A 451,661-nucleotide genomic window follows, 5' to 3' on the forward strand; every position below is an offset into this window, starting at 1 on the left:
ACCATCTCGGATGTCAGCCGCCCGGTCGTATAAAGAATCTTGTCCTCTGGCGATACGCGTTCGGAAAGCATCCAGCCGGCAATCTTGTCCACCGCGTTATGTCGGCCCACATCCTCCATATAGACCAGCGGACGATCGCCCTGGCACAGAACTGTGCCGTGAATGGCCCCGGCCTCAAGATACAGGGACGGCGTGCGGTTGATCCGTGCCGCCAGCGCATAGAGCCATGAGGTTCGCACAGGCGTGGCGGGCAGTTGCACGCTGTCCAGCCCTTCCATCATGTCACCAAAGACGGTGCCAACGGCGCATCCTGATGTGCGGGTTTTGCGTTTGAGCTTGTCCTCATAGTCCGTCGCCCGCGCCGTCCGCACCACAACCGTTTCAAGCTCTTCGTCGAAATCAACGCCCGTTATGGCCTCACCGTCGCGCAACATGCGTTGATTGCGCAGAAAACCCAGGGCCAGATACTCGGGGTAATCCCCAATTGTCATGGCTGTCACGATTTCCTGACCGTTGAGGAAAATCGTAAGCGGACGTTCCTCAACCACCCGAATAGTGGTCTCTACGCCATTATGATCCACGCCTGTGACCGCGCGCGCGAGGCCATCCCGACCAGGATCAGGGGCAATCAGATAGTCAGAGATGTCTGCATCGCGCGCCAATTGTATCCCCCCGAAGATAGCGGTAGTCACCTTGGGTAATCTAAAGGCATCCCATGGCCATCACCACACCGAAATCCGCCTTTCTGAGGGGCTTGGCCGACGGCTTGCCATTTCTTTTGGTGGTCATCCCCTTCGCAACCCTCTTTGGGATCCTCGCGACTGAGGCAGGCCTGAGCGTGCTCGAAACTCTGACATTTTCAGTGGTTGTCATTGCCGGTGCCGCACAGTTGACTGCCTTGCAACTGCTGCAGGAAAACGCGCCGACCGCAGTGGTGATCGCATCAGCACTTGCTGTGAATTTACGCATGGCAATGTATTCGGCCTCTCTGACACCCTATATCGGCAAGGCACCACTGTGGCAGCGCGCGCTGGCGGCGTATCTGATGGTGGATCAATCCTATGTGGTCGCTGTTTCAAAGTTCGAACAGAGCCCCACGATGACGCTGCCTCAGCGCATGGGCTACTTCTTTGGCGCAGTCGCGTCGGTTGCCCCGACGTGGTATGGCTTCACGCTGGTGGGGGCATTGGTGGGGTCACAGGTACCCGAGAGCTGGGCGCTGGATTTCGCGCTCCCGATAACCTTTTTGGCAATGATCGCACCCATGTTTCGCACAATGGCCCATGTGATCGCGGCACTGGTCGCTGTGGTGGTCAGCCTGCTCTGCGCAGATGTGCCATATTCGCTGGGACTGATCATCGCGGGATCGGCAGGCATGATGGCTGGTGCACAAACAGAGCTTTGGGTCGCCCGCCGGGCGCTACGTACATGATTGATACGGCAATACTCTGGATCGTGATTATCGCGCTTGGGATGGGCAGTTTTATGCTGCGCTTTTCGTTTCTGGGATTTGTCGGCGCCCGAAATATGCCTGCGTGGCTGCTGCGGCACTTGCGTTATACGGCGGTGGCGATCCTGCCAGCCTTGGTCGCACCTCAGGTGTTCTGGCCAGCAGCCACTGACGGGCAGCTTGATCCGGCGCGCCTTGCAGCGGCGGCTGTAACGTTGAGTGTTGGTGTGATGACCAAGAATGCAGTAGCAGCGATTCTCGCAGGGGCGGGAGTGCTTTTTGCGTTGCTCAATCTACTCTAGGGTAGCCAGCTCGGCCGCGCGAACCGCGTCGATAACATCGCCCGCGTCATTTTCATAAAGCCGGCTGGTCCGCACCCCGGGGAATGTCGCGACCTGCTCCATGAACTTTACCGGGTAATAGGTTCGATTGACGCTGCTGAACCCCTGGACCTGCCGTAAAATATCGGTGGTGGCGTTGGCACAAAATGCGCCAGGCACCGCGCCATAGTTCACTGCCAGCTGCAACGCCTGCTCGGCCTGCGCATCTGTCACCGGGATTTCCTGCGTCACCACATGGTGACTGGCGCGGGCATGAGAGGATTTATAGGCGCGTACAAGGCCCGGAGAGGCCCCAAAGATCACATCGCCGCGCTCGACAACGGATGGGGCACGAAAAGATCCCGCAGGGTCAAACAGAACCGACTGCGAGCCCTTGATCAACATTGATGTATGTCCGCCGCTTCCGGTGCGGTTGTTGACCATCGTCATGATGGTCAGTGTCTTTGGCCCCGTATCACGGAAAGCGGCGGCAGCCACGCGATTATCCGGTGCATCCGGGCTTTGATCTACCGAACAGGCGGCCAACAGGACAGCGGCCAGCAGGCCAAAAACAATACGCGGCACAGGCAACAAGCTCCGGCTTGGATCAGCGAATGAAGACCAGCATCAGCACCAGCAATACAAAGATGATGACGACGGTTTTGGTGACAAAGGACATAAACCCATCAAAGGTCTTTTCCTGCTCGTCGATGTTCATGCTGCCATGTTCGTGATCGGCCATTGCGAGTGTCCTTGAATCAGTGATTTGCAGTTGCGTATCGTAATGCCAGATCGATGTCACGAGGTCAAAACGGAACACTGATGATTGTGCCCACTGCAAAACACCAATGGTTGGCGGGCCGGGGCGCAGAGATGCCGTATCTCGCCCCGGCCCCGCCAACCATCTGATCAGGTCTGTGGTTTGATGTTCTGGTTAAAGCGGAAACGATTCTGCGGGTCGTATCTGGTTTTGACATCGACCAATCGCTGGTAATTTTCTCCGAATGACGCCTGTGTCAGTGCATCGCTGTCTTCACCGTGACCAGCAAAGTTCAGATAAATCCTGTCTTGGTGACCATGGGTTTCTGAAGCCTTCCAGCCCCTGCGCGCCCACTCGATATTCCGGGCGTCTTCCTCGCTGTTTTCCCAAACACCGTCCAGCGAGTACATCCAGCCCATCGACCGATCCCCGAATGCTGTCGCTGCGGCGTCTATTTCCGCCGTCCGGCCCCCAAAGTTCCACAATGAGGACAGAGAATTGTCCGACGGTGCGTCCAGCGCATTTTGCATAGCCAGATCAATCATCTCATCCGACAGATCCGTGAGGTAGCGGGCTTTCCAATAGCACCGGAAGTCTCCGGCTGGCATCAGGGTGTCGAAAAGTTGCTGCACCTCGCAATACGCCATCCGACCAGAAAAATCTGTCACAAGGTCGCCCAACTCGCGCAAGGGCTGCAACAGCGCCTCGCCCCGGGCCGGATCACCGTTGTAGACACATGCCAACGTGAAAACGCGTTTTCCCCAGCTTTCCTCGGGGAAATCCTCGCCCCCCGCCGTCGAAAACTCGCAAAGGGATCCGACAACATCGCTGTGCTGCTTCAGAAAATCGCGCCAGGCCCGAATGGGTCCGGGCCCATCCTCGATCGCGTAGATCGGCGCTGCGAACATCACTTCGGGACCAATGGGGTGGAGCGCGAATTCAAATCGAACAACAACGCCGAAATTGCCTCCGCCCCCTTTCAGCGCCCACAGAAGTTCGGGGTTCTCGGTGGCGTCAGTATGAACCAGCGTGCCGTCCGCGATAACGACGTCCGCACCGACGAGGTTGTCAATCGACAGCCCATGTTTGGCCCGCAGCCATCCGATCCCACCGGACAGGGTTAGCCCGGCGACCCCTGTGTCTGAGATCAGCCCCCCAGGTGTCGCCAGCCCATGTGCCTGGCTGGCGCTGTCTACATCGCGCCACAGCGCACCGCCTTCTATCGATGCAATTCGGTTTTCCGGATCCACTGAGACATGACGCATCGCCGTCAGGTCAATCATCAGACCATCATCGCACACCGCATGCCCCGCAACGTTGTGACCCCCGGCACGAATTGACACAGGCAGATCGAGCGCCGCCGCATGTTTGACCGCCAGCGCGACATCTTCGGCATTCATGCATTGCACGATCATTTTAGGATGCCTGCTGATCATCCCGTTCCAGACCGCGCGCGCCGCGTCAAACTCCTTTGAGTCGGGCAGCAAGACCTGCCCCGCCAGCATACCAAGTTGCGAATTTCCGTCTGTCGTCGCACCATCCATGGTTCATTCCTTTCCTTGTCTGCACTGATGCTAGGCGACTGTCTGCGGCCCTATCAGTGGCAATTCAGTCAAAGCTACGGCATACTGGACACCTCTCTAGGGCAAATCTGCCAAAATCGTGCCATTCCAGACAGGATCAAGTTATGGCCTCACAACGTAAACCTCTTATCGTCCTGCTGGCCGCGCCCGAAACGTCTGCTTCGGTCCTTTATGGACTATTCGACGTGCTGGTGTCTGCAGGAGCCGTCTATCCTGACATGGTGAATGGCGCGCCCGGCGACGAAATGCTTGATGTGCGTATCGTCTCAGCGGATGGGAAACCATTCCACTGCATCGGCAACATCCCCGTTGAACCGCAAGCCGCAATTGGCGACATCGAACAGGCGGACGCCGTCATTGTCTGCGACATGTATACGTCGATCTACGATGTCCCCAAAGGGCGGTATCCGCGCGAGGTCAGCTGGCTCAGGCAGGTTCATAATGCCGGGGCGCTCGTGGTTTCGGTCTGTTCCGGGTCGCTGCTGCTGGCCGAAACCGGACTTTTGGACAATCGGCAGGCAACGGCGCACTGGGCTTATCGCGACATGTTCCAGCGCCACTTCCCAAAGATCACCTTCCGAAACGAATCTGTTCTTTGTCTGGCGGAAGAAGCCGACAGGATTGTCACCGCCGGAGGTGTCAGCGCCTGGCATGACCTGACGGTCTATCTGATCGCGCGGTACTGTGGATATCGAACAGCTATCGAAACAGCCAAGGTGTTCCTGATCAGCGGGCATTCCGAAGGGCAATCACCCTATTCGGTCATGACGCGCCCGATGGAATCGACCGACGGGCCGATCACGGACTGCCAGGCCTGGATTGCAGATCACTACGCCACGGCCAAGCCTGTCGAAAAGATGGTCGCACGGTCGGGCCTGAATGCCCGCACATTTTCGCGCCGCTTCCGCGCGGCAACAGGCTTTGCCCCAATCGAATACGTGCAAGCCTTGCGAGTGGAAGAAGCCAAACAGATGCTTGAGACAGATGAGATGTCAAATGACGATGTTGGCGCGGCAATAGGCTATGAAGACCCGGCGTCCTTTCGGCGCGTGTTCAAGCGTGGCACTGGGCTGTCGCCCGCTGCCTACCGGAAGAAGTTTCGGCGTATCTCGCAGATCGCGCGGCCACACTGGGGCGCGCACACGTAAGGCGCCGCAAATGGCGCAGTTGGTGCATGGACCAAACCGCTACCGCTTTTCTTCTGCTTCCAGCTCTTCCACCAGCCGAAAGCCAATTCGGTTGGGTACGGCGTGGTCCACCGCTTTGGGCAGTGCGCGTAATATGACATTCAGCTGACTTACGTGCTGAATGAGCTGCGTGCGTCCGCCAGCGGGATCTGAGCCATAAAAGGTCACGACATCCGGGTCGAAATATCCCATTCCTTCTATCCGCAAAACCCCGGCATCAGCCCCGGTAAAGCCGATGGCCGCTTCATGATCACTGTCCAGCTGTTCCTCGAATTTCTTGAGGTAAAGCACCACGCGTTCATACGCCCATTGTGCGGGGGACTTCTGAGCGGACGGCGTCTTGCTGACGGCCGTTGGGGTTTTTTCACTGCGCTCTATGCTGCCATCGGGGTTGCAGTGCACCTCGTAAAGACACGGCAACACCTCGTCCTCGGCGGCCTCTGCCGATGTTGCGATCTTGTCATCCATGACTTACCCCTTGCGCTGATAGACGAAAGCCCCGTCTTCCTCCCGGAGTGAGCGGTCGGCAAGGCCCGTCTGGTAAAGGTGGCTCAAATGCGCGACCGCTTCAACCAGCGCCAGTCCATACTCACCTTCGCCAATCGCTCGTTTGAAGAGTGGCGCAAAACATTCAGCTGCGGCCTTGGGTTCTTCGATATACGCAAGCAACCGGCGCAACGCACCGTGATGGTTGTCGATAAGCTGCGACATGCGCTTGGGCAGGCCGGTAAACGGCAGCTTGTGCCCTCCCAGCACCAAATGATCGGCACGCGCAAGCGGGGCCAGACGCTCGCAGGCCTCAAGCCATTCGCCGATGGGGTCGGCCATCGGCTCTGTCGGATAGACGCCGACATTGGGGCTGATCGACGGCAGGATCTGATCGCCGGCAATTACCAGATCATCATCCCTGCTCCAGAAGGTGGCGTGCTCGGGCGCATGACCATTGCCCATATGCACATCCCACGTGCGCCCGCCCATCGTGATGGTATCGCCCTGTTTAATCCGGGTATAGCCCAACGGCAGGGGCGCCACGATGTCAGCAAAATTGAAAGGGCGGTCATTCTTGCGCTTTTCAAGGATGTCACTGTCCATACCTGACTGGCGATAAAAGCTGAGCGCCTCGGCGGGCGCGACGGCCTGTTCGTCCAATGTCAGCATCCGTGCCGTCAGCCAGGCGGTGCGTGTCGTCACCAACTCAGCACCATGTTCGGTCTGAAACCAGCCCGCCAGCCCGACATGATCAGGGTGGTGATGTGTCACAACAACCCGCGACACCGGCCTGCCCCCCAGGGGTCCGGCAATCGCAGCCTCCCAGATTGCGCGGGTCTTTTTTGATGCAAAGCCTGTATCGATCACTGTCCAGCTTTCGCCTTCATCCAGCGCATAGACGTTGACATGATCCAGTTTCATCGGCAGCGGCAGGCGCAGCCACAGCACACCGGGCGCGACTTCAACCGCTTCGGAGCCATCATTGGCAGGTGGGGTTGGCCAGGGGTATCTAAGACCCTCGGGTGGGTTTTCTTTAAGATGCGGCTTTGTCATCCGGCTCTACAGACCCTCATTCCATGCCAAGCGCAAGGGCGCAGGAAAAACAGCCGCCCCCGGCTTCATCTTTCCAAAAAACTCACCTGCATCGCTTGCACCGCTCACGCCACCAGCTCATCAACCGTAATCGCATAAAGCGCATCATCACCGGCCTGCGCATGCGCCAAAAGCCCGACATGCTCGGGCAAGAGCCGCTGAATATAGAACCGCGCCAGCTTCTCGCGCGCGCCGCCCTTGTCAGCCATCGCCGCCTTCAAATGCATGTGACCGCCCAGCACGCGGGCAAAGGCCCGCAGGTAAGGAACAGCACCGGCAAACCGATCGTTCAGATCCCCCTGCGCGACCAGCCATTCTGTCGCCTCGCGCAGCGATTCCGACGCCTGCCAGACCGCATCCGCCATATTGGGAAAGGCGTCTCGCGCCGCCTCGGCGTGAGTCTCGACCTCGTCAAGCAACCGGCCAGCGGCTTCTCCACCATCCATCATCTTCCGGGCAACCAGATCCATCGCCTGAATGCCATTGGTGCCCTCATATATCGCCGTCACGCGCACATCTCGTGAAAACTGTGCCGCGCCGGTCTCTTCAATGAACCCCATGCCGCCATGAACCTGCACACCCATTTCGGCCACTGCGATCCCGGTGTCCGTGCCAAACGCCTTGGCGATAGGCGTCAGAAACGCCGCGCGCGCTTTCCACTCCGTATCGCCTGTCGCGGTGTTCATATCGATCGCCTGCGCACAGCTTAACGCAATGGCGCGTGCAGCGAATGTGTCGGCCTTCATCGTCAGCAGCATCCGGCGTACGTCGGCATGCTCAATAATGGCACCCGTCCCCTCTGCGCGCCCCTGCTTGCGTTCCAGCGCATAGTCCAGCGCCATCTGATAGGCGCCCTCAGCGGCACCTATCCCCTGGCCGCCGACCCCCAGCCGGGCATTGTTCATCATCGTGAACATCGCAGCCATGCCGCCTTGCTCAGGTCCGACCAACCAGCCGGTGGCGTTATCATATTGCATCATCGCCGTGGGCGAGCCGTGCAATCCCATCTTGTGTTCAAGACTGACAACACTCACCCCATTGCGCGCGCCAATCGACCCATCCTCGTTGGGCAGAAACTTCGGCACCAGAAACAGGCTGATCCCCTTTGTCCCCTCAGGCGCGCCCGGCAGGCGGGCGAGCACCAGATGGCAGACATTCTGCGCAAAATCGTTATCCCCCCAGGAGATATAGATCTTCTGCCCCGAGACGCGGTAGGTGCCATCCCCGTTGTCCTCAGCCTTCGAAGACAACGCACCCACATCCGAGCCCGCCTGCGGTTCTGTCAGGTTCATCGTGCCAGTCCACTCGCCCGATATCAGCTTGGGCAGGTAAAGCGCCTTGATCGCATCGGAAGCGTGATGCTCAAGCGCTTCGATCTGGCCCTGACTCATCAACGGAGCAAGCTGCAGTGACAAACACGCACCCGACATCATCTCATTGACCGCACTTGTCAGCATCATCGGCAAGCCCATGCCGCCGTACTCAGGATCCGCAGACATGCCGATCCAACCGCCTTCCGCAATTGCCGCAAACCCCTCGGCAAAACCCGGCGAAGTGCGCACAATGCCGTTTTCCAGTACCGCGGGATGCAGATCACCGTTGCGCTGAACGGGGGCCAGCACCTCGTCACACATCTTGCCCGCTTCGGTCAAAATGGCGCGGGTCACATCATCGCTGGCTTCAGCAAACCGCTCTGTCTTGCGCAGGGCATCAAGGCCCACCACGTGATCGAACAGAAAATTGAAATCATCGACTGCGGCGCGGTAGGGCATGTGGTTTCTCCGGTTGAGGGCCGCCCGCCTTGGCAAAGGGTGCGCGCCCCTGCTAAGGGCCATCCATGCGATCAGCATGAAACGATCACCGCAGGCCCGCAACCCGGGACGCGGCGTCACGAGAGGGGCGATGGCACAACCATCAACAAAAATTCTGCGGCCTGATCGGGCGGGTGTTGCCCGCGCCGCTCAGCTGCTGTCAACCGGCGCACTTGTCGCTTTCCCGACCGAAACCGTCTACGGATTGGGTGCTAACGCGCGCGATGGCAAGGCCGTGGCAAAGATCTACGCCGCCAAGGGCCGACCCCGGTTCAATCCACTGATCGTACACCTGCCAGACGCGGCCATGGCCCGCGATCTGGTCCGCTGGTCCGACACGGCAGAAATCCTTGCAACCGCTTTCTGGCCCGGCCCTCTGACCCTCGTCCTGCCCCTGCGTGCCGACAATGGGCTGTCTTCCCTGGTAACAGCGGGCCTCGATACCGTGGCGCTGCGTGTCCCCGCCCATAGCACCGCGCAAAAAATGCTGCATGCCTTCGGGGGGCCCGTCGCCGCACCGTCGGCAAACCCCTCAGGCCGGATCAGCCCGACCACAGCGACCCACGTGCTGTCAGGTCTTGATGGTCAGATAGCCGCCGTGCTCGATGACGGGCCCTGCACCGTCGGATTGGAAAGCACCATCGTTGGGCTGACACAAAAAACTCCGGTTCTGCTGCGCGCCGGCGGTCTGCCCCGCGAGGCCATCGAGGCCGCGCTGGGCGCACCACTTGACCTGCACACACGCGGCGCGATCAGCGCGCCGGGCCAACTCGCCTCCCACTACGCACCACGTGCACAGGTCCGCCTCAACGCGCAAAATCCTCAGGATGACGAAGTTTTTCTGGGGTTCGGCTCCATGCCCGCCGATCTCAATCTCTCCCCATCCGGTGACCTCACCGAGGCGGCCGCGAACCTTTTTGATCACCTGCACCAACTGGACGGCATGCGCCGCCCCATTGCCGTGGCTGCGATCCCGCAAAATGGTCTTGGTGCCGCAATCAACGACCGATTGCGTCGCGCAGCGGCTCCGCGCTGACCTCCATTCACCCTTTCTGCAAATACCTCAGTACACCCACAAAACGATACGCATCCTGTGATCCGGCGGGCTCACATCGCCTCACACACCTATGAATCGCATCGCGCGTCAGCGCGACCGCAGGATCACGCCCGGCCTGCTGCCGCAGATAGCCCCAACGGATCAATCCCAATGGAATTGAGCGCCGCACCCCACTTTTTCTCATCAGCCAGATCAAACACCAACTCCGATACCGCCGCGCATGTCAGCCAGCCATTGCGCGCAATTTCATCTTCCAGCTGCCCGGGCCCCCAGCCGGCATATCCCAGCATCATCAGCGCTTTACCGGGTCCGGACCCGGCAGCGATGTCTTCCAGAATATCCAGCGTCGCTGTCAGTGCAAATCCCGGCGTCACCTTCAAGGTCTCAATGACCGAGGCGTATTCATCAGAGTGCAGCACAAACCCGCGCCCGGTCTCGACCGGGCCGCCGATATGCACCCCAAGGCCCGCATCCGAGGGTCCCGGCCCCTCCAGCAGCCGGTCCAACACGTCTGAAAGCCTCAGGTCCGGGGCTGGCTTGTTGACCATCAGCCCCATGGCACCCTTTTCCGAATGTGCGGTGATGAAAATCACCGAATGGTCGAACCGCGCATCCCCCATACCCGGCATTGCCACCAACAACTGACCCGTCAGATTCAGCGGCTCATCGGTCATGAAAACTTGTCTCGTGCAGACCCCATGGGATCAAGCATGCCGAATGGCGTCAGGCCTGACAAGGGTGCCACCGTGCCATCAGCGAAACACTGTTGATACAATCGTGACTTGGCTGTCGGCGCCCAATGCCTCATCTAGGGGGCATGATCCGATCCTTGACCGCCCTGTTTCTGCTCGCCCTTTGCCTGATCCGTCCTGCCTGGGCGCAAAGTGATATTGGCACGCCTGCCACCGGCGAAATCCTGCCAGGATGGGTCCAGCAGGATGGCACCCATATGGCAGCGATACGGATCAAGCTGCAGCCGGGCTGGAAAACCTACTGGCGCAGCCCCGGCGATGCAGGCATCCCGCCCCAGTTCAACTGGCAGGGATCCTCCAATCTGGGCGATGTTCGGATCATCTGGCCTGCTCCTTTGGTGATACCGCAAAACGGGATGCAGACCATCGGCTATAAGGATGTTCTGGTTCTGCCGCTTGCCGTCGCTCCACGCAACCAAGGCCAGCCTGTCGATTTGCGGCTGCAGCTTAACATCGGCGTTTGCGAAGACATCTGCGTGCCATTTGATCTGTCCCTGCAGGGCACGCTGACGGGCAACGATACCCGCCCGACCCCTGCCATCGTCGCCGCCCTCGCCGCGCGGCCTTATTCGGGCAGCGAAGCCGGGGTCTCAGCGGCCACATGCCGACTGCGTCCCAATGACGACGGCCTTGAAATCACCGCGCAGATCACCATGCCCCCGGCAGGTGGCCGTGAGGTCGTGATCATTGAGCCCGGACAAACAGGCATCTGGACAAGTGAGACAGACGCCCGCCGCGCAGGACAGCAGCTGATCGCCGTGGGCGATATGGTCCCGACACGTGGCACGGGGATCGCAATTGACCGCTCGAAGATCACCCTGACCGTTCTTGGGCGTGACAAGGCCGTTGAAATCAAGGGCTGCACGCCGGGCTAAACTGGCGCGCATCGATGAAAATCGCAGCGCAACGCCGAAAAAGCGCCATCGCTTTGAATGGAACAGACAATCCGTAAGGGCGCTCAACCAGTCACCGTCACCCGGTCTGTGTGCGCCCGCCTCTGAAGACGAAACCAAAAGCGCCCAACACATAGCCCACCAAAGAGAGCACCGCACACCCAGCCACAAACAGCAGCAAAGCTGCGTTCACTGCAGACAGGCTTTGGGGTACTGGCAAAGCCGCATCCAAAACAGGATGCAGTGCCCCTTGCCAGAACGCCCAGCCCAACGTCACCGCCCCCCACCCCAGCACCAGCGCCCAAAGGGCCAGCATTCCCCAGCGCAACGCACCAACGGGTGCGCGGACGCCCCGGCGCATGGCTTTGACCTGTCGCGCGATATCATGCTGGGCCGCGATCAGCGCGGGCACCACCAAAAGCACCAATAGCATGCCAAATCCCAACCCATAGACCAGCGTGATCACAGTGGGTTTCAGAAATTGCGCCTGCTGGCTTTGCTCATACAGAAGTGGCGCCATACCCAATACGGTTGTCATTGTGGTCAGCATCACGGGTCTCAAACGGTCCGCGGCCCCGTCGATGATCGACGGGATCAGACCGCGCGTTTCGGCATATTCGTCGATGGTTGTGATCAGCACGATGGAATCGTTGATGATGATCCCGGTCATGCCCAACAGCCCGACAACCGTGAACATGCTCAGCGGCACATCCCACAGGTTATGACCATAGATCGTCCCAACAAGCCCGAAAGGAATGATCGCCATCACCACCGCGGGTCGTGTCCAGGACCCAAAGACCCAGGCCAGCACCAGATAAATTCCGCTCAGGCAGAAAATAAGACCCGTCAGCGCATCGGACAGGAACCGGTCTTCCTGCTCGCTCAGGCCTGCGAGCCGAAATTCGACCTGCCGCGTGCTGGCGATGTTGGGCAGGATATCTTCGCGCAACGTCTCGCCGATCAGGGTGGCACGTTCGGCATCGTCCTCGGAAATGTCACCGGTAACGGAAATCAGTCGGATCCCGTTCTCGCGCCGGACAGTCGAAAAGCCCGTGCGCCGTTCAACGCTGACAATATCCGCCAGCGGCACGTACAGCCCCGCTGGCGTCCGCATCTGCGTGCGATCCAGAAAATCCGCCGTGAGTTCGCCTTTGGGCAATTCCACCCGGATCGTGGCAGAGCGCGGGCCGTCGGGATAGGTCGCTGCCTCGATCCCGCCCAGACGGTTGCGCAACGATCTGCCCAGCGCATCGATCGTGAACCCCAACGCCTGCCCTTGCGGAGTCAGATCAAGGATCAACTCTTCTTTGTCGTATGCCAGATTGTCCTGCACGGCGCTGACTTCGGGGAATTCGCGCAAGGCATTCTGCAAATCCTCCGACGCCGCCTTGAGCGTGTCAGTCTCCGCCCCATAAAACTGAACATCCAGCGCATCCCCTCCCGGTCCGGAGCGCCAACCGCGAAAGCTGACACTTTCGACAAGTGGATGATTCACAACACGGTCCTGTAGTTCCCCCACAAAGGCGAAACTCGAATAGGGGCGCAGATCAGCATCGATCAGCTCGATCGATATGCCACCCAGCAGATCGTTGTCCTTGCCATCGGCCCCGGCCATGCCAAAGCCGGAATTACCACCGGTCTGGGCAATGACATAATCAAGCGGATTGGTGCCATATCGTTCTTCATATTCGGCCCCCAAAGCTTCGGTAGCGCGCTGCATCTCGCGCATCATCTCTAATGTATCGTCACGGGTTGCCCCTTCGGCCATCATGAAGTTACCGGTGACCGAACCTCGTTCAGGCGCATTGAAAAATCGCCATTGCACCTCGCCATTGATGAAAAGCGCGACCTGGCTGGCGAGCACTGCAACCACGCCGGCCAGTACCACGTACCGGGCCGTGATCACGCCAGCCATGAATGGGCGAAACGCCTTTTCGCGCAGGTATACGAACCCCCGATTGACCACGCGACTGGGCAGATCATACCAATGCTCGGCCCGCGCCGCTCGCATCGCATGCGCCATGTGGTTGGGGAGGATCAGGAAGACCTCAACCAGCGATGCGGCAAGGACCGCGATCACCGTAAAGGGAATATCACGGATCAGATCACCAAACCGCCCGCCCACGGCAACCAGACCAAAGAACGCAATGATCGTTGTGAGGGTTGCTGCAAAAACCGGCATGGCCATCCGCCGCGCCGCGTTCTCCGCCGCCTGCATGGCGCTTTCGCCGTAGTGCCGAAAGCGGTGGTCCGCGTGTTCCCCCACGACAATGGCATCGTCCACGACAATGCCCAGCGTGATGATCAGGCCAAACAGCGAAATCATGTTGAAGGTCAGACCACCCGCATACATCAGCGCAATCGCGGCCCCCATAGCCACGGGAATGCCGGCTGCCACCCAGAAAGCGGTACGCGCATTGAGAAAAAGAAACAGAAGGCAGATCACCAGGCCCAATCCCATCAGACCGTTATCGATCAGCAGATCGATACGCCCGGTAATCGCAGCTGCACGGGTGCGGATGAGTTCAAGCGTCACGCCCTCGGGCATCGAAGCCTGCATTTCTGCGGCGACTTCTTCTACCGAAGCCTGAATGCCAATCGCATCACCGCCGTTCGAACGATCCACGCGCACTGACATGGCCGGATTTTCGCCCACGAAGAAGCTGCGCTCGCGGTCGACGCCCTCTTCGCGGACCACGCCAAGATCGCCAATTGTCAGCTTGGATCCATCCGGGTTTGAACGCAGGACGATGCCTGCCACCTCTCTTGCGGATCGTTTTGCCTTGCCCGTACGCACCCGCGCATTGGCACCGCTGACGTCGCCAGCAGGGTCGGCGTTCACCTCTTCAGCTATGGCACGCGCGATATCTGCCATTGTCACATCGAACGCAATCAGCTTGGATGAAGGCACCTCCACCAGTGTTTGCGGGGCTGCAACCCCTTGAATGGTGGTCCGCGTGACGCCAGCAGCAAACAGCCGGGTGACGAATTCATCGGCAAAGCGGCCCAGCTGTTCTGGCGCTATGGGGCCGGTGATAACAACATCCGTCACCCGGTCCCGCCATGCCCCGCGCCGCACGTTTGGGTCTTCGGCCTCGTCTGGCAGCGTCGTGACCGTGTCTACCGCTGTCTGCACATCGTTTGCAGCGCGCGCCATGTCCCAATCCGGCTCAAATTCCAAAGTGATATTCGCGCGCCCCTCGCGCGACGTACTGTTCGAGCTTTCCACGCCTTCGACGGCCAGCAACGCAGGCTCCAGCACCTGGACAATTGCCGCGTCCACGTCTTCGGCCCCAGCGCCATCCCACTGCACGCCGACGGTGACATTGTCGACAATCACATCTGGGAAGAACTGCGCGCGCATATTCGGCGCGGCGGCAAAGCCCGCCATCAAAAGGATCACGAGCAGCAGGTTAGCTGCTGTACGGTGGCGCGTGAAATAGCTGAGGATACCGCCTGCAGCCGATGGGATCGGGCGCACCATCAGACACGCACCTCAGAGTGGCCAGATCGCGCGACGGCGGCCTGCGCCCTCATCCCCCCATCCGCCCTTCAATCCGGGCGACCATCTTGGCGGGTACCTTGGGCTCTGCCAGACGTGCCAGTACCCGTGCCTTGGCGTCCTCCGGCATCCTGTTATTCGCTTCGATGAACGCAACCAGTTTCGCGCGCCGTTCGTCCGTCAGCTCGACCATTTCAGGCTCTTGCGGGGGCGGTGCATCTGTGGCTCTGAGCGGTTTCACGGCGATGCCTGCGCCCAACAGGGGCGATCGCGCCTCGACCACTTCGCGTTTGGCGATGTCACCACGCACGATCACATCATCGCCCTGACGGCGCAGCACATCCACCTCTGCGGCTTCAAGTCGGTCACCTTCGGCGAGAACCAGCACCGTATTGCGTGCATCCACCGCTGAGGCAGGCAACCGCACAACGCCGGGCAAAACCGGTTCCTGCACGCGGACGCTAACGAAATCACCCGGTTTGAACCCCGCTGAATCGTTGAGCGCGGCAAAAATCAGACGTCCCGTGGCCCCCTCTCCGGCGGCGGCGGATGCGCGGCTGATCTTGCCTGTCGCCTGCAGATCAACCCCGGCCACATCAAGCGTGGCTGTCACCTCCGCCTTCATCAATTGGCCCTGATCATCCAGCAGTCGCGCGTATTGCGCGGTAGAGACCCGGAAGGACACCTCCAGATCGTTCGGATCGATAAGCTCTGCCAGCCGCTCATTGGCCGACACCAACCGACCGACGACCACGTTGGTTGACGCCAGGGTGCCGTCAAATGGCGCGGTCAGAGTCAAATCATCGAGACGCCGCTGTGCCTCGGCCTGTGCAATCTCGGCCCGGGCCAGACGCGTCGCTGCCTGATCGACACGTGCCTCGGCCTGTGCCTCGGCCTGTCTGCGCGTCAGAACCGCCTGCCGCGCAGCAGAGGCGGCAAGTTCAGCCGTCTCGACTGCTGTTGCGGTCCCTACGCCGCGCTCCTGCAGATCACGCTGACGCTCAAGCGCGCGGATGCGCAATTCTGCCTGTTCTGTTGCCGCAGCCAATTCATCACGTGCCAGTGCAAGGCCCCGGTCCGCATCGCGCCCTTCGGCCCGGGCGTCGGCCACATCACTGCCTGCGCGGTCGAAAACAGATTGCGCGTCAGCCGTGTCCAGCCGCACGAGCACCTGACCTGCGCGTGCCGCGCCGCCATCCTCGAACCCGTCCGCAAGTTCAACAACGCGGCCCCCGCCGGGCGCGCGCAACTCCAATAGACGACGGCTCTGAACCTCGCCGAAAGTTTCCACAGTTGGTGCGATATCCTCGGCCTTTGCCAAAACCACATTGACGGCAAAGACGCGCTCCCGCGCGGGCGGGCCCTTCGGGTCGTCCGCCATGCGTTCGCTCACCGCGCTGCCAACCAGCCAGACAGCAAAAGCCAGCAGGCCCAGCGTGGCGCTGGCCAGGAACAAACCGATCATACTTTGCCGCAGGAACCGCATGCTGAGTGTCCGTTCAAACCCTTGGAAGGTCAGTATAACCTAGTTGCATCGCAATAAATACCAAGTCACATCCCTGTAACGTTGGGCTTGTCCGTTTCCGTCGCACAAAAAGAAATCACTTGCGGCGCTGGTGTTCATCCAGTCGCGGCATGATTTCCACAAAATTGCAGGGCTTGTGACGATAGTCCAGCTGCCGGACAAGGATCTCGTCCCATGCATCCTTGCACGCCCCCGGCGAGCCCGGCAGCGCAAAAAGGTACGTTCCGTTCGCAACGCCCCCCGTTGCCCGGCTTTGAACGGCTGAGGTGCCGATCTTGTTCATCGACACCATCGTGAACACGGTGCCAAAGGCGTCGATTTCCTTTTCATAGACGTCGCGGTGCGCTTCCACCGTCACGTCGCGGCCCGTCAGCCCGGTGCCGCCAGTGCTGATCACCACGTCGATGTCACCATTTGCACACCAGTCACGCAGTTGCGCGGCAATCTGGCTGCGCTCATCGGGCAGAATCCGGCGCTCCGCCAATTGATGCCCAGCCGCCGCGATCCGCGCAACCAGCACGTCACCAGACCGATCCTCGCTTAAATCACGTGTGTCCGACACGGTCAAAACGGCGATCCGAACCGGGATGAACTCCATTGCTTCGTCTATCCTGCTCATGCCCGCTCCAACACTGCCAACCGCGCGGCGAGGGCCACGAAAATTGCGCTTGTGATCCAACTCAATGTGCGCCCGCCACGCACCATGCGCCGCCCGATCCCGCTGGCAAACACGCCGACAGCCCCATTGATGACAAAACCGCCAATCCCCAGCACGGCACCAAAGATCATGAATTGGCCCAATACCGACCCTGCGTCCGGCCTGACAAATTGCGGGATGAACGCCAGCACAAAAAGGATCACCTTGGGGTTCGTCAGATTGACAATCAGCCCCGCCCGGAATGCGCCGGCGACCCCAAGGCCAGGCCCGCTGGCCCTTGCGCCGCCCTGATGCCGCAGCGCCTGCCATGCCAGATAAAGCAGATAGCCCACGCCCATCCAGCGGATCGCATCAAAGGCCCAGGGCAGCGTGGCGATCAGCGCGCCTAGGCCCAGCCCCGCAAGGGTTACATGGACCATCCCCCCCAGACCGATCCCCGCGCTTGCCGCGATCGCAGCGCGCGGACCTGACCGCAGGCCCTGACCCAGACAAAACATCATATCCGCCCCGGGCGTAAGGTTTAGCGCAAGGGCCGCCGGTATGAATGCCGCAAGGGTTATCAGATCAACCATCGCGCAGCCGTGTCTTAAGGCTTAACAAATCCGCCCACGCCTCGCGCTTGAATTCGGGACTGCGCAAAAGATACGCCGGGTGGAACATCGGCAGCGCAGGACGATCAGCGGCCTGCGTCCACTGGCCCCGCAGGCGTGTGATGCCCCGCTTGCCCAGCAAGGCCTGAGCAGACCAATTGCCGACAATCACCAACACCTGCGGATCCGCAAGGGCGATATGGCGCAGCAGGAAGGGCCGCATCATCGCGATCTCTTCTGGCTTGGGATCGCGATTTTGTGGCGGGCGCCACGGCAGGACATTGGTGATATAAACCGGCGCATCCCTCCGGGTGCGGCCCCGGTCGATCGCCTCCAGCATCTTATCCAAAAGCTGTCCGGCGCGGCCTACGAACGGCCGTCCCTCGCGATCCTCGTCGCGGCCCGGGGCCTCGCCGATCAGCATGACGGGCGCGCCTGCAATGCCGTCAGAGAATACCAGATTGCGCGCGCCCCTTTTCAGCTCACAGTGTTCAAAACCGGCCATCGCAGCACGCAGCTCTTCCAACGTCGTCGTCGCAGCAGCGGCAGCTTCGGCGGCGGCCACCGCATCAACGGCGGCGGGCGCTTGCGTTCCTACCATAGCCGGAGCGGCAGGTGTTGCCGCCTTGGCAGGTTTCGCAACGGCGGCAGGCACGTCATAGCGATTGACGGGCTTTTCCTGCAGCGCCTCGTCCGCGCCAAGGTCGATCTGCCACTGAAGTGCCGCGAGGGCCTGATGATACTCAGCCGATTCCATAGCGCCAACTTACGCGCGCCGCAGGCTTGCCGCCAGATGGGCTGCTGCCCTATAAGGCGAAAGATTTCAAAAGGTCCGCACCATGCATTTTCCGCACCGTCACCTGTTGGGCATCGAACAGCTTAACCAGCAAGACATCACCACGCTCCTCGATCTGGCCGACAAGTATGCGGAACTCAACAGGCAGCCCGAAAAACACGGCGATGCGCTCAGAGGGCTGACGCAGATCAACATGTTCTTCGAAAACTCGACCCGCACGCAGGCGTCGTTCGAGATCGCGGGCAAGCGGCTGGGCGCAGATGTGATGAACATGGCGATGCAGGCGTCCTCGATCAAAAAGGGCGAGACGCTGATCGACACGGCCATGACGCTGAACGCGATGCATCCTGATCTGCTGGTGGTGCGCCACCCTCAGTCGGGTGCTGTCGATCTGTTGGCACAAAAGGTTAATTGCGCCGTCCTGAACGCAGGTGACGGGCGGCACGAACACCCAACTCAGGCGCTATTGGATGCGCTGACCATTCGGCGTGCAAAGGGGCGCCTGCACCGCCTCAGCATCGCCATCTGCGGGGATATCGCCCACTCCCGCGTGGCACGTTCAAACATCATGCTTTTGGGCAAAATGGAGAACCGCATCCGCCTGATCGGCCCACCGACACTGATGCCCTCCCAAGTCGCGGACTTTGGTGTCGAGGTGTTTGATGACATGGCCGAAGGTCTCAGGGACGTCGATGTGGTTATGATGTTGCGCTTGCAACGTGAACGTATGGACGGTGGCTTTATCCCTTCTGAGCGCGAGTACTTCCATCGCTATGGGCTGGATGCCCAAAAGCTGGGCGCGGCCAGGGAAGATGCGATCGTCATGCATCCCGGTCCGATGAACCGGGGCGTTGAAATTGACGGCACGCTGGCCGATGACATCAACCGTTCGGTCATTCAGGATCAGGTCGAAATGGGTGTTGCCGTGCGTATGGCTGCGATGGATCTTCTGGCCCAGAATCAGCGCGCTGCGCGTAGTGCTGTCGCGTCTTGAGCGTGGATGATCCTTGGGAAGGCCTGCTGGATGAGGATGAGGTTATTGTCTGGCAAGGGCGGCCAGAGCCCGGCATCAGGCTCGAATGGGAGCACCCAATTCTGCCACTTTTGTTTCTCGTCTTTACCGGTTTTTCTGTCTTCTGGATGATCAAGGCGTCTCAGGCCCCCGGGCCGATATGGATGTTTGGGCTGCTGTTCTTCGGCGTGGGAGTTTACAATCTGGTCGGTATCCATTTTTGGAAGGCCCACAAAAGGTCACGCACATTTTACACTCTGACCAACAAGCGCGCGTTTATCGCGACAGCCACAGCGGGGTCGCGCAGGCTCAAGAGCTATCCAATCGATGCCGACACGCCGCTCGAATTCCAGACCGGCGTGTATCAGGACATCTGGTTCGCCAAAGAGGTTACGCGCCGAAACAAGCGCGATATCATCCGCCGCATCGGCTTTGAACGCCTGAGCGACGGGCGGGATGCCTACGCCAAGATGCGACAGGTGCAACAGGATCTGGCAAACCCGGATCGTGAATAAGGCCGGGCCCGAGGATTTTCTGCTTACAGACTTCGGCGGGACCGAATGTTTTGAAACTGCCAGACAAAGCGCCACATATAATGTCAGAGCCGCACCCGCGCGGCATGGATCCGGCAGGAGTAAACAACGTCATGGGACTTAACATTCCACGCAACGAACAAGGCCTCATCCGCGTCTTTTCGATCAGCCGCCCCCCTGAGGAATTGACAAACGAGATCGAGGAAAACGGCAAATCCTCTGTGGCAGCCAGCCTGCTGGGTCGGGACCTGCCCGAGGGCGAATTTGAACTCTTTGCAATGTCGGATCTAAGCGGCGTGGGCTTGTCGGGCTATCTTGCCGAGGGCTACGCCGTCCCGGCAGAGCAGATTGCGCAACATCGCCGAAAACTGGATGCGCTGGATGGCTATGTCCTGCTGATCTTTTCCAAGGCATTCAACGGTGAAGAGGTCATCCTGACCCCCGGCCCCGACCTCACTTTGATCGGCACTTTCGGCGAAGCGCAACCGGACATGCGCAGCACGCCAATCGACAGTGAAGCTGCTCAGGCCTACTCCGGCACACCGCGCCAGACCCCGGCTACTCCGCCAAAGGGCGCATCAGGCTCTGCGCTGGTCGTGATCGGTGTGGTCGTATTGCTGGGGCTGGTCCTGTGGGGCCTGCTGGGCTAGACACTGCCCATGCAAGAACCAAAACCCGATCCCAAGATGTCCGGGCGCATCGCGATGATCGCCCTGTTGGTCGCCTTTGGCATCGTCGGACTGATGCTTTGGATTGCCTGACGTGACCGAGGGGCTGAGCTGGGCGCCAAAACGCGCCGAGTTTCTGCGACGTGAAGTTTGGGTTGTCGGGATCACTTTCGGTGCACTTGTCGTTGTCGGACTTGGCTTATCATATGTTTTGACATGGCCGGTTTTCTGGGTCCTTCCGACCGCGCTGATGCTCAGCATCGGCTTTCTTTTGGACGACATAATGCGCTGGCGTGTGGTCCGGCAGGACCGGTGGGAAATCTCCGATGGCCAGCTGAGGCACGACGGGCCAGACGGAACGTTCACCGTCCCACTTTCCGAGATCGTAGAAGTACGTGCTGGTGTCGGTAGCCGCATCATCGTTCAACTGCGGTCCGGCAGGCGGGTTGTGCTGCGCTATCTGCCCGACCCCGCACAGACCGCCGCCCAGATCAATGCAGCATGTCCAAAGTAGCCGCGCAGTGCTTTTCGTACGGCCCACTCATCGCGCGGGGGTCAAAAACACTTGGTTCACCCCGCAAATTCAGGCAAGAGGGCGCAGCCCCCACGATCAAGGCCCGACATGACGCTCACTTTCATCAATGCCATGCTGATTGATCCCGAAGCTGGCACGCAGACTTCTGGCGCGCTTCAGGTTGATAACGGCACCATCACCTATGTGGGCGCGACCCTTGCCCCACCCCTCAAAGATGCGAACGTTATCGATTGTCAGGGAAAATGTCTGGCGCCCGGTATCGTCGATCTGGGCGTCAAGGTCTGCGAACCCGGTGAGCGGCACAAGGAAAGCTATAGGTCAGCCGGGCGCGCGGCCGCTGCTGGCGGTGTGACCACCATGGTTACCCGCCCGGATACCGCGCCCGCCATCGACAACCCAGAAACGCTGGAATTCGTCATTCGGCGCGCAAACGAGGCGGCGCCAGTCAATGTCGTCGCGATGGCCGCCCTGACAAAAGGCCGCGAAGGCCGCGAGATGACTGAGATTGGCTTTCTGATGGACGCCGGTGCGGCAGCGTTCACCGATTGCGACCGTGTGATCACCGACACCAAAGTGTTTTCGCGCGCGCTAAGCTATGCGCGGTCATTAGGAGCGTTGGTTATCGCCCACCCGCAGGAACCGGTGCTCAGCGCCGGGGCGGCCGCAACCAGCGGCAAGTTTGCCTCGCTGCGCGGCTTGCCTGCCGTGTCGCCAATGGCCGAACGCATGGGTCTAGATCGCGACATTGCCCTGATCGAAATGACCGGCGCGCGGTATCACGCGGATCAGATCACAACAGCCAGGGCCCTGCCCGCCCTTGCGCGGGCCAAGAAAAACGGGCTCGACATTACAGCCGGGATTGGCGTGCATCACCTGACCCTCAATGCGCTGGACATTGCCGATTACAGAACATTCTTCAAACTCAAGCCGCCACTGCGCGACGAAGACGACCGTGTCGCGGTGGCCGAGGCCGTGGCGTCTGGCCTGATCGACGTCATCTCGTCCATGCACACGCCGCAAGACGAAGAAAGCAAGCGCTTGCCATTCGAGGAAGCTGCCTCTGGGGCCATCGGGCTGGAAACGCTGCTGCCCGCTGCCCTGCGCCTGGTGCACGCAGGTGTGATGGATCTGCCGACACTCTGGCGCGCGCTGTCGCTCAACCCTGCCCGACGCCTTGGCCTGCCGGGTGGCCGCTTGGAGGCCGGCGCGCCTGCCGATCTGGTGCTTTTCGATCCCCATGCCCCGTTCGTGCTTGACCGTGCGACATTGCGGTCCAAATCCCTGAATACACCGTTTGACGGTATGCGGATGCAAGGTAAGGTGCGCGCGACCTACGTCGCCGGAAAATCAGTTTACGAGGCCGCCTGATGCCCCTGATCGAAAGTTCTGCCGCCGCGCTGCTCCTTTGGGCCTCGCTTGGCTATCTTCTGGGATCGATCCCCTTCGGCATGGTGCTTGCCCGGGTGATGAATTTGGGCAATCTGCGCGAAATCGGATCGGGCAACATCGGTGCCACCAACGTGCTGCGCACCGGCAACAAGACCGCCGCTGCACTCACGCTTTTGCTTGATGCGGGCAAGGGCGCCCTTGCGGTTCTGTTGGCCCGCGCTTTCGCGGGTGAGGACGCGGCCCAGTTGGCCGCTGTCACCGCCATGCTGGGTCATTGCTACCCGGTCTGGCTGGGCTTCAAGGGCGGCAAGGGCGTCGCGACCTTTCTGGGTATCATGCTGGCCTATGCCTGGCCCGTGGGTCTGGCCTGCTGCGCCGCTTGGTTGGTCGCGGCACTGTCGACCCGGACGTCATCAATGGGCGCAATTGCCGCCGCAGCATTTTGCACCATGTTCCTGTTGCTGTTCGGATTTGGGACCGCGCTGATCATGGGGATCATCCTGACCGTGCTGGTAATGTGGCGTCACCGGGCCAACATCACGCGCATTCGTGCCGGAACAGAGCCAAGGATCGGCCAAAAGGGGTGACACCTGCACCCGACGTTGCCGCACAGATCATCGCGCTGCCAGAGGGTACAACGTACGGTGTTGCATACGGCCATCGGTACGTGACCACAAAAACCATATTCAACGCCGGGCGCTCTGCAAAAATCGTGGCCGAGCGGCTGGGTGGCGGCGATTACATCAGCCTCAATTTCTACTCACTGCACCGGGGCGCGCACCTACGCCCCTGCGAGATGCCCGCCGACACTGTCATCGACTTCTTGCGCGAATTTGTGCCGGATCCGGCCTGAACGGCGGCAAACAGCGTGGGATAGCTGCCACATCAGTCCGCAATACTGGGGCAGACCCTTGGCAGCGCCGTTTCTTTGGCGCAGAGGAGGGCGCCGGGCAGGTACTGCGCCCGCCCTCAGGAGCCAACGCGACCCGTGACCCGTTCGATTGTCCTTTGTATCGCTTTGATCACCGCTATCGCCGCAGCACACCCGGCGCTTGCCCAATCCTTCAACGTCAGACTGGGCCAGACCAGTCTGGGTGTGCTCAGCTTTGACGCCGCCGGCCCAAGATCTGTTCTGCGGTCTACGCTGACCGATACGCCGCTGGGTGTCTTTAATGGGACTTTCAACGGGGTCTCGGAAAAAACAGGGGCTGCACAGAAATTCACAGGCGTGTCCCAATCGTCCCGCAAATCACGGCAGGTCAGCACGGTAATCGACCAGGGACGCGCAGTACAAACGAACGTGACCCCTGAAAAGGAGCGCACCGATCTTTCAGATATCGACAAGGTGCCGCAGGGCGTCGTCGACCCCGTGATTGCAATAGGCGGGCTGATCAACGCAAGCGGCGGGTGCCCGAAGGGGGTCCACATCTATGACGGACGCCGCGCCATTGCACTCGCCCCGCAGGAATCTGCGCAGGACGGCGACACGCTGACCTGCAAGATTGCCTATACCGTCATCGCCGGACCCGGACATTTGTCACCACTCAGAATCTCTTCGGCCAGGATGCGGCTCAGCTATGATGTGTCCGGAGGGGGGCAAAAGCTCACGCAGATGAAATTGGGATCGGGCATCTTCAATCTTTATCTGGACCGCGTGCAATAGCTGCCAGCCAGCTCGGATAGTCAGCCGAGTCTCAAAATTTTTGCATGGGTCTTCTGCCAACCGGAATGGATATTGTAACGCAGGTATTCGACAATCATCGTTCGTCCCCGGCAGGTGGCGCGTATTGCGCGAAAACAACCCCTACCCTAAGGTCTGGGACAGAATAAAGATCAGCCAGGCCAAGAGGTTACCAAATGGTGACGACCCCCGCGCGCGACGAGAGACTGTTCCAACACCCGGCGCCCGTTACGTCAAGGGTGAGATCTGGCAAACGGAAAACCCGCAGCCTTTCACTGCCGCGCAAGTGCAAAAAGAAAGCTGCACAAGGTGCCACGACCCCTGTCGCCAAAGAACGCATAAATGAAACGCGCAGGCCAATGCAGAAGTTTGACTATTGGTACACAGACGACTCGGGCTTGCCCCGTACGGTTCAATTGACCGCGATCAGACTTGGTGCCTGTATTTCCCTGTCCCAAGCCACCCGGACCAAGGCCAGTGGGGGATCCGCAGGATGACTGATACGCCCCCTAATTTCCGCCCCATTCCGTTTCTGGTCGCGTTCTTCACAGCACCCATACTGGTCACGGCCCTGACCTTCTGGATCGGGTTGATCTCGTACTTTGCCCTGATGATCGGCGGCCCGATCTACGTGCTGTTCGGTCTGCCACTGCTGATCTGGTATCTGCGCAAGCATCCACCGGCCTATTTGCCGATCATACTGTTGGCGCTCATCTCACTTTTGGGCACTGTGCCGCTTGGCCTGCTGCTGGCATGGTGGTTTGATCGATGGGAAGATCTGGAATTGCTAACGCTCATTTTTACCTACGGTGCCGTTTTTGCCGTAATCTGGTCGGCAACGTTCACATTCCTCTATCGCTGGCTGCTTCGCCGCGCATAGCGGCCCCGCTTTGCACTGAAATTTCGCCAATAACAGAGTAAGTTTGCGATGCGGAAAGCGTGACCCACCGCCTCTTTCCCAAAATGCCGGTTGGCCGCGCGCCAAAAACCTTTTGTGGCCTACGTGGATGGGTCGTAAGGGCGCAAGCCTGCAAGACAATCAGTAGCTGTAGTCCGCGTAGATCCGGCTCAGATCCCCGTTCCATTCGCCATGATAGTCCTCAAGCAATTCATCCGCCGGCACTTTGCCACTTTCGATACTCTCATGCAGCGCATTCAGAAAGTGTGTCTCGTCCGGCACCAACCCACCGGCCCCGGCGCGCGCGCGCGCCTTTAGTCCCGCGTGTGACAGCGCCAACGTCTCGCGCGCAATGTCATGCATATTGATCCCAGTCACCCGCGCCTGCAGCCCGTCCACTGAGGCCGCAGTGCGCAAGGCGTCATGCTGTGCAGCCGTCCAGTCCTTGACCAGATCCCATGCCCCATCAAGCGCGGATTGGTCGTACATCAGCCCCACCCAAAACGCGGGCAGTGCGCACAACCGACGCCACGGGCCGCCATCGGCCCCGCGCATCTCAATAAACTTTTTCATCCGCGCCTCGGGAAAGGCCGTCGTCAGATGATCCGCCCAATCGCTGAGCGTTGGCGTCTCGCCCGGCAGCGCTGGCAGCTTGCCATCCATAAAGTCGCGAAACGACATGCCCAGCGCGTCGATGTACTGCCCGTCGCGATAGACAAAATACATCGGCACATCGAGCGCATAATCGACCCAGCGCTCAAACCCGAACCCGTCTTCAAAAATGAACGGCAATGTCCCCGTGCGTGAGGCATCCAGATTGCGCCAGACCATGCTGCGCAAGCTCTTGTAGCCGTTTGGCTTGCCCTCAAAAAACGGCGAATTGGCAAAGAGCGCGGTCGCCACAGGCTGCAAGGCCACTGCCACGCGCATCTTCTGAACCATGTCTGCCTCGGACCCGAAATCAAGGTTGACCTGCACCGTGCACGTGCGCCGCATCATCACCCGACCCATGGTCCCCACCCGCCCCATATAGGCGTTCATCAGTTTGTAGCGGCCCTTGGGCATCAGATCCATCTGGTCATGCGTCCACTCAGGCGCCGCCCCCAGCCCGATGAATCCCGCGCCGATGTCATCGGCCACGTCTTTCACCTCGCGCAGGTGGACGTTCACTTCGTCGCAGGTCTCGTGGATGGTCTCCAGCGGTCCACCCGATAGCTCTAGCTGACCGCCGGGTTCCAGGCTGATATTCGCCCCGTCCTTTTCGAGCCCGATGATCTTGCCCTGCTCGGCCACCTCGGTCCACCCGTGACGGTCGCGCATGCCTTCCAGCATCGCGCGGATCGACCGCGCGCCCTCATAGGGCAGCGGCAGATGGGTGTCCCTGCAATAGCCGAACTTTTCGTGCTCGGTTCCGATCCGCCAGTCCTCGGGCGGCTTGCAGCCATCGGCAAGGTATTCCGCCAATTGCGCATGGTTTTCGATCGGGCCACCACCGGACTGAGGAATGGACATGACTGGCGCTCCCGTTCTCACATATCAGAACTCTTTGGATGCGGGACAAACCGCAGGCTGTCAATTGCCCGCATGCGCCATTGTGTCAATGTACCGTGATCCCGGCAGGCCGGGCCGCACCCTTCTGCCAGATGACGACCGCCTGATGCGGCGTCGCACGGAGTTCTGCCAGCATGTGCTCTGTCTGTAACCCTGGCAGACTGGCAAACGCGTCGAACAATGCATCGGATCCTTCTGCGTTGACCGGGATCAGCACGGGCGGTTGGCCCGGCTGCTCCAATCGCCAATGGGCCGGAAAGAGGGACCTATCAAGGCTCAACCGCTCCAGTTCGCGCATCGATGCGGTGCCACCGGTCAAGGGGCCAAAGTACGTCACCTGCCCTTCATCCACCTGAACCGCGCCCAAACCACCATCTGATCCGCGAAAGCGCGCGCGCTGAACCCCCAGCCAGATCAGCATCGCGCCCCCTAGCAGTCCCGCATACCCCGGCACCGCCAACAAAAACCCAGGACCTAACACCAGCCACAAACCGACCAGCGCCAAAAGGGCTCCGACAATCACTTCACGCCACCGCATCAGCGCCGCCTGTGCTTCGGGTCGGAAAAAGCTCACACACCCATCCTTTCACCCTTTTTCAAATACCTATGCGCCGCGCCCACGGCCATCACCACGTTCACGTCCAATCCCCCAGCGCCTGCTGCCAAAGGGTCAGCGCCGCGACCGCAGCCGTATCCGCCCGCAATATCCGCGGCCCCAGGCTGACCGCATGGGCATGATCCAACCGCGCCAGACGCGCGCGCTCTGCATCAGAAAATCCCCCCTCCGGCCCAATCATGATCGCAGCAGGCGCCGACAGGACATCCGGCACCCCCGATCCGGATCCGGCAAGGGCCTCATCGCAGAACATGATCTGGCGCGGGGCCTCCCAGCGGTCCAGCAACGTGCTGAACTTTACCGCCTCCGCCACCTCAGGTACGAAGGTCCCGCCGCATTGCTCTGCGGCCTCCACCGCATGGGCCTGCAGGCGTTCGCGCTGCACCCGACCTGCGTTGGTGAACTCAGTCATCACTGGCACGATGCGCCGCGCGCCCATCTCAGCGGCCTTTTCCACGATGAAGTCCGTCCGCGCCTTTTTGATCGGAGCAAACAGCAACCACAGATCGGGCGGCTCCTTCAGTGGCCGCGTCTCTTGCACACAGGTCAAGAGGCCGCCCCGCTTGCCCGCCTCGGCGATCTGGGCACGCCATTCCCCGTCGCGGCCATTGAAGACTGCGACAGATGCGCCCACCTGCTGTCGCATCACGCCAAAAAGGTAATGCGCCTGCCCTCGGTCCAAAGGAACCGATTGCCCCGCCCCCAAGGGCTGATCTACATAAAGTCTGATCTTCGCGTCCATGGGCACCGATATATGCAAGACCTTCCCCCTTCACCAGATGGCACCGTCGCCGATGCGCCGACGGACAACTGGGTCGACCGCTATGCCCCCGCCTGGACACGGCCCTACCTGCGCCTGTCTCGCGCGGACCGGCCTATTGGAACCTGGCTTTTGCTTCTTCCATGCTGGTGGGGTCTGGCGCTGGCGGTTCTCTATGATCAATCCCCCCGGTGGGAGGACATCTGGATCTTCATCGGCTGCGGCATCGGCGCGTGGCTGATGCGCGGCGCGGGCTGTACGTGGAATGACATCACCGACCGCGACTATGATGCCCAGGTGGCCCGCACCCGGTCCCGACCGATCCCGTCGGGGCAGGTCAGTGTCAGACAGGCCACGGCCTGGATGATCGTGCAGGCGCTACTGGCGGCGTGTATTCTGTTTACGTTCAACTGGTCTGCCATCTCTCTGGGCGTGCTGTCGCTGCTGCTGGTAACGATCTACCCCTTTGCCAAGCGCTTCACCTGGTGGCCGCAGGTCTTTCTGGGGCTGGCGTTCAATTGGGGCGCCCTGCTGGTATGGACGGCGCATACCGGGTCGCTCGCTGCACCTGCGGTACTGCTTTATGCGGCGGGCATCGCATGGACGCTGTTCTATGATACCATCTATGCCCATCAGGACACAGAGGACGACGCCCTCATCGGCGTGAAATCAACCGCCCGGCTTTTCGGCAAGAACACCGCCCACTGGTTGCGACGTTTCCTGATGGCGACCGTCGGGCTGATGGGGCTGGCGGTCGTTTTCGCAGCCCAGCCAAATGCATCTATACTGGCAATGGTGCTGGCCCTTGCCGGACCCTGGGCGATGGGCTGGCACATGGCGTGGCAATTGCGTGGCCTGGACATCGAAAACCCCGCCAAATGCCTGCGCCTTTTTCGCGCCAACCGCGATACCGGCATGATCCCGCTGTTCTTTTTCGGTCTGGCCCTGCTGGCCTGATTGCCTCGCCCGCGCCGCAGGCGTATCAAGGCCCCAACTGCACAAATACAAAGCTGCCCCATGCGCCTGTCCGCCCTACTGATCATAACCCTTACTTTTGCTGCGGCCGCCGTGGTTGCGCTGGTGACGGCCAACTATTCAGTCAAGCTGATTGAAGAGAACTCTGAAATCGGAGTGCGCGACGCGCTGGATAACGAGGGTCTGACCTGGGCCGAGGTGCAGGCCAACGGGCTGCAGGTCACGCTTGCAGGAATCGCGCCAACAGAAGCCGTTCGTTTCCGCGCTCTTTCCACCGCGGGCAGCATCGTGGATGCCGCCCGCGTCATCGACGAGATGGAGGTCGAGGCACAGGCGGCCATCGCGCCCCCCCGCTTTTCGGTCGAGATGCTGCGCAACGAAAGCGGCGTTTCGGTCATTGGTCTGATCCCCGCGTCAACCGACCGCGATGCCACGATCGCCAGTTTCAACGCGATGGTTGACGTGCAGAACGTGGCCGATTTGCTTGAAACTGCGGACTACCCTGCCCCGGACAATTGGCAGCTGGCGCTGGATTTTGCCATCAACACCATGGCCCTTTTGCCCCGCGCAAAAATCTCTGTCGAGGCGGGCGAAGTCACCATTGACGCGATTGCCGACAGCACGGTGGCGAAGACAGTCATGGAAAGCACTGTTCGGCGCAACGCCCCACGCGGGCTGCGCCTGAACATCAACATCGCCGCTCCGCGCCCGGTCATCACGCCGTTCACCCTGAGGTTCGAACTGGACGAGGACGGCGCCCGCTTTGATGCCTGTTCCGCCGATACCGTCCGTGCGCGCACTCAAATCCTGCAAGCCGCCGCCAATGCAGGTGCCAGCGATGATCTTCGCTGTACCGTGGGCATGGGCGTGCCCAGTCCGAACTGGGCCAAGGCCGTCGGTCAGGCCATCGCCGCAGTTGCAGATTTGGGCAGTGGCAGTGTCAGCTTTGCCGATGCAGATATCACTCTGGTCGCCGCACCCGGGACCGATCAGGCACGCTTTGACCGGGTCGTGGGAGAGTTGGAAAATGCCTTGCCGGCGGTCTTTGCACTCAACGCGCAATTGCCCAGGCTTTCGGACCCCAACGCGGGCCCGCCAGAATTCACCGCAACACTCAGCCCCGAAGGCCAGGTGCAACTTCGCGGTCGACTTGAAAGCGAAGGCGCACGCGATCTTGCTGACAGCTACGCAAAAGCGCGTTTCGGATCTGATAGTGTCTACACCGCCGCCCGCATCGCCGAAGACCTGCCCGCAGATTGGTCCCCCCGTGTTCTGACAGGACTTGAAGCCCTGTCGATCCTTAGCAACGGCGCGCTGACCATCACACCCGATAGCTTGTCTATCTCCGGCAACACCGGGGACCCGGATGCCAGCGCCAAGATCACAACGTTACTGGCGGGCAAGCTCAGCGAAGGGGCCGTTTACGACGTGGACGTGTTCTATCAGGAAAAGCTGGATCCGGTGCTGGGCCTTCCAACCCCGGACGAATGCGAGGCAGAGATCAAGGAAGTCCTGAAAATCGGCAAGATCACCTTTGAACCCAGTTCTGCGACGATCGATGCCGCGGCACTTGGCACCATGGATGACATCGCCGAAATCCTGAAGAACTGCGGCACCCTTCCATTGGAAATCCACGGCTATACCGACAGCCAGGGCCGCGAATCGATGAACCTTGAATTATCGCAAAGCAGGGCAGAATCGGTGCTGAACGAATTGCGCGCACGCCGCGTCCTGACCAGCACCTTCAAAGCCCGCGGTTTTGGCGAACAGAACCCCATCGCAGACAACAGCACCGAAGCTGGTCGCGAGGCCAACAGGCGTATCGAATTTCGTCTGATCCGTCCCAACACCGTCGACATTCCGGAAGAAACAACGCTGGAAACCATCGCCGAAAACAGCGATACACAGACTCAGGACAGGACCGAAGAGAATACTGATGAGCAGAACTGAATTTGTCCTCGCGACGGCGATCATCCTATTCGTCGCCTTCTGCCTCGGCTGGTTCGCCAACTGGCTGCTGCACCGCTTTACGCGCGTGGCTGCAGGCGACGTGGAACAACTTGACCGGATGAGTCAGGAACTGCACGAGGCCGAAGAAACGCGCGATCAGGCCATCACCTATCTGCAGCAACGCGAAGCTGAACTGACCAATCAGCTCGCCCAGACCGAAGCTGAACTGCGCGCCGCCATGGACGGGTTGCGTGACGCCCGTCACGAGGCCGAGGAACTGCGCACGCACCTGGCGGGTCAGCAGGCAAGCTGATCCGGGTTCTTCGGATAAATGGGAAGTGTCTGACCCGATGCAGCCCGACGTGCGTCATGACGACGTCACCAGACCGCATAAGGTTTTGAGCGCTAAGTTCAGGCCACTGTCAGGCAGGCACATTTTGCATGATGCGCCACATGTGCAGAGGTACTGCCCAGCATCATGGCACCCATGTTACCCAGCCCGCGCCGCCCGGTGACGATCAGATCGGCATTCACGGCATTGGCCACATCCAGCATGTCGTGGGCGGGATCACCCTCGCCCTGATGTGTCTCGATACTGTCCTGACCAGCCTCTTTCGCGATCGCGTTTGCCGTGGCAAATACCTTTTCCGCCGCTTCTTTTATCTCCGCCGGTTTCGGCATGGTCGTCGCCGCGTGATACCCCGCAACGGCCCCCAGCGCGAAAGCAACAGTTTCATGTTTCGGCGTATGCGACACATGAACTTTTGAATCATATTTCTTGGCCAGATCGCACGCCAGTTTCAATGCGTTCTGCGACGGCTCTGATCCGTCAAAACCTACAACAATATCCGTGAACATCTCTCGTTCTCCCTTTGAATTCAGCAAGATCACACCGCGAGGCCGCAGCGCAGTCCGTTGATGTCATGCAACCGTCAGGCAGGCGCATTCAGCCCGCGCACCGATCCCGTGCGACGTACTGCCCAAAAGCAGCCCCCGCAGATCACCAAGACCCCGCCGGCCCGTCACAATCAGATCGACATTGTCGTCTTTGGCGCGCTTCAGGATGTCTTCGGCCGGGTTCCCATGTCCGATATGAACTTCCAGCGTTTCATGCCCGCACTCTGCAGCGATTTCTCGCGCACGTTTGGCCATTTCTTCAGCGGCCTTGACGATCATCTCGTCGCGCACCGCAGTATGTCCGACATAAACGCCTGAAATGGCTTCTGCGGCAAAGACGACAGTCTCATCTTTCGGGGTGTGGGACACCTCCAGCGACGCATCGAATTTGTTCGCGATCTCGCACGCGGCGCGCAAGGCGCGCTCCGCTGGCTCTGATCCGTCAAATCCTACAAGTATCTTTCTAAACATCGCAGGTCCTCCTCAAGGTTGCTTGGGATGAACCTTATCGGGGGGGCCGCAAGCCTACCTTGATGCAGATCAAGCGTGTCGCAGACCGCTACCAGCGGGCAAGCGCGTCCTCATCTGTCTCCCTCGCCGCGACCCATTCCGCCCCGTCGGCAGTGATCTCGCGTTTCCAGAAAGGCGCGCGGGACTTGAGAAAATCCATCAGGAACGCGGCCCCGTCAAAGGCGTCCTGCCGGTGCGCTGCGGCGGTGGCGACCATCATAATCATCTCGCCGGGACGCAACCGTCCATATCTGTGAATGACCAGCGCATCCCCCAGCGAGAACCGTGCCGTGGCCTCCTGTGCGATCCCGGTCATTGCCGCTTCTGTCATGCCGGGATAATGCTCAATCTCCATCGCCTCGAGCGACCGGTCGGGAAAATCCCGCACCACACCGGTGAAGGTGACAATGGCGCCCATGTCGCGACCGCCGCGGGCAAACGCAGCACTCTCCGCACCCAGATCAAACGGCGCCTCCTGCAGGACAACGCGCATGGCTCAGCCCCCGGTCATCGGCGGGAAAAACGCGACCTCGCGCACGCCAACAAGCGGTGCATCGAAATCCGCCAACTCCTGATCCACGGCAACGCGCAAGGCATCCAGGTCGCTAAAAGCCAGCGCATATCGCTCTTCGCGCCCAGCAAGTTCCGCCACCAGATCCCGCACCGTTTCCGCTGAGGTCTCAACATCCTCGCGCGGCACGCCGATGCGCTCGCGAACCCAGGCAAAATAAAGAACATTCATCCCCGGGGCTCCCTCAAATGCGGCTGCGCCTTGCGAAAATAATCGTAGCCAGTGATCGCCGTCAGGGCCGCTGCGATCCACAAAAGCCACAGACCAATCCGGCCCGCCCAATCCATGCCCGCAAGCTTCCAGCTCAGGCCCATCACATCCTCTTCCTCACCGTTCAGAATGGCGGAAATCAGCTGCTCGTCCATGCCGAAAACAGACATCCCTAGGTAGTGCTCGAATACGCCCTGGCTAAAGAGCACCGCAATCGCGATCATCTGCAGCGTGGTCTTCCACTTGGCCAGCTGTGTCACCTTCAACGTCCCTGCCACATCCCCCAGATATTCGCGCAGGCCTGACACAAAGACCTCCCGAAACAGAATCACGGTTGCCGGCAGCACCAGCCATGGCGACCAGCTGGAAAAGCCGATGATCACCATCAACGCAATCACCACCATCGCCTTGTCAGCAATGGGATCCAGCATCGTGCCAATCTTCGTCTCCTGCTTCCAGGCGCGCGCAAGATAGCCGTCAAACCAATCTGTCACCGCCGCCAGCACAAACAGGATCAGCGCAAACCAATCCGCATAGGGCCGCGTGAAATAAAGAAACATCACCGCCACCATCGGCGCTGCAACCAACCGCAGCAGGGTCAGGATATTAGGCAGGGTCCATCTCATGGCCGCACCCTACATCGCGACCATGGCAGACAAAAGTGCGCGTTCTTTCTCTGGCTGAAATATTCCCGGGGAGTTTGAGGGGCAGCGCCCCTCATCGGCAAACAAAGTCGCGCGCGGCGCAGCCGCACCGCCAGATCACCGTCCTTCATTGAAGTACGCATAGATCGTTTCCGCCAGCGCACCCGACACACCCTCGACCGCCTTGAGATCGCTCAGATTGGCCCGTGACACCGCCTTGGCCGACCCAAAATGCGCCAGCAACGCCCGCTTGCGGGCGGCCCCCACGCCCGGCACGTCATCAAGCGGCGTGGCACCCACGGCCTTGGCACGCTTGGCGCGATGCGTGCCGATGGCAAAGCGGTGCGCTTCATCCCGCAAACGCTGAACGAAATACAGGATCGGATCGTTGTGGCGCAATGCCATGGGGCGCTTGCCTGTACGGTGGAATTCTTCCTTACCCGCATCTCGATCAACGCCCTTGGCGACACCAACCATAGGAATATCTTCCACCCCATGCGTGCGCATGATCTCGCGCACGGCCGACACCTGCCCGGCACCGCCATCAATCAGCAACAGATCTGGCCAAAGCCCTAGCGACCGTTCCGGATCTTCCTTCAGCAACCGTTTGAACCGCCGATGCAGCACCTCTTTCATCATGCCAAAATCATCGCCCGGCGTCAGATCCTCGCCGCGAATGTTGAATTTCCGGTACTGGTTTTTCATCAATCCGTCCGGCCCTGCCACAATCATCGCGCCCACCGCGTTGGTGCCCTGAATGTGCGAGTTGTCGTAGACCTCGATCCGCTGCGGGGGGCCGGGCAATTCAAACGCTTCGGCCAGCCCATTCAGCAAACGCGCCTGCGTGGCAGTCTCCGCCATCTTGCGGGCTAGGCTCTCTCGCGCATTGCGCAAGGCTCCGTCGATCAGTTCAGCCTTTTCGCCACGCTTGGGCACGATCAGCGTAACTTTGCGCCCCAGCTTGCCCGTCAGGGCTTCGGCCATCAGATCGGGGTTTTCGATGTCATTGCTCAGGATCAACTGCCGGGGCGGTTCGCGGGTGTCATAGAACTGGCCAATAAAGGCCTCCAGCACCTCGGCAGCATCCACGTCCTGACCAACACGCGGATAATAGTCCCGGTTGCCCCAGTTCTGGTTGGCGCGAATAAAGAACACCTGCACACAGGCCTGTCCATTCTCCAGGTGCAGCGCGATGATATCGGCCTCGGTGACGTTCTGCGGGTTGATCCCCTGCGCTGTCTGAACCTGCGTCAGGGCCTTGATCCGGTCGCGCAATGCTGCCGCCCGTTCAAACTCCATCGCTTCGGATGCCTTGTTCATCTCGCTGGCCAGCCGCGCCTGAATATCGGTGGTCTTGCCAGACAGAAACTTCTCCGCATCTTTGACCGATGCCCGATACTCTTCAGGGCTGATCTTGCTCACGCAGGGCGCGCTGCACCGCTTTATCTGGTACTGCAGACAGGGCCGTGTCCGCGTCTCGAACATTGAATTCGAACAATCGCGCAACAGGAACACACGCTGTAACTGGTTCAACGTGCGGTTCACCGCACCGGCACTGGCAAAGGGGCCATAATACGCGCCGCGCTCTTTCTTCGCACCGCGGTGTTTCTTGATCTGGGGATAGGCGTGATCGGCGGTAACAAGAATATTGGGAAAGCTTTTGTCATCGCGCAGCAGCACATTGAACTTGGGTTTGAGTTGCTTGATCAGGTTCTGTTCCAGCAACAGCGCTTCGGTTTCGGTGCGCGTGGTCAGAAACATCATCGACGCCGTATTGGCAATCATCCGGGCAATGCGCGGTGTATGTCCGGTGGGCCGTGCATAAGACGAAACACGCGCCCGAAGGTTGCGCGCCTTGCCGACATAAAGCACGCGGCTTTCGGCATCCAGCATGCGGTACACGCCGGGCGAAGTGTCAATGGTCTTGAGATAACTTTGTACGACCTCGTGACCTTTTTTCGATATGTCTGATTCGTTTGACACCAATGGGTGATTCTCTTGCCTGGCTGCACTTGCGATGGTTCGAATTCAATACTTAACATGTCCACGGATGCTGTGGATAAGTTTGCGGGTAACTTACCCCCACCTGGAAATTTCCTTTGTTTTTGGCCCCCTTCATTCATCTGCCTAATTTTTAGGCAGATATGTAATCTACTGAAAACAAACAACTCTTTTTTAATTGTCGCGCAAAGCTTTGAAACTAAAAGAGTTTTTGTAACATAGGTTTCACACTTGCGCGCTCGGTGCACAAGTCAACGCCGCGCTGCAGCATCACTCAACACCCAGCACATCAGGCGTCTGCCAGCCAAGGTGCTGACCACCGTCCACACAAATCAGCTGCCCGGTCACACCGCGCGAATCAATGAAGTAGCCCAAGGCCCCTGTGATATCTTCCGGATTGGCCCCCCGAGACAGGATTGTCGCAGCCCGCTGCGCCGCAAAATGCGCCTCTGACTGACGCATGCCGCGCAGGGTCGGACCGGGGCCAATGGCGTTCACCCGTATCGCCGGAGCAAGCGCCTGCGCGCTGGTCTGGGTCAGGGTCCACAACGCGGCTTTGGCCAAAGTATATGTCATGAATTCTGGGGTAAGCTTGCGCACACGCTGATCAATCATGTTGATGATCAGCCCCGATGCCTGCGGCTCCCCCGCCGTATCCGACTGCGGCTCAAGTCCCTGTGCCGCCATCGCCTGGGTCAAGACAAAGGGCGCACGCAGATTGCTCATCATGTGCCTGTCCCAACTGGTGCGGGTTGCTGAGGCTACCGTGTCGTACTCAAAAATCGACGCGTTGTTGACAAGGCAGCTTACAGGCCCGCCCAGCGCCTCTGCCGCACGCGGCAACAACGCGTGAATTGCGTCTTCATTCAGCAGGTCCGCATGCAGCGCCACCGCGCTGCCGCCAGCCTGAACAATGTCATCGACAACATCCCGCGCGCCATCGGCCGAGCTGGCATAATGCACGCCCACCGCAAACCCGCGCCCCGCAAGGTAACGCGCCATCGCACGGCCCAATCGGTGACCCGCGCCGGTGACAAGGGCGATGGGCATGGCGGCCTCCCTCAGATCAGCACCACAATCAGATACAGCGCATACAGCGCCGACAGGACGATGCCCCAGATCCGCGTGATGTCTCGGTGCAGGAACACAAAGGGGATCAACAGCAGGGACGCACCCAACATGACCCACAAGTCAAAGGTCAGGAATTCTGCATCCACCGGGATCGGTCCGACAAGGCTGGCGATACCGATGATGGCCAGCAGATTGAACATGTTCGATCCGATCACGTTGCCCAGCGCCACATCCGCCTGACGGCGAAGGGCGGCCATGACCGTGGTCGCAAGCTCTGGCAGTGACGTCCCGATGGCAACGACTGTCAGGCCAATCACCGCATCACTCACGCCCCAAAAGCGCGCGATCGTCGTAGCGTTATCGACCAGCAGTTCCGCACCCAGCGGCAACCCGACAAGCCCCAGTACCAAAAAGACAATGATCTTTATCAGCGGCATATCCGGATCGGCCTCTTCAGGGACCTCATCTTCCGCGTCAACCTGGCTGGCGGTGCGATGCGCCTTGGCCTCAAAGAACGCGCTGCCAAGGAAAAACGCGAGCGCCGTCAGCAAGACAAGTGCAGCAATCCAGTCAAAGACACCCCGAAATGCCAGCCCAATGAACAGAACACTGGCGGCGATCATATAAACATAGGTCTTGCGGGTGTTGCATTCCGACGTGTGCATCGTTGCCAGAAGGGCCGGTATGCCCAGCACCAGCAGTATATTTGCCGTGTTTGACCCCACCACGTTGCCCAGGGCGATGCCCGGCGCGTCATCCAGGATCGCCTTGATCGAGATCAGAAGCTCCGGTGCCGAGGTGCCGAACGCCACAATCGTCAAGCTGACGATCAAGGCAGGAACGCCCAGCCGCAGCGACAGATTCACCGCCCCCTTGACCAGCGCGTCCCCCGCCAAAAGCAGGATCACCAGCCCAAGGATCAAGAGCGCCCACGTGGTGACCATTAAGATTTGCCCCCGCAGGTGCAGTCACCCTTGCCAATGCGATAACGCCCGCAGGCATCGCATTTGGTCTGCTTCAGCCGCTTGCCGCCGATCCAATGCATCTTGCCGAACCAAGCGACCACACCCATGAAGACCAGAAAAAGAATGACGATCTTTGAAATCAAAGGCCGAACCGCGCGTAAGCTGCGCGCTCCTCAATCAGATGGGCAGCGTCTTGCATCATCTCCATGCCAAAGCGCGACAGCAACCCTTTCTTGGTCCCGTAGCGTTTGAACTTAACCTTGTCGCCAAAGCGGTCCTTCATCACCGTCTGCAGATGGCCGACCCCGTCGATCAGGCCCAGTTCTGCCGCACGCTTGGCCAGCCAGATTTCCCCGGTAAACAGATCCTGGTCCGTCGTCAGCTTGTCACCGCGCCGCTCTTTCACATGATCGATAAAGTTGCCGTGGATATCCTCCAGCAGCGCCTTGAGGCGGGCCACGTCTTCGGGGTTCTCCGGGCGGAACGGGTCCAGCATGCTCTTGGACTTTCCAGCGGTGTAGACCCGCCGTTCCACGCCATGCTCCTTAATAAATTCATGCACCCCGAAAGAGGCAGATATGACCCCGATGGAACCGACGATTGAACTGGGGTCGCCATAAATCTCATCGGCCGCCGCAGCCAGCCAGTACCCGCCAGACGCCGCCACGTCTTCGACAAAGGCAATCACCGGCACGTCCTTTTCAGCCGCAAGGCGCCGGATACGCGCGCCGATCAGGGACGATTGCACAGGGCTGCCGCCGGGCGAATTGATCTGCAGGGCCACCGCCACCGGCTTGCCCTTGGAAAAGGCCTTTTCGATGATCGGGGCCAGCGTCACGTCATTCAGCGCGGCACGGCCTTGCGTGCCAATCACACCGGAAAGGCGGATCACAGCAACGGTCGGGTCACTTTTCAGGAAGGGCAGCCAGCGTTTCATGAGTTCCCATGTAGAGCGCGCGGGCGGCACGAACAAGGCGCGGCCCCCCGATTATTGGCGGATGCGCCAGCCTGTGCGGAAAATCCACCAGATGACGCCAAGGCACAGTGCGGTAAACCCGGCTATGGCCAGCAGGCTGATCACCACCGGCACGTCTGCCGTGTCAAAGAACGCCCAACGAAAACCCGAGATCAGATAGACCACCGGATTGAACATCGATACCGTCTGCCAGAACGGTGGCAGCATAGAAATCGAATAGAACGACCCCCCGAGGAAAACCAAGGGCGTGACGATCAGCAACGGCACGATCTGCAACTGCTCGAAATTGCCTGCCCAGATCCCAAGGATGAAACCAAAAAGCGCAAAGCTGATCGTTGTCAGCACAAGGAAAAGCAACATCGCAAACGGATGCGCGACTGAAATGTCGACAAAAAAGAACGAGGTCGCCAGAATGATCAGACCGATGATCAACGCCTTGACCGCCGCCGCCCCCACATAGCCGACCACGATCTCAATAAAGGATATCGGCGCAGCCAGCAGCTCAAAGAACGTGCCGATGAATTTCGGAAAGTAGATCCCGAAAGACGCGTTCGATATCGATTGCGTGATCACTGTCAGCATGATCAGCCCCGGCACGATGAACGCCCCATAGCTGATGCCGTCAACTTCCTGAATACGGCTGCCAATCGCCGCGCCAAACACCACAAAATAAAGCGAGGTCGAAATTACCGGCGCTAGAAAGCTTTGGGCGATGGTGCGGAAAAAACGGAACATCTCAAAGACAAAGATAGATTGGATCGCAGTCCAGTTCATGCCGCGTCCTCCCGCACCAGCGTGACAAAGATGTCCTCAAGGCTTGATTGCCGCGTTGACAGGTCGCGCAATACCAGGCCTGCATCCGCCACCTGCGACAAGAGCTTGGTAATGCCCGTGCGTTCGCGCTTGGTGTCGTAGGTATAGATCAGCGTGCAGCCATCCTCCGAAAGCGTCACCGCGTCCGAACGCAAAGACGCCGGCACGGCGTCGATCTTTTCTGCCAGTTGTACTTCCAGCTGCTTTTGGCCCATCCGCTTCATCAACTTGGTCTTTTTCTCCACCAACAGCAATTCGCCCTTGGCAATCACCCCGACCCGGTCGGCAATCGCTTCGGCCTCCTCGATGTAATGGGTGGTCAGAATGATCGTCACACCTGACGCTTTCAGGTCGGCCACCACATCCCACATGTCACGGCGCAGCTCCACATCCACGCCTGCCGTCGGCTCATCCAGAAACAGCACCCGCGGATCATGCGCCAGCGCCTTGGCAATCAGCACACGCCGTTTCATCCCTCCCGACAGGGCATGAATTCGCGCGTCTTTCTTGTCCCACAAGGACAGCGACCTCAGGACCTTTTCAATCGCCGCATCATCACGCGGCTTGCCATAAAGCCCGCGCGAAAAGCGGACCGTATTGATGACCTTTTCAAAGGGTTCAAGATTAATTTCCTGTGGTACCAGGCCGATCAGACTGCGCGCCGCACGAAAATCTTTGATGATGTCGTGCCCACCTACGGTAACCGTGCCGGACGTGGCTGTGGTGATCCCGCAAACTGTTGAAATCAAAGTGGTTTTACCCGCACCATTGGGACCAAGCAAGGCCAGGATCTCGCCCTCTTCTATTTCAAGCGAAACGCCCTTGAGCGCCTCAAATCCATCATCATACGATTTGTGCAGGGTCTGGATACTGACAATGGGGGACATGGTCGGGCCTTCCGGATTTTTCGCCACCCTAGACCGGAATGCGCGCAAGCAACAGGCCCCCTCGCCGCCCGAAACGTGACGTTGCCAAAGACGCAACTCCCGGCGTCGCAAGGCCCTTCACCACCGGGCGCGCACGTCCCCGTTTCACCCTTTTGAAAATACCTCTGCGCACCGGGTCAATCCCCGCAACGCTCACGTTTCACGCGCCGGAAATCTATTCCTTGCTGCGCCCGAACCAGCCCTTCTTTTTAGGCTCCTCGTCTTGCTCAACCACAGGCTCCCCCTCCTGCCCCCCTTCGAGAGAGGCCTGCAGGTTGTTGAAAAACTGATCCGCCATCTTCTTGGCGAAACCATCGATGATCCGGCTGCCCAGTTGGGCCAGCTTGCCGCCAACCTTGGCCTCCACATCATAACTCAGCTCGGTACCGCCGCCCTTCTCGCTCAGCCGCACTTCGGCCCCGCCCTTGGCAAACCCCGCAGCGCCTCCCTTGCCAGCGCCATCAATCTTGAGCGATGTGTTCTCCACGAGCTCCGACAAGGTGACCTGGCCCTTGAACGTCGCCTTCACCGGGCCGACCTTTTGCACCACCGTGGCCTCGTATCCTTCGGCCACAGATCCGGTCACCTCCTGCGCACCAGGCACACAATTCTTCAACATGTCAGGATCAAGCAGGGCCGCATAAACCTCGGCCGGGGTGGCGGCAATCTGGCGCGTATCGGACATTTGCATCTGGGGGCCTCCTTCAAAGTGTTCAACGGAAGATAACAGGTTGGGACCGCGCGCCAAGTCGGAAAGCAGCTAGACAGGTCGCTTACCGCTGTTAGGTCTGGGCACATGACCGCCGCCCCTCAAAACCGTGCAGGACTTGCCATTCTGATCATCCTGGTCGGCATGTTTTCCATTTCGCTCAACGATATGATCATCAAACAGCTGTCTGGTGGCTATCCTTTGCATGAAATCGTCTTTGCCCGCTCGGCCATCGGCATCCTCATCGGCTTGGCCATCGTGCAAATCGAAGGCGGGCTGCACTTGCTGAAAACGGATGAACCTTGGCCGCACGCCTTGCGCGGTGTGCTTATTGTGACATCCAACATGACCTTCTTCGTGGCTCTCGCGGCCCTGCCCCTTGCCGAGGCGACAGCGTTGTTTTTCGTAGCCCCGCTGGTGATCACCCTGCTGTCGATCCCGATGCTGGGCGAAAAGGTCGGGCCCATGCGGCTGGGCGCGGTGGCGGTAGGCTTTGTCGGCGTGGTGATCATGCAGCGCCCTTGGGCCAGCAGCGACGCGCTTGACGTCTCGCGCTGGGTTCTGCTGTTGCCGATCGTGGCGGCCGTGACCTATGCGCTGAACCAGCTGATGACCCGCAAGCTGGGGGTCAAGGCCAAGGCCTCTGTGATGTCGGTCTATATCCAGGCTGCATTCATCGTGGTTTCTGTAGGGTTTTTTCTGGCAGCAGGCGACGGGCGCTATGTCGATGCGGGCAGCGGCGCATCATCTACCTTCTTACTGCGCGCATGGGTCTGGCCAGCGGCGGGGGATGCGTGGGTGTTTCTGGCTCTGGGCACAAATTCAGCAGTGATCGGCTATTGCCTCAGCCAGGCTTACCGCCTCGGCGATGCGGCGACCGTCGCCCCGTTTGAATACGTCCTGCTACCCTTGGCCATGTTCTGGGGCTACGTGGTCTTTGGCGACCTGCCAGTGCTTGAAGTCTGGATCGGCATCGCGCTGATCCTGTTTGCGGGTCTGTTCGTATTCCTGCGCGAAAGACATAAAGCGCGTGCAATCACACGTGGGTACGCGGCACGCCGCTAGGACCTGACAGACACAAACCCAGACCTGCACTGTCACATGTGGCGGGCGACCCCACCTGTCAGCCCTTGATCCGTCACTCCGTCACGCGCACGACAACCTTGCCAGTCGCCTTTCGCGTGCGCAGCAAATCCAGCGCTTCGTTTGCCTGCTCCAGCGGCAATTCGTGGCTGACATGAGGCTTCAGCTTGCCCTGCATGTACCATGTGAACAATTGCTGGAAACTGTCGGTCAGCACCTTGGGGTTCACACGGGCATACCCACCCCAATAGAATCCCAGCACGTGCAGGTTCTTGACCAGCAGAATATTCGCGGGGATCTGCGGGATCTCGCCACTGGCAAAACCAAGTGGCAGCAGGCGCGCCTCCGGGTTGCACGCCCGCATCGCGGCCTTGAACTGATCACCGCCCACCGGATCATAGACCACATCGGCACCGCCCAGCGCCTTGACGACCTCGCGAATATCATCTGTCTCTGAATTGACCAGATGATCCGCGCCGACCTCTTTGCACACCGCGAGCTTTTCAGCGCCGCGCGCGCAGGCGATCACCTCGGCCCCCATCAACTTGCCCAGTTCGACCGCAGTCAGGCCCACACCGCCAGACGCACCCAGCACCAGCAGGCGTTCGCCCGGCTGCAGCCGCGCCTTGTAATCAAGGCCCACATGGCTGGTACCATAGGCGATCAGAAAGGCGGCAGCGTCGGTCGCGCTCATCTGATCTGGTATCGGCACGCAAACGTCCTGCGATACTGCCACGTATTCACCCAGACCACCAAAGCCGGTAAAAGCAGCGATACGCTGGCCGGGCTTGAACCGGGTCACGCCGTCGCCCACTTCCGTGATGGTGCCTGCCAGCTCCATCCCCAGCGTATAGGGCAGCGGCGGCTTTTCCTGATATGTGCCCTTGATAATCAGCAGATCACCAAAGTTCAGCCCGCAGGTTTCGACCTTGACCAGAACCTGCCCGGCAGCGGGTGTTGGCTTCTCGATCTCCTGCATGGAAAGCGGCGTGTCGAGGGCGGTCAGTTGCATGGCGCGCATGGCAAGGCTCCTTGTTGGGCTGTCGCCGCAAGATGCAGAGGTGCCCGCCGATTGGCAAGCAGGTGCGTCGCGTCACGCGCCCCTCACGGGAAGGTCACGGTCACGCACAGCCCCGGCGCATTGTCATCAAGCCGCAGCGACGCGCCATGCAAGGCCGCCACCGCATCAACAAGGCTCAGCCCCAGACCATTGCCGGGCGTGTGCCGGCTGCGGTCCAGACGATACAGACGCTGCAGCACCTTTTTGCGCTCAGACACGGGAATGCCCGGCCCGGTATCAGCAACCTTCAGCACGTTCCGCCCCATCTCTGTTCCAAGCGTCACCGTCACATCACTGCCCGGTGGTGTGTGTCGCAAGGCATTTTCGATCAGGTTCGACAGCATTTGACCCAGCAGGGTCCTGTCGCCCGGCACAGTGACGGGCCCGTCCGGCGCATTCAGCTCAAGGGTTTGACCCGCCTCGGTTGCTGTAGGCTCAAACACCTCAACAATCGTCCGGCAAAGCGCGCTCAGATCAACGGGCGCAAAGCGGCCCTTGGCCGACCCGCCTTCGACCTGCGCCAGCTGCAACAGGGACTGAAAGGTCGACGCGATCCCGTCGATCTCAGCCTGCGCCTTGTCCACCATTGCCGCAGCGGGCGTGCCTTCAGTCAGCGATCTGTCCAGATCATCCAGATGAACCGCCACGCGCTGAATGGGCGTCTTGAGGTCATGGGCGATATCCGAAGACACCTGTCGCAGGGCATCAACCGACGCCTCCTGCGCCCGTGCCATCTGGTTCAGCTTGCCACCGATCTGGCGCAGGTCATCCGACCAGCGCGGCCCGATATCCACCCGCGCCGCCAGATTGCCCGTCGTCATCTCATCCAGTGCAGCACCCACAACCTCCACATGCCGCTTTGACCGCCGCGCCAGGATCAAACCACCAGACAGTGCAATCAGCACCGTCGGCAAGAGACTGATCAGCAGGATGTTCACAAACAGATCCCGCAGGGCCAGGATCTCTGCCCGGCTGCGCGCGATGGTCAGCAACCCACCATAAAGCGCGTCAGTCAGCGACAGATAAGCGCCATCGAATTCTGCCTGATCCGGGTTGAGCGAAACGATGTGGAATCCTTCGTCATCGCGTGAAATCGCCCCATTGCCATAGATGCGGCCATTGGGTGCGATGTAGCTGATGATCAGCCGGTTCGGATCCGCCTCACGCGACTCCGCCCGGACCAAGGCAGCAACGGCCCCCGAATTGGGTGCGGCACGAAACCCGGCAAGGTCCTGCCGCAGATCAGCGCGGATTGCCTCTTCAAAGGAATTGCGGGTGACCTGATAGCTGGCATAGAGGCTCAGCAAACTGACGACCGAGAACAGCAGCACCAACAGCAGCGCCAGCCGCAGGGGCATGGACCGCCAAAGCTTGGTGATCCTGCCGTTCACGCTGCAATCCTGTAGCCCGCGCCGCGCACGGTCTGGATCAGCTCTGTCTCGAACGGACGATCAACCTTCGCGCGCAACCGGCTGATGTGGGTCTCTACAACATTTGTCTGTGGATCAAAGCTGAGGTCCCAGACGCTTTCCAGCAGCATTGTACGGGTCTGAATGCGGCCCTTGCGGCGCAGCAGGTGTTCCAGCAACGCAAACTCGCGTGGCAGCAGATCCAGATCCTGCCCCGCCCGCGTCACCTTGCGGCTGATCAGGTTCATCTCAAGATCGCCCGCGCGCAACACGGCTTCGGTCTCTATCCCCTGCGGGCGACGGGCAAGGGCGGCAACCCGCGCTGACAGCTCACCAAAGGCAAAGGGTTTGGTCAGATAATCGTCGGCCCCGGCGTTCAGGCCCGATATCCGGTCTTCCACGTCACCCATCGCCGTCAGAAACAACACCGGCGTCCCGTTCCCCGCCCCGCGCAATGTCTTGACCAGTGTCAGACCATCCACCTCCGGCAGCATCCGATCAACCACCAGCACGTCATAGGTGCTGCCCGTCGCCGCAATTAGCCCGGCGCGGCCATCCGCCACCAGATCAACCACATGCCCTTCCTCGCGCAGGCCACGCGCGATGTAGGTGCCGGTTGTGGCGTCATCTTCGACAACAAGCAGTTTCATGGATCTCTACATAGCCTCAAAGGCCGCATCGCGCAGCGGGCGAGCAGGATTTTCACAAAATTGTATAGCGCGGCGCAGGTCGCTGTATGCCCGGCGTCCCATGTAGGCGTGGACAACACAGAATGCGAGGAGCATGCACATGAAATCCGTCCTGATGAAACCTACCGCAGCCGCTGCGTTGATGGCCGCCCTGCTCAGCACATCGGCGCTGACCCTTGCGCCCTCAGCCGCGCAGGCCGTGCCCCCCGGCGGCTACGCCGACCTGGTCGAAGATGTTTCCCCCGCCGTGGTATTCATTGAAGTCGAAGGCAAGGCCCGCACCGCCCAGATGGACCTGCCGCAGAACATGCCCGAAGAATTGCGCCGCCGCTTCGAAGACATGGTGCCCGGCCAGAACGGCACCCCGCAGCCGCGCAACGGTCTGGGATCAGGCTTTATCATCTCTCCGGACGGTCAAATCGTGACTAACGCCCACGTTGTTGCGGGCGCAGAACGTGTGACGGTCAAAATGGCCGATGGCCGCAAATTCGAGGCCAACGTCGTGGGCTCCGATCCGATGACCGACATCGCCCTGTTGAAGGTCGATACGGACGAAAACCTGCCGACCGTCTCGTTCGGCAGCACCGATGGGCTGCGCGTGGGCGATGAAGTTGTCGCAGTCGGCAACCCCTTTGGCCTTGGCGGCACCGTGACGTCCGGCATCATCTCGGCGCTCAAGCGCAACATCAACGCAGGCCCGTTTGATGATTTCATCCAGACCGACGCCGCCATCAACCGTGGCAATTCCGGCGGGCCGCTTTTCAACAACGACGGACAGGTGATTGGCGTGAACACTGCCATCATCTCGCCCGGTGGCGGGTCTGTCGGCATCGGCTTCGCCGTGCCAGCCGATCTGGCGCAATCCGTGATTGCTGATCTGGCCGATGATGGTCAAATCGCGCGCGGCTGGCTGGGTGTTCAAATCCGCCCGATGACCGAAGAGGTGGCCAATGTGCTGGGCTATGACACGCCCAAAGGCGCCGTGATCGAGGCCGTCACCGCGGACAGCCCCGCCGACGATGCCGGTCTGCGCAAAGGCGACATCATCCTGCAGTTCAATGATACGCAAATCGACGAACTGCGCGATCTGACCCGTGCCGTGGCGACCCTGTCGCCCGACACAGAGGCCAAGGTTGTCGTGTTGCGCAAAGGCAAGGAACGCACGCTTGAGGTGACCGTGGGCACGCTGAAACCCAAGGCTGCCTGATCCCGTTGCCGCATTCCCGGGCCGGTGTCCCTCCGCGTCCCGGGATGGTCCCGCGGTCCCACCTGCGGGACCTCATGCTCCGGTGTTGGGGAGGCGCCGGAGCATGTTGGTCTGCCCGACCCGCACCGCCCGCCGATCTCGGAAGGCGGTGCACGAATCTACCTTCCCTCAGGTTTTTCATCGTCATCCATGCGGTCCAGCCAATCCTGCGTCAGCGCCCTGAATAGCGCTGGCTGTTCCCACGACAGGCTGTGGCCGGCACGGTCAAGCACAGCAAAGGTGGCGCGCGGATACCTTTCGATCCCGTCCATCATGTCTTTGTACCCCGCCATCGCATCCTGCCGCCCGTTCAGAATGAGGGCGGGTTTCTCGAACGGCGCCGGGGGTGCCGTCAGATCAAAACTGAAACCAAAATTCTTTCGAATGCGCGCCGCAAGGGACGCATCCACAAGATGTGCGGCCGGCACTTTGGTCTTCTCGATTTTGCTGAGGATTTCAGGCCTCTGAACAACAAGACGCGAAAACCGCGCCCTCGCCTCGGCAGAGACCCCTTCGGCCAGCCCTTCCGGGGCGCAAACCAAAGTACTGTGTTCAGGTCGCCAGTCCACCGTCGCGCCCGGCATGCCATCCGCCACAACAAGCATCATACCACGCAGATCTGCCGGACGGACATGTGCAAAGGCCATCGCGTGATAGCTGCCCCGAGATTCCCCGACGACGGCAAACCGCTCATCTCGGAACACAGTTTTTGCAAAGGCTCTGATCAGCTCAAAGACCTCGTCTTGTGTCGCGACGGTTTCGTCAACTGTCGAGCGCCCGTGCCCCGGCAAATCCAGATAGACGCGCTTCCATCCTGCACGGTCTGCAAAAACCGGCTCAAGCGCATCCATCATATGCCGATGGTCAAGCCCACCCCCATGCAAAATGAGGATTGGCTTACCCTCCCCCCGCTCTGCGGCAAACATCCGACCTGCAGGCAACGCAACTTCCATGATCGCCTCCCTTTGCGGGTGACGGTAGTAAATCCCAAAGCCCCTGTCAGCACCGGTCGCCTGCACATGAATTCGACTTCCCTGCCAGCATGGAACATAGTCCCCGAAACGCCAGCCTGTGGGCCATCAGATGCACCATTCAATTTTATTGCTGATCCTCTTGGCAGCCTTCGCGGCAACAGCGCTTGCTGGCAGGTTGATTGACCGCACACCCCTGACACTGCCGATGATCTTTGCAGCACTTGGGTTGTTGCTGGCAACGCCGATCAATGACCTTGCCCAGCCGCATCAACTCAGTGCAGCAACGCGGCTGTTGGCCGAGATCACGCTGATCGTCGTGCTGTTTGCCGACGCCAGCCATATCCGGTTCTCCCGGTTCCGGCACATGTGGCAAAAACCGGCACGCATGCTGATAATCGGTTTGCCGCTCACAGTGGGTCTTGGCACGCTGGTCGCTTATCTGGTGGCCCCCGGTGCCGGAATTGCAATGGCCGTCCTGACCGCAGCAGTGCTGACCCCAACAGATGCCGCCCTTGCGCAATCCGTGGTCGAAAATGATGACTTGCCGGTTGCGCTGCGCCAGACCATCGTGGTCGAAAGCGGCCTCAATGACGGGCTGGTATTGCCGTTTGTGCTGCTTGGCGCGCTGCTTGTATCCTCCACATCTGGGCATGAGGGCACGGATGGTCTGGCCATTCAATCGTTGTGGCAGGTGGTTTTGGCCCCGGTCATCGGTGGCGTGGTCGGCGCAGGGATGGCGCGCCTCAGCGATGCGGCACAAACCCGCGGGTTTGCGCGCAAGGCAGCAGGCGGGATCGTCTTTCTAAGCACCGCTTTTGGCGCCTATCTTCTTTCCGAGACACTGGGCGGTAACGGGTTTATCGCGGCCTTTGTCGCTGGCATGACGTTTGGCAATCTCTTTGCCGATGACATGGGGTTTGTTGCAGATTTCATGGACGACATTGGCATTCTGCTGACGATGTCGGCTTTCGTGATCTTTGGCGCTGTACTTTTACCGCAGGCCTTTGACCACGTGACCGCACCGGTCTTTCTGCTGGCGGTTCTTTTTCTCACGATCGTGCGGATCGTGCCCATCTATCTCTCGCTTTTAGGATCTGACACCCACCCCCGAGAACGGCTGTTTCTGGGATGGGCCGGGCCGCGGGGGTTGGCCAGTATCCTCTTCACGCTGATCATCACCGATGAATTCGACCTGCCCGGCGAGGCCGAGCTGCTGGCCTGCGTGTCGATGACCGTGGGGCTATCGATCTTGTTTCACGGAGTTACGGCACACCCGTTGGCGCGTTGGGCCGCAGTGTCCAGATAGGCCGGACGGGCTGGACGGCAGGCCCTGCGACCCGCCGATCAGTCGTAGCGCAGCTCGACCGCTTTTCCGCGAAAGACCGTATAGGCCAGAATAGTGTATCCAATGATGGTCGGCAGAACGAAACACGTGCCGATCAGGATGATCATCAGGCTTTCCGGCGCACTTGCAGATTCGTAGATCGTCAGCTTTTCCGGCACGATGTAGGGATAAAAGCTGTAAGCCATGCCGCAGAACGCCAGCATCCAGAGGGCCGAGGCAACCGCAAAGGGTTTCCATGACAGACGGTCTTCGGAATAGGGCATCGCGCGCAGCATTTTCCACAGCCAGATCACCAGCACCGCCGACACCAGCGGCAAGGGGGCGAGATACAATAAGGACGGAAAGCTGAACCATTTCTCAAAAATCCGGTCGCTGACCAGAGGTGTCGCAAGCGAAATCGCACCGATCCCAAGGACCAACCCCCAGATCCCGCCCTGCGCCCAACCGACCGCCTTGCGCTGCAATGTTGTTTGCGCTTTGTGGATCACCCACGTCGCCCCGATGAAACTATACCCCACCGTCAGAAAGACAGCGGTAAGTACGGCAAAACCAGCATGCGCCCAAGTCCAGTCCAGCCCCATGATGTACATGCCCAGCATGAAACCCTGGCTCAGCGACGTCACAAGCGACCCAATGAAAAACAGAAAGTTCCACAGGTCTTTCTGCGGCGCAGGTGCCTTGGCGCGAAACTCGAAGGCGACACCGCGCAGGATCAGGCCGATCAGCATGACCGCAACCGGCAGATAAAGCGCCGTCAGGATGTCACCGTGTGCTGCCGGAAAAGCGACCAGCAGCAGCCCGACAGCCAGAACAAGCCAGGTCTCGTTGGCATCCCAAAATGGCCCGATCGAGGCAATCATGCGGTCTTTTTCCTCTTCGTTGGCAAAGGGAAAAAGCACGCCGACACCTAGATCAAATCCGTCCAATACGACATAAATCAGAATGGACAGCCCCATGAGACCGGCGAAGGTAAAGGGAAGCCACTGGGCTGGATCAGAGAAATCAATCATGCCCCTACTCCGCCGCCACTGTGGCCGGTGACTTGTCCGGCTCCGGTGCGACCCGCGTGCCGATGCTTTGGCCGCGCGACGCCCGGCGTGCGAGCGAGAAGATCACGAATATATAAGCCCCCAACAACAAGGCATAGACCACCAGATAGGCAATCAGCGTCGACAGCACCATTGGCGATGGTACATCTGCCACGGCCTGCTTGGTCGTCATGACCCCTTGCACCAACCACGGCTGGCGCCCGATTTCGGTGGTGTACCACCCGGCCAGCGTGGCCAGCCAGCCACTAAAGCTCATGCCCACCAGCGCGTAGAGTATAGGGCGGTTCAACCCGTCAACGCCACGCCGTCTGCGCATCATCAGGGCCGCCGCCGCCCAACTGACCAGAAGCATCAGCAACCCGGTGCCCACCATCACCCGGAATGACCAGAACACCGGTGCGACACGCGGATGCAGCTCTGTGCCATCCTCAGCCACAAAATCATTCAACCCCTGCAACTCACCATCCCACGTGTGGGTCAGGATGAAAGAGGCAAGGTTCGGAATGCCGACCTCATAGTGATTGGTCCGCGCCTCCTGATCAGGGATCGCAAACAGGATCAGCGGCACATTGCCCCCGGTTTCCCAGTGTCCTTCCATCGCCGCCACCTTGGCGGGCTGGTATTCCTTGGTGTTAAGACCGTGCATGTCGCCCACGAAAATCTGCACGGGGATCAGCAGCGCGGCGACCGTGACGCCCGTTTTCAATGCCGTGCGCACCCCATCCTTCTCGCCTCCGATAAGCAGCCGGAAGGCGCTGATCCCTGCGATCAGGAAACTTGCCGTCAGAAAGCTTGCCAGAACCATATGCACAAAGCGGTAGGGCATTGACGGGTTGAAGATGATCGCGGACCAATCTGTCGCATGGGCCACGCCATCGATCATTTCAAAGCCTTGCGGCGTGTGCATCCATGAGTTCAGTACAATAATCCAGAACGCCGACATCAGCGTGCCAAAGGCAACAAGGAAGGTCGCCGTCGTGTGCAGCCAATTGGGCACGCGACTGAAACCAAACAGCATGATGCCCAGAAACACCGCCTCAAGAAAGAAGGCCGTCATGATCTCATAGGCCAGCAGCGGGCCTGCGATGTTGCCCACCGTTTCCATGAAGCCCGGCCAGTTCGTGCCGAACTGGAACGACATCGTGATCCCCGACACAACGCCCAGCGCAAACGACAGGGCAAAAATCTTGACCCAGAACCGGTAGGCGGCCATCCAGCGCTCTTCGCCTGTCGCATTGAACCGCAGCTTGAAGAACAGCAGGATCCACCCTAACGCGATGGTGATCGTCGGGAACAGGATGTGAAACGAGATGTTCGCGGCAAATTGCATCCGCGACAGGATAAGCGTGTCCATTGCGACCTCAGAATTACGTCTGATCCTTAGATAGAGCCATTTCCCATCCTGTCATCGCAGTGCGACACTAGATCGCTCCTTGCGCCGCTCCCGCAGCTTGGGACCTGCCCCCATCTGGCACAGCAGGCAGAACCTCAAGCCCTTTGACAATCCAACCCACGCCACCCATCGTAGCGCCATGTCTTACCCGTCAAATCATCCCCCAAACCGTGATGGAGATGCTGCCGCAGGGATTGAGGTCACGCCCGAATTCGAACGGTTCACCCAGCGCAATGACATCTTTACCCGTGCCTTCTGGGACCCAACCGTCCGCTCTAAACAGACGGACGCTTTCTTTGCCTCGTACCGCATGGAGGCGACACCACGTCGTGGCGATGGATTTACCCAACGCGATTTTGCCCTGCGCAATGCCAGCTGGCTTATCTCTGATCTGATTTCAGACCGCGGCGGTGACAGCGGCATGCGGGAAGGCTTTCAGGCCCCAATCGTCAACGACACGCCCGTCGCCCCCATGCAGCACGCAGTAGAGGATCCGTCGCGGATGGCGTCCGAGATCAAGCGGATCGCCAAGTTCTTTGGCGCTGATCTTTGCGGCATCACCGATATGGATGATCGCTGGCTCTATGCCACCCGCGTAGACACCCGGGACTACGCAGAGGCTCCCAACGATCTGCCGGACGGCATGACAAGTGTCATCGTGATGGGCCATCAGATGGAGGAAGAACTGGTCGCGACCTATCCCTCAGCGTTGGCAGGGGCCGCAACAGGCCGTGAATACAGCCACGAGGCGGCCGTGGTGATGCAGCTTGCCGCCTACATCCGTAATCTGGGTTACGAGGCGACAGCAAGCATGAACGATACCGGCCTCGTGATACCCTATGCCATCAAGGCGGGCTTGGGCGAATATGCCCGAAACCAGATGGTGATCACGCCTGAATTCGGACCCCGCTTGCGGTTTTCCAAAATCTTCACCAACCTGCCACTCACCCATGACACACCCGAACCGCTGGGCGTGCGCGCCTTTTGCGACATCTGCACCAAATGCGCCGATGCCTGCCCGGTCAAGGCCTTGCCCTATGGCCCGCCCGAGACAACAGATGCGCCCTCCGCCATCAAAGGGGTTCGCAAGTGGACGTCAGATGCCGAAAAATGCTTCGGTTTCTGGGCCAAGCTGTCATCTGACTGCGCGATCTGCATGCGGGTATGCCCTTTCAATCGCGATTTTGCCAAATGGCAGCATCGTCTGTGGCTGCGCCTCGCGCTTTCGCCCTGGCGCAAGCTGGCACTCTGGCTTGATCGGAATCGAGGGCAGCGCAGAAAACCCGCTGACTGGTGGAGTCCAAAGAAGACCTGACCGAAACGGCGCTTGATACATCAGGCTGTGCAGGCCCAAACAAAGGCACCATCATGCACATCTTTCTTACAGGGGGCACCGGCACCATCGGCAACGCGGTACTGGCGCAAGCGATTGCGGCCAACCATCGCGTTACGGCACTGGTGCGCAGCGACACGGCCGCTGAAACGGTCACGACACAAGGGGCCACAGCGCTGTTTGGTGATATCGGTGATCCCAACAACTGGATGACCAACGCCGCAGCGGCCGATGCCTTCATTCATCTGGCATCCTCCTTCGATGACACGATGGCAGAAACAGAACCGCGCCTTCTCGCAAGCCTGGCGGCACATGTTGCTGGCCGCACGACACCCCTTCGGGTGCTCTACACCGGCGGTTGCTGGCTGTATGGCCAGACCGGAAACGCGGTCGCGCGAGAGTCATCGCCGCTCAATCCAATCTCTGCCTTCGATTGGGCAGCAGATTCGATCGAGACCTTAAAGAGCGTTCCAAATCTCTCAACCGCGGTTTTGCATCCGGCAATGGTCTATCACCAAGCCGGCGGGGTTTTTTCGCGCATGCTGACCGCGCTGCGCGCGGGCCGTCCTGCCCCGATCTGGGGAAATGACCGCACCCGCTGGCCGTTGGTTCACCGCGACGATGCCGCAGCCGCCTATCTGGTGCTTGCAAAGCAGATGGATGCCAACGGCCCTTTCAATGTCGTCGCCGAAACAGGCATCGAAGTGGGTGAAATTGCCCGCGTTCTGGCCCAACAGGCGCAGATCAGGACCCGGCCCGCAATCCTGCCACGCAAATGGGTCCTTGCCCGTCACGGAGCCTGGGCAGAGGGCCCGATGCTGGACCAGCAGATGGAAAGCCGCCTTTTGCCCGATTTAGGCTGGCGTCCGCAGCATCCTGACTTTTCAGCCCTGCGATATGATCTTTGATTGGTACCCTCTTTCCAGGCGGCCCCTTCCGCACCGATATGTGCGTCTATGCACACCACCTCTGTCACCCCCGATGATTGTACGCACGGTCCGACCTGCATATCTCTGGTCCAACGCAGATATAGGAGACCAAAATGTCCCTCAGACCGACTTTAGAAACCCGCCGCGCCATTCCGACGATGGAAGGCGCGGGCGTGAAACTGCACCGTGCCTTTGGCTTTCAGGATCCAAGTGAACTGGACCCCTTTCTGCTTTTCGACGACTTCCGCAATGAACGTCCCGAGGATTTCGAGAAGGGATTTCCCTGGCATCCGCACCGCGGGATCGAAACAATCACCTACGTCCTGGAGGGTACGGTTGAACATGGCGACAGCCTCGGCAATGTTGGCACGCTGGGTGCAGGCGATGTGCAATGGATGACCGCAGGTTCGGGCATCCTGCATCAGGAAATGCCACACGGAAACGCACGCGGCCAGATGCATGGATTTCAGCTGTGGGGTAATCTGCCAGCCGATCAAAAGATGACCGCCCCGCGCTATCAGGATGTCACGGCGGCTGATATTCCGGTGGTGACGGACGATGACGGCACCCGCGTTAAAGTAATTACCGGCAGTTTCTGGGGCCAGACGGGCCCAGTGGACGGCATTGCCGCAGATCCGCAATATCTGGATGTTTTTGTCCCGGCCGGTGTGAAAAAGACCTTCCGGATCGATACGTACCGCCGCGCATTTGCCTATGTTTTTGATGGTGCCGGTGCTTTCGCCGATGCCTCCGCCCCGTCCGGTGTGCTGCTGGAAAAAGAAGTCGCGGGACAAGAGGTCAATATCCGCGATCTGTCCGGCGACCGGACGCTCATCCGGTTTGGCACCGGCGACGAGGTCACGGTGCAAGCGGGCCCGGAAGGCATTCGTTTCCTTCTGATTTCCGGCGCCCCCATTGAGGAACCGGTGGCCTGGCATGGACCGATCGTGATGAACACGCGCGCGGAGCTGGAAAAGGCATTCGCTGATCTGCGCAACGGCACCTTCATCGCGCCGGTGCATTGATCCGACAAGGCAGAGATCTAAGCCCGAACAGGCCAAACGTTGCGACCAAGGGGCTTGAGGATCCGACAATTTTCTCAAGCCGCCTTGCGCGAAAACGCATAGCCCCCTGCCTCGAAGGTTTCGGTGCAAAAAGGGGGCTCAGGTCCGATCCACGCGCCTGGAATGAAAATCGCGCCGCAAGGCGCGGCATTTGGATCACGCGGCGACGGCCTTGCGCACCATGTCCCAATATTGCCGGCTCACTTCATCAAGCGACAGGCGCCCGCCGCTGCGAAACCATGTGTTTACGCCGGTCAGCATCGCAATGATCGCCAAAGTGACGATCTTTGTATCGGCCACCTCGAAAACGCCCGCTTTCTGCCCATCGCGCAGGATGGCTTCCAGACGGTCCTCGTAATCGCGCCGCAACGCCTCGATCCGGGCAAAGTTGTCCGGCGCAAGATTGCGCAGTTCCATATAGGCAATAAACACCGCATCGGGCCGGTCGGCATGAAAGCTAAGATGGAACTCTACAAAAGTCCGGAGCCTCTCTTCCGGTGGGGCATCCGCCTGATCGGGCACCGCGTCGAGCAGATCCATCATATGGCTCTGCATCAGATCGAACAGCAACGTCTGCTTGTCTGGTGTATAGTTGTAAAGCGCACCGGCCTGCACGCCCACATCCGCGGCTATCGCACGCATTGAGACCGCCGCATAGCCGCCTTTGGCAAAGAGCCGCAGCGCCGCTTCACGCACACGCGGGCCGGTAATGTCAGAATGAGAACCAGTGGTACGGGCCATGTCTCTCATTTAATGAACAATCGTTCAAAAGCAAAGCCTGCTTGCGCGGCCCCCGCTGGCTGGTGCAAAGAGAAGTCATGCGCCGTGCCTTCGTGATCCCTGCCCTTGTGATGGGCCTTCTGTCCCTGGGCGCCTGCACCCAGTTTCCGGAATTGGACCGCACAGTTTCGCCGCAACTGGAAAACGCCGATTATCCGGCACTTGTCCCGCTAGAGCCGCTGCTGGCGCAGGCCACCGCCGGGCGCGTTGATGCAGCCCGGACCGAAGCCGGTCTGCTGGGCCGCGTCGCGCGTCTCAAGGCACGGGCGGCGCGGCTGCGAGGGTCAGTGCTCAGCGGGCGCGAACGCCAGCGTCTTGCGCAGGGGCTGCAATAGTCACTTTCCCAACCCCGTTTTGCCGCGCTCACCCCGCCATGGTTGTCCTAAAGCGTGGCGGCATTCAAACCCGCGTTGCGCGTGTCGGTGCAACCCGCTACATCGCAATGCAACACAGCTTTGCGAAAGGAACACCGCATGTCTCAGCCTCTCCGTCTCGGGATCGCAGGTCTTGGCACCGTGGGTGTTGGCGTTGTGCGCATTTTGCGCCAGCAGGCGGCCCTTCTGACGGCCCGCACAGGTGCAAAGCTGACGATCTCAGCAGTGTCCGCCCGCTCCAAGGGGCGGGACCGTGGCGTTTCGCTTTCCGGATATGCGTGGGAGGACGATCCCGTCGTCTTGGCAAAACGGGACGATGTGGATGTCTATGTCGAACTGATGGGGGGCGAGGACGGCCCGGCCAAAGCGTCGGTAGAGGCGGCGATTGCGGCAGGCAAACACGTCGTGACGGCCAACAAGGCAATGCTGGCCCTGCATGGTCAGGCATTGGCCGAGGCCGCCGAGGCAACAGGCGTCGCGCTGCGTTACGAGGCCGCCGTGGCCGGTGGCATCCCGGTGATCAAATCCCTGATGGAGGGGCTTGCAGGCAATGAGATCACCCGCGTGATGGGCGTCATGAACGGGTCCTGCAACTACATCCTGACGCGGATGGAAAGCTCCGGCAAAACCTATCAGGACATTTTCGCCGAAGCCGATGGTCTGGGCTATCTCGAGGCGGATCCGCAGCTGGACGTCGGCGGCATTGATGCCGCCCACAAGCTGGCGATCCTCAGCAGCATCGCCTTTGGCACGCGCGTCGATTTCGATGGTATTCAGCTTGAGGGGATCGAACGCGTCAGCATTGATGACATCCGCGCGGCCGCTGACATGGGCTACAAAATCAAACTTCTGGGTGTCACCGAAAAGACCGGGCGCGGGCTCGAACAGCGCATGCAGCCTTGTCTTGTGCCCGACACATCGCCCCTGGGCCAGCTTGAGGGCGGCACCAACATGGTGGTCATCGAAGGCGACGCAGTGGGCCAGATCGTGTTGCGCGGCGCCGGCGCGGGTGAAGGCCCGACCGCCTCTGCGGTGCTTGCTGATATCTGTGATATCGCCAGGGGCGTCCGGGGCCCGGTCTTTGGCCAGCCTGCCAGCACATTGGAAACGTCAACCCGTGCATCGTCGCAGCGTCCCGCCGCATACTACCTGCGCATGGCGCTTGTGGACAAACCCGGCGCGCTGGCCAAGATCGCCACGGTTCTGGGAGAGGCTGGTGTCAGCATCTACCGCATGCGCCAGTACGAGCACGATGAGCCCTCGGCCCCCGTTCTGATCGTAACCCACAAGACCACCCGCGCAGCACTTGACGCCGCTCTTGATGCGATGGACGGCACAGGCGTACTTGCCGGGGCCCCTGTGGCTTTGCGGATCGAAGAGGTCTGAAGCACTGCGGTGCGTGGCTGACATTTCGTATTGTGAAACGTGCAAGCGGTGAATAGCCTGATCCCTGTCAGGAGACAGAGGCATGCAACAGAGTATCGTCCTTGTCGCGCAACACAGGTGCAGGGTCAGCTAAGGGTTTTCCACATCTGAACACATGCGGCCCCGATGCCTGTCGGGGGCTTTTTTCATCCTCATCAGGCCCAACCGCCATGCCCCGCCACATTACACCACCTCATTTGATGACCCTGATCCTGCTTGCCGGGTTTTCACCCCTGTCGCTGAACATGTTCATGCCGTCGCTTGCCAATATCGCCGACGATCTGTCGACAAGCTATGCCACCGTCAGTTGGTCAGTGTCAGGATATCTGGCGATCACTGCGGTCATCCAACTGATCATCGGCCCTCTGTCGGACAGGATCGGACGGCGCCCGGTTCTGCTGATCGCGGTACTGACTTTCGGTGTGGCATCTGTCGGATGTGTCCTGGCGCAAGACATCGAAACCTTCATCTTCTTTCGCATGTTTCAGGGCGGCATGACGGCAGGCTACACGTTGTCGATGGCCATCGTGCGCGATACCCGCTCCGAAAGAGAGGCCGTGGGCCTTATCGGCTACATCGGCATGTCGATGGCCATTGCACCGATGTTGGGGCCCATGCTGGGCGGCGTACTGGACACAGCGTTTGGCTGGCGCGCGATATTTGTCTTTTATGCCGCGTCCGGCTTCTTTCTCTTTGCGCTGTGCTGGGTCGATTTGGGAGAAACAAAGCAAAAAGTGGCCCTTGACCCGGCAACCCCGTCCGCGCCCGCGACGGTGCTGCTGCGCGAACCGCTCTTTTGGGCCTATGCGTTGTGCGGGGCCTTTTCTGTGGGGGCGTTCTATATCTTTCTGACCGGCGCGCCGCTTGTCGCCCGTGCCAACTTTGGCGTCTCTACAGCACAGCTTGGCGTCTATATCGGGTCCATCACGATCGGCTTTATGCTGGGCGGCTTCATTGCAGGTCGGTTCGGACCACGCTACGCGCCAACAACGATGATGATCGCGGGCCGGGTCGTCGCCTGTAGCGGATTATCTGCCGGATTGGCCCTCTTGGCGCTTGGATCAACTGATCCACTGCTCTTTTTCGCCAGCACTGTGTTCGTGGGGCTGGGGAACGGCATTACCATGCCGGGCAGCAACGCCGGAGCCATGTCAGTGCGCCCCGAATTCGCAGGCAGCGCTGCTGGCTGGACCGGCGCGCTGATCGTGACGGGCGGGGCGGTATTGACTGCGCTGACCGGCATGTTTGTCACCGAAACCAACGGCGCGCAAATGCTGCTGGTGCTGATGCTCGCGTCATCCGCTGCGGGTCTTGTCCTTGCAATGTGGGCAGCGCGGCTGCGACGATACGGCAGGCGCGCGGTATAGAACCGGGCCGGGCTATGCCAGCGCGTTGGTCACCGCCGCCCGCACAGCATCCGCGCTGAACGGCTTCTTGATCACCTCAGATGGCGGATACCCCCCCGTGATCTCATCTGCATCGCCGTAGCCCGTGGCCAACACAAACGGAATTCCTTTTGCGGCCAACACCTCAGCAACCGAAATCGATGTTTGATCACCAAGGTTTACATCCAACAATGCAAATCGGATCGAACGCTCGCCGATCAGCGCAATCGCATCTTCGCAATTGCTGGCCATATGCACCTGATCCGCCCCAAGACTGCTAAGGATATCAGTTGCCTCCAGCGCGATGATCATGTTGTCCTCAAGCACCAGAAATTCGCCGCCACTGGTTGCCGGGACAGGTTGAATGGACGGCGCGTCAGCCGCAGGGTCTTCGGCCGCAGCGGTTTGCTGTTGGGTGCCAGCCACGGCGTTCGCGGGCAGCAGCAGATCCGCCTCAAAGCCGCTGACAAGATAGCGGGTTTCAACCTTGCCCTTCAGCTCGAAGGGGATCGTGTTTTCAATGATCGTGCTGCCAAACCCGCGCCGGGTAGGCGCCTTTACCGGCGGTCCCCCCTTGTCGCGCCACTTGATCTCGAGGGCTCCGTCGGGCTGCATCTGCAGATCGACGCTGACAACACCTGCCTTGTCGGTCAGTGCACCATATTTTGCAGAATTGGTAATCAGTTCGTGGATCACAAGCGCCATGGTCGAAAACGCCTCGGGTGCCAAAAGCGGCACGTCCCCGGTGACCTGCAGACGCTCGTCACGCCCAGCCAGAAACGCTTTGGCTTCGACCTCGATCAGCGTGCGCAGCGGGCTGGGTCCCCAGGCCTGACTGGTCAGCTGATCATGGGCGCGGGCAAGCGCCTGCACGCGCCCATCCAGCACCATCGTATAGGTCGCGATATCCGGCGCACCCGACTTGCTTTGCGAGACCAGCCCCTTGATCAGGTTCAGAATGTTTCGCACGCGGTGGTTCAGTTCCGCAATCAAGAGCACCTGCTTGTCGGCTGCCTTCTGACGCGCGGCATTGGCTTCATCCGTCAGTTTCAGGACTATCTCGATCAAGGACAGACGCAACGATTCCGCGACGCGCTCTTCGGCTTCGGTCCAGGGCTCGGACGTGCCGCGCACCATCTCCGTCCAGACATCAAAGCTCTTGCGGGGCGTCAGCCGCACACCGTTCGGCCCGACCTCGACCGGTTTCTCAGGATTGCCACCCCAACGCACGGATCGGGCGATCTCGCGCCGCGTGAACACGATGTAGTCTCGTGGCGTGCGCGAAATCGGTATCGCCAGCAGACCAGCGACACGGTCTTGCAGAATTTCGGCGTCAGACCATACCTCACCAAGAGTGTGGGTCGCAAAGGGTTTGCCCTGCGTCGTGGTGTTCAGGAAACGCACAAGCTTGTGGAATTCCGCCTCGCTTGGCGCGTCGCCAAGCTGCGCATAACGCCCATCAAAATAGACGCAAATGCCGTCACAGGGCACCAAAGACCGCAGATTATCCGCGATGGCATCAAACCCCTCGATCAGGTCGGCCCCTGCTGACAGGCGCACCATCAACTGATCATGCATCTGCCGCGCGGCGCGATCGTCGGCCCGGGCTTCCTGCTCGCGCAGACTGGCCAGTTCGTAAGAGAAAAACTGCGAAAACAGCTCAATAGCGGTCCGGCGCTCGTAATCTACATAATGCGCTGACCGATGGTGGCAGGCAAAAAGACCCCATAACTTTCCGTCCTGCAGAATGGACACCGACATCGACGCGCTGACACCCATGTTGCGCAGATATTCGAGGTGGATAGGTGAAACGGCCCGCGTGATCGCCAAGGACAGATCCAGCGGATCGCCATCTGGACTGACTTGCGGCACGATCTGGGACACATCGCCATCGACATCGGCAATCAACCGCAACGGGCTGCGCATATAAAGCGCGCGCGCCTGCGCCGGGATATCACTGGCAGGATACCGAAGGCCCAGAAACGCCTCCATATCCGGGGCGACGTGTTCGGCAATCACTTCACCCGAATGATCCGGCGCAAAGCGGTACATCATCACCCTGTCAAACCCTGACAGAACCTGAATCGCGCGCACCGCCATCTTGCAGGCGTCCGCAACCGACTTGGCGGCTTTGACCCGCGCAAGAAGCGGCTGCACCATCGCCATTTCGTCCCGGTCATTGGTGTCTTGCTTGGGCTCGAACTCGTACACGAACGACTGCCCCGACACGTGGATCGAAACGTCAAAGGCACGCCCGTCGCGCATCACGTCGTAGCCAAACAGGCGCGCGGTCTCGATCCCGGTGCTGAGCATCTGCAATTTGGTGCGCAGATCATGCACCGTCTGCGCGGGCAGATGATCCTGCAGACGCGTGCCGATCACATCCTCCACAGAGGGGCCCAGCAGCGTCGCGATATTGTCTGAGACATGGTTGATCATGAAATCAAGCGAGGTGGACAGCAGGCAACCATAGGCCTGCACACCGCCCAGAAGGTGGATCTGTTCGCGTTCGCAATTTGACAGGTCAACCGGCACCGAAGTACCGGAGGTCGCATTTTCAGTCATGTAAGAACCGCTCTCTCACTGCCATCAGGGATAGGACTATGATGTGTTGTGGCAAAAAGAGTAAAGAGCGATCTCACGTCAGCTATCACCCAATCCGCTCGCGGGCTGTCGGGGTCGATGCGATCCAGATCGGCGCAGGTCTCTCGCCACAATGTGCCGCTGTCCGTCAGCGCAAAGTACGCCCCTGCCGCCTTGACCCGCGCGTCAGCGGACAAAGCCCAGTTGCGTTTCAGGACTTTGCTGCCCAGCCGGGACCCCGCAACCATGTAATCGATGGCAATCGGATCACATCCCAAGACAGGCTCTGACGGTGCTGCCGGGCCTGGCAAACCAAGTGATTTGAGATCAAGTTTGATGGCGGACGTCAGCGCCCCCAAAAGCGCAGCGGACCGTGCGGCCGCGCCGCAAATATCATGCATGACGCCAAAACAACTGCCATGCACTGACAGAAATTCACCGAACCCATCGGCGGCCTGCAAGTCCAGCTTTGAGAATCGCGTGTCCACGCGCGCGTGATCGTCGCGGGTCTCCGTCCGCAGCCGATGGCGAAAACTGTCTGGCACTTTCTTCAACACCTTTAGGGTTCAGCGGTCACGCACCAACAAGACCACGCGACAGAGCCTCGACACAAGTCGTGACTGCGTAACGGCATGTCATTACGCCATGTTTCTCGCTGCAGTCATTAATCTATGACACAATGCGATGGCTGTTCTTGTGATGACGTTCCGTCATCGTGGTCCCGTGGATCAAGCGCCTTTCAGTGACAAAAACCTGCGCGCGCACTATGAAAAGGGCCATTGGACCGACCCAAGCTTGTAACGGGATACACCAGCCGATAGATGGAATGACCATATCCCGTCAGCCAAGGACCTGCCGATGCCAAAATCCGCCGAATTTCAAGATCGCATGTTGTCGCTGGGCCTGGCCCGTGTGTCGGAGGCTGCAGCACTTGCGTCGGCCAAGCTGATCGGCAAAGGCCAGGAAAAGGCCGCCGATCAGGCCGCGGTCAACGCAATGCGCGAACAGCTCAATATGCTCGATATCGCAGGCGTCGTCGTAATCGGCGAAGGGGAGCGGGACGAAGCCCCGATGCTCTACATTGGTGAAGAAGTGGGCACGGGCGCGGGCCCCGGTGTTGATATTGCGCTCGACCCGCTGGAAGGCACGACCCTGACAGCCAAGGACATGCCGAACGCACTGACGGTCATCGCCATGGGCCCCCGCGGGTCAATGCTACATGCGCCGGATGTGTACATGGACAAGCTGGCCATCGGGCCGGGGTATGCGGATGACATTGTCACGCTAGATATGTCCCCCGACCAACGCGTCGGGGCTTTGGCCAAGGGAAAAGGCTGTGCCGCCTCTGATATCACGGTCTGCATCCTCGAGCGCCCGCGCCATGAAGAGATGATCGCCCAGGTTCGCGAAACCGGGGCCGCGATCCGGCTGATTACGGATGGGGACGTGGCAGGTGTGATGCATTGTGCCGACCCCGGCACCGGCATCGACATGTACATGGGGTCTGGCGGCGCTCCGGAAGGGGTTTTGGCGGCGGCGGCGCTCAAATGCATGGGCGGGCAGATGTATGGCCGGCTGCTGTTTCGCAACGATGACGAACGCGGACGCGCAAAAAAGGCCGGCATCACCGATTTCAACCGCATCTACACCCGTGACGAGATGGTCACCGAAGACGTGATCTTTGCCGCAACCGGCGTGACAGACGGCAATCTGGTGCCGGGTGTCAAACGCGAACCCGGCTGGATGACCACAGAGACGATCATCATGCGGTCCAAAACCGGGTCTGTCCGTCGGATCAATTACCGCACGCCAATCGATCCTGATTAAACGTGGCACCTGCTGTGCCGGCGCGTTCAGGTATTTGAAAAAGGGTGAAATCCAAAGGTGGAGAGCTTTCTCGGGGTTCAGGCCAGTCTGACCGGACGACGCTGGGTGGGGCCCGGCGCTGAGGTCGAGCGCGCCACCGAGTTGCTGGTACAGCGCAGCGGGTTGCCGCAAGCCGTCTGTCAGGTGCTTGCCCGACGTGGCGTGGGGCCCGATGAGGCGGAAGGCTTTCTGACCCCCTCGCTGCGCGATCTGTTGCCGGACCCACGGTCGCTCAAGGACATGGAGAAAGCTGCCAGCCGTTTTCTTGATGCTGTCGATCGGGGCCAGCAGATTGCCATTTTTGCCGACTATGACGTGGACGGGGGCTGTTCTGCGGCGCTGTTGCAAATCTGGCTTCGCGAGCGGGGCATGGCGGCAACCTTATATGTGCCTGATCGCATCGACGAGGGCTATGGCCCGAACGAGGCGGCCATGCAGGACCTTGCACGCCAGCATGACCTGATTGTTTGCGTCGATTGCGGAACGCTGTCGCACGGTCCTATTGAGGCGGCCCGGGCTGCGGATGTGATTGTGCTGGATCACCATCTGGGCGGTGAGACACTGCCCGATGCACTGGCAGTGGTGAACCCGAACCGACAGGATGAAGACGGGGCCTGCAGCCACCTGTGTGCAGCAGCCGTGGTCTTTTTGGTGCTTGTCGAGGTTGGGCGCCAGATGCGGGCTGCGGGCCGCGCCGGGCCTGATCTGATGGCACTGCTTGATCTTGTGGCGCTGGCGACCGTCGCGGATGTCGCCCCGTTGACAGGTGTCAACCGTGCCTTTGTGCGCCAAGGCTTGCGCGTGATGGCCCGCCGCGAGCGTGCAGGTCTCGCCGCCCTTGCGGATGTGGCGCGCATGGATACCGCCCCTACGGCTTATCACCTGGGCTATATTCTGGGGCCACGTATCAACGCAGGCGGGCGGATTGGTCAGGCAGATCTTGGCGCGCGGCTGCTTGCCACCGACAACGCACATGAGGCAGCAGCATTGGCTGAGCGCCTTGACCAGCTCAATACCGACCGGCGCGAGGTCGAGGCGACAGTGCGTGCTGCGGCCCTTGCACAGGCCGAAACCCGTGGCTTTGATGCGCCGCTGGTCTGGGCCGCTGGCGCTGGCTGGCACCCGGGTGTTGTCGGTATTGTTGCCGCCCGTCTCAAGGAAGCCGCCAATCGCCCCGCAATCGTGATCGGGCTGGAGGATGGCGTTGGCAAGGGCTCGGGCCGCTCGGTGAGTGGCATCGATCTGGGTGCATCGATTCAGCGGCTGGTGTCAGAGGGATTGCTGATCAAGGGCGGCGGGCACAAGATGGCTGCGGGCCTGACTGTCGCAGAAGACAAGATTGAGGCCGCGATGGCCCGGCTGGGCGAGTTGTTGGCAAAACAGGGCGCGCATCTGGCCGGACCTTCCGACCTTGCTGTCACCGGTCTCTTGATGCCGGGCGCCGCAACGATAGAACTGACCGGACAAATTGAGGAAGCCGGTCCTTTTGGTTCCGCCGCCCCTGCGCCACGCTTTGTTTTTGCCGACATGCAGATCCGCTTTGCCAAACGCGTCGGAGAGACCCACCTCAAACTCAGCTTTACCGACGGCCTGGGCACGCAAATGGATGCCATTGCTTTTGGTGCCTACGACAGCGCGCTGGGTCCGGCGCTGGAAAGCCACGGTGGCGCGCGCTTCCATCTTGCCGGACGGCTCGACATCAACACATACCGCGGGCGGCAGTCAGTTCAGTTGCGCCTGGAGGATGCCGCACAGGCCTGAGGTCGGCCAATTTTCTTGGCACCGCGCCGAAATTTCCGCTTGCGTGCCTGCAGGGTTTTGCCTAATGAACCGCTCACGACCCGTGGCCCGTTCGTCTATCGGTTAGGACGCCAGGTTTTCAACCTGGAAAGAGGGGTTCGATTCCCCTACGGGCTGCCAATTTACTAATTTCCCTTAAAATCAATATCTTAACCTACCCTTCGGATAGCGCTTCTGCGGGTTTTTGGAATCCGAAACTCTGTGCCGAAAGCACGCAGAAAAGGGTGGCAATCTGTTATCGAGCAGTCGTTTTCAAAGGGAGGACCAACGTCGATTCTCAGCCTCCAGACTGTCAGGCGTGCGGAGATAAAAAAGGCGCGCTGATCCGCCGGGGGATCGCGCGCAACGTCAATATCCCCGGGACGGGCTCACAACATTCATCAAAGGCGCGCCTTTTGTCCAACGCGCAAGATTTTCGAGAAACATGGCAAACGATGCCGCCTCCCAACCCTCATAGACTGAAGAGCAATGCGGCGAGATGAGCACATTTTCAAGCTCCCACAGCGGATTATCCGCGGGCAAGGGCTCGGTCTCGAATACATCCAAAGCCGCACCTGCCACGAGGCCTGACCTGAGCGCGTCAAGAAGCCCGGATTGGTCAACAACCCCGCCACGAGAGACGTCAGCAAGGATGACGCCGCGCTTCATCGCCCCGAACGCCTCAGGCCCGATCAAGCCGCTTGTTACGGCGGTAAGCGGCGTTGAAACAACAATGAAATCCGCGCGCGGCAAAAGGCTGATCAGATCACCCGCCGCGTGAACTTCGTCCACATGTTCCATTGCGGTTGGGTTGGCGCGTGTGCCCCAAACGGTCATGCCAAACGCCTTGGCACGGGATGCAACGGCCCGGCCCGTGTGGCCTAATCCGACGATAAGAAGTGTCTTGCCGGACAGCGGCGCAACGGTTCGGCTGTTCCACTGCTTTGCCGCCTTGTCCTTTTGCAGGCCCATCACATCCAGCGTGAAATGGAGGAACCCGCCAAACACGTACTCAGCCATCATATCTGCAGCCACGCCGGCGGTGTTGGTCACGGTCGTTCTGTCGGGGTCCCATGCGCCATAGTGATCGGTACCCGCCCCGCCGTTGGCAACCCATGCCGGACCACCCGACCCGAACAACGCATCGCGGGGAAAACCCTGCGTGCCATCAAAACGCACCGAATAGACGACGTGAGGGTGATAGCTGTCTATCAACGATGGCAGGGCGTCGTAGCTGTTGCACACGCGGAAATCGGCCGTGGGAAAGGCCACAAGCAACTGCTGTGCCAAGGCGTCTGTGCGATCATTGCTCAGGACGATACGCGGGCGTTCAGCCATGGTCATTCTCCGATAACGGGCGTGCGGCGCCTGCGCTGTTAAGCGGTTGATCTGAAAGATGATCGCAGCGCATTACCGTTCGCGCCCCAGCAACTGGCCAAATCCAACCAATGGTTCGCTCAGACCTGCCAATTGCATTCCCTGATAGACCATCGCCTGATTGGAGGTGATCACCGGCTTGCCCACCCTGGCTTCGAGCTGCGCAATGATCTCGACGCTGCGCATGTCCGTGCAGGATAACACGATGGCCTCCGCTTCAGGGTGATCGGCTTTTTTGCCCAATTCGTACACCGCCTCAGGGGTAAGCTCCCCCTGCCCGTAGTTATCCAATGCTGCACCAACTTCCGATCTTTTCACGGTCTCAATGCCAATCTCTGCCAGAAAGTCGATCGCCATATCATTGATCGCAGCGACGTATGGTGATGCAAATCCGATGCGGCCGATCCCCAGTTCGGACAGCGCGTGCCCCAGGGCACCGGCGGCTGTCACCGTCTCTGCGCCGCTTTCCTGTTTGATCTGTTGCGCAAGCGAACGGTCAAACGCCGGACCATGTGTCAGCGTGGCCGATGTGCAGCCATAAAGGATCACATCCGGGTTCACCGCCTGCAGTAATCGCAGCGGTTCGGTCAGATCAGCGGCGCCCAGCCCGTGCATCTGATTGTGGTCCGGCACCTCGTCCTGGTCATAGCCGCCCATTCTGGCGACATGCAGTGACACGCCTTCAGGGCGCATCAGCGTCATGTCGGGTTCAAGGTTGGTGTTGGTGTAGGGAACCAACACCCCAAACCGGGCGCGCCCGCGCGAGCTGCTCATGCTCTATCCTCCTCTACCGCAATGGTCATAGGGCCCCAATCGAATGGTAAGCAATCGCCAAAGGGCACGTCATCACGCGTCACGTCGACGCCTGTCATTGCGGTGTTGGGGGAAATGTCTGCGTTCATGGCGTTGTCCCATAGATGTCGAGAGCAGTTTCCTGGCTGATCAGCCCTTCTTCAAGGTCTCGCTGAACATCCTGATGGCTGCGTTCGGCAGGTGGTCCAAATCCGCCACCGCCCGGCGTTTCGAAAATCAGCGTTTTGCCAGCGTCAACGCGAACCTCGCCCTTGCCCGCAAGGGCGGCGCCATCAGCCCCGATCCGGATACGCCCTGCGGCCCCGGCAAGCCCGCCATGACGGCCCTTTGCGGGGTTAAGCACGCGCTCGACCGACAGAAACACCATGAAATCCGCGTCACTTGCGGACTGCACCTCAATGCGCTGGCCCAGCCCGCCGCGATGACGGCCCGGCCCACCGCTGTTTTCCCTCAACTCGCGCCGGTTGAACAGAAGGGGCGCAACCGCCTCGGAGGTCTCGATCTGAGACCCCCAGACGCCGGAGGGAAAGGCCGTCGCCGACAGCCCATCCAGGCCCGGCCGCGCCCCGGTACCACCATTGAAAACCAACTCAAGGGCGAATTGGCCGGACCCTGTCATTGCCGCCTCTGGAACATGGCGCAGCGGCAGATCGTACATGCACGACGCGCCCTCGGCTGGCACAAGGTCCGGCACAGCCTGCGACAGACACCCATAAACGAGATCAGGCGTCATCTGCCCCAATGTATGGCGCATCGCCACCGGTGCCGGTGCCTGTGCATTCAGGATGCATCCCTCAGGGGCAGTGACCCGAAAGGGCGCAAGCGAACCTGCATTGTTCGGGATGTCCGGCCCGATGATACAGCGCAGCGCAAACACGGAATACGCTGTGGCATAATTGAGCGGCACGTTGATGCCCTTGCCCGACAGACCAGAAGTCCCTTCGAAATCGAGGGTTATGTGATCCTCAGCAATGGTCAGCGCAGCATGCAGATCGATCTCTTTTTCATACCCGTCCACCGTCAGAACACTGTGCCATGTCCCCTGGGGAAGCTCCGCGATAGCATCAAGTGTGCCGCGGTAAGACGTCTCAATGATGTAATCGGCCAGCCCGTCTAACTGGTCGAGACCAAACTCATCCATCATCCCTGCAAGGCGCACAGCACCGGTTTCACAACAGGCAATCAGCGCAAAGATGTCGCCCTCATTGGCGATGGGCTCGCGGGAGTTGGCTTTGACAATGTCCATCAGCAACGTGTTGAGGATGCCCTGATCCATCAACTTGCAGGGCGGGATAAGCAGCCCCTCGTCATAGATATCCGACCCTTCGGGGCCCATGCCCAAGCCGCCCAGATCGACAAGATGCGAGGTGCAGGATGTGAAACCGACAACAGCACCGCGATGGAACACCGGCATCATCAGCAGAAAATCGTTCAGATGCCCGGACGCGATCCACGGATCATTTGTCATAAAGACATCGCCCGGTTTCATCTGATGAATCTCAAAGCGATTGCGCAGAGTTTTGACCGCCTCTGCCATGGTATTGATATGCCCCGGCGTCCCCGTGACAGCTTGTGCAAGCATCCGCCCCTGCAGATCAAAAATCCCGGCAGAGATGTCACCGCATTCGCGCACGATGGGGCTAAAGGCCGCGCGGATCAGCGCCTGCCCCTGCTCTTCCACGACTGCAAGAAGCCGGTTCCACATGACCTGCAGGCGGGTGTTGGGCTTAACCATCCCTGTTCTCCCTTTCACGCTGAAGCCAGATGTTGCCCCCACCATCCACGCGTGCTGAAAAGTCCGAGCTGACGAAAGTCGTGGTCTGTGGCTCAATAATCAAAGAGGGCCCGGCAAGGTGATCGCCCGGACGTAGCGCGGCGCGCATGTAAATTTCGGCATCGCGCCAGTCGCCATCCACGTCACAAAGCACGCGGCGATGACCGGTCGCCATAGCGCGCTGTGTCTGCCCTGGTTCGTCGTGGCGCGACAACGCCGCTTGTTCAGTCGAAACCGTGACCGCCCAGTTCAGCACCTCGATCGTCATCCCAGGTACCGCACGGCGGAACTGACGGCTGTATTCCTCTTCAAACGCGGCGCGCAGGGCGGGCATATCCGCCGCTGCAAGTTCGTCATCCGGCAGCGGGATTTCTATTTCATGCCCCTGACCGTGATACCGCATGAAGGCCACGCGCCGTTTCACAAGACGCGCGTCTGGCGCGGCCCCCTGTACCACCTGCAGCGCCTCATCGATCATGCCCTGAAAAAACGTGTTCAGCCCATCAAGGTCCAACGCGTCCAGCGTGCTGTAACGAGAGCGGACAATCTCGAACGATACCGGTGCAAACAGAAACCCGACAGCCGATCCAACTCCCGGATCCCTTGGTATGAGAATGCGCTCCACCTGCGCACGCCTTGCCACGCGCGTTGCATGCAACGGTCCATTGCCGCCGAATGCGATCATCAGCCGCGCGCCCAGATCCTTGCCCGATTCAACGGCATGCATCCGCCCGGCCCCGGCCATGTTCTCGTCGACAATCTCGCTGATGCCCTGAGCAGCCTGAGCCGCGTCAAGGTCCAGTGGCGCGCCGATATCCCTGATCAGCGCTGCCTCAGCCGCTTTGACATCAATCTCAAGACGTCCCTCTGCAAAAAGGCCGGGGTCGATCAACCCTTGCATGACATCCGCGTCCGTCACCGTCGGGGCGGTGCCGCCCTTGGCAAAAGCGGCCGGTCCCGGCTCGGACCCCGCACTTTCCGGCCCGACCTGCACCCGGCCAAGCCGATCCACATGCGCGATAGACCCGCCGCCCGCGCCGATCTCGATCATCTCGATCACCGGAATGCGCACTGGCATGCCGGATCCCTTGATGAACCTTTCGGCCCTGGCAATCTCAAACTTGCGGGTGGTCTGAGGGCGAAACCCGTCAATCAGGCACAGCTTTGCCGTTGTCCCGCCCATGTCAAAACTCAAAACCTCGCTTTCATCCACTTCCGCCGCGATACGCGCCGCCAGGATAGCGCCCCCGGCCGGCCCGCTTTCCACCAGACGGATCGGCAGTCGTGCGGCGATGTCAATCGTTGTCATGCCGCCGCCAGCGGTCATCATCAGAATGGGGCACGTCAGCCCGTTTTCAGAGAACCGCGTCTGAAAGTCGGTCAGGTACTGGGCCATCAAAGGCTGAATGTACGCATTTGCGATCGTGGTCGACAGGCGGTCAAACTCACGCGCCTCCGGGCTGACGTCATGCGACAGCGAGATCACCAGATCAGGCAGGGCTTCGCGCAACATCTCGCCCAGACGGATTTCATGCGCTGGATTGGCGTAGCTGTGCATCAGGCAGATCGCCACCGCCTGAGCTCCGCAGCCGACCAGACCATCCACCAGCGCAGCCACAGCAGCTTCGTCCAGATGCGCGCGTTCCACACCATCAGAGGTCATCCGCCCGGCAATGGTAAAAGCCCGGGAGCGCGGCACAAGTAGGTCGGGTTTGACCAGATTGATGTCATATTGGCTGTAGCGCCTCTCGTAACCGATCTGCAGGATATCGCGGAACCCGGCGGTTGTTATGGTCGCAACGACGGCCCCGCGTCGCTCTATCAGGGCATTTGTTGCCAAAGTGGTGCCGTGAATAAACCCGCCGATCTGTGACCAGCCGCAGCCGGTTTCGGCCAGGACGCGCGTGGCGCCCTCAAGCGCCCCGCGTGCTGGTTTCGCCGGGGTTGTGGGCGTCTTGCTGGTTGCAAGAACTGCACCCTGTGCATCAACAAGAACCGTGTCGGTGAATGTTCCGCCAATATCGATGGCAAGGCGATGCCCGCTGGCATGTTGCATGTGAAAGAGACCGTGAAAGAGGAATGATCATTGGCACCCGGATCTCCGGAGCCAAGCTGGAGAGCGCTTACAAGCCGAGGCGTGTATGCACGACCAGATCGCAGCCGGTAGATCGGCGCCCCAGATCTATTCTGATGCAATGGTCAAGCATTTGCGGTTCTCAAACAATCCAATGGAGACAACGCTGCACGCCCAAAGGCGCACGTGTCAACAAAAATGCTCATGGGACTCATCAGCCCATCTGACCAGGAGGGGCGTCGGCGCGCGCGTCCGCACGCCGAATCCATTGCAAGAACCCTCGCAGACGTGAGGTGAACACATCACTCTGACGCACGATCCGCAAATCAACGGCATCATCCTGCGCCGCTCTGATTAGCATCTCTTGCTCCTTCCACAGCATCCCTGCGGCACCTGCGCGCATCATCTCATACTCCAGATCGGTCATGCAGGTATCCTGCGGCGATCGACCGTATTCTGGTTTTCACTGATCACCCGCGATCCTGACGGACGGCGCATCAGACACCAGCGCCCCGTCAGGTCACACGGCCCGCCGCGCCCCACCGGGATCGCCTTTTCCTGATCAAATCCTTCGCTTTCATAGAACGCGAGCGCAGGCGCGTTCCCTGACCTGACAATCAGGGTCAGATCTCGATCGGTCCGGGCCGCGACGTGTTCGATCAGCGCGCGCGCGACGCCTTGACGCCTCATCTCAGGCAAGACCGCAAGAATGTTTATGTAGCGGCTGCCGACAGCGGAAAGTTCAAGCGCGCAAAGCGGATGCAGATATTCAGGCACCTCGCTCCCCGGCAATTCGGCGGCATCGAGATCGTAATCGATAACAGTGCCGACGGCCTTGCCCCCAAGCCATGCGACCTGCGCATTGCGCCAGGAAAAACTTCCGTCGTCGCGCACCGCGCGCTGAATGCCGACCTCCAGCGGGGTCTGATCTCCGACAGTTAGCTGGGACCACAGATAAGCGGGCAGTCCCTCGCCCGCGAGATCCGCAAGTTGTGCAAGCAGGACTGCGTCCCGCAACGTGGCGGGTCGAATTTGGTTTGTCGTATCAGGTTTCAGATCGCTCATTGGAAGAGATCCCTTTCCAAAGTGTTGTCAGCACGGAATTCAGGGCAATTGCCCTGCGAAATTGCGTCACGCGGCGACATTTTTCTGGCCATGCAGACAGCGGGCGGCGCAGCCGAGATGGCGATGATCCGTGCCGCAGCAGCCGCCGATCAGCCGAAGCCACGGCATCATCTGGGCCAGACCTGCGCAAAGCTGTCCCCATTCCTCGGGGTCACCCGCATCAAGGGTGTCCATTGCATCGAGTTCGACATGCGACAACCGCGAGGCATTGGCCCGAATCATGCCGATCTTGCGCGCCTGCGGGATATCGAGCGCATCCGCGAAATGTGCCGGGTGCGCGCAATTGATCCCGTAGAAAAGCGGCTCGGTCTGCTCGGCATCGACGGCATCTATCGCCGCGCCAACTGTTTCGCCCGAAGGCAGGCGTCCGTCGGTCTCGACCGTGAAGCAGATCGCATGCGCCAGCCCCGCATCCCGCATCGCGCGCGCGGCGCCGGTTGCCTCTGCCGAAGAGGTCATCGTGATGGCGCTGGCGAGGTCTGCACCCGCCACTGCGATCGCGCGGGCGGATGTCAGATAATCCATTGTCGCCTCATCCGCATCCGGTGCGGTCTCGGGCACGTATCCATCGCCCAGCGGGCCCAATACGCCGTTGACGGCAACAGGCGTCTGCGCCGTCTCGTTTTGGTCCCGCCACATCCGGGCGTATGTCACTGCCTGCGCGTTGATCGCGGCAATCTCATCGCGCCCAAGGTCCATGACGGCACCCCATGGCAGATTTGCCCTCCAGGTTTCGGCATCCAGAACCAGACCCGTTCCAGCCTCTTTCGCAACGGCAAAGGACCGTTCAGCCGCGCGGCCCAGTGCCTGACGACCCTCGGGGCGACCGTAAAGCGTGAAAGCCGCAAAGTGCGGAAGATCCAGCCCCTCGTGAAAGATCATCGCGGTTTCAATTCCAAAATCTGCCATCCAGGCGCGGTCGTCGTTCAACAGTCTCTCAAGGCGGTCCATTTCTATATCTCCAAGAATTCAAATCCTGGCGCATTTGTGCCGCACCGTGTGCTTCAAAGCCTAGTCAACCCGTGGTAAGGTGACGCCGAATTCTGGAATTATCTTTTTTTATTAAAGACTTGCCCGTTTCATCGACACGGGCGGACCGATGGATCAAGGCGGGCGCATAGCGGTCAACTGCACCGCTGGTACAGGGAGTGATCACGATGGCTGCAAAAGGCGGCACGCGAAAGCGCATCATGGACATCGCGCAGGACGCCATTCTCGCGAAAGGATTCGATGCAACCTCGATCGAAGAAATCGTCACGGCAGCGGAAATCACCAAGGGCGGTTTTTTCTATCATTTTTCCGATAAGAGCGCGCTGGCCCGGGCGCTGATCGAACGCTACATCGCCGAGGACGACGCCCTCTTTGATGGCCTCATCGCACGTGCACGGGAATTGTCGGACGATCCTCTTCAGGTTTCCTTGATCACGCTGAAACTGCTCGCCGAGGTTCTGGACAACATGGAAGATGGCCACCCGGGCTGCCTTGTGGCGACATTCGCCTATCAGGACAGGCTCTTTGACCGCGACGTCCATGAAATGAATCGACGCGGCGTCGAGGGATGGCGGGAACGCTTTCATGCCTTGTTTTCCGAGGTTGCCGAAACCTATCCTCCCCGCGACGCTGTCGAAATGACCGCGCTGGCCGACATGGTGACATGCGCGGTCGAGGGCGGGATTGTCCTGCAAAAGGCCTTCCGCGATCCGAAACTCTCGGCGCAGCAAGTCCTTTTGTGCAGGTCCTATGTAAAGCTGTTGTTCACCCCTGCGCGACTCTGAATTCCAGATGGTCATGAGACCGCGCCAAGACCGGTGTGATCATCCAGCTCTTCTTAAAGATGGCAACTATTTTGAAAATGGTGGTGCGGGTGAAGGGACTTGAACCCCCACGCCTTGCGGCGCCAGAACCTAAATCTGGTGCGTCTACCAATTCCGCCACACCCGCATTGTCGCCGTATCTTGCGCAACTGGCGGCTGACTAGCAAACCACATCTGTCTTGGCGAGCGTAAAAAGCACAAGACATTAAGGAGTTCTTCGCATACATTCCCCATAACCTGAGGCAGGTTAGACAAGAAAGAGACGCCCATGAAACCGAACACGGTCGGGCGCGTAGACGGCAATGATCGTCTTGCGGGCCAATTTACGCCATATGCCGCCGTCGATACAGGACTGCTGCATGGCACATCCTTACTGTCACAAGACGGCGAAATTCCGGTGGAATACCTGAGCGTGGGTGACAAGCTGATCACCCGGGATACAGGTCTGTCCAAGGTGATACACATCCAGCGCAGCACGCGGAGCATCCAGACAATTTCCCTTGCGGCGGGGTCGCTTGGTCATACCCGGCCAGAACGTGACGCGATGCTGGCCGGCGATCAGATGGTGCTGATCCGCGACTGGCGCGCACGGGCACTTTTCAACTCAGAGCGGGCCCTGGTCGCTGCGCGCGCGCTTGTTGACGGTGAATTCATTACCGATCTGGGATTGATGAAAACGACCCTCTACCAGATTTTCTGCGATGGTCCGCATATCCTTTATGCCGAAGGGCTTGAACTGGGCACAGCAGACGCGTCCCGGGCCCGCGGTACTGTCCTGCACGCAGCCTAGCTCAGCAGGTCGCGCAACACTGCTGGCAGCACCTCTGACAGGTCCTCTGCAATGAGCCCGGGGCCTATCTGCCTTGCACATTCAACGTGAAGGAACGTGGCCGTTTCGGCGGCCTTCAGCGGGTCCATGCCGCGCGCCAATAGACCGGTGATAATCCCCGCCAGCACATCACCCGCTCCTGCCGTCGCGAGCCAGGGGACCGCCCGCGTACCCGTTGCCTGATGGACGGAGACGGATCCATCCGGGCATCCGATGGTCGTCTGCGCGCCCTTCAGAAGGACGGTGCAGCCCGCCCGGTCTGACGCATGTTTCACGCCCGTCTCTGGTGTGCTGATTGATATATCCGGAAAAATGCGCAGAAACTCACCTGCATGTGGGGTCAGAACGCAGGTGTCATGCAGCAGATCAAAAAGCCAAGGGTTTGATCCCAGATGGGTCAGCGCATCAGCGTCCAGCACGCAGGCGCGGCCGCTTTTCAGTGCGCGCGCGATCAATGCGGCCTTGTCCTCTGAGGTGCCCAGCGCTGGCCCAAGACACATCGCGTTGATCCGCCGATCCTGCAGGATCTCGCAAAGCGCGTCTTCATCCGCCACCCGGCGCAGCATGATCGCTGTGATCTGCACCGCCACCTCCATCTGTGCCGCGGGCGGGACGCCAAGGCTGACCGCACCGGCGCCGATTCTGAGCGCCGCCCTCGCCGCAAGCCGCGCAGCGCCTGTCTGGCCAGGGCCGCCCGTCAGGACCAGCGCATGCCCATGGTCATATTTGTGACCCTGAGGCTTTTGCAGCGCAAGAAGGTCAAGCGTGTTGCGGGTGATATGTCGGGCAGAAGAGATTTCAGGCCTCCGGCGGGCATATTTGGGGAACATTGAAAGGGTGCAGGCCAATATCCTCGACAACGAGCTTGCCACAATAAGCCGGACCCTCGCCGATGAGATGCCCCGGTTTCGGCTGATGGAATGTGACCGTCAGGTCGCAGGGCATCGCGTGGCCCAGGATCTGACCGGTTTCGGCGTCCAGTCCGGAAGGGATATCAATGGCAACGGTGCGCAGGGTTTGCGGCGTGTCTGACAGGGATTTCAGCAAAGCCGCAAGCGGCCCTTCAATCGGGCGCGCGAGGCCGATGCCAAAGACTGCATCGATCACTATATCAGGCAAGGGGTCCAGGAATGGGCGGGCCGCATCAAACCGTGATATCTTTGTGGACAGAGCATCATAGTTGCCGCGCGCGTCCGGTGGCAATCTCGCCGGATCGCCACAAAGCACTGTCGTGATCTTGAGCCCTCGGGCCGCCAGCAGCCTGGCCACAACGAACCCATCGCCGCCGTTATTGCCCGGTCCGCACAGCACAACGGCCCGTCGTTCTGCGTCCCCAAGGTCCGGCCATGTAGTGAACATGGCCGCGACCACACCCCGCCCCGCACGCTCCATCAGTTCTTGTCCGGTGACAGCACCGGATTCGATGGCCCGACGTTCCAACGCGCGCATCTCGGCGACGGTAATGGTTTCGCTCATCCATCCCTCGATTCACTTTCGCCTAAAAATTGGGCGGCCCGCACAGTTTTTGCGCGACACCTTCAAAACAGATGACCGCGTAGCCCCAGTTTATCCCGCTTTCATAGACCCTGCACCGGCAAAATGAAAAGACGCGACAAGAGCGCGCGTCGCGCATCCGGGAGCCTAGCCATGAAAAAAATCGAAGCCATCATCAAACCCTTCAAGCTTGATGAAGTAAAAGAGGCGTTGCAGGACGTCGGCGTTCAGGGCCTCAGCGTCATCGAGGTAAAAGGCTTTGGTCGCCAGAAAGGCCATACGGAGCTTTATCGCGGCGCAGAATATGTCGTTGATTTCCTGCCCAAGGTAAAAATCGAAGTGGTGCTGGACGACGATCAGGTGGACGCGGCCATCGAGGCCATCGTCGACGCCGCCAAGACGGAAAAAATCGGAGACGGCAAGATCTTTGTCTCCACCATCGAACAGACCATCCGCATTCGTACCGGCGAGACCGGATCGGACGCCCTTTGACACCACCGTGCGGGCCCTGCGCCCGGACTTTTGCCACCCCTGTCAGGCTGCCAGCCAAACCGCAGCATGAAATCAGACACGAAGGACTGCCAACATGAGCACCAAAGACTTCCTGAAAAAGATCAAGGACGAGGACATCGATTATGTCGATATCCGTTTCACCGACCCCCGCGGCAAGCTGCAGCATGTTACGGTGATGAGCGATCTGGTGGACGAAGATTTCCTTGACGAAGGGTTCATGTTCGACGGTTCATCCATCGCTGGCTGGAAAAGCATCGAAGCCTCAGACATGAAGCTGATGCCCGACACCGAGAGCGGGTATATCGACCCCTTCTATGCCGAAAAAACGCTTTGCGTGCACTGTTCTGTTGTCGAACCCGACACGGGCGAAGCCTATGAGCGCGACCCACGCGGCACGGCGCAAAAGGCCGAGGCCTACCTCAAATCCTCCGGCATCGGAGATCAGGCCTTTATGGGTCCAGAGGCTGAGTTTTTCCTCTTTGACGACGTAAAGTTCTCAAACTCCATCAACAAGGTGTCTTATGAGGTCGACGCCTCTGATGCGTCCTGGAACACTGACACCGACTACGAAATGGGCAACATGGGCCATCGCCCTGGCGTCAAGGGCGGCTACTTTCCCGTCAACCCCACGGACGAAAGCCAGGATCTGCGTTCCGAGATGCTGTCGACCATGAAGCGTCTGGGCATGAAAGTGGATAAGCACCACCACGAGGTTGCGTCGTGCCAGCACGAACTGGGTCTGATCTTTGACAGCCTGACCAAGCAGGCTGATGAGCTGCAGAAGTACAAGTATGTGATCCACAACGTGGCGCATGCCTATGGCAAGTCCGCCACCTTCATGCCCAAACCCATCGCGGGCGACAACGGCACCGGCATGCACGTGAACATGTCGATCTGGAAGGACGGCAAGCCTTTGTTCGCAGGCGACAAATACGCCGATCTGTCTCAGGAAGCCCTGTGGTACATCGGCGGTATCCTGACCCACGCCAAGGCGCTCAATGCCTTCACCAACCCGGCGACGAACAGCTACAAGCGCCTGATCCCGGGTTTTGAGGCCCCCGTACTGCGCGCCTATTCCGCGCGCAACCGTTCGGGCTGTGTCCGCATCCCATGGACAGAAAGCCCCAAGGCCAAGCGTGTCGAGGCCCGTTTCCCCGACCCCGCCGCAAACCCCTACCTGTGCTTTGCGGCCCTGCTTATGGCCGGTCTTGATGGCATCAAGAACAAGATCGATCCGGGCGAGGCGATGGACAAGAACCTCTATGACCTGCCCGCAGAAGAGCTGGCCGGCATCCCTACCGTCTGTGGCAGCCTGCGCGAAGCCATGGAAGAGCTGCAGGCAGATATGGACTTCCTGCTGGCCGGTGACGTGTTCACCCGTGACCAGATCGAGGGCTATATCGATCTGAAGATGGAAGAGATCGAAACTTACGAGCACACACCCCACCCGGTCGAGTTTGGTATGTATTACTCCTGCTGATCTTCCTGCTAGAAGATCGGGGGCGCTCCCTGCCGGGGGCGCCCTTTTTGCGTCGGGCTGCCCGTGCGATCATGAGCCATCCGCGCGTTTGGGTGGATCCGGGCCCGCGACGCGCCGCACAAAATTGCCCCAATTGATGCGTGATGCCGCCTCAGTTCCTCCTCTTTTGGTCGTCATAACGCATAGGTCTGTCAATCAACAGGAATGTGTAACGATGACCAACGAAACTGTATTCGCCGACCGCGTTGCTCGAATCAACACCGCGGCCAAGAAGGGCGCGCGCAAACACCGCGTACGCCGTGAACGCAATCTGGGATCCATGCTGGTAACACCGATCATGATGGTTTTCGTGATGGCAGGCGGGATGGTTTACGCATGGGAAGCCATGGATCGACCGACAGACAATCCCTTTGCGATGGCGCACATCCTGACATCTCAGGTGCTTTCAAACTGATAAATAGCCGTTTCGCGGCCCATGGGGAAAATGACTGTACGCTTTCCCTTTGCACGGGCGTTTGGGCATACTACCCTCTGATCAGGTCATCAGTCGGAGGTTTCACAATGAAGAATTTAAAGTCCATCGCGCTTTCACTTGTCGCCTGCGCGGCATTTGCCGCCCCCGCCTATGCGGCGCCTTGCGGCAATAACGCAGGCGGCTTTGCCAACTGGAAAGTTGCCTTTGCAGCCGAAGCAAAGGCCGCCGGTGTACGGGACCGCGGCCTGCAGGCACTGGCCAATGCGCAATATGCCAGCGGCACAATCCAGGCGGACCGCAATCAGAAATCCTTCAAATACTCGCTCGACAAGTTCATGCAGGTGCGCGGCGCCAATACGATCGTGTCCCAGGGACGCAAGCGCAAGGCCCGCAACCCCGGCTTCTACCAGACACTACAACAGCAATACGGCGTGCCTGCCGGTGTTCTTTTGGCGATCCACGGGATGGAGACCGGGTTTGGCGGTTTCATGGGCAATTCATCCGTGGTGTCGGCGATCACCACGCTTGCCTACGACTGCCGCCGCTCCGCGTTCTTTGTGCCCCATGCAATCGGGGCCCTTAAGTTGGTCGATCAGGGCTCGATCACAATCAACACCAAGGGGGCCAAACACGGTGAACTGGGCCATACCCAGTTCCTGCCGGGCAACGCGCTGCAATATGGTGTGGATGCAAATGGCGACGGGCGCGTCGATCTCTACAATCAGGCCGACGCGATGGCCTCCACTGCCAATTTCCTGCGCCGCAAAGGGTGGAAGCCCGGCGCGGGATATCAGGAAGGCCAGCCCAACTTTCGTGTCATCAAGCAATGGAATGCCGCTGGCGTGTATCAAAAGGCGATCGCAATCATGGCCGCCCAAATAGACGGGTAATCCCGGACGATGCGCCCGGATATCCGGGCGCATCCTTCCCCTTTCACCCTTTTGAAAATACCTAAATGCAACAGTGCGCCTGCGCACCACACCCGGCTCTTGCAGAACCACATCGCGCCCCCTATCTGCACGTCCTAGGGTCAGGCCCCTGCCGTCCGCATTCCGGTGAAGTCCTGAACTTTCAGACACGATCCTTCAATCTCGCGATTGATGGGCAACGCGGACCCCCTTCAACATCCAGCGAGAGCAGGAGTGTTTGACATGACGACCCCTCTTCCCACCACTGATGTGCTCAAGGCGCAGGCCAAAGCCTTGCGCAAAGACCTGTCCGCCCGTGGCCAGACCCTCACCCACGCCGAGGCGCTGGAAACCATCGCCCATCAATGGGGTGCGCGCGACTGGAACACGCTAAGCGCAAAGGCCGCACGCTTCACCCCCGGTTGGGCCCCCGGCATGCGGGTGACCGGGCGCTATCTGGGTCACCCTTTCAAAGGCGTGGTCAAGGCCGCGCGCCAGTCGTCCGCAGGTTTCTGGTCTCTGACCTTGCGCTTTGACGAGGCGATCGATGTGGTCACCTCGGACCAGTTCAGCGCTTTCCGCAGGCAGGTCAACGCGACCGTCAATACGGCCGGACACACAGCGCAAAAGACGTCAGATGGACAGCCCCATCTGGTGTTGGACCAACACTAAACCCTTCCCCCCGTTCTAAACAGCGGGGGGAGGCTCCGCACCCCGCACCACCCAGGTATGGATCGAAAACACCACCGCCTGGCTTTGCGGCATACGTACAATACACTGCCGTTCCGAGCGGACGAATGTCCCGTCATCGACATCCGTAATGCGCCGTGGCTGATGCAGGTCAGGGTTGCGATACTGCAGTTTGTTGAACCGCCACAGTGGCCGACCCGCCTGCACCCCGTCAAACAGCCGCTGAACCCGCCGCGCAATATCTGTGTCATAATCCTCGACTGGAACATGAATATCCGTCAGGGGCCGTCCGACCTTGTCCGCCAACCGCCAGTTCGCCGGAAAGCACACCACTGCACCGGTCAGCACGTGCTGATCGCCGCGTTTTTCAAGGATGCAGATGTCCTCCTGAACCAGCTGCCCCAGGGTGTTCAAAGGCGCATCGAAATCGACCTTGATCCTTTGCCCGTCGGGCCGGTGCACGGCGCTCCCATCCACACGAAACCCGAGACCCGGCAACAGCATCAGCGCCTCTTTCAGCACCTCCTGTGCGGCGCTCATTGCCGCAGGGTCACACCAAATCACGTCCTCGCGTCGTTCAGCAAGCAGCGCCGCGCGATAGCCCATCTGTGCGGCATAGGCCTCATCCACCCGCAACCAGTCGTCCGGCGCGCAAGGGGCAATCCCCGGCAACCGCGAAGGGCCCCTCTGGGCGTCCGGCAAATCGTTCTGCAAGATCAGGGTCATCGCCAAAGACTAGGATCACGCGATCAAAAACGACACCCCCGATGGTCGCAATCGTTCAACCAAAGCGCAATTTTTCAGCACAATCTGGTTCCAGCTCAACGGATATGACCATGAACCACCACTATCGCGATACCCGCAAGATCGACCCGCGCTTTGGCACGACCCTGCCAGACGGCTCACCCAATGACATGGACCGCGTTGAAATCGGGCCCACGCGGCTCGCTTTTGACGAATGGGAAACCGCCGGTCTGGTCCTGCCCAACCTCGATGCCATGCGGCGCTACAGGTGGGAACGCCTGACACGCCACATCGTCGAACGCGATTATGGCGGTCTGTTGATGACCGACCCGCTGAACATCCGCTACGCCACGGACAGCACAAACATGCAGCTGTGGAACACCCACAACCCTTTCCGCGCCGTGCTTCTCTGCGCCGATGGCTACATGGTGATGTGGGATTACAAAAATTCGCCTTTCCTGAGCGAATTCAATCCCCTGGTACGTGAACAACGCTCAGGCGCGGACCTGTTCTATTTTGATCGGGGCGACAAGGTCGGCGACGCCGCCGACCGTCTCGCGATCGAAATCAAGGATCTGATCGCGCACCACGGCGGTGGCAACCGGCGTCTTGCCGCTGACAAGATCATGATGCACGGCCTGCGCAGCCTCGAGCGTCAGGGGTTCGAGATCATGGACGGCGAAGAGGTCACTGAAAAGGCCCGCTCCGTGAAAGGCCCTGACGAAATCCTCGCCATGCGCTGTGCCTCGCACGCCTGCGAAGTCGCCATGCGCAGAATGGAAGATTTTGCCCGCGCCGACGTGCCCAAGGGCGGCGTGTCCGAAGACGATGTCTGGGCCGTCCTGCACGCCGAAAACATCAAGCGCGGTGGCGAATGGCTTGAGACCCGGCTGCTAACCTCCGGCCCGCGTACCAATCCGTGGTTTCAGGAATGCGGGGGCCGGATCATCCAGAACAATGAAATCATTGCTTTCGATACGGATCTTGTCGGCAGCTACGGCATCTGTGTTGATATCTCGCGCACCTGGTGGATCGGCGACCAGAAACCGCGCCCGGATATGATCTATACCATGCAGCACGCGGTTGAGCACATTCAGACCAACATGGAAATGCTCAAACCCGGTGTGATGATCCCGGAATTGACGGCGGGCACCCATGTGCTGGACGACAATCTGCAAAAGCAGAAATACGGCTGCCTGATGCACGGTGTGGGCCTGTGCGATGAATGGCCGCTGGTCGCCTATCCTGATCAGGCCGTTGAAGGGGCCTATGACTATCCGCTGGAGGCAGGCATGGTGCTTTGCGTCGAGGTGCTCGCATCGCCGGAGGATGGTGATTTTTCCATCAAGCTGGAAGATCAGGTTCTGGTGACCGAGGACGGGTTTGAAAACCTCTCAAAGTATCCGTTCGATCCTGCCTTGATGGGTCAAGACTGACCCAAAACTGTCGTGTTTCGGCATATACTGAAGACAGTTCAATCGTCCAACCCGGCTTTGGCATATCCATCCAAAAGCATGTCCGTCACAGAAGCGTCCGTCAGCGGCAGCCGTCCAACATGCTCCGAGAAGGAATAGTCCGGATTGATGCCGCGCAGCTCATCGCGCATCTTTCTGGCGTCCTCCACGCGTCCAAGATGTCCAAGCGCAGAGATCATCAAGCCACGGCTCAGATCGGTGCCCGGCGACGCCTCTATCCGCTCGGTAAAGCGGGCGATGGCGGTATCGAAATCCTGGGCCAGCAAATACGCCATACCCATGAAATGCGTGTAAAGGTGGCCTGCTCGCGGCTCCAGTTGTAAAGCGCGCTCCAGATCAGGAATACCGTCAAGCGGCGTTCCTGAATTGACCGCATTGATCCCGCGCATGCCAATCGCCATCGCATAATTCGGGTTCAGCGACAGCGCCCGCTCAATGGCGGCATGCGATGCTGCCTGTTCGCCGCGCCAGAACTTGTTGATGCCGTTCAGATAATGCGCATAGGGCATTTCCGGGTCTTTCTGCAGCGCCGTGTCAACAAAACGTTGCGAATGCTCAAGACTGTTTGGAATACCCAGCCATTTGTTCTGAAACTCACGGGTATAGGCATGGCCAAGACCCGCATAAGGCTCTGCATAGTCGGGATCGAGCTCGATCGCGCGGTTAAAACACCGCAACGCCAATTCGAACATCTCTTTGGTATTGGCGCTGCTGAGCACGGCCTCGCGACCTCTCAGGAACAGGTCGTGCGCCTGCGGGTTGGCGGTTGGCACCGCCCCGATGCGCTTGTGTTCCGCTGTTGTCAGCTTGAGCTTAAGCGCATCGACGATGCACCGCGTCAGCTCATCCTGAACAGCAAAGATATCGGAAATCTTGCGATCATAGCGCTCGGCCCAAAGATGCGCGCCAGTCTGCGTGTCGATCAGCTGGGCATTGACGCGAATGCGGTCTGCCGCGCGGCGAATGGAGCCTTCCAGCACGTGGCTCACCCCCAGCTCACGACCGACCTGCCGGATATCCGGTGTCTTGCCCTTGTAAACAAAGCTCGAGTTTCGCGAGATGACCAGCAGGCTGCCCACCTTCGACAGGTCAGTGATGATGTCTTCGGTGATCCCGTCGGAAAAGTACTCCTGCTCCCGGTCGCCCGACAGATTGTCAAAGGCCAGAACCGCAATCGCAGGTCTTTCAGCCGAACCGCTCGCTTTGGTATCGGTCGTGGCCTTGAAGGGCTGGTGTTCGGGCCAGCTCCAGACACCGACCGGGCGTTCGATGTTCTTCAGTTTTTGCGCCGTGCCGCCCTGAAACAGCGCGGCCGTTTTCTGATCCAGACTGTTCACTGCGGTATCCGAGATCAGAACCTGACCCGGTTCGGCCAATGCTTCCAGGCGCGCGGCGACATTCACGCCATCGCCGAACACGTCGCCTGCTTCAAAGACGACCTCGCCGATATGAATGCCCATGCGCAGCCTGATCGTTTCGTGATCGATCAGGCTGGTTTGAATGGCAACAGCACATGCCACGGCATCCGAAATGGATGGAAATTCGACCAGCCAGCCATCGCCCATACTCTTGGTGATGCTGCCTCGGTGCTGATCCACAATCGGGTTGAAGAGGCCGCCGCGCAGCTGCCTGAGCGCATCCATCGTGGCGTTTTGATCAGCGCCCATAAGGGCTGAATACCCGACGATATCTGCCATCAAGACAGCCGTCAGTCTTCGCACGTCGGGCGCTGTTTCCATAAAGTCGATCACAGTCACTATTTGTGCGCTTGTCAATTCCGCCAAGAACACCGGGCAGCTTTCATGCGCCCCGCCGCACGTCTTCCGCCTTACCCCTCACTGCCCCAGAGCCTGCCCCAGATCAGCAATCAAATCGCCCACATCCTCGATCCCGACCGACAATCGTAACAAGCCCTCCGGTATCCCTGTGTGCGGCTCGATCGTGTGGCGGTGTTCCACAAGGCTTTCCACGCCCCCCAACGAGGTCGCGCGCAGAAACAGCCGCAACCGCCCCGCGACATTCAGCGCCTCTGCCGCACCGCCCTGCACCACAAAGGACAAAAGCCCGCCAAAGCCGCCGGTCATCTGCCGCGCCGCAAGGTCGTGACCGGGATCAGTGGCAAGACCGGGATACATCACTGTACTGACCTTCGGATGGTCCGCCAGAAATTCGGCAACCGCCATTGCGTTGCGCGACATTTCCCGCACCCGCAACGGCAGGGTACGCAGGCCTCTGGTCAGCAACCACGCCTCCATCGGCCCCAACACGGCACCGGCAGTATTCCGGTCGGTCACAATCGCTTGCCAGACAGCACTTTCACGGTCCGCAACAGACAGCACACCCGCCAGCACATCCGAATGCCCGTTCATCGCCTTGGTCGCCGAATGCATCACGAGATCTGCACCATGGCTCAGCGGTTGGGACAAAACCGGCGTGGCGGCGGTGCTGTCCACCACAAGCGTGGCGCCCGCTGCATGTGCAGTTTCTGACACGGCAGCGATATCGGTGATCCGCAGCCAGGGATTTGATGGGGTTTCCACCCAGATCAACGTCGGTTTGTGCCTGGTGCAGGCTGCGCGAAACGCGGTCAGATCACTGGCTTCAACCTCCACCAGAGTAATCTCGCGCCGCGTGCAGAAATCCCTGATCCACTGGGTCGTGCCCCAATAGATCTGCTGTTGCACCAGCACGGTTGCACCATTGGGCACGGTTCGGAATACCGCCGCCACCGCCGCCATCCCGGAAGGAAACAACAGACTGTCCCCCGCTTTCTCCAGCGCTGTGATCAGGGCTTCGGCAATGCGGACATTCTCGTTGTGGTACCGCACATAAGTGTTCTCACCGACCAGCGGCTGATAGGTCGCATCGCGGGCAAAGGTTGTTGCCATATGCACACCGGGCACGACACCGCCAGTGGTGTCGTCGCCTGCGCCAGCGGCGTGCGCCGCAAGCGTCGCCGGCTGGAGGTCCTTGAAATAATCTTCCGCCATGGCACACCTTTTCGATTGATTGCAGGGCACGTGCTACACGCGCCCACACCCGCTGTCACGCCCACGTGAAAAGCCGGACATACGCCTTGTATCCCGCCCGCTCAGGCCCCACCCTTGTGACATACCGCACAAGGAGAGCGCCATGCCCACAGAGCGCATCACATTCCCCGGCCACAATGGCGATACGCTGGCCGCGCGCCTTGATCTGCCCGAGGGCCCGCATCTGGCAACCGCGCTCTTTGCGCATTGTTTCACCTGTGGCAAGGATATCCCGGCAGCCCGACGCATCGCCGCGCGTCTTGCTGGCATGGGCATCGCCGTGCTGCGGTTCGATTTCACCGGATTGGGCCATTCTGAGGGCGAGTTTTCGAACACCTCCTTCACGTCAAACGTCGATGATCTGATCGCCGCCTGCCGCTATCTTGACGAACGCGACATGCCACCCAGCCTGCTGATCGGGCATTCGCTGGGCGGTGCTGCGGTGCTCAAGGCCGCTGCGCAGATTGACCAGATCAAGGCCGTCGCCACCCTTGGCGCACCGTTTGATCCCGAACATGTGACCCACAACTTCGCCGACGCCCTGCCCGAAATCATCTCAAAGGGTGTGGGCGAGGTCAGCCTTGGCGGACGCCCCATTCGCATTGGTAAGCAATTCATCGAAGATGTGGCTGCAGGCGAACTGACGCCGGCCATCGGCAAGCTCAAAGCGGCCCTGCTTGTCCTGCATGCCCCCCAGGACGCCATCGTCAGTATCGACAACGCAAGCCAGATCTTCCTTGCCGCGAAACATCCCAAAAGCTTTGTCACACTGGATGACGCGGACCACCTGATCACTCGCGCGTCAGACGCCGAATATGCGGCAGATGTGATCGCCACCTGGGCCACGCGGTATCTGCCCCTGAAACCACCCGCCCCGCCCCCCGGTGCGCCCGAGGGCATCGTGCGGGTGGCCGAAGCAGACCCCGATGGCTATTTGCAGGACGTCAATGCCGGGCCCAGCCACCATACGCTCGCGGACGAACCCGAGGCCTATGGCGGCACCAACCGCGGCATGACCCCCTACGGGTTTCTGTCCGCAGGATTGGGGGCCTGCACGTCAATGACAATACGCATGTACGCGCGGCGCAAGAAATGGCTCCTGACCCATGTGAGCGTGGATATCTGCCACGACAAGGTGCACGCGCAGGACGCGGAAACCGGCAGCGGCGACAAGATTGACGTCTGGCGCCGCCGCATCCGGCTTGAGGGTGATCTGGACGCCGAGCAGCGCCAGCGCCTGCTAGAGATTGCCGACAAATGCCCCGTCCACCGCACGCTGGAGCGTTCATCAGAGGTCAAAACCGAACTGGTGGAATGACCCGCTTCAGTCCAGATAGACGGCTTCGGTAATGTCATCTCCGGCACCCACAAACCGCAACATCGTGCCCTTTCGGTCCATCTTGAAACAAGCCCACAGGTCTGACGGCGGCCACTGGCTGCAGTAACTATCGTTCTGAACACGCCAATAGCCCCAACTGTCACGCCCCGCATTATAAAGCGTGCGACCGGACGCATAGAAGGACTGCCGCGCATTCGCATATTGCAGCGTCCGCTCTGTCAGCGCGTTACGGATTTCATCATCGTTCATCGGCACCCACGCGCCTTCCTCACTGGCCGCGGCGACGGGCAGAAGCAACATCAGCGCCAAAAGTAAATGCCGCATCTGCGGGCCTCCCGTCTTGTCCTTGATCCACCGTCAGTCTATTGCCCCCGTGACCCACAAAGACAGTCACAAAAAGGTGTGCCGCCATGATCCCCCGCTATTCCCGTCCCGACATGGTTGCGATCTGGTCGCCAGAGACAAAGTTCCGCATCTGGTACGAGATCGAAGCCCACGCCTGTGACGCAATGGCCGATCTGGGCGTGATCCCCCGCGCGAACGCCGACGCCGTCTGGAAGGCCAAGAACGTGGAATTCGATGTGGCCCGCATCGATGAAATCGAGGCCGTGACCAAGCACGACGTCATCGCCTTTCTCACCCATCTAGCGGAACACGTCGGCAGTGATGAGGCCCGCTTTGTCCATCAGGGCATGACCTCATCTGATGTGCTGGATACCTGCTTTAACGTGCAGCTCAAACGCGCCAGCGACATACTGATCGGCGACATGGAGGGGCTCCTTGCGGCCCTCAAACGCCGCGCGCTTGAACACAAGGACACGGTGCGCATCGGGCGCAGCCACGGCATCCACGCCGAACCTACGACGATGGGTCTCACCTTTGCGCGGTTCTACGCGGAAATGGATCGCAACCTGCGTCGCCTCAAGACAGCACAGGCCGAAATCGCGACCGGGGCCATTTCGGGTGCTGTCGGCACATTCGCCAACATAGATCCCAAGGTCGAAGAGCACGTGTGCGAAAAACTTGGCCTTTACCCTGAACCCATCAGCACGCAGGTGATCCCGCGCGACCGCCATGCGGCGTTCTTTGCCGCACTTGGGGTTATCGGATCTTCAATTGAAAACATCGCCACCGAAATTCGCCACATGCAGCGAACCGAAGTCCTTGAGGCCGAAGAGTTCTTTTCCGCGGGCCAAAAGGGCTCGTCAGCGATGCCGCACAAGCGCAACCCGGTGCTGACGGAAAACCTCACCGGGCTTGCGCGTCTGGTGCGCATGGCCGTCGTGCCCGCAATGGAGAACGTCGCCCTCTGGCACGAGCGCGACATCTCGCACTCCTCAGTAGAGCGCAACATCGGCCCGGATACGACCATCACGCTGGACTTTGCGCTGTCGCGGCTGACGCAGGTGATCGACAAACTGGTCATCTACCCCGACAACATGCTGGCAAACATGAATAAATTCCGGGGGCTGGTCATGTCCCAACGGGTGCTTCTGGCGCTGACACAGGCCGGCGTCAGCCGCGAGGACAGCTACAAACTGGTGCAGCGCAACGCCATGAAGGTCTGGGAAGAGGGAAAAGACTTCAAGACCGAGCTTCTCGCAGACCGGGACGTGCTTGCAGCGTTGAGCGCGGAAGAGATCGAGGAAAAATTCGACCTTGGCTATCACACCAAACATGTGGATACGATCTTTGCGCGCGTCTTTGGCGACTGACAACTGACCGCCACGGCCGCACCCAAATTGCCCGGAAATTTGGCATCTGACACAAAAAATCCGCCCATTTTGCCGCACATGGACAGAAGGTTTTGATTCTGGCGCATCCTGCGCTATCCTTTCGGCTGCAACCAAAGGAGTAATTTCATGAAACTGAAGATTGCATTTGTGACCGCGCTGATGCTGGCCCCAACCGTTTCACTGGCGATGGGCTGCAGCCACGGCAAGGAAAAGCAGGCGATGTCCTGCGCCGAAGGCACTACTTATGACAGTGCCACGCATGCCTGCCTGCCGGTAAGCACCTGATCGGCACCTTCCGAGACGGCGAAAACCGGACAGAGGCACGTGAACCCCGCCGCGTGGCGGGGTGTTTGTTGTGCGAAAGCTTGGCAATATCCAACTAATTTGAAACCATCTGCCTTCCTTGCCCGTATCTTTGAAGAGGTCGCGGATTTTTGAAGTGCCCCTGAAACACGAACACCTTATCAAGACGCCAAAGGGATCCCGCCGGATCGCGCATACAGGAGAGAGTTTATGAAATACCTTGCCCTTGCCGCCACGCTGGCGATGCCCCTCGGTGCCGCCTACGCCGCTGGTGGCGGTGACGAAACCGCACCCACCAAGCCCAAATGCGAAAAGGGCTTTGTGTACGACAAGAAGACAAAGGAATGTGTCGAGGCCGAAAGCAGCCTGGATACCGATACGCTTTACCAGACCGTTCGGGAACTGGCCTATGCGGGCCGCTATCTGGATGCGCAAGACGTGCTTGCGGTAATGCCGCAGGGGGATGACCGCACGCTGACCTATCTGGGCTTTACCAACCGCAAGCTGGGCCATGGTGAAATCGCGATGGATTATTATCGCCAAGCGCTTGCTGTGAACCCCGGCAACATCCTTGCGCGGTCTTACATGGCGCAGGGCTTTGTCGAGCAGGGGCGCGTTGCCGACGCGTTGGCAGAACTGCGCGCGATCCGTGCCTATGGCGGTGCCGGCACCTGGGCCGAAGCCTCGCTCAAAAAGGCGATCGCAACCGGACACACCTACAACTACTGACTTCAACCTTTTTTCATCTTTGCCTGCCACAACCTGATGCAAAGCAATCGGGGGTCGGCAAAGATGACGCAAATGGTGCCTGTCGGACAAATCGCGCCGCTCCCCGCGACGACCGGCGGCGGCGCGCCGCCATCGCTCAGCCGCCGGGCCAAGGCCGCCATCGTCGTGCGCCTGCTGCTGAACGAAGGGGCCGATATTCCGCTTGAGGATCTGCCAGAGGAATTGCAGGCGCGCCTGACCCAGCAAATGGGCGCCATGCGACTGGTCGACCGCGATACCTTAAGCGCGGTGATTCAGGAATTCTCGGAAGAGATTGATCGCGTCGGCATCTCGCTGCCCGGCACAATCGCCGGGGCGCTGAATGCGCTTGATGGACGGATCAGCCGCCAGACTGCCGCGCGGTTACGAAAAGAAGCCGGTGTCCGGCAGGCGGGTGACCCCTGGGCGCGGCTGGCGCAAATGGGCGTCGCCAAGCTCGTTCCCATTCTGCAGACGGAAAGCACCGAAATTGCCGCTGTCATGCTGTCGAAACTGCCGGTCAAACTGTCCGCTGAACTGCTCAGCGAACTTCCCGGCCCGCAGGCCCGGCGCATCACCTACGCTGTCTCGCTGACAAGTGCCGTCACGCCTGACGCGGTGGACCGCATCGGATTGTCACTGGCCGCGCAGCTGGACGCCGAACCGCCAACCGCCTTTGCCGACGGCCCGGTTGAACGTCTGGGCGCGATCCTCAATTCCTCAACCACGCTGACGCGAGACGATGTGCTGACGGGGCTGGATGAAACAGATCAGGGCTTTGCCGATGCGGTGCGCAAGGCCATCTTTACCTTCGGCAACATCCCCCAGCGCATTGCCCCGCGCGATATCCCCCGCATCATCCGCGAGGTCGAACCGGACACACTGATCACCGCCCTTGCCGGTGCGCAGACGGCAGGCTACGCCACATCGGCTGAGTTCATTCTGGAAAACATGTCGGGCCGAATGGCTGACCAGCTGCGCGAAAACATGGAAGAAGCAGGTGCTGTAAAGCCATCCGATGTGGAAACGGCCATGGCAGATGTGGTTGCTATCATTCGCGGGATGGAGGAAAGCGGCGACCTCCTGCTGGTCGTGGACGAAGATGAATAACGCTCTTTGACGCCATCGCCTTGTTGCGGATTGGCGCGCGGGCTATGTCACTGACTGACCGAAACACTCCCTGAAGGCTCATGTCAGACGCCCCTTCCCCCCCTTCACTTTCACCCCGCAACATAGGTCACTACCTGTCTAACGCCGTGATTGTGGGCATCATCCGACTTGCGCTTGCGCTGCCGTACAGGCGGCGCGTGCCATTTGTGGGGTGGGTGATGCAGCATCTGCTGGGCCCCCTTGCCGGCTATCGCAGACGCGCTCGGGTCAATCTTTCCACCATCAGGCCGGACTTGTCTGCGCCTGAACGCCACGCCATCGCCGATCACTGCCTCAACAACGCGGGTCGCACCTTTATCGAAAACTATTCGTCCAAGGATTTTCCGGCCCGCATGGCAGGGAACACGCCACAAGGCCCCGGATTTGCCGCCCTGCAAGAGGCCGCGGCATCAGGCAAGCCCGTCATCCTCGTGACCGGTCACTTCGGCAACTATGAGGCCACGCGCGCGGCGCTGGTGGCGCGCGGTTTCAACATCGGCGGGCTTTATCGCGACATGAAGAACCCGTACTTCAACGCCCATTACGTCAAGACCATGCAGGCCTTCGGTGGCCCGGTTTTTCCGCAGGGGCGGCGCGGTACAGCGGGCTTTGTGCGCCACCTCAAAGAGGGCGGCCAGCTGGTTCTGCTGTTCGACCAACATGTGATCGGCGCACCGATCCTTGATTTCATGGGCACCCCTGCCCGCACCGCCGTTTCAGCCGCCGAACTGGCCTTACGCTATGACGGTCTGCTGATCCCGTTCTACAGCATCCGCCAGCCGGACGGGCTGAGTTTTGAGTGTGTGCTAGAGGCGCCCGTCCCGCACAGCGATCCCGAAACGATGACACAGGCGCTCAATGACAGTCTTGCCGCACAGGTGCGCGCGCATCCCGGCCAATGGTTCTGGGTACATCGCCGCTGGCGGGCAGAGCAGCCCTGAACCGGGCCCGCGTACCCCCCGCGCGACCCTACCGGACCCGCGCTGCCGCCAGTATAGGCCCGCCATTCGCGAATTGAATGATCACAACGCAGGGCTTGTCACCGCTCATCTCGGCGGTCATGCGCAACGGATTTTGCCCGTCCCAGTCGCCCAATACCGTCCAGCCTTCGACAACGTTGGCATAGCGCAGGGTCTTGCCCCGGTTCTCACCCCGCTTGATGGCGGTCGTTTGCTCCGGCGTGTAGCGCAGCAAATGCACCTCCATCGGCCCATTGATCCGCGAAAGGGCTTTGGCATCAATCGCAAGCTCATCTCCGCTCCGGCTAAGCGATATGGCCACCTTGGGTTCAATCCGCGCATGCTCTGCAATCGCTTCGGACAGCTTCATCGGCTTGGCCCCGACGATATCCGTCTGGCCATTCACGATCATTTCCGGCGTATAGATCGTGCGACGACGATCAGCGCGGGCATAGGCGCGCTGCCTGTCGGCATGGGCCGGATTGCCAAACGGATCCTTCCAGCCAATGTAATCCCAATAATCCACATGCAACGCCAGCGCGATGACATCCTCACGGTCGGCAAGCTCATGCAGCAATGCATCGGCTGGCGGGCAGCTTGAGCATCCCTGCGATGTAAAAAGCTCAACCACAACCGGATTGGTCTGCGCCACCGCAGGGGCAGCAACGCCCAAAGCGGCGGCAAGAATGGCTGCGATCAGGCGTTTCATGAAATTCCCATCAATCTTGTCGTGCGTTCTGTCGGGTCTATCTGCTTGACTGTGTAATAGCCAATCAAGGTTTCTTGAAAGGCATGTCATTCGATGCATTTTTTCGGTATACTACGGTATACAAATTTGCTAGACGCCGCCTATCTCATTGCAGTGACCCGTGCAAACTGGCATGTGTCACGGCAAAAGCCATAACCGCCATAAGGGAGAGCCACCATGACGATCACCGTCGGTCAGGATACCGCCAAAACCCGCAAATCCATCGAAGTGAACGGCACATCGATTGCCTATTATTCAATCCCCGCTGCCCAAGAGGCCGGGTTGGGTGACTTTTCGAACCTGCCGGCTGCCTTGAAAGTGGTGCTGGAAAACATGCTGCGGTTCGAGGATGGCAAGACCGTGACCGTGGACGACATCAAAGCCTTTGCAGAATGGGGTGCCAAGGGCGGCAAGAACCCCCGCGAGATCGCGTATCGCCCGGCCCGCGTGCTGATGCAGGACTTCACCGGCGTCCCTGCCGTGGTTGATCTGGCCGCCATGCGTGACGGCATCGTGGCATTGGGCGGTGACGCCGAAAAGATCAATCCGCTCAACCCGGTTGACCTCGTGATCGACCACTCTGTCATGATCGACGAATTCGGCAATCCCCGCGCCTTCCAGATGAACGTGGACCGCGAATACGAGCGCAACATCGAACGCTACACATTCCTCAAGTGGGGACAGTCCGCGTTCAACAACTTCCGCGTGGTGCCACCCGGCACCGGCATCTGCCACCAGGTGAACCTGGAATATCTGGCCCAGACGGTCTGGACCGATCAGGACCAGCATGGTGACGATGTCGCCTACCCCGATACGCTGGTCGGCACCGACAGCCACACAACCATGGTCAATGGCGTCGCCGTTCTCGGCTGGGGCGTCGGCGGGATCGAGGCCGAAGCCGCAATGCTGGGCCAGCCCATTTCAATGCTGATCCCCGAAGTCATCGGCTTTGAGCTGACCGGCAAGATGATGGAAGGCACCACCGGCACGGACCTCGTGCTGAAAGTCGTCGAAATGCTGCGCGAAAAAGGCGTGGTTGGCAAATTTGTGGAATTCTATGGGGCCGGTCTGGACACGCTACCGCTGGCGGATCGGGCGACAATTGCCAATATGGCGCCCGAATACGGCGCCACCTGCGGCTTCTTCCCGATCGACGCGGAAACCCTGCGCTATCTCACCACCACGGGCCGCGACAAGGACCGCATCGCGCTGGTCGAAGCTTACGCCAAAGAAAACGGCCTGTGGCGCGGTGATGACTATGCGCCCATCTACACCGACACGCTGAGCCTCGACATGGGCACAATTGTGCCGGCGATCTCGGGCCCCAAACGGCCACAGGACTACATCTCGCTCACTACGGCGCATACGGAATTCGGCAAATACGTCAAAGGCATCCGCGAGGGCAAGGACGCCTCGTCCAAGGCCGAGGTACGTTGGGAAGGCGAAGGCGGCCAGCCCGAGCCACAGGATATCCCGGGCGACGAGGGGCACCACAACCGCGGCTATGTCGCGGGCGAGGATGGCGATTATCAGCTTCATGACGGTTCCATCGTGATCGCGTCGATCACGTCGTGCACCAACACCTCGAACCCCTACGTGATGATCGGCGCGGGCCTTGTGGCGCGCAAAGCACGCGAAAAGGGTCTGACCCGCAAGCCCTGGGTGAAAACCTCGCTGGCACCCGGCTCACAGGTGGTCTCGCACTATCTGGAGGCCGCAGGCCTGCAAGAGGATCTGGACGCCATAGGGTTCAACCTCGTGGGCTATGGCTGCACGACCTGCATCGGCAATTCCGGCCCGCTGGAGCCTGCGATCAGCAAGGCGATCCACGATTATGACCTGATCGGCACGTCTGTCCTGTCAGGCAACCGCAACTTCGAAGGGCGGATCAGCCCCGATGTCCGCGCCAACTACCTAGCCTCCCCGCCACTGGTGGTGGCCTATGCGCTGGTGGGTGACATGAACCACGATTTGGCAGGCGCGCCGCTGGGTCAGGACCAGGACGGCAACGATGTCTATCTCAAGGACATCTGGCCTTCCACTCAGGAAATCGCGGAATTGGTCGAACAGACCGTCACGCGCGAAGCGTTTCAGGAAAAATACGCCGACGTCTTCAAGGGGGACGAGAAGTGGCAGTCGGTGGAAACTCCCGACAGCAAGACATACGACTGGCCGCCCACGTCCACCTACATCCAGAACCCGCCCTATTTCCAGAACATGGGCGCCGAACCGGGCACCATCAGCAACATCGACGGGGCCAAGGTACTGGCACTTCTGGGTGACATGATCACGACCGACCACATCAGCCCCGCAGGATCTTTCAAGGAAAGCAGCCCGGCGGGCAAGTATCTGACCGAACGTCAGGTCGCCCCGCGCGAGTTCAACTCTTACGGGTCGCGCCGTGGCAACCACGAGGTCATGATGCGCGGCACCTTCGCCAACATCCGCATCAAGAACGAGATGCTCGATGGGGTCGAAGGCGGCTATACCCTTGGGCCGGACGGTGCTCAGACCTCGATCTTCGAAGCCGCCATGGCTCATCAGGCCAATGACACCCCCCTGGTGATCTTTGGTGGTGAGCAATACGGCGCAGGCTCCAGCCGCGACTGGGCGGCCAAGGGCACGGCGCTGCTGGGCGTCAAAGCGGTCATTGCCGAAAACTTCGAACGTATCCACCGCTCGAACCTCGTTGGCATGGGCGTCATTCCGTTCGAATTCACCAACGGCGACACGCGCAAGACGCTTGGTCTGACCGGTGAGGAAAGCGTCAGCATCTCCGGCCTCGACACCATCAAACCGCTGCAGGAGGTGCCCTGCTCGATCACGATGGCGGACGGATCGGTCAAAGAGATCACCCTCAAGTGCCGCATCGATACCGCGATTGAAATCGAATACATCGAACACGGCGGCGTGCTGCACTACGTCCTGCGCGATCTCGCAAAAAGCGATGCCATCGCCGCAGAATAAGCGTATTGGCGACCTCATGAAAAAGACCCGGGCATCTGTCCGGGTCTTTCTCGTTACGGCGGTTGTTGTTGAGGGATGATTGCGACGCAACCCTACTTTTCAGCGCTGCGCAAAAGAGCGATCACACCGATCCGTTCTTGTCGTGACATATCGGGCGCCCACAACATTTCCGTCCCCGGGGCCACCCCTGTCGGGTCCGCCAGAAATGAATTCAACGTCTCCACCGTCCAGACCACGCCCAGTCTCTCCAGTGCCGCAGAATACTGAAAGTCGTCCCTGTTTGCACTTGGCGCCCCAAAGACCCCAATCAACGATGGGCCGACATGGGTACCGGTTGCGGGCTTGTCTGCTGCAATTTCGTGGCAGGTATTGCACCCAAACATGACACGACGCCCCGCCTCGATGTCGGCATTTTCAAACTCGGTGTCCGTGATCGGCTCTGGCGTCCGGGGGCCCGCCCCATTGGCCCGAAGAAAGTCGACAAATTCCTGCCTGCCAGCGGCAGCGGCATTGTGTATCGGTGGGCGGTCCTTGCTGTTGCGAAAATTCACGTCTGCCCCATGCTCGATCAAGACCCGCGCGGCAGCGATGGCCCCCCTGTCTGCGGCGTGGTGCAGCGGTGCCTCAGCGAAATCTCCGTCCTTCAGGTTCGGGTCCGCACCATGGGCAAGCAAAACTGTGACCACCGCGACATCATTCGCGCGCGCAGCAGCATGAAGGGGGGTGCCGAACGTGAAACTGGTGTTGGCATCCGCACCCGCCTCCAGCAACAACTCAACCACGTCAGCGTGTCCGCGCTGTGCGGCAAAAAACAAGGGACGGCCAAGCGTCTCCGCCCCGCCAGAATGGGCCTCCAGAGCCTGCGACATACCCGCCAGATCGCCCTCTCGTGCGGCCCCAAGCAATTCGGGATTCGCCTGAGCAGGCGATACACAGAAAATTAATCCAAGCAGGACCGCTGACAGAGACCAAACAATCTGCATCCAGGTTCTCCCTCTTTTCGTCACACAAGAAACTACACGATCAGGGCGTTTGAACAAAATGGCAGCGTCACCGTTGCCCTGTCGCGGTACGCCCCCACGATCCCTTGCCATCTGCTAACCTCACCGCACGCCCTCATAATCCGACCCTTTTGCCGACCCCGCACCGACGCAAAACCGATGAGATACCGACATCATACCGACGCCGGAACTTCCTTCAAAACAGGCGTTAACCCCCCGATTCGGTGCGCAAGCCCCGGCGCCCCAGCGCCCGTTGCGTCCCCATCTCGCGCAACATCGAACTTCCGATTGCACATCTTATCCAACGCGCTAGCCTTGCGGCATATCGAAACAACGCCCAAGGACCCTGCCCATGTTACGACTGACCACCGCACTCGTGCTGTCGCTTGCCCTGCCCGCTGCTGCGGCCGATTTCAAATGGGCCGAGACGACCGACCCCCAGACAATGGACCCCCACGCGGTCAACTCCGCCCCCGTTCTGGGCTTTCTCAACAACGTCTACGAAGGCCTCGTGCGCCGCGGCAAGGATATGGCTATCGAACCCGCCCTTGCCACATCATGGGAACCCATCGGCGACGGCGCAGGCTGGCGGTTCACCTTGCGGCAAGGTGTAAAGTTTCATGATAACAGTGACTTCACCGCCCAAGACGTGCTCTTTTCCTATCAACGCGCCTCGGACGAAGGCTCAGACACGCGCAGCTGGTTTGCCCCGGTCAGCGAGGTCAAGGTGATCGATGACTTTACCGTCGATATCATGACCACCGCGCCGAACCCGATCTTTCCCGACAGCATTGCCAACTGGATGATCATGGACAGCGGCTGGGCCGATGCCAACGGCACCACCCGGCCCGACAAGGAAAACGGCAATTACGCCACGCTGAACACCAACGGCACCGGCGCCTTCAGGGTCACCGCCCGCGAACCCGGTCTGCGCACCGTGCTGGAACCGTTTGAGGGGTGGTGGGACACCGCCGAACACAACATCACCCGGGCTGAGCTGACCCCCATCCAGAACCCGGCCACAGCCGTGGCGGCACTGCTGTCGGGTGACGTGGACTTTATCAATCCAGTGCCGATCCAGGACACTGAAAGACTTAAACAAAGTCCGGACGTGCAAGTCATCCAGGGCATCGAGGCACGGGTGATCATGATGGGTTTCCCACATGAGGCCGACGCGCTGAAATACTCTGCCGAAACCACTGACAAGAACCCCTTTGCCGACGTCAAGGTGCGCCAGGCCGTGGCCCATGCGATCAACGTGCCGGCGATCCTGCAAACCATCATGCGCGGCAACGCAGCAGAGGTCAGCCAGCTTGTCAGCCCCGCCATGCGCGGCTATTCCGACGCGCTCGCCGCCCGCCCCGCCTTCGACATCGAAAAGTCCAAGGCCCTGCTGGCCGAAGCGGGATACCCCGGCGGCTTCTCCTTTGGCCTCAAGTGCCCGAACGACCGGTATCTCAACGACGAAGCGGTCTGTCAGGCGATCACTGGCATGCTCGCACAGGTCGGCATCAAGGCAACGCTGGACGCGATGCCGGTCCAGAACTACTGGCCGGAATTGCGCGCGGACAACTTTGACATGTACCTGCTGGGCTGGTCCCCCGGTACATTCGACGCCGAACACCCGATCCGCTTTCTTGCCTCCACGCCCAACGAAGAAAAGAAGCTGGGCAGCTGGAACTTCGGCGGCTATTCGAACGCCCGCGTCGATGAACTCTTGCCGATGATCCAGTCCGAGATCGACGATGCCAAGCGTCAGGCGATGCTGGACGAGGTCACGCAGATCCTGCAGGACGAGGTGGCCTATGTGCCAATGTATGTTCAGCCGCTGGTCTGGGGCGCACAGGCAAACGTGACGCTGACCCAACGCCCGGACAACTTCTTTATCCTGCGATGGGTGACGGTGAACTGAGGCTGCAAAAAAGCACGTAAATTCAACAGGCCAGCGCGAGCCACGCTGGCCCTTTTCCTTAGTTTCCGCGGCCGTGCCGTGTCCGGTGCTTAATCAAGTCCCGCTTTGGCGGATGGCCGGTTTGAGCCCTATGCAGCCGATCGAAATCAGGTTGATACCTGTTAATTGAGGCTACTCGGCCGCTGTCATTTGTAAAGTGCCTTCGACAGATGCCAAGGCCGCTTGCGGCATCCAACGCTCAATGGTCCGCTCCAGCACTTTGTCTCCGGACAGAAACATACGTCCTTCGGCTACTTCCCGCGAAATACACGTTCGTCCATAGAAAACGGCCCCAAAGGATAGCTTTGTCGTTTCAATGTACAAATCCACTTCAAAGGAAGGCACGTCGACACATGCCTCCACAACGCCGTTCTGGGGTTCGTAGACCAGCCAATAGACAGGGAACGGCCCCTCTTCGTCGGTGAAATTAATACGCACGACCAACCGCCGACGAGGAAGCTCTTCGACGACGATCATCTGTCGCAGATACCACATAAGTTGGGACAAGTCATAACAGCCTACAGCCAGTTCTGCGTCGATATGTTTCTGCGTCCATTCAGCCAAAGCATCCAATATCGGGATAAGAGCTTTGGCCTTTTCCGTAGGCAAATAGTCAACGGTTCCTCTTGCTTTGTCTTCGATCCGCTCGATAAGGCCCACCGCCTCCATCTCGGATAGGCGCTTGGACAAAATAGCCGGAGAGATATTGCCAAGCACCCTCTTTAGATCGCTGAACTTAGTGTAGCCGTTATAACCCATCTCGGTCAAAATCGGGATTGTCCAACGTGGTGTCAGAATTTCGCAGGCTTTTGAAATCGGGCAAATCAAGCCATAGGACTTGGCGGGCATAGTAACGGTCCTCCCTGTCCGTCAGGTTACATCCTAGAAGGTATTTCGTTCCAGTACAGAAAGTGTACTGACGAATGGAATGCCCAGAACTAGCTGCTGGCAGCAAGGTTGGGCCATGCTTTCTCCGAGAAGAACGGAGGAGGAAGACAAATGACCGACTATCCGATGTCAACGTCACCCACAGACGGCTACTTTTTCAAAGTAGGCAAGCTGTGGCGAGCTTTCCAAGCCAATCGCAAAAAGAGCGCCGAACGCCAGAAACTAGGCGAGCCGCTGCGCAATCTCAATTCAAACCAACTGCGCGACATCGGCTTCGTCAGAGACGAAATCTTGGATAATGTCAATTCTGGTAACACCTCGTGCCCGTCAATAGGCCGTGGCAACACAATCGATATGACCTTTTGATGCGATCCAACCCACATTCAAAATCAGGAACGACAAGAGGTCCGCAGTTCCTACTGTAGTTTGCATCTAAGGTCGGTTTTGTCCGCATAGCACCAGTTCGTGCACAGCGCAGCGAACGGTGATTTTTCCCGATCCGGCACCGAAGAAATACCGACGTTATACCGACGCGATACCGATCCGAAAAATCCAACGTCTGCAGGGCGTTAATAATCCAATCCTGCACAAACCCGTATCCCTGCGGAAAAACCGTCCGCGCGTTGCATATTCCGTGCGCGCAACAGGTCAGTTTTTTGGCCCTCTGCAGGCCTCAGGCTTCACCTTGGCCTTGACCCCAACCGCGTGACGCTATCCACTGCGCCCATGCTCGCCTACGTCATACGCCGCGTCGCGCAATCTGCGCTTGTTCTGCTCATCGTGGGGCTGGTCGCGTTTTCGATGTTTCGGTTTGTGGGCGATCCCATCGACAACATGCTGGGGCAGGAACGCACGCAGGCTGATATCGAACGGCTGCGCACGCAACTGGGTCTCGATCAGCCATTCCCCGTCCAGTACGTCAAGTTCCTTGGGGGCGCGATACAAGGCAACTTTGGCGTGAGTTATCGCCAGGGGCGACCTGTGTCCGACATCTTGATGGAGCGTGCGCCTGCAACGCTGGAACTGGCCGCCGTGTCCGGTTTTCTGGCCATCAGTATCGGCATCGCACTGGGTGTGTTCACCGCGATCCGGCGAAACGGGTTCACCGCCAACGCGATCATGTCACTCTCGCTCATTGGCGTCTCGCTCCCGACTTTCCTCATTGGGATTCTGCTCATTTACCTGTTCTCGGTTGAACTGGGCTGGCTGCCCAGTTTCGGAAGGGGGGATACCGTCCGAATTGGTGGCTGGACCACCGGGTTCCTGACGGAATCCGGGCTTAAGGCATTGATATTGCCGTCCATTACGCTGGGGCTATATCAGATGACGCTGATCATGCGGCTGGTACGTTCCGAGATGCTGGAGGTCCTCAGGCAGGACTATATCCGCTTTGCCCGGGCCCGTGGTCTGCGCGAGCGCGCGGTGAATTTTCGCCATGCGCTCAAGAACACGCTGGTACCGGTGATCACGGTGACGGGCCTGCAGCTTGGCTCTATCATCGCGTTTGCGATCATCACTGAAACGGTGTTCCAATGGCCCGGCGTGGGGCTTTTGTTCATCAATGCGATTCAGTTCGTGGATATCCCCGTCATGGCCGCTTACCTGATGCTGATTTCGGTCATGTTTGTCGGCATCAACCTGATCGTGGACCTGCTTTATTTCTCCATCGATCCGCGCCTGCGCGCGGACAGAACGGCGGCCCACTGATGACCGACATGCCGCAAAGCCCCGATACCCCCATCGCCGTCAAGGACCCCTCGCGCCTCAAGCTCGCGCTGGACAGCGACTTTATCTACACCTTCAAACGTTCGCCTGTGGCCGTAGTCAGCTTTGTGGTGGTGGTGATCATGGTCTTGGCCGCGATCTTTGCGCCGCTCATTGCGCCTTACAATCCTTTCGACCCGGGGTCGCTGAACCTGATGAACGGTTTTTCAAAACCGATGGAACCCAACCAGTTCACCGGAGACATTTTCTGGCTGGGCACTGACGATCAGGGGCGCGATGTCTTTTCCACCATCCTTTACGGCATGCGGATTTCCCTCTTCGTCGGCGCGGCAGCGGTGTTGTTCGCGATGGTGCTGGGCATCACTTTGGGCCTGATTGCGGGCTATGTGGGCGGCTGGACAGAAACCATCATCATGCGCACCGCCGATGTACAACTGACGTTTCCGGCGATCCTAGTGGCGATGCTGATCTTTGGCGTGGCCAAGGGGATTACGCCGGTGGAATACCGCGATCAAATGGCGATCTGGGTGCTAATCATCGCCATCGGCCTCTCCGATTGGGTCCAGTTCGCCCGTGTGGTGCGCGGGGCAACTTTGGTCGAGAAGAACAAGGAATACGTCCAGGCCGCGCGCCTGATCGGTCGCACCAGCCCCGCCATCATGCTGCGGCACATCCTGCCCAACGTGCTCTCGCCCGTGCTGGTCATCGCGACCATCTCGTTGGCGCTGGCGATCATTGCCGAGGCAACTTTGTCTTTCCTCGGCGTCGGAGCGCCCCCCACGCAGCCCTCCCTCGGCACGCTGATCCGCATCGGCCAGGGGTTCCTCTTTTCCGGTGAATGGTGGATCCTGCTCTTCCCCGCCGTGACGCTGCTGACGCTGGCGCTGAGTGTGAACCTGCTCGGTGATTGGCTCCGCGACGCGCTGAACCCGAGGTTGCGGTAGATGGCGCCGCATTTCCACACTGGCACCCGGCGCGACAGCGCCAGGCCCGACCTCCCCCCCGGGAGGGCATTCTGCGCCACAGATGTGACCTTCGACCGCGCCGGATCAGATCCAGTTAATCCATTCACCAGCATATGGGCCCGCCCGAGGTCGGGCTTGCCGCTGCCACGCAACTCTGATGCCCCAACCATATGACCACCCCCATCCTCTCCATCCGCAATCTCACTGTCGAGATACCCACCCGCCACGGCATCCTGCGCCCGGTGGACAACGTCTCCTATGATATCGGCAAGGGTGAAATCCTGGGTGTTGTGGGCGAATCCGGGGCGGGCAAATCCATGGCGGGTAATGCCGTCATTGGGCTTCTCTCTCCGCCCGCGCACATTGCGCATGGCGAGATCCATGTGAACGGACAGCGCGTTGACCACTTGCACGGCGACCCAATGCGCCGCCTCAGGGGCAAGGAAATCGGCATGGTCTTTCAGGACCCTCTCACTTCTCTGAACCCCCTCCTGCGCATCGGGGACCAGCTGACCGAGACGATCCTGGCGCACCTCGACGTAAGCCGCGCTCAAGCCGAAGAAAGGGCGATCCAGGCCCTTGATGAGGTCGGCATCCCGGGCGCGCGGGAGCGGATCAACTCTTACCCGCATGAATTTTCGGGCGGCATGAGGCAGCGCGTTGTGATCGCGCTGGCCCTTTGTGCAGAGCCGAGCCTGATCATCGCGGATGAACCGACCACGGCACTTGATGTCTCGGTTCAGGCCCAGATCATTGCACTGCTCAAAGACCTTTGCCGCGAGCGCGGCACCGCCGTGATGCTGATCACGCACGATATGGGTGTGATCGCGGAAGCAGCCGACCGGGTGGCGGTGATGTACGCGGGCAAACTGGTGGAGCTTGGCCCCGTGCGCGATGTGCTGACCACGCCGCGTCACCCCTATACGGACGGGCTCATGGGCTCTACCCCGCTGGCGTCGCGCGGCAAGGACCGGTTGCACCAGATCCCCGGCGCCATGCCGCGTCTGGATGCCTTGCCGACGGGCTGCGCGTTTCATCCGCGCTGTCCATTCGTGCAGGAAAAATGCCGCCATGACCCGGCCCCGGTACTGACCGACGGTACCGGCGCTGCCTGTTGGTACCCCTTGGACAAAAAGGCCGAGGTCGCTTAGTGGCACTTGTTTCGATCAAGAACCTGACACGTATCTTTGACGTGTCGAAACCGTGGCTTAACCGCGTTGTTGAGCGGCGCGAAAAGGCGTATCTCACTGCCGTTTCGGATGTCTCTTTCGACATCAAGGAAAAATCGGTCTACGCGCTGGTAGGGGAATCCGGTTCGGGCAAGTCGACCATCGGCAAAATGCTGGTTGGGTTGCTGCGCCCCTCAGAGGGGTCTGTGGAAATTCGCGGCGTCGATCTGGCGCGAGAGCAGGATGCCGCGCGCGTGGATGCTGTACGTGCGGATATCCAGATGATCTTTCAGGACCCCTTTGCTTCACTCAATCCGCGCTGGCGGGTCCGTGATATCATCGCTGAGCCCGTCGCCGCGCGCGGCGGCGATACAAAGGGGCTGTCCGAAAAGCTGCTTGAGCAGGTTGGGCTTTCGGCCCGGGATGCAGGCAAGTTCCCGCATGAGTTTTCGGGCGGACAGCGCCAGCGAATCTGCATCGCCCGTGCACTGGCATCCGAGCCCAAATTGATCGTCTGCGATGAACCGACAAGCGCGCTGGATGTTTCCGTGCAGGCCCAGGTGTTGAACCTGATGAGCGACCTGCAGGATGATCTGGGCCTGACCTATCTTTTTATCAGTCATGACCTGACTGTTGTGCAGCATATTTCGGACCGTGTGGGCGTGCTTTATCTTGGTCGCTTGGTGGAAGAGGCAACGCCGGATGATCTCTTTGACAATCCAAAACACCCCTACACCCAGATGCTGCTGGCCGCCGCACCGCAATTGGGGAGCTTTGGCCGCGACGTGCCGCCGCCGAAGGGAGAAATCCCTGACCCGATCAACCCGCCGTCGGGATGCGCCTACCACCCGCGCTGCCCGTTGGCGCAAGACATCTGCAAGGCCGAACGACCGCTGATGCGGGACCTGCGCGGCGCAAAGGTGGCCTGTCATATGGCGGAATAAGGCCCCTGTTTGCAAGCGGGTTGGCCAGTGCAACAGCGCGCGAATGTGTGCAATTGACCTGCTGCGCTTATTTGGCGGTGCCGTTTTGGCCAAAGGCCTGCCAGCCGGACGTACCAACCGCTCTGCACCTCTGGGCACGCTCAACCAGACACCATTCTGTTTTCGAAGAGAATGAGACATAAGGTGCTGCACGCGCTTAACTGAGGCCAGGAATGATCCACGACCCCAATCACTTTCTCTCCCGGCTGTTTCATGCGGCGGTCGCCGCGGCGGACCCGCTGCAGGCCCTGACTGGCCAGCTGCCTGCCCCCCCCAAAGGGCGGACGGTGGTGATCGGTGCGGGCAAGGGTGCAGCGCAACTGGCGCAGGCTTTCGAAATGCTGTGGCAGGGCGACTACGAAGGCGTCGTTGTCACGCGCTATGGTTATGGCGCACCCTGCAAGAAAATTAGGGTGTTGGAGGCTGCGCATCCTGTACCTGATGCAGCAGGCATTCAGGCAGCGCTGGCGCTCAAGGATGCCGTCACTGGGTTGGGACCCGACGATCTGGTGATCGCGCTTGTCTGCGGCGGTGGGTCGTCCCTGCTGCCCGCCCCGCCCAAGGGGCTTGATCTGGCAGACTTGCAGGCGCTCAACGTGGCCCTGCTGGCGTCGGGTGCGCCGATCAGCGTGATGAACGACATCCGCAAGGTTTTCAGCACCATCAATGGCGGCAGGTTGGCCGAACTTGCGGCACCGGCATCCGTCATCTCACTGATCGTTTCGGATGTGCCGGGGGATGCACCGGGCGAGGTTGCGTCGGGCCCTACCGTACCGGGGCGACCATCGAATGCGCATGTGCTGGAATTGGTGAAGACACGTGGCATCACGCTACCAGCGCGCTGCATTTCATACTTGCAGGACAAGGCGCACGCAGAAGTGCCGCGCGGCCCGCGAAACACCCAAGCACATATCATCGCCTCGGCCGCCCTGTCGCTTGAAGCGGCGGCAAAAGCGGCCCGCGCCGAAGGGGTCAACGCCTGGGTCCTGTCTGACCGGATCGAGGGCGAGGCCCGTGATGTGGCATTGGTCCACGCCGCATTGGCACGCCATTCCGCACACTCTGGCGTTCCCTTTCGCAAGCCTCTTGTGCTGCTTTCCGGTGGCGAGACCACCGTGACCCTACGCCGGAAGGGACGTGGCGGGCGCAACAGTGAATTCGCGCTAGCACTGGCCCTCGCCATGGAAGGTCAGCGCGGCTTTCACGCTTTGGCGGCTGATACCGACGGGATCGACGGGTCAGAAGACAATGCGGGCGCCTTTGTGGATGGGAACACTGTGGCGAGGCTACGGCGTGCCGGCGCGGACGCGCAAAGCTTGCTGGAGCGCAACGACGCCTATGCGGCTTTTGAAGCAATCGAGGGGCTTTTCGTCACCGGGCCGACAGGGACCAACGTGAACGATTTTCGGGCAATTCTGCTGACGGACTGACATTTGCGACGGTGGTTACATCGCTCAGTTTTGTGGCCAGGCCCAATTCTGCTTCGACCTTTGCGCACGATATTGGGCGATTTGGTCGGCATGCTGCAAGGTCAGGTCGATGTCATCCCAGCCGTTGATCAACTTGGTGGCCCAGCTATCGTCCAACTCAAACGATACGGTCGCGATGTCTGAGTTGATGGTGCGTTTCTCCAGATCGACCACAAAGGTACCGGCCATGGCGTCGGTCAACCTTGCAATACCCTCGCGGGACATGCGCGCCGGGCACACCCCGTTGTTCACCGCATTGCTTGAAAAAATATCCCCAAAGCTGGGCGCTATAACGACCTGAAAACCTGCATCCACCAGCGCATAGACCGCCGCCTCGCGGGATGATCCGCTGCCAAAGTTGCCGCCCGCAATCAGAATGCTGGCGCCTGCATTCTGATTGATCGGAAAGTCCGGGGACAAGACGCCGTCGTCGTTCCTGCGCACATCATAAAGCAGGTAGTCTCCATAGCCATCACTTCGGGGCCGCGACATGAAACGTGCCGGAATCAGCTGATCCGTATCGACATTTTCCAGCGGCAGATGCACCGCTTGCCCGGTGTGGCGTGTCCAGCCCGGCACTATGTCTCTCCCATTGTGCGCACGTCCGTAATCTCGCCCTTAACAGCGGCGGCTGCCACCATGGCAGGCGACATAAGATGCGTGCGCGACCCCAAGCCCTGACGGCCCCGGAAATTGCGATTTGTGGACGACGCGCACCGCTTTCCGGGTTCAACCAGATCACCGTTCATGCCGACGCACATCGAACAACCCGAGGCGACCCACTCTAGGCCCGCCAGAATAAAGATCGCGTCCAGCCCCTCAGCTTCTGCCTGTGCTTTGATCAGCGCAGAACCCGGCGACACCAGGCCCGGTACCCGCGCCTTGCGCCCTTTCAGGATGGCCGCCGCTGCACGCAAATCTTCAAGTCGTCCATTCGTGCATGATCCGATAAAAACCTGATCCACGGGCGTGCCTGCCACAGGTGCGCCGGGGCGCAGACCCATGTAGTCATATGCGGCTTCGGCAGCAGCGCGCTTGTCCTTTGGCAGTGCTGCGATGTCCGGCAGATCGGCGTCAATCGGCACCGCCTGTTCCGGGCTGGTACCCCATGTGACCGTCGGTGCGATAGCGCTTGCGTTAATGCGCACTTCACTCGCGAAAGGCGCGTTCGCGTCCGTCCGCAGTGTCGCCCAATAGGCCACTGCAGCATCCCAATCGTCCCCTTTGGGTGCAAATGCGCGCCCTTTTACATATTGATATGTCTTTGCATCCGGCGCGATCATGCCAAAGCGCGCACCCCCTTCGATCGAGAGGTTGCACAGCGTCATCCGCCCCGCCATGTCCAGCGCATCAACCGCAGCTCCGGCGTATTCCACCGCATGGCCGCGTGCACCATCAGCACCCAGTTCGGCAATCCAGCCCAGCGCCATATCCTTGGCTGTCACGCCAAACCCCAAATCTCCCTCAAACGTGATCCGCATGGCGGGTGGCTTTCTTTGCCACAATGTCTGGGTGGCAAGCACATGAGCGACCTCTGTCGCGCCAATACCAAAGGCCAGCGCACCAAAGGCCCCATGGGTCGATGTGTGGCTGTCCCCACAGTTGATCATCAGACCGGGCAGGGTCAGCCCCTGCTCGGGGCCGACAACATGCACAATCCCCTGACGGGGGTCGCGCAGACCAAAAAGCGTGAGCCCATGCGCCTGTGCATTCTTTTCAAGTGTCGCGATCATGCGCGCAATATCGGGGTCTTTGATATCGGCGCGCCCCCGCGTCGGCACATAATGATCCGCGACCCCAAAGGTCAGCGCGGGTTCCGCCACATCGGCACCCCGGGCAGCAAGTTTGGCGAATGCGTGGTGCGATCCTTCGTGGACCAGATGCCTGTCGACCCACATCAGCGACGTCCCATCGTCACGACGGAAAATCTCGTGGTCGGCCCAGAGCTTGTCCAGCAGAGTGCTTGGCTTTTCCATGAAAATGCACATAAATGGCGGGGCGGGGAAAGGCAACATTCTCAAAGGGCAAAGGGGGGCTTATGCCGGTTGTCGAAGTTCATCTGATAGAAGGCTACGACGACGCCGAAAAACAGCGCCTCGGCACGGCGCTGACGGATGCAGTACGCAGCGTCGTCCCGGCCGGGCCGGAAGCGATTACCGTGTTGCTCCATGATCTGCCCGCATCGGATTACTATCGTGGCGGCACGCGGCGGACGCCCGCGCCGGCCCTGCCCGACCCTGCCGATCTCGTGCGCGCGTATCTTGCGGCTATGGAAGCGCGGGACCTGAAAAAAGCGCAGGCTATGCTTGGTGATGGGTTCACCATGAGCTTTCCGGGCACAGCGCCCATGAGAACCTTGCAAGAGCTCATGGACTGGGCCGCCCCGCGCTACAGGTTTGTAAAGAAGACATACGAGATCTTTGATGTGTCTCAAGGGGCAGATGCCGCCATTGTTCATTGCCATGGGATGCTGAACGGCGAATGGCCGGATGGCACACTTTTTGAAGGGATCAGGTTCATCGACAGGTTCGAATTGAAGGGTGGTAGGATCACCAAACAGGATGTGTGGAACGACATGGGAGAGGTCCGCCCATGAGCGAAATTGACCCCATCACGCTGGCCGTTCTTGCGGGCCGGATGGAACAGATCGCAGATGAGATGGACGCAACATTGTTCCGCGCGGCCTTTAACCCGATCATCGCCGAGGCACATGATGCCTCACATGGGCTTTACCACGCCACGACGGGCGATACGCTTGTGCAGGGCAAGTCGGGCCTGCCGATTTTTGTGGGCGTGATGTCCTTTGCCGTCAAAGCCGTGATCGAAAAGGCTGCAGCCGACGGAGACCTGAAAGACGGCGATATCTACATCTTCAACGACGCCCACATCGGCGGCACGCACCTGAGCGATATGCGCCTCGTGCGCCCGTATTTCCGCGATGGCGCGCTGTTTTGCTATCTGGCGAGCGTCGGCCACTGGCATGATGTGGGAGGTGCCGTCCCCGGCAACTATAATCCTGCGGCGACAGATGTCTTTCAGGAAGCCTTTAACCTGCCCCCCGTCAAGCTGGCGCGCGCGGGTGAGACGCAGCAAGACATCATCGACATCCTGTTACGCAACACACGCCTGCCCCAGTCGGCGATGGGCGATCTGAACGGTCAGTTGGGCGCGCTGGATCTTGGCGTCAAACGTATGGATGAACTGTTGGATGAATACGGCGGGGACACTGTCGAGGCGGCTTTGGCCGCGCTTACAGACCGCGCCGAAGCTCTCATGCGCTCTGAACTCAGCGGCCTACCCGATGGCCGCTGGGAGGCGACGGATTATCTCGATAACGATGGTATCGTTGATGAACCCCTGCCCTTGAAAGTTGCGCTGGAAATCAAGGGCGACGAAATGGTGCTGGATTTCGAAGGCTCCGCGCCGCAATGCGCGGGCCCCGTGAACATCGCGCTGCCCACCACTGTTGCCACGGCCTACGTCGCCATCAAACACATCTTCCCGGCCCTGCCCGCCAACGCGGGCGTCATGCGGCCCATAGACGTGAAAGTGCCAGAAGGATCGATGCTGGCCGCGCAGTTCCCCGCGCCTACGGGCGGATATACCGAAACAATCCTGCGCATGATCGACGTCATCTTCAGCGCTGCGGCCCAGGCCGCGCCTGAACGGATCGTCGCCAATGCCTATGGCACAATCAACGCGCTTTCGATCGCTGGAAAACGCAGAAATGGGCAGCCTTGGGTGATGTTCAGCTTTTACGGTGGCGGTCATGGCGGGTCCTCGGAATGCGACGGGCTGAACCACGGCAATGCGCCCATTTCCACGGCCACGATACCCCCTATGGAGATCCTTGAAAGCGTGTATCCGGTGATGTTTCGAAGGTGGGCACTGCGCCCGGACAGCGCAGGCGATGGCATGCACCGGGGCGGTATGGGCGCTGTCTATGAGATCGAAGTGCTTGAGGAAAACGGGGCCGAAGCTTTCCTTTTTGGCGAACGCGGACGCTTTGCGCCGAAAGGTGTGGCAGGTGGTGCCGATGCGGCGCTGAACGTGTTTTCCTACGCCACCGACAGCGGCTTTGCCCATCCGCCTCTGGCCTCAAAAATGCGCGGGATCGTCCTGCGACAGGGCCAATCGGTCATTCTGGAGACACCCGGTGGGGGCGGCTATGGCCCCGCCGAAAACCGCGACCCAGACGCTATTGCCCGCGACGTGGCGCGCGGGCTGGTTTCTGCGGATCACGCGGATGAGGCATACGGCACCGCATGGCGGGAGGCCCGCACATGAAAATGGTCGGCGTCGACGTGGGCGGTACCTTTACGGATGTCTTTGTGCTGGACGAAGCTGACGGGACCGCAGCCGTTGCCAAGGTGCCAACGACCCGCCCAGATCAATCAGGCGGGTTTCTGGACGGGATAGGCCAGCAAGTCAGCGATCTGAGTGAGATCGCAGTTGTGGTGCACGGGACAACGGCGGGCACCAATGCGCTGCTTGAACGCAAGGGAGCCAGGACCGGCGTGATCACCACACAAGGCTTGCGCGACGTGCTGGAAATGCGGCGCCGTGATCGCCCCCGCACGTGGGGGCTACGGGGTGATTTTGAACCTGTTGTTGACCGGCGGCACCGGCTGGAGGTGCCCGAACGCACGTTGGCTGACGGCACAATCCGTACGCAGGTTGATCTCGATGCCGTGCGCGCGGCGGCCCGGGAACTGCAAGCCGCAGGCTGCGCTGCTGTCTCGATCCTTTTTGCCAATGCCTATGCCAATCCGGAAAACGAGGCCCTGGCGACCCAAGCCGTCCGCGCCATCTGGCCCAACGAACATGTTTCATGCTCGTCCGAGATCCTGCCGGAAATCCGCGAATTCGAACGCTTTTCGACCACCGCGCTGAACGCCTATCTGCAACCCGAAGTCTCGGGTTATCTGGATCGGTTGGAAACTGCTCTCAAGAAAGGCGGGTTCACCGGCGAGTTCATGATTGTGCAATCCAATGGTGGTGTGATGGGCGTGGAAACCGCGTGCCGTACCCCAGTCCGTACGGCCCTTAGCGGCCCCGCTGCTGGCGTCATTGCAGCAGGGTATATCGCCACGACCGCGGGATTTCCCGACGTGATCACCGGCGACATGGGCGGTACGTCTTTCGACGTCTCGTTGATTGCAGGCGGGCAGTCGATGCTGAGCCCGCAAACCTCCATTGACTTTGGCATGGTGGTCCGCACACCCATGATCGAGATCACGACCATCGGTGCCGGCGGCGGTTCCATCGCCTGGGTTGACAGGGGGGGGCTGCTGAACATCGGCCCGGAAAGTGCGGGATCCAACCCCGGGCCGGTGGCCTACGGGCTGGGCAATGATCGCCCCACTGTCACTGACGCCAACGTGGTGCTGGGACGGATTGACCCGGACAACCCAATCGGCGGCAAACTGGAGCAGTTGGATGTCGAGGCAGCCCGCAGAGCCATCGATGCCCACGTCGGCCAACCCTTGGATCTTGATACAGAACAAGCCGCAGAAGCGGTCCTGCGCGTCGCCAACTCGCGCATGGCAGGGGCCATCCGGCTGGTCAGCATTGAACGCGGTTTTGACCCCAAGCGTTTCGCTTTCATGCCTTTCGGCGGCGGCGGCGCCCTGCACGCTGGCGCTATGCTGGCCGAGGTCGGGATTGCCCGCGCCATCGTGCCGCGCTATCCCGGCGTGACGTCGGCGATGGGCTGTGTGATCGCGGACATGCGTGCCGATTTCGTGCAGACAATCAATGCCTTGGTGGACGGCCTCGACACCGGCGTTCTGACCGCGTTCATGCAAGTCCACGTCGACGATGGCATGGCAACGCTTGAGGCCGCGAACACGACCTTCGAGGCGCGGGTGGCAAGCTTTGAGCTTGATATGGCCTATATCGGCCAGACCCATACGGTGGCCGTTCCGTTGGAAGTCACTGTGGCCAATGGTGCGGTTACGCCCCCTACCAAAGCCGAAATCGAAGCCGCTTTCGACAAGGCTTATGCCGCCACTTTTGGCAGACTTTTGAAAAACGGCACCCGGCGCATTCTGAACCTGCGCTCTGCCGTCACCGGCACGCGGCCCAAGTTTGACCTCAGGACGCTTGCGCCGACCGAAACGCAGGCCGCCAACCCCAAAGCCACACGCAAAGTTCACTTTGGCGATACATGGCACGATACAGCAATCTACGACCGGCTTGCCCTGCCCATTGGTACTGAAATCAATGGTCCGGCGATCCTCGAACAACCTGATACAACTGTGTTGATTGAACCGGGCCTGACCGGTCGGGTGGACGACTATGGAAACACGGTCATTACAAAGGACAGCGCATGAGCGATCCGCACACATGGGACTGGTCCAGGACCGGGCTGCTGACAATTGATTTGCAAAACGACTTTATCCACCCTGACGGGGCCTATGGCCGCGCGGATCAGGGCGCGCCAGCCATAGCCGCCTTGCCCGATCGCGTGGCCCCCTTGGTCAAGGCCTTGCGCGCCCGGGGCGGCACCTATTTTTCGGCCCAGTTCACGCTGGTACCCGGCCCCGATGACGAACCCCTCATCGCGCCCCACCTCAAGAAGTTGCGCCCCTTCCTGACCAAAGGTGACTTTGCGCCGGGCTCCTTTGGGCATACCCTTGTGGATGCCCTGCACCCAGCGGACTATGTGATCGAGAAAGTCGCCTATTCGGCCTTTTACCAGACCCGGCTGGAATACATCATGCGCGCATTGGACGTGGAAAACCTGATTGTCGGCGGCATCGTGACCAATGGCGGCGTGGCCTCGACCCTGCGTGATGCGCATCTGCGCAACATTGAAACGCTTATGCTCACCGATGGCTGTGCTGCCTTCCGCCAGGACGTGCATGACGCCACGATCCTGTCACTTGGCACGGTCACACACCAGATGACCTGCGCGGAAACCTTGGAGATGCTGACGGCATGACTCTTAAATCCCGGATCACATCCAGCAAGATCCTTACCGCGCCCGGGGTCTATGACGGCCTGACAGCTGCAATTGCGGCAGATGCAGGGTTTGAGGCGCTCTACCTTTCGGGTGCAGCCGTTGCCTACACCCGACTTGGTCGTCCCGACATCGGGCTGACCACTGCCTCGGAAATGGCCGACACGATGGCGCTGATTGCCGACAGGGTGGACCTGCCGGTGATCATTGATGCCGATACTGGCTTTGGCAATGCATTGAACGCGCAACGCACCATGCGTGCCTACGAACGCGCAGGCGCGGCGGCGCTGCAGGTGGAAGACCAGAGCTATCCGAAGCGCTGCGGCCACCTGAAGGACAAGACCCTGATCCCTGCAACCGAAATGGCAGGCAAGATCAAGGCAATGGCTGACGCGCGGCGCTCTGAGGATACGCTGATTGTGGCACGCACCGATGCAATTGCCGTGGAGGGTTTTGAGGCCGCCTGCGACCGGGCAGAGATCTATCTGGACGCAGGCGCCGACGTGCTTTTTGTGGAAGCGCCCCGCACCCGCGACGAACTGCAGGCGATCTGCGCGCGCTTTGCTGCGCGCATCCCGCTGCTGGCGAATATGGTCGAAGGCGGCGACACCCCGATGCAAGACGCGGATGACCTGGAAAAGCTGGGCTTTTCCATCGCCATCTTCCCCGGAGGCATTGTTCGTGCCTTGGCCCGAACCGCGCAGGACTACTACGCAAGCCTGCACGCCAATGGCTCAAACCAACCGTTCATGGACCGGATGCATGACTTTGCGGGCCTTAACGAGGTGATCGGGACATCGGATATGTTGGCCAAAGGCAAGAAGTACGAGAGCCCCGATGGCTGACATTGCCCTACCCCCGTCGCGTTTTGATATTGAAACGCAGACGCTGATCATCGGGTCAGGCGCATGTGGGATGGTGGCGGCGTTAGCGGCGCAAGAGGCCGGTCAACAGGTACTGGTGATCGAGGCGGATCCGGTGCCTTCAGGGTCTACCGCACTTTCAGCGGGGTTGATCCCAGCCGCCGGGACCAAGTTGCAACACGACGCTGGCATCGTGGATGACCCGCGGCAGTTTGCGCGCGATATTCAGGCCAAAGCAAAAAACGAAAACGACCCCATCTTGGTAGATGCGCTGGCCAAAGGCGCGGCGCTGGCCATCGACTGGCTTACAGACGAACTGGGCCTGCCCTTCTCCGTTGTCACGGACTTCGACTATCCGGGGCACACCCACCGTCGCATGCACGGTTTGCCCACACGCTCAGGCGCGGAATTGATCGATGCGCTGCGCAGTGCATGCGAGGCGCGCGGCATCGACGTGGTTTGCGGATTGCGGGCTGAGACCGTCTTTGCTGACAGCCGCACCATCGCAGGGGTGCGGGCAGCCAGACCCGATGGGCAAAGCGAAACCATTGGCTGCAGGAAACTGATCCTCGCTTGCAATGGCTTTGGCGGCAACAGGCAGATGGTGGTCGAATATATGCCAGATATCGAAAATGCTGTCTGGTTCGGTCACGGCGGCAACCGGGGCGAAGCGGTGATCTGGGGCACGGCCCTGGGGGCCGAAACCCGCGCACTAGGCGCCTATCAAGGACATGGCAATGTGGCGCATCCGCATGGCATCCTGATTACTTGGGCCACGATGACGCTGGGCGGTGTGCAGGTGAACAACAAGGGCCAGCGCTTCTGGGACGAAAGTCAGGGCTATTCGGAAGCCGCGCGTGCCGTGCTGGCCCAACCGGGCGCCGAGGCATTCGCCATCTTTGATGACCGTATCGCCGATGTCGCGCGCCAGTTTGAAGATTTCAAGCAGGCCGAAGCGGTTGGTGCTGTCCAGTTCGCTGAAACGCCCGAAGCTTTGGCCAGGACCATGGGCTTGCCCTCTGTTGCACTTAAAGAGACCCTTGATGGATTGCCCTGTGACGGAACGGATGAGTTCGGGCGCAGGTTTGGCCCGGAAAGGCTCGCGCCACCCTATTGCGGTGTCCGCGTCACGGGTGCGCTTTTCCATACCCAAGGCGGGCTGAAGACGGATGGCACGGGTCGCGTTCAGCATAAGGATGGCTCGCCCTTCCCGAACCTATTTGCCGGGGGCGGCGCGGCATCTGGGGTTTCTGGAAACGGGGACACCGGATACCTTTCCGGCAACGGTTTGCTGGCCGCCGTGGTGCTGGGCCGCGCTGCGGGGACGGCAGAAGTGGGAGATATGTCATGAAGATCTGGTATCAGTCTTATGTCGATTACGAGAATGGTGCAGGCTATTGGGACCGCCTGCGGCCCCATCTGGCGCAAAGCGCGATGCTGCCAGATACCGAACTCCGTATTCATGGCATAACCCCTTTTGACAGCTATGCGCATCCGCTGGTCGAATTCCGGTGTGCACGAGAGATGATCTGCAACGCGGTGCAAGCCGAACGGGAGGGGTATGACGCCTTCATCGTTGGTCATTTTCAAGACGCGGGACTTTATGAGGCGCGCGCGGCCGTAGACATCCCCGTGATCGCGCTTGGTGAAGCAACAATGCTTCATGCGTGTCAGATGGGTCAAAGGATCGGGATTGTGACGATCAATCCGCGCTTCATCCCTTGGTTTCACCACCAGATCGGCAAGTACGGCCTGCGCGAACGGATCACCGGCGTCGACGCAATGGCATTTGAACCCGGTCAGATTCTGGAAGCCTATGGCGATGACGCGAAGGCAGAGGAGGTGCGCCAGCTATTCGAAGCGCAGGCGGCTCCGCTTATTACGGATGGGACGGATGTACTGATCCCCGGTGGGGGCATTCCGATGCTGCTCTTTGCACAGTTCCACAACCACATCGTCGGTGACGCGCCGGTTCTGAACGGCATTCCTATTGCGGTAAAAATGGCCGAACTGGCAGTCAGCCTGAAGCGACAAACCGGACAAAGCGTCAGCCGGGTGGGCGACTACGTGAAAGCGCCCGAGCACGTCATCGAGGAATTCCTCAGCCACCCAAAGGGGCTTTAGACTGTCAGCTAGCCCTTTTTAGGCATCTTCTTCAGATGCCGTAGCATGGATACGAAAGCGGCCAGGCGCTCTTGCTGGTAAGCAGGAACATCCAGACCTTCGTAGTTCAAAAACCCCTGACCGTCGCGCAACCCGTTGCGTCCATTGGCCATGTTGTCCTTGACGATCTGCGGGGCGGCAAAACGGTCCTGGCCGGTAGCGTGTTCCATGTAGTTGGACGCATGATAAAGAATGTCGCCCCCACCCCAATCGATGAATTCAAGCAGGCCCAGAATCGCAAATCGAAAACCGAAACCGTATTTTGTCGCCTTGTCCATGTCCTCGGCCGTGGCGACACCTTCCTCGACCATGCGCGCGGCCTCATTCATGGCAAGCATCTGAATACGCGGCACGATATAGCCCGGCGACGCGGCGCAGATGACCGGCACCTTGCCGATACCCTCGAGCAGCGTCTTCAGCCGCTCGGTGGTGTCGGGCGCGGTGGCATCCCCCGGTGACAGCTCTACCAGAGGGACAAGGAACGCCGGGTTCAGCCAGTGTGCATTCAGGAACCTTTCAGGGTGCATAACCAGCCCCTGCAGATCATTGCTCAGGATCGTGGAGGTGGTGGAGGCAACGATGGCATCCGTGCGCGCATGCGTCGAAATCAGAGCAAAGGCCTCTTTCTTGGCATCCATCACCTCGGGCACGCCCTCGAATATCACATCCGCCTGTGCCAGCGCGTTGGCGCTTTCATCAAGCCCCACACACGTGACGCGCGCCGCGATTGTGGGCACCTCGTCGCTGTCCATCATCCCAAATCCGGCCATGGAGTGCAGCGTCTGAGCAATCTCTTGCAATGCTGTGTCCTGCAACGCGGCGAACCCATCCGCATCACGGACCTTGGCATCGACCAGAACCACCTCGTGTCCGGCATAGGCAAAAGCGATGGCCATGCCGCGGCCCATGCGCCCCGCGCCGACCGAAACGATGCGTTCACCGCTCACAGCCCCGTCTCCAGCATCTGTTGCATGTCAGTGCGGCTCAGTTGGGCAAGGCCCATGGATGCCAGCGTTCGGCCGGTCTGTTCGAAATCCGTGTCGCAGATGGCAGAGGCGACCGCCAGAAGCCCGCGGGCGGTTGGCGCCGGGACCCCGGCCCAATCCGCTACGCTTACAAGAAACGCCAGTCCACAGGCGACGTCCTCGCGCATATAGCGGTGTTCCGTCAGCACAAGATTTTCACGCCAGTCGCCAGAATCCGTGAGCTTTTCGTGCGCGGCACCACCGTACATCCATTCCTCATTCGGGTCGTAATGATCTGCCAGCGGCCAGTGGGGCGCACCGTACCCCAGTGCCTCGCGGACCATCATCCGTTCGGCGTCCAGTCGGGTTGTAACGCGTCGGATCGCCGGTTGGGTGCCTTCGTTGTGAATGTCCCAGTGATCGAAATGTTCGATCGGGCCTGCGTTCATCAAAATAAGTGGCGGATGAATGATCGGACCTGCATTCATCAGCGCGCCGGACAGTCCGTCACCGCTGTCAATGACGGCGGGATAGGCCTGTTTGATTACCTTCATGGCGTGCCCGGCATTGCGGCGCGGAAAAAAGCCGGACGGCAAGGCCGTGGCCCGGGTTGTGATGGCGACCGTGTCACCACCGTGCAACCGGGTCAGATAGGGCAGTGTTCCGGCCTCGGCAAAAGTCACATCCGCCAGACTTCCCGCATCCCGAGCAATGCGCGCCATCAACACACTGCCAAAGCTTCCGGGCGGCAAATAAACAACCTGTCCGTCGACCAGGTGCGGGGCCAATACGCGAGCGATATCCTCTTGCGCGGTCGCGGGGGTCGGGCAAACGATCAGCTCCGCATCCCGAATAGCGTCACCGATGTCCGTCGTGGCGACCGCGATTTGCTCCTCTCGCGTGCCCGCGAAATCCTTTAATGTCAGTGTGTTGCCTCGTGCGTTAAGATCTGCGATGCCGGCCTTGTTGCGCCGCCACAACCGCACGCGGTGGCCTTGATCCGTCAGATCAAGTGCTGCAGCAGAAGATCCGTTGCCGCCGCCAAGAACTGCTATTTCCATAACCATTCTCCTTTATCACCAAAGATGTTGCCGCGATTTGCAGGCCCAGACCCTGGCATGCCTTGCGCTTTGTCCCGACAAAGGCTTGACTGAATCACCAGTTGATGCATGTTTATTTACATGAATTTGCATCTATTCAAAGACAATAAAAAGAACGAAACCAAAGGGAGAACCACATGAAGATGTTTGACAACCTGTCATTCAAATTGACCGGCGCCGTTGCAGCACTTGCAATGACCGCCTCCAGCGGCTGGGCCGAGGACCGCGTGTCTGCTGTCCATGCCTTCCCCGAATTTCTGGTCTACACCAAGACTTTCCTCGCAATGGTGGATGACATCAACGCGCGTGGCGAAGGTATCGTGCAGATCGAAGTCCGGGGCGGACCCGAAGCCATCGGCATGTTCCAGCAGCCCGCAGCCGTGCGCGACGGCATTGTGGACATGGTCCACACGCCGGGATCCTTCTACGGCGCCAACGTGCCAGAGATCGACGCGATGGTTGCCGCCACCGTCACCCCGCTTGAAGCGCGCGCCAATGGCGGTGCAGAGGCAATGGACGCAGCCCACCAGTCACGTTTCGGCGTCAAGCATCTGGGCTGGATCGATGGTGGCGTAAAATTCCATATCTACACATCCAAAGAACCCGTTTTCGATGACAACGGTGTGCTGGACCTCACCGGTGTAAAACTGCGTGACAACCCGATTTATCATGCATTCTTTGAAGCGCTGAACGCGACCACGGCTTCGATGCCCGCGACCGAAGTTTATGCAGCCCTGGAAAAAGGCGTCGTGGACGCTGCGGCCTGGACAGAGATCGGGCTGATGGATCTCAAGTGGGACGAATTCATGAAATTCGCCATCGAGCCGCCGTTCTACAACACCGACATCGGCGTGATCTTCAACAAGGAAAGCTGGGACGCGCTGACCCCGGAAAGCCGGGAGTTGATCCAGTCTGTCGTGATTGAATGGGAAGAGAAGTCCTATAACGACCGCCAGACCAGTGTGACAGAGGACCGCGCAGAGCTGGAAAAGCGTGGCATGCAGTTTGTGACCATGTCGGATGAAGCCTCTGCCAATTATCTCAAGATGGCCAGCGATGCGGCCTGGGCGCGCATGGAAGGGCGTCTCAAGGAAATGGGCGACGATGGCTCTTCTTACGAGACCATGCGCAAGCTCTATCATCCTTAGGGGATAGCTCCTGAGGCTGGCGCGCTGTCTGGTGCGCCAGCCTTTCCTTTCGCAAAAGGCGGATCTGCGTGCTGAAAATCCTTGATGCCATCTGCAACCTGCTGGCGATCCTTGCGGGGATCTATCTGGTCGCGATCATGTTCGGTATCGTGTTTCAGGCGACCGCGCGGTCTTTCAATTTCTCTGGCTCAAGCCATATCTTCACCTTCTCCGAATACGGACTGCTTTATATCGCGATGGCCGCCTCACCGTGGTTGGTACGTCTGCGCGGACATGTCTTTATCGAAATGCTAACTGCCGCCCTGCCGCGCGACTTCGGGCGGGTCTTTTCGCGCTTTGTGGCTCTTCTCTGCTTCGTGGTCTGTGCGATCCTTGTCTGGTATTCCGCGCAGAACACCATCAAGGCCTACAATTTCGGCGATGCGGACATGCGCTCTCTTGATATGCCCAAATGGCTCTTGCTGATTTCGATGCCGATCTGTTTTGGGCTGATGGCGCTCAACTTCCTGCGCTTTGTTTTCGGATCGGAAACCCTGCACACCGGCGAAGCGGGGGTGCATGAGTGACCGCGTTCAATGGCCACGGTCGTTGCCTGTGTGGCGCGGTGCACTACGAAATAGCGTCGCCACCGGTGCGTACGACGATTTGCTATTGCAGGTTCTGCCAGCGGGCCTCGGGCGGCGCGCAAGTGATCCTGCCGGTGCTTGCACGGGCGGATTTCGCTTTCGTCACTGGCGACCCCGCGACCAGCACCCATGTGTCGGAAGGAAGCGGCAAGGAGCTTAACTTGCGCTTCTGCGGGGACTGCGGCACCAGGGTTGCGATCGAGTTCGAACGTTTTCCAGAAATGATCGGGCTCTATGCAGGCACTCTCGAGGACCCCTCTATTGTGCCGCTTGGCCCAGAATCGGCAAAGCAGATTTTTGTCTCATCCGCCCGTCCCGGCACTGTCTTGTGGGCCGGGCTGCCTACCTATTGGAATCATGCCGCAGCACCTGATGGCACGCCGGAAAAGGCGGTTACGCTGGCGCGGCCGATGCCGGTCGAAGAGGTTCGTTTTGATTGAAATGACACACATGGAAATGCGCTGATGGAATGGTACACCGCGCTCAGTTTCTTGCTGGGCATGATCCTGTTTTTCATGTTTCTGGGCGTGCCCGTGGCGCTTGCATTTATCGCGGCAAACATGATCGGGGCCACGTACTTCATGGGCGGTTCGGGCGATATCTGGCGGCAGATGTCGCGCGGCATAGGGCAATTGACGAACAACGCCCTGCCTACCGTGACCAATTTCAACCTCATGCCGGTGCCGATGTTCCTGCTAATGGGAGAGTTCTTTTTCCATACCGGGCTGGCCAATCGCATGTTCGGAGCCGTTGAAAAACTGATGGGCCGCCTGCCGGGGCGCCTGTCTTTTGTGACCGTGGCAGGCGGTACGGCCTTTGCCACGCTGTCGGGCTCTTCCATGGGTTCTACCGCGCTATTGGGGTCGCTGATGGTGCCCGAGATGGAGAAACGCGGCTACAAGAAACACATGGCCATCGGGCCGATCCTTGGCACAGGTGGACTGGCCATGCTGATCCCGCCTTCGGCACTGGCCGTTCTGCTGGCAACGCTTGCCACGCTGGATGTCGGCGATCTGCTGGTTGCAGGCGTAATGCCGGGCCTGATCCTGGCCTGTATGTATGTGCTTCTAATCCTTGGCATGTGCCTGTGGGATCCCTCTGCCGCCCCTGCCTACGAAGTGGACGGCACCAGCTTTGCTGAAAAGATCAAGCTGCTGGTGCTGGATGTCCTGCCGATGATGTCGATTGTGTTTGGGGTGATCCTGCTGATCATGAACGGTTGGGCAACCCCGTCGGAAAGTGCAGCGTTTGGCTGTCTGGGCGTGCTGGTGCTTGCGGTAATCTATCGAAAGCTGACGTGGCAGGGTTTCGTGAACTCTGTAATTGGCGCCTTGCGCGTCACGACAATGGCGCTGCTGATCATCTTTGGTTCTGCCACATTTTCGGCCTTGCTGGCCTTTTCGGGCGCGTCATCAGGGCTTATCCGCTGGGCCACGCAATTCGAATTCGACCCAGTCATCATGCTGCTGATCATGTTCGCGATCCTTTTGGTGCTGGGCATGTTCATGGACCAGCTTTCGATGATGCTGCTTACTGTGCCGATCTTCTTTCCGCTGGCCGAAAGCCTTGGCTTTGATCTGATCTGGTTCGCCGTAATCATCCTTTTGGCGCTGGAGATCTCCTTTACCACACCACCCTTTGGCTTACTTCTGTTCGTGATGAAGGGTGTCTCACCTCCTGACACCAAGATGAAGGATATCTACGTGGCGGCCCTGCCCTATATGGCGTGTTCGATGTTGCTGGTGGGCCTGTTGATCCTCTTTCCCGGCATCGCGCTATGGCTGCCCAGTCTGGGGCAATAAACGGCGTCAGCCTTCCTCAAGAAACCGCGCGACGCTGGCCAATAGCAAATCGTTCTGTTCCGGTGTGCCCATCGAAAATCGCATCCAATCTTCAAGGCCAGCCTCGCGGGTGCGGGTCACAACCAGACCGGCATCTTCAAACAGATGCACAACCAAAGCTTCGGTCTGCGCTGCGTCTCCGGTTGTGACCATCAGAAAGTTTGTGCGCGACGGAAGGATCCGCAAGCCGCGCTGTGTCAGGACCCCGGCCACCCGCTCGCGTTCCGAGATGGTCTCGGCCACGCGCATATTCACGACCGCCATATCCTGCAATGCCGCCTCTGCTGCGGCTTGCGCAACAGCGTTAACACTTCCCATGCCGCGTGCGGCATAAAGGCCGGGCAACATGTCCTTGGGCACATGCGCCCAACCGACCCGCAGCCCCGCCAACCCGTACGCCTTGGAAAAGGTTCGGGTGACAATCACGTTCACCCGGTTCCGGGCCAGTGTATGTACAGCGTCGCAATAGGCATCGTCGACAAATTCGCCATAGGCCAGATCCAGGACCAGAGGAATGTGAGGCGGCACATGATCGACCAGGCGCTCGACTTCGCTCAGCGGCAGCAGCGTGCCGGTCGGATTGTTGGGATTGGCAAGAAACAGCAATTTTGTCCGCTCAGTGATCGCGCCCAACAACGCATCAACATCTGTTGTAAAGTCGGCCTCGGGAGCCTTTACGATGGTGGCACTTTGCCGGCGCGCGCACATCTCGAACTGAATGTAGCCAAAAGCCGAGATCAGTATCTCATCCCCCGCACGAGCGAAGTTCCGGGCAATCACATCGAGCAGTTCTTCGGACCCATTGCCGCAAATAATCGTTTCCGGGTCCAACCCATTGGCCTGCCCCAGCGCATCGCGCAGTGCGTCACAGTAGGGCGTGCCGTAGGCATAGACGCGCGGCATCATGGCTTCCAGCGCGACAGCGACCTTGGGTGTGGGGCCATAGGGCAGCTCATTGAACCCCAGATTGACGACTGGCAGACCTTTGGGCTGTTCGCGCGTGATCCGGCCCCGCACGACAATTGGGTCAAGATAGCTTTGGGGGGCGTCGGTCATGCGTTGTCCTTCACGTGTTGGGCTATCAGCGCCTTGTAGAGCGCTTGTATCTGCGCGGTCACCGGGCGACTGCCGTCACCGATGGGCTTGCCATCAATGCTGGCGACAGGCGTTTGCGCCCCGAAGGTGCCGGTCAGAAACGCTTCGTCGGCGCTGTATGCCTCGTAGAGGGAATAGTTTTTCTCATGAATAGGGATACCATTGGCACGGCAAAGATCGATCACCTTCTGCCGCGTGACCCCGTTCATGCAGTAATCCCCGGTCGAGGTCCAAACCTCGCCTGCGCGCACGATGAAGAAGTTGCAGGCATTGGTGGTGTTCACAAATCCATGCGGATCGAGCATCAACGCTTCGTCCGCCCCTGCGGCCTCGGCCTGCAGGCATGCGATGATGCAGTTCAGCTTGGAGTGGCTGTTCAGCTTTGGATCCTGGCTGTGCGGCAATCCCCGCACCTGTGGCACTGACGCGAGCCGAATGCCCGCCGATTGCAACCGGTTGACGGGGCGCGAATGCTCCATGATGATCACCAGGGTCGGTCCCGATGTGCTGAGCGCCGGATGCTGGAACGGTTTATCCTTGATCCCGCGTGTCAGCATAAGGCGACAGTGTACATCACCTGTCATCCCATTTGCTCGTGCGGTCTGGCGCATCGCCTCGGCAATCCCCGCGCGGTCCATCCCGACCTCTAGCGAGATCGCCTTGCAGGAACCGAAAAAGCGGTCCATGTGTTCGTCAAAAAAGGCCCAGACGCCGTCATAGAGCCGCATCCCCTCCCAGATCCCGTCTCCCAGCATAAACCCGCTGTCATAGACCGAAACGCGTGCGTCATCCCGGTGCACGATATCCCCGTTCAGGAATATCCGGATGTCGCGGTTGCGGATGTCCTCATCTGCGTCGTGGGTCGTCTGATGGTCCGTCATACGGGGGCTCGCGGCAGGAAACTGGGTGAAATCAGTGTTAGCACCTTTCGCAGGCTGCACCAGCCACATCCCGGCGCAAAGCCTCATCCGCGACAGGGACGTTCGTGCAATGTCGCAAATGCCCAAGGGCGGCATCGCGGGCTTTCTATCATCGAAATGACGCCGCACCACAGGAGACCTGCCATGTTGCCTCAGAAGATCAGCCAATTCATACTGGATATGGGTCCCGGCGATATGCCTGCTGAAACGCTTGAACGGGCGGCGTTGCTCATGCTCGATACATTGGGGATCGCCATCGCGGCAGGCCCAATGGAAGCAGGCATTCTGGCGCGTGAAACCGCCTGTCGGCTTTATGGCACCGACAGGGATAAAGACCGCGCCTGGATGATGTGTGACGGTCGCAGTGCCAGTCTGGCAGGTGCTGCGTTTGCGATTGCCAGCCAGACCGATAATCTGGACGGCCATGATGGGTTTAACCCAACCAAGGGCCACATCGGCGTTGCGGTGGTGCCTGCGCTGATCGCGCTGGCGCAGCATCTGCCGCACCTGTCGGGCCGCGATGCGCTGGCCGCGCTGGTTGTCGGGTACGAGGTTGCCGGGCGCGCGGGGTTGGCACTGCACAACACGGTCAGCGATTATCACACCTCTGGCGCGTGGAACGCCCTGGGTGTTGCTGCCCTCAGCGCTCGGGTGCGCGAGGCATCCAGCGCGCATCTGCGCGAGGCTTTGGGCATTGCCGAATATCATGGCCCGCGCAGCCAGATGATGCGCGAAATCGCCAACCCTACGATGCTGCACGACGGATCAGGCATGGGTGCGATGGTAGGCATTTCTGCCACAATCATGGCCGAACTGGGATTCACCGGGGCCCCCGCAATTACCGTCGAATCCGATGATGTCGCGGCCTACTGGGCGGATCTTGGGTCGGTCTGGCAAACTCAGCAGCAGTATATCAAGCCCTATCCCATCTGCCGCTGGGCCCATGCGCCCATAGACGCAGCACAAAAAATCTGCACGGAACACGGTGTTACCCATGAAATGGTAGAGCGCATAGAGATCCGCAGTTTCCCCAACGCTGTGGCGCTGTTTCCTGAAATGCCCGAAACGACCTCGCAGGCGCAATACTCACTTGCTTTCGCGGTTGGTTGCATGATCCGCCACGGGAACATCGGTCTGGATCAGATTTCGGGCGCCGGATTGCAGGATCGGGATGTTGCGGCACTGGTCTCGCGCACCCACCTGAAGGTTGACGCACGTCACACGGCGCGGTTCCCTTCTGGGCGGTGGGCGGATATGACGATGACGCTCAAGGATGGCCGGGCACTTTCTTCCGGCGATATCAATGCACGTGGCGGGCCAGATGACCCATTCTCGGAAGCGATGATCGTGGACAAGTATCGCAGCTTTGCCGTCCCGGTGCTGGGGTCCGCCCGGGCAGACGCCATTGCACAAGCTTGCCTAGCCATGACGCAGCCGGAGGTTTCATTCAACACGCTTCTGACGCTTCTCAAGGATCCAGCGGAGGCACAGCTGGCAGCTCAGTGAGCGATCACTGACGTTCGAGAAAGTCCAACATGCGGCTTTCAGCGGCAAATAGTCCGGAACGCGTCTTGGTTTCCGTCAAGGTTTTGTGCGCGCCCGCCAGATCGATCACAGCTGGATGAATGTAGCTTGCGCGTGCGATCGTCGGCGTGTTGCTCAGTCGCGCCGCTGCGGCCTCTGACATGGCCTTGATGGTGGCGCCGCCCTTTTCGGCAACCTCGTAAGCGGCCAGGGTCCCGGTCCATGTGCGAAAGGTCTTGGCTGTTGCTCCCTCGATGCCGGCGGCGTCGGCAAGATAGGCATTCAGCGCGGTGGAATTGAGGCTGCGCACGCAGCCGTCATCGTCAATCCAAGAAAGCAGTTCAGCGCCAGGCAGGTCGTCGATCTTGGCCAGAATCCGCGCCAATGTACGGTCATTCAGGCACCGACGCACGCGCTTGCCGCCCTTGGCCTTGTAGGCCAGATGTATCCGGTTTCCATCAAGCCGCACATGGCGGTTGCGCAGGGTCAAAGCCCCGTAACTGCCATTCTCCCGGGTATATTCGGGGTGACCCACCCGCATTGATGTGCGGTCAATGAGGGCTACGGCAGCCGCAAGGGCAAAAGCCCGCTCGCCCGCATCTTCGTTCAGGTCCCGTTGCACGCAGCGCCGTACGCGCGGCAGCACGGTGCCAAAATCCACCAGCCCCGCAAACTTTGTCTCGGCCTGTGCTGCGGCCCAGTCGGGGTGATAGCGATATTGCTTGCGGCGGCGCTGATCGCGTCCCGTCGCCTGCAGGTGACCGTTGGGCAAAGGGCACATCCAGACGTCCTCATAGGCTGGCGGCACAGCGAGCGCCTCGAGCCGCCTTCGCTCTGCCCCACGTGCAATCGCACTGCCATCGGGTGCCACATAGCTGAAACCCCGCCCACGCCGCCGCCGCGTGATCCCGGGTCGGTCATCGCTGACATAAACAAGGGCAGAGGCCGCCATGTCCACTTCAGACCTTACGCACTTCGGAGGCCAATTTCAGCACCGCGTCGCCATCATCCTGCTTGATGTAGAGGGCGGGATCATCTGAAGAGCCATCACGCGTCACTTCCGTGCCCTTGATCTTGCGCGTGGTCTTTTCTTCGAATTTGCTTTGTATCTTACCTGTTCCGGTCCCATTGCCCCAGTCCCATTCTACCTTGTCGCCTTCACTGTAACTTGCCATTTCTCACTCCTCTTCACTGCAAGCAGAACCCGCCACCCGGTGGCACGGTTCCCGACAAAAACGGCACCGCCTCTTTTCATTCCGGTGCAGCAGCAGCATGATCGACAGACACACAAAGGAACCGCACCCGCCCGTGTCTCAGCCTGACCATATGAACATTCTATTCATCATGTACGATCAGCTACGCTGGGATTACCTGAGTTGCGCGGGGCATCCGCATCTGCACACACCGAACTTTGACCGGGTGGCACAAATGGGCGTGCGCTTTACCAACGCCTACGCGCAATCCACCATTTGCGGAGCCAGCCGCATGTCGTTCTACACCGGGCGCTATGTGCATTCGCACGGGGCGGCCTGGAATGGTTTCCCGCTCAGAGTGGGGGAACAGACAATGGGCGACCATCTGCGCGCTGCCGGGATGGCGTGCTGGTTGATTGGCAAAACCCATATGACGGCAGATGCCGACGGGATGGCCCGCCTTGGGCTGTCGCCAGATACAAAGATCGGCGCGCGTCAGGCAGAATGCGGGTTTGATGTCTGGCATCGCGATGACGGACTGTGGGCACAAGGTCCGGACGGGTTCTATGATGAAAGACGCTCGCCCTATAACGAATATCTGAAATCAAAAGGCTATGATGGCGAAAACCCCTGGCACGACTATGCCAACGCCGCCGACACGGATGGCGATATCGCGTCAGGCTGGATTTTCGCCAATGCCGACAAAGCCGCCAACATCGCCGAAGAAGACAGCGAAACGCCCTGGCTCACATCTGAAACGCTGCGCTTCATGGATCAGGCAAAGGGGCCGTGGTGTGCCCACGTCAGCTATATCAAGCCGCACTGGCCCTATATCGTGCCGGCCCCCTATCACAACATGTTCGGCGCCAACCAAGTGCCTGCCGCCGCGCGACACGCAAAGGAACAAGAGGACGCCCAACCCGTCTTTGCAGCCTACATGCAGAACCGTATCGCACAGGCCTTTCAGCGCGATGAGGTTCGACAGAAAGTGATCCCGGCCTACATGGGCCTGATCAAGCAATGCGACGATCAGTTGGGCCGCATCCTTGATGATCTGGAAGAAAAGGGCCGGCTGGAAAGCACAATGATCGTGCTCACCTCCGATCATGGCGATTACCTTGGCGACCACTGGCTGGGAGAAAAGGATCTGTTTCACGACCAGTCGGTGAAGATCCCGATGATCGTCTATGACCCGCGCGCGCAAGCCGATCCCACACGGGGCACGACCTGCGACGCACTGGTCGAATCCATTGATCTGGCCGCCACTTTCACGTCATTTGCCGGGGCAACGGTGCCCGCGCATATCCTAGAAGGGCGTGACCTGGCGCCCTGGCTACACGGCCAGACACCGCATTGGCGGGAATACGCGATTTCTGAATTCGACTACTCGGCGACGCCGCAAGGGGCAAAGCTGGCGCTGGCCCCACGCGATTGCCGTTTGTTCATGGTTTTTGACGGACGCTACAAGCTGATGCATGCAGAAGGTGGCCTGCGCCCCATGCTCTTCGACCTGCACGAAGACCCGGATGAATTCGACGATCTGGCCAAAACGTCCGCCGATCACCCCGCGCTCGAAAAACTGTATGGCCATCTTCACGAGTGGTCGCGCCGGATGTCCCAGCGTGTCACCGTGTCTGATGCCGACATTCTCAACAAGCGCGGCAAATCCCTGCGTCGCGGCGTGCTCCCCTTCCTGGTCGACGGAACCGAAGTGCCAGCGGAACTGTTTGAAAAATATAGCGGAAAGACGCGCCAGAAACACGCCAAAGACTGACAGCTCTCTCATCTTCTGGCCAAAAATATCCCGGGGGTCCGGGGGCTGGCCCCCGGGGTGCGTCAGACCCGCCAGCGCAACAGCCGCTTTTCCACCATTCCGATCCCATAAGAGACAATCACCCCAAGCACCGACAGGATCACGACCCCTGCAAAAAGCCGCTCCAGGTCATAAAGGCTCCCCGCGTTCAGGATATAGGCGCCGATCCCGTACTCGGCGCCCAGCATCTCTGCAGCCACCAGCAGAATAATCGCAATTGTCAGCGAGATCCGAAGCCCTGACAGGATGCCGGGCATGGCGCCTGGCAGCACGATCTTCCAGACGATAGATCGCCAACTCAGCCCGAAACTCTGCCCCATACGAATGAGCGTGCGGTCGACGTTGTCCACCGCGCCATAGGTTGCCACCACCGTAGGCGTGAATGTCCCGAAGGCGATCAGGGCATACTTGCTGGCCTCATCAATCCCAAACCAGATCACGAACAGCGGCAAGAGCGCGATCTTGGGGATCGGGAATATTGCCGCAACCAGGGGAACCAACCCGGCCCGGACAAGGCTGAAAAGCCCGATCAGCACGCCGACGGTAATCCCCGCCGTCGCGCCCAGTGCGGCCCCGACAACAAGGCGGGTCAGGGACGGAACCAGATGATTGAAAAGCTGCCCGGACTGGTAAAGCTCACCAAAGGTCAACGCCACATCAGAGGGACGTGGCAGCGTTAGCGAGGTTATCCAGCCTGTCCGCGTCCCCCATTCAGCCATCGCGATCAGCAGGACAAAAACCACCAACCCCACGCCGCGCCGCCGTTCAGGTGTAAAACCACCGCCCCGAAAGGTCACGCGTTCAGACATGCAACAGCTCTGCGTCCGCTGCAGCCGCCTCGTCACGCATCAGTCCCCACAGATGCTGCTGTTGCCGCTCAAGCATCGCATCCCCATGGGCGCGCTCGGCCAGCGGCAGATCGATCTCGACCACGTCCCTTACCTGCCCGGGACGGCGCGACAGCACGACGATTTGGTGGCCCAGACGCACCGCTTCAGCCAGATTGTGGGTGACATAGACAGCCGTGAAGGGCGCGCGCGTCCAAAGCCCCACAAGATCATCCATCAAAAGCTCGCGCGTCTGCGCATCCAGCGCCGAAAGCGGTTCATCCATCAGCATCACTGCCGGGTTAACGGCCAAAGCGCGGGCAATGGCCACGCGCTGTTTCATGCCGCCTGATAGCTGCTTGGGCAAGGCCGCGCGAAATTCGCTCAGCTTGGTGCGCACCAGAACGTCGGCAATGATCTGCGCCCGCTCAGCCGCACCCAGCCCATGATCTTCCAGAACCAGCGACACGTTGCCTTCCACCGTGCGCCAGGGCAGCAGCGCGAAGTCCTGAAAAATATACGTCAGCGGGTTGAGGCACCCGGCGGGCGGTGCGCCCAGCTGGAGTACCTCGCCCGCAGTCGGTTTTTCCAAACCGCCCAGCAGCCGAAGCAAGGTGGACTTGCCACATCCCGACGGGCCGACAATACAGACAATGCGGCCTGACGGAAAATCCAGCGAGATATCCCGCAAGACTTCCGTTTCACCGTATTGGTGGTGAATATTCCGGGCTCTCAGGTCCAACGTAGGGCTCCGCAGGAGGGGTGGCACACGCCACCTCCCCGCATGACCCGATGATGGGTGCGAACCCCCATCCAAAGGCCAAAGGTCACGCCCCTACTGTCTCCACGTAGGAGGTATCGATCAGCTGATCGAGAGTGATGCCGGCATCCACCAGATCCTCGGATTGGAACCACTCCAGCTGATCGCGCACAGAGGCGACGTTCAGTTTGGCCCCTTCGTTCAATCGCATGGTACCGTTGATGATGGATGGCGCCGCCTTTTCGCGCGGACGGTCGGTGTAGACGTACTTGTGAATAAGATCGACCATCTCGTTCACCCCGTCATCGCCCCCCGATTTGTCGATCATGGTGCTGTTGTAATCGCTGACACCCTTCGAGAACCCGCCAAGGAAGCTCTTGGTCATCTCCTGCTCATCGCTGGCATTGGTGGCAGAGGTAAAGACGGTGGTGACCTGATAATCGGGAAGATAGGTGGCAATATCGCCAATGATATGCACCGCGCCGGACCCGCTGAGCGGTTTGGCGATATGCGGCACGATCGACCATGCGTCGATCTGGCCCGATTTGAGCGCGCCGATGATGGCGCCGACCTTTTGCAGCGGCTTGAAAGACATTTCGATGCCTTCCGCCGCTGCGATCTTGGACCCCATATAATGGAACGATGACCCGGGCTGCGTCACGCCCCAGCTTTTGCCTGCCAGCTTGGCCGGTGTGTCGATACCGGCCTGCATCGCCGCATCGGACACAAGGATCTTCTGACCGTCGATCCCCGCCTCCTCCTGCAGGGCCCCACCGATCACCTTGATCGCGCCCTTGTCGGCCAATGAAACCAGTCCGCCCGAAATGGCGGTAACCGCATAATCCACATCGCCACTTGCGATTGCCACCGCCATTGGCTGGGCCGCCTGAAAGAACCGCAACTCCACATCAAGACCAGCATCCGCAAAGTAGCCGCGTTCAAACGCGACAAAACTGCCTGAATGACTGGTAAAGCGCAGCGCGCCCACAGTGATTTTTCTGTTCTGCGCCAGCGCCGGGGCCGCGAGCCCCACAGCTGTTGCGGCACCCATTGCGCCTAACATCGTGCGACGGTTGAAATGCGTCATTTTCTCTCTCCCATTATCAGTAATTTGATCAAGAATGGGCAGCGCTTGGTTGTAGAGTCAAGCGCTGACACTGGCATTCTCATGGGCAGTGTGGAACACCATTGGCATGAAACTGTTCTCTGCCCGGTCCCGCCCTGTGCACATGGGAAGCTACCCATTAGAGCGCCTGCGTCGTCTGACCAAGCCGATGGATGAGTTGCCGCAAATCCCCTTTCCGACACTTGATTTTGACCGCCCGGACGACCCCGAAAGCATCGTCAATGCCATGGGGCCCTTCCAAACGATGATGGATGTGCTGCGTTCCGGGAAAATAAATGCCGCCGAAGCGAATATACCCGATGACCCGGCAACACGCGCAGAACACCTCAAGGCCTTCGGTTACTACAACGATGCGTCGATGATGGGCATCTGTGCCCTGCCACATGCAGCCCGCCTTGCCAGCCCCCGCCGCAATGCTGACCGGGACCGTCTGGCGCGTGATCTGCGCGAAAAACAGACCAAGACACTGGCCGCGGGGGTCGATGTGATCATGGCCAACCTGCGCGAAGCCGCGTCAGCGCCCGAGCACGATTTGGGCGCGCACACCCATGCCATCGTCATCCTGCAGGCTTTCCCTCGAGATCCACGCGGTGACGAGACTGGCACAGATTGGATCAGGGATGCGCAGGCCCACCGCGCGGCGATCCGCACCTCCGAAAATGCCACCGTGCTGGCCGAATACATTCGCCAGCTGGGATTTGACGCAAGCGCGCATTCGCCAACCGCCTCGGACGTGCATCTGGGTCAGCTAACCCTTGCTGCCGGCCTTGCTGTGTTCGAGAACGGCATCCTGCAGGCCCCATGGGTTGGTGATCGATTTGGGGTCGCCGTGGTGACAACCGACATGGCTCTTGCCGCTGACTTGCCCCTCGCCCCACTGGCGCAGCAACCGTGGTCCGTGCTCAAGGGCCCCCATTGGCAATTGGGCACCCACGGCGGCCTCTCTGCCCGCACCCAGGACCCCTATGCGCGCCGTGACTTTGCGGATGGCCCGCATCCCTTCGAGACACTCAAGCGCGTAAAGGACCCCACGACCTATATCGACGCACCCAACATCCCCCGCGTGCCAAAGCGTACGGATATGTTCGCACGTGGCCAGTTCGGCGATATGGGCCCGAAAGTGCAGAACGCCATGTTGGGCGGCCACCACATCATCAAAAGCGCACCATCTGCGGCGCAACGGCCCTTGTTGGGCGCAATGATCTTGTTACAGGATGGTCCGGTTGCCTCCGAGGCGCTTCAGCCAGATACCGCGCGCAACGCCGCCAACCTCAAGGCGGCCAGCTATTTTCTGGGCTCGGATGCGACGGGCCTTTCGGCGTGTCCCGACTGGGTCTGGTACAGCCATGACCCCACCGGCACACCCATCGATCCCCCGCACGATCAGGCGGTCAGCATCATCATCGACCAGGGCTATGACACGATGGAAGGGGCGTCAGGTGACGACTGGATCAGCGTGGCCCAGTCCATGCGCGCCTACCTGCGGTTTGCCATTCTGGGCGGCATTCTGGCGCAACACCTGCGCAACCTAGGCTACCCTGCAAAGGCGCACACGGTCATGGACGGGGATATCCTGCAGCCCCCTCTGCTGCTGTTGTCCGGACTGGGCGAGGTCAGCCGCATCGGCGAAGTTATTCTCAATCCTTTTCTGGGGCCGCGCCTCAAATCCGGCGTCGTCACGACCACCTTGCCGGTCAACCACGATAAGCCTATTGATTTCGGTCTGCAAAAGTTCTGCGAAGCTTGCAACAAATGCGCGCGCGAATGCCCGTCCGGCGCGATCACCGCAGGGCCCAAGACCATGTTCAATGGCTATGAAATCTGGAAAAGTGACAGCCAGAAATGCGCCACCTACCGGATCACCAACCAAGGCGGCGCGATGTGCGGGCGCTGCATGAAAACCTGTCCGTGGAACCTCGAAGGCCTCTTTGCCGAAGCGCCGTTTCGGTGGGCCGCGATGCGCATGCCAACCGCGGCACCAATGCTTGCCAGGCTGGATGACAAGGTTGGCAAAGGCCGCCTCAACCCCATCAAGAAGTGGTGGTGGGACATCGAAATGAATCGGGAGACGGGCCGTTTCGATACACCCGCGGCACCGGTCAACGAACGCGACCTGCAAACCGATCTTGATCTGAAGTTCGAGGATCAGACCCTTGCAGTCTATCCGGCCCCGCTTGCCCCCCATCCGTGGCCCTACCCGGACCCGATGAACCGCGAGGCCGGTATCAAAGCGCATGCCGCTCTCCTTTCGGCAGACGAACACCGCGCCCGAAACGCCGCCGGGAAGACCGATCATCTGCACCTTTATAATCCGGGGACCGATGCGCCGGTCCTGGATTTGCGCATCAGCGACATTCAGGCGCTCAGCGACAGCGTAACCCTATACGAGCTGACCCACGCGCTAGGTCACGACCTGCCCGCATGGACCGCAGGCGCGCACCTTGATCTGGTTGTCGCGCCAGAGTTTCTACGCCCCTATTCGCTATGTTCCGACCCGGCCGACCGCAGCCGGTATCATGTGGCGGTTCTGCGCGAGGACGCAGGGCGCGGTGGATCCACCATGCTGCACCGCATCTTCACGAAAGGCCGTCGCGTCTTTGTGGGCAAACCAGAGAACCACTTTGAACTTGTTGAAACCGCGCCCCATTCCCTGTTGATGGGCGGCGGCATCGGGATCACGCCCATGATCGCTTTTGCACACCGTTTGCACGCACTTGGCCAGCCTTTCGAGCTTCACTATTCCGCCCCGTCCCGGAAAGCGGCGGCCCTTCTTGACAGTCTCGCCGCCCAAGCGTGGTCAGATCACGTGCACTTTCATATCTCGGATGAAGGTACCCGGTGTGATCTCGGGGCTGTCACATCCGCGGCACCTGCAGGCGCGCACGTCTATACCTGCGGTCCTGATGCCTACATGCAGGCGGTGATTGATGCGGCTGAAATCGCAGGCGTGCCCGAGGACAACCGCCATCTGGAATACTTCTCCACACCTGAGGTGCCAGAGTACGTCAATCATCCCTTCACCCTGCGTCTGAAAACAGGACGCGAAATCACCGTCGCTGAGGATCAAACCGCATCGGATGCGCTCATTGATGCGGGAATCCCGGTGGACATCAAATGCTCGGATGGTATTTGCGGCGTGTGTAAGTGCGGTGTCACATCCGGCAAGGTTGAACACCGCGATTTTGTGCTTTCGGCCCGACAAAGGGAAACGGCGATGATCCTGTGCCAGTCCCGTGCGGCGGACCCGGACGGGGTCCTGGAGATTGATCTATGAGAACCGCCCTTGTGACCGGATCCTCAGGCTTTATCGGCTATTTTACGTCGCTGGCACTGCTTGAGGCCGGCTGGCGCGTGGTCGGCTTTGACAGCCTGTCGGACTACTACGACGTCACTCTCAAGGAACGCCGCCAGCAGATGCTGTCGGAGCATGAGAACTTCAGCGTTATCAATGATACCCTTGAGACACCTGATCGCTTGATGCTGCTTTTTGCGGACCAACGGCCCGACATCGTGATCCATCTGGCCGCCCAGGCGGGTGTGCGCCATTCCATCGATGCGCCACGCGCCTATCTCAACGCCAATCTCATCGGCACCTTCGAATTGCTCGAGGCCGCGCGCGCCTATCCGCCAAAACACATGCTGCTGGCATCAAGCTCGTCGATATTCGGTGCCAACACGGAAATGCCCTACCGCGAGGCAGACAAGGTGGACACACAAATGTCCTTCTATGCCGCCACCAAGAAAGCGACCGAGAACATGGCGCATTCCTACGCGCATCTTTACGCGCTGCCCACGACGATGTTCCGCTTTTTTACCGTCTACGGTCCCTGGGGGCGCCCTGATATGGCGCACTTCAAATTCACCAAGGCAATCCTGCAGGGCGATCCCATAGACATCTACAACCACGGCAAGATGCAGCGGGATTTCACCTATATCGACGATCTCGTCGCTGCGATCATCGCGCTGATCGACAAGTTGCCCGACCCGGCCCATCCGGTGGCTGGCGACAGTGTCTCTGCCGTGGCGCCGTTTCGCACTATCAACATCGGCAACAATGCCCCGGTATCGCTGATGGACTTCGTGCAGGCGATCGAGGTCGCCTGCGGCACCGAAGCCATCAAGACATTCCACCCGATCCAGCCGGGCGATGTGCCTGCCACATGGGCCGATACGTCTCTTCTCAACACGCTCATCGGGCCACGCGCGGCCACTCCCCTTGCCACAGGTCTGCAGCGCTTTGTGGATTGGTACCGCGGCTACTACAAGATCTGACCACGCGCCCTTTCACCCTTTTAAAAATACCTGATCCCCACCTTTCCCCGCCCGCCTCGGCCCGTTATGAAGCGCCAAAAGGAGACACCCATGACCTTCGATCGCGCCATCAAGATCGCCCCATCGATCCTCGCTGCCGACTTCGCCAACTTTGGCGCGGAATGCGAAGCTATCGAGGCGCAGGGCGCGGATTGGGTGCATGTCGACGTGATGGATGGGCATTTCGTACCCAACATCACCTTCGGTCCGGCAACCTGTGCGGCACTGCGCCCTCACATCAAGGGCGTGATGGACGTGCATCTGATGATTGCGCCGGTTGATCCCTACATCGAAGCGTTTGCGCAGGCCGGCGCCGATGTGATCACGGCCCACGTTGAAGCCGGGCCGCATATTCATCGCACGCTGCAGGCGATCAGTGCGGCGGGTGCCAAGGCGGGTGTGGCTCTCAACCCCGGCACGCCTGCACATGCCGTTGCGGATCTGCTCGATCTCACGGATCTGATCTGCCTGATGACAGTGAACCCAGGGTTTGGTGGTCAGAAATTCATCGACATGGGCGACAAGATCCGATCCTTGCGGGCGATGATCGGGGACCGGCCTGTCCACATTGAGATCGACGGCGGCGTCGATCCCGACACCGCCCCACTGGTCGCCCGCGCCGGCGCCGATGTTCTGGTGGCGGGGTCGGCTGTGTTCAAGGGGGGGTCGGTCGATAATCCCGGCCCCTACGGCGACAACATCCGCGCGATCCGGCAAGCCGCATCGGGTGTCTATACCTGACAGACGATCGCGCAGTGCCCTATCGCGTCGCACCTTTCTGCGCGACAACCTTCGCGTGCGGAAATGCATCCAGCAACTTGTGCTTCAGTATTTTGCCCGTGGGGGCTGCCGGAAGGCTGGTCGCCAAAATGATCTGTTGCGGGCATTTGTAGCCCGCGAGCCGTTCCTGAACGAAGGCCTGCAATGACTGCACGCTCAGCGATGTGTCTTCCGCCACCTGCACAAAGGCGTAGATTTTTTCATCTCCGCCAACCATCTGCCCGATGACCGCCGACTGGATAACCTGAGGATGATCGTTCAGCGCGGCTTCGACTTCTGGCGGATATACGTTGAAGCCGCCGTGAATGATCAGTTCCTTTGATCGACCCAGGATATGCAGGTTACCTGTGTCGTCGATGCGCCCCAGATCCCCGGTTCGCAGCCACCCGTCATCATCTAGCGCCTTTGCCGTTTCCGCAGTGTTGCGGAAGTACCCGCGCATCACATGCGGGCCCCGCACCAGAACCTCACCCGACCCCGCGCCGCCGCCCTGCACGCTTTCATCAATGCGCAGTTCTACCCCGGGTAAGGGCGGACCTGTCGATATATCGGACGAGCCGATCTCATTGGCCGTGATCGAGACACCTGCCGTTGTCTCTGTCATGCCATACCCGTTCTGCAGCGCCACGCCGTAAAAACCTTCGGCCTTGCGCTTCCAGGCAGGATCAAGCGGCGCCGCCCCGGAAGAGACATACCGCAGCCGGTCAGAGCCGAGCGTCTCAAGTCCCTGTTCCTTGGTGTATTGCATCAACAATGCGTGCATCTGCGGAACCGCCGACAGCAGCGTCACACCCTTGCTGATTGCAGCGAACATCTTGGCCGCAGTAAATCGTGGCTCCAGTTGGATCTGCGCCCCGGCGAAACAGGCCGCTGTCACCACTGAGGCAAGACCAAAGACATGCGTGATCGGCAAGACGCCATAGATCACATCTTCCGGCACGATGGCGCGGAAATTGGCCGACGCCATGCCACCAAACCGCAGGTTTTCGTGGGTAAGCATGACGCCCTTGGGATCACCTGTCGTTCCGGTCGTATAAAGCAACACCGCCACACCGACGAGTTCCGCCTCTGCAGGGGCCGCATCCAGACGCGCCAGATGCAGGTTCCCGAAGGGGCCTGAAACCGGTTCAGCACCCAGACCATCCGCATGCCGCACAGCATCTTCTGAAACCGCCGTTGTGCAGACGACGACGGTCGGTTCTGCATGCGCAATGATCCGCGCAACCTCCGGCCCTGTCTGGCGCGCGTTCACGGGTACGATGATTGCATCAAGATGCCAGGCCGCAAAAATCAACGCCACCGCAGCCGCGCAATTCTCAGACAGCATCAAGACCCTGTCCTGCGGCCTGACGCCAGCGCGGCGCAGCATATCGCTGGCCGCACGCGCTGCAGTGTCAAGTTCGGCATAGGTCCAGCGGGTGCCAAGACTGTCCGTGAGCGCCGGCGCGTGGGGCCGGGTCGCGGCCTGATGGGTCAGAAAATCCTCGACCCGGTCACTCATTGTGCCGCCTTGGCATGCGCGGCCGTTTGGCTCAGCCCGGCGAAGGCCTGCGACGCCTCTGCCTCGATCCGGTCGATGATCGCGGCCATCGGTTCAATCCTGTCCGTGAGGCCCAGTGCATGCCCGGCTGACAACATGCCGCGCGATACATCGCCGGTTTGGTAGGCTTTGCGCCCTATCTGGCCCGAGACCAACGGCAAAAGGTCCTGAATGGTCACATCCGGACTCTCGGCCTCCATCCGCGCGACTTCGCGCGTGGTGTCATTGGCCAGTGTCCGAATGGTATTGCGCACCGATGCCATGGTAAGTGCCGTATCCCGTTCAGTGGCATCCACCAGCGCTTGCTTGTACGCCACATGCGCAGTCAGTTCTTCTGCCACCAAAAGCCGTGTCCCCATGACAACGCCCGCCGCACCCATGGCCAGCGCTGCCACCATCTGGCTGCCGTGACCAACGCCGCCACCGATCAGGAAAGGGATATCCAGATCGCGCCCCGCCATGGCGGCATTCACGAAGCTGCCAATCATGTCCATGCCCGGATGACCGCCACACTCCGCACCAACAATGGCGACCATATCGACACCGACGCTTTGCGCCTTCACCGCATAGCGCACTGCCGGAACCTTGTGGATCACCGTTAGACCGAGGTCTTTCAATAAGGGCATATAGGGTTCGGGATTGCGGCCCGAGGTCTCAATCACCGTTATGCCTTCATCCGCAATCAGGCGGAAAATGTCTTCCGTTTGCTCGCCCGGCACCAGCTTGGGCAGCATCGAGACGTTGACGCCAAAGGCCCGGTCACCCACGGCACTGCGGGTCTTGCGGATCTCCGAGCGCAGGGCGTCCATGTCGCCCTGAAAACTGGCAGCGGTTACAAAGCCAAGAACGCCTGCCTCTGTTGCAGCGGTCACATAAGGGGCATCCGCCAACCACTGCAGACCACCTGCGACAATCGGCAGACGCAAATCAAATTGCCGGGTCAGCGCCGTATCCCATGTCATGTGCCGAAGTCCGGTTTGCGCTTTTCGAGAAAGGCGGCAATGCCCTCTGCCGCCTCGTCCGCTCCGGCGGCATGGGCCATTGCATCCCGCTCCGCGTTCAGTTGCGCAGCTTCTGATGTTTCATAGGCCGTTGCGACGAGCGTGCGGATCACGCCCTGTGCTGCCCGCGGACCTGCGGCAATCATATCGGCATAATTCATAGCCTCTTCAAAGGCGCGCCCGACAGGGGTCAGCCGGTTGACCGCGCCCAGTTCCGCAAACCGGATGGCCATCACCGGGCGACCCAACAAGCACATTTCCATCGCCAGCGGGCGCGGCAAAAGGCGCGCCATTGACGAAGTCAGACCGCCATCCGGCACAAGACCCGCTTTGACATATGCGGCTGTGAATTTTGCCTCTTCCGAAGCCACGATAAAATCGCATGCCAGAGCCAGCGACAGACCGGCTCCCGCGGCGCCCCCTTCGATGGCGGCAATCAGCGGAACAGGACAATCGCGCATGGCGCGCACCAGATCATGCAGGTCATCGACACGCTCACGGCGTTCTTTTTCGTCCATCGTGCGGCGCGCGATCAGCACATTCAAATCTCCGCCCGCGCAAAAGAAATCGCCCTCCGACGTCAAGATGACTGCGCGCACTCGCGGGTCTTGCGCCCTTTTCATGGCCTGTTCGATGCAGGCGTAAAGTTCAGGTGACAGCGCCCCGCGCTTGGCTGAATTGCCATTCCAGACAACCAGCCGATCACCCATGTCTTCCAGGCGCGCGCTCACAAAACCGTCCTTTTGAAGATGCCATTGCCCTGCGACAGCAACGTGCCATCCGCATCGCATATCTCGGCATCGGCATAGACGACCTTGCGTCCACCACCTCTGACATGGCCCGTCGCAATGACCGTACCCTTGTCTGCGGGGGCCAGAAAATGCGTGGTCAGCGACAAGGTGACGACTGGCACAACCTCTGTCGCCTGCCCGGCCAGATGACGCGATGCGGCAAACCCGGCGGCGGCATCCAGCATCATGGCGTGGATCCCGCCCTGCAGCGTGCCATTGCGGTTGAGATGCTTCGCCGCGACCTCAAGCGTTACAACGGCACCCCCGTTGGGATTGCTAAGGTCAATCCTGTATCCCACCAGCGCCTGCGCGCCAGAGCCCAACGGCTCATGTGGTGGCAAGGGTGTGGTCATGCGGCACTCAGCTTTATGAACCGTTCAAGATGGTGATCGGTGTCGCCAAAACGGTGGTCCGCCATCACGATCCGCTTGGCGATATGGGCAAGTTCATATTCCTGCGTCATCGCAATACCGCCATGCATCTGGATCGCCTCTTCGGCGACCAGACGGCCCGCGCGGCCCAGCAGGTTCTTTGCAGCAGACACCTGTTTCTCGCGCTCGGGGCGCGCCGTTTCCAGATGGCCAGCAGCGTTGATCACGGCAGAGCGTGATTGCTCCATCTCGATCAACAGATCCGAAAACCGGTGCGCCAGCGCCTGAAACGTGCCAATGGGCCGGCCAAACTGCTTGCGCGTCATCAGGTACTCGCGGGTCAGGGCCACGGCGCTTTCCATCGCGCCCAGCGTTTCAGCACAGAGCGCCACATTGGCCGCGGCGATGCGCCCCTCTAGCGCGGCATAGCCTTTGCCCGCTGCACCCAGTCGGTCGGCGTCACGTGCTATCACATCATCCAAAGTCACTTCGGCGGCGCGACCACCTGCCAAAAGGGCATAGCCCTGAACGGTCAGTCCTGCGCGGTCCTTTGGGATCAGGAACAAGGATATGCCGTCTTCTTCAGAGACCGCCCCCTCTTCGCGTGCTGACACGACCAGCATGTCCGCCGCTTCGGCATTCACCACCACGGCCTTGCGGCCATTGAGAATAATGTCGTCGCCCTTGGTGACGGCAGTTGTATCGACGCGGGTGTAGTCATAGCGGCTGCTGGGCTCTCCATGGGCCAGCGCCAATTGCAGACCACCGCCAATCAGCGTTTCAAGATGGGATTTTTGATCGTCATTGCCCAGATCCGCAATCAGTCCCCCGGCCAGCACCGCGCTGTCCAACATGGGTTCCACCACACCGGCGCGACCCAATTCTTCGAACACCACAGCCAGATCAAAACCAGCACCGCCAAAACCGCCCTCGTCTTCTGTGAAAAGCGCACCGATGATGCCCAGTTCCGCAAGGCCGTTCCAGATGTCAGAGGACATGCCGGTATCACTGTCGAGGATCGCATTGCGTGTCGCGGTATCGTATTTGTCACGCAGATAGCGCCGCAGGCTGTCCTGCAACATCTGTCGTTCTTCGGTCAGATCAAAGTTCATGTCTTACGCGCCTCCGCTCATGGTCACCTTGGCGATGATGCCGCGCTGAATCTCGTTGGAACCGCCAAAGATCGAAAGCTTGCGGTTGTTGAAGTACTGCGCCGCGACAGGGCCTGCCGCCAGAGGATCTGGCAGGGCTGCGTTGCTGCCCTCGATCGCTTCAGAGGCGAACGGCATCGCATAGGTCCCTGCTGCACGGCGTGCCAGATCGTTGATTTCCTGACGAATAATGGATCCTTTGACCTTGAGCATCGACGCCTCAAGCCCCGGTGCGCCGCCAGCCGCCGCCTTTGAGATAATCCGCAAAGCGGAAGTCGACATGGCCATTAAATCCATCTCTACCTGCGCCACGCGCGCCGCGAAATGAGGGTTTTCGATCAGCGGGCGACCGCCCGAAAGCTCAGCCCGCGCAATGCGTTTGACAGCTGTCAACCCGGCCTTAGAGGATCCGACGCCCGCGATATTGGTGCGCTCGTGGGTCAGCAGGTATTTGGCATAGGTCCAGCCCTTGTTTTCTTCACCAACAAGGTTTTCCACAGGGACTTCTACATCGGTGAACCAGACCTCATTCACCTCATGGGTGCCATCCAGCAGGATGATGGGGCGTACTTCGACGCCCGGCGTGTCCATGTCGATCAGCAGAAAAGAAATGCCTTCCTGCTGCTTGGCGTCTTTGTCGGTGCGCACCAGGCAGAATATCATATTCGCGTGCTGGCCCAGGGTGGTCCATGTTTTTTGGCCGTTCACGATATAATGCGTGCCCGCGTCGTTCTTGATCGCGGACGTTTTCAGAGACGCCAGATCAGAGCCCGCCCCCGGTTCGGAATAGCCCTGACACCACCAATCCTCACCCGTCAGAATGCGAGGCAGCCAATAGTCCTGCTGTTCCTTTGAGCCGAACTTTTGCAGCACCGGGGCCAGCATCCCCAGACCGAAGGGCACAATGCGAGGGGCGTGGGCGGCGGCGGCTTCGACTTCCCAGATGTGGCGTTGGACGGCGTTCCACTCCGCGCCGCCGAATTCCTTGGGCCAGTTCTGCGCCAGCCAGCCCTGATCGTTCAGGATGGTGTGCCACTGGTCCATGTCTTCTTTGGTCAGGTCGCCGCCTTCGCGGACTTTTGCCGCCATTTCCTTGGGTAGCTTTTCATCCAGAAAGGCGCGGACTTCCTCGCGAAAGGCGTTCTCTTCGTCGGTATAGCTCAGATCCATCGGGTTCTTCCTCTTGTCAGTGCCGGGCTGAAGCCCGGCCTACGGGGTGTGGCGCAAGGCGGGCATCGGCCCGCCCCCCTCATGAATAAATTTCGAACAGGCCCGCGGCACCCATACCGCCGCCGATGCACATCGTCACGACACCCAGCTTGGCACCGCGCCGCTTGCCTTCCAGCATCAAGTGGCCCGTCATCCGTGCCCCGGTCATGCCGAAGGGATGACCAATGGCGATAGAGCCGCCGTTGACGTTGTACTTCTCGGGATCAATGCCCAGCTTGTCGCGCGAATAAAGACACTGAGAGGCAAATGCTTCGTTCAATTCCCACAGGTCGATGTCGTCAACCTTGAGGCCATGACGTTCCAACAGGCGCGGCACGGCAAAAACCGGACCGATGCCCATCTCGTCGGGCTCGCAGCCTGCCACGGCAAAGCCTTTGAAGGCGCCCAGCGGCTCGAGCCCCTGCTTTTCGGCATCCGTGCTGTCCATCAACACCAGGGCCGCCGCCCCGTCAGACAATTGCGAGGCATTGCCTGCGGTCACGAAATTGCCCTCACCGCGCACTGGCTGCAAACCTGCAAGCCCTTCCAGCGTCGTTCCGGGGCGATTGCACTCATCCTTCGTGACCGTCACCTCGTGGGTGGTGATCTCCTTGGTTTCCTTGTTCTGCATGCCCATGACCGTGTCCATCGCCACGATCTCATGATCGAACTTACCCGCTTCCTGTGCTTCATGGATCAGGCGCTGCGAGCGCAGCGAATATTCGTCCTGATACTCCCGGCTGAGACCGTAGCGTTCGGCCACGATGTCGGCCGTTTCGATCATCGCCATGTAGACCGCAGGTTTGTGTTCCTCGATCCAGGCCTCTTTGACGGTCGTGACCTGCGGCTGCACCATCGAGATGCTTTCTACCCCACCCGCAACCATTGGCCCGGCGCCCTCCTGCGTGATGGCATTGGCGGCCATGGCAATGGTTTGCAGGCCGGACGAGCAAAAGCGGTTCACGGTCACGCCCGAGGCAGTAATCGGCAAGCCTGCACGCAGGGCGCATTGACGGGCGATGTTGCTGCCCGTGGCATGTTCGGGAAAGCCGCATCCCATGACCACATCTTCGATCTGGTCCGGTGCGACGCCCGAGCGCTCAACCGCGTGTTGGATCACATGGCCGCCCATGGTCGCGCCATGGGTCATGTTCAGCGAGCCACGAAAGGATTTTGCGAGCCCCGTGCGGGCGGTGGAGACGATGACGGCTTGTTTCATGTTATGCGGCTTCCTTGTTGAGATCATCAAAGGTGCGGCCCTCGGCCACCAGTTGTTTCAGCAGAGGGGCGGGTTGCCAGAACCACGCATCCTCTTGCCCGTAGCGTTCAATATCGGCCAGAACCGCATCCAGCCCCTGAATATCGGCCCATTTCATCGGCCCGCCCCAGTAACGGGGAAAACCATAGCCAAAGAGCAGGGTCATATCCACGTCGAGCGGACGGCGCGCAATGCCTTCGCCGACGACTTCGGCGGCCTCGTTCACCATGGCGCACATGTAACGGCGCACGATTTCTGCGTCCGAGAAGTCGCGGGGCGTGATGCCCAGTGTTTGTTGTTCGTCCTTGATTAGCTCAAGGATTTTGGGGTTCGGTGTGCCGCCGCGCTTGCCCTTTTCATAGATGTAATACCCCTCGCCCGTCTTCTGTCCGTAATGGCCCTGTTCGCACAGACGGTCGATATAGGTCGGGACCCGCTCGTCGGGGTGGCGCGTGGCGGCCTTGCGCTTGCGGGTGGCCCAGCCAATATCCAGGCCGGCAAGGTCGGCGACTGCAAAGGGCCCCATGGCAAAGCCAAAGTCGGTCAGCGCGTCGTCAATCTGAAACGGTGAGGCGCCATCAAGCACCATGTGCCCCGCAACAGCGCGATAGGTTGACAGGATGCGGTTGCCGATGAACCCATCACAGACCCCTGCACGCACCGCGACCTTGCCCAGCATCTTGCCCAAGGCAAAGCCCGTTGCGACCACATCCGGCGCGGTCTGGTCTGCGACCACGACCTCAAGCAGCTTCATCACGTGGGCGGGCGAGAAAAAATGCAGGCCAATCACATCCGCCGGGCGCGTCGTGGAGGCCGCGATTTCATTCACATCCAGATAGGAGGTATTTGAGGCCAACACGCAGCCCGGTTTGCAGGCCGCGTCCAGCTTGGCAAAGACCTGCTTTTTGACGTCCATTTCCTCAAACACGGCTTCGATCACCAGATCGACGTCTTTCAGGCTGTCGTAGTTCTGCGAGACCTCCAGCGCGATGCTCAGCAGATTGTCGTGCTTTTCCTGATTGATCTTGCCTCGCTTGAGCGCCCCGGCAAGATTGCCGCCAATGCGCCCTTTTGCGGCCTCCGCCGCGTCGTCGCTCATTTCGATCATCACAACGTTGAGACCGCTCAGCAAGCAGGCAGTTGCGATGCCCGCGCCCATGGTCCCGCCGCCGATGACACCGATGGATTGCAGGGCGCGGGGTGCAACACCCTTGAGTTCCGGCAGGTTGGAAACTGCGCGTTCATTGAAGAACGCGTGGATCAGGCCCTTGCGCTGATCCGTGTTCATCAGGTCCATGAATAATTCACGTTCGCGCTTGATGCCTTCATCAAACGGTAATTCCGAGGCTGCCTGCACCGCGCGCATCGCAGTGGCCGGGCTTAGCTGCCCGCGGCCCTTTTTCAGCAGGGCGGCATGGGTTGCATCCCAGTCTATCCCCTGTGGATTTGGCATTTCGCTAACCGGCCGGCGCGCGGCGTTCGAGGCCAGCAGATCGCGCGCATAGGCCAGGCCGACGGTTTCGGGGTCGCCCTCTTCGATCTTGTCGATGATGCCGAGCTCAAGGGCCTCGGGCGCTTTGATGTGGCGGCCTGTGGTGATCGCCTCAACCGCCTTTTCAGCGCCGGTCAGGCGCGGCAGGCGCTGTGTGCCACCGGCACCGGGCAGGATGCCCAAATGCACCTCGGGCAAGCCAACGCGTGCACTGGGCTGGGCAACGCGGTAATGGCAGCCCAAGGCGACCTCAAGACCACCGCCCAGCGATACGCCATGCATGGAAGCCACGACCAACAGAGGCGACGCTTCGATCCGGGTGCACAAATCAGGCAGGTTCGGTTCCATCGGGGGTTTGCCGAATTCCTTGATGTCGGCGCCTGCAATAAACGCGCGTCCATCGCCCACGATCAGAACGGCCTTGACCCCGTCTTCTGACTCGGCGCGGTCCATGGCGTCTGACAACCCTTGCCGGACGGCTTGGGACAGCGCATTGACGGGCGGATTGGCGATGCGCAGAACGGCGATTTCATCGTGGCGTGTATAGGTGACAACGTCTGTCATGGTTCCCCCGGAAACTCTGTGCCCTTGGGCGGAATCAGCGCCTAGGCTTCAATTTGCCCACATGATGAGGATTGCCTGCCTATTGTCCACAGCCCGACCGCCGTGACGCGACGTTGCTCAGGGCGCGCGGTAGATGAAACAGCGACCCGGCACCGCGTCGGGCGGCAAATCGATTTCTGAAAGCGTCTCAAAATACATCCTGTCGCTGGCAACCATAAGGCCACCAGAGGCTAGAAGCGGTTCGATCACCGGTGAGAGCTGGCGCGCAAACGCGTCATTCTTTGCCAGATTGTGACCGCCAAGGTCGGCGTGAATGAGACGCGCTGTCGGGCCGAAGCGCTTGAGCGCTGCCGGCAGTGTTTCATAGACGTCGCCTAGCAGCACCATGTCATCAGGCGGCGTGCTGTCGGGATGCGAAGCAATCGCGCGTTCGAAAACATAGATGTCCCGGTCCGGCATGATTTCGACCATGTGATGATAGGTGCGCCCGTTGCCCAGCCCCAGTTCATAGACCGGTCCCGGCATGTCAGCGGTCAGGGCTGCAGCGTGGTTCAGGCAAGCCCGCTGAGACACCATTCGGTTGATAAAGAGGTCGAGACGGCTCATGGCAATGCTCCCTTAACGTGTCCCTCATTACATGACCCAAGACGCGCCAGATGTGTAGAGCGGTTCAGCGGGCTGGACGAGGGGCTATAAATCGGCTTCACTCCGCTTAGGGGAGTTTCACGGGAAGTACATGACACCGCTGTTGCAAGTTGACGCGCTCAAGATCGGTTTTGGCACAGCTCCGGCTGTCGTTGAGGACGTGAGCTTTGACGTCATGCCCGGCGAGACCCTGGCATTGGTTGGTGAAAGCGGATCGGGCAAGACACTGACATGTCGTTCTGTTCTGCGCATCCTGCCTGAAGCAGCGCAATTGCGCAGCGGCAGCATCCGGTTTGATGGCACCAACGGGCCTCAGGATCTTTTCAACCTGTCCGAACGCGCCATGCGCAAGATCCGGGGCGACAGGATTTCGATGATCTTTCAGGAACCGATGCGGTCCTTGTCGCCATTACACCGTTTGGGCAATCAGGTGGCTGAAGTGCTGCGTCTGCATCGCAACATGAACCGTGCGCAATCCAAGAAGGTGGTGCTGGAACAGTTTGATCGGGTCGGCTTTGTCGATCCTGAACGCGCTTGGCGCAGCTATCCCTTTGAAATGTCGGGCGGGATGCGCCAGCGCGCGATGATTGCCATGGCCATGGTTGCAAAGCCCGAACTGCTGATCGCGGATGAACCTACCACTGCGCTTGATGTGACCACGCAGGCGCAGGTGCTGGGATTGATCAATGAGTTACAGCGCGAGACCGGGATGGCGGTCATACTGGTTACGCACGACCTGGGCGTGGTGGCTAACATGGCCCAAAAAGTCGTCGTCATGAACAAGGGTCGGGTCATGGAAAGCGGATCTGCGGCAGACGTGCTGGGCAGTCCGGCGCATGGCTATACCCAAAAACTTTTCAACGCCGCGCCGATGATCCCGGAAGTGGCCACGCCCGCACGCGCAATGGAACACGACGATATCATCATGGACCTGCGCAATGTAACCAAGACATTTACCATGCGCGCGGGCGGCTGGCGCAAACCGGTGACCGTGACCGCCTGCAAGGACGTGAACCTGCAGGTGGTGCGCGGCAAGACGCTGGCCGTAGTGGGCGAAAGCGGGTCGGGCAAGACGACCTGTGCGCGTGTGGCATTGGGTGCCGAAGTGCCGGATGAGGGAGGTGAAGTGCTGTTTTACCCCGGCGACGGGGCTGATCCCCTGCCCGTCCACGGCATGACACCTATGCAGCGGACAGCGTTCCAGCGTCAGGCGCAAATGGTGTTTCAGGACCCCTATTCGTCGCTGAGCCCCAGAATGCGGATCGGCGCAACCCTGACAGAGCCGTTGGATATCCATGGCATCGGCACCCGCGCCGAGCGCCGCGAGAAGGCCGAAGAAATGCTGGGATGGGTTGGCCTGAACCCCGAGATGCTCAAACGCTACCCGCATGCCTTTTCGGGCGGTCAGAGACAACGGTTGTCCATTGCCCGGGCCCTGACGCTTGATCCCAAACTGCTGATCTGCGACGAACCCACGTCGGCGCTGGATGTGTCCGTGCAGGATCAGATCCTCTCGTTGCTTGAGGACATCCGCGACCGGGCCGACCTCAGTTACCTCTTCATCAGCCACGATCTGGCCGTCGTGGCGCGGATTGCCGATGAGGTCGCGGTGATGCGTGCGGGTGTGATCGTGGAACAGGCCCCACCCGATACGCTTTTCTACAACCCGCAACATCCCTACACCCAGGCGCTGATCGCGGCCCAACCCGAACCCGACATCTCGCGGCCCATTGATCTTGATCTGGTTGCCAAGGGCGCGGGCGCCCCGACAACCTGGCCGGAGATGTTCCGGTTTGACGCGCTTGAAGCCCCCGCTCTGCGCGAGCTTGAGCCCGGTCATCTGGTGCGGTGCCATGCATAGAGTGCTTGTCCTGCTATTGCTTCTGTCGGGCCCGGTCTGGTCAGCGTCACCGCTGCAGGAGACGACGTTTTGGGCGCAAGAGGTCCAACAGGGCAATTTGCCTCCCGTGCATGACCGCATCCCCGTAGATCCGCTGGTCGTCGACCTTGAGGAAAAGGGCCGGACCTTTGGCAAACAGGGCGGGACATTGCGGACGTTTGTTTCGCGCTCCAAGGACGTGCGTCAGATGGTGGTCTACGGGTATGCGCGGCTTGTGGGGTATGATTCGAACTATTCGCTTTACCCTGACATCCTGCGCGAAATCGAGGTGGTGGAAGGCCGCAAGTTCATCATGCACCTGCGAGAAGGCCACAAATGGTCCGACGGCGCGCCCTTCACCTCGGAGGATTTCCGTTACTGGTGGGAAGGGGTGATCAACAACCCCCTGATCACGCCCTCAGGCCCGCCGGATTTCATGTATTTTGACGGCTACTTGGGCAGCGTGACCTTTCCCGATCCGCAGACTGTCATCTTTGAGTGGCCCAATCCCAACCCCAATTTCCTGCCCCTGCTTGCGCAGGCGGCGCCGCCGTTCATTTACAGGCCCGCGCACTACCTCAAACAGTTTCATGGGGAGTATGCCGACCCGGATGCACTGGCCAAGGAAGTCCGGCGCGCGCGGGTCAAAAGCTGGGCTGCGCTGCACAACAAGCGCGACAACATGTACAAGTTCGACAATCCGGACCAGCCGACGCTGCAGCCCTGGATCAATGCCAGCCCCACAGGGTCGTCGCGCCAGCTTTTCGTGCGCAATCCCTACTATCACCGCATTGATGCGCGGGGCGTGCAGCTTCCCTATATCGACGTTGTCGAAATGCAGATCGTTTCAGGCGGGCTGGTTGCCGCCAAGGCCAACGCGGGCGAGGCGGATCTGCAGGCGCGCGGGCTCGATTTTCCCGATATCTCCATTCTCAAGAAGGGAGAGGCCGACGGGGGCAACTATCGCACCGTTCTGTGGGGCAACGGTGCGGCCAGTCAGATCGCGATCTATCCCAACCTCAACTTCGCCGACCCTGTCTGGCGCGATGTGATGCGCGACGTACGGTTCCGGCGCGCCCTGAGCTATGGCATCGACCGGCGCATGATCAATCGCGCGCTTTACTTCGGTCTGGCCAAAGAGGGCGCGATGACCGCGCTAAGCTCAAGCCCGCTTTATAACCCGGCCTATCACTTTGCGTCGGCGGTCTATTACCCGGCCAAGGCCAATGCCCTGCTCGATGAAATGGGCCTGACAGAACGCGATTCACGTGGCATTCGCCTGTTGCCCGACGGTCGTCCGATGGAATTTGTGGTCGAAACCGCGGGCGAGCGGCAAGAGGTCGAGAATGCGCTGGCGATTGTTTCGGATACCTGGCTTGAGATCGGGGTCAAACTGGTGATGCGTCCGCTGGATCGGAACATTCTGCGCAACAGGGTTTATGCAGGGGTCAGCATGGCGGCGGTCTGGTTTGGTTGGGATAACGGTTTGCCGACGTTGAATACCTCGCCCCTCTATCTTGCGCCGACCAATCAGGAATTCTTTTCCTGGCCCAAGTGGGGTCAGCACTACCAATCAGCCGGTGAACTGGGCGAGGCCCCGCAGGACGACGCCCCCAATCGCCTGCTGGCAATGGCCGACGGGTGGAGCCATGCCTATGACGACAAGACCCGCGAAATCTTCTGGCGCGAAATGCTGCGCATCCATGCCGAACAGGTCTATGCCATTGGCATTCTCAGCGAGGCACCCCAGCCCGTGGTGATCAACAAGAACCTGCGCAATGTGCCTGATACAGGTATCTGGGCCTTTGACCCTGGCGCGCATTTTGGCGTGCACAGGATCGATGAGTTTTATTACGAGAATCCACACCAGCAGGTATCGCAATGATGCTCTTGCGCTATGCGGTCTACCGCACGTTCACCATGCTGCTGACGCTTTGGGTCGTGTCCATTTTGGTCTTCGCCATTATCAACCTGCCGCCTGGAGATTACCTGTCGAACCAGATCGCTGAACTGCGGGCAACCGGACAGGCCGAGGGCGTGGCCAAGGCAGAGTTTCTACGCAAGGAATATGCTCTCGATAAGCCTCTTTATCAGCAATACCTGATCTGGGTCGGCTTTATTCCCGGGCCGCTGGGCTTTTCCGGGCTGATCCAGGGCGATTTCGGTTGGTCTTTCGAATTTGACCGGCCGGTGGGCGACATTGTCGGCGATGCGCTGTGGCTCACAGTGTTGGTGAACCTGTCGGCGGTCCTGTTTGTCTACGCGGTGGCCCTGCCGCTGGGGGTTCTTGCGGCGGCAAAATCCGAGACCTGGGCCGACTACACGGCTGGATTTGTTGGCTATCTGGGGCTTGCCACGCCCAACTTTCTGTTGGCTTTGATCCTGTTTTACTACGGCCACAAGTATTTTAACCTGCCTATCGGCGGGCTGATGTCGCCCGAATTCGAGGGGCAGCCGATGTCGTGGGACAAGGTGAAGTCGATTCTGCTGCACCTGATTGTCCCCACCTTTGTGATTGGCACCTCAGGTGCGGCGGCGATGATGCAACGCCTGCGCGCCAACATGCTGGACGAACTTAGCAAGCCCTACGTGGAGACCGCCAAGGCCAAGGGGTTGGCCCCGGCCAAGCTGCTGGCGAAGTATCCATTGCGCATGGCGTTCAATCCGTTTGTCGCGGACATCGGCAACCTGCTGCCCTCCATGATCTCAGGCTCCGTGCTTGTTTCGGTGGTGCTGGGGCTGCAGACGATTGGTCCTGCCCTGCTGACCGCATTGAAGTCACAGGATCAGTTCCTGGCCGGCTTTATTCTGATGTTCGTGGCATTGCTTACGCTGATCGGCACGATGATTTCGGATATTCTGCTGGTGCTCTTGGATCCGCGCATTCGCTACGGCGGTCGCGGCGCATGAGCGGCATCCAGCCTGACAATCGTTTCGTCGATACCGCTCCTTGGGTGGACGAGGTGGATGCCTCGGCCCCCGAACGATCGGAAATGGATGCGTCCGCCTGGCGGCTGACGTGGCGCAAGTTTAAACGTCACAAGCTCGCACTTGTGTCTGGCATCTTTCTTTTGGTTTGTTACCTGATCCTGCCCATCGCAGGGTTCATCGCGCCCTACACGCCCAATGAACGCAGCGCCGATTATCTTTATGCGCCACCACAAAGCATTAATCTGTGGCACGAGGGAAAGTTTGTCGGGCCCTATATCTATCCAATCACCGCAAAGGCTGATCTTGAGAGTTTTCGCTGGACCTATACCACCAACGAAGAAAATCCGATGCCGCTGGAATTCTTTTGCGAAGGCAACAGCTATAATCTTTTCGGGTTCATCCCTTCGGACACGCACCTGTTCTGCGCACCGGCGGGGGCGACTGTTTTCCTTTGGGGTTCTGACAGGCTGGGCCGCGATGTTTTCAGCCGTATCCTTTATGGCGCGCAGCTGTCGCTGACGGTTGGTCTGATCGGGATCAGCGTAAGCTTTCTGTTGGGCATCACGTTTGGCGCGCTGGCCGGATATTTCGGCGGGCGCACAGATTGGATCGTCAACCGGGTGATCGAAATCCTGCGATCTTTGCCAGAGTTACCGTTGTGGCTGGCCTTGTCGGCGGCGGTGCCATCGAACTGGGGGCCGGTCGCCGTGTTCTTCATCATCTCGATTATTCTGGGCATCCTCGACTGGCCGGGGCTTGCGCGTGCGGTTCGGTCGAAGTTCCTGTCGCTGCGCGAAGAGGAATTCGTGAAGGCCGCCGAGATGATGGGCGCAAAGCCCGGACGCGTGATCCGCAAACATCTGTTGCCGAACTTCAGTTCACACCTCATCGCAAGCGCAACCCTGTCGATCCCCGCGATGATCCTTGGGGAAACCGCACTCAGCTTTCTGGGCCTTGGCCTGCGGGCTCCTGCCGTCAGCTGGGGCGTGATGCTTAATGATGCGCAGAACCTCGCCAGCATCGAGATCTATTGGTGGACCGCGATCCCCATGCTGCCGATCATCGTCGTGGTGCTGGCGTTCAACTTCCTCGGCGACGGCCTGCGCGCCTCGCTTGACCCCTACAAAGGCTGAGGGTGAGATAATGGGTTTATGCTTCCTGACACCCGACAAAACTGCCTGCTGATTGCCGCCGCTTGGCCTGTCGGGTCTGGCATCAATGTATGCGGACGCGCGCCCTGAAACCGACCGATGCATTTCCCGCGATGCGCGCGCCATCACGCGGTCGTTGAACGCGGCCACAGCCCCGCGTCCCGCCTCGTGAACAACTCACCTTGACCACTTCTCAAAACCTCTACATATCAGCGCAATGACACCGCTTTCACACATCCGCAATTTCTCCATCGTGGCGCATATCGATCACGGGAAATCGACGCTGGCCGACCGCCTGATCCAGTCCACCAATACCGTGGCGGATCGGGACATGAAGGAACAGATGCTCGACAGTATGGACATCGAGCGCGAGCGCGGGATCACCATCAAGGCCCAGACCGTGCGGATCAACTACACCGCCAAAGATGGCGAGGAATACATCCTCAACCTGATCGACACCCCCGGGCATGTGGATTTTGCCTATGAGGTCAGCCGGTCCATGCGCGCCGTCGAAGGATCGCTGCTGGTGGTGGACAGCACCCAAGGGGTCGAGGCGCAGACGCTTGCCAATGTCTACCACGCCATCGAAGCGGACCATGAGATCGTGCCGGTCCTTAACAAGATCGACCTGCCCGCCAGCGACTGCGACCGCGTGGCCGAACAGATCGAGGATGTGATCGGCATTGACGCAACCGGCGCCATCCGGGTCTCCGCCAAGACCGGCGTCGGGATTGAGGACACGCTTGAGGCCATCGTCACCCACCTGCCCGCACCCAAAGGCACGCTGGATGCCCCGCTCAAGGCCATGCTGGTGGATTCGTGGTACGACAGCTATCTCGGCGTGATCGTCCTCGTGCGGATCATGGACGGCCAGCTGCGCAAGGGCGACCGGATCCGCATGATGCAGAACGGATCCGTCCACCACGTCGACCGCATTGGCGTCTTCCGTCCCCAGATGACAGAGATCGACACGCTGGGCCCCGGCGAAATTGGCTTTCTGACCGCCTCGATCAAACAGGTGCGCGACACCCGCGTGGGCGATACCATCACGCACGAGAAAAAGGGCACCGATACCGCGCTGCCGGGTTTCAAACCCTCGCAGCCTGTCGTGTTCTGTGGCCTCTTCCCGGTGGATTCAGCCGAATTCGAAGACCTGCGCGATGCCATCGAAAAACTGGCCCTCAACGACGCGTCGTTCAGCTTCGAAATGGAGACCTCTGCCGCCCTCGGCTTCGGATTCCGCTGCGGGTTCCTGGGGCTGTTGCACCTCGAGGTGATCCGCGACCGGATCGAACGTGAGTACGACATTGACCTCATCACCACCGCGCCTTCCGTGATCTACCACATCCACATGAAAGACGGTGAGATGATGGAGCTGCACAACCCCGCCGACATGCCGGACCTCACCCTGGTCGACCATCTGGAAGAGCCGCGCATCAAGGCCACGATCCTGGTGCCCGACGACTATCTGGGCGACGTGCTGAAGCTCTGTCAGGATCGCCGCGGCATTCAGGAAGACCTGACCTATGCAGGCTCCCGCGCAATGGTGGTCTACGATCTGCCGCTCAACGAGGTGGTGTTCGACTTCTACGACCGCCTGAAATCGGTGACCAAGGGATATGCATCGTTCGACTACCAGATGATGGGCTATCGTCAGGACAATCTGGTGAAAATGTCGATCCTTGTGAACGACGAACCCGTCGATGCGCTGTCAACCATGGTCCACCGCGACCGCGCCGAGGGCCGCGGCCGCGCGATGGTCGAAAAGCTGAAAGACCTGATCCCCCGCCACATGTTCAAGATCCCCATTCAGGCGGCGATTGGCGGAAAGGTGATTGCGCGCGAGACGTTGTCAGCGATGCGCAAAGACGTGACGGCGAAGTGTTATGGCGGAGACGCCACGCGCAAACGCAAGCTGCTGGACAAGCAGAAGGCGGGTAAGAAGAAGATGCGTCAGTTCGGGAAGGTGGATATTCCGCAGGAGGCGTTTATTTCGGCGCTGAAGATGGATGGGTGAAGGCCGACTATTTCAGGCTGAGATGGAAATTGGTTTTGGGGTTCGGCTCCGTGAGAACTTAAACTGAAGCGGTTACACAGTCCACTGTGGTCGAAGCTTAAGTCTGTGAGACTCTCGGGTTTCTCCAAATCAATAGAAAAGGCAAATCTCTTTTTCCCAACCACCTCCCCCCAAACGACAATCCCAACTTATCCACAGAAAATACCAAATAAATCCAGCATCTTATCCACAAGAAATTTCCCATCCTCCCCATTTTTCCCTTGCCGACTCACCCCGCCTCGCCGCAACCTGATCAAACCAAAGCGGTTCGCAAGAACCACGGCGGGAACGCAGAAGGACCCGGGCGTAAACGGGCATTGAGAGACTGATCATAGATTGAGCTTTCAGTGTAACGGACGAACGGATGCAGGTCAGACGCGCAGGGGAAACCCGGTGACGCAAAGGCGGCATCATCAGGTACGATGCGGAATGGGGCGGACCTTTGGGTGCAAACCATTCAAGCGGCGGACTGGAAACAGGGCGGCGCGGTGGTCGGTGGTGACACGGATCATGGGGGATGCGAAAGCGGAACTCGAAGCCAAGGGGTTTTAGGACCCGGCGGCAGCCAGAGGTTCTTCGGAACAACTGGTCGTTGGCAGCCTTTCGGGGCGGTCAGCAGTTGGCGGACCTTCGGGAATGCCGGCAAACTGGGCCACCGGCGGTTTCTTCGGAAACCGTACGGAGCACAGGGAGGCGTCAGGGTGGGCTTCGGCCCGATGCAAAGACCGCGTCTGAGCACCTGGCGCCTTTTCCTGTTCTGGGTCAGGAATTGGCGCGTCCGGTCCCGGCAAACGCACCGTCCCCTTCATTTTCCCCCTAAACTCATTCCGACAAAAGCAACGCAAAGACCCGGAAGATTGTTCCTCCGGGCCTTCGGTCGTCAGTTGATGCTGTGCCGCGTCTATATGCACCTGTACCTCCGGAGGTATACGCAAGGTCTATAGCGTGCAACAAAATATTGTGGCGATGTTTGGGGACCTGGCCAGCTGTGGTGGGATTGTGGCCTTTTGGACTCACTTCCGCTGATGACCGCGACCGTTCGGCGGGCAATAGGTCCGTCAGTGATCGCACTGGTCAGGCGCGGTAAAACAGATACCGCTCAGGATCGATCGTATCGGGCCCGCGCACCTGTTTCAGCCCGACAAGCGGTTGTTGTGACACAACCAACCCGCCCGGCACCATCAGCGGGGCGATCAGCGGGCTTAGCGCCGTTCCTTCGGCCACGTCCTTTTCCTTGACCCCATAGCCAAAGTCGTAGTGCGCCAGCGCAATGCGCACGCCACGCGCGGCCAGTGCGGGCAGCACATCAAGCGCCTCGCCCTGCACAAAGAATTCTTCGGGTGGGATACACGACGGATGGCATTGCAACAGGCGGTCAACCACCCAGATATCGCGGTCTGGCAGTTCCTGGCGCAGGTGGTCATAGGTGCGCCCGTTGCCCAGGCCCAACTCTAGCACGTCACCGTCCACCCCGGCGATCTCTGTCGCAGCCCAGTTGAGCCCATCGATCTGGGCTGACAGTCGGCGGCGAAAACTTTCCAACCGGCTCATGGCAGATCATCCTTCATGTCCAACAGATTACAGGGGGTTGCCCCGCCTTGCAAAAGGGTCTCGAGGCAGTGTTTTGTGAATGCCCAGGTCGCATCATCATGGACCAGATGGTGGCTGAGAAACCCCAGCGGTTCCAGGTGGTCTGTGCGGCCGCGCCGCCTGTCTTGCAAGGTCTGCACCAAAGCCGCGATGATCCGGTCGACCGGCATTAACCCACCGCCCGCTTTCCAGTGGATCGGATCGACATGCGTGTTGATCTGTACCAGTCCCGCCTCTTTGCGCGCAGCCCGGGGGGTGTAGGTGGAAAGAGCGGTATAGCCCAGGTGGGGCAGTGCATTGGCGATGTCGGGATCAATGCGGTTCCAAGGCGGGACAAACATCGGCAAGAGCCGGGCACCGAACAGGGATTTCAACCGTCTGAGACCGCTTCGCGCCTCGTCAATGGCGGCGGCCCGGGGGTGGCCGAACTCGGCCTTCTTTTGCCCGTCCGGGGCATGGTTTTCATGGGCCCAGCCGTGGACAAGTGGCACAGCACCGGGCGCATCCTTTATAACCGCCGCAAGATCAGCTGTCGCTGGCCTCGGGATCACAGCGAGGTGAACGGGTATGTCCAGGCCTTCGCTGACCCCCAGAAGACGCTGCAGTGCCATTGTATCGCGGGTCGCGTCATCATCGCGCCACCATAGTGGCAGAGGCACCCTTTCGGTGCGAAAGCGTGCAAGCTCTCTTTGCAGGGGGTTCCAGTCCGGTTTCATTTGGGCGACGCCTGCAGTTGCGCGGTTATCCTGACCGTTTCGGCGGCACCGTCGAATCCATCTGTCGCCGGGCGCCGGGCCGGTGCCGAAAGCACTTCTGTGACGGCCCCCAAAAGCGTCGCAGGCGTCAGGCCGTCGCTGCGCAGCACCGTAATGGCGGGTTGTGCGGCCAACGCCCTGGCGCGGATCATCTGTTCTACCTCGTTGCCTGCATCAAACGGAATTACGACCGCGCGGCAACCTGATTGCAACAGATCCAGCGCGGTGTTGTACCCGCACATGCATACGCAGGCTGCGGCGTGGTGCAGCATTTGGCGAAAATCGCGGCGCGCGGGCTCCACAATAAGATTGCGGGGTGCAGCCTGAGAAAGTGCTGAAACTCGGGCTTTTGCATCCGATCCGCCGACAAGCAGCCGCCAGGTGTGATCAGACTGGGCTGCTGCTGCACATGCCGCGCGAAAGATATCCTCCCCGACATTACCACCACCGGCGGTGACAAGAATTTCGCCGGAACCCGCCGCGTCCGGGTGCGGTACAGCGGGCGGCGGGGCCACGAACCCGGTGTAGTGCAGCCTTGCGCGCAAAGCCTCGGTCACGGGCCATGAAAGATGAAGCGGGGTAAGCGCAGGATCGGCGTGCACAAGGACGGCATCGTAGTATCTGTCGATCATGTCCTGCGTTTTTACAGCTTTTTCCGGCTTGGAGGGCGGGGCAAGAATGTCGCGTATGGACGCGCAGATAAAGGGCCGCACCGGTCGCGCATAGGCCGCATCCAACAGCGCGCAAAACTCCCTACGCAGCATCCGGCGGCCAAAAGGGAAAAGCTCTGTGATCAGCAGATCCGGCGCGATATCACCGAGGGCGGTCAAAAGTGCGTTCCGGCGCGCTGAATGGTAATCTTCGCCCGCCTCGTCCCCGTCTGCCGTCAGCAGTGTCTTGAAATCAACGCCGTCTGATCGGAGCGGGGGAAGCTGGAGGACTGCGACATCCTGCGCCGACAGCTGCGGCGCGGGAACGCCGCCTGACACCACCGTTGCCGGATGCCCGGCCTTCAGGTAGGCGCGCGCCAACGTCAGGGCGCGGGCAAGATGGCCTGTGCCCAACAGATGTGTCACGACGATCATGACCTTCATACGCTTGCCTCGACCAGCCGGACGGGATCTGGTGTCGCATGCCACGTGTCGCCGTCTATTTCCAGCAAGTAGAGGCGGTTCCGCTTGATCTGGAAGGGTGCTTCGCCCTCGAAGTTCCAGCCCAGCGCATGGGCCAGCAGAACGCGCATCACACCGATGTGGCAGACCGCGACTGCGTCGTCGGTGAGCGCTTTTGCCCATGGCACAAGCCGCGCGCGCAGGGCGGCTGGGGGCTCTCCGCCCGGGGGTGTGAAGTTCCAGCCCCAGGTTTCGATATGCCGAAATCCGGACGCAGGGTCGGCGTGCAGCTCTGTGCCCTGTTTTCCTTCCCACGCGCCCCAGTTCATTTCCATCAGGGCGGCATCGGTCTGAGGGTCGCGGCCAGCAACCAGCCATGCGGTTTCTGCTGCGCGCGAAAGGGGGCTGGACCAAAGTGCGGCGGTGTCCCACGGCGGGGGCAGACGCAGTTGGCCAAGCTGGGCGCGCGCCGCGTCATCCAACGCAATATCCGTGCGGCCCTGAATGCGGCCTGCGCGGTTCCACGCGGTATGGCCATGGCGCAGCAACGCAAGCCTGATCATGAGCGCACCAATCCGGTCAGTCCTTTGCGCAGAGTTTGCGCGGCATGGGGCAACAGATGGTGCTGCGCTACATGGTCGCGCGCATTGGCACTTGCTTTGTGCAGACACTCAGGATCCGCCAGCAGCTCTTGCGCGCGGCGCGCAAGCGCGGCTGGCCCCGCTTCGGGCGATGGGTATACGCCGGGCGCGAGCACATCCCTGACCCCCGGCCGGTCCTGCGCGATAACCGGCAGGCCATGCCCCTGTGCTTCAAGGTAGATCATGCCAAAGGCTTCGTTCACGCCCGGCCAAAGCAGCAATGCAGCATTTCGATAGGCCGTTTCGAGATCTGCTTCATTGAGCGCGCCCAGGAACCTGACCCGCGCTTCGAAGGGCGCCATAAGCGCCTGAACATCAGGACGTACCGCACCGTCACCGGCAATATGAAGTGTCCAATCTTCCGCTGACATGGCGTGCAAGGTTTCCGCGATCAGACGATAGGACGCAAGTTTGTCGCCCGCGCGCATCATCCCGACGGACAGCATCGGCCCTGTCAGTGATGACGCACACGGCAGATCGCCACGGGGTAAAAAAGGGTTCAGGTGGATGAGTTTCTGAGCGGCAGGCGCGTCGCGTTGCAACGCCTCGGCATCTCGTGTGGTGAGGTAATAGATCACATCTGCCGCGTCACAGGCCGCCTCTGCCCGCGCGGCATAATCCGCCCAGGCCCCTGTGAGGCGCTTGCGGGCGCGCGTCGCTTCAATCAGGACATACGGTATGCCAAGTGCCTCTGACACTGTCGGCCCCAAGAGGTCTGGCGCTTTGTAGTAGTTGTGGTAGGTGACCCACGCCTGCCAGCGCGCCGCGCGACCCTGCGCGACAATTGCGGGCTGTGCGGCCTTTGCCTGCGCAATAAGCCGCGCCTGTACGTCCGGATCACCTGCGCCATCCCTTGTGCGTAGCGTACTGGCGATCTCCACCTTGTATCCGGCATGTTCCAGTGCGGCGATAAGTCCACGCGCCATCGCACGATCCCCAGACGGAACGACATGGTCCGACGGCTTGAGCGGCGCATAAAAAGCGAGTGTCATCAGCGCGCGTCGTCCAGCATCGCGGTAAGCCGTGTGTGCAGGTGCGCGATGCCCGGCGACATCGTAAAATGTGCGGTCAGGCGCTCGTAAGCTGCGTCGGCCATCTTTCGGTCCATGCCCGAGCCATCGGCCATTTCAGCAATCCCTCGCGCCAGTGTGGCCGGGTCATCCTCGCGCAACATGCCATGCGTACCATCATCAATGAATTCCGGGATCGCGGAGACCGGCGTCGACAGGATTGGCAGCTTTTGGCTGGCGGCCTCCATCAGCACATTCGGCAGCCCGTCACGGTCCCCGTCTGCGGCGATACGCGATGGCAGCACAAAAAGGTCGTTTTCGCGCATTGCTGCAATGACTTCGGGCTGGTCGCATGCCCCGCGCCATGTGATCCGCGCGTCAAGACCCAGCCGGGCTGCATGCGCGCGCATCATATCATCCAGCGCGCCACCCCCGATGTGTGTGAAATGCCAGTCCAGCGTCTCTGGCAGCAGCGCCAGCGCCTCAAGCAGCCTGTCATAGCCCTTCTTTTCGACAAGCCGCCCGACAGACATGATCCGGTAAGGCGCATCGACCGCACGCGGCGCGCGATCGGGAGGCGCGGGAAAACGGCCCAGGTCCAGCCCGTGGTACACCAGATCGACACGCGCAGGGCTGTCTGCCAGCCCCTGCAGGTGCTTGGCACCAAAGCCGGTACAGGTCGCCCCGAAGGTCGCACCATGGGTTTCCGGGTGAAGTTTTTCACGCAGTTCCCATTCCGGCGATGTCCAGATGTCCTTGGCATGGGCCGAAAAAGACCACGGAACACCCCGCAGAATCGCGGCATAACGGGCCACCGACGAAGGCGTGTGCAGGAAATGCGCATAGAGCCCGCCAACGTCCTGCGTCAACTCGTGTGCCATGACGCAGGCCTGCCCCCAGCGGCGGCGGCGGTTGGGGGTATCATCACGTTCGACGTCTTTGCGATAGATGTCTGCGGCAGCATCGAACCCAGGCAACGAGGGGGCCCCACCCACAGCCTGCGCCACGCGACGGGGCTCATCGCGCAGATACTCTGGCAGGTAATGCACCTGGGCTTTCAGGCGGTCATGCAAAGGGTGGGTCTTTGCGTCAGTAGGATGGCGCAGGGACCAGATGTCAAAATCAAGGCCCGCTTCTTCGAGGGCGACCAGTTCTTGCGCAATGAAGGTTTCTGACAGGCGTGGCCACCCTTTGACGACAACAGCCAGTTTGCGTGTCGCGGTCATTCCGTGGCCCCGTTGATCAGCGCATTGGCGCGGCTGATCACCACATCCAAACCGTCCAGCAATCCATCCGCCCCGGCTTGTGACGGCTTGGACTGCGACGGCAGATTGCGGATGGCGGTGACCATGGCCTCTGCCGTCATGCCATCGCGCGTCTCATCGAGCATGCGGACAAGACCCAGCCCTTCGGCACGGCTTGCGCGCAGCCATTGTTCAAGCCGTGGGACCGTGCGCGGCACGATCACGGCGCGCTTGTCAAAGGACAAGACCTCGCAGAATGTGTTGTAGCCCCCCATACAGATCACGCCCTCGGCCCCGGCAAAGAGCGCCTCGATCTTGCTGTCAAAGCCCGTGGCAGTGACCCGTCCATTAAGCTTTGCGACACGCGCATCAAAGGCGTCACGCACTTCACCAGACAGGAAGGGACCATAGACCAGCACCGCATCGGGTTCGAGCGTGGGGTCCTTTTCATAGGCTTCAAGTGCCAGCGACACCATCGCGGCCCCATCCCCGCCGCCGCCGGGAGTGATCAGCACATAGGGCGTCTCGGGCACGTCCGCCTCGTCCGTGACCTCACGTCGCAGATAGCCGGTCCAGTGCATTCGGTCGCGCACCGCCTGCGACAGGTTCAGCCCTTCGGTAGGGTCGTAGACATCGCGCACGCCATAAACCCAGATTTCGTCGTAGAACTTTTCTATGGCCGGGATCGCACTCTTGCGCGCCCACTCGGCGGCCAGAACCTCGGGTTCGTCCAGCACATCCCGCAGGCCAAGTACGACTTTGGTGCGGCTGCGCAGGTGCAGCCATTCCAGTGTCGGCAGCAGTTCGCCGCGAAACCCGGTGGCTTCCTTGTCGACGATCAGCAGATCGGGTTCGTATTGCTCGATAGCGGTCTGGATGATCCCGGCGCGCAGGGACGTTGTATCGTCGATGCCCATACCCAGCGTCTGGCTAACATAGGTTCCATCAGAAAGCTTGGTCACACCCGGCAGGCGAATGTGGTCGACCCGTTCGGGGAAAGTGAAACGACCGGCGACAGGGGACCCGGTCAGGATAATTGCCGACGTGTCGGTGTCATCCTGTGTCAGAGCAGAGGCCAGAGCCCGGGAGCGGCGCAGATGCCCCAGCCCGAAGGTGTCGTGGCTATAAAACATGATCCGCCGCGAAGGCGACCCTGCCCGGTAATGCCGCGTGCTACTTTGTCCCATGCCAGCCCACCTGTCCTACAGCCTTAGATCGCTTTCCGCGCGGTCAAAGATTCCTTTGATGTCGTAGACAATCGCCCCCGGCTTGCCAAAGGCCCGCACGGCCTGAGCACCCATGTCGACATATTCCCTGTGCCCTACCGCCACGACTATTGCATCATAGACACCTGCATTCGGCTGTGCTGTGGCGGTCACACCATGTTCGCCCTCAAGCCGCTCTGTGCCGACCCAAGGGTCATGCACCTCGACCTGGACGGCATAGTCGGACAGTTCTGCCACGATGTCGGCTACCCGAGAGTTGCGGGTGTCGGCGCAATTTTCCTTGAAGGTGTACCCCAGGATCAGAACACGTGCCCCGCCCACAGAGATGTCCCGTTTGAGCATCGCCTTGATCAGCGTTTGCGCCACATGGGCACCCATGTGGTCATTGATGCGCCGCCCGGCCAGAATGACCTCGGGGTGATAGCCCAGTTGCTCTGCCCGGTAGGTCAGATAGTAGGGATCCACGCCGATGCAGTGACCACCGACAAGGCCGGGTTTGAAGGGCAGGAAATTCCACTTGGTGCCGGCGGCCTCAAGCACTTCGAGCGTATCAAGGCCAAGCCTGTCGAAAATCAGCGCAAACTCGTTGACGAGCGCGATGTTGAGGTCCCGCTGCGTGTTTTCGATTACCTTTGCTGCCTCTGCCGTCGCGATGGACGATGCGCGGTGCAAACCTGTTTTGATGACGGGCGCATAAAGCGCCTCGACCCGGTCCAGTGTTTCGGCGTCCTGAGCGGCAATGATCTTGGTCACATTTTCCAGCGAATGTTCCGCATCGCCGGGGTTCACACGTTCGGGGCTGTAGGCAAGCTTGATCTGGCGACCAGCCTCAAGGCCGCTTCCGGCAGCAAGCGCCGGGCCGCAGACCTCTTCAGTGACGCCGGGGTAGACGGTGCTTTCCAACACGACCAGCGCGCCTTCGGTCAGATGCGGTGCGATGGTGGCGCAGGCCCCCAGCACCGGTCCCAGATCAGGCGCCTTGGCGTCGGTGATCGGGGTCGGCACAGCAATGATGAAGACCGTGCACCCCGACAGGTCGGCGGGCGTGTGGGTAAAGTGCATGGTGCTGGCTGAAACAGATGTGTCCGCCACCTCGCCATTGGGATCGTGCCCTGCTGTAAGCGCGGCAATTGTCGGGGCGTGGGTGTCGAGCCCGACAACATCAAACCCGGCGCGCGACAGCGCAAGGGCAAGCGGCAGGCCAACATAGCCAAGCCCCAAGACGGCAATTCGCTCTGACGTGGCATCGGGTTGCATGGCGGGCGTTGTCCTTGAGAGGGGAACGTCGATATTACCCCTCTGGGGTCCGGACCGCTATGGCATAGATTTCCTGAAGGTGCAAAACGCACGTAGATGTCAGCACGCAAGAGCTCTCCTGTGGCGTGGCGGGAATTGCAATGGCTCTACCCCTTGTCTAGGCTGCGCGAGGACCGGTGCGGTCCAAGGGTGGGACTGATGCGATTATTAATGGTGATCTGCCTGCTGGTCGGGCTTGCAGCAGCGGGGCAGTCTGGTCCTGCGCAGGCGCAAGGCCTGGGATCATTGCTGGCAAACTCATCAAAGCCGGACGCGCCCGAGACAGACACCATCGACGACATTCTGGACCGCGCAGCACAGCATGGCGTCGGAGTTATCGTGATCGACAGCGATGGCAACGTGATCTCGCAGCCCGCCATGCCAGAAGAAACGCCGCATGCCGATGCCGCACCCGAACAATCGCCCCTGATGGTCTTGCAGGACCGCGCCGTCAGCTTTCGCAGCGCGTTGATCGAACGTCTGCTGCAACTGCCTGCCGCTTTCAATGAGGTCGCCTATATTCTGCGAGCGGCAAGCCCGGATGGTACATTGTGGGCCTTTGGAAAAACGCTGCTGCTGAGCCTGCTTTTACTTGCAATCGGATCGCTTGTGGAAAGCAAGATCTTTGGCAAGAGGATCATGAAAGGAGCGGTAACCCGGCGGATCAAGGACAATCCGCAAGGCTACATCGAAAAGATGCCCTTTCTGGTGTTCCGGTTTGTTACCGGCGTGGTCGGCATACTGGTGTCGATGGTCGTTGCCTATGCGCTGGGTTTTATCATCTTTGGTCCGTTGACCGACACGGCTATTCAGTTCACCGCAACCCTGATCAACATCGGCTATTTCTGTTGCCGCTTTGTCGCCGGCCTGTGGCGCATGATCCTGTCGCCGTTCCTTGAACAATACCGCATTCCGGCCCTTGCGAACGCCGAAGCACTGCGGCTGCATCGCTGGTTGTGGATGATGGCCACCTTCGACATCTGCGCGATCCTTTTCGGCATCTGGATCGGCGAACTTGGGCTGAACTACGAGGTCTACGCATTCCTTGCTTCGATGCTGTCGGCCCTCATTGTCTTGCTCAATATCCTTCTGGTTCTTGTCAATCGTCGCGCGATCACGCGCGCCCTGCGTAACGGCAAGCCGCTTGAGGAATGTTCCATGGTGGTTCGCGTTTTGTGCAAGGTCTGGGCGCCGGTCGTCATCCTCTATGTGATCTTTGCCTGGTTCGAACTGACCTATGATCTGGTGTTGGGCAATCCGTCCGCGATCCCGCTGATTGCGGGGGCCTACGGAATCCTGATCACCATCATCGTGGTCTATGGGCTGTTCAACTACTTCATCGAACGCAGCTTTGCCCGGGCCAGCGCCATGCGCCGATTGAACGCGCTGAACGAGGAAGAAGAGGCCGAGGCCGCCGCCCTGGCCGAGGCGCGCGCCGCCCACGAAATCGAAGACGCCGCCCGCATAGAAGAAGATCTTGAACGCACCCGCGAAGAGGCTGCCGAAGAAGAGGCCCGCGCTGTTGCCCTTGGTCCGCGACGCCAATTGAACACCTTCGAGGAACTGGCCCGTCGAGTGGCCGGCATCATTGCCTTTGTTGCGGGCGCCTATGCGTTTTTCTACATCTGGGACAATGACGGCGCCGAGATGGTGGAAAGCTATGCCGACAGGCTGCTGGATATCATGGTCATCATCTTCATCGGCTATGTGGTCTACCACGCCTTCCGCATCTGGATCGACAGCAAGATCGAAGAGGAATCCGGCGACATTGAAGAGGCGGAACTGGGCGACGAGGGCGGTGGGTCTTCAGCCTCGCGGCTGGCGACGCTGCTACCGCTGTTTCGCAACTTCATGCTGATTGTGGTGGTCGTGACCATCCTTCTCATTGTGCTGATGGAGGTTGGCGTCAACGTCGGACCGCTTTTTGCCGGTGCCGGTATCGTTGGTATCGCTATCGGTTTTGGATCGCAGGCACTTGTGCGCGATGTCTTTGCGGGGGCGTTTTTCCTGTTCGATGACGCCTTCCGCAAGGGCGAATATCTGGATGTTGGCAACGTGAAAGGCACGGTTGAAAAGATCTCCGTTCGGTCCTTCCAGCTGCGCCATCATTTGGGCGCGCTGCATACCATTCCGTTTGGCGAGTTGCAGGTCATCACCAACTATTCGCGCGATTGGGTGATGATGAAACTGCCCCTTCGGGTGACATATGACACCGACGTGGAAAAGGTCCGCAAACTGATCAAGAAGCTGGGCGTTGACCTGCTGGATGACCCGGTGATCGGCGAGAATTTCATCCAGCCGCTCAAATCGCAGGGCGTAATCGAAATGCAGGACAGTGCGATGATCATCCGGGTCAAATTCATGACCAAGCCCGGGGATCAATGGCTGGTACGCAAGAGGGTGTATGAAGAGATCCGCGTGCTCTTTGAGCGCGAGGGCATCAAGTTCGCGCACCGCGAGGTGACCGTGCGGCTTGCTGGTGACAAAGTCGATGAATTGACCGAAGAACAAAAGCGCGACATCGCGGCCGCCGCGCACGCATCCTTGGAAGAGGATGATCTTGATGGGGGGCAGGACGGGGGCGGCGACGACCGGTGATCCCTGCCCGTTTTGATCAGCGCCATAACAACTCGTGAATTGCCCCATCGGCTCAATTCCGGCATACTCCGCCACACATACAAATTAGGACCAGCAAGGGGCAAACCCATCGGTCTGACAGGCAAAGGCAGTGATATGTTCAGAACATGCATCTTCTGTTTGGCCGCGCTTTCATTGGCGGCCTGTGGCGGGGGCAACCGGACGTCCGGCGGTTCGAGTTACGGCGGCTACAATCCGCAGCCGGTCCTCTTTGCCACCGGGCCGATTTACAAGGCGTGTCAGCAAGACAGGCGCAAGGCAGCGAGCCGATCACGCTGTGGCTGTGTCCAGGCGGTTGCAGATCAGTCGCTTTCCAGCGCCGATCAAAAGCGCGGGGCGAAGTATTTCAAGGATCCTGGAAAGCTGCAGGAAGTCCGTCAATCGGACAATGCGGGCAATGAACGGTTCTGGAAAGCGTGGAAAGCCTACGGTCAGACCGCAGCGGCACTGTGCCGCGACAGCTGAGCGACTGATCAGGTCTTGTCTGTTTCGACAGGCGGGCCAAAGCGTGACACCAGACGCGCCACGATCTGGTCACGTGCTGCACGAAATTGCGTGAGCTTGGCTTCGCGTGTTTCCCCCAAGCCAGTGGGGTCGAGGATCGGCCAGTATTCAACCTCAAGCGCGTGTAGTCTTGTCAGTTCCAGCGCACGCCGCTGGCTGGCGGGCGACAAGGCAATGACCAGATCAAAGGATCCCAGGTCATCGCCCCAATCCTCCATCTCGTCAAAGCTGCGTACCCGATGGCGCGATAATTCCACATCCATCTCTGCAGAGACAGAGATCGAAAAACCGTTGATCTCAAGATCGCTTTTTACACCTGCTGACTGCACGTATGTGCCGGTGCCATAGAACTTTTTCATGATCCCTTCAGCCATCGGGGACCGTACCGCATTGTGGTCACAGCAAAAGAGAACGGATTGCGGCAGTTCGGTCACGTCACCCCCCGAAATGCAGAACGCAGATCAAGGTGAAAAGGCGGCGCGCAGTGTCTACATCAATCTCGGCCTTGCCTTCCAGGCGTTCCTGCAACACACGGCTGCCTTCGTTGTGGATACCACGGCGGGCCATGTCGATGGTTTCGATCTGGCTGGGCGGCAGTTTCTTGACCGCTTCGAAATAGCTTTCGCAGATCTGGAAGTAGTCTTTTACCACCTGCCGGAAGGGTCCCAGCGAAAGGTGAAACTCAGCTGCCTTTTCGGCGTCTTCAGTGTTGACGTCAAAGACCAGCCGCTTGTCGCGGATGGACAGGCCCAGATGATATGGACCATCGGGAACCGGACGGTCATCGCGTGCGGGCAACACAAAGGTGTTGTCCTCCAAAAGATCGAACATCGCGACTTTGCGCTCCTGCTCGATCTCCGGCGTGGGGGGCGGCAGATTGGCGTCATCAATGGCGATGTGGGTGATGCGGGACATCGGATTTACTCGTCTGGGCGGCGGGGTTGAAGATGCTTAGACGCTTGCGGGGACCGGGGCAACGCCTAGTCGTTGAGTTTGCGCAGACGCGCCGTGACGGAAAGACCGTGCGCCTGCAGGCTTTCCGAACTTGCCAGCCGCTCTGCCGCCGGCCCAATGGCGCGCAATGCGGCAGGCGTCATGCGCGCCAATGTCGTCCGCTTCATGAAATCAAGCACCGAGAGGCCCGATGAAAACCGCGCGGACCGCGCGGTGGGCAGCACATGGTTCGGGCCGCCGACGTAATCGCCAATCGCCTCCGGTGTCCACTGCCCCAGAAAAATCGCGCCGGCATGGGTGATCTGTGCGCTCAGCGCATCGGGATCAGCCACGCAAAGCTCCAGATGCTCAGGTGCGATGCGATTGGACAGCGCGGCGGCGGTATCAAGATCCGGCACGGTGATCACTGCCCCGAAATCACGCCAGCTTGCCCCCGCGATCGCGCGCCGCTCAAGCGTCAGAAGATGCCGGTCGACCGCGTCGCTTACAGCCTGCGCAAACCCGGCATCCGTTGTCATCAGGATGGATTGTGCGCTTTCGTCATGCTCAGCCTGGCTCAGCAGATCAAGCGCAATGAAGTCCGGATCGTTGTCAGCATCCGCAATGACCAGAATTTCCGACGGGCCCGCGATCATATCGATGCCGACCTTGCCAAAGACCCGCCGCTTGGCGGCAGCTACAAAGGCGTTGCCGGGGCCGGTGATCTTGTCGACCGGCGCAATCGTGTCCGTGCCATACGCCAATGCGGCCACAGCCTGCGCCCCGCCAATGCGGTAGATCTCGTCAACACCGGAAATCTGTGCCGCCAACAGCACAAGCGGATTGAGCACACCATCCGGTGTCGGCACCACCATGGCCAAGCGCGCAACCCCTGCCACCTTGGCCGGGATCGCATTCATCAAAACGGAGCTGGGATAGCTCGCCAGCCCCCCCGGTACGTAGAGGCCTGCCGCTGAAACGGGTGTCCAGCGCCAGCCTAATTCCGCCCCGCTGTCATCAACCCAGGTGGCGTCTTCCGGCCGCTGTCTGTCATGATAGGCGCGAATGCGATTTGCCGCCAATTCAAGCGCCGCGCGATCCTCCTCCGACACCTGATCTATCGCCTGCGCGATGTCATCGGTTGAAATGCGCAGTCTTTCCGCCGTCAGTGTGATCCGGTCGAACTTCTCTGTCAGCGCAATCACGGCGGCATCGCCCCTTGCCCGCACATCGGCGATGATATCTGCCACCGTCGCATCCACATCCGGACTGTCTTCGCGTTTGGCCGACAAAAGCGCGTTGAAGGCGGCCTCGAAATCGGCTTGGCTGGCATCAAGGAACTGGGGCATCGGGAAATCCTTTGGGGTTGCCGGGTGCATAGACCGACGACGCGGGAGCCTCAAGATGACAGAGATACTGAAATGGAGCGCGGTCGAAACTGTTGCTCACCTCAAAGCAAGGGACGTGAGCGCCCGGGAGGTGACAGAAGCGCATCTTGCGCGGATCGATGCCGTGAACCCGTCGCTGAACGCGATTGTCGACGATGTGCCGGATGCGATCGACCGGGCCAAGGCAATCGATGCCGGAAAGATCGATCCCGGTATCCTGCACGGGGCGCCTGTCACGACAAAAATCAACACGGATCAGAAAGGCCTGGTGAACACCAACGGCCTACCCGCCATGAAGCACAACGTCGCCCCAGACGATGCTGCGGTCGTTCGCAACCTTCATGCGGCGGGTGCAGTGGTGGTGGGCCGGACCAATACACCCGAGATGTCCTTGCGCTGGTGCACCTCCAACCCGCTGCACGGGATCACGCTGAACCCATGGGATGACACCGTCACACCGGGCGGGTCGAGCGGCGGCGCATCTGCAGCACTTGCCGCAGGGATTGGCGTGATTGCTCACGGAAACGATTTGGGCGGGTCGGTCCGTTATCCAGCATACTGCTGCGGCCTGGTCGGTCTGCGCCCGTCGCGCGGCCGCATCGCTAACTACAACCCCTCCGTTCCAGGCGGTCGCGCCCCGATGACCGCCGCCATGGCGGTTCAGGGACCATTGGGCCGCTCGGTTGCGGATGTGCGGCTGGGGCTTGAGGCCATGCGCGGTTTTGCGGCGGAAGACCCGGCATGGACAGCGGCCTCAGGCAACGGGCGCTTGAAAACCGGGCGGATCGGGGTTGCCACAGACTTCTACGAAGATGCCCAGCACCCCACTGTGCGTGACGCAATGGAGCGCGCGGCCCAAGCTGCCAAATCCAGCGGTTGCGACATCATGCCTGTCAAACTGCCGGACACCGACCGGATCAGTGAACTCTGGGGCCAACTGCTCTTTACCGAAACGGAAGTATTGAGCAAGGCGGATATTGAGACCTATGGCTCTGCCGACCTGCAACGCTGGCTTGAGACATTCACCACCCAGTTCGGCCTGCTTGACCTCGCCGGCTACATGAACGCGATTGCTGAGCGGTCAGTGTTGCAAAGACGCTGGGCCAGGATGTTTGAGACGATTGATGCAGTGATCATGCCAACATCGCTGTCACCCCCCTTTGAGAACGACTTCGAATTCAAACACCCCGGACGTGCACATGAATTCATCGACGCGCAAAAGCCGCTCTATATCGTGAATTTCCTCGGTTTGCCGTCCGTGGCGCTGCCAACCCATGTCGCTGAAGGCTTGCCAAGCGGCGTCCAGATCGTGGCCCCCATGCACGACGATGACGCGGTCCTTATCCTCGCAGAACTGATCCAAGGGGAACTGGGAAGCATCCTGGGGCATCTGCAAGACCCCTATCGGATGGTGTCCTGATCCCAACCCGGGCGCAGAGGTATTTGAAAAAGGGTGAAATCCAGGGGGTTCACTCTTTCTTAACTTTGAACCGCTCTACTGATGCGGCGGTACAGGCTGAGGAGCCGATGACCGCAAAGGGTGAAAACGCGCCAGTTGATTCGGTTGTAGCGGGGTGAATTGGCGCGTTTTCCGCCCCCCCCTTTCACCCTTTTTCAAATACCTTTTCGCACGTCAAACACGCACGCACCGCACGCGATTACTGGCTCAGGTCACATCCAGTATCAAGAATGTCGTGCGGCGCAGCCGCTCCGCCGGATCACGCCGGATGGTTCGGTAATTTCCCGGAGGGTGCGACATAAGGCTTGGTGACGTCTTTCAAGGTGACATCCAGCGCTTCGACACTCACCCGCAACGCGCCGTCACCGGCCAGAGTCAGAGTAATATGCCCTGACGGCGCATCCGTCTCTTCAAAATCCAAAGCCAACAGGGACAAGACGATATCCGCATCGCCCTTCGTCACGCCCTGGCTCGCCACTTTCTGAACGTTGGATATGACAAGCACAGACTGCACGCGCTCAGGCGCATGCCGCGTTCTGCCCGGGTCTTCCCAGCGCACGCGGTTGAGAAAGAGAGCAAACCGGCCCCCCTTGGCATCCCAGGTCATTTCCGAGGCAGGAAAAACCGCGTCCTGACTCAGGGCCGAAACAATCTTCAGATCCTCGATATCCAGGGCACCAAGGTTCAGCGGCGCCTCACGGCCATCCTCGAAACGCGCATCATCGCTCATCGGTCCTTGACCCTTTCGATATCGGCACCAATGCCGGACAATTTCGAAACCACATGTTCATAGCCGCGGTCGAGGTGATACACCCGCGCTACGCGCGTCTCGCCTTCCGCGGCCATGCCCGCAAGGATCAGCGACACGGAGGCACGCAAGTCCGTCGCCATCACCGGAGCCCCCTTCAGACGCGCAACCCCTCTGACGGTTGCTGTCCCGCCATGGACTTCGATATCGGCGCCCATGCGCTCCAGCTCAGGGGCGTGCATGAACCTGTTCTCGAATATTTTCTCTTCCAGAACCGACGTCCCTTCAGCCGTGCACAAAAGCGCCATCATCTGCGCCTGCAGATCAGTTGGAAAGCCGGGAAAGGGTGCTGTGGTCACATCCACCGCGCTGATCCGGCCATTCTTGCGCGCGACCTTGAGCCCGTCTTGCGTCTGGGTCACGGAGACACCGGCGGCGTCAAGTTTTTCACAAAAGGCCTCCAGCAGGTCGATGCGCCCGCCCAGACACTCGACCTCGCCACCGCAAATCGCCGGGGCCAGCATGTAAGTGCCCAGTTCAATCCGGTCCGTCACCACGCGGTGGGTCGCCCCATGCAGCCGATCCACACCCTGCACCGTGATCGTCGACGTACCATCACCGTCGATTTGCGCCCCCATCGCCCGCAAGCAATCCGCCAGGTCCACGATTTCCGGCTCGCGCGCAGCATTATTGATCTGGGTTGTCCCCTTGGCGAGCGTGGCAGCCATCAGTATATTCTCCGTCGCCCCGACAGACGCGAAAGGAAAATCGATCACGGCCCCTTTCAGTTTGCCGCCATCGGCCTTGGCATGCAGATATCCGTCGCGCAGATCGATCTCGGCGCCCATTTTCGCCAACCCATCGGTGTGAATGTCCATCGGTCGCGCGCCGATTGCACATCCGCCCGGCAGTGAAACCTCCGCATGGCCCTCGCGCGCCAGCAAGGGCCCCAGCACAAGGTTGGACGCCCGCATCTTGCGCACGATGTCGTACTCAGCCCGCGTGTTGATATGGCCGTGGGTCGACATGGCCAGCACCTGACCGTCCTGCAGCGACGTGACTTCCGCCCCCAGCGAGCCCAGCAGTTGCGTCATGGTGCGGATATCGCTCAGCCGTGGCGCATTGGTCAGCGTCAGCGGCTCATCGCTGAGCAAGGTCGCAGGCATCAGCGTCAGGCACGCATTCTTGGCACCCGCGATGGGGATCTGCCCGTTCAGCGCTTTGCCCCCCTGAACGACAATACTATCCATGCTCGTTGCCTCTCTTTTCGGGGCCTTCGCCCTCTGGTTCCGCCTGGGTCGCGCTTTTGCGCGCACGGGCCTGCGCCTTGCGCCGCGCCATATTCGCCTTGAGCGCCGCCTTCAACCGTTCGTCTCGTGTCTGACGCTTCTTTTCGGGCGGTCTGGATGCGCTGCGATCTGCCATGGCGCCTGTCTATCTCAGGGTGCCGGAAGGGTCCAGATTAGGGTTGCACGAAGGCTGCTTTGCGTCTAATCAGCCGCCACATCGGCGCTGCTGTAGCTCAGAGGTAGAGCACTCCCTTGGTAAGGGAGAGGTCGAGAGTTCAATTCTCTCCAGCAGCACCACTATAGCAGGCTAACAGCTTAAATTTACCAGAAGAATTTCAACTAATTGCGAGACCACCAGATGGTCCGCATATATTGATTGCGGGAGCACGAGCTGCCTCGATCCACTTGGATAAGTTTCGAGAGGCGGAAATTCCTACTTGTCTTGAGTGAATTGCAGTCTACCAAGATGACTGACGACCGTAGCTAGAAACCCCCGGTATCTGAGGAGTGTCTAGGCTGATCGCGTATTTTTGCGATTGGACATTGCGAAACCGGCTTGGTTTTGCTGCAGCGATCTGCATGCTCACAATGAGCGTGGGAATGTCGCCGGCTTATGAATATGCTCGAAAGAGGGGCTGGTCTCGGCGCTATTTGGATGCAGCTGTGTCGGGCCTTGTCTGGGTGAGCTGGGCGCTGCTCGAGACAGTGTTTTTTGATCATCTTGGCAACATCTGATTTCAGTACGATCCAGACCAATGAGTGACGCGAACCTACGAGAGCTCATGGGTTTGGTCTTGAGGACGTGCAGGATGGGCTTCGACAGCGGCCCAAACCCTTCGAACTACGCCAAGTTTAGGTGCGCCTTTTCACTCGTTCAGCATCCCGCCGGTCATCGCCCTCAAATTGAGAGTCCCCTCACCTCGTTGAGAGCGACGCTTTGGAAAACGGTTAAAAATCAAGATCTTGTCGATTCTCAATCCCTGCGGGTGCGGGTTAGGTTTGGGTGGTATGCCACCCGAACCCCTTATTGTGTTTCAAGCCTCTCCAGCCGCGCCATCAGGGCGGCTTGCTGTGTCATCAGGGCCGCGATCTGATCAGCTTGCATGGTGATCTGTTCCTGCTGCTGGCCAATAAAAATATGCGCGTGCTCCAGTTCGTTCAGCATCCGTCCCATCTTGTCGGTTACGTTAAACGGTCCATCTTCGGGCGTGGGGCCGACATTGGGCAGATAGCCGTTTTCCCACATCGCGGCGTTGTGTTCGGCGATGCTTGGCAATGCATAATCGGCCTCAAACACGCGGTCACAGCCGACTGAGCAAGAGCCGTCTGTGGTCAACGTGCCGCTGATGGTCATGTTACCGTTCGCGTCGAGCAGCATCTCAGGACCCGCAGGGGAGGTGGTCACGCGGAAAGTGCCGCCCTGGTTCTGGAAGTTCCATCTGCGGCCTGTGCCGTGGGCGTCGACGATGGAAGTGTCCTCCAGCGTGAAAAACGTAATCCCGTTATTGCGCAGGGTCATCTGACCGAGGGTGCCAGCACCTGTGTCTTCGATCAGCAGAGAGGCGGTGTTGTCGGTGCGACGAACATGCAAAGGAGCAGACGCTGACGACACACCCATACCGACATTGCCGGTGTCGTTGATCCGAAACGCGTTGTTCGGCGCGCCATTAGCGATGACAAAGGGAAGCGAGGGCCCCGCTTTCATGTCGAACAGGGCAAGACCAGACGATCCGACATTCATTAGCCATTCTGGCGTCGCGCCGTTGGTTGCCTCAATCCGAATGCCGGGTGACCCGGGACCAACGATGTGAATATCGGACTCTGGAATAACCGTGCCAATCCCAATTTCTCCAGCCGCGTCGATCACAAACGCGCTCGTTGGCGCGTCTTGGTGCATGATGAAAGGCGTGAAGCCAGTAGCGTCGTTTCTGATCGAAAAACTGTCGAAGAAGCCGACGTCATTGTCGCCCTTGATGCGCCACCTATTGCCAGCAGTCGTGCTGGTATCAAAGAACAGGATCTCGGGGTTTGTGCTGCGGATCTTGATGTCTTCACCATTGAAGGACTCCCCGTCGACACAGGTGCTTGAGCCGACGCAGATATCACGCGTGACGATCAGATCGTCGGTGATCACCTGATCGGCCAAAAGTGGCGTGGTTTGCAGGCAGAGGGCAAAGGCAGGCATGAGATAGCGCATCATGAAACGTACTCCTTCTGGAGATAAGATGAGGTCAAGTGGTAAAAATCAGGGATTGCTGCGGTCACTTATCGTACGTACGCAAGTGTGCCGCTCCTTTGCTCCTGCGTCAACGTGCCGCCAAGTTTGTCGGCTGGCGTTCCAGCCGTGCCTACATCGAAACCATTTCGGTTCCGACCTGTTTTTATTGACGGTTTCAAGCTGCCCAAGGTGTCTGGCACAGTCATCTTTCGTGCGAAAAGTCGCTGATGGAATCGGGCCATTTTGCCCAAACGATGGTCGCCTTTTGCCGGATGTCACCTTTCAGGGCTACGGAGATCGCGGAAGAGGTCACGCTGAATTCGAAGAACCACCTTGCGCCAACGGCTAAGGCTCAGACCAATGCGGGTTACATCAATCTAGCGACTTCATTTTGGACTGATCTGGTGGGTTAGTGCAGCAGATTCAGGGCGATGGTGCCCAGACAGATTACAATGCACATAAGATCGAACATCGGGCCGCGGTTTTCCTCCCACTTGACGCGCATTTGACGCTTCAAGCGGAAGGAGAAACTATTCTGAAGGCCGACGGGCAACACGTCAAACTCATCACTACAAACGTAAAACATTGAAAAAACTAAAAAAATGGGCCAAGCCTTTAATGTGCTTGGCCCGTTACTCGTTAATTTCCGGTGACTTCCGAACTAATGGTTTTGGTTGGAACCGGACACTCGCTTCTGAAACCAAGATGCGGAATCTACCGGATTCAAACAATTGTCTAAAAATGAAATGTTCGGTCATAAAAATGCACCATTGACGGGTGATTGGTTTAGCAACACAACTAGAAACAGTATTGACACGAGGGCATGATTGTCCACAATTTGGCAATCGCTATCGCTAACATTCTTAACGAGTATTAACGCTTCAAATTTGGCGGCGTCGCTGGCTTGGAAACAGTCTTTTCTGAAACAAAGCGTTTCCAATCAAGTGATTCTATTGCGACTCGCCTTCGGGCGAATCCAGCGTCGACCAGGTGCTGTCGCGGGGTGGCGCAGGCGGTGTGTCGCAGGCCCGACGGTGAATATTGACCTTGGCAATGAAGTGGGCCGAGATCGGCGCGGTCACAAAAAGAAACGCCATGATCAACAGCTCATGGATGGATGTATCGCCGGATATGAAAGTGTCGATCATCGATCCCAGCAGCAGCATGCCAATTCCTACGGTGCCCACCTTTGTCGGCGCGTGAAGCCGGGTCATGGAATCGTTGAACTTGAGAAGACCGATTGCGCCCACCAGCACAAAGCCCGATCCAACCAGCAGCGAAAGTGCTGCGGCGTAGGTTGCGATGATGTCGATCATTCGATGATATCTCCCCGCAGAACAAAGCGCGCCAGCGCCACGGTAGACACAAAGCCCAGCATCGCGATCAGCAGCGAGACTTCAAAGTAGATCTGGATGCCCTGATGGATGCCCAGCACCACCACCAGCCCCAGACCGTTGATCACCATCGTATCCAGCGCCAGAATGCGATCCCCGACTGTGGGGCCCAGCACCAGCCGGATCATCGACATGATCTGCCCCAGCGCCAGCGCCAAAAAGGCGATGATCAGGGCGATTTCCATTACTCCGGTCGCGGCGGTCATACGAAAATCTCCAGCAGGCGGCGTTCATAGCGTGTCTTGATTTCGTCCCGCACGCCGTCGGGGTCGTCAGTGTGTAGCACATGCACCAGCAGGCTATGACCTTCATCGCTGAGGTCCGCGGACACAGTGCCCGGTGTCAGCGTGATGGTACCGGCCAGCACGGTGATCGCCTCAGGTTGTCGCAGTTCGAGCGGAATGACGATCCAGGCGGGCTTGAGCTTGGCATTGGGGACAGAGATCACGATCCAGGCGACCTGCACGTTGGCCACCATGATGTCCCACATCACCATGAGGCTATAGCTGACCATCTTTCCCAATCGGAACCCTTTTGGCGTGTCCGGCCACCAAACGGATGTCATCCATGGAATGACAACGCCAAGGATAATCCCAAAAACGACCATGCCTGCAGTGATATCGTTTTGCAAAAGCACCCAAACGACAGCCAGGATCAGGGTCAGCAGCGGATGCGGCAACAGCCAGCGGTAAGCGCGCGTCATGTCAGTGATCCTCCTTCGTTGGCTTGCTAAGTTTACCAGGCGTCTGCGTGACGGTCGCCACATAGGTGTCAGGCGCAAAGAGCTGTCCCGCCATTGTCGTGGTGTAGCCATGTACCTGCCCGGCAAAGACCGTATGGGCTGCCAGCAGGGCCAACAGCCCCCCTACCGCACAATAGGACATGGTGGTCGGCGTTGTCAGGTGTTCGGTATCCTCGGGTCCCTCGACACTGTGGGCTTTCCAGAAGATCACGCTGCCCGCGCGGGCAAAGCCAAGAATGCTGATCAGGCTGGACACCAGCACAACAAACCAGATCCAAACCATCAGGTCAGTCCCGTAGCTTGCATCAAGCACCAGAAGCTTGCCCAGGAACCCCGAGAGCGGCGGCAGGCCTGCCATGGCAATCGCGCCGGCAAAAAACAGGCCTGCCGTGATCGCCGTGCCCTTGACCGGCGGCTGAGGCGTCAGGTCCAGATTGTCCCGCCCTGTACGCACCAGATCCGAAATCAGGAACAGGGTAGCCCCTGCAAGGGTCGAGTGGACGATATAGTATAGCGCCGCTGCAATCCCCTCAGGCGTAAAGAGCGCAATCGAGGTCAGCACCATCCCCATCGACCCGATGATGGAAAACGCCACCAGCCGGTCCAGCTTTTTCGCCGCCAGCACGCCGATCATCCCAATGGCCAGCGACACCAGTGCTGCCGGCAACAGCCACAGATCATGCAGACCCGAGGTGACCTCCAGATCTGGTGGGAAGATCATCGTGTAGACCCGGATGATCGAATACGCGCCGACCTTGGTCATGATCGCAAAGAGCGCCGCCACCGGCGCGGGCGCTTCGGCATAGCTTGACGGCAGCCAGAAGTGCAGCGGCACAAGGGCAGCCTTGATGGCAAAGACCAGCAGCAGCAAAACTGCAGCAACACGAATGCCCACCGTTTCTTCTGGCCCGATCAGCTGCACCCGCTCCGCCAGATCCGCCATGTTCAGCGTGCCGGTCTCGGCATAGATCGACCCCAGCGCGAACAGGAACAGTGTCGATCCAATCAGGTTGAACAGAACATACTGCACACCCGCCTTCAGCCGCGCATTGCCGCCTGCGTGGATCATCAGACCATAAGAGGCAATCAGCAAGACTTCGAAGAAAACAAAAAGGTTGAAGAGGTCGCCGGTCAGGAACGCGCCCAGAATGCCCATCAGCTGGAACTGGAACAGCGCATGAAAATGCCGGCCGCGATTGTCCCATCCCGACCCGATCGCATAAAGCAACACAAAGAGCGCCAGTACACAGGTCAGCAGCACCATCATCGTCGACAGGCGGTCGCCCACCACGACAATGCCAAAAGGTGCCGCCCAATCCCCCAGCTGATAAAGCAGTACGCTGCCGTCTGATACCTGCGAGGCCAAACTCGCTGAAATAGCGACTAGCGCCAGCACCCCCACAACCGAGAAAACCCGCTGAATGCCAATATGATAGCGCGCGGCCAGCACGATAAACGGTGCCAGCAGCGCGGGCAGAATGATGGGCGCGATGATCCAATGGGTCATGGCGTGCCCTCCGCGCTGGTAACTTCCTCTTCCAGCAGGTCATCCACATGGTCATCATCCGAGCCCAGAAAGGCCCCAAGGCTGATCATCACCACAACGGCGGTCATGCCAAATGAAATCACGATGGCCGTCAGCACCAGTGCCTGTGGCAATGGATCGGTATATATCTCAACCCCATCGCGCAGAATGGGCGGTGCGCCGATTGTCAGGCGTCCGGAGGCAAAGAGAAAGACATTCACCGCATAGGTCAGCAATGACATCCCAAGGATCACGGGGAAGGTCCGCAGGCGCAGCACCAGATAAAGCCCCCCTGCGGTCATGATCCCGATGGCGGAGGCAACGAGCAATTCCATCTTACACGCCCTCCGTCACGGGTTTGGGTTGATCCTCGGGCGGGTCATCGCGCGACGGATCAATATCCATCGGATGTTCGCTGTCCTTGTCCTGCGCCCGGTGTGCCAGCCGTGAAAAGCTTTCGAGCGACAGCATCACCGCACCGACAACAGCCAGAAAGACGCCCAGATCAAAGAGTGCGGCCGTGGCCAGCTCGAACTTTTCGAAGGGTGGTATGCGCACATAGGTAAAGTCAGACGTGAGGAACGGTTTGCCGACAAACCAGGAACCGATGCCGGTAAAGCCCGCGATCAGCACGCCTGCGCCGATTACCCCATGATACGGATACCTCAGTCGGGACGAGGTCCAGGCAAAGCCGCTGGCCATGTACTGCATCACCACGGCAATCGAAACGATCAGGCCAGCGATGAACCCGCCGCCGGGTTCATTATGGCCGCGCAGGAAGATGTAGAAGCCCACCATCAACACAACGGGCATGATTACGCGGGTCAGGACCACCATCATCATCGGGTGCATGTCGCCCGCGCGGGGCTGGTCCGGCAGGCGGTTCAGCAGACGCGCGCGGACCGGCCCGCTCAGCAGTGTTTCCGTTAGCGCGTAAATCAGCAGCGCGGCGATACCCAGCACAATGATTTCGCCATAGGTATCAAACCCCCGGAAATCGACCAAAATCACATTGACCACATTGGTGCCGCCGCCCCCTTTGTAGGAATTGGCAAGGTGGAACTCGGAAATCGGTGTGCTGACCGCATCGCGCAGCAGATAGTGATAGGCCAGCGCAAAGGTCGCCAGCCCCCCCGCCACAGCCACGCCTGCATCGCGCACACGGCGCAATACCGTACTTTCGATGGGCGTGCGGTTAGGCAGGAAATTCAACGCCAGCAGCAGCAGGATGATCGTCACGACCTCGACGGTGAACTGCGTCATCGCCAGATCAGGCGCGCTGAGGAAGACAAAGCCGATGGACACCATCAGCCCCACGATCCCGATCAGGATCAGGGACAACAGACGGTTGCGGTGCATCACCACCAGCCCGCCTGTTGCGGCAACCAGCATTGCCCAGCCCGCGATGGCAACAACGGATGCGCTTTGCGGATCACGTGTTGGTGCCCCGACCGTGCCCGTCGACCACGCATGCAGACCCAATGCGATAATCGCGACCGATCCGATCATCGCATAGCGGGTGAATGCGCCGTTGTGCAACGTGTGAATGAAACGGCGCGCAAGGGCGGCGGCCGCCTCGATCAGCCCTTCAAAGATCACCTTGGCTTCGGGGCGCGGTGTGCTTTCCCACACCCTCAGCAGCGGTTTGAAGACGCCCATCAACAACAGGCCACCGACCACAGCGGCCACAGACATAAAGAGCGCCGGCACCAGGCCATGCCAGATTTTGAAGTAGGCTTTGGGCACCTCCGCCTCTCCCCCCAGCAAAGAGGCCGTGACCAGCTTGACGAAAGGCTCCGCCAGGAACGGTGCGACACCGATGACGACGACCAGCACAACCAGAAACGCGGGCGGGCCCCACAGACCAAACCCCGGATCATGCGGTTTGGATGGATAATTATCGCGCACCGGCCCAAGGAACGTGTGCCCGATCAGGCGGAAACAGTAGGCCGCAGATAGCAGTGAACCAAAAGTCGCCAGCGCCGGCACCAGCCACCAGATACCAAAGAGGGTAGTGTGCGTTGTCTCTTCCAACATCATCTCTTTGGACAGAAAGCCATTGAGGAAAGGTATGCCTGCCATCGACAGGGCAGCGATGGTGACGATGCCAAAGGTGATCGGCATCAGCGTGCGCAACCCACCCAGCCGCCGGATGTCACGCGTATGCGTTTCGTGATCCACTATGCCTGCCGACATGAAAAGCGCCGCCTTGAATGTCGCATGGTTCAGAATGTGGAACACCGCCGCCATCGCGCCAAAGGCCGTCCCGGTACCCAGCAACATGGTGATCAGACCCAGATGACTGACCGTAGAGAACGCCAGCAACGCCTTGAGGTCGTGTTTGAAAATCGCAATCAGCGCGCCCAATACCATGGTGATCAAGCCCGCGCTGGTGACGATCACAAACCACTCGGGCGTTCCAGACAAGACGGGCCACATCCGCGCCATCAGGAAGATGCCCGCTTTGACCATGGTGGCCGAATGCAGATAGGCGCTGACCGGCGTGGGGGCCGCCATCGCGTGCGGCAGCCAGAAATGAAACGGGAATTGCGCGGATTTGGTGAAACATCCCAGCAGGATCAGGATCAGCGCGGGCACATACATCGGATCGGCCTGGATCAACTCGCGGTTCTGCAGGATCACGCTCAGGTCATAGCTGCCCACGATCTGACCAAGGATCAGCATGCCACCGATCATCGCCAGCCCGCCCATACCAGTCACGGTCAGCGCCATGCGCGCGCCTTGCCGCCCTTCGGGCAGATGTTTCCAATATCCAATCAGCAAGAAGGACGAAAGCGAGGTCAGCTCCCAAAAAACAAGCAATAGCAGAATGTTATCGCTTAACACGATCCCCACCATCGCGCCCTGAAACAGCAGCAGATAGGTAAAGAATTCGCCCATATTGTCGCCGCGCGCCAGGTAATGACGCGCATAGGCAATGATCAAAAGACCGATCCCCAGGATTAGCATCGCAAAGAAAAAGCCCAGCCCATCCAGCATCAGCGTAAAGTTCAGCCCCAGCACCGGCATCCAGTCGACCCGCGCCATGACGACCTCGCCTGCCAGCACCGAGGGGAGGTTGGTCATTAATCCCAGAAAGGCAGCAAGCGAGACGGTGAAGGTGACGCCGGCACAGGCAGCGCGCCCAGCGCCGTTCATAAGCCCGGGAAGAAGCGCGCCAAGAAAGGGGAGAGCGACGATAAAGAAGAGCGACACGGCAGAACCCTATCCAGTTATTCCCGACAAAATGCATGTAAACGCAGGGCTTTGCAAAACGATAGTCGCAACTGTCAGACGAAATTCCTTACCGCGCTTGCGAACAGGTGGTTGACGCGCCCTGTATCCGGCCGCCTCTGCCCTTCACAGGCACCGTGATGCGCCGCACTATCCCAACCGGTTCAGCAGATCGACTGACGGCTCTCCCGTCGCGGGCAGGCCGATGCTGGACTGATAGGCGCTGACTGCACCGCGACTTTTGGGCCCCAAAACACCGTCTGCGCCGCCGGTATCGAACCCCCGCGCGGTCAAGCGTTGCTGCAACTGGACGCGCTGGTCTTTCGTCAGGCCGTATCTATCCGGGGGAAAACTGCCCCGGATCGGACCGCCACCCGCGATACGATCCGCCAGATGCCCGACGCCAATCGCGTAGCTGTCTGAATTGTTGTAGCGCTTGATCACATTGAAGTTAGAGGTCACAGCAAACACCGGCCCCCCGGCCTGAGGCTGCAACCGACGCCCGGCAGGCGCGCCATTGCCCATCTCGCCGCCCCATCTGACACCCCGCGACCATCCGTTCCGGCTGAGATAGGCCGCGGTGGATGCCAAAGAATCTGTCGGATCTTCCGACCAGATATCGCGGCGGCCATCGCCGGTGAAATCCACGGCAAAGGCTTGATAAGATGTAGGAATAAACTGGGTGTGGCCCATCGCACCGGCCCAGGATCCGGTCATATTGGTTGCCGATACATCCCCGTTCTGAAGGATCTTGAGCGCTGCAATCAGCTGTTTTTCAAAGAACGCACCGCGCCTGCCGTCATAGGCCAGCGTCGATGTCGATGACACAACCGGAACATTGCCACGTCGTTCTCCATAGAAGCTTTCCAGCCCCCAAATGGCCGTTACGATTTCAGGGGCAACACCATAGCGCTGTTCGACAGCCGCAAGCGTGGCACCGTAGCGCGCAAAGGCCGCGCGTCCCTTCGAGACCCTTTCGTCAGAGGCTGCAATTGACAGATAGTCCTCCAGCGTGCGCGAGAATTCCGTTTGATTCCGGTCCCGCTTGACCACGCCAGGCAGATATCCCGCGCCTCGAAAAGCGCTGTTCAATGTACTGGCCGTGATCCCCTGACCCGCCGCCCGCGCCCGAAAGGCCGCAACCCATGCGTCATATCCGGCGTTCGGCTGCGGGCGCAAATCGGGCGGCAATCCGGCCTCAGCCGCCGGGCCAAGTGTCCCGCCCCCGGTCGTACAGGCCGCAAGGCCCAAGGCGCCCAGCCCAATCGAAAAGTGTCTGCGTGAAATGGTCATATGCCCGCCCTTGCCTGATTTTTCTGTCATTCTAGGGCGCGCCCCCGGCGGTGCAAGCCAAGGCTGAAGGATCGGCAGAAATTAGACAGATCTTACAGGCGACGCGCCAGTCATTGCGGGCAAGGGAGCGGCGTCAAGCCGCCTTTTCCGCTGGCAGATAATCGGACCATCTGTCGATGCCGTCGACATCGGAAAAATCATGACCGGCGGTGTTTTCGTTCGGATAGGCCAACACAGTCAACCCTGCTGCCTTGGCTGCGTCCACGCCGGGGCGGTTGTCCTCGATTGCAAGCACATCAGCAGCGTCAAGGTCCAGCAGGTCAAGCGCATGTAAGTAAAGATCAGGCGCTGGTTTTGGCGCGGCATCACCGGATGCGGTGACCAGATCAAAACCCAGCGCCGCCGCACCACCAAAACTGTCGACCAAAGCCTCAAGACTTTCGCGCGCCGTGCCACTGACAAACGCCAGCTTCAGATCGTGCTGACGCGCGTATTCCAGCAAGCCCTGGGTTTGCTCGCGCAGCACAGCCGCCCCGCCCCGCAGCTTTTCAAGAAAAACTTCCGTCTTGCGGGCGTGCAATGCCTCCGCGTCGACCTCGATACCCTTTTCCTTGGCAAAGGCCGCGATGCGATCACGCCCGCCGGAACTGGACAGGCGCGCGCGGTAATCCTCACTAGACCAATGCCAGTCAAGCCCGGCCTCGGCAAAGGCGTGATTGAAGGCCTTGCGCTGGAGTTCTGACGTATCGGCAAGGGTCGAAATCGACCCGATAAACACAGCTTTCATGGTATGCTCCAGATAAAGGCCGCCAAAAGCGGCAAAATCGCGTTAGTTCTGAGGTTGGTAAAGCGGGACGGTCGACATCGACATCTTGGCCGACCCGTTCTGCACATCGCGCGCATGGCTGATATAGATCAGGGTGTTATTCGCCTCGTCAAAGATACGTTTGACCCGCAGCGTTTTGAAGATGATCGACCGCCGCTCGGCAAAGACGTCCTCACCCTCGTCGTCACGTTCGATATCGCCCAACACAATCGGGCCGGTCTGGCGGCATGAAATGGACGAATTTGACGGATCCTCGAACCAATTACCTTTTTGCAGACGGTCGATAAGCCCGCGATCGAAGTAGCTCAGATGGCAGGTGACTCCTTGCACCTTGGGGTCCGGGATCGCTTCAACAACGATGTCATTGCCAAGCCAGTCCACATCCACATTACCCACCACATCCGACATGCCGACGGTCGGAGACAGGGCTAAAGTTGCGATCAGGGCAAGGGGTGCGCGCGCGTCATATATACTCATGACGCACAAACGCCCCGCAGGTCCTTGGGGTTCCACGCAGGACGGATCAAATCTCAATCATGAGGGCCCGCGCCCAAAGATGCCGGAAAATCACCGAACCGTTCACCTCATTCAGTCCAAAAGCCTAATCGCTTGCGATGATACGGCAGCGCGCAAAGTTCGCGTTGGCCGCTGCCTCACCTGCTGCATACCCGGCGCAAATGGCCAGAGCTTCCTTTTCTGCAAGCTGTCTGGTGCTCCAGTCCCACGTGAGGGCATAGGCACCATTGTCTGCGACAGCGAATGCACGCCGCGGCACACCTTTGAGGTATTCATTGTAGCCTTGATGCGTATTCGCCGACATCGTTACTGGCAAAGATGCCTGCGATACCTCAGGCTCAAGCAAGGCATACAGCGCGCAGGTGCGCCCACGTTCTTCACTGCAATACCACACTGCGGCTTCGATGGCGGCCTGAAGACTGTTGTACCCGTGGGTGTAGCCAAAATAACCGTCGGCGCTGGCGGCAAAAGCCCCATAGTAGGGGCGGGTCGCCGCAAACGCGTCAAATTCCGCCTGCAGATTGCCTGCTGACAGCGCAAAGTCTTGCGATACAACGGTAATTCTTGAGGCCTGAGACACCTGCGTTGTCTCGGCAGAGGCCATTGTAGTGCTTAGCCCGCCGCCGACATGCCAAAGGGCGACCCCGCATGCGAAAGCGATGACGGCAGTGTTCATGATCTTCATCGACGTGCCTCCATTTTTGGCAATTCCCGTAGCATACAAGGGGTTTTGGGCCGAAATTGGGTGCAATCGGGTTTACTGTTGGGCACACCATTCTGCCCCGCGATGCGATGACTTGCCTTGGCTCCCTGCAGCGCCTAAGCACGCGGCATGAGCTCGAGCCGCCTTACTCCCGATGACTGGCTGTCCGCTGGATTCGATACCTTGCAGTCCCAGGGCCCTGCCCATTTGCGGGCAGAGCCGATGGCCCGGTCCCTCGGCACGACCAAGGGATCGTTCTATTGGCACTTTGCCGATGTCCCCGCATTTCACGACGCCCTGATTGAAGCCTGGCGCACCCGGACGCTGCAAACCCTTGCCGACGTTGTCTCTGCTGAGAAACCTGTCGATCATCGCCTGCGCCTTTTTGGACGCGGCGTGCTGTCAGACCGCACCGAGACCGCAATGCGCGTCTGGGCACACAGCAACGCAACAGTCGACGGGATGTTGCAGGACGTGGACGCCAAGCGCCTGAACTACCTTGAACTTCTGCTGCGCGAAGTTGGTCTTGCCAACCCCGATTTCCCCCGTGCATTGCAGGCCGCGTTGATCGGTCTGCCGCAACTGGCAGAACCCGACGGCATGGCGATACGAACCGCTTATGACACTTTGGTCGACACCATTCTGGCCCTTGCTGAGTAAGCGCTGCGGCCTAAGTCAGACCAACACCGGTGCTTTTCAAGATAACGGAGACTGCGATGCCAGAGACCATACTTCTTACCGGTTGCACCGGATATCTGGCCAAGCACATCCTGCTGCGCCTGCTGAATGCAGGTCACGTGGTCCGGGGTTCTTTGCGGTCTGACACGCGCGCCCAAGAGGTTCGCCAGGCTGTCGCGCCTCACCTGACCGACCCGGCGCTGCTCGACAACCTCAGCTTTGTCCAACTTGATCTGACCAAGGACGAAGGCTGGGACAGCGCGATGCGCGACATCACCATCCTGATGCATACCGCCTCTCCCTTTCCCTTCACCCAGCCAAAAGATGAGAATGATCTGATCCGCCCCGCTGTCGATGGGACCCTTCGGGCCCTGCGCGCAGCGCAAAACGCGGGCGTGAAGCGCGTGATCCTGACGTCATCGACCGCCGCCATATCCGGCAGCCCGGGCTCCGGCACCAAGACCGAAGCTGACTGGACAGACATCACCGCATCCGGCGTCACACCTTATGTTAAATCCAAAACCCTTGCCGAAAAGGCCGCCTGGGACTTTGTCGAAAAACATCCCGACATGGTGCTGACCACGATCAACCCCGGCTTTATCCTTGGGCCATCACTTGACGCTCATTACGGCACGTCCTTGCTCGCGATTGAACGCATTCTCGCGGCCCGCGATCCGGCCGTACCCCGCATCGGGTTCACCACGGTAGATGTGCGCGACGTGGCAGACATGCATGTTGGTGCCATCAACACCCCAGACACAGAAGGCAAACGGATCCTGTCAGTCGCCGAATTCATGTGGTTCACCGAACTGGCCGGGGCAATTGCCCGCGCCTTTCCCGACAGAAAGGTCGTCACCCGGCAGGCGCCGAATGCCCTGATGCGGGTGATGGCTCTGTTCGATCCGGCCATCCGCCAGCTTGTGCCCGCCCTGGGCAAGCGTGATGAGATCTCCAACGCGCGGGCGAGATCCATATTTGGCATTGACTTCCGACCTGTCGAGGACGCGGTGGTGGCATCAGCGCAAAGTGTGATCGCCGCAGGAAAATGATCCGATTTGCGTTCATCCTGCCCCTCTGGCTGAGCCTTGATGCCTGCACCCGCGATGAAACCATCCGTGCCTACGGCATGGGCGAGGGCACTTGGCGCCTTGTCGAATTGAACGGCGCATCCTTTGAGGCAACCGCAACCCTTGCGTTCACCGACCGCAACAAGATCGGCGGCACCGGCCCCTGCAACAGCTATACCGCAAGGATGGATGTCCCCTTCCCATGGTGGGGCACGGGCCCCATCGCGGCGACGCGCATGACATGCCCGGACGTCGCCGCAGAGACCGCTTATTTCACCGCCCTGAGTGCCGCAAAGCTGTCCGAAGTCCGCGACGCCAGGCTGATCCTCTCTGCCGAAGACGGCACCGCTTTGCTCATCTTCAGCGCCCGCGACTGAACAGCGCCACATAGCGCGCCCGCGCCGACGGCAATGGCTTGTCACCCAGATCCTGCGCCAGATGCGTTTCCAGAAAATACCCTGTGGTTTGAAAAGCTTGCGCGATCTCGGCATCATCCGCGTCGCCTTCCCCGCGCAAAACGGGGGGCAAGGGCAGCAGGCGATCCGCCCATTCCCCCGCCCCCGCCTGCGACACCGCGCGACCGGATTTGGGCGAAACGTACAGCAATCCGTCCCGCGCGCCGGTCACCGCACAGGTATCCAGATCAAGGGCATAGCCCATCTCCTCCAGCAGCTTCAATTCCCATTGCAGATAGGCCAACGGCCACAGCGCCTGTTGATCCAGCAGATCAAGCAACGCTTCGGTTCGCCGGTACAGGGCGGCATGCGCCTCGCGCTCGGGCAGGCAGAATGACAACAGCGCAGTGACCGCATTCAACCCTGAAAGCGACAGCCTGCTTTCCAACACCTGCGCAGCCCGACTGCGCACCGGCTCAACCGTGAAACTGCCAAGATGCGATTCCAGCCGGGCCCGCCAGACGACATCAAGCTGCGCCCCCGGCTGCAAAATAGGGGCAATCTTGCGACTGGTGCCGCCACGTACAACGCCCACATGGCGGCCCTGTGCAGGGGTAAACATCTCGATGATCGCCGACGTCTCGCCGTGTTTGCGCGCGCTCAGCAGAATTCCTTCATCGCGCCACTCAACCACCGCCTGCCCACCTTTCTGGTCCCTCGGGATCAAAGAACAATCACCGCCCTGCTTCAAGGCCTCCCTTGACCCGTCAGCAATTTTGCTATCTATTTAACCGATTCGTTAAATTAAAGGAGAGCACCATGCGCGGCATCACCATCACCTACAGCTATGACGGCGACGAAGCGATCTGGCGCAGCGCCATCGCTGCCTTCATCACCGCCATCGAAGCTGACCCGGACATTGCCGGCAAGTTCGTCTATCAGGTCGCCGTCGCGGATGATGGCAAGACCCGCATCCATTGGGGTCGCTGGGACAGCACAGATACCCTGACCCATCTGCAATCACAGCCCTACTTCAAAACCTTCGCCAGCAGCATCAAGGACTTTGCCGGTGGGCCGCCCACGGCAACCGGGCACGACGTCACCCAGAAAACGACCGGCTGGTAATCACGCCAGACCCTCTTCGTGCAACAAATGCCGCCCCTGCCGATCCTCAACTTCAATCACCCAAAGATCGGGGTCGAACTGGCGCTGGCGTGTAATCGCCGCATCCACATCGCTTTCGTCCCCGGATGACAATTCAACCCATGTGCGATCGCCCGTCAACAGATCAAAAGAGCGTTGAAAAACAACGGCCCGCCCATCCAGCGTAGCCAATTTGATCAGCACCGCACCGCCCGTGTCATCCCCATGGGCCACAACAAACGCCGGGATATCGTGCAGCCGCAACCGTGTCAGATAGGCATCCACCCAAAAGCGTGCCGTCAGACGGGTCACGCTCCCGTCCTTTCACCCTTTTTCAAATACCTCTGCACACCGCCCGCCAAGCCGCAGGACATCTGTGCGGCACTCATCCGTTGCCGTCCTTGAAATCGAGCCCCATCTCAGCATAGCGCTCGGCTTCATCTAGCCAGCCGGGCCGTACCTTGACCTGCAGGAAAAGATGCACTTTGCGGCCCAGAAATTCTTCCAGTTCGTGGCGCGCGGCGGTCGAGACCGATTTGATCGTCTCGCCCTTCTTACCCAGCACGATGCCCTTATGCCCATCACGGACAACGTAGATCAACTGGTCTATCTTGCACGATCCGTCCTTGCGCTCTTCCCAGTTCTCCGTCTCGACCGTCAGCTGGTAGGGTAGTTCCTGATGCAGCCTCAGCGTCAGCTTTTCCCGCGTCATCTCAGCGGCGATCATCCGCATCGGCAGATCGGCGATCTGGTCCTCGGGGTAAAGCCACGGACCCTCTGGCACCTCGCCCGCAAGCCAGTGCCGCAGGGTGTCGACCCCATGACCGCGCTCGGCAGATATCATGAAGGTTTCAGCAAAAGGATAGGCCGCGTTCAGCTTTTCGGTCAGCCCCAGCAGTACCGGTGCCTCAACCTTGTCGATCTTGTTGATCGCCAGCGCGACTTTGCGGCCCTGCCCGATGTCAGCCAGGCCCTCAAGGATTCGCTCCACACCTTCGGTCACACCCCGGTGCGCCTCGACCAGCAGCACCACCACATCCGCATCCGCTGCACCGCCCCAGGCGGCGGCGACCATGGCGCGGTCCAGCCTGCGGCGGGGCTGAAAAAGGCCCGGCGTGTCCACAAAAACGATCTGGCTTTCCCCTTCGATCGCCACCCCTCTGATACGGGCGCGCGTGGTCTGCACCTTGTGTGTGACGATAGACACCTTTGCCCCCACCATACGGTTAAGCAGTGTGGATTTGCCCGCGTTGGGTTCTCCGATCAGGGCAACAAATCCGGCGCGGGTGGTCATTCTGAAGTCTCCAGTTGCGCCAGCAGACGCTTGGCAGCGGCCTGTTCGGCGGCACGTTTCGATGGCGCAGTGGCGACGGCGCTGGCGCCGTTTTCCAGCCGCGCCGAGATGGTGAAAACGGGCGCGTGATCCGGCCCGCTGCGATCGGTCTGCACATAGTCAGGCGGGGCCAGCTTGCGCGCCTGCGCCCATTCCTGCAAGGCCGTCTTGGCGTCGCGCGCGTCTTCTTCCACGGTCTCGATCCGCCGCCCCCACAGCGCCAGGATCATTGCCTTTGCCGCATCAAAACCTCCATCCAGATAGACCGCAGCAATGACGGCCTCAATGGCATCGCCCAACAGGGCTTGCTTGCGGCGCCCACCCGAGATCATCTCGGAACGGCCCAGCTTCAGCACCTTGCCCAGATCAATCTGGCGCGCCACATCCGCACAGGTTTCTTTGCGCACCAACGCGTTAAAGCGCGGGGCCAGCTGCCCTTCGGTGGCATTGGGATCAAGCGCCAGAAGCGCCTCGGCCATCACCAGACCAAGCACACGGTCCCCAAGAAACTCAAGTCGCTGGTTGTCATCACGATTGGCCGACGACATCGACGCATGGGTCACCGCACGGCTGAGCAAAGCGGGGTCGGCGAAAGCATGTCCGATCCGGGCCTCAAAGGCCTTGAGGTCCCCGCTCAGTTTCACTCGATCTTCTCAAAGAAGCGATCCCCGCGCCAGGTCCAGAAGAACAGCATGGAACGCCCTGCAGAACTGAACATCACGCGGTCCGCACGGCCAATAAGGTTCTCATAGGGCACAAATCCGACGCCATTGACCTGCTGCGCCAGACGGCTGTCAGCAGAATTATCGCGGTTATCACCCATAAAGAAATAGTGCCCTTCCGGAACAGTGTAGGTGCCCGTGCGGTCAGACTGCTGGTTGCCGATGTTCAGAATCGCATGGGTGGTACCGCCCGGCAGGGTTTCAAGCTGGCGGCCTTTTTCACACGCCCCGCCATTGCCGACCGGTCCGTTCTCGCACCGCGGTCGCACCCCTTGCGGGCCCTGCGGTTCCATCACTTCGCTGAACACACCGTCGTCAACGACCTTCACCGGCGCATCGTTGATGTGCAAGAGCCCTGCTTTCATCTGGATCGTATCGCCCGGCATGCCGATCAACCGCTTGATGTAATCGCGCCCTGACACCGGATGGCGGAAAACCACCACATCGCCCCGCTCCGGGTCGCCGCCCCAAAGCCGCGTGTTCTCTCCATCGGCCCAGCCACAGATATCCTTGGCGTCGATTTCGATCCCAAAGCGCGGCATCATGAGGCTGGGACAGGACGCATAAGAATAGCCGTAGGCCATCTTGTTCACAAAGAGGAAATCACCGATCAGCAAGGTCGGTTTCATCGACCCCGAGGGAATCCAGAAAGGCTGAAAGAACAGGGTGCGGAAGATGCCCGCGATCAGCAGCGCATAAACGATGGTCTTTATCGTTTCGACAATCGGATTGCCGGTTTTTTCCTTGGCGGCCACGCAGGGCTCCTCTCTGCTCGTTTGAGGTTACATGCGCAGGGCGGGCGGTACTGTCAAGGTGCCCGCACGCGACGGCAGGCGCGGGTTTCCACCTCAGGCGCGCAAGGCGCGATGAATGGCCAGAGACATGAAGTTTTGGTGCGGGCGCGCGGCAGGCAAGGACAACCCCTCGCCCGCGTCCGGTCAACCGGCAGACCGGGGGCTGCAAAAGCCCGGCCTGACACGCATCGCGCGCGTGTCAATCGGCAAGGGGCCGCGCTTCGATCACGACAAAGGCCTGCGCCCAGGGGTGATCATCCGTCAGGGTGACATGGATGATGGCCTCGTGCCCTGACGGCGTCATGCTGGCCAGCCGTTCCGCCGCCCAGCCTGTTACATGCATCACCGGTTGGCCGGTACGCAGATTGCTGACGGCCATGTCCTTCCACGCGATCCCCATGCGCAAGCCTGTGCCCAGCGCCTTTGAGCACGCCTCTTTCGCCGCCCAGCGTTTGGCATAGGTTCCGGCGGTGTCGTGTCGGCGCTCTGCCTTGTGCTGTTCGATGTCGGTGAAGACACGGTTGCGAAAGCGGTCACCAAAGCGATCCAGGGTCCCCTGAATGCGTTCAATGTTCGCGAGGTCTGTGCCAATGCCTAGGATCATAGCTGAGCTTCTGTTTGGTACCCGCCACCATAGCCCTGCGGGTCTGGCATCGAAAGAGCGAGTACAGAAAAAGGGCCGCCCCTGCGGGACGGCCCTCAACTCGTTACGTAAAAGCGTTACGCGTTCTCGCGCGCCTCGACACGCTCAATCGCCTGGTCGACCTTGTGCTTCTGGGTCATCAGCGTGGCCTGCGTGGTGCCATCTGCTTCTTCAACAGCAGCTTCGTAAGCTTTCTTGAGGTGCTCTTCGCCGCGCGCAATCTCAGCCTTGATGGCGTCATCGTCCTGACCGGTCACGGCATCACGCACGCCGAGGAAGCTGCGGTGCAGACCCGCAAGGATCGATCCTTCTTCGTCGACGTTTTCACCAACCTTGCGCAAGTCCGCGCGCACGGCTGCGGCAAACTCGGCGCGCTCTGTCTTGAGCTCTGCCAGCATCGGCTTGAAATAGGTCTCTGTGGCGTGTTCAAATGCCTGCTCATAGCCATCACGGCTATCGACAAGGCGTGTGTAAAGTTCTTTCAGTTTTGCATAAGACTGGGACATAGGATGCTCCTTTTTGTCTTTTAGATTGCGTTCAGGGATAAAACGCCCGTCACGCAGCAAAGTTCAAAGAAACATCGGGTAAATGTGTCGCACCCCCCACCGGGACATCACGCCCGCGCATCGTCCATCAGTCGGCGCATTTCTGCAATCGCAGGCTTAAGTCCCAGGAATATCGCCTCGCCAATCAAAAAGTGGCCGATGTTCAGCTCGCGCACTTCGGGAAAGGCCGCCACGGGAGAAACCGTATCATAGGTCAGCCCGTGGCCTGCGTGTACTTCCAGACCCAAGTCGTGGGCAAAGCGGGACATGTCTTCGAGTGCCTGCAGTTCTTTTTGCGCGTCCGGCCAGCGGCCTTCGGCAAACGCGTCGCAATAGGCCCCGGTGTGCAATTCGATCACCTGAGCCCCGATGCGATTGGCCGCTTCGATCTGGCGTTTGTCGGCCGCAATAAAGATCGACACCCGGCATCCTGCATCGCGCAGAGGAGCGATGAAATGCGCCAGCTTGTTTTCCTCGCGCGCGACTTCCAGCCCACCTTCGGTCGTGCGTTCCTCGCGTTTTTCGGGGACGATGCAGACAGCGTGGGGTTTATGGCGCAGGGCGATCTGTTGCATCTCGTCGGTTGCGGCCATCTCGAAGTTCAGCGGCACATCAAGCACCTCCATCAGCCCCTCAATATCAGCGTCCGAGATATGGCGGCGGTCTTCGCGCAGGTGAGCCGTAATGCCATCGGCACCGGCATCCTGGGCAATGCGCGCGGCCCGCAGCGGGTCGGGGTAGGCCCCGCCACGGGCGTTTCGCACGGTGGCCACGTGATCGATATTGACGCCTAGTCTGAGCGGTTCGGCCATGGGATGGTCCTTGATCTAAGAGGTGCGGCAGGGCCGCACGCGATTTTTCCTGCTGATGAGGGGGCCGCTGCCCCCTCAAACTCCCCCGAGGTATTTATGAAAAGGGTGAAGGGGTGCAAGCGTTTATCCTGCAGGTGGTTTTGACGAACGGCGTGCCGGTTCTTTGCGTTTGCCTTCGGCTTTGGCGGCAGCCTTGGCTTTCATCGCTTCGAATTTGGCCTTGATCATGCCCCTGCGGCGTTTTTGGTAGGCGCGCAGTACCGGGACGCAGAGGTAGTAGGCGGCAGAGGCGCAGATCATGCCGGGAACGATCCCGCCGATGAGGTAGGGGTAGAAGACGTCGCGGGAAAATATCGCCAGCCCGGACCAATCCACGCGGGCATCCGTGAAGATCGCCAGCGCGTTTTGCCACAGATCGCTGCCTGCGTCGCCAAACTTGCGGCTGAGCGAGCGCAGCTCGCCTTCGGTCATTTCCGTGCCCAGCACCCAATGGCCGGTTTTCAGAGACGCCAGCGCGATGAAGACGAAAGTTAGCGGATTGCCCACAAACGTTGCCATCAGCGAGGCAACAATATTGCCTTTCATCAGTCGCGCCAGCAGTGCCGCAAAGACAAAGTGAAAGCCGAAAAGGGGGGTGAATGTGACAAAGACACCGGCCCATATGCCCCGCGCGATTCGTTCGGGGCTGTCGGGCAACCGGCGCATGCGATGTTTGACGTAGTGAAACGCGCGCGTCCAACCGCCGCGCGGCCACAGAAATTCTGCGATCGCGCGTAGGGTGGGTTTTGGATCGCGGCGTTTGAAGATCAATTCAGAAGTCCAGTTTCAATGTCTGCCGTCTCAGGCGGTTTTCTCTGTGGGCATCTTGATGGCACCGTCCCTGCGGCGGGAAATGGCCGCCACATCGCTTTCCGCCTCCAGCGTTGTCATCAGCGAATGCAGATGTGCTGCATCCCTGAGATCCACATAGATCAGCAGACGGTAAAAGTCAGGTCGCCGTTCGATAAATTCCATGTCAGAAATATTGGCCGAGGCCTCGCCGATCAAGGTGCAGATACGCCCCAGCACCCCGGCACCGTTGCCCAGTGTGATATCGATCACAGCGCCATAGATGGCCGGGTGGCTGCCCTCGTGCCAGCGCAGATCGATCCAGCGTTCGGGCTGGTCCTCGTAAGCCGACAGGCGCGCGCAATCGATTGCGTGCACGGTCACGCCCTTGCCACGGAAGGTGATGCCGACAATGCGTTCGCCGGGCAGCGGGCTGCAACACGGCGCGCGGTCAAAACTTTGCCCCGGTTTCAGGCCGACCACTGCGCGGGCGGAATCTACCTGATCGCCGTCCTTGGGGGTGATATCAGGGTACACAGATTGCACGACTTCGTTGCCCGTGACTTCGGATCGGCCCAGTCGCGCCAGCACTTCGTCTGCGTTCTTGACCCGCATGTTCTTGGCCGCGGTGCGCAGGACCTTTTCCGTCACCCGTTTGCCAACATGCGAAAAGGCCGCCCGTGCCAGTTCCTGGCCCAGCTTGATGAACCTTTCGCGGTCCACCTCGCGCAGCGAGCGTCGGATCGCGGCCTTGGCCTTGCCGGTGGTGGCAATATCCAGCCAGGTAACCTGCGGTGTCTGACCCTGGGCGGTGATGATATCAATGGACTGGCCGTTCTTCACCCGCGTCCAGAGCGGGACACGCATGCCATCAACCTTGGCACCCACACAGGCGTTGCCGATACGTGTGTGGATGGCATAGGCAAAATCGATCGGCGTTGCGCCACGCGGCAATTTCACCACGTCACCCTTCGGCGTAAAGCAGAACACCTGGTCGGCATACATCTCAAGCTTGACGGCCTCCAGGAAATCCTCGTGATCTTCTTCGGCGTCGAACTGTTCGGTCAGTTGATTGATCCACTTCGCCGGATCGACGGCGAAGGGGTTTCTTGAACGGACGCCGTCGCGGTAGGACCAATGTGCGGCCACGCCGGTTTCGGCCACGTCGTGCATCTGGCCGGTGCGGATCTGCACCTCGACCCGCTTGCCGTCGCGGCCCGACACCGTGGTGTGAATGGACCGGTACCCATTGGTCTTGGGCTGGCTGATGTAGTCCTTGAACCGCCCCGGGACGGCACGCCAGCGCCGGTGGATCGCGCCCAGCGTCCGATAACAGTCTTCTTCCGACTGGGTCAGAACACGAAAGCCGTAGATGTCGCTGAGGCGGCTAAAACTTTGTTCCTTCTCTTCCATCTTGCGCCAGATGGAATAGGGCTTTTTGGCGCGGCCAAAGACATCGGCTTCGATCCCCGCCTTTTCAAGCTCTGCGCGCATGTCACCCGTGATCCGCTGGATCACGTCGCCGGTTTCACGTTGCAGGGTGATGAAACGGCGGATGATGCTGGCGCGCGCCTCGGGGTTGAGTACACGAAAAGCGAGATCTTCAAGTTCCTCGCGCATCCACTGCATCCCCATGCGGCCTGCCAGCGGCGCGTAAATGTCCATCGTCTCGCGCGCTTTCTGGTGCTGCTTGTCGGTGCGCATGGATTTGATGGTGCGCATGTTGTGCAGACGGTCGGCGAGCTTGACAAGAATGACCCGCAGGTCCTTGGACATCGCCATGAAAAGCTTGCGAAAGTTCTCTGCCTGTTTGGTCTCGGATGAATTGAGCTGCAGGTTCGTCAGCTTGGTCACGCCATCGACAAGTTCGGCGACTTCGCGGCCGAACCGTTTTTCGACCACGGCATAGGATGCCTTGGTGTCCTCAATGGTGTCATGCAGCAAGGCTGTGATGATCGTCGCGTCATCAAGCTGCTGTTCGGTCAGGATGGCTGCGACCGAAACGGGGTGCGTGAAGTAAGGCTCGCCTGAATGGCGGAACTGACCTTCGTGCATCTCTGCGCCAAAGGCAAAGGCGTCGCGGATCAGCGCCTCGTTGGTTTTCGGGTTGTAGCCCTGAACAAGAACGATGAGGTCATCGGCAGTCATTTCGGCGTTCATCATGCCGTCAGCCTTTGCCTCTGGGGTGTTAGCCCTGCCCTTGTGCCGCCATCAACTGGCGCAGCAGCATTTCTTCGGACATGCTGTCTTCTTCGGGCTTGTCCTGCTCCGCCCCCATCAGAAGCGCCATGGCGTCCTCTTCGGGCTCGTCCACTTCGATCTGGGTCTGGTTGCTTTCAATCAGACGCTCGCGCAGATCATCCGCAGCTTGCGTTTCATCGGCAATCTCGCGCAATGACACTACAGGGTTCTTGTCGTTGTCACGATCGACCGTCACAGCGGAACCGGCAGAGATTTCGCGCGCCCTGTGGGCGGCGAGCATCACAAGCTCAAAACGGTTGGGAACCTTGTCGACGCAATCTTCAACGGTGACACGGGCCATGGGATGCTCCAATCAGTAACGGTCTGCCAGAAGTGTGCTACTTAGGCGGCTTTGGCACAGGATACAAGGGGTTTCCCGCAGGTTTGCGGGTGAAACCAGCTGGTCTGCAGATGCCGTTGCGGCGCCCCGCCGAACCGCTGGTTTCAAGGGGCCCACACGCGCCTGGCCGGACAATAGCCGGGGCCGGGCAGCAAGGCCGCATAAAGCCGGCCTTTCGCGGGCAGATGCTGGGCCGTCCTGCAGGTAAGACAGAACCGGTGCGTCAGGTTCGCGCGCGCCCCTCCGACCCATATTCAAGCCACATCCGATCCTCCGGCGTCAGCGCCTCATCCATCACCGCATCGTAATCGGCGCGTTCCTTGTCCGACAACACGCCCTGCCATTTCCCGCTGGTCCCACTGTGAAAAAACGCGGTGTCCGACTTCATGAACCCTTTGCCGCCCGATGGGGCAAACCGCGCCGCATTCGCCTTCATGTTTTCAAAGGTTGCGGCGCGGACCAGTTCTGCCATGACCGCATCGGAGTGGGAAATATCCAACAGATCAGCCAGCTTTGCGAATGTACCCGGCAGATCCTGCGTCATGTCTGCATAGTGAAAAAGCGATACATTGGGTCGATCCGCCAGCGTCTTGGCCGCTTTGTAGTGCCGCAGAATATGCGCAAGCGGCATTGCGTCGGTATCGAACCCTTCTGGTCCACCATCCAGGAATCGGCGATAGGTAATGCCGTCTGGGTCATCCTCAGGATACCACATGTCGAACATAGAGAGCGGAAGATTCCGCACATGCCTGCGAAAGGAAAAATGCGCATCAAGCGGGTGCCGAAACACACAGACATACTGCGCCTGATCATCCAGCGGCAGCCCATCCATGGGCGTGTGGCTTTTCATGCTGCGCCGATGGGTCATCGCATCCAGACGGGCAGCGACCTCGGACATCTCGCGAATGCGTATGTCGACCCAGGGCATCTTGAATGACAGCTCTGTCTCGATCTCGGGATCGGCAAAAAACAGCAGGGCCACAATGGTTTGCATCCAGGTCGTGCCACATTTTGGCGGCGTGACAACAATGACGTCGTCCGGGCGAATGTCGACCATATCCCACCGTCTGCTGTCCGTCAGCGGTCCGAGGTAAAGCTTGCGCGCGGTCATGTCTAAAATCCTCGACGTGGGGCATGCCACAGCAAAAGCGAGGCAACAGCAGAACGCAACGCAAAAGTCCCGGCGTGTCTTTCGGTGTCGATCTTCGCCTGCATAGCTTCAGATGGGCCTCACTGATTTAAGATCCTCCGCAGGAAGCGCTGTCAGCATCTCCTTAACGCTTGTACCCAGAACAGGATGCACCCACTCAGGCGCGACATCTGCCAACGGGACCAGTACAAACGCACGATCCTGCAACCGCGGATGTGGCAGGACCAACTGCTCAGGGCTGTCCCGCATCTGCTCTTCCAGTGGCAAACCGTGCCATAACCTATAGGTTTCCAGATCGGGCAATACCGCATCACCACACGCAATCATGTCCAGATCTAGGGTCCGCCCCGCCCAGCGCTTCGTTCGCACGCGCCCCATCATCGCCTCAACCTTGTGCAAGCGCTTCAACATCTCATCCGGCGCCCAGTTTGCGCTGATACTTGCCACTGCGTTTACATAGTCGGGTCCAGACCCCGGAGGAAACGCCGGGGTATGGTAGAATGCACTCGCGCCGCGAATCACCGCGCCGTCTGCAACAAGCCTCTCGAGCGCCGTTTTCAGCGTATCTTGGGGCGGTCCGGCTGATGACGTAAGGTTAGCACCAAGCGCAATTAGGTAATTGAAACCGTATTTGAGCGTCGAATTGCCGTTTTCCCCGTGACCTGGCTCTTGCAGCATGGTCAAAAATCCTTACTGGTGCACAACCGAGCGGGGCGACGGTAAAAAGTTGCAGAGTACACCCGCGCCTCCGGGTCTGAGTTAAAACCAAATTTATTGTATAGCGACGGCCCGCTGAAAGGACGACAAGATGTTTTACAAGGACGAGCGCCTCGCGCTCTTCATTGACGGCTCCAATTTGTATGCCGCCGCCAAAACCCTTGGGTTTGATATTGACTACAAACTTCTCAAACAGGAGTTCATGCGCCGGGGCAAGCTGTTGCGCGCCTTCTACTACACCGCGTTGCTCGAGAATGATGAATATTCACCCATCCGCCCCCTGGTCGACTGGCTGAACTACAATGGCTTTGCCATGGTGACCAAACCCGCCAAGGAATACACCGACAGCATGGGTCGCCGGAAGGTCAAGGGCAACATGGACATTGAACTGGCCGTCGATGCGATGGAACTGGCGCCGCGCGTCGATCACATTGTTATCTTCTCGGGCGACGGCGATTTCCGCCCGCTTGTGGAAAGCCTTCAGCGTCAGGGCGTGCGCGTATCCGTGGTCAGCACGATCCGAAGCCAGCCCCCCATGATCAGCGATGATCTGCGTCGCCAGGCCGATAATTTCATCGAGCTTGACGATCTGCGCGACGTCATCGGTCGCCCCCCGCGCGAGCCTCAGTCGTCCAACGACGACTAACGCGGTAAGCGGGCCTTGCCAGACATCTGCCGGACCGTCACCGCACGAGCCCGCCTGCGCGCTCAGGGGCTGGACCCGCGCGCCGCGAAGGCTTACCTCTCAGGCATCCCGTATTCCGGAGCCTGCACATGACCAAGCCGCCCCTGACCCTCTACCTTGCTGCCCCGCGCGGCTTCTGCGCCGGCGTGGACCGCGCCATCAAGATCGTCGAAATGGCGCTGGAGAAATGGGGGGCGCCTGTCTATGTCCGCCACGAGATCGTGCACAACAAGTTCGTGGTCGACGGGCTGCGCGACAATGGCGCGGTCTTTGTCAGCACGCTGGAGGATTGCCCCGACGACCGCCCGGTGATCTTTTCAGCGCACGGCGTGCCGAAATCCGTCCCCAGCGCCGCGCAGGCGCGCAATATGGTCTATGTCGATGCCACCTGCCCGCTGGTCAGCAAGGTCCATATCGAGGCGCAGCGCCATCATGACAACGGCCTGCAGATGGTGATGATTGGTCACGCGGGCCACCCTGAAACGCTGGGCACCATGGGCCAGTTGCCCGAAGGCGAGGTGCTGCTGGTCGAAACGCCCGACGATGTCGCCACGCTTGACGTGCGCGACCCCGAAAAACTGGCCTATGTCACCCAGACCACACTCAGCGTCGATGACACCGCCGAAGTGGTCGCAGCGCTGCAGGCCCGGTTCCCCGCAATTGTTGGCCCCCACAAGGAAGACATCTGCTACGCCACCACCAACCGCCAGGAAGCGGTCAAGGCGATGGCGCCAAAGTGCGACGCCATGCTGGTTGTGGGCGCCCCCAATTCGTCAAACTCCAAACGGCTGGTCGAGGTCGGCGCACGCGCGGGCTGCGCCTATGCGCAACTTGTCCAGCGCGCGACAGACATCGATTGGCGCGCGCTGGAAGGGATCACCAGCATGGGCATCACCGCAGGTGCCTCAGCCCCCGAAGTGCTGATCGACGAAGTCATCGACGCTTTTGAGGCACGCTATGACGTCACGCGCACATTGGTGGAAACCGCCAGGGAAAACGTGGAATTCAAGGTTCCCCGCGTCCTGCGCGAACCTGCCTGAAGGCACCCGCACCCATGCGCCCCTACATCACGTTTGACGCCCGGATCATCCCCATGGACTGGGGAAAATCGACTTACACGGTGCTGCCCCTGCCCGATGACATCCTTGTCGATCTGGGTGCGCCGAAACGGGTGGAGGGCGAGATCGCCGACGCCCCTGTGAATCTCGCCGTGACCCGCGCACCGGTGATCGAAACCGCGTTTCTCTATACCGGCAAGACCTTCCTCAAGGAGGCGGGTATCGACCCGGGCGACAGGGTGGAGGTCCGCCTGCGCGCCGCTGATCCGAACCAAGTCGACGAACCACCCGCCCTGACAACCGCTCTGCGCAGTGCCGCGCTGACACAGGAATGGCAGCGCTTGACCCCGGGCAAAAGGCGCGGTCTGATCGCGCCGATCAATGCAGCCCGCAGTCCAAAAACACAGGCCGCGCGGATCGCCCGTGTTCTTGCCGAGTTGAAAGGATCCCGATGATATCGCTCCAGTTCCTCTTGACCGCCCTTGTCGTCGTCATCGCCCCCGGCACCGGGGTCATCTACACGCTTGCGATGGGCCTTGGTCAGGGCCGCCGCGCAGCACTCTGGGCCGCCCTGGGCTGCACATTCGGCATTGTGCCCCACCTTGCCGCAGCCACTCTTGGGCTGGCGGCAATCCTGCATACATCCGCCGTCCTCTTTCAGGTGGTGAAATGGGCGGGCGTTGCCTATCTGCTCTATCTCGCATGGCAAATGCTGAAATCGGGTGGCGCACTGAATGTCACGGCACAAGGCACGCGCGAAAGCGGGTGGCGCACCGCACAGCGCGGGGCCCTTATCAACATCTTAAACCCCAAGCTGTCGATCTTCTTTCTGGCGTTGCTGCCTCCCTTTCTGTCCGGCACCCCGGCGACCGCAACCCTGGAAATGACCCTGCTTGGTGCGGTATTCATGGCCATGACATTTGGCGTCTTCGTCCTTTACGGTGTATTCGCCGCTGCCGCGCGGGCGCGCGTGCTAGGATCTGCCGGCGTCATGGCCGTACTCAACCGTAGCTTTGCCGCCATCTTTGCCGCCCTTGCTGGCCGACTGGCGTTGGAAAGGTCATGAGGCGCGTCCCGCCATCTGCCCTCCTGCTGGGCGCCGCAGGGTTGATCCCCTTTGTCTGGGCTGCACTGCTGGTGCTTGGCATCGGCACGCAACGCCCCCTGCCCCTGCCTGCCGTACTGACCGGCGACGGCCAGCTGATCCTGATCCGCTATGGCGGTATCATCCTTGCCTTCATGTCTGGCGTACTCTGGGGCTTTGCCACGACGCAAAGCGGCGGCAAGGCGGCCATCGGATATGCCTGCGCGACAATTCCCGCACTCTGGTGGTTCTTCATGCCGGGGGGGCAGGCTGCAACCGCACTGATCAACCTGATGACAGGATTTGCGGCGCTTTTGATCCTTGATTACGCCTTCCAGCGCTGGGAAATGGCCCCTGACTGGTGGATGTCCCTGCGCATTCCGCTGACGGCGGTTGTATTGATTTGTCTTGGCATAGGAGCATGGGCATGAGCGATCGCGAAACACTGGGGGTCTATGATGCCCAGGCCGACGATTACGAAAAGATGATGACCGAAGAGGCCGCGCGCGACGCGCGGATCGTTGAGTTCATCGCCGCCTGTCCCGCAGGGGCTCAGGTGCTGGACGTCGGCTGTGGCCCCGGCAACTACGCCCGCCTGATGGCGGACGCGGGCCTCAAGGTCACTGCCATCGATGGCTCTGCAGAAATGGCGCGCCGCGCCGATCTTTTGCCCGGGGTCTCCGCCCGCCACGGCTACTTCGAAGATATCGATGCGGAGAATGCTTATGATGGCATCTGGGCCAGCTTCAGCCTGCTCCACGCCCCCCGCGCCGACTTTCCCGGCCACCTTGCCCGCCTGCGCCGCGCCCTGCGCCCGGGTGGCGTGTTCTTTATCGGTATGAAAACTGGCACCGGTGAAGGCCGCGACGATCTGGGGCGGTTCTACACCTACTATACGCTGGAAGAGCTTGAGGATCATCTGCGCACCGCCGGTCTTACCCCCGCCGAAAACTGGACGGGCTACGGCAAGGGCCTTAGCGGGCAATATTCCGGCTGGGCGGTCATTCGCGCCGATGGCTGATCTTTTCGCCTACACCGATGGCGCGTGTTCCGGCAATCCCGGCCCCGGCGGCTGGGGCGCGCTGATGCGGGCCATGGAAGGTGAAAAGATCGTCAAGGAACGCGAACTGAAGGGGGGCGAGGCCCAGACCACCAACAACCGCATGGAACTTCTCGCCGCGATCAACGCGCTCGAAGCGCTTGAGCGGCCCTCGCGGATCACCATCGTCACCGACAGCAATTACGTGAAAAACGGGATCACATCGTGGATCTTCGGCTGGAAGAAGAACGGTTGGAAAAGCGCCTCCAAAAAGCCCGTGAAAAACGCCGAGTTGTGGCAGCGACTGGATGCGGCACAAGCGCGCCATGAGGTCACGTGGGAATGGGTCAAGGGCCACGCGGGCCACCCGGAAAACGAACGCGCCGACCAGCTGGCCCGCGACGGCATGAAACCCTTCAAACCATGACGCATGCGGTCTCTTGCCCGGTCGCCCTGCACCCGGACGGCGCCCCCCAGCGCCTGCCGATCCTTGCGCACCCTTCGGACGGGCTGCACCTGATCACCGGCCACATCCGTAACGGCGAACGGGCTGACGCCTCCGCCGCACGTGCGCTTTTTGAGCAAAGCGGGCTCGAAACCCGCGCGGCCCTTGTTTTGGGCCAGTCTGATGCAATCGTCGACGATGAACACTGGCATTTCGCGCTGTGCCGCATCGCCCCGCCGGTGCGCGCCCGCTGGCAGCACCCCTGCCCGGACGGGGGTGGGCAGCCCCATCGCTTTGAATGGATAACACTTGCGCAGGCACGCAGCACGCTCCAAGGCCCCTGTCAGCGCGCACTGAACTGGATCGAGGCCGCCCTGTGACACTGCTCAGCTTGCTTGACTACGCCTCTGTCCTGATTTTCGCGATCACGGGCGCGCTGGTGGCCAGCCGTGCGCAGCTTGATCTGGTGGGCTTTGCCTTTATCGCCTGCCTCACAGCGGTCGGCGGCGGCACCATCCGGGATGTGCTGCTGGACCGCAACCCGATTTTCTGGATCGCCAATCCCACATATCTCGCCGTTGGCGCTGGCGCTGCGCTGATCATCTTCTTCTCCGCACATCTGCTGGAAAGCCGCCTGCGCGCGCTGATCTGGCTGGACAGCTTTGCGCTCGCTGTGGCTGTGGCCGCGGGCGCTGGCGTGGCGATCTCGCTTGATCAATCCGCGGTGATCGTCATCCTGATGGGCATGATCACAGGCTGCATGGGCGGGCTGATGCGGGACGTGGTGGTTGGCGATGTGCCGGTTGTCCTCAAACAGGGGGAACTCTACGTCACCGCCGCCTTCGCCGGTGCCGCGACCACCATCGGCTGCGCTACCTACCTGACAGAAACGACAACGGCCCTGCTCATCGGCGCGGTCGTCACCTGGGTCCTGCGCGCAGGGTCGCTGCACTTCGGCTGGCACCTGCCTGTCTACAAAAGTGCTCCGCCAAAGACCTAAACAGCATCCCGCGCTTCATCTTTCCCGTAAACTCTGTCCCGTCATTTCCGCCAGTGAAACGGCACGATAATCAGCGCCCCGACAGAGGCGACGATCGCATTCACGCCAGGCGACGAAAACCCAATCCGAAACATCAGCGCGACAAAGTTAAACAAGAGCGCGCCGCCCACGCAAATGATGATGCTCTGCAGGATACCGTTGTGGGTAAAGTTGGTCTTTTCAGACAGATACCCGATGATCCCGGCGATCACGACGGTGCCGATCATGGTGGGAAACATCGCGTTATCCTTTGCTCAGATCAGTGCCGGGCACGATCTGCGCGCCACTTTGAAACACGCCCACATCCTGCGCTGCCTTGCCCGCCCGTTGCAACCGCGTAAGCTGAACCGCCCCGGTGCCACAGGCCACGCGCAGGTGGGCATCAATCACCTCGCCCGGCGCGCCAACTCCTTGCGCCAGCATAGAGCCAAGCACCTTGATCCTGTGCCCGTCCAGCATGAACCAGGCCCCCGGAAAGGGCGATAGTCCCCGGATCAAACGATCCACTTCTACCGCAGGGCGCGCCCAGTCGATCCGCGCCTCGGCCTTGTCGATCTTGGCAGCATAAGTGACGCCCGCGTCCGGTTGTGGCACTGGCGAAAGGTGCGCCAGATCGGCAAGCGTATCCACGATCGCGGTGGCACCGATGGCGCTCAGACGATCATGCAACTCAGCCGTGGTTTCAGCCGCGCCGATGGGCGTTTCGCGCCGCAGCAGAACCGGGCCAGTGTCAAGGCCGGCCTCCATCTGCATGATGCAAACCCCCGTCTGCGCATCCCCCGCCATGATCGCGCGATGGATGGGCGCCGCCCCCCGCCAGCGCGGCAAAAGGCTGGCGTGGATGTTCAGGCAGCCATGGGTAGGCGCATCCAGAACCGCCTGCGGCAGGATCAGACCATAGGCAACGACCACGGCGATATCTGCCTTGAGCGCCGCAAATTCGGCCTGGGCCTGTTCTGTCTTCAAGGATGCCGGATGCCGCACGGGCAACCCCAGCGCTTCTGCTTTCTGGTGCACAGGGCCAGGGCGATCCTTTTTCCCGCGCCCGGCGGGGCGCGGCGGCTGTGTATAGACGCAGGCAATGTCGTGCCCTGCCGCCACCAGCGCCTCAAGTGCCGGCACCGAAAAATCGGGTGTTCCCATGAAAATGATGCGCATCTGGTCCCCCTGACCGGGCAGGTTGCCCTAGCCCTTCACTTTCTTCGCGCGCCGCAGCAGCATGTCCCGCTTCACCTTGCTCAGACGGTCAAAGTACATCCGTCCCTGCAGATGATCGATCTGATGCTGCACGCTGGTGGCCTCAAGCCCGACGAAATCGCCCCGGTTCACCACACCGTTCTCATCGAGATACCGCACAGAGACAGCGCGCGGGCGCTTGATGCTGGCCGATACGCCCGGCAGATTGGGGCTGGCCTCTTCGTGTGTGCTCAGCTTGGCTGAACGTTCCAGGACCTCAGGGTTCGCCATGCGGATGCGCCGGTTGCGCGTTTCAGAGGCATCTACCACTGCCACCTGCAGCATCACGCCGATTTGCGGCGCGGCCAGCCCGACACCCGGCATGGCATCCATCGTCTCGATCATATCCTCCCAAAGCGTTCGGATCTCATCAGTGATCTCAGACACAGGCTCTGCCGCTGTGCGCAGGCGGTTGTCGGGCCAGGGGATGAATCGGCGAACGGTCATTGCGCCTGATATTCTGCGATCTTGGCCGCGCGGGTTTCACCGTCAAGATGATCAAAGGTCACGACCCCATCCAGATGATCAAGCTCGTGCTGCGCGCAAGCGGCAGCGAACCCTTCGAAACTTTGCACATACCGCGCCCCGTTCAGGCCGGTCCAGACCATCTGCACCTGCGCGGGCCGCGAAACATCGGCGCTGACCCCGGGGATCGACAGGCACCCTTCGGCATGGGTCGCGCGGTCTTCGCTGACCTCTTGCAACATCGGGTTGATGCAGACAAGCGGGTCGGATTTGCCCTCTTTCCAGCCCGTGTCCATCACGAACATCCTTTCCAGTACCCCGACCTGAGGCGCCGCCAACCCCCGACCCGGTGCCGCGTACATCGTTTCCAGCATATCATTGGCCAAGGCCTCGATCCGGGGCGTGATGTCCGTCACCGGCGCACAGGTCTCGGCAAGGCGCGGATCAGGCCAGCGCAAAATCTCAAGAACGCTCATCCGCGCGCCAACTCACGCTTCAGCTTGACCATCTTGCGGGTCATCATCTGCCGTTTGAGGGGCTTGAGGTAATCAATAAAAAGCCTGCCATCCAGGTGGTCGATCTCGTGCTGAACACAGGTCGCCCAGAGGCCATCAAAGGTTTCGGTCTGTTCATTACCGTCACGATCCATCCAGCGCACGTCCACCCCCTCGGGCCGGGTGACATCGGCGTAAAGATCCGGCAGCGACAGGCAGCCTTCCTCGTACGTGTTTAGTTCATCAGAGGCAGCGACTACCTCAGGGTTGAACATGACCAGCGGCCGCGGCTCCGCGCCCTCTTCCTTGACGCAATCCAGCACGATCAGCCGCTCCAGCACCCCGATCTGCGGTGCCGCAAGGCCGATACCCGGTGCGGCATACATCGTTGACAGCATGTCATCGGCAAGGTTGCGCCTTTCGTCCGTGATATCGGACACAGGCGCGCTTGCCTTTTTCAGGCGCGGGTCTGGGTGCAAGAGGATCGTTCGTTTCATGCGCCTGATTTAGGGGATGACGCGGGCAGGGGCAACACGTCAGCACCTCCGGCGTCTGCACCCAAAACTCCACTCTGGGTGGAAAATTCTTCCTATACGGGCGCTTTCGTGATAGAGTTAATCTATTCATTGACGAATTTGAGGGGATGCCGCTGTGCCGACAGACCTGTTTGCGATTGTATTTGCCAGCTTTTTTCAGCTTCCGGGCGGTGCCACACCCTGCGCTGAACCACGCCTTGCCGATGGCGATGTGCTCTTTTGCTGCACCCTGAGCAACGGAATGAAGTGCTGTGCCCAGACGAAAAACGACGAGGGGGAAATCAGCGGATGCAACTGCGTGGAATAGCATGCGCGCTTGCCCTTGTGCTTGTGGGTCAACCCGCCATAGCGCAAGATGCGGTCAAGGTGGTGGGCAAGCTGCATGAGCCGGGCGTGAACGCCCCCGCTTTCGACAGCCCCCGTGTCGACGTCTATGTCCTGAGCGATAAAACCGACCTGCCTTCGGACGACCTGATCGTCGATGAAGACAGCAGCGATCTGTCCCCGCCGGACTATGATTTTTCCACCCGTTTCAAAGCCGACAACGTGCGCAACAACTATGTCATGGTCGTGGCCTCAGCGAATGGATACTTCCCCGTCACCCCTGACAACAGGATCGGCCCCCGTATCCGCCGCATCCGCAACGACATGATCGGTCAGGACATCGAAATGGGCGTGGCTCTCAAGCGCCGGTCGGTGCTGGCCGAACTCTACCGCAGCGAGACGAACAGCATCCTGCGCGATGCACAGCCCACCCCGGAAACCTTTGAACGCGCTATGAAATCAGCGGCCAATGCCGTTGAGATCGACCCAAGGCTCGACAATTACCTGATGGCCCTCAAGGTCACCAGCCGTGCCCTGTCGCGCGGCGAGACATTCAATGGCCTGGTGGCCTCGCGCACCGATATCCAGGCGCTTGGCAACTTCGACGGACTGCCCAAAAACGAACAATGGCGTATCCAGTCAGAACTGTTGGCCACCTTGATGCGGGTGCCACAGCTCGACATGCCGCTGACCCGCACCGATACCGCCGCAGAGCTTGCCATCCGGCTCGGGGACGAGATGATCGCATCACTGGACTTTTCCGACCCCCAGGACACCGCCTTGCCTGTGACACGCATCTTTCACACCCTCTCGGTGCTGCACAGTGAACAAAAAGATTGCCAGTCGCTGATCGACAACAATGAACGTGCCCTGTCCCACGCCGAAGCGCTCAGCAGCAACTGGGCAAGTCAGCGCGCTTTGTACCTATCTTGGGCGGATTGTCTGGAAGAGCTTAGCGGCGGCGCAGGGCAGACCGACCGATCAGCCGACGCCTATATCAGCGAAACCGCCGGAAACCCATTCCTGAAACAACAATGGACACGGTTTTCCAGATCCGCCGACCGCATCCGCGCCCAGCTGAACTTTGCCACCAATAGCCAAGACCAACGCCTCAAAGAGCTGGTGCAGACCGCCCAGCTGATCACCGACGCAGAGGAGCCTTAGAATGCCAGTCGAAGTCCGACCATCCCACGTAGGGCTGGATATCAAAAGCAAACGGTTCGTGGTCTATATGGCCGTCATCGTCAGCTCTATCATTGCCCTGCTGGTCATCTGCGTTGTCGCGATCATGCCGCTGATCTGGCCCGAGTATAAGTCACCCGAAACGCTGAATAACTGGGGCGGGCTGATCATCGGTTTTTACTTCGGGTCTTTCATCTCACTGCTCAAGGATTGGTCGCGCGAGAGCGTCGAGGTTATTCAAAGTGAAGACAATCGCACGCCTTAGCCTGCTGCTCACCATGGCGCTATGCGCCCGGGCGGCCCTGGCCGACCCCATCGTGCTGCCCTTTGACCCCGAGTACCCGCCGATGTCCGTCGCCACCGATGCGGCCCCTGAAGGGTTCGACATTGTCGTTGCGACAGAAATTGCCCGCGAACTAGGCGGCGAGCCAACCTTTGTACCGAGCGACTTCAACACGATCCAAGGCGACGGCTGGCCCGATGAATGGGCGTTCACCGTCTCTTCCACATCGCGCTCCACCGATCGCGAAGAACGGTTTCACTTTGTCGGGCCCTATTACTTTGCCGCTGTCGTTCTGGTGAAATTGGCAAGCGATGCGGCAACCGTTGACCCCGATGATCCGTTCAATCTGCCCGCAGGTGCCCGTATCGGCGTCTGCGACGGGTGCATCTACAAGGCTTTCGTCGAAGGGAACTACCTCTCGGACGGTGAAGACGTGGACCCACCGCTGGGCGATGTCGAGGTCTTGACCTATGCCTTCGAAACCGATGTCCTGCGCGCGCTTGTCGGCGACACCGATCAGCCCGTCGACTACGCGATCACCTCCGCTGCATTCGCCCAGCATTTCCGCAATCTGGGCTTTCCCCTCGAACAGGTTGGCCCGCCCCTGTTTGTGGAGCCCTTGTGGATCACGCAGCCCCTGCGCGCCCCGACAACAGAACGCGCCGCCCTCGAAGAGGCCTTTCGGCGTGTCGCAGGGGCCGGTACGATCTCGCAGGCTTCTCGCGACTTTCTCGGCGGCGATTTCTCAGCACCTGTCGACTAGCCCCGCGATCTGGACCCATCCCCATCAATAAACACGTCTTTCCCGCGCGTGCTAAGCGATCAGATCCCGCACGGGCTGGTTTTTCTTGGTTGGCACTTTAGGTATCGTGTCAAGTCAACTAGCGTGCGCCGAAATCAACTGCAGGATACCCGAATGCCATCCCAATTCGACGAAATCATTGATCGCCGTGAGAGCCATTGCGCCAAGTGGGACAAGATGGAAGCCATCTATGGCGTGCCACGTGATCAGGGGATCGCGATGTGGGTCGCCGACATGGATTTCCGTCCGCCTGACGTCGTGCGCGACGCCCTGCAGGGCATGGTGGACCATGGATTTTACGGATATTTCGGGGATGACAGCAAATACCTTGCCGCGATCCAATGGTGGTCAGAGCACCGGCACGGCTGGGCCGTCGACGCAGACTGGGTTTTCACGACCCACGGCCTCGTCAATGGCACAGCGATGTGTCTCGACGCCTTTACCGCGCCCGGCGACGGCGTTGTGCTGTTCACGCCCGTTTATCACGCCTTCGCAAAGGTGATCAGGGCTGCAGGGCGCACTGTGGTCGAATGCGAGATGATCAACAATGCCGGGCGGTATGAATTGGATTTCGAAAGCTGGGATGCCCAGCTGGACGGCTCTGAGACGATGTTGGTCTTTTGCTCCCCGCATAATCCCGGCGGCCGCGTCTGGACACGTGAAGAACTGCAGGGGGTCGCGGACTTTGCAAAGCGCCACGATCTGATCCTTGTCTCGGACGAGATTCACAACGATCTGGTCATGCCCGGCCATAAACATACGCCCATGGCCCTGATCGATGGTATCACGGACCGACTTGTCATGATGACTGCCGCAACCAAGACGTTCAGCATTGCGGGGGCGCATGTTGGCAATGTCATCATTGAAGACCCCGATCTGCGCGCAAGGTTCAGCACCCGCTTGGCCGCAATGGGGTCGTCCCCCAACTCCTTTGGTCTCTTCATGGTCACGGCTGCCTATTCGCCAGATGGGGCAGCCTGGGTCGATGAACTGGTCACCTATCTGGATGGCAACCGACGGCTTTTTGATGATGCGATTGCGGCGATCCCCGGGATCACATCAATGCCCCTGCAAGCGACCTATCTGTCATGGGTCGATTTTGAGGGCACAGGCATGACGCGCGACGAATTCACCAGACGCGTCGAAAAGGACGCCAAGATCGCCGTCAATCACGGCCCGACATTCGGCAAGGGCGGCGACAGTTTCCTGCGCTTCAACATCGCTACACCCCGCGCACTGGTCGAGGACGCCTGCGACCGGCTGACAAACGCCTTTTCAGATTTGCAGTAAGCGCGCCCTAGGTCGAAGCGTCTGGCGCTTCGATCAGGCCCACCGGGGCATTGGCAGCGCGCTCGTAATCAAACGCGGCGCGGTCGGTGACCGGTGTGGCACGTTTGAATTCGTACAGCATCTCGCCCGCGTCTTCCTCATTGGCCATGATCAGGCATTGGAATAGGTGATTGGCCCCATCGTAAAGATCGACCAGCCCGCGCAAATGCGGCGCATCCTCTACCGCGATAGCAAAGCCGGTCTTCCACATGCGGTGCACCGGATAGATCTTTCCATCCAGGTCGATTCGCAAACGCGACGACGCCCGCATGCCAGCAACGCGCGCCGCATCCAGACCTTCTTGTATCTCTTTCGAAAGCACGGTTTCCATAGCATTTTCCCATAGCAGCGCAGACTAGGCTGACGTCTAGCGTACTGAAATCAAGTTAAATTATTGCGACAGCCACCTTTTGTGCATTTGCGCAGGGTCGTTCTGCGATGCGCGCCGATAGGCGATGGCATCCAAATGCCCTAGATGTACCCCTGTTACGCAAAAGGAGGACAAGATGGGCCTATTGGTGGACGGCAAATGGCAAGACCAGTGGTATGACACAAAATCCACAGACGGGGCGTTCAAACGCTCCGAAGCACAGTTTCGCAATTGGCTCACAGCGGACGGCGGTCCTGGCCCGGACGGGCAAAAGGGGTTCAAAGCCGAATCGGGGCGCTATCACCTTTATGTCAGCCTTGCCTGCCCTTGGGCACACCGCACCCTGATCTTCCGGCAACTCAAGGACTTGGCCGACCACATCGATGTGTCTGTTGTGCACCCCGACATGCTGGGCGACGGCTGGACATTTGATGATGATTTCGCCGGGGCTACCGGCGACCGGCTGCATGGCCTGCCCTTCGCCCGCGACATCTATACCCGCGCCGACCCGACGTTCACGGGCCGCGTCACCGTGCCGATCCTCTGGGACACCGAAACCCAGACCATCGTGTCCAACGAAAGCTCTGAAATCATCCGGATGTTCAACACCGCCTTCGACGGCATCACCGGCAACACCGACGATTACTGGCCCGCCGAAAAACACGCCGAAATCGACCGGATCAATGCCCGCGTCTATGACACGCTCAACAACGGCGTCTACAAATGCGGGTTTGCCACGTCGCAGTCTGCCTATGACGCCGCCGTGCACCCCCTCTTTGACACGCTTGATTGGCTCGAGGATATCCTGTCGCAAAACCGCTACCTGACCGGCAACACCGTGACCGAAGCCGACTGGCGGCTTTTCCCAACGCTGGTACGCTTTGACCCGGTCTATCACCTGCATTTCAAATGTAATCGCAGGCGGATCATCGACTACCCGAACCTCTGGGCCTACACCCGCGAACTTTATCAATGGCCCGGTGTGTCACAGACGGTGAATTTCGATCACTTCGTGCGGCACTATCACTACAGCCACGACAGCATCAATCCGCACCGGATCGTACCGATCAACCCGGTGCTCGATTTTGACGCACCACACGGGCGCGGCTGATCACCCAGTGGTATGGTGTGCTTCGGCACCGTAATGTTCGACCATCGCGGCAAGGTCTTCAGGCGGCGTCTCTGCCGTCACAAATGCCCGTGCGTTGGCGGAATGCGCAAATATTGATCCGTCCGAGAAAAATGTGGTGCTGGTCACAAAGATCACCCGCGCATCGGGGTGGCGGTAGTTGGCATAATCCGCCACAGCCAGCGCGGCACCATCCTCCAACACCAGATCAAGAATGATGATGTCGATGGCGTGCGAGGCCAAATAGGCCGTGGCCGCATCCTGCGTGCCGACACGGGCCACACAGTTGCCCTGTCGCTCCAGATGGCGCTGCCAGATCTCACCAAGCTCCGAGCGGCTTTCGACAATCAATACGTTCATCTCGGCCTCCCGGGACAAGACGGTGGAAACGGGTTTGTGGCGTCATGCCACGGCAATCAAATGCAAATCCTAATAAGAACTAAACTCTAGAGCAAAAAGATTAACATAAGTTAATCCACTTGAACATGCGGCGTAATTCCGCTTTGTGCGATGGATCGAAAGGGCGCAAGCCTGCTCTATCTGCGGAACTCGGGTGATGCACAAAGGGATAAAAACGCGCGATCATGGCGGCGGGCTGGATACCGCTGTTGCCGAATTTGGCGGCGTTCGCGCGGATTGGCTTGACCTGTCGACCGGTATCAACCCCGTGCCCTATCCCCTGCCCGACCTGCCCGCCTCAAGCTGGACCGCCCTGCCCGACCGCGCGGCCATGAACCGCCTGCTGTCTGCCGCGCGCCTGTTCTGGAATGTCCCCGACAGCGCGCAAATCGTTGCCGCCCCCGGTGCATCGGCCATCATCGCGCGCCTGCCCTACCTGACCGACCGTACCGCACGCGCCTACATTCCCGGCCCCACCTACAATGAACACGCGGCTGCCGTTCAGGCGACCGGGACCATGCAACTGACCGATGATCCCGACAATGCGCTGATGCACACCTATGTGCATCCCAACAATCCCGACGGAAGGCTATGGGCGGCAAGGCACATGGGCGGGCGCCCCCTCACCGTCATTGACGAAAGCTTTTGCGATGTCTGCCCCGAAAACAGTCTTGTACATTTGACCCAAGACAAAAGGATTGTGGTCCTGAAAAGCTTTGGCAAATTCTGGGGTCTGGCGGGCTTGCGGCTGGGCTTTGCCATCGCCCATCCGCAGACCTTGTCGCCCGAAATCCAGAACACGCCCACACCGTCCCTGCACGATCACCTTGGCCCCTGGGCAGTCTCTGGTCCAGCGTTGGAAGTGGGCGCTCAGGCACTTGAAAACCACGCTTGGGCAGAAGAGACCCGCGACCGGCTGACCGCAGATGCCGCGCGTCTGGACCGGATTGTGACCGGGCACGGGGCGGAGCTGGTCGGCGGCACCACGCTCTTCAGGCTCTATAAGGTGCCCGATGCAAAAGCATGGCAGGACCGTCTGGCGCGCCACCACATCTGGACACGTATCTTTCCCTATTCACGGACCTGGCTGCGTCTGGGTCTGCCAGACCACACCGGCTGGGACAGACTGGAAGCGGCGCTGGCATGAGTACCGCCGCTGTTCTCTTCTGCGCGCTGCTGCTTGATGCCGTGATGGGCGAACCGCGATGGCTTTGGGATCGCGTGCCGCACCCTGCCGTGCTGATGGGGCGGCTCATTGGCTGGTGCGATGCCCACTACAACAGCGGCAAGGACCGCCGGGCGATGGGCATCGCCGTGGTGATCGCGCTGGTGATCCTCGGGGGCGTTCTGGGCAGTGTCCTGCGCCTTTTCGGGCCGGTGATCGCTGTTATTGTCGTTGCGATATTGCTGGCGCAGCGCTCGCTGGTGGATCACGTACGTGCGGTGGCGGATGGGCTGCGCCAATCCCTGCCGCAGGGCCGGCGCGCCGTTGCAATGATCGTCAGCCGCGACACCGCCGATATGCCCGCCGACAGTGTCGCGCGGTCTGCCATCGAAAGTGCCGCCGAAAACCTCAGCGACGGGGTGATCGCCCCCGCGTTCTGGTTCCTCGTCGGCGGTCTGCCCGGCATCGTCATCTACAAACTCATCAACACCGCCGACAGCATGATTGGCTATCGTACCCCCCGGCATGCAGAATTCGGCTGGGCCGCCGCGCGGCTTGACGACCTCCTGAACTGGATCCCCGCACGCCTGACCGCTGCGCTGATCGCCCTGCCCGGCGGCGTGTTGGGCCAGTGGTCTGCGATCCGTGAGGACGCCGCCCTGCACCGCTCACCCAACGCAGGCTGGCCCGAAGCCGCCATGGCGCGCAGCATTGGTGTGGCACTTGCCGGGCCGCGCGCTTATGATGGGAAATTGCAGCAATTTGCATGGGTCAATGGCACGGGGGCGCGTGTCATAGGCCCACCCGCAATTGATGCAGCCATCACCCGCCTCTGGCAGACATGGGGGGTGATGCTGATCTTAACCGTCCTTTTGGGTCTGCTAAGCTGGTAGGAATCTTGTATGCGCTCCATCCTTTTTGCTGTGACCTTGGCCACAGCGCCTATTGCCGCCCTCGCTGAAACGCCCTGTGGCGGCGCATTCAGCAGCTTTGTCAATGATCTCAAGGCAGAAGCCGTCGCTGACGGGATCTCTTCTGAGACCGCCGACCGCTTCTTTGCCGGCGTGCGTCAGGATCCAGCCGTGCTGCGCGCAGACCGCAAACAGGGTGTTTTTCAGATACCCTTTGTCGATTTTTCGCGTCGGCTGATCTCCAATGACCGTATCGCGCGGGGTCGCGCCAATGGCCGCGCGTATGACGCCATATTCGACCGGATCGAGGCAACCTACGGCGTCAGCCGCGGCGTGTTGCTGGCGTTCTGGGCGTTTGAAACCGACTACGGCAGCTTTCAGGGCGATTTCAACACCGCCGATGCGCTAGTAACCCTGTCCCACGATTGCCGCCGACCCGAACTTTTCCGCCCCCAGGTCTTTGCCGCGCTTGAGCTTTTCGCAAAGGGCGAATTCGACCCGCGCCGCACGACCGGCGCCTGGGCCGGAGAGATCGGCATGGTACAGATGCTGCCCCGCGACATCCTCGAAAACGGGGTCGACGGCGATGGCGATGGCAAGGTATCCCTGAAAACCTCTGCCCCCGACGCGCTGATGTCGGGCGGCAAGATGCTGAAAAGCCTCGGCTGGCGCGCGGGTGAGCCATGGATTGCCGAAGTCGACGTACCCGCCGATTTCGACTGGTCACTGACCGGGCTTGAGACGACCAAGCCCACCTCGGAATGGCGCGCGCTTGGTGTCTCTCCCCGCAACGGCCCGCTGGCGGGTGGGCTCGAGGCCTCCTTGCTGATCCCCCAAGGCCGCAAAGGGCCGGCCTTCATCGCCTATCCCAATTTCCGCGTCTACTTCGACTGGAACCAAAGCTTCACATACGTCATGACCGCTGCCTATTTCGCAACCCGGCTCGAAGGGGCCAAGGTCTATGATGCCGGGAATCCTGACACCGGCCTGGACGGGGACCAGATGAAAGCGCTGCAAACAAAGCTGCAGGCAGCCGGATATGACGTAGGTGATATTGATGGCATCCTCGGCGCCCGCAGCCGGGCTGCCGTACGGGCAGAACAGGCTCGTCTTGGCATGGCCGTCGATGGCTGGCCCACGCCTGAACTGCTCGGCAAACTATAGGAGGCGAAAATGCCACTCAAAATCTCAGCCGCACAGATGGTCGCGGACGCCCGCGCCAGGATCGAAGAAATCGAGACCCCCGACGGCATCGCGATGGTCGACGATCCTGCGGTCCAGATCGTCGATCTGCGTGACCCGCGCGAACGCGAGCGCACCGGTTTTATCCCCGGCAGTTTTCACTGCCCCCGCGGCATGCTGGAATTCTGGGTCGACCCCGAAAGCCCCTATTTCAAAGAGGTCTTCGCCCAGGACAAAAAGTTCGTCTTCCACTGCGCCTCTGGCTGGCGCTCAGCTATTTCGGTCGCAACGCTGCAAGATATGGGGTTCGACGCCGCACATCTGAAAGATGGCTTCGGCGCCTGGGAGAAGGCGGGCGGGCCGGTGGAACGGACGGCACCGAGGTAGGTTATCGTTAACCATGTACAAAGCCCGCGACTTTGCAATTTGGCAAGGTTTGAGGTATAAACCCGATATTCGATAGTTCTCATTCACGATCATCATCACTGAATGAAAGACCCCGCAGAGTTGCTGCTCTGCGGGGTTACTCTTTTTCAAGGCATCAAGCCCCGATCCAGAGCCGGATCGCCGCCAGAAGCAACATTGCTATCGCGATGAAAACCATCCATTTTCGATAGTTTTTTTCACTCAATCATCATCACCTCCTCACGCCACGACGTGTCGCGACAGAGTCAATTTAGAGGTGAGACATTAGAGAGGCGTTAACCTTGATCAGGCGACCAGCGTTTCCGCTTTCTTGAGATCAACCGACACCAGCTGGCTGACCCCTTGCTCGGCCATTGTGACCCCGAACAGACGATCCATACGCGACATCGTCACGGCGTGGTGCGTGATGATCAGAAACCGCGTGTCGGTCTGGCGGCACATCTCGTCCAGCAGATCACAGAACCGCGTGACGTTGGCGTCATCCAAAGGTGCATCAACCTCGTCCAGCACACAGATCGGCGCGGGATTGGCCAGGAAAACCGCAAAGATCAGCGCCATCGCGGTCAAGGTCTGTTCGCCCCCCGACAACAGGCTCAGCGTGCTCAGTTTCTTGCCCGGCGGCTGGCACATGATTTCCAGACCGGCCTCAAGCGGGTCATCGGATTCGACCATGACAAGGTTCGCCTCACCGCCGCCGAACAGATGCTTAAAGAGCATCGAGAAGTTAGAATTCACCTGCTCAAAAGCTGTCAACAGCCGTTCGCGCCCCTCGCGGTTCAGGCTCGCGATACCCGACCGCAACGTCCGGATCGCCTCTTCCAGATCGGCCTTTTCAGTGACCAGCGTGTCGTGCTCTTCCTGCACGTCCTTGGCGTCCTCCTCGGCCCGCAGATTGACAGCTCCCAGCGAATCCCGCTGCCGCTTGAGACGGTTCACATCTGCCTCAAGGGCATCTGCGGTCGGCATCTGATCCGGGTTCACATCGAGCGACGTCAACAACTGATTGGGCGTGACCTGCTGATCCTCGGCAATCCGTTCGGCTGCCGCCGCGACGGTTTCCTTGGCCGCCTCTGCGCGGGCTTCGGACCGGGCGCGGGCTTCACGCGCCTCTGACGCCTCGCGTTCCGCTTCCCGCTCCGCCAGCGTGGCCTCACGCAAAGTGCTCTCGGCCCGCGACAGCGCATCCGCAGCCTCGGCCTTGCGGGCCTCGGCCTGTGCGATGGCACCTGCCAGCTCGTCGCGTTTGGCAGCAATCTCGGCAGGTGCGGCACTGGCCTGTTTCAACTCGGCCTCTGACGTCGCCTTGCGCTCGGCCAATTCGGCGGTGCGCTTTTCGGCTGTCTCCAGTCGGTGCTTCCAGCCGCTGGTCTCTTTGGTCACTTCCTGCGCGCGTTTGGTGCGCGCCTCGCCCTCACGGCGCAGCTCATCATGCGCGGACCGGCGTGACATCATGGTGATGCGTGCGGCTTCGACAGTCATGCGCAGGTCATCAATTGCCGCGCGCGCCTCGCTCAGATCACCAAGTTCGGTCAAGGCGCGCTCTGCCTCGACAACCCGGCTGCGCGCTGACATCGCCTCGTCTTCGTGCCGTTTGACAGCCAATCCAAGGCTCTCCAGGCGGCCCTGCGCAAGATTGCGATCCGCCTCTGCCCGGCTCAGCGCGCGACCGGCATCCGCAACCATCCGGTCCGCATCGCGCCGTGCGTCGCGCGCCGCGCGATCGGCCTGCGTTTGCTCGGTCAAGGCGCGTGTCAGCGCCTCATGCGCCCCGCGTGCACCCTCAGCCCGCTGCGTGGCCTGTTCCAGCGATTGCTTGAGCACCTCAAGACGGTTCAACTGCTGCAACCGCAATGCCGCTGCCGACGGCGCGTCCTCGGCCCAGGCCCGCAACCCATCCCAACGCCACAAATCCCCCTCGGGCGACACCAGCCGCTGGCCCGGCAACAGGGCGGCCTGCAACGCAGACCCATCGTCAGGATCAACCAGCCCCACCTGCCCCATCCGGCGCTGCAAGACATCCGGCACGGATACATGCGCCGTCAGCGGCGTGACACCAGCAGGCAGCGGCTGCGGCGTCTCATAGCCAGGTAGCGTGGCCCAGCCAGACGGGCCATCGGCATCCACTTCGGGTGCCCGCAGATCGTCTGCCAGTGCCGCACCCAATGCCTTCTCGAACCCGTGCTCGACCTGCAAACGATCAAGGATCTGGCCGCCCTCTGCCGTGTCCCGCTCAACCAGCTTGGCAAGCGCCCCGGCCTCGGCGCGCAGCGCGTTCATCTCGCCTTCCGCCTCGGACCGTTCAGCCCGGGCATCGGCCTCCCGGGCCTGTGTATCAGCGCGGGTCTCCTCAGCTGCGTTCAGCGCCTCATCTGCGCGTGCGGCCGCCTGAACTGCCTCTGCCTCGGACGCCGTGGCCGCGTCGAAGTCCGCGCCCGCCTTTTCCAGCGCCGCCTCGCTCTGCGCCACAGCCTCCTGCGCCTTGAGCGCTTCTGCCTCGGACTTCGATTGCATCTTGCGACTGTCTTCCAACAGCCGTTCCGCCGACCCATGGCGCGCCGCAAGCCGCGCTACATCCTCGGTTTGTTGTGCCAGATCGGCCTCACGCGCCTGCAACACGGTCGCTGCCTCGCGCGCGGCCTCAGCCGCCGTTTCCAGCGCCGCCTCGTGACCTTCGCCGGCCTTGGCAAGCTCTGCCGCCTCCCATTCAAGACGTTCAATCGTTTCACCCGCATCGCGGTTCAGCCCGCCCTCGCGGTCAATATCATGACCCAATTGCGCAATCCGCGCGGTCAGCGTTTCGATCGTGGCCACGGCACGCGCTTCCTGATCGCTCAGCGTATCGCGCTGCACCACCAACCGCTGCAACAAAGCGGCCGCAATCGCCTCTTCCTCGCGCATGGGCGGCAGGGCCTCTTCCGCGGCCGCGCGCGCTTTGGCGGACTGACCAACCAAGGTCTGCGCCTGAGCCGCCGCAGTCACGCGCGCGCGCAATTCCTCGTCCAGACGCGCCCGTGCATCATCCGCCTCGCGCCAGCGCCGATACAGCAGCATCCCCTCCGTGCGCCGCAACTGATCCCCGATCTCACGGTACCGTGCTGCCTGCCGCGCCTGCCGCGCCAGCTGCGCCAGCTGCGTGGCCAGCTGTTCGATCACATCGTCCACACGGGCCAGATTGGTCTCTGCGCCGTTCAGCTTGAGCTCCGCTTCGTGGCGCCGCTGGTACAGTCCCGAGATCCCCGCTGCCTCTTCCAGAATGCGGCGACGGTTCTTCGGCTTGGCGTTTATCAGCTCTGCAATCTGCCCCTGACGCACCAGCGCTGGCGAATGCGCGCCGGTTGAGGCATCGGCAAAAAGCATCTGCACATCCCGCGCGCGCACATCCTTGCCCGCTGCCTTATAGGCGCTGCCCACATCGCGCGTGATCCGCCGCACGATATCCAGACTGTCGCTGTCGTTGAACCCTGCAGGCGCCAGCCGGTCGGAATTGTCGATATGCAGCGCGACCTCGGCAAAGTTGCGCGCTGGGCGGGTTGCGGCCCCGGCAAAGATCACGTCCTCCATCCCGCCGCCACGCATGGCGGTCGGGCGGTTTTCCCCCATGACCCAACGCAACGCCTCAAGCAGGTTCGACTTGCCACAGCCATTGGGCCCTACAACGCCGGTCAGACCATCCGCGATGATCAGATCGGTGGGGTCCACAAAGCTTTTGAAGCCCGTCAGCCTGAGTTTGGAAAAGCGCACTGCCCACGCCTTTTATGATTCTCGTTACCCGATTGAAAATGACGGCTTGGACGGGTCCGAGTCAATACAAACACACAACAGGCGGCGTTCCTTGCACTGTTATCCACAAGATATTGCGATATTCAGCCGTCAAGCGGCCACCCCGGCGTCAGTAACACTCCAACTCCACCGTGACCTCGCCAAAGCCTTCAACGCCACTACCGCGCACCGGGATACAGTCCAACGGACCGGCCTGGCGTCTATGCCGGGGAACCCGGGGCGGGCCGTTGCCGCAATCCAGCAAACCGATCGCCAACGCCTGATCCCCGCGCACCTCGGTCACCTCGCAACCGCTGACCTGCGCCATCGCCGACGCTGCGCGCGCACGGATCGGGCCAAACCGGGGCGCGTATTGCATGTTGATCCTCATCGCTTCGGCCAGATTGTTCCGCACACGCACATCAAAGGTCGATCCGTCCACCATGACCCGCGTCGCAGGCAAACCGCGAAAATGCGGACCTGGCGTATTGCACGCCGCCAACAGCCCAAAACACAATAACAGAACGCGGATCATGCGGCACTCTGAACCTCAAGTGGTTAACAAATCCTGACCAACACGGAACACCTGAGGCATTGATGGCACGGCGAATTGGTCATATCATTTGACCAATCACTCGGAGACCCCATGCCCTTTCGCCCTGTCATCCCTGAGAAACTCTCTCAATCCGTCGTCCGCCAGATCGAGGCCCTGATCCTGCGCGGCATCCTGCGCCCGGGCGAACGGCTCCCCCCGGAACGCGACCTGGCTGAGCGGCTAAGCGTCTCGCGCCCCTCGCTGCGCGACGCCATCGGTCAACTTCAGGACGCCGGATTGCTCAGTGCCAAGGCCGGCGCAGGCATCTACGTGGCCGACGTCCTGGGCAGCGCGTTTTCCCCTGCTCTGATAGAGCTTTTCGCCCGCCATGATGAAGCGGTGTTTGACTACCTGTCTTTTCGCCGCGACATGGAAGGACTCGCTGCTGACCGCGCGGCCCGACTGGCCTCTGACACCGATCTGGCGGTTGTCGACACCGTTTTCAAAAAGATGGAAACAGCCCACAAGGAACGCCAGTTCAAGGCCGAAGCGCAGCTCGACGCGCAGTTTCACATGGCGATCATCGAGGCCAGCCATAACGTCATCATGCTGCACATGATGCGCTCCATGTATGAGTTGCTGCGCGAAGGTGTTTTCTACAATCGCCAGGTCATGTTCCAGCAGCGCACCAGCCGGGGCGCCCTGCTGGATCAGCATCGCGCGATCAATCAGGCGCTGCAGGCCCGCAATCCGGCAGGCGCGCGTGCGGCAGTTGAAAACCATCTGAACTATGTCGAACACGCCCTGCGCGACCAGCAACGCGCGGGCCAGCACGAAGAAATCGCCCGACAGCGGCTCGATCACGAGGCTGAACGCTGACGGCGCCACCGCACAAACGAAAACCCCGGCGCAGGGCCGGGGTCATCAGACATTCACGGTGACGAAATCGCCTAGTGCAGCTTGGCATCCACCTGTTCGATGGCGTCATCGATCAGCTTGTTACCATCATCGGCGGTCATCTGCTTGGCAATCACCTCGCGGGCGGCGGCCACGGCAATGGTCACGGCCTGATCGCGCACTTCCTTCACAGCGGCAGACTGGGCCGAACCGATCTGGTCTTCGGCGGCGGCCATGCGACGCTCAAGCGATTTGGCCAGATCCTTGCGAGCCTGCTCAGCCGCGGCGTTGGCCTCTTCCTTGGCGGCCGCAACGATGCGGTCGGCTTGTTCTTGCACGTCCTTTTGCTTGCGCTCGTAAGAGGCCAGCAGTGTCTGCGCCTCTTCACGCAGCGCGCGCGCCTCGTCCAGCTCAGTCTTGATGCCTTCTGCCCGTTTGTCGAGCATACCCATCAACAGCCCCGGCACCTTGAGGTACACCAGAACGCCGATGAACAGCAGGAAGGAAATCAGCACCACAAAGTCGCTGTTGCGTAGCGAAAAGAAAGGCCCGTCCGCAGCAAACGCCGGAGAGGCTATCATGGCCGCGATCAGGGATGTCAGGGTCAGACGCATGGCTTATCCTTTCATCCGTGCAGTGACGGCGGCATTAACGGTCTTGGCGTCGGCTTTGCCGCCCATGGCTGCCACGATTTCCTTGGCAGTGTCCTTGGCGACTTCCTTGACGCTTTCCAGAGCACCAGCACGGATTTCCGCGATGGCCTTCTCTGATTCAGCGCTCTTTGCCGCGATCTCTTCGTCGGCCTTGGCGATGGCCACGTTGAGGTCGGCTTGAATTTCTGCCTTGGCTTCGGCGACGATACGGCCTGCCTCGGAACGGGCATCAACAAGCGCCTTGTCATAGGCCGCCTCGGCGTCGACCGCCTTGGCTTTCAGGTCTTCCGCCGCCGCAATGTCATTGCTGATGGTGCCCTGACGTTCCGCCAGCACCCCGCCAATGCGCGGCAGCGCCACGCGGGACAGAATAAAATAGGTCGCAATCAGCGCCATGACCAACCAGAAGATCTGGTTGTCCCATGTGGTAAAGTCGAGCTGCGGCATGCCGGGCTCACTGACCGTCGGCTCGCCGATGTCGGTCGCGGTCTTGTCGACTAGGTTTTCATCAGCCATCTTCGGCTCCTTCAGGAAACTTGGCCTACAGCGGGGCGGAAACGCAAGGGCCTCCGCCCGCCCGTAAGGATATCAGTCTCGTCAGAAGTTAGACAGCAAACATCAACAGAAGTGCCACGAGGAACGAGAAGATCCCCAGCGCTTCGGCAAACGCAATACCGATGAACATTGTGGCTGTCTGACCGGCTGCAGCAGAGGGGTTACGCAGAGCGCCGGACAGGAAGTTACCGACAACGTGACCCACACCAACGGCCGCGCCGCCCATGCCGGTACATGCCAGACCTGCGCCAACATATGCGCCCATTTGTACGATATCGCCTTCCATGTGATTTCTCCTTACGATGGAATTGAGGGATGAGAGTGTTTCGTAGGCCGGGCTTCAGCCCGGGATTGTCCTAGTGATGCGGATGCAGCGCGTCTTTCAGATACACGCACGTCAGAATGGTGAACACGTAGGCCTGGATGAAGGACACCAGTACCTCAAGCGCATAGATCGCCGTGATCGCGATGATGCTCAGCGGCGTGACCACAAGGCCGATCCCGGTCGAGATCAACACCAGCGGCGCGAAGGCTGCGAAAACCTTGATCACCGCGTGGCCGGCCATCATGTTGCCCGCCAGACGAATGGAGTGGCTGACGGGGCGCACGAAGTACGAGATCACCTCGATCAGGGCCAGAATGGGCCGCAGCGCCAGAGGCGCGCTCGAGATCCAGAACACGCTCAGGAAACCCGCGCCGTGCTTGACGAAACCAAGGATTGTCACGGTCAGGAACACCGCCATCGCCATGATCACCGTCACCGCAATGTGGGATGTGGGCGTAAAGGCTGTGGGGATCAGACCAAGGAAATTCGAAAAGACGATGAACATGAAAAGCGTCATGATGTAGGGGAAATACTTCAACCCTTCCTTGCCGCAAATGTCCTCGACCATCTTGTGGATAAAGCCGTAAGCCAGTTCCGCAATCGACTGGATCCGGGACGGCACGATGGACCGCTTTGAGCTGCCCAGTACCAAAAGCGCAAAGATACACAGCACCGCAAGCGCCATCCATACGGTGGCGTTGCTGATCGTATACCAGGCCACATCACCGGACCCAAAGAACGGCTCCACCTTGAATTGGTCCATCGGTTTGAAGACCAGCTCGTCCCCGCCTTTAGCGTCTCCAGCCATCTCAGGCTCCTTCGTCTGTCTTGCCCTCAACGTGGGCAGATTGCGCGGCCGCGTCGGCCATTTGTTTGTTCTGCATCTCGGTTGCAGAGCGGAGCATCGTCTTGATCCCCGCCGCGAGACCCAGCAGTGTAAACAGCATCAGAAAGATCGGCAGTGTGCCCAAGAGCCAGTCCAGCCCCCATCCGATGCCAAAGCCGATCAAAAGACCGACCACCAATTCGATCACCATGCGCCAGGCCAGATGGGTCTGATCCACGGTCTTGTCCACACGGGGCTTCGGCGCATTGCGCTTCTTTGCGGCGTCCAGTTTGGCCTCTAGCTGCTGCAATCGCTGCTGTTGGTCCGGGTCGGTCACGCGCATTTTCCTCAAGTGACAACTTGGGGGTTGAGTACTGCGCGCGGTCAGGAGAGTCAACGGGCGCAACGATGGTTGCAAATCATTGATCTTACATACTAATTCAAGCCACCATACTGCGCCGGAAACCCAATTTCGCCTCCTGAGGCGTTGAATGGTTATTCAACCAATCGGTTGATCATTCCACCCCGCTCTCCGACCGCCAGGGCGCTGTGCGCTCCAGCAACCACGCGCGAAAGATGCGCACCGACTTGCGCCGCAGGGCGCCCTCGGACCGGATCAAATGAAAGCCCCCGTCGTCAAATCCGACATCCGAAATGCGGATCAATCGGCCCGCCTCTACGTCCATGTCCGCCAGTTCGGCCGACAGCAGGACAACCCCCTGCCCCGCAATGGCCGATGCCATCTCAAGGTCCAGCGTCATGCGCAGCACCGTCAGCGGCGCAACCGGTGCCGCGACCCCCGCCGCCGCGACCCACCGGGCCCAAAGAGTGTCTGTGCGCCGCTGCAGCAGCGGATATCGCAGGACGTCGGCAGGATCGTCCAGCACATCCGCCACCAACGTCGGCGACGCATAGGGGTAGACCGGGGCGTCAGTCAGCACTTCTGCATCCGCGTATGCCCCGCCTGTCGGGACAAACCGGATCGCAAGATCAGCCTCGTAGCGCGACACATCCGTCAGCGCGGCAGAGGCGTCGAGTTCGATCTTGACCTGTGGATGCAGTGCCGCGAATTCGGTCAGCCGCGGCACAAGCCATTTATGCGTAAACAGGGGCTCACCGTTGACACTCACGCTGCCCTCCGGCGTTTCCGCCAGCGTTTCGGTGGCCTCAGCGATCACATCAAAGGCCGGAACGATCCGGGCAAGATAGGCCGCCCCTTCCGGCGACAACGTCAATCCACGCGGCAGATCCCGGAACAACCGCACCCCCAACCGGTCCTCCAACCCCCGCACATGACGGCTGATCGACGAATGGCTGACACCCAGTTCATCGCCCGCCTTTGAAAAACTCTGATGCCGGCCCGCTGCTTCAAAAGCGCGCAAGGCATTCAGGGGCGGAAGAGAGCGTGCCATGATCTACTTGTGCGTTTTTTGCACATATTTTGTCAAGACTCTGCGTTTGTCGCATCCCGATTCAGCCGCCAATATCCTTGTGAATGAGGATATCGGAGAGAAAAGATGCGCAGTCCACGCGGTACAGTACACCGGAACGTCCCTTGGACGCATGCAAATATTGAACGTATCTGGCACAGACTGACCGCCGCGCGCGCAGGCTTTGCCAACCGGCAAAGTCTTGATTTGTCACATCTTGAGGATCACTTGGTCGACGACATCGGCCTTGCCCCTGACGATCCGCGACTGACGCCCCGCGCGACCTGGCCATGGGTGGAATACATACCGCGCGGATGACAGGCTTTCATCAACCCTGCCAATGCTTTACCACAAGGTATGCCCCAGACCCTTGATCAGGTATTCGCGGCCCTGGCCGACCCCACGCGCCGCGCGATCCTCGCGATGCTGCTCGAAGACGACATGGCTGTGACGGACGTGGCCGAACCCTTCGAGGTATCGCTGGCAGCGATTTCAAAGCATCTGGGCGTGCTCACGGCAGCCGGATTGATTTCTCAGGAAAAAAGGGGGCGCGTCAAATGGTGCAAGCTTGAGCCTGACGCCATGCGCAATGCATCGATCTGGATGCAGGGGTTCGGGCAATTCGAACCCGTGAACCTTGATGCGTTCGAACGTTTTCTGGCGAAGGAATTGCCAGAAGGGTCAGCAGAAGGGGCGTAACACCGCCCCTTCCACTCGTATCAGAGTACGAACTGAACGATCGCCAGAACGATAACGACAAGGCCGACAAGATAGATGATGCCACGCATGAGATATTCCTTTTCTTCGGTGGTGGGGATACTTCAGATCACTGAAAGCAGGCGCAGGATGATGATTACAACCACGACCAACCCGACCAGATAAATGATGTTCCGCATGGCAGACCTTTCAGTGACTTCTGGCCTCAACGCGACAGGGTTGCGTTTGGTTCCCAAAAATTTAACGCGCAGGCAGGCTATCATCGCGCAATAGCATCAGCAGCGCCAGAACTGTCAGCGCCACGCCCCCTAGCACAAGTGACGACGGCGCCCCGTTGCCCAGCGAAATTTCCCAGACAATTACCCAGCTTGGCACCAGATAGGTATAGGCCATCACCTTGGCCGACGGCAGGCGAAGGGTCGCAAACTGCAGCAACACAACCGTCGTCGCAGTGGCAAAGACCGCGACATATATCAGACAGATCCAGACCATCGCTGGCATCGCCGCCCAATCGGTGCGCACAATCTCGGCCCCGCTATAGACCAGCAGGATCACCGCCCCCGCTACAAGTGTGCCAAAAGTGAACATCACCGCGCTTTCGCCCCGGTTCAGGCGCCGCACCATCGGCGTATAGATCGCGTGGCTTATGCAGCCGATGAAATAGATCGCCTCGCCCCGGCCCACATCAAAGGCCATCACAGCAGAAAGATCCGCGCGAAAGATAACCCACAGCGCGCCTGCCGCCCCAATGCTCAACGCCAGCGCCATGCGTGCGTAAAGGATCTGCCGCAACAAGACATAGGCAAACACTGCCGACATCAACGGAACCAGCGTGAAAACCGCCGCCGCACTTACGGGTGGTGCAGATTTCAGCCCCTCGAACATCAACACGAAATAAAGCGCGAAAAACCCGCCCAGCACGGCATACCGCCACGGCGCGCGCAGCGCCGCCCCGGACCAGACGCCGCGTTGCCAGGCCAAGGCCCCGACACAGGCCGCGCCCAGCACAAAGCGCAACGCATTGAAGGCAGCGGGGTCCACCTCGTTCGCCATCAGCGCACCCAGCGAAAACGACCCCGCAACCAATGCCGAAAACGCCAACATCGCAAGATGTCCCAGCGCGCCAGGGGTCACAGTGCGCCGTTCGCGACGCGATCCTTGATAAAGGTCAGTACCGCCTGCACCTTTGTGGTGCGGTGCAAATCCACATGCGTCACCAGCCACAAGGGCGCTGACCACTCTGGACGCGGCGCGTGGATTTCCACCAAATCAGAGTTGGAATCAAATTCCGATCGGGTCAGAAAACCAATGCCCGCACCGGAATTGATCGCAGCCCGTGCAGCACGGCTGTCGGTAATGCGGTAAGTGACCGCATTGTCCGGCACATGGACACGCATCCACTGGTAATAGGGCGCGCGGCTTTCCCGGTCGTCCGGCCCCACGAAACGGTGTTTGGGATAGTCGTCCGGACCTTCAGGGATGCCGAATTCCTCCACGTATGCCTTGCTGGCATAGGCCCCCATTTCCAACGCGGCCAAAGGCTGCACCACGTTGTCAGGCTGATCGGGCGCGACACCGGCGCGGATCGCCACGTGGGCCTCGCCATATTCCAGGCGAAAAAGCCGCTCTCCGGTCAGGAAACGGACCGACACGTCGGGGTTTTCGCGCTGAAAGTCCGCCAGCATCGGTGCCATGATGTGCGAGATCGATTCAAGCGACGTCACTACCAGATCACCCGAAACCTCGTTGCCACGGCCCCGGATCCGGCCTGCCAGTTGACTGAACTGGTCGGCGGTCGCCCCCGCCACACGCAACAGATCCTTACCCGCCTCGGTGGCTGTGTAGCCGCGCGCGTGACGTTGAAAAAGCTTCGCCCCCAGACGCGATTCCAGCGCATCGATATGGCGAATGACTGTCGCGTGATGCACACCCAGAACCTCTGCGGCACCGCTGACGGTGCCCATGCGGGCGACCTGATACGCGGTTCTGATTTCATCCCAATTATCCATCCGCACCCTCCTGTGCGCCAGTGAACACTGCCTGCGCTTTTTCACCCGTTGCGTTCATCTGCGCAAGGGTCAAATTAGCGACAGACCCGCCAGAAAGGAAACTGACATGACCATCCTGCGTATCGATTCCTCTGTGAACACCAAGACATCCGTCACCCGGTCGCTGACAGATCGGATCATTGCCACCTTGGGGGATGCCGACGTGCTGACCCGCGACCTGTCCAAGTCCCCCGTCCCTCAAATCACCGAAAGCTGGGCCGAGGCCCGGATCGTCCCGCCCGCCGACCGCAGCCCCGCGCAGCACGCCGAACTCGCCCTCTCGGACGCGCTGGTCGCTGAACTCGAGGCCGCCGATACGATCGTCATCGGCCTGCCGGTCTATAACTTCTCGGTGCCCGCATCGCTCAAGGCCTGGATCGATCAGGTCGCCCGGGTCGGCGTCACTTTCCGCTATACCCCGGATGGTCCGGTTGGCCTGCTCAAAGGCAAGCGCGTGATCCTCGCAGTGGCCTCCGGCGGAACGGCCGTGGGCTCGGACATCGATTTTGCCACCGGGTACATGCAGCACGTGTTGGGATTTCTGGGCATAAAGGACGTGACCGTCATCGCCGCAGATGCCCTCGCAACCGAGCCAGAGAAGACCCTCGCCCGCGCCCATGCCCAGATTGACGGTCTGCGCATGGCCGCCTGATCCGGCAGCGACTGCCTTTGTCGCAGCGCGCATCCGTTCCCCGGCGCGGCCTTTGACACAATCAAGGGCCGCGCCTTAGTCTTGCGGCATGCAAGTGACACGCGAAACGCCCGACCAGCTCATCATTGAACACAAGTCCACCGGTATCGCCGTCGTGGCCCTTATCCTCGCGCTCGCGCTGTGCTTTGTCGGCCTGTCAAACATGCGCGCAGAGCCTGTCACCGGCATCCTCACGATCTTGGCAGGCATCGCGGGCTTCTTCGGAATGCTCGCCCTTTTCGGAGAACGCAACATGCTCGTGCTCGACCGCCCGGCAGGAACCGCTACCCTCAGCCAACTCACACCGCGCGGGCTGATGCGCTGGCACTTCGATCTTGCCGACGTCGCGGGGGCAGAGCACCGGATCACCCGCGCCAAAAAGGGCGGCAACCACCACTGGGCCGCGTTGGTTGTGCAAGGCGGGATGGACGCCGGAACACACAACCTCTCGCGCCAAGGGCTGAACAATCCGGCGCCCAAAGAGATGACTGACACGATCAACCGCTGGCTGGGCAGCGACAAAGGCGCAAACACACATGAAGATAACCCGCGACACCCCTGGTCAGCTGATCCTTGAAAACAACCCGATCTGGCTGGCCGTGTTTCTGGCGCTCTTCTCGCTCGCCTTCATCGGCGTGGGCCTTCTGGTCATGGGCGTCGCCTTCTGGTTTGGCCTGATCTTCTTTTGCTCAGGCCTCTTTGTCGCCGTGGTCTTCTCCACCGCTTTCATCCGCCGCACCCAGCTGATCCTCGACCGGCCCGGCAATCGCGTCGAACGACGCCGCCGCTCGCTTCTGGGCTACGAAAAGACACACTGGCAACTCGACCACCTCGACAGGGCCATCATCCAGACCGGACAGGGCAACCACAAACAATCCACGGCCCGCGCGGCACTGGTCTTTGATGGCGGCATGGACGCCGGGACCCATCCCATCACGATCGTCTATGCCTCTGGCGGCGGGGCTGCCCGTGCCGCAAACGCGATCAACCGCTGGCTCGCCGCCAAAGCTTGACTCACCGCCCGCGCAGGCGTAAATGCCCCCCAATCTCCGGAAGCAAAGCCTTCCGGTCCCGGACGCGATCCGGGATCGCCCTCCGTCAGCGCGTCGCGCCCACGGAGGTATTTGTGCATTTCAGCGGGCGTTCCTAAATAGGAGCCATCCCGCAACCGTAAACGAAAGGGCCCGCGCCCCATGTTTGAAAATCTCAGCGAACGCCTCTCCGGCGTCTTTGACCGCCTCACCAAACAAGGTGCGCTCAGCGAAGACGACGTGAAAACCGCCCTGCGCGAGGTCCGCGTGGCGCTGCTCGAGGCCGACGTCTCTCTGCCCGTGGCCCGCGATTTCGTCAAAGCTGTACAGGATCAGGCCACCGGTCAGGCAGTGACCAAATCCATCACCCCGGGCCAGCAGGTCGTCAAGATCGTGCACGACGCGCTGATCAATGTGCTCAAAGGCGAGGGCGAACCGGGTGCGCTCAAGGTCGATAACCCGCCTGCGCCGATCCTGATGGTCGGCCTGCAGGGCGGCGGCAAAACCACCACCACGGCCAAGCTTGCCAAACGCCTCACCGAAAAGGACGGCAAGCGCGTGCTGATGGCCTCGCTCGACGTGAACCGCCCCGCCGCGATGGAACAGCTTGCGATCCTCGGCAATCAGATCGGCGTGGACACCCTGCCCATCGTCAAGGGCGAAGACCCCGTCGCCATCGCCAAGCGCGCCAAGACGCAGGCGGGTCTGGGCGGCTATGACGTCTATATGCTTGACACCGCAGGCCGCCTCAGCATCGACGAAGAGCTGATGCAACAGGTCGAAGCCGTCCGGGATGTGGCCACCCCCCGCGAAACCCTGCTGGTGGTCGATGGCCTGACCGGTCAGGACGCGGTGCACACGGCCGAAAACTTCGACGAACGCATCGGCATCTCCGGCGTCGTGCTGACCCGCATGGACGGCGACGGGCGCGGCGGTGCGGCGCTGTCGATGCGCGCCGTCACTGGCAAGCCCATCAAATTCGTAGGCCTCGGCGAAAAGATGGACGCGCTTGAAACCTTCGAGCCTGAGCGCATCGCGGGCCGCATCCTCGGCATGGGCGACATCGTGGCCCTCGTCGAAAAGGCGCAGGAAACGATTCAAGCCGAACAGGCCGAGCGCATGATGAAGCGTATGGCCAAGGGTCAGTTCAACATGAACGACCTCAAGATGCAGCTTGAACAGATGATCCAGATGGGCGGCATGCAGGGCATGATGGGCATGATGCCGGGCATGGGCAAAATGGCCAAGCAGGTCGAAAACGCAGGGCTCGACGACAAGGTGCTCAAGCAACAGATCGCGCTCATCCAGTCAATGACCAAGAAAGAGCGCGCCAATCCCCAGCTTCTGCAAGCTTCCCGCAAGAAACGCATCGCGCGCGGCGCAGGCATGGAGGTCTCTGACCTCAACAAGCTGATGAAGATGCACCGCCAGATGTCCGACATGATGAAAAAGATGGGCAAGATGGGTAAAGGCGGCATGTTGAAACAAGCCATGAAGGGCATGTTCGGCAAGGGCGGTATGCCCGCCGACATGGACCCAAAAGCGCTCGAAGCGGCAGCCAAGCAAATGGGCGGCGGCATGCCCGGCCAAAATCCATTCGGTGGCGGTGGTATGGGCCTGCCCCCCGGCCTGTCGGGCTTTGGAAAGAAGAAGTGACCCTGACTGCCTCTGATACCCTGCCGCAGCTGACCGGCGAACGGCTTACCCTGCGCGTGCCAGCACCGCAGGACCGGTCACTCTATGCGTCCTTTTATGCGGTTAGCGAAACGACCGTGGGCGGGTATCGCGGCAATCGCAGTGATGCGGAAATTTCCGCAATCCACACCCGTGACATGGCCCATTGGGATAAGCACGGATTTGGGATCTTCCTGATCCACGATACCGCCGACGGCACTTTTTATGGCGGCACAGGCATCGCCTACCCCACTGGCTGGCAGCAAGATGAACTCACATGGTGGCTCATGCCCGCCGCCCGTGGCAAAGGCGTGGCAACCCGGGCCAGCCGTACCGTGATTACTTGGGCCTACGACACGCTTGGCTGGTCCCGCGTCCAGACCTACATGCGCGACGAAAACGCGCCGGCCCGCGCGCTGGCACAGCGCCTTGGTGGCCGGATCACACACCGTGACACTTTTCCCGATGGCGTGACGCGCGATGTCTTCGTGCTTCCGAGGACGGTTGCATGACGCCCTTCCGCCCTCAACCTCTTCGCGGTGATTCTGCCCGGGGTCAGGGATGCCGCAGGCACCCTGCGCAGCAGGGCGTGTCCTTGACGCCGGGCAGAATCGCCACTCACCCTCGAACAGGTGCTTTGAGGACACATGTGTCCCTCAAACACCTCTTAGCCCATGGGGCCACCCCCACCACCCGCGCAACGGTGACATCAGGGGCTCACACCCATGCAGGCACCAAGAATGTCATCACGCGTCAGCGTGACCTTGGGATCAGGCCATGACCACAATGACCGACACTATCCCGGTGGTGGACACCGACCGCCTGCGCCTGCGCGCGCCCAGGCTGGCGGATCTGCCTGCCCTGACCGATTTCTTCGCCTCACCGCAAAGCCATACAGTCGGCGGTCCGCGTGATGATCTGGGCAGTGCCATGTCGCTGAACGCGACCATCGGCCATTGGGCGGTACATGGCTTCGGGTCCTGGCACATCGCGGACCCTGAAACAGATGCTTATCTGGGCCGCACCGGCTTCATCATGGCCCCGGGCTGGGAAGAACCCGAACTCGGCTGGGCGGTTGCACAGGCAAGCCAGGGCAAAGGCATCGCGCAGGAAGCCACCCTTGCCGCGCGGCGCTACGGCGCCACGCATCTGGGTCTTGACGCCGTGATCAGCTACATCCGCCCGTCCAATACACGCTCCATCGCGCTGGCAGAACGGCTCGGCGCGACTCTCGAAAAGACCCATGACCACTGGCGCGGTGCGCCCTGCCATGTCTTCCGGCACCCAAAGGAGGCCGCGTGATGCTGATCTCGCACATACCGACCAGATACCGACGTCAAACCGACGTGATACCGACGTCCGTTTTAGCCCCTCAGGAGGCCGCATGACCGATCCCGTCACCACCGCCGCCACTGTCCTCAAGGACCACCGCGCCAGCATTGACCGGCTCGACGCGATCCTTGTCTACACCCTGGGCGAGCGCTTCAAACACACCCAGGCCGTGGGGAAACTCAAGGCCACACACGACCTTCCCCCGTCCGATCCCACCCGCGAAGCGGACCAGATCGCACGGCTCGAAGATTTGGCGAACAAGGCTGATCTTGATCCCGAATTCGCCAAGAAGTTTCTCAACTTCATCATCGCTGAAGTCATTCAGCACCACAAAAAACACCAATCGTAAATCTACGCTAAATCAAAGGACTACACACCATGGCTATGAAAATTCGTCTCGCCCGCGGCGGCTCCAAGAAACGCCCCTTCTACCGCATTGTTGCTGCTGATTCACGCATGCCCCGCGATGGCCGCTTCATCGAAAAGCTGGGCACGTATAACCCGCTGCTGCCCAAGGACAGCGAAGACCGTGTGAAGATGGACGTCGAAAAGATCCAGGAATGGATCTCCAAAGGGGCCCAACCCACCGACCGTGTCGCCCGCATGCTTGAGGCCGCAGGTGCGATGCCCAAGAAAGAGCGCAACAACCCCAACAAAGGCGCACCGGGCAAGAAAGCCCAGGAACGCGTGCAGGAAAAAGCCGACAAAGCAGCAGCAGCAGCCGAAGCCGCCAACGCCCCGGCCGAAGAAGCACCTGCAGAAGAAGCAGCCGCAGAAGAGTAAGATGCAGCTGGCACCCGGCATTGAGACATTCGGCGAAAACGTCCGTGCCGGGCGCGACCTGCGCCACTCTTGCAGCGATCCGGTGGGCACATGCGTCCTGTCGACCCGCTTTGAGACCTTCTCGATAGCCCCCTCCCGTGGGGCTATCGGAACCATGGCGCTGTGTGCGGGTGACATCGCCCGCCGCCCCTGCCGACTGCCGGAGGATCTGATGTGAGCGAACGAATTCCTGTCGGGGCCATTGCCGGCGCATATGGCGTGCGAGGCGAATTGCGCGTCAAAAGCTATTGCGCGCGCCCCGAAGATATTGAGACCTATTCACCGCTTTCCTCCGAAGACGGCACAGACAGCTATACGCTGGCCATTCTGCGCCCGATCAAGAACGGTTTTGCCGCGCGGATCACCAGCGTTGCGACCAAGGAAGAGGCGGATGCGCTGAAAGGCACAGTGCTCTTTGCCCAGCGCGATCAACTCCCGTCCTTGCCGGACGATGAATTCTACCACGCCGATCTTATCGGGCTTGAGGTTTACGATACCGGCGGCGCGCTGCTGGGGCGTGTCAAAACCGTGCAGAACCACGGTGCAGATGACCTTCTTGAAGTGCAATTGGCAGGTACGTCTGCCACTGTTTTTCTGCCCTTCACAAAGGCCGCCGTGCCCACGGTCGATCTGACGGCAGGCCGCATCGTGGCCGACCCTCCGCTAGGCATACTGCCGGAGGACCCCTGATGCCCGCCCGGTCTCACGGTCGGCAAAAGGTCACGCCCAGCCTGAAGCCACGCGAATTGATGCAAGCCACGCCTGACTACGCGGATGTCTGGCAAGCGCGCGTCATCACGCTCTTCCCCGAACTTTTCCCCGGTGTCTTGGGCGCCAGCCTCACAGGCAAGGCGCTGCACGACGGCACCTGGCAATTGCACACGCATGATCTACGCAGCTTCGGGATCGGCAAGCACCGTAACGTCGATGACACGCCTGCGGGCGGCGGGGCAGGTATGGTAATGCGCGCTGACGTGGTCGGCCCCGCAATCGAGGCCGCACAGTCAAGTGCCCATGGCCGCTGGCCGATCCTCTACATGTCGCCGAGGGGCCGCCGCTTTGATCAGGCGATGGCCCGCGATCTGGCGGATTGTACAGGTGTCACCATGCTCTGTGGTCGCTTTGAGGGTGTCGATGAACGGGTGATCGACCATTACGGCATCACCGAAGTATCGCTGGGCGATTTTGTCATGACCGGCGGCGAACTGGCGGCACAAGCGATGATTGACGCCACCGTGCGCCTGTTGCCGGGCGTGCTGGGCAACGCCGACAGCGCGGTAGAGGAAAGCCATTCAGAGGGCTTGCTTGAACATCCCCAATATACCCGCCCCGCCAACTGGCAAGGCCACGAAATTCCGCCCGTCCTGATGTCGGGCAATCACGCGGAAATCGCCAAGTGGCGCCGCGCGCAAGCCCAACAACTGACCCGCAAGAGGCGCCCGGATATGTGGCAGGCCCATGCCAAGGACGATGGCCAGGTCTAGCAATCCTTGCTTTTCGGCGCGCAGGATAGATACTCCACGCATGCCGCACCCGAATACCCAACGCATGCAAGACCTTGCCGCAGTGGCTGAGACCGCGCTGCGGTCGTCTGAAATGGATGCGGTTGGTCTTTACCTGTTTGATGAACAACACAACGCCCGCGAAGGTGTTATTCTCGGCATGCCCGACCCGTTCAGCGCCGCTTACGAAAACACCGGCATGGCAATTGATCCGGTGCTGGCACATCTACGCGAGACGGGATTGCCCTGTTCTACCCTGACCTGCCTTGGTCCGCGCTGGACCCGCTCACAGCTTTACAAACGCGTGTCGGGGCGGTTCGGCCTGACAGGCTTTGCCATTCTGCCACTCTACCGCGCGGATGATCTGGCCGGTGTGCTGTACCTTGGCGCCCTGACAGAGTCGAATGCCGCCCGGTTGGAGATTGAGGGCCTGTTCAACATGTCTCCCCATGCCACGCGCACCTCGACCCGGCTTATGGACCTGCCCAAACGACACGGCGCGCTAAGCCCGCGCGCCAATGATGTCGCCGCGCTGGCTGCCGAAGGGCTGGGCAACCGCGAAATTGCGCATAATCTGGGGACGGGCGAAGCCGCCGTGCGCAAGCACCTCAAGGCGCTCAACCAGCACTTTGGCACCTCGAACCGCACCGCGATGAGCGCGGCCTGGCGGGCCGGACTGGACTGACCAGGGGTACCCGTTCGGGGACTGCCGCAGCCTTAGCGACATCGCTAGCCTCTCTTTCATCTGCGAAATCTGATGGAGAGAGACACATGATCAAAGTAGCCGCCGTACAAGCCGCACCTGTCTGGATGGATGCCCAGGGCACGCTGGACAAGACCATTGCCCTGATTGAGGAAGCGGGACGCAAAGACGTCAAGCTGATCGCTTTTGGCGAAGTGTGGCTGCCGGGATACCCGTTTTCAATCTGGCTGCAACCCCCCATGGCCGCGATGGAAGTGGTGATGAAACACCGCATGAACGCCATCACCAAGGACGGGCCCGAGATGAAGGCCATCAGCGACGCTGCGGCCAGCGCGGGAACCTGGGTCATGCTAGGATTTGCTGAGCGAGACCGTGGCAGCATCTATTGCAGTCAGGCGCTAATTGATGACCGGGGCGAAGTGGTGATGACCCGCCGCAAGCTGCGCCCCACGCATATGGAACGTACCGTCTGGGGCGAGGGGCCGGTGACTGACATCACCGTTGTCGACACTCCGATGGGCAAGGTTGGCGGTCTGTGCTGTTGGGAAAACATCCAGCCCATCAACCGGCAGGGCATGTACCAGCTTGGCGAACAGATCCACGTTGCGTGCTGGCCGTCATTCGGGATGTTCAAGGACGTGCGCCAAGCCTATGCGCTTTCTGCCGAAGCGAACATGGCCGAAAGCAAAAGCTATGCCCTGCAAGGCAGCTGTTTCGTGTTGGCCGCGAATTCCATCATCACCGAGGAAAGCCTTGATGCAATCACGATGGGCAACGACGACCTGCGTGCCATGGTGCAGGCTGGTGGTGGCTCTGCCATGGTCTTTGGTCCCGATGGCTACCGGCTGACCGATCCGATTGATGAACATACCGACGGGCTTGCCATTGCCGATATCGATCTGGGCATGATCGAAGGGGCCAAGGTTTTTGCCGATCCGGCCGGGCACTATTACCGCCCCGATGTGGCCCGTCATGTGCTGGACGGCTACGCCGGGCCGATCGACGCAAACCCGCCGCAGGAGAACCCCCTGCTGAAAGCAGTTGACGAAAACGCGGCCTGACAGCAGCGGCCTTTTCCAAAAGGCCCCGCGCCCTGCCACGGCGGCTGGGCGCGGGCAACTCAACCCACGCTACGCGACCCCGCATCCACCTTTGAACAGACGACAACGGCACCGATGTGCCCGGACCCACGTGTGACGTCCCGGTCAGCGATCCCGTGCCAATCGCCAATGCGGCTGGAACAGAATGCGGTGGGGGCGGGTTCAGGCCGCGTGCGCTTTCACATAGCCATAGATCTCATCCTTGAGCGCCATGCGTTCTTTGCGCATTTCGGTCATGTGGTCGTCGCTTGTGGGCTCCAAATCTGTTTCTGCACGGTGAATCGCGCGGTTGAGAACATGATACCGGTCGGCCAGGTTGGCAAAATGCGCGTCGTTGAGGCGCAGGTCTGCCATTTGATCTGTCAATTCGGGAAATTCTTCGGTCAGTTCATGGGGTACGTGAGACATGTTATTTTCTTTCGATGGTTCAGGATTTACGGCTGCGCGGGTGCAGCGATGATGCCAGCACATGCGCGGAATTGTGGATCACGGCCTCGGCCTGATGCAGGATCAGGGGGTCCGGCGGCGCGGCGACATCCAGATTCTTGTCAGGATAGTCAAGCTGCGACAGGTAGTGCCGCATGCAGGTCAACCGCGCCCTTTTTTTGTCGTTCGACCGGATCACCGTCCACGGCGCGTCGGCGGTATCCGTATAAAAGAACATCGCCTCCTTGGCTTCGGTGTAGTCGTCCCATTTATCAAGGCTCGCGCGGTCAATAGGCGACAGCTTCCAACGCTTGAGCGGGTCGGTCTCACGGCTGGCAAAGCGACGCTTTTGTTCTTCCTGCGTCACCGAGAACCAGTATTTGAACAGCCGGATCCCTGAGCGAACAAGCATTCGCTCAAATTCCGGCGTCTGGCGCATGAATTCGAGGTATTCGTTCGGCGCGCAGAAATCCATCACCCGCTCTACACCCGCGCGGTTGTACCAGGACCGGTCATAAAGCACGATCTCGCCGGCTGTGGGCAGGTGTTTGACGTAACGCTGGAAAAACCACTGCCCGCGCTCTTCATCTGTCGGCTTGTTAAGCGCCACGACACGTGCAGCCCGGGGGTTAAGATGTTCGGTGAATCGCTTGATCGTGCCGCCCTTGCCCGCCGCATCGCGGCCCTCAAACAGCAGGACGTGTTTCTGCCCGGTTTCCTGCACCCAGTGCTGAACTTTTAGCAACTCAACCTGAAGCGCGGCTTTCTCATCTTCGTAGGTCCCGCGATCAAGTTTTGTCTCGTAGGGGTATTCCCCCTGTTCGAATCCAACGATGGCATTGGTCCGCTCGTCTTTTTCCCGCTCGGCGCTGGTAGCGACATCCATATCCGCCCTCCCCTTTTTGAAAAATTGGTATGTGCGGCAGTATACTGCCCTGACCGGCGGTGTCCTTGACTTGGGTCAAACTCACACGGGTCCGCAAGGCACCTGCGAAGCCCTGCAGGCAGCCAGGCCAGCACCATAGCCATGTGACAACCGACCCTGATAACGATACCAATGACATCGCTGTGATGTCCGCACGGACAGTGACTGAAGCTGCGCTGAAAGCGGATCAATCTGGCATTAGATCAGCCCAATTTCTGGCCCTATTCGTCAGCCATGAAAAAGCAGTAAAGATCGCGCGCGCACCCCTTTGAAGCAAGACTCAACGGAAAGGCGCGCCCTCTACCAGTGCCTCCGAAATGCCCCGCAAATCGCTGATGACGCGACCGGGCAACGCCCTCGAACCGAATGGAAAATAACCCATGTCCAAGACCCTCACTGCACAGGATTTGTCCGATACTTTCGACGCCTTCAACCGGCACGACGTCGCGGGTGTGATGACCCACTTCGCCGATGACTGCGTTTTCTATACCGTTGGTGGCCCTGAAGCTTTTGGCGCCAAAATTGAAGGGGCTGCGGCCATCGCGGATGCCTTCAGCGCAGTTTGGGCCGGCATGAGCGACGCCCATTGGGATCACCACAGCCATTTTGTACATGGCGACCGCGCGGTGTCTGAATGGACATTTTCTGGCACGGATGCCCAAGGCATGCGCGTCGAGGCACAAGGGGCCGACCTTTTCACCCTGCGCGACGGCAAGATCGTCGTGAAGCAAGCCCTGCGCAAAGCGCGCCCGCCCTTCAAAGCGTAACCCGATCATTCAGCAAAGGACCAAGGTCATGCCTGATACATTGCGCCCCCGTCACTGGCCTCGCGCCAGCTATGACCCCAAATACGACCCGCTGGTGGATGCGGGTCCCGGCCACAACCGGGATCACGCGCCAACCTATTGGATCGGTACGGCCGGAACACCGCCCGAGGATGATGGCCCCGTTTCGCGGGATATGGATGTGGATGTTGTCGTCATCGGGTCGGGCTATACGGGGCTTTCGACCGCCATTCATCTTGCCAAGGAACACGGCATCAAAGCCACCGTGCTTGAGGCCAATACCGTCGCCTGGGGGTGTTCAACCCGCAACGGCGGGCAGGCGCAAATCTCGTCCGGGCGGCTTAAGCGGTCGCAGTGGATTGCGCGTTGGGGCGTGGACGTTGCCAAACAGATGCACGCCGAGGTGTGCGAAGCCTTCGAGATGTTTAACGAACTGATCGGATCCGAAGACATCGATTGCGAGCCGCAGACCGGCGGGCACTACTATCTTGCGCACCGCGCCAAGGTTATGCCCAGCCTCGAAAAGGAATGTGCGCTTCTCAATGACACCTTTGGCTATGGCGCCAAGATGATGAACCGCGAAGAAGTGCATGAGCACTGCGCGCGCGACATGGAATGCCAGGGCGCCATGTGGGAACCGGATGGAACCTCCATCCACGCAGCAAAGCTGGCGTTCAGCTACGTGCGGCTAGCCCGTAAGCTGGGTGCAACGATACATACAGCCAGCCCGGTGATGGGATGGACTTACAAGGACGGCGTACACCATCTGACAACTCCGGGCGGCACCGTGCGCGCAAGGGCCGTGGCGCTTGCCACTGCCGGATACACACCCACCGGCCTGAACTACCGCACCAAGCACCGGCTGATGCCGATCCTGTCCAACTCTATCGTGACGCGTCCGCTGACCGACGAGGAACTGGCAGAATGCGGGTTTCAGACCAAATCACCACTGACCGACACGCGCACGCTGCGTCACTACTACCGCTTTCTGCCCGACAACCGGGTACAGATCGGCAGCCGCAGCGCGATCACCGGCAGGGATGCGGAAAATCCCAAGCACCTTGCGCTCCTGCTCAAGGGGTTGCACCGCAAGTTTCCTGCGCTGGCGGATGTCGATCTTGATTATTCATGGTGGGGATGGGTCGATGTCAGTCACGACATGATGCCACGTGTATTCCAGCCCGATCCGGATCGCGCTGTCTATTATGCGATGGGCTACGGTGGCAATGGCGTGATGTATTCCGCGCAGGCGGGCAAAAGGCTGGCACAACTTGTCGCGGGGCAAAAAATCCCCGATCTGCCGATCTTCACTTCTGCCTTGCCAAGCCATGGCATTCTGACCCCTTTCAGGCGATTAGGACAGCGGATGATGTATCCGTACTACTACCTCAAGGATGAAATCCTCTGATGACCCATTCAGTAATCAACTTTGCCACCCATTCAGGCACCAAATCCGAACGCCGTTTGGCAAACCTGCCGGACCGCGTGGTGGACGGGGACCCGCATCATGAAACAACCGTGCATTTTGACAATGGCGTGCTGGCGGGCACTTGGACCAGCACGCCTGGCAAATGGCATGCGTTTACCGACCGGGACGAGTTCTGCTACATCGTTTCGGGCCATTGCCAGCTGATCTCTGCTACAGGCGACATCCAGGACTTTCGCGCCGGCGATGCCTTCCTGATCCCGAACGGTTTCAAAGGGTTCTGGAACGTGATCGAGACAACGACAAAACACTTTGTCATCCGTGATTACAGCGACAGCTGACAAAGCAACCCGTCATTCCGGTCTTTCCCCCCTTCCGCAGCGCCACACGCCCTTCCCAAAGCGCCAAACCCCACATATAGTGCCCGCAACAATATCCTGCGCAAATGCGGGCGGGCAGAGGGACGAAGGCACATGGCGCACATTATCGTCGTCGGGAACGAAAAAGGCGGCGCGGGCAAGTCGACCGTGTCGATGCATCTGGCGACCGCGCTGGTGCGTATGGGGCACAAGGTCAGCGGCCTGGATCTGGACCTGCGACAGCGCACATTCGGGCGCTATATCGACAACCGCAAGGCGTTCATCGCTGAATCCGGGCTTGAGCTTGCCTGCCCGTCCCTGACCGAATTGCCCGAGGTTGAGCCCGGATCGCTGCGGCCGGGCGAGAACGTCTATGATCACCGGTTGAGTGCTGCTGTCGCGGGCATGGAAACCGGCAATGACTTTATCCTCATCGACTGCCCCGGCTCACACACGCGCCTCAGCCAGGTCGCGCATTCGCTGGCCGATACGCTGGTGACGCCGCTCAATGACAGCTTTGTCGACTTTGATCTCTTGGCTCACACCGACCCAAACGGCGAAAGGATCACCGGCCCGTCAGTCTATTCCGAAATGGTCTGGAACGCCCGCCAGTTACGCGCGCAGGCGGGTCTTGCCCCTATCGACTGGATCGTGGTGCGCAACCGTCTGGGCGCGCAACGCATGGTCAACAAGGAAAAGATGGAGCGGGTCATCGACCTGCTGTCCAAACGCATCGGGTTCCGCGTGGCGCCGGGTTTCAACGAACGGGTGATCTTCCGCGAGCTTTTCCCACGTGGTCTGACGCTGCTCGACCTCAAGGACATCGGCGTCAAACAGCTAAACATCTCGAACGTTGCCGCAAGGCAAGAACTGCGGGATCTGGTCAAGGCACTGAACCTTCCGGGCGTAACGGCGGATTTCTGACGCAAGGCATGGTGTCTGCCGCGCAGGCAAAACAGCCGCCCAACGTCATGCAATCAAGATGACTCTCCGGCTGACCCACATGCGCTAGACAAACTTCAATTCAGCCCAGCCTTTCGCATTCCCTCCAGAAGGATGCGGCGCTGGTCTTCTGACGAAAAGATCTGGGCAAAGTTGTTGGCGTCGAAAAACGGATAGCGTGAATAGCCCTCTGCCACCAGTTCTGCAGCTTCTGCGTCTTGATCTAGCATGGCGTGGGCTGCCGCCCGCACAAACAGGCTGGTCGCCTCTTCATTCGAAACAAGGGGAAACCGTTTGGCCAGTTCAATAACCTTCTGGAATTGACCCGTTACATAGTATGAGAACATCGGACAGTTGATTTCGTCAGAACGCGGGTATGGATCGATTGCCATCGCCATCTCAGCTGACGTCAGCGCCTCTTCCGATTTTCCGGAAAACATAAGGATGCTGCAGCGCTCCGCATGGCTTTGCGCATTGTTCGGGTTAAGCGAAAGAGACTTGTCAATGAGCCGTTCCGCTTCGGATAACTGACCCGAGTATTTGAGGACCGCAGCTTTCAGAGAGTAGGCACGAGAATTAAACGGATCAAGGTTGATTGCCTGATCCGCATTGTCTCTGGCCGCATCCCAAGCGCCCTGCGGCCACTGGGTCCAGCCAAATTTCAGGTCATTCAAATAGGTGTAGCCTAGTTCGGCAAATGCCACCGCGTAGCTCTTATCCATTTCGATGGCGCGCTCAAAATGGTCCCTTGCATCATCGTTGGCTTTAAGACTGATCTCGCGCATGAAATCGCGTCCGCGCAGCACAAGATCGTACGCGGTAAGGCTGTTCGTGGGCGCCACCGCGACGCGCGCTTCCTCGGCTTGCGTCACACGGACCGCCAAGGCCGCAACAATTTGGCGCGTCAATCTATCCTGTACCTCGAAGAGGTCGAGGATGTCTTCATCGTAGCGATCCGACCAGATTAGAACACCTGTACTGGCTTCGGTCAGTTGAACACTTAAGCGGATCATATCTTCTGATCGTTGAACAGAGCCACTGACGACATAGGTCGCTCCGAGCTCGGTCGCGCGCTCAAGCGCGGACCCGACAGGGTTCTTCAAAGGCTCAACGGCGCTCCACGATAGCACAAGCAACCCGGAGAAACGGCCTAGTGAAGCGATTACGTCTTCGGTGACACCATCGCTAAAGTAGGATTGATCACCTTGGCCGCCTCTGTTTTCGAAGGGCAACACAGCAATGGTCGGACGAGCGGATTTGACGGGCACCGTGGTGCCGATTGGCGCTGACGTCTGTGTGGCTTGGGTCGTCCCAACTGTGCTGCTGTTGAAAACCCACCAACCCACCAGAGCTGTTGTGAAAGCAACCAGTGTGAGCAATGCGACAATGCCACGTGCCCGGCGTTTGCGCGGTTTCGCCGGTGCGATACCACCCGTTGATTTCTGCACCGCATAGACATGAAGCGGTGCGTCAATATTCTTGACCTGATGGGTCCCTTTGTCCTCGAAGTGGAGTTCGAGCTTGTTTCCGATCTGGTCACGCACGGCAGAGGTCACGGCGATTCCGCCCGGATCTGCAAGGGCCTCCACCCGAGCGGCGACATTGACACCGTTTCCGAAAATATCGTCACCATCGACGATTATGTCACCCAGATTGAGACCGATCCTGAAGCGCAACTGCTCGGCCAGGGGTACCGTCTTATTTTTCTCGGCAAGAGCGTCCTGAATAGCCACAGCTGCTGAGAGCGCATCTACCACGCTGTCGAAAACGGCAAGAATTGCGTCTCCTGCTGTCCCTACGATCCGCCCCCGGTATTCGACCAGATGTCGGTTGATCAGGTCGCGCCACTCAATAAGTCGTGCGTGTGTCCTGACCTCATCAGTTGCCATGAGGCGACTGAAGCCAACGACATCGGCATGCAGAACCGCAGCCAGTCGGCGGTTGGAAAGTCCTGCCGGACCTTCCGCGGGGGTCTTAGGATTTGACAAACTTACTTGCCTCGTTGGTATCAGACAGTAGACTTGGCTCAGTCTAAGTGGGTCTTCAGCCTTTATTACGTCTTGGGCTATCGAATTTTAGTCGGGTTGGCCACAAAGTCGACCCATCATTACTGAGAGGCACGCAAAGTGACTATGACTCTGACAAGACGCCGCGCGATAGCAATTGCACTGGCATCAATGACTGCTGGCTTTCCGGTTCTTGCCGAAGAACTGATCAGCACTGACAGCAGCAATCTTGCGCTTTCGGGATATGACCCGGTGGCCTACTTCACGCAATCAAAACCCGTGGAGGGCAGTCCAGACATCAACCTGGAATGGCAGGGCGCGAATTGGCAATTTGCGTCACCGGAACATCGCGCAATGTTTGCAGACAACCCGGACAAGTATGCGCCCCGATATGGTGGTTTCTGCGCGGGAGGCATGTCTCTCGGGCGCAAGACCGTTGTCGACCCAGAAGCCTGGATGATCGTCGACGGAAAACTCTTCATGGGAGGATCCCATGGCGCGATTGCCTATATGGAAAAGGACACCGACGAGAAAATCGCAAAGGCGGACAAGAACTGGGAAACTCTAGGCGTTACCAACTAATCACTCGCGACTTCTAAAATCATGCCACCTTCTCTGCCATGAGGACGAATGAATTGGGGCTTTGGGCTCGAACCAGACGTCCCTCAATGCAGACCTTACGGCAGGTCGCCCAGATCCCTTTAAGCCTGCGCCGTACTTACGCCGCGCTTCGTCACCAATTCCACCGCTTCCTGCTTAAACTCGCGGCTGAACATCCTTCTCGTCTTATGGATTCTCCGGCTTCATAAACGCCTTATCTCGGCGTCCACAAAACCGGCAGCAGGCCACCCGGTGCGTGGTGCAACATCGGTCATTCAGGGCTCAGGACGGACCTTGCCGAGCCGCGCGCGGTCTCCGGCGTCGCAACGCAACAAGGTTCGAAACCGCAAGCGCACCCACAACAACGGCCCCTCCGACCAATGCATATGACCCCGGGTCCTCTCCCACCACGATCCATGCAAGGATCGGTGCAAGCACCGACTCCAATAAAACCAACAACCCGACCTCTGCACTGGTGATATAGCGCGGCCCGATGGCCAGCAGCACGGAACTGACAACGATAAATCCCACGTGCATCGCCACCAGAACCCACTGGCTGTCGGGTATCGACATGGGTGCTGCCCAGGGCAGGATCGCAAGCCCCCCCAGCACATAACCAATGGCGACGCCCGGCACCATTGACGTGCCTCGCACGGCGCGCGCGGCAGTCAGGGCAGCGGCAAAAGATGCGGACACCGCAAGCGCCAGCAAGTCCCCGGCAAGTGACGCATTTTCCGTCTCGCCCGACCCATAGGCGATGATCGCCAACCCCGGCAGCACGGCGGCAATGGTCAGATACATGCGTGGGGTGATCGTCTCGCTCAGGAAGATGCGGCTGAGGATCATCGCGAAAACCGGCAGTGAGGCGATGATGAACACCACATTCGCCACTGACGTCAGTGCCACGGCGATCACGAACAGAACGCCGCTGCCGCCCAGCCCGATCACATAAATCAGCCCCGGCAGCCCTGTTGCAGCAAATGCGCGAAATGGCGCCGTCCCTTGCCGCGCCAACAGGAAAGTCCCGATGCAAATCCCCACAAGCGAGACACGCCAAAAAGCGATGGTCAGCGGGGCGGCATCAATCAGGCGCACGAAAAGGCTGTCGGGCACTACGGCAAGCACGGCAATCAGCGTGATCCACAGCCCCTTGGCTTGGTCAGTCATGTCAGAATTGTTGACCTAATGCGTTGCTCAAGTAAAGGAAATTGGTTTGGACTCAGCCAACTTCACCAAAGCCGTTCGCAAAACAGCTACCTCATCGCGGCTCAGCCCATTCAGCAAACTGACTTCATAGCGTGCCGCGATGCCGCTCAGATCTTCGTAAGCGGCTCGACCCTTGGCGGTCAGCGTCAGGTGCTCCATTCGACGGTCATCGGTGTCCCGCGCGCGGGTTACCATGCGCCTTTCCGTCAGGCGGTGCACCGCGCGGCTGATCTTGGTCTTGTGCATCTTGGCCCGCGTGCCGATTTCACTGGCGGTCATGCGCCCGTAAAGGCCCAGATGGAACAGAACCCGCCATTCGGTGCGCAACATGCCATAGCGGCCCTTGTAAACTTTTTCAAAGGCAAGCGAACTGGTCTCAGCCGCCTGGTTCAACAGGTAAGGAATGAATTTTTCAAGCTCGAATTCTGTCGATTGCATGCTGCTGCCCTTGTTAGTTACAAATCCAACTATTACAAACGCAACAGATTCTGCAAGGGCCTTCGGGGCCAGCAAAGAGGATGCGATGAACCGTCAGACCAATCCAACCACTATGAAGTCCGCCGCCACACCCATGGGCACACACGAAGGTTACATGCCCGGCTTTGGCAATGACTTTGAAACCGAGGCCCTGCCGGGTGCCCTGCCGCAGGGCATGAACAGCCCGCAAAAATGCAACTACGGCCTTTATGGCGAACAGCTCAGCGGCACGGCCTTCACCGCCCCCAGCCACCAGAACGAACGCACGTGGTGCTACCGCATCCGCCCGTCCGTCAAGCATTCGCACCGCTATGAAAAGATTGAGCTGCCTTACTGGAAATCCGCGCCGCACATCCCGCAGGATGTAACTTCGTTGGGCCAGTACCGCTGGGATCCGCTGCCGCATACGCCGGAAAAGCTGACGTGGCTGACCGGCATGCGGACGATGACCACAGCCGGAGACGTGAACACCCAGGTCGGCATGGCAAGCCATATTTATCTGGTGACCGACAGCATGGTGGACAGCTATTTCTACTCAGCTGATTCAGAACTGCTGGTTGTGCCCCAGGAAGGTCGCCTGCGGTTTTGCACCGAATTGGGCGTGATCGATCTGGAGCCCAAGGAAATCGCCATCCTGCCACGCGGTCTGCTGTACCGTGTTGAAGTTCTCGAAGGTCCGGCACGTGGCTTTGTTTGCGAAAACTACGGTCAGAAATTCGAATTGCCGGGGCGCGGGCCCATCGGCGCGAACTGCATGGCCAACCGGCGCGACTTCAAAACACCCGTCGCTGCGTTCGAAGACAGGGAAGTGCCGTCAACCGTCACCATCAAGTGGTGCGGGCAATTCCATGAGACCAAGATTGGCCACAGCCCACTGGATGTGGTCGCCTGGCATGGCAACTATGCGCCGGTGAAATACGACCTGCGGACCTACTGCCCCGTGGGGGCGATCCTCTTTGACCACCCTGACCCATCGATCTTTACCGTGCTGACGGCAGCATCGGGCGTCGAGGGCACTGCCAACATCGACTTCGTGCTGTTCCGCGAACGCTGGATGGTGGCCGAAGATACCTTCCGCCCGCCGTGGTACCACAAGAACGTGATGTCCGAACTGATGGGCAATATCTACGGCCAGTATGACGCCAAGCCCAAGGGGTTCGTGCCCGGCGGCATGTCGCTGCACAATATGATGCTGCCGCACGGACCGGACAAGAACGCCTTTGAAGGGGCATCCAATGCCGATCTCAAGGCCGAAAAGCTGGACAACACCATGTCCTTCATGTTCGAAACCCGCTTTCCGCAGCACCTGACCGAATTTGCCGCCAAGCAGGCCCCTCTGCAGGACGACTACATCGACTGCTGGTCGGATATCGAAAAGAAATTCGACGGGACACCGGGAAAGAAATAATCGATGGTGGCGGGGTCAACCCCGCCCTACACACCAACCGTAGGGCGGGGTTTGCTCCGCCGCACCGATAGGAAAAACACATGACACTGATGACCTCCTGGGTGGAAAGCGCAAATTCCCCCGACACTGACTTTCCGCTCAACAACCTGCCCTACGGCGTCTTTTCCACCAACAGCCTGGAGCCGCGCTGCGGGGTCGCCATCGGCGATATGATCCTCGATATGGCAGCACTTGAGGAAGCAGAACTTGTCACCCTCTGGGATGAACCGGTATTCGACGTCCCCTATTGGAACGACGTGATGGACCTGGGCCCCGACACCTGGGAGGCCCTGCGCGCCCGGCTGATCGAACTGCTCAGCACCGATGCCCCCGATCAGGCAACCGTCGCCCCGCATCTTGTCCCGATGGGGGACGCGCGGCTGCACATGCCGATGGTCGTCTCCGAATACACTGACTTTTACGCAGGCAAACACCATGCCACCAACGTCGGCACCATGTTCCGTGGTGCAGAGAATGCCCTGCCCCCGAACTGGCTGCACATCCCGATCGGCTACAACGGTCGCGCCTCGACGGTGGTCGTCTCAGGCACCGACATCCACCGCCCCAACGGCCAGCTCAAGGCGCCGGACGCTGAAAAACCCGGATTTGGCCCCTGCAAGCGGCTCGATATCGAACTGGAAATGGGGGCCATCGTCGGCACCTCGACGGAGATGGGGCAGCCCGTCACCGTGGCCGAAGCGGATGAGATGATCTTTGGCTATGTCCTGCTGAACGACTGGTCGGCCCGCGACATTCAAGCCTGGGAATACCAGCCGCTGGGCCCGTTCCAGGCCAAGGCCTTTGCCACATCCATCAGCCCCTGGATCGTGACCCGCGCCGCGTTGGAGCCCTTCCGCACCTCCACACCAGAGCGCGAAAAGGATCTGTTGCCCTACCTGAAGGAACCGGGCCCGATGCTCTATGACATCGACCTGGCAGTCATCATCGAACCCGAAGGCGGCGCACAAGAGGTCATCGCGCGCACCAACTACAACGAAATGTACTACTCTGCCGCACAACAACTCACGCACCACGCCTCTTCCGGCTGCGCCATGAACGCGGGCGACCTTCTGGGCTCCGGCACCATCTCTGGCCCGGAAAAAGACCAGCGCGGAAGCTTGCTGGAACTCAGCTGGGGGGGCAAGGAACCCCTGACCCTGCAGGACGGATCCGAACGCAGCTTCCTTGAGGACGGCGACACAATGATCCTGACCGGCCATGCGCAAGGGTATGGTTTCAAAATCGGTTTTGGCGCCTGTGCAGGAAAAATCCTGGCGGCGATTCCCTACCCCTGAATTTCACCCTTTTTCAAATACCTGAAACCAACACGTGCCCAAGGGCACCGCCGTCAAGAGGACAGAACCATGGCCAAGGCATTCGCATCGCAAGGCGACCTCTCTGAAAAGAAAATCACCTTCGATGAAATCGGCCGCGATCTCTGGGCCTTTACAGCCGAAGGGGATCCCAACTCGGGCGTCATCATCGGCGATGACAGCGTCATGATTGTCGAAGCCCAGGCCACGCCGCGGCTGGCAAACATGGTGATCGACAAGGTCCGTTCCATCACCGACAAACCCATCACCCATCTGGTCCTGACCCACTATCACGCCGTGCGGGTGCTGGGCGCTTCGGCCTATGACGCCGATCAGATCATCATGTCGGACGTCGCACGCGGCATGGTAGCCGAACGCGGGCAAGAAGACTGGGACAGCGAATTTCAGCGCTTCCCACGTCTGTTTGAAGGCCATGAAAGCATCCCCGGCCTCACCTGGCCCACAACCACGTTCAGCGACAGCATGACGGTCTATCTGGGGAACCGCCGGGTTGACATCAAACACATCGGGCGCGCCCATACTGCGGGTGATGCGGTTATTCATGTGGCGGACGAAAACGTCATGTTCACCGGCGACATCGTCGAGGACCACTCAGCCTGCTATTGCGGCGATGGGTACTTTGGCGATTGGGGCGGCACGCTCGACAATATCATGGCCTACGACGTGGACGCCATCGCGCCCGGTCGCGGCGACGCCCTGGTGGGCAAGGACGCGGTCGCCCGCGCCATCGACAGCACACGTGATTTCGTCGACAGCACTTACGCGCCGGCCGCAAAGATTGCGGCGCGCGGCGGCACCCTAAAGGAGGCATGGGACGCAGTGCGCGCAAGCTGCGATCCAAAATTCAAGGACTATGCCATCTACGAACACTGCCTGCCCTTCAATGTGTCGCGGGCCTATGACGAGGCGCGCGGCATCCTTCATCCCCGCATCTGGACCGACAAGCGCGATCTGGAAATGTGGGAGGCACTGCAAGGTTAGTCGGAGGCACCGATGGAAACAGGTCGCGCGTTGCTCCTCGGGCTGATGACCCCGCTTTTCATCGCCTGGGCCGGGATGATGTTTCGCACGCTCTTCGCGCACCGCAAGCGGATTGCCCAACGCACAGGCAGGCCTATTCCCGGCGTCGGGGACAGCCTGCGCGAATGGCGCCACTGGTGGCGCAGCGATGACCTAAAGTTCGAACGCCGCCTCCTGATCTTCCTCACGATCACCTTATTCATCGCGGTCCTGAGCCTGCCGTTTGCCCTGCCACAAACCTCGTAAAATCCGCATCGCTCGCGCCGCCTGAGCGGCAAAAGAGCTAGATTCGATCAATAGCAGACCCAATTCTCCACGAAATCGGCGTGCCTTCGAAAAATTTTAGCGCAGCGGCAGACTGTGACACTGACAGATGCACTCAGCTGTCCATGTTGATATTGAGCAGGCTGGCTTGTCCCAAAGCGACATACAGCACGGGTCGAATGCCGCTGATGGTGCATGTCCGGACCCCCGGCCTTGACCGATCTGGCCATATGCGGGATGCACGATCAATCACAATCTGGACATATCTGCCCAATCGGGCGGATTTGTCCCGAAAGGCCGCAGGTAGCGGGCTTGACGCAAGGACCGTCATCCCTGACACTCTACGCGCACCCGCAAGGGGACGACGCAAATAGCAGGGTAACTGCATCACCTGATGACCGTTTGAATGGCGGCATCGACCCGTGACAGCGCATCTGCGTTGATGACGAAAACAGAGAGGAAGAACATGAGTTTTTACACACGCACCGGCAAGCCGTTGCCGCAGTCCGTTCTGGACAGCGCCGAGGCTGCCAAGAAAGATCCGGTAAGTCGCCGTGAATTCCTGGCGATTGCCAGCGCGTTCGGCGCAACGACCGCCACAGCCTATGCGATGATCGGCATGACGCCCCCGGCCTATGCCGACGGTCACGCCGCCAAAAAGGAAGGCGGCACCGCGCGCATCCAGCAGGAAGTCCGCGCACTGAAAGATCCGCGCACCTATGACTGGTCGCAGATCGCCAACTATTCCCGCGGCTGGCTTGAATATCTCGCCATCTGGGAAAACGACGGCACGTTCACACCGTCCCTGCTGGAAAGCTGGGAAATCAACGACGACGCCACCGTTTACACATTGAAAGTCCGTCAGGGCGTCAAGTGGAACAACGGCGACGATTTCACTGCCGAAGATGTTGCGCGCAATATCGCTGGCTGGTGTGACAAGGACCTTGAGGGTAACTCCATGGCGGGCCGTTTTGCCACGCTCATCGACCCCGATACAAACCAGGCCATCGAAGGCGCAATCGAAGTTGTCGACACGCACACGGTCAAGCTGAACCTGCCTGCATCCGACATCACGCTTGTCGCGGGTATGGCGGACTATCCGGCTGCCATCACCCATGCCTCGCACAATGCGGACGACATGATGTCCAACCCTGTCGGCACAGGCCCATACCTTCCTGAATCTCTCGAGGTCGGCGTCAAAGGTGTTCTGGTCAAGAACCCTGATCACACATGGTGGGGCACTGACGTGTTCGGCGGACCCTATCTCGACCGTCTGGAATTCGTCGACTACGGCACGGACCCCTCCGCATGGGTTTCAGCCGCCGAAGCCGAAGAAGTCGATGGCTTCTATTCCGTCGAAGGCGAATACATTGACATCATGAATTCACTTGGCGGCTGGACAGAGCACACGATCGCCACAGCGGCGACCATCGTGATCCGTCCCAACCAGCTCGCAGAACAGGATGGCAAGAAGATCTACGAAGACAAGCGCGTGCGTCAGGCCCTCGTGATGGCCGTTGACAACGAAGTGCTGCTTGAACTTGGCTATGCCGGTCGTGGCATCACCGCCAACAACTACCATGTTGGCCCGATGCACCCCGAATATGCCGACGTGCCACGTCTGCCTTACGATCCTGCCAAAGCAAAAGCTCTGATGGAAGAGGCCGGTATGGCGGACTTCGAGCACGAGCTGATGTCCATCGACGACGCCTGGCGCAAAGACACTACCGACGCTGTGGCAGCACAGCTGCGTGATGCGGGCATCCCGGTCAAGCGGACCATCCTGCCCGGATCCACATTCTGGAACGACTGGGCGAAGTATCCGTTCAGCTCTACAAACTGGAATGCGCGGCCGTTGGGCGTCCAGATCTGGGCGCTGGCCTATCGCAGCGGCGAAGCCTGGAACGAGTTTGGCTGGGCCAACCCCGAGTTCGACGCGCTGCTGGCTGACGCGTTGGCAACAGCCGATGTTGAAAAGCGCCGCGAAATCATGGCCCGAGGCCAAGCCATGATCGCTGATGAAGGTGTGACCATCCAGCCTTACTGGCGGTCGCTTTACAACTTCACGAAAGAAGACCTGTTGGGTGCGGGTCACCACATCGGGTTTGAAATTCACCCGGTGCGGATTGCCTGGGCGGCCTAAAGCGCCGGTCAAAGAAAAAGAAAAGGGCCGCGCCAGACGCGGCCCTTTTTCGTATCAGGTTTCTGAGACGGCCCACCCGAGCCTAACCTGTCAGGGCTTCTTTCAGCTGTGCGGGAAAGTGGACGGCCCTTTGCAGCAAGGCCAACCCCTGCCTGTCGTTCAGGCCGATCTCGCGCAGATGCGTCCGCAGTGCCGTGATCATGCGCTGCACCAACTCTTCATCGGAAAGGGGTTCGCGGTCGACCTTCGCAAAGCGCGCCTCTTCAAGGATCAGGTCTTCGATCAGTGGATCAATTACCGCCCCGCCGCCGCCGGGATAGCGATAAAACCCGACGCTTCCCGCCTTGCCAATGCGGCCTTCGGCCACCATGCGCGGTAAGATAGGCAGGGCGGGGGCCCCCGCAGCAGCCAATACCTTGTCGAGCCCGAGCAGGTCCTGCGCCTCGCATGGGCCCATCGCGAACCCCTTGTCAGTCAGGGCCGCGTCCAGCTCCCACGGGTTGGTATGATGCAACAGCAGCTCTTCGGCGCGGCGCCAGAACACCTGCTGCACTGACCGTGCAGCCGCGTTAGCGCGCATCCAGAAAACCACGAACAGCGATGATGTTTAGCAGGTCTTTCAGTGACGAGCTTTTCGAACGGTTCGACGTGTCGATCTTTGCCTCGGCGCGGGCATAAAGCGGCCTGCGCTCTTCCAGCAGCGCATTGAGCTGGGACATCGCTGCAGGCTGGCCCTGCATCGGGCGTACATCACCCTGCGCGCGCACCCGCTGCATGTGCTCAGGCGGACTGGTTCTGATCCAGACCGTATGAAATTCCGCAAGCAGACGCGCGTAGGTGTCCGTCTCGGCGACGATCCCTCCCGCCACGGCAAGAATGACCCGGTCGTGTTCGGCGCTGACCTGTGCCAGCGCATCGGCCTCCATCCGGCGGTATCCGTCAAGCCCGTATAGTGCCATCACCTCTGCCAGCGGCATGTCTGCCTGCGCTTCTATGACGTCACCCAATTCTACAAACGGCACGCCCAGTGCCTCGCCTGCCAGCTTTCCCAGCGTTGATTTGCCCGCCCCGCGCAGACCGATCAGGCAGATGCGTCCGGCCCTCAATAGCGCGGGATTCTCAGGCGCCAGCAATCCACGGACCCGCGCCCGCGTCGCATCCGAAGTTGCCTCATAAAGGCTGGCCACTCTCAAAGTATCGGCAGAAAGGGGTCCCCGATCCGCCAGCAGGGCCTCGACCGGCAGATCAAGAGCGTTGGCCACACGGGCCAGCAATAGGATGGAGATGTTCCCCTCCCCCGCCTCAAGCTGCGCCAGATACCGTGGGGACACCCCGGACAATTCTGACAGCACGCGTCGCGACAGTTTGCGTGCCTTGCGCGCTTCCGCCACACGTGCCGCCAGCTGCAGGATCAGCGGCGCGCCGGGTTCGGATGGATGCTGGGTGTCAGGCATGGCGTCCCTTACGCAGCCTTGATCAGCGGTTCGATGACCGCGCGCATCTCGGGCGGGGCAGACTGGCTTTTGAAAGCATCGGCGATGGTAAACACACACGTAAAACTGCCTGAAAAGCACAAGGTGCCATTCTGCCTGCCCCTGACGGCAAAGGTGATGGATTTATCGCCCAAACGCGTCGGAAAGGTTTCACACATCAGCGTATGGCGCGGGGTGACCGGGCTGGAAAACTCCATTTCCAGTTTCACGAAAGGCGTGCCGACATTCTGATCCAGTTCCATCTGGTACCAACCATTTCCGTCAAAATGCGCCTCCCACCAGCCGTTAATCGCCTCCAGCGCAAAGGCCGGCAGCCGCGCGGTATAGGCGATCCTGGCCGGATCGCAGTCCCCCCAGGTCACATTGATCGGATATTCAAAATCCGCCGCCATCAGTAGGTTTCCACGTGATAGCGGCCATCCTCGCGCATCACATCGCGTTGGTTGATCCACTGGATACCGACGCTTTCCGCGATCGATGTGAGGGCCTTTTCCACCCCTTCTTCCATCCCCCGCAACCCGCAGATGTAGATGTGCGTGCGGTCATCCTGCAGCATGTCCGCGATCGCATCCTCTTGAGCGATCATGCGGTCCTGCACGTATTCCTTTGCCTGATCCGGCACCCGCGAGAAAACAAGATGCTGCTTGAGGATCGCCTCTGGCACCTTCTTGAGCGGGCCAAAGTACGGCAGGCTTTCCGGCGTGCGTGCACCAAAGAACATCGTCATCCCGCCTGTTGCACCCGACCGCTGGCGCTGCATGGTAAAGGCGCGCATCGGCGCGGACCCGGTCCCGGTACAGATCAGCAAAAGATGCGCATCCGGCTTGCTGGGCAGCAGGAATGTAGCACCAAAGGGGCCAGTGACCTGCACGTCTTCGCCCTGCTTGAGGTCACACAGATAATTCGACGCCAGCCCCTTGTCCTCGCGCTTTACCGTCAACGAAATGTTGTGATAGCCCGGCCGTTCCCCGTCGCGAGGGCTCGATACAGAATAGAGTCGCGGCAAATGGGCTTTGCCATCCTCGTCCGTACCCGGGGGGATGATCCCGACCGACTGCCCCTCAAGCACCGGAAACGGCACCCCTCCGGGGTCAAGGATGATGTGGCGCACGTCATGGTCCGGATCGTCGGTCAGGCGATAATTGCCCTGCACCTTCATCGTGGCGGGCTTGCCAAGCGTATACATGTTGACCGTGGGTTTGGCGGATGACACGGGCGCCTTGGCTTTCCCTCCGGCTCCTGCATGCGCTTCGGCCAAAAGCGCGGCAACCGGATCGGCGGCGCTTTGGTCAGCGCTGGCGGGTGCGGCTTCGATATCTTCCTGTTCGGGAAGCTCTTCAAATTCGTACTGCTGCTCAAGAGTATATGGGGTTTCAACCACGCGCCATTCGTCGATGGACCCAGTGGGACAGACAGGAATGCAATCCATACAGAAGTTACAGATATCCGCGTTCACCACGACATTGTTGTCGTCATGCTCAATCGCGTTCAGCGGACAGGTCATCTCGCAGGTGTAACACCGGATGCAGATTTCCGGATCAATCAGGTGCTGTTTGACAGGCGCATTCATAAGGCGCGATCCCGTAGAATGAATTGTGGCACGCTGATTGTATCCAGCAAAGCCTGACACACACCCTGACAATCCACGCATCCGATGCACGGACCCTGCAGCTTCTGCAGCGCCAGTCCCAATTGTTCCGTTTGCGGCGCATGCGCAATGGTGCGTCTGGTAAGCATCTGTGGTTTCTCCAGGTCAGCCATGAGGTTGATGTAAGGCGAACGCGGCGTCCGCCCACCTTGAATTCAAGCCATATGAAGTTTGACGTATTCGAAATCGCCTGGCTTGTTGTCGATCCCGACCTTGGGCGGCGCGATCCAAGAGGCGTATTTACCAGCCTCATAACAAGGCACCATGAGCGATTGGATAAAGTCGCCGTCTGCCTTGGTCGGCAACCACTCGTCCTGTCGCTTCATCCACTCTTCACTGCTCATGATGGCACCATCGGGGTCGACAGCCACGGTCGAAAAGACACCGATCTGGCGATGGAACCCCTCGTGCGGGAGCTTGAGTTCGAATTCGATGCCGGACTTTGCAATAAGCTTGTTCCAGCGGCCCACGCCACCCGCAGCATCGCGGACATAGTCATCGCGCAGGCGCATGTTGATTGCCGTCAGTGCGGGCACGTCCTCGGTCTTGATCTGACCATCGACGATGGACGTCACCGGATAGGTATCATTTTGCAGCTGATGATCATCATCAATCCGCTGCTCCATATACCTGCCCTTGATCCCGGCGTTAAAGGCATTGGCGGCGTTGGTCGACACCTCCTGCCCAAAGAGATCAAGGCTCAGCGTATAATGCAGGTTGAGCTTCTTCTGGATCGTCGGCAGGTCGATGACCCCCAGATCGCGGATTTTGCCCACGTCATAAGGATCGGTAATACCGTTTGCATTCATCGCTTCCAGCGTCGCCTGAATGGTCCGGCCCACGCCGGTTTCGCCCACAAACATGTGATGCGCTTCCTCGGTCAGCATGAAGCGGCAGGTGCGGCTCAGCGGGTCAAACCCCGACTGTGCAAGGCTTTCCAGCTGCATCTTGCCATCCCGGTCGGTGAAATAGGTGAACATGAAAAAGCTCAGCCAATCCGGCGTTTCCTCATTAAAGGCACCCAGCATCCGGGGCGCATCTTCTGAGCCGGAGGACCGCACCAGCAACTCATTCGCCTCTTCGCGGCCATCGCGGCCAAAGTATTTCTGCAGCAGATACACCATCGCCCACAGGTGACGGCCCTCTTCGACATTGACCTGAAAGAGGTTGCGCATGTCGTATAGCGACGGCGCGGTCAGACCGAGAAACTTTTGCTGCTCGACAGACCCCGGCTCCGTGTCGCCCTGAATGACGATAAGCCGCTTGAGCATGTTGCGGTACTCGCCCGGTACCTCCTGCCAGGCGGTCTCACCCTTGTGCTCGCCCATGGGGATCTTGCGGTCTTCGACGGCGGGGGCCAGCAGGACGCCCCAGCGGTACTCGGGCATCTTGACGTAATCGAACTTGGCCCATCCCTTCGGGTCAACGCTGACCGCGGTCCGCAGATAAACCATGCTATCCTGAAAATTCTGCGGGATCAGGTCGTTCCACCAGTTGATGTAGCCCGGATGCCATTTTTCCAGCGCCTTGAGCACCTTTTTGTCTTCCGACAGCCCGACATTGTTCGGGATTTGCGTATCATAGCTGACATTGATCAGGTCGAGCATTGCTTGCCTCCTTCGGTGGCCAAAATCTTCAAAGATTTTGGGCCGGATTTTTCAAAAAATCCGCGCCCGTTACACACGTTCCATGTTGTATTTGCCGCGCACGCCGCTGCCATACCGTTGCAGCGCGCCGTCCTCGCCCACAGCATTGGGGCGCTGGAAAATCCAATTCTGCCAGGCCGTTAGCCGCCCGAAGATCCGCGTTTCCATTGTCTCGGGCCCCACAAAGCGCAGGTTTGCCTCCATGCCCGTCATCGCATCGGGGCTAAAGCTCGCGCGTTCTTCCATGAAGAGGCGGACCTCATCCTCCCAATCGATGTCGTCATAGGCATATGTGACCAGCCCCAGATCGTCTGCGCCCTCCGCATCAAGCGCCTCACCGATGCTGTCCTTCAGCGTCTGAACCTGCTCCGGAGTGCCATAAAACCGCGCCTCAAGCCGGGTCAGATCATTGCCCATCGGATAGGTGCCAAAGTTGCCATCGGTCATCGTCAGCGTCGCAAGGGGGCGGTTATCCCCGTCGAACTCTTCCAGCATCATATAGCTGCGATCGGCCGCCCACAGCAGTTCCGCCAACGGCCCCGCGAAACAAGACCCATGCTCCACAATCGCCACCAGACTGCGCGAGGTCACATCGACCCGTTTCAATACGCGCTTCCAATACTGCAACACTTCGTTGGCAAGCCAATGATCGCTGTTGTCCAGCAACAGCGCCTCGTGGGCGACAACCCGCGCCGGGTCGCCCCGGGTCTGAAACTCGATCAGGCCAAGTTCTTTTTCATTGTTGCGCAGATGCAGGATCGCATCGTCCAATTCCCGCGCACAGCGCAGCATCCATGCATCAGCGCCTACCTTTGTGAACGCCGCCATGTCCGCTGGCGCGTCCGCATCGGGACCATCGATGGTGATCCGTGCCCGGTTTTCGTCGCGGTTCAGCGAAACTTCTACCGTGGAATAGGTCACCGCACCCTCTGAAATGCGTCGCTCCAGCGGGGTCAGATCGATGCCCTTCTCAACGTCCGCCTTGTCGGAGGCCGCAGCCATTTCGCGGGCGCGCTCGACAACGGCCTCATCGAACTTGGAATTGGGAAACACCTCATCCACCAGCCCCCATTCGACCGCACGCTTTCCGCGCACCCCTTCCTCTACTGAACAGAATACATCCGCCAGATCGCGCCGCACCTTGCGCTTGTCCGTCACGCGAGTCAGCCCCCCGGTCCCGGGCAGGACCGCGAGCAGCGGCACTTCGGGGAGGGCCACAGACGACGTGCTGTCATCGGTCAACATCAGGTGGTTGCATGCCAATGCCAACTCGTACCCGCCGCCCGCGCAGGCCCCCTTTATGGCGCAGATATAGTTCTGACCCGACTCAGCCAGCGCCGCCTCATAGCTGTTGCGTGTCTCATTGGTGAATTTGCAGAAGTTGACCTTGTGACCGTGTGCCGCGCCGCCCAGCATCCGGATATTCGCCCCGGCGCAGAACACCTTGTCCTTGGCTGACTGCATGACCACAACCTTGACCTCGGGATGCTCGAACCGCATCCGCTGCACGACATCGGCCAGTTCGATGTCCACACCCAGATCGTAACTGTTGAGCTTCAGGTCATAGCCCTCAAACAGTCCGCCCTTTTCATCCACGTCCATGAACAGATTTGCGACCGGGCCGTCATATTCGATCTTCCAATGACGGTACTTTGACGGATCGGTTTGAAAATCGATCACTTTGGTCATGTGGAGCCCTCCGTTCGTTACATGAAATATAATTCAACAAATCGTCGGGTAAAGTGCATCTAAGTGCAAAATACCCGCACATATATGCATTATAATGCGATATCAGATCGCGTATCCCCCACCCATGCGCGCATCACACCCACACTCAGCCCCAGCACGGATTCCGCCGGCACACAGTTTTCAAGGTGCGCCTCCACGATATCACAAAGTCTCCGGGTCGCGTTGGGTCTACCCATCAGAAGCTTCAAACGCGCATTGGCCAACTGGATCAGCGCCTGCGTCATCTCGCGCTCTGCACTGCCCTGCGGGGCCTGCATCCAGACCGCCTCCAATACCTCGTGGCATTCCCAGAAATACCCCGCTTCAAAGTAGACCAGACCGGCCTGCCACGCTGCCGTCATCTCTAGCGCCTCGGGCGGTGTATCCGGGGTCACACTGGCTTTGAGATCGTCAAACCAGTCCTCTGGATGCCGCGCGTTTTGCCCGGGAATATGCCGAAAGGGCGGCAAATCAGCCAAAGGCAACGGGCTCCCGCTCCAGCCGCTCAAGCCTTGCACAGAAATCTGCAATCGCAGCATCTGTTTCGACCGGCCATTCGAGATGCGGGGCATGGCCGCAGTTGGGCAGGATGCGCGTCTCGAACGGAGAGTAAATGCGCGTGGCGATTTCCTCTATCTGGGCAAGCGTCCCATAAGGGTCGTCATCGCCCTGAATGGCGAGGCACGGGATGCGCCAGTGATCAATTACATCCGCCACGTTCCAGTCGGCAAAATCCGTGTTGGTCCAGGCGTCGTGCCAGCCCCAGAACGCATTGTCGACATCCGCATGATACTTTGCCAGCTTCTCGCGCAGGTTCTGCGTTTCATAAAGCCCGCCCGTATTCACGATCGACTGAATGCCGCTCTCTTCGGTAAAGAAATGTGGCGCGATCAGCACCAGCCCCCGCACCCGCATATCTGATACCGACCCGGCATAGATCGCCGCCATGGTCGCCCCATCCGAATGCCCCATCAGCACACAGGTCTCAATTCCCAAAGCGTCAAGCACTTCGGCCAGCACAACCGTGCCCTCGTGGGTCTGGTACGTGATCGGGCGCGGCAAAACGGCAGGTTCAGACGCGCCATAGCCTGCGCGCGAATAGGCCACCACGCCAAAGCCTGTGGCCTTGACCAACCGCTCCGGCACGTCACGCCAGAGGGCGACAGACCCCAGCCCTTCGTGCAGCAATACCAGCGTCGGCGCCTTTTCCGGCTCAGGCCCCCAGCAGCGATACTCCAGCCGCTTGCCGTCCGCCGTAAGCCGTGCGGCCGCATCATCCGTCCAGGGCACCATCAAGCGCCCGCTCGCAGCTTGAACCGCTGGATCTTTCCTGTCGCGGTTTTGGGCAGTTCATCCACCACTTCTATCCAGCGCGGATATTTCCATTTGCCGATCTTCTCTTTGACAAGCTCTTTCAGCTCGTCGTTCAGCGCGTCATCGCCCGCCCCCGATTGCAGAACAATGAACGCCTTGGGCTTTTCCAGATCATCCGCATCGCGGTGCGCCACCACAGCGGCCTCCAGCACGCGCGGATGGCTGACCAGCGCACCTTCAACCTCAAAAGGGCTCAGCCAGATGCCGGATACCTTGAACATGTCGTCTGTGCGTCCGCAGTAGATCAACCGGCCGTCACTGCGCCGCTCGTATTTGTCGCCGGTCCGGGTCCAGACACCCTCGAACGTGCCACGTGTCTTGTCGCGCTGGTTCCAATAGCAACTGGCGGCAGAGGCGCCGTTGACCAGCAGCTCGCCAACCTCCCCGTCTGCCACCTCTGCACCGGTTTCGTCCACGAGGCGCAAATCGTATCCCGGAACAGCCACGCCAGAGGTGCCGTAAACCACGTCATCAGGCGCATTGCTCAGAAAGATGTGCAGCATTTCGGTCGATCCCACACCATCAAGGATCGGCACACCCGTATGGCTTTCCCAGCGCGTGCCGACATCCTCGGGCAGGGCTTCGCCCGCTGAAATACACAGCCGCAAAGGCGCGCTTGGCGCCCCGTTGGCATCCATCTCAGCCACCATCGCGGCGTAAAGTGTCGGCACCCCGCAAAAGATCGTCGGCGCATGGGCATTGATCGTCTCGATCATCGACTGCGGCGTCGGACGCCCGGTGAACAACACGCTTGTCGCGCCCACCGACAGCGGGAACGTCATCTCATTGCCCAGCCCGTAGGCGAAAAAGAACTTTGCCGCCGATAGAACCGTGTCATCCTCGCGGATGCCCAGTACCTGCGCGCCATAGGTGTCCGCTGTGGCCTTCAGCGCGGAATGGATATGCGCCACGCCTTTTGGCTGACCGGTCGACCCGGATGAATACAGCCAAAAGGCCACCTCATCTGCGCTTGCCGGTAAGGTTGGCCGGGGCTCTGCCCCTTTGAGGTAATCTTCATAACGGGTTGTGCCCTCGGGCGCGTCGCCCAAGACAACCACATGGCGCAGATAGGGGTTCTCTGCCACCGCAGGTGCCACAACATCCCACAAAGGGGCCGATACAAACAGAATCGCCGCGCGGCTGTCACGCAGGATCACGTCATAGACCAATGTTGCCAGCAGCGTGTTCAGCGGCACCGGGATCACCCCGGCTTTCAGCGCCCCCCAGAAGATCTGCGGAAACTCGACCTGATCCAGCACCAGCATCGCTGCGCGTTCCTCTGGCCGGATGCCTGCCTGGGCCAGCGCACCCGCATTCAGGCCCGCACCCTGCGCCATCTGGGCATAGCTGAGTGTGCGTCCGGTCTCGGCCTCCACATAGGCCAGCCTGTCCCCGCGCCCTTCATCCATATGACGGTCCACAAAATAGTGCGCGGCATTCGTGTTCACTGACAGCATGCTGGTTTTCCCCCTGATGCGGATTGTGCATGGGATCGGCCCGGGTGCAAGCGCGCGTCAGGATGGAATGACAATCACCCCGTCGCCATCCGCACCATAAAGACGCTCAACCATGTCCGCGCGGGTGGCAAGAAACCGGGGGAAGTTGATGTTGCCTTTCGCCGTTGCCTCCCCCTCGGCCATGACGGGTGGATTGGCTAGAACAAGGGCACGGGAGATGCGCGTGGCACTGCCCGTGGCCGCAGCTGCATGGGCGGCAAGCTGTGTTGTCAGGGCTTGCTCCAGCGACGCGCTGCGCAGCAGGCCGTCTTGCTCACGCACGTGCCAACCGCGCGCAGTAATCGCGGCCCGGTTGGGGATGATCAAGACACCCAGCGCGTCCCGGTCAGCCCCGGTGATAACAGCATCCTGCGCAAAAGGGGCCAGCGCGCCAAGCAGCGACAGCCGCAGGGCTGCAGTCTGCACCCATGTCCCACTGCTCAGCTTGAAATCCTCCGACAAACGCCCGTCAAACGCCATTCCCTTGCTGACATCGCTCGGATCTACAAACCCCATCGCGTCGTCGGTCAAAAAGAAACCCTCGTCGTCAAATGCTTCCTGGGTTTTGGCCGCATTTCGCAGATAGCCCTTTGTGATGCTGTCGCCGCGCACACGCACGTCAAACCGGTTCACGTCCACCGGCACCAACTTGACGTCCAGCGCCGGCATCGGCACGCCAATCACGCTAGGATCATCCGACTGCTGATGGCTCAGCATCGCGCCCGGTGCCGTTTCAGTCAGCCCCCAAGAGGTGGTGATGAGTGGCGTTTTGCCCCCAATTTCGCGCGCCATCTGCGCCAGCGCGTCCCAAGTCGCCCGGGGCAGCGACGCCCCTGCGTAAAAAATCATGTCCAGATTGGCGAAATAGGTTTCGCGCAAGGCTGCATCCGCCTCCATTGCCGCAACCAGCTGGGCAAAACCTACCGGCACGTTAAAGCTGATGGTGGCCGATTTCAGCGCCAGATTTTCCAGTGTCCGGTCCATCAGCCCCGGCGCGGGCTTGCCATCGTCAATATACAGGCTGCCGCCATTGGCCAGCATCAGGTTGAAATTGTAAGAGCCGCCAAAGGTGTGGTTCCACGGCAGCCAATCCACGATACATGGTGGGCGCTCGCGCAGGAATGGCAGGCAGGTCGCAATCTGTGCCTGATTGGTCGTCAGCATCCGCTGCGTCGTCAATACTCCCTTGGGGTCCGATGTCGACCCGGAGGTGAACAGCACTTTCGCCAATGTCTCCGGGCCGACCGCTGCGGCCGCCGGGCCGATATCCGTCGACGTCTCAACAAGCAGATCGGCAAATGGCGTCGTGCCGACCGGCCCGGCCGCACTGGTCAGCTTTTCCACACCCGCAAAGACATCCAGCGCCAGCGCATCCGCATATTGTCCCCCGTCGGCGGCAAAAACCAGCCCCGGCGTGGTCAGCCGCGCCGCATAGGACAGCCGCGCATGCGCCGCGGGAATGAGCGAATACTGCTCTGCCACGGGCACTGTGGGAATGCCGACGTACTGTGCGGCCAAGGTCAGCAATCCGTGATCCACGCCATTGCCGGACAGGATCATGATCGGCCGCTCCGGCCCCAGATCACGCGCGAGCAAATGGCGCGCAATTGCTTTCACGTGCTGCAGGGCCACGCCATAGGTCACCTCGCGCCAGCCAGCGCCCGCGCGCTCCGCCAGAAACACCCGGTCCGGCGCCTCTGCGGCCCAAAGATCCAGCCAGTCACCGGTGCAGCGCGCGACAGGGCCAATCTCATATCTCGACCGCAGGATTATGCTCCCGTCCGCCCGGTCCTCGCGCAGCACTTTATGGGGCCTGAGGGTTAGCGCCAGAGTCATCGGGGCAACAAAAACAGCGTGATTGCCGGAAAGGCGACAAGGATCACTACCCGCACCACATCAGATCCAACAAACCAAAGCACCGCCTTATAGGTCTGCGTCATCGGCGTTTCACGATCCATCGAGTTGATGATGAACAGGTTCATCCCGACAGGAGGTGTGATCAGCCCCACTTCGACCACGATCAGCACCAGAATGCCGAACCAGATTGCCACATGCTCTGGCGACATGCCAAAATCCATAACCGATATGACCGGGAAAAAGATCGGCACAGTCAGCAGGATCATCGACAGGCTGTCCATCAGACATCCAAAGATCAGATAGAAGACCAAGATCACTGACAGCACCAGCCAGGGGCTGAACCCTTGGGTCAACACCCAGTCAGCCATAAACTGCGGCACCCCGGACAGCGCCAGAAACCCGTTGTAGAACCCCGCCCCCAGCACGATGAAAAAGATCATGCCCGTGGTGCGCGCCGTGCCCCAAAGACTGTCTTTCAGCACCTGCCAGTTCAGCGACCCGGACAGCAGCGCGGCGATCCCCGTGCCCGCAGCCCCCACCGCCGCCCCTTCGGTCGGGGTGAAAAACCCGATATAGATACCGCCGACGACAACCCCAAAGATCACCAGCACCGGCCATGTTTCGGCCAGCGCCTTGAAGCGCTCGGCCATTGGCACCGCAGGCCGCGTGCCCGCCGCATCAGGATAAAGCCGCACATAAAGTGAGATCGTCAGCATATACCCAAGTGCTGCCAAAACACCGGGAACAAAGGCCGCAAGAAACAGCTTGGCAATGTTCTGTTCGGTGATGATCGCATAGATCACCAAAATCACGGACGGCGGGATCAAAATGCCCAGGGTCCCCCCCGCGGCCAGTGTCGCCGTCGAAAACCCACCCGAATACCCATACCGCTTGAGCTCAGGCAGGGCGACCTTGGACATCGTCGCCGCGGTTGCCAGCGACGAGCCGCATATCGCGCCAAAGCCCGCACAGGCCCCCACAGCTGACATCGCCACACCGCCGCGCCGATGCCCCAGAAAGCTTTCGGCAGCCTTGAACAGCGCTTTCGACATGCCCGACAACGTCGCGAATTGCCCCATCAGCAGAAACATCGGAATGATACTCAGCGAGTAGCTGGAAAAAGTCGTATAGGTCTCGGATTTCATCTTGGCCATCAGCGGCGCAGGATTACCCCCCATCGCCATGTACCACCCGCCAAAACCACACAGCAGCATCGCCAGCCCAATAGGCGCGCGCAAAAAGATCATCAGCAGCAGCACAGGAAAGGAATAGAAACCCAGCTCAAGATTGCTCACCGCGCCCCTCCTTTCTCTGGCTGCAATATTCCCAGGAAGTTTGAAGGACAGCGTCCTTCAAAGCATCGCTGTCCCCCCTCTCGGGGGGCTGCGGTGCTCCGTCTCGCCGCCATATCAATGCTCACCATGTTCAGAAGGAAGAATGTTGCGATCCCCGACCGCTTCGCGGATCCGCATCACGGCACAATAAAGTGCTGTGATGCTCGCCACCACGCCCGCAACGCAACTGGCGGTATAGGGCCACCACAGCGGAAACTGCAGAAATACCGTTGTCCCGCCCCGCTTGTAATGGCTCAACGTCCCCTCATACAGCCGCCAGACAATCAGCAGGATCACAAGCAAAAGAACAATTTCCCAAAATGCAGCAATCCACCTGTTCGTCCGCCCCGGCAGGGCCGAGGTGAAAATGTCCACTGTCGCATGGGCGCCATAAAGCTGCGTGATTGGCAGGAATGAGAAAATGGCGAACGCGATCCCCGCCTCGAGGATCTCGTAATTGCCGGTGATCTCGCCCAGACCAAGGCTGCGCCCGGCCACGGACAACGTGGTCATGATGATAATCACCAGCAACACAAGCCCCCCCAACAGGGCGGTCAAGCGCGCAAGCGTCTGTATGGTGCGGTGCATGTGCTGAGGCTCGCAATACGCTGGCGGAGAACCCGCAGCAACGCGTGCCGCTGCGGGTCGGTGTCTTGGACAGATTACTTGTCGTAATCCGCGATCAATTGCTTGGCTTCATCGATCAGGGCCTGCCCGTCGATGCCCCGGCCTTCCATATCCGCCAGCCAGGCGTCGACCACAGGCTGTGCCGCCGCGCGCCACTCATCTGTCTCTTCAGCGTTCAGCGTGACGATGTTATTGCCCAGATCAACAGCGATCTGGCGCGAAGGCGCATCGCTGTCTTCCATGGTACCTCCGGCAAAGATCGAAAACTCCAGGCCGGAATTGGCATCAATCACGGCCTTGTTTTCATCTGACAGACCTTCATAGCGATCAAGGTTCATCGCCAGCACAAAGGTCAGCGTATATAGCGCGTTGCCGGTGAATTCGGTGTGGTTCTTGACCAGCTCCGGCACCTTCAGCGCCTTGGTGACTTCCCACGGAATCGTCGTGCCGTCGATTACACCCTTGGACAGCCCCTCTGGCACCGCTGGCACCGGCATGCCCACAGGTTCCCCGCCCAGTTGCTTGATCAGATTTGAGGCCAGACGCGACCCACCGCGCAATTTGACACCCGCCATATCGGCAGGCGTACGGATCTCCTTGTTGGCGTGGATCAGACCGGGGCCGTGTACCCATGTACCCAGAATATGCACATCGGCAAATTCAGTGTCCTTCATGTGCTTTTCAAACATCGTCCAATAGGCCGACGACGCAGCACGCGCGTTGGTCATCATAAAGGGCAGCTCGAAGACTTCGGTGCGCGGGTAGCGCCCTGGCGTATAGCCCACCACCGTCCAGACGATATCTGCGACACCATCGATGGCCTGATCCATCAGCTCTGGCGGGCTTCCCCCCAATTGCATGGAGGGATAGCGCTCAACCTTGATCCGGCCCTCGCTGTCTTTCTCTACATTGTCGGCCCACACATCGAGCACAAGCTTGGGCACGTTGGCCTGCGGTGGCAGGAACTGGTGCAGGCGCAAGGTAACTTCTTGCGCCATGGCGGTGGTCGTGGTCAGCGTAACGGCCAGCGCCGCCCCAGCCATGCCCAGCAACGTTCTGCGAAACATCATAATGGTCTTCTCCCGTTTTGTATCAGCCGACTTTCTTGTGTCGACGCGTTCTTGTCCTGACGGCAATCAGACATCACTCACCAGACCGCGTCAATGAACCAATGGCTCGATTGTCGCGCGATCCCGTCGTCTTTTGGCCTTCTGGCGGCATCAAGCCCACAGAAAATGTAACCTTCAAGAGCGTCCTTTACTGCCGCCTGCGATCGGTCCTGCGATGCATAAGTGGTTGTGGCGCTACCTGGACCTGAATCAGGGTTGCAGACCGGCCGCGCAGCGGACGGGCGTCAGTCAGCTGTGCCGTTCCGGGTCGAACGGCAAAAGGGCAAAAGCGGAGGGAACAGATGGTGGCGTTACCTGGACTTGAACCAGGGACCTAACGATTATGAGTCGTTCGCTCTAACCAACTGAGCTATAACGCCATCGGCGCGTGGACTATGCCAGCCCCGGTGTCGCGTCAAGGGCGAAAACCCAGCGAGGGCGTGCCGATTAGATGGTTGATGACCCTCCCGAGGGGTAAATTCACAAAAACCACACCACCTTCTAAGCATAATCCCAGATTTGCCTCCGCGCGGACTAAGATGTGACCAGTGAAAGCTGGCCTTTTCCGCCCGAATGACCCGATACGCGGCGTCAGACTTGACGTGGACGGGCCTGTGGGCGGACCATGGGGCATGACACCCGGCAAGGCATATCTGTCACCTGAGAGCATTCGCAGGCTCGCCGCACGCTCTGATCTGATGGGCGTGTGGCTCTTGGTGCACTGCTGGGGCGTCATTTTCGGATCCGTGGCGGTCTTTGCCCTGTGGCCAAATATCCTGACGTTCCTGCTTGCTGTCGTTCTGATCGGGTCTCGGCAACTGGGCCTTGCGATCCTGATGCACGAAGCGGCCCACAACGCCCTCTTCAAGACGCGCGCCTTGAACGAATTCGCCGGCGAATGGCTCTGCGGGCGCCCAATCCTGGCCGAACTTGCAAGCTATCGCCATTATCACCTGACCCACCACCGGTTTACCCAGTCTGACAAGGACCCCGATCTGACCCTGTCAGAAAAATTCCCCACCAGCCGCGCAAGCCTGCAGCGCAAGTTCATCCGCGATCTGACCGGACAAACCGGCATCAAACAACTGAGCGCACAGATCATGATGTCGTTTCGCCTGGCAGGCGATGATGACGCCATAGAGGCAGCAACACAGGACGCCGCACAGGCCTTCAAAGCGCGCGATCTTTGGAAATCGCTGCCAGTCTTCTTTGGTGTCGGATTGATGATGAGCCTGCTTGGAAACTGGTGGTACGGGCTGGCGTTCTGGCTGCTGCCCTACCTGACATGGTTTCAACTGGTCCTGCGCATCCGCAACATCGCCGAACACGGTGCGACCGAAAAATCAGACGATCCACTGCAAAATGTCCGCACAACGCTTGCGGGGCCTGTCGCACGGGCGCTGGTCGCCCCCTATTGGGTCAATTACCATCTGGAACATCATATGGTCATGCACGTGCCCTGCTGGCGGCTGCCTGCATTGCACCGGGCCCTGACTGCCACAGGGCTGAAAAACAAGATGAAGATTTCGCCAACCTACGGCCACGCGTTGTCAGAGGCAGGCTGGTAAGACCTTAGGGTCAGGACCCTAGTGCGCAGGGGCGGTTACCGCATCCAGCAGACTGCGACCGCCATCAACCGTCATGATCTCCCCTGTCATGAACCCCGAACTGTCAGCGGCGAGAAACTGAACCGCTTCGCAAATCTCGTTCGGCGCTGCAATCCGGCCAAGCGGCGTGTGGCTGCGAATGTCATCGCGCCACTCGCGGTTCTCGGCGACTGCCGTGCGCAGTGAGCCGCTCATCACCGATCCGAACGAGATCGCATTCACGCGAATGCGATACTCTGCCAGCGCCAGCGCCAGCGACCGCGTCATCTGCTGAACGGCAGCCGCCGCGATAGAATAGCCCATCAGATCAGGCTGAATCTGACGTGCAGCAATAGAGCTGAGATTGATGATCGACCCCAACTGACCCTCTTCCTGCCCCTCACCCTGTTTGATCATGCGTTTGGCAACCTGCTGGGACAGTTGCAACGCAGTCATCAGGTTCTGGTCCAGCAGGGTACTGACCGACGTGTCATCCGGATCCAGCGCATTCGTGGGCAACAACTGCCGCGAGGCATTGACCAGAATGTTGATCTCGTCAAAAGCGTCGATGGTGGCCGACACCAGATTGGCGATGGTCAGCCGTTGCCGCAGATCGCCGGAAAAGGTCCGGATATTCCCGTCTTCCGGTTCATCCCCCAGATTTTCGATCAGCTTCTTTTCGTTATTGTCGGCGCACATCACGTTCGCGCCCTTGTCCGCCATATGGCGGGCAATCGCGAGGCCGATTCCATCGGCCGCGCCGGTCACAATCACGTTCTTGCCGGAAATAGAGAAAGACATGGCCGTCCTTTCTGGTGCAGTCAGCGCCTGCGCCGGTTGGGGCGGCTGGCGTGAAATAGCTTAAAGCGGGCATCGCCGCCTATCTCTTCTACATGGGCGAAACGATTTTTCAACTCAGCCTCATAGGGCAGGTGACGATTGGCAACCATCCACAAATCACCGTTTGGGGACAGCACACGCGCCGCTGCCGCGACAAAGGCCTGTCCCATCTGTGGCTCTGCGGCGCGACCGGAATGAAAGGGTGGGTTCATCACAACAGCATCCATACGGTATGGCGGCTCCCATGTGGTGACGTCTTCCCAATAGAATTTGGCGCGGTCATCGGTGACGTTGTGGCGTGCGCATTCAAGCGCCATATTGCCCGCTTCGACCACATGCAGGGCCTCGACCGCAGGGCGGCTCAGCACATGGGCCGACAAATAGCCCCACCCTGCCCCCAGATCGGCCACATGTGCGCCCATCAGATCAGGCAGGGTTTCGGCCAGCAACGCCGACGCCAGATCAACGCCATCGGACGAAAAGACTCCCGGTGCCGTCCAGAACCCGCCTTCGGTCAGCGCCGGCCCTACCTCCCAGTCGGCAAAGAAGTCAGATGCACCCGCCTCAATCCAGAACAGCTTGCCATGCGCCTTGGAAATCGGGCCCTGCACCGTGACCCGCGCCCGCATCTCGCGCAGGATACTGTCGATGCCGTCGGTTTTCTGCCCGTCAATCACGACCGGTCCGTCACTGACCGCGCATCCTTCAGCGATCATTGCCCGCGCCTGAACCTTGGACCGTGGCAAACAGACAATGCTGGCCGCATACCGCTCGCGCGTATTGCGCATCACAGCATAGCCGCGCGCCTCCCAGGCGTCGTAGAACGGTTTGAAGTCCTGAATGATATGGCACCGCTCTTTGGACAGCACATCAAGTTCAGCATCGACGGGAGGGTGAAAAACGGCAATTTGCCCGGTATCAGGCAGGTCAAAACCCCCGCCGCTCACCGCGCGTTCCAGACGGGCGTCAATCACGCCTCAGTCTTCTTTTTCCATGGTGCATTGCAACGGATGCTGATGACGGCGCGCAAAATCCATGACTTGCGCAACCTTGGTTTCGGCGATCTCATGACTAAAGACCCCGACCACCGCCAAACCCTTTTTGTGCACCGTCAACATGATCTCGAACGCCTGCGCGTGGTTCAGGCCGAAAAACCGCTCAAGCACATGCACGACGAATTCCATCGGCGTGAAATCATCATTCAGCAGCAACACCTTGTATAGCGGTGGCCGCTTGGTTTTTGGCTTTGTCTTGGTCAGAAGATCGGTCTGGCCGTCGTCGTCTGACTTGTCTGCCATCATTGTGGTTTCGAGGCGCATTGCTGCTCCTGACTTGAGGTGCGGTACATTCTTGTGAGTCGCGAGAGGCTCTATATAACCCTCAAAGGGTACAGGAAAAGAGGGGACGCGCCAATGTTGCCACGTCTGACCGCCATCGGGTTCGATGCAGACGACACGCTGTGGCATAACGAACGCTTCTTTGCCATGACCCAGGCGCATTTCGCCGACCTTCTGTCCGCGCACACCGACAAGGATCACTTGATGGATCGATTGCTGGTCGCAGAGCGGCGCAATCTGCCGCATTACGGCTTTGGGATCAAAGGCTTCACCCTTTCGATGATCGAAACGGCGATCGAAATCACCGACGGCAAAGTCCCTGCAAAGGTCATTGGTGAAATCCTCGATGCAGGCCGCGATATGCTGAGCCACGAGATCGAGCTGTTGCCCCATGCCAAAGAAACGCTCATTACACTGGGCGCTGATCACAAACTGATCCTCATCACCAAAGGCGACCTGCTCGACCAGACCCGCAAGCTGGAACAATCAGGGCTGCGCGACTACTTCTCAGCAGTTGAAATCGTGTCTCACAAGACGCCACATGAATATCGCGACATCTTCAGCCGGCATGGTCAGGGGCCAGACACCGGCCTGATGGTCGGCAATTCCATGGCCTCCGACGTGGTGCCGATGATCGAAAGCGGTGGCTGGGGCGTTTTCTGTCCCCATGGGCTGACCTGGGCCGTGGAACATGCAGCGCCGCCCGAGACGCATCCAAGGTTTTTCGAAATAACGGATCTAAGCGAACTGCCTGATCTGGTTGCGCAAATCGCCGCATGAAGGAAGCATTCAATGCCTCACGCTGAAATCCGCTATTCCAATGACTTGCTGCTGGACGCCACGTCCATCCTCAGGCGCGTCGAAGAGGTGATTCAAAGCCACGACGCCGGGTCCGGCGAATGCAAAGGACGCGCCTATCCGGCTGCTGAATTTCATCACACGCACGTGCTGATTCAGGTTTCCATGTTGCCCAAACCGCATCGTGACGATGCATTCCTCTCTGCGCTGCTGAATGATCTGGAAACCCAAATCAAAGCATTGCTGCCCGGTCCTTGCCTGTTCTCATTGGGGATAACTTTCAGTGGCGCCCATTACGTAACAAACCATCACCCCTGAATCGCGGCATTCGCGCCTCAATCGTGCCACATTCCTGCCACATTGGCCTCCATGGTGGGGCATGCCTGCAAACCCCCAACATGTGGAAGATCACACTCTGATCTTTTGCGTAAATACTCTGAATCAAAGGCTTTATCGAAAAACCGACCTGTGCTAGCTTCTCCTCATAAAAATATGGCCAGTCGAAAAATCGGCGGTCCGAGGCAGACAAAGGCAGGTTATCATGAAGGCGCGACGCTTATCGTCGGTCCATTACGGGCTATTCTTCCTTGCGGCACTCTGGTTTATCCTGATCGTTCCTTTAAGCGCGTTGGCCGCGCCCTATGCGGCTTATGTGATCGACGCGCGCACCGGTAAGGTTCTGCATGCGCGCAATGCCGATACCCGCCTGCATCCCGCATCCCTGACCAAGATGATGACACTCTACATTGCGTTTCAGGCGATCGAACGCGGTGAGATCTCTCTCGACACCAAAGTCACCATTTCCAAAAAGGCCGCGTCAGAGCCCCCCTCAAAACTGGGCCTGCGCCCGGGCCAGCGCATCGCGCTGCGCTATCTGATCCGCGCCGCCGCCGTCAAATCCGCCAACGATGCCGCCACTGCAATCGGCGAAGCCATCGCCGGCTCAGAGGCACGATTTGCCCGCCGGATGAACCGCACGGCCAAGGCCATCGGCATGACGCGCACCACGTTCAAGAACATGCACGGCCTGACGGAATCGGGGCACCTGAGCACCGCACGCGACATGACCCTCATGGGGCGTCATCTGCTCTATGATTACCCACAATACTACAACCTCTTCAGCCGCGTCACCGCCAACGCAGGCGTGCGCAAGGTCTCTCATACCAACCGCCGATTTCTGGGCAGTTACAAGGGCGCTGACGGGATCAAGACGGGCTATACCCGCGCGGCAGGGTTCAATCTGACCGCGTCGGCGGAACGCGGCAACGAACGGATCATCGTGACCGTCTTTGGCGGCAAATCCACCGCATCGCGCAATGCCAAGGTGGCCGAACTGATGGACCTCGGCTTTCGCCGCGCACCCTCCCGCGCCCGCATCCGCAAACCCGCCAAGCCTCAGGCCTTTGCAGAGGCGCGCGATCCAACGCCAACTGTTAATGCTGGCTCCACCCCAGGCGGGGCGGGCAAAACGATCCGCCTTGTCGGTGCGGTCAAAACCTCCATGCGGCCCCAAGGGCGCCCGGGCACCGCTGCACCGGTGCTTGTGGCAAAAGCAGAACCGGCCCAAACAAACGGCACCATCAACAGCGCCGACATCAACGCCGCCCTGCGCGAGGCAGTCGAAACACCGCCGCCCGACGTTGCTGTGACACTGGCCTCTGCCACATCCTCCATCCGCCCCGCCCTGCGCCCCCGCGCATTGGCGGCGCCCGCGAAAAAAGAGATCGTACAGGAAATCGTCACCCGCGTGTCGACCTCTGGCGGTCGCCACTGGGGCGTGAACGTGGGCCGCTACCCAAGCCGCTACGCGGCCGAGAAAATACTGCTGAAAACAGCGCTGGCGGAAATGTCCACGCTTGACGGGACGCTGCGCAAGGTGGTCCGCAGACCACAGGGTTTTGACGCAAACTTTCTTGGTATGACCCGCGAAAGCGCTGATTTGGCCTGCCGCAGGCTGGCCGCACGCAATGTTCAGTGCTTCATGATCGGGCCGGGCTGACCGCTAACCTGCTTCACTTGCCTCGCGCTTGATCCAGGTGACAAACGCCTTGAGCGCCGGGCGCATCACGCCAGGGCGCGTGACCAGATGATAGCCAAAGCTGTCATCCTCATCTTCTGTAAAAAGCGCGCGCAGCCGTCCGGCTGCGATATCGCGCTCGACAAAGGCGCGGACGGTCACCACCACCCCCTGCCCGTCCCGTGCCCCGTCCAGCAACAGATTGCCCGGCACCTTGGTCTGCCCTCGGGTCATGCCCCGGCTGACCCCGTGCCGTCGCAGCCAGTTGTTGCCCTCTGATACCCCCAACTCCTCCAGCCAGGGCAGATCGGCCAGATCATCGACACTTGGCATCTCATCCGCGCCAACCAGCGCAGGTGCCGCAACGACGACCATCGGCGACCGCAAAAGCATATGCGCCTCCATCCCCGGCCAGTTCCCGTTGCCGTACCGAATGGCGACATCAATGCCATCCGCGCTGAGCGCAATAACTTCCGGTGTCGGGTCAAGCATGAGGTCCGCATCGGGATACTTCGCGCGAAACGCAGGTAGACGCGGCATCAGCCACGAGACCGCGAACATCGGCGTGGTCGAAATATGCAAAGGCCGCGCATCGCGCAGACCGGTGATTTCTTCCACGGCCTCAATCATGCCGCCAAACCCGCTGCGCAGCGCGCGCGACAGCACCACACCCGCATCGGTCAACGCCAAAGAGCGCCCGGACCGATCCAGCAAGGCGACATCCAGATGCGTCTCAAGACTGCGCAATTGCTGACTGATGGCCGCATGGCTGACCCCCAACGCATCCCCGGCCGCGACAACATTGCCTGTTTCGGCAAAAGCGGCAAAGGCGCGCAGGCCCGAAAGTGGTGGCAGGTGACGCCATTCCATATCTAACTCCAGCTTACATAAATTGAAAACGCATGACTCGCAGTATTTGCGATATAGCGCAATATGCAAGGGGTAAACCGAACATCAAAGGGAAATGACATGATCAACATCTACGCTCAAACTTTCATGAATGCCACGCGCACAGGCTGCGTCCGGTTGCGCGATGTCCCGTCTGTCCCAAGCGAAAAGCGCCTCAGCTGGTTCTCACGCCGCAAGACACGCTGCGTCGATCCGGCAAACCTTTGAGGTCCCCGGTGGCATCCCGCGCCGCCGATGTGCGAATCCCCAGACTTGGCGCGGGCGCCCCGTCAGGCCAACCCCCTCGAAACAACGGAAACCAGCCATGACCCCCGTTCAAACCTTCACCGCCCCCGGGCTCACCAATGCGCATCTTGCCTTTGCCACCAAATGGATTGCCTCGATCTTTCAGATCCTGGGCTACGCCGCGACAGCCTTTGGCGCGACACCGCTGAACATCTATTTCTTTCTTGTCGGTCTAATCGGCTGGCTGATGGTCGGCGTCCTATGGAAAGACCGCGCCATCATGCTGATCCATGTGGTGGCCCTTGGCGCGATGCTGGTGGGTCTTGCAAGCAGCTAGCCTATGCCTTGCCACCCACACCCATCGACAGTTTCGGCATCGGCTCCGGTTCTTCGGGGTCGATGCCTTCGGGAAAACTTTCCAGCAGGATCCTATACCGCATCCGGGCGTCGGTGATCGCGGCGTAAGACCCAATCAGTTCGCGAATTGGACCCCCGAGGCGCTCCAGCCCCGATACAAACGCCAGAATGACGCCGACCTCGACCTCACCCTGGATCACCAGATAACCGCCCCACGCAATCACACCAAATGGCCCCAACGCGATCAGCAGGTTGTTAAGCGTCTTCATGATGTTCTTGGTCATCAGAAATCTGGTGCGTATCTGCAGGATTCTATCCGTCAGCAGGGTGAACCCGGTGGGCGGCGGCTTGTCCAGCAGGTCAGGCTCGGCATTGTCGACAATGAAATTGCCCAACTCACGCACCGTGATCGCCTTTTCCCCCGCCAGCCGGTTCAGCCGCGCCTGAAACAACGGGACAATGATGAACTGCGGCGAATAAAGCGCCAGCGCAATCGATGCGACCAGCGGCTCAATGTAGAACATATAGCCCAGCACCACGCACAGCGTGCCAATCTGCAGCAGTGGGCCCGATATGGCCGCCCCGGCAAATCCGCCCAGCTTTTCCGTCTCGGACGACAGCATCGAAACCACCGCCCCCTCGTCCACGACATCCTCCCCCTTGCTTGACGCCTTGAGCAACGCAGGCGGGGTCACCGTGTAGATGTGGTAGTAAACTGACCGCCTGAGCGCATGCACGATCTTGGCCGAAATCAGCTCGCGTTGAATGCGCATCCCCAGCTTCAGACCCGACGCTGCAAGCAATGCGATGACATACAGCGTCGCCAACCAGATCAGCAGATCCACATCGCCGTTGGCCACGGCATCGTCCAGCAACCGGCGCTGAAGCTCAAGCGGGACAGGCGCCAGCGGCAGCAAACAAAGCGTGAGGATGATCACCACCACCTGTGCCCATTTGGAGTTCCTAAAGATATAGCGGTAAACGGATTGGGGCATGGTACGCATCTGCGAAAGGCCTTTGGTCTGGGATCCTGCCAGACCATGGCACGAAGGCCCCGACAGTGGAAAGCACCACAAGACGCCACCATCGCGCTACACGTTCTGTGAATCCAATTTAAAACAAATACCCGCAAAAGCGGAACCAATTCGGACGCCGCCTTGTTGTCCCGGGAATGAGAGGCTCAGACGGCCCGCTTGTACACTCTGCGTTGTCGCTACGTCACCTCACCCCTTAGTATGATGGAAAACTTCAATGCAGATTTACCTCGTAGATATCCTTTCCGGCGACATCATCAACGAACTTGGCAGCGGCACGGTGCTGTCCCTTGCTGATCTGGAGAACGCCGGCATTCGCGCAGTGCCAACGCAGGAAACGGCAGTCGGCAGCGTCGTCATTGACGTCAACGGCATGGAATTTGTCCTCTCGGATGAACCCTACGAGATTTCAGCGGGCGACGACGCCTCTGACATGGCGCAACTGATGGCCGGCGATCTGACGGTCTCCGCCACCGCTTATGCCACCAACGACGGTTCCGGCAGCCCGGTAGACCAGCGGATCGTTGAACTCAGCACTATCCAGGGCATCGCAACAGACGGCACGATCATTTCAACCGATTTCAATCAAACCGGCGAAGCCGAGGCCGAGGGCGAAGCGGAATCAGAAGTTGAAGCCGAAGCAATCAGCGGTGCTGCAGGTGCTGCTGTGGCAACAGGTGCCACCGCGGCGGCGGCAGGATCAAACGCTCTGACCCAGACCCTTTCCAGCGGCTCGATCTCGGTCTCTGGTTTGTCTGGAACAGGCGCAGAGATTGAAGACGAACTGCCCACCGGTAACTCCCAGACAGTTGCGCCCGGTCAAGGAACACCTACCGGTGGCGGCAGCACGCCAGCGGTCAGTGCAAATGTCTCCGTCGAAGAGGCCGAAGCAGAAGCCGAAGTAGAAATAGAAGCGGAGGCCGAGGCCGAGGTATCGCTCACCTCTGCCTCCGCAGCAGCGGGCGTCAGCGGTGCTGCAGCCGCCGTGGGCTCTACCCTCGTGGATGGCACCGCGCAGATCGCGGATGTACACACCGCCCTTGATGGCGCCAGCGCCACCTCCACCTCGATCTCTACCGATCCGAACCATTCGCAGTCGCTGACAACCATGGGCACGGACCCGGTGGAAACCACCCCCCAGCCTGTCGTGCGTGAAAATACCGTTGTCCACAGCGTCTTCGGAGAAGCCGAGGTCGAAGTTGAATCCGAGGCTGAAGCAGAAGCCGAAGTTGCCGATGGCACCGCCGCTGCAGCCGCGGCGGGCGCAACGGGTGTCGCGGTTGCTGGCAACTATGCTGTCGCGGATGCCTCAACCACGACGGGGGTCGGCACAAGTACGAGCGCACTATATAACAACGCTCAGGCGGTCGCCGACTATCTGCCGCTGACACAGGGCTTGCCGTCACAGGGTACGGCAACAGGCACTGCGACGGTTGATGGCACAGTCATCGCCAACGACGCACCGGGCTCTGATGACAATGTCTCGGGGCAATCATCCTCGACCTCCACAGCCGAAGCCGAAGTCGAAGCCGAAGCAGAGGCCGAAGCAGAAGCCGAAGCAGGCAATAATGCCGCCGCCATCGCACTGATCGGCACCGCAGGCGCAGGAACGGCTGGTGTGGCCTCTGACGCGCTGGCTTCCAGCTCTGTCGCGGGGTCCGTCTCCACATTTGGCCACGCAGGTGTGCTGACGATCAACAACGATCTCACCCAGGTTCAGGCGACGCTCTCCAGCGCCGACCCACAGGCGACGCTGGACGTGATCGAAGACCGTGCAGCGGATGGCTCGCTTGACGCCAACGCCCCCGGCGGCGAGGCCGAAGCAGGCGTTGAAGCCGAAGCAACCGCGAGCGCGGATGGCCTTGCATTTGGCAACATCGTGTCCAGCGGTGGCGTGACAACCAGCGGCGCGGGCGACAGCGTTTCATCCACAGCGGTTCAGCTGGGCGGCGACGCAGGGCCGAACGTTCAAATCGCAGGCATCCAGAACATACCACAACGTGAAATCGAAGACCTCTCGGCGGGATCAGGCGTGCCCCTCTCTAACGCATCGCCCACCGGGGTCATGCCCGTCGAAAATGAGGCCGAAGCAGAAGCCGAGGTAGAGGTAGAGGCCGAAATCAGCGCCAATGCCGCTGCTGCCGGGGCAGCTGCATCCGGCTCGCTGGGTCACACGTCCGGCCCGGGGTCCGATCTGGGGGTTGCGACATCAACGGCCTCAAGCACATCGGTATTCTCTGACGCCTCAAACGACTACGCCTTCGCCGAAGAGGCCGATAATTATGGGCCGACCAACGTCGCCTACGAGGTCGAAACCGAAGCAGAGGCCGAAGCCGAAGTTGGCATCGGCGCAGGTGCCGCCGCTGCCTCCGCTGCGGGCGCCGGATACTTCGGCATCAACAGCCAGACCGCTGTCGGGGCGACGACAAACGCCGCTGCAGCGGCATCTGCCTCAGGTCAGGTGGTCAACACATTCGTCGTCCTGCCGCCCGATGGCATGGCGGGCTCCGTGCGCGCCTATGCGGCGGCCTGGGATGCCGAAGGGCGTGGCGTTGCCGCTGCCATTGCGATCGCTGGCATGCCGGGTGCCAATGGCGAAGACAACGAATTCGAGATCGAAGCCGAAGGCACATCTTCTGTCCTGCTCGACTATACCCTGCAAACCTCGGCCTTCTCTGCGGACATGGCACCCGCCTACAGCACGAATGTCGCCGACAACGCCAATCCCGATGGCACTGGTGCTGTCGGCGCTGTGCAGGACAACGGCGCAGGCGAAGCCGAAGCAGAGGCCGAAGCCGAAGCAGAGGCAGGCGTTGGCGTCGCCGCAGCTGCCGCCGGTGCGGTTGCAACGGGGTATGCCGCCACGACAAGCAGTCAGGCCGTCACCTCGACCGATGCGCCTGACATCATCTTTGCCCAGATCACGACCGCCACCAACGCAGGCGGCGCCGTGATCGGATCCATCAATGCCGACGTGATCGAAGGCCTCGGAGGCGACGACGCTGTCACTGCAGGCGCAGGTAGCGACCTGATCCTGGCTGGCGGCGGCAACGATACCGTCAACACCGGCAGCGGCAACGACGCGGCCTTTGGCGGCGCTGGCAATGACCAGCTTTTTGGTCGGCAAGGCGATGACCTGCTTTCGGGCGAGGGTGGCAACGACATCCTCTCAGGCAACGTCGGCAATGACGTGCTCGATGGTGGTGATGGCAACGATGCGCTGAATGGTGGCGCGGGCTTTGACCGTCTCGAAGGAGGCGCGGGCAATGACCGCCTGATCGGCGAAGGCAACGCGGACAATCTGATTGGCGGCACGGGCAACGATACGATGCTTGGCGGCTCAGGCAATGACCGGATCGTCGGTGGCGACGGGGCCGACATCGGGCGTGGTGGTTTTCAGAACGACGTGCTCTTTGGCGGCAACGGCAACGACATCCTGCTCGGGGAATCCGGCAACGACCGCATCTTCGGCAACGCCGACAATGACCGCCTATATGGCGGCGATGGCTTTGACGCCATGAACGGTGGCAGCGGCGACGACCAGATCTATGGCGGCGCGCAGGCCGACAACCTGCTGGGCGGCGTCGGTGACGACACCCTACTGGGCGAAGAAGGCAGTGACCGCATCATCGGTGGTGCGGGCGACGATGTGGCCCTTGGTGGCTTCCAGAACGACGCCGTGTTCGGCGGCGCAGGTGATGACAACGTGCAGGGTCAATGGGGCGATGACCGCGTCTATGGCCAGCTTGGCAACGATCTGGTCGCTGGCGGCACGGGTGACGACTCCCTCTGGGGCGGCGCTGGCTTTGATACACTAAACGGCCAGACCGGTGATGACCTGATGACCGGGGGCTTTAACGCAGATACCTTTGTGTTCAGCGATTTCGGCACTGGCTTTGGTCAGGATACGATCAATGACTTTGATGCGAACAACGATCTTGAGCGCATCGACCTCAGCGATGTATCCGCAATCGTTAACATGTTCGACCTGCTGTCGAACCACACCAGCCAGATTAACACCAACGTGCTGATCGACGCAGGGGACGGCAATTCCATCGTCCTGCGCAATGTGAGTGTGGATGATCTGGACGCCGAAGACTTCATCTTCTGATATATCCAAGCCGCTCCCCTCTTCGCAGAGGGGGGCGGTGCCACCTACAGCTTAGGTGGCCGCCTGCAACAGCGTACGCGTGTATTCCGTCTGCGGGTTGTCATAAAGCGCGTCAGCATCGCCGTATTCCACCACATCCCCCCGCTTCATCACCAACACCTTGTGTGACATCGCGCGCACGACTTTCAGGTCGTGACTGATGAACAGATAGGCCAGCCCGTACTTCTGCTGCAGCCCTCGCAGCAGTTCGACGATCTGCACCTGCACCGTCATATCCAACGCCGAGGTCGGCTCGTCCAGCACCAGCAACCGGGGCCGCAGAACCATGGCACGGGCAATCGCGATGCGCTGGCGCTGACCGCCCGAAAACTCGTGCGGATACCGATCCATCGTGGCCGGATCCAGCCCCACCTCAAGCATCACCTCGTGTACCAGTTCCCGCTCATCGCGGTTTGGGTCCACCTTGTGAATGCTCAATCCTTCGGAAATGATCTGAAAGCAAGTCATGCGCGGCGACAGCGATCCGAAAGGGTCCTGAAACACGATCTGCATGTCCTTGCGCAGCCGCCGCAATTCGCGTGTGGACCAGCGCCGCACGTCCTGCTCCATGAAGGTGATCGCCCCCTCAGAACTGATCAGGCGCATGATCGCCAACGCCAGCGTCGTCTTGCCCGAACCGCTTTCCCCGACGATCCCCAGGGTCTCGCCCGCACGCACCGATATCGTGGCGTTATTAACGGCCTTCACATGCCCCACCGTGCGCCGCAAAAACCCTTGCTGGATCGGAAACCACACCTTGAGGTGCTCGGTGCTGACAATCTCTTCAGCCCGTTCCGGCACCGGATCCGGCGCGCCCGACGGCTCGGCACTCAATAGCTTTTGGGTATAGGGATGCGCAGGATTGTCAAAAATCTGTGCGGTCGGACCCTGCTCCACAATCTCGCCGTGCTGCATGACACAGACGCGATCCGCGATCCGCCGCACGATGCCCAGATCATGGGTGATGAACAACAGCCCCATGCCCTCGCTGTCTTTTAATTCCTTCAGCAGATCAAGGATCTGCGCCTGAATGGTGACATCCAGCGCCGTCGTCGGCTCATCCGCGATCAGCACATCGGGCTTATTCGCAAGCGCCATCGCGATCATCACCCGCTGGCGTTGGCCCCCGGACAACTGGTGCGGGTAGGCGCCCAGACGGCTTTCAGCGTCGTTGATGCCCACCTTGTTCATCAACTCCAGAATGCGGTCGCGCGCAGCAGCGCCCGCCAAGCCCTGGTGCAACGCCAGACTTTCCGCCAACTGCTTTTCAATCGTGTGCAACGGGTTGAGCGACGTCATCGGCTCCTGAAAAATGAAACTGATGTCGTTGCCGCGCACCTTGCGCAGCAGCGTTTCATCCGCGCCAATCATCTGCTGCCCGTCATAGGTGACCGATCCGCTGACCTCGGCGCTATCGCCCAAAAGCGCCACGGTAGATAGCGCAGATACCGACTTGCCCGACCCGCTCTCGCCCACCAGCGCCACGGTCTCGCCCCGCTCCACCGCAAAGCTCACGCCCTTGACGGCCTGTGTCAGTTGCCCGTCCTGCCGGAACGAAACCGACAGATCCCTGACCTCCAGCAAAGCGCTCATGAAAACGTCTTTCTGGGGTCAAACGCATCGCGGATACCTTCGAAGATGAAGATCAGCAGCGACAGCATGATCGCAAAGGTAAAAAACGCCGTAAAGCCCAGCCACGGCGCTTTCAGGTTCTGCTTGGCCTGCAACGTCAACTCGCCCAGCGACGGGGCAGAGGATGGCAACCCAAAGCCCAGAAAATCGAGGATCGCCAAAGTGCTGATCGTGCCTGTAATCAGGAAGGGCAGCATGGTCAGCGTGGCCACCATCGCATTGGGCAGCATATGCCGAAACATGATCGTCAGGTTCGACACGCCCAGTGCCCGCGCCGCGCGCACATATTCCAGATTGCGCGCCCGCAGAAATTCGGCGCGCACCACCCCAACCAGCGACGTCCAGCTGAACAGCACAAGCAAAAACACCAACAACCAGAAACTTCGGCCCAAAATGGCAAACATGATGATGATCACATAAAGCGACGGGGTAGAGGCCCAGATTTCAATGATCCGCTGAAAAATCAGGTCCAGCCATCCACCAAAGAACCCCTGCACCGCCCCCGCAATGATCCCGATAAGGGACGCGGCCCCGGTCACGATCAGCGTAAACAGCACCGATAACCGGAACCCGTGCACCACCCGCGCCATCACATCGCGCTTGGTGCCATCGGTGCCCAGCCAGTTCTGTTCGTTGGGTGGCAGGGGTGCGGCACCGGGCCGCTCCACGGCTGTGTCATAGCTGTAGGGGATGATCGGCCAGATTGACCAGCCTTTGTAAAACCCCTCGGTGGTCTCATCAAATGTGCCCGCCTCAATGCTTTCCAAAATCGCATCGGGGTCTTCGTCAATGCAATCCGTCAGCCCCCCGGACCGGATCAGACATTTGACCTCCGGGTCGCCATACTGCGCCTCTGTCTGGAAATCGCCGCCAAAAGCCGTCTCGGGATAAAAGTTGAACACCGGCATGAAGTATTCGCCGCGATAATTCACGATGATGGGTTTGTTGTTGGCTATGAACTCCGCAAAAAGCGAGATGCCGAACAGAAAGGCGAAGATCCACAGCGACCAGAACGCCCGGCGGTTGCGCTTGAAATTGCGCCAGCGGCGCTGGTTGAGCGGGGACAGTGCCATGCCTCAGCCCTCCCGCCGCTCAAAGTCGATGCGCGGGTCAACCAAGACGTACATCAGGTCCGACAGAATACCGACCACAAGGCCGATCAGGCCAAAGATGAATAGCGTCCCAAAGACAATCGGATAGTCCCGCGCCACCGCAGCCTCGAACCCCAACCGCCCCAGACCATCAAGCGAGAATATCGTCTCGATGATCAGCGAACCGCCAAAAAATACCCCGATAAACACCGCCGGAAAGCCCGCGATCACAATCAGCATCGCATTGCGGAACACATGGCCATAAAGCACCTTGCGCTCTGACAATCCCTTGGCGCGGGCGGTCATCACATAATGCTTCTTGATCTCATCCAGAAAGCTGTTCTTGGTCAGCAGGGTCAGCGTGGCAAACGCCGAAATGGTCGAGGCCAGCACCGGCAAGGTGATGTGCCAGAAATAATCCGCCACCTTGCCCAGGGGGCTCAGCGTGTCGAAATCATCTGATGTCAGCCCCCGCAGCGGAAAAATCTGCCAGTAGGACCCCCCGGCAAAAAGCACCAGCAACAGGATCGCAAACAGAAATCCCGGGATCGCATAAGCCGCGATAATCGCGCCGGACGTCCAGGTGTCAAAGCTGGTCCCGTCCCGCACCGCCTTGGCAATGCCCAGCGGGATCGAGATCAGATATGCAATCACCGTGGACCACAGCCCCAGCGTGATGGAGACCGGCAGCTTTTCCTTGATCAGATCAATCACCCCGATCGACCGGAAGTAACTCTCCCCGAAATCAAAGCGCATATAGTTCCACATCATGTTGAAGAACCGCTCGACCGGGGGCTTGTCGAACCCGAACTCGCGCTCCAGTTCTTCGATGAACTCGGGCGGCAGTCCGCGCGCGCCGACGTAATTCTCGCTGGCCCCCAGATCGGCACCGCCGGCATCTTCACCACTGCCGGCAAAGCCTTCGAAAACATCACCGCCGCCCTGAATACGCGCGATTGCCTGCTCAACCGGGCCGCCCGGTACGAACTGCACCAGCGCAAAGTTGATCAGCATGATGCCGAACAGCGTGGGAATGATCAGCAATAGCCGTCTGAGAATGTAGGCGCCCATCGGGTCGTGTTACCTCAGCGCGCCAGCGGCCTTGAGCGCCGCTTCTTTCTCGGCGTTGTGCCACCACCAATCGATATATCCCAGACCATAGGGTGGCTGGTCGGCAGGATGCTCATACATATCGTAGTAAACTGTCCAATAGCTGTCCTTGTACCAGGCAGGGATCATGATGAACTCGTATCGCAACGCCCGGTCCAGCGCCTTAAGGGTCGCCTCTTCCTCTTCCGACGTCTTGGCCTGCAAAGATGCATCAATGATTGCATCTACCAGCGGGCTGGCCAGCCCGGCAGGGTTGAACAGTGAATATTCCGCCGCCTCGGAACCATAACGCTGATGCAGCCCCGTGCCTGTCCCCAGAAAGGCGGCATAGGCGTCAAAGACCAGATCATAATCGCGATCCCGCTCGCGCGAGGTGTATTGCGAACTGTCGACCTTCTCCAAGACCGCATCAATGCCCATCGCCGTCAGGTTGGACATGAAATTCTCAACCACCGCTGAAAGCGTCGCCGACCCCGCAGAGTTCAGCAAAAATGTCAGCCGCAAAGGCTCGCCCGCTGCGTTGCGGCGCTTGCCATCATCACCGACGGCCCAGCCTGCCTCGTCCAGCAGCTTCATGGCCCGCCGCGCATTGCGCCGATCCAGCAACCGCTCCGGCTTGGAGGTATGCGGCATGCGCACTTCTTCGTTCAGCATCTCCGGGGGCACGAGATCACCCAGCGACTGCAGAAAGGCCAGCTCCGCCCCTTCGGGCACACCCGTGGCCATCAGCGGCGTGTCTTGCGTAAACGACGCCCGCTGCTCAAACAGCCCGTACTGCAACGATTCATTCGTCCATTCAAAGTTGAACCCCAGCGACACCGCCTCGCGGACCCGTTTGTCCTGCAGCACCTCGCGGCCAAGGTTGAAGACAATCCCCGATGGTGACGGCGGCGCGCCATCCGGCACTTCTTCCTTCACCACGTACCCGGCATCAAGCTTGGGAAAGTCATATGCCGTCGCCCAGTTCTTGGAATTTCCTTCGACCTTGAAAGTGTATTCGCCAGCCTTGAACGCCTCCAAAGCGGAATTTTCATCCCCGAAGTATTCTACGCGGATGCGGTCAAAATTGTTGCGGCCGACGTTGAACGGCAGATCCTTGCCCCAATAATCCGGATTGCGCTTGTAAACGATCCGGCGGTTCACATCGACGTCCTCGACCACATAAGGCCCGGACCCAGGCGAAGTCGTCAAACGGCTTTCATCCAGCCGCGCGCCGGTTTCCTCGAACCATTTGCGGGACCACGCAGGCACCCCGCCAACCTGATCAATCAGACTGCGGCGGCTTATACCGTCGGTGAAGTAGAACTTGATGGTGTGGTCATCGATCACCTCGACCTTGGGGATCCGCTTGCGCACCGCATCGGCATACGACTGCAATCCCTGATCCAACAGCAGGTTATGCGAAAACGCGATGTCATGCGCCGTCACCGGATCACCATTGGAAAATTTGGCGTCCTTGCGCATGTAGAAAATCACCCAATCCTTGGTCTCGGGATACTCAAGGCTTTCGCACAGCAGGCAATAGGCCTCCCCATACACATCCGCCGGAGCCGCCTCATTCGCAGTCCCCTCACCCAGCAGGCTTTCGTACATCATATAGGACAGCGCCCCGCCCCGCCCCTTGCGGCTGTAGGGGTTCATGGAATCAAACGTCCCCAGCGTAGACAGCGAAATCTCACCGCCCTTGGGGGCGTCGGGGTTCACATAGTCAAAATGGGTGTAGTCGGCCGGGTATTTCAGATCTCCATAGAATGAATACCCATGGCTCTTGATCATCTTGGGCTCATCAGCCCGCACCACACCAACAGCAACCAGTGCCGATCCGATGATCCCCAGCGCCGTCCAACTCACCCATTGCATCGGGCTTTGGGGACGGGCGGCGGTGCGGGTCTGGGATTTTTGCATTCAGATCATCCTTGGCATCATCAAATCAGCACGTTGATTGAGATGTAAGCTAATGGGCGCGCAGGCCAAGAGACAAGTTGCGAATATGTTATCTTGGGTGAATTTAGCCCCGAAAACGAAAAAGGCCGCCCAGGTGGGCGGCCAATGCGGTCTTGCGCGGCGCTCAGCCGCCGACGCTTTGCAGATAGGCAATCACATCCGCGCGATCCTGCGGCTTTTTCAGGCCCGAAAAACCCATGGACGTACCCGGCGCATAGCCCTTGGGGTTGGCCAGAAAGGCCGAAAGTTCATTGACTGTCCACTGACCGTCCAGACCCGCAAGCGCACCGGAATAGCCAAAGCCGTCGATCGACGCGATCTGACGATCAATCACACCATCAAGATGCGGGCCAACACCGTCTTCGCCATTCACCTTGTGACAGGCCGAACATTTGCGGAATACCTTCTCGCCGTCGCCTGCATCCGCAGAGGAAACCAGCGCCATCATGTCGACCTCTTCCTCGGGCTCATCGCTGCCACCAGCGTCCGCCACTTCGATCACATAGGATTGCTCGCCATGAGCTTCGGCATGATAGATCTCTTCCGCAGCCCACTTGCCCAGCAAGAAGATCAACCATGCGCCAAACAGGCCGCCGGCGATTTTGGTGAGGGTCATGGTATCCATAGGCTCGGGTCCAGTCTTATCTTTCAGGCGTTGTCGGCTGCGTATCTATTGCTTTCCCTCAAGCGGGGCAAGGTGTAGTTAGCGCGACGAAATGCCCCTTTTCGCTCGTTTTATCATAGGAGTGCGCGAATGTCCGTCCCAACCACCCCGCGCATCGCCTTTCAGGGCGCTTTGGGCGCCTACAGTCACGAGGCCTGCCTGCAAGCCGCACCCGATGTGATTCCCGTCCCCTGCACCACGTTCGAAGGCGTCATTCGCGCGGTGAAGGAAGGCCGCGCCGATCTGGCCATGCTGCCCGTCGAAAATACCACCTATGGCCGGGTTGCAGATATTCACCGTTTGTTGCCCGAAAGCGGCCTGCACATCGTTGCCGAAGCCTTTGTGCGCGTACGCATCGCGCTCATGGCCAAGCCAGGCGTCGCCCTGAAAGATGTCAAACATGTCCGCGCCCACCTGGTCCTCTTGCCACAGGCGCGCAGCTTTCTCGATCAGCACGGTATCACCTCTGAACCCGCCGCCGACAGCGCAGGTGCTGCCGCCGAACTTGCCGCCTCCGACACGATGACCGAAGGGGTGCTGGCCAGCTCAGTTGCCGCTGACATCCACGGGCTGAATGTGCTGGCAGAAGATATCGAAGACCTTGATCATAACACCACGCGCTTTTTGCTGATGTCGCCGCAAATCGACGAAACACGGCGCGCGGAAAAGATGATCACCACCTTCGTTTTCGAAGTCCGCAACATTCCCGCTGCACTCTACAAGGCGATGGGTGGCTTTGCGACCAACGGTGTCAACATGACCAAGCTGGAAAGCTACATGGTCGGCGGGTCATTTACCGCCACGCAGTTCTATGCCGACATCGAAGGCCACCCCGAAGATCCCGGCGTCAAGCGCGCGCTGGAAGAACTGGGCTATTTTACAAACATGCTGGAAATCCTCGGCGTCTACCCGGCCAGCGCGGGCCGGGGGTGATCGGCTGCACTGACAGTTCAGGCGCACCGCTTGTGAAAACGCCGTCATGAACGGCGAGATGATAACCTTTCTTGTGCTGGGCGCGGCGGCAGGCGGCTTTATCAACGGTCTGGCCGGTACCGGTACGGCCTTGTTTGCACTGGGCTTTTACCTCGTCGTGCTCGACCCGATGCGCGCCGTGGCCATCGTCGCCCTGATGTCGGTGCTTGCTGGTCTGCAAGGGGTGTGGATTGTCAGAACTGAGATACTGGCCCACCCTGCCCGATTTATCCGTTTTCTGGTGCCGGGACTGGCAGGCGTGCCGCTGGGTCTGATGCTGCTTGATGTCATTGACGCAGGCACCCTTCGGATCGCCATAGCCGTCCTGCTCATTCTTTATGGCGGCTATTTCGGCTTTCGAACTGCCCTTCCCGCCTTTTCGCGTGAAACGCCTTTCCTGGATGGGGGGATCGGGTTGATCGGGGGTGTGCTGGGGGGGGCTGCAGGGGTTTCAGGTGCGCTGCCGTCCATGTGGCTGTCGCTGCGCCCCTGGACCAAGTCCGAGACCCGCGCGGTGCTGCAACCCTTTAACGTGCTGATCCTGATCACCACCGTGACGTTGCTCTTTTTCAAGGGCGCCTACGACCAAACAGCCCTCCGCGCACTTGTCGTAGCCCTGCCCAGTGGCCTGATCGCCGCACAGATCGGCATCACGGTCTTTAAATCCCTCAGCGACACAGGCTTTCGGCGTCTGCTGATCCTGCTGACGCTGGCCATGGGCGTGGGGATCCTGGTCAGCGAGCTTTTCTAGCGCCTCCCCTAAACTTCGCGCCCTTGCAAGTCCTCCGGGACAAGTCTTTGCTATGCCCAAACTCCCAAGGGATGCACAGATGCTTACGTTCTATTTTTCCAAAGGCTCCTCCGCCCTGGCCGCCCATATCCTTCTGATCGAAACCGGGACCGCCTTCACCGCGACCGAGATCTCAATCCCCAATGGCGACCACCGAAACACCGCCTTCCTCCGTCGCAACCCCAAGGGCCGCATCCCGGTGCTTGATACGCCTGACGGTTTGCTCACTGAAAACCCCGCCATTCTCGAATACATCGCCGCAACCCACCCCGAGGCGGGCCTCCTGCCCAAGGGCCCCTACCCCCAGGCCCGTGCCCGTGCGCTCTGCGCCTATCTCTGCGCCACCGCCCATGTGGCTTTCGCCCACCTGCACCGCGGCGCACGCTGGGCCAGCAAGGAAGCCTCCCTTGATGACATGCGCGCCCGCGTTCCTGACAATCTGGCCGATTGCGCCGCGCATCTGGAAACCGATCTGCCCTTCTCCCCCTGGGCTCTGGGGGCCGCCCCTACCTTCTGCGATCCCTATCTCTTCCAGTTCACCCGCTGGCTGGAAGGCGCAGGCGTCAACATTACCACCTACCCCAAACTTGCCGAACACCGCGCCGCAATGCGCGCACGTGCGGCCGTGCAACAGGCCATGAAGCTCCACGATCTGCGTTAAGACACACCGCTTCTCATTTCACCCTTTTAAAAATACCTTGCGCAAGGCCCGCGCCGCAGACCGCCCTCAGATCACCTCATCGGTCCGGTCATCACTTTCGCCATACCGCTTCATGGTCGCGGGCCGCGTGCCTTCATACAGTCGCGCCACATTCTCTGCGATCTTGGCGTTTTCGCGCTCAAACAGGCAATCCCCGTTCATGTCCGAGGCCACAATGAACGGTCCCATCCGGTTGCACCTGATCACCCACATGGCCTGCGCCAGCCCCAGTTCTTCGTTCCAGTGCACCGCCTCGACACGCTCCACCCCGCGCCCCAAAAGCGCGCCCGTGCCATACCCAACAGTGGAAAGATACACCGCCCCGTTGGGCACAAAATACGCACGGTAGTCTTTCGACGTCATGCCCCCTTTTCCGACAATCAGCCTTGCCCCCGTCTTGGCCATCCACTCAGGCAGCCATTTTGCAAAACGAAATGACGCAGTAGCCGTCACAGCCCCCATGTCAAAGGACCCGTCCGCGTTGATCCGAGCGGCGGGCGAGCAATGAAAGTTGGCCGCAGATTGTGACGGCAATTCGAGGGGGATATTGGCCTTGTCCTCCAAGGCGCGCATGTAGACACCCTCGCGCGCGGTATACATCAGACCGTCAAGGTAAACGACATCACCAAGGCGCAGATCAGCAATCGCTTGCGCACTCGGCGTCGTGGACAGGCGCACTTCACGCGGACTCATTGAACTCTCCTATTCGTGAAAACGCGCGAAATCTTCAAAGGAGTTCGCCTCACTCCGCCGCCTCCCGCTGTGGTTCCCAGTCAACCGTCTCACGCCGTTGATACGGGGTGAACCAGTCCGGATCGGTCCGGTGCTCCACCCGCCCATCGCCATGAATGCGCGCCACCGCACGGCGCGACGAAAGGCAGAATGCATGCACTGACATCGGCAGGCCGCCCGTGTGGCAATAGCCCACCTCGATGTTGCAATCGATCACCATATTCTTGCCCACAAACCCCATCGCGCCCATCCCGATAGAGTTGCCAATCGCCTTGAACTCATCCTCCATCTCGGCAATGCGCGGGTCGGCATTCCTGCTGCCCACAACCCGCAGGGTCGAGGCCCGCTTGCCCAGCGTCATGCAGATATCCTTCGATCCTCCCAGCCCGATCCCGATGATCGCCGGTTGGCAGGCCAGCCCCCGCTTGCCAAAGGCCATCAGACTGTCGAGATAGAACCGCTTGATCCCCTGCACCCCGTCCGACGGGAACAGCATCCGGTAGTCGGTACCGAAAAGCCCGCCCTTGTGCACCGTGATCAGATCAATCCACTCCCCCTCGGGCTCAAACCCGTATTCGATCTCGGGCGCGCCGATGCCGACGTTGTTGTCATGATCCGTGCGCCACAGGGGATGCACCCTGTTGGGCCTGAGCGGCACGCCATTGGTTGCATTCGCCGTGGCCCGCCTGAGTGCGGCCTCAAGCGCAACCATGCCGCCCTGAACCCGTGCCTCATTGCCCAATTTGACAAACCAGCGCGGCACGCCGGTATCACCACACATCGCGCGGCGATCCTCCTTGGCCGCCTCGTAGTTTTCCAGCATCGCCTTGAGGACAAAGGATGACAGATCCCCGTCCTCGGTGCGCGCAGCCTCCTTCAGCCCCTCCAGATAATCCTGCGGGATCTCGATCGCGGCCTTGTCCATCAAAACCTCAGCGGTGGATTGGATCAACTGAATTGGTATCACGTGGCGTGTCCCCCTCTCTTATCGCGCAACGCGCCGCGACTGCGGCAAGCCCGACCTCCCCCCCGGGAGGGCTTTTTGCGCACCATCTGCTCCGCCCGCAGCGATGAAGTGGGCCCCGAATACCCGCTGCACACTGACGATGGGCCCACCCGAGGTCGGGCTTACCACAGACGCTATGTCATGCGCGGGCCTGATCATTACGCCACCACCAGTGTCTCTGGCTCCCCTTCCGGCAGCACCGTCTCACCGGGCCGCACAATCGTAAAGGCCACTGGTTCCCGCGTCACTTCGACATTCCCACTCTTCATCTTTGCCACCGTAAAATCGCTGTTCTCGATGCCGCCATCTTTGGGGAAATCCTCGCGGTAATGCGCCCCCCGCGAATTCTCGCGCGCCAACGCGGTCCTGGCGATCACCTCAGAGATATCACAAAGCGACCGCATATTCAGCCAGTCGTGCCACGTCAGGTTAAACGCCAGATTGCCCGCATCCACCCCCACCTCCATCAGCGCGTCCGAGACCTGCGCAATCCCTTCCAGTCCGCGTTTCATGCCTGTCGCCGTCCGCATCACGCCGACCTCTTTCCACATCACTTCCTGCAACTGCTTGCGCAAGGGCAGAACCTGATCGGGGGCGCGGGTCAGGGGATGGATCGCGCGCTCATACTCGGCAGAGAGTACCTCCTCGTCCGGGTCGCGCAAGGACATCGACGCCACCTCGCGCCCCATCACATCCCCCGCTATCCCGCCGTATACGGTGGAATTGGCAACACCGTTACCACCCAGACGGTTCGACCCATGCGCCCCGCCCGCGTCTTCGCCCGCGACGTAAAGCCCCTCCATCGCGGTGCGCGTGTCCACATCGACCACCACGCCCCCCATAAAATAATGCGCGGTCGGCACCACCTCGACCTTGCCCGCCGCCAGATCAAATCCGGAATCGGCACAGCGCCGGACCATTCCCTTGAACTTTTCCGCCACCCATTCGGGGCCAAGATGCGACATCGAAATAAACACCCCCTCCTGCGCCGGATCGTTGTTCTTGCGCATCTCGGCATAGATGCCCCGGCTGACCACATCGCGCGTCGCGCGTTCGCCCTTGGGGTCATAGTCGAACATGAACCGCTGGCCCTCGTGGTTGATCAATTGTCCTCCCGCGCCGCGCAGGCCTTCCTCCAGCACGGTTCCGGTCATCCGTGTGTGATCGCCTGCCAGCAGACCCGTGGGGTGAAACTGGACCATCTCCATGTCGCGCAGCCTGAGCCCCGCCCGCAGCGCCATTGCCAGCCCGTCCATGGTCTTGTCACCCGACGGGGTGTGATAGCGGTACATTGTGGGGCCCCCACCGGTCCCCATCATCACACATTTCGCGCGCACCAGCCGGAACCGGCCCGTGCGCATATCGATCATCAGGACGCCCGCCAGCGCGCTGCCGTCGCGCGTGGGGATCAGACCAACCGCGCGATGCTCCTGCAGTTTCTCGACACCGCTCGCCAGCACTTTCTCCATCAACCGGTTGATGATCTCGATCCCAGTCAGGTCCCCCTTGTGCACGGTCCGGTCCGCCGTCTGCCCGGCAAAGGCCTTTTGATGCAACGACCCGTCCGCGTTGCGATCAAAGAAACAGCCAACCTCGTTCTCCAACTCGCGCACCCGCACCACGGCCTGCTCACACAGCCGCCAGGCCATGTCCTGATCGGGCAACCATTTGCCGCCGTTGATCGTATCCATGAAATGCCGCTCAACGGTGTCTCCGCCACCCAGCGCCACGTTATAGCCGCCTTGCACCATCCGCGTGCAGCCGCATTTGCCAATCAGCCCCTTGACCGCCAGCGCGATGCGCGTACCTTCGGGCGCTGTCTGCTTGGCATGCAATGCCGCAAACAGCCCCGCCCCGCCGGATCCAAGGATCAGGATATCCGTGTCATGGCGCTCGATGTCCGACAGCTTCATGTCACACCGCCCTGAGCAAAAAGAGCACGGCAATCGCGAAAGACACCGCGGTGGCCGCTGCCGCCACTGTCTTTTGCGCAGGCTGCCAGGGCAACCATTCCAACGCCATCAAGCGCAAGCCACCAAACATGTGCACCGCCAGCAGAAACACCAACCCGACCTCGGCGGCCTTGACCGCCCCCCCAAGCGACAGGGACAAGAACCCGTCCAGACGCGCAGGATCCGTCAAGGCGAGCGACAGAATATAGAAATGCACCGGTAGGAAAAGCGCCAACGCCAGACCGGACAAACGATGCAGGACATAGGCCACCCACAGCGGATGCGCGCGCGATGTGATGCCCCGCGCCGCCCTCATGCGAAGGTCACCGCCCAGACCGCACGTGCCCCCAAGGCAAAAAGGCCAAGGCCCGCACCCCACATGACACCCTCCAGCACAACGCCCCGCAACCCGCCCCATTCATGGGCGATGACGCGCAGCCCGATCGCCCCATGCACCGACACCGCCAGAACAAAGGTCCCGTAAAACAGAAACCACACGCCCGACCCCTGCGTGCGCCCCAAAATCTCGGCTGCAGTCAAACCGCCCTGAATGGCATAGATCATCACCGCCAGATGCCCCAGCACCAGCGGGGCCATCAGCAAGGCGGTGATCCGCTGCGCCATATACAGCCTCAGCGTCAACATCACCCGCCCTTCCTGAAAAACGCCCTGGCCGTCTCGCGTTTCAACCCGGCGATGGCCGACATCGGGTCCAGCGCATTGGGGCAATAGGCCGTGCACGATCCCATCGCATGGCAGTTGTGACACCCGCCACTGCCGGAAACCGCCTCCAGAATAGCCGCGCGCCCCTCGTCCTTGGCGTCGTTCAGCAAGGTCCACGCCCGCAGCAGCGGCGCCGGCCCAAGATAGGCGTCATTGCCCGCGACCGTGTCACAGGCCGCATAACAGACAGAACAATTGATGCACTCGATCCCCGCATCCGCCGCGACCCTTGCAGCACTCCCGGCATCCACAGGCGCAATCGGATCGTCCCGTGTCCGGGTGCCATGATGCACCCCTTCGGCGGCGACCCACTTATCAAAGAACGGATCCATGTCCACCACCAGATCCTTGATCACCGGCAGGTTGCGCAGCGGACCAATCGCGACAGAGCCCCCTTTCACCACCTTTGAGATATGCGTGCGACAGGTCCAACGCGGCACCCCGTTGACCATCATCGCGCAACTGCCACACATGCCCACCCGGCAGGCGAACCGATAGCTCAGCGTCGGATCAACATGCTGCTGGATCCAGGACACCACATCCAGGACGGTCTGATTGTCCTGCGCAGGCACCTCGAAAACCTGCGGCACCGCGTCCCCGTCCGGTCCGCGTTCAATCGTCACCCGATGACTGGCGTCGCTCATACTGCCTCTAAACCCCCCACAGACAGAACGCGTCTCCCCTGTTCACCGTTACCCGCTTTTGGCTGGCGCGACAAATCCCTGCCGCCGCCAAAGCTATTAATCTTCCCGCCAAAGTGCGCTAGCGTCACGGCCAACCCTCCAAAGCGCAGAAAGCGGTCATGTCACAGGATCATCCTTCCCCCATGCAACGGTCCCTAAACCAACGATATCCCGATGCGCCATCGGTGCCCGACATTCCGGGATCCGACATGCTGACCTCAATGGCCGCCCGTGGCGCGTGCCGCGCGTTTACCGACACCCCGGTGCCTGATGCCCTGCTTGACCTTCTGTGCGCCGTGGCCATGGCCTCTCCCACCAAAAGCGACCTGCAACAGCGCGACATCATCATGCTGAAATCCGCGGGCCAACGCGCCCGCCTGTCTGATCTGGTCGCGGGCCAAAGTTGGGTGGCCGACGCGCCGATGATCGCGGTCTTCTGCGGCAACAACCGCCGCCAACGCCTCTTGCATGACTGGCACGACGTTCCTTTCGCCAACGATCACCTCGATGCACCATTTAATGCCGCCGCCGACGCCGCCATCGCACTCGGTGCCTTTGTCGCCGCCGCCGACGCGGTCGGCCTTGGCACGTGCCCCATCAGCGCCGTGCGCAACGAAGCCCGCAAGGTCTCAACCCTTCTGAATCTGCCCCAGCACGTCTTCCCCTTTGCCGGGCTGGCCATCGGCTATCCGGCGCAGGAAACCCACATCTCAGAACGGCTCCCCCTGGCGACGACCTGCCACGTGGACCACTACCGCGAAGACGGGCTGCGCGACGCCATCGCCACCTACGATGCAGACCGCCGTCAAACACAGCCCTACGCCCGCCAGCGCTTTGCGGAGACCTACGGCATAAAAGTTGACTACTGCTGGTCAGACGACAAGGCCCGCCAATACAGCGCACCCGAAAGGGCCGATTTCGGCGCTTATATGAAAGATCAGGGTTTCAAACTGGACTGACCGACGATCAACCGCCGCGCGCGTACCGCTCTTCCATACCCTTCGCATAGTCAGCAACCCGCGCCTTGTATTTGCGCGTCAGCGACGTCTTGGCCAGCTTGAAGGACTGCACCAGCAATCGCGCACTCAGCGTCAGCGGCTTAAGCTCCAGTTGCACCAAAAGGCGCGTACGATTGCGTGCCAGCGCCATCATCTCGAAAGACATCTGCCCGATCAGCCCGGGCGACATGCTTTCCAGCACCATCTCGTTGGGACGGTCCAGCGTGACCATCTCAAGCTCCAACTCCCGCTTTTTGCCGCGAAAATTGAAGGCTGCACGCCAGGTCATGCCGACACCCGGAACCCGCAGGTCATCCATCCGCTGCACCTCGGCCCCCCGCCGCATTGCGGACCGTTCGAAACGCTCAAAGTCGCACAGCATGTCAAACACCGCCTCAACCGGTGCCTCGATATCTTCTCTGGTCGAAAACTTCATGGATGTCCCGTTGCTGCGGCCCCAGATTGCGCTGTGTTAATCTTTCGTTAACCTATTGTCCGCCCACTTTTGCGCTAATCCAGTGTGTCCGCAAGCCAGTTTTCTAGCAAAAAGTGTGCAATGGCCCCCTTGCGTGCAGGCAGGATGGTCGCGTGATTGCCCGCGAAAATCTCCATCATCTCTTCGCGCGTGACCCAGAGCGCGTCTTCGATCTCGACCGGATCAATAGTGATCTCGCGGCTCGTGGCCTCGCCCTGACAGCCAAACATCAGGGACGCGGGAAAGGGCCAGGGCTGGCTTGACAGATAGGACACCGCGCCAACGCGCACGCCCGCCTCTTCAAAGACCTCGCGTCGCACGGCGGCCTCCAGCGTTTCACCGGGTTCAACAAACCCCGCCAGCAGCGAATACATCCCTTCCGGCCACCCGGGGGATCGACCCATCAGAACCGAATTTCCATGCGTAATCAACATGATGACAACAGGATCCGTGCGCGGAAAATGCGAGGCCCCGCAGGCCGGACAATTGCGCTGCCACCCGGCTTGCGCCACGTCGCTTTTGGCACCGCACTGCGCACAGAAATTGTGAATATCGTGCCAGCCAAAGATCGCCTTGCCGGTCGCGGCCAGTTCCGCATCGCGCGGGCTGAGCCATGTCATGATCCGCCGCAGTTCGGCAAAAACGCTGTCTTCCGGGGCGTCCGGGTGACGTTGCTCGGTGGGGTCCAGAAAACCACCCAGTTGGTCCGCATCCAGATCTTCCGGCATCCAGTGTGAGATGTCGCAGGCAAACCGCGCGGCACCGTCCTCGCGACCCAGCAAAACGGCGTCCGCCATCGCGCCCTGCAGCATCGGATGGTCCATCGGCACCCGGCAAAGGGACGCAGGCCGCGCGCGATGGATCAGGGGTTTGCCACGCCAAAAAACCACGGCGCGCGTGTTGGGATCCGCAAGGGCAGCCTTCAAAGCAGCCGCATCTCCGCGCATCTCCCCTGCCCGATCCAGGGCCGAGCCGCCAAATGTCACCGTTTCTGCATGCCGCATCTGATCTTTCCTTTGCACTCTTGCGTGGTTTGACAGCACCATTCGTCCTTGTCCACGCCCCCCGAAGCGCTGCTTCAGCGGTTTTCGCTTGCACCCACAGGTCATACCTGCTGGTCTTCAAACAATCCAAAGTTGCAGGATTGAGGGAGATGAGAGATTTCATCCGCGCGCCGGAGGCGGCTCAGAGCGCTGAAAACAAGACCGAATGCGCGACCGGGACCATCACAGCCCAGGTCAGGCTGTTGGCGACAACAGATATCCACCTGCAACTTATGGGGTACAACTATATTGCGGACCGTCCCACGCCCCGTCATGGGCTTGCGGGTCTGGCCACGCTGATCAACACCGCACGCGCAGAGGCACAAAAGGAAAACCAGCTGTGTATGCTGCTCGACAATGGCGATTTGCTGCAGGGCTGCGCGATGGGGGACTGGCTGGCGCGTCGACCCGTCGCCGCGGATCACCCGGCCATCGCCGCCATGAATGCGCTGAACTACGACGCCATCGGTATCGGCAATCATGACCTCGATTTCGGGCTCGACTATTTGCGCCGCGTGGCGCGGCAGATGCATGCCCCCCTGATCGCCAGCAACCTTGCCGGCGATGGCCTAGCCCCGCTGGTGGATCACACGCGCATCTCCTTTGCCGTTCCCGGACCGCAAGGTACCGGCCCACAGACGCTGCACATCGGTGTGTTGTCCGTGCTGCCCGCCCTCACAAACGTCTGGAATCGGCACGCCCTGTCGGGGTTCGAACGCGCCAAACCCGCCGCCGCCTGCCTGCGCGCCATGGTCCCGCACCTGCGCGCCGAAGGTGCAGACGTTGTCATAGTACTTGCCCACATGGGCCTCTCGGAAGACAGCGAAATGCCCGCCTACACGGAAGACAACGCGCTGTCGCTGGCGCAGATCCCCGGGATCGACGCGTTGATCACCGGCCACACCCACCGCCGCTTTCCCACCGGGGGCGCGGTGTCCACCAATGGGGTAGACCCCCGACAAGGGACACTGCTGTCCGTCCCTGCCATGATGCCAGGCCATGGTGGGTCTGATTTGGGCGTCATGGATCTTACCGTATCCCGCCCCCCGGGTGAGCCGTGGAAGGTCGTCCGCCACACCACCGCCCTGCGCCACAACACACCGCAAACCCCCGCCGCCCCGGCCATCGTGGCCGCATCCGCCAGAGCCAAGCGCGCCTTCCGCGCACATCTGGCCAAACCCGTGGGCACCATCGACAGGGATCTGCACAATTATTTCTCGCTTGCCGCCCCAACCGGCACCGGTGCCTTCTGCGCAGATGCCAAAGCGCGACGGGTGCGCGACGCACTGCGCGGATCAGCCTACGCAAACCTGCCCCTGCTCGCGACTGCATCAGCGCACAGCGCGGGCGGGCGTGACGGTCCCGACAACTTTCTGCATATTCCCAAAGGCCCTGTCCTGCGTCGCCACCTTGCCGGGCTTGATCCCTATGCCAATCGCATCTGGGCACTCCGGGTCACGGGCCGCACGCTGCGCCGCCATCTTGAGCTTGCAGCCACCGCCTACACCACGCTCGTGCCCGGACAGGCGGCTCAGAACCTGCTGCGCAATGACATCCCGGCGTTCAACTTCGACACCATCTATGGCGTGACCTATCAGATCGACCCCAGCCAGCCGCCGCACAACAGAATCGCATCGCTTTGCTGCAACGACAGGCCGGTCACGGATGATCAGCAGTTTGTACTGGTCACCAACCAGTTTCGCGCCGCAGGCGGTGGCGGGTATGACCGCATCACCGAAGACAATATCATCCTGCGCCACCCCGACCGCGCCGAAACCGCCTTTATCAAGGCGCTTGCAGCACCTCGGGACACCGTTTTTGATGCGACACCGCCCTGGTCGTTTGTTCCGCAATCTGGGGTCGAGGCGGTTTTTTATACCAGCCCGCACGCGCTGCGTTACCTTGATCAAATCAAGCCCCTCGAGCCGGCCAGCATGGCCTGCAACAGCACCGGATTTGCCCGTCTGCGCCTCACTCTGTGAGGCTTGCATCCCACCCATCTGGCGCTTATATGGGCCCTTGAGAGGTTGGTGCGGGCAGGCGCCTCGCCAACCCGGTCAGATCCGGAAGGAAGCAGCCGTAACGGGTCCCGCTTGGGTCGTTATCAATCTCTCACCAACCTGCATTTCGCGCAGCGGAATGTCACGCCGCAACAGGCGCTTTGCGCAGCAAAGCTGCCGAAAGCGTGCCGCCCCACGCGCTGCCCCGCTTTCACACTCCGGCTGCAACCTTCACCCTACAACCGATCGGTCGCGAAGGTATCGCACTCTCCCACCGCGCCGGACTCGTACCCGCGCGCGAACCAGCGCGCACGCTGCTCAGAGGTGCCATGCGTGAATGTATGTGGCTGCGGTACGCGACCGGCCTGCCGCTGCAAATGATCATCACCGATCTTGCGCGCCGCATTCAACGCCTCCTGCAAATCACCCCGCTCCATCAAGCCCTGAACATTCGACGCCCAGATCCCAGAAAGACAATCCGCCATCAGCTCCAACCGCACGGTCAGCGCATTTGCTTCGACCTGGCTGGCCTGCTGACGCGCGGCATTGACCCGCGGCAGAATGCCAAGCTGGTTCTGCACGTGGTGGGCAACCTCATGCGCAATGACATAGGCAGCAGCAAAATCGCCCCCGGCCCCCATGCGCTGATCCAGCGTGCGGAAAAACGCAGTGTCCAGATAAGCTTTTTCATCCGCCGGACAGTAAAACGGCCCCGTGGCACCCGATGCGCCACCGCAAGGGCTTTGGGTCACATTCGCAAAGATCACCAGTTTGGGCGGTACATACTGTCGGCCCAATTGTTCCTCAAACACGCGGTCCCAGACCTGTTCCGTGGTGGTCAGCACCTGCGCCGAAAACTGGGTCAACTCACCATCCTGCTCTGACACGGTTCTGCTTTGCTCTGTCTGCGGCGCACTGGCCCCCTGCAACAAGGGCGTCACATCAATCCCGGTGAAATACCCAATCGCAAGAACCACCAGCAAGCCGACAATCCCAAGTCCCCCTGCCCGTCCCGCGCCGCCACGCCGCACTTCCACGTTCCTGCTGCGCCGAATGCCCCGTAACCGCATGGAATTTCCCCCAAATGTCTCGTGTCATGTTGCCAATGGAACGCCTGACCGCCACATTGGTTCAATGAGCGATAGTAATAAACTTGCCGAAGATCGTACAGACTGGGCCGAAGACCGCACGGTTCTGGCCAACGAACGTACGTTCGCGGGCTGGATGCGGACAGGCATGGCGTCACTGGCTGTGGCTGTCGGGCTCAAGGCCGTCTTTGGCGAATTTGAGCCCACTTGGGCCGCCAAGGCCGTTGCGTCGGTCTTTGTGGTCACGGCGATCTACATCTTCTGGGCTGCCCAGAACGCCGCCTGCGCGACGCTGCAACGTCTTTCCGATCATGACGCCAAGGCCCAGCCAACCCGGCGCATGAAGCTGCTCGCAACCATCTTCTCCTTCGGTACCGCCTGCGTTGGCCTGATCCTCTGGGCGCTCTGACGGCGGTTTACCCCGCGCCCGCCTGCGCCTAGTTTGAAGCGTCTGCCGAATCCTGCGAACGGACCCCTGATGACCGACACCACTGCCTACCGCGTATTGGCCCGCAAGTACCGGCCCGAAACCTTTGCCGACCTCGTCGGTCAGGACGCGATGGTGCGCACCCTGAAAAACGCGTTCGACGCGGATCGCATCGCGCAGGCCTTCATCATGACGGGCATCCGTGGCACCGGCAAAACCACCACCGCCCGGATCATCGCCAAGGGGATGAACTGCATCGGCCCCGATGGCACCAGTGGCCCGACGACCGACCCCTGCGGCCAATGCGAACACTGCGTGGCAATCATGGAAGGCCGCCATGTCGACGTGATGGAAATGGACGCGGCCTCAAACACCGGCGTCGCCAACATCCGCGAAATCATCGACAGCGTGCACTACCGCGCGGCCTCGGCCCGCTACAAGGTCTATATCATCGACGAAGTGCACATGCTCTCGACAGGGGCCTTCAACGCGCTTCTGAAAACGCTCGAAGAGCCGCCCGAACACGTCAAATTCATCTTTGCCACGACCGAAATCCGCAAGGTCCCGGTGACGGTCCTGTCGCGCTGCCAGCGCTTTGATCTGCGCCGGATCGAACCTGAGGTGATGATCGCCCTGATGCGCAAGATCGCCAGCGCCGAAGGTGCCGAAATCGCCGAGGACGCGCTGGCGCTGATCACCCGCGCCGCCGAAGGGTCGGTGCGCGATGCAACCTCCCTTCTGGATCAGGCCATCAGCCACGGCGCGGGCGAAACCACAGCCGATCAGGTCCGCGCCATGCTGGGGCTGGCCGACCGGGGCCGGGTGCTTGACCTCTTTGACATGATCCTCAAAGGGGATGCTGCCGCAGCACTCACAGAACTCTCCGGTCAGTACGCGGACGGTGCCGACCCAATGGCGGTGCTGCGCGATCTGGCGGAAATCACGCATTGGGTCTCGGTGGTGAAAATCACGCCCGAGGCCGCCGAAGATCCCACCGTGTCACCCGAGGAACGCAGCCGTGGCATGGCCATGGCCGACGCGCTGCCCATGCGGGTGCTCACGCGCCTTTGGCAAATGCTACTCAAAGCGCTCGATGAGGTCGCCAGCGCCCCCAACGCCATGATGGCGGCAGAGATGGCGGTCATCCGTCTGACCCATGTGGCCGATCTGCCCAGCCCCGAAGAACTGGTGCGCAAACTCCAAAACGCCACCCCGCCACCGGCGCCCTCGGCAGCCCCGTCCGGCGCCTCTGGCGGACCGACATCTGCACCGACACAATACCGACGCGATACCGACGTGATACCGACGTCCGCAACGCCCGGTCCAACGGCGGCCCTCGCAACACAGGCCGACGCAGCACTGGCCCGGTTTCCAACCTTCGATCACGTCGTCGAACTGATCCGCGCCAACCGCGACGTCAAGCTTCTGGTCGAGGTCGAAACCACGTTGCGTCTGGCCGCCTACCAGCCCGGCCGCATCGAGTTTACACCTACGGACAAGGCCCCGCGCGACCTCGCCCAGCGCCTTGGCCACCGCCTGCAAAGCTGGACGGGCAACCGCTGGGCCGTCACGGTGGTGAATGGCGCTGATGCCGAAACCATCGCCGAAGTGCGCGACGCCGCCGACAACGCATTGAAATCAAAGGCACATAATCACCCGCTTATGCAAGCCGTGCTGGCGCAGTTCCCCAAGGCCCGCATCACCGCCATTCGCACACCCGAACAAATCGCGGCGGATGCCGTGCAAGAGGCCCTGCCAGAAGTCGAGGATGAATGGGACCCGTTCGAGGAGGATTGATCCTGTCGCTCGCCCCCCTGCCCGCCCTGGCAGAGGTCTGTGACAAGGTGCGCCCCCTGTGGCAGGCAGGCAGCCCGGCCACCGCGTGGGACGAACTTGTGGGCCTCATGGCCACCCCGCCATCCCTGGCGCTCCTGCTCGCCTCCGCGCTCGTCATCCGCTTCCGCCACCAATGGACCGCCCTCATCGTCGTTGTGCTCTGGTCCTTCTGGGTATCCGCTGTTGCACACTACGGCCGCGACGGTGAAATCGAACGGGCCGCGCTGGCAGAAGGGTGCATCGGCAGTCCCGCCTTGTTCATCCTCGCTGTCACTGCGATATGTGGCGCAATGATCCTCTATACCACACGCCGCCCCGCGCGGCCTTCAGACTGATCGGAGACAGACATGCTCAAAGGACTAGGCGGCCTCGGCGATATGGCCGGAATGATGAAAAAGGCGCAGGAAATGCAGGGTAAGATGGCCCAGTTGCAAGAAGATATGGCCAATATCACCGTTACCGGCGAATCCGGCGCGGGCCTGGTAAAGGCAACCGCCACGGCCAAGGGCGACCTGAAGGCGCTCGACATCGACCCCTCCATCTTCAACGGCGACGACAAGGAAGTTGTCGAAGACCTGATCCTCGCCGCTATCAAGGATGCGCAAACCAAAGCGACCGAGCGCAGCCAGGAAGAAATGCGCAAGCTGACCGAAGGCCTCGGCCTGCCCGCTGACATGAAACTCCCCTTCTGACACCACCAAGGCGCAGGGCCGCACCTCCTAGACCGGGCACAGCCCTGCCCTTTCACCCTTTTTCAAATACCTGAATCCCGAAATGCGCTTCGAAAGCAACCGCTTGAGTTCAACCCGCGACATCGACGCCCTGATCGAAATGATGGCAAAATTACCGGGCCTTGGCCCCCGGTCCGCCCGGCGCGCGGTGCTGCATCTCATCCGCAAACGCGCGCTGCTGCTGACCCCCCTGGCTGACCTGATGCAGACCGTGGCTGCCACTGCACGCGAATGCCTCAACTGCGGCAACGTCGGCACTTCGGATGTCTGCGACATCTGCACATCGGAAAAACGCGCCAACGGTGAGCTATGCGTGGTTGAAGACGTGGCCGATCTCTGGGCGATGGAACGTTCGGGCGTCTTCAAAGGGCGCTATCACGTATTGGGCGGCACGCTCAGCGCTCTTGATGCCATCGGTCCCCAGGAACTGCGCATCCCCCGCCTGATTGACCGGGTCGCAAGCGAAGGCATCACCGAGGTGATCCTCGCGCTCAACGCCACCATCGACGGGCAGACAACGGCTCATTACATCGCGGATCAACTGGACGGTCAGGTGCAACTGACCTCACTCGCCCAAGGCGTCCCAATCGGAGGAGAGCTCGACTATCTCGACGATGGCACGATCACGGCCGCGATGCGCGCGCGCAAGCAGATCTAGATCACGCTGCTGGCGCACATGCGATCATCAATACCCTAATTCTCGTCTTCCCAATCAGACCCGATCGGCTCCCGGTCGCGTCGACGTTCTGCGATGATCTCGCGCTTGGCCTGCACAACCTCGCCCACTTCGGCATCGCCAGGGTCTGAATTTATCGAGGCGGTATCGGCCAACACCAAGCTGAACCACATCGGGAAATGGTCTGACCCGATCTTGCGCTCCCGCGCCATCTCGATCAGGCGAAATTGCGCATCGTGAAACAGATGATCCAGCGGCCACCGCATCCACGGCATCGTCGCACTGAAGGTATTGTAGAACCCCCGTCCGACACGAGGATCCAACAGCCGCGACAGACGCTGGAACCGGCGCGTCGTGGTGGACCAAGCCACATCGTTCAAATCCCCTGAAACCACACAGGGCAGATCATCCTTGGTGGCTTCAAGACCCACCATCGCAATCTCACTGTCACGTCCAATCGTGTCGTGATCAATCACCGGCGGTTCCGGATGCACGACATACAACCGGATCTTTCGGCCGTCGCGCAGTGAAAGAGTCGTCCGAATGGACGGAACATCCTTCGTGATCAATTCACGGACCTCGGTCTCGGACAAGGCCAGTCGGGACATCAGACATAAGCCATACCCGTTGTCCTTTGGCACTTCGACCCACGCCTCGTATTCATCAGTCAGCCCTGATTTCAGCGCGTCGATCCATTTGGCATCCGTTTCAATCGCCATGACAACGTCCGGCTGGCGTTCCTTGATGAGGCCGATCAGGCGCGGATAATCCCGGTTAGATTGCTTTACGTTTGCTGCCAATACACTGATCTGAGCCTCTTTTCGCGCCAGCAATTCGCGATCCGCTTCAACCGACTGGCGCGGCCAGACCGGGGTAAACTTGATGATAAAAATCGCCTGGATCAAAGCGACAACACCCATCGCAATCAGGCCGATCCCCCAATTGTCTGGCTGGAAGTACCAAAAAGCAAGCATCGCGACCAGCGCCACACCCAAGAACTGCTCGCGCGGAAAGGCAAGACCCTGGATCGACCCATGTGACACCTTTGTAAAGGGCAGCGCCGTTGCCACCACCAACACGCCGGTTACAGTCCAAAGTACGATGATTGCCGCAAAAGTCATCTCAAGCCCCCGACCGTCTGACGCGGTCTCATCTCTTGTAACGCAGAAGGGGCGCAGGGTTGATCCCGCGCCCCTCGATACAAACGTCAGGTTTGCCGCAATGGTTCCTGAACCAAGGCGAGCTCCCTTGTGTCACGACTTTGACTCTTCATCCTCATCGTCATCATGGGTGCCATCGGGCAGCGTGAAAAAGCTGTCAGCGTCAGAGTAATCGCCCTTCTGCCCCTCTTCCTCCGCCTCATCATCGTTGCCAGACAAGGTGAACGTCTCCAGCCCCTCAATGGCCGTTGGGATCTTGGGTTCGGCATCCATACCCAAGCTTTGCTCAGTGCTGACCAGCTTGCGCCGCTCGTCATCTGACATGACCTCACCTTCTTTGGCCTTTTTGGCAGCGGCCTTTTGAACAGCGGCATCTAGCTCGGATTGCTTGCACAGTCCCAACGCCACCGGGTCGATGGGCTGGATGTTCGAGATGTTCCAGTGCGTGCGCTCGCGGATCGCCTGGATCGTCGGCTTGGTCGTGCCCACCAACTTACTGATCTGACCGTCCGTCAGTTCTGGATGAAACTTCACCAGCCAAAGGATGGACGCAGGCCGGTCCTGACGTTTGCTGAGCGGCGTATACCGCGGGCCGCGACGCTTTTCTTCGCCTTGCGCGGCGGCATTGAACTTGAGCTTCAGCTTGTGCAGCGGGTCGGCCTGAGCCGCGTCGATCTCCTCTTGCGTCAGCTGGTTGTTGGCGATCGGATCAAAACCCTTTACGCCTTGCGCGACATCGCCGTCGGCAATGCCCTGCACTTCCAATTCGTGCATGCCGACGAAATCAGCGATCTGTTTGAAATTGATGGTCGTGTTATCCACCAGCCAGACGGCCGTGGCTTTCGCCATGATCGGTTTTGCCATTTTACTCTCCTTTAGTCACACCTCTCCCGTCGCCTGAAAGGGCTTTCCCGGGGGCCGGAACGGTTTCCATTGTGGGGGAACTTGAGCGCCTTATAGTGCCGTAAACTGCATAAGGAAAGCCCCAATGCGCACCCTGCTCGCCGCCCTTCTGACGTTCACACTTTTCGCTCCGAAACTGCATGCCGAAGACAATGTGGCAGGGGTCTTTGACTATTACGTTCTCTCCCTCAGCTGGTCTCCGAACTGGTGTGCGCGGGAAGGCAAGGCGCGCAACTCGCCTCAATGCGAAGCCGACCGTGATCACGGCTGGATCCTCCACGGCCTCTGGCCACAATACCATCGCGGCTATCCTGCCTTTTGTCGCACAACCGAACGCCCGCCCTCGCGCAGGATGACAACTGCCATGGCTGACATCATGGGCACGAGTGGTCTGGCCTGGCATCAATGGCGCAAACACGGGGTCTGCACGGGCCTCCCCGCTGCTGCGTACTACGCCCTCTCACGGGAGGCCTACGCTCAAATCAACCGGCCCGAGATTTTCCGCAAGCTACAGCGCAGCGTCCGCCTGCCCGCTTCCGTGGTGGAAGAGGCATTCCTGCAGTCGAACCCAAATCTGGAGGCGGACGGCATCACGATCACCTGCCGTGACGGGGACATTCAGGAAGCCCGCATCTGCCTGTCAAGAAACCTGCAACCAGTGCCCTGCGGCCAAGACGTGGTGCGTGACTGCAAAATGCGCGACGCCCGTTTCCAACCCATAGAATAACGTCTCAGCCCACAGCCTTCGGTGCGGCTGCGGGACGCTCCGCGGGGGAATATTTTGGCCAGAGAAAGTAACGGTCCGTTAACCTACAGCCGTTTTTCTCTGATCGCGGTACAGCTGTGGAAGGCGATGACCGCGCCAGGGAAAGAACCTTTGGTTCATCCCGAGGGGGGCCACCGCGCCCTCCTCTTTCTCTGGCCGGAACATTCCCAGAGCGCGAGACAGCGTCTCGCAAATCGATTTGTCGGAGACAAATCCACAATGTCATGCCGCGGGCTTGCCCGCGTCCTTTTGGTCAATCGCCAGCGACCCGCAGAACAATCTTGCCGATGTGCCCGCTGCTCTCCATTCGGGCGTGGGCTTTGGCGGCATCTTCCAATGAAAACTCACTGTCCATCACCGGGGCAACGCGCCCCTTGTCCAGCAATGGCCAGACAGCCTCGCGCAGATCCTGCGCGATACGCGCCTTCGCCAGATCGCTTTGCGGGCGCAGGGTTGAACCAGTCATCGTCAACCGTCGCGTCATCAGCGTAGCGAAGTTCACTTCTACTTTCGGACCCTGTAGAAAGGCGATCTGCACCAGCCGGCCATCTTCCGCCAGCGCCGTGAGGTTGCGCGGGATGTACTCCCCTCCAACCATATCCAAAATCAGATCGGCCCCGCCTTGCGCCTTCAGGATCTCGACAAAATCAGCCTCACGGTAATTGATTGCGTGCTCGGCGCCCAGATCTGCGCAGGCCGCACATTTCTCATCGGTTCCGGCCGTGGCAAAGACCCGGGCGCCAAAGGCTTGGGCCAATTGGATGGCCGTCGTTCCAATGCCGGAGGAACCACCATGCACCAGAAATACCTCACCCGCCGACAGCTTGCCGCGCATGAACACGTTAGACCAAACGGTAAAGAAGGTCTCCGGCAAACAGGAGGCTTCTTTCAGGCCCAGTCCATCCGGCACGGGCAGGCAATGCGCCGCAGGGGTCGCGACATATTCTGCATAACCACCACCAGGCAACAGGGCGCAAACCTGATCGCCTGCTGCAAACTCTGTCACGCCAGAGCCCACGCTCACGACCTCACCTGCGGCTTCCAACCCCGGAAGATCACTGGCGGTGGGCGGGGGCGCATACATGCCTGCCCGCTGCAACGCGTCGGGTCGGTTAACGCCGGCATAAGCCACTTTGATCACCACCTGTCCATGACCCGGCTCTGGCCGTTGCCGCGTCGCAAGCTGTAGCACATCCGGCCCGCCCGGTTTGGTGATTTCAACGACGCGCATGTCATGGCTCATGGAGGTTTTTCCTTTTGCTGATCTGATCCTTAACATAGGCTCCGATCCCGCGCCCGACACCTATAATCCACAGAGATGGTGCGTGGTGCACGATTTTGCTAGGCCTGCGATCAAAATTGGGGAATGCAGATCACGTGACGCGCAAGGATATGTTCAGATGGCACGATGCCGCCCGTTTTTTTGTCGGTGAGACCGCGATCAAGCGCGCCAAATGCACCGCAACGTCAGACTTTCGCGTCATCCCGGCGCAGCTGCCCGAAAGGGCCCTTCGCGGGCTGGCCGAGGCCGTGCAGGCCCATCAGAGCTTCTGCGTCGCCCCACCCTCTTTCACCGAATCTATCCGTGCTACGCCACCTGATTTCCTGACATTCACCGGCGGCACGTCCGGTCCGCCCAAGGTCATTCGCCGCAGCCAGACGTCCTGGATCGCAAGCTTTGAAGAAAACCAAAACCTGTTCGGTCTGACCCGCGATGATACACTGGCCACGCTGGGCGACCTTGTGCATTCATTGAGCCTTTACGCTGTGCTGGAGGCGATGCACATCGGCATGGATGCACATCTGCTGACGGGACTGCGCCCGAGAGCGCAACGCGAAGCACTGGTCCGCCACGCTGCCACCATTCTTTATGCCACGCCTGCACAGCTGATGGCCCTGACGGCAGGCGCTCAGGACCAGACGCTGCCGGACCTGCGCCTGATTCTGAGCGGCGGAGGCAGGCTGACAGCGGATCTGCGCGGCATGTGTCAGCGCGTGTGCCCCAACGCGGATATCCGGCAGTTCTATGGCTCGGCGGAAACAAGTTTCGTCACGATATCGGATGCCAATACACCATCAGGAAGCGTCGGGCGCGCCTATCCCGGTGTGACCCTTGCGGTCCACAACGGGGAAGTCTGGGTCCGCAGCCCATACCTTTTTGACGGCTACGCCGCAGGCTCCAGTCCGGATAGCCGCTGGCAGGACGCCGCCCTCACCATCGGAGAAATGGGCCGGCTGGATCCAAAAGGCTATCTCTGGCTCGACGGGCGGCGCGGTCGCATGGTGACGATTTCGGATCAGAATGTCTTTCCTGAACAGATTGAGGACGCGGTATCGCAAGCGTTTCCGGGTCTCATCTGCGTGATCCTGCCGATTCCAGACAAAACGCGCGGTCATCGCCTGACCGCGATCTTGCAGGCCCCAGATGACACGGACCTCCCTGAACGGGTCACGCACTTCCTGCAGGATAGATTCAAAAATCTGATCGCGCCGCAGCGGGTACTGGTTCACCCGGACATACCGCAGCTGCCGTCGGGCAAGCCCGATCTGCCCGCACTTGCGGCCTGGGTGGAGGACCGCCGATGACTGCCTATATCGCCGCCGCCTGCCGCAGCCCCGTCGCCCCGCGCGGCGGTGGGTTTGCGGCTCTTTCGCTGGACGCTCTTGGCGCGCCAGTTCTGTTGGCCGCCCTTGCTCAGGCCAATCTGACCCCGCGCGACGTGGACGAGGTGATCTTGAGCAACGCGCTTGGTGCAGGCGGCAATCCCGCGCGCATCGTGGCGCTGGCTGCCGGTTTGCCGGATCACGTCGCGGGGCTCAGCATTGATCGACAATGCGCAGGGGGTATGGATGCAATCCTACTGGCAAGGATGATGGTTCTGGCAGGAGAGGCGGATGTCGTGGTGGCCGGCGGTGTGGAAAGCTACTCTCGCCGCCCGGTGCGCTTGCGCACGCATCCGGACGGACGTCCGCCAGAAGCATATGATCAGGCGTCATTTACCCCTTGGCCTGACCGTGATCCCCACATGACGGCAGCTGCCGCAGCGCTGGCTCGCAGTACCGGTATTTCACGTGCAAGCCAGGATAACTGGGCGATGACGAGCCATGCCAAAGCCCGCGCTGCCATCGCTTCCCCCGGAGAAATGATCGTTCTGGAAAAGCTTGAGCGCGACACCTTTACCCGAAATCTGACGCCGCAATTGTGCCAGCGCGCCCGCGTTTTGAGTGGATCGGTGACAACGGCAAACACCGCCGTCGCCGCGGATGCAGCAGCATTCTGCGTCGTTGTCTCGGAAAAGATCGCCGCGCGCGCCAGTCGTGCGGGAATGGTCGAGATCATCGCAGGCGCGACCCGCGGCAGCACGCCCGAGCAGCCCGGTACGGCCCCCTTGGTGGCGATCCGGGAGGTATTGTCGCGGTGTGGCGTGACGCCACAAGCGCTCAGCGCTGCAGAAGTCATGGAAGCCTATGCCGTGCAGGCGATTGCCTGTGTTGAAGGGGCCGGGATCGACCCCGAAATCGTCAATACGGACGGAGGTGCCTTGGCACGTGGGCATCCAATCGGAGCGTCAGGGGCGATCAACGCCGTGCGGCTTTATCACAGGCTGCGGGCGCACCCGGGCACAGGACTGGCCACCATCGCAGCAGCAGGTGGTATCGGAACGGCGATGATTCTACGCGCGTGACAGCAGACTTGCAGGCCGCGCCCGGGCGATCCCGGCCGTAACGAATGCCGCAAACACCATCTTGATAAAGTCGCCAGGGACAAAGACGCTGTCCACCACGATCGCCTCTATCAGACCAAGGTTGAGCACGACCATCAGACCGACGATCCCACACAGATGCACCACCACAATGCCGCCCAAGGTGGCCGCCACGCCCGCCGTCAGACCGATTGACAGGCCCTGCATCCGCTCCATCACCAGACCGGTCACAAATGCACCCAGCACATATCCCACCAGATACCCCGCCGATCCGGTCGCAAAGATGCCCAGACCGCCGCGGCCGCCCGCCAGCAGCGGCAGCCCCATCGCCACAAGCCCGACGAACAGCAGCGCAGCCAATCCCCCTCGTTTAGACCCCAAAACGGTTCCGCACAGCATGATACCGAGGCTTTGCGCGGTGATCGGAACGCCATAGGCGAGGGTCAATTGAGGGATCAGGCCAAGGGCCGCGATAAGCGCGGTAAAAAGCGCAATCAGGGTAACGGAACGTTCCATGGGGGGTCCTCTTGGGCGCAATGGCGCAGCGGTGTCGGCTGAGTATGAGGAGGCACTTGCAGGGTCAACCCTATTCTCGGTCACAAACCGCCGCGTGCGCGTAGGGCCTCGGCCACATGCTCTGCGTCATCGATTGCCAATACTGCAAAGGGAAGAATGATGCGCCAGCCGACCCGTTGCGTGGCCCGTGCGCGCCAGGACTGACGCAACAGGCGGCCTTTGTCAGCCAGTACCGGCGTGAACCGGATGACCAACGCGACAGCCAGCTCGACCCCCTTGGTCTGAAGTCCGAAAACCGTCAATGGTGTCAAAAGCCACCGCATGACATCGACCATATCGCTCAGTCGTGTTGTCATCGTTACCAGATTCGCCAACCCGACTGCGGTGATCATACGCAGCGCGATCTGCACCCCTTCGACAGCGGCACCTGTCAGCACATGCCACGCGACCACCAGCACGACGAAGGGCCACAGCATGCTGAGCCGCCTCAGGCCCGTGCGCAGGAATTGCCGCCCTGGTGCGGCATAAAGCGCCAGCATTCCCGCGCAAAACCCCATATGCCAAATCAGCCCGTCCACCGCAAAAAGAACAATGGTTGCGGCACAAAGCACCGCCAGTTTGGCTCCGGCCGGCCAGCCATGCGCGCGTGTCTCAACCGGCGAGGTCAGAGAGATCATCGGCTCCTCCCAGCGTTGTCATGTGTGCGGTGAAAGTGGGCACGACCTCTGATGCAGGACCGTCCTGCACCATCGCACCCCGCTCAAGCCATATCACGCGGTCGTATCCCTTCAGCATGTCGGGCTGATGGGTGATCATCACGATGGTCAAATCCAGCCCCGCCAGCACCCTCTGCAATTGCAGGGTGGTGGGCATATCGAGCCCGGCAAAGGGTTCATCCAGCACGATCACCCGGGGGTTCATGACCAGCACGGACATCAAACAGACCAATTGCCGCTGCCCCTGCGACAGCAGATTGACAGCGGCGCTGGCCCAATGGGCTTTGCCGAACCGCCGCAGCACGGCCGCAACGCCGTCGGCGACCTCAGCCTTGTTTCGGCCCATCTGCGCAAGTCCGAAACCGATCTCTTCTTCGACCGTTGGAAAAATGATCTGGTGGTCCGGGTTCTGAAAGAGAATGCCGATCACGCCCAGCGCCCCCTTCCGGTCCCGCGCCACGTCGACATCTGCAATCCGCACGGTGCCGCGATCAGCAGGGACCAGCCCGGCCATGAGCCGCGCAAGCGACGTCTTGCCCGATCCGTTACGACCCAACACGCCGATCCGTCGCTCGCGCGCCTTCAGGGTCAAATCATCAATGACCATCAGCCCGTCTGGCGAATAGCTGACACCATCAAGCGAAATCAGGGGGCGGTCATCAGTTGGCATGCAGGCAAGTCTCTGAACCTATGGACTGTCTGACCGCGCCTTATCACCCTGATGGGGTCAGGAAAACCGGATTAGCGCCGTGGGGTAGTCCACGATCCCGGCATGTCCCCTTTTGGAAACCGCGTCGGTGCCTTGATATGGCTCAGAAACCAGTTCGGACCGATCATCAGCTTGCTCAGCGTCGGGCTGTTTCGCACCTGCGCTTTCACTTTTTCGATCTGCATCACATCGTCAATACGTCGGTCAAGAAACGCCCAGGTCTTCGCATCGTCTTCACTGGTATCGCCCAGCCAGTACAGGATGGTGGCGGAATAAACCCCGCTGAGCGTTGCCCGCTTGGTGTACCAATTCACGTCATCTGACGTATCGCCCAGCGTTTCCCAGATTGCATCACAAGTGCCCCAAACCAGCTTGGCCCCATCTGGCGCATACTGCGGCAGGGCAAAAAGAGTGGTACCCCGGCGCACCAGTTCCTTGTCCGGCACGACCTGCAGGCGCAACTGTACCGCCCGGGCGATCCGGTCGCGAAAGCGCATGTCGGTCAGATTCTCCGATTTCAGCCCTTCGATCATCTGCGCGTCGCCGCGCTTGTGATAGGCAACCGCCAGATCGACCGCACCGCGCGGACAGACCGCCCGTGCGACGGTCTTGTCGATCTCCGCATCGCGTCGCGCGGCGGCAAAGGTGGCGGGCGACCACCCATCAAAGGGCACATGATCCAGTGCGGCATCCAGCAAACGTTCCTTGGGGTCGGCAGGTGTATCCGTCATGGTGCGGGCTCCTTTAAAGTGGCTGATCAATGGCTGGACAAACGGAATATAGCTTGTTATAGCCCGGTTTCCTGCAAATCCTTGCAACTTTATCCTAGAAAGGTGGTGACAACCACATGCAGGTTAGTGTTCGCGACAACAATGTCGATCAGGCGCTCCGCGCCCTGAAGAAGAAGCTGCAGCGCGAAGGCGTGTTCCGTGAAATGAAGCTCAAGCAACATTTCGAGAAACCCTCCGAGAAACGCGCTCGCGAGAAAGCTGAAGCGATCCGCCGTGCCCGCAAGCTGGCACGCAAAAAAGCACAACGCGAAGGGATGATGTAAATCGTCCGACGCGAGATGCGTTTGAAATCACGAAACCCCCGTAGCCGGTCGGCTGCGGGGGTTTTGTTTTAGCCATGGCTCGACAGGGCACCGGTCGCTCCCCTACGCTGAGCATGATCAGGTAAAGGAGCGCGCCATGGCCTACACCCCTATCCGCGACATCACCGCCGCAGAGATTGAGACCTTTCAAACCGACGGCGTTGTCTGCCTGCGCGGTTTCTTTGATGCAGAGACTGTCCGGACCCTGCAGGACATGGCCGAGGAAAACACCCGCAACCCCAGCCCCATGGCGGTCGATGCCACCCGCGAGGGCAAGGGGCGGTTCTTTGGCGATACCTTCGTCTGGGATCATCACCCGCCGCTGAGACAGTTCATCTTCGATTCGCCCGCCGCCGACATGGCAGGGCGCATTCTGCAATCAGACAAGGTGAACGTGATCTTTGACCAGTTTCTGATAAAAGAACCGGGCACCTCCACCCCGACACTTTGGCACCACGACCAGACCTACTGGCCTGTGGCAGGCGATCAGGTCGCGACCATGTGGATCGCACTTGATCCGGTGACTGCGGCCACCGGGGCAGTGGAATACATCAAAGGCTCGCACCGCTGGGGGCAGCGGTTCAAGGCGGTCTCTTTCAAGGATCAGGACCTTTACAAGGAAGACCTGCCAGAAGTGCCCGATATCGACGCCAACCGCGATCGTTACGACTTTGTTCAGTATGAATTGGAGCCGGGAGACTGCACACTGCACCATGGGCTGACCCTGCACGGTGCGCCGGGCAATTCCAGTACCACACAAAAGCGCCGGGCCTATATCATACGCTGGGCCGGGGATGACGTGACCTATGATCCGCGCCCGAACCTGCAGCCCATGCTGCGCGATCCGGGCATAGCGGTGGGCGGGCCGCTGGATTGCGACCTCTTCCCGGTGGTGCGGGCGGGCTAGCCCCCTTTGCAGGGCCTTCGTCGGATCAGAGCGAGATGCGGAAACGGACGAAGCCGTCGTTGCCTTCGCCCGCTTCCTCGATGCTGACCCCCGGCACATCGGCCGCATAGGCGCGCGCTGCGGGACCGGTATCGAAAAGCACGGTCGTGCCGGGCATCGGCTTGAAGGTCCAGTTGGCATCAGCCCGCGGGCTGATCGTGCCCTTCTCGACGATATACCGCACGATCACATCGCGGTTGGTGTCGGGGCCTTCAAATACCGTGGTGTCGGGCGAGGCCCCGGGGAAATCCCCGCCACCACCGGCCCGGTAATTGTTGGTGGCGATGATGAACTCCGCATCCATCTCCAGCGGCGCGCCATTGTATTCCAGATTGACGATCCGAGAGGCGTCCACGTTCACCAGCACGCCCTTGGGATCGTATTTGGACGGCTGCGACAGGTCGATCTGATAGGACACACCGTCGATCACATCAAAGTTGTAGCTGGGGAAGGACGCATCGAGCAACGGCGCGTCCTGCGCGCCGGGTTCGATCTGGTTAAAGATGCCGGCAGACCTTTCCAGCCAGTCCTTGACCTGCTGGCCTGTCACGCGCACCGCGCGGGCGGTGTTGGGATAGAGGTACAGGTCGGCCACGTTCTTAATCGCCACGTCCCCTTTGGGCACATCCGTGTAATACTCCGGCCCGCCGCGGCCCCCGGCCTTGAAGGGGGCAGCCGCCGACAGAATGGGCAGGCCTTCATGCTCGGTGCCTTTCATCATCTGCTCGATGTACCAAAGCTGCGCAATCGATACGATCTGCACCGAAGGATCATCGGCCACCAGCGCAAAGTAGCTGTGCAGTGGCGCATCCGTCTTGCCGACCGCGCGGCGGACATAGGCAAGCGTCTCGTCATGTTCCTTCTGGGCAGAGGCAAGCACCGCCTCATCGCTTTCGACCAGCGCCGTGATTGAGCGATCCTCGTTCCGCTTGGAAATCGGCCGCGCCTCTGACACGGCAGAAACCACGCGCCAGGCGCCGCCCTCTTTCTCGACGAGCAAATCAATCAGCCCCATATGGCTGCCCCAGAAGCCTCCCATCGTGGCGGGCGTCCCCATCAGGGTGCCTGCATCCACATCTGCCCCTGCAAAATCGGCATAGCCGGGCGAGGGGAAGACAAGATGACTGTGCCCGGTCAGAATGGCATCCACACCGTCAACGCCCGCCAGCGGTACGGCGGCGTTTTCCATTCCCTCCGAATGATCCGCCGCCCCGATCCCGGAGTGCGACAGGGCCACGATGATATCGGCCCCGGCCTCCTTCATCTGCGGAATATACGCCTTGGCCGTCTCGATGATATCGCGCGCCTGCACCTTGCCTTCCAGATGCCGCCGGTCCCAGTTCATGACCTGTGGGGGCACAAACCCGATGAGACCAACCTTGATGTCATGCTCGACGCCTTCACCATCGGTGACTTTGTGATCCATGATCACATAAGGCGGCAGCAGCGTCTTGTCCTTGGTGGGATCACTGCCCATCTCCAGCGCGATATTGGCACTGACCACCGGGAAATTGGCCCCAGCCAGCGATTTCATCAGAAAGTCGAGACCATAGTTGAACTCGTGATTGCCCAGCGTAGAGGCATCAAACCCCAGCGTGTTCATGGCCTGAATGATGGGGTGCATGTCCCCGTCCTTCATCCCGCGTTCATAGGCGATGAAATCGCCCATCGGGTTGCCCTGCAGGAAATCCCCATTGTCGATCAGCAGCGAATTGGTGGCCTCGTCCCGGATCCCCTTAATCAGCGACGCGGTGCGCGCCAGCCCGACCGTATCGCGCGGCTTGTCGGCATAATAGTCGTAGGGAAAGACATGCACATGCAGATCCGTCGTCTCCATGATGCGCAGATGCGCCTGATTGCCGGCGGCATGGGCAGAAAACGGGTGCAGCGCGATCAGGCCAGCGGTGCCTGCCAAAAAACCACGGCGGTTGATGTTGAGCGTCATGAGGAGAATCTCCTGTCAGGGAAGGTTAGCCCCAGTCTAAGACCTGCCCGCACCGGGGAAAAGCGCTCTTTCAACTTAGGCGGGTTTTGCGCCTGTTCACTGCCAGCTTTGCACCGCCGTTGCCCGGTGTCTAATCGGTTATACCGGCAGCGCGGTGGTCTTGCACACCGTGCGCAACGCAAAGCTGGATTGCATCTGCCCGACCCCGGGCAACCGCGCCAGATACTGCCGATGGATGCGGGCGAAATCCTCGGTGTCTTCGGCCACGACCTTGAGCAGATAGTCTGCCGTACCGGCCATCAGGTGGCATTCCAGTACGTCGGGGATGCGCGCCACCGACTTTTCAAAGGCATCCAGCACCTCGTCTGCCTGACCTTGCAGGGTAATCTCCACAAAGACGGTTGTTGGCACGCCCAGCTTGCGCGGATCAAGCAGCGCGACATAGTCGCGGATATAGCCTTCTTTCTCCATGCGCTGAACGCGGCGGTGGCACGCCGAGGGCGACAGATGCACATCCTCTGACAGGTCCGCATTGGACATCCGCCCATTGCGCTGCAAGGCCCGCAGAATGCGGCGATCAATCTCATCAAGGCTCACTCTGCGCACATCCTTTGCGTCTGAACTATATTTGACGCAAGTCTATCCCGCAATTGTGATGAATTGCCAAGTTCATTGATGGGACATTGCACGAAAAATTGCCTCATAATTAGGCAGAATAAAAACAAAGGATTCCCACCATGAAAATCGGCTGCCCCACTGAGATCAAACCACAGGAATTCCGGGTCGGCATGACCCCAAGCGCCACGCTGGAAGCGGTCAGAAGCGGACATGACGTGGTGATTCAGAAGGGGGCCGGAAACGGCGCTGGTTTCGACGATGCCGCCTATGAGGCTGCCGGGGCCACGATCCTTGATTCAGCAGAAGAGGTTTTTGCCACCTCAGACATGATCGTCAAAGTGAAAGAGCCACAAGCCGGCGAACGCAAGATGCTGCGCGAAGGTCAGGTGCTCTTTACCTACCTGCACCTGGCCCCCGATCCGGAACAGACCAAGGATTTGATCGCATCCGGGGCAACCTGCATTGCGTATGAAACCGTGACGGATCGCAACGGTGGTCTGCCGCTCCTTGCCCCGATGTCCGAAGTCGCGGGCCGCCTTGCCCCTCAGGTCGGGGCATGGACATTGCAAAAGGCGAACGGCGGTCGTGGCGTATTGATGGGCGGCGTGCCAGGTGTGGGACCGGCCCGCGTGCTGGTCATCGGTGGCGGCGTTGTCGGCACCCATGCGGCGCGTATCGCCGCTGGTATGGGCGCGGATGTGACCGTGATGGACCGCTCGCTGCCCCGGATGCGCTATCTGGATGATGCCTTTGCCGGTGTGTTCAAAACATCCTACGCATCGGCCCAGAACACCATTGAACTGGCGCGGCATGCGGACATGATCGTGGGTGCTGTCCTGATCCCCGGTGCTGAGGCGCCCAAGCTCATTTCAAAGGCGCAACTAAGCGAGTTGAAACCTGGCGCCGCTTTGGTGGACGTGGCAATTGATCAAGGCGGGTGCTTTGAGACCTCCAAGGCAACCACGCATCAGGACCCGATCTATGAGGTTGATGGCGTGATGCACTATTGCGTGGCGAATATGCCGGGTGCGGTGGCGCGCACGTCGACCATTGCGCTGGGGAATGCGACAATGCCCTTCATGCTGGATCTTGCAAACAAGGGCTGGCGCGACGCCTGTGCCGACGATGAACATCTGCTTGCGGGCCTGAACGTCCACGCAGGCAAGCTAACCTACCACGCAGTAGGCAAGGCGCTGGGGATCGACGTCCTGTCACCGCGGTTGGCGCTGAAAGAGTAGAGGCACCCATCGGACGGGGATTGGCTCAATCGTCTCGCCCGGGCTCGTCCAAGTCGTCGGAAAACAGCGCAATCTTGTTCCCTTGGGGATCACGAAGATAGGCCACATAAAAGTGTGCCCCGTAGTCAGCGCGAAATCCCGGTTGCCCTTCGTCCTGCCCCCCGGCGGCAAGTGCGGCCGCATGAAGTGTACGAACCTGATGCTGCGTGCGTGCCTGAAACGCGGTCATTGCTCCGTTGCCAGCCGATGCCATTTGCCCGTCAAAGGGCGGTTTGACGTAGAATGCGGGCAAGACGGGTCGCTGCCCCGCCGGTTCGGGAAGCTCATAGCTAAGACCCTCCGAACCCTCCTCAAGCGTGTAGCCGAGATCAGGCAGAAACGCCGAATAAAAGCGTTTCGCCTGCGGGATATCGTCGGCGCCGACGGTGACATAGCTGATCATATTGTGGGTCCAATATCAGAGAATGAGTTAAGCTTTGCGCAGTGTATCCGCTGCGACCCTCGGGCCAAATACTAAGCAGCCTAAATGCCTAGCAAGACAAGAAAATCGAATACCGTCTTTGGCCTTCAATCGACCACCCCAAGCTGGAGGGCTATATTTCAGTGGGTGCATGGGTCACGTTCCCTTTCTGTTGCGTCACGTCAGCTTGGACTGCGCACCAAGCCGCTTCAGCCCTTTGTGCGCCTCATGTCTGCGCACAATTGATCGGCAGGGAGCCGATCCAAAAAAAGGCCCGCGAAACGCGGGCCTGCAACAACCAAATAGCCGGCCTCTTAACCGCTCTTGGCAAGCTGGTCTCGGATTTCCAGCAAAACATCCAGCTCTGACGGTCCGGTTTCGACCTCTTCGGCGACCTCATCAGGTTTTGTGGCCGCAGCCTTCACCTTATTGACGTAGCGCACCAGCATGAACACCACGAAAGCGATGATCAGGAAATTGATGACCGCCATGATAAAGGCGCCGTAGGCAAAGACAGACGCGCCGGCCTCGCGGGCAGCTTCCAGTGACGCACCCGCAGGCACATCGCCCGCCAGCACAGCGTAGTTGTTGGTGAAATCAAGCCCACCAGTGAAAAGCCCGATCAGCGGGTTGATCAAATCGGCCACCATCGACGATACGATCGCGGTAAAGGCAGCACCAATGATGATACCCACGGCCATGTCCATGACATTGCCCTTGGCAATGAAATCCTTGAATTCGTTAAGCATTCTTCTTCCCTTTTTTCCTTTCGGTACCACCTCTGCGAGCCGGGTCGTTCGGTGATGCACATTAGTTAACATATTCTTGCACGTTATCACTGCTGTTTTTGCGGGGAAAAAACCCTACCTAAGTCTCACAATTCAATTGGAGCAATTAATGGCCGATCTATCCGCATTCCCCATCGCCAAACGGTGGCCCGCCAAAAACCCAAATATCCTGCAGCTCTATTCCTTCCCCACGCCCAATGGGGTGAAAGCCTCTATCGCGCTAGAAGAAATGGGCCTGCCTTACGAAGCACACAAGGTGACATTGGCGGATGAGGATGTGAAAAGCCCGGAATTTCTTTCGCTGAACCCCAACAACAAAATCCCCGCGATCATTGACCCCAATGGCCCTGACGGTGCACCCATCGGGCTTTTCGAATCCGGTGCCATTCTGATCTATCTGGCAGATAAATCGGGCAAGCTGATCGGTGACAGCGCGACAGAGCGGGCGCACATCATCCAGTGGCTGATGTTCCAGATGGGTGGCCTTGGGCCCATGCTGGGTCAGCTTGGGTTCTTCTACAAATTTGCAGGGTCGCAATGGGGTGACGACCGCCCAAAGCAACGGTACATCGACGAGGCAAAGCGCCTGTTGAAGGTGCTGAACCTTGAACTGGCGGGCAAGGACTGGATCGCCGGGGCGAACTATTCCATTGCCGATATCGCCATCGCCCCCTGGTTGGGCGCGCTGGAATTCTACGGCGCGAAAGAGGCCGTGGGTTGGGAAGATAACGGCAACCTTGTGGCCTATCTGGATCGCTTTCTTGAGCGCCCTGCCGTGCAGGTCGGTCGCAACACGCCCCCTCGGGGCTAGGCGCGCCGCATCCCCTCGGCGATCTTTTCGGCCATCATAATCGTCGGCGCGTTGGTGTTGCCGCCAATCAGGCGCGGCATCAGCGACGCATCGACCACACGCAGACCGGCGATCCCCCGCACCCGCCCGGCGGGGTCAGTGACAGCCATGTCATCAACGCCCATTTTGCAGGTGCCAACCGGGTGATAGATGGTGTCGGCACGGTTTCGGATATCCGCCTCAAGAGCTGCGTCGCTTCCGTCGTGTGCATAGAGCTTTTGGCCGCGCCATGGTGCCAAAGGCGGCGCGTCGAGAATCGTTTCCATCGCGCGGGCACCTTTCATCAGCACCGCCAGATCACGCGGATCGCTCAGATAGTCCGGGTCAATACGCGGCGGCTTGCGCGGGTCATCGCTTTGCAACCCGACGCTGCCCCGACTGTGCGGGCGCAACACGCAAACGTGGCAGGAATACCCAAAGCGGAAATGGATCTTGCGCATGTGCTGATCAACAATGCCAACAACGAAATGCAATTGCAGATCAGGGCGCGGCTGGTCACGATCCGATCGCAGGAACGCCCCGCCTTCTGCAAAAGGTGTGGCGAACAGGCCGCTGCCATCGCGCCGCCACTGCAACCCGGCCTGCGCCAGTTGAAAAATGCCGCGCGGGCCAAGACCGATAACGTCATTGCGTTTAGACCGATAGCTTAGAATGTAATCCAGATGGTCCTGCAGGTTTTGCCCCACCCCGGGCAATTCATGCACAACGTCTATCCCATGGGCCGCCAGTTCATCCCGCGGTCCGATCCCGGACAGCAACAGTAGCTGGGGCGATCCAAAAGCCCCCGCAGACAAGATCACTTCAAGCCGCGCCGTGATAATCTGACGCTTGCCTGCCCGGTCAATTTCCAGCCCGGTTGCGCGCCCCTCGTCGGTGACAACCCGGCGCGCGTTCGTCTTGTTCAGTATCGTCAGATTGGCGCGCGCCTGTACGTCAGGCGGCAGATAGGCTGCAGCCGCAGAACATCGCTGCCCAGCCTGTGCACCTTGGGAAAACTGCGTGACCTGATAAAGACCTGCCCCTTCCTGCACAGGCCCGTTGAAATCATGCCGCTCGGGGATTTGTTGCTGTTGGGCTGCTTTAAGAAACGCATGTGTGATCGCCCGGGGCTCTGACTGGTCGCGCACGCGTAGCGGACCATCGGCAGCATGCAAATCGTCTGCCCCACGGGCATTGCCCTCTGATTTCTTGAAGTAGGGCAGAACGCTTTCCCAATCCCAGCCATCACAGCCCAGTTCGGCCCATTCGTCATAATCCGCCCTGTGCCCACGCACATAAAGCATGGCGTTTATTGCGCTTGAACCGCCCAGTGCCTTGCCGCGCGGCTGGAACCCGCGCCTGCCGTTCAATCCCTTTTGGGGTTCGGTGTGAAAGGCCCAGTTGTTGATCTTGGGTCTGCCGGAAACCATGCCGGCCACAAGCGCAGGTGCCCGCACAAAAAGACCCTGCCCCTTGCCCCCCGCCTCAACCAGACAGACCGACACATCCGGATCCTCGCTCAGGCGTGCGGCCATCACACAGCCTGCCGAACCTCCTCCGGCAATGACATAGTCGAATTCCATGGCGCATCCCCCGTTATCGCGCTCAGGCTAAAGGGGGCCCCTGTCCGGGGAAAGGGTGAACTGCCTCAGGGCAGTTCACCGCTCAGCACGTAACGCAGGATATCAACCACCTGTGCGGGTTCTTGCGCGACGGCAAGGGCTGCTGCATCCACTTCCTTGAGCGCATGGGCATGATCGGGTCCGTGCAGGATAATCAGCGACTTGCCCAATGCGGCCGCATAGCCCGCGTCAAAGGCCGCGTTCCACTGTTTGTACTGTTCCCCGAACCGCACCACGACGATATCGGCATCCGAAATGCCCTTGCGCGTGCGGATCGCGTTCATCTGCGCACCTTTGCGATCATGCCAGAACTTGTCCGCCTCAGCCCCCAGAATGGCCACACCACAATCATCGCTTGCCGCATGGTCGGTCACCGGGCCGCTGAAAGATACATCCAGCCCGGACGCGCCGTTTGTGATCTGTTCCCGCCAGTCGGTGTGGATTTCGCCGGATAGATAAACGCGCAATGTCATTGTGATCTCCTCTTTGGTCGGGATGTGGGCCGCACACAGGCGGGGACACCCCCGCCCGTTTCTCTTATCAAAGCGCCAGCCGCCAGAACAGCGGCTCTGCGAACTTGCTCAGATGCGCCAGTTGTCGGTGCCCCGGATGTTCGTCAGCGTGGCCCCCCGCCTCGTTCCGGCGCGGCCAGTCTGACAGAACCTCTCACCGCTTTCGCGCAACCACATAGCGAGAGATCGCAGGAAAGTTGCCGGATTCCACAATATCAAACCCGGCATCAGTGATCATCTTGTCTACCTCTGCGTGGGTCATGTACTGAACCGTCGACGGCGCTTTGCCAAACAGGGTCATCACCGGAATCATCGCCCGAAAGATAAACCGTTTGAACCCCACCGAAGGGTCGCCGATACAAGGCGTCTTTGTGATCAGGAAACCGCCCTTTGGCAATTGCTGGTGGATGTCGCGCAATACCGCTTTGGGGTTGGCCAGCAAATGCAGAATGTTAAACCCAAGCACCGCGTCGAACGGACCCGGCAGGCGTGCCGCCTCTTCGGCGGATATCGCGCTGAATATCGCATTGCGCACCCCGGCTTCGGCCTGCCGTTCCGCCGCGACTTCAAGCATCGCGGGGGAAATGTCCGTCCCTTCTATGGCGCCAACACCCGGGGCAATCAGCAAAGCGGTTGAACCTGTCCCGCAGCCAATTTCAAGCACCCTGTCCTCAGATCCCAGATAGCTTTGTGTGCGGCCTAGGGTGTATTCATATGCCGCCTGATCCTTGATCGGATCTTGGGCGTATTTGGGTGCGATGCGGTCCCAGAATTTTGCTTCAGTCATGTTAATCTCCTTTCGCCGATCATGTAACAGCGTATGCTTGCCTGCGTAATTGACGAAATTTGCAGCGGTATTATACAATAATGTATGATTAACGCTCTCTCTCGCCTCGATTGGAACCATTTGCGTAGTTTCCTGGCAACCGCAGAAACAGCCTCACTTTCTGCTGCTGCAAGAACACTGGGGCTGACACAACCCACTCTCAGCCGCCAGGTTGCCGCGTTGGAAGCTGACCTGTCAGTGATGCTTTTTGAACGAACCGGGCGGCGGTTGATCCTGACCGATGCGGGTCAAGAACTGCTGACCCATGTGCGCAAGATGGGGGAAGCGGCAGAAAAGACGGCGCTGGTCGCGGATGGTCAGCGTTCTGACATCACTGGGCAAGTGCGGATCACCGCGAGCGACATTACCTCTGCAGTCCGGATGCCGGCAATTACGGAACGTATTCTTAGCCTCGCCCCTCAGCTTTCTATCGAACTGGTCGCGACCAATGACATTTCCGATCTGATGCGGCGCGAGGCGGATATCGCGATCCGCCATGTGCGCCCTGATCAGCCTGATCTGGTGGCCCGACTGGTGCGAGAGGCCAGCGGGCATTTCTACGCCGCCAAAAGCCTGCTTGCGCGGGTGGGGCACCCGCGCACAAAGGCCGATCTGGCGCGGATGGATTGGGTGTCATTCGGCGATACGGGCCGGATGATCGACTATATGGTTGATTTGGATATTCCAGTATCTGCAGACGCGTTTCGCGTGGGCTCGGAAAACGGGATCGTGGCGTGGGAGTTGGCCCGCGCCGGGCTCGGGGTGTGCCCGATGGATGATGATGTCGCCGCACGTGCCCCTGACATGGAACGTGTGCTGCCTGATGTGCTTGTCACATTCCCGGTCTGGCTGGTCACACACCGCGAAATTCATACCAGCCCCAGGATCCGGCTGGTGTTCGACTTGCTGGCCGAAGCCTTGGCGGCGTGACCTCAACCACCCCGTTCAAAGCACGCGCTGCATCATGACCTTATTGCCCTCGCGACCCGTCTCGGACCACCCCAGCCGCGCGTAATAGGCCAGGTTTTGCGGCATTCCAGAATGGGTCGCCAGATTGACCATCTCAACGCCATTCTCTTTGAGATGCGCGATGGCGGTCTCGATCAATCGGGTCCCGATGCCCTGACCCGCGCGCTCAGGAGAAACCGCGACGTTCCGAAGATGCCCAACGCTGCCTTGATGTGACACGATGATGCCACCAGTCAGCACTCTGTCAACCTCACAAACCCAGACACGCCCGGAAGCGATGTCTTCTGGCACACCCCCAGAAACATCCGGCAGGTCAAGATGCGCAAAGGGGGCATAGGCTGCGTCAATGCACGCGGTCAGCCCGACCGCATCGCCGGGCACGGCACGGCGCACGCCGCCTGTCACCCGCGCAGCACGCCACCAGTCGCCTTGGTGACTTTCTCGATGACCTTGGCGCCCACGGCTTCAATATCCGCGTCCTTCAGCGTTGTTTCAGAGGGCTGTATCCGCACAGTGATCGCCAAAGATTTCTTGCCTTCACCCAGGCTGCCGCCGATGAATTCATCAAAGACACGTACCTCTTCGATCAAAGCCTTGTCCGCGCCGATGGCGGCGTTAACCAGCGTCAGCGCCTCTACTTCTGCATCCACCACAAAGGCAAAATCCCGCTCGACCGCCTGCAGATCGTTGATCTGAAGCGCTGCGCGCGTGGCCCCGGCCTTGCGCGGCAAGGGGACCTCTTCAGGCCAGAGGACAAAGGCCATCGCCGGCCCTTTGACGTCAAGAGCAGTCAGCACGCGCGGATGCACCTCGCCATAGATGCCCAATACCTTCTTTGGGCCCAGGCAAATCATTCCATGCCGTCCGGGGTGCCAGTGATCCGGCCCGCCCCTTATGATCTGTGTGCGCGCAGGCGCACCCATTGCGGCCAGCACGGCCTCTGCATCAGCCTTGGCGTCATAGACGTCGACGGGGCGCGACGCGCCGTGCACGTCTTTGGGGCCGGTGCGGCCAACGATCAGACCGGCAACCTGAGTGCGCTGTTCCCCCGGCTCGCCGCCATCAAAGGCTGGGCCAACCTCAAACAGGGCCAAATCCGCATACCCGCGCGCCTGATTGCGCGCTGCTGCCTGCAGCAAACCGGGAAGCAAGGAAGGCCGCATGTGGCTCATATCGCTGGAAATGGGGTTTTCCAGCATGGTCGCATCGTCACCTCCGCCAAAGAGGGTTGCCGCCGCCTTGTCGATGAAACTGTAGCTCACGCATTCGTTGTACCCAAGCGCGGCACAGGTCCGCCGCGCTGCGGTCTGGCGTCGTTGCGCAGGCGACAGGATCGGGCGTGGCACGCCGGATGTGAGGCGCGGCAGGGGCCGTCCTTCAAGCTGTGTCAGCGACGCAATGCGTGCCACCTCTTCCACCAGATCGGCCTCGCCCTGCACGTCGGGTCGCCAGCTGGGCACATGGGCCATATTGCCCTCAAGGCGGAACCCGAGCGCCACCAGTGTCTGCCGCTGAACACTTTCCGGGATGGTCATTCCCACAAGCGACTGCACCCGCGCCGCGTCCAGCTTGTAGGCACGCGATGTGTCAGGAATTTTCCCCGCAACCACGACTTCGGAGGCCTCACCGCCTGCGTGTTCCAGGATCATATGCGTGGCGTGTTCGATTCCGTATGGTGTCCATTCAGGGTCGATCCCCCGCTCAAAGCGATACCGTGCGTCCGAATTGATCTTGAGCGCACGGCCAGTATAGGCGGTGCGCACGGTATCGAAATACGCAGCTTCGATGAACACATTCGTGGTCTCAGCCGTGCAGCCAGAGTACATTCCGCCCATGACGCCACCAATGCTCTCGACACCTTCCACGTCCGAGATCAGCGTCATCCCTTCAGCAAAGGTATATTCCTTCTCATCCAGTGCCATCATTGTCTCACCACCCTTAGCGCGGTGAACACGCAGGGCGTTGCCCGCAATCTTGTCCGCATCAAAGACATGCAGTGGGCGGTTGCGGTCGTAAGTGAAGAAGTTTGTCACATCCACAAGGAACGATATGGGCCGCAGGCCAATGGCGCGCAGCTTGTCCTGCAACCATTCCGGCGACGGGCCATTGGTCACACCGCGGATGACCCGGCCGAAGAACACCGGGCATTGATCCCGCGTATCGGCGTCGATCGTGACGCTGACCGGGCAGGGAAACTGCCCTTCAACTGCGTCCACAGTGCGCTTCTTGAGCTTGCCAAGCCCCCGCGCCGCCAGATCTCGCGCAATCCCGCGAACGCCCAGCGCATCGGGGCGGTTGGGGGTGATCGCGATCTCGATCACCGGATCGACTTTGGCGGGATCATTTTCGGCAAGCCAATCTACGAAACTGTCTCCGACCTCGCCCGAGGGCAGTTCGATGATCCCGTCGTGTTCTTCGCTCAGTTCCATCTCGCGCTCTGACGCCATCATGCCAAAGCTTTCGATCCCGCGGATCTTGCCGACCCCGATGGTGGTGTCGATGCCCGGCACATAGACGCCTGGCTTGGCCACGACCACGGTGATCCCCTCGCGGGCGTTGGGCGCGCCACAGATGATCTGCTTGAGACCCTCATCCGTTTCGACCTGGCACACCCGCAGACGATCTGCATCCGGGTGCTTTTCAGCCGATTTGACGTAGCCGATGGTAAAATCGCGTAACTTCGCCCCGCGATCCTCGACGCCCTCAACTTCCAACCCAAGGTCGGTGAGGGCATAGGTGATCTCGTCCACCGAAGCGGTGGTATCCAGATGCTCTTTGAGCCAGGACAGGGTGAATTTCATCGCGGAAACCTCGTGCGTCTGTTCAGCGCTGTCGGTATCCGCAAACGGCCGCAGTTTCAACACCGGCTAGGGGTACGTCGGTACCCGCCCCATCAGTTGATCCAACTGCCATCCGATCCAGCCGTGCGGGATGAAATGCCCGCCGGGATGCAGATCCAGCGTCACTTTGCGCCCATTGGCACAATCGTCCCAGACGCGACGATCCAGTGTCAACCAGTCCACGGCCTGCCAAGCGCCTTTCCTTTGCGCGTTTCCGCAATCCAGAAGATCCAGCCACATATCCACCGGCCGCGTCTCATTCTGGTCTGGCCCAAAGGGCAGTCGCATTACCGTATCATTGAACCCATAAACCTGGCGAACCTCACGCGGGGCCTGCGGGCAATCCTCTGCACGGATGGTCCCTGAAATCGCCAGCAGGGCGGTCACATCATTGCCGTTCTGACAGACATATCGCCATGCCATCGCTGATCCGTAGGAATAGCCCGACACATACAGACGTGCGCGATCAATGGGATAGCGCTTGGCCACGTCTTCGATGACCGCTGCCGCAAAGGGCACATCATCCGTCCCCGCATCCCAGAAATCCCAGGTCCGCCCCTGCCCATTTGGCGCGATCAGCAGGACACCCCGGCGGCGCGTATGGCCCGAAATACGTTGATGCTTCACAATCAGACCGCCTTGCCGCTGCCATCCGTGAAAGTGCAGCAGGACGGGCATCGGGGTTGTACCATCCCAATCGTCCGGCAATCTGACGTGATAGGATCGGTCGCCCAGCCGGCAGGCTACCTCCAGTCCACAGTCCTGCGCCTGTCCTGTGTGTGGCAGGACCGTGAAAAACATCAAAGCGAGCAGAATGCGTGAAATCATCGCCAAGACCTGGCGCAGGACGCGCGCGATGTCACCTCACAAAGCCGCCAGCCAGTTTCGCAGTTCGGTCAGACGCACCTCCGGGCGCAGATCGCCCGGGCGAATGTTCAGACGCGCCGCTGCCGCTGGGTCCTCATCGGCCTGTTGCAGGTCGCGCGCCTGATCGGCAGGCCAGCGACCGTCATCCACCATGCGTCCGATGTAATCAGCATCGAATTCCGGATGATACTGCACCCCCCAGAATTTGATCCCATCCTTTTCATAGGCAAAGGCCTGCACCTGCGAATGCGCATTTCCGGCCAGCAAAACGGCGCCGTCCGGCAGACGGACAACTTCGTCCCTGTGCACGCATGGCACCGCAAAGCCATCCTCGCGACCCTTCAGGAACGGATGCGCGCGCCCTGCTTCGGTCAGTGTCACTTCCCGCGCCAGCCCGTCCTCGCGCCCCAAGGGAGAGGCCTGCGAACTGCCCCCCAGAACGCTGGCCGCCAGTTGCATCCCGTTGCACGAGCCCAGCGTCGGCAGCCCCATGTCGAAAACGCGCCGCATCACGGCGGCCAGCGGCGCTGCACGTGCGTCATCCGTGCTCCACGCAACGCCCGAGCCGGTGAAAACGACGCCGTCAAAGCCGTCCAGTGGGGGGACTTCATCACCATCGTATGGGGCCACGATTGTCGTCTTCACATCATCCTGACACGCCCGGAGCGCATTGGCATAGCCCGCGCCGGTGGTCGGGTCGCCATTGGCAAGGTTGCCCGCGTTCTTTTCTGCGGTGTCAGAGTCGATGATGAGAATATGGGTCATGGCAAGGCCTGCAGGGTGGGCGACCCGCTCACCATACGAATTAGGTCGCACTGCGCAATGGGGTTAAAGGCAAGCTGCAGACGCTGCGTATTGCGCCGACCATGCCTGCCTCTACCGTAACTTACCTGCTCAACCCGCCATGCAGGTTCGGCTGATCAAGCGCTGCAAAGCCATAGTGCCGTAGCCAGCGCAGGTCTGAATCAAAGAATGCCCGCAAGTCCGGCACGCCGTATTTCAGCATCGCAATCCGGTCGATCCCCATGCCAAAGGCAAAGCCCTGCCACTGATCTGGATCAACTCCGCCAGCGCGCAGGACGTTGGGGTGCACCATGCCGGACCCCAGAACCTCCAGCCAATCATCGCCCTCGCCGATCCGCAGCTGACCATCAATCCACGAACACTGGATATCGACCTCTGCCGAGGGCTCCGTGAACGGAAAGTGCGACGCGCGGAACCGGGTCTTGATGCCGTCAATCTCGAAGAATGCTGCAAAAAATTCCTCCAGCACCCACTTCAGGTTCGCCATCGAGATGTCCTTGTCGATGGCCAGCCCCTCGACCTGATGGAACATCGGCGTGTGTGTCTGGTCATAGTCAGCGCGGTAGACACCGCCGGGACAGATGATGCGCAACGGCGCGCCTTCTGCCTCCATCGTGCGGATTTGAACCGGGCTGGTATGGGTACGCAGCACATGCGGCGGCCGATTGTCGCCTTCGGCGCGATGCATATAAAACGTGTCCATCTCCGCGCGTGCGGGATGGTGACCGGGGATGTTCAACGCATCAAAGTTGTACCAATCGGTATCAATCCGTGGCCCTTCGGCCACGGAAAATCCCATCTCGGCAAAGATTGCGGTCAATTCCTCGGTTACCTGCGAAACGGGATGTATCGTCCCCTGGCCACGTGTCCGCGATGGCAACGTCACATCCAGCCATTCAGACCGCAGCCGTTCGTCCAGCGCTGCATCACCGAGGGCAGCCTTTTTGGCCGCAAGTGCGGAGTTGATTTCGTCCTTCAGCGCATTCAGCGCCGGGCCCGCAACCTGCCGCTCTTCGGGCGTCATCTTGCCCAGCTCGCGCATCTTGAGCGCGACCTCACCCTTTTTTCCCACCGCGGTGACGCGGATCGTCTCCAACGCGGCCTCATCGGCGGCATCGGCAATCTGCGTCAGGTATTTTTGCTTGAGATCGTCCATAGCGGCCTCGATATTTCAGTTCGCTGCCGTGCTACCAGAACCGGGGCCAGATACAAGAGTGGGGTCAGGATATCCCCCATTGCCAGATGCTGCACGCTATGGTGGAATTGCCGCATGTTTTAGCAAGGAACAGGCCATGCCCAAGGATATTGTGATCCTGCTGGACGGGACATCGAATGAAATCGGCGCGCGGCGATCTAACATCCTGCGCCTCTATGGCACGCTGCAAAAGCTGGAAGATCAGGTGGTCTATTATGACCCCGGCGTTGGCACATTCGGCGCAGAAAACGCGTGGAGCCGGACATGGCGCAAGACCGTCGAGGTCTGGGGCATGGCAACCGGTTGGGGGCTGGATGCAAACGTCAAGGAAGCCTACCGCTTTCTGGTCGAGAACTACGAGATCGATGTCAACGGGACGCCTGACCGCATCCACATCTTTGGCTTTTCGCGCGGGGCGTATTGCGCGCGCATCCTTGCGGGGTTCCTGCATGCGTTCGGCATGATGGAAAAGCGCAACCTGAACCTGCTGGACTATGCCTATCGCGCCTACAAACGGATCGGGGAGGACGACCGCAAGGAAGCCTTCGAAGAATTACGCCTTCATGAACGCATGATGCAGCCGCACCGCCCCGTGATCCGGTTTCTGGGGCTCTTTGATACAGTATCTTCCGTTATTGAAAGCGGCAAAGGCCTGCCGCGTATCCGCAACAAGGCGCATACCGCGCGCAACCCATCGGTGCAGATCGTGCGCCATGCGGTCGCCATCGATGAACGCCGTACGATGTTTCGCCCGCAGCTTTGGCCCGAGGGGCAAACCTTCGAACCCAACCGCTTTAACAAGGCCGGCGAAAAACCACAGGATGCACGCGAGGTTTGGTTCAGCGGCGTGCACGGCGACGTCGGCGGGGGCTATCCCGAGGCGAAATCCGCGCTGGCCAAGTTGCCCCTGGCATGGCTTATCGATCAGGCGCGCGAGGCAGGGCTCAGGTTCAATCAAAAACTGATCGACCGGCTGGTATTGGGCGCGGATGACAAATACGTCAAACCCGATCCGACCGCCAAGGTTCAGGATTCGATGTCGTTTGGCTGGAAGCTGCTCGAATTCGTGCCGCGTTCGAAACCCAGTGGATCGCGCCGCGCCAGTCTGGCCGGGTTCAGCCTGCCCCTGATGGAGCCGCGCCACATTCCCGAAGGCGCGCGCATCCACCGCTCTGTCGTGGACCGGATTGAGGGGCTCAAAAAGCCCCTTCCGAACCTGCCCGCATCCTACAGCGTGGAAGGGGAGCCAGAGGGGGTGTAGCACGCCGAAACCCCTTTATGGACCAAAGGTTTCGACCTAACAGGCGCCGCATAGCCGCCTCCGAAGGCCGCGCAATTACCGCGACCAAGCCCCATTTGCGCCCCTTTCGTACCGCACGTTAGGCGCGAATACTGGCAACCATAGGTCGTTTCATGCAAGCTATCGTGTACCGCTATCAAAGCATCTTCCCGCGCCTACCGTACCCGGTTCGGGTGGCTTTGAACTTCGTGATGATGCTTTTCATCGTACCGACAACCATCGTGCGTATGGTCCGCGATCACTTCAAATACCCTGATCCGGTCTTGGCCATCAGCGAAGCGCAGCTTGACGCACAACTGAGCCTTGAAGTGGTCGATGATGCACTCGATCCGCTGGCGGCCCTTGAGGAACATGCACACATGCTGTCCCGGGAAGGCCGCTGGGCAGACCTGACGAAACTGATGGCCAGCTTTGACAGGCGCCGTGCGACGTTTGGCGCAAGCCGCCTTACCGCTGTCACAGCGCTTGGTGCGCGCGGTGATCACCTTCAAGAGATGACCGAATTCGAAGACTGCGCCGCCATGCAGATCAGCGACATCGACGACGCGGAACTGCTGCGCCTCGAAACCGCCTTTGCGGGCCGCAAGGATGATCCCTACCTCGCCGGTATTCTGGCCCGTGCGCATCTCGACATGGCCTGGGCGCTGCGCGGCGGGGACTTCGCCGATGCCGTGACCGACGCAGGCTGGGACGGCTATGCCAAGCACATCTCCCGCGCCGAAAAGATCATGGAACCCTTTGACGCCCTTACACTGGACAGCGCCTTTGTCGCAGCCACCAAACATCTGATCGCCCCCAACCTTGAAGATGCTGAACGCGCGCTGAAAGACACCTACGACACATACAGCACACTGGACCCCTTGAACTGGGACATCATGGGGCAATATGCCTTCCACCTGCTGCCGCGTTGGTACGGCGACTATGCCCAGATCGAAGTTGCCGCCCGCAAGGCCATCGCCGCCAGCGAAACAGAGGCAGGCACAGCGGCCTATGCCGCCTTTTACATGGGTATTCTGCACCGTGACGAACATGCGATCCACATGGTTGACCCGGAACTGTTTGAACAAGCCTTGCGCGATATGATCGACTATAGCGACCGCGACCCGATCGAGATTAACCGGATCCTCGACTATTGTCTCGGCGCCTTCGCGCACAGCTTTGGCGCTTTCCCGCGCGAGGGCGAGGATGAGATCAACGATATCCGCATGCAAATGCGGGACATCCCGAACAGACTGATCCGCGACTACTTTGACGCCCACCTGCCGCAGGTCTGGTCACTGGAAACCCGTCATGTACGTCAAGCTGTCGGCCTGGCCTACAACGAAGAGCTTGAAACAGGCGCGCAGATCACCCTGACCCGCGAGGGCCCCCGGATCGAGATGCCGCAAGAGCCACAGCCGCAAACAGAATAGGGCTTGTCCAAAGCGTCAGGCGCGGGGCCCGTCCAGCCACCAAGTCTTAACGATGCCCACGCCCTTGATCTCAACCGGCCCACGTTCGGTGAATGCGAACGCGTCCTGCAGCAGCAACCGCGTCGGTTCCGTCACCTGTATGCGCCCCGGTTCCCCGTGGCTTTCCATCCGGCTGGCGGTGTTCACTGTGTCGCCCCAGACGTCATAAAACACCTTGGAGGTCCCGATCACACCTGCAATGGCCGGACCCGAATGGATACCGATACGCAGATCGACAGGCTCGCCCAACTCTTCCGAAAGCCGCACCACCTCGGCCTGCATCGCCAGCGCCATATCCGCGATGACCGCCGCGTGATCCTCCCGCGCGACCGGTAGACCGGCTGCAACCATATAGGCGTCGCCGATGGTCTTGATCTTCTCCAGCCCCCGCTCCGCCGTCAGCACATCGAACGCCGAAAAGATGCGGTTGAGCCAGCCGATCAGTTCTTCCGGCGGCATCCGGGCCGAGCGCGGCGTGAAATCCACGATATCGGCAAACAGCAGCGTCACCGCAGGCAACCCGTCCGCGATCACCTCGCCGGGCCGGTCCTTGAGGCGGGCCGCGATGTTGTCAGGCAACAGATTCTGCAACAGCGCCTCAGAGCGCGCATGCTCAGCAGCAAGGGCCGCCTCGGCTTCGGTTACTTTCCGCGACATCGAATAGAGGATCACGAATATTTGCAGAGACATAACCGTGAGCGTGCTGAAAAACACGATCCTGTTGAAGGTCTCGCCAACGTCCAACAGGCCAGACGGGTTCGGAAACAGCAGGTACGAGGCCGCAATCGCAGAAAAGACAAGGCTGACCAAAAGGACCATCTGCCCGCGCGTGAGCGAGGCCTGTTGCAGCGCAAGGGAAAGAAGCCCATGCAGCATGAAAAGGTACAGGCCAGAGGATGCCCCTGTCAGATAGGTGGCTGTCACGAAACAGGTTATGAAGACCGACCCGATCAGGAACAGCGCCGAAAATGGCTGCATGCGCGCGATGATACGGGGAGCCAGCACGTTTAACATGACCGGCGCAACAACGAACCCAAGCAATGTGGCCCCAGCCAGAAAATAGGCGATTACATAGGGTATGGTAGCGATGCCGCCCATCAGAGTGGCCAGGTTGAAAGCATAGCGCCCTGACCGTTCGTGTTCCGGCAAGGCGTCAAGACCGTACTCCGCTTCCGCGAAAAACCACTTCTTAATTGTTTCTAACAAATCCGGCCCACCCAATGCGCTCCACTGCAACGACTTGCGGGCAAACTGTCAAATGAAAAGGGCCGCCCCCCCCGTGGGAACGCCTCTTTCATCCCCCAGCCGTCCAAATACTTTCTTGGTCAGCGCCCCGCTTCGAGCCACCATGTCTCGATCTGACCAATACCTTTGATCTCAATCGGCCCCCGCCGCTCGAACTGGTAGTGGCCCTCCAACAACGCACGGGTGGAGGCCGTCACCTGAATTCGCCCCGGCTCCCCATGGCTTTCCATGCGGCTGGCGGTGTTCACCGTGTCGCCCCAGACGTCGTAGAACACCTTGGAGGTGCCGATCACCCCGGCAACGGCGGGGCCGGAATGGATGCCGATGCGCAGGGCGATACGCTCGCCCAACTCTTCCGATAACTGCGCGACCTCCGCCTGCATGGCCAGCGCCATGTCCGCAATGATGTGGGCATGATCCTCTCGCGCAACGGGCAGCCCAGCGGCGACCATGTAGGCATCACCGATGGTCTTGATCTTTTCCAGCCCCCGCTCGGCTGTCAAAAGGTCGAACGTTGAGAAAATGCGGTTGAGCCAGTTCACCAGTTCAGCGGGCGACATTCGCGCCGATCGCGGCGTAAAGTCAGCGATATCCGCAAACAGCAACGTCACGGCGGGCAACCCATCTGCGATGACTTCACCAGGGCGATCTTTGAGACGCACCGCAATTTCCTCAGGCAACAGATTGAGCAACAGCGCCTCAGAGCGCGCATGTTCCGCCGTCAAAGCATCCTGTGCTGCGCGTACCTGATAGGACAGCGAGAGCAACGCGCCCACCAGCATTAGACCCAGCGCAAATATATTCAGTGCGGCCAGATTCTCAGTAAAACGCGGCGTGATCGCATCTCCGAGGGCTGGTACGGCAAAACGATAGTGGCATGCTACTACAACCATTGTAGAAACCAGCGACGCGAGAGCAGCTTCGGTAGGCGCGCGCGTTCCGCGCAGTATGACTATGTTCAAAACGACCAGCACGATGAACAGATGCAGCAGGGTGTCACGCCCGGCAAAATAGGTCAGCAAACTAAAAACCACTAAAAGGGTGCCAACCGTGAAAATCAGGGTCAGACGTTCTCTGTAGATCGCCAAAACCGGCGAGAGTGGGACAACAATTGCAGCAGGAATACAAGCAACGGCCATGGGGTAGAGACCCATCCAACCGTACATGACCATGTAGAGTACGGATGAGATGCTTCCGACCAGACACAGCATATTGTAGGCATAGCGCGATGATCTGTCGGCCTTCGGCAGGTCCCCGATGCCAATCCTGGCGTATCTGTCAATCCATCCGAAAATCGTGCTTCCCTCGCGCGACGGCGTGGCTGGACGCTAATGAATTTGACAACCCCAAGCAATAAAACAAAAAAGCCGCCCCCGAAGGTGCGGCTTTTTCAAGTCTGGTTTTGAGTCTTGAATCGCTTACTTCGCCAGCGCGCCCTGTGCGGTTTCCACGATGGCACCAAAGGCCTCGGGTTCGTTCACAGCCAGATCGGCCAGCACCTTGCGGTCCACTTCGATACCGGCCAGGTTCAGACCGTTGATGAAGCGGCTGTAGGTCAGCGCCTCGTCATGGCTGCGCACGGCTGCGTTGATCCGCTGGATCCACAGCGCACGGAAATTCCGCTTGCGGTTCTTGCGGTCACGGGTGGCGTATTGGTTGGCCTTGTCGACCGCCTGCGTGGCGACCTTAAAGACGTTCTTGCGACGACCGTAATAGCCTTTTGCGGCCTTGACGATCTTGCGGTGGCGGGCGTGGGCAATTGTGCCCCCTTTGGTACGGCTCATGTCAAAATCTCCTTATCAGCGGTCGTAGGGCATAAAGCCCTTGATGATCTTTGCATCGGGCTCTGACAGGGTTGTCGTGCCACGTGCGTTACGGATGAACTTGTTTGTCCGCTTGATCATGCCATGCTGTTTGCCAGCCTGGCTGCCGATGACCTTGCCGGTCGCCGAGATCTTGAAGCGCTTCTTGGCGCTCGATTTCGTCTTCATCTTGGGCATTTTCATCTCCTGTCGTCTGAGGTTGCCACGCGACTCGGCATGCCACTTGTGGCCGGCCGCGCAGGTCAGATGGGGCGTATAGGAGGGTTGCAGGGGTTTGGCAAGGGGTCTGCGTGAACCGTTCCGCAGGTCGGACCGTTACAGCAGCAGAAGTTTCACGATTGCCCACCAGACCTTTGCGACAACGCGTTACATCACTCTCGACAAGGCAGGTCTGACCACCTGCCCTACGGTATGACGTGTGACACAACCCTAAGAAAAGTGTCCGGTATCTCCTGCAAAGAATAGCCACCCGGTTTTCTGCTCATTGCAAATAGGATCAACCCACCACCGATCAGGATCGTCACGGCCGACGCCCTTGGCGCGCGGCGGTCCGAAAATGCCGATAAGATGGAAGGAATTGAAAACGCGGTAATGATCAAACCAATTACCAGTGCCAGATCGGGATCCACACTAAACCTCCTAAAAACTTAAACTCTGCGCCTATGTTACTCCGGATCGGATGAATAAATCAAACGTTCGTCGCACGGGGCCACACGCAAGATATTCGTGCTGCCCGGCGTGTTGAACGGCACACCGGCGGTGACGACGATATGGTCATCCTGATCGGCAAACCCTTCTTCGCGCGCAGCCTTCGCTGCGGAAATGACCGCCATCTTGAAGCGGTCAAGCCGGCCGGTCATTACGCAGTTACATCCCCAGCTCAGCGCCAGCCTGCGTGCGGTCTCGATCAATGGGGTCAGGGCAATGATCGGCACACGCGGGCGTTCCCGCGCTGTCAGCAGCGCCGTGGTGCCGCTTTGAGTGAAACAGCAAATCGCCTTGATGTCCGTCGTCTCGGCGATCTCGCGCGCGGCAGCGACGATGCCGTCCGCTACGGTCATCCGGTCCGCCACGCGCGAGGATTCGATGATCTGGGTGTACGTCGGGTCCTGTTCGACCTCGGTGGCGACGTTGTCCATCGTGGTCACAGCCTCGACCGGATACTGGCCCGCTGCGGATTCAGCACTCAGCATCACGGCGTCAGCCCCCTCATAGATCGCCGTCGCCACGTCGCTGACTTCGGCGCGCGTCGGCATGGGGCTCTCAATCATACTTTCCATCATCTGGGTCGCAACAATCACTGGCTTGCCAGCGGCGCGGCACCGCCGCACGAGCCGTTTCTGGATCGGCGGTACGTTCTGGATGGGCAGTTCAACACCCAGGTCCCCACGCGCGACCATGATGCCGTCGCTCGCCGCCAGAATGTCCTCGAACCGATCGACCGCATTGGGCTTTTCAATCTTTGACAAAACGGCGGCGCGCCCTTTGACCAGCGCGCGCGCCTCTTCCACGTCAGCAGCCCGCTGTACAAAACTGAGCGCCAGCCAGTCCACCCCAAGCTCAGCCACGAATTCCAGATCGGCGCGATCTTTCTTCGACAGCGCGGCAAGCGGCAATTCGACATCCGGCACGTTCACGCCCTTACGGTTGGAAATCGTGCCCCCTGTGATCACCGTGCAGTTTGCGAAATCCGCTCCACACTCATCTACCCGCAGCCTGATTTTGCCATCGTTGACCAAGAGAGTCGCCTCCGGCTTCAATGCTTCGAAGATCTCGGGATGCGGCAGGCAGACACGGGTCGCGTCCCCTTCCGCGTCATCCAGATCCAGCCGAAAGGCGGCCCCCTCATCCAGATGCTCACTGTCGCCTGCAAAAACGCCCACGCGCAGCTTGGGCCCTTGCAGGTCCGCCAGAATACCGATGGTGCTGCCGGTGGTTTCCTCGACCTTGCGGATATGTGCATGCTTGGCCCGGATTTCATCGTGACTGCCATGGCTCATGTTCAGCCGAAAAACGTCCGCGCCGGCCTTGTGCAGCGTCTCGATCATCTCATAGGTGTCCGAAGCAGGGCCGAGGGTGGCAACGATCTTTACATTGCGCAGGCGTCTCATATGGTGCGTCCTTGTCCGTCAGCCGGGCGATTCTGGCCAACTGTTAGCGATAACATCAAGGTCGGGAGGTAAAGCCCCCAGCCAGCTAAGTCAAAGGTTTCACACAAATATGACATTCGTGCCATATCATATCGACGGGGCCGACCGCCCCGGTCGTTGGCTCGTGACCTGCGATCATGCGGCCAACACAGTGCCCCCTGATGTGAACGGCGGCACGCTGGGTCTGGACACGGCAGATATGGCGCGCCACATCGCATATGACATTGGCGCTGCCGGCGTGGCACGCGCGCTCGCGGCGCATCTGGACAGTCCGGTGATACTGTCAAATTTCTCGCGCCTCGTGATCGACCCCAATCGCGGCGAAGACGACCCGACACTTCTGATGCGGCTTTATGACGGTACGATCATCCCCGCAAACGCTTGCGCTGATACGGCAGAACGCGAACGCCGCCTCGATCTGTGTTACCGCCCCTACCACGCCGCCCTCGCGCCGCTTGCCGCGCGCGACGGTGCGGTGATCCTGTCAATCCACAGCTTTACACCACAACTCGTCGGCCGCCCTGCACGTCCGTGGCAGATCGGCGTGCTCTATGCAGGCGACGCACGGCTTGCGCGGCCACTGATCACGCGATTGCAGACCGAACCCGATCTGACCGTTGGCGACAACGAGCCCTACTCAGGCCACTTGCCCGGCGACGCAGTCGACCGCCACGCGCTCCAGAAGGGTCGTCCGAATGTGCTGATTGAATTGCGCAACGATCTGATCGCGGATGCGTCAGGACAGCACGCATGGGCGGCCCGGCTGGCCCCGATCCTTGAAACCGTACTGTCCGAGGCACAGCTATAGCTGCAAAGGAGACCCCGATGCCCACACAGACAGAGATTGAACTGCAAGCCGCCGCCTTTCGCCGCCTGCAAAAACACCTGATGCAGGACCGCACGGATGTGCAGAACATCGACCTGATGAACCTCGCCGGGTTCTGCCGCAACTGCCTCAGCCGCTGGTACGCCGAAGCCGCCGCAGACAAAGGCATCGAGATCGGCAAGGAAGAAGCCCGCGAGCTGTTCTACGGCATGACCATGGCGGAATGGAAAGAAAACCATCAGACCGACTCTGGCGATGCGCAAAAAGAAGCGTTCAAAACCGCTTTTGAGCAGAACGTCGGCAAGGATTAGGGCCGCCACGCGGCAGGCGGGCGTCAGTAAGAGGCCCTAGGCCGTGGCAAGCTTTTGCATGTTGGCGAAGGCTGGAAACGACACTTCCTTGATACGGTCATAGATTTTCTTGATCGTCGGGTCCGTCCGATCCACCTCCCGACTTGCGCGACCAAAGCCATCAAGACGGCAATGGGTGATCCAGTTCTTGATGTCCGGATGCTGGGACCAGGCGAACTGGTTTGTTGCATTGACAAGTTGCGAAACGACCCAGGTCTGAACCGTGTCTGTCATCGGCACCGGCGCAGCAAGCGCGTTTTTCTCTTTGATGGTGTCAAAACTTGTCTCGATCTTCGCAATCAACGCCGCGCTGAACGTGGGCTGATAGAGGCGGATCATTTGCAGCACAATCTGATCCTCCTGAAAAACGGGCCAGGTATCCGTATGGCCAAGGGCCCGCGCGGTACAGTCAATGTACAGCGTCTTGGGTCGCGCAGGGCACGTTCCGCCAACAAGGTTCATTGCTCCAGGCTCTATGCTTTCAACATGGCCCAATCGCACAATGTCTCGGACTTCGCGAAGACGGCCAAGTTCGGCCATCGAGACTGTCGGCCCATGCATGATGACGGGCCGGACGGATGGATCAAGGCGCATCCACAGGTTTGCGGCTTCCATCCTGTCAGCCAGATCATCAACGGATGTCGCATCCATGACAGCCTCCATCTGGCGCATCGTGCCGCCAAAGCTTTCGTGGTAGAACGCACCGCTTGGCTGAGAGAATACACGGTTGATCATCCACGGATCACGCGGCACCACCCAGCGGATCTGGCTCGCATCCGCACCACTTTCCAGCAACCATAGAACGCTGTCCATCGCGGTCTTGCCTGCGCCCAGAACAGTAAACTGATCGTGCAGACGCGCCATGTGCGGCAGAGCGTTTGGAGGGATGCAAACCACGTCATCAGCCACGCGGAACCGTCGTTCGTGTGTCAGAGGAATGCCGTTCTCAAGCAACCCGGCATTAACGAGGCGATGGCGCACATCAATCTGGGTGGCTTTCCCCGAAAGCAGATGCCTGACCTCGCCATCGCCCAGATGCTCTGACATGGGCAAAAAGCGCACGCGACCAGATTGCAGCAATCGGTCTTGCATCACAGCATGAAAATAGGCGGCCACTTCCAGGCCCGACGCAAGCTCTTCGAAACCCTTGTTCAGACCGGATGTATCGATCGCGCCACGGCCCAGATCGCGGGACGCGACCCCATAATAGGAAGAGGGCTGATGAAGCCTGACAAAAGGATAGGCATCATTCCAATGACCGCCTGCCTTGTCCCGCCGATCTACCAGCGTGATATGCGCGTCCGTTTCATCAAGCAGCGTGTCTGCAAATGACAGACCCGACGCGCCCGCGCCTATGATCAAGTAGTCGGTTTCAAACCTGTCCAAGCCCAGCCCCCCCCAAATGCCCTTTGGAAATGCTATAGACCTGCGCGATGCAGGCATAGTTCAAACTTGCGGAAAGGCCCTCGCGGTTGATTCTGTCGGTCAGGCGAAGGCTTTGACCAATCGCCTCGCGTTTCAAGCAGCGGAAACAGCGCCCGGCGCCTCTCATCGATTGTCCATCCTGACAACACAAAAAGTCCATCAACGCGCTATAGATTCGGCACCTCAGCCAACTTGTGCTACCTTTGAGCTCCTGTCTCACAAATTGAAACGGATCAGAACATGGCAAAGGGTGGCAAGAAGGGTAACGGAAATTCCGGCGACGGAGGCTCGTCCGATGGAGGCAGCATCAAGGGCAACCGCAAGGATAATTTGCTTGCGGGATCCGACATCGATGACACCATTCTCGGCAGACAGGGCAATGACACCCTGATCGGAAATGGCGGAAACGACTTCTTGTTTGCGGAAGAGGGTGACGACCTGCTGGACGGCGGCAGCGGCAACGACCGCCTCTTCGGCGGCGGTGGAAACGATACCCTGAACGGCGGCGATGATCACGACGAGCTTTTTGGTGGCCACGAAAATGACGTTCTAAATGGCGGCGACGGAGACGACGTTTTGGTGGGCGGCCTCGGCAATGATCTGATTGATGGCGGATCAGGGTACAACACAGCAGAGTTTACCGACATTGGCGGTGATATTCCTTTGTCGTCTGACCCAAACGTGGTCACTGTCGACGGCATCACCTTGAACGCAACAGGCGCGGGGTCCTACACCTCCACGAACGAAATTGCGCCCGGACTGTTTGAGACCGACACCCTGACCAACATCCAGCGAGTTATTGGCTCAAACTTCAATGACATGATGACCGGTGGAGCGGGCGCGGACAACTTTTCGGGTGCCCAAGGCCATGACGCGCTTTCCGGAGGCGCTGGCGATGATACGCTTTATGGCGGTCTGGACAATGACACGCTTGAGGGCGGCTCTGGCAGCGATACCTTCATTTTCCTGCGTATTGCCGACGGCATCGTGGAACCAAACCCACCTGTTCCAGGCGACACATCCGTCTATGATGACCCCGGTGTCGGGGACGGCGCAGATGTCATCGTCGATTTTAATGTCAGCGAAGACATCATTGCCTTTTTGTCCAACGAAGACATGACCGTTGGTTCTTACACTAACGACGATGGGTTTACCGTGCTGACCTATGCCGCCCCGGATTACTTCGGACCTTCAGAAATCACACTAGCAGGCATTACCGCCAGCCTGGCCGACCTCGAATCTGCAGGCGCCATTGTGATCAATGTCGACCCGGGTTTTGACTTCCTGATCTGAACGTCGCCCTTAGGCACTCAATTTGCTAGGCGCAACTGAGGTCACTTCAGATCAGTGAATTGGGCAGGCCCTGCTGCTGAGTTCATTTCGACAGCATATTTTGCGCGGGCTATGAACTGTAAACCCGACAGTCACACCAGTTGCCCCAAGCAGCCAATCTGAGCCCAATATTCCCGAATGCTGCGATGATCTCGAACGACCGCTCATGCATCTTTTGGCCGAACACTTCTCTTAGTGTAGTCTAATTCACACCAAGATAAGCGGGGGTCAAATGGCGAGCTTCAAGGAATTGGAACACCAAGGGTGGGCAGAAAAAGCCCGTTTCTACAATGATCATTTCGCGGGAGTAACTCGACAGGCGATCGAACCATTAATTGAGGGCTTGGGGAATATCTCCGAGCTTCGCCTAATTGACGTCTGTTGCGGCACAGGGGATCTGGCCGAAGCCGCTGCGCAGCGCGGAGCACAAGTAACGGGCGTAGATTTTGCCGAACCGATGATTGAAATCGCGCGGGCACGTGTGCCATTAGCGAATTTCGAAGTTGGTGATGCTGAGAAACTTAACTTCGAAGACGCAAGTTTTGATGCAGTGACCTGTGCCTTTGGGCTGTGGCATATCGGTGAACCAGATAGTGCCATTTTGGAGGCCGCGCGTGTGCTTAAGCCCGGCGGTACATATTCTTACACTGCTTGGCTTCCCCCTGATGAAGGCTGGGACATGATGGGCCTGCTGATGACAGCAATCAACAGTCACGGCACGATGGACGTCGATCTGCCACCGGCTCCGCCACCTTTTCGATTTGCACTGGTCGAAGAGGCAGACACCGTCCTGAGGGCTTCCGGTTTCAGCTCCACTACATTTGAAAAACAGGTTGCCATCTGGCGCGGCCAGACCGGAGACGACTTGATCGATTTGCTTTACAAGGGAATTGTCCGTGCACCTATGCTAATTGATGCACAACTACCCGAAGCCAAGCAGGCAATCATCAACGATATCAGAACTGGCGCAGAGGCTTTCCGGGACGCTGAAGGGATCATGATGCGCTGGCCCTTTTTGGTGGCTCGCGCAACCAAGGTATAGTGGCGGCTTCTGATAGCAGACTTTCAACCGGCAAACACAGTGCTCCCTCGTCCGCAAAAAGGCCCTCTAGCGCATGTCAAAACACATACAATATTAACCAATCCGCAGTCAGCGCAGGCCGCGCTGCCCGCTCAATCTCTACCACCGCACTCAATCGACACATCAGGCTGTCGCGGCCCCGCTCCACTGCCTCTTCCAACGCAAACCGCCCCCGGATCCGCGCGCCTGATTCGACCGGGGAAATGAACCGCACCTTGTCGAACCCGTAGTTGACCGACGCACTCATCCCCTCCATCACGGGCAGCGCTCCATAGGCCATACCGCTCATCATCGAGAGCGTCAGCATCCCATGCGCGACCGTCCCGCCAAAGGCCGTTTCCGATGCCCGCACCGGGTCGACGTGGATGAACTGATGATCCTCGGTTACATCCGCAAAGGCATCAATGCGGGCCTGATCGATCACGAACCAGCCTGACAGGCCAAGTTCCTGACCCACCGCGGCCTGCATGCCCGAACGGGTGATCGTGCGGTCGCCGTGCCAGACGCTCACACAGCAGCCTTGCGCATCTCATCAAGATAGATCTCACGCAGGCGGGGGGCCACACGGCCCGGCGTACCATCCCCCAGCGCGGTGCCGTCAATCTCTACCACGGGCATGACAAACGCACTCGCAGACGTGGTGAATGCCTCATCCGCCTCCTTGGCCTCGTCTATGGTAAAGTTGCGTTCTTCGACCTCCATCTGCGCTTCCTTGGCAAACCGCAGGACAGCAGCGCGGGTAATCCCATGCAGGATGTCATTGGACAGCGCGCGGGTGATGATCTTGTTGCCCTTCACGATATAGGCGTTGTTCGACGTCCCTTCGGTGACAAAGCCATCCTCGACCATCCAGGCGTCATCACAGCCGGCCTTCTTGGCCATCATCTTTCCCATTGACGGATACAGCAATTGCACCGTCTTGATATCCCGCCGCCCCCAGCGAATGTCTTCGATCGAAATGATCTTGGCCCCCTTCCTGGCCGCAGGGCTGTCCGCAAGGCCCGGCTTGTTCTGGGTAAACAGCACGATGGTGGGCGGCGTGTCTTCGGCAGGAAACGCGAAATCCCGATCGCCGTCAGAACCACGCGTGACCTGCAGATAGACAAGCCCCTCTTCGATCTCATTGATGCGCACCAGCTCGCGATGCACCTCAAGCAGATCGTCCTTGGAAATCGGATTGGCCATGTCCAATTCATTCAGCGACCGGCTGAGGCGACGCGCATGCCCCTCGAAATCGATCAGCTTGCCATCCAGAACCGAGGTCACTTCATAAACCCCGTCCGCCATCAGGAAACCGCGATCAAAGATCGAAATAGTCGCCTCATTCTCCGGCAGGTAGGCGCCGTTCACATAGACTGTCCGCATGTCATTATCCCCAAAGTTCCGCAGCAGGCGGATGCACCCCTGCCGCATCAAATGTCAACGGCGGATCACGGTCCTCGGCAAGCAACAGCGGCCCATCCAGATCCACCACCCTGGCACCCTGCGCCACCAGCGTCGCAGGTGCCATCGCCAAGGATGACCCCACCATGCACCCCACCATCACGTCAAACCCCTCAGCCAGCGCTGCCGTCCGCAAACGCAGCGCCTCTGTCAGACCCCCGGTCTTGTCGAGCTTGACGTTCACAACGTCGTACTTGCCCTTCAGCCGGGCCAGGGTGCTGGTGTCGTGCGCGCTCTCATCGGCACAGACCGGCAGCGGGCGCTCAAGCCCAAGCAACACATCATCTTCCCCGGCCGGAACAGGCTGTTCCACCAGTGCCACGCCCAACCGCACAAGATGGGGTGCCAGATCGGCATAGATTTCCGCCGTCCAGCCTTCGTTGGCATCCACGATGATCGTGCTATCGGGCGCACCCGCACGCACAGCCTCAAGCCGCGCCATGTCATCAGGTGTGCCCAGCTTGATCTTGAGCAGGGGCCGATATGCGTTCTTGGCCGCCTGCGCCTGCATTTCGGCAGGCTCTGCCAGCGACAGGGTATAGGCGGTGATTTCAGGGCCCGGCTTGGCCAACCCGGCCAACTCCCACACCCGTTTGCCTGCACGCTTGGCCTCCAGATCCCACAAAGCACAGTCCACCGCATTGCGCGCTGCGCCGGCTGGCAACAGATCATACAAGCCTTCGCGGGTCAGCACCCCGCTTAATCCCTCAACCTGCGTCGTAACGCTCTCCAGCGTCTCGCCATACCGCGCATAAGGCACACATTCGCCCCAGCCGGTCACGTCCCCTTCCGTGATCCGCACCGTCAGAACCTTCGCTTCGGTCCTCGATCCCCTCGAAATGGTGAAAACCTGCGCCAGTCGAAACGTATCCGCCGTCACTTCTATGCGCATCGCCGCACCTTCATCTTTCCTGTAAACTCATGCCAACCCGGGCCACGCGCACTGCCGTCAAAGTGCAGCCAGTGCGTCCGCCAGACGCTCCGCCCCATGGCGGTAAGGATCAACCGCAGGCAGGCCCATCTGAGCTTCGACCTTTTCCAGATACGCCTTGGCTTCGTCTTCCGACATATGCTGCGTGTTGATCGAAATACCCACGACCTCGCAGGCAGGGTTTGCCACCCGCGCCAGCGTCAGGGCCATATCGCGGACCGCCTCCATCGACGGCGGCGTGTACTCGGGCAAACCGCGCATATGCGTGCGCGTGGGCTCGTGGCAGATGATCAGGGCATCAGGCTGGCCCCCATGAATCAGCGCCATTGTCACACCGGAATAGCTGACGTGAAACAGGCTTCCCTGCCCTTCAATGATATCCCAGTGATCCGGCTCGTTATCCGGTGTCAGATACTCAACCGCCCCGGCCATGAAATCCGCAATCACCGCATCCAGCGGCACGCCTGAACCGGTGATCAGGATGCCGGTCTGCCCCGTGGCGCGGAAGGTGCTGTTCATGCCCTTGGCACGCATCGCATCATCCAGTGCCATGGCGGTATACATCTTGCCCACCGAACAATCGGTGCCCACGGCCAGTACCCGCTTGCCGCTGCGCTTTTTGCCGTTGGCAATGGGGTAATCCACATTCGGCACCCGCACGTCATGCAGCGTGCCGCCATTGACCTGGCTGGCCGCGACCAGATCGCCCTCATCGCGCAGCAGGTTATGCAGACCAGAGGCCAGATCATACCCCATCCCCAGCGCTTCGATCAGCACCTCTTTCCACGCCTGCGAGATGATGCCGCCCCGGTTGGCCACACCGATCACCAAAGTCTTGGCACCCGCCGCCTTGCCTTCCGCCAGCGACATCTCGGTCAGCCCAAGATCCGCGCCGCAGCCCGGCAGGCTGATCTGGCCCACCGCATGATCTGGCCGCCAATCACGGATGCCAATGGCGACCTTGGCCGCCAGCATATCGGGCGCATCGCCCAAAAACAAAAGATATGGTGTCTCGATCATGGCAGATACTCCGGCAGAAATGGATTCGGCGCATATTGATCGAATTCCGGCGCAACTCAATTGCGTAAACGATGTAGCCAAGGCTGAACACGCAAGAATTTCCCGCGCAGCTTAAACTTCTTGCAAGATTATCGCGCAGCGCTTGCTTCCCGTCGTTGGCGACGTACGTCGCAGCAGCAACACAGGCGGAGCCCATCGTTCACCTCAAACGATCCGCCGGCAGCCTTTCGCACTTGCAGCATGCCGCGCAATATTCTACCTCCCAGCCAACCAAATACGAAATATCCTTACCCCGTCAGGAGCCCGCCCATGTCCTTCCGCCTGCAGCCCGCGCCCGTCGCCCGCCCCAATCGGTGTCAGCTCTTCGGTCCCGGCTCCAATACCAAACTCTTTGCCAAGATGGCCGCCTCGGACGCCGATGTGATCAACCTCGACCTAGAAGACAGCGTGGCCCCCACCGACAAGGACGCCGCCCGCGCCAATGTGATCACCGCCATCTCCGACGTTGACTGGGGCAGCAAATGGCTGTCCGTGCGGATCAACGGGTTGGACACGCCCTACTGGTACCGCGATGTGGTTGATGTGCTGGAACAGGCTGGCGACCGGCTTGATCAGATCATGATCCCCAAAGTGGGCTGTGCGGCTGATATTTATGCTGTCGACGCGCTGGTCACGGCCATTGAAGCCGCCAAGGGACGCACCAAACCTGTTGCGTTCGAAGTCATTATCGAAAGCGCTGCAGGCATTGCCCACGTGGAAGAAATCGCCGCTGCCTCGCCGCGCCTGCAGGCCATGAGCCTGGGCGCTGCCGACTTTGCCGCCTCCATGGGCATGCAGACAACAGGCATCGGCGGCACGCAGGAAAATTACTACATGCTGCGTGACGGCGTGCAGCACTGGTCTGACCCTTGGCACTGGGCGCAGGCCGCCATCGTCGCCGCGTGCCGCACCCACGGGGTCCTGCCCGTCGATGGTCCCTTCGGAGATTTCTCCGATGATGACGGCTTTCGCGCGCAGGCACGCCGGTCGGCGACGCTGGGCATGGTCGGCAAATGGGCCATCCACCCCAAGCAGATCGCCATTGCAAACGAGGTATTCACCCCCTCTGACGACGCCGTCGCGGAAGCGCGCGAAATTTTGGCCGCCATGGAAGAGGCCAAGGCAAAGGGCGAAGGCGCAACAGTCTACAAAGGACGCCTTGTCGATATCGCTTCGATCAAGCAGGCCGAGGTGATCGTGCGCCAGTCCGAAATGATCGCGGGCGGCTGAAAAGGGCGCTGGCCCATCAGGGGCCAGCCTGCATTCCCCTTTATCCCTTCCTTGCGTAAGCTGCGGTCAAATCAAAGGGCCGCAGCATGACCGACTTTCTCCTACTTGCCTTCATTTTCCTGATTGCAGGCGTCATCGCCGTGCCCATCGCCACCCGGCTGGGTCTGGGGTCGGTTCTGGGCTATCTGATCGCCGGGATCGTGATCTCACCCATTCTGGCGGTGCTGGGCGTAGACGTCATCGCCATTCAGCACTTTGCGGAATTCGGCGTTGTGATGATGCTGTTTCTCGTGGGCCTGGAACTGGAACCCAAGATGCTCTGGGACATGCGGATGCGCCTGCTGGGCCTGGGCGGGGGTCAGGTTGCCCTGACAACGCTGGCCGTGATGGGTGTCGCCCTGATGCTGGGGCAACCCTGGACAATCGCACTGGCCGTGGGGCTGGTGCTGGCACTCTCCTCAACGGCAATCGTCCTGCAGACGCTGAACGAAAAGGGGCTGATGAAGTCGGACGGCGGGCAATCGTCTTTCTCTGTGCTGTTGACGCAGGACATCGCGGTGATCCCCATGCTGGCGCTGATCCCGCTTCTGGCCATGCCCGACCTGATGGAACTCGCTTCTGACACGGCAACACATGGTGCACCAACCCATGCCGAGGCCAGTCATGCCGAGGCCGCGCATGGCGATGCAGACCATGGCACCGACGCCGATCACGGCAGCGGAATCAGCCTTGTCGACGGACTGAACGCCTGGCAGACCGCCCTCGTCACACTGGGGGCAATCGGCTTTGTGGTGGTGGGCGGCTCTGTCCTGACCACACCCGTTTTCCGCTTTATCGGCGCGGCCCGCTTGCGCGAGATGTTCACCGCCGCTGCGTTGATGATGGTGATCGGCATTGCCCTGCTGATGAGCCTCGTTGGCCTGTCCCCCGCACTGGGCACGTTCCTGGCCGGTGTGGTGCTGGCCAACTCCGCGTACCGGCACGAGCTGGAAAGCGACATCGACCCCTTCAAGGGCCTGCTGCTGGGGCTCTTTTTCATGACGGTGGGGGCAGGCATCAACTTTGCCCTCCTGCTGGACAATCTCGCCATGATTCTGGCGCTTACCTTTGGCCTGATCCTGCTCAAGGCCGGTGTGTTGCTGATCCTTGCGCTCATCTTCAAGCTGCGCGGCGCCAACAAGTGGCTCTTCGCGCTGGGACTGGCCCAGGCGGGCGAGTTCGGGTTTGTGCTGCTGTCCTTTACGGTCGCCAATCAGGTCATTCCGTCTGCCCTGGCCGACATCCTGTTGCTTGTCGTGGCCTTGTCGATGCTGCTGACCCCGGCGCTCTTCATCCTCTATGACAGGGTCATCGCGCCCCGCTTCGCAGACAGCGAAGACCGCGAGGCCGACGAGATGCCGCAGGGTCGCAAGATCATCATCGCGGGGGCCGGTCGTGTCGGCGGCATGGTCGACCGCATCCTGCGCGCGGCCGGGTTTGAGACCACTCTGATCGACTATGACAGCCGCCGCCTGATGATTGCCGAACGCTTTGGCTTTTCCACCTATTACGGCGATGCCACCCGGCCCGACCTGCTGCATGCCGCAGGCATTGCCGAGGCAGACATGCTGGTTGTTGCGATCGACGACCGCGAAAAGATTAGCGAGCTGGTCAAGCACGTCTGCAGCCACTATCCAAACGTACACGTGCAGGCCCGCGCCCGTGACCGCGACCATGTCTATGACCTTTGGGCGCTGGGATGCCGTGACATCATCCGCGAAACCTACGATTCATCTCTGCGCATGGGCCGCTCCGCGTATGAAGCGCTTGGCGTGCCCGAAGATCGCGCCGCAAACATGATTGACCACTTCAACGCCTACGACCGGCGGGCCATGCTTGCGGTGGCGGATACCCACCGCGTCGGCGTCGCCCCGCACGAGAACGAAGACTACGTAAACCGGGTTCGCGATCTGGTGGAAAACATGCAACCCCGCCTCGAAGCCGAACTGGCGGCCCTGCGCGCCGGAGAAGAGCTGGGCGAGGATATTGTAAAACCCGCCTGAGCGTGCCCCTGCCCACAACTTTGCATGCTCAGGCCCGCGCATCCTTCGGCGACCCCATCACCACATAAGACGTTATCGCATTTACCTGCGGCAACGCGCCCAACATATCGGTGTGAAAATGCTTGTACGCCTTGAGATCTGCACATTCGACCCGCAACAGGTACTCGATATTACCCGTGATGTTGTGGCATTCGACCACCTCTGGCGCGTCATCCAGCGCGCGTTCAAAAGCTTCTTGCGAGGTTTTTGAATGATCACTCAGCCCGACGCCCACATAGGCGACAAATCCCGCCCCAAGGGCGGTGCGATCCAGCACAGCGCGATAGCCCTGAATGATGCCGCGGCGCTCCAACTCCTGCACCCGGCGCAGACAGGCCGACGGCGATAGCCCCACACGCTCTGCCAACTCGATGTTGCTGATCCGACCATCGCGAGTCAGCTCTTGCAATATTCTGTCGGATATTTGATCAAGATCGCTCATATATTGCAATGTATCCCAAATCCTAACACACAACGCAATGACATGGCGCCACCCATCTGTCAATTATTGCGCATGTCACCCGATACCCTCTTTGCGCTTGCCCTCTTTGCCCTCGCCAGCTCGCTGACACCGGGGCCGAATAACCTGATGCTGATGGCCTCGGGCGCGAATTTCGGCTTTCGGCGGTCGATCCCGCATATGCTGGGCATTTCCATCGGTTTTTTGGTGCTAATGCTGTCTGCAGGTCTGGGGCTGGTGCAACTCTTTGATCTCTATTCGGTCATCTACACCGTTCTCAAGGTGCTCGCCGTGGCGTACATGCTGTGGCTGGCATGGAAAATCGCGCACGCAGGTCCGGTGCAGGAGCGCGACGCCACCGGCACGCCACTGACTTTCCTGCAGGCTGTGGCCTTTCAGTGGGTCAACCCCAAGGCATGGGCGATGGCACTGACCGCGATCACCGTATACGTCGGCAACAGCGGCTGGCTTTCGCTTTTGCTGGCCTGCGTCGTCTTTTCGTCCGTCAACCTGCCCTCGGTGTCGGTGTGGACCGTCCTCGGCCAGCAGATGGCGCGCATACTGACAAGTTCGCGCCGCCTGAGCCTGTTCAACTGGACGATGGCCATCCTGCTGGTGGCCTCGCTTTACCCGATCCTGCAGCTTTGAAGAGACCCACCTGTCGCACATTCGTTGCAATGCACGAAAATGACCGCCATATATCCCTTTGAAACGGCGGAGCATTCAATGACGCAATATCTGGATTTCGAAAAACCCCTGGCCGAGATCGAAGGCAAGGCGGAAGAACTGCGTGCGCTGGCCCGCTCGAACGAGGAAATGGACATCACCGCCGAAGCCAAGGCGCTTGATGACAAGGCCGACAAGCTGCTGGGTGAGCTTTACGCAGACCTGACACCCTGGCGCAAATGCCAGGTGGCACGCCACCCCGAGCGCCCGCATTGCAAGGACTATATCGAAGCGCTGTTCAGCGAATATACGCCCCTTGCCGGGGATCGGAACTTTGCCGACGATCTGGCTGTCATGGGCGGTCTTGCGCGCTTTAACGACACACCGGTGATGGTAATCGGTCATGAAAAGGGCAACGACACCAAATCGCGCATCGAACGCAACTTTGGCATGGCCCGGCCAGAAGGATACCGCAAGGCAGTCCGACTGATGGAACTTGCAGGGCGTTTTGGCCTGCCCGTGATCACCCTGGTCGACACGCCGGGTGCCTACCCCGGCAAAGGTGCTGAAGAACGCGGCCAGTCCGAAGCGATTGCCCGCTCAACTGAGAAATGCTTGCAAATCGGCGTGCCCCTGATCAGCGTTATTATCGGCGAAGGCGGCTCTGGTGGCGCGGTGGCCTTTGCCACGGCGAACCGCGTCGCGATGCTTGAACACTCCGTCTATTCCGTGATCACGCCTGAAGGCTGCGCATCGATCTTGTGGAAAGACGCGGAGAAGATGCGCGAAGCAGCCCAGGCCATGCGCCTGACCGCAGAAGACCTCATGCGCCTTGGCGTGATTGACCGGATCATCTCAGAACCCAAGGGCGGCGCACATCGCGGCAGCGACGCAACCCTCAAAGCCGTCGGCAGGGCGATTGCCGACATGCTGGGCGAACTGGACGGCAAGGACGGCGCAGCGCTGGTCAAAGACCGCCGGGCGAAATACCTCGACATGGGCGGCAAGGGATTGGCCGCCTGAGCGCTGCCCCCTCAAAGCCTGATCCTGAAACGCGGCCCCGGCGGCGGCATATCGTCAAAACCCGCAGCGCGGTAAAACGCCCCTGCCGCTGCATTCTCGGGATGCGTCCCGACGACCATGTACCGGCAGCCCAACGACTGAACCTCAGACTTGCATCCCTCGACCAATGCCTGTCCCAAGCCGCACCCGCGCGCCGAGGCTTGGACAAAAAGGTGGTGCATATCCATCCCCCGAACGCCGTATTGCATCTGTACCAAAGGGCACAGCACCGCATACCCGGCCAATCCGTCATCGCCTGAAGCCACCAATGCGATGACCCAGGGGTGATCGCCCATCAGGTCACGGCGCAGGTCATTCAAGGTTACCGCCGCTGTATCCCCGTGATGCGCAGCAAGCGCGTGCACCATATCAAGGATTTCGGGCAGATCGGACGCTTTTGCGCGTCGTACAAGGTGATGTGTCATGTTGTCCCCGCGCCAGCACGCAGCACCGCGCCTGCGCGGCCTTTGCATGTTGAAATGGGAAAGGGGCCGCGAGCTAAAGCGCGCGACAATAAAGAGCGATATCGAAGGTCTTTGTCATGTGCGCCACACTGCACAGCGTTCTGCCATCAGGTCAAGATCACGCGCCGATCACCTTCCGGCGACAGGCTGTGATTTGAATCGGCGCGGGTGCGAACATACATATTAGATACAAACGGAGGATGCCCGACCCTCTGACCATCCTCCCGCCTTCAAACGGAAAGGATGATCTCATGTATAAACGCCTCTTCTCCCTTGCGCTGGTCTTTGGCATGGCGGCACTGGCACCGCCTTCCTTTGCCATGGCCTGCGCCCCCCGCGATGCCATGGTCGAGCGGCTAAATGACCATTACAATGAAACACTTACTGCACGTGGCCTGCAAAACGAAAATGCCCTGATGGAAATTTTCACCTCCAAGGACACGGGCACCTACACCGTCCTGCTCAGCCGTGCCGACGGGATCAGCTGTGTCGTATCCTCAGGCACACACTGGTCGCCGGCGAAACCTGTTCCGGCAGGTGTCGCAGGCTAACTTGCCAACATTCGCAACCCTTGCGTAACATCCGACCGGACCGCCAGCCGCAGTCCAGGTTCATCGCCAGCCCGCAGGGCCGCGATGATCAGACGATGAAATTGCGGCGGCTCGGTCCGTCTGAGCCGCCCGTAAAGCGCCCGCATCGTGGGCCCCATCTGCAGCCAGACCGTCTCTGCCATGGCAAGCATCGCAGGCGCCTGTGCGCGCAAATAAAGCGTGCGGTGAAATTCCAGATTGGCCCGGATATAGCTGACCGCATCGCGTTGCGCGACAGCCTCTCCGACCGCGTTGTTGATGGTCTGCAACCGCTCAATCAACGCCAGATGCGCCCGTGGCAACGCACGACTGGCAAGCTCGACCTCAATCAGCGCGCGCAATGCGGCCAGTTCCTCAATACGTTCATTGCTCAGTTCGGGTGTCGATATGCGCCCCGAGGACGACATGGTCAGCGCGCCCTCGGCCGCCAGACGTCGCACCGCCTCACGCGCGGGCGTCATCGACACCTCATAGCTCTTGCCAATACCTCTGAGTGTCAGCGCATAACCGGGGGGCAGATCCCCATGCATAATACGGTTGCGCAGCCGCCGGTAGACGCGGTCATGGGCCAGCGGAGGGCCTTCGATGGGGCGTTGGGTCAAATTCATGAGCCCGTTTGTGATCACAAAGAGATCTAAGGTCAATCCGTCTCCCGCAGGACGCGCATCGGGCTACAAAAGTTTACGCGCGTAAGCAAATTTCTGCCACCCGGCACAGCGTGTCTTTGCATTGCCACGCATTTGATTAAAAGACACGACGTGACCTCCGGGCAAGAGGGGGTCAAGGGACGGTTGGGACAGACTTGAGGGACATTATGAACATTTATCGTGCAGGTCGCGCGGTGCTCAGCATCGCTGCGTTGGCCGCCTTGACAGCTTGCGCCGCCCCGAAAGCGGAATTCGACACGCTGTCATCTCTGCAAATCGACCCTGAAATGCAGGCGCTTGCCCTGCGCGAGGTCGCCGCGAAACATGCGCGCGGCCAGCGTGTGTGGTGCGTGCCCTTTGCGCGTGACGCCAGCGGCGTCCAGATCCGCGGCAATGCTAACACGTGGTGGGGACAGGCCGATGGTCTTTACGCACGCGGGAACAAGCCCGCTGTCGGATCGGTGATGACGTGGAAAGCCACATCCAAAAATCCCCGCGGTCATGTCGCCGTGGTGTCTCAAATCATCTCGGATCGTGAGATCAAGGTGGATCACGCCAACTGGCGCCGCAATCAGGTGTCCCTGAAAATGAGCGTCATCGACATCTCGCCCAAGGGCGACTGGAGCCAGGTCAAACTGGAAAGCCAGCCGGGCAGCTACGGCCGGATGTATCCGATCAAGGGCTTTATCTACCCCACCACAGCCAGCTAAGCGCGCCCCAGACGCAAAGCTCAGAACTTAAAGCGATGCAGGCCCGAACCGTGGTCCCGCAGCCATTTGCGGGGCGCCTTGTAGGGTCCATAGATCTGCTCGACCCCGGCCCAGAATGCCGCCGAATGGTTCATCTCTGCCAAATGCGCCACCTCGTGGGCCGCGACGTAATCCAGCACCTCGGGCGGCGTCATGATCAGCCGCCACGAAAACATCAATCCACCATCACTGGTACACGATCCCCAGCGCGACCGCGTGTCCCGCATGGTGATCCGGTGATACCTCTTGCCCAGCCGCGCTGCGTAGTCGTCACAGGCCCCTGCCAGACGGTCCCGTGCGACCTCTTTCAGGTAGGCACCCAGTCGCGCTGACACCCGGTCTGCAGGGCCGGGCACTTCAACGTGGTCCGCCCCCAGCACAACTCGCCGCCCCGCACCGGGCAGGACCTTCAGCATCTTGCCACCCACTGGCACTTCCGCCCCAAGACCCACTTCAATATCCGCGCCCCGCGCATCCAGATGGTTGCGAATCCACCCCTCCTTTGAGCGGGCGAATTCCAGCGCTTCATGCTCTGCCAGTCGCGCAGGCATGCTGAGCGTGACACGCCCATCCAGCTGCGAAATCCGCAAAGATATGCGCCGCGCGCGCGTGGACCGGCGCAAAATCAGCGGGATCGGAGGATCACCGGGCAGGTAAACATCGCTCATCAGTCAGGCACCCATGGCATAAGCCTTTGACACTGCCTATTTCATATGGCACTTGGCCGGAATCATCTAGCCAACCGCTGAACCCAACCGCAAATTCAAGAAAGGGTGTGCCATGCCCAACGAAGAATGGGGAACCAAGCGCCTGTGCCCCACCACCGGCAAACGCTTCTACGACCTCAACAAGGACCCGATCGTCAGCCCCTACACGGGTGAAGTGTTGGAGGTGGACGCCTCCAAGTCGCGCATGATCGCCGCCGACGCCGAAGACGCGGCCTCTGCCAAGGCAAAGGCCAAGAAGGGCGACGAAGAGGATGCCGTTCTGGAAGATGACGACGATGTCGACGTGGATCTCGATGACGATATCCTGGACGACGACGATGATGATGATGATACGGTCCCGCTGGAAGAGATCGCAGACGTCGCATCTGACGACGATGACACCTGATCGCCACACATGAAATCGCTGGGGCGGGCCCGCACTTTTCCCTTGATCCCGCCCCCGCATGCGCCTAATACCGCGCCACCATCAGCCATCGGCTTAATGGGGCATTAGCTCAGCTGGGAGAGCGCCTGCATGGCATGCAGGAGGTCAGCGGTTCGATCCCGCTATGCTCCACCAAGCGCTTCATTGAAAAATGAAGTGCGGGTCGGAACGGTGATTTTCCTTAGCTTCCGATGCACGAACAGGTCAGGCGACCACATCGCTTGCCTGCAAGTTACTCTGATTAGAAACGGCAATCCTGCCAGTCGCTCACCCCGTGACGGCGCTACTGCAACCGTCTGCGCGGGGGCGGCGGCGCGGACGGGGTGCGGGCACCAGCCCGGCGCCAGCGCGCGTTCTCGAACTGCGGGTCAAGCGCCTGGCGCCGATACGCCTGATTATAGCGGTCAACCGGCACGACACGGAACTGCGTGAACCGCGCCTTGCGCTTGCGGAAGGCCGCGTCTTCTTCCGCCAGAACCTCCCGGATACCTGCACTCACGCCATTACGGCGCACGTGGTTAACCAGGGCACCATCGCTGGCAGGTACGGGCGCATTGGCGCTTTGCGGCTGCCCGCCAAAGGCCACGACCCCCTCGTTCAGTGCCGATCTGTCTGTCAGATTGCCCTGACCGGGTGTCGGAGGTGGCAGTGTGGCGTAATCCGCAGGCTCTTCCAGTGGTTTGACCGGAGCGACCAGAAATTCATCCGGCCCCTTTGACGTCGGTTGCAACTGGCGCAGCCCCTTGTTGGCGCAGGCCGTCACGGCAAACGAGGCAAGGGTCAAAAGAACAATAAGACGCATCGGTCTGCTCCACTGGGTCTGCCCCTTTGATATCGCAGGGCGGGTGGCAATGTCACTGCCGTTTTTTGGGCGCCGGTTTTTGATCCTTTGCAAAGAAGATCAACCCGATCGCGCCGGCAAAGACAAAGATGTCGGCGATGTTGTACACAAAGGGATTGTTCCAGCCCGGCAGAGAGTTATTCAGGAAATCAAGTACATAGCCATAAGCCAGCCGATCCAGCACATTCGCCAGCGCGCCGCCCACCAGCAAGCCCGCGCTGACGTGGGCCAGCCAGCCCTGCTGCGACCGATAAAGCCAGATCGTCACTGCGCCGCAGATAACCACAGCCAAACCAATCAAAATCCACCGGCTCGCCTCTGAGCATTCGCCAAACAAGCCAAAGTTGATCCCGCAGTTTTCGCCGTAAATGAAATTCAGCCATGGCGGCAACACGTCCATCGGATTTCCCGCGCGCAGGCCCCACATATGGATCACCACATATTTGCTGATCTGATCGATCAGAAACGCCACAAGGGCAGAGAGGCCAAAGGCGCGCATCCCCCGCCCCTAATGCCTGAAGTGCCGCATGCCGGTAAAGACCATGGCAAGTCCGGCCTCATCTGCCGCTGCAATTACGTCGTCGTCGCGCATTGACCCGCCGGGTTGGATCAAGGCTGTGGCCCCGGCTTCTGCTGCCGTGATCAGGCCATCGGCAAAGGGGAAAAACGCGTCAGAGGCCACGACAGATCCTTGGGTCAGCGGCGCGGGCAAGCCCATCACATCCGCCATGTCCTGTGCTTTGCGGGCCGCGATGCGCGTGCTGTCCACGCGGCTCATCTGGCCCGCGCCCACACCCACTGTCGCACCATCTTTGACATAAATGATCGCGTTCGATTTCACGTGTTTTGCCACCGTCCAGGCAAAAAGCAGATCGGACATTTCCTGATCCGTGGGCTGTTTTTTGGTGACGACCTTCAGATCATCCGCCGTAATCCGTCCCACATCGCGGTCCTGCACCAGCCAACCGCCCGCGACCTGCCGCACAGCAAGCGACGCGGCTGCGGGGTCTGCAAGGCCCGTGGTCGTCAGCAGGCGCAGGTTCTTCTTGGCGGCAAAGACCGCGCGCGCATCGTCATCGGCACCGGGTGCGATCACAACTTCCGTAAAGATGCCGCTGATTGCCTCCGCGGTCTCGCCATCCAAGGGCTGGTTCAGCGCGATGATCCCGCCAAAAGCCGACGTACGGTCACAATCAAAAGCCCGCGAATAGGCCTGCGCCAGCGTAGCCCCCGTGGCCACCCCGCAGGGATTGGCGTGCTTGATGATCGCGCAAGCCGGTCCATCGGCCGGCGCAAACTCACTGATCAGGGCAAAAGCTGCATCCGTGTCGTTGATGTTGTTGTACGACAGCTCCTTGCCCTGATGCTGGGTGGCCGTGGCCAATCCTGGCGCGCCCAAGCCATCAGTATAGAACGCCGCCTGCTGATGTGGGTTTTCGCCGTAGCGCAGGGTCTGGGCCAGCGTCCCGCCAAAGCTGCGGCGGCGCGGTGTGCCGCCGACTGCGGCAGCCATCCATGTGCTGACCGCCGTGTCATAGGCTGCGGTCCGGGCATAAGCTGTTTGCGCCAACCGCTGACGCAGGGCGTAGGTAGTCTGGCCGCTGTTGGCGGCCAGTTCCTCGACAAAGGGCGCATAGTCCTCGGTGTCGACAATCACGTTGACAAACCCATGGTTCTTTGCCGCCGAGCGGATCATCGCAGGCCCGCCAATATCGATATTTTCAATTACCTCGTCATAGGCCGCGCCCTTGGCGACGGTCTCTTCGAACGGGTACAGGTTCACAACGACCAGATCGATCCCGCCAATGTCATGCTCGGTCATCGATGCCACGTGATCGTCATTGTCGCGCAAGGCCAACAGCCCGCCATGCACCACCGGGTGCAGCGTTTTGACCCGGCCATCCATCATCTCCGGAAAGCCGGTGACCTCGGCAACATCCCTGACCTCGAGCCCCGCATCGCGTAGTGCTTTGGCGGTGCCACCGGTGCTCAGCAGTTCAACCCCATGCCCCACCAGCGCCTTGCCCAGATCAACCAACCCGGTCTTGTCGGAGACAGATAACAGGGCGCGCTTTACGGGGGCGAGGTCAGGCATGGCAGGTCCTTTGGTGTTAGACTTCTTCGACGAAGGGTTCGTCCATCGACAAATCCCGCACGCCAATCGCAGTTTCCTGCGCCTTGGACAAGGACCACCTGATCCGTGTCGCGTAAGTAAAGGCCATTCCGGTCAAAACGATCTGCTGCGCACCGCGCGGTTTCAGACGCGTGGTCTCAAGATAGACCCCCGGCTCAAATGTCAGGCTGTGCGCTCCATCATGCCGGAACACCCAGACCTCACCGCTTTTCAACGCCATCGAAACAGCCGCGCCACCCAGATCCAGCGTGGCATCCACGTCCGGATGCAGATGGAACCTGATCTCGAACCGGATACCTTTCAGCTGACCTGCATCCAGCGCACTGTCAAATCGCCGCTTGTCGGCGTCTTCCATGGCAAGCAGCATGTCTTCCCCCGCCAGCCCGCGACCGTCATGGGTCAACTCCAGCGTGCGGGCATGGGTCAATCCATGGCTTGGGACATAGCCGTTATGCCCGCCCTGAAACCGCATCCCGTCAGAGGCATGGCTGATCTCGACCGGCACATGGTCCGGCCCGCCAATCAGCGCCTCCAGACCGGTATCCGCATCCGCCTCATCCAGCCGTGCGCTGGAATAGCCGCCCAGCGACAGCGCCGAATGTGACGGTGTCGCGCGCCCCGCGCGACGCCAATCCAGCCCAAAAGACGCGCCCGACCCGCAATTGACAATCAGCGGACGCCGCCCCGATGTCACCTCAAACGCCAGCGTCGAGGCATGCGCGTTACCCGACGCCGCCCCGACAGGTGGCGGGGCCGCGTCAATAATAATGCTGGTGCGCCCCGCCGACAGGCGCGCATAGCCCATCGCCAAGCCATCAGGCTGCGCGGTCCGCACCCCCGATGCCGCAAGCGCATGATCCAGCCAGCCTTCTACCCCGCGCCCGCCACCATGGAACCGCGCCAGCGACCCATCGGAATGGCGCAGGCTGCGCAACGTGGGCGCAATCCGTTCAATAGCGCTCAGATGCGCATCAGGTGGTGTGCGGCCCGCATCACTCAACGCCGCAGCAGCCCAGGTCAGCAAAGTAAAGACATCCAGCAATTCTTCGGGGTTGCGCGTGGGCAGACCACCCTGATCATCCACTTGCAAAACACATTCGCGGGCCAGCGCATTGATCGCGGGATCGGCCAGATCCTCCTGCCCCTCCAGCGACAGCCCGGCATAGATCAGGCCCGTCAACGCCTCGAATCGGGGCAGACCGGGGGCCGCCCCGCGCCAGCGCCGGGACAAAAACTGCGTCTGCTGCACCAAGGATCGATAGAAGGCGTGACTTTGATCCGATTCAACCCCGCGCAACACAAAGATCGCGTGGTTGATCCACCGGATCAGCCGCCGCCCTGTCAAATCAGGTGTCCACCCGGGGCCGCGCCCCTTGCCGTAGGCTTCGATCCAACCCCAAAGCCAGTCCTGCGCCTTGTGACGTGCCGGCACATCTCCGACAGCGGCCAGATCATCCAGCCAGGCAAAGCCATGCAACTCTGCACGGTACGCCGCATCTGGCGTCTCAAGATCCCACAATGCCTTGCCGGGTTCGTGCAGCAAGGTTCCGGCAAAAAGGTAGTTCCCCGCAATCAGCTGCCGCCCGCGCGCAAAAGACCCGATGGTACGCGGTTCGGGCTGCGAAACAAAGCCGGTGACCTGCGCGCGCGTGCGCGTCGCCGCCCGTGCGTGCCACAGATTCAGAAACCGCGTATGTCGCGTGCGTAGACTGTTGAGGTTGATCATTGCCGCTGCCCTTAGACGCTCTGCAGGCGTTTCGCGCGAACATACCCCGGGGTCAACTGGGAGTCACCGCTTTTCGCCCCGATTGACTATCCAGACCGCAGAACGGCGGATGATTGCCGCATCTTCCCTTGCCTCGGCACAAAGAAAGACGGACCTTCTGCGCGACGCACCAATTCGAAAGATCCCCTATGATCGCCAGTCTTATGATGTACGCGCGCCCCGAACTCGATGCAGCACACGTGCGCTATTGGGCATTGATCCGCGATGAACTGGCCCGGCGCGGCATTCCTGCACCGGAGACCCTTTCAAACGGCCTCTCCGAATTTGATGTCTGGACGTCTCGCGATCTGGTGCTCAGCCAGACCTGCGGGATGCCTTATCGAAAACGACTGCACGATCAGGTGTCCCTGATCGGAACCCCCGATTTTGGCGTCGACGGGTGCCCGCCTGGATATTACCGCAGCCCTATTGTCGTGCGCGCTGACGATCCGCGCACTGCCCTTTCAGATTTTGCGCAGGCCCGGTTCGCCTATAATATGAACATCTCACAATCTGGATTTGCCTCTATTTATGCCGCCACGCGGCCCCACGGTTTCTGGTTCCGGGACCGAACCGAAAGCGGCAGTCACAGCGCGTCAGCACAGGCAGTTGCGGCAGGCACGGCGGACATCGCGGCACTTGATGCCGTCACGTGGCGGTTGATCCAGCGCTACGATGACTTCGCCCCAGACCTGCGGGTGCTGGAATGGACGGACCCAACGCCCGGTCTGCCCTACATCGCTGCCGCTGGCGCGGACACCGATGCAACCTTTGACGCCGTACACGCCGCCATCGGAAGCCTCGACGCCCCCGACCGCAAGGCTCTTGGCATCAAAGACCTGATCGCCATCCCGAAAGAAACCTATCTCGCCATTCCAAATCCGCCGGACAGCGCGGGCTGATCAGGCTTCCTTGCGCAGACAGGCGATGTAAAACCCGTCCATGCCACCCGCATCCGCCCAATAATCCGGCCTCAGGCGCAGGCCCCCCTCGGCGGTGATCCATCCTGCATCGACGCCCTCGCACGCCAGAGCATCGCTGTCGACGCGCATGTCACCATGCCGCTCCAGCGCCTCATCTACCTGTACTTCGCCCTCGTCCGGCAGCAGGCTACAGGTGCAAAATACCATCCGCCCGCCGGGTTTTAGCAATCCCCACGCATGGTCGATCAGTTCTTCCTGCAACGCGATCAGCGCACCGAACTCGGCTCCGTCCTTGGCAAAGGGCAAGTCTGGATGCCGCCGGATGGTGCCTGTTGCCGAACAGGGCGCATCCAGCAGGATCGCATCATAGGCACCCGTCGCTGCACGCGCGTCCTTGACCTGCAAGTCCGCCCTGAGACCCGTCCGCTTGAGGTTTTCCTTCACCCGCGCCATGCGCCCTTCTGCATCATCAACTGCCGTGACATCGGCGCCTGCGGCTGCAAGCTGCATCGTCTTGCCACCGGGTGCCGCACAAAGATCAAGGATCGCTTCGCCCTGCTGCGGGCCAAGAACACGTACCGGCAAGGCCGCAGCGGCGTCCTGCACCCACCAATCACCCGCCGCATATCCGGGCATGCCTGTGACCTGCCCGGCATCAGCCACGCGCACCGACCCGGTGGGCAATACCACACCGCCAACGGCCTCGGCTACAGCAGCGGGATCGGACCTGGCGGTCAGGTCAAGCGGAGCACCTGCAAAATGCGCCGCCTCAATCGCGGCCATCGCCTGTGGTCCCCAGGCCTCGACCAATGGGCCACGCAGCCACTTGGGCAGGCGCGGCGTGCGCAATGTCGGCCAGATCTCGGGGCCCTCCGCCGCCACCTTACGCAAAACCGCGTTCACCAGCCCCTTCAAGTGACCATACCGCTTGTGGCCCGCAATCAGTGTGACCATGGCATTTACCACCCCATGCGCCGCACCGCCCTGACAAAGCTCAATCGTGCCGACACGCAACGCATTGCGTACGGTCAAAGGGGGATACTTGCGCAGATGCTTTTGCAGTATGCGATCCGCACGCTCCATCCCGCGCAGCGTTTCCATCGCAAGCCGTTGCGCACGCGCGCGATCATCCGGCGCCAGTCGGTCCAACACCCCAGCCCCCAGAAGTTCGGACAGCAAGCGCGGCTCATCATCCAGAATCTGATCCAGCAGGTACACCGCACTACGACGGGCATCGACACCTGTTTCTGCCATGAACTGGCCCTTTCTTTTTGACCCGCACCGTTGCCTGAGCCTCAGCGGGGCGTATATCAAGGTTACGCCTGCCTCAAGAGGACGCCATGCCAAACCCGAAACCTGACCCCGGCCCTGACCTGCCGCCACAACCGCGCCCCGCCGAGAAACCGATACCGACGGACGCACCGGTGCCGCCAACGCCCATGCCCAAACCGGATCTGCCCCCGCAGAACACGGCCCCCCATCCAATCCCGCCCGCAGCCCAGCGCGCCCTCGCCGAAGCAGAGGAGCGTCGCCGCAAGGCCGCCGAGGTAGATCGCCCCAAAGAATATGGCGGCCGCGACGGACCTGACCCGGTGCGCTATGGCGATTGGGAAAAGAACGGCATCGCTATCGATTTCTGATCAGCGCGCGTGCAGTGCCCTAGGGTCAGGACCCACTAATCTTGCGCCGCTGGCGTCAAAACCGCGAAAGTTCAGCGGTTTGAGACATGCAGCGACTAACGGGTTAATTGCAAATGGCTCAAGCCGTTGAAATGAAGCGGTTTTGTCGTCCTTCGGATTTGACAGATTTTCCCCGTGAGCTGCGGCGTATCTGCTTGAAATTCAAAGAGAGTTCCTGCGCAGATGCTTCTTGTCACGAGAAAAATCTGTCAAACCAGCGGTGCAAGATTAATGGGTCAGGACCCAAGCTCGCCTGCCTTACCTTGATTCCCACCTACATCTCAGGTCCAGTGCTCTTGTGATCCCAGACAGGAGCCGCCCCATGACCCGCCTCGACGCCCTGCGCGACAAAATGCTCGCCGAAAACATCGACCTTGTGGCACTTGGCCCCGGCGCGCACCTGGAATGGCTCACCGGTCTGCATCCACACGGTGATGAACGCCCGCTTTTGCTGATCATCACACAATCGACCGCCGCGTTCCTGATGCCGGTGCTCGAAGCCGACAGCGCGCGGCAACATACCGACCTGCCCTTTTACACCTGGTCAGATGACGCAGGCCCGCAAGGCGCCCTTGACGACCTCTTGACCGCGGCGCAGGCCGCAAACGCCCGCAGCATCGCGCTGGACGAAACCATGCGCGCCGATTTCGCGGCGCTGGTACAGGACACCCTGCTGCAGGCACAACGCCAGTTCACCGCCACCACCATTGGCACGCTGCGCATGCGCAAGGACGCGGCGGAGATCGCGACACTCAAACGCAACGCCCAGACAGCCGATACCGCCATGCAGGCGGCATGGGCCGCCATGAAACCGGGCATGACCGAATGGGACGTGGCCGAAATCATCCGCGACAGCTTCAAAGGCCAGGGCGCAACACCGCTCTTTCATATCGTGGGCGCGGGCCCCAACGGCGCCTTTCCCCACCACCAGACCGGCAGCACGATCCTGCAACAGGGTGACGCAGTGGTGATGGACCTTGGCGGCAGCATGGACGGCTATTCCAGCGACATCACCCGCATGGCCGTTCTGGGCAACGCCCCCGAGGGCTACGCCGAAATCCACGCCATCGTCGAAGCCGCCGTGCAGGCCGCGATGCAGGCCGCCAGACCCGGCGTGCGCGCCGGCGCCGTCGACGCTGCGGCCCGCGATGTCATCACCAAAGCGGGCTACGGAGACTATTTCATGCACCGCACCGGCCACGGCATGGGTGTCGAAATCCACGAACCGCCTTACATCACGGCCACCTCTGACACGGTCCTCGAAACCGGCATGGTCTTTTCCATCGAACCGGGCATCTACTTGCCAGGCCGCTTCGGCATCCGGCTCGAAGATATCGTGGTCCTGCGGAACGACGGCCCGCAGGTGCTGTCCGATCTGCCTCGTGATCTGCGCATCATCGGCGATTGAACCTGCCCGCCCAGCCTGTAGAAGGGGCGGGCATGACCCCTTTGACCCTGACATCGCTGACGGATCTCGCGGCACTCGGTGCCGACACGATCATCGACGTGCGCGCCCCTGCCGAATTTGCCGAAGACCACCTGCCCGGTGCGATGAACCTGCCGGTCCTCACCGATGCCCAGCGCGCAGAGGTCGGGACAATCTACAAACAAGAGAGCCCGTTTGACGCGCGCAAGATCGGCGGCGCGCTGGTGGCGCACAATACCGCGCTGCACCTGCAAGGACCGCTGTCTGGCAAACAAGGCGACTGGCAACCGCTGGTCTACTGCTGGCGCGGCGGCCAACGGTCTGGCGCCTTTGCAACCATCCTTGATCAGGTTGGCTGGCGCGTTCACCTGTTGAAGGGCGGCTACCGCAGCTACCGCAAACTGGTGGTGCAAAGCCTCTATGACACGCCCCTCGCTCACCGCCTGATCGTGATCGAAGGCGGCACCGGCACGGCCAAGACCGATCTGCTGACCCACCTTGCGGCACAGGGCGCACAAACCCTCGACCTCGAAGCCCTTGCCGCGCACAGAGGCTCTCTTTTTGGTGCAACCGCTGACCCGCAGCCCGCCCAGAAACTGTTCGAATCCCGCATTGCCGCCACCCTCGACCCCTTCGACCCCCAAAAGCCAACATGGGTCGAAGCAGAAAGCAGCCGCATCGGAGAACGCACCCTGCCTCCCTCGCTCTGGGCCGCCATGCAATCCGCATCACGTGTTGAAATCAAAGCCCCCACTGCGGCGCGCGCCGATTACCTCAGCAGCGCTTATCGCGACCTCACAGCAGACCCTGACCTGCTGGCAACCCAGATTAACAAGCTAAGCCCCTATCACGCCGCTGAAACCATCTCTGGCTGGCACATTCTGGCCCGCGCACAGGACTGGACCGCGCTGGCCGAGGGCCTGATCACCGCCCACTACGATCCGCGCTATACCAAATCCGCCGCCCGCTCAGCCACGGCCATCCGCCGCGTCGAACTCGAGCGCCTTGATCCCACATCACTGCAACGTACGGCCAAAAATCTGATCGCTGAGATTAGCTGACCCGCACCTGCCCGGGCCCTTCTTCCACGCGGCCAATGATATGCCCCTCACCGCCGGTCACGCGCAAAGCCTCAAGCACGCCGGCCACATCTTCGGACCGGACAGCCGCCAGCAATCCGCCCGCCGTCTGCGGATCATGCAGCAGCGGATCATCGCTTCCAGCGGCAGGCGCATCCGCCCGGTTGGCAGCCAGCAAGGTCGAAGCCACACCTGCCGCCGACAAAGCCCGCGCGCCCTCGTAAACCGGGATATCGCCCCCGTTCAGCACCAGATCCACACCTGATGCCCGCGCAATCGCAAGTGCATGCCCCGCCAGCCCAAAGCCCGTCACATCGGTCATCGCATGTGCACCCGCCAACGCCTGCGCGGCACGATCCTGCGGCTGCGCCATGATCTCAAGCAGGCGGGTTACGTCGGGCCCACGCGCCTGCCCCTGCATATGCGCCGCCAGAATGACACCCGATCCGATAGGCCGCGTCAGGACCAGGGCATCCCCCACCTGCGCCCCGGCGTGCGTGATGGGCTGGCCCAGCGTCGTCCCTGTCACCGTAAAACCAATCGTCAGTTCCGCCCCCATGGTGGTGTGGCCCCCCACCAATTGACCGCCAACCTCGCCCAAAAGGCCCGTCACGGTGCGCGTGATTTCCTCCAGCGTCCGGGCCTGCAATTCGGGCGACATCTGCGGCAGAACAATGCTCGACAACAACGCCTGCGGTGCCGCCCCCATCGCCCAGACATCCCCCAGCGCATGCACCAACGCGATCCGCGTCATCATCACGGGATCGGCAATGAAGCTGCGCAAATGATCCGTACTGATCACCTGAAATGTCCCGTCCGGCCCCTTCAGGATCGCCGCATCATCCCCCGCACCTGCAAGGATATCGCCCTCGACAGGCACCACATCTGCCAGCGCCCCCGCCAACACACCGCCGCCCACCTTGGCCCCGCATCCGCCACACAGCGGCTTTGCGGCCAGCATGTCGCGCACCCCACCGGCAACCTCTCCCGGAACCGGCGCCACCGCCATGGCCGGCAAATTCTCCAATCGGTCCATGAACGCCCGATCAATCCGATCCTTCCACTGCCACATCAGGCCGCCCCTGAAAACGCGGCCAAATTTTTCGGCCATCGCGGACTTTCCGCCCAGCGATATCAGCTTGAGGTAATCACGCTGCGGCCTGAATTCCCTGCGCACCCCCCCGCTCAGCGCAGCCCGCAGATTATGTTTCAGCACCGGTGCCGCCCGCACCGCAAAGACCCCCGCCTTGGGCCGTGGGGCATGGGCCATATGCGCACAATCGCCGACGGCAAAAAGCCTCTCGTCCCCTTTCACTCCCAAATCAGAGCCGACCTCAATGAATCCGTCCACCAACGGCAAATCCGTCTGCGCCAGCCAGTCGTGTGCGAACGCCCCCGCAGCGCCAACCGTGAACCGCGCCGCCACATCCGACTGCCCCGCGATGCGCACAGTATCCGCCGTGACCGCCTCGACCACTGCATCACAACGCACCTTCACCCCAAGGGCTGCCATCTCCTCCAGCATGATCTCGCGCCCGCGATTCGTCACAACCGTGATCTGCGGCCCGGCCTCGATCACCGTCACGGCGGGCGTGACCCCCCGGGCGCGCAGCGCAAAAGCCATCGCCATCGACACCTCGCAGCCCGCAACCCCGCCACCGATCACCGCGATCTCGGCAGGGACATCCCCCGCCCCGGCCCGATCCCGAAAGTCCCGCCACCGGGCCGCAAAGACATCCAACGGCTTCGCCCCGACACCATGTGCCGCAAACCCCGGCAGATCCATCTCAGCCGTGATCCCGATATCGACAGAGGCGACATCATAGGCCACCGCCCCCCAGCCCTCGACGTCAATGCGCCGGGCCACACGATCAAGAGCCACCGCCTTGCCAAGGATCAGCCGCGCACCCGCGTGCTGACACAGACGCACCAGATCAATTTCCAGCTCATCGCGCCCATAATGGCCCGCCACATGACCCGGCAGCATGCCCGTATAAGGCGCTGTCGGTCCCGGATTGATCACTGTCAGCCGCGCTCCCGGCAAGGGATCCATCCCCCAGGCCCGCAGCACCAGGGCATGCGCATGCCCTCCCCCGACCAACACCAGATCGCGAGTCAGCGGCACAGCCCTCAACACGGATTTTCTCTTTCTCTGGCCATAACATTCCCAGGATGTTTGAAGGACAGCGTCCTTCATTCCCAAAACAAGATCGCATGCGGCCCCTGGGCCGCTCCTTTTCCTACCCCTGACACAAACGCGGCGCTAATGAAAATCCCGCGACTTGGGGATCACGCGCACATCGCGCGGATGCTTGCGCGGGCTGACCTGCCCTGGGATCGGATGCGTCGGATGATCCCCGCGCACCGTGGTGGCAGGTACCGGGCTGTCGGCCAGCGCATCCAGCCGCTCCGTCCGGTTCTCCAGATGATCGGCCACCACATGAATGACCCGCCCGTCGCTCTGCACGCGCCCCTGCACCACCAGCAGCCGCGCCGCCATGATCACGCGCCGATACGCCTCGAACATCTTTGGCCAGATCACCAGATTGGCCACCCCCGTCTCATCCTCCAGCGTGATGAAACACACCCCCTTGGCAGACCCGGGCTTTTGGCGCACCAGCACCAGCCCGGCCAGCTGCACCCGCTGCCCATGCCACATCCCCGGCAAGGCCTCGGCCGCAGCAAACCCCTGTTTACGCAAACTGGCCCGGAAAAAACTGACCGGATGCGCCTTCAGCGACAACCGCAGCGTCTGATAATCGGATACCACATGCTCCGCCTGCGGCATGGCGGGCAAGCTCACCACCGGCTCTGCCCCCTCATCGCGCGTCTCCGCATGGGCGAAAATCGGCAAATCCGGCGCGTCCTTGAGGGCCTGCGCCTGCCACAACGCCTGCCGCCGACAAGTCCCCATGTTCCGCATGGCATCGGCGGCCGCCAACCGCCGCACGGTGCCCCGATCCAGCTTGGCGCGTTCCTTCAGATCCGCCACATCCTCAAACGGCCGATCCCGCGCCGCCACAATGCGCAGCGCCGCCTCCTGGCGCATCCCATCTACCTGCCGCATGCCAAGGCGCAGCGCAAATCCCTTGCCACAAGGCTCCAGCGTGCAATCCCAGTCCGAGAAATCCACATCCACCCCGCGCACCTCGACCCCATGCTCGCGCGCATCCCGCACAATCTGTGCGGGCGCGTAAAACCCCATGGGCTGGGAATTGAGCAATGCACAGGCAAAGACATCCGGATAATGGCACTTCATCCACGACGACACATAGACCAGCTTGGCAAAGCTCGCCGCATGGCTTTCAGGAAACCCATATTCCCCAAACCCCTTGATCTGGTCAAAACACCGCTGCGCAAAATCCGGGTCATAGCCCCGGTCCGTCATCCGCCCGACCATCTTGTTCTGCAAGGTCTCGATCGTTCCGCGCGACCGGAACGTGGCCATGGCTTTGCGCAACTCATTGGCCTCCTTGGGCGAAAACTTGGCCGCATCAATGGCGATCTTCATCGCCTGCTCCTGAAAGATCGGCACCCCCAGCGTGCGCCCCAATATCTTCAACAGCTCATCCTGCGGATGCTCAGGCCCCGGCGCGGGATAGCTCACCCCCTCGATGCGCTGCCGCCGCCGCAGAAACGGATGCACCATATCCCCCTGAATGGGCCCGGGCCGCACAATGGCCACCTCGATCACCAGATCATAAAAGGTGCGCGGCCGCAGCTTGGGCAACATCGCCATCTGCGCCCGGCTCTCGACCTGAAACACCCCCAGGCTGTCCCCGGCGCACAGCATATCATAGGTATCGGGATCTTCCTGCGGCACGGTGGCCAGCTCATAATCCGCGCCGTAATGCGCCCGCATCAGATCAAACGCCTTGGCAATGCAGGTCAGCATCCCCAAGGCCAGCACATCGACCTTGAAAATCCCCAAGGCATCAATGTCATCCTTGTCCCACTCGATGAACGACCGCTCCGGCATCGCGCCATTGCCAATCGGCACCATCTCGGTCAAAGGCCTCTCCGTCAGAATAAACCCGCCCACATGCTGGCTCAGATGCCGGGGCATGCCCGTCATCTCCTGCGCCAGCTTGATCACGCGCCGCAGATACGGATCACTCAGATCCATGCCTGCCTCTTTCACCCGCTCATCACGCACATCCGCCTCGAACGAGCCCCAGATCGTGCTGGACAGCTTACTGGTCACATCCTCCGACAACCCCATCGCCTTGCCAACCTCCCGAATGGCCGACCGGGGCCGGTAATGAATGACCGTCGCACAAAGCCCGGCGCGCGCCCGCCCGTACTTGGCATACATGTACTGAATGACTTCCTCGCGCCGCTCATGCTCGAAATCGACGTCAATGTCGGGCGGCTCATCCCGCTCCTCACTGAGGAACCGCTCAAACAGCACATCATGCTCCTCGGGATCAACGCTGGTGATCCCCAGACAAAAGCACACCGCCGAATTCGCCGCTGACCCGCGCCCCTGACACAGGATCGGCGGTTCTGCCTCTTCGCGCGCGAACCGCACAATGTCATTGATGGTCAGAAAATACCGCGCGATCTTCTTTTCCCGGATCAGCGCAAATTCCTTCTCGATGATCCCCCTGATCCGCGCCGACACACCATCCGGGTAGCGCCGCGCGGCCCCCGCCCAGGTCAGACGCTCCAGTTCTTCCTGCGCGGTGCGCCCCTCAGGCTCGATCTCATGCGGATACTCGTACTTCAGATCATCCAGCGAAAACGCAATGTCATCCGCAACCGCCCGCGTGGCGCGCACCGCATGCGGCCAGCGATCAAACAACCGACACATCTCGGCAGGCGATTTCAGATAGCGCTCCGCATTGGCCTCCAGCAAAAACCCTGCCTTATCAATGGTCACGCCTTCGCGAATGCAGCTCATCACATCCTGCAAGGGCCGCCTGTGGGGGGCGTGATAGAGCACATCATTGGTGGCCAGTATCCCCAACCCATGCGCCCGCGCCATCCCGTCCAGCCGATGAATGCGCGCCACATCATCCCCGCGATAAAGATAGCTGGCGCCGATATACCGCATCCCCGGCAGCGCCTTCACAAGCCGCGCCAGGCCCGCCTCGAATACCTCCAGATTTTCCGGCGGCATGACAATCAAATGCACACCTTCCGCGTGGGCACACAGCATCTCCAGCGTCAGATGCGTCTCGCCCTTTTCCTGCCAGCCCCCGTCAACATCCGCCATCTTGCCCTTGGAGAGCAACGTGGACAGCCGCGCATACCCCGCCTGATCACGCGGATAGGCCAGGATCTCCGCCCCACACATCAACACCAGGCGCGACCCAATGAGCGGACGCACCCTGGCCCGTTTGGCCTCGGTATGAATGCGCACAACACCCGCCAGCGTATTGTGATCCGCAACCCCGACAGCGTGATACCCCAACGCATTGGCCGTGGCCGTCAGATCCACCGCATCGGATGCCGCACGCAAAAACGAAAAACAACTGGCCAGCCCCAGCTCCACATAAGGACCGGGGGGATGGGCGCGAAACGGCTCATCCTCCTCCAGCGTCCGACGCTTATGCCCCTCCTGTTGTGGCACGCAGCAGCTTGCCCCCTTTCACCCTTTTTCAAATACCTGAATGCCGCCTTCTCCCCACAAAACCACGCCCATAAAACGCGCCATACGGGATGGCGGGAGGGGCGTCGCGGCACGCGCGCGCCTCCCGTCAGGCAAACACCCCATGCAGAAACCAGCGCGGGTCGCCCCCACGCCCGTCTCCCAGTATCCCCTCACGATACAGCCAGAACCGCCGCCCGCCCTGCACCTCGACCTTGTAATAATCCCGCAGTCGCGTGCCGGGGCGGTCCTGCCACCACTCGGGCGCGATCCGCTCGGGCCCTTCATGCCGCGTGCTCAGATAGGACACCCGCCGCCAGGAAAACCGCGCCGGCGGGCCTTCGGGCACGGCATAAAGCACCGCAATCTCCTCGGGCGGCATCAACACACGCACCGGCCGGTCGCGCAAAAGCACAGGTGCCGCCTCGGCCTTCCCCGCCAGGGCAGGCACCCGTCCCTCGACCCGCTCGGGCAGATGGCTTTCCGTCCAGGTGGACCAGCTGATCTTCTGCGGCCCCAACCGTGCGCTCAGGCGGTCCAGCAACCCGGCCACATCCCGTGCGGCATCGCGTGCGCCATCCAGCGGGTCCTGATGCAACGCCAGCGGTTCGGCCCGCAAAGCCTCCAGCGTCAGCAGATCAAACCCGAAACCGGGGTCAATCCCCTCCAGCTTGCCCGTCAGCAACCGCAACAAATGCGCAGGCTCCCGGCTGGGCTGCGCCAGCGCCACATCCCGGCTGCGCCACTCCCCATCAACGCGGTAAATGGTCAGCCGCAATTGCCGCGCGCCCTGTTCGGCGCCAGCCATCTGCGCACAAAGATCTTCTGCCAGCCCATCCAGATGCGGCACCGGATCAATCACAGGCTCTGCCAGCCGTGCCCGCGCCAGCCAGCGCTGCCCCTCGGGCGGCGCATTCAACGGGTCCGCCGCCCGCCCCAGCGCCCGGTCCAGCAACACCAGCGGATTGCGGTCCGCCGCCAACCGGTCAAACCGCCGCATGAGCGCCACGCGCGGCACCTCCATCAGCAGCCCCAGCGTCTTCAGCCCCAGACGATGCAAAAGCCGCACCGTCTCGACCTCCAGCCGCAGGGCCGCCACAGGCAGCGGTGCCACCGCCGCCGCCACATCATCGGCACCGCACACGGCCCCCGCAGGGCCGAACCGCGCCAGCATCTGCGCCGCTCCGCGCGTCGGTGCCATCGCCAGTCGCGCACTCAGCCCCTGCATGCGAAACCGCGTCGCCATATCGCGCAGCATCGCCGCCTCGCCGCCAAACAAATGCGCCGCCCCGGTGACATCCATCACGATCCCGTCGTGCGCATCGCGCACCGTCCACGGACACCACCGCCGCGCCCAAAGGGCGACCCGGTCCAAAAGCTTGAGATCCCCCGCAGGATCCGCGTTTTCCACGTGCAAATCGGGATGAATGGCCTGCACATCGACCACCCGCGCGCCCAACTCGATCCCCAGAGCCTTTGCCGCCGCACTGAGCGCATGCACCACCGGCCCATGGCTGCCGGGCGCGGCCAGGATCACCGGCACCGTATCATCCGGCAACGTCCGTTGCTGGCTGACGATCCGGCGCCACCGATCCATCGCCAGATCGGGAAACCAGGCTGAGACGATCCTCGGAGTGGGCTGCACCTGCGTCATAGCCCGCCCGCCACACGCCGGGCGCGCGCCCGCGCGCGCGGAAAAGCTCGGCCTCCCACAAGGGCGCACCGGGGGCCTGGGGGTCGTAGGGATGCGCGGCGGACGGCAGGGACCGCAACCGCCAGCGCTCGCGTGCAGCGCTCAATGCCCCGTCCTCGCCCGTGCGGATCAGCCAGATCGGTACGCCAGAGGCCTCCGCCCGCAGCGCGAGCCGCTTGGTCGCGGTGAAACTCAGCACCTCGGGCGCGCCATGTATTTCGCCGACCACAGCGGCCAGCCCGGCGCACCCCGCGCCCTCTTCCATCGCCCACAGTACATCGCGCGGATGGCTGACCTCGACCCGCAGCACCTTGCCCTTGAACCCGAACGCTGCCAGCGCAGGCCCATACAAACGCCCGTTCTCGCGCTGCGACATCCGGTCGGACACCCACATCACCGGGGCCGCACTGCCCGGCAGGCACGACAGCACAAACCCCGTGATCGCCGCGTCGAACGGCGCATCCGAAATCACATCGCGCAGCACCGCATCCCCGCCCCCGGGGCGTGGCACATCCTGCACCAAGCGTTTTGAAGACAGGGAAATCACCTGCCCAAAAGAAGAATCGGTCACCATGCATCCCTCCATATGTTCACTTTTTGTTCTATATGAAAAGAGCTGGAAAAGCGAGATGGTTCCGAAAATTTCAGGTCACAGCATCAACCATGTCTCCTAGAACCACAGCCACTGCCCGCCGGGCCAGCGCCGACCCGTGGGGCGGGCAGACGATGGCCCGGCGCCTGCGCCTTGATTCCGGGCCCCCGTGGCCTCCTCAACGATCACCCAGAACACGCATTGCAAACCAGCCCCAAACCGTCTTGGATGCCCGCATGACACGTCAACAAAACGCCTCATGGCACATCACCAAACCCGCCCTCAGCTCTGACGCAGGCATCATCGCCGCCCAATCCCGCGTCGCCGCAACCGCAGGCGCGCGTATCCTTGCCCGGGGCGGCAACGCAGTGGACGCCGCCATCGCCACTTCCTTTGCGCTGGGTGCGGCTGAACCCTGGATGAGCGGCATGGGCGGCGGCGGCTATATGGTGGTGCGCATGGCCGATGATCCCGCACCAAAGGTCATCGAATTCGGCATGCGTGCCCCAAAAGGGCTGCGCATTGAGGACTACCCCATCGTGGGCGGCAAGGCCGGGGACCTCTTTCCATGGCCCGCTGTCAAGGACGACGCCAACGTCTTTGGCGCCCGCGCGGTCGCAGTCCCCGGAAACGTGGCCGGCATGGGACTGGCCCATGAAACCTTCGCGACAATGGACTGGGCCACCCTGCTGGCCCCGGCCATCACGCTGGCCACAGACGGCCTGCCGGTCGATTGGTATGCACAGCTGATCCTGGCCGGATCCGCCCCAGATCTGGCGGCCTTCCCGGCCTCTGCCGAAACCTTTCTGGATGCAGGCGGCTACCTCAAGGCCATGGACTGGACCGCACTGGGCGATACCCGCTGTGACCTCAACCGCCTCGCAGCCTCCCTCCGCACCGTCGCGGAAAACGGCCCCCGCGCTTTTTATGACGGACCTCTTGCCGACAGCATCATCGCCGATCTGCAAGCGGCCGGTGGACGGCACGCCATCGAAGACCTGCAAAGCTACCGCGCCACCCTGACATCAGCATCTGAACACAGCTACCGCGGCCACCGCGTCTTTGGCGCACCGCGCCTGACCGCGGGCCCCACCCTGAACCACGCGCTGGACCTGTTGACCGAATGGCACCCCGACGGCACTAAACCAGATGCCACAGCCTATGCCGCCTACGACGCCGCCCTGCGCACCGCCAATGCCGCGCGCTATGAAACCATGGGCGACACCGACCACGAACCGGACCCGTCCTGCACCAGCCACTTCAACGTGGTGGACGCGGCAGGCAACATGGTGGCCGTGACCCAGACCTTGCTGTCGATCTTTGGCTCGCGACTGATGCTGCCGACAAGTGGCATCCTGATGAACAACGGCATCATGTGGTTTGACCCCGAATCGGGCAAAGCGAACTCCATTGCGCCCGACAAACGCTGCCTGACGAACATGTGCCCGACCCTGCTTGAACGCAGCGATGGCGCGCGCTTTGCCCTTGGCGCCTCAGGCGGGCGCAAGATCCTGCCTTCAGTGGCACAACTGACGTCCTTCCTGCTGGACTACGGCATGGACCTCGACGCGGCCCTGCACACGCCCCGCATCGATTCCAGCCTCGCAGAAGCAACCATCGTGGATGACAGCATGCCCGCGCCGGTGCTCTCAGAGCTGCAAGAAATGCTCGGCGCAATGGTCCCCGCACCGCGCACGATCTACCCGCTGCATTTCGCCTGCCCTTCTGCGGTCTCGCGCACCGGCACCCGGAACGCCGGCGCCACCGAAGTCACCGCGCCCTGGGCCGATGCCGTCGCTGCCGCCGATCCCGCCTAAAGCGGGTGCCCGCACGCCAGCCCTGCCCGCCAGGCCGCCTTTCACAGATATGACGCCACTGCATAGCCGTCCGGGCCTGCCGGAATGATGGTGTACATTCCCGCGCCAACCCCGTACCGACGCGCGATGCGCCCCCCAAGGCACCTCTGCGTGCCCGCCATCCGATGAATGATGAATAAGGACCGATCCCTTGATCCAGACCCTCGCCGATGCCCTTGCCGAACAGGGCTATGAAACGCTGACCTCCGTACAAGAAGCGGTGTCCGACCCCGCGCTTGATACAGCTGATCTTCTGGTCTCCGCCCAGACCGGCTCCGGTAAAACGGTGGGCTTTGGCCTTGCGATCGCACCCACCCTCCTGGGCACGGACACGCATTTCGGTCCTGCGGACGCACCGCTGGCGCTGGTCATCGCACCCACGCGTGAACTGGCAATGCAAGTCGCGCGCGAACTGGGCTGGCTCTATGGCCGCGCAGGCGCGGTGGTCACAACCTGCGTGGGTGGCATGGACACCCGTACCGAGCGCCGCGCGCTCGACCGTGGCGCCCATATCGTGGTCGCCACGCCGGGGCGGCTTTGCGACCACATCAAACGCGGCAACATCGACCTGACGGAACTGCGCGCCGTGGTGCTGGATGAGGCGGACGAGATGCTCGACCTGGGCTTCCGCGAGGACCTCGAATTTATCCTCTCCGAAGCGCCGCAAGACCGCCGCACGCTCATGTTCTCCGCCACCGTGCCTGCGGCCATCGCAAAGCTGGCACAATCCTACCAGCGCGACGCCCAGCGCATCACCACGGTGGGCGAGGCCATGCAGCACGCCGATATCGAATATCGCGCGCTGACGGTCCATCCCCGCGACACCGAAAACGCCATCATCAACGTGCTGCGCTTTTACGAGGCCAAGAACGCGATCGTCTTTTGCAACACCCGCGCCGCCGTTGCCCGCCTGACAACCCGGTTCACCAACCGCGGCTTTTCCGTGGTGGCCCTGTCGGGCGAGCTGACCCAATCGGAACGCACAAACGCTCTACAGGCCCTGCGCGACGGGCGCGCGCGGGTCTGTATCGCGACCGATGTGGCGGCGCGCGGCATCGACCTGCCCAATCTGGAGCTGGTGATCCACGCCGACCTGCCGACCAATGCTGACACGCTCAAGCACCGCTCCGGCCGCACGGGCCGCGCGGGTCGCAAGGGCGTGTCCGCCCTGATCGTCCCGCCCAAGATGAAATCCAAGGCGAGCCGCCTGCTGGGCTGGGCCAAGCTCAAGGCGGAATGGGCCGCACCGCCCTCTGCTGCTGACGTGAACGCGGCAGACGAAGACCGCCTGCTGTCTGATCCCGCATGGTCCAATCCCGCGCCCGAGGATGCCGCGGATTTCGTCGCAGAACTCGCAACGCGGTATTCCAAACAGCAACTTGCGACGGCATTCGTGAACCTCTACCGCGCCCGTGCCTCTGCGCCCGAAGAACTGATGGACGCAGGCACGCGCGACGACACGCCGCGTCCGGCCTTTGGGCCATCGGTCTGGTTCTCTGTGTCGAAGGGGCGCAATGACGGGGCCGAACCCCGCACCTTGCTGCCGATGCTCTGCCGACTGGGCGACCTGACCAAGGACGATATCGGCGCAATCCGCGTCCAGGACAGCCACAGCTTTGTGGAAATCCTCGCCACCTCCGCGCAGCGGTTCGCAAATGCACTGGGCCCCGACATGAAGGGCGAAGGCGGCGCTGTCATCACGCAGCTCGACAAGGCGCCGGACCTGTCCCATGGCGGACCCAAACGCGGCCCCAAGCCAGACCGCAAACCACACCGGAAAAGCTTTGATCCCGATGCGCCCTCGGCCCCGCGCAAACCACCTGCCCCAAGACCGGATAAACCGGTTGCCGAAGCCCGCCCCCGCGACGAAGCACCGCGCAAACCGAAAGGCGAACGCCCGCCCAAATCGCACAAGACCGAGCGCAGCCCGATGAAGGCAGGCGCCAAGCCAAAGCAAAAGGCCAAGGCCGTCTGGAAGCAGGACAAACCAGCTGCCACGGACAAACCCCGCAAACCCAACAGTGGCAAGCCACCGCGCTCAGAGGCGGCACCGGGCGAAAAACCCTACAAACGCGCTGCAGACCCGTCAAAGCGTTTCACCCCGCCCAACAAGATCGGCAAGCAGGGCGGCAGGGTCAAAGCGGGCAAAGGCGGGCACGCAACCCCCAAGCGCGGCAAACCCGGAAAATGATCCGCCTGTCGCCACGGGCGCGGAAATTTTGAAAATTTCCGACCGATTTCTTTCAAAGAAATCGCCTCCCAAACGAAAACGCCGGGCACAGGCCCGGCGTTTCTCTTTGTCGAACGCGAAAGGTTCAGCCCTTGCCCTTCCAGGGCACCAGAAACCGTTCCGCTATGCGCATCAGCATGTCGATGCCAAAGCCGATGATGCCGATCAGGATGATCCCCATGATCACGATATCCGTGTTCTGGAACTTGGCCGCGGTCATGATCATCATGCCCGCACCTTGGCTCGCCGCCACCAGTTCTGCGGCCACGACCGTGCCCCAACAGACACCCATCGCCACCCGCGCACCGGTGAAGATTTCCGGCAGGGAGTTGGGAATGATCACATAGCGCATAATCTGCCACTTGCTGGCCCCCAACGAATAGGCCGCATGCACCTTCGAGATATTGACGCCCGACACACCGGAGCGGGCGGCAATCGCCATGATCCATAAGGCCGCGAGGAACAGCAGGATGATCTTGCCGGTCTCGCCGATCCCGAACCAGATGATGATCAGCGGGATCAATGCCAGCGGCGGCACCGGACGCATAAATTCAACAATGGGATCAAACCAACCGCGGAACCAGTTGGACAGCCCCATCGCATACCCCAGCGGAATGCCCAAAAGCGCCCCGAACAGGAAACCCGCAATCACACGGAACAGCGAATAGCCCAGGTGTTCGATCAGCGTGAAGTCGCGGAAGCCCTCCTGTGCGACCTGCACCGACCGCGTCCAGACGGTTTCGGGCGCGGGCAGGTACAAAGGCTCCATCTGCCAGCCCTTGTTGGGCGTGAAGTTTGGCGTGCCCTTGTCGCTGATAACGACCCGGCCACCTTCGATATCGACGCCGTCACCGGGCACGACGGGCGTGCCGTTGATCGCGACAACCGTATTGCCATCCTTTTTGGAAATGTCGTCATTCCCGGCCACATTGATCAAGCCCGAACGCCATTGCGCAATGGCAGCAGAATCGTTCTTGGCAAAGCCATCGCCCGCTTCGACTTCGGGGGCTTCCGTTGCGACTTCGCGCGGGTGGACAACGATCGTGACCTCGGCATCGTCACGCTCTCCACCGGCCTCGGCGGTATAGGTGAACGATGTAGTGCCCTGATAGGGCCCCGGCGCATGCAGGAAAGAGGGCAACAGGCTGGAGCCTGTGAACATCCCCCACATCACAAAGATTGTGAGGATCGAAATGATCCCGGCATAGCGATTGGGCCGGACTGCGCTTTCGTCACCGAATGTTACGGTCTTGAGCGAAGTATAATCGCTTGTCGCGCGCTGGACGCCCTTGGTGATGATGAAAAAGGCGGCGACGAAGATGCCAACATAGATGGCAAGGAAAACCAAACCGGTCATGCGCTTTCCTCCGTGCGGCCCATAATCTCTTCTTCCATATCCCAGATCATGCTGAGGATCTCTTCACGCCGGGGTCCGAATTCGGGGTGTTTCTTGACCTCACGCAGATCCGCGCCCACGCCCAGCTCGGCGAAGGGCAGGCGATATTCCTTGTGAATGCGTCCCGGCCGCGGGGCCATCACGATAAGACGCTCCCCCAGCAGCAATGCCTCCTCGACAGAGTGGGTGATCAGGATGATCGTCTTGCCGGTTTCTTTCCAAAGCTTGAGCACAAGGCTCTGCATCTTTTCGCGCGTCAGCGCATCCAAGGCACCCAATGGCTCGTCCATCAGGATCACATCGGGGTCATTTGCCAGACAGCGGGCCAATGCCACACGCTGCTGCATACCGCCTGACAGCTCGTAAACCGCCTTTTCCTTGAAATCCTGCAGACCGACCACGTCAAGCAGATGATCCACGATCTCTGCCTTGTCGTTCTTGGGCATGCCCTTCATCGACGGGCCAAAGCCCACATTCTCCCGCACACTCATCCATTCAAACAGCGCGCCTTGCTGAAACACCATGCCGCGTTCGGCGTCGGGGCCCGTGACCTGATGCCCGTTCAGCGTCATCTTGCCGCCCGTGGGTGCAAGAAAGCCCGCCACGATATTCAGCAACGTGGTCTTGCCGCAGCCCGACGGCCCCAGCACGCTCAGCAATTCGCCCGCCTTCAGCTCAAGGTCGACATCCTGCAATGCCTGAACCGACCCGCCGTTCGGCAGATCAAAGCGCATGGATAGTTTTTCAATGGATAATCCGGTCATCAGCGCGTCTTCCTGTCCCTTTGGAGACTGCAACGGACAGCTGCCCTGCCCTGTATATTTCCTGAAAGATCATCGGCGCGGGATTACCCGCGCCGATGAAAGTCGTCTTACATGCCTTTGGCAGCTTCAAGTGGGCCGGTGTTGACGGTCCCCTCGTAGCTGTCAAGCGCACCATCGATGGATCCCGCTTCGACGAATACGTCTGCAACACCCTTCATGAAGGTCGCCGCGTTCCCACCAAGCCATGCGCCAGAAAGCTGCTCGTCGATTGTGGGGAACTCGAATGTCGTGATCGAGCTGCGTGTCGCTTCGACGTCCATACCGGACTGCTCAGCGATGACGGCCAGCATATCTTCGCTCTGGTTGGCGGCCCACTCGGCGTTGGCATCCGCAGTCACCTTGACGAACTTGGCGACAACATCGCCGTTCTCGGCAATGTAGGACGCAGGCGCAGACGTGACGTCAAACACCAGAATGCCCAGTTCCTGCTTTTCGGCACCGGTCAACAGGATGTTGCCGTATTCCTTCATCCGGCTCAGGCCACCGCCCCAACCACAGGCAAAATCAACAGCCTTCTGGCCAAGGGCCGCCGCGCCTTCTGGCGGTGCCATGTCGACAACTTCCAATGAGGACACGTCGATACCGAAGTGGTCCATCTGCTTGAGGAAGCCATAGTGTGCCGCAGTCCCCAGCGGAACGGCGACTTTCTTGCCTGCCAGTTCGCTGGCGGAATCCTTGTCGATCTCATAGTCCGCGTGCACGACGCAGTTGTCGTTTTCGGAGTAGGAAACCGCGACGTCAACAATCTGGATGTCCTGACCGCCCGATGCCGCAACCACGAAAGGCGGCACACCCTGGGACACGGAAATCTGTACGTCGCCCGACGCCATGGCCGCGGACATGGCAGTACCGGTCTCAAAGGAAACCCAGTTTACCTTCATGCCCAGCGCTTCGTCATAGGCGCCCGACGCTTTGGCCGCGAGGAAAGGCATTGGCCACTCAAGGAAATAGCCAACAGTAATCTCACCGTGGCCATCCGCAAAAGCTGCGTTGCCGGTGATTGCCATGACGGCGCCAGCGACAAAGCCGCAAGTCGTTTTCTTAAACATTCGTTTCTCCCATTGTCCCGCAGTGTTTGTCACACGGGCTTCGATGTTGTGCCGATCCTGCCGGCAATTGGCGTTCAGTGGCATAGGTGATGTAGACTTCCACCGAACGAGACCGCTCCACTGTTACCGCTTCACGATATCTGTGCAATCTTTTCTGTGACGCAAAGTCACCTGAATCGGTGTTTTCGAGTGTGAAAGTCTCAGAAATTGCGCATTCCTAGCCATCTGCCCCGCGCACTCTGTCCATATTGACGCGGAAACCTATGTCCAGTCACACCGGGAGCATGAGTCCAGTCTGCGCGCTTCACCTGACTTAATCCTCAAATCCCCGGTGTTCTCACGACCACAGGCGCGGGAAAACTTGCGCGGTGACTGTCACTTTCCGCCTGGCCGCCCAAGTGCTGACAGGATCCGCATGCCACCACTTTTGCATTCTGACATTCGACAGGCACAAATTCTGGCGATACGAAGATTGCATATTGGCTCTATCTGATTCGCTTGATTTGCAGTGAAATCTGCGCTGAAAGTGGTCGCGAAGCTTCTGAATTCGCATGACACCTCCGCATTGAAAGGTCTGACCGATGGACGGAAATTTTAACGAAAACGACCTCTCCCGCGTTGTCGAAGCCGACCGCGCCCATGTCTGGCATCACCTGAGCCAGCACCAACCCTATATGAATGCTGACGCGGCCAAGCAGGTCGACCCGCGCATCATCGTCGAAGGCAAGGGCCTGCGCGTCTGGGATCAGAAGGGCAAGGAACATATCGATGCCGTTGCCGGTGGCGTCTGGACCGTGAATGTGGGCTACGGCCGCGAAAGCATCGCCAACGCTGTGCGCGATCAACTGGTCAAGCTGAACTTCTTTGGCGGCACGGCAGGCTCGATCCCGGGCGCGCTGTTCTCTGAGATGCTGATCGACAAGATGCCGGGCATGACCCGGGTCTATTATGCCTCCTCAGGCTCTGAGGCGAACGAGAAGGGCTTCAAAATGGTCCGCCAGATTGCGCACAAGCGCTATGGCGGCAAAAAGCACAAGATCCTCTACCGCGACCGCGACTATCACGGCACCACCATCGCCTGTTTGTCCGCCGGCGGTCAGGATGAACGCAACGCCCAATACGGCCCGTTTACCGACGGCTTTGTCCGCGTGCCGCACTGCCTTGAGTACCGCAAGCACGAACAGGACGGTGCGCCCGATGAAAACTACGGCGTCTGGGCCGCCAACCAGATCGAAGAAGTGATCCTGCGCGAAGGCCCCGACACCGTGGGCGCGCTCTGTCTTGAGCCTGTCACGGCCGGCGGCGGCGTGATCACCCCGCCCGACGGCTATTGGGAACGCGTCCGCGAGATCTGCGATCAATACGATGTCTTGCTGCACATCGACGAAGTGGTCTGCGGCGTTGGCCGCACCGGCACATGGTTCGGCTACCAGCACTACGGCATCCAGCCCGACATCGTGACCATGGCCAAGGGCGTCGCCTCTGGCTATGCGGCAATCTCTTGCTGCGTGACCACGGAAAAAGTCTTTGACATGTTCAAGGACGATGCATCCGATCACCTGAACTACTTCCGCGACATCTCCACTTTCGGGGGCTGCACCGCAGGCCCGGCAGCCGCGATCGAGAACATGAACATCATCGAACGCGAGAACCTGCTCGAAAACTGCACCGCCATGGGCGACTACATGCTCGACCAGCTGCATGCGCTGGGTGACAAACACGCGGTCGTGGGCCAGGCGCGCGGCAAGGGCCTGTTTTTGGGCGCTGAACTTGTTCAGGACCGCGACAGCAAGACCCCGGTCGATGAAAAGATCGTCGCACAGGTCGTGGGTGACTGCATGCAGCAAGGCGTCATCATAGGTGCAACCAACCGCTCGCTGCCTGGCAAGAACAATACCTTGTGCTTCTCGCCCGCCCTGATCGCAACCAAGGACGACATCGACCAGATCGTCAGCGCCGTGGACGGTGCCCTGGGCCGCGTCTTTGGCTGATATCCGCCGACAAAGACGGAAATCCTGATAGAAACGCCGCAGGTCTTGGCCCTGCGGCGTTTTTTGATACCTTGGGGGTGTCTTGCCCGAACATGACGTTGGCGCGCTGGGGCTTTATTGCAACGTGTCGCCTAAACTCTTCCAACCGCGGAACCGGCACCCTGTCGGCGCGTTTGGCCATGTATCAACAAGGAACGACCCATGAAAAAACTTTTCCTCGCCCTTCCCGTAATGGCGGCATTGGCCGCATGTGACACACCCGATGGCACACTTGCGGCCTCTACCCTTGCCGGCGCTGCGATTGGCGCAACCGTCTCCGGCAGCGATGACAAGGCCAAAGGCGCCATCATCGGCGGCGCAGCTGGTCTGGCGGCGGGCACATTGATCAACCGCCAGCAAAACGGCACATGCCTCTATGAGCGTCCCGATGGCTCTCAGTACACGGCAGCCTGCCCCTAAGTCAGCTTCGGCCTGACCCACAAAGCCGCGCCGATTTTCGGCGCGGCTTTTTTTGTGCCGAATCCATCCAACCATCAACCAAGACGCCACGACTTACATCAAACTACCATCCGAGGGCGATAAAACGCCGTTATTGAAACTAAAAGTCTCATTAACTGCTTTACTTTCCCAAACCTCCTCTGTACCCTAAATTCTCTCCAGTACTGAATTCGCCTCACTCTAATGCCAGATTGACTGTCGATTAGGTCCAGATTAAGGTACGGAATGGCGCTTCCGGTTGAGACTTTCTTCTTACGCCCCGATGCACAGGGCACTTTGCAGCAGCAGATTCAGCAGATGATTGCGCAGGGCATCCTGTCCGGGCGTTTCCAAAAGGGTGAAAAGCTTCCCTCAACCCGAAAACTGGCCACACATCTTGGCGTCAGCCGGATCACCGTGACCATTGCGTATACAGAATTGCTGGCGAACGATTACCTCGTTTCACGTGGTCGGTCCGGCTATTTCGTCTCTGAAAACGCCCCCGCCCCGCCTGCATTCGATCTGGCGCCCTACGGCCCCGATGCCGTCGACTGGAATCGCGCGATCGGGCAGCGGTTTACCGGCGGTGCCACGCCCACCAAGCCGCAGGACTGGAGCGACTACCGCTATCCGTTTATCTACGGTCAAGCCGATCCAACCCTCTTTGATCACGCCAACTGGCGGCTTTGCGCGCTTCAGGCGCTGGGCCAGCGCGATTTTACTTCTCTCACAACGGATTATTACGATCAGGACGACCCCCAACTGATTGAATTCATCGCCCGCCACACCTTGCCCCGTCGCGGCATCAACGCGCGCCCGGAACAGATCCTGATCACCCTTGGCGCGCAGAACGCGCTCTGGCTCACCACGCAGGTGCTGCTGACCCAGCGCCGCCGCGCCGTGCTGGAAGACCCGTCATACCACGCCCTCAGCGACATCCTGCTGCAGTCTCGCTGCCATGTAACACCAGTCCGCGTGGATCAGGATGGCCTGCCACCCGACGCGATCCCGCCCGATACGGACGTGATATTCTCAACCCCCAGCCACCAATGCCCGACCAATGCGACCATGCCAATGCAGCGCCGCCGGGCCCTTCTGGACCGGGCCCGCGAGATGGACGCCCTGATTGTGGAAGATGACTACGAATTTGAAATGTCATTCCTCAAACCCCCGTCACCGGCGCTGAAATCTCTCGATTCTGACGGGCGGGTCATCTATGTCGGCAGTTTCTCCAAATCGCTGTTTCCCGGCCTCAGACTGGGGTATCTGGTCGGCTCCGAACCTTTCATCCGCGAGGCCCGCGCGCTGCGCGCTTCTGTCCTGCGGCACCCGCCGGGCCACATCCAGCGCACCGCCGCCTATTTCCTGTCACTGGGCCACTACGACGCCCTGATCCGCCGCATGGGCACCGCCTTTCACGAACGGCGCGGCGTGATGGAAGAGGCGCTGGCAAAGCACGATCTCGAAATCGCCGGGCGTGGTGCCTATGGCGGAAGCTCCTTCTGGATGCGCGCACCCGATGCGGTAGACACCGACCAACTGACCCAGCGCCTGCGTGAAAAGGGCGTCCTCATCGAACCGGGTCGCGCCTTCTTTGCCGGGCCGGACCGACCCACTAACTATTACCGTCTTGCCTATTCATCCATTCCAAGCGGGCGCATCGGCGACGGCGTCGCACATATCGCCGAAGGAATACACGCAATCTCATAACCTGGACTTATTGTATCAACAGTACTGGACCTAACCAGTATCCATCCCACCCTCTATCTTTCGCCCCAACGCAAGATTCGCCCCTGTTTCCACCCTATCTCAAGGAATGCTGCTCATGAAAATGACGACAGAAGAAGCCTTTGTAAAAACTCTCCAGATGCATGGAATCGACAATGCCTTTGGCATTATCGGCTCCGCCATGATGCCGATCTCGGACATCTTCCCCGATGCTGGCATCAAGTTCTGGGATTGCGCGCATGAAACATCCGGCGGCATGATGGCCGACGGCTATACCCGTGCCACCGGCAAGATGTGCATGATGATCGCGCAGAATGGCCCCGGCATCACCAACTTCGTCACAGCCGTGAAAACCGCCTACTGGAACCACACCCCTGTCCTGCTGGTCACCCCGCAGGCTGCCAACAAGACCATCGGTCAGGGTGGCTTCCAGGAAATGGAGCAGATGAACCTCTTTGCTGATTGCGTCGCCTATCAGGAAGAAGTCCGCGACCCCACCCGTATCGCCGAAACCCTGAACCGCGTCATCATGCAGGCCAAACGCGCTTCGGCCCCGGCTCAGATCAACATCCCGCGTGACTTCTGGACACAGGTGATCGACGTCGATCTGCCCGTGATCGTCGACTTCGAATTGCCCCAGGGCGGCGAAGAAGCGGTGCAAAAGGCCGCCGACCTGCTGTCGGAGGCGAAATTCCCCGTCATCCTCAACGGTGCCGGCGCGATCCTGTCCAAGGGCGGCATCGAAGCCTCCCGTGTGCTGGCCGAACGCCTCGATGCGCCTGTGTGCGTAGGCTACCAGCACAACGACGCCTTCCCGGGCAACCACCCGCTTTATGCCGGTCCTCTGGGCTATAACGGCTCCAAGGCGGGCATGGAGTTGATCTCCAAGGCGGACGTGGTCCTGTGCCTCGGCACGCGCCTCAACCCGTTTTCCACCCTGCCCGGCTACGGCATTGATTACTGGCCCACAGACGCCAAGATCATTCAGGTCGATCTGAACCCCGACCGCATCGGCCTGACCAAGAAGGTCACTGTGGGCATTGTGGGCGACGCCGCCAAAGTGGCTCAAGGCATCACCGAAAAGCTTTCCGATGACGCGGGCGACACGGATCGCAAGGCACGCAAGGACACCATCGCACAGACCAAATCGGCATGGGCGCAGGAACTGACCTCCATGAACGAGGAACAGGATGATCCCGGCACCGACTGGAACGTGCGTGCCCGCGCAGCCAAGCCCGATTGGATGTCCCCCCGCATGGCATGGCGCGCCATTCAGGCCGCCCTGCCGGTCGAGGCGATCATCAGCTCCGACATCGGCAACAACTGCGCCATCGGCAATGCCTATCCGTCCTTCAACGACAGCCGCAAGTATCTGGCACCGGGCCTCTTCGGTCCCTGTGGCTATGGCCTGCCGTCCATCGTCGGCGCCAAGATCGGCCGGCCTGACACGCCGGTGGTAGGTTTCGCAGGGGATGGCGCCTTTGGCATCTCGGTCAATGAACTGACCGCCATCGGGCGTGGTGACTGGCCTGCGATTACGCAGATCGTCTTCCGCAACTATCAGTGGGGCGCGGAAAAGCGGAACTCGACCCTGTGGTTCGACGACAACTTCGTCGGCACCGAACTGGACGAGGGCGTGTCCTACGCCGGTATCGCCAATGCCTGTGGCCTCAAGGGCGTCGTGGCCCGCACGCAGGACGAACTGACGGCAGCGCTGGATCAGGCGATCAAGGATCAGATGGAGAATGGCGTGACCACCCTCATCGAAGCCATGATCAATCAGGAACTGGGCGATCCTTTCCGCCGCGATGCGATGAAAAAGCCTGTCGAAGTTGCCGGTATCTCTGCCGATGACATGCAGCAGCAGGCAGTCTAGAAAAGACCAGGGGGCGGGAATTTCCCGCCCCTTCGTTTTTCCGTAGGGCGGGGGTCTCCCCGCCTGTCACCGTTCAAAGGATCTGCCTTGACCAACCCTTTTCTGTCCAACGCCACCGCAGAACCGCCCGCGCATATCATCGATATGGCGCAAAAGGCCGCCAGCCCGCGGGTGGCCATCGCCCGCGCCGGATCGCGCCTGCCCATGCTTGCCGCGAAAGAGGCGACAGAGGCCAACATGATGGTGCCCATCTTCACCGGCGAACGTCACATGATCGAGGCCGAAGCAGAGAAACTCGACTGGGACATCTCCGGCTTTGAACTTCTGGAAGCCGAAGGCGAGGAAGCCTCCGGCATGGCCGCCGCCATCGCCTGCGGCGAAGGTCGCGCCGATGTTCTGATGAAGGGCCAGCTTCATACGGATGTTTTCATGAAAGCGGCCGTGTCACGCGATGCCGGATTGCGCACGGGCAATCGCTTTGTGCACATCTTCCACATCACCTCGCCTGATGGCAGCCATGCCATCACGATCTCGGACGCCGCCGTGAACGTCGCGCCCAACATCGATACCCGCAAGGACGCCACGTCCGAAGTCGTGAAACTGTTGCACAAACTGGGCAACCCACGCCCCAAGGTCGCGTTCCTCTCAGCCACCGAAAGCCCGATCCCCAGCGTCCCGTCATCAATGGAGGGTCGCGAATTGCGCGACTGGGCGCACGACACCATCGCAGACGCAGATTTCTCCGGCCCGCTGGCCTTTGACCTGATCATGTCGCCCAAGGCCGTGGCGACCAAGAAAATGACCGACGATCCGGTGGCGGGACAGGCAGATGCCATCATCGTCCCCGACATCGTCTCGGGCAATGCGCTGTTCAAATCTTTCGTCTATCTCACCGGCGGTTGTGCGGGCGGCATCGTGATGGGCGCAAAAGTCCCTATCCTGCTGACCTCCCGCGCCGACCCCCCCGCTGCCCGGCTCTCCTCCATCGCCCTTGGCGGGATCATGGCGGCGACATGATTTTAGTCGTCAATGCCGGATCCTCCTCCATCAAGGTCGCCCTTTTCAAGCGCGACCTGACCCAGGTGATGGCGGGACAGATCAGTGGCATTGGCGGCGCGCTGGCCCATCTCAAACTGGGCGAAGACGACCGCAACATCGCGGCCCCTGACCATGACGCCGCCCTTGCGATGATCCTCGCCAGCCTTGACCGTCAAGGCATCACCGCAGACCGGCTCACCGCCGCCGCACACCGCGTCGTGCACGGCGGCACGTCCCTCGTCGATCCCCAGCCCATCACGCGTGAGGTCATCGAAGGGATCGAGGCCGCAACCCCTCTTGCCCCCCTGCACAACCCGAAAAACCTCGCCGGCATCCGCGCATTACAGACCCTTGCGCCAGATCTGCCGCAGTTCGCCAGCTTCGGTACCGCCTTCCACGCCCGCCAGCCGGATGTGGCCACAACCTATGCCATCCCCAAAGAAGAACGCGCCAAAGGCATCCGCCGCTACGGCTTCCACGGCCTCAGCTACGCCTGGATCGTGACCCAGTTCGGCGACGCACTGCCCTCCCGCCTTCTGGCCCTGCATCTCGGCTCCGGCGCGTCCCTCTGCGCCATCAAGGGCGGCACGTCTGTCGCCACCTCCATGGGCTACTCGCCACTGGACGGGCTAACCATGGGCACACGCTCCGGCGCGATCGACGGCATGGCTGTCCTGCGCATGGCACAGGACCACGGCATCGACGCCGCAGGCCACATGCTCAACCGCGACAGCGGCCTCAAGGGCCTCGGCGGCTCCAACGATATGCGCCTCCTGCTGGCCGCCGATACCGACACCGCCCGCTTTGCCGTCGAACACTTCTGCTATTGGGCCGCGCGCCACGCAGGCTCTGCCATCGTTGCCATGGGCGGGCTCGACGCCGTCGCCTTTACGGGCGGCATCGGCGAAAACGCCGCCCCCGTTCGCACCCGGATCATGGAACACCTCGCCCTCTTTGGCGACGTTCCCGTTCATGTCGTCAAAGCCGACGAAGAACGCCAGATCGCCACCGACGCCCTCCACCTCATCAAAGGAGCCGCCTGATGCCAAAGGATCAGCCCGTTATCGACCTTTCCCCCAAGGTATCGGACGAGGTGCGCAAAACCACCTGCTACATGTGCGCCTGCCGCTGCGGCATCAACGTGCACCTCAAAGGCGGCAAGGTGGCCTACATCGAAGGCAACCGCGATCACCCGGTCAACCAGGGTGTGCTTTGCGCCAAGGGATCGGCGGGCATCATGCAGCACAACGCGCCGTCCCGCCTCAAGGCTCCTCTGAAACGTGTCGGCCCCCGAGGCTCCGGCGAATTCGAAGAAATCAGCTGGGAAGAAGCCTACGACATCGCCGAAAGCTGGCTGCGCCCCATCCGCGAGGACAACCCCGAAAAGCTCGCCTTCTTCACCGGACGCGACCAATCGCAAAGCTTCACCTCCTTCTGGGCGCAGGGCTTTGGCACCCCGAACTACGCCGCCCACGGTGGCTTCTGCTCCGTGAACATGGCCGCTGCAGGCATCTATACAATGGGCGGCGCGTTCTGGGAATTCGGCCAGCCCGACTGGGACCACACCAAGCTTTTCATGCTCTTCGGCGTCGCCGAGGATCACGACAGTAACCCCATCAAGATGGGCATCGGCAAGATCAAGGGCCGTGGTGCCCGCGTCATCGGCGTCAACCCAATCCGCTCGGGCTACAATGCCGTGGCCGACGACTGGGTCGGCATCACGCCGGGCACTGACGGGCTTTTCATTCTCGCCATGATCCATTGCCTGATGAAAGCAGGTAAGATCGACCTGCATTACCTCGCCCAATACACCGACGCGCCCGTCCTGCTGAACAGCGACCCCAAGTCGCCCGAATACGGCCTCTACATGCGCGACGAGAACGGCAAGCAACTGGTCATCGACCGCACTACCGGTAAGCTCACCGCCTTCGACCAGCCCGGCGTCAAACCCGACCTCTCCGGCACCCACCGCGCCAAAGGCATCACGCACCGCCCGGTCTTTCACCAGATGGCGGATATGTATCTGAGCGACGACTACGCCCCCGAGGCCGTGGCCGACCGCTGCGGCATCCCCGCAAATCGCATCCGCGCCATCGCCGCCGAGCTGGCCCGCGTCGCATTCGACGAAGCCTTTGAACTTGACCATGCATGGACCGACTTCCGCGGCGAAAAGCACGACACGATGATCGGCAGGCCTGTGTCCTTCCACGCCATGCGCGGCATCTCGGCCCACGCCAACGGCTTCCAGACCTGCCGCGCGCTGCACACCCTGCAGATCCTGCTGGGCACTGTCGAAGTCCCCGGCGGCTTCCGCTTCAAACCACCCTATCCCAAGCCCGCCACCGCACACCCCAAACCCCACATCGGCATGACCCCCGGCGGCCCGCTGAACGGACCGCACCTTGGTTTCGTGCACGGCCCCGAAGACCTCGCCCTGAAAGAAGACGGCACCCCCGCGCGCATCGACAAGGCGTTTACCTGGGACAACCCCATGTCCGCCCACGGGCTGATGCACATGGTCATCTCCAACGCCCACGCGGGCGATCCTTACAAGATCGACACGCTCTTCATGTACATGGCGAACATGTCATGGAACTCCTCGATGAACACCGGCGGCGTGATGGAGATGCTGACCGACAAGGACGAAAACGGCGACTACGTCATCCCCCACATCATCTACTCCGATGCCTATTCGTCGGAAATGGTCGCCTATTCCGATCTCATCCTGCCCGACACGACCTATCTCGAACGCCACGACTGTATCTCCCTGCTGGACCGCCCGATCTGCGAAGCGGACGCCGCCGCCGACGCCATCCGCTGGCCGGTGGTGGAGCCTGACCGCAACGTCAAAGGCTTCCAATCCGCGCTTTGCGATCTCGGCGCGCGCCTCGGCCTGCCGGGTTTTGTCAATGATGACGGCTCGCAGAAATATGCCGATTACGCCGATTACATCGTGAACCACGAACGCCGTCCGGGCATCGGCCCGTTGGCAGGCTGGCGCATGGGCGAAACCGGCCTGCAGGACGGACGCGGCGCCCCCAACGAAGGGCAGCTCGATCAATACATCAAAAACGGCGGCTTCTTCGTCAGCCACATCCCCGACGGCGCCAACTATTACAAACCGTGGAACAAGGCCTACCAAGGCTGGGCGGTTGAAATGGGAATCTACGATAGCCCGCAACCCTACCTTTTCACGATGTACGTCGAACCCATGCGCAAGTTCCAACTAGCCGCCGAAGGCCACGGCGACCGCCAGCCCCCTGATCACCTGCGCGAGCGGATAAAGGCCACCATGTCCCCGTTGCCGATCTGGTATGAAACCGACCAGCAGGGCAACGACGGCTTCACCGTAAATGCGCTGACCCAGCGCCCCATGGCGATGTACCATTCATGGGGTTCGCAAAACGCATGGCTGCGCCAGCTTCATGGCCGCAACCCGCTCTATGTGCCCACCAAGCTGATGCGCGAAAACGGCCTCAGCGATGGCGACTGGGCGCGCGTCTCATCCCCGCATGGCGAAATCACCGTCCCGGTGATGGAAATGGCCGCACTGAATGACAACACGGTCTGGACATGGAACGCCATCGGCAAACGCAAGGGCGCATGGGCGCTCGACGAAGACGCACCCGAAGCCACCAAGGGCTTTTTGCTGAACCATCTGATCCACGAACTGCTGCCGCCCAAGGGCGACGGGCTCAGATGGGCCAACTCGGATCCCATCACCGGGCAGGCCGCGTGGTTTGACCTCAAGGTGCGCCTCGAAAAGGTCGCCGCCCCCAAAGAATCGCGTCCCGAATATCCCCCCATCAAGTCCCCCGTCGGCAAAGGCCCGGAAAATCTCACATGGAAGGTGGGCAAATGACCTTCCCTTCATCTTTCCAGAAAAACTCCGGGGTCTGGGGCTGGCCCCAGTCCCACGCATGCCACAAATCCGACCGCTCGTTGTCGGTGCCACGCACCGACGCGATACCGACGCAATACCGACGCAATACCGACGTCCCGTTCGGAGGCTTTACGAAATGACAACACTTCCCCAATCCACCGACAAAAAGCTCGGCCTCGTCATCGATCTGGATACCTGCGTGGGCTGCCATGCCTGCGTGATTTCCTGCAAAGGCTGGAACACCGAAAACTACGGCGCGCCCCTGGCGGACGAAGACGCCTATGGCGCAAATCCCGTGGGTTCCTTCCTGAACCGTGTCCACTCATACGAGGTCCAGCCGGATGATGGTGCGGCCCAGCTGATCCACTTCCCCAAATCCTGCCTCCATTGCGAAGACGCCCCCTGCGTCACGGTCTGCCCGACAGGTGCGAGCTACAAGCGGGTCGAGGATGGGATCGTGCTGGTCAATGAAAGCGACTGCATCGGCTGTGGCCTCTGCGCCTGGGCCTGTCCCTATGGCGCGCGCGAGATGGATCCCGTTGAAAAGGTGATGAAAAAATGCACCCTGTGCGTCGATCGCATCTATAACGAAAACCTGCCAGAGGTCGATCGCGTCCCCTCTTGCGTGCGGACCTGCCCTGCGGGCGCGCGGCATTTCGGTGATCTGGGCGATCCCAATTCGGATGTCAGCCAGTTGGTCGCGGACAGGGGCGGTGTCGATCTCATGCCCGAACAGGGCACCAAACCGGTCAACAAGTATCTGCCCCCCCGCCCCAAGGACGCGCTGCCGGAATTCGACGTGCTGGCCCCCTTCCTTGAACCGGTCATCAAAGAGCCCAAGGGCTTCCTCGACTGGCTTGACAAAGCGCTGGAGAAAATCTGATGCATCCCGCTCCTTCCGTTATCTTCTTTTCCACATTCTCGGGCCTTGGTTTTGGTCTGCTGATGTTTCTAGGGCTGGGTATTCCCGCCGTAACGGGTTGGATGGCCTTCGCTTTTTTCGCCATCGCCTTTGTTCTGGCGGTGGGCGGGCTGGTCTCGTCTACCTTTCACCTCGGCCACCCGGAACGCGCGCTCAAAGCCTTCAGCCAATGGCGTTCCAGCTGGCTTAGCCGTGAAGGCGTCTGTGCTGTCGCGGCCCTTGTCCTCATGGGTCTGTACGGCGCTGGTCTGGTGTTTTTCAGCCAGCAATGGACCCTGCTGGGCTGGCTTGGCGCGCTCTTTTCGCTGGGCACTGTCTTCACCACCTCGATGATCTATACCCAGCTCAAGACCGTACCGCGCTGGAACCAGGTCTGGACACCATTGAACTTCCTGTCTCTCTCCATTGCAGGGGGCGCGCTGCTTGCCGGACAGATCACCTGGGCAATCATCCTGCTAATCCTTTCAGGCGTCATTCAGGCGGCTGCATGGCTGATGGGCGACAGCCGTTTCAGCCAGTCTGGCACGACGCTCGCCACGGCCACGCAATTGGGCGACCGCGGCACCGTCCGCGCATTTGAACCGCCCCATACCGGCACCAACTATCTGCTGCGCGAATTCGTTCATGTGGTGGGCCGCAAGCACGCTCAAAAGCTGCGGATCATCGCACTGGTGCTGATGGCAGGGCTGCCCGTGGTGCTGCTGGCACTGCTGCCCTTCAACCATTTCATCGCCCTCATCGCGATCGTGGCGCATATCGCAGGCGTGCTGACCGCGCGCTGGCTGTTCTTTGCTGAAGCTGAGCATGTCATTGGTCTCTACTACGGCAAACGGTAAGCACCCATCGGGCGGGTTTCGCCTGACGGTGCCGATGGCCTGACGCAGGCTGGCATGCATGCGACACAGGTAGGTCGGGTCTCAGGAAGGGGGCTGTTTCCGCGCGGATCGCCTTTCGGTTAAGGACATTTGCGATGGGATTACGGCCGAAAGATTGTAGAGTATTCCGATAGTCTGGGAATATCTGACATGAAACTCTTACCTCTCACAGCAGCAAGCCTTCTGGTCGCCTCGGCTGCGGCATCTGAACAACCTTTTGAAATCAACAATATCTATCCGATGACGCAGGAACGCTTTCAGCTCTCGGATCGGCAATACTTCATTCAGGACAATCAGGGCTATTTTGAAGTGGTGCAGGGCCCTGTGACCGAAGGCCCCGCGCGCTGCATCGGTGGGGGGTTCGGATTCAAGGACGGGACCAGCACCATCGAAGGGATCTGCATCTTCGGTGAAGGCGAAGACACCTTCACCATGGCCTGGCGGGCCGGCCAGCAAGGGGCGGCAAACGACTGGGAGATCGTTGCGGCTACTGGGCGTTATAAGGGCATGACCGGCACCGGCATCGCAACCACCGGTGTCGAAATCATGTACCGGGCCCTGCCATTACGCCAGACCCACATTATCGGAACCGTTGATATTCCTGCACCGTAAGGCGGGGTTAACCCCGCCCTACGCCGTTAATGGCAGGCGTTTTTCGACGACACGCGCCATCACCGAAGCGCCGATGGGCAGCACCGATGTATCAAGCACATATTCCGGATTGTGCAATGGCATCGTCCCTGCGTGCCCGACGGTGCAATAGGCACCGGGGATGACGCGTAGCATATCGGCAAAATCCTCTGATCCGGTCACGGGCGGCTCATCCGGCATAAGGTTATCGGCGCCAACAATATCGCCCGCAGCATCCATATAGACATCTGAAAGCTCTGCATCATTGATCAGCACATCAAACGCGGGCCGCAAGGTCAGCGTGACGTCGACATCGTGCATGGTTGCCATCCCGTCGCAAATCGACTGCATCCGCGCGGCGGCAAGATCGTACATGTCATCCTTGAAATACCGGATGGTCCCACCCAGCGTCGCGTTTTCGGGCACCACGTTATAGGCCGACCCGGCATTCAGCTGTGTCACGGAAAGCACCAGCACCTCTTGCGCAGGAATATTCCGTGCCACGATGGTGTGGATCTTGGTGGCCAGCGATGACGCAACCATCAGCGCATCCCTTGACTGGTCCGGGCGGGCCGCATGGCTGCCTTTGCCCTTAATTTCAATGTCAAAGAACGCAGCACCCGCCATCGCCTCGCCCTTGCAGATGCCAACGGTGCCGGGTTTGCCATTGGGCCGGTTGTGCATGCCGAAGATTTCATCACAGGGGAACTTCTCAAAAAGTCCCTCTTCAAGCATCAGTTTGGCCCCGCCCATGCCTTCCTCGGCAGGCTGAAAGACAACGACGGCAGTTCCGTCAAATTCCCGGGTGGCCGCCAGATGCTTTGCGGCGCCCAGCAGCATCGTGGTATGGCTGTCATGACCGCAGGCGTGCATCACTCCAGGCGTCTGAGAGGCATACTCAAGCCCCGTCGTCTCGTGAATGGGCAGTGCATCCATATCGGCGCGCAAGCCAACGCGCCGGTTTCCCTGACCCTTGCCACGGATGATCCCGACAACGCCCGTCTTACCAAGACCGGTATGCACCTCATCCACGCCATAGGCCCGCAACTTGTCAGCGACGATGCCGCTTGTGCGCACCTCGGTGAACCCAATTTCGGGATGCGCATGCAGATCGCGATAGATCGCTTCAAGTTCGTCCGTGCTCTCGGCGATTGTCGGCAGAATATTCATGTGTAGCCTCCTGTCGGGGTCGTAGGGTGGGCACGCGGCCCACCAGGGTCACAGGCGAGGATGCACCCCGCCCAAGCTCAGTTCATCAGCCCTGCGTGGCGCATTGCGTCATCCACCAGCCCCTTGGCGTGATCGGACAGGCCCACATGCGGCAGGCGCACCTCGTCAGAGCACAGGTCAAGCCGGGACATGGCGTATTTCACACCCACCAGACCCGGTTCGGTAAAGATTGCCTTGTGCAGGGGCATCAGCCGGTCCTGAATTTCCAGCGCGGTGTTGTAGTCTCCGGCGGCACAAGCCGCCTGCATCTTGGCCAATGGCCCCGGCGCGACATTCGCAGTAACCGAGATACACCCAACACCACCTTGGGCATTGAACCCATGCGCGGTGGGATCTTCGCCAGACAGCTGGATGAAATCCGCCCCACAGGTCATCCGCTGCATGCTGACGCGCGCAAGGTCTGCCGTGGCATCCTTGACGCCGACAATACGCGGCAGCTTGGCCAGTTCACCCATGGTTTCAGGCGTCATGTCGATGACAGACCGGGGTGGGATGTTGTAGATGATGATCGGCAGATCGCAGCAATCGTGGATCGCAGTGAAATGCGCCACCAATCCACGCTGCGTCGGCTTGTTGTAGTAGGGTGTGACGATCAGCAAACCATCCGCGCCCACCTTCTCGGCGTGCTGGGCCAGGCGGATGCTTTCAACAGTGTTGTTCGACCCCGCCCCGGCGATAACAGGGACACGCCCTGCGGATGCCTTCACGACCTCCTCGACCACCTGTTCATGTTCGCGGTGGGTCAGCGTGGGGGATTCTCCAGTGGTGCCGACCGGCACAAACCCGTCAGAACCTTCGCCAATATGCCACTCGACAAGTTTTTTCAGCGTCTCGATATCCAGCTCGCCGTTGCGAAACGGCGTGACGAGGGCAGGCATAGAACCTTTAAACATGTGCACGCTCCTTTATGTGCTGGTCGGCGGAAAGCCGAACGGTTGACGCAAAATGGCGGTATCGTCATTGGACAGACACGCTTGTCGCCATATGTTGAATGGCTCTAGCCCTTGCCAGACAGGAAATGCAAGCCGTGACCCGTATTCTTGCCAGTGTTATTGCCGTTTTCGCCTTGCTGACACCGCTTGCCGCGCAGGAAACGACGCCATCGGATCCCGCAGTGGATGTGCTCGACGAAGATGCGCTGAAAGCGCTGGCGGCAGAGCGCCCCCGTCCCCGGCCCCAACCCATGGCCGCTGCGATGAATGCTGTGCGGGCTGGCGACTGGGCGCGCGCCGCAGATATCGCGCGGGGCGAAGGCGAGGTCGCCGAAGACATCATAACGTGGATGCGTCTGCGCAACGGGGGCGGCACATATGCGCAAGCGCGCGCGTTTCTTGATCGGCGCGATGACTGGCCGGGAGAGACCTATTTGCGCAAGCGTGTCGAACGGCTGCTGAACGGCCAATCGGACAACGAGGTCCTTGCGTTTTTCACTGAGATGCCGCCGCAAACCCCGCGCGGCGTGCTGGCCCACGCCGCTGCCCTGACCCGTGCCGAGCAAGAGGGCGAAGCGCAGGCTAATTTGGTTCTGGCGTGGCGCACGATGCCCATGAATGCAACGTCACAGGCCCTTTTTCTGGCAGAGCATGAAGGCCTGATCAAGGCGCACCACACAGCGCGGCTCGACGCCATGCTGTGGCAACGCAAACATGAAGAGGCACGCCGGATGTTTGATCTGGTTGGCAAGGATGAACTGGCTCTGGCCAAGACCCGCATTGCGTTGCAGCGGCGCGCCGGCAACGTGAACAAAATGATCAATGCATTACCCGAGAGTGTTTCTGACGACCCCGGCCTTGCGCATGACCGCTTCGAATGGCGTATCCGAAAGAACCTTGTGGCAGATGCCAAGACGCTGCTGTTGACGCAATCAACCTCTGCCGATGCCTTGGGCCGCCCCGAAGCATGGGGCAACCGCCGCCGCGCGCTGGCAAGGGGCGAAATGCGATCGGGCGATCCGGAACGTGCCTACCAGATGGCGTCGCAACATTTTCTTGAATCCGGATCGGACTATGCTGATCTGGAATGGCTGTCGGGATATCTTGCCCTGAGGTTTCTCAAGAACCCCGAGGCTGCGTATCAGCACTTTCTGAACCACGACAGCGCCGTTGTGTCGCCGATTTCACAGGGTCGGGCCGGATACTGGCAAGGTTTGGCGCTCGAAGCGATGGACGACGCTGACGGTGCTGCAAAAGCGTTTGCCGAGGGGGCAAAACATCAGACCTCTTTCTATGGCTTGCTTGCGGCTGAGCGTGGGGGCCTTCCTTTTGATGCGTCGTTGGAGGGGTCAAGGCCGGAAACTGACTGGCGCACCGCACCACTTGCGAACGATCCGCTTTTTCAGGCCGGCATGATGCTGCAGGCCGCTGGTGAACTGACGTTGGCAGAGCGGTTCTGGACACACCTGACAGAACAACTGGTCGCCGACGATATTGCCCTGCTGGGTCAGGCCGCGATTGATGAGGGGCAACCCCATCTGGCCGTCATGATCGGCAAACGCGCCGCGCGCCGGGGTCTTACCATTGCTGCACCTTACTATGCATTGCACCCACTTGCAGACCGCGACTTGCCGATGGCGCCCGAGATGAGCCTTGCCATTGCCCGTCGTGAAAGCGAATTCGATCCGGTGGTGCAATCGAGCGTCGGCGCGCGCGGCTTGATGCAATTGATGCCTGCTACAGCGCGCGAGGTTGCCGCTGATCTGGGGGTAAGTGCGTTGCATTCAACGGCGCGCCTGACGGCAGATCCGGAATACAACGCCGTTCTCGGCTCGCAATACCTTAGCCAGATGGCGGGCCGCTTTGACGGGAATGTCTCAATGATGGCAGCCGCTTACAATGCCGGCCCCAGCCGTCCGGCACGTTGGATGCGCACTTATGGCGACCCGCGCAAGGGCGAGATCGATATCGTCGATTGGGTTGAGATGATTCCGTTTCGCGAAACCCAGAACTACGTCATGCGCGTCACCGAAAGCCTGCCTGTGTACCGCGCCCGATTGGGCAAAGATCCACTGCCCATCCCCTTCTCCAGGGAGTTGATCGGCTCAACGTTGAAGGCTTTCGCGCCATAGGGTGAAAAGCCCCGCGAAAACTACAATCGCAGCCCCAATAAACAGGTGCGGAGCGATGGTTTCTTCAAAGACGGACACACCGATGATCGCGATAAAAACAAGGTGGAAATAGGCAATCGGTTGAACCGCTGTGGCCTCTGCGACCTCGTACGATCTGATCATCAGCCAATGACCTGCAACGCCGGACAGGCACAGCGCCAACATGATGCTCCAGTCCGCGCTTGCGAGTGGCTCCCAGAACCATGCGCCGGCGCAAGAGGTTGCGACAGCTCCCGTCGCCCCGGTCCAGAAAAAGCTTGTCGCTGCACTGTCTTGCCGTGCGGCAAATCGCGTCATAATGGCATAGACAGCGAACAGCGCGGCAGCAACAAATGCAATAATCCCCGCCGGATCGAACACGCTGAGACCGGGTTGAAGGATCACGAGAATGCCGCAAAATCCGATCCCGATTGCGAGCCACCGGCGCCACCCGACCTTTTCGCCCAGAACGGGGCCACTCAACGCGGCGACAAGCAAGGGATAGCAGGCGAAAATGGCGTGCGTCGCAATTAGGCCGAGCACAACGTATGCGATGACGGAAACGCAGATCTCGGCAGCCAGCACCAGACCTCTGATCGCCTGCAACAGGGGTTGATCAGTGCGTATCGCTGCCCAAAACCCACCAGGGCTGCGCGCCGCGATGGCGATCACAAAGGCCGCAAAAAACCAATAGCGCACCATGACCACCATCATCACATTATAGGTTTCGGCCAGATAGCGCGACAGGCCGTCCTGAACGGCAAAGATCAGCGTGGCAGTGATCATCAATATGATCCCCAGCCGCGGATTGTTCGGCTGGATCATCGAAGCGTGCCGCGTGTCATGTGACGTTTGCGCCCAAAGCCTTTCGTGCGGCAGACCTCAAAGCCCGCTTCCTGAAGATTGCGCCGCACAAAACCCGCAGCGGTATAGGTCGCACAAGATCCGTTCACGGCCGTATGCGCACCGACGGATTGCAATAGCTCGGCGGTCCAAAGTTCTGGGTTTTTGGCCGGAGAGAAACCGTCAAGGAACCACGCATCAGCCTTACCATCCCATTTGGGCAAGGTTTCACGGGCATCCCCCTGGATAATGTCCAGCTTTAGGCCCGGCAGGTCGTATACGCGCCCGCGTGGCGACCATTGATCGCGCAGCGCTGCCGCGCGCCCGTCAAACGCAGGCAGTGCCGCGTGTGCTTTTGCCATGTCATCTGTCGCCATAGGATACGCTTCAAAACTGGTAAAGCGCAGGACACCGGTCTGCCCGGACTGCACCCAAGCGTGCCAGGCAACCAGCAGGTTCAGGCCAGTGCCAAAACCAAGCTCAGCGATGTGGAAGCCGTCGCGAAACCGCGCAGGCAGGTCATTGCCCGCCATGAACACATGCTCGGTTTCGGCCACGCCATCTTCCAGTGAAAAGAACGGATCATCGAACCGGGTGGACACCGGCACACCGCCCTCGCGCCAGACGATCGGGTCCCTCTGGTTGCGCACCGGCACATCCCTTATGTTGCAATCTACCGCGCGACACTGCGCAAAGGAGGCAGCCTTGGCAATGGCCGACATCACCGTGCGCGGCGCAGGCATATTCGGGCTGTCCATTGCCTGGGTCTGCGCCTTGCGCGGTGCAACCGTGCAGGTCATCGATCCGCACGGCCCGGCAGCGGGCAGCAGCGGCGGGGTTGTTGGAGCGCTCGCCCCGCATGTACCCGAGAACTGGAACACAAAGAAGGCATTTCAACTTGATAGCCTGTTGATGGCACAAGCGTTTTGGCAGGGTGTCGAATTGATCGGGGGTGTCGGGGCTGGCTATGCGCGCACCGGGCGGCTACAGCCGATTGCCGATGCGCACACTCTTGCGCTGGCGCAGGACCGCGAAGCGTCTGCGCGCGATCTGTGGAAAGACCACGCGACTTGGAAGATCATCCCGGCCAGCGGATTGGATTGGACGCCCGACAGCCCCACCGGACACCTGATCCAAGACACGCTCAGCGCACATCTGCATCCGCGTCAGGCGTGTTCGGCGCTGGTCGCAGCACTGCAAGCAAAGGGTGTGACAGTGCAAAGAGATGGGGCCGATCAAGGTCTGGTTCTTTGGGCAACCGGCGTAGAGGGGCTGAAGACATTGACGGCACAACATACACGGCTGATTGGTGCGGGCGTAAAGGGGCAGGCAGCAGTGCTGGCCTATGATGCCCAAGGTGCGCCGCAGCTTTTTGCTGACGGTGTGCATATCATCCCGCATCTGAACGGCACGACCGCTATCGGCTCCACCTCTGAGCGGGACTTTGACGATCCCACGGCAACGGACGCCCAGCTGGACGCTGTGATTGATCGCGCCCGCGCCACCGTGCCCGCCTTGCGGGACGCGCCGGTCATTGAGCGTTGGGCTGGTGTCAGGCCGCGCAGCAGGTCCCGCGCCCCCATGTTGGGTGCCTGGCCTGGCAGGCCAGGCCACTTCATCGCCAATGGCGGTTTCAAGATCGGCTTTGGCATGGCCCCCAAGGTGGCAGAGGTCATGGCCGATCTGCTGCTTGACGGCGTCGACGCGATCCCGCCGGGCTTTCGCGTTGAAGACAATCTCTAGGCCTGCGCGGTCATGCACTGCCGCCCGTCGGGCCCGCGCACCCAAAGATCACGGCCTCTGCGGCACAAGACAGCCCTTTCAAAATCCATAAGCGGTGAGGTTGCCCGAAATGAGAAAGCCTCAAGCGGCCCCAGTTCGCGCAGGGCCTTGAGCATCAGCAACTGCGCAAGCAAAGGGCCATGCACCACGAGACCCTCGTACCCTTCGATTTGACGCGCATAGGGCAGATCATAATGAATGCGGTGCCCGTTGAACGTAACGGCCGAATAGCGGAAGAGCTGCGTCGTGCTGAAAGACACGGCGTCTTCGGTTTCAGCATCATTGGGTGCCGATGGGGCCGTGGGTTTGACGGACGTAGGATCGGCGTCCTGGCGATAGACCAGGTCCTGCCATTCGGTCACGCAAAGCTGCCCGGCCTGTTCGATATCATGCCTGAGCGTGACAAATCCCAGCGGGCCGGTCCGCCCCTCCTTGCGCTGAGACGTCTCGCAAGTGGTGGTTTTCTTCGCCCGGATTCCCGCGCGCAGGGGGCTATGAAACGTCAGGCGTCCCCCGGCCCACATGCGGCGTTGCAATCCCATATCGGGAATGATCCCACCAACACGCGGATGGCCATCCCGGCCGAGCACCTCGGCAGGCGCGGGTGACCAGAAATAGGCCTGATGGTAAAAGGGCGGCAGGACATCACCCGCCTGTGTCTGCACTGCACGGCCCAGTGTCACATCCAGCGCAGCCGCACGCGCCGGGTCCATGTCATCGCTTTGACTTAAGGTTGGTCTTGGGTCAGTGTTCATATCTCCTGCCTAGACCGAGCACCCGTGATGCCGCAATCCCCTGCCCCGTCCCTTCACCATCTGGACCATTTTGTTCTGACAGTGGCCGATATCCCAAAAACGGTCGCTTTTTATGAGGAGGTGTTGGGGATGCGCGCCAAAACCTTTGCACCCCAAAGCGGGCCACGGCGATATGCACTGACGTTCGGCGACGCCAAGATCAACCTTCATCAACGCGGTGCTGAATTCGAGCCCAAGGCGGCCAATCCTTTGCCGGGCAGCGCAGATCTGTGTTTTTTGACAAAAACGCCCCTGAACGAATGGGCCGATCACCTCGCGGTACAGGGTGTGCCCATAGAAAAAGGCCCGGTGCCCCGCACCGGGGCAACCGGGCCTCTCTTGTCGATCTATCTGCGTGATCCGGATGGCAACCTTATCGAGATCAGCACGTCAAATCAGACCGCGTAGCTGCTTCATGAGCTCCGTCAGTTCCTTGATGTATATTTCACCCGTGAGGTAACCATTCTCATTAAAGGCCTGCCCGCTTTGCGCCAGATGGATCTCTGGTCCCTGCAAGATGTTGGGGCGAAACGGCACCATGAATCCTCGCAGAATCATCTGGGCGCGTTCCCCGCCGGCCCGGCCCGCAGCGGCGGACATGACGGCCAGCGGCTTGCCATTCCAAGGTTTGCCATCTGTACGGCTGACCCAGTCGAGGGCGTTTTTCAGCACGCCCGACGGACCCTTGTTGTATTCCGGCGTTGAGATGATCACCGCATCTGCGTCGGCGATCTGCTGAGCAAGCGTCTGGACATCCTGCGGGATCCCGTGGGCCTTTTCCTCGTCCCCGTCATACAGAGGAAAGCGGATGTTCGCTTCGACATAGTTGGCATCACCAAAAAGGCGCGCAGCCTCTTTCAGCAGTTTGCGGTTGGTGGATTCTGCACGGGTTGATCCGGAGATACCCAGTAAGGTTGGTGTGGTCATTTCGGGGCCTCGTCATTGCGTTTCCCCGATCAAGTTGGGCCTCGCCCGCTTAAAAGCAAGAAGCCCCCGCGCAATGCAGGGGCTTTGTGCAATTTTGAACGGATCTTGTGATCTGCCGGTATCAGGCGTTCGGCAGGATCACGATCTCGACCCGGCGGTTCTGCTGCTTGCCCTGCGGTGTCAGGTTGCTGGCAACCGGCTGGCTTTCCCCGCGACCGAAGGTCTGGATGCGGCCCTGCGGGACGCCGTTTTGCAGCAGCACACCTGCAACCGCGCGCGCGCGGTCTTCGGACAATTGCTGGTTATAGGCGGCATCGCCGTCGCTGTCGGTGTGACCGACAATCTGCAACGTCGAATTGGCGTAGATCTGAACGTTTTGCGCAAGCGCACGCAGGTCTCCGATCAGTGCAGGCTGCAGCGCCGTGCTGTCGGTTGCGAACAGGATATCCTGCGGCAGGGTCACGATCAGGCGGTCACCGGTATTGGTAATCACCACGTTGCTGCCCATTTGCTGGCGCAGCTCTGCCTCTTGTTTATCTAGTGAATAGCCCACGCCTGCGCCAACAGCGCCGCCCAATACCGCACCAATCAGTGCACCATCGCCCCGGTCGCCGTCGTCGGAAACCAGCGCGCCCAGCACTGCGCCGGAGGCCGCGCCAATCAGCGCGCCCTGATTGCGGTTCTGATTGGGATTACCGTCTTCCATGCCCAGTTGTGCAGGGTCTGTGCAGGCCCCCAACATCATTGCACTCGCCAAAGCGGCACCCAGAGTCGTCTTGGTAGAAATCATTTTACTGCCTTCATGTTGCGGCCCCGTTCGGGCAGGGCATCTTGATATGCGCACTATATATAGGCAGTACGACGGGGGAATCACGGGGAAAATGTCATCGGCGGCGTCCCGCCTATGACGCTTCGGCGCGCGCGGCCTCAAATGCCAGCATGGCACGTTTGACTGGCAGGCCCCAGTGATAGCCTCCCAAAGCCCCGGATTTTCGCAGGGCGCGGTGGCAGGGGATCAACCAACTGACCGGGTTACGTCCCACGGCCGTTCCCACGGCGCGCACTGCCTTTGGGTGCCCTATGGTTTCGGCAATGTCTGAATAGGTTGTGACCTGCCCCGACGGAATGCTGAGCAGCGCCTCCCAGACCTTGATCTGAAAAGGCGCGCCGATCAGGTACAGCGGCGCCTTATCCAGCTTGCCATCCTGCGCGCCAAAGGCTGTCAGCACCCAGGGGCGCAACATCATCGGATCCTCGACAAACTGTGCCTGCGGCCATCGGCTCAACAGGTCCTGCATTGCCGCCTCTTCGCCCATTTCACTGGCCAGCGCCAAACCACAGATGCCCTTTTCGGTTCCCATGACCAAAGCAGGCCCAAACGGACTTTCGAACCAACCCCAATAGATGGTCAGATCCGCGCCCTTGCGCGCAAATTCCCCAGGGCTCATGGCCTCCCACCGCAGGAAAAGGTCGTGCAGGCGGCCCGTCCCGGACAAGCCAAGCGAATGCGCCGCCTGAAGGGTTGTGGTGTTTTGCGCCAGCATCTGCTTGGCCTGACCCAGCATCAGATACTGTTGATACCGTTTGGGCGACACGCCGACCCAGCGTGAAAAAAGGCGTTGGAAATGCGCGGCAGACATGCCCATCTCGCCGGCGATATCGTCCAGTTGCATGGGGTCTTCGGCGCGATCAAGCAGGTCTATCGCCCGGCGCATCACGCCGTAGTGGTACCCTTCCTGATCGGGCATTTCGGGTATGGGGCTGATCTGTGTCATGGCTTTAATCTACGCCCCCGCATATCCCCGCGCGACCCGAAACTTGCTGTTTTTTGACAGCTTGCCCTGATGCCGTGAATTGCGCATACCGGCGCCATGGCCAAACAGCTTGACTATCATACCATCCGCGCGATCTTTGACCGCTTTCATGACGCAGAGCCTGAACCAAAGGGCGAGCTGGAGCATGTGAACGTCTATACGCTCGTTGTGGCCGTGGCACTGTCTGCGCAGGCCACCGATGCGGGCGTGAACAAGGCGACCCGGTCGCTCTTTCAAATTGCCGACACACCGCAAAAGATGCTCGATCTGGGCATTGACGGACTGACCGAGCACATCAAGACAATTGGCCTTTTTCGGCAGAAGGCCAAGAACGTCATCAAGCTGAGCCAGATCCTGGTGGATCAATACGGCGGCGAAGTGCCCAATTCACGCGCAGCCCTTCAATCGCTGCCGGGTGTGGGCCGCAAGACCGCTAACGTGGTTCTGAACATGTGGTGGCATCAACCGGCGCAGGCAGTGGACACGCACATCTTTCGCGTTGGAAATCGAACGGGCATCGCCCCCGGTAAAACCGTCGACGCGGTCGAACGGGCCATCGAAGATAATATTCCCGCCGACTTTCAGCTTCATGCCCATCATTGGCTGATCCTCCACGGCCGCTATCATTGCAAGGCGCGCAAGCCTTTGTGCCGCACTTGCCTTATCCGCGATCTTTGCTCTTACGAGGACAAAACAGAATGACCAAAACCTATGAACTTGTCGGCATCGGCAACGCCGTTGTGGACGTGATTACCCAATGCGACGACAGCTTTCTGGGAAACATGGACATCGAAAAGGGCATCATGCAGCTGATCGAGCAAGACCGCGCTGAGCTGCTTTATGCCTCGATGAACGACCGCGTGCAGACGCCCGGCGGTGCCGTCGCAAACACAATTGCCGGTGCCGGTGCGCTGGGGATGCAAACGGCATTTATCGGGCGGGTCCGTGACGACGCACTTGGCAGATTTTATGCCGATGCCATGACAGATATCGGCATCGACTTTGTGAATACGCCCGTATCTGGCAGCGATATTTCAACCTCGCGCTGCATGATTTTCGTGACACCGGACGGGGAGCGGTCGCTGAACACATATCTGGGCATTTCGACCGGTCTGACCTCGGACGATGTGCCGCAGGATGTCTCGGGAAACGCGAAACTGATGTTCCTTGAAGGCTACCTGTTTGACCATGACGCGGGAAAAACCGCCTTCCGCGAGGCGGCACGCGCGACCAAGGCGGGCGGTGGCAAGGCCGGCATCGCCATCTCCGATCCGTTCTGCGTGGAACGGCATCGCTATGACTTTCTCCAACTGATCGAACACGACCTGGATTACGTCATCGGCAATGAACATGAAATCCAGTCGCTTTTCGAAACCAACGACACCGAGGCTGCGCTGTCCAAAACCGCAGATATCTGCGCCAATGTGGTCTGCACGCGCTCTGGTGATGGCGTGACCCTGATCCGCGACGGACAGCGTGTGGATGTGCCTGTGGACATGGTCACACCTGTCGATGCCACTGGTGCAGGCGATCAGTTTGCGGCGGGTTTCCTGTTCGGGATGTCCAAAGGTGCTGATCTGGAAACCTGTGGCCGCATGGGTAACCTGTGCGCAGCAGAGGTGATCAGCCACATCGGACCCCGGCCACAAAAGGATATGTTGGCCGCCTTCAAGGACGAAGGCCTGATCTGAGCACATGAAGGACGGTTTGTACGACATCCCCGTCGGCAAGGTCGCCATGGTCGTCACGCACCTTGAGATGCGCGCGCCGCATTTTCGCAAGGCGCCATGCCCGCCCGGGGTAGACTTTGTGCAGATCGACCCAGACGTCGCCACTTATCGCGCGCTGTTTCGGAAAGTCGGACAGGACTGGCTATGGTACGGACGGCTCGTGATGGAAGACAGCGCGCTGGATGCGATCCTGCGCGATCCGGCCGTGCAGATCTTTACGCTGCAGAAGGACGGTCAGGCCGAGGCCCTGCTGGAACTGGATTTCCGAAAGAACACCGAATGCGAGCTGGCCTATTTCGGCCTAAGTGCCGGGCTGATCGGCACCGGGGCCGGGGCCTATCTGATGGACCGCGCGGTAGAGCGCGCATTCGGATCACCGATTGATCGGTTGCATGTGCATACCTGTACCATCGACAGTCAGCAGGCGCTTGCGTTCTATATCCGCAGCGGATTTGCCGTCACGCGACAGCAGGTCGAGATTGATGATGATCCGCGGATTGCCGGACTGCTGCCCGACGACGTGGCCCCGCATGTGCCGCTGATCCGGCCTTGAGCCAGGTCTAACCTTTGCAGGCTTTGCCCCGCGCGCACCGCATGGCGGTGTCTAAGTGCGATTTCTTGGGATTGGCGAAGACATGCCCGCCGCAGGGTGTGATCGCAATGGCATATCGGCCCGGGGCGTCGCGGCGCACAAAGGCAAGCACCTCCTGCCCGTTTTCGGCACCGCCACACCAGGGTCCGAAACAGGCAACTTCCAGCGTAAGGCGCTGGTCAAACGGAACGGTAAAGCCATTCGCTGCCATTGATTTGCCCCGCAGTCTGCCCTTGATGCGGGTCATCTTTGGCGGGTTGGCTGTGCCATGCGATGTCTTTGGCAACTGTCGCATGTCCAGCGTGAGGCGCCCGACAACAACAAGATAGTCCTGCGTCGCCGCATCCGCCTCATGATAGGTGCGCGCCACCGAGGGCCGCAAACAGCTGAGCGCCGCGGCCTGAACAGGCAGCAGCAGTGCGACGAAAATGATGACATACCGCATCACAGATGCGCCTCGAATGCCTTGAGGACGGCCACGTACACGTCGCGTTTGAAGGGGACGATGTTTGGCACCAGATCGGCCACAGGCATCCAGCGCCATGTCGAAAACTCCTGATGTTCGGTCTCGATGTTCACGTCGGCGTCCTGCCCGTTAAAGCGCATCAGGAACCATTTCTGCTCCTGTCCGCGATAGCGCCCTTTCCAGATTTTTGGCACCAGTTCGTGCGGCAGATCGTAAGGCAACCAGTCTTCGGTTTCCGCAAGGACATCCACCAGTGTTGCGGCCACGCCGGTCTCTTCTTGCAACTCGCGCAGCGCGGCGTCCTGCGGCGTCTCGCCCTTGTCGACACCACCCTGCGGCATCTGCCAGGCGTCAAAATTCCTGTCGGTGCGCTGCCCTACAAACGCGTCGCCCGCGCTATTGATCAGCATGACCCCGACACAGGGACGATAGGGCAGTTTGGCAATCTCTTCTGGTGACATAGACGCGTCCTTTGGGCTGGATACCATGATGGCATGGCCAAGACAGCGATGCCACCGTCCAGATGACGCCGCGTTGTACGTGACACGCGGGCGCAGTAAGGTCATTCAGATGCAAATACCCGCAGATGAGGTTCCCTGATGTCCGACTATCCCCACATGCTTGCTCCGCTTGATCTTGGCTTCACCACGTTGAAAAATCGCGTGCTGATGGGGTCGATGCATACGGGCCTTGAGGAAACACAGGACTGGAATCGCGTCGCTGAATTTTATGCCACCCGCGCGCGGGGCGATGTGGGTCTGATGGTCACCGGCGGGATCGGGCCGAACCCCGAAGGCTGCGTGGCCCATGGCGCTGCCATGATGGCAAGCCAAAAGGACGTGGACAATCACAGCGTCATCACATCGCGCGTCCATGAGGCGGGTGGCAAGATCTGCATGCAGATCCTGCACGCAGGCCGGTATGCCTTTTCGCCAGAATGCGTTGCCCCCTCCCCGATCAAGTCTCCGATCTCCATGTTTGCGCCGAAAGAACTGGATGAAGACGGTATCGAAAAGCAGATCAGCGATATCGTGAATTGCGCCCATCTGGCCCGGCAAGCGGGCTATGACGGGGTCGAGATCATGGGATCCGAAGGTTATTTCATCAACCAGTTCCTTGTCACGCATACCAACAAGCGCGAGGACCGCTGGGGCGGATCCTATGAAAACCGCATGCGCCTGCCGATCGAGATCGTGCGCCGTGTCCGTGAGAAAGTCGGCGACGACTTCATCCTGATCTACCGGCTGTCGATGATTGATCTGGTGCCCAATGGCTCGACCCATGATGAGGTCGTGCAGCTGGCCCGTGAGATAGAGAAAGCAGGCGCCACCATCATCAATACCGGTATCGGCTGGCACGAGGCGCGCATTCCCACCATCGCGACCTCTGTCCCGCGCGCAGCCTTTGCATGGGTCACCAAAAAGCTGATGGGCAAGGTTGGCATCCCGCTGATCACCTCGAACCGCATCAACACCCCGGCAGTCGCCGAAGAGGTGCTGGCAGATGGGTGCGCCGATATGGTCAGCCTGGCGCGTCCCATGCTGGCGGACGCCGATTTCGTGGCCAAGGCAATGGTCGGCAAAGCCGATCAGATCGCGCCCTGTATCGCGTGCAATCAGGCCTGTCTGGATCACACATTCGGCGGCAAGCTGTCATCTTGCCTTGTAAACCCGCGCGCCTGTGCGGAAACCGAATTGAAGATTGAGCCTACAGCGAACCCAAAGACGATCGCAATCGTCGGCGCAGGACCTGCAGGCCTGTCCACTGCGATCACCGCGGCTGAGCGGGGTCACAAGGTGACCGTGTTTGACCGTGCCTCTGAGATTGGCGGGCAGTTGAACCTGGCAAAGCAGGTCGCGGGCAAGGAAGAGTTCTGGGGCTTTGTCGATTGGTATCGCACCATGATTGATGTCCATGATGTCGACGTGCGGCTTAACACCGAAGCGACAGCAGATGATCTGGACGGCTTTGATGAGGTCATCATCGCCACCGGTGTGATCCCGCGCGATCCGAAAATCCCGGGGCAGGACACAGGCAACACATTCAGCTATATCGACATCCTCAATGGCACCGCAAAGGCAGGCGACCGCGTGGCCGTGATTGGGGCGGGCGGCATCGGTTTTGACGTCTCGGAGTTTCTCGTGCACGAGGGTGAAAGCCCAACCCTCAACCTTCCGGAGTGGATGGAGGAATGGGGCGTGGCAGACCCGGCGGAACACCGTTCCGGCCTGGCCCCCGAAGGCCCGCAACCCGACGCGCCCGCGCGGCAGGTCACGTTGCTGCAACGCAAGGCCACCAAACTGGGCAAAGGTCTGGGCAAGACAACCGGATGGATCCACCGCGCAGCGCTGGCCATGAAGGACGTCAACATGATTGGCGGCGTAAACTATGAAAAGATCGACAAGGAAGGTCTGCACGTTTCGTTCGGTGAAGCGCGCGAAAATCCGACGCTGATCGAGGCTGATACGATTGTTCTTTGTGCCGGACAACTTTCCGATCGGTCCCTGGCCGACACGCTGGAGGCCAAGGGCAAGACATGCCACGTCATCGGCGGTGCCGATGTTGCCGCAGAACTGGATGCCAAACGCGCAATCGATCAGGGAACGCGGCTGGCCGCATCCTTGTGAACGGGCAGCGCGGCGCCCTATCGTGGGCCGTCGCGTCTGATTGTTAGATTGTCATGAGTTTAAGAGAAAGATGAAGAAGGGCGCTGCTCACTTCATCTTTCAAATAAACTCATGTCTACCTTTGCTAAAGGCACCACCCTCCGCGTGCTGCTCGCGCTTGCGAACGGTGCGCACCTCTGCAACTCTGCCGCATGCCTCTTTGCGTCTTTGACATTCACCCCGACGGCACGGCTAGCGTGCCAGATGATACCGCTCTGACAGGGCCAAGCGCGTATCGCTGGTGGCACTTCGATTTGAACGATCCGGAATTGGCGTCGTGGTGCGCAAGTACACTTGATCCGATCCCCGCCGCAGCCCTCTTGCAGTCCGAGACCAGACCAAGGTGCGATCCTTACAAGGACGGGCTAATCCTGAACCTGCGCGGGATCAACATGAATGACCATCAGCCGTCCGACCAGATGGTGTCCGTACGGATGTGGGTCGCGCGGGACGTGATCGTTACTGTACGCGTACGCAAGGTCTTTGCGATGGACGATATCCGTCAGGGCATCGACGCAGATGATGCGCCGCGATCACCTGCCGCGTTTTTGCAACGCCTGATCGGGTTTCTGACCGGGCGGATTCAGAACGAGGTCATGCAGATTGTCGAATTGACCGAATTTTACGAGCGCGATCTGGAAGACAAGGACACGCCCACGCCAAAGGAATTGCCCGAAGCGCGCAGGCGGGTGATCAAACTGCGCCGTTATCTTGAACCGCAGCAGAACGCGTTGAACAGACTGGCCACGATCACTGGCGATCTGATCACGCCCGACGCCGCTTTGGAACTGCGCGAATTGGCAAACCGCACCACCATTGCGGTTGAAGAACTGGCCGCACAACAAGAACGCATTATCGCCGTTCAGGATGAACACGACCTGCAGGTTTCCCAAAAACAGGCCAGTCATGGATACCGGTTATCGGTGGCCGCTGCTGTTTTCCTGCCGCTGGGATTTCTGACCGGACTTTTTGGCGTGAACGTGGCGGGGATGCCAGGGATGAAGGATCCGATGGCCTTTACAGTCCTTTGTGTGGTGATGGGTTTTGTGTGCGTAATCCTGCTAATCGCGTTGAAAATCACGCGCTGGCTGTAGCGAAACAATGCATTCGCCTGTTTCCGTGCCATCAACGATCCGCGCAATTACCTTGCTACTGTCCCACCCACGCCCAGAACCTGCCCCAATTGACCGCCATACCTGTTCTTCGACACACAAGACCCCAGAAGAGGAACAGGCATGGATCGCCTTACAGAAATGGAAGCCTTCGCCACCGTGGTGGATCAAGGGGGTTTCACGGATGCCGCCAAGAAGATGGGGATATCGAAATCCGCCGTCTCCAAGCACGTCTCCTCGCTTGAGGCACGGCTGGGTGCGCGTCTGCTGAATCGCACCACCCGCCGCGTTTCTCCAACAGAAATTGGTCTTGCCTATTATGACCGCGCCCGCCGTGTGCTGAATGACGCTGGCGAAGCCGATGCGCTTGTCACATCCATGCAATCGGCCCCCTCGGGTCTCTTGCGGATTTCCGTTGCGACAGACTTTGGCGTTAACCACCTATCGCCGGTCTTGTCTGAATTTCTGACCGATTTCCCGGACATCACCGTGAACATGGTCCTTAACAACCGGTACGTCGAACTGATCAGCGAAGGCTTCGACATGGCCGTGCGGATCGGAGAGTTGGAAGACAGCACTCTGCGCGCCCGCAAACTGACCGAGACCACCAAACGCATGATTGCAAGCCCGAAGTATTTCAATGACTTCGGCCGCCCCGAAAAGATCGATGATCTGAACGAACACAAGCTTTTGCACTATTCCAACCAGTCCAGCGGCAACGTCTGGAAATTGACGGCCCCCTCGGGTGAAAAGCGCCAGGTGCGCACCGCCGGCTGGCTGTCGGTGAATGACGGACAAAGCCTTCTGAACGCGGCGATCTCAGGGCTTGGTATCGCTTACCTGCCAAGTTTCCTTTATTCCGAAGCTATGGAAAAAGGTCTGGTCGAAGACGCCATTCCCGAATTGCCATTGGAAACACAAGGCATCTACGCCGTCTATCCGCCGGGCCGTTTCACGCAGCCCAAAGTGCGCGCGTTCATCGATTTTCTGGTCCATGCTTTTGCCGAAAAAGGCCCCAGCGACTGGTAAAAGAACCAACGACACCTCCCTCGGTGTTTGACTTCTCCCGGTGCCCCTGGCGCCGGGAGCCTTTGTCTTTGCGGAAAGCTACACCGCTGCGCGGTCAGACCTATTCTGCGCGCAACAAAATCACTTCGACACGTCGGTTGGCATCGCGGCCTTTGTCCTCAAGATTGGATGCGACGGGCGAGAGATACCCCATGCCTTCAGCCTCCATACGGGCACCGTCGATTTCGTAGGCGTCAATCAGACGCTGGCGAACAGATTGCGCCCTGCGTTTGGACAGCGCGATGTTTCCAGCCAGCCCGCCCACCGAGTCCGTATGCCCCACCAGGGCGACCTTGATACCGGGCTGCGCCTTGAGAAAATCCGCAAGGTCGGACAGGGTCGCGAAGGGGCCGGTGCCCAGATCTGCCGATCCGGTCTCAAACTCCAGATCGCGCAATACAAAATGGCCCCTGCCCAGAAGCTCGCCACTGATGTCTCCCGGTTCTGCGCTGCGGCTGACAGGCACGTCGGCCACGGCGGCGACATCAACCGCACCTTCGCTGAGCTCTCCGGCGTGGATGATCTGCACATAAGCCGAGGTGGCAGAGGTGCTGGCCAGGACCGTGATGACCTCGCTTGGGGCATCAGTTGCAGGCTTCACTGCGGTGACCATGTGGTAGGCCCGGATGTTGACGTACATGTTGGGACCGGGCAGTGTTTCGGTTGCAAAGCGAAAGTCAAAACCACCGCAGGCGTCGCCAGCACAGTCGAGCACGATCTCATATCCGTTGTCCTGCAACTGCTCTCGCAGGGGCCGCATGACCTGCAAAGGGGTGATGCCCGACGAATCGAGCCGCCAGGCCGCACGCCGCACGTCCCCCTCGATCGTGAGTTTCGGCACCACTTCACCGTCAAAAACGCCGACGGGTGCGGTGTAGATGTCCGGCGCGGTGTTACGCTCTACGGTCAGCCGCGCGGTTGCCGGCAGCGCCAGTTCCAGCGCTGCAGCAGGCTGGGTCAACAGCAAAAAAGGAAGGACGATCGATCGGATCATCGCGCCTGGGCGTGGTAGCCCTCGTTTGGTCGCATGTCCGTACCGCTGGCCACACGGTTGGTCATGTTGAAAAAGGCCGCGACGGCTGTGATGTCAAAGATATCACGGTCCGAAAATCCATGTGCGCGCAGCGCGTCTCTATCGCCTTCCACCACATTCGCGCTTTCCTTGGTAAGCTTGACCGCGAAATCCAGCATGGCCATCTGGCGCGCGTCGATAGCGGCGACTTTGTAGTTCATCACCAGGGCCTCGCCCAGCGCGGGATCACCTGAAAGCTGACGCACCGCAGCCCCGTGTGCGACTAGGCAATAGTAGCACTTGTTGACCGACGACACCGCGACCGCGATCATCTCGCGCTCGAGCTTGGTCAGGACGCTGTCGCCCAGCATCAGGTCGTTGTACATCGCCGTAAACGTATTCAGCTTGTCGATATCAAAGGCGTAGGCTTGCAGGACGTTTGGCACCATCCCAAGCTTCTCGCGGCAGATATCGAAATACTTTTGTGTGTCTTCCGGCAAAGGATCGACCATGGGCAGATTAAGGGCAGTCGGGTTTGCGTTGGCCATGGCAGGCTCCTTCACTGGGCGCATTGGCGATAATGATACTGGCCCGCTGGGGTAAAGCCTAGCGCCTGATAAAGCGCATTGGCGGCAATGTTCCGTTCAACGCACAGGACACTGATGTAGTCGGCGCCGTGCGCCTGCGCCCAAAAGGCCGCCCGGCGCATCATCCAGACGGCAACACCCTGCCTGCGCTGGTGAGACAATACCTCAACCGCGTGAACCATACAGACACCATTGTGCACTGCGGCAAAAGCCGCTCCTGCAGGTTTTTCATTCCACCGCGCCAAAATCCCGGTCTTGGTTTTCGCCCGCGCCATCACATCCAGCCGCGCTGGGCCGATACCGCCCTTGGCCCAGATCTCTGCCATGATCGCCAATGGTTCCCAGATGGTGAAGGCCGTAACGCGCGGGATTGGCACATCTGTCAGCTGTGCGATCGGCAGGGTATAGAGCGTGACAGGGTCCACAATGCCATAGCCTCGCTGCGCGAGAGCCTTATCAAGCGTCTCATCGCCCGCACGGATCATGAAAAGCGGGGTCTGTCCCATTGCCGTCATTCCGGCCTCTGCAACGTCGATGGTGTCGACTGCTGTGCTGCGCGCGGATGTCGCCGCTGAAACCCGTTTGCCCCCGCCCTTCCCTTCGCGAAATGTCCAGGGCCCGTCGTCCCACTGCCGGGCCGCGGGCCAGGTCGCATCGCAGATTTCAAAAAGCTCTGAGGCTGTCGGTTTCATGAAAATGCGGCGCCAAGCAGAGCAATGGCGGCTTCGACGTCGTCGGAATCATTGCCACGAATAACCACATGCGCGCCGTACTTCCCGTCTTTCTGAAAGGGATACGATCCCAATGACAGCAGCGGGAATTGCGCGGCGATGTCCTTAAGCGGCCCGGCAATGTCGCCCTCACCGCGATCAATGCGGATGGTCTTGCTGATCAGTGGCGCGCCGCCTGACAATGTGGGCAGCACGCTTTCAACCATGGCCTCAAACACCGAAGGCACACCTGCCATCACATGCACGTTCTCCAGCTTGAAGCCCGGCGCGGCGGATACCGGATTTTCGATCAGATCTGCGCCTTGCGGAATGCGCGCCATGCGCAGCCGCGCTTCATTCAGCTCTGTTCCCGCCTTTTTGTAGTGCGCGGCAAGGATCTCGCGGGCATCCGCGCGGACGTCAATCTCGCGGCTGAATGCCGCAGCGATGCAGTCGGCTGTGATATCATCATGGGTCGGACCAATCCCGCCGCTCGTAAAGACGTGATCATACATCTGACTGAGTTGCTGAACTGCCGCGATGATCACCCCGTGTTCATCCCCGATGACGCGCACTTCACGCAAATCAATCCCGATCTCGCTCAGCCGCCCCGCAAGATAATGCATGTTGGAATCTCGTGTCCGGCCTGACAGGATTTCGTCGCCGATCACCAGCATGGCAGCAGTAGGGTTGGACATACCGGTTCTCTCCTTGAGCATTCGATTGCCCCGGTATAGGCCCCGCCCCATGCGCTTTCAAACCGATCTTGTTCCCGCACGTCTGATCCGACGGTACAAACGCTTTCTCGCTGATTGTACGCTGGAGGATGGCCGGGAGGTAACGGCCCACTGTGCCAACCCCGGATCAATGATGGGGCTTGCAGCACCCGGAACGCGAATTTGGCTTGAACCCAATGACGATCCAAAGAAAAAGCTGAAATATGGCTGGCGTCTGGTAGATCACGAGAACGGGCACTTTACTGGCGTTGACACCTCTTTGCCCAACCGGGCTCTGAAAGCGGCGCTCATGGCGCGCGAGGTTTCAGCGCTTGCCGACTATACGCATGTGCGCCCTGAAATGAGATACGGTCAGAACTCCCGCATCGACTTTCTTTTGACCGGCGATGGTCTGCCAGACGCATACGTCGAGGTGAAATCAGTGACACTGAACCGCACACCGGGCCTTGCCGAATTCCCTGACAGTGTAACCGCGCGGGGCACCAAGCACTTGCACGAACTGGCGCAGATGGCACAGGCAGGCAAACGCGCCGTCCTTTTGTATCTCGTGCAGCGCACCGATTGCACCAAATTTGCGATGGCAGCGGATATTGACCCTGCCTATGCCGCCGCTCACTCCGCCGCCACGGCATCGGGGCTGGAAACTCTTTGCCTTGGCACCCATATCACGCCCAACGCGATCACATTGGATGCCCCTCTGGCCCTTGTGGAACCTGCGCGTTAAGAGAGAGAGAGACAATTTCAATGGAGAGACCGGTGAACACCCCACACCGTGGCCGCCAGACAAGGGACGGCATCCGCATTTACGACCCATCAGACTATGCAGGCATGCATGCCGCAGGGCGTCTTGCCGCGACCATCCTGGATGAGATCGCCGAACATGTCTTTGTCGGCCAGACCACCGGTGAGATTGACCGCATCATTGAGGAAAAGGTGGAGGCCGCCGGGGCGAAATCGGCCACAATCGGCTATAAGGGGTACAAACACGCGTCATGCATTTCGGTAAACCACGTGGTTTGCCATGGCATCCCCGGCGATAAAAAGCTCAAGGATGGCGATATTTTGAATATCGACGTGACTGTGATTGTGGACGGCTGGTTTGGCGACACGTCGCGGATGTATGTGGCCGGAAAACTGCCGCGCAAGGCAGAGCGGCTGATCAACGTCACCCACGATGCGTTGATACGCGGGATCGAAGTGGTCAAGCCCGGCAATACGTTCGGCGACATTGGCCACGCAATCCAGACTTTCGTGGAAAGCCATCGCATGTCCGTCGTCACCGATTTTTGCGGACATGGGCTGGGTCAGGTATTCCACGCGCCGCCCAACGTCTTGCATTACGGCCGCCCGGGCACCGGCGCCGTGTTGGAGCCGGGCATGTTCTTCACCATTGAACCCATGGTCAATCTGGGCCGTGCGGAAACCAAAACACTCGCAGACGACTGGACCGCCGTGACACGCGACAAGAGCCTCTCTGCGCAGTTCGAACATTCGGTCGGCGTGACGAATGACGGCGTGGAAATTTTTACCCTTTCCCCCGCAGGCAGGTTCCATCCGACATACGAAAGCTGACGGGGTTCACAGCACAGGCCATCCGCCAATGGCGCGCCTATCCGGATTCGTCCCGGGCGAGCCGCTTCATCAGCAAGGACAGAACCGTCTCTCCGGCCAACGGGGTGACCGCGTCAACGATAAAAACCGGCGCCCCGAAAGGCTGCGGTTTGGGCAACGTGATCTGTGGTGCCTTTTTATTGGGAACGCGCCCCACAAGGGGTACGCCTGATACGCTGACATCGCTCATACCCCAAACTTAGCACGGCCTTGCAAAAGGGCAACGCACCCGCCGCTGTGCCAACTAGGTAAGGACTATTGCCATAAATAAGAAAACGTGCTCATGCTTCCCATGGGAGGAATTGCCATGAACTGGACCGATGTCTTTGCGACGCGCACGTTGCGCATGAAAGCGAGCGAGATCCGTGAACTTCTCAAGCTATTGAACCAGCCCGATATCATTTCGTTCGGGGGTGGCATTCCCGATCCTGATCTCTTTCCGACAGCGGCATTTCAGGACGCGATTGTCTCAGCACTTAACCCGGGGAACGAGAGCAGCGCGCTTCAATACTCCGTATCCGAAGGATATGGCCCGCTGCGGGATTGGCTGGCGACCCATATGACAGCGCTGGGCATTCCCTGCGTGCGTGACAACATCATGATTACATCCGGCTCTCAGCAGGCGCTGGATTATCTGGGCAAGCTGCTGCTTTCACCCGGCGATACCGCCCTGATCGGCTGGCCCACGTACCTTGGTGCCCTCGGCGCTTTCAACGCATATGAGCCGCACTACGACCGCCTCGACCCCGGCAGCAATCGTAGTGCTGAGGATTATGCACAGACCGCACAATCGAAGGGCGGACGCGTCAAGTTCGCCTATGCTTCTGTTGATTTCGCCAACCCGACGGGCAAGACGCTGGATCTAAGCGAACGCGGTGCGATACTTGATCTTGCCGAGACCCTGGACATTGCGGTGATTGAAGACGCCGCCTATCAAGCGCTGCGCTTTGATGGCGAAGCAATCCCGCCGATGCTGGCGTTGGAGATTGCGCGCAAGGGCAATATCGAGGCGTGTCGCACCCTTTATTGTGGGAGCTTTTCCAAGACCCTGGCCCCGGGCCTGCGTGTCGGCTGGGTGTGCGGCGCGGCACAGGTGATCTCGCAGCTTGTGCTGACCAAACAGGCCGCAGACCTTCATTCCGCGACCCTCAATCAGATGGCAATTGAAACGGTTGCCTCAACCATTTTCGACCAGCACACAGGGATGCTGCGCCAGACATACAAGGCCCGCCGTGATGCCATGCTGGCAGCATTATCAGCGCAGATGCCAGAGGGCGTGGAATGGACGCGTCCCGAAGGCGGTATGTTCATTTGGGTCACCCTGCCCCCGGGCATGGACGCCGCAGAGGTTTTGCAACATGCGCTGACCCACCAAAGGGTGGCGTTCGTGCCCGGACAGGCATTCCATGCCGATGGTTCTGGCGCGAATACGCTGCGGCTGAGCTTCTCGCTCGCGGACGAGGCCGAAATTTCAGAAGGCATTTCCCGCCTGGGGCAGGCAATTCGCGCCGTGCGGGGATAGGCTCAGTTTCGCTGCAGCAGCGTGACGTGGGTGTCCCCGAATTTTCGCTTGTCGACGCGCTCAAATCCTTCGGTCGCGTTCTGGGGCGCGTTCTCTTCCCAGACCACGATCGCATCCTGCGCCAGCCAACCGCCTTGCAAAGCAGTGGCAATCGCGCGGTTTCCCATTTCCTTGCCATATGGCGGGTCCAAAAAGATCAGATCGAACGGCGCATGCGGCCACGCCCCCAACCGTGTGGCGTCATTGCGCATCAGCGTGGTCTGCTCGTCGACGCCCAGCTTTCGGATGTTTTCGCCAATCAACCGCTGCCCGACGCGACCGTTCTCAACAAAACAGACCTGGCGCGCGCCGCGCGACAAGGCTTCGAGCCCCAGCGCGCCGGTGCCCGCAAAGAGGTCCAGCACCCGGGCACCATCGATCACGTCTCGGTGGATCAGCATGGAAAAAAGGCTTTCGCGCACCCGGTCGGATGTCGGCCGCAGGTGTGCACCCTTGTCGCCCTTACCGACATTGGCCAGCGCTGTACCGCGAAATTTTCCCGCGATGATCCTCACGACTTGAGCAGCGCCTTTAGATCAGTGGCCGGGTCCCCAACGGCATCCGGATCCGGCGATTTACCCGCCTCAATGAGGCGCTTTCCCACCATGTATCCCCGCGGATCATTCGCCGCGTCAACGGCCAAAAGCTGGTCACCCCTGTAATACCAGAACGACACGCTGTTCCCGTCGGCCCGGCGTGTGACGACAGTGTCATAGCCGGTATTAAGCCCTGCGATCTGCAGTTTCACGTTGTATTGATCGGACCAGAACCATGGCTTGGCGACGTAATCCTTGTCTGCGCCCATAATGTTTTCTGCCACCACCTCAGCCTGATCAATCGCATTGGGCACTGATTCCAGCCGGATCCGCCCACCCTTGTAAGGAAAGGATGTGCAGTCTCCGGCGGCCCATACACTTGGGGCGGAGGTCCGCCCCAGTGCATCCACCGCGATTCCGTTATCAAGTTTGAGCCCCGCAGCCTCGGCCAGCGCAACATCGGGCGCGATGCCGACGCCACAGATAACAAAATCGGTCTCGATCACGGTGCCGTCTGCCAGCTCTGCGCCGGTCACATGTCCTTCACCGATAAACCGCATGAGCCCGACACCTTCGCGAATATCAACGCCACGGGTGCGATGCAGATCGCGAAAAAAGTCGCTGGTCTGCGGCGCGGCAACCCTTTGCAGTATCCGTTCTGCCGCCTCAACCAATGTAACCTTGAGACCGCGCTTGGCGGCCACTGCCGCAGCCTCCAACCCGATGTAGCCCCCGCCGACAATCAGCAGACGTTTCGCAACTTCAAAACGTGGCGCCATCGCGTCCACATCCGCCAGATCGCGAACGACGAATACCCCGTCCAATTCGCCCCCGATACGGGCGGGCAAGCGGCGCGGGATCGACCCGGTGGTCAGCACCAGATCGTCATAACTTATCACGTCATGCGCTGTAGTGACCGTCCTGGCATCTGTGTCGATGGCCTGAACACGCGTATTCAACCGCAAATCAATCTGCTGGTCGGTGTAAAAACTTTCGGGCCGCAGGAATAACCGCTCTAGCGCCATATCTCCCAACAGATAGGCCTTGGAAAGCGGTGGGCGCTGGTAGGGCGGTTGTGGCTCTGCCCCGATGAGGGTGATCTGGCCGTCGAAATCACCATTGCGCAGTTTGGCAACACAAGACGATCCCGCCTGCCCTGCACCGATCACAACCACATGTGTCATGCTACTTTCCCTCGAATGTTGTGGTCCTTGGTCAGGGTGAAACCTATATGTCCATCAACGACAAATACAATCGCTAGAAAGGCAAAGCCCATGACAATCTCCCAAGGTGACACCCTGCCCGATGCAACGCTGATACAGATGGGGGCTGATGGACCGGCTCCGGTCGTGCTGGCCGACAAGCTCAAAGACCGCAAGGTTGTCCTATTTGCTGTGCCGGGGGCCTATACCGGAACCTGCCATTCTGCGCATGTGCCCAGCTTTGTACGCACCAAAGATCAGTTCGATGCAAAAGGCGTGGACGAAATCATCTGCCTGTCCTGCAACGATCCCTTCGTCATGAAGGCATGGGGAGAAGCCACAGGCGCGACAGAGGCGGGCATCACCATGCTGGCCGACGCCCAGTCGGAATTCACCAAGGCGATTGGAATGGACTTTGATGTCCCTCCCGCAGGCCTCATCGCGCGCTCCAAGCGTTACGCGATGCTGGTGGATGACGGCAAGGTCACCCTCTTTCAGGCCGAAGAAAACCCCGGCGTCTGTGAGGTTTCGGGCGGCGAAGCGCTGCTTGAAAACATGTAAGTGATTGGCGTCGGCCCTTAGGGGCCGACGCACCCACCACTATTCGGCGGCTTGTACAATTGTGCGTGTCGGGAATGGAATATCCACGCCGCCCGCATCCAGCGCTTCCTTGACCTTGCGGGTCATGTCCGTCTTGAAGCCCAGATATTCGCCTGCGTCGCACCAGACGCGCACCATGAAATCGACCGAACTGTCGCCCAGATTGTTGACCTGAATAAACGGTTCAGGCTCTGCATCCGCACGTGCATCCGCCATGATCGTATCGCGAATGATGTCTTCGGCCTGTTTGAGGTTCGCGCCATAGCCCACACCGAAAGTCCATTCCACCCGGCGCTTTGCGTTGGTGGAGTAGTTGGTGATGACATTGCCCCAAACTTCCGAGTTTGGCACGATCACCTGAACATTGCTCAGATCTGCCAGCTCTGTGAAGTTCAGGCTGATCTCCTTGACCGTCCCCATCTCGCCCGCCACTTCGACAAAATCGCCAATCTTTATGGGGCGGAACAGGATCAGCATCACGCCTGCCGCCACATTCGACAGCGTCCCTTGCAGCGCAAGACCGATCGCAAGGCCAGCCGCACCGATAATCGCCACAATAGACGTCGTCTGGATCCCAAACGTGTTGAGGACAAAAAGAAAGGTGAAGGCCAGCACCGCATAGCGTACGATCGACGACAAGAAGTCGAACAACATGTCATCAAGTTGCTTGTGCTTGCGCCCCAGCGCTGCGACCCGGCGTTGCAGCCAGGCCGAAACAGTCCAGCCCACCAGCAAGATCGCTATGGCTCCCAGCACAGAGCCAGCAGCGCTGGCCAGAAATTCAAGTGTCAGCAGGTCAGCAAGGGATTTTCCCTGCCAAAGCTCGGTATTCATCAGTTCTTGCATGGTTTCTTTCCGTTAGTCGTCGACAGGGCCAAAAAGCCCGTCCATCTTTCGTGCCAGCTTTACATCCAGCGTGCTAAGCCCGTCCACATCATGCGTGGTTAGCGTGACCGTCACGCGGTTATAGACGTTTTCCCATTCAGGATGGTGGTTCCATTTCTCGGCCCAGATCGCGGCGCGGGTCATCCAGCCAAAAGCGTCGGCGAAATCATCGAATTTATAGGTCTTGCGGATCGCATCCCGTCCCTCTTCGATTTCCCAACCGGTTTCCATAAGGGGGTCCAGAAGGGTCCCACGTGTTTCATCGCTCAGCTTCTCGCTCATTCCTGCTCCTCTATCCGGGCTCTCTTGAAAGGCCCATACTCTGTCAAAATCTCGATCTCGTCGTCTACGGCTGCGGTTTCCGCCTCCAGATACTCTCCAATGGCGCGCGCAAACCCGTCATCCCGAACCCAGTGAACAGACCAGGTCGGCGTGGGCAGATACCCGCGCGCCAGTTTGTGTTCGCCTTGCGCCCCTGCCTCGACCGTGCTCAGACCAAGGTCGATCGCAATGTCGATCGCCCGGTAGTAGCACAGTTCGAAATGCAGGCAGGGATGATGCTCCACACACCCCCAATAGCGCCCGTACAACGCATCGGCACCGATAAAGTTCAGCGCGCCCGCCACCATGCGGCCATTCCGTTCAGCCAGCACCAATGCAATGTCGTCGCGCAGGGTTTCCTGCGCAATGTCAAAGAACTTCCGCGTGAGATAAGGGGAGCCCCATTTGCGCGCGCCGGTGTCCTGATAAAACACCCAGAAATCATCCCAGTGTTCGGGCTGGATCTGATCACCGGTCAGCACATGGATATCGCCACCAAACCCCTGCGCCTGTGCGCGTTCCTTGCGAATGTTCTTGCGTTTGCGGGAATTCAGACCGGCAAGAAAGTCGTCAAAATCAGCATAGCCGCCGTTGCGCCAGTGAAACTGCTGACTCTTGCGCACCATCAGCCCCATGTCCTGCGCGCGGGTTGCTTCGCCCTGCGTGCAAAAGGTGGCGTGTAGCGACGACAAGCCGTTGTTCTGCGTCAATTGCACCGCACCCTGAACCAGTGCTGCAAATCCGGCGTCTTCAAAGTCGGGTCGCGTCAGAAACCGCCTGCCGGTTGCGGGTGTATGCGGCACGGCAATCTGCAGCTTTGGATAATACCGGCCGCCCGCCCGCTCATAGGCATGCGCCCAGTTGTGATCAAAAATGTATTCGCCCTGACTGTGCGACTTGGCAAAAAGCGGCGCGACGCCGATGACCTGTCCGGCAATCGAGGCGCTGAGGTATTGCGGCTGCCAACCCGTGCCGGGCCCGACACTGCCGCTGTCTTCAAGCGCTGAAAGAAATCGATACGTGGTGAACGGATCATGAGGCCGCGCGCCATCACGCGCTTCAGGGCAGGCGCAAGCGTCCCATGCCTGTTGACCGATGTCCGCAATGCGCGGCACCACCCTAATTTCCACTTCTTGCGTCATTTGCTGCCCTGGCTGCCTGCCCCTTAATTTGGGCCGCAATAGCGCTGGATCAACCGTGCAACGCGGCAAGATAGCCTTCAAAGGTGATATTGTCGGCAACCTTGCGGGCTTTGGCCTCGATTTCTGCACTGCGCACTGTCCAGCAACATATCATCGCGCCTGCGCTTTTAAGTTCCGCCACCCTGTCGCGAGACAGATCATCAACCTCATGCGAAATGAAACAGGCACCCACGCGGTCGTAGTCGGGAATGTCACGCAGTGCATCGCAGGTGGCCTTGGGCAGCGGCCATTCCTTATACCGATAAGCACTTGTTACAAGCCCACGAAATACATCCGGAGCAAGCTTGGCCATCCGCACCATGCTGTTGGGATTGAAGGACATGACAGCGACATCACCCACGTACCCTTTCAGCGCGCTGGCAGTGGCCACTTCCAGTGGGCCAATGTCGGGGCCCATACCGCCATCCTGATCCTTAAGCTCAATCACCAGCGGCACGCGGCCTGCGACAAGATCCAGCACTTCGGCCAAGCCGGGTATGCCCTCACCACCACCCCTCAGCGGAATGCTGTCAAGCTGCGCTGCAGAGCGCTGTCGGATTGGACCTGTCTCAGTCGTCAGCCGCTCCAGTCCGTAGTCGTGAAAGACCATCGCCTGATCATCCGCGCTAAGCTGCAGGTCGATCTCAATGCCATACCCCGCAGCAATGGCCGCCTTGATCGCGGCCCGGCTGTTTTCAGGTCGGCCATCCCTCACATCATGCAATGCCCTATGCGCCAAGGGGATTTCGAAAAAAGCGCGGGGGAGGGTCATTTGACCTCGAATATGCCTTCGATTTCCACGGCCACACCAAAGGGCAGAGAGGCGGCTGACACAGCAGAACGCGAATGCTTGCCTGCGTCGCCCAATGCGTTGACAAGAAAATCGGACGCGCCATTTATCACCTTGGGCTGATCCCCAAAGTCGGGGGTCGAATTGACGAATCCTGTAAGCTTGACGACACGGACCATCCGTTCGATATCGCCGTCGCATGCGGCCTTGACCTGCGCCAGCAGGCTGATCGCGCAGGCCCGCGCGGCCGCAGCACCTTCTTCGACCGACATGTTATCCCCCAGCTTTCCAACAATCATCCCGTCGGGCCCGTTGGAGATCTGGCCGGAAACATAGACGGTATGCCCGACGCGCACGAACGGGACGTAGTTCGCGGCGGGGGCCGGGGCGTCGGGCAGGGTCACACCCATGGCGGCAAGTCGGTCGGTAAAGCTCATGGATCGCACTCCTTTAAAGATCTCAAGCGGACGCTAGACCTGTTGAGAAGCGACGAAAAGAGGGCGGATCAAGATTCGCGCATCGCCCGGGCGAAATAGTCCGCCATCGGCTTGATCAGATAGGCCATCGGCGACCGGTCCCCGGTCCGGATGAACGCCTCGACCGGCATGCCTGGCAGCAGAATGGTACCTTCGGGCAGTTTTTCCAACTCACCCGGATTCAGCGTAATTTCAGCACGGAAAAACGATGCCCCGGTGACCTGATCTTCAATTGCATCCGCGGAAATCTGCATGACCCGGCCGACAAGTTCTGGCGTGGTGCGCTGATCCAGCGCCGACAAACGCAAGTTCACATCTTGGCCCACAACGATCTGATCCACATGCACCGGCTCCACTTGCGCGGCAATCACCAGCGGCCGGTCCTGCGGAACAAGATACATCAGCGGCTCAGCCGGGCGCACCACAGACCGCGGGGTCTGGACCTGCATGCCATAGACGATGCCTGAGACGGGCGCACGGACCTGCAAGCCATCAATTTCTGACAACAAGGCACGGCGCTGTTCCACCAGCTCCAGTTCCCGGTACCGCAGATCACGCAGGCGGCTGATTGCCTCTTCGCGGCTGGCGGTGCCCAGTTTGAGGATCTCGATGTCGATTTCGGTCGCACGGCCCTGGCTTTGTGCCTTGCTTGCGGCAAGCTCACCGATCTGACCGCGCAGACCTGCCTGATCGCGCTGCAACGACAAGACCCGCGAGGCTTGCGCAAGCCCGCGATCCAGCAGCGTCTGCTGATTTTCCAGCTCTTCCTCGATCAGTTCCAGCTGGCGGGTCAATGCATCTTCTTGCGATGTGACTCCGTCGATCTGCGAGGCGATCTGCTCACTGCGCTTGCCCAATTGTTCGATTTCCTTGGCAACGGACGCGCGGCGGGCCTCGAAAAGCCGCGTTTGCCCCTCGACCAATTCATTGACGTCTTCGCGCTGCGCCGCGACGGCGACCAGTTCGGAATCAAATGATATCCCGTCCACCTCGTCCCGTTCAGCCTCCAGTCGGCCGCGCCGGGCCATCAGCTCGAAAAGTTGCCCTTCGATGATGACAAGCTGTGAGGACAGCTGCTGCGGATCAAGCGCGATCAGCAGATCACCCGCCGCGACTGTATCGCCTTCGTCCACGACTATGGTTTCAACCACGCCACCATTTTCGTGCTGAACGATCTGCCGATTGCGGTCCACCTCGATACGGCCCGACGCAATCACGGCCCCCGCAATCTCCGACGTGACGGCCCATGTGCCAAATCCGCCAAACAGCAGCAGCAGTCCGAAAAAACCCAGAATGACAGGCCGCGTCGCCGACCACCGCTTGTTCTTCACCGGCGCATTCATGACACACCGCCCGAAGCAACCGGCGCTTCTTTGATCTGTTGCGCGTTCTTGACCATGCCCTTAAGCACCTCGTCCTTTGGGCCAAAGGCCATTCGCATGCCATTATCGAGAACCAGCAGGGTGTCGCATTCCTGAATGGCATTGGGCCGATGCGCCATGATGATGACAGAACGCCCGCGTGTCTTCATCTCTCGGATAGCATGATTAAGCGCCTGTGATCCCACATTATCGAGGTTCGAATTCGGCTCATCCAACACCACAATCACCGGGTCATCATAAAGGGCGCGCGCAAGGCCGATACGCTGCATCTGACCGCCTGACAGGCGCACCTGACCGGCACTGATCTGTGTGTCGTAGCCATGTGGCAGCTCAAGGATCATCTCATGTGCCGCGGCCATCTTGGCGGCGGCGACAACCTTGGCATCGTCCGGCGTGCCGGACAGACGCGCAATGTTTTCAGCAATCGAGCCATCGAAAAGCTGTACGCGCTGCGGCAGATATCCGATGTGTTGCCCCAGCGTGTCCGTGCCATAGTGATCCAGTGCCGCACCGTCCAATCGGATGTACCCCCCCGCCGGTTGCCACAAACCCATCAGGGTGCGAGCCAGCGTGGATTTTCCAGCGCCCGAAGGGCCAATGATGCCCAGCGCCTGACCCGGCTCCAACGTGAAGTTCACGGATTTGAGTGCGGCCTGTTTCTCGCCCGGGGGCACAACTGTCAGCCCCTTGGCAGCCAGTTTTGCCTTGGGAACGGGCAATTGGGTCCGCGGCGCTTCCACGGCAACTGCACCCAGCAACAACGACAGGTTCGCCCACCCCAACCGACCGCGCTGTACAATGGGCCATTGATTCATTGCCATTTCAACCGGGGCAAGGGCGCGCCCCAAAAGGATGGACCCGGCAATCATCGCACCGGGTGTCAGCTGGTTCTGCAGCACCAGCCAGGCACCAACACCCAGCATTGCCGATTGCAAGAACAGGCGCAGCGATTTCGTGAGCGAGGTAAAGCCGCCGCCTACATCGGTGGCAACGACCTGCTGCTCCAGCGCCTCGCCCCGGGCCTTTTGCCAGCGAGTGAACGCAGCATCACGCATGCCCATGGCCTGCACCATTTCAGCTTCTGTGCGGATCTGGTCGGAAATTGCTGTGGCCGCCTGCCCCGCAATACCGGCGCGTTCATGACTGCCGCGCGACATCAGCTGATTGGCAAGAGCGATCAGGATCAGGACTGACGCCCCACATACGGCGAGCCACCCCAGCATAGGATGGAAGATAAAGATTGCGGCAAAAAAGATCGGCGTCCAGGGCAAATCAAACGCCGCCATCAACACCGGAGAACTGATCAACCGCTGCACGGCTTCAAGATCGTGCAGACCGCCGTTGGTCTTAATGTCCGGTGCCACGGCAGACTTGCGGATAACGGCGTCAAAGACACGTCGGTCAAGATCTTCCTGAAACCGCGCGCCGACCCGCGCCATGACCCGGCCGCGCGTGTAATCAAGAATGCCCATGACGGTATAAAGAAAGATCACAAGGATCGAGAGCGCGATCAGCGTTTCCTCGGACCCGGACCCAAGCACGCGGTCATAGACCTGCAGCATGTACATCGGGCCCGTCAGCATCAGCAGGTTGGCAAAAAGACTGAACAGCCCCACGGCCCAATAAAGACCACGCGACCTGCGGCGAACTTTCCGCAATTCATCCCGTCCACGATTGATCAATTCTTCGCGCATGCGCACCTTTCACCCGACCAAGCCGATTTTAACGGCCCTTCTTGTTTCCCGCCCACCGGTTGCAAATCAACGCCTGCTTGATCCGATGTGCATGAACACAAACCTCCATCTGGTCATAGTAGTTTTAACGGTTCATTTCCATCACCTGAAAAATCTGACCCTATGACTGTGGCAGCGCTGCTCAGCGGTCGCCCGCGCCCGGCGCCGGCGCATTACTGCCCGCACCGGCACCACCCCCGCCAAAGATGTCCTGAAGGACCTGGTCAATGATGTTTCCGCCGTTGCCCTGGCCGCTGATCGGTGGCGCGTATCCATTGTCCTGCACAAGATCGGTCATGGGGACCGGGCGCGCCATCGGCAGCGGGTTCAGCGGCAGGCCCTCATGAACACGGCTCATGGCTTCGCGCCAGATATCAGTAGGCAGCCCACCGCCTGTGACACCGCTCAGCGGCGTGTTGTCGTCATAGCCCATCCAGACACCAGCGACATAATCCGCCGAAAAGCCGATAAACCAGGCATCCTTGGCCGCCGTGGTTGTCCCGGTCTTGCCTGCAAGCTGCCGCCCGCCGAACTGCCCGCGCGCGCCGGACCCTTCGGAAATCACCTTCTCCATCATGTAGACCAGTTGTCGCGCGGCGCCTTCCTGAATGACCCGTTCACCAATACCGCCACCAGTGCCCATCAGCGGCTCCGTGTCGCCCAGCAAGCGCAACTCTATCAATCCATACGGTGTGACCGACGAGCCTCCGTTGAGAATACCCGCATACGCGCCTGTCATCTCTATCAAAGTGCTTTCAGATGCCCCAAGCGCCAGCGCGGGGCCCGCGGCCAGATCGCTTTTGATCCCGAACTGGGTCGCGACGGTACTGACCAATTCGCGCCCGACGCTTTCTGAAATCTTGACTGCCGGAATGTTCAGAGAGTTTTTCAATGCATCGGTCAGCGTGACCATGCCTTTGAAGTTGTTGGTATAATTCTTGGGGCACCAGCGGCCCGAACCGGGGATATCCAGACAATAAGGGCTGTCATCAATCAGATCATTCGGCGAATACCCCAGATCAAGCGCCGCCGCATAAACGAAGGGTTTGAAGGCAGACCCGGTTTGGCGCAATGCCTGCGTGGCACGGTTAAAGGCACCTGCCACCTTGGTCTTGCGCCCACCAACCATGGCCCGAACCGCGCCGTCAGACGACATCACCACAATCGCCGCCTGCGCTTTGGAGCCGTCGCGTACCTTGTTTTCAAAGACCCACTTCAACCCGTCCTCTGCAGCTTTCTGGATCCGCGGGTCCAGCGTGGTTCTGATGATCACATCCTCGGTCGTGTTTCGGGTGAAAAATTCCGGCCCCGTCGACATGACCCAATCGGCAAAATATCCGCCAGCCTTCTTTTCAGCCGCCTCCGACAGGGTTGCCGGGTTGGCTTGCGCTTCACGGGTCTCGGCCTCGCTCAGATACCCTTGTTCGTTCATGAGGCGCAGCACCGTCGCCGCACGATTTTGGGATCGGGAAAGGTTGCTAGTCGGCGACAGGCTTGAGGGCGCTGTCAGCAAGCCCGCCAGCATCGCCCCTTCCGCCGCATTCACCGCTGATGCCGGTTTGCCAAAGAACCGTTGCGCTGCGGCCTCGGCACCAAAAGCGCCACCGCCCATGTAGGCGCGGTTGAGATAAATCGACAGAATATCGTCCTTGGAGTATTTCACCTCCATCGCCATCGCAAACAGCGCCTCTTTGCCTTTGCGCTGAATGTTCCCGGCGCGGCACCCGGCTTCGTATTCCTTTTCAGTCATGCCGGACGCCGGATCAAATGGTTCACCCAGACAGATCAACTTGGCGACCTGCTGTGTGATGGTGGACCCGCCGTGCCCCTGTAACGGGCCACGCCCCTCGCGCAGGTTGATGCGGATGGCTGACGCAATCCCGCGCGGGCTCACACCGAAATGCTGGTAGAACCGCTTGTCCTCGGTCGCAATCACCGCATGCTTGAGGTGCCTTGAGACGCTTTCAGCCGTCACCACGCCGCCAAACTGATCCCCGCGCCAGGCGAACACATCTCCGTCACGATCCAGCAAGGTCACCGAGCCTCGTGCGCGCCCGTCCAGCAAGGCCTCAAGCGGAGGCAATGTAGTGTAGAAATAGCCAACCGCCAAAGCCAGAACCAGGATGGCAACCGCCGTAATCCGCCAGGTGATGGTCCAGATCAGGCGAAAAACCCACCGCACCATGGCGCTGAGCAATCCAAGAATACCGCCGCGCCTTTTGGGCTTTGCACGGGTCGATCTGCGTTTGGCCACCGGCTTTTTGACAGGTTTCTTCGCGGGTCGCTTCTTTGATGAAGAAGCATACCTTTTGTCCGCCACCAAGGGGCGCGTTCGCTTGCGTGAATCACTCATAACATTGCCTGCCCGGCTCGATTTTGGCTGCATCATAGACCGCGTAGAGAGGATTGTTTAGCGGACTTGATCGCAATTGACATCAATTCTTTGACTAATTTTTGTGCATAATTTCAGCAGCGTCTAAATTTTCACCACTTACCTAGCGTGATCCGCGACTTTCTGCGCTGCAGCACTTCCCTCTGCGCGTCGAGGGCGGATTGTTTTGGCAGGCACAACGCAGGGCTCCCTGCCAACCCCAAGAGGTACGCTTACGTGAAACTCATCATTGCAACAATCAAGCCGTTCAAGCTCGAAGAAGTGCGCGAGGCACTGACCGACGCGGGCGTGCGCGGGCTGATGGTCACCGAGATCAAAGGTTTCGGCGCCCAATCGGGCCACACTGAAATCTACCGTGGCGCTGAATACGTCGTGAACTTTGTCCCCAAGGTCAAATTGGAACTGGTTGTGGCAGACAGCCAGGCCGACCAACTGATCGAGGTGATCACGAAGGCCGCCCAGACCGGCAAGATCGGTGACGGCAAAATCTTTGTCCTCGACGTGGAACAGGCTGTGCGGGTGCGCACAGGCGAGACCGGCGAAGACGCAATTTGATCCCTCAGGGAAGGAAAACACAAATGAAACTCACCAGGTATATTCCCTTGGCGGCGGCAATAGCCGTGCCCTCAATGGGATTGGCGCAAGACGCCGACACGACACCAACAAACGCCGATATCGGCTTTATCTTCACCACCTTCATGTTCCTTGTCGCAGGCTTTCTGGTATTCTTTATGGCCGCCGGATTTGCCATGCTCGAAGCGGGCCTAGTGCGCGGCAAGAACGTCACGATGCAGCTGACCAAGAACATCGCGCTCTTCAGCCTTGCGTCGATGGCCTACTTCATACTGGGCTACAACCTCATGTACCCCGGTGACGGCTGGAGCATGGACGGCATTCTGGGTGCGTTTTCCATCACCGGGCTTGAACCCGTGGGCCTTGAGGGCGCCGAACCCGATCTGACCTATGCGTCTGTTGGTTCGGACTTCTTCTTCCAGTTGATGTTCTGTGCTGCGACAGCCTCCATCGTTTCTGGTGCACTCGCAGAGCGGATCAAACTCTGGCCCTTCCTTGTCTTTGTGATCGTTCTGACCGGTCTGATCTATCCCATCCAGGCCTCCTGGAAGTGGGGCGGTGGTTTCCTTGACGGCATGGGTTTCCAGGACTTTGCGGGCTCCACCGTAGTGCACTCCGTTGGTGGCTGGGCTGCCCTGGCGGGTGCGATCATCCTCGGGCCACGTCTGGGCAAGTATAAGGATGGCCGCGTCAACCCGATGCCCGGCTCCAACCTTGCGCTGGCGACACTGGGTACGTTCATCCTGTGGCTTGGCTGGTTCGGCTTTAACGGCGGCTCGCAGCTTTACATGGATACGGCTGCCAACGTGGCGGATATCTCGCGCATCTTCTCCAACACCAACACGGCGGCTGCCGGCGGTGCTGTCGCGGCGCTGATCCTGACACAGCTTCTCTACAAGAAACCTGACCTCACGATGATCCTGAACGGCGCACTGGCGGGCCTTGTGTCCATCACGGCAGAGCCACTTACACCCTCGCTGATCTCAGCCACGCTGATCGGCATGGTCGGTGGCGTGATCGTGGTCATCACCGTACCGATGCTGGACAAGTTCAAGATCGACGACGTCGTCGGTGCCATTCCGGTTCACCTCTTTGCAGGTATCTGGGGCACCATCGCGGTGGTCTTTACCAACAGCGCGGCAAACCTAGGCACACAGCTCTATGCGATCTTCGTGGTGGGCGTGTTTGTGTTCGTCGTCTCCGGTGCGGTCTGGTTCATCCTCAAGGCGATCTCGGGCATCCGGGTCAGTGAGGAATCAGAAATCAACGGGCTCGACATTTCAGAGCTTGGTATGGAAGCCTATCCAGAGTTCTCCAAGGGCTGACTTTCCCTCACCAATGCAGCTCTTGAAAAGAGAAACCCGGCCTTTCGAGGCCGGGTTTTTTGGTTCTGCCGTCAGTCTGCAGCGAAGCAGTAAAACAACCCGGCCCCGCCTGTACCCTGCAGGTTTTCCTGGCTGCATCCCCGCGAATCGTGCGCCGCATTCCAGGATGTGTTTCCGCCACCATGTCGGTCGTGATGACCAACCGTGGCGCTGCCTTCTCCTGAACTCGTCCAGTTTGAGCACGTCTTGTCACCCTCAACCCACGGGAAATAGGCCATGCCGTCTGACATGGAGCCGGTCAGGATGTCATGTTCATTGGGGCTGTCACCCACGCCATTGATCCGCGCACCGGTCTCGTCTACCGCCGTGCGCTTGATGATGTTCGGGCTGAGATGCAATTCATCAAGGTCAACCGCGACCAGTTCACTGTTGGCATTGTACCATGGGCCGGTCCCGATACGGTAACGGGCAGAGACACCGCGCTTGCCTTCTTCCTGTGTGCTGAGGTACGCGCGCCAGGTGCGACCGGTCGTGCCTGCCGCCTCGGCCAGGCTGGCACAATGTGCGTCCGCGCCCTCAAGCCCGCCCAGATCCGCGCCGTTGCCCATCCCCGTGCTGGTCACAAAGAACCCCATGGGCTGGTCCTGTGCGGCGGCCATCATTCCGGTTGCCAGAACAATGGCTGCGGATATCCCTGTAATCTTGCTGAAAGTCATCTGATCCCTCCTGAAATATGTCATGCCACCAGCAAGTGCGCTGGTTGCCCTAAGGTCAAGACAATTTCCCGAGAGACAGTGTGCACAGGCCGACGCGTCCGCCGGCCCTCAGCAGGTCAGACGCCGACGTCGATGATGGCCTTTGCCAGAATTGGAACCGTCTGTGTGTTGAGGCCGGCGATGTTCATACGGCTGTCGCCGACCATATAGATCCCGTGCTCCTCACGCAGTGCCTCCACCTTGTCAGGCGTCGTGCCCAGCCGCGAGAACATGCCCCGATGCTGAGCCAAAAAGCCGAAGCGGTCGGACCCTGAGAGGCGCTGCAACTCACCTGCCAGTTGCTTTCGGAGACCCAGCATGGATGTGCGTACGTCTTCAAGTTCCGCCATCCAATCGCTGCGCAAAGCATCATTGCCCAAGATCATTGTCACCAACCGTGCCCCGTGATCTGGCGGAAAGCTGAAGTTCTGGCGATTGAGAAACGCAAGCGTATCCTGATTGAGCTTATGAGCGCCTGCATCGGCAGCAATGGCCATCAAAAGCCCCGTCCGCTCGCGGTAGATGCCAAAATTCTTGGAGCAACTGGCCGCGATCAGGCACTCCGGAACAGAGGCGGCCACCTTGCGCGTGGCAGCAGCATCTTCCTGCAATCCGTCGCCAAAGCCTTGGTAGGCAATATCGATCATTGGCGTTGCACCGGTATCCTGCAGGACCTTGATCACCTCATCCCACTGAGTGGCGTTCAGGTTTGCCCCTGTCGGGTTGTGGCAGCACCCATGCAGCAGAACGACATCGCCCTGATGCGCTGTCTTCAGATCAGCGATCATACCGTCGAAATCAACGCCACGCGTCTCATCATCGAAATAGCGATAGGGCACCATTTCGATACCCAGATACTTCAGTATCGTAAGATGGTTCGGCCACGTGGGGTCGGAAACGAAGACCCGCGCGTCTGGCCGCGCCATCCGGATAAGTTCAAATGCCTGCCGCACCGCGCCCGTACCACCCGGGGTGGCCGCTGCCGCAATCGTGTCATGGGGCACCGCATCATCCAAAACCAAATCGACCATCGCACGGGCAAATGCCGGGTCACCTGTCAGTCCGGTGTAGACCTTTGTATCCTGCTCTTCCCACAGTTGATGTTCCGCCGCCTTGATGGCGCGCATTACAGGCGTCAGGCCCGTTGCATCCTTGTAAACACCAACGCCAAGATCGATCTTTGTTTCGCGCGGGTCATCCTTGAACGCCTGCATCAGGGCAAGGATCTTGTCAGCGGGCTGTGCTTTCAGGTTTTCGAACATTACGCTTCTCCAGTGGCGACGGGCACGGTGGGGAACATGCCCCACTCGGACCACGACCCGTCATAAAGGGACCAGTGCTGATGCCCCAGCCGCTCCAGCGCCAACGCAAGAACGGCCGCCGTGACGCCAGAGCCGCAAGAGGTGATAACCGGTTTGGACAGATCAACGCCCGCCGCTTCGAAAATTGCGCGGGTCTCGTCTGGGGATTTCATCGTGTTATCGGCGTTCAGCAAAGTGTTGAACGGCACGTTGCGCGATCCCGGGATATGCCCGGAACGCAGCCCTTCGCGCGGCTCAGGCGCATCGCCCCGAAACCGCGCGGCCGCGCGCGCGTCGACAATCTGCGGATCACCCAGCTTGGACGCCTGCGCCACCTGCGTGACGTCGCGCACCAATGCATTCTGAAAGCGCACGGTCATGTGGCGGTCACGCACGATAGGGGCCATGTCTTCGGTCTCGTGTCCCTCAGCGACCCACTTGGGCAGCCCGCCATCCAGAACCGCGACATTTTCCTGCCCCATCAACCTGAACAGCCACCAGACCCGCGCGCCAGACATCAAGCCGGCACCGTCATAGACCACAACCTGATGGCCATCGCCCACGCCCATCGCACGCAGCCGCGACATGAACTTTTCCACCGGCGGTGCCATATGCGGCAGGTCGGATCGCGCATCGGAAATATCATCGATGTCAAAGAACCGCGCGCCGGGAATATGCGCGTCCTCATACTCGGCCTTGGGATCACGACCGGCATCTGGCAGATACCACGATCCGTCCAGAACCCGCATGTCGGGGTCTTTCAGGTGTTGGGCCAGCCAATCGGTGGACACAAGCGTTTTGGGATCATCGACCATGGCAGCAGCTCCGCTTTGAGGATCAGCGCCTGACTAGCGATCCATGCCCGCAAGGGCAAGGGCAGGCAGCACTCAATGCCCCCCAAAAGGGTCTGTCGCAACGACGGACGCGCGCCCTTTTGTCCGTTCCCACCACATGTGCAGGCCTGCGTACCGCGCCACGGCGGCCACGCCCTGCGGTACCAGTGTGAAATACGCCAGCATCGGCGCCAGATGGATATCGGCAAGGCTGAAATGCCCCTCGGCAAGCTGCAGCCCTTCCTGCGCGATCCGGTCCAGCGTAATCAGCGCCGGCCCCACCTCTTCCAGCCCTTCGGCAATCAGTTGGGCGTTGCTGGTCTCGCCGATGTAGGGCCTGTACCAGCCCTGCGCGAAAACCTTCCTGATACCCGGCCGATAGAAATATGCATCCGTGATACCGATGATCTGATCCATCCGTGCCGCGGCGGCGGCATCGCGCGGCACCCGCGTCGGCCTGGCACTGATCTTGTCGAGGTATCGCAGGATCGCGCCGGTTTCTGTCAGCGTAAATCGCCCATGGGCCAGCACAGGCACATGATCGAAAAGGGTCACCCGCCCCAACACCTCATCAGGCGGGTCAGCGAACGGGTTGGTCTCAACGTATTCCGCCTCCAACCCGGTCTCCAAAAGCGCCATCCGCACGATCCGCGTGTAAACGGAGTGCCGGAACCCATAGAGGGTCAATCCCTCAGCCATGATCCTTCATCAACCGTTGCTTTTGCCGGTTCCAGTCCCGCTTGGCGCTGGTTTCACGCTTGTCATGTAGCTTTTTGCCCTTGGCGATGCCGATCTTGAGCTTGGCCATACCGCGGTGGTTGAAATACATCACCAGTGGGACCAGCGTCATGCCCTTGCGCTGGGTCGCATTCCACAAATCACTCAACTGCTTGCGGCTGACCAGCAACTTCCGCCGCCGGCGCTCTTCGTGCTGAAACGTCTTGGCCTGCTTGTAGGGCGCTACATAACTGTTAACGAGCCATAGCTCACCATCTTCTACGGCAGCATAGCTTTCCGCAATATTTGCCCCGCCTTCACGCAGGGATTTTACTTCGGAGCCTTCCAGAATAATCCCGCATTCGATGTCTTCCTCGATCGCATAATCAAACCGCGCGCGGCGGTTTTCGGCGATCACCTTGTAGTTTGGATCGGATTTTGCAGACGATTTTACCTGTGCCATGCGAACGGATGTAGAGGGGGCACGGCACCCTTGCAAGGTTGCCCGGTGATACCTTTATGGAAGTCTCAACAATTCTCTGGCAATCTCGCCCTCCGATGGCCTTGGTCAAGGGAATGAAATGCGCCTCTTTATACGCCTGATTGCCGCGCTGTTCCTGCTTTTGCCGCCGCAACACTCCGAGGCAGAGCAGCCCCTGCGCGTCCTGGTGATGGGCGACAGCCTGATGACCACCAATGGCAGCAAGGGAACCGCCGTACCTCAGCTTTTGCAAACGACGCTGAATGCCGATGTAAAAAGTCAGGCAACCACCGGGGCGCGATTTGCCTATGCATTGCCAGTAACCGGCGCACTGGGGTTCAATATCGCAAAGCAGTGGCGACAAGGATCGTGGGACGTGGTCGTGATGAACGGCGGCGGCAATGATTTGTGGCTGGGCTGTGGCTGCGGCAGGTGTGACCGTCGCCTCGCAAAGCTAATCTCCCCAAGTGGCGACGCAGGGCTGATCCCATCTGCCGTTGCCCGTGCACGCAGCTCAGGGGCCCACGTGATCTATGTCGGATATCTGCGCAGCCCCGGTTTCGGATCACCTATCGAAAGCTGCAAAGTCTGGGGCGACCGGTTAGAAATGCGCCTTGCCATCATGGCGAACCGCAGCAGTGGTGTCACTTTTCTCTCCCTTGCCGACATGGTGCCCACCGGGGATCGCAGCTTTCACGCCGCTGACAGAATTCACCCCTCATCAAAGGGTTCTCGGGCCATCGCCGCACGGATTGTCAGCACGATACGCGCAGCACGCTAGGTCTGCTTGCGGCGCAGACGCAAATTACTGTCAGCGCCGATCCCATAGCGCAAACAAAGTGCGATCACACCCAAACTGATACCCAACCAGAGCACACCCCAAATCATCGCCGAACCGCCATAGGCCTCGGCCAGCATATAGGCGTCTGACTTCAGTCCCGCCCGCGCAATGGTGTCATCGAAAATATCATAGGGCACGTAGATCAGACTGCTCAGCCCGATCACGCGCAAAACCATATCGTTGACGTCATGCGGCAAATACGCAGCAATCGCCAACAATACCGCCCCGGTTGCCAAACAGAATAAGACCGGAAAAACCTCACGCATAAAAAGCGCCGTCACCACCAGCATCACAATCCCGCAAATTGCGGTGGCGTACCGATCCAGATTTGAACGCAGCGCGAACAGCAGCAGCACCACCCCCAGAAAGAGCGACCCCAGATACCCCGCCGTCAGGATCGCAAAGCGATTACCGCCGCGCGTCACCGCATGCCCGCCCTGCTGCGGCGACAGCGACAACTCTTCAATCTCCCCACCGGTCAAAACCGCAGCCAGCCCATGAGAAAGCTCGTGCAGGAAGACCACAAAAATTTTCAGTGGCAGAACCACAGGCGTCTGCCACAGCGCAAAGATGACAATCGTTATGGCAATGAGTTGCCAATGGCCCTTAAGCAGTTGCATGACCCCATCCGGTTCAAAGCGTCCTCGTTAGCGGAGAACCGCAAAGACCCCGGCATCAATCCCCCAACTTTGCATGGACTTCATCGAGCTCGATTTCGCCGACCGGCATCTTGTTCGCCGGATTGTCAAAATCGTATTTGAAAAGCTCAAAGTCGCGTTTATATATCTCGCGCACCAAATGCATCGACAGGTCGTCGAAGTAATCCTCGACCGGATGCGCACGCTTGGGCCCATGCCCTTCGCTTTCGTTAAAGCGCGGCACCTCGTCCAGCTTGACCTCAATGGGCGTGTCGATGGCATCGATCACCTGCTGCATGCCGTCGTTGAATTGCTCGGTCCAGAAAATCTTGTCGTAGCGCCCGCCATTGACGATGAATGTGCTGACGTGGCCCGACATTGCAGACCAGTGAATGTCTGGATCCATCGGCCTGCGCCACCGAATCGTATCCCGAACGAAAAGCAGGAACCGTCGAAAACTGGCGATCTGATCAAAATCCTGCTTGCCGTCCTCGCCGCCGACCTCGATCCCATACTTCTGAATCAACAGCGGCACGAGGTTTCCGCGATAACGCTTGCCATTACGCTGAATGCCGCAAATCTTGTCAAAGAAGGAGGACAGAACCCGCGTATAGGGATTGCGCACACAGGTAAACGCAAAGGACTTATGCGCTTTGACGTTGTCGCTGATCACCGGCTGCGACGGATCAAGCGCCCACTTGTGCAGACCCGTTTTCGCGTCGTGAATGTCACCGTCAAAGAACTCCCCGTGATCGGAATAATACATGATCTGCCCGATGGACGAACACGCGCATTTCGGCACCACGCGGTACACCACGCTTTCGCTTTCCGTCATCCACGTTCCTGGAAAACCCATCGACCACTCACCTCTCTGACCGATCCGGACTGCTTTATGGCAACAGTTCCGCCCTGCCACAAAAAACCAAATAAATCCTGTTTATTCAATCAGTCTTCACCATTATCTAGATAACCAACGAGGGAATAAGGGGCAGATCGTCCGCCAAATGGCAAAAATCGCCTATATCCTGCTATGTCACAAGGACCCGACTGCCGTCATCCGACAGGCGGAACGGCTGACGGCTGTGGGCGATTACATGGCAATCCACTTCGATGCCTCAGCCAACAAACAAGACTTTCAGGAGATCAAGAAGGCGCTTGCCAGCAACCCCAATGTGACACTGGTCAGAAAACGTGTGCGCTGCGGCTGGGGGGAATGGTCGCTTGTTCAGGCCACGCTAAACGCCCTTGCCGCGGCCCTCGCCGCGTTTCCCCGCGCAACACATTTCTACATGCTGTCGGGCGACTGCATGGCGATCAAATCCGCAGAATACACGCACCGCTTTCTGGACAACGACGATGCCGACTTCATCGAAAGCAACGATTTCTTCGAAAGCAACTGGATCAGAACTGGCTGGAAGGAAGAACGCCTGATCTACCGCCACTGGTTCAACGAACGCACCCAGAAAAAGCGCTTCTACGCCATGTTCGAGGCGCAGAAAAAGCTGGGACTGACCCGCGACATCCCCGCAGACCTGCAAATCAAGATCGGCAGCCAATGGTGGTGCCTGCGCCGCCGCACAATCGAATCACTGATGAATTTCATTGCCAAGCGTCGCGATGTTAAGCGGTTCTTTGCCACCACATGGATCCCCGATGAAACCTTCTTTCAAACGCTGGTCAGTCACCTCGTTCCGCAGGACGAAATTCGCGCGCGGACACTGACTTTCCTGATGTTCACCGATTACGGCATGCCGGTGACCTTTTATAATGACCACTACGACCTCTTGCTCAGCCAGGATTACCTCTTTGCCCGCAAGATCAGCTCCGAGGCCCATGACCTCACCCGCCGCCTGGGCTTGCTCTACGCCGCAGAAGGCGTCCAGTTCCAGATCAGCAACGAGGGCCGCAATCTATTCGACTTTCTTACCGGTCGGGGACGCATCGGTCGCCGCTTTGCCACCCGTTTCTGGGAAACTGAAAGCACCCTGGGACGCGAACGCGAATTGTTGATCGTGATCTGCAAGAAATGGCATGTGGCCAAGCGCGTTCTGGAACGTATCCGGCAGGTCACCAATGTGCCCGCCATCGAATACCTCTTCAACGAAGAAGACACTCCCCTGCCCGATCTGGGCGGCATTCAATCCTCGCTGGAAAAGCGCACCCGCCACCGCCGCGCACTCATGCGCATGCTATTCGACTACTTCGAAACCGATCGCCTGATCGTCTGCATGGATCCCTCCAACCTCGACTTGCTGAATGACTTTGCGTCTGACCGCTCCACAACCCGGATGCTTGAAATCGAATGCCAGTTTTCCGATGACTACCTCACGGGCCACGCCATGCGCGTCGGGCTTGCGGGCGATCAGACTTCGGATGATACACTTGACCGACTGCTTCCCACCATCCGTAACGACATGGTCCACGAATCCGACGCAATCCGGGATGCCGACTTCCACAACATGAGCCGCCTGCGCGAAACCGCGACCGAGGACCAGAATGCCGAAGCCATTGGCAGCTTTCTGTCAATCTCAAGAGACAAGGCGACAGAGATCACCCGCACCGATCATCTTTTCGCCGACTGACCGACAAAGCCAAGGCTGAACCAACGCAGCTTTCTCTGGCTAGAACATTCCCAGGAAGTTTGAAGGACAGCGTCCTTCATCAGCAAAATTGAATCATATGCGCGCCTGCGCGCTCACTTTTTCGAACGCCACGTCCCAAGCCAGCGACTAAAGCCTTCGCGTTGCTCGGCAATCCCATCTTCCATGGCGTCCAGCGTCGGCGTGATCCGCGCCGCCTTGAAACGACGCCACCGCACCCAGATCGCATAGATAATCGCAAAGAACACCAACAGGACGACAATGTTCAGCCACGGTATGCCCTTACCTGCATCAGGCCCCACGACCGGACGAATGGAAATGGCATTGGGAAAGATCGACAAAAATTCATTGCGCCAGCCATAATGCGTAATCACAGCCCACTGCGGATCCGCCTTGGTCGACTTCAGATCGGCCGCTTCTGTCTGCAGGTTTTTGGTGTCAAACTTGAAATACGGTGGCCAGCTCCAACCGGTATCTTCATTGCGGTACACCATGACCCGATCATTATCGCGCACCGCCTGAATGAACAGAACATCGCGATTGATGGCCGTGGCATCGCTGCCCACGTCAGGCGACGCCCAAAAGATCGAATTCTCCCCGAAATCAACCCGCTGCTCGAAAGTATCGACCACGCGCACCATGTCTCGCTGCGGCAGCGTGTAGTGAAAGAACGCCGCCACAAGTACCCAGAAGGTGACCCAGAAAACCCATTTGATGACTGTCGTCATGGCACGCCTCGCTCAGGAAAAATTCGTCAGATAAATGATCAACGCGATGACCACCACAGGCCCAATATAGACCCCCAGGATCAGTTTGCGACGGATCGAGCTGTCATATTTCTCAAGTCCCCGCTTCACGAAAGCGTCGCGGTTGATCAGCTTGGGCCCGGCTTCCCACTTCGCCTCCAGCTTTTCGCGCCGTACGGCACGCGAATACAGCGACAGACTGATGTAGACGACACTCAGCACGCCAAATCCGATGACGGTGAAATATACGAACGGGATCATCTGCTACCTCCTTCTGACCGCGCCCCAGGGCCCCACGGCAGCGATCCTGTCAGACACAGGATCAGGCTTGGCGGGTTTGGGCTCTTCCATCGGCGCATCATGCCCGAAAAGCGCGGCACGTGCACCCGCCTTGTCAGCCTGATACTCCGCTTCCAGAAACGCGACCACATAGGCCTTCTTGGCCTCTGACCAGCCCGCATAGGTCCGATAGAACAATTCCTTGTGGCAGATGAACAGTTGCCGGATATCCTTGGCCGCCAATTCCGCCAGCAACATGTTCACCAGTGCCGCATCCTTGGTATCCGCAGCCCGCAGGGTATAAAAATACGCTGGATGATCTGACGCGATCCGCGGCCATGGTCCGCCATTCTCGGCCCAGTTCACCAATGCCGCCAATGCGTGAAACTCCGGCGGCAGCTTGTCACTGTGTTGGCGTGCCAACCGTCGCATGTCGCCGCGCGTCGCCCCGGCCAGGTCGGCCTGGCTGTTGGCCACCGCATCAACAAGAATGAAATCCATCTTCTGCCGCAGGATCGCCGCCGAATTGATCCCCCGCGCTTCGATGATCGTTTCCGTCAACCCGTTCAGCTCAAAGAACTGCGCAATCCGGTTCCGATCGCGCGCGTCGAAAACGTATTTCAACGGCAGCTCACCCAGCCCCTCCTTGCCCGAAGGGGCAATAACCGCCGGGTGCTCCACATCCTGAAAAATGTACATGCCGCCAAAATGGGCTGTCCAGAAATCACGCTGATCAAATGCCATGTTGCTCAGCTTCACGGGGTTGCGCACCACGTCCCCGGTCTTGCCCGCCAGGTCGATCATCTCGGCGATCAGCACATCGTCGAACCAGCCGTCCTGATCGTTCTTGAACCGCCCCACAAGCCGCCCCAGCTTCTTGGCATCGCGCACCGTACCGCCCGTGGTATCGGCATCAATGGTGATCCGCCGGATGTCAAAGAGCCGCGCGGGTGTAGACACGTCATAGACCGAATTCACCAATTCCCCTGCTACCGCATCCCGTGCCGTCAGCGCAAAAAGCTGCGCTTCGTTCTCGGCGTAGAACTGCTGCAGGATGCCCCGTGAAGTTGAGAATTTCGTATTGAGCAGCGGACAGCGCCGCTGGTCCATGCTCAGCAAAATGAACTGCCGGTTCACCCCCGCATGGTTGAGGTAAAGATGATCATCCAACTCATCCCCCACCTCCGGCGAATAACCCGAGATGTCGACGTGAAAGTCAGTGAGTTTCGTGGTCTTGCCCGTTAGATGCTTTAGCGCACGGTTATAGCGCTCAACCAACGCGGGCGAGGAGACATGGAAGAGGTTGCCGAACATCAGGCCGGCGCGGATCAAACGTTGCATGGCATCGCTCCCCCACTCGGAACCAAAGGCATCGGCCTTGCATCCAAACCGCCACCGCCTTCGGTTCTTCCTTGTTCAGAACACATCATTCCCCCCTCCAAAACGGCCATGGGACGTGATGTCGTCAGCATATCACTGTCGCCACGGAAACCGCCGCCTCCTCATAATGGGAAATCAATTCCGGCTTGATCGGGCAGCCCGACACGTTTCGGATCGCAATCACATTTCGCGCAAAATAGGCGTTGGTCAGGTCGGTGCGGTCTCGCCTTGTTGCGCCATAGGCACGATACGTCGGTGGATCGCGATCAATCAGCTCGACCTTATGGGCAAATCCGTTGACCTGCGTCGTTTTCGCCATTTCGGCGCAGCCGGCCGTCAGCATCCCCGTGAGAACGGTTATGATTGACCTGCGGATCATGACTTGGCCCTTAGATACCGCTTTTTCGCTTCCTCCATCCGCTCCATATCCCGCACCGCATTCTCAATCGCCACTTCATCCGACTTATCCGCATACCGGAACTCTGAATCCGCATAGCGGTTCACCTCCTGGATCACCATCTCCACCGTGATCGGCTGGCGCATGTCCTCGATCATCGCCTTCTTGGTGTCGTAGTCCTTAAAGAGGAACAGCTCCGGGTTCTCCATCCATTCATCGGGCAGCTCGAAATCCATCGCCCGCACCTTCACCGCATCCGTGATGTTCTTGATCGCGCGACCTGTGAACCGCGCGTCCGCCTCCTGAATACCCTTCAGATACGTGCCGATCTTGTTGATCGTATCCAGCGCGCCAATCTGCCCCTTGACGTCCTCGTACACCCGCAACAACCCTTCCTCATGCGGCTTGGAATGGCTTTCAAACGACGCGGCGACCGCTTTCTTGATCTGCTGCGCCTCAAAGACATTGTGATCCCCCAGCGGGATATCGTGGTTCTTGCCCATCAGCAGATAAAGGATATCAACATAGTCCTCCCGCGTCTGTGGCCCGTCTACCAGGAACCGCGCGCCCGCCCGCTGGCGCAGGGCGTCGTCCACGTTTTCGGGATAGTTGGAAAACATCCCGAACGTGCAATTCCCCCGCACCACCGTGTTGGCCCCGGCAAAGCTTTCCATCAGCACGGCGGTGATCTCCAGCTGCCCCGCCGAAGACTGCCTGTCCCCCCGCTTGCCTGCCAACTGGTCAATGTCATCAATGGTGCCAAACCCAATCACTGACGGATCGATGATGCTGTTGATGAATGCCTTGGCGTTTTGGCCCGACTTACCCTGATAGCTGTCGATGTTGTCGGTCGAAAGATTCTGATACCGGAACGGATAGCCCGCATTCCCGCAATACTCGCTGATCAACCCGGCCATCATCTGAATGAGCGTCGTCTTGCCCGTTCCCGGCGCCCCATCGCCCATGAAGGTAAAGATAAATCCGCCCAGCTCGGCAAAGGGGTTCAGCCGTCGGTCAAAATCATAGGCCATCAGCATCTTGGCCAGCTTCATTGCCTGATACTTGGCGATGTGGTTGCCCACGACCTCGTTGGGCTTCTTGAAAGTCATCGTCAGCTTGGTGGACTTGGCCTTGGACGCAGGCGAAAACCCGGAAACGGTGAAATCATCTTCCTCGACCCGCCAGGTCGCCGCCCTGAATCCTTCCAATCGCGGCGCGGTCTGGGCCCGCAAGGAAACCTTTTCCATCAGCATCTCGGCAAACGCAGAAACCGTCGCAACCAGATGCGCGTCATCGCTGGCATGTGCGGCGATGTCCTGATCCAGCTCCCATAACGCACCGTGCAGGGCGGTCTGACCGCTGTCGGTCAATACCTCATCCACATCGCCCACTTCGACTGTCGTCTCCGTCAGGTGGGATGACATCAGATAGGCCGTCGCATTGCCAAAAACATAAAGCGTCACCAGCGCCTCGGCCGCCAGCAACTCCCCGAACTCCGACTTGCGCGCAGCGGGCAGCGATCCTTCCAGATTGGCCCGCTTGAGATCCCCCAGCCCCGACTGCTCTGCCGCATTCTCTGCCACCGCCAGCGCGATCGCGATCGCGCGACGCAGGGCGTGCAGCACAGTGGACTGCAACGGTGACATGATCGGATCGTCCGCATCTGCCCCCGCGACACGCCCGATCAACTGCACCGCGCCCGCAGGGACGCGCCGCTGCGCCACCAACCCCGGTGTGGTTGACCGGAACCGACGCCGCGTGCCAATCCCGCTGGATTTCTCCGCCGCCTCTTGTGCGACCTTTGCCGTCGCAATCCGCGGGGCGTGATCAAAGCCTTCCAGCAGCGCCTGCGCCACCGACACATGCTTTTCGATATCTTCCTCACGAAGCTCCATGGCATCCGATGTCTGGCTCATATATTCACCCTTTTTCAAATACCTCCGCCGGAGGCCCGAAATCTAATACTGCAACACCCGCCCCTGCGGGCTGACAACAAATTTCTGAACTGACCCGAACCCGGCCGGCTGCTTTTCCTCCAGCACCTGAAACGGGCGTTGTGGCAGGATAATACTGCGTTGCGTGCGCGTCGCACCCAAATCCTGCCCCTTCCCCGCAAAGGGATCGAGCGCAAAGACCTCGCGTTCCACCGTCGAAAACCACCCGGACTTCTCTTCGATCACCCGGTCGCTGATAAGCTCTTCTTCCGTCCAGACCAACGCCCAGTCCTGACCCTCCGGCGCCCGCGCTTCTGCCAATACCTCGCGCAGCGGCCCGGCCTGCTGGGTATAGGCGTGAGAATACATCGGACCCACATGAAACCGCCGCAACCGTTTGGGATGCAGATCGTCGAAATCGCTGTCAAATCCGCGCGCGATGGTGACAAGTTTCAGACCGCCCAGCGCCTGCGCTGACAAATGCGCCTGTACCTCCGGCCATCGCCGCTCATCCTTGGGCAGCGCGATCCGGCCAGAATCCTCAAGCTCAAGAAGATAGATTACCGGCAAATTCACCTGACTGTCATAGGTCGCCCAATGTACACGAAACGTACGCCGCCCACCCGGCATATTGCCTGTCCATTCCGCCTGCGGATCATTGCGCACCCAAAACAGGTCACCCTTCGCCAGTTCCTCGTAATAAAGGCGCTGTGACAGGGCAAATTGCAGTTTTGTCGGAATGACCCTGTCACCAAGGATTGTCTGCACCATCTGATCCTTCAGCTCTTCGGGCGATGCTGTCTGCGCCAGATGTGCAGCCGCCTGCTGCGCATCATTGGCCATCGTCATGATCTCATCGGCAACCGGAAATCCGCTGTCGCGCCTGTCGATGGTCAAAGAGCCAAAGAAACGCCCCGTTTCGCGCCCCACAAGCAGGTACTTCAGGCTCAGCGCGCGAAATGTATGGGTCAGCTTGGCCGCATAGCGCGTAAGGATCGCGACCTCATCACTGTCCAGCGCTCCTTCCGCCTCCATCACGCCGGCGACATGCAACATATGCGCCATGATGCCTTCGAACTTGCGGAAATAGCGACGGCTGGCGAAAGTATCGCTCAGACCAACGTGATCGTGCGAAAGATCTTTTGTTTCCGTCATGCCGACCCCGCTCTGCTGCTGAAATGACAGGGCCAAATTTGTGCCATCGGGCCGTTTCCTCGTTACTGATCTGGCACACTGTAGGAAAGGCGAAATCACGGGTCAACGCGATGTGCGGCACGCGCCCTGTCCCATCGGTTGCAGGGGCGGCTGTGGCCCGGTCAACCGGGCATCAAACGCGTATACCTGAAAGGTTCGGTTGTGCCCCCAACCCTTACGCTTCCCGGTGGATCAGATCACCATTGCGCCACCCACGCCAGACCGTCCAGACCAACAAAAGTGCGCCGAAAATCACGCTGGGGCCGCCAAAGACCGCAAAAATCGTGTGGGACAGCTGCGATAGCCAGTCAAAAACGGTCTCTGCCCCAGCACCCGCAAAAAACATAAACACGAACGGCAGGCAGATCATCCAGATCGCCGTGACCAGCGGAACATAGTACTTTTCAACAAAATCCATTCTCGATCCCGATTGATATGGCACTCTCGTCGACAAAGCCTCATCGACCTGACACTCAAATAGTGTGGATACCGGCCGCATCAACGCGAAGGCGGCGGAAACTGCAGGCGGATCCGTGCAAAAGCGCCGATGCCCCGCGTCTCAGCAAAAGTGCCTACTGCGCCCCATAGGCATTGGCATCATGCTTTTCGACGATCTTGGCGAAGCGACGGGCAAAGCGTTCGTCGGCCTTGGCTTTCGCCTCCAGCACCTCGCGCGCAAAGACCATGTGATCTTCGTGTGCTTCGAGCATATCCGCCATCCGCGCGTTCGTCGCAGACCCAATCCCGGCCATCGCACTTTGGGCTTCCTGATCTGTCTTGACCCCGATCTCGTTGATACGGTGCGCCACATCCTGCTGTTGTGCGGTCTTGAGCGATTTGGTCAGCGCATCATACAACACGACCCGCTGCTTGGTGTCTGTCTGCAGCTTGTTGATCAAGACCATCTGCGTCGCAGCCTGGTTTTGCAGGGAATCGATCCAGGTCTTGCCCTTCTCGATGTACCGCTCCAGCGTTTGCGACTTGGCCAGCTTGACCTGCTCATCCTGCACCAACGCGTTATATTTCGCATTCGCTTCGGCCAGCTCGGTTTCAAGCTTGGTCCGCTTGGCGGCGTCTGTCTCTGACGCAATCGCGTTCTCTAGTTTGATAATTCTGGGGTCCATCCCCTGGATGTCCGCCCGGATCGTTTCCAGCTCCCCAACGGTCAGTTCGCGTTCGTCCAGTGTCTCGCTCAGGTTACCTTCAACCTTGACTTTTTGCTCTTCCAGCATGGCCAACTGCCCCTCCAGCAGGTTGACGATGGTGTCCGACTTGGAAATCAGATCCTGCAACTTGTCGTCGATAGACGCAGAGCGCACCCGTTCCTGCCGCATGCTGTCCGACTTGGCACTTGAAAAGATGCCAACCACGCTTTCCCACCCGGTCTTGCTGCGCATTTCGTCAAAGTCCCGGCTGAACCCGGCAGTGACATCGTCCAGCCCCATGATCAACTCGGCGATATTGGCATTCATGACGTCCGTATGGGCATGCACATCTTCAAGCGACGCATTTTCAATGTCGATCATCGCGTCGTCGCCGGTCTTGAGCTTGTTGCGCGCTGTTTCGATCCGGCTCGTCAACTCGGCGATCTTCGCCTGTGCTTCCTGCACCTGCGATTGAGATTCCTTAACCTGTGCATCCAAGTTGGCCATCAAACGTTCCTTTTTTCAATGCGTTACTATGTATATAGGGAATGTTACGGCAATTTACATCACCTTCCCGCGAATTTCAGATCAAGTGTGGCAAAAGCAGGGACGATTTGGAAGGGGTCAGTGCATGCTTGCGTTTCAGCCTATGACGTCGCCTCAACGCCCGCCCGCCGCGCCGTAAGGGCCAAAACCATCCATCCCAGAACGCCCGCAATGATATACCAGATCAGAACTGCGCGAATGTCATCGTAAGGCATCGCCGCAACATCTGTTGTCGACACGGATGCCGCGAAAAGCGATCCGGCAAAGACCAACTTGCCACACAGACTTTGAAACGACACGTAGGTCGCGCGTGCGGTGTTCTCCAGCAAGGGCTGTATCCGCCCCATCTTGAACGGATGGGACAACGCATCCGGCACGATCCGCAGGAACAGAACTGCAATGGCCAGCCAACTTTGAGTAAGCGCCAGCACCGTGATCAGCAAGATCTGCATACCGAATGCCAGCAACAAAATTGCGGGCAAGCCAAGCATCCCGCGCAGACGCATCGCATGAATAGACGCAACCGTGGACAGGCCCATCATCACAGCGGTTACCGCCCCGCTGACCAACGGCGCTTCCCCGGCAAGGCCGACCTGAGACAGCGCAGAAAGAATAAAGGGCTGGCCAAACACGAACGGCAAATGGCTGAACCCATACATCAGCACACTCAGCGCGAAAATCCAGCGCAAGACGGGCAGTCTCAGCGCGGTACGCATCGCATCCCACTGACCACCGCCACCCAGACCGCGTTTTTTCGGCGGTTCGGCAAATCGCGACGCAATAAGCGTCCCTGCACCCATCGCAACGGCCGCTGCAACAAACGTCGCGCCCAGACTGACAAGGGCGATCGCCCCGCCGATCACCGCCGAAAGCGCAAACCCGATAAGCGAGAACTGCAAGGCACGGGTTTCCTGGGCCTCGACCTCCTCTGCACGGCCTTCCGCCTCAAGAGATTCGTACAACAACGCGCTGTCCGTGCCGGACGCCAGCGCACTGGCCGAGCCAACAAAGAATTGTCCCACAGCAAAAGCGGCGAAACTGTCCCCCAGCGCAATCAGCAGCGATCCCAACACACCCGCCAGTGTTGCAGCGATCAGCGTCTTGCGGCGGCCCAATCGGTCAGATGCATAGCCAGACGGCACCTCAAGCACCGTCACCGAGATGTCATATACCGCATAAAGCGCAATCGCCGCCCCTGGCGACAGGCTTTGCTGAAAATACAGAAACCAGACAGCCTGCCAGAACAACAGCGACTGACAAAACTTGAACCACGGATAAAGCGCGACATTGCCCGAAGTGGATGGCACGCGGACATCAGCCATGAATGCGCCCGGCCAAACCTATTTGATCGCCAAAAGCGTGGCGATCATCTCGCTGTCGGGATCCGCCAGCGGTTCGATGATGTCAAAGTGATGGGTGTCCTCAACCACAAACAACTTGGCGCCCCAGGCGCGTGAAAATCCTTCCGCCTGCTCCAGGAAGGCGGGGCGTTCATCTGCGCCCACCCAAACGGTCACATCAACGCCATGCGGCGGGCTCATGTTGACGGGGCTCTCGGCGACAGCAGCGGCCTCGTCCAGCCCCAGTATCTCGTTCATGGAGGTCTGCAAAAGCGGTTCCAGATCTGCCACCGGTGAGATGGAAACGATCTGCTCGACCCGGTTGCGGACGTCCGCCGCCAGCAGCAGCGGGTCCATCACCCGCGCAACCAATTGCCCCCCGGCAGAGTGCCCGGTAAGCGCAATCGGCCCTTGGGTGCGGCCCGCAATCTCGTTCAGCGCGGCGGCAATCTGCCCGCCGATTTGGGCAATGCTGGCCTCGGGACAAAGGTCATAGCTGGGCATTGCAACCGCCCATCCCTTCGCCAGCGCACCGGCAGCAAGATGCGAAAAAGACGACGCATCGAAGGCTTTCCAATACCCGCCATGCACAAACACCACCGTCCCGCGCGCCACACCTTCGGGGTGGAAAAAGTCAAAGACCTGCCGTTTGGACGGCCCGTAGGATGCGCCGATTTGCGCCCGCGCGCCAAGGCTTTTGCGAAATGCCGCTGCTGCGTCTGCCCAGCGCGGCGGATAGGCTGCAGAACCTACGATATGTTCAGCGTTGGCGTATGCGTCATCAAGTGACATTGGCGGCTCCTTGGTGGTCGTTGGTGCATTCTCTAACTGGACAATCATAGCCATTGTTGCTTTGGGTGCCACAAACAAAAGCGGAGAGACCCATGACGGACGCGAAAACCGACCTCAAAAGCCTGTTGAAAGACCCTACATTGCTCGAAACCCGCGCTTACATCGATGGCGCTTGGGTGGATGGCGATGACGGCACTTTCGACGTACTGAACCCCGCCCGCGGGGATGTGATCGCCAAAGTGGCAAATCTGAGCCGTGCACAGGTGGCGGATGCCATCGCGGCGGCTGAAAAGTCGCAAAAAGACTGGGCCAGCTGGACCGGTAAGGAACGCGCAGGCGTGCTGCGCAAATGGTTCGACCTGATGATGGAAAATCAGGATGATCTGGGCGCGATCCTCACCGCTGAACAGGGCAAGCCACTGGCCGAAGCGAAAGGTGAAATTGGCTACGGTGCCTCCTTCATCGAGTTCTTTGGCGAAGAGGCCAAGCGCATCTATGGCGAAATGATCCCCGGCCACCAGCGCGACAAGCGGATCATGGTGCTTAAACAGCCCATCGGCGTCGCCGCCTCGATCACGCCATGGAACTTTCCCAACGCGATGATCACCCGCAAAGCGGCTCCAGCACTTGCCGCGGGCTGTTCGTTCGTGGCGCGCCCCGCTGCTGAAACGCCCCTGTCCGCAATCGTGATGGGCGTGCTGGCCGAACGGGCGGGCATCCCCGCAGGCGTCTTCAACGTGGTGCCGTCCTCGTCTTCCTCTGCCGTCGGCAAGGAATTCTGCGAAAACCCCGCCGTCCGCAAACTCACCTTCACCGGCTCCACCGAAGTGGGTCGCATCCTGCTGAAACAAGCCGCCGATCAGGTGATGAAATGTTCCATGGAACTGGGCGGCAACGCGCCTTTCATCGTCTTTGACGATGCTGATCTGGATGCCGCAGTCGAAGGCGCGATCCTGTGCAAATTCCGCAACAACGGCCAGACCTGTGTGTGCGCCAACCGCATCTACGTGCAGGCGGGCGTCTACGACACCTTCGCCGAAAAACTGAAGGCGCGCGTGGAAAAGATGAAAATTGGCGACGGCTTTGAGGAAGGCGTCGACCTCGGTCCGCTGATCAACGGCGATGCCTCTGAGAAGGTCAAGGAACACATGGAAGACGCGCTGTCCAAAGGCGCCAAAATCATCCTTGGCTCAAAAGACGAAAAGATGGCAGGCAACTTCCTCGCCCCCACCATCATGACCGGCGTGACACAGGACATGCAGGTGGCGACGGATGAAACCTTTGGCCCGCTCGCTCCGCTCTTCAAATTCGAAAACGAGGACGATGTGATCGCCATGGCCAACGATACTATCTTTGGCCTCGCCTCCTATTTCTACGCCAAGGACCTCAGCCGCGTTTACAAAGTGGCCGAAGCCCTCGAATACGGTATCGTCGGTGTGAACACGGGTATCATCTCAACCGAAGTGGCGCCCTTCGGCGGCGTCAAGCAATCGGGCCTTGGCCGCGAAGGCAGCCACCACGGCATCGAAGACTACCTGGAAATGAAATACGTCTGCCTGTCGGTCTGACGCCATTGGGGCATGCCCCCAAACTTCATCTTTCCAATAAACTCAAACCCCAGAGGCCGCGGCAAACGCGGCCCCTGGCGTTCTATCCCAACGCCGCCACCTGCGCCTTTACTGCACCAAAAACAGCATGGGGCGCGCGACCGAACTCCACATCAACCGGCAGTTCCGGACCTTCGCGCCAATGACCCAGCCAATAGATGGTGTCCGGGGTCTTCCAGACCCATGTCATCGGGTCCATTCCCGCAGCACTCAGCGCATCAATCACGTCATGATCAAAAAGCCGGTCCACGCTGACCCCAAGATAAACACCCAACGGAAGACCAGCATCCCCCAGCGATGTGCTGACCGCCTCCCGGTAGCGCGCCAGCAAATCGGTGATCTGCCGCTCGCGCTCCACGTCATCGATGCTTGCAAAGGGTTCGTCGTGAAACATATGCGACGACGCCAATGCCACATCGATCCGGCCGTCGGGGCCGGGCTCAGCGCCCCGCGCCGCAGCGTCCTCTTCTTCGCGCGCCTCCTGCATCTGCGCGCGAAACCCTTTTAGCATCGTCTCAAAAATATCATCCGGCAGGTTCATTCCACGAAGCCGGGCTTCAGTGACCTTTTCGATCTCATCCAGCGACGGCCGGTCTTCGGCCCCCTCCTGCATCAATGCACTGGCAATCTGCGAAAACCCCGCCTCATCTGCCGCAATGAGCGCAGCAAAAAGCGCGTCCAGATCCTCCGTGATCGCCCAGCGCCATATCGACGTTTCACCCATGCGCTAAAACCCGACCGCCATGCCGTCCTTGCGCGGATCAGAGCCTGCCGCATAGGCCCCGTTCTCCATCCGCCAGATCAGCTGCGCCCCCCCGAAACCGAAAGCATTGTCCGGCGCCTCCAGCGTCAGTTGATGCCCCATGGCGCGCAGCGCCTCGTGCGTCTTGGAAGGCATCGTGGTCTCACAGGCCACGCCCAGCCCCTCGGTTACCCGCCAGCGCGGTGCATCGACCGCCATCTGCACATCCTGATCCCAAAGCGCCGTGCGCAGCACCATCTGCACATGCCCCTGTGCCTGCATCGGCCCGCCCATCACACCAAAACTCATCTGCGGCGCGCCGCCCCGCATCAGGAACCCCGGGATGATCGTGTGAAAGGGCCGCTTGGACGGCCCCACCAGATTCTGATGCCCCGGTTGCAACGAAAAGCCCGCGCCCCGGTTCTGCAGCGCGATCCCATATCCCGGCACGACAACACCAGACCCGAACCCGGCATAATTCGACTGGATGAACGACACCATTATCCCGTCCGCATCTGCGGTGGCCAGATTGACCGTACCGCCGTTCCGCGGCGCCCCCGCCCCGAAATCCTGCGCATGATCCGGATCGATCAGCCGCGCGCGGCTTTTCAGATACCCCGGGTCAAGCAGATCCGCGGCCGTAACGGCGCTCATGTGATCGGGGTCCGCAACATAGCCTTCTGCATCCGCCAGCGCGAGCTTCATCGCTTCGATTTGCAGATGAACCGCCTGCGGATCATCTGCCTCCAGATCGCGAATACCGGTGTGTGACAACATTCCCAGCCCCATGCAGGCCGCAATGCCCTGCCCGTTCGGGGGTATCTCGTGCAACTCAACGGCGTCAAAACCCTGCGAGATGGTCCCGCACCAATCAGCCTCATGCGCGGCCATGTCCTCTACGGTCAGCGCCGCATCATGAGCCCGGGAGAACGCGGCAATCGCCTCCGCGATCTCCCCTTCGTAAAACGCGCGCCCCCGGCTTTCCGCGATAAGACGCAGGCTCCGCGCATGTCCCGCGCTGCGGAAAATCTCACCGGCGCGCGGCGCGCGACCCGCTGGCAAAAAGGTTTCGGCAAATCCGGGCTGTTTCCCCAGTACGTCCCCGGCCCGCGCCCACAGGGCCGCAACCACCGGCGTGACCGGAAACCCATCTTCCGCATATCCGATTGCGGGGGCAAAAAGGGCCTCAAATGGCAACTTGCCAAATCGCTCCGACAGCGCGACCCACCCCGACACCGCCCCGGGAACTGTCACAGTTTCCCACCCGCGATAAGGCATCTCTGACAGACCCTCATAGCGCGCAGGCGACCACGCGGCAGGCGACCGGCCAGAGGCATTGAGCCCATGCAGCTGCTCACCGTCCCACAGGATCGCAAAGGCATCCGACCCGATGCCATTTCCCGTTGGCTCAACCACCGTCAAGGCAATGGCAGTGGCCAGGGCTGCATCAACCGCATTGCCCCCGTGCGCCAGCATCGACAATCCGGCTTGCGCCGCAAGCGGATGGGACGTGACAACCGCATTGCGCGCCAGAACAGCGGAACGGCGAGAGGGATAGGGATGGTTTGCGCGCAAATGCATGGCGGGTCCTTCAGGTATCGCCCGCCCAAGCTAAACTGATCCGCTGCCGGGACAAGCGAAAGCAGACCGCAACAGGCACGGTCTGCTTTCAAATCTGCACCCCGAAGATGGGCG

448 protein-coding genes, 5 tRNA genes and 1 other RNA gene (1 of these 454 running past the window's edge) are annotated in these 451,661 nt (G+C 60.1%); 198 read left to right on the forward strand and 256 right to left on the reverse strand.

What is annotated here, in order from left to right; translation table 11 throughout:
• Positions 1 to 668, reverse strand: partial view of a formate dehydrogenase accessory sulfurtransferase FdhD gene (locus H9Q16_RS10865; protein ID WP_191076781.1) — the 5' portion only. It extends 220 nt beyond the left edge of the window; only the first 668 of its 888 coding nucleotides appear in the window; its start codon is at positions 666 to 668; its stop codon lies off the left edge, out of view.
• A 47-nt stretch (positions 669 to 715) separates the two neighbouring features.
• Between H9Q16_RS10865 and H9Q16_RS10870 the strand changes: the two genes are divergently transcribed.
• A complete protein-coding gene (locus H9Q16_RS10870) occupies positions 716 to 1,432 on the forward strand; it encodes an AzlC family ABC transporter permease (protein WP_191075452.1) in 717 nt (238 codons plus the stop codon).
• A complete protein-coding gene (locus tag H9Q16_RS10875; protein ID WP_191075453.1) occupies positions 1,429 to 1,752 on the forward strand; it encodes an AzlD domain-containing protein in 324 nt (107 codons plus the stop codon). The genes H9Q16_RS10870 and H9Q16_RS10875 overlap by 4 nt, the downstream gene beginning before the upstream one ends.
• On the opposite strand, the gene H9Q16_RS10880 is transcribed toward H9Q16_RS10875, so the two are convergent.
• The 3 genes from H9Q16_RS10880 to H9Q16_RS10890 form a co-directional block, all read right to left on the reverse strand.
• Positions 1,744 to 2,355 (reverse strand): hypothetical protein, encoded by a 612-nt coding sequence (locus H9Q16_RS10880; RefSeq protein ID WP_343067833.1) that lies wholly within the window; start codon positions 2,353 to 2,355, stop codon positions 1,744 to 1,746. The two genes, H9Q16_RS10875 and H9Q16_RS10880, sit on opposite strands and share 9 nt — an antisense overlap.
• Before the next feature lie 22 nt (positions 2,356 to 2,377).
• Positions 2,378 to 2,512 (reverse strand): aa3-type cytochrome c oxidase subunit IV, encoded by a 135-nt coding sequence (locus H9Q16_RS10885; protein WP_191075455.1) that lies wholly within the window; start codon positions 2,510 to 2,512, stop codon positions 2,378 to 2,380.
• Positions 2,513 to 2,679: 167 nt separating this feature from the next.
• Positions 2,680 to 4,074 carry an FAD-binding oxidoreductase gene (locus H9Q16_RS10890; protein ID WP_191075456.1) on the reverse strand — a complete coding sequence of 465 codons (1,395 nt, stop codon included), beginning with the start codon at positions 4,072 to 4,074 and terminating at the stop codon, positions 2,680 to 2,682.
• Between the two features lie 143 nt (positions 4,075 to 4,217).
• Here H9Q16_RS10890 and H9Q16_RS10895 point away from each other — a divergent pair, with 143 nt between their 5' ends.
• On the forward strand, positions 4,218 to 5,261 hold the full coding sequence (locus tag H9Q16_RS10895) for a GlxA family transcriptional regulator (RefSeq protein ID WP_191075457.1): 1,044 nt from the start codon (positions 4,218 to 4,220) through the stop codon (positions 5,259 to 5,261).
• A 39-nt stretch (positions 5,262 to 5,300) separates the two neighbouring features.
• Here the strand turns inward: H9Q16_RS10895 and H9Q16_RS10900 are convergent, their stop codons facing one another.
• From H9Q16_RS10900 to H9Q16_RS10910, 3 genes are all read right to left on the reverse strand, one after another.
• On the reverse strand, positions 5,301 to 5,768 hold the full coding sequence (locus H9Q16_RS10900) for a DUF6173 family protein (RefSeq protein ID WP_191075458.1): 468 nt from the start codon (positions 5,766 to 5,768) through the stop codon (positions 5,301 to 5,303).
• Positions 5,769 to 5,771: 3 nt separating this feature from the next.
• Positions 5,772 to 6,842: an MBL fold metallo-hydrolase gene (locus H9Q16_RS10905; protein WP_191075459.1), complete on the reverse strand. Its 1,071-nt coding sequence runs from the start codon at positions 6,840 to 6,842 to the stop codon at positions 5,772 to 5,774.
• A 104-nt stretch (positions 6,843 to 6,946) separates the two neighbouring features.
• Positions 6,947 to 8,653 (reverse strand): acyl-CoA dehydrogenase, encoded by a 1,707-nt coding sequence (locus tag H9Q16_RS10910; RefSeq protein ID WP_191075460.1) that lies wholly within the window; start codon positions 8,651 to 8,653, stop codon positions 6,947 to 6,949.
• 130 nt (positions 8,654 to 8,783) lie between these two features.
• Between H9Q16_RS10910 and H9Q16_RS10915 the strand changes: the two genes are divergently transcribed.
• Positions 8,784 to 9,728, forward strand: a complete 945-nt coding sequence (locus tag H9Q16_RS10915) for an L-threonylcarbamoyladenylate synthase (protein WP_191075461.1) — start codon at positions 8,784 to 8,786, stop codon at positions 9,726 to 9,728.
• A gap of 125 nt (positions 9,729 to 9,853) precedes the next feature.
• Here the strand turns inward: H9Q16_RS10915 and H9Q16_RS10920 are convergent, their stop codons facing one another.
• Complete coding sequence (locus tag H9Q16_RS10920; RefSeq protein ID WP_191075462.1) at positions 9,854 to 10,423, reverse strand: YqgE/AlgH family protein; 570 nt, start codon at positions 10,421 to 10,423, stop codon at positions 9,854 to 9,856.
• Positions 10,424 to 10,566: 143 nt separating this feature from the next.
• Here H9Q16_RS10920 and H9Q16_RS10925 point away from each other — a divergent pair, with 143 nt between their 5' ends.
• A complete protein-coding gene (locus H9Q16_RS10925) occupies positions 10,567 to 11,376 on the forward strand; it encodes a protein-disulfide reductase DsbD domain-containing protein (protein ID WP_191075463.1) in 810 nt (269 codons plus the stop codon).
• A 97-nt stretch (positions 11,377 to 11,473) separates the two neighbouring features.
• Here H9Q16_RS10925 and H9Q16_RS10930 read toward each other — a convergent pair whose 3' ends face one another.
• The 5 genes from H9Q16_RS10930 to H9Q16_RS10950 all read right to left on the reverse strand — a co-directional run bounded on the left by H9Q16_RS10930 (position 11,474) and on the right by H9Q16_RS10950 (position 18,426).
• Complete coding sequence (locus H9Q16_RS10930; protein WP_191075464.1) at positions 11,474 to 14,878, reverse strand: efflux RND transporter permease subunit; 3,405 nt, start codon at positions 14,876 to 14,878, stop codon at positions 11,474 to 11,476.
• A 49-nt stretch (positions 14,879 to 14,927) separates the two neighbouring features.
• The gene (locus tag H9Q16_RS10935; RefSeq protein WP_191075465.1) at positions 14,928 to 16,382 is read right to left on the reverse strand and encodes an efflux RND transporter periplasmic adaptor subunit; all 1,455 of its coding nucleotides are present in this window, start codon (positions 16,380 to 16,382) and stop codon (positions 14,928 to 14,930) included.
• A gap of 115 nt (positions 16,383 to 16,497) precedes the next feature.
• Positions 16,498 to 17,040 (reverse strand): molybdenum cofactor biosynthesis protein B, encoded by a 543-nt coding sequence (gene moaB / locus H9Q16_RS10940; RefSeq protein WP_191075466.1) that lies wholly within the window; start codon positions 17,038 to 17,040, stop codon positions 16,498 to 16,500.
• The gene (locus H9Q16_RS10945; protein ID WP_191075467.1) at positions 17,037 to 17,651 is read right to left on the reverse strand and encodes a LysE family translocator; all 615 of its coding nucleotides are present in this window, start codon (positions 17,649 to 17,651) and stop codon (positions 17,037 to 17,039) included. Before H9Q16_RS10945 ends, moaB begins: the two co-directional genes overlap by 4 nt.
• Positions 17,644 to 18,426 carry a uracil-DNA glycosylase gene (locus H9Q16_RS10950; RefSeq protein ID WP_191075468.1) on the reverse strand — a complete coding sequence of 261 codons (783 nt, stop codon included), beginning with the start codon at positions 18,424 to 18,426 and terminating at the stop codon, positions 17,644 to 17,646. Before H9Q16_RS10950 ends, H9Q16_RS10945 begins: the two co-directional genes overlap by 8 nt.
• Before the next feature lie 82 nt (positions 18,427 to 18,508).
• Here H9Q16_RS10950 and H9Q16_RS10955 point away from each other — a divergent pair, with 82 nt between their 5' ends.
• The 9 genes from H9Q16_RS10955 to H9Q16_RS10995 all read left to right on the forward strand — a co-directional run bounded on the left by H9Q16_RS10955 (position 18,509) and on the right by H9Q16_RS10995 (position 25,163).
• The gene (locus H9Q16_RS10955) at positions 18,509 to 19,459 is read left to right on the forward strand and encodes an aspartate carbamoyltransferase catalytic subunit (protein ID WP_191075469.1); all 951 of its coding nucleotides are present in this window, start codon (positions 18,509 to 18,511) and stop codon (positions 19,457 to 19,459) included.
• Between the two features lie 2 nt (positions 19,460 to 19,461).
• Complete coding sequence (locus H9Q16_RS10960) at positions 19,462 to 19,992, forward strand: aspartate carbamoyltransferase catalytic subunit (protein ID WP_191075470.1); 531 nt, start codon at positions 19,462 to 19,464, stop codon at positions 19,990 to 19,992.
• 80 nt (positions 19,993 to 20,072) lie between these two features.
• On the forward strand, positions 20,073 to 20,660 hold the full coding sequence (locus tag H9Q16_RS10965; RefSeq protein WP_246455711.1) for a hypothetical protein: 588 nt from the start codon (positions 20,073 to 20,075) through the stop codon (positions 20,658 to 20,660).
• A gap of 103 nt (positions 20,661 to 20,763) precedes the next feature.
• Positions 20,764 to 21,192, forward strand: a complete 429-nt coding sequence (locus H9Q16_RS10970) for a hypothetical protein (RefSeq protein ID WP_216859402.1) — start codon at positions 20,764 to 20,766, stop codon at positions 21,190 to 21,192.
• A gap of 108 nt (positions 21,193 to 21,300) precedes the next feature.
• A complete protein-coding gene (gene pyrC, locus H9Q16_RS10975) occupies positions 21,301 to 22,581 on the forward strand; it encodes a dihydroorotase (RefSeq protein WP_191075472.1) in 1,281 nt (426 codons plus the stop codon).
• Positions 22,581 to 23,189 (forward strand): glycerol-3-phosphate 1-O-acyltransferase PlsY, encoded by a 609-nt coding sequence (plsY, locus tag H9Q16_RS10980; RefSeq protein ID WP_191075473.1) that lies wholly within the window; start codon positions 22,581 to 22,583, stop codon positions 23,187 to 23,189. Before pyrC ends, plsY begins: the two co-directional genes overlap by 1 nt.
• Complete coding sequence (locus H9Q16_RS10985; protein ID WP_191075474.1) at positions 23,186 to 23,455, forward strand: hypothetical protein; 270 nt, start codon at positions 23,186 to 23,188, stop codon at positions 23,453 to 23,455. Before plsY ends, H9Q16_RS10985 begins: the two co-directional genes overlap by 4 nt.
• A gap of 135 nt (positions 23,456 to 23,590) precedes the next feature.
• Positions 23,591 to 24,265 (forward strand): hypothetical protein, encoded by a 675-nt coding sequence (locus H9Q16_RS10990; RefSeq protein ID WP_191075475.1) that lies wholly within the window; start codon positions 23,591 to 23,593, stop codon positions 24,263 to 24,265.
• A gap of 511 nt (positions 24,266 to 24,776) precedes the next feature.
• A complete protein-coding gene (locus tag H9Q16_RS10995; RefSeq protein ID WP_191075476.1) occupies positions 24,777 to 25,163 on the forward strand; it encodes a hypothetical protein in 387 nt (128 codons plus the stop codon).
• Positions 25,164 to 25,322: 159 nt separating this feature from the next.
• Here the strand turns inward: H9Q16_RS10995 and H9Q16_RS11000 are convergent, their stop codons facing one another.
• From H9Q16_RS11000 to H9Q16_RS11010, 3 genes are all read right to left on the reverse strand, one after another.
• Complete coding sequence (locus H9Q16_RS11000) at positions 25,323 to 26,693, reverse strand: glutamate--cysteine ligase (protein ID WP_191075477.1); 1,371 nt, start codon at positions 26,691 to 26,693, stop codon at positions 25,323 to 25,325.
• An 85-nt stretch (positions 26,694 to 26,778) separates the two neighbouring features.
• The gene (locus H9Q16_RS11005; protein WP_191075478.1) at positions 26,779 to 27,306 is read right to left on the reverse strand and encodes a hypothetical protein; all 528 of its coding nucleotides are present in this window, start codon (positions 27,304 to 27,306) and stop codon (positions 26,779 to 26,781) included.
• A gap of 61 nt (positions 27,307 to 27,367) precedes the next feature.
• Positions 27,368 to 28,090, reverse strand: coding sequence for a 16S rRNA (uracil(1498)-N(3))-methyltransferase (locus H9Q16_RS11010; protein ID WP_191075479.1), 723 nt, complete (start codon positions 28,088 to 28,090; stop codon positions 27,368 to 27,370).
• Between the two features lie 12 nt (positions 28,091 to 28,102).
• Between H9Q16_RS11010 and ubiA the strand changes: the two genes are divergently transcribed.
• Genes ubiA through H9Q16_RS11025 form a run of 3 tightly spaced genes read left to right on the forward strand, consistent with a single transcriptional unit; the run spans position 28,103 to position 31,346 of the window.
• Positions 28,103 to 29,065: a 4-hydroxybenzoate octaprenyltransferase gene (gene ubiA / locus H9Q16_RS11015; RefSeq protein ID WP_191075480.1), complete on the forward strand. Its 963-nt coding sequence runs from the start codon at positions 28,103 to 28,105 to the stop codon at positions 29,063 to 29,065.
• A 60-nt stretch (positions 29,066 to 29,125) separates the two neighbouring features.
• Positions 29,126 to 31,033, forward strand: a complete 1,908-nt coding sequence (locus tag H9Q16_RS11020) for an OmpA family protein (RefSeq protein ID WP_191075481.1) — start codon at positions 29,126 to 29,128, stop codon at positions 31,031 to 31,033.
• Positions 31,020 to 31,346 (forward strand): hypothetical protein, encoded by a 327-nt coding sequence (locus tag H9Q16_RS11025; protein WP_191075482.1) that lies wholly within the window; start codon positions 31,020 to 31,022, stop codon positions 31,344 to 31,346. Before H9Q16_RS11020 ends, H9Q16_RS11025 begins: the two co-directional genes overlap by 14 nt.
• A gap of 98 nt (positions 31,347 to 31,444) precedes the next feature.
• Here H9Q16_RS11025 and H9Q16_RS11030 read toward each other — a convergent pair whose 3' ends face one another.
• From H9Q16_RS11030 to H9Q16_RS11085, 12 genes are all read right to left on the reverse strand, one after another.
• Complete coding sequence (locus H9Q16_RS11030; protein ID WP_191075483.1) at positions 31,445 to 31,891, reverse strand: universal stress protein; 447 nt, start codon at positions 31,889 to 31,891, stop codon at positions 31,445 to 31,447.
• A 63-nt stretch (positions 31,892 to 31,954) separates the two neighbouring features.
• The gene (locus H9Q16_RS11035) at positions 31,955 to 32,401 is read right to left on the reverse strand and encodes a universal stress protein (RefSeq protein WP_191075484.1); all 447 of its coding nucleotides are present in this window, start codon (positions 32,399 to 32,401) and stop codon (positions 31,955 to 31,957) included.
• Positions 32,402 to 32,489: 88 nt separating this feature from the next.
• The gene (locus H9Q16_RS11040) at positions 32,490 to 32,933 is read right to left on the reverse strand and encodes a molybdenum cofactor biosynthesis protein MoaE (protein ID WP_191075485.1); all 444 of its coding nucleotides are present in this window, start codon (positions 32,931 to 32,933) and stop codon (positions 32,490 to 32,492) included.
• Positions 32,934 to 32,936: 3 nt separating this feature from the next.
• Positions 32,937 to 33,182, reverse strand: coding sequence for a molybdopterin converting factor subunit 1 (gene moaD, locus H9Q16_RS11045; protein ID WP_191075486.1), 246 nt, complete (start codon positions 33,180 to 33,182; stop codon positions 32,937 to 32,939).
• Complete coding sequence (gene pgsA, locus H9Q16_RS11050; RefSeq protein WP_191075487.1) at positions 33,179 to 33,847, reverse strand: CDP-diacylglycerol--glycerol-3-phosphate 3-phosphatidyltransferase; 669 nt, start codon at positions 33,845 to 33,847, stop codon at positions 33,179 to 33,181. The genes moaD and pgsA overlap by 4 nt, the downstream gene beginning before the upstream one ends.
• A 135-nt stretch (positions 33,848 to 33,982) precedes the next feature.
• The gene (gene uvrC / locus H9Q16_RS11055) at positions 33,983 to 35,848 is read right to left on the reverse strand and encodes an excinuclease ABC subunit UvrC (protein WP_191075488.1); all 1,866 of its coding nucleotides are present in this window, start codon (positions 35,846 to 35,848) and stop codon (positions 33,983 to 33,985) included.
• A gap of 288 nt (positions 35,849 to 36,136) precedes the next feature.
• Positions 36,137 to 36,916, reverse strand: coding sequence for an SDR family oxidoreductase (locus tag H9Q16_RS11060; RefSeq protein ID WP_191075489.1), 780 nt, complete (start codon positions 36,914 to 36,916; stop codon positions 36,137 to 36,139).
• Positions 36,917 to 36,927: 11 nt separating this feature from the next.
• The gene (locus tag H9Q16_RS11065) at positions 36,928 to 37,881 is read right to left on the reverse strand and encodes a calcium/sodium antiporter (RefSeq protein WP_191075490.1); all 954 of its coding nucleotides are present in this window, start codon (positions 37,879 to 37,881) and stop codon (positions 36,928 to 36,930) included.
• Between the two features lie 160 nt (positions 37,882 to 38,041).
• A complete protein-coding gene (locus tag H9Q16_RS11070) occupies positions 38,042 to 38,839 on the reverse strand; it encodes a S49 family peptidase (RefSeq protein WP_191075491.1) in 798 nt (265 codons plus the stop codon).
• A gap of 51 nt (positions 38,840 to 38,890) precedes the next feature.
• Positions 38,891 to 39,652, reverse strand: a complete 762-nt coding sequence (locus H9Q16_RS11075) for an ABC transporter permease (RefSeq protein ID WP_191075492.1) — start codon at positions 39,650 to 39,652, stop codon at positions 38,891 to 38,893.
• A complete protein-coding gene (locus H9Q16_RS11080; protein WP_191075493.1) occupies positions 39,649 to 40,578 on the reverse strand; it encodes an ABC transporter ATP-binding protein in 930 nt (309 codons plus the stop codon). Before H9Q16_RS11080 ends, H9Q16_RS11075 begins: the two co-directional genes overlap by 4 nt.
• Positions 40,579 to 40,792: 214 nt before the next feature.
• Positions 40,793 to 41,308 carry an SRPBCC family protein gene (locus tag H9Q16_RS11085; protein WP_191075494.1) on the reverse strand — a complete coding sequence of 172 codons (516 nt, stop codon included), beginning with the start codon at positions 41,306 to 41,308 and terminating at the stop codon, positions 40,793 to 40,795.
• A 105-nt stretch (positions 41,309 to 41,413) separates the two neighbouring features.
• On the opposite strand from H9Q16_RS11085, the gene H9Q16_RS11090 reads away from it, so the two are divergent.
• Complete coding sequence (locus H9Q16_RS11090; RefSeq protein WP_191075495.1) at positions 41,414 to 42,391, forward strand: DMT family transporter; 978 nt, start codon at positions 41,414 to 41,416, stop codon at positions 42,389 to 42,391.
• Positions 42,392 to 42,464: 73 nt separating this feature from the next.
• Here the strand turns inward: H9Q16_RS11090 and H9Q16_RS11095 are convergent, their stop codons facing one another.
• From H9Q16_RS11095 to H9Q16_RS11105, 3 genes are all read right to left on the reverse strand, one after another.
• Positions 42,465 to 43,430 (reverse strand): NADPH:quinone oxidoreductase family protein, encoded by a 966-nt coding sequence (locus H9Q16_RS11095; protein ID WP_191075496.1) that lies wholly within the window; start codon positions 43,428 to 43,430, stop codon positions 42,465 to 42,467.
• An 83-nt stretch (positions 43,431 to 43,513) separates the two neighbouring features.
• Positions 43,514 to 44,860: an ATP-binding protein gene (locus H9Q16_RS11100; RefSeq protein ID WP_191075497.1), complete on the reverse strand. Its 1,347-nt coding sequence runs from the start codon at positions 44,858 to 44,860 to the stop codon at positions 43,514 to 43,516.
• A complete protein-coding gene (locus H9Q16_RS11105; RefSeq protein ID WP_191075498.1) occupies positions 44,857 to 45,528 on the reverse strand; it encodes a winged helix-turn-helix domain-containing protein in 672 nt (223 codons plus the stop codon). The genes H9Q16_RS11100 and H9Q16_RS11105 overlap by 4 nt, the downstream gene beginning before the upstream one ends.
• Before the next feature lie 139 nt (positions 45,529 to 45,667).
• On the opposite strand from H9Q16_RS11105, the gene H9Q16_RS11110 reads away from it, so the two are divergent.
• Positions 45,668 to 46,774 (forward strand): Do family serine endopeptidase, encoded by a 1,107-nt coding sequence (locus H9Q16_RS11110; protein WP_191075499.1) that lies wholly within the window; start codon positions 45,668 to 45,670, stop codon positions 46,772 to 46,774.
• A gap of 158 nt (positions 46,775 to 46,932) precedes the next feature.
• Here the strand turns inward: H9Q16_RS11110 and H9Q16_RS11115 are convergent, their stop codons facing one another.
• Positions 46,933 to 47,766, reverse strand: coding sequence for an alpha/beta fold hydrolase (locus tag H9Q16_RS11115; protein ID WP_191075500.1), 834 nt, complete (start codon positions 47,764 to 47,766; stop codon positions 46,933 to 46,935).
• Between the two features lie 130 nt (positions 47,767 to 47,896).
• Between H9Q16_RS11115 and H9Q16_RS11120 the strand changes: the two genes are divergently transcribed.
• Positions 47,897 to 49,093 (forward strand): cation:proton antiporter, encoded by a 1,197-nt coding sequence (locus H9Q16_RS11120; protein WP_191075501.1) that lies wholly within the window; start codon positions 47,897 to 47,899, stop codon positions 49,091 to 49,093.
• A 38-nt stretch (positions 49,094 to 49,131) separates the two neighbouring features.
• Here H9Q16_RS11120 and H9Q16_RS11125 read toward each other — a convergent pair whose 3' ends face one another.
• Together H9Q16_RS11125 and H9Q16_RS11130 are read right to left on the reverse strand one after the other, a co-directional pair.
• On the reverse strand, positions 49,132 to 50,142 hold the full coding sequence (locus tag H9Q16_RS11125) for a cytochrome d ubiquinol oxidase subunit II (protein WP_191075502.1): 1,011 nt from the start codon (positions 50,140 to 50,142) through the stop codon (positions 49,132 to 49,134).
• A 4-nt stretch (positions 50,143 to 50,146) separates the two neighbouring features.
• A complete protein-coding gene (locus tag H9Q16_RS11130; RefSeq protein ID WP_191075503.1) occupies positions 50,147 to 51,535 on the reverse strand; it encodes a cytochrome ubiquinol oxidase subunit I in 1,389 nt (462 codons plus the stop codon).
• Positions 51,536 to 51,713: 178 nt separating this feature from the next.
• Between H9Q16_RS11130 and H9Q16_RS11135 the strand changes: the two genes are divergently transcribed.
• From H9Q16_RS11135 to H9Q16_RS11145, 3 genes are all read left to right on the forward strand, one after another.
• Positions 51,714 to 52,889 (forward strand): reductive dehalogenase, encoded by a 1,176-nt coding sequence (locus H9Q16_RS11135; RefSeq protein ID WP_191075504.1) that lies wholly within the window; start codon positions 51,714 to 51,716, stop codon positions 52,887 to 52,889.
• 53 nt (positions 52,890 to 52,942) lie between these two features.
• On the forward strand, positions 52,943 to 53,815 hold the full coding sequence (locus tag H9Q16_RS11140) for an NAD-dependent epimerase/dehydratase family protein (RefSeq protein WP_191075505.1): 873 nt from the start codon (positions 52,943 to 52,945) through the stop codon (positions 53,813 to 53,815).
• A gap of 134 nt (positions 53,816 to 53,949) precedes the next feature.
• Positions 53,950 to 54,861, forward strand: coding sequence for a pirin family protein (locus tag H9Q16_RS11145; RefSeq protein ID WP_191075506.1), 912 nt, complete (start codon positions 53,950 to 53,952; stop codon positions 54,859 to 54,861).
• A gap of 195 nt (positions 54,862 to 55,056) precedes the next feature.
• On the opposite strand, the gene H9Q16_RS11150 is transcribed toward H9Q16_RS11145, so the two are convergent.
• Positions 55,057 to 55,641, reverse strand: coding sequence for a TetR/AcrR family transcriptional regulator (locus tag H9Q16_RS11150; RefSeq protein WP_191075507.1), 585 nt, complete (start codon positions 55,639 to 55,641; stop codon positions 55,057 to 55,059).
• A gap of 77 nt (positions 55,642 to 55,718) precedes the next feature.
• On the opposite strand from H9Q16_RS11150, the gene H9Q16_RS11155 reads away from it, so the two are divergent.
• The 3 genes from H9Q16_RS11155 (at position 55,719) to H9Q16_RS11165 (ending at position 58,846) form a co-directional block, all read left to right on the forward strand.
• Positions 55,719 to 56,015: a P-loop NTPase family protein gene (locus H9Q16_RS11155; protein ID WP_191075508.1), complete on the forward strand. Its 297-nt coding sequence runs from the start codon at positions 55,719 to 55,721 to the stop codon at positions 56,013 to 56,015.
• Between the two features lie 138 nt (positions 56,016 to 56,153).
• Positions 56,154 to 57,440, forward strand: a complete 1,287-nt coding sequence (locus H9Q16_RS11160; RefSeq protein WP_191075509.1) for a homoserine dehydrogenase — start codon at positions 56,154 to 56,156, stop codon at positions 57,438 to 57,440.
• A gap of 239 nt (positions 57,441 to 57,679) precedes the next feature.
• A complete protein-coding gene (locus tag H9Q16_RS11165) occupies positions 57,680 to 58,846 on the forward strand; it encodes a multidrug effflux MFS transporter (protein ID WP_343067835.1) in 1,167 nt (388 codons plus the stop codon).
• A gap of 12 nt (positions 58,847 to 58,858) precedes the next feature.
• Here H9Q16_RS11165 and H9Q16_RS11170 read toward each other — a convergent pair whose 3' ends face one another.
• Both H9Q16_RS11170 and H9Q16_RS11175 read right to left on the reverse strand, forming a co-directional pair.
• Entirely contained in the window at positions 58,859 to 61,429 is a 2,571-nt protein-coding gene (locus tag H9Q16_RS11170) for an HWE histidine kinase domain-containing protein (protein WP_191075511.1), read from the reverse strand.
• Positions 61,426 to 61,992, reverse strand: a complete 567-nt coding sequence (locus H9Q16_RS11175; protein WP_191075512.1) for a biliverdin-producing heme oxygenase — start codon at positions 61,990 to 61,992, stop codon at positions 61,426 to 61,428. The genes H9Q16_RS11170 and H9Q16_RS11175 overlap by 4 nt, the downstream gene beginning before the upstream one ends.
• A gap of 313 nt (positions 61,993 to 62,305) precedes the next feature.
• Between H9Q16_RS11175 and glpX the strand changes: the two genes are divergently transcribed.
• From glpX to H9Q16_RS11190, 3 genes are all read left to right on the forward strand, one after another.
• Positions 62,306 to 63,274, forward strand: coding sequence for a class II fructose-bisphosphatase (gene glpX / locus H9Q16_RS11180; protein ID WP_191075513.1), 969 nt, complete (start codon positions 62,306 to 62,308; stop codon positions 63,272 to 63,274).
• Positions 63,275 to 63,331: 57 nt separating this feature from the next.
• Positions 63,332 to 65,074: a single-stranded-DNA-specific exonuclease RecJ gene (gene recJ / locus H9Q16_RS11185; protein ID WP_191075514.1), complete on the forward strand. Its 1,743-nt coding sequence runs from the start codon at positions 63,332 to 63,334 to the stop codon at positions 65,072 to 65,074.
• A gap of 84 nt (positions 65,075 to 65,158) precedes the next feature.
• A tRNA-Glu gene (locus H9Q16_RS11190) sits at positions 65,159 to 65,233 on the forward strand.
• Positions 65,234 to 65,461: 228 nt separating this feature from the next.
• Here the strand turns inward: H9Q16_RS11190 and H9Q16_RS11195 are convergent.
• The 7 genes from H9Q16_RS11195 to H9Q16_RS11225 all read right to left on the reverse strand — a co-directional run bounded on the left by H9Q16_RS11195 (position 65,462) and on the right by H9Q16_RS11225 (position 73,164).
• Positions 65,462 to 66,430 (reverse strand): D-2-hydroxyacid dehydrogenase, encoded by a 969-nt coding sequence (locus H9Q16_RS11195; RefSeq protein WP_191075515.1) that lies wholly within the window; start codon positions 66,428 to 66,430, stop codon positions 65,462 to 65,464.
• 72 nt (positions 66,431 to 66,502) lie between these two features.
• Positions 66,503 to 67,243: a maleate cis-trans isomerase family protein gene (locus tag H9Q16_RS11200; protein WP_191075516.1), complete on the reverse strand. Its 741-nt coding sequence runs from the start codon at positions 67,241 to 67,243 to the stop codon at positions 66,503 to 66,505.
• Between the two features lie 124 nt (positions 67,244 to 67,367).
• The gene (locus H9Q16_RS11205) at positions 67,368 to 69,017 is read right to left on the reverse strand and encodes a hydantoinase B/oxoprolinase family protein (RefSeq protein ID WP_191075517.1); all 1,650 of its coding nucleotides are present in this window, start codon (positions 69,015 to 69,017) and stop codon (positions 67,368 to 67,370) included.
• Positions 69,010 to 71,112: a hydantoinase/oxoprolinase family protein gene (locus H9Q16_RS11210; protein WP_191075518.1), complete on the reverse strand. Its 2,103-nt coding sequence runs from the start codon at positions 71,110 to 71,112 to the stop codon at positions 69,010 to 69,012. The genes H9Q16_RS11205 and H9Q16_RS11210 overlap by 8 nt, the downstream gene beginning before the upstream one ends.
• A 232-nt stretch (positions 71,113 to 71,344) precedes the next feature.
• Complete coding sequence (locus H9Q16_RS11215; RefSeq protein ID WP_191075519.1) at positions 71,345 to 71,557, reverse strand: hypothetical protein; 213 nt, start codon at positions 71,555 to 71,557, stop codon at positions 71,345 to 71,347.
• Complete coding sequence (locus H9Q16_RS11220; protein ID WP_191075520.1) at positions 71,554 to 72,195, reverse strand: GNAT family N-acetyltransferase; 642 nt, start codon at positions 72,193 to 72,195, stop codon at positions 71,554 to 71,556. The genes H9Q16_RS11215 and H9Q16_RS11220 overlap by 4 nt, the downstream gene beginning before the upstream one ends.
• Before the next feature lie 66 nt (positions 72,196 to 72,261).
• Positions 72,262 to 73,164, reverse strand: coding sequence for a homocysteine S-methyltransferase family protein (locus H9Q16_RS11225; protein ID WP_216859404.1), 903 nt, complete (start codon positions 73,162 to 73,164; stop codon positions 72,262 to 72,264).
• Between the two features lie 248 nt (positions 73,165 to 73,412).
• On the opposite strand from H9Q16_RS11225, the gene H9Q16_RS11230 reads away from it, so the two are divergent.
• Positions 73,413 to 74,030 (forward strand): TetR/AcrR family transcriptional regulator, encoded by a 618-nt coding sequence (locus H9Q16_RS11230; RefSeq protein WP_191075522.1) that lies wholly within the window; start codon positions 73,413 to 73,415, stop codon positions 74,028 to 74,030.
• A gap of 81 nt (positions 74,031 to 74,111) precedes the next feature.
• Here the strand turns inward: H9Q16_RS11230 and H9Q16_RS11235 are convergent.
• Positions 74,112 to 74,196 (reverse strand) — tRNA-Leu (locus H9Q16_RS11235).
• A 141-nt stretch (positions 74,197 to 74,337) separates the two neighbouring features.
• On the opposite strand from H9Q16_RS11235, the gene H9Q16_RS11240 reads away from it, so the two are divergent.
• Positions 74,338 to 74,859, forward strand: coding sequence for a Hint domain-containing protein (locus tag H9Q16_RS11240; RefSeq protein WP_191075523.1), 522 nt, complete (start codon positions 74,338 to 74,340; stop codon positions 74,857 to 74,859).
• Here the strand turns inward: H9Q16_RS11240 and H9Q16_RS20855 are convergent.
• Positions 74,856 to 75,728, reverse strand: coding sequence for an NAD(P)H-hydrate dehydratase (locus tag H9Q16_RS20855; RefSeq protein ID WP_191075524.1), 873 nt, complete (start codon positions 75,726 to 75,728; stop codon positions 74,856 to 74,858). The genes H9Q16_RS11240 and H9Q16_RS20855 overlap by 4 nt on opposite strands.
• Complete coding sequence (locus H9Q16_RS20860; protein WP_191075525.1) at positions 75,697 to 76,374, reverse strand: NAD(P)H-hydrate epimerase; 678 nt, start codon at positions 76,372 to 76,374, stop codon at positions 75,697 to 75,699. The genes H9Q16_RS20855 and H9Q16_RS20860 overlap by 32 nt, the downstream gene beginning before the upstream one ends.
• Positions 76,375 to 76,545: 171 nt before the next feature.
• Between H9Q16_RS20860 and H9Q16_RS11255 the strand changes: the two genes are divergently transcribed.
• From H9Q16_RS11255 to H9Q16_RS11275, 5 genes are all read left to right on the forward strand, one after another.
• On the forward strand, positions 76,546 to 76,884 hold the full coding sequence (locus H9Q16_RS11255; RefSeq protein ID WP_191075526.1) for a P-II family nitrogen regulator: 339 nt from the start codon (positions 76,546 to 76,548) through the stop codon (positions 76,882 to 76,884).
• A gap of 94 nt (positions 76,885 to 76,978) precedes the next feature.
• A complete protein-coding gene (gene glnA / locus H9Q16_RS11260; RefSeq protein WP_191075527.1) occupies positions 76,979 to 78,385 on the forward strand; it encodes a type I glutamate--ammonia ligase in 1,407 nt (468 codons plus the stop codon).
• Between the two features lie 214 nt (positions 78,386 to 78,599).
• Positions 78,600 to 78,839: a hypothetical protein gene (locus H9Q16_RS11265; RefSeq protein ID WP_191075528.1), complete on the forward strand. Its 240-nt coding sequence runs from the start codon at positions 78,600 to 78,602 to the stop codon at positions 78,837 to 78,839.
• A 107-nt stretch (positions 78,840 to 78,946) separates the two neighbouring features.
• Complete coding sequence (locus tag H9Q16_RS11270) at positions 78,947 to 79,750, forward strand: lytic murein transglycosylase (RefSeq protein ID WP_191075529.1); 804 nt, start codon at positions 78,947 to 78,949, stop codon at positions 79,748 to 79,750.
• Positions 79,751 to 80,011: 261 nt separating this feature from the next.
• Positions 80,012 to 80,440, forward strand: a complete 429-nt coding sequence (locus tag H9Q16_RS11275; protein WP_191075530.1) for a glyoxalase superfamily protein — start codon at positions 80,012 to 80,014, stop codon at positions 80,438 to 80,440.
• 15 nt (positions 80,441 to 80,455) lie between these two features.
• Here H9Q16_RS11275 and H9Q16_RS11280 read toward each other — a convergent pair whose 3' ends face one another.
• Positions 80,456 to 81,184: a heme-dependent oxidative N-demethylase family protein gene (locus tag H9Q16_RS11280; RefSeq protein WP_191075531.1), complete on the reverse strand. Its 729-nt coding sequence runs from the start codon at positions 81,182 to 81,184 to the stop codon at positions 80,456 to 80,458.
• Between the two features lie 110 nt (positions 81,185 to 81,294).
• On the opposite strand from H9Q16_RS11280, the gene dddP reads away from it, so the two are divergent.
• Complete coding sequence (gene dddP / locus H9Q16_RS11285) at positions 81,295 to 82,638, forward strand: dimethylsulfonioproprionate lyase DddP (protein WP_191075532.1); 1,344 nt, start codon at positions 81,295 to 81,297, stop codon at positions 82,636 to 82,638.
• 38 nt (positions 82,639 to 82,676) lie between these two features.
• Here dddP and H9Q16_RS11290 read toward each other — a convergent pair whose 3' ends face one another.
• Both H9Q16_RS11290 and H9Q16_RS11295 read right to left on the reverse strand, forming a co-directional pair.
• Positions 82,677 to 84,434, reverse strand: coding sequence for an adenylate/guanylate cyclase domain-containing protein (locus H9Q16_RS11290; protein WP_216859405.1), 1,758 nt, complete (start codon positions 84,432 to 84,434; stop codon positions 82,677 to 82,679).
• Positions 84,435 to 84,512: 78 nt separating this feature from the next.
• Complete coding sequence (locus tag H9Q16_RS11295) at positions 84,513 to 85,667, reverse strand: trans-sulfuration enzyme family protein (protein ID WP_191075534.1); 1,155 nt, start codon at positions 85,665 to 85,667, stop codon at positions 84,513 to 84,515.
• 142 nt (positions 85,668 to 85,809) lie between these two features.
• Between H9Q16_RS11295 and H9Q16_RS11300 the strand changes: the two genes are divergently transcribed.
• On the forward strand, positions 85,810 to 87,024 hold the full coding sequence (locus tag H9Q16_RS11300; protein WP_191075535.1) for a bifunctional alpha/beta hydrolase/OsmC family protein: 1,215 nt from the start codon (positions 85,810 to 85,812) through the stop codon (positions 87,022 to 87,024).
• Positions 87,025 to 87,030: 6 nt separating this feature from the next.
• On the opposite strand, the gene H9Q16_RS11305 is transcribed toward H9Q16_RS11300, so the two are convergent.
• Positions 87,031 to 87,369, reverse strand: a complete 339-nt coding sequence (locus H9Q16_RS11305; protein ID WP_191075536.1) for a hypothetical protein — start codon at positions 87,367 to 87,369, stop codon at positions 87,031 to 87,033.
• Between the two features lie 86 nt (positions 87,370 to 87,455).
• Here H9Q16_RS11305 and purB point away from each other — a divergent pair, with 86 nt between their 5' ends.
• From purB to H9Q16_RS11330, 5 genes are all read left to right on the forward strand, one after another.
• A complete protein-coding gene (gene purB / locus H9Q16_RS11310) occupies positions 87,456 to 88,760 on the forward strand; it encodes an adenylosuccinate lyase (RefSeq protein ID WP_191075537.1) in 1,305 nt (434 codons plus the stop codon).
• Positions 88,761 to 88,907: 147 nt separating this feature from the next.
• Entirely contained in the window at positions 88,908 to 89,066 is a 159-nt protein-coding gene (locus H9Q16_RS11315; RefSeq protein WP_191075538.1) for a hypothetical protein, read from the forward strand.
• Between the two features lie 228 nt (positions 89,067 to 89,294).
• Complete coding sequence (locus tag H9Q16_RS11320; protein WP_191075539.1) at positions 89,295 to 89,813, forward strand: hypothetical protein; 519 nt, start codon at positions 89,295 to 89,297, stop codon at positions 89,811 to 89,813.
• A gap of 36 nt (positions 89,814 to 89,849) precedes the next feature.
• Entirely contained in the window at positions 89,850 to 90,941 is a 1,092-nt protein-coding gene (locus H9Q16_RS11325; RefSeq protein ID WP_246455712.1) for a flagellar motor switch protein FliG, read from the forward strand.
• Positions 90,942 to 91,021: 80 nt separating this feature from the next.
• Positions 91,022 to 91,921, forward strand: a complete 900-nt coding sequence (locus H9Q16_RS11330; RefSeq protein WP_191075540.1) for a lysophospholipid acyltransferase family protein — start codon at positions 91,022 to 91,024, stop codon at positions 91,919 to 91,921.
• A gap of 28 nt (positions 91,922 to 91,949) precedes the next feature.
• On the opposite strand, the gene H9Q16_RS11335 is transcribed toward H9Q16_RS11330, so the two are convergent.
• Positions 91,950 to 92,648: a DUF1223 domain-containing protein gene (locus tag H9Q16_RS11335; protein WP_191075541.1), complete on the reverse strand. Its 699-nt coding sequence runs from the start codon at positions 92,646 to 92,648 to the stop codon at positions 91,950 to 91,952.
• A 216-nt stretch (positions 92,649 to 92,864) separates the two neighbouring features.
• Here H9Q16_RS11335 and acnA point away from each other — a divergent pair, with 216 nt between their 5' ends.
• Positions 92,865 to 95,654, forward strand: coding sequence for an aconitate hydratase AcnA (gene acnA, locus H9Q16_RS11340; RefSeq protein ID WP_191075542.1), 2,790 nt, complete (start codon positions 92,865 to 92,867; stop codon positions 95,652 to 95,654).
• Positions 95,655 to 95,746: 92 nt separating this feature from the next.
• On the opposite strand, the gene H9Q16_RS11345 is transcribed toward acnA, so the two are convergent.
• Positions 95,747 to 96,637 (reverse strand): ankyrin repeat domain-containing protein, encoded by an 891-nt coding sequence (locus tag H9Q16_RS11345; RefSeq protein WP_191075543.1) that lies wholly within the window; start codon positions 96,635 to 96,637, stop codon positions 95,747 to 95,749.
• A gap of 370 nt (positions 96,638 to 97,007) precedes the next feature.
• Between H9Q16_RS11345 and H9Q16_RS11350 the strand changes: the two genes are divergently transcribed.
• Positions 97,008 to 98,567, forward strand: coding sequence for an ABC transporter substrate-binding protein (locus H9Q16_RS11350; RefSeq protein ID WP_191075544.1), 1,560 nt, complete (start codon positions 97,008 to 97,010; stop codon positions 98,565 to 98,567).
• Positions 98,568 to 98,738: 171 nt separating this feature from the next.
• Here H9Q16_RS11350 and H9Q16_RS11355 read toward each other — a convergent pair whose 3' ends face one another.
• Positions 98,739 to 99,455 (reverse strand): winged helix-turn-helix transcriptional regulator, encoded by a 717-nt coding sequence (locus H9Q16_RS11355; RefSeq protein WP_191075545.1) that lies wholly within the window; start codon positions 99,453 to 99,455, stop codon positions 98,739 to 98,741.
• 150 nt (positions 99,456 to 99,605) lie between these two features.
• Between H9Q16_RS11355 and H9Q16_RS11360 the strand changes: the two genes are divergently transcribed.
• From H9Q16_RS11360 to H9Q16_RS11385, 6 genes are all read left to right on the forward strand, one after another.
• A complete protein-coding gene (locus H9Q16_RS11360) occupies positions 99,606 to 99,860 on the forward strand; it encodes a hypothetical protein (RefSeq protein ID WP_191075546.1) in 255 nt (84 codons plus the stop codon).
• A gap of 360 nt (positions 99,861 to 100,220) precedes the next feature.
• Positions 100,221 to 101,201 carry an ABC transporter permease gene (locus H9Q16_RS11365; protein WP_191075547.1) on the forward strand — a complete coding sequence of 327 codons (981 nt, stop codon included), beginning with the start codon at positions 100,221 to 100,223 and terminating at the stop codon, positions 101,199 to 101,201.
• Positions 101,201 to 102,163, forward strand: a complete 963-nt coding sequence (locus H9Q16_RS11370; protein ID WP_191075548.1) for an ABC transporter permease — start codon at positions 101,201 to 101,203, stop codon at positions 102,161 to 102,163. Before H9Q16_RS11365 ends, H9Q16_RS11370 begins: the two co-directional genes overlap by 1 nt.
• 191 nt (positions 102,164 to 102,354) lie before the next feature.
• Positions 102,355 to 103,335: an ABC transporter ATP-binding protein gene (locus H9Q16_RS11375; protein WP_191075549.1), complete on the forward strand. Its 981-nt coding sequence runs from the start codon at positions 102,355 to 102,357 to the stop codon at positions 103,333 to 103,335.
• Positions 103,335 to 104,297, forward strand: coding sequence for an oligopeptide/dipeptide ABC transporter ATP-binding protein (locus tag H9Q16_RS11380; protein WP_191075550.1), 963 nt, complete (start codon positions 103,335 to 103,337; stop codon positions 104,295 to 104,297). Before H9Q16_RS11375 ends, H9Q16_RS11380 begins: the two co-directional genes overlap by 1 nt.
• Before the next feature lie 212 nt (positions 104,298 to 104,509).
• On the forward strand, positions 104,510 to 105,766 hold the full coding sequence (locus tag H9Q16_RS11385; protein WP_191075551.1) for a glycerate kinase type-2 family protein: 1,257 nt from the start codon (positions 104,510 to 104,512) through the stop codon (positions 105,764 to 105,766).
• Positions 105,767 to 105,790: 24 nt separating this feature from the next.
• On the opposite strand, the gene leuD is transcribed toward H9Q16_RS11385, so the two are convergent.
• Positions 105,791 to 106,384 carry a 3-isopropylmalate dehydratase small subunit gene (gene leuD / locus H9Q16_RS11390; RefSeq protein WP_191075552.1) on the reverse strand — a complete coding sequence of 198 codons (594 nt, stop codon included), beginning with the start codon at positions 106,382 to 106,384 and terminating at the stop codon, positions 105,791 to 105,793.
• A complete protein-coding gene (gene leuC / locus H9Q16_RS11395) occupies positions 106,384 to 107,781 on the reverse strand; it encodes a 3-isopropylmalate dehydratase large subunit (protein ID WP_191075553.1) in 1,398 nt (465 codons plus the stop codon). Before leuC ends, leuD begins: the two co-directional genes overlap by 1 nt.
• Positions 107,782 to 107,843: 62 nt before the next feature.
• Between leuC and H9Q16_RS11400 the strand changes: the two genes are divergently transcribed.
• The 7 genes from H9Q16_RS11400 to H9Q16_RS11430 are packed head-to-tail and all read left to right on the forward strand — an operon-like array spanning position 107,844 to position 115,756.
• Positions 107,844 to 108,401 (forward strand): tautomerase family protein, encoded by a 558-nt coding sequence (locus H9Q16_RS11400; RefSeq protein ID WP_191075554.1) that lies wholly within the window; start codon positions 107,844 to 107,846, stop codon positions 108,399 to 108,401.
• Positions 108,398 to 110,092, forward strand: coding sequence for a hydantoinase B/oxoprolinase family protein (locus H9Q16_RS11405; protein ID WP_191075555.1), 1,695 nt, complete (start codon positions 108,398 to 108,400; stop codon positions 110,090 to 110,092). The genes H9Q16_RS11400 and H9Q16_RS11405 overlap by 4 nt, the downstream gene beginning before the upstream one ends.
• Positions 110,089 to 112,140: a hydantoinase/oxoprolinase family protein gene (locus H9Q16_RS11410; RefSeq protein ID WP_246455713.1), complete on the forward strand. Its 2,052-nt coding sequence runs from the start codon at positions 110,089 to 110,091 to the stop codon at positions 112,138 to 112,140. The genes H9Q16_RS11405 and H9Q16_RS11410 overlap by 4 nt, the downstream gene beginning before the upstream one ends.
• Positions 112,137 to 112,751 (forward strand): cysteine hydrolase family protein, encoded by a 615-nt coding sequence (locus tag H9Q16_RS11415; RefSeq protein WP_191075557.1) that lies wholly within the window; start codon positions 112,137 to 112,139, stop codon positions 112,749 to 112,751. The genes H9Q16_RS11410 and H9Q16_RS11415 overlap by 4 nt, the downstream gene beginning before the upstream one ends.
• Positions 112,748 to 113,614 (forward strand): isocitrate lyase/PEP mutase family protein, encoded by an 867-nt coding sequence (locus H9Q16_RS11420; RefSeq protein ID WP_191075558.1) that lies wholly within the window; start codon positions 112,748 to 112,750, stop codon positions 113,612 to 113,614. Before H9Q16_RS11415 ends, H9Q16_RS11420 begins: the two co-directional genes overlap by 4 nt.
• Positions 113,607 to 114,983, forward strand: a complete 1,377-nt coding sequence (locus tag H9Q16_RS11425) for an FAD-dependent oxidoreductase (RefSeq protein WP_191075559.1) — start codon at positions 113,607 to 113,609, stop codon at positions 114,981 to 114,983. The genes H9Q16_RS11420 and H9Q16_RS11425 overlap by 8 nt, the downstream gene beginning before the upstream one ends.
• Positions 114,980 to 115,756 (forward strand): aspartate/glutamate racemase family protein, encoded by a 777-nt coding sequence (locus H9Q16_RS11430; RefSeq protein ID WP_191075560.1) that lies wholly within the window; start codon positions 114,980 to 114,982, stop codon positions 115,754 to 115,756. Before H9Q16_RS11425 ends, H9Q16_RS11430 begins: the two co-directional genes overlap by 4 nt.
• 8 nt (positions 115,757 to 115,764) lie before the next feature.
• On the opposite strand, the gene H9Q16_RS11435 is transcribed toward H9Q16_RS11430, so the two are convergent.
• Together H9Q16_RS11435 and H9Q16_RS11440 are read right to left on the reverse strand one after the other, a co-directional pair.
• Positions 115,765 to 116,742: a 3-hydroxybutyryl-CoA dehydrogenase gene (locus H9Q16_RS11435; protein WP_191075561.1), complete on the reverse strand. Its 978-nt coding sequence runs from the start codon at positions 116,740 to 116,742 to the stop codon at positions 115,765 to 115,767.
• Positions 116,739 to 117,821 carry an NAD/NADP-dependent octopine/nopaline dehydrogenase family protein gene (locus H9Q16_RS11440; RefSeq protein WP_191075562.1) on the reverse strand — a complete coding sequence of 361 codons (1,083 nt, stop codon included), beginning with the start codon at positions 117,819 to 117,821 and terminating at the stop codon, positions 116,739 to 116,741. Before H9Q16_RS11440 ends, H9Q16_RS11435 begins: the two co-directional genes overlap by 4 nt.
• Before the next feature lie 176 nt (positions 117,822 to 117,997).
• Here H9Q16_RS11440 and dctP point away from each other — a divergent pair, with 176 nt between their 5' ends.
• The 4 genes from dctP to H9Q16_RS11460 all read left to right on the forward strand — a co-directional run bounded on the left by dctP (position 117,998) and on the right by H9Q16_RS11460 (position 121,436).
• A complete protein-coding gene (gene dctP, locus H9Q16_RS11445; RefSeq protein ID WP_191075563.1) occupies positions 117,998 to 119,008 on the forward strand; it encodes a TRAP transporter substrate-binding protein DctP in 1,011 nt (336 codons plus the stop codon).
• 68 nt (positions 119,009 to 119,076) lie between these two features.
• Positions 119,077 to 119,574: a TRAP transporter small permease subunit gene (locus tag H9Q16_RS11450; protein WP_191075564.1), complete on the forward strand. Its 498-nt coding sequence runs from the start codon at positions 119,077 to 119,079 to the stop codon at positions 119,572 to 119,574.
• Entirely contained in the window at positions 119,571 to 120,074 is a 504-nt protein-coding gene (locus tag H9Q16_RS11455) for a GFA family protein (RefSeq protein WP_191075565.1), read from the forward strand. Before H9Q16_RS11450 ends, H9Q16_RS11455 begins: the two co-directional genes overlap by 4 nt.
• Before the next feature lie 24 nt (positions 120,075 to 120,098).
• Positions 120,099 to 121,436 (forward strand): TRAP transporter large permease, encoded by a 1,338-nt coding sequence (locus tag H9Q16_RS11460; RefSeq protein ID WP_191075566.1) that lies wholly within the window; start codon positions 120,099 to 120,101, stop codon positions 121,434 to 121,436.
• Positions 121,437 to 121,442: 6 nt separating this feature from the next.
• On the opposite strand, the gene H9Q16_RS11465 is transcribed toward H9Q16_RS11460, so the two are convergent.
• Both H9Q16_RS11465 and H9Q16_RS11470 read right to left on the reverse strand, forming a co-directional pair.
• The gene (locus H9Q16_RS11465) at positions 121,443 to 122,531 is read right to left on the reverse strand and encodes a pyridoxal phosphate-dependent aminotransferase (protein ID WP_191075567.1); all 1,089 of its coding nucleotides are present in this window, start codon (positions 122,529 to 122,531) and stop codon (positions 121,443 to 121,445) included.
• Positions 122,528 to 123,451 carry an aminotransferase class IV gene (locus H9Q16_RS11470; protein WP_191075568.1) on the reverse strand — a complete coding sequence of 308 codons (924 nt, stop codon included), beginning with the start codon at positions 123,449 to 123,451 and terminating at the stop codon, positions 122,528 to 122,530. The genes H9Q16_RS11465 and H9Q16_RS11470 overlap by 4 nt, the downstream gene beginning before the upstream one ends.
• Positions 123,452 to 123,634: 183 nt before the next feature.
• On the opposite strand from H9Q16_RS11470, the gene H9Q16_RS11475 reads away from it, so the two are divergent.
• Complete coding sequence (locus H9Q16_RS11475) at positions 123,635 to 124,996, forward strand: MmgE/PrpD family protein (RefSeq protein ID WP_191075569.1); 1,362 nt, start codon at positions 123,635 to 123,637, stop codon at positions 124,994 to 124,996.
• 4 nt (positions 124,997 to 125,000) lie between these two features.
• Here the strand turns inward: H9Q16_RS11475 and H9Q16_RS11480 are convergent, their stop codons facing one another.
• Positions 125,001 to 125,966, reverse strand: coding sequence for a DNA topoisomerase IB (locus H9Q16_RS11480; protein WP_191075570.1), 966 nt, complete (start codon positions 125,964 to 125,966; stop codon positions 125,001 to 125,003).
• 7 nt (positions 125,967 to 125,973) lie between these two features.
• Entirely contained in the window at positions 125,974 to 126,189 is a 216-nt protein-coding gene (locus H9Q16_RS11485) for a hypervirulence associated TUDOR domain-containing protein (RefSeq protein ID WP_191075571.1), read from the reverse strand.
• A gap of 151 nt (positions 126,190 to 126,340) precedes the next feature.
• Here H9Q16_RS11485 and H9Q16_RS11490 point away from each other — a divergent pair, with 151 nt between their 5' ends.
• Complete coding sequence (locus tag H9Q16_RS11490) at positions 126,341 to 127,981, forward strand: sulfatase-like hydrolase/transferase (protein ID WP_191075572.1); 1,641 nt, start codon at positions 126,341 to 126,343, stop codon at positions 127,979 to 127,981.
• A 62-nt stretch (positions 127,982 to 128,043) separates the two neighbouring features.
• Here the strand turns inward: H9Q16_RS11490 and H9Q16_RS11495 are convergent, their stop codons facing one another.
• The 3 genes from H9Q16_RS11495 to H9Q16_RS11505 form a co-directional block, all read right to left on the reverse strand.
• The gene (locus tag H9Q16_RS11495) at positions 128,044 to 128,829 is read right to left on the reverse strand and encodes an ABC transporter permease (RefSeq protein ID WP_191075573.1); all 786 of its coding nucleotides are present in this window, start codon (positions 128,827 to 128,829) and stop codon (positions 128,044 to 128,046) included.
• Positions 128,822 to 129,589, reverse strand: coding sequence for an ABC transporter ATP-binding protein (locus H9Q16_RS11500; RefSeq protein ID WP_191075574.1), 768 nt, complete (start codon positions 129,587 to 129,589; stop codon positions 128,822 to 128,824). Before H9Q16_RS11500 ends, H9Q16_RS11495 begins: the two co-directional genes overlap by 8 nt.
• An 85-nt stretch (positions 129,590 to 129,674) precedes the next feature.
• Positions 129,675 to 130,694, reverse strand: coding sequence for an ABC transporter substrate-binding protein (locus H9Q16_RS11505; RefSeq protein ID WP_191075575.1), 1,020 nt, complete (start codon positions 130,692 to 130,694; stop codon positions 129,675 to 129,677).
• A gap of 106 nt (positions 130,695 to 130,800) precedes the next feature.
• On the opposite strand from H9Q16_RS11505, the gene H9Q16_RS11510 reads away from it, so the two are divergent.
• The 3 genes from H9Q16_RS11510 to rpe all read left to right on the forward strand — a co-directional run bounded on the left by H9Q16_RS11510 (position 130,801) and on the right by rpe (position 135,785).
• Positions 130,801 to 134,007 carry a 2Fe-2S iron-sulfur cluster-binding protein gene (locus H9Q16_RS11510; protein ID WP_191075576.1) on the forward strand — a complete coding sequence of 1,069 codons (3,207 nt, stop codon included), beginning with the start codon at positions 130,801 to 130,803 and terminating at the stop codon, positions 134,005 to 134,007.
• A complete protein-coding gene (locus H9Q16_RS11515) occupies positions 134,004 to 135,005 on the forward strand; it encodes an NAD-dependent epimerase/dehydratase family protein (protein ID WP_191075577.1) in 1,002 nt (333 codons plus the stop codon). Before H9Q16_RS11510 ends, H9Q16_RS11515 begins: the two co-directional genes overlap by 4 nt.
• Before the next feature lie 90 nt (positions 135,006 to 135,095).
• Entirely contained in the window at positions 135,096 to 135,785 is a 690-nt protein-coding gene (gene rpe / locus H9Q16_RS11520) for a ribulose-phosphate 3-epimerase (protein WP_191075578.1), read from the forward strand.
• Between the two features lie 19 nt (positions 135,786 to 135,804).
• Here rpe and H9Q16_RS11525 read toward each other — a convergent pair whose 3' ends face one another.
• From H9Q16_RS11525 to H9Q16_RS11565, 9 genes are all read right to left on the reverse strand, one after another.
• On the reverse strand, positions 135,805 to 137,325 hold the full coding sequence (locus H9Q16_RS11525; protein WP_191075579.1) for a class I adenylate-forming enzyme family protein: 1,521 nt from the start codon (positions 137,323 to 137,325) through the stop codon (positions 135,805 to 135,807).
• The gene (locus H9Q16_RS11530) at positions 137,322 to 138,326 is read right to left on the reverse strand and encodes an NAD(P)H-dependent flavin oxidoreductase (protein ID WP_191075580.1); all 1,005 of its coding nucleotides are present in this window, start codon (positions 138,324 to 138,326) and stop codon (positions 137,322 to 137,324) included. Before H9Q16_RS11530 ends, H9Q16_RS11525 begins: the two co-directional genes overlap by 4 nt.
• The gene (locus H9Q16_RS11535) at positions 138,323 to 139,096 is read right to left on the reverse strand and encodes an oxepin-CoA hydrolase, alternative type (protein ID WP_191075581.1); all 774 of its coding nucleotides are present in this window, start codon (positions 139,094 to 139,096) and stop codon (positions 138,323 to 138,325) included. Before H9Q16_RS11535 ends, H9Q16_RS11530 begins: the two co-directional genes overlap by 4 nt.
• Entirely contained in the window at positions 139,093 to 139,509 is a 417-nt protein-coding gene (locus H9Q16_RS11540) for a PaaI family thioesterase (protein ID WP_191075582.1), read from the reverse strand. Before H9Q16_RS11540 ends, H9Q16_RS11535 begins: the two co-directional genes overlap by 4 nt.
• Positions 139,506 to 140,639, reverse strand: a complete 1,134-nt coding sequence (locus tag H9Q16_RS11545; protein WP_191075583.1) for an acyl-CoA dehydrogenase family protein — start codon at positions 140,637 to 140,639, stop codon at positions 139,506 to 139,508. Before H9Q16_RS11545 ends, H9Q16_RS11540 begins: the two co-directional genes overlap by 4 nt.
• Before the next feature lie 3 nt (positions 140,640 to 140,642).
• Entirely contained in the window at positions 140,643 to 141,848 is a 1,206-nt protein-coding gene (locus H9Q16_RS11550; RefSeq protein WP_191075584.1) for an acyl-CoA dehydrogenase family protein, read from the reverse strand.
• Positions 141,849 to 141,927: 79 nt separating this feature from the next.
• Complete coding sequence (locus tag H9Q16_RS11555) at positions 141,928 to 143,106, reverse strand: acetyl-CoA C-acyltransferase (RefSeq protein WP_191075585.1); 1,179 nt, start codon at positions 143,104 to 143,106, stop codon at positions 141,928 to 141,930.
• Between the two features lies 1 nt (position 143,107).
• A complete protein-coding gene (locus H9Q16_RS11560; protein ID WP_191075586.1) occupies positions 143,108 to 145,201 on the reverse strand; it encodes a 3-hydroxyacyl-CoA dehydrogenase NAD-binding domain-containing protein in 2,094 nt (697 codons plus the stop codon).
• Positions 145,202 to 145,318: 117 nt separating this feature from the next.
• A complete protein-coding gene (locus H9Q16_RS11565) occupies positions 145,319 to 145,807 on the reverse strand; it encodes a class I SAM-dependent methyltransferase (RefSeq protein WP_191075587.1) in 489 nt (162 codons plus the stop codon).
• A 130-nt stretch (positions 145,808 to 145,937) separates the two neighbouring features.
• Here H9Q16_RS11565 and H9Q16_RS11570 point away from each other — a divergent pair, with 130 nt between their 5' ends.
• The 5 genes from H9Q16_RS11570 to lepA all read left to right on the forward strand — a co-directional run bounded on the left by H9Q16_RS11570 (position 145,938) and on the right by lepA (position 153,824).
• Positions 145,938 to 147,707, forward strand: a complete 1,770-nt coding sequence (locus tag H9Q16_RS11570; RefSeq protein WP_191075588.1) for an ABC transporter ATP-binding protein — start codon at positions 145,938 to 145,940, stop codon at positions 147,705 to 147,707.
• A complete protein-coding gene (locus H9Q16_RS11575; RefSeq protein WP_191075589.1) occupies positions 147,700 to 149,610 on the forward strand; it encodes an ABC transporter substrate-binding protein in 1,911 nt (636 codons plus the stop codon). The genes H9Q16_RS11570 and H9Q16_RS11575 overlap by 8 nt, the downstream gene beginning before the upstream one ends.
• Positions 149,607 to 150,635: an ABC transporter permease gene (locus tag H9Q16_RS11580; protein WP_191075590.1), complete on the forward strand. Its 1,029-nt coding sequence runs from the start codon at positions 149,607 to 149,609 to the stop codon at positions 150,633 to 150,635. Before H9Q16_RS11575 ends, H9Q16_RS11580 begins: the two co-directional genes overlap by 4 nt.
• Positions 150,632 to 151,789 carry an ABC transporter permease gene (locus H9Q16_RS11585; RefSeq protein ID WP_191075591.1) on the forward strand — a complete coding sequence of 386 codons (1,158 nt, stop codon included), beginning with the start codon at positions 150,632 to 150,634 and terminating at the stop codon, positions 151,787 to 151,789. Before H9Q16_RS11580 ends, H9Q16_RS11585 begins: the two co-directional genes overlap by 4 nt.
• Positions 151,790 to 152,024: 235 nt before the next feature.
• A complete protein-coding gene (gene lepA, locus H9Q16_RS11590; RefSeq protein ID WP_191075592.1) occupies positions 152,025 to 153,824 on the forward strand; it encodes a translation elongation factor 4 in 1,800 nt (599 codons plus the stop codon).
• 1,113 nt (positions 153,825 to 154,937) lie between these two features.
• On the opposite strand, the gene H9Q16_RS11595 is transcribed toward lepA, so the two are convergent.
• The 8 genes from H9Q16_RS11595 to H9Q16_RS11630 are packed head-to-tail and all read right to left on the reverse strand — an operon-like array spanning position 154,938 to position 162,698.
• On the reverse strand, positions 154,938 to 155,414 hold the full coding sequence (locus tag H9Q16_RS11595) for a class I SAM-dependent methyltransferase (protein ID WP_191075593.1): 477 nt from the start codon (positions 155,412 to 155,414) through the stop codon (positions 154,938 to 154,940).
• Positions 155,411 to 156,169, reverse strand: a complete 759-nt coding sequence (locus H9Q16_RS11600; protein WP_191075594.1) for a polysaccharide deacetylase family protein — start codon at positions 156,167 to 156,169, stop codon at positions 155,411 to 155,413. The genes H9Q16_RS11595 and H9Q16_RS11600 overlap by 4 nt, the downstream gene beginning before the upstream one ends.
• Entirely contained in the window at positions 156,166 to 157,302 is a 1,137-nt protein-coding gene (locus H9Q16_RS11605) for a glycosyltransferase family protein (protein ID WP_191075595.1), read from the reverse strand. The genes H9Q16_RS11600 and H9Q16_RS11605 overlap by 4 nt, the downstream gene beginning before the upstream one ends.
• Positions 157,299 to 157,883, reverse strand: coding sequence for a histidine phosphatase family protein (locus H9Q16_RS11610; RefSeq protein WP_191075596.1), 585 nt, complete (start codon positions 157,881 to 157,883; stop codon positions 157,299 to 157,301). The genes H9Q16_RS11605 and H9Q16_RS11610 overlap by 4 nt, the downstream gene beginning before the upstream one ends.
• Complete coding sequence (locus tag H9Q16_RS11615) at positions 157,880 to 158,953, reverse strand: glycosyltransferase family 4 protein (RefSeq protein ID WP_246455715.1); 1,074 nt, start codon at positions 158,951 to 158,953, stop codon at positions 157,880 to 157,882. Before H9Q16_RS11615 ends, H9Q16_RS11610 begins: the two co-directional genes overlap by 4 nt.
• Positions 158,953 to 160,197: a glycosyltransferase family 4 protein gene (locus H9Q16_RS11620; protein ID WP_191075597.1), complete on the reverse strand. Its 1,245-nt coding sequence runs from the start codon at positions 160,195 to 160,197 to the stop codon at positions 158,953 to 158,955. Before H9Q16_RS11620 ends, H9Q16_RS11615 begins: the two co-directional genes overlap by 1 nt.
• Positions 160,194 to 161,402 carry a glycosyltransferase family protein gene (locus H9Q16_RS11625; RefSeq protein WP_191075598.1) on the reverse strand — a complete coding sequence of 403 codons (1,209 nt, stop codon included), beginning with the start codon at positions 161,400 to 161,402 and terminating at the stop codon, positions 160,194 to 160,196. The genes H9Q16_RS11620 and H9Q16_RS11625 overlap by 4 nt, the downstream gene beginning before the upstream one ends.
• Before the next feature lie 15 nt (positions 161,403 to 161,417).
• Entirely contained in the window at positions 161,418 to 162,698 is a 1,281-nt protein-coding gene (locus tag H9Q16_RS11630; protein WP_191075599.1) for a nucleotide sugar dehydrogenase, read from the reverse strand.
• A 198-nt stretch (positions 162,699 to 162,896) separates the two neighbouring features.
• Between H9Q16_RS11630 and H9Q16_RS11635 the strand changes: the two genes are divergently transcribed.
• Entirely contained in the window at positions 162,897 to 165,335 is a 2,439-nt protein-coding gene (locus tag H9Q16_RS11635) for a mechanosensitive ion channel family protein (protein WP_191075600.1), read from the forward strand.
• A gap of 135 nt (positions 165,336 to 165,470) precedes the next feature.
• Positions 165,471 to 165,839, forward strand: coding sequence for a hypothetical protein (locus H9Q16_RS11640; RefSeq protein WP_191075601.1), 369 nt, complete (start codon positions 165,471 to 165,473; stop codon positions 165,837 to 165,839).
• 8 nt (positions 165,840 to 165,847) lie between these two features.
• Here the strand turns inward: H9Q16_RS11640 and H9Q16_RS11645 are convergent, their stop codons facing one another.
• The 3 genes from H9Q16_RS11645 to hisD all read right to left on the reverse strand — a co-directional run bounded on the left by H9Q16_RS11645 (position 165,848) and on the right by hisD (position 168,160).
• Positions 165,848 to 166,312, reverse strand: a complete 465-nt coding sequence (locus H9Q16_RS11645; protein WP_191075602.1) for an arsenate reductase/protein-tyrosine-phosphatase family protein — start codon at positions 166,310 to 166,312, stop codon at positions 165,848 to 165,850.
• Between the two features lies 1 nt (position 166,313).
• Complete coding sequence (locus tag H9Q16_RS11650; protein ID WP_191075603.1) at positions 166,314 to 166,793, reverse strand: UPF0262 family protein; 480 nt, start codon at positions 166,791 to 166,793, stop codon at positions 166,314 to 166,316.
• A gap of 65 nt (positions 166,794 to 166,858) precedes the next feature.
• Positions 166,859 to 168,160: a histidinol dehydrogenase gene (gene hisD / locus H9Q16_RS11655; RefSeq protein ID WP_191075604.1), complete on the reverse strand. Its 1,302-nt coding sequence runs from the start codon at positions 168,158 to 168,160 to the stop codon at positions 166,859 to 166,861.
• 55 nt (positions 168,161 to 168,215) lie between these two features.
• Here hisD and H9Q16_RS11660 point away from each other — a divergent pair, with 55 nt between their 5' ends.
• A complete protein-coding gene (locus H9Q16_RS11660) occupies positions 168,216 to 169,619 on the forward strand; it encodes an amidase (protein ID WP_191075605.1) in 1,404 nt (467 codons plus the stop codon).
• Positions 169,620 to 169,917: 298 nt separating this feature from the next.
• On the opposite strand, the gene H9Q16_RS11665 is transcribed toward H9Q16_RS11660, so the two are convergent.
• Genes H9Q16_RS11665 through H9Q16_RS11675 form a run of 3 tightly spaced genes read right to left on the reverse strand, consistent with a single transcriptional unit; the run spans position 169,918 to position 171,831 of the window.
• On the reverse strand, positions 169,918 to 170,388 hold the full coding sequence (locus H9Q16_RS11665) for a DUF2948 family protein (RefSeq protein ID WP_191075606.1): 471 nt from the start codon (positions 170,386 to 170,388) through the stop codon (positions 169,918 to 169,920).
• Complete coding sequence (gene murA / locus H9Q16_RS11670) at positions 170,385 to 171,656, reverse strand: UDP-N-acetylglucosamine 1-carboxyvinyltransferase (protein ID WP_191075607.1); 1,272 nt, start codon at positions 171,654 to 171,656, stop codon at positions 170,385 to 170,387. The genes H9Q16_RS11665 and murA overlap by 4 nt, the downstream gene beginning before the upstream one ends.
• On the reverse strand, positions 171,649 to 171,831 hold the full coding sequence (locus H9Q16_RS11675) for a hypothetical protein (protein ID WP_191075608.1): 183 nt from the start codon (positions 171,829 to 171,831) through the stop codon (positions 171,649 to 171,651). The genes murA and H9Q16_RS11675 overlap by 8 nt, the downstream gene beginning before the upstream one ends.
• An 86-nt stretch (positions 171,832 to 171,917) precedes the next feature.
• On the opposite strand from H9Q16_RS11675, the gene H9Q16_RS11680 reads away from it, so the two are divergent.
• Positions 171,918 to 171,992 (forward strand) — tRNA-Thr (locus H9Q16_RS11680).
• Between the two features lie 727 nt (positions 171,993 to 172,719).
• Here the strand turns inward: H9Q16_RS11680 and H9Q16_RS11685 are convergent.
• The 11 genes from H9Q16_RS11685 to H9Q16_RS11735 all read right to left on the reverse strand — a co-directional run bounded on the left by H9Q16_RS11685 (position 172,720) and on the right by H9Q16_RS11735 (position 184,119).
• Entirely contained in the window at positions 172,720 to 173,895 is a 1,176-nt protein-coding gene (locus H9Q16_RS11685; protein WP_191075609.1) for a hypothetical protein, read from the reverse strand.
• Between the two features lie 968 nt (positions 173,896 to 174,863).
• Complete coding sequence (gene mnhG, locus H9Q16_RS11690) at positions 174,864 to 175,229, reverse strand: monovalent cation/H(+) antiporter subunit G (RefSeq protein ID WP_191075610.1); 366 nt, start codon at positions 175,227 to 175,229, stop codon at positions 174,864 to 174,866.
• Positions 175,226 to 175,513, reverse strand: coding sequence for a K+/H+ antiporter subunit F (locus H9Q16_RS11695; RefSeq protein ID WP_191075611.1), 288 nt, complete (start codon positions 175,511 to 175,513; stop codon positions 175,226 to 175,228). Before H9Q16_RS11695 ends, mnhG begins: the two co-directional genes overlap by 4 nt.
• Positions 175,510 to 176,010 (reverse strand): Na+/H+ antiporter subunit E, encoded by a 501-nt coding sequence (locus H9Q16_RS11700; RefSeq protein WP_191075612.1) that lies wholly within the window; start codon positions 176,008 to 176,010, stop codon positions 175,510 to 175,512. The genes H9Q16_RS11695 and H9Q16_RS11700 overlap by 4 nt, the downstream gene beginning before the upstream one ends.
• A 1-nt stretch (position 176,011) precedes the next feature.
• The gene (locus tag H9Q16_RS11705; RefSeq protein WP_191075613.1) at positions 176,012 to 177,556 is read right to left on the reverse strand and encodes a monovalent cation/H+ antiporter subunit D; all 1,545 of its coding nucleotides are present in this window, start codon (positions 177,554 to 177,556) and stop codon (positions 176,012 to 176,014) included.
• Entirely contained in the window at positions 177,553 to 177,909 is a 357-nt protein-coding gene (locus H9Q16_RS11710; protein WP_191075614.1) for a Na+/H+ antiporter subunit C, read from the reverse strand. Before H9Q16_RS11710 ends, H9Q16_RS11705 begins: the two co-directional genes overlap by 4 nt.
• A gap of 1 nt (position 177,910) precedes the next feature.
• Complete coding sequence (locus H9Q16_RS11715; protein ID WP_191075615.1) at positions 177,911 to 180,790, reverse strand: monovalent cation/H+ antiporter subunit A; 2,880 nt, start codon at positions 180,788 to 180,790, stop codon at positions 177,911 to 177,913.
• A 168-nt stretch (positions 180,791 to 180,958) separates the two neighbouring features.
• Positions 180,959 to 182,101, reverse strand: a complete 1,143-nt coding sequence (locus H9Q16_RS11720) for a lytic murein transglycosylase (RefSeq protein WP_191076786.1) — start codon at positions 182,099 to 182,101, stop codon at positions 180,959 to 180,961.
• Positions 182,102 to 182,234: 133 nt separating this feature from the next.
• Complete coding sequence (locus H9Q16_RS11725) at positions 182,235 to 182,888, reverse strand: HAD family hydrolase (RefSeq protein WP_191075616.1); 654 nt, start codon at positions 182,886 to 182,888, stop codon at positions 182,235 to 182,237.
• 42 nt (positions 182,889 to 182,930) lie between these two features.
• Complete coding sequence (locus tag H9Q16_RS11730) at positions 182,931 to 183,404, reverse strand: CreA family protein (RefSeq protein ID WP_191075617.1); 474 nt, start codon at positions 183,402 to 183,404, stop codon at positions 182,931 to 182,933.
• 124 nt (positions 183,405 to 183,528) lie between these two features.
• Positions 183,529 to 184,119 (reverse strand): hypothetical protein, encoded by a 591-nt coding sequence (locus tag H9Q16_RS11735; RefSeq protein WP_216859409.1) that lies wholly within the window; start codon positions 184,117 to 184,119, stop codon positions 183,529 to 183,531.
• Between the two features lie 156 nt (positions 184,120 to 184,275).
• Here H9Q16_RS11735 and H9Q16_RS11740 point away from each other — a divergent pair, with 156 nt between their 5' ends.
• Genes H9Q16_RS11740 through H9Q16_RS11750 form a run of 3 tightly spaced genes read left to right on the forward strand, consistent with a single transcriptional unit; the run spans position 184,276 to position 186,268 of the window.
• The gene (locus tag H9Q16_RS11740; RefSeq protein ID WP_191075619.1) at positions 184,276 to 184,806 is read left to right on the forward strand and encodes a TetR/AcrR family transcriptional regulator; all 531 of its coding nucleotides are present in this window, start codon (positions 184,276 to 184,278) and stop codon (positions 184,804 to 184,806) included.
• A gap of 56 nt (positions 184,807 to 184,862) precedes the next feature.
• On the forward strand, positions 184,863 to 185,873 hold the full coding sequence (locus H9Q16_RS11745) for an SDR family oxidoreductase (RefSeq protein WP_191075620.1): 1,011 nt from the start codon (positions 184,863 to 184,865) through the stop codon (positions 185,871 to 185,873).
• Positions 185,870 to 186,268 (forward strand): META domain-containing protein, encoded by a 399-nt coding sequence (locus H9Q16_RS11750; RefSeq protein WP_191075621.1) that lies wholly within the window; start codon positions 185,870 to 185,872, stop codon positions 186,266 to 186,268. The genes H9Q16_RS11745 and H9Q16_RS11750 overlap by 4 nt, the downstream gene beginning before the upstream one ends.
• On the opposite strand, the gene recO is transcribed toward H9Q16_RS11750, so the two are convergent.
• Complete coding sequence (gene recO / locus H9Q16_RS11755) at positions 186,252 to 186,980, reverse strand: DNA repair protein RecO (protein ID WP_191075622.1); 729 nt, start codon at positions 186,978 to 186,980, stop codon at positions 186,252 to 186,254. The two genes, H9Q16_RS11750 and recO, sit on opposite strands and share 17 nt — an antisense overlap.
• A gap of 125 nt (positions 186,981 to 187,105) precedes the next feature.
• Between recO and H9Q16_RS11760 the strand changes: the two genes are divergently transcribed.
• Positions 187,106 to 187,411: a hypothetical protein gene (locus tag H9Q16_RS11760; protein ID WP_191075623.1), complete on the forward strand. Its 306-nt coding sequence runs from the start codon at positions 187,106 to 187,108 to the stop codon at positions 187,409 to 187,411.
• Here H9Q16_RS11760 and H9Q16_RS11765 read toward each other — a convergent pair whose 3' ends face one another.
• From H9Q16_RS11765 to folK, 12 genes are all read right to left on the reverse strand, one after another.
• The gene (locus tag H9Q16_RS11765; RefSeq protein ID WP_191075624.1) at positions 187,412 to 187,741 is read right to left on the reverse strand and encodes a DUF1491 family protein; all 330 of its coding nucleotides are present in this window, start codon (positions 187,739 to 187,741) and stop codon (positions 187,412 to 187,414) included.
• Between the two features lie 73 nt (positions 187,742 to 187,814).
• On the reverse strand, positions 187,815 to 188,723 hold the full coding sequence (gene era, locus H9Q16_RS11770) for a GTPase Era (protein WP_191075625.1): 909 nt from the start codon (positions 188,721 to 188,723) through the stop codon (positions 187,815 to 187,817).
• On the reverse strand, positions 188,720 to 189,406 hold the full coding sequence (gene rnc / locus H9Q16_RS11775; RefSeq protein ID WP_191075626.1) for a ribonuclease III: 687 nt from the start codon (positions 189,404 to 189,406) through the stop codon (positions 188,720 to 188,722). The genes era and rnc overlap by 4 nt, the downstream gene beginning before the upstream one ends.
• A complete protein-coding gene (lepB, locus tag H9Q16_RS11780; protein ID WP_191075627.1) occupies positions 189,403 to 190,239 on the reverse strand; it encodes a signal peptidase I in 837 nt (278 codons plus the stop codon). The genes rnc and lepB overlap by 4 nt, the downstream gene beginning before the upstream one ends.
• 238 nt (positions 190,240 to 190,477) lie before the next feature.
• Positions 190,478 to 190,882, reverse strand: coding sequence for a holo-ACP synthase (acpS, locus tag H9Q16_RS11785; RefSeq protein WP_191075628.1), 405 nt, complete (start codon positions 190,880 to 190,882; stop codon positions 190,478 to 190,480).
• Positions 190,883 to 190,998: 116 nt separating this feature from the next.
• Entirely contained in the window at positions 190,999 to 191,427 is a 429-nt protein-coding gene (locus H9Q16_RS11790) for a PA2169 family four-helix-bundle protein (protein ID WP_191075629.1), read from the reverse strand.
• A 107-nt stretch (positions 191,428 to 191,534) separates the two neighbouring features.
• Positions 191,535 to 192,278: a pyridoxine 5'-phosphate synthase gene (locus H9Q16_RS11795; protein WP_191075630.1), complete on the reverse strand. Its 744-nt coding sequence runs from the start codon at positions 192,276 to 192,278 to the stop codon at positions 191,535 to 191,537.
• Positions 192,279 to 192,401: 123 nt separating this feature from the next.
• Entirely contained in the window at positions 192,402 to 193,088 is a 687-nt protein-coding gene (locus H9Q16_RS11800) for a DUF2062 domain-containing protein (RefSeq protein ID WP_191075631.1), read from the reverse strand.
• A 30-nt stretch (positions 193,089 to 193,118) separates the two neighbouring features.
• The gene (locus H9Q16_RS11805; RefSeq protein WP_191075632.1) at positions 193,119 to 195,269 is read right to left on the reverse strand and encodes a RelA/SpoT family protein; all 2,151 of its coding nucleotides are present in this window, start codon (positions 195,267 to 195,269) and stop codon (positions 193,119 to 193,121) included.
• A 25-nt stretch (positions 195,270 to 195,294) separates the two neighbouring features.
• Entirely contained in the window at positions 195,295 to 195,648 is a 354-nt protein-coding gene (gene rpoZ / locus H9Q16_RS11810) for a DNA-directed RNA polymerase subunit omega (RefSeq protein ID WP_191075633.1), read from the reverse strand.
• Between the two features lie 262 nt (positions 195,649 to 195,910).
• The gene (locus tag H9Q16_RS11815; protein WP_191075634.1) at positions 195,911 to 196,798 is read right to left on the reverse strand and encodes a sulfotransferase domain-containing protein; all 888 of its coding nucleotides are present in this window, start codon (positions 196,796 to 196,798) and stop codon (positions 195,911 to 195,913) included.
• Between the two features lie 108 nt (positions 196,799 to 196,906).
• Positions 196,907 to 197,515 (reverse strand): 2-amino-4-hydroxy-6-hydroxymethyldihydropteridine diphosphokinase, encoded by a 609-nt coding sequence (gene folK, locus H9Q16_RS11820; RefSeq protein ID WP_191075635.1) that lies wholly within the window; start codon positions 197,513 to 197,515, stop codon positions 196,907 to 196,909.
• A 130-nt stretch (positions 197,516 to 197,645) separates the two neighbouring features.
• Here folK and H9Q16_RS11825 point away from each other — a divergent pair, with 130 nt between their 5' ends.
• From H9Q16_RS11825 to H9Q16_RS11865, 9 genes are all read left to right on the forward strand, one after another.
• Positions 197,646 to 198,200, forward strand: a complete 555-nt coding sequence (locus H9Q16_RS11825) for a LabA-like NYN domain-containing protein (RefSeq protein WP_191075636.1) — start codon at positions 197,646 to 197,648, stop codon at positions 198,198 to 198,200.
• Positions 198,201 to 198,328: 128 nt separating this feature from the next.
• Positions 198,329 to 199,279 (forward strand): 4-hydroxy-3-methylbut-2-enyl diphosphate reductase, encoded by a 951-nt coding sequence (gene ispH / locus H9Q16_RS11830; RefSeq protein ID WP_191075637.1) that lies wholly within the window; start codon positions 198,329 to 198,331, stop codon positions 199,277 to 199,279.
• A gap of 14 nt (positions 199,280 to 199,293) precedes the next feature.
• Complete coding sequence (locus tag H9Q16_RS11835; RefSeq protein ID WP_191075638.1) at positions 199,294 to 199,752, forward strand: YdeI/OmpD-associated family protein; 459 nt, start codon at positions 199,294 to 199,296, stop codon at positions 199,750 to 199,752.
• On the forward strand, positions 199,749 to 200,363 hold the full coding sequence (locus tag H9Q16_RS11840; RefSeq protein ID WP_191075639.1) for a LysE family translocator: 615 nt from the start codon (positions 199,749 to 199,751) through the stop codon (positions 200,361 to 200,363). The genes H9Q16_RS11835 and H9Q16_RS11840 overlap by 4 nt, the downstream gene beginning before the upstream one ends.
• Positions 200,360 to 200,812: a DUF3429 domain-containing protein gene (locus H9Q16_RS11845; RefSeq protein ID WP_191075640.1), complete on the forward strand. Its 453-nt coding sequence runs from the start codon at positions 200,360 to 200,362 to the stop codon at positions 200,810 to 200,812. The genes H9Q16_RS11840 and H9Q16_RS11845 overlap by 4 nt, the downstream gene beginning before the upstream one ends.
• Positions 200,809 to 201,402, forward strand: a complete 594-nt coding sequence (locus tag H9Q16_RS11850; protein ID WP_191075641.1) for a class I SAM-dependent methyltransferase — start codon at positions 200,809 to 200,811, stop codon at positions 201,400 to 201,402. The genes H9Q16_RS11845 and H9Q16_RS11850 overlap by 4 nt, the downstream gene beginning before the upstream one ends.
• Positions 201,395 to 201,847 carry a ribonuclease HI gene (gene rnhA / locus H9Q16_RS11855; RefSeq protein WP_191075642.1) on the forward strand — a complete coding sequence of 151 codons (453 nt, stop codon included), beginning with the start codon at positions 201,395 to 201,397 and terminating at the stop codon, positions 201,845 to 201,847. Before H9Q16_RS11850 ends, rnhA begins: the two co-directional genes overlap by 8 nt.
• A complete protein-coding gene (locus H9Q16_RS11860; protein WP_191075643.1) occupies positions 201,844 to 202,245 on the forward strand; it encodes an NUDIX hydrolase in 402 nt (133 codons plus the stop codon). The genes rnhA and H9Q16_RS11860 overlap by 4 nt, the downstream gene beginning before the upstream one ends.
• Entirely contained in the window at positions 202,242 to 202,865 is a 624-nt protein-coding gene (locus H9Q16_RS11865; protein ID WP_191075644.1) for a TRIC cation channel family protein, read from the forward strand. The genes H9Q16_RS11860 and H9Q16_RS11865 overlap by 4 nt, the downstream gene beginning before the upstream one ends.
• Before the next feature lie 41 nt (positions 202,866 to 202,906).
• Here H9Q16_RS11865 and H9Q16_RS11870 read toward each other — a convergent pair whose 3' ends face one another.
• The 5 genes from H9Q16_RS11870 to def (H9Q16_RS11890) are packed head-to-tail and all read right to left on the reverse strand — an operon-like array spanning position 202,907 to position 205,596.
• On the reverse strand, positions 202,907 to 203,143 hold the full coding sequence (locus H9Q16_RS11870) for a hypothetical protein (protein WP_191075645.1): 237 nt from the start codon (positions 203,141 to 203,143) through the stop codon (positions 202,907 to 202,909).
• A 4-nt stretch (positions 203,144 to 203,147) separates the two neighbouring features.
• A complete protein-coding gene (gene fmt / locus H9Q16_RS11875) occupies positions 203,148 to 204,062 on the reverse strand; it encodes a methionyl-tRNA formyltransferase (RefSeq protein WP_191075646.1) in 915 nt (304 codons plus the stop codon).
• A 27-nt stretch (positions 204,063 to 204,089) separates the two neighbouring features.
• Complete coding sequence (gene def, locus H9Q16_RS11880) at positions 204,090 to 204,587, reverse strand: peptide deformylase (RefSeq protein ID WP_191075647.1); 498 nt, start codon at positions 204,585 to 204,587, stop codon at positions 204,090 to 204,092.
• Positions 204,584 to 205,081: a peptide deformylase gene (def, locus tag H9Q16_RS11885; RefSeq protein WP_191075648.1), complete on the reverse strand. Its 498-nt coding sequence runs from the start codon at positions 205,079 to 205,081 to the stop codon at positions 204,584 to 204,586. The genes def (H9Q16_RS11880) and def (H9Q16_RS11885) overlap by 4 nt, the downstream gene beginning before the upstream one ends.
• A complete protein-coding gene (gene def / locus H9Q16_RS11890) occupies positions 205,078 to 205,596 on the reverse strand; it encodes a peptide deformylase (protein WP_191075649.1) in 519 nt (172 codons plus the stop codon). Before def (H9Q16_RS11890) ends, def (H9Q16_RS11885) begins: the two co-directional genes overlap by 4 nt.
• A gap of 327 nt (positions 205,597 to 205,923) precedes the next feature.
• On the opposite strand from def (H9Q16_RS11890), the gene H9Q16_RS11895 reads away from it, so the two are divergent.
• From H9Q16_RS11895 to H9Q16_RS11910, 4 genes are all read left to right on the forward strand, one after another.
• Positions 205,924 to 207,123 (forward strand): hypothetical protein, encoded by a 1,200-nt coding sequence (locus H9Q16_RS11895; RefSeq protein WP_191075650.1) that lies wholly within the window; start codon positions 205,924 to 205,926, stop codon positions 207,121 to 207,123.
• A 1-nt stretch (position 207,124) separates the two neighbouring features.
• Positions 207,125 to 207,406, forward strand: a complete 282-nt coding sequence (locus H9Q16_RS11900; protein ID WP_191075651.1) for a hypothetical protein — start codon at positions 207,125 to 207,127, stop codon at positions 207,404 to 207,406.
• Complete coding sequence (locus H9Q16_RS11905) at positions 207,384 to 208,187, forward strand: transporter substrate-binding domain-containing protein (RefSeq protein WP_191075652.1); 804 nt, start codon at positions 207,384 to 207,386, stop codon at positions 208,185 to 208,187. The genes H9Q16_RS11900 and H9Q16_RS11905 overlap by 23 nt, the downstream gene beginning before the upstream one ends.
• 153 nt (positions 208,188 to 208,340) lie before the next feature.
• Positions 208,341 to 209,516, forward strand: coding sequence for a MalY/PatB family protein (locus H9Q16_RS11910; protein WP_191075653.1), 1,176 nt, complete (start codon positions 208,341 to 208,343; stop codon positions 209,514 to 209,516).
• 7 nt (positions 209,517 to 209,523) lie between these two features.
• Here H9Q16_RS11910 and H9Q16_RS11915 read toward each other — a convergent pair whose 3' ends face one another.
• Positions 209,524 to 209,886: a hypothetical protein gene (locus H9Q16_RS11915; protein ID WP_191075654.1), complete on the reverse strand. Its 363-nt coding sequence runs from the start codon at positions 209,884 to 209,886 to the stop codon at positions 209,524 to 209,526.
• Between the two features lie 175 nt (positions 209,887 to 210,061).
• Here H9Q16_RS11915 and H9Q16_RS11920 point away from each other — a divergent pair, with 175 nt between their 5' ends.
• Positions 210,062 to 211,036, forward strand: coding sequence for a glutathione S-transferase family protein (locus H9Q16_RS11920; protein WP_191075655.1), 975 nt, complete (start codon positions 210,062 to 210,064; stop codon positions 211,034 to 211,036).
• On the opposite strand, the gene H9Q16_RS11925 is transcribed toward H9Q16_RS11920, so the two are convergent.
• Positions 211,037 to 211,414: a response regulator gene (locus H9Q16_RS11925; RefSeq protein ID WP_191075656.1), complete on the reverse strand. Its 378-nt coding sequence runs from the start codon at positions 211,412 to 211,414 to the stop codon at positions 211,037 to 211,039. It abuts the gene before it with no gap.
• Positions 211,415 to 211,610: 196 nt separating this feature from the next.
• On the opposite strand from H9Q16_RS11925, the gene H9Q16_RS11930 reads away from it, so the two are divergent.
• Genes H9Q16_RS11930 through H9Q16_RS11945 form a run of 4 tightly spaced genes read left to right on the forward strand, consistent with a single transcriptional unit; the run spans position 211,611 to position 215,098 of the window.
• Positions 211,611 to 212,600: a threonine-phosphate decarboxylase gene (locus tag H9Q16_RS11930; protein ID WP_191075657.1), complete on the forward strand. Its 990-nt coding sequence runs from the start codon at positions 211,611 to 211,613 to the stop codon at positions 212,598 to 212,600.
• Positions 212,597 to 213,511: an adenosylcobinamide-phosphate synthase CbiB gene (gene cbiB / locus H9Q16_RS11935; protein WP_191075658.1), complete on the forward strand. Its 915-nt coding sequence runs from the start codon at positions 212,597 to 212,599 to the stop codon at positions 213,509 to 213,511. The genes H9Q16_RS11930 and cbiB overlap by 4 nt, the downstream gene beginning before the upstream one ends.
• A 9-nt stretch (positions 213,512 to 213,520) precedes the next feature.
• Positions 213,521 to 214,693 carry a lytic murein transglycosylase gene (locus tag H9Q16_RS11940; protein WP_191075659.1) on the forward strand — a complete coding sequence of 391 codons (1,173 nt, stop codon included), beginning with the start codon at positions 213,521 to 213,523 and terminating at the stop codon, positions 214,691 to 214,693.
• Positions 214,694 to 214,702: 9 nt separating this feature from the next.
• Entirely contained in the window at positions 214,703 to 215,098 is a 396-nt protein-coding gene (locus tag H9Q16_RS11945; protein WP_191075660.1) for a rhodanese-like domain-containing protein, read from the forward strand.
• Between the two features lie 324 nt (positions 215,099 to 215,422).
• On the opposite strand, the gene smc is transcribed toward H9Q16_RS11945, so the two are convergent.
• Both smc and H9Q16_RS11955 read right to left on the reverse strand, forming a co-directional pair.
• Positions 215,423 to 218,878 carry a chromosome segregation protein SMC gene (gene smc, locus H9Q16_RS11950; RefSeq protein ID WP_191075661.1) on the reverse strand — a complete coding sequence of 1,152 codons (3,456 nt, stop codon included), beginning with the start codon at positions 218,876 to 218,878 and terminating at the stop codon, positions 215,423 to 215,425.
• 148 nt (positions 218,879 to 219,026) lie between these two features.
• Positions 219,027 to 219,431, reverse strand: coding sequence for a hypothetical protein (locus H9Q16_RS11955; RefSeq protein WP_246455717.1), 405 nt, complete (start codon positions 219,429 to 219,431; stop codon positions 219,027 to 219,029).
• Positions 219,432 to 219,542: 111 nt separating this feature from the next.
• Between H9Q16_RS11955 and H9Q16_RS11960 the strand changes: the two genes are divergently transcribed.
• Positions 219,543 to 220,310, forward strand: a complete 768-nt coding sequence (locus tag H9Q16_RS11960) for a FadR/GntR family transcriptional regulator (protein ID WP_191075662.1) — start codon at positions 219,543 to 219,545, stop codon at positions 220,308 to 220,310.
• 71 nt (positions 220,311 to 220,381) lie between these two features.
• On the opposite strand, the gene H9Q16_RS11965 is transcribed toward H9Q16_RS11960, so the two are convergent.
• The 6 genes from H9Q16_RS11965 to H9Q16_RS11990 all read right to left on the reverse strand — a co-directional run bounded on the left by H9Q16_RS11965 (position 220,382) and on the right by H9Q16_RS11990 (position 224,099).
• A complete protein-coding gene (locus tag H9Q16_RS11965; RefSeq protein ID WP_191075663.1) occupies positions 220,382 to 220,942 on the reverse strand; it encodes a F0F1 ATP synthase subunit B in 561 nt (186 codons plus the stop codon).
• Positions 220,943 to 220,945: 3 nt separating this feature from the next.
• Entirely contained in the window at positions 220,946 to 221,497 is a 552-nt protein-coding gene (locus H9Q16_RS11970; RefSeq protein ID WP_191075664.1) for a F0F1 ATP synthase subunit B', read from the reverse strand.
• A gap of 88 nt (positions 221,498 to 221,585) precedes the next feature.
• Entirely contained in the window at positions 221,586 to 221,822 is a 237-nt protein-coding gene (locus H9Q16_RS11975; protein ID WP_155527283.1) for a F0F1 ATP synthase subunit C, read from the reverse strand.
• A 70-nt stretch (positions 221,823 to 221,892) separates the two neighbouring features.
• Complete coding sequence (locus H9Q16_RS11980; protein ID WP_191075665.1) at positions 221,893 to 222,669, reverse strand: F0F1 ATP synthase subunit A; 777 nt, start codon at positions 222,667 to 222,669, stop codon at positions 221,893 to 221,895.
• A gap of 1 nt (position 222,670) precedes the next feature.
• Positions 222,671 to 223,024, reverse strand: coding sequence for an AtpZ/AtpI family protein (locus tag H9Q16_RS11985; protein WP_191075666.1), 354 nt, complete (start codon positions 223,022 to 223,024; stop codon positions 222,671 to 222,673).
• Positions 223,025 to 223,202: 178 nt separating this feature from the next.
• Positions 223,203 to 224,099 (reverse strand): LysR substrate-binding domain-containing protein, encoded by an 897-nt coding sequence (locus H9Q16_RS11990; protein WP_191075667.1) that lies wholly within the window; start codon positions 224,097 to 224,099, stop codon positions 223,203 to 223,205.
• Positions 224,100 to 224,204: 105 nt separating this feature from the next.
• Here H9Q16_RS11990 and H9Q16_RS11995 point away from each other — a divergent pair, with 105 nt between their 5' ends.
• Positions 224,205 to 224,435 (forward strand): hypothetical protein, encoded by a 231-nt coding sequence (locus H9Q16_RS11995; RefSeq protein ID WP_191075668.1) that lies wholly within the window; start codon positions 224,205 to 224,207, stop codon positions 224,433 to 224,435.
• A 39-nt stretch (positions 224,436 to 224,474) separates the two neighbouring features.
• Positions 224,475 to 224,816: an ArsR/SmtB family transcription factor gene (locus H9Q16_RS12000; protein ID WP_191075669.1), complete on the forward strand. Its 342-nt coding sequence runs from the start codon at positions 224,475 to 224,477 to the stop codon at positions 224,814 to 224,816.
• Positions 224,817 to 225,074: 258 nt separating this feature from the next.
• Here H9Q16_RS12000 and H9Q16_RS12005 read toward each other — a convergent pair whose 3' ends face one another.
• Complete coding sequence (locus H9Q16_RS12005; protein ID WP_343067838.1) at positions 225,075 to 225,968, reverse strand: DMT family transporter; 894 nt, start codon at positions 225,966 to 225,968, stop codon at positions 225,075 to 225,077.
• The gene (locus H9Q16_RS12010) at positions 225,965 to 226,843 is read right to left on the reverse strand and encodes a LysR family transcriptional regulator (RefSeq protein WP_191075671.1); all 879 of its coding nucleotides are present in this window, start codon (positions 226,841 to 226,843) and stop codon (positions 225,965 to 225,967) included. Before H9Q16_RS12010 ends, H9Q16_RS12005 begins: the two co-directional genes overlap by 4 nt.
• Before the next feature lie 106 nt (positions 226,844 to 226,949).
• On the opposite strand from H9Q16_RS12010, the gene H9Q16_RS12015 reads away from it, so the two are divergent.
• The 13 genes from H9Q16_RS12015 to H9Q16_RS12075 all read left to right on the forward strand — a co-directional run bounded on the left by H9Q16_RS12015 (position 226,950) and on the right by H9Q16_RS12075 (position 235,698).
• Positions 226,950 to 227,534 (forward strand): FMN-dependent NADH-azoreductase, encoded by a 585-nt coding sequence (locus H9Q16_RS12015; protein WP_191075672.1) that lies wholly within the window; start codon positions 226,950 to 226,952, stop codon positions 227,532 to 227,534.
• An 88-nt stretch (positions 227,535 to 227,622) separates the two neighbouring features.
• Entirely contained in the window at positions 227,623 to 228,150 is a 528-nt protein-coding gene (locus H9Q16_RS12020) for a hypothetical protein (protein ID WP_191075673.1), read from the forward strand.
• Positions 228,110 to 228,586 (forward strand): hypothetical protein, encoded by a 477-nt coding sequence (locus H9Q16_RS12025; RefSeq protein ID WP_191075674.1) that lies wholly within the window; start codon positions 228,110 to 228,112, stop codon positions 228,584 to 228,586. The genes H9Q16_RS12020 and H9Q16_RS12025 overlap by 41 nt, the downstream gene beginning before the upstream one ends.
• A gap of 180 nt (positions 228,587 to 228,766) precedes the next feature.
• The gene (gene ffh, locus H9Q16_RS12030) at positions 228,767 to 230,260 is read left to right on the forward strand and encodes a signal recognition particle protein (RefSeq protein ID WP_191075675.1); all 1,494 of its coding nucleotides are present in this window, start codon (positions 228,767 to 228,769) and stop codon (positions 230,258 to 230,260) included.
• Positions 230,257 to 230,790, forward strand: a complete 534-nt coding sequence (locus tag H9Q16_RS12035; RefSeq protein WP_191075676.1) for a GNAT family N-acetyltransferase — start codon at positions 230,257 to 230,259, stop codon at positions 230,788 to 230,790. Before ffh ends, H9Q16_RS12035 begins: the two co-directional genes overlap by 4 nt.
• A gap of 265 nt (positions 230,791 to 231,055) precedes the next feature.
• Positions 231,056 to 231,580, forward strand: a complete 525-nt coding sequence (locus H9Q16_RS12040; protein WP_191075677.1) for a GNAT family N-acetyltransferase — start codon at positions 231,056 to 231,058, stop codon at positions 231,578 to 231,580.
• Between the two features lie 82 nt (positions 231,581 to 231,662).
• The gene (locus tag H9Q16_RS12045) at positions 231,663 to 231,959 is read left to right on the forward strand and encodes a chorismate mutase (RefSeq protein WP_191075678.1); all 297 of its coding nucleotides are present in this window, start codon (positions 231,663 to 231,665) and stop codon (positions 231,957 to 231,959) included.
• Between the two features lie 29 nt (positions 231,960 to 231,988).
• A complete protein-coding gene (gene rpsP / locus H9Q16_RS12050; RefSeq protein ID WP_191075679.1) occupies positions 231,989 to 232,393 on the forward strand; it encodes a 30S ribosomal protein S16 in 405 nt (134 codons plus the stop codon).
• 1 nt (position 232,394) lies between these two features.
• A complete protein-coding gene (locus tag H9Q16_RS12055) occupies positions 232,395 to 232,610 on the forward strand; it encodes a hypothetical protein (RefSeq protein WP_191075680.1) in 216 nt (71 codons plus the stop codon).
• The gene (rimM, locus tag H9Q16_RS12060) at positions 232,607 to 233,122 is read left to right on the forward strand and encodes a ribosome maturation factor RimM (RefSeq protein WP_191075681.1); all 516 of its coding nucleotides are present in this window, start codon (positions 232,607 to 232,609) and stop codon (positions 233,120 to 233,122) included. The genes H9Q16_RS12055 and rimM overlap by 4 nt, the downstream gene beginning before the upstream one ends.
• Positions 233,122 to 233,916 (forward strand): tRNA (guanosine(37)-N1)-methyltransferase TrmD, encoded by a 795-nt coding sequence (gene trmD, locus H9Q16_RS12065; protein WP_191075682.1) that lies wholly within the window; start codon positions 233,122 to 233,124, stop codon positions 233,914 to 233,916. The genes rimM and trmD overlap by 1 nt, the downstream gene beginning before the upstream one ends.
• Positions 233,917 to 233,956: 40 nt before the next feature.
• The gene (locus tag H9Q16_RS12070; protein ID WP_216859412.1) at positions 233,957 to 234,619 is read left to right on the forward strand and encodes a response regulator transcription factor; all 663 of its coding nucleotides are present in this window, start codon (positions 233,957 to 233,959) and stop codon (positions 234,617 to 234,619) included.
• A gap of 86 nt (positions 234,620 to 234,705) precedes the next feature.
• The gene (locus H9Q16_RS12075; RefSeq protein WP_191075683.1) at positions 234,706 to 235,698 is read left to right on the forward strand and encodes a carbon-nitrogen hydrolase family protein; all 993 of its coding nucleotides are present in this window, start codon (positions 234,706 to 234,708) and stop codon (positions 235,696 to 235,698) included.
• A gap of 201 nt (positions 235,699 to 235,899) precedes the next feature.
• Here the strand turns inward: H9Q16_RS12075 and H9Q16_RS12080 are convergent, their stop codons facing one another.
• Together H9Q16_RS12080 and ppk2 are read right to left on the reverse strand one after the other, a co-directional pair.
• Complete coding sequence (locus H9Q16_RS12080; protein WP_191075684.1) at positions 235,900 to 236,145, reverse strand: HP1242/YdcH family protein; 246 nt, start codon at positions 236,143 to 236,145, stop codon at positions 235,900 to 235,902.
• A gap of 19 nt (positions 236,146 to 236,164) precedes the next feature.
• Complete coding sequence (ppk2, locus tag H9Q16_RS12085; RefSeq protein ID WP_191075685.1) at positions 236,165 to 237,049, reverse strand: polyphosphate kinase 2; 885 nt, start codon at positions 237,047 to 237,049, stop codon at positions 236,165 to 236,167.
• A gap of 419 nt (positions 237,050 to 237,468) precedes the next feature.
• Here ppk2 and H9Q16_RS12090 point away from each other — a divergent pair, with 419 nt between their 5' ends.
• The 4 genes from H9Q16_RS12090 (at position 237,469) to H9Q16_RS12105 (ending at position 240,582) form a co-directional block, all read left to right on the forward strand.
• The gene (locus H9Q16_RS12090) at positions 237,469 to 237,855 is read left to right on the forward strand and encodes a nuclear transport factor 2 family protein (protein WP_191075686.1); all 387 of its coding nucleotides are present in this window, start codon (positions 237,469 to 237,471) and stop codon (positions 237,853 to 237,855) included.
• Positions 237,856 to 237,883: 28 nt separating this feature from the next.
• Positions 237,884 to 239,281: an NAD(P)/FAD-dependent oxidoreductase gene (locus H9Q16_RS12095; RefSeq protein ID WP_191075687.1), complete on the forward strand. Its 1,398-nt coding sequence runs from the start codon at positions 237,884 to 237,886 to the stop codon at positions 239,279 to 239,281.
• Positions 239,281 to 239,640, forward strand: a complete 360-nt coding sequence (locus H9Q16_RS12100; RefSeq protein ID WP_191075688.1) for a cupin domain-containing protein — start codon at positions 239,281 to 239,283, stop codon at positions 239,638 to 239,640. Before H9Q16_RS12095 ends, H9Q16_RS12100 begins: the two co-directional genes overlap by 1 nt.
• A gap of 132 nt (positions 239,641 to 239,772) precedes the next feature.
• On the forward strand, positions 239,773 to 240,582 hold the full coding sequence (locus H9Q16_RS12105; protein WP_191075689.1) for a division plane positioning ATPase MipZ: 810 nt from the start codon (positions 239,773 to 239,775) through the stop codon (positions 240,580 to 240,582).
• Positions 240,583 to 240,677: 95 nt separating this feature from the next.
• On the opposite strand, the gene H9Q16_RS12110 is transcribed toward H9Q16_RS12105, so the two are convergent.
• Positions 240,678 to 242,588 (reverse strand): adenylate/guanylate cyclase domain-containing protein, encoded by a 1,911-nt coding sequence (locus H9Q16_RS12110; protein WP_281403131.1) that lies wholly within the window; start codon positions 242,586 to 242,588, stop codon positions 240,678 to 240,680.
• Between the two features lie 189 nt (positions 242,589 to 242,777).
• Between H9Q16_RS12110 and H9Q16_RS12115 the strand changes: the two genes are divergently transcribed.
• Positions 242,778 to 243,188, forward strand: coding sequence for a YHS domain-containing (seleno)protein (locus tag H9Q16_RS12115; RefSeq protein WP_216859413.1), 411 nt, complete (start codon positions 242,778 to 242,780; stop codon positions 243,186 to 243,188).
• A 300-nt stretch (positions 243,189 to 243,488) separates the two neighbouring features.
• Here H9Q16_RS12115 and H9Q16_RS12120 read toward each other — a convergent pair whose 3' ends face one another.
• Both H9Q16_RS12120 and H9Q16_RS12125 read right to left on the reverse strand, forming a co-directional pair.
• Positions 243,489 to 244,373 (reverse strand): DMT family transporter, encoded by an 885-nt coding sequence (locus H9Q16_RS12120; RefSeq protein ID WP_191075692.1) that lies wholly within the window; start codon positions 244,371 to 244,373, stop codon positions 243,489 to 243,491.
• A 27-nt stretch (positions 244,374 to 244,400) separates the two neighbouring features.
• Complete coding sequence (locus tag H9Q16_RS12125) at positions 244,401 to 244,850, reverse strand: MarR family winged helix-turn-helix transcriptional regulator (protein ID WP_191075693.1); 450 nt, start codon at positions 244,848 to 244,850, stop codon at positions 244,401 to 244,403.
• An 85-nt stretch (positions 244,851 to 244,935) separates the two neighbouring features.
• Here H9Q16_RS12125 and hmgA point away from each other — a divergent pair, with 85 nt between their 5' ends.
• The 5 genes from hmgA to H9Q16_RS12150 all read left to right on the forward strand — a co-directional run bounded on the left by hmgA (position 244,936) and on the right by H9Q16_RS12150 (position 251,097).
• Positions 244,936 to 246,297, forward strand: a complete 1,362-nt coding sequence (hmgA, locus tag H9Q16_RS12130) for a homogentisate 1,2-dioxygenase (RefSeq protein ID WP_191075694.1) — start codon at positions 244,936 to 244,938, stop codon at positions 246,295 to 246,297.
• A gap of 80 nt (positions 246,298 to 246,377) precedes the next feature.
• Positions 246,378 to 247,631, forward strand: coding sequence for a fumarylacetoacetase (fahA, locus tag H9Q16_RS12135; RefSeq protein WP_191075695.1), 1,254 nt, complete (start codon positions 246,378 to 246,380; stop codon positions 247,629 to 247,631).
• A gap of 69 nt (positions 247,632 to 247,700) precedes the next feature.
• Positions 247,701 to 248,651 carry an MBL fold metallo-hydrolase gene (locus tag H9Q16_RS12140; RefSeq protein WP_191075696.1) on the forward strand — a complete coding sequence of 317 codons (951 nt, stop codon included), beginning with the start codon at positions 247,701 to 247,703 and terminating at the stop codon, positions 248,649 to 248,651.
• Positions 248,652 to 248,696: 45 nt separating this feature from the next.
• Complete coding sequence (locus H9Q16_RS12145; protein WP_216859414.1) at positions 248,697 to 248,936, forward strand: hypothetical protein; 240 nt, start codon at positions 248,697 to 248,699, stop codon at positions 248,934 to 248,936.
• A gap of 484 nt (positions 248,937 to 249,420) precedes the next feature.
• Positions 249,421 to 251,097: an ABC transporter substrate-binding protein gene (locus H9Q16_RS12150; RefSeq protein ID WP_191075698.1), complete on the forward strand. Its 1,677-nt coding sequence runs from the start codon at positions 249,421 to 249,423 to the stop codon at positions 251,095 to 251,097.
• Between the two features lie 82 nt (positions 251,098 to 251,179).
• On the opposite strand, the gene H9Q16_RS12155 is transcribed toward H9Q16_RS12150, so the two are convergent.
• The 14 genes from H9Q16_RS12155 to H9Q16_RS12220 form a co-directional block, all read right to left on the reverse strand.
• Complete coding sequence (locus H9Q16_RS12155) at positions 251,180 to 251,677, reverse strand: 3-hydroxyacyl-CoA dehydrogenase family protein (RefSeq protein WP_191075699.1); 498 nt, start codon at positions 251,675 to 251,677, stop codon at positions 251,180 to 251,182.
• Positions 251,667 to 252,551: a helix-turn-helix transcriptional regulator gene (locus tag H9Q16_RS12160; protein ID WP_191075700.1), complete on the reverse strand. Its 885-nt coding sequence runs from the start codon at positions 252,549 to 252,551 to the stop codon at positions 251,667 to 251,669. The genes H9Q16_RS12155 and H9Q16_RS12160 overlap by 11 nt, the downstream gene beginning before the upstream one ends.
• Positions 252,552 to 252,559: 8 nt before the next feature.
• Positions 252,560 to 252,982, reverse strand: coding sequence for an acyl-CoA thioesterase (locus tag H9Q16_RS12165; protein ID WP_191075701.1), 423 nt, complete (start codon positions 252,980 to 252,982; stop codon positions 252,560 to 252,562).
• Positions 252,982 to 254,160 carry a benzoyl-CoA 2,3-epoxidase subunit BoxA gene (boxA, locus tag H9Q16_RS12170; RefSeq protein WP_191075702.1) on the reverse strand — a complete coding sequence of 393 codons (1,179 nt, stop codon included), beginning with the start codon at positions 254,158 to 254,160 and terminating at the stop codon, positions 252,982 to 252,984. The genes H9Q16_RS12165 and boxA overlap by 1 nt, the downstream gene beginning before the upstream one ends.
• Positions 254,161 to 254,393: 233 nt before the next feature.
• A complete protein-coding gene (gene boxB / locus H9Q16_RS12175) occupies positions 254,394 to 255,845 on the reverse strand; it encodes a benzoyl-CoA 2,3-epoxidase subunit BoxB (protein ID WP_191075703.1) in 1,452 nt (483 codons plus the stop codon).
• A gap of 69 nt (positions 255,846 to 255,914) precedes the next feature.
• On the reverse strand, positions 255,915 to 257,573 hold the full coding sequence (gene boxC, locus H9Q16_RS12180) for a 2,3-epoxybenzoyl-CoA dihydrolase (protein WP_191075704.1): 1,659 nt from the start codon (positions 257,571 to 257,573) through the stop codon (positions 255,915 to 255,917).
• Positions 257,574 to 257,662: 89 nt separating this feature from the next.
• Positions 257,663 to 258,091: a DUF309 domain-containing protein gene (locus tag H9Q16_RS12185; RefSeq protein WP_246455719.1), complete on the reverse strand. Its 429-nt coding sequence runs from the start codon at positions 258,089 to 258,091 to the stop codon at positions 257,663 to 257,665.
• Positions 258,084 to 258,905 carry an alpha/beta fold hydrolase gene (locus H9Q16_RS12190; protein WP_191075705.1) on the reverse strand — a complete coding sequence of 274 codons (822 nt, stop codon included), beginning with the start codon at positions 258,903 to 258,905 and terminating at the stop codon, positions 258,084 to 258,086. The genes H9Q16_RS12185 and H9Q16_RS12190 overlap by 8 nt, the downstream gene beginning before the upstream one ends.
• The gene (locus H9Q16_RS12195) at positions 258,905 to 260,443 is read right to left on the reverse strand and encodes a benzoate-CoA ligase family protein (protein ID WP_191075706.1); all 1,539 of its coding nucleotides are present in this window, start codon (positions 260,441 to 260,443) and stop codon (positions 258,905 to 258,907) included. Before H9Q16_RS12195 ends, H9Q16_RS12190 begins: the two co-directional genes overlap by 1 nt.
• Positions 260,444 to 260,500: 57 nt before the next feature.
• Entirely contained in the window at positions 260,501 to 262,318 is a 1,818-nt protein-coding gene (locus tag H9Q16_RS12200; protein ID WP_191075707.1) for a feruloyl-CoA synthase, read from the reverse strand.
• Positions 262,315 to 263,634 (reverse strand): TRAP transporter large permease subunit, encoded by a 1,320-nt coding sequence (locus tag H9Q16_RS12205; protein WP_191075708.1) that lies wholly within the window; start codon positions 263,632 to 263,634, stop codon positions 262,315 to 262,317. Before H9Q16_RS12205 ends, H9Q16_RS12200 begins: the two co-directional genes overlap by 4 nt.
• Positions 263,635 to 263,748: 114 nt before the next feature.
• Positions 263,749 to 264,261 (reverse strand): TRAP transporter small permease, encoded by a 513-nt coding sequence (locus tag H9Q16_RS12210; RefSeq protein ID WP_191075709.1) that lies wholly within the window; start codon positions 264,259 to 264,261, stop codon positions 263,749 to 263,751.
• Positions 264,262 to 264,335: 74 nt separating this feature from the next.
• Complete coding sequence (locus H9Q16_RS12215) at positions 264,336 to 265,370, reverse strand: TRAP transporter substrate-binding protein (protein WP_191075710.1); 1,035 nt, start codon at positions 265,368 to 265,370, stop codon at positions 264,336 to 264,338.
• A 342-nt stretch (positions 265,371 to 265,712) separates the two neighbouring features.
• Positions 265,713 to 265,789 (reverse strand) — tRNA-Met (locus tag H9Q16_RS12220).
• 252 nt (positions 265,790 to 266,041) lie between these two features.
• Here H9Q16_RS12220 and H9Q16_RS12225 point away from each other — a divergent pair.
• Positions 266,042 to 266,977, forward strand: coding sequence for a fatty acid desaturase family protein (locus H9Q16_RS12225; protein ID WP_191075711.1), 936 nt, complete (start codon positions 266,042 to 266,044; stop codon positions 266,975 to 266,977).
• Between the two features lie 18 nt (positions 266,978 to 266,995).
• On the opposite strand, the gene H9Q16_RS12230 is transcribed toward H9Q16_RS12225, so the two are convergent.
• The 3 genes from H9Q16_RS12230 to clpS are packed head-to-tail and all read right to left on the reverse strand — an operon-like array spanning position 266,996 to position 269,154.
• Complete coding sequence (locus tag H9Q16_RS12230; RefSeq protein WP_191075712.1) at positions 266,996 to 267,796, reverse strand: SDR family NAD(P)-dependent oxidoreductase; 801 nt, start codon at positions 267,794 to 267,796, stop codon at positions 266,996 to 266,998.
• A gap of 20 nt (positions 267,797 to 267,816) precedes the next feature.
• A complete protein-coding gene (locus H9Q16_RS12235; RefSeq protein WP_191075713.1) occupies positions 267,817 to 268,809 on the reverse strand; it encodes a methyltransferase in 993 nt (330 codons plus the stop codon).
• A gap of 3 nt (positions 268,810 to 268,812) precedes the next feature.
• Positions 268,813 to 269,154, reverse strand: a complete 342-nt coding sequence (gene clpS, locus H9Q16_RS12240) for an ATP-dependent Clp protease adapter ClpS (RefSeq protein WP_191075714.1) — start codon at positions 269,152 to 269,154, stop codon at positions 268,813 to 268,815.
• A gap of 93 nt (positions 269,155 to 269,247) precedes the next feature.
• On the opposite strand from clpS, the gene H9Q16_RS12245 reads away from it, so the two are divergent.
• The 3 genes from H9Q16_RS12245 to H9Q16_RS12255 all read left to right on the forward strand — a co-directional run bounded on the left by H9Q16_RS12245 (position 269,248) and on the right by H9Q16_RS12255 (position 271,969).
• Positions 269,248 to 269,952 carry an HAD family hydrolase gene (locus tag H9Q16_RS12245; RefSeq protein ID WP_191075715.1) on the forward strand — a complete coding sequence of 235 codons (705 nt, stop codon included), beginning with the start codon at positions 269,248 to 269,250 and terminating at the stop codon, positions 269,950 to 269,952.
• 12 nt (positions 269,953 to 269,964) lie between these two features.
• A complete protein-coding gene (locus tag H9Q16_RS12250) occupies positions 269,965 to 270,288 on the forward strand; it encodes a hypothetical protein (RefSeq protein WP_191075716.1) in 324 nt (107 codons plus the stop codon).
• Positions 270,289 to 270,511: 223 nt separating this feature from the next.
• Positions 270,512 to 271,969, forward strand: a complete 1,458-nt coding sequence (locus H9Q16_RS12255) for a serine hydrolase (RefSeq protein WP_191075717.1) — start codon at positions 270,512 to 270,514, stop codon at positions 271,967 to 271,969.
• Between the two features lie 3 nt (positions 271,970 to 271,972).
• Here H9Q16_RS12255 and H9Q16_RS12260 read toward each other — a convergent pair whose 3' ends face one another.
• Positions 271,973 to 272,857: a LysR family transcriptional regulator gene (locus tag H9Q16_RS12260; protein ID WP_191075718.1), complete on the reverse strand. Its 885-nt coding sequence runs from the start codon at positions 272,855 to 272,857 to the stop codon at positions 271,973 to 271,975.
• Positions 272,858 to 272,956: 99 nt separating this feature from the next.
• On the opposite strand from H9Q16_RS12260, the gene H9Q16_RS12265 reads away from it, so the two are divergent.
• Positions 272,957 to 273,103, forward strand: coding sequence for a hypothetical protein (locus H9Q16_RS12265; protein ID WP_191075719.1), 147 nt, complete (start codon positions 272,957 to 272,959; stop codon positions 273,101 to 273,103).
• A 97-nt stretch (positions 273,104 to 273,200) separates the two neighbouring features.
• A complete protein-coding gene (locus H9Q16_RS12270; RefSeq protein ID WP_191075720.1) occupies positions 273,201 to 273,458 on the forward strand; it encodes a DUF6552 family protein in 258 nt (85 codons plus the stop codon).
• A gap of 1 nt (position 273,459) precedes the next feature.
• On the opposite strand, the gene H9Q16_RS12275 is transcribed toward H9Q16_RS12270, so the two are convergent.
• Positions 273,460 to 274,482 carry an ABC transporter transmembrane domain-containing protein gene (locus tag H9Q16_RS12275; RefSeq protein ID WP_191075721.1) on the reverse strand — a complete coding sequence of 341 codons (1,023 nt, stop codon included), beginning with the start codon at positions 274,480 to 274,482 and terminating at the stop codon, positions 273,460 to 273,462.
• A 247-nt stretch (positions 274,483 to 274,729) separates the two neighbouring features.
• On the opposite strand from H9Q16_RS12275, the gene H9Q16_RS12280 reads away from it, so the two are divergent.
• Positions 274,730 to 278,623: a calcium-binding protein gene (locus H9Q16_RS12280; RefSeq protein WP_191075722.1), complete on the forward strand. Its 3,894-nt coding sequence runs from the start codon at positions 274,730 to 274,732 to the stop codon at positions 278,621 to 278,623.
• A 51-nt stretch (positions 278,624 to 278,674) separates the two neighbouring features.
• Here H9Q16_RS12280 and H9Q16_RS12285 read toward each other — a convergent pair whose 3' ends face one another.
• The 5 genes from H9Q16_RS12285 to H9Q16_RS12305 form a co-directional block, all read right to left on the reverse strand.
• The gene (locus tag H9Q16_RS12285; protein WP_191075723.1) at positions 278,675 to 280,255 is read right to left on the reverse strand and encodes an ABC transporter ATP-binding protein; all 1,581 of its coding nucleotides are present in this window, start codon (positions 280,253 to 280,255) and stop codon (positions 278,675 to 278,677) included.
• Positions 280,252 to 281,367 (reverse strand): ABC transporter permease, encoded by a 1,116-nt coding sequence (locus H9Q16_RS12290; protein ID WP_191075724.1) that lies wholly within the window; start codon positions 281,365 to 281,367, stop codon positions 280,252 to 280,254. The genes H9Q16_RS12285 and H9Q16_RS12290 overlap by 4 nt, the downstream gene beginning before the upstream one ends.
• A 3-nt stretch (positions 281,368 to 281,370) precedes the next feature.
• Positions 281,371 to 282,456 (reverse strand): microcin C ABC transporter permease YejB, encoded by a 1,086-nt coding sequence (locus H9Q16_RS12295; RefSeq protein ID WP_191075725.1) that lies wholly within the window; start codon positions 282,454 to 282,456, stop codon positions 281,371 to 281,373.
• Between the two features lie 9 nt (positions 282,457 to 282,465).
• Positions 282,466 to 284,400 carry an extracellular solute-binding protein gene (locus tag H9Q16_RS12300; protein WP_191075726.1) on the reverse strand — a complete coding sequence of 645 codons (1,935 nt, stop codon included), beginning with the start codon at positions 284,398 to 284,400 and terminating at the stop codon, positions 282,466 to 282,468.
• Positions 284,401 to 284,563: 163 nt separating this feature from the next.
• Positions 284,564 to 285,064, reverse strand: coding sequence for a c-type cytochrome (locus H9Q16_RS12305; RefSeq protein ID WP_191075727.1), 501 nt, complete (start codon positions 285,062 to 285,064; stop codon positions 284,564 to 284,566).
• A gap of 129 nt (positions 285,065 to 285,193) precedes the next feature.
• Here H9Q16_RS12305 and H9Q16_RS12310 point away from each other — a divergent pair, with 129 nt between their 5' ends.
• The 3 genes from H9Q16_RS12310 to H9Q16_RS12320 all read left to right on the forward strand — a co-directional run bounded on the left by H9Q16_RS12310 (position 285,194) and on the right by H9Q16_RS12320 (position 287,526).
• Positions 285,194 to 286,036, forward strand: coding sequence for a prephenate dehydratase (locus tag H9Q16_RS12310; RefSeq protein WP_191075728.1), 843 nt, complete (start codon positions 285,194 to 285,196; stop codon positions 286,034 to 286,036).
• 46 nt (positions 286,037 to 286,082) lie between these two features.
• A complete protein-coding gene (locus H9Q16_RS12315; protein ID WP_191075729.1) occupies positions 286,083 to 286,826 on the forward strand; it encodes a sulfite exporter TauE/SafE family protein in 744 nt (247 codons plus the stop codon).
• A 79-nt stretch (positions 286,827 to 286,905) separates the two neighbouring features.
• On the forward strand, positions 286,906 to 287,526 hold the full coding sequence (locus H9Q16_RS12320; protein WP_191075730.1) for a glutathione S-transferase family protein: 621 nt from the start codon (positions 286,906 to 286,908) through the stop codon (positions 287,524 to 287,526).
• A gap of 66 nt (positions 287,527 to 287,592) precedes the next feature.
• Here H9Q16_RS12320 and H9Q16_RS12325 read toward each other — a convergent pair whose 3' ends face one another.
• The 6 genes from H9Q16_RS12325 to H9Q16_RS12350 all read right to left on the reverse strand — a co-directional run bounded on the left by H9Q16_RS12325 (position 287,593) and on the right by H9Q16_RS12350 (position 292,622).
• Positions 287,593 to 288,258 (reverse strand): fumarate hydratase C-terminal domain-containing protein, encoded by a 666-nt coding sequence (locus H9Q16_RS12325; protein ID WP_191075731.1) that lies wholly within the window; start codon positions 288,256 to 288,258, stop codon positions 287,593 to 287,595.
• Between the two features lie 49 nt (positions 288,259 to 288,307).
• Positions 288,308 to 289,264 carry a fumarate hydratase gene (locus H9Q16_RS12330; RefSeq protein ID WP_191075732.1) on the reverse strand — a complete coding sequence of 319 codons (957 nt, stop codon included), beginning with the start codon at positions 289,262 to 289,264 and terminating at the stop codon, positions 288,308 to 288,310.
• Between the two features lie 197 nt (positions 289,265 to 289,461).
• On the reverse strand, positions 289,462 to 291,216 hold the full coding sequence (locus H9Q16_RS12335) for an L-aspartate oxidase (protein WP_191075733.1): 1,755 nt from the start codon (positions 291,214 to 291,216) through the stop codon (positions 289,462 to 289,464).
• 1 nt (position 291,217) lies between these two features.
• Positions 291,218 to 291,571 (reverse strand): succinate dehydrogenase/fumarate reductase transmembrane subunit, encoded by a 354-nt coding sequence (locus H9Q16_RS12340; protein WP_191075734.1) that lies wholly within the window; start codon positions 291,569 to 291,571, stop codon positions 291,218 to 291,220.
• Complete coding sequence (locus H9Q16_RS12345) at positions 291,568 to 291,900, reverse strand: succinate dehydrogenase/fumarate reductase transmembrane subunit (protein WP_191075735.1); 333 nt, start codon at positions 291,898 to 291,900, stop codon at positions 291,568 to 291,570. Before H9Q16_RS12345 ends, H9Q16_RS12340 begins: the two co-directional genes overlap by 4 nt.
• The gene (locus tag H9Q16_RS12350; RefSeq protein ID WP_191075736.1) at positions 291,900 to 292,622 is read right to left on the reverse strand and encodes a succinate dehydrogenase/fumarate reductase iron-sulfur subunit; all 723 of its coding nucleotides are present in this window, start codon (positions 292,620 to 292,622) and stop codon (positions 291,900 to 291,902) included. The genes H9Q16_RS12345 and H9Q16_RS12350 overlap by 1 nt, the downstream gene beginning before the upstream one ends.
• 182 nt (positions 292,623 to 292,804) lie before the next feature.
• Between H9Q16_RS12350 and H9Q16_RS12355 the strand changes: the two genes are divergently transcribed.
• Entirely contained in the window at positions 292,805 to 293,620 is an 816-nt protein-coding gene (locus H9Q16_RS12355; protein ID WP_191075737.1) for a nitroreductase family protein, read from the forward strand.
• A 7-nt stretch (positions 293,621 to 293,627) separates the two neighbouring features.
• On the opposite strand, the gene H9Q16_RS12360 is transcribed toward H9Q16_RS12355, so the two are convergent.
• Entirely contained in the window at positions 293,628 to 294,095 is a 468-nt protein-coding gene (locus tag H9Q16_RS12360) for an SRPBCC family protein (protein WP_191075738.1), read from the reverse strand.
• Between the two features lie 74 nt (positions 294,096 to 294,169).
• A complete protein-coding gene (gene nudC / locus H9Q16_RS12365; RefSeq protein WP_191075739.1) occupies positions 294,170 to 295,138 on the reverse strand; it encodes an NAD(+) diphosphatase in 969 nt (322 codons plus the stop codon).
• 149 nt (positions 295,139 to 295,287) lie between these two features.
• On the opposite strand from nudC, the gene H9Q16_RS12370 reads away from it, so the two are divergent.
• Both H9Q16_RS12370 and ffs read left to right on the forward strand, forming a co-directional pair.
• Positions 295,288 to 297,159: a 5'-nucleotidase C-terminal domain-containing protein gene (locus tag H9Q16_RS12370; RefSeq protein WP_191075740.1), complete on the forward strand. Its 1,872-nt coding sequence runs from the start codon at positions 295,288 to 295,290 to the stop codon at positions 297,157 to 297,159.
• A gap of 38 nt (positions 297,160 to 297,197) precedes the next feature.
• An RNA gene (gene ffs, locus H9Q16_RS12375) (signal recognition particle sRNA small type) lies at positions 297,198 to 297,295 on the forward strand.
• A gap of 118 nt (positions 297,296 to 297,413) precedes the next feature.
• On the opposite strand, the gene ypfJ is transcribed toward ffs, so the two are convergent.
• Positions 297,414 to 298,247 (reverse strand): KPN_02809 family neutral zinc metallopeptidase, encoded by an 834-nt coding sequence (ypfJ, locus tag H9Q16_RS12380; protein WP_191075741.1) that lies wholly within the window; start codon positions 298,245 to 298,247, stop codon positions 297,414 to 297,416.
• Between the two features lie 64 nt (positions 298,248 to 298,311).
• Between ypfJ and H9Q16_RS12385 the strand changes: the two genes are divergently transcribed.
• From H9Q16_RS12385 to recR, 5 genes are all read left to right on the forward strand, one after another.
• Positions 298,312 to 298,674 carry a YidH family protein gene (locus H9Q16_RS12385; RefSeq protein ID WP_191075742.1) on the forward strand — a complete coding sequence of 121 codons (363 nt, stop codon included), beginning with the start codon at positions 298,312 to 298,314 and terminating at the stop codon, positions 298,672 to 298,674.
• A 69-nt stretch (positions 298,675 to 298,743) separates the two neighbouring features.
• The gene (locus H9Q16_RS12390) at positions 298,744 to 300,489 is read left to right on the forward strand and encodes a DNA polymerase III subunit gamma/tau (RefSeq protein ID WP_191075743.1); all 1,746 of its coding nucleotides are present in this window, start codon (positions 298,744 to 298,746) and stop codon (positions 300,487 to 300,489) included.
• Positions 300,465 to 300,863 (forward strand): hypothetical protein, encoded by a 399-nt coding sequence (locus H9Q16_RS12395; RefSeq protein WP_191075744.1) that lies wholly within the window; start codon positions 300,465 to 300,467, stop codon positions 300,861 to 300,863. Before H9Q16_RS12390 ends, H9Q16_RS12395 begins: the two co-directional genes overlap by 25 nt.
• 12 nt (positions 300,864 to 300,875) lie before the next feature.
• Positions 300,876 to 301,220 carry a YbaB/EbfC family nucleoid-associated protein gene (locus H9Q16_RS12400; RefSeq protein WP_191075745.1) on the forward strand — a complete coding sequence of 115 codons (345 nt, stop codon included), beginning with the start codon at positions 300,876 to 300,878 and terminating at the stop codon, positions 301,218 to 301,220.
• 103 nt (positions 301,221 to 301,323) lie between these two features.
• Positions 301,324 to 301,917, forward strand: coding sequence for a recombination mediator RecR (gene recR, locus H9Q16_RS12405; protein WP_191075746.1), 594 nt, complete (start codon positions 301,324 to 301,326; stop codon positions 301,915 to 301,917).
• Between the two features lie 35 nt (positions 301,918 to 301,952).
• Here the strand turns inward: recR and H9Q16_RS12410 are convergent, their stop codons facing one another.
• Positions 301,953 to 303,056 (reverse strand): endonuclease/exonuclease/phosphatase family protein, encoded by a 1,104-nt coding sequence (locus H9Q16_RS12410; protein ID WP_191075747.1) that lies wholly within the window; start codon positions 303,054 to 303,056, stop codon positions 301,953 to 301,955.
• A gap of 132 nt (positions 303,057 to 303,188) precedes the next feature.
• Positions 303,189 to 303,959: a DUF1013 domain-containing protein gene (locus H9Q16_RS12415; RefSeq protein ID WP_191075748.1), complete on the reverse strand. Its 771-nt coding sequence runs from the start codon at positions 303,957 to 303,959 to the stop codon at positions 303,189 to 303,191.
• Positions 303,960 to 304,083: 124 nt separating this feature from the next.
• Here H9Q16_RS12415 and H9Q16_RS12420 point away from each other — a divergent pair, with 124 nt between their 5' ends.
• Positions 304,084 to 304,725: a ribonuclease T2 family protein gene (locus H9Q16_RS12420; RefSeq protein WP_191075749.1), complete on the forward strand. Its 642-nt coding sequence runs from the start codon at positions 304,084 to 304,086 to the stop codon at positions 304,723 to 304,725.
• 292 nt (positions 304,726 to 305,017) lie between these two features.
• Here H9Q16_RS12420 and H9Q16_RS12425 read toward each other — a convergent pair whose 3' ends face one another.
• Positions 305,018 to 306,007: an NAD(P)H-quinone oxidoreductase gene (locus H9Q16_RS12425; protein ID WP_191075750.1), complete on the reverse strand. Its 990-nt coding sequence runs from the start codon at positions 306,005 to 306,007 to the stop codon at positions 305,018 to 305,020.
• 134 nt (positions 306,008 to 306,141) lie between these two features.
• Between H9Q16_RS12425 and H9Q16_RS12430 the strand changes: the two genes are divergently transcribed.
• Both H9Q16_RS12430 and H9Q16_RS12435 read left to right on the forward strand, forming a co-directional pair.
• On the forward strand, positions 306,142 to 307,350 hold the full coding sequence (locus tag H9Q16_RS12430; RefSeq protein WP_191075751.1) for an AMP-binding protein: 1,209 nt from the start codon (positions 306,142 to 306,144) through the stop codon (positions 307,348 to 307,350).
• Positions 307,347 to 308,450: an acetyl-CoA C-acyltransferase gene (locus H9Q16_RS12435; RefSeq protein ID WP_191075752.1), complete on the forward strand. Its 1,104-nt coding sequence runs from the start codon at positions 307,347 to 307,349 to the stop codon at positions 308,448 to 308,450. Before H9Q16_RS12430 ends, H9Q16_RS12435 begins: the two co-directional genes overlap by 4 nt.
• Here the strand turns inward: H9Q16_RS12435 and H9Q16_RS12440 are convergent.
• The 4 genes from H9Q16_RS12440 to H9Q16_RS12455 all read right to left on the reverse strand — a co-directional run bounded on the left by H9Q16_RS12440 (position 308,439) and on the right by H9Q16_RS12455 (position 311,140).
• Entirely contained in the window at positions 308,439 to 308,984 is a 546-nt protein-coding gene (locus H9Q16_RS12440) for a biotin transporter BioY (protein ID WP_191075753.1), read from the reverse strand. The genes H9Q16_RS12435 and H9Q16_RS12440 overlap by 12 nt on opposite strands.
• An 80-nt stretch (positions 308,985 to 309,064) precedes the next feature.
• Positions 309,065 to 309,661 (reverse strand): energy-coupling factor transporter transmembrane component T family protein, encoded by a 597-nt coding sequence (locus H9Q16_RS12445; protein WP_191075754.1) that lies wholly within the window; start codon positions 309,659 to 309,661, stop codon positions 309,065 to 309,067.
• Positions 309,636 to 310,370: an energy-coupling factor ABC transporter ATP-binding protein gene (locus tag H9Q16_RS12450; protein ID WP_191075755.1), complete on the reverse strand. Its 735-nt coding sequence runs from the start codon at positions 310,368 to 310,370 to the stop codon at positions 309,636 to 309,638. Before H9Q16_RS12450 ends, H9Q16_RS12445 begins: the two co-directional genes overlap by 26 nt.
• Positions 310,371 to 310,441: 71 nt before the next feature.
• On the reverse strand, positions 310,442 to 311,140 hold the full coding sequence (locus tag H9Q16_RS12455) for a COQ9 family protein (RefSeq protein ID WP_191075756.1): 699 nt from the start codon (positions 311,138 to 311,140) through the stop codon (positions 310,442 to 310,444).
• A gap of 116 nt (positions 311,141 to 311,256) precedes the next feature.
• On the opposite strand from H9Q16_RS12455, the gene rpsU reads away from it, so the two are divergent.
• Positions 311,257 to 311,463 carry a 30S ribosomal protein S21 gene (gene rpsU / locus H9Q16_RS12460; RefSeq protein ID WP_138662421.1) on the forward strand — a complete coding sequence of 69 codons (207 nt, stop codon included), beginning with the start codon at positions 311,257 to 311,259 and terminating at the stop codon, positions 311,461 to 311,463.
• A gap of 136 nt (positions 311,464 to 311,599) precedes the next feature.
• Positions 311,600 to 312,409 carry a phytanoyl-CoA dioxygenase family protein gene (locus H9Q16_RS12465; protein WP_191075757.1) on the forward strand — a complete coding sequence of 270 codons (810 nt, stop codon included), beginning with the start codon at positions 311,600 to 311,602 and terminating at the stop codon, positions 312,407 to 312,409.
• Positions 312,410 to 312,434: 25 nt separating this feature from the next.
• Here H9Q16_RS12465 and H9Q16_RS12470 read toward each other — a convergent pair whose 3' ends face one another.
• Both H9Q16_RS12470 and H9Q16_RS12475 read right to left on the reverse strand, forming a co-directional pair.
• Positions 312,435 to 314,393: a bifunctional 2',3'-cyclic-nucleotide 2'-phosphodiesterase/3'-nucleotidase gene (locus tag H9Q16_RS12470; protein ID WP_191075758.1), complete on the reverse strand. Its 1,959-nt coding sequence runs from the start codon at positions 314,391 to 314,393 to the stop codon at positions 312,435 to 312,437.
• A gap of 138 nt (positions 314,394 to 314,531) precedes the next feature.
• Positions 314,532 to 314,990: an Lrp/AsnC ligand binding domain-containing protein gene (locus H9Q16_RS12475; protein WP_191075759.1), complete on the reverse strand. Its 459-nt coding sequence runs from the start codon at positions 314,988 to 314,990 to the stop codon at positions 314,532 to 314,534.
• Between the two features lie 140 nt (positions 314,991 to 315,130).
• On the opposite strand from H9Q16_RS12475, the gene ald reads away from it, so the two are divergent.
• Positions 315,131 to 316,249: an alanine dehydrogenase gene (gene ald / locus H9Q16_RS12480; protein ID WP_191075760.1), complete on the forward strand. Its 1,119-nt coding sequence runs from the start codon at positions 315,131 to 315,133 to the stop codon at positions 316,247 to 316,249.
• Positions 316,250 to 316,274: 25 nt separating this feature from the next.
• On the opposite strand, the gene H9Q16_RS12485 is transcribed toward ald, so the two are convergent.
• Positions 316,275 to 316,691, reverse strand: a complete 417-nt coding sequence (locus H9Q16_RS12485; RefSeq protein ID WP_191075761.1) for a VOC family protein — start codon at positions 316,689 to 316,691, stop codon at positions 316,275 to 316,277.
• A 332-nt stretch (positions 316,692 to 317,023) separates the two neighbouring features.
• On the reverse strand, positions 317,024 to 317,458 hold the full coding sequence (gene mscL, locus H9Q16_RS12490) for a large conductance mechanosensitive channel protein MscL (RefSeq protein WP_191075762.1): 435 nt from the start codon (positions 317,456 to 317,458) through the stop codon (positions 317,024 to 317,026).
• A 148-nt stretch (positions 317,459 to 317,606) separates the two neighbouring features.
• Here mscL and H9Q16_RS12495 point away from each other — a divergent pair, with 148 nt between their 5' ends.
• On the forward strand, positions 317,607 to 318,308 hold the full coding sequence (locus H9Q16_RS12495; RefSeq protein ID WP_191075763.1) for a glutathione S-transferase family protein: 702 nt from the start codon (positions 317,607 to 317,609) through the stop codon (positions 318,306 to 318,308).
• Here H9Q16_RS12495 and H9Q16_RS12500 read toward each other — a convergent pair.
• From H9Q16_RS12500 to H9Q16_RS12510, 3 genes are all read right to left on the reverse strand, one after another.
• Complete coding sequence (locus tag H9Q16_RS12500; protein WP_191075764.1) at positions 318,305 to 319,909, reverse strand: GMC family oxidoreductase; 1,605 nt, start codon at positions 319,907 to 319,909, stop codon at positions 318,305 to 318,307. The genes H9Q16_RS12495 and H9Q16_RS12500 overlap by 4 nt on opposite strands.
• A gap of 65 nt (positions 319,910 to 319,974) precedes the next feature.
• Complete coding sequence (locus tag H9Q16_RS12505) at positions 319,975 to 320,421, reverse strand: YtoQ family protein (RefSeq protein ID WP_191075765.1); 447 nt, start codon at positions 320,419 to 320,421, stop codon at positions 319,975 to 319,977.
• 193 nt (positions 320,422 to 320,614) lie between these two features.
• The gene (locus H9Q16_RS12510) at positions 320,615 to 321,247 is read right to left on the reverse strand and encodes a class I SAM-dependent methyltransferase (protein WP_191075766.1); all 633 of its coding nucleotides are present in this window, start codon (positions 321,245 to 321,247) and stop codon (positions 320,615 to 320,617) included.
• A gap of 84 nt (positions 321,248 to 321,331) precedes the next feature.
• On the opposite strand from H9Q16_RS12510, the gene H9Q16_RS12515 reads away from it, so the two are divergent.
• A complete protein-coding gene (locus H9Q16_RS12515; RefSeq protein WP_191075767.1) occupies positions 321,332 to 322,216 on the forward strand; it encodes a LysR family transcriptional regulator in 885 nt (294 codons plus the stop codon).
• Between the two features lie 15 nt (positions 322,217 to 322,231).
• Here H9Q16_RS12515 and H9Q16_RS20645 read toward each other — a convergent pair whose 3' ends face one another.
• From H9Q16_RS20645 to pheS, 5 genes are all read right to left on the reverse strand, one after another.
• Positions 322,232 to 322,648, reverse strand: a complete 417-nt coding sequence (locus H9Q16_RS20645; RefSeq protein ID WP_216859415.1) for a GNAT family N-acetyltransferase — start codon at positions 322,646 to 322,648, stop codon at positions 322,232 to 322,234.
• Positions 322,649 to 322,656: 8 nt separating this feature from the next.
• Positions 322,657 to 325,056 (reverse strand): phenylalanine--tRNA ligase subunit beta, encoded by a 2,400-nt coding sequence (gene pheT / locus H9Q16_RS12525; protein WP_191076790.1) that lies wholly within the window; start codon positions 325,054 to 325,056, stop codon positions 322,657 to 322,659.
• A 66-nt stretch (positions 325,057 to 325,122) separates the two neighbouring features.
• Positions 325,123 to 325,923, reverse strand: a complete 801-nt coding sequence (locus H9Q16_RS12530; RefSeq protein ID WP_191075768.1) for a CE1 family esterase — start codon at positions 325,921 to 325,923, stop codon at positions 325,123 to 325,125.
• Positions 325,924 to 325,959: 36 nt separating this feature from the next.
• Positions 325,960 to 326,727: a type 1 glutamine amidotransferase gene (locus H9Q16_RS12535; protein WP_191075769.1), complete on the reverse strand. Its 768-nt coding sequence runs from the start codon at positions 326,725 to 326,727 to the stop codon at positions 325,960 to 325,962.
• A gap of 121 nt (positions 326,728 to 326,848) precedes the next feature.
• Complete coding sequence (gene pheS / locus H9Q16_RS12540; protein ID WP_191075770.1) at positions 326,849 to 327,922, reverse strand: phenylalanine--tRNA ligase subunit alpha; 1,074 nt, start codon at positions 327,920 to 327,922, stop codon at positions 326,849 to 326,851.
• Between the two features lie 136 nt (positions 327,923 to 328,058).
• Between pheS and H9Q16_RS12545 the strand changes: the two genes are divergently transcribed.
• Both H9Q16_RS12545 and H9Q16_RS12550 read left to right on the forward strand, forming a co-directional pair.
• The gene (locus tag H9Q16_RS12545) at positions 328,059 to 329,222 is read left to right on the forward strand and encodes a DUF2235 domain-containing protein (RefSeq protein WP_191075771.1); all 1,164 of its coding nucleotides are present in this window, start codon (positions 328,059 to 328,061) and stop codon (positions 329,220 to 329,222) included.
• Positions 329,223 to 329,374: 152 nt separating this feature from the next.
• Positions 329,375 to 330,673 carry a hypothetical protein gene (locus H9Q16_RS12550; protein ID WP_191075772.1) on the forward strand — a complete coding sequence of 433 codons (1,299 nt, stop codon included), beginning with the start codon at positions 329,375 to 329,377 and terminating at the stop codon, positions 330,671 to 330,673.
• Between the two features lie 15 nt (positions 330,674 to 330,688).
• Here the strand turns inward: H9Q16_RS12550 and H9Q16_RS12555 are convergent, their stop codons facing one another.
• From H9Q16_RS12555 to pyk, 5 genes are all read right to left on the reverse strand, one after another.
• Positions 330,689 to 331,918: an adenylate/guanylate cyclase domain-containing protein gene (locus tag H9Q16_RS12555; RefSeq protein WP_191075773.1), complete on the reverse strand. Its 1,230-nt coding sequence runs from the start codon at positions 331,916 to 331,918 to the stop codon at positions 330,689 to 330,691.
• A 119-nt stretch (positions 331,919 to 332,037) separates the two neighbouring features.
• Positions 332,038 to 333,168: an adenylate/guanylate cyclase domain-containing protein gene (locus H9Q16_RS12560; protein WP_191075774.1), complete on the reverse strand. Its 1,131-nt coding sequence runs from the start codon at positions 333,166 to 333,168 to the stop codon at positions 332,038 to 332,040.
• 207 nt (positions 333,169 to 333,375) lie between these two features.
• Positions 333,376 to 333,741 (reverse strand): 50S ribosomal protein L20, encoded by a 366-nt coding sequence (rplT, locus tag H9Q16_RS12565; RefSeq protein WP_191075775.1) that lies wholly within the window; start codon positions 333,739 to 333,741, stop codon positions 333,376 to 333,378.
• Between the two features lie 15 nt (positions 333,742 to 333,756).
• Positions 333,757 to 333,957: a 50S ribosomal protein L35 gene (gene rpmI, locus H9Q16_RS12570; protein ID WP_191075776.1), complete on the reverse strand. Its 201-nt coding sequence runs from the start codon at positions 333,955 to 333,957 to the stop codon at positions 333,757 to 333,759.
• A gap of 488 nt (positions 333,958 to 334,445) precedes the next feature.
• Positions 334,446 to 335,891: a pyruvate kinase gene (gene pyk / locus H9Q16_RS12575; protein ID WP_191075777.1), complete on the reverse strand. Its 1,446-nt coding sequence runs from the start codon at positions 335,889 to 335,891 to the stop codon at positions 334,446 to 334,448.
• A 109-nt stretch (positions 335,892 to 336,000) separates the two neighbouring features.
• On the opposite strand from pyk, the gene H9Q16_RS12580 reads away from it, so the two are divergent.
• Together H9Q16_RS12580 and H9Q16_RS12585 are read left to right on the forward strand one after the other, a co-directional pair.
• Entirely contained in the window at positions 336,001 to 336,738 is a 738-nt protein-coding gene (locus H9Q16_RS12580; RefSeq protein ID WP_191075778.1) for an N-formylglutamate amidohydrolase, read from the forward strand.
• Positions 336,739 to 336,755: 17 nt separating this feature from the next.
• Positions 336,756 to 337,067, forward strand: a complete 312-nt coding sequence (locus H9Q16_RS12585) for a DUF1244 domain-containing protein (protein WP_191075779.1) — start codon at positions 336,756 to 336,758, stop codon at positions 337,065 to 337,067.
• Between the two features lie 36 nt (positions 337,068 to 337,103).
• Here H9Q16_RS12585 and H9Q16_RS12590 read toward each other — a convergent pair whose 3' ends face one another.
• Complete coding sequence (locus H9Q16_RS12590) at positions 337,104 to 338,492, reverse strand: NAD(P)-binding protein (RefSeq protein ID WP_191075780.1); 1,389 nt, start codon at positions 338,490 to 338,492, stop codon at positions 337,104 to 337,106.
• A gap of 279 nt (positions 338,493 to 338,771) precedes the next feature.
• Here H9Q16_RS12590 and H9Q16_RS12595 point away from each other — a divergent pair, with 279 nt between their 5' ends.
• Both H9Q16_RS12595 and H9Q16_RS12600 read left to right on the forward strand, forming a co-directional pair.
• Positions 338,772 to 339,824 (forward strand): calcium-binding protein, encoded by a 1,053-nt coding sequence (locus H9Q16_RS12595; protein WP_191075781.1) that lies wholly within the window; start codon positions 338,772 to 338,774, stop codon positions 339,822 to 339,824.
• Between the two features lie 271 nt (positions 339,825 to 340,095).
• On the forward strand, positions 340,096 to 340,905 hold the full coding sequence (locus H9Q16_RS12600; RefSeq protein WP_191075782.1) for a class I SAM-dependent methyltransferase: 810 nt from the start codon (positions 340,096 to 340,098) through the stop codon (positions 340,903 to 340,905).
• A 76-nt stretch (positions 340,906 to 340,981) separates the two neighbouring features.
• Here H9Q16_RS12600 and H9Q16_RS12605 read toward each other — a convergent pair whose 3' ends face one another.
• The 4 genes from H9Q16_RS12605 to dgcN are packed head-to-tail and all read right to left on the reverse strand — an operon-like array spanning position 340,982 to position 344,338.
• A complete protein-coding gene (locus H9Q16_RS12605) occupies positions 340,982 to 341,455 on the reverse strand; it encodes a MaoC family dehydratase (protein WP_343067842.1) in 474 nt (157 codons plus the stop codon).
• Entirely contained in the window at positions 341,452 to 342,309 is an 858-nt protein-coding gene (locus H9Q16_RS12610) for a D-amino-acid transaminase (RefSeq protein ID WP_191075783.1), read from the reverse strand. The genes H9Q16_RS12605 and H9Q16_RS12610 overlap by 4 nt, the downstream gene beginning before the upstream one ends.
• A 4-nt stretch (positions 342,310 to 342,313) precedes the next feature.
• Positions 342,314 to 343,279, reverse strand: a complete 966-nt coding sequence (gene dgcA / locus H9Q16_RS12615; RefSeq protein WP_191075784.1) for an N-acetyl-D-Glu racemase DgcA — start codon at positions 343,277 to 343,279, stop codon at positions 342,314 to 342,316.
• Positions 343,280 to 343,336: 57 nt separating this feature from the next.
• The gene (dgcN, locus tag H9Q16_RS12620) at positions 343,337 to 344,338 is read right to left on the reverse strand and encodes an N-acetyltransferase DgcN (protein WP_191075785.1); all 1,002 of its coding nucleotides are present in this window, start codon (positions 344,336 to 344,338) and stop codon (positions 343,337 to 343,339) included.
• A 309-nt stretch (positions 344,339 to 344,647) separates the two neighbouring features.
• On the opposite strand from dgcN, the gene H9Q16_RS12625 reads away from it, so the two are divergent.
• Positions 344,648 to 345,607, forward strand: coding sequence for an L-malyl-CoA/beta-methylmalyl-CoA lyase (locus H9Q16_RS12625; RefSeq protein ID WP_191075786.1), 960 nt, complete (start codon positions 344,648 to 344,650; stop codon positions 345,605 to 345,607).
• Between the two features lie 86 nt (positions 345,608 to 345,693).
• On the forward strand, positions 345,694 to 347,649 hold the full coding sequence (locus H9Q16_RS12630; protein WP_191075787.1) for a cation:proton antiporter domain-containing protein: 1,956 nt from the start codon (positions 345,694 to 345,696) through the stop codon (positions 347,647 to 347,649).
• A gap of 28 nt (positions 347,650 to 347,677) precedes the next feature.
• Here the strand turns inward: H9Q16_RS12630 and H9Q16_RS12635 are convergent, their stop codons facing one another.
• Entirely contained in the window at positions 347,678 to 348,130 is a 453-nt protein-coding gene (locus H9Q16_RS12635) for an Lrp/AsnC family transcriptional regulator (RefSeq protein WP_191075788.1), read from the reverse strand.
• Between the two features lie 72 nt (positions 348,131 to 348,202).
• Between H9Q16_RS12635 and H9Q16_RS12640 the strand changes: the two genes are divergently transcribed.
• Both H9Q16_RS12640 and H9Q16_RS12645 read left to right on the forward strand, forming a co-directional pair.
• Entirely contained in the window at positions 348,203 to 348,796 is a 594-nt protein-coding gene (locus tag H9Q16_RS12640) for a LysE family translocator (RefSeq protein ID WP_191075789.1), read from the forward strand.
• Positions 348,797 to 348,874: 78 nt separating this feature from the next.
• Entirely contained in the window at positions 348,875 to 349,837 is a 963-nt protein-coding gene (locus H9Q16_RS12645; RefSeq protein WP_191075790.1) for an acetyl-CoA carboxylase carboxyltransferase subunit alpha, read from the forward strand.
• Positions 349,838 to 349,848: 11 nt separating this feature from the next.
• On the opposite strand, the gene H9Q16_RS12650 is transcribed toward H9Q16_RS12645, so the two are convergent.
• Complete coding sequence (locus tag H9Q16_RS12650) at positions 349,849 to 350,301, reverse strand: GNAT family N-acetyltransferase (RefSeq protein ID WP_191075791.1); 453 nt, start codon at positions 350,299 to 350,301, stop codon at positions 349,849 to 349,851.
• Between the two features lie 290 nt (positions 350,302 to 350,591).
• Between H9Q16_RS12650 and H9Q16_RS12655 the strand changes: the two genes are divergently transcribed.
• Positions 350,592 to 350,891 (forward strand): hypothetical protein, encoded by a 300-nt coding sequence (locus tag H9Q16_RS12655; protein WP_191075792.1) that lies wholly within the window; start codon positions 350,592 to 350,594, stop codon positions 350,889 to 350,891.
• Here the strand turns inward: H9Q16_RS12655 and H9Q16_RS12660 are convergent.
• The gene (locus tag H9Q16_RS12660) at positions 350,888 to 351,538 is read right to left on the reverse strand and encodes a GntR family transcriptional regulator (RefSeq protein WP_191075793.1); all 651 of its coding nucleotides are present in this window, start codon (positions 351,536 to 351,538) and stop codon (positions 350,888 to 350,890) included. The two genes, H9Q16_RS12655 and H9Q16_RS12660, sit on opposite strands and share 4 nt — an antisense overlap.
• Positions 351,539 to 351,744: 206 nt before the next feature.
• Here H9Q16_RS12660 and H9Q16_RS12665 point away from each other — a divergent pair, with 206 nt between their 5' ends.
• Positions 351,745 to 352,287, forward strand: coding sequence for a CHAP domain-containing protein (locus H9Q16_RS12665; RefSeq protein WP_191075794.1), 543 nt, complete (start codon positions 351,745 to 351,747; stop codon positions 352,285 to 352,287).
• Positions 352,288 to 352,307: 20 nt separating this feature from the next.
• On the opposite strand, the gene H9Q16_RS12670 is transcribed toward H9Q16_RS12665, so the two are convergent.
• Positions 352,308 to 352,994 carry a M48 family metallopeptidase gene (locus tag H9Q16_RS12670; RefSeq protein ID WP_191075795.1) on the reverse strand — a complete coding sequence of 229 codons (687 nt, stop codon included), beginning with the start codon at positions 352,992 to 352,994 and terminating at the stop codon, positions 352,308 to 352,310.
• Between the two features lie 112 nt (positions 352,995 to 353,106).
• Between H9Q16_RS12670 and H9Q16_RS12675 the strand changes: the two genes are divergently transcribed.
• Together H9Q16_RS12675 and H9Q16_RS12680 are read left to right on the forward strand one after the other, a co-directional pair.
• The gene (locus H9Q16_RS12675; RefSeq protein ID WP_191075796.1) at positions 353,107 to 353,439 is read left to right on the forward strand and encodes a TIGR02300 family protein; all 333 of its coding nucleotides are present in this window, start codon (positions 353,107 to 353,109) and stop codon (positions 353,437 to 353,439) included.
• 98 nt (positions 353,440 to 353,537) lie between these two features.
• Positions 353,538 to 353,613 (forward strand) — tRNA-Ala (locus H9Q16_RS12680).
• A 148-nt stretch (positions 353,614 to 353,761) separates the two neighbouring features.
• On the opposite strand, the gene H9Q16_RS12685 is transcribed toward H9Q16_RS12680, so the two are convergent.
• Genes H9Q16_RS12685 through H9Q16_RS12700 form a run of 4 tightly spaced genes read right to left on the reverse strand, consistent with a single transcriptional unit; the run spans position 353,762 to position 358,179 of the window.
• Positions 353,762 to 354,280: a DUF3035 domain-containing protein gene (locus H9Q16_RS12685; RefSeq protein WP_191075797.1), complete on the reverse strand. Its 519-nt coding sequence runs from the start codon at positions 354,278 to 354,280 to the stop codon at positions 353,762 to 353,764.
• Between the two features lie 52 nt (positions 354,281 to 354,332).
• Entirely contained in the window at positions 354,333 to 354,818 is a 486-nt protein-coding gene (gene lspA, locus H9Q16_RS12690) for a signal peptidase II (RefSeq protein ID WP_191075798.1), read from the reverse strand.
• 9 nt (positions 354,819 to 354,827) lie between these two features.
• Positions 354,828 to 356,414, reverse strand: a complete 1,587-nt coding sequence (gene purH / locus H9Q16_RS12695) for a bifunctional phosphoribosylaminoimidazolecarboxamide formyltransferase/IMP cyclohydrolase (protein WP_191075799.1) — start codon at positions 356,412 to 356,414, stop codon at positions 354,828 to 354,830.
• A 16-nt stretch (positions 356,415 to 356,430) separates the two neighbouring features.
• Positions 356,431 to 358,179 carry a heparinase II/III family protein gene (locus H9Q16_RS12700; RefSeq protein WP_191075800.1) on the reverse strand — a complete coding sequence of 583 codons (1,749 nt, stop codon included), beginning with the start codon at positions 358,177 to 358,179 and terminating at the stop codon, positions 356,431 to 356,433.
• Between the two features lie 188 nt (positions 358,180 to 358,367).
• On the opposite strand from H9Q16_RS12700, the gene H9Q16_RS12705 reads away from it, so the two are divergent.
• Positions 358,368 to 359,120 carry a phosphate/phosphite/phosphonate ABC transporter substrate-binding protein gene (locus H9Q16_RS12705; protein WP_191075801.1) on the forward strand — a complete coding sequence of 251 codons (753 nt, stop codon included), beginning with the start codon at positions 358,368 to 358,370 and terminating at the stop codon, positions 359,118 to 359,120.
• Here the strand turns inward: H9Q16_RS12705 and H9Q16_RS12710 are convergent, their stop codons facing one another.
• Complete coding sequence (locus H9Q16_RS12710) at positions 359,121 to 360,395, reverse strand: RsmB/NOP family class I SAM-dependent RNA methyltransferase (protein ID WP_191075802.1); 1,275 nt, start codon at positions 360,393 to 360,395, stop codon at positions 359,121 to 359,123.
• A gap of 86 nt (positions 360,396 to 360,481) precedes the next feature.
• Here H9Q16_RS12710 and H9Q16_RS12715 point away from each other — a divergent pair, with 86 nt between their 5' ends.
• From H9Q16_RS12715 to mnmH, 3 genes are all read left to right on the forward strand, one after another.
• Positions 360,482 to 360,781, forward strand: a complete 300-nt coding sequence (locus H9Q16_RS12715; protein WP_191075803.1) for a DUF1674 domain-containing protein — start codon at positions 360,482 to 360,484, stop codon at positions 360,779 to 360,781.
• A 361-nt stretch (positions 360,782 to 361,142) separates the two neighbouring features.
• Complete coding sequence (locus tag H9Q16_RS12720; RefSeq protein WP_191075804.1) at positions 361,143 to 362,228, forward strand: M24 family metallopeptidase; 1,086 nt, start codon at positions 361,143 to 361,145, stop codon at positions 362,226 to 362,228.
• 32 nt (positions 362,229 to 362,260) lie between these two features.
• Entirely contained in the window at positions 362,261 to 363,307 is a 1,047-nt protein-coding gene (gene mnmH / locus H9Q16_RS12725; RefSeq protein ID WP_191075805.1) for a tRNA 2-selenouridine(34) synthase MnmH, read from the forward strand.
• Here mnmH and selD read toward each other — a convergent pair.
• The 4 genes from selD to H9Q16_RS12745 form a co-directional block, all read right to left on the reverse strand.
• Positions 363,300 to 365,450, reverse strand: a complete 2,151-nt coding sequence (selD, locus tag H9Q16_RS12730) for a selenide, water dikinase SelD (RefSeq protein WP_343067844.1) — start codon at positions 365,448 to 365,450, stop codon at positions 363,300 to 363,302. The genes mnmH and selD overlap by 8 nt on opposite strands.
• Before the next feature lie 138 nt (positions 365,451 to 365,588).
• A complete protein-coding gene (locus H9Q16_RS12735) occupies positions 365,589 to 368,900 on the reverse strand; it encodes an error-prone DNA polymerase (RefSeq protein ID WP_191075807.1) in 3,312 nt (1,103 codons plus the stop codon).
• 127 nt (positions 368,901 to 369,027) lie between these two features.
• A complete protein-coding gene (locus H9Q16_RS12740) occupies positions 369,028 to 370,572 on the reverse strand; it encodes a Y-family DNA polymerase (RefSeq protein ID WP_246455722.1) in 1,545 nt (514 codons plus the stop codon).
• The gene (locus H9Q16_RS12745; RefSeq protein ID WP_191075808.1) at positions 370,466 to 371,185 is read right to left on the reverse strand and encodes an ImuA family protein; all 720 of its coding nucleotides are present in this window, start codon (positions 371,183 to 371,185) and stop codon (positions 370,466 to 370,468) included. The genes H9Q16_RS12740 and H9Q16_RS12745 overlap by 107 nt, the downstream gene beginning before the upstream one ends.
• 254 nt (positions 371,186 to 371,439) lie before the next feature.
• Between H9Q16_RS12745 and H9Q16_RS12750 the strand changes: the two genes are divergently transcribed.
• Both H9Q16_RS12750 and H9Q16_RS12755 read left to right on the forward strand, forming a co-directional pair.
• Entirely contained in the window at positions 371,440 to 373,020 is a 1,581-nt protein-coding gene (locus H9Q16_RS12750) for a gamma-glutamyltransferase (RefSeq protein WP_191075809.1), read from the forward strand.
• A gap of 190 nt (positions 373,021 to 373,210) precedes the next feature.
• Positions 373,211 to 375,250 (forward strand): DEAD/DEAH box helicase, encoded by a 2,040-nt coding sequence (locus tag H9Q16_RS12755; RefSeq protein WP_191075810.1) that lies wholly within the window; start codon positions 373,211 to 373,213, stop codon positions 375,248 to 375,250.
• A gap of 124 nt (positions 375,251 to 375,374) precedes the next feature.
• Here H9Q16_RS12755 and H9Q16_RS12760 read toward each other — a convergent pair whose 3' ends face one another.
• The 3 genes from H9Q16_RS12760 to H9Q16_RS12770 form a co-directional block, all read right to left on the reverse strand.
• Positions 375,375 to 376,646, reverse strand: a complete 1,272-nt coding sequence (locus H9Q16_RS12760; protein WP_386259856.1) for an ABC transporter permease — start codon at positions 376,644 to 376,646, stop codon at positions 375,375 to 375,377.
• A complete protein-coding gene (locus tag H9Q16_RS12765) occupies positions 376,643 to 377,449 on the reverse strand; it encodes a taurine ABC transporter ATP-binding protein (protein WP_191075811.1) in 807 nt (268 codons plus the stop codon). Before H9Q16_RS12765 ends, H9Q16_RS12760 begins: the two co-directional genes overlap by 4 nt.
• Before the next feature lie 107 nt (positions 377,450 to 377,556).
• Positions 377,557 to 378,558, reverse strand: coding sequence for a taurine ABC transporter substrate-binding protein (locus H9Q16_RS12770; RefSeq protein ID WP_191075812.1), 1,002 nt, complete (start codon positions 378,556 to 378,558; stop codon positions 377,557 to 377,559).
• A gap of 581 nt (positions 378,559 to 379,139) precedes the next feature.
• On the opposite strand from H9Q16_RS12770, the gene H9Q16_RS12775 reads away from it, so the two are divergent.
• The 10 genes from H9Q16_RS12775 to H9Q16_RS12820 all read left to right on the forward strand — a co-directional run bounded on the left by H9Q16_RS12775 (position 379,140) and on the right by H9Q16_RS12820 (position 391,960).
• Complete coding sequence (locus H9Q16_RS12775) at positions 379,140 to 380,549, forward strand: aminotransferase family protein (RefSeq protein ID WP_191075813.1); 1,410 nt, start codon at positions 379,140 to 379,142, stop codon at positions 380,547 to 380,549.
• 201 nt (positions 380,550 to 380,750) lie between these two features.
• Positions 380,751 to 381,008 (forward strand): glycine zipper domain-containing protein, encoded by a 258-nt coding sequence (locus H9Q16_RS12780; RefSeq protein WP_191075814.1) that lies wholly within the window; start codon positions 380,751 to 380,753, stop codon positions 381,006 to 381,008.
• Between the two features lie 264 nt (positions 381,009 to 381,272).
• Entirely contained in the window at positions 381,273 to 382,736 is a 1,464-nt protein-coding gene (pdxR, locus tag H9Q16_RS12785) for a MocR-like pyridoxine biosynthesis transcription factor PdxR (RefSeq protein ID WP_191075815.1), read from the forward strand.
• Positions 382,737 to 382,851: 115 nt separating this feature from the next.
• Positions 382,852 to 384,630, forward strand: a complete 1,779-nt coding sequence (gene xsc / locus H9Q16_RS12790) for a sulfoacetaldehyde acetyltransferase (RefSeq protein ID WP_191075816.1) — start codon at positions 382,852 to 382,854, stop codon at positions 384,628 to 384,630.
• An 87-nt stretch (positions 384,631 to 384,717) separates the two neighbouring features.
• On the forward strand, positions 384,718 to 385,647 hold the full coding sequence (locus H9Q16_RS12795) for a phosphate acyltransferase (protein WP_246455724.1): 930 nt from the start codon (positions 384,718 to 384,720) through the stop codon (positions 385,645 to 385,647).
• Entirely contained in the window at positions 385,644 to 386,711 is a 1,068-nt protein-coding gene (locus H9Q16_RS12800; protein ID WP_191075817.1) for an acetate/propionate family kinase, read from the forward strand. Before H9Q16_RS12795 ends, H9Q16_RS12800 begins: the two co-directional genes overlap by 4 nt.
• Positions 386,711 to 389,530, forward strand: a complete 2,820-nt coding sequence (locus tag H9Q16_RS12805) for a molybdopterin oxidoreductase family protein (protein WP_191075818.1) — start codon at positions 386,711 to 386,713, stop codon at positions 389,528 to 389,530. The genes H9Q16_RS12800 and H9Q16_RS12805 overlap by 1 nt, the downstream gene beginning before the upstream one ends.
• A 157-nt stretch (positions 389,531 to 389,687) precedes the next feature.
• Positions 389,688 to 390,434, forward strand: a complete 747-nt coding sequence (locus H9Q16_RS12810; protein WP_191075819.1) for a 4Fe-4S dicluster domain-containing protein — start codon at positions 389,688 to 389,690, stop codon at positions 390,432 to 390,434.
• Positions 390,434 to 391,309: a dimethyl sulfoxide reductase anchor subunit family protein gene (locus H9Q16_RS12815; protein WP_191075820.1), complete on the forward strand. Its 876-nt coding sequence runs from the start codon at positions 390,434 to 390,436 to the stop codon at positions 391,307 to 391,309. Before H9Q16_RS12810 ends, H9Q16_RS12815 begins: the two co-directional genes overlap by 1 nt.
• Before the next feature lie 189 nt (positions 391,310 to 391,498).
• Positions 391,499 to 391,960: a hypothetical protein gene (locus H9Q16_RS12820; protein WP_191075821.1), complete on the forward strand. Its 462-nt coding sequence runs from the start codon at positions 391,499 to 391,501 to the stop codon at positions 391,958 to 391,960.
• An 18-nt stretch (positions 391,961 to 391,978) separates the two neighbouring features.
• Here H9Q16_RS12820 and H9Q16_RS12825 read toward each other — a convergent pair whose 3' ends face one another.
• Both H9Q16_RS12825 and dapA read right to left on the reverse strand, forming a co-directional pair.
• Complete coding sequence (locus tag H9Q16_RS12825; RefSeq protein WP_191075822.1) at positions 391,979 to 393,148, reverse strand: M20 aminoacylase family protein; 1,170 nt, start codon at positions 393,146 to 393,148, stop codon at positions 391,979 to 391,981.
• 77 nt (positions 393,149 to 393,225) lie between these two features.
• Positions 393,226 to 394,101 carry a 4-hydroxy-tetrahydrodipicolinate synthase gene (gene dapA, locus H9Q16_RS12830; RefSeq protein ID WP_191075823.1) on the reverse strand — a complete coding sequence of 292 codons (876 nt, stop codon included), beginning with the start codon at positions 394,099 to 394,101 and terminating at the stop codon, positions 393,226 to 393,228.
• 125 nt (positions 394,102 to 394,226) lie between these two features.
• On the opposite strand from dapA, the gene H9Q16_RS12835 reads away from it, so the two are divergent.
• On the forward strand, positions 394,227 to 396,272 hold the full coding sequence (locus H9Q16_RS12835) for a lytic transglycosylase domain-containing protein (protein WP_191075824.1): 2,046 nt from the start codon (positions 394,227 to 394,229) through the stop codon (positions 396,270 to 396,272).
• Here H9Q16_RS12835 and H9Q16_RS12840 read toward each other — a convergent pair.
• Positions 396,246 to 397,115 (reverse strand): DMT family transporter, encoded by an 870-nt coding sequence (locus H9Q16_RS12840; RefSeq protein ID WP_191075825.1) that lies wholly within the window; start codon positions 397,113 to 397,115, stop codon positions 396,246 to 396,248. The two genes, H9Q16_RS12835 and H9Q16_RS12840, sit on opposite strands and share 27 nt — an antisense overlap.
• Complete coding sequence (gene mnmC2 / locus H9Q16_RS12845; protein WP_343067885.1) at positions 397,112 to 397,783, reverse strand: tRNA (5-methylaminomethyl-2-thiouridine)(34)-methyltransferase MnmC2; 672 nt, start codon at positions 397,781 to 397,783, stop codon at positions 397,112 to 397,114. The genes H9Q16_RS12840 and mnmC2 overlap by 4 nt, the downstream gene beginning before the upstream one ends.
• Before the next feature lie 61 nt (positions 397,784 to 397,844).
• On the opposite strand from mnmC2, the gene H9Q16_RS12850 reads away from it, so the two are divergent.
• Positions 397,845 to 398,876 carry an NAD(P)/FAD-dependent oxidoreductase gene (locus tag H9Q16_RS12850; protein ID WP_191075826.1) on the forward strand — a complete coding sequence of 344 codons (1,032 nt, stop codon included), beginning with the start codon at positions 397,845 to 397,847 and terminating at the stop codon, positions 398,874 to 398,876.
• Here H9Q16_RS12850 and H9Q16_RS12855 read toward each other — a convergent pair.
• Positions 398,873 to 399,628 (reverse strand): HTD2 family dehydratase, encoded by a 756-nt coding sequence (locus H9Q16_RS12855; RefSeq protein WP_246455726.1) that lies wholly within the window; start codon positions 399,626 to 399,628, stop codon positions 398,873 to 398,875. The genes H9Q16_RS12850 and H9Q16_RS12855 overlap by 4 nt on opposite strands.
• A gap of 69 nt (positions 399,629 to 399,697) precedes the next feature.
• Between H9Q16_RS12855 and H9Q16_RS12860 the strand changes: the two genes are divergently transcribed.
• A complete protein-coding gene (locus H9Q16_RS12860) occupies positions 399,698 to 400,117 on the forward strand; it encodes a VOC family protein (protein ID WP_191075828.1) in 420 nt (139 codons plus the stop codon).
• On the opposite strand, the gene H9Q16_RS12865 is transcribed toward H9Q16_RS12860, so the two are convergent.
• The 3 genes from H9Q16_RS12865 to H9Q16_RS12875 all read right to left on the reverse strand — a co-directional run bounded on the left by H9Q16_RS12865 (position 400,100) and on the right by H9Q16_RS12875 (position 402,411).
• Entirely contained in the window at positions 400,100 to 400,636 is a 537-nt protein-coding gene (locus H9Q16_RS12865; protein ID WP_191075829.1) for an NADPH-dependent FMN reductase, read from the reverse strand. The two genes, H9Q16_RS12860 and H9Q16_RS12865, sit on opposite strands and share 18 nt — an antisense overlap.
• A 121-nt stretch (positions 400,637 to 400,757) precedes the next feature.
• Entirely contained in the window at positions 400,758 to 401,426 is a 669-nt protein-coding gene (locus tag H9Q16_RS12870; RefSeq protein WP_191075830.1) for a YiaD family glycine zipper/OmpA-like lipoprotein, read from the reverse strand.
• Between the two features lie 112 nt (positions 401,427 to 401,538).
• Positions 401,539 to 402,411: a methylated-DNA--[protein]-cysteine S-methyltransferase gene (locus tag H9Q16_RS12875; RefSeq protein WP_191075831.1), complete on the reverse strand. Its 873-nt coding sequence runs from the start codon at positions 402,409 to 402,411 to the stop codon at positions 401,539 to 401,541.
• Between the two features lie 96 nt (positions 402,412 to 402,507).
• Here H9Q16_RS12875 and nth point away from each other — a divergent pair, with 96 nt between their 5' ends.
• Genes nth through H9Q16_RS12890 form a run of 3 tightly spaced genes read left to right on the forward strand, consistent with a single transcriptional unit; the run spans position 402,508 to position 404,733 of the window.
• Positions 402,508 to 403,152, forward strand: a complete 645-nt coding sequence (gene nth / locus H9Q16_RS12880; protein ID WP_191075832.1) for an endonuclease III — start codon at positions 402,508 to 402,510, stop codon at positions 403,150 to 403,152.
• The gene (locus H9Q16_RS12885; RefSeq protein WP_191075833.1) at positions 403,149 to 404,141 is read left to right on the forward strand and encodes an adenosine kinase; all 993 of its coding nucleotides are present in this window, start codon (positions 403,149 to 403,151) and stop codon (positions 404,139 to 404,141) included. Before nth ends, H9Q16_RS12885 begins: the two co-directional genes overlap by 4 nt.
• A 4-nt stretch (positions 404,142 to 404,145) precedes the next feature.
• Positions 404,146 to 404,733: a GNAT family N-acetyltransferase gene (locus H9Q16_RS12890; protein WP_191075834.1), complete on the forward strand. Its 588-nt coding sequence runs from the start codon at positions 404,146 to 404,148 to the stop codon at positions 404,731 to 404,733.
• A 7-nt stretch (positions 404,734 to 404,740) separates the two neighbouring features.
• Here H9Q16_RS12890 and H9Q16_RS12895 read toward each other — a convergent pair whose 3' ends face one another.
• Both H9Q16_RS12895 and H9Q16_RS12900 read right to left on the reverse strand, forming a co-directional pair.
• Entirely contained in the window at positions 404,741 to 405,217 is a 477-nt protein-coding gene (locus tag H9Q16_RS12895; protein WP_191075835.1) for a hypothetical protein, read from the reverse strand.
• Positions 405,217 to 405,699 (reverse strand): RNA pyrophosphohydrolase, encoded by a 483-nt coding sequence (locus H9Q16_RS12900; RefSeq protein WP_191075836.1) that lies wholly within the window; start codon positions 405,697 to 405,699, stop codon positions 405,217 to 405,219. The genes H9Q16_RS12895 and H9Q16_RS12900 overlap by 1 nt, the downstream gene beginning before the upstream one ends.
• 138 nt (positions 405,700 to 405,837) lie before the next feature.
• Here H9Q16_RS12900 and H9Q16_RS12905 point away from each other — a divergent pair, with 138 nt between their 5' ends.
• From H9Q16_RS12905 to H9Q16_RS12915, 3 genes are all read left to right on the forward strand, one after another.
• The gene (locus H9Q16_RS12905) at positions 405,838 to 407,865 is read left to right on the forward strand and encodes an NADPH-dependent 2,4-dienoyl-CoA reductase (RefSeq protein WP_191075837.1); all 2,028 of its coding nucleotides are present in this window, start codon (positions 405,838 to 405,840) and stop codon (positions 407,863 to 407,865) included.
• Between the two features lie 191 nt (positions 407,866 to 408,056).
• Positions 408,057 to 408,998, forward strand: a complete 942-nt coding sequence (locus tag H9Q16_RS12910; protein WP_191075838.1) for a zinc transporter ZntB — start codon at positions 408,057 to 408,059, stop codon at positions 408,996 to 408,998.
• A gap of 141 nt (positions 408,999 to 409,139) precedes the next feature.
• Positions 409,140 to 410,045, forward strand: coding sequence for a LysR family transcriptional regulator (locus tag H9Q16_RS12915; protein WP_191075839.1), 906 nt, complete (start codon positions 409,140 to 409,142; stop codon positions 410,043 to 410,045).
• Positions 410,046 to 410,145: 100 nt separating this feature from the next.
• Here the strand turns inward: H9Q16_RS12915 and H9Q16_RS12920 are convergent, their stop codons facing one another.
• Genes H9Q16_RS12920 through H9Q16_RS12935 form a run of 4 tightly spaced genes read right to left on the reverse strand, consistent with a single transcriptional unit; the run spans position 410,146 to position 413,091 of the window.
• A complete protein-coding gene (locus tag H9Q16_RS12920; protein WP_191075840.1) occupies positions 410,146 to 411,078 on the reverse strand; it encodes an OmpA family protein in 933 nt (310 codons plus the stop codon).
• Positions 411,075 to 411,644 carry a peroxidase-related enzyme gene (locus H9Q16_RS12925; RefSeq protein WP_191075841.1) on the reverse strand — a complete coding sequence of 190 codons (570 nt, stop codon included), beginning with the start codon at positions 411,642 to 411,644 and terminating at the stop codon, positions 411,075 to 411,077. Before H9Q16_RS12925 ends, H9Q16_RS12920 begins: the two co-directional genes overlap by 4 nt.
• Before the next feature lie 11 nt (positions 411,645 to 411,655).
• Positions 411,656 to 412,375 carry a GNAT family N-acetyltransferase gene (locus H9Q16_RS12930; RefSeq protein ID WP_191075842.1) on the reverse strand — a complete coding sequence of 240 codons (720 nt, stop codon included), beginning with the start codon at positions 412,373 to 412,375 and terminating at the stop codon, positions 411,656 to 411,658.
• Complete coding sequence (locus tag H9Q16_RS12935; protein WP_191075843.1) at positions 412,372 to 413,091, reverse strand: competence/damage-inducible protein A; 720 nt, start codon at positions 413,089 to 413,091, stop codon at positions 412,372 to 412,374. Before H9Q16_RS12935 ends, H9Q16_RS12930 begins: the two co-directional genes overlap by 4 nt.
• 49 nt (positions 413,092 to 413,140) lie before the next feature.
• On the opposite strand from H9Q16_RS12935, the gene sfsA reads away from it, so the two are divergent.
• Positions 413,141 to 413,854, forward strand: a complete 714-nt coding sequence (gene sfsA / locus H9Q16_RS12940) for a DNA/RNA nuclease SfsA (RefSeq protein WP_191075844.1) — start codon at positions 413,141 to 413,143, stop codon at positions 413,852 to 413,854.
• Between the two features lie 32 nt (positions 413,855 to 413,886).
• Positions 413,887 to 414,702, forward strand: a complete 816-nt coding sequence (gene map, locus H9Q16_RS12945; RefSeq protein ID WP_343067846.1) for a type I methionyl aminopeptidase — start codon at positions 413,887 to 413,889, stop codon at positions 414,700 to 414,702.
• A 37-nt stretch (positions 414,703 to 414,739) separates the two neighbouring features.
• Here the strand turns inward: map and H9Q16_RS12950 are convergent, their stop codons facing one another.
• Complete coding sequence (locus H9Q16_RS12950; RefSeq protein ID WP_191075846.1) at positions 414,740 to 414,931, reverse strand: hypothetical protein; 192 nt, start codon at positions 414,929 to 414,931, stop codon at positions 414,740 to 414,742.
• Between the two features lie 117 nt (positions 414,932 to 415,048).
• Here H9Q16_RS12950 and H9Q16_RS12955 point away from each other — a divergent pair, with 117 nt between their 5' ends.
• Positions 415,049 to 416,263: an aminotransferase-like domain-containing protein gene (locus H9Q16_RS12955; RefSeq protein ID WP_191075847.1), complete on the forward strand. Its 1,215-nt coding sequence runs from the start codon at positions 415,049 to 415,051 to the stop codon at positions 416,261 to 416,263.
• 2 nt (positions 416,264 to 416,265) lie between these two features.
• Here H9Q16_RS12955 and rsmD read toward each other — a convergent pair whose 3' ends face one another.
• Both rsmD and H9Q16_RS12965 read right to left on the reverse strand, forming a co-directional pair.
• Complete coding sequence (gene rsmD / locus H9Q16_RS12960) at positions 416,266 to 416,817, reverse strand: 16S rRNA (guanine(966)-N(2))-methyltransferase RsmD (RefSeq protein ID WP_191075848.1); 552 nt, start codon at positions 416,815 to 416,817, stop codon at positions 416,266 to 416,268.
• A complete protein-coding gene (locus H9Q16_RS12965; protein ID WP_191075849.1) occupies positions 416,814 to 418,022 on the reverse strand; it encodes an NAD(P)/FAD-dependent oxidoreductase in 1,209 nt (402 codons plus the stop codon). Before H9Q16_RS12965 ends, rsmD begins: the two co-directional genes overlap by 4 nt.
• Positions 418,023 to 418,112: 90 nt before the next feature.
• Here H9Q16_RS12965 and H9Q16_RS12970 point away from each other — a divergent pair, with 90 nt between their 5' ends.
• A complete protein-coding gene (locus H9Q16_RS12970; RefSeq protein WP_191075850.1) occupies positions 418,113 to 418,601 on the forward strand; it encodes a peroxiredoxin in 489 nt (162 codons plus the stop codon).
• A gap of 39 nt (positions 418,602 to 418,640) precedes the next feature.
• Here the strand turns inward: H9Q16_RS12970 and H9Q16_RS12975 are convergent, their stop codons facing one another.
• The 8 genes from H9Q16_RS12975 to H9Q16_RS13010 all read right to left on the reverse strand — a co-directional run bounded on the left by H9Q16_RS12975 (position 418,641) and on the right by H9Q16_RS13010 (position 427,761).
• On the reverse strand, positions 418,641 to 419,486 hold the full coding sequence (locus H9Q16_RS12975) for a mechanosensitive ion channel family protein (RefSeq protein WP_191075851.1): 846 nt from the start codon (positions 419,484 to 419,486) through the stop codon (positions 418,641 to 418,643).
• Positions 419,487 to 419,498: 12 nt separating this feature from the next.
• Positions 419,499 to 419,807 carry a 4a-hydroxytetrahydrobiopterin dehydratase gene (locus tag H9Q16_RS12980; RefSeq protein ID WP_191075852.1) on the reverse strand — a complete coding sequence of 103 codons (309 nt, stop codon included), beginning with the start codon at positions 419,805 to 419,807 and terminating at the stop codon, positions 419,499 to 419,501.
• Entirely contained in the window at positions 419,804 to 420,988 is a 1,185-nt protein-coding gene (locus H9Q16_RS12985; protein WP_191075853.1) for a GNAT family N-acetyltransferase, read from the reverse strand. Before H9Q16_RS12985 ends, H9Q16_RS12980 begins: the two co-directional genes overlap by 4 nt.
• Before the next feature lie 49 nt (positions 420,989 to 421,037).
• A complete protein-coding gene (locus H9Q16_RS12990; protein WP_191075854.1) occupies positions 421,038 to 421,799 on the reverse strand; it encodes a glycerophosphodiester phosphodiesterase family protein in 762 nt (253 codons plus the stop codon).
• Positions 421,796 to 422,254, reverse strand: a complete 459-nt coding sequence (locus H9Q16_RS12995; protein WP_191075855.1) for a RidA family protein — start codon at positions 422,252 to 422,254, stop codon at positions 421,796 to 421,798. Before H9Q16_RS12995 ends, H9Q16_RS12990 begins: the two co-directional genes overlap by 4 nt.
• Positions 422,255 to 422,322: 68 nt before the next feature.
• The gene (locus tag H9Q16_RS13000) at positions 422,323 to 423,636 is read right to left on the reverse strand and encodes an HlyD family type I secretion periplasmic adaptor subunit (RefSeq protein ID WP_191075856.1); all 1,314 of its coding nucleotides are present in this window, start codon (positions 423,634 to 423,636) and stop codon (positions 422,323 to 422,325) included.
• The gene (locus H9Q16_RS13005) at positions 423,633 to 425,369 is read right to left on the reverse strand and encodes a type I secretion system permease/ATPase (protein WP_191075857.1); all 1,737 of its coding nucleotides are present in this window, start codon (positions 425,367 to 425,369) and stop codon (positions 423,633 to 423,635) included. Before H9Q16_RS13005 ends, H9Q16_RS13000 begins: the two co-directional genes overlap by 4 nt.
• A gap of 181 nt (positions 425,370 to 425,550) precedes the next feature.
• On the reverse strand, positions 425,551 to 427,761 hold the full coding sequence (locus tag H9Q16_RS13010; RefSeq protein ID WP_191075858.1) for a transglycosylase domain-containing protein: 2,211 nt from the start codon (positions 427,759 to 427,761) through the stop codon (positions 425,551 to 425,553).
• A 255-nt stretch (positions 427,762 to 428,016) separates the two neighbouring features.
• Here H9Q16_RS13010 and H9Q16_RS13015 point away from each other — a divergent pair, with 255 nt between their 5' ends.
• Both H9Q16_RS13015 and H9Q16_RS13020 read left to right on the forward strand, forming a co-directional pair.
• Positions 428,017 to 428,355, forward strand: coding sequence for a P-II family nitrogen regulator (locus tag H9Q16_RS13015; protein WP_191075859.1), 339 nt, complete (start codon positions 428,017 to 428,019; stop codon positions 428,353 to 428,355).
• A gap of 23 nt (positions 428,356 to 428,378) precedes the next feature.
• Positions 428,379 to 429,698 carry an ammonium transporter gene (locus H9Q16_RS13020; RefSeq protein ID WP_191075860.1) on the forward strand — a complete coding sequence of 440 codons (1,320 nt, stop codon included), beginning with the start codon at positions 428,379 to 428,381 and terminating at the stop codon, positions 429,696 to 429,698.
• Positions 429,699 to 429,769: 71 nt separating this feature from the next.
• On the opposite strand, the gene H9Q16_RS13025 is transcribed toward H9Q16_RS13020, so the two are convergent.
• From H9Q16_RS13025 to smpB, 5 genes are all read right to left on the reverse strand, one after another.
• The gene (locus H9Q16_RS13025) at positions 429,770 to 430,414 is read right to left on the reverse strand and encodes a hypothetical protein (RefSeq protein WP_191075861.1); all 645 of its coding nucleotides are present in this window, start codon (positions 430,412 to 430,414) and stop codon (positions 429,770 to 429,772) included.
• 116 nt (positions 430,415 to 430,530) lie between these two features.
• Positions 430,531 to 431,715: an amino acid aminotransferase gene (locus tag H9Q16_RS13030; RefSeq protein WP_191075862.1), complete on the reverse strand. Its 1,185-nt coding sequence runs from the start codon at positions 431,713 to 431,715 to the stop codon at positions 430,531 to 430,533.
• The gene (sseA, locus tag H9Q16_RS13035) at positions 431,715 to 432,569 is read right to left on the reverse strand and encodes a 3-mercaptopyruvate sulfurtransferase (protein ID WP_191075863.1); all 855 of its coding nucleotides are present in this window, start codon (positions 432,567 to 432,569) and stop codon (positions 431,715 to 431,717) included. Before sseA ends, H9Q16_RS13030 begins: the two co-directional genes overlap by 1 nt.
• 72 nt (positions 432,570 to 432,641) lie before the next feature.
• Entirely contained in the window at positions 432,642 to 433,286 is a 645-nt protein-coding gene (locus tag H9Q16_RS13040; protein ID WP_191075864.1) for a glutathione S-transferase family protein, read from the reverse strand.
• Positions 433,279 to 433,767, reverse strand: coding sequence for an SsrA-binding protein SmpB (smpB, locus tag H9Q16_RS13045; protein ID WP_191075865.1), 489 nt, complete (start codon positions 433,765 to 433,767; stop codon positions 433,279 to 433,281). The genes H9Q16_RS13040 and smpB overlap by 8 nt, the downstream gene beginning before the upstream one ends.
• A 118-nt stretch (positions 433,768 to 433,885) precedes the next feature.
• Between smpB and H9Q16_RS13050 the strand changes: the two genes are divergently transcribed.
• Positions 433,886 to 434,566: an SGNH/GDSL hydrolase family protein gene (locus H9Q16_RS13050; RefSeq protein ID WP_191075866.1), complete on the forward strand. Its 681-nt coding sequence runs from the start codon at positions 433,886 to 433,888 to the stop codon at positions 434,564 to 434,566.
• Here H9Q16_RS13050 and H9Q16_RS13055 read toward each other — a convergent pair.
• Together H9Q16_RS13055 and H9Q16_RS13060 are read right to left on the reverse strand one after the other, a co-directional pair.
• Entirely contained in the window at positions 434,563 to 435,246 is a 684-nt protein-coding gene (locus tag H9Q16_RS13055) for a M50 family metallopeptidase (RefSeq protein WP_191075867.1), read from the reverse strand. The genes H9Q16_RS13050 and H9Q16_RS13055 overlap by 4 nt on opposite strands.
• Before the next feature lie 55 nt (positions 435,247 to 435,301).
• On the reverse strand, positions 435,302 to 436,120 hold the full coding sequence (locus tag H9Q16_RS13060) for a sulfotransferase family protein (RefSeq protein WP_191075868.1): 819 nt from the start codon (positions 436,118 to 436,120) through the stop codon (positions 435,302 to 435,304).
• A gap of 148 nt (positions 436,121 to 436,268) precedes the next feature.
• On the opposite strand from H9Q16_RS13060, the gene H9Q16_RS13065 reads away from it, so the two are divergent.
• A complete protein-coding gene (locus tag H9Q16_RS13065) occupies positions 436,269 to 437,846 on the forward strand; it encodes a DUF5928 domain-containing protein (RefSeq protein ID WP_191075869.1) in 1,578 nt (525 codons plus the stop codon).
• 113 nt (positions 437,847 to 437,959) lie between these two features.
• On the opposite strand, the gene H9Q16_RS13070 is transcribed toward H9Q16_RS13065, so the two are convergent.
• The 10 genes from H9Q16_RS13070 to H9Q16_RS13115 all read right to left on the reverse strand — a co-directional run bounded on the left by H9Q16_RS13070 (position 437,960) and on the right by H9Q16_RS13115 (position 447,617).
• Positions 437,960 to 438,592, reverse strand: a complete 633-nt coding sequence (locus H9Q16_RS13070; RefSeq protein WP_191075870.1) for a DUF1523 family protein — start codon at positions 438,590 to 438,592, stop codon at positions 437,960 to 437,962.
• Positions 438,593 to 438,604: 12 nt separating this feature from the next.
• Positions 438,605 to 438,871 (reverse strand): hypothetical protein, encoded by a 267-nt coding sequence (locus H9Q16_RS13075; RefSeq protein ID WP_191075871.1) that lies wholly within the window; start codon positions 438,869 to 438,871, stop codon positions 438,605 to 438,607.
• Positions 438,872 to 438,874: 3 nt separating this feature from the next.
• Positions 438,875 to 440,230, reverse strand: coding sequence for a DUF6638 family protein (locus H9Q16_RS13080; RefSeq protein WP_191075872.1), 1,356 nt, complete (start codon positions 440,228 to 440,230; stop codon positions 438,875 to 438,877).
• 124 nt (positions 440,231 to 440,354) lie between these two features.
• A complete protein-coding gene (locus H9Q16_RS13085; protein ID WP_191075873.1) occupies positions 440,355 to 440,648 on the reverse strand; it encodes a hypothetical protein in 294 nt (97 codons plus the stop codon).
• Positions 440,645 to 442,582 carry an AAA family ATPase gene (locus H9Q16_RS13090; RefSeq protein ID WP_191075874.1) on the reverse strand — a complete coding sequence of 646 codons (1,938 nt, stop codon included), beginning with the start codon at positions 442,580 to 442,582 and terminating at the stop codon, positions 440,645 to 440,647. The genes H9Q16_RS13085 and H9Q16_RS13090 overlap by 4 nt, the downstream gene beginning before the upstream one ends.
• Positions 442,583 to 442,624: 42 nt before the next feature.
• On the reverse strand, positions 442,625 to 443,755 hold the full coding sequence (locus H9Q16_RS13095; RefSeq protein ID WP_191075875.1) for a hypothetical protein: 1,131 nt from the start codon (positions 443,753 to 443,755) through the stop codon (positions 442,625 to 442,627).
• A 214-nt stretch (positions 443,756 to 443,969) separates the two neighbouring features.
• Positions 443,970 to 444,212, reverse strand: coding sequence for a hypothetical protein (locus H9Q16_RS13100; protein ID WP_191075876.1), 243 nt, complete (start codon positions 444,210 to 444,212; stop codon positions 443,970 to 443,972).
• A 154-nt stretch (positions 444,213 to 444,366) separates the two neighbouring features.
• Positions 444,367 to 445,446: a coiled-coil domain-containing protein gene (locus H9Q16_RS13105; RefSeq protein WP_191075877.1), complete on the reverse strand. Its 1,080-nt coding sequence runs from the start codon at positions 445,444 to 445,446 to the stop codon at positions 444,367 to 444,369.
• A gap of 140 nt (positions 445,447 to 445,586) precedes the next feature.
• Positions 445,587 to 446,807, reverse strand: a complete 1,221-nt coding sequence (locus tag H9Q16_RS13110; RefSeq protein WP_191075878.1) for an MFS transporter — start codon at positions 446,805 to 446,807, stop codon at positions 445,587 to 445,589.
• 18 nt (positions 446,808 to 446,825) lie between these two features.
• Entirely contained in the window at positions 446,826 to 447,617 is a 792-nt protein-coding gene (locus H9Q16_RS13115) for an alpha/beta hydrolase (protein ID WP_191075879.1), read from the reverse strand.
• Between the two features lie 92 nt (positions 447,618 to 447,709).
• On the opposite strand from H9Q16_RS13115, the gene H9Q16_RS13120 reads away from it, so the two are divergent.
• Positions 447,710 to 449,185 carry an NAD-dependent succinate-semialdehyde dehydrogenase gene (locus H9Q16_RS13120; protein WP_191075880.1) on the forward strand — a complete coding sequence of 492 codons (1,476 nt, stop codon included), beginning with the start codon at positions 447,710 to 447,712 and terminating at the stop codon, positions 449,183 to 449,185.
• An 82-nt stretch (positions 449,186 to 449,267) separates the two neighbouring features.
• Here H9Q16_RS13120 and H9Q16_RS13125 read toward each other — a convergent pair whose 3' ends face one another.
• Together H9Q16_RS13125 and H9Q16_RS13130 are read right to left on the reverse strand one after the other, a co-directional pair.
• Entirely contained in the window at positions 449,268 to 449,948 is a 681-nt protein-coding gene (locus H9Q16_RS13125; protein ID WP_191075881.1) for a hypothetical protein, read from the reverse strand.
• Positions 449,949 to 449,951: 3 nt separating this feature from the next.
• Positions 449,952 to 451,547 carry a gamma-glutamyltransferase family protein gene (locus tag H9Q16_RS13130; RefSeq protein ID WP_191075882.1) on the reverse strand — a complete coding sequence of 532 codons (1,596 nt, stop codon included), beginning with the start codon at positions 451,545 to 451,547 and terminating at the stop codon, positions 449,952 to 449,954.
• Positions 451,548 to 451,661 lie beyond the last annotated feature (114 nt).

Source organism: Sulfitobacter aestuariivivens (assembly GCF_014763045.1).
Lineage (GTDB): Bacteria > Pseudomonadota > Alphaproteobacteria > Rhodobacterales > Rhodobacteraceae > Sulfitobacter > Sulfitobacter aestuariivivens.

Bases quoted from the DNA above. Each gene is read 5' to 3' on its own strand.
- H9Q16_RS12190 (WP_191075705.1), bottom strand. From the start codon at position 258,905: ATGGTGCCCTGGACGGATGATGCGGCCGCACGGCTTACGGCGGACGGC.
- acnA (WP_191075542.1), top strand. From the start codon at position 92,865: ATGACGATCACCGTCGGTCAGGATACCGCCAAAACCCGCAAATCCATC.
- H9Q16_RS11200 (WP_191075516.1), bottom strand. From the start codon at position 67,243: ATGAGCAGCTCGCGCGGGCGCGCCCGGTTTGGGGTGTTGGTTCCCTAC.
- H9Q16_RS11790 (WP_191075629.1), bottom strand. From the start codon at position 191,427: ATGTCCCAGTCTTATGCAAAACTGAAAGAACTTTACACACGCCTTGTC.
- H9Q16_RS12245 (WP_191075715.1), top strand. From the start codon at position 269,248: ATGTTGCCACGTCTGACCGCCATCGGGTTCGATGCAGACGACACGCTG.
- H9Q16_RS11205 (WP_191075517.1), bottom strand. From the start codon at position 69,017: ATGGTTAAGCCCAACACCCGCCTGCAGGTCATGTGGAACCGGCTTCTT.
- H9Q16_RS12320 (WP_191075730.1), top strand. From the start codon at position 286,906: ATGCTTACGTTCTATTTTTCCAAAGGCTCCTCCGCCCTGGCCGCCCAT.
- H9Q16_RS11155 (WP_191075508.1), top strand. From the start codon at position 55,719: ATGCGCCGTGCCTTCGTGATCCCTGCCCTTGTGATGGGCCTTCTGTCC.
- H9Q16_RS12400 (WP_191075745.1), top strand. From the start codon at position 300,876: ATGCTCAAAGGACTAGGCGGCCTCGGCGATATGGCCGGAATGATGAAA.
- H9Q16_RS12915 (WP_191075839.1), top strand. From the start codon at position 409,140: ATGGATCGCCTTACAGAAATGGAAGCCTTCGCCACCGTGGTGGATCAA.
- H9Q16_RS13105 (WP_191075877.1), bottom strand. From the start codon at position 445,446: ATGGCCAACTTGGATGCACAGGTTAAGGAATCTCAATCGCAGGTGCAG.
- moaB (WP_191075466.1), bottom strand. From the start codon at position 17,040: ATGAGCAGGATAGACGAAGCAATGGAGTTCATCCCGGTTCGGATCGCC.
- H9Q16_RS11550 (WP_191075584.1), bottom strand. From the start codon at position 141,848: ATGGATCTGAGCTATACCGACGAAGAGAACGCCTTTCGCGAGGAAGTC.
- H9Q16_RS11400 (WP_191075554.1), top strand. From the start codon at position 107,844: ATGCCGGTTGTCGAAGTTCATCTGATAGAAGGCTACGACGACGCCGAA.
- H9Q16_RS11355 (WP_191075545.1), bottom strand. From the start codon at position 99,455: ATGCCCGCCAAGTCCTATGGCTTGATTTGCCCGATTTCAAAAGCCTGC.
- H9Q16_RS12550 (WP_191075772.1), top strand. From the start codon at position 329,375: ATGCAAGCTATCGTGTACCGCTATCAAAGCATCTTCCCGCGCCTACCG.
- dgcN (WP_191075785.1), bottom strand. From the start codon at position 344,338: ATGATCGAGACACCATATCTTTTGTTTTTGGGCGATGCGCCCGATATG.
- sfsA (WP_191075844.1), top strand. From the start codon at position 413,141: ATGCGCTTTCAAACCGATCTTGTTCCCGCACGTCTGATCCGACGGTAC.
- H9Q16_RS11615 (WP_246455715.1), bottom strand. From the start codon at position 158,953: ATGACACTCGCTTTTTATGCGCCGCTCAAGCCGTCGGACCATGTCGTT.
- H9Q16_RS12530 (WP_191075768.1), bottom strand. From the start codon at position 325,923: ATGATTTCACGCATTCTGCTCGCTTTGATGTTTTTCACGGTCCTGCCA.
- H9Q16_RS11405 (WP_191075555.1), top strand. From the start codon at position 108,398: ATGAGCGAAATTGACCCCATCACGCTGGCCGTTCTTGCGGGCCGGATG.
- H9Q16_RS11910 (WP_191075653.1), top strand. From the start codon at position 208,341: ATGCCATCCCAATTCGACGAAATCATTGATCGCCGTGAGAGCCATTGC.
- H9Q16_RS12160 (WP_191075700.1), bottom strand. From the start codon at position 252,551: ATGCCTGACACCCAGCATCCATCCGAACCCGGCGCGCCGCTGATCCTG.
- rpsP (WP_191075679.1), top strand. From the start codon at position 231,989: ATGGCTATGAAAATTCGTCTCGCCCGCGGCGGCTCCAAGAAACGCCCC.
- H9Q16_RS11305 (WP_191075536.1), bottom strand. From the start codon at position 87,369: ATGCGGCATTTACTTTTGGCGCTGATGTTGCTTCTGCCCGTCGCCGCG.
- H9Q16_RS20855 (WP_191075524.1), bottom strand. From the start codon at position 75,728: ATGTTCCCCAAATATGCCCGCCGGAGGCCTGAAATCTCTTCTGCCCGA.
- H9Q16_RS11215 (WP_191075519.1), bottom strand. From the start codon at position 71,557: ATGACCGATCTGGAGTATGAGATGATGCGCGCAGGTGCCGCAGGGATG.
- H9Q16_RS11545 (WP_191075583.1), bottom strand. From the start codon at position 140,639: ATGAACTTTGATCTGACCGAAGAACGACAGATGTTGCAGGACAGCCTG.
- H9Q16_RS11220 (WP_191075520.1), bottom strand. From the start codon at position 72,195: ATGAGCGATCTGAAACCTGATACGACAAACCAAATTCGACCCGCCACG.
- H9Q16_RS12385 (WP_191075742.1), top strand. From the start codon at position 298,312: ATGAGCGATAGTAATAAACTTGCCGAAGATCGTACAGACTGGGCCGAA.
- H9Q16_RS12780 (WP_191075814.1), top strand. From the start codon at position 380,751: ATGAAAAAACTTTTCCTCGCCCTTCCCGTAATGGCGGCATTGGCCGCA.
- H9Q16_RS13005 (WP_191075857.1), bottom strand. From the start codon at position 425,369: ATGCGCGAAGAATTGATCAATCGTGGACGGGATGAATTGCGGAAAGTT.
- H9Q16_RS11995 (WP_191075668.1), top strand. From the start codon at position 224,205: ATGCGCAGTCCACGCGGTACAGTACACCGGAACGTCCCTTGGACGCAT.
- H9Q16_RS11320 (WP_191075539.1), top strand. From the start codon at position 89,295: ATGAAATACCTTGCCCTTGCCGCCACGCTGGCGATGCCCCTCGGTGCC.
- H9Q16_RS11280 (WP_191075531.1), bottom strand. From the start codon at position 81,184: ATGACCCTGATCTTGCAGAACGATTTGCCGGACGCCCAGAGGGGCCCT.
- H9Q16_RS12265 (WP_191075719.1), top strand. From the start codon at position 272,957: ATGATCAACATCTACGCTCAAACTTTCATGAATGCCACGCGCACAGGC.
- H9Q16_RS12665 (WP_191075794.1), top strand. From the start codon at position 351,745: ATGAACATTTATCGTGCAGGTCGCGCGGTGCTCAGCATCGCTGCGTTG.
- H9Q16_RS12195 (WP_191075706.1), bottom strand. From the start codon at position 260,443: ATGCTGTCAGTGAACACGAATGCCGCGCACTATTTTGTGGACCGTCAT.
- H9Q16_RS11695 (WP_191075611.1), bottom strand. From the start codon at position 175,513: ATGACCGCCGCGACCGGAGTAATGGAAATCGCCCTGATCATCGCCTTT.
- H9Q16_RS11530 (WP_191075580.1), bottom strand. From the start codon at position 138,326: ATGACATGGGATACGGCGCTGACCCGGCAATTTGATTTGCGTCTGCCG.
- H9Q16_RS11515 (WP_191075577.1), top strand. From the start codon at position 134,004: ATGAGAACCGCCCTTGTGACCGGATCCTCAGGCTTTATCGGCTATTTT.
- H9Q16_RS12370 (WP_191075740.1), top strand. From the start codon at position 295,288: ATGAGAGATTTCATCCGCGCGCCGGAGGCGGCTCAGAGCGCTGAAAAC.
- H9Q16_RS11795 (WP_191075630.1), bottom strand. From the start codon at position 192,278: ATGGCCGAACCGCTCAGACTAGGCGTCAATATCGATCACGTGGCCACC.
- H9Q16_RS11720 (WP_191076786.1), bottom strand. From the start codon at position 182,101: ATGACCATTTCACGCAGACACTTTTCGATTGGGCTGGGCGCCTTGGGC.
- H9Q16_RS12635 (WP_191075788.1), bottom strand. From the start codon at position 348,130: ATGAGCGATCTTGATCAAATATCCGACAGAATATTGCAAGAGCTGACT.
- H9Q16_RS12000 (WP_191075669.1), top strand. From the start codon at position 224,475: ATGCCCCAGACCCTTGATCAGGTATTCGCGGCCCTGGCCGACCCCACG.
- H9Q16_RS11145 (WP_191075506.1), top strand. From the start codon at position 53,950: ATGTCCCTCAGACCGACTTTAGAAACCCGCCGCGCCATTCCGACGATG.
- H9Q16_RS12155 (WP_191075699.1), bottom strand. From the start codon at position 251,677: ATGCGCGCTAACGCGGCTGCACGGTCAGTGCAGCAGGTGTTCTGGCGC.
- H9Q16_RS11555 (WP_191075585.1), bottom strand. From the start codon at position 143,106: ATGAAACAAGCCGTCATCGTCTCCACCGCCCGCACGGGGCTCGCAAAA.
- H9Q16_RS11870 (WP_191075645.1), bottom strand. From the start codon at position 203,143: ATGTTTCCCACCATGATCGGCACCGTCGTGATCGCCGGGATCATCGGG.
- H9Q16_RS11725 (WP_191075616.1), bottom strand. From the start codon at position 182,888: ATGAAAGCTGTGTTTATCGGGTCGATTTCGACCCTTGCCGATACGTCA.
- H9Q16_RS11300 (WP_191075535.1), top strand. From the start codon at position 85,810: ATGCCCACAGAGCGCATCACATTCCCCGGCCACAATGGCGATACGCTG.
- H9Q16_RS11035 (WP_191075484.1), bottom strand. From the start codon at position 32,401: ATGTTTAGAAAGATACTTGTAGGATTTGACGGATCAGAGCCAGCGGAG.
- mnhG (WP_191075610.1), bottom strand. From the start codon at position 175,229: ATGATCGACATCATCGCAACCTACGCCGCAGCACTTTCGCTGCTGGTT.
- H9Q16_RS12230 (WP_191075712.1), bottom strand. From the start codon at position 267,796: ATGTCTTTCTCTATTTCCGGCAAGAACGTGATTGTGACCGGCGCGGCC.
- H9Q16_RS12275 (WP_191075721.1), bottom strand. From the start codon at position 274,482: ATGCGTACCATGCCCCAATCCGTTTACCGCTATATCTTTAGGAACTCC.
- H9Q16_RS11160 (WP_191075509.1), top strand. From the start codon at position 56,154: ATGTCTCAGCCTCTCCGTCTCGGGATCGCAGGTCTTGGCACCGTGGGT.
- H9Q16_RS11350 (WP_191075544.1), top strand. From the start codon at position 97,008: ATGTTACGACTGACCACCGCACTCGTGCTGTCGCTTGCCCTGCCCGCT.
- H9Q16_RS12515 (WP_191075767.1), top strand. From the start codon at position 321,332: ATGATTAACGCTCTCTCTCGCCTCGATTGGAACCATTTGCGTAGTTTC.
- pyrC (WP_191075472.1), top strand. From the start codon at position 21,301: ATGACGCTCACTTTCATCAATGCCATGCTGATTGATCCCGAAGCTGGC.
- H9Q16_RS12700 (WP_191075800.1), bottom strand. From the start codon at position 358,179: ATGATCAACCTCAACAGTCTACGCACGCGACATACGCGGTTTCTGAAT.
- H9Q16_RS11230 (WP_191075522.1), top strand. From the start codon at position 73,413: ATGGCTGCAAAAGGCGGCACGCGAAAGCGCATCATGGACATCGCGCAG.
- H9Q16_RS12545 (WP_191075771.1), top strand. From the start codon at position 328,059: ATGCCCAAGGATATTGTGATCCTGCTGGACGGGACATCGAATGAAATC.
- H9Q16_RS12270 (WP_191075720.1), top strand. From the start codon at position 273,201: ATGACCCCCGTTCAAACCTTCACCGCCCCCGGGCTCACCAATGCGCAT.
- H9Q16_RS12250 (WP_191075716.1), top strand. From the start codon at position 269,965: ATGCCTCACGCTGAAATCCGCTATTCCAATGACTTGCTGCTGGACGCC.
- H9Q16_RS12975 (WP_191075851.1), bottom strand. From the start codon at position 419,486: ATGCAAGAACTGATGAATACCGAGCTTTGGCAGGGAAAATCCCTTGCT.
- H9Q16_RS10895 (WP_191075457.1), top strand. From the start codon at position 4,218: ATGGCCTCACAACGTAAACCTCTTATCGTCCTGCTGGCCGCGCCCGAA.
- H9Q16_RS12885 (WP_191075833.1), top strand. From the start codon at position 403,149: ATGACCAAAACCTATGAACTTGTCGGCATCGGCAACGCCGTTGTGGAC.
- pheT (WP_191076790.1), bottom strand. From the start codon at position 325,056: ATGAAATTCACCCTGTCCTGGCTCAAAGAGCATCTGGATACCACCGCT.
- H9Q16_RS12810 (WP_191075819.1), top strand. From the start codon at position 389,688: ATGACAACACTTCCCCAATCCACCGACAAAAAGCTCGGCCTCGTCATC.
- H9Q16_RS13050 (WP_191075866.1), top strand. From the start codon at position 433,886: ATGCGCCTCTTTATACGCCTGATTGCCGCGCTGTTCCTGCTTTTGCCG.
- H9Q16_RS12745 (WP_191075808.1), bottom strand. From the start codon at position 371,185: ATGGTGACCGATTCTTCTTTTGGGCAGGTGATTTCCCTGTCTTCAAAA.
- H9Q16_RS12165 (WP_191075701.1), bottom strand. From the start codon at position 252,982: ATGGCGGCGGATTTTGAATATCCGATCAATGTGACCTGGGGGGACTGC.
- H9Q16_RS13120 (WP_191075880.1), top strand. From the start codon at position 447,710: ATGACGGACGCGAAAACCGACCTCAAAAGCCTGTTGAAAGACCCTACA.
- H9Q16_RS11370 (WP_191075548.1), top strand. From the start codon at position 101,201: ATGACCGACATGCCGCAAAGCCCCGATACCCCCATCGCCGTCAAGGAC.
- mnmH (WP_191075805.1), top strand. From the start codon at position 362,261: ATGACCCCTTTGACCCTGACATCGCTGACGGATCTCGCGGCACTCGGT.
- boxB (WP_191075703.1), bottom strand. From the start codon at position 255,845: ATGCTCGACCTGATCAATGTCAGCTATGATACGCAAATCCCGAACAAT.
- H9Q16_RS11955 (WP_246455717.1), bottom strand. From the start codon at position 219,431: ATGATCCGCGTTCTGTTATTGTGTTTTGGGCTGTTGGCGGCGTGCAAT.
- lspA (WP_191075798.1), bottom strand. From the start codon at position 354,818: ATGCGCGCCTTTGGCCTCTCTGCCCTTGTGGCGTTTCTGATCGATCAG.
- H9Q16_RS11085 (WP_191075494.1), bottom strand. From the start codon at position 41,308: ATGCAAATGTCCGATACGCGCCAGATTGCCGCCACCCCGGCCGAGGTT.
- nth (WP_191075832.1), top strand. From the start codon at position 402,508: ATGGCCAAACAGCTTGACTATCATACCATCCGCGCGATCTTTGACCGC.
- smpB (WP_191075865.1), bottom strand. From the start codon at position 433,767: ATGGCACAGGTAAAATCGTCTGCAAAATCCGATCCAAACTACAAGGTG.
- H9Q16_RS13090 (WP_191075874.1), bottom strand. From the start codon at position 442,582: ATGAGCCAGACATCGGATGCCATGGAGCTTCGTGAGGAAGATATCGAA.
- H9Q16_RS12925 (WP_191075841.1), bottom strand. From the start codon at position 411,644: ATGGCCAACGCAAACCCGACTGCCCTTAATCTGCCCATGGTCGATCCT.
- H9Q16_RS11000 (WP_191075477.1), bottom strand. From the start codon at position 26,693: ATGTCCATTCCTCAGTCCGGTGGTGGCCCGATCGAAAACCATGCGCAA.
- H9Q16_RS11415 (WP_191075557.1), top strand. From the start codon at position 112,137: ATGAGCGATCCGCACACATGGGACTGGTCCAGGACCGGGCTGCTGACA.
- H9Q16_RS12655 (WP_191075792.1), top strand. From the start codon at position 350,592: ATGTATAAACGCCTCTTCTCCCTTGCGCTGGTCTTTGGCATGGCGGCA.
- H9Q16_RS12630 (WP_191075787.1), top strand. From the start codon at position 345,694: ATGACCGACTTTCTCCTACTTGCCTTCATTTTCCTGATTGCAGGCGTC.
- H9Q16_RS12305 (WP_191075727.1), bottom strand. From the start codon at position 285,064: ATGGATACCATGACCCTCACCAAAATCGCCGGCGGCCTGTTTGGCGCA.
- H9Q16_RS12485 (WP_191075761.1), bottom strand. From the start codon at position 316,691: ATGATCAGCTATGTCACCGTCGGCGCCGACGATATCCCGCAGGCGAAA.
- H9Q16_RS10945 (WP_191075467.1), bottom strand. From the start codon at position 17,651: ATGGTTGATCTGATAACCCTTGCGGCATTCATACCGGCGGCCCTTGCG.
- H9Q16_RS11080 (WP_191075493.1), bottom strand. From the start codon at position 40,578: ATGTCCCCCATTGTCAGTATCCAGACCCTGCACAAATCGTATGATGAT.
- H9Q16_RS12340 (WP_191075734.1), bottom strand. From the start codon at position 291,571: ATGAGGGCGGCGCGGGGCATCACATCGCGCGCGCATCCGCTGTGGGTG.
- fmt (WP_191075646.1), bottom strand. From the start codon at position 204,062: ATGCGCATCATTTTCATGGGAACACCCGATTTTTCGGTGCCGGCACTT.
- H9Q16_RS12435 (WP_191075752.1), top strand. From the start codon at position 307,347: ATGACTGCCTATATCGCCGCCGCCTGCCGCAGCCCCGTCGCCCCGCGC.
- murA (WP_191075607.1), bottom strand. From the start codon at position 171,656: ATGGATAGTATTGTCGTTCAGGGGGGCAAAGCGCTGAACGGGCAGATC.
- H9Q16_RS11525 (WP_191075579.1), bottom strand. From the start codon at position 137,325: ATGAGTGACCGGGTCGAGGATTTTCTGACCCATCAGGCCGCGACCCGG.
- H9Q16_RS10885 (WP_191075455.1), bottom strand. From the start codon at position 2,512: ATGGCCGATCACGAACATGGCAGCATGAACATCGACGAGCAGGAAAAG.
- H9Q16_RS11660 (WP_191075605.1), top strand. From the start codon at position 168,216: ATGACAGAGATACTGAAATGGAGCGCGGTCGAAACTGTTGCTCACCTC.
- H9Q16_RS11860 (WP_191075643.1), top strand. From the start codon at position 201,844: ATGACGCATGCGGTCTCTTGCCCGGTCGCCCTGCACCCGGACGGCGCC.
- H9Q16_RS12950 (WP_191075846.1), bottom strand. From the start codon at position 414,931: ATGAGCGATGTCAGCGTATCAGGCGTACCCCTTGTGGGGCGCGTTCCC.
- H9Q16_RS13085 (WP_191075873.1), bottom strand. From the start codon at position 440,648: ATGATCCGCAGGTCAATCATAACCGTTCTCACGGGGATGCTGACGGCC.
- H9Q16_RS12500 (WP_191075764.1), bottom strand. From the start codon at position 319,909: ATGGAATTCGACTATGTCATTGCCGGAGGAGGTTCGGCAGGCTGTGTG.
- H9Q16_RS13055 (WP_191075867.1), bottom strand. From the start codon at position 435,246: ATGCAACTGCTTAAGGGCCATTGGCAACTCATTGCCATAACGATTGTC.
- H9Q16_RS11510 (WP_191075576.1), top strand. From the start codon at position 130,801: ATGAAACTGTTCTCTGCCCGGTCCCGCCCTGTGCACATGGGAAGCTAC.
- H9Q16_RS13110 (WP_191075878.1), bottom strand. From the start codon at position 446,807: ATGGCTGATGTCCGCGTGCCATCCACTTCGGGCAATGTCGCGCTTTAT.
- H9Q16_RS12470 (WP_191075758.1), bottom strand. From the start codon at position 314,393: ATGACGCTCAACATCAACCGCCGTGGTTTTTTGGCAGGCACCGCTGGC.
- H9Q16_RS11540 (WP_191075582.1), bottom strand. From the start codon at position 139,509: ATGACCACACCCTTGCCACCACATGAGCCGTTGGGCTCTGGCGCGCAG.
- H9Q16_RS12465 (WP_191075757.1), top strand. From the start codon at position 311,600: ATGGCCTACACCCCTATCCGCGACATCACCGCCGCAGAGATTGAGACC.
- H9Q16_RS11210 (WP_191075518.1), bottom strand. From the start codon at position 71,112: ATGCAACATGCCAGCGGGCATCGCCTTGCCATCGATATTGGCGGAACA.
- H9Q16_RS11295 (WP_191075534.1), bottom strand. From the start codon at position 85,667: ATGGCGGAAGATTATTTCAAGGACCTCCAGCCGGCGACGCTTGCGGCG.
- nudC (WP_191075739.1), bottom strand. From the start codon at position 295,138: ATGCGGCATGCAGAAACGGTGACATTTGGCGGCTCGGCCCTGGATCGG.
- H9Q16_RS11025 (WP_191075482.1), top strand. From the start codon at position 31,020: ATGAGCAGAACTGAATTTGTCCTCGCGACGGCGATCATCCTATTCGTC.
- H9Q16_RS10900 (WP_191075458.1), bottom strand. From the start codon at position 5,768: ATGGATGACAAGATCGCAACATCGGCAGAGGCCGCCGAGGACGAGGTG.
- H9Q16_RS12705 (WP_191075801.1), top strand. From the start codon at position 358,368: ATGATCGCCAGTCTTATGATGTACGCGCGCCCCGAACTCGATGCAGCA.
- H9Q16_RS11915 (WP_191075654.1), bottom strand. From the start codon at position 209,886: ATGGAAACCGTGCTTTCGAAAGAGATACAAGAAGGTCTGGATGCGGCG.
- H9Q16_RS11410 (WP_246455713.1), top strand. From the start codon at position 110,089: ATGAAAATGGTCGGCGTCGACGTGGGCGGTACCTTTACGGATGTCTTT.
- H9Q16_RS11460 (WP_191075566.1), top strand. From the start codon at position 120,099: ATGGAATGGTACACCGCGCTCAGTTTCTTGCTGGGCATGATCCTGTTT.
- ppk2 (WP_191075685.1), bottom strand. From the start codon at position 237,049: ATGGATGTCGCTACCAGCGCCGAGCGGGAAAAAGACGAGCGGACCAAT.
- H9Q16_RS11060 (WP_191075489.1), bottom strand. From the start codon at position 36,916: ATGCCCATCGCCCTTGTCACCGGCGCGGGTCACCGATTGGGCCGTGCG.
- H9Q16_RS11475 (WP_191075569.1), top strand. From the start codon at position 123,635: ATGTTGCCTCAGAAGATCAGCCAATTCATACTGGATATGGGTCCCGGC.
- H9Q16_RS11030 (WP_191075483.1), bottom strand. From the start codon at position 31,891: ATGTTCACGGATATTGTTGTAGGTTTTGACGGATCAGAGCCGTCGCAG.
- H9Q16_RS11255 (WP_191075526.1), top strand. From the start codon at position 76,546: ATGAAAAAAATCGAAGCCATCATCAAACCCTTCAAGCTTGATGAAGTA.
- H9Q16_RS10955 (WP_191075469.1), top strand. From the start codon at position 18,509: ATGCATTTTCCGCACCGTCACCTGTTGGGCATCGAACAGCTTAACCAG.
- H9Q16_RS11745 (WP_191075620.1), top strand. From the start codon at position 184,863: ATGCCAGAGACCATACTTCTTACCGGTTGCACCGGATATCTGGCCAAG.
- H9Q16_RS12020 (WP_191075673.1), top strand. From the start codon at position 227,623: ATGCAAGTGACACGCGAAACGCCCGACCAGCTCATCATTGAACACAAG.
- H9Q16_RS12115 (WP_216859413.1), top strand. From the start codon at position 242,778: ATGACTGCTGGCTTTCCGGTTCTTGCCGAAGAACTGATCAGCACTGAC.
- H9Q16_RS10925 (WP_191075463.1), top strand. From the start codon at position 10,567: ATGATCCGATCCTTGACCGCCCTGTTTCTGCTCGCCCTTTGCCTGATC.
- H9Q16_RS10920 (WP_191075462.1), bottom strand. From the start codon at position 10,423: ATGACCGATGAGCCGCTGAATCTGACGGGTCAGTTGTTGGTGGCAATG.
- H9Q16_RS12840 (WP_191075825.1), bottom strand. From the start codon at position 397,115: ATGATCCAGCCGAACAATCCGCGGCTGGGGATCATATTGATGATCACT.
- H9Q16_RS12140 (WP_191075696.1), top strand. From the start codon at position 247,701: ATGGCCAAGGCATTCGCATCGCAAGGCGACCTCTCTGAAAAGAAAATC.
- H9Q16_RS12600 (WP_191075782.1), top strand. From the start codon at position 340,096: ATGGCGAGCTTCAAGGAATTGGAACACCAAGGGTGGGCAGAAAAAGCC.
- H9Q16_RS11705 (WP_191075613.1), bottom strand. From the start codon at position 177,556: ATGACCCATTGGATCATCGCGCCCATCATTCTGCCCGCGCTGCTGGCA.
- boxA (WP_191075702.1), bottom strand. From the start codon at position 254,160: ATGAATGCGCCTGTCAAACAGCACCTGATTGATCCGGAAATCTGCATC.
- def (WP_191075649.1), bottom strand. From the start codon at position 205,596: ATGAAACGAACGATCCTCTTGCACCCAGACCCGCGCCTGAAAAAGGCA.
- purH (WP_191075799.1), bottom strand. From the start codon at position 356,414: ATGCCTGACCTCGCCCCCGTAAAGCGCGCCCTGTTATCTGTCTCCGAC.
- H9Q16_RS12255 (WP_191075717.1), top strand. From the start codon at position 270,512: ATGAAGGCGCGACGCTTATCGTCGGTCCATTACGGGCTATTCTTCCTT.
- H9Q16_RS11825 (WP_191075636.1), top strand. From the start codon at position 197,646: ATGTTTTACAAGGACGAGCGCCTCGCGCTCTTCATTGACGGCTCCAAT.
- H9Q16_RS11430 (WP_191075560.1), top strand. From the start codon at position 114,980: ATGAAGATCTGGTATCAGTCTTATGTCGATTACGAGAATGGTGCAGGC.
- H9Q16_RS10905 (WP_191075459.1), bottom strand. From the start codon at position 6,842: ATGACAAAGCCGCATCTTAAAGAAAACCCACCCGAGGGTCTTAGATAC.
- H9Q16_RS11980 (WP_191075665.1), bottom strand. From the start codon at position 222,669: ATGGCTGGAGACGCTAAAGGCGGGGACGAGCTGGTCTTCAAACCGATG.
- H9Q16_RS12815 (WP_191075820.1), top strand. From the start codon at position 390,434: ATGCATCCCGCTCCTTCCGTTATCTTCTTTTCCACATTCTCGGGCCTT.
- H9Q16_RS12040 (WP_191075677.1), top strand. From the start codon at position 231,056: ATGACCACAATGACCGACACTATCCCGGTGGTGGACACCGACCGCCTG.
- H9Q16_RS12625 (WP_191075786.1), top strand. From the start codon at position 344,648: ATGTCCTTCCGCCTGCAGCCCGCGCCCGTCGCCCGCCCCAATCGGTGT.
- H9Q16_RS13010 (WP_191075858.1), bottom strand. From the start codon at position 427,761: ATGAGTGATTCACGCAAGCGAACGCGCCCCTTGGTGGCGGACAAAAGG.
- H9Q16_RS12495 (WP_191075763.1), top strand. From the start codon at position 317,607: ATGGCCGATCTATCCGCATTCCCCATCGCCAAACGGTGGCCCGCCAAA.
- cbiB (WP_191075658.1), top strand. From the start codon at position 212,597: ATGAGTACCGCCGCTGTTCTCTTCTGCGCGCTGCTGCTTGATGCCGTG.
- era (WP_191075625.1), bottom strand. From the start codon at position 188,723: ATGACCACCCGCGCCGGATTTGTTGCCCTGATCGGAGAACCCAACGCG.
- dapA (WP_191075823.1), bottom strand. From the start codon at position 394,101: ATGTTTAAAGGTTCTATGCCTGCCCTCGTCACGCCGTTTCGCAACGGC.
- H9Q16_RS11130 (WP_191075503.1), bottom strand. From the start codon at position 51,535: ATGGACACGCTTATCCTGTCGCGGATGCAATTTGCCGCGAACATCTCG.
- H9Q16_RS20860 (WP_191075525.1), bottom strand. From the start codon at position 76,374: ATGAGCGAAACCATTACCGTCGCCGAGATGCGCGCGTTGGAACGTCGG.
- H9Q16_RS12850 (WP_191075826.1), top strand. From the start codon at position 397,845: ATGGCCGACATCACCGTGCGCGGCGCAGGCATATTCGGGCTGTCCATT.
- H9Q16_RS12260 (WP_191075718.1), bottom strand. From the start codon at position 272,857: ATGGAATGGCGTCACCTGCCACCACTTTCGGGCCTGCGCGCCTTTGCC.
- sseA (WP_191075863.1), bottom strand. From the start codon at position 432,569: ATGGTCGATGATCCCAAAACGCTTGTGTCCACCGATTGGCTGGCCCAA.
- H9Q16_RS12710 (WP_191075802.1), bottom strand. From the start codon at position 360,395: ATGGCAGAAACAGGTGTCGATGCCCGTCGTAGTGCGGTGTACCTGCTG.
- H9Q16_RS12025 (WP_191075674.1), top strand. From the start codon at position 228,110: ATGAAGATAACCCGCGACACCCCTGGTCAGCTGATCCTTGAAAACAAC.
- H9Q16_RS12720 (WP_191075804.1), top strand. From the start codon at position 361,143: ATGACCCGCCTCGACGCCCTGCGCGACAAAATGCTCGCCGAAAACATC.
- rpsU (WP_138662421.1), top strand. From the start codon at position 311,257: ATGCAGGTTAGTGTTCGCGACAACAATGTCGATCAGGCGCTCCGCGCC.
- H9Q16_RS11975 (WP_155527283.1), bottom strand. From the start codon at position 221,822: ATGGAAGGCGATATCGTACAAATGGGCGCATATGTTGGCGCAGGTCTG.
- H9Q16_RS12760 (WP_386259856.1), bottom strand. From the start codon at position 376,646: ATGACCGGTTTGGTTTTCCTTGCCATCTATGTTGGCATCTTCGTCGCC.
- H9Q16_RS12415 (WP_191075748.1), bottom strand. From the start codon at position 303,959: ATGGCAAAACCGATCATGGCGAAAGCCACGGCCGTCTGGCTGGTGGAT.
- trmD (WP_191075682.1), top strand. From the start codon at position 233,122: ATGCCCGCCCGGTCTCACGGTCGGCAAAAGGTCACGCCCAGCCTGAAG.
- H9Q16_RS11425 (WP_191075559.1), top strand. From the start codon at position 113,607: ATGGCTGACATTGCCCTACCCCCGTCGCGTTTTGATATTGAAACGCAG.
- H9Q16_RS11735 (WP_216859409.1), bottom strand. From the start codon at position 184,119: ATGAACACTGCCGTCATCGCTTTCGCATGCGGGGTCGCCCTTTGGCAT.
- H9Q16_RS11165 (WP_343067835.1), top strand. From the start codon at position 57,680: ATGACCCTGATCCTGCTTGCCGGGTTTTCACCCCTGTCGCTGAACATG.
- H9Q16_RS12740 (WP_246455722.1), bottom strand. From the start codon at position 370,572: ATGACGCAGGTGCAGCCCACTCCGAGGATCGTCTCAGCCTGGTTTCCC.
- H9Q16_RS11840 (WP_191075639.1), top strand. From the start codon at position 199,749: ATGATATCGCTCCAGTTCCTCTTGACCGCCCTTGTCGTCGTCATCGCC.
- H9Q16_RS10915 (WP_191075461.1), top strand. From the start codon at position 8,784: ATGGCACAACCATCAACAAAAATTCTGCGGCCTGATCGGGCGGGTGTT.
- H9Q16_RS11965 (WP_191075663.1), bottom strand. From the start codon at position 220,942: ATGCGTCTGACCCTGACATCCCTGATCGCGGCCATGATAGCCTCTCCG.
- H9Q16_RS12440 (WP_191075753.1), bottom strand. From the start codon at position 308,984: ATGGAACGTTCCGTTACCCTGATTGCGCTTTTTACCGCGCTTATCGCG.
- ubiA (WP_191075480.1), top strand. From the start codon at position 28,103: ATGCAAGACCTTCCCCCTTCACCAGATGGCACCGTCGCCGATGCGCCG.
- H9Q16_RS11565 (WP_191075587.1), bottom strand. From the start codon at position 145,807: ATGAGCCGTCTCGACCTCTTTATCAACCGAATGGTGTCTCAGCGGGCT.
- H9Q16_RS11275 (WP_191075530.1), top strand. From the start codon at position 80,012: ATGACGACCCCTCTTCCCACCACTGATGTGCTCAAGGCGCAGGCCAAA.
- glnA (WP_191075527.1), top strand. From the start codon at position 76,979: ATGAGCACCAAAGACTTCCTGAAAAAGATCAAGGACGAGGACATCGAT.
- H9Q16_RS11630 (WP_191075599.1), bottom strand. From the start codon at position 162,698: ATGCAACCCGATGCCACGTCAGAGCGAATTGCCGTCTTGGGGCTTGGC.
- H9Q16_RS11625 (WP_191075598.1), bottom strand. From the start codon at position 161,402: ATGGGACAAAGTAGCACGCGGCATTACCGGGCAGGGTCGCCTTCGCGG.
- H9Q16_RS12585 (WP_191075779.1), top strand. From the start codon at position 336,756: ATGCCCACACAGACAGAGATTGAACTGCAAGCCGCCGCCTTTCGCCGC.
- H9Q16_RS11575 (WP_191075589.1), top strand. From the start codon at position 147,700: ATGCATAGAGTGCTTGTCCTGCTATTGCTTCTGTCGGGCCCGGTCTGG.
- H9Q16_RS11665 (WP_191075606.1), bottom strand. From the start codon at position 170,388: ATGAGCGATGATGCGCGTTTCGAGGATGGCCGTGAGGCGCCGCTGAAC.
- H9Q16_RS11730 (WP_191075617.1), bottom strand. From the start codon at position 183,404: ATGAGTATATATGACGCGCGCGCACCCCTTGCCCTGATCGCAACTTTA.
- H9Q16_RS10930 (WP_191075464.1), bottom strand. From the start codon at position 14,878: ATGGTGCGCCCGATCCCATCGGCTGCAGGCGGTATCCTCAGCTATTTC.
- dgcA (WP_191075784.1), bottom strand. From the start codon at position 343,279: ATGCGCATAGAAGTGACGGCGGATACGTTTCGACTGGCGCAGGTTTTC.
- H9Q16_RS11610 (WP_191075596.1), bottom strand. From the start codon at position 157,883: ATGATCAGGCTTGCGTTGCTGCGCCATGGCCATACCGCGTGGAACCGC.
- H9Q16_RS12875 (WP_191075831.1), bottom strand. From the start codon at position 402,411: ATGACACAGATCAGCCCCATACCCGAAATGCCCGATCAGGAAGGGTAC.
- moaD (WP_191075486.1), bottom strand. From the start codon at position 33,182: ATGAATGTTCTTTATTTTGCCTGGGTTCGCGAGCGCATCGGCGTGCCG.
- H9Q16_RS11650 (WP_191075603.1), bottom strand. From the start codon at position 166,793: ATGTCCCGCATCACCCACATCGCCATTGATGACGCCAATCTGCCGCCC.
- H9Q16_RS11020 (WP_191075481.1), top strand. From the start codon at position 29,126: ATGCGCCTGTCCGCCCTACTGATCATAACCCTTACTTTTGCTGCGGCC.
- H9Q16_RS11075 (WP_191075492.1), bottom strand. From the start codon at position 39,652: ATGAACTGGACTGCGATCCAATCTATCTTTGTCTTTGAGATGTTCCGT.
- H9Q16_RS11385 (WP_191075551.1), top strand. From the start codon at position 104,510: ATGATCCACGACCCCAATCACTTTCTCTCCCGGCTGTTTCATGCGGCG.
- H9Q16_RS12995 (WP_191075855.1), bottom strand. From the start codon at position 422,254: ATGAGCTTTACCGACCGACTTGCCGCCATGGGTGTGACCCTGCCCGAC.
- hisD (WP_191075604.1), bottom strand. From the start codon at position 168,160: ATGCCCCAGTTCCTTGATGCCAGCCAAGCCGATTTCGAGGCCGCCTTC.
- H9Q16_RS12910 (WP_191075838.1), top strand. From the start codon at position 408,057: ATGCCTCTTTGCGTCTTTGACATTCACCCCGACGGCACGGCTAGCGTG.
- H9Q16_RS11900 (WP_191075651.1), top strand. From the start codon at position 207,125: ATGCCAGTCGAAGTCCGACCATCCCACGTAGGGCTGGATATCAAAAGC.
- H9Q16_RS13115 (WP_191075879.1), bottom strand. From the start codon at position 447,617: ATGTCACTTGATGACGCATACGCCAACGCTGAACATATCGTAGGTTCT.
- H9Q16_RS12125 (WP_191075693.1), bottom strand. From the start codon at position 244,850: ATGCAATCGACAGAATTCGAGCTTGAAAAATTCATTCCTTACCTGTTG.
- H9Q16_RS11505 (WP_191075575.1), bottom strand. From the start codon at position 130,694: ATGACGCATTTCAACCGTCGCACGATGTTAGGCGCAATGGGTGCCGCA.
- H9Q16_RS10935 (WP_191075465.1), bottom strand. From the start codon at position 16,382: ATGCGGTTCCTGCGGCAAAGTATGATCGGTTTGTTCCTGGCCAGCGCC.
- H9Q16_RS12820 (WP_191075821.1), top strand. From the start codon at position 391,499: ATGAAACTCTTACCTCTCACAGCAGCAAGCCTTCTGGTCGCCTCGGCT.
- H9Q16_RS11120 (WP_191075501.1), top strand. From the start codon at position 47,897: ATGCACCATTCAATTTTATTGCTGATCCTCTTGGCAGCCTTCGCGGCA.
- H9Q16_RS12285 (WP_191075723.1), bottom strand. From the start codon at position 280,255: ATGAGCGCTTTGCTGGAGGTCAGGGATCTGTCGGTTTCGTTCCGGCAG.
- mscL (WP_191075762.1), bottom strand. From the start codon at position 317,458: ATGCTTAACGAATTCAAGGATTTCATTGCCAAGGGCAATGTCATGGAC.
- H9Q16_RS11070 (WP_191075491.1), bottom strand. From the start codon at position 38,839: ATGAAACGCTGGCTGCCCTTCCTGAAAAGTGACCCGACCGTTGCTGTG.
- H9Q16_RS11600 (WP_191075594.1), bottom strand. From the start codon at position 156,169: ATGAAACCGGACTGGAACCCCCTGCAAAGAGAGCTTGCACGCTTTCGC.
- H9Q16_RS13095 (WP_191075875.1), bottom strand. From the start codon at position 443,755: ATGACGGAAACAAAAGATCTTTCGCACGATCACGTTGGTCTGAGCGAT.
- H9Q16_RS11095 (WP_191075496.1), bottom strand. From the start codon at position 43,430: ATGCGCGCCATGCAACTGACCGCCCTCGACACGCCGCTTTCCATGCAG.
- H9Q16_RS12970 (WP_191075850.1), top strand. From the start codon at position 418,113: ATGACAATCTCCCAAGGTGACACCCTGCCCGATGCAACGCTGATACAG.
- H9Q16_RS11495 (WP_191075573.1), bottom strand. From the start codon at position 128,829: ATGTCTGAACGCGTGACCTTTCGGGGCGGTGGTTTTACACCTGAACGG.
- H9Q16_RS11150 (WP_191075507.1), bottom strand. From the start codon at position 55,641: ATGGCCCGTACCACTGGTTCTCATTCTGACATTACCGGCCCGCGTGTG.
- H9Q16_RS11115 (WP_191075500.1), bottom strand. From the start codon at position 47,766: ATGGAAGTTGCGTTGCCTGCAGGTCGGATGTTTGCCGCAGAGCGGGGG.
- H9Q16_RS11345 (WP_191075543.1), bottom strand. From the start codon at position 96,637: ATGCAGATTGTTTGGTCTCTGTCAGCGGTCCTGCTTGGATTAATTTTC.
- boxC (WP_191075704.1), bottom strand. From the start codon at position 257,573: ATGACCAAAGTGATCGATTTTCAAACCGATCCGTCAAAGTACCGTCAT.
- H9Q16_RS13130 (WP_191075882.1), bottom strand. From the start codon at position 451,547: ATGCATTTGCGCGCAAACCATCCCTATCCCTCTCGCCGTTCCGCTGTT.
- H9Q16_RS11195 (WP_191075515.1), bottom strand. From the start codon at position 66,430: ATGGCTGAACGCCCGCGTATCGTCCTGAGCAATGATCGCACAGACGCC.
- fahA (WP_191075695.1), top strand. From the start codon at position 246,378: ATGACACTGATGACCTCCTGGGTGGAAAGCGCAAATTCCCCCGACACT.
- H9Q16_RS13000 (WP_191075856.1), bottom strand. From the start codon at position 423,636: ATGAATGCGCCGGTGAAGAACAAGCGGTGGTCGGCGACGCGGCCTGTC.
- H9Q16_RS11360 (WP_191075546.1), top strand. From the start codon at position 99,606: ATGACCGACTATCCGATGTCAACGTCACCCACAGACGGCTACTTTTTC.
- H9Q16_RS12835 (WP_191075824.1), top strand. From the start codon at position 394,227: ATGCAAGCCGTGACCCGTATTCTTGCCAGTGTTATTGCCGTTTTCGCC.
- dctP (WP_191075563.1), top strand. From the start codon at position 117,998: ATGAAGATGTTTGACAACCTGTCATTCAAATTGACCGGCGCCGTTGCA.
- H9Q16_RS12295 (WP_191075725.1), bottom strand. From the start codon at position 282,456: ATGGGCGCCTACATTCTCAGACGGCTATTGCTGATCATTCCCACGCTG.
- H9Q16_RS12210 (WP_191075709.1), bottom strand. From the start codon at position 264,261: ATGCACCGCACCATACAGACGCTTGCGCGCTTGACCGCCCTGTTGGGG.
- H9Q16_RS11990 (WP_191075667.1), bottom strand. From the start codon at position 224,099: ATGGCACGCTCTCTTCCGCCCCTGAATGCCTTGCGCGCTTTTGAAGCA.
- pyk (WP_191075777.1), bottom strand. From the start codon at position 335,891: ATGAGACGCCTGCGCAATGTAAAGATCGTTGCCACCCTCGGCCCTGCT.
- H9Q16_RS11485 (WP_191075571.1), bottom strand. From the start codon at position 126,189: ATGGCAAGTTACAGTGAAGGCGACAAGGTAGAATGGGACTGGGGCAAT.
- glpX (WP_191075513.1), top strand. From the start codon at position 62,306: ATGCCAAAATCCGCCGAATTTCAAGATCGCATGTTGTCGCTGGGCCTG.
- H9Q16_RS13065 (WP_191075869.1), top strand. From the start codon at position 436,269: ATGGCAAAAATCGCCTATATCCTGCTATGTCACAAGGACCCGACTGCC.
- H9Q16_RS12770 (WP_191075812.1), bottom strand. From the start codon at position 378,558: ATGTTTAAGAAAACGACTTGCGGCTTTGTCGCTGGCGCCGTCATGGCA.
- H9Q16_RS11760 (WP_191075623.1), top strand. From the start codon at position 187,106: ATGCGCGGCATCACCATCACCTACAGCTATGACGGCGACGAAGCGATC.
- H9Q16_RS12560 (WP_191075774.1), bottom strand. From the start codon at position 333,168: ATGCTGTGTCTGGTCGGAAGCATCTCATCCGTACTCTACATGGTCATG.
- H9Q16_RS12335 (WP_191075733.1), bottom strand. From the start codon at position 291,216: ATGAAGCTGTCGGACATCGAGCGCCATGACACGGATATCCTGATCCTT.
- H9Q16_RS11945 (WP_191075660.1), top strand. From the start codon at position 214,703: ATGCCACTCAAAATCTCAGCCGCACAGATGGTCGCGGACGCCCGCGCC.
- H9Q16_RS12985 (WP_191075853.1), bottom strand. From the start codon at position 420,988: ATGACGCAAGAAGTGGAAATTAGGGTGGTGCCGCGCATTGCGGACATC.
- H9Q16_RS12865 (WP_191075829.1), bottom strand. From the start codon at position 400,636: ATGACCACACCAACCTTACTGGGTATCTCCGGATCAACCCGTGCAGAA.
- H9Q16_RS12105 (WP_191075689.1), top strand. From the start codon at position 239,773: ATGGCGCACATTATCGTCGTCGGGAACGAAAAAGGCGGCGCGGGCAAG.
- H9Q16_RS11125 (WP_191075502.1), bottom strand. From the start codon at position 50,142: ATGATTGATTTCTCTGATCCAGCCCAGTGGCTTCCCTTTACCTTCGCC.
- H9Q16_RS12310 (WP_191075728.1), top strand. From the start codon at position 285,194: ATGTCCGTCCCAACCACCCCGCGCATCGCCTTTCAGGGCGCTTTGGGC.
- H9Q16_RS11700 (WP_191075612.1), bottom strand. From the start codon at position 176,010: ATGACGCGCGCTTACCGCTGGCTGTTGCCGCATCCGCTGCTGACCCTG.
- H9Q16_RS11850 (WP_191075641.1), top strand. From the start codon at position 200,809: ATGAGCGATCGCGAAACACTGGGGGTCTATGATGCCCAGGCCGACGAT.
- clpS (WP_191075714.1), bottom strand. From the start codon at position 269,154: ATGCGCCTCGAAACCACAATGATGGCAGACAAGTCAGACGACGACGGC.
- H9Q16_RS12010 (WP_191075671.1), bottom strand. From the start codon at position 226,843: ATGGATAATTGGGATGAAATCAGAACCGCGTATCAGGTCGCCCGCATG.
- H9Q16_RS12765 (WP_191075811.1), bottom strand. From the start codon at position 377,449: ATGACCGGATTATCCATTGAAAAACTATCCATGCGCTTTGATCTGCCG.
- H9Q16_RS10870 (WP_191075452.1), top strand. From the start codon at position 716: ATGGCCATCACCACACCGAAATCCGCCTTTCTGAGGGGCTTGGCCGAC.
- H9Q16_RS11270 (WP_191075529.1), top strand. From the start codon at position 78,947: ATGAAGAATTTAAAGTCCATCGCGCTTTCACTTGTCGCCTGCGCGGCA.
- H9Q16_RS12120 (WP_191075692.1), bottom strand. From the start codon at position 244,373: ATGACTGACCAAGCCAAGGGGCTGTGGATCACGCTGATTGCCGTGCTT.
- H9Q16_RS12315 (WP_191075729.1), top strand. From the start codon at position 286,083: ATGAACGGCGAGATGATAACCTTTCTTGTGCTGGGCGCGGCGGCAGGC.
- leuC (WP_191075553.1), bottom strand. From the start codon at position 107,781: ATGGAAAAGCCAAGCACTCTGCTGGACAAGCTCTGGGCCGACCACGAG.
- H9Q16_RS12955 (WP_191075847.1), top strand. From the start codon at position 415,049: ATGAACTGGACCGATGTCTTTGCGACGCGCACGTTGCGCATGAAAGCG.
- H9Q16_RS12890 (WP_191075834.1), top strand. From the start codon at position 404,146: ATGAAGGACGGTTTGTACGACATCCCCGTCGGCAAGGTCGCCATGGTC.
- H9Q16_RS12595 (WP_191075781.1), top strand. From the start codon at position 338,772: ATGGCAAAGGGTGGCAAGAAGGGTAACGGAAATTCCGGCGACGGAGGC.
- H9Q16_RS12580 (WP_191075778.1), top strand. From the start codon at position 336,001: ATGACATTCGTGCCATATCATATCGACGGGGCCGACCGCCCCGGTCGT.
- ypfJ (WP_191075741.1), bottom strand. From the start codon at position 298,247: ATGCGGTTACGGGGCATTCGGCGCAGCAGGAACGTGGAAGTGCGGCGT.
- H9Q16_RS11470 (WP_191075568.1), bottom strand. From the start codon at position 123,451: ATGACGGACCATCAGACGACCCACGACGCAGATGAGGACATCCGCAAC.
- H9Q16_RS13075 (WP_191075871.1), bottom strand. From the start codon at position 438,871: ATGATCCCGTTCGTATATTTCACCGTCATCGGATTTGGCGTGCTGAGT.
- H9Q16_RS12070 (WP_216859412.1), top strand. From the start codon at position 233,957: ATGCCGCACCCGAATACCCAACGCATGCAAGACCTTGCCGCAGTGGCT.
- ffh (WP_191075675.1), top strand. From the start codon at position 228,767: ATGTTTGAAAATCTCAGCGAACGCCTCTCCGGCGTCTTTGACCGCCTC.
- H9Q16_RS13040 (WP_191075864.1), bottom strand. From the start codon at position 433,286: ATGGCTGAGGGATTGACCCTCTATGGGTTCCGGCACTCCGTTTACACG.
- H9Q16_RS12935 (WP_191075843.1), bottom strand. From the start codon at position 413,091: ATGTCCAACCCTACTGCTGCCATGCTGGTGATCGGCGACGAAATCCTG.
- H9Q16_RS12455 (WP_191075756.1), bottom strand. From the start codon at position 311,140: ATGACGGATACACCTGCCGACCCCAAGGAACGTTTGCTGGATGCCGCA.
- H9Q16_RS10965 (WP_246455711.1), top strand. From the start codon at position 20,073: ATGTCAGAGCCGCACCCGCGCGGCATGGATCCGGCAGGAGTAAACAAC.
- H9Q16_RS13100 (WP_191075876.1), bottom strand. From the start codon at position 444,212: ATGGATTTTGTTGAAAAGTACTATGTTCCGCTGGTCACGGCGATCTGG.
- H9Q16_RS12450 (WP_191075755.1), bottom strand. From the start codon at position 310,370: ATGCCAACTGATGACCGCCCCCTGATTTCGCTTGATGGTGTCAGCTAT.
- H9Q16_RS12660 (WP_191075793.1), bottom strand. From the start codon at position 351,538: ATGAATTTGACCCAACGCCCCATCGAAGGCCCTCCGCTGGCCCATGAC.
- H9Q16_RS11570 (WP_191075588.1), top strand. From the start codon at position 145,938: ATGACACCGCTGTTGCAAGTTGACGCGCTCAAGATCGGTTTTGGCACA.
- H9Q16_RS12675 (WP_191075796.1), top strand. From the start codon at position 353,107: ATGCCCAACGAAGAATGGGGAACCAAGCGCCTGTGCCCCACCACCGGC.
- H9Q16_RS11335 (WP_191075541.1), bottom strand. From the start codon at position 92,648: ATGAAACGCCTGATCGCAGCCATTCTTGCCGCCGCTTTGGGCGTTGCT.
- H9Q16_RS11585 (WP_191075591.1), top strand. From the start codon at position 150,632: ATGAGCGGCATCCAGCCTGACAATCGTTTCGTCGATACCGCTCCTTGG.
- pdxR (WP_191075815.1), top strand. From the start codon at position 381,273: ATGGCGCTTCCGGTTGAGACTTTCTTCTTACGCCCCGATGCACAGGGC.
- H9Q16_RS11170 (WP_191075511.1), bottom strand. From the start codon at position 61,429: ATGACTGAAAATGCGACCTCCGGTACTTCGGTGCCGGTTGACCTGTCA.
- pheS (WP_191075770.1), bottom strand. From the start codon at position 327,922: ATGGACGATCTCAAGCAAAAATACCTGACGCAGATTGCCGATGCCGCC.
- H9Q16_RS11605 (WP_191075595.1), bottom strand. From the start codon at position 157,302: ATGAAGGTCATGATCGTCGTGACACATCTGTTGGGCACAGGCCATCTT.
- H9Q16_RS12100 (WP_191075688.1), top strand. From the start codon at position 239,281: ATGACCCATTCAGTAATCAACTTTGCCACCCATTCAGGCACCAAATCC.
- H9Q16_RS13070 (WP_191075870.1), bottom strand. From the start codon at position 438,592: ATGACGACAGTCATCAAATGGGTTTTCTGGGTCACCTTCTGGGTACTT.
- H9Q16_RS11325 (WP_246455712.1), top strand. From the start codon at position 89,850: ATGCAAAGCAATCGGGGGTCGGCAAAGATGACGCAAATGGTGCCTGTC.
- H9Q16_RS11635 (WP_191075600.1), top strand. From the start codon at position 162,897: ATGCGATTATTAATGGTGATCTGCCTGCTGGTCGGGCTTGCAGCAGCG.
- H9Q16_RS12290 (WP_191075724.1), bottom strand. From the start codon at position 281,367: ATGGCACTGTCCCCGCTCAACCAGCGCCGCTGGCGCAATTTCAAGCGC.
- folK (WP_191075635.1), bottom strand. From the start codon at position 197,515: ATGCTGCAAGAGCCAGGTCACGGGGAAAACGGCAATTCGACGCTCAAA.
- H9Q16_RS11490 (WP_191075572.1), top strand. From the start codon at position 126,341: ATGAACATTCTATTCATCATGTACGATCAGCTACGCTGGGATTACCTG.
- H9Q16_RS12080 (WP_191075684.1), bottom strand. From the start codon at position 236,145: ATGTCTCACGTACCCCATGAACTGACCGAAGAATTTCCCGAATTGACA.
- H9Q16_RS12715 (WP_191075803.1), top strand. From the start codon at position 360,482: ATGCCAAACCCGAAACCTGACCCCGGCCCTGACCTGCCGCCACAACCG.
- rpmI (WP_191075776.1), bottom strand. From the start codon at position 333,957: ATGCCCAAGATGAAGACGAAATCGAGCGCCAAGAAGCGCTTCAAGATC.
- H9Q16_RS12425 (WP_191075750.1), bottom strand. From the start codon at position 306,007: ATGAGCCATGACATGCGCGTCGTTGAAATCACCAAACCGGGCGGGCCG.
- H9Q16_RS11105 (WP_191075498.1), bottom strand. From the start codon at position 45,528: ATGAAACTGCTTGTTGTCGAAGATGACGCCACAACCGGCACCTACATC.
- rplT (WP_191075775.1), bottom strand. From the start codon at position 333,741: ATGAGCCGTACCAAAGGGGGCACAATTGCCCACGCCCGCCACCGCAAG.
- H9Q16_RS12610 (WP_191075783.1), bottom strand. From the start codon at position 342,309: ATGCGGACAGTCTATGTGAACGGCGCCTACCTGCCGGAGAATGAGGCG.
- H9Q16_RS12280 (WP_191075722.1), top strand. From the start codon at position 274,730: ATGCAGATTTACCTCGTAGATATCCTTTCCGGCGACATCATCAACGAA.
- H9Q16_RS12750 (WP_191075809.1), top strand. From the start codon at position 371,440: ATGACACGTCAACAAAACGCCTCATGGCACATCACCAAACCCGCCCTC.
- H9Q16_RS11090 (WP_191075495.1), top strand. From the start codon at position 41,414: ATGACCGCCGCCCCTCAAAACCGTGCAGGACTTGCCATTCTGATCATC.
- H9Q16_RS11135 (WP_191075504.1), top strand. From the start codon at position 51,714: ATGTCTTACCCGTCAAATCATCCCCCAAACCGTGATGGAGATGCTGCC.
- H9Q16_RS11580 (WP_191075590.1), top strand. From the start codon at position 149,607: ATGATGCTCTTGCGCTATGCGGTCTACCGCACGTTCACCATGCTGCTG.
- H9Q16_RS12870 (WP_191075830.1), bottom strand. From the start codon at position 401,426: ATGATTTCTACCAAGACGACTCTGGGTGCCGCTTTGGCGAGTGCAATG.
- H9Q16_RS11440 (WP_191075562.1), bottom strand. From the start codon at position 117,821: ATGGAAATAGCAGTTCTTGGCGGCGGCAACGGATCTTCTGCTGCAGCA.
- H9Q16_RS11750 (WP_191075621.1), top strand. From the start codon at position 185,870: ATGATCCGATTTGCGTTCATCCTGCCCCTCTGGCTGAGCCTTGATGCC.
- acpS (WP_191075628.1), bottom strand. From the start codon at position 190,882: ATGATCCTAGGCATTGGCACAGACCTCGCGAACATTGAACGCATTCAG.
- xsc (WP_191075816.1), top strand. From the start codon at position 382,852: ATGAAAATGACGACAGAAGAAGCCTTTGTAAAAACTCTCCAGATGCAT.
- H9Q16_RS11595 (WP_191075593.1), bottom strand. From the start codon at position 155,414: ATGAGCCGGTTGGAAAGTTTTCGCCGCCGACTGTCAGCCCAGATCGAT.
- H9Q16_RS12325 (WP_191075731.1), bottom strand. From the start codon at position 288,258: ATGAGTCCGCGTGAAGTGCGCCTGTCCACGACGCCGAGTGCGCAAGCG.
- H9Q16_RS12390 (WP_191075743.1), top strand. From the start codon at position 298,744: ATGACCGACACCACTGCCTACCGCGTATTGGCCCGCAAGTACCGGCCC.
- H9Q16_RS11010 (WP_191075479.1), bottom strand. From the start codon at position 28,090: ATGGACGCGAAGATCAGACTTTATGTAGATCAGCCCTTGGGGGCGGGG.
- H9Q16_RS12075 (WP_191075683.1), top strand. From the start codon at position 234,706: ATGATCAAAGTAGCCGCCGTACAAGCCGCACCTGTCTGGATGGATGCC.
- H9Q16_RS10890 (WP_191075456.1), bottom strand. From the start codon at position 4,074: ATGGATGGTGCGACGACAGACGGAAATTCGCAACTTGGTATGCTGGCG.
- H9Q16_RS12395 (WP_191075744.1), top strand. From the start codon at position 300,465: ATGGGACCCGTTCGAGGAGGATTGATCCTGTCGCTCGCCCCCCTGCCC.
- H9Q16_RS13025 (WP_191075861.1), bottom strand. From the start codon at position 430,414: ATGACTTTCAGCAAGATTACAGGGATATCCGCAGCCATTGTTCTGGCA.
- H9Q16_RS12225 (WP_191075711.1), top strand. From the start codon at position 266,042: ATGACACCCGGCAAGGCATATCTGTCACCTGAGAGCATTCGCAGGCTC.
- H9Q16_RS10950 (WP_191075468.1), bottom strand. From the start codon at position 18,426: ATGGAATCGGCTGAGTATCATCAGGCCCTCGCGGCACTTCAGTGGCAG.
- H9Q16_RS12800 (WP_191075817.1), top strand. From the start codon at position 385,644: ATGATTTTAGTCGTCAATGCCGGATCCTCCTCCATCAAGGTCGCCCTT.
- H9Q16_RS12045 (WP_191075678.1), top strand. From the start codon at position 231,663: ATGACCGATCCCGTCACCACCGCCGCCACTGTCCTCAAGGACCACCGC.
- H9Q16_RS12145 (WP_216859414.1), top strand. From the start codon at position 248,697: ATGACCCCGCTTTTCATCGCCTGGGCCGGGATGATGTTTCGCACGCTC.
- H9Q16_RS12900 (WP_191075836.1), bottom strand. From the start codon at position 405,699: ATGTCACCAGAAGAGATTGCCAAACTGCCCTATCGTCCCTGTGTCGGG.
- H9Q16_RS13020 (WP_191075860.1), top strand. From the start codon at position 428,379: ATGAAACTCACCAGGTATATTCCCTTGGCGGCGGCAATAGCCGTGCCC.
- H9Q16_RS11330 (WP_191075540.1), top strand. From the start codon at position 91,022: ATGTCAGACGCCCCTTCCCCCCCTTCACTTTCACCCCGCAACATAGGT.
- H9Q16_RS12055 (WP_191075680.1), top strand. From the start codon at position 232,395: ATGCAGCTGGCACCCGGCATTGAGACATTCGGCGAAAACGTCCGTGCC.
- H9Q16_RS11240 (WP_191075523.1), top strand. From the start codon at position 74,338: ATGAAACCGAACACGGTCGGGCGCGTAGACGGCAATGATCGTCTTGCG.
- H9Q16_RS13125 (WP_191075881.1), bottom strand. From the start codon at position 449,948: ATGGGTGAAACGTCGATATGGCGCTGGGCGATCACGGAGGATCTGGAC.
- H9Q16_RS11815 (WP_191075634.1), bottom strand. From the start codon at position 196,798: ATGACCGCGCGCAAGCTTTACCTCGGACCGCTGACGGACAGCAGACGG.
- plsY (WP_191075473.1), top strand. From the start codon at position 22,581: ATGCCCCTGATCGAAAGTTCTGCCGCCGCGCTGCTCCTTTGGGCCTCG.
- H9Q16_RS11925 (WP_191075656.1), bottom strand. From the start codon at position 211,414: ATGAACGTATTGATTGTCGAAAGCCGCTCGGAGCTTGGTGAGATCTGG.
- H9Q16_RS12860 (WP_191075828.1), top strand. From the start codon at position 399,698: ATGCCGCAATCCCCTGCCCCGTCCCTTCACCATCTGGACCATTTTGTT.
- H9Q16_RS11315 (WP_191075538.1), top strand. From the start codon at position 88,908: ATGAAACTGAAGATTGCATTTGTGACCGCGCTGATGCTGGCCCCAACC.
- H9Q16_RS11835 (WP_191075638.1), top strand. From the start codon at position 199,294: ATGCGCCCCTACATCACGTTTGACGCCCGGATCATCCCCATGGACTGG.
- H9Q16_RS12510 (WP_191075766.1), bottom strand. From the start codon at position 321,247: ATGACTGAAGCAAAATTCTGGGACCGCATCGCACCCAAATACGCCCAA.
- H9Q16_RS11620 (WP_191075597.1), bottom strand. From the start codon at position 160,197: ATGACCGCGACACGCAAACTGGCTGTTGTCGTCAAAGGGTGGCCACGC.
- H9Q16_RS11685 (WP_191075609.1), bottom strand. From the start codon at position 173,895: ATGATGCGCTATCTCATGCCTGCCTTTGCCCTCTGCCTGCAAACCACG.
- H9Q16_RS11930 (WP_191075657.1), top strand. From the start codon at position 211,611: ATGCACAAAGGGATAAAAACGCGCGATCATGGCGGCGGGCTGGATACC.
- H9Q16_RS12805 (WP_191075818.1), top strand. From the start codon at position 386,711: ATGCCAAAGGATCAGCCCGTTATCGACCTTTCCCCCAAGGTATCGGAC.
- dddP (WP_191075532.1), top strand. From the start codon at position 81,295: ATGAACCACCACTATCGCGATACCCGCAAGATCGACCCGCGCTTTGGC.
- H9Q16_RS11920 (WP_191075655.1), top strand. From the start codon at position 210,062: ATGGGCCTATTGGTGGACGGCAAATGGCAAGACCAGTGGTATGACACA.
- H9Q16_RS11065 (WP_191075490.1), bottom strand. From the start codon at position 37,881: ATGGTCACCACGTGGGCGCTCTTGATCCTTGGGCTGGTGATCCTGCTT.
- H9Q16_RS11225 (WP_216859404.1), bottom strand. From the start codon at position 73,164: ATGGCAGATTTTGGAATTGAAACCGCGATGATCTTTCACGAGGGGCTG.
- H9Q16_RS11740 (WP_191075619.1), top strand. From the start codon at position 184,276: ATGAGCTCGAGCCGCCTTACTCCCGATGACTGGCTGTCCGCTGGATTC.
- H9Q16_RS12685 (WP_191075797.1), bottom strand. From the start codon at position 354,280: ATGCGTCTTATTGTTCTTTTGACCCTTGCCTCGTTTGCCGTGACGGCC.
- H9Q16_RS12445 (WP_191075754.1), bottom strand. From the start codon at position 309,661: ATGATCTCTCTGACCTCGCCGGTTGAGACACGCGCGCATGGCTGGCCG.
- rnhA (WP_191075642.1), top strand. From the start codon at position 201,395: ATGGCTGATCTTTTCGCCTACACCGATGGCGCGTGTTCCGGCAATCCC.
- H9Q16_RS11710 (WP_191075614.1), bottom strand. From the start codon at position 177,909: ATGGAATTGCTCGTTGCCTCCGCCATCGGGATCATGACCGCAGGGGGG.
- H9Q16_RS12980 (WP_191075852.1), bottom strand. From the start codon at position 419,807: ATGAGCGAGAAGCTGAGCGATGAAACACGTGGGACCCTTCTGGACCCC.
- H9Q16_RS11805 (WP_191075632.1), bottom strand. From the start codon at position 195,269: ATGATGAACGCCGAAATGACTGCCGATGACCTCATCGTTCTTGTTCAG.
- H9Q16_RS11640 (WP_191075601.1), top strand. From the start codon at position 165,471: ATGTTCAGAACATGCATCTTCTGTTTGGCCGCGCTTTCATTGGCGGCC.
- H9Q16_RS12410 (WP_191075747.1), bottom strand. From the start codon at position 303,056: ATGACTTTTGCGGCAATCATCGTACTTTGGACTGTAACCGGCGTGTTG.
- H9Q16_RS13080 (WP_191075872.1), bottom strand. From the start codon at position 440,230: ATGCAACGTTTGATCCGCGCCGGCCTGATGTTCGGCAACCTCTTCCAT.
- rpoZ (WP_191075633.1), bottom strand. From the start codon at position 195,648: ATGGCCCGTGTCACCGTTGAAGATTGCGTCGACAAGGTTCCCAACCGT.
- H9Q16_RS12505 (WP_191075765.1), bottom strand. From the start codon at position 320,421: ATGACATTGCGCGTTTATCTATCCGGCGAAATCCACACCGACTGGCGG.
- H9Q16_RS11420 (WP_191075558.1), top strand. From the start codon at position 112,748: ATGACTCTTAAATCCCGGATCACATCCAGCAAGATCCTTACCGCGCCC.
- ispH (WP_191075637.1), top strand. From the start codon at position 198,329: ATGACCAAGCCGCCCCTGACCCTCTACCTTGCTGCCCCGCGCGGCTTC.
- H9Q16_RS12825 (WP_191075822.1), bottom strand. From the start codon at position 393,148: ATGAATATTCTGCCGACAATCGCCGAGAGCACGGACGAACTTGAAGCG.
- H9Q16_RS12360 (WP_191075738.1), bottom strand. From the start codon at position 294,095: ATGAAGTTTTCGACCAGAGAAGATATCGAGGCACCGGTTGAGGCGGTG.
- H9Q16_RS11365 (WP_191075547.1), top strand. From the start codon at position 100,221: ATGCTCGCCTACGTCATACGCCGCGTCGCGCAATCTGCGCTTGTTCTG.
- H9Q16_RS10910 (WP_191075460.1), bottom strand. From the start codon at position 8,653: ATGCCCTACCGCGCCGCAGTCGATGATTTCAATTTTCTGTTCGATCAC.
- H9Q16_RS12345 (WP_191075735.1), bottom strand. From the start codon at position 291,900: ATGTTGACGCTGAGGCTGTATATGGCGCAGCGGATCACCGCCTTGCTG.
- H9Q16_RS10995 (WP_191075476.1), top strand. From the start codon at position 24,777: ATGACTGATACGCCCCCTAATTTCCGCCCCATTCCGTTTCTGGTCGCG.
- hmgA (WP_191075694.1), top strand. From the start codon at position 244,936: ATGAACCGTCAGACCAATCCAACCACTATGAAGTCCGCCGCCACACCC.
- H9Q16_RS12855 (WP_246455726.1), bottom strand. From the start codon at position 399,628: ATGGACCCGGCGCGTGCGGCTGCGCTGGATGTGACACTGGGCCGTGCA.
- H9Q16_RS12355 (WP_191075737.1), top strand. From the start codon at position 292,805: ATGCAACGGTCCCTAAACCAACGATATCCCGATGCGCCATCGGTGCCC.
- purB (WP_191075537.1), top strand. From the start codon at position 87,456: ATGATCCCCCGCTATTCCCGTCCCGACATGGTTGCGATCTGGTCGCCA.
- H9Q16_RS12650 (WP_191075791.1), bottom strand. From the start codon at position 350,301: ATGACACATCACCTTGTACGACGCGCAAAAGCGTCCGATCTGCCCGAA.
- H9Q16_RS11845 (WP_191075640.1), top strand. From the start codon at position 200,360: ATGAGGCGCGTCCCGCCATCTGCCCTCCTGCTGGGCGCCGCAGGGTTG.
- H9Q16_RS12095 (WP_191075687.1), top strand. From the start codon at position 237,884: ATGCCTGATACATTGCGCCCCCGTCACTGGCCTCGCGCCAGCTATGAC.
- H9Q16_RS12930 (WP_191075842.1), bottom strand. From the start codon at position 412,375: ATGAAACCGACAGCCTCAGAGCTTTTTGAAATCTGCGATGCGACCTGG.
- H9Q16_RS12215 (WP_191075710.1), bottom strand. From the start codon at position 265,370: ATGATGTTTCGCAGAACGTTGCTGGGCATGGCTGGGGCGGCGCTGGCC.
- H9Q16_RS11895 (WP_191075650.1), top strand. From the start codon at position 205,924: ATGCAACTGCGTGGAATAGCATGCGCGCTTGCCCTTGTGCTTGTGGGT.
- rpe (WP_191075578.1), top strand. From the start codon at position 135,096: ATGACCTTCGATCGCGCCATCAAGATCGCCCCATCGATCCTCGCTGCC.
- H9Q16_RS12895 (WP_191075835.1), bottom strand. From the start codon at position 405,217: ATGCGGTATGTCATCATTTTCGTCGCACTGCTGCTGCCTGTTCAGGCC.
- lepA (WP_191075592.1), top strand. From the start codon at position 152,025: ATGACACCGCTTTCACACATCCGCAATTTCTCCATCGTGGCGCATATC.
- def (WP_191075648.1), bottom strand. From the start codon at position 205,081: ATGAGCGTTCTTGAGATTTTGCGCTGGCCTGATCCGCGCCTTGCCGAG.
- H9Q16_RS12350 (WP_191075736.1), bottom strand. From the start codon at position 292,622: ATGAGCGACGCCAGTCATCGGGTGACGATTGAACGCGGACCGGACGGG.
- H9Q16_RS11040 (WP_191075485.1), bottom strand. From the start codon at position 32,933: ATGCGCGTTGTCCTGCAGGAGGCGCCGTTTGATCTGGGTGCGGAGAGT.
- H9Q16_RS12775 (WP_191075813.1), top strand. From the start codon at position 379,140: ATGGACGGAAATTTTAACGAAAACGACCTCTCCCGCGTTGTCGAAGCC.
- H9Q16_RS12920 (WP_191075840.1), bottom strand. From the start codon at position 411,078: ATGATCCGATCGATCGTCCTTCCTTTTTTGCTGTTGACCCAGCCTGCT.
- H9Q16_RS12420 (WP_191075749.1), top strand. From the start codon at position 304,084: ATGCGCACCCTGCTCGCCGCCCTTCTGACGTTCACACTTTTCGCTCCG.
- H9Q16_RS11375 (WP_191075549.1), top strand. From the start codon at position 102,355: ATGACCACCCCCATCCTCTCCATCCGCAATCTCACTGTCGAGATACCC.
- H9Q16_RS12200 (WP_191075707.1), bottom strand. From the start codon at position 262,318: ATGACTCTGGCGCTAACCCTCAGGCCCCATAAAGTGCTGCGCGAGGAC.
- H9Q16_RS12905 (WP_191075837.1), top strand. From the start codon at position 405,838: ATGTCCGACTATCCCCACATGCTTGCTCCGCTTGATCTTGGCTTCACC.
- H9Q16_RS12965 (WP_191075849.1), bottom strand. From the start codon at position 418,022: ATGACACATGTGGTTGTGATCGGTGCAGGGCAGGCGGGATCGTCTTGT.
- H9Q16_RS11560 (WP_191075586.1), bottom strand. From the start codon at position 145,201: ATGACAGACGTTGTCACCTATACACGCCACGATGAAATCGCCGTTCTG.
- H9Q16_RS11140 (WP_191075505.1), top strand. From the start codon at position 52,943: ATGCACATCTTTCTTACAGGGGGCACCGGCACCATCGGCAACGCGGTA.
- H9Q16_RS11265 (WP_191075528.1), top strand. From the start codon at position 78,600: ATGACCAACGAAACTGTATTCGCCGACCGCGTTGCTCGAATCAACACC.
- H9Q16_RS13060 (WP_191075868.1), bottom strand. From the start codon at position 436,120: ATGGGTTTTCCAGGAACGTGGATGACGGAAAGCGAAAGCGTGGTGTAC.
- H9Q16_RS11970 (WP_191075664.1), bottom strand. From the start codon at position 221,497: ATGGCTGATGAAAACCTAGTCGACAAGACCGCGACCGACATCGGCGAG.
- H9Q16_RS11110 (WP_191075499.1), top strand. From the start codon at position 45,668: ATGAAATCCGTCCTGATGAAACCTACCGCAGCCGCTGCGTTGATGGCC.
- H9Q16_RS12300 (WP_191075726.1), bottom strand. From the start codon at position 284,400: ATGCAAAAATCCCAGACCCGCACCGCCGCCCGTCCCCAAAGCCCGATG.
- H9Q16_RS13030 (WP_191075862.1), bottom strand. From the start codon at position 431,715: ATGTTCGAAAACCTGAAAGCACAGCCCGCTGACAAGATCCTTGCCCTG.
- H9Q16_RS12090 (WP_191075686.1), top strand. From the start codon at position 237,469: ATGTCCAAGACCCTCACTGCACAGGATTTGTCCGATACTTTCGACGCC.
- H9Q16_RS12670 (WP_191075795.1), bottom strand. From the start codon at position 352,994: ATGAGCGATGTTTACCTGCCCGGTGATCCTCCGATCCCGCTGATTTTG.
- H9Q16_RS11940 (WP_191075659.1), top strand. From the start codon at position 213,521: ATGCGCTCCATCCTTTTTGCTGTGACCTTGGCCACAGCGCCTATTGCC.
- ald (WP_191075760.1), top strand. From the start codon at position 315,131: ATGAAAATCGGCTGCCCCACTGAGATCAAACCACAGGAATTCCGGGTC.
- H9Q16_RS12535 (WP_191075769.1), bottom strand. From the start codon at position 326,727: ATGACCCATATTCTCATCATCGACTCTGACACCGCAGAAAAGAACGCG.
- H9Q16_RS12640 (WP_191075789.1), top strand. From the start codon at position 348,203: ATGTCACCCGATACCCTCTTTGCGCTTGCCCTCTTTGCCCTCGCCAGC.
- H9Q16_RS12015 (WP_191075672.1), top strand. From the start codon at position 226,950: ATGACCATCCTGCGTATCGATTCCTCTGTGAACACCAAGACATCCGTC.
- H9Q16_RS11675 (WP_191075608.1), bottom strand. From the start codon at position 171,831: ATGGCAGATCGCAGCGCATCCAGACCGCCCGAAAAGAAGCGTCAGACA.
- pgsA (WP_191075487.1), bottom strand. From the start codon at position 33,847: ATGAGATGGACCCTGCCTAATATCCTGACCCTGCTGCGGTTGGTTGCA.
- H9Q16_RS11960 (WP_191075662.1), top strand. From the start codon at position 219,543: ATGCCCTTTCGCCCTGTCATCCCTGAGAAACTCTCTCAATCCGTCGTC.
- H9Q16_RS12645 (WP_191075790.1), top strand. From the start codon at position 348,875: ATGACGCAATATCTGGATTTCGAAAAACCCCTGGCCGAGATCGAAGGC.
- H9Q16_RS11480 (WP_191075570.1), bottom strand. From the start codon at position 125,966: ATGGCGGCCTCTGCCCTTGTTTATGTCAGCGATGACCGACCCGGGATC.
- H9Q16_RS12150 (WP_191075698.1), top strand. From the start codon at position 249,421: ATGAGTTTTTACACACGCACCGGCAAGCCGTTGCCGCAGTCCGTTCTG.
- H9Q16_RS12990 (WP_191075854.1), bottom strand. From the start codon at position 421,799: ATGACCCTCCCCCGCGCTTTTTTCGAAATCCCCTTGGCGCATAGGGCA.
- H9Q16_RS11465 (WP_191075567.1), bottom strand. From the start codon at position 122,531: ATGACCGACGCCCCCCAAAGCTATCTTGACCCAATTGTCGTGCGGGGC.
- H9Q16_RS10875 (WP_191075453.1), top strand. From the start codon at position 1,429: ATGATTGATACGGCAATACTCTGGATCGTGATTATCGCGCTTGGGATG.
- def (WP_191075647.1), bottom strand. From the start codon at position 204,587: ATGACCGTTCGCCGATTCATCCCCTGGCCCGACAACCGCCTGCGCACA.